At 57.3% G+C, this 461,373-nt stretch carries 383 protein-coding genes and 8 tRNA genes (2 of these 391 only partly in view); 194 read left to right on the forward strand and 197 right to left on the reverse strand.

What is annotated here, in order from left to right:
• On the forward strand, positions 1-306 hold the 3' portion of the coding sequence (locus EI77_RS02115) for a class I SAM-dependent RNA methyltransferase (protein WP_133793101.1). It extends 909 nt beyond the left edge of the window; only the last 306 of its 1,215 coding nucleotides appear in the window; the start codon falls outside the window, past its left edge; the stop codon is at positions 304-306.
• Positions 307-345: 39 nt separating this feature from the next.
• On the opposite strand, the gene EI77_RS02120 is transcribed toward EI77_RS02115, so the two are convergent.
• The 3 genes from EI77_RS02120 to wrbA form a co-directional block, all read right to left on the reverse strand.
• The gene (locus EI77_RS02120; protein ID WP_133793102.1) at positions 346-1,242 is read right to left on the reverse strand and encodes a metal ABC transporter substrate-binding protein; all 897 of its coding nucleotides are present in this window, start codon (positions 1,240-1,242) and stop codon (positions 346-348) included.
• Positions 1,243-1,318: 76 nt separating this feature from the next.
• On the reverse strand, positions 1,319-2,599 hold the full coding sequence (locus tag EI77_RS02125) for a hypothetical protein (protein ID WP_133793103.1): 1,281 nt from the start codon (positions 2,597-2,599) through the stop codon (positions 1,319-1,321).
• A gap of 132 nt (positions 2,600-2,731) precedes the next feature.
• Positions 2,732-3,331, reverse strand: a complete 600-nt coding sequence (gene wrbA / locus EI77_RS02130) for an NAD(P)H:quinone oxidoreductase (protein ID WP_133793104.1) — start codon at positions 3,329-3,331, stop codon at positions 2,732-2,734.
• A gap of 178 nt (positions 3,332-3,509) precedes the next feature.
• On the opposite strand from wrbA, the gene EI77_RS02135 reads away from it, so the two are divergent.
• Genes EI77_RS02135 through EI77_RS02145 form a run of 3 tightly spaced genes read left to right on the forward strand, consistent with a single transcriptional unit; the run spans position 3,510 to position 5,075 of the window.
• Entirely contained in the window at positions 3,510-4,187 is a 678-nt protein-coding gene (locus EI77_RS02135) for a histidine phosphatase family protein (RefSeq protein ID WP_133793105.1), read from the forward strand.
• Positions 4,188-4,206: 19 nt separating this feature from the next.
• Entirely contained in the window at positions 4,207-4,635 is a 429-nt protein-coding gene (rpiB, locus tag EI77_RS02140) for a ribose 5-phosphate isomerase B (RefSeq protein WP_133793106.1), read from the forward strand.
• Positions 4,632-5,075, forward strand: coding sequence for a thioesterase domain-containing protein (locus EI77_RS02145; RefSeq protein WP_133793107.1), 444 nt, complete (start codon positions 4,632-4,634; stop codon positions 5,073-5,075). Before rpiB ends, EI77_RS02145 begins: the two co-directional genes overlap by 4 nt.
• A 3-nt stretch (positions 5,076-5,078) precedes the next feature.
• Here the strand turns inward: EI77_RS02145 and EI77_RS02150 are convergent, their stop codons facing one another.
• Positions 5,079-6,569 (reverse strand): N-acyl-D-amino-acid deacylase family protein, encoded by a 1,491-nt coding sequence (locus EI77_RS02150; RefSeq protein ID WP_166646972.1) that lies wholly within the window; start codon positions 6,567-6,569, stop codon positions 5,079-5,081.
• A 202-nt stretch (positions 6,570-6,771) separates the two neighbouring features.
• On the opposite strand from EI77_RS02150, the gene EI77_RS02155 reads away from it, so the two are divergent.
• The 10 genes from EI77_RS02155 (at position 6,772) to EI77_RS02200 (ending at position 19,191) form a co-directional block, all read left to right on the forward strand.
• Positions 6,772-7,581, forward strand: coding sequence for a class I SAM-dependent methyltransferase (locus EI77_RS02155; RefSeq protein ID WP_133793109.1), 810 nt, complete (start codon positions 6,772-6,774; stop codon positions 7,579-7,581).
• 160 nt (positions 7,582-7,741) lie between these two features.
• Entirely contained in the window at positions 7,742-8,275 is a 534-nt protein-coding gene (locus EI77_RS02160) for a sigma-70 family RNA polymerase sigma factor (RefSeq protein WP_133793110.1), read from the forward strand.
• Positions 8,272-9,726, forward strand: a complete 1,455-nt coding sequence (locus tag EI77_RS02165; protein WP_133793111.1) for a LamG-like jellyroll fold domain-containing protein — start codon at positions 8,272-8,274, stop codon at positions 9,724-9,726. The genes EI77_RS02160 and EI77_RS02165 overlap by 4 nt, the downstream gene beginning before the upstream one ends.
• 6 nt (positions 9,727-9,732) lie before the next feature.
• A complete protein-coding gene (locus EI77_RS02170) occupies positions 9,733-12,474 on the forward strand; it encodes a PSD1 and planctomycete cytochrome C domain-containing protein (RefSeq protein WP_208300241.1) in 2,742 nt (913 codons plus the stop codon).
• Positions 12,471-13,937, forward strand: coding sequence for a DUF1501 domain-containing protein (locus EI77_RS02175; RefSeq protein WP_133793112.1), 1,467 nt, complete (start codon positions 12,471-12,473; stop codon positions 13,935-13,937). Before EI77_RS02170 ends, EI77_RS02175 begins: the two co-directional genes overlap by 4 nt.
• 82 nt (positions 13,938-14,019) lie before the next feature.
• Positions 14,020-14,991, forward strand: coding sequence for a GDSL-type esterase/lipase family protein (locus EI77_RS02180; RefSeq protein ID WP_166646973.1), 972 nt, complete (start codon positions 14,020-14,022; stop codon positions 14,989-14,991).
• 117 nt (positions 14,992-15,108) lie between these two features.
• On the forward strand, positions 15,109-16,476 hold the full coding sequence (gene argH / locus EI77_RS02185; RefSeq protein ID WP_133793114.1) for an argininosuccinate lyase: 1,368 nt from the start codon (positions 15,109-15,111) through the stop codon (positions 16,474-16,476).
• Positions 16,473-17,090, forward strand: coding sequence for an NUDIX hydrolase (locus tag EI77_RS02190; protein WP_133793115.1), 618 nt, complete (start codon positions 16,473-16,475; stop codon positions 17,088-17,090). The genes argH and EI77_RS02190 overlap by 4 nt, the downstream gene beginning before the upstream one ends.
• Positions 17,091-17,124: 34 nt before the next feature.
• Positions 17,125-18,309 carry a twin-arginine translocase subunit TatC gene (gene tatC / locus EI77_RS02195; RefSeq protein ID WP_133793116.1) on the forward strand — a complete coding sequence of 395 codons (1,185 nt, stop codon included), beginning with the start codon at positions 17,125-17,127 and terminating at the stop codon, positions 18,307-18,309.
• A gap of 324 nt (positions 18,310-18,633) precedes the next feature.
• A complete protein-coding gene (locus tag EI77_RS02200) occupies positions 18,634-19,191 on the forward strand; it encodes an RrF2 family transcriptional regulator (protein ID WP_133793117.1) in 558 nt (185 codons plus the stop codon).
• Here the strand turns inward: EI77_RS02200 and EI77_RS02205 are convergent.
• The 3 genes from EI77_RS02205 to EI77_RS02215 form a co-directional block, all read right to left on the reverse strand.
• The gene (locus tag EI77_RS02205; protein WP_133793118.1) at positions 19,113-20,393 is read right to left on the reverse strand and encodes a DUF1501 domain-containing protein; all 1,281 of its coding nucleotides are present in this window, start codon (positions 20,391-20,393) and stop codon (positions 19,113-19,115) included. The genes EI77_RS02200 and EI77_RS02205 overlap by 79 nt on opposite strands.
• A 22-nt stretch (positions 20,394-20,415) precedes the next feature.
• A complete protein-coding gene (locus EI77_RS02210) occupies positions 20,416-22,536 on the reverse strand; it encodes a DUF1549 domain-containing protein (RefSeq protein WP_133793119.1) in 2,121 nt (706 codons plus the stop codon).
• A 107-nt stretch (positions 22,537-22,643) separates the two neighbouring features.
• Positions 22,644-23,126 carry a Fur family transcriptional regulator gene (locus EI77_RS02215; protein ID WP_133793120.1) on the reverse strand — a complete coding sequence of 161 codons (483 nt, stop codon included), beginning with the start codon at positions 23,124-23,126 and terminating at the stop codon, positions 22,644-22,646.
• Between the two features lie 100 nt (positions 23,127-23,226).
• Between EI77_RS02215 and EI77_RS02220 the strand changes: the two genes are divergently transcribed.
• Both EI77_RS02220 and tkt read left to right on the forward strand, forming a co-directional pair.
• On the forward strand, positions 23,227-23,916 hold the full coding sequence (locus EI77_RS02220; protein WP_133793121.1) for a M23 family metallopeptidase: 690 nt from the start codon (positions 23,227-23,229) through the stop codon (positions 23,914-23,916).
• 163 nt (positions 23,917-24,079) lie between these two features.
• A complete protein-coding gene (tkt, locus tag EI77_RS02225) occupies positions 24,080-26,056 on the forward strand; it encodes a transketolase (protein ID WP_133793122.1) in 1,977 nt (658 codons plus the stop codon).
• Between the two features lie 105 nt (positions 26,057-26,161).
• On the opposite strand, the gene EI77_RS02230 is transcribed toward tkt, so the two are convergent.
• Both EI77_RS02230 and EI77_RS02235 read right to left on the reverse strand, forming a co-directional pair.
• Positions 26,162-28,813, reverse strand: coding sequence for a DUF4132 domain-containing protein (locus EI77_RS02230; RefSeq protein WP_133793123.1), 2,652 nt, complete (start codon positions 28,811-28,813; stop codon positions 26,162-26,164).
• 4 nt (positions 28,814-28,817) lie between these two features.
• Positions 28,818-29,204 (reverse strand): hypothetical protein, encoded by a 387-nt coding sequence (locus EI77_RS02235; RefSeq protein ID WP_243838640.1) that lies wholly within the window; start codon positions 29,202-29,204, stop codon positions 28,818-28,820.
• A 115-nt stretch (positions 29,205-29,319) separates the two neighbouring features.
• Between EI77_RS02235 and kefF the strand changes: the two genes are divergently transcribed.
• Entirely contained in the window at positions 29,320-29,856 is a 537-nt protein-coding gene (kefF, locus tag EI77_RS02240; RefSeq protein WP_133793124.1) for a glutathione-regulated potassium-efflux system oxidoreductase KefF, read from the forward strand.
• On the opposite strand, the gene EI77_RS02245 is transcribed toward kefF, so the two are convergent.
• Positions 29,853-31,082, reverse strand: coding sequence for a PQQ-binding-like beta-propeller repeat protein (locus tag EI77_RS02245; RefSeq protein WP_166646974.1), 1,230 nt, complete (start codon positions 31,080-31,082; stop codon positions 29,853-29,855). The genes kefF and EI77_RS02245 overlap by 4 nt on opposite strands.
• A 113-nt stretch (positions 31,083-31,195) precedes the next feature.
• Between EI77_RS02245 and EI77_RS02250 the strand changes: the two genes are divergently transcribed.
• From EI77_RS02250 to EI77_RS02275, 6 genes are all read left to right on the forward strand, one after another.
• Positions 31,196-31,660 carry a flavodoxin domain-containing protein gene (locus EI77_RS02250; protein WP_166646975.1) on the forward strand — a complete coding sequence of 155 codons (465 nt, stop codon included), beginning with the start codon at positions 31,196-31,198 and terminating at the stop codon, positions 31,658-31,660.
• 17 nt (positions 31,661-31,677) lie between these two features.
• A complete protein-coding gene (locus EI77_RS02255) occupies positions 31,678-32,682 on the forward strand; it encodes a ChuX/HutX family heme-like substrate-binding protein (RefSeq protein WP_133793127.1) in 1,005 nt (334 codons plus the stop codon).
• 173 nt (positions 32,683-32,855) lie between these two features.
• Complete coding sequence (fabF, locus tag EI77_RS02260; protein WP_133793128.1) at positions 32,856-34,103, forward strand: beta-ketoacyl-ACP synthase II; 1,248 nt, start codon at positions 32,856-32,858, stop codon at positions 34,101-34,103.
• Positions 34,104-34,348: 245 nt separating this feature from the next.
• The gene (locus EI77_RS02265; RefSeq protein WP_133793129.1) at positions 34,349-34,720 is read left to right on the forward strand and encodes a hypothetical protein; all 372 of its coding nucleotides are present in this window, start codon (positions 34,349-34,351) and stop codon (positions 34,718-34,720) included.
• A 101-nt stretch (positions 34,721-34,821) separates the two neighbouring features.
• Positions 34,822-35,202 carry a DUF423 domain-containing protein gene (locus tag EI77_RS02270; protein ID WP_133793130.1) on the forward strand — a complete coding sequence of 127 codons (381 nt, stop codon included), beginning with the start codon at positions 34,822-34,824 and terminating at the stop codon, positions 35,200-35,202.
• A 69-nt stretch (positions 35,203-35,271) separates the two neighbouring features.
• Positions 35,272-37,701, forward strand: coding sequence for a bifunctional serine/threonine-protein kinase/formylglycine-generating enzyme family protein (locus tag EI77_RS02275; protein ID WP_133793131.1), 2,430 nt, complete (start codon positions 35,272-35,274; stop codon positions 37,699-37,701).
• A gap of 113 nt (positions 37,702-37,814) precedes the next feature.
• Here the strand turns inward: EI77_RS02275 and EI77_RS02280 are convergent, their stop codons facing one another.
• Together EI77_RS02280 and EI77_RS02285 are read right to left on the reverse strand one after the other, a co-directional pair.
• Positions 37,815-39,260, reverse strand: a complete 1,446-nt coding sequence (locus EI77_RS02280) for a YfbK domain-containing protein (protein WP_133793132.1) — start codon at positions 39,258-39,260, stop codon at positions 37,815-37,817.
• Positions 39,261-39,269: 9 nt separating this feature from the next.
• Positions 39,270-39,809: an RNA polymerase sigma factor gene (locus tag EI77_RS02285; protein WP_133793133.1), complete on the reverse strand. Its 540-nt coding sequence runs from the start codon at positions 39,807-39,809 to the stop codon at positions 39,270-39,272.
• A gap of 135 nt (positions 39,810-39,944) precedes the next feature.
• Between EI77_RS02285 and EI77_RS02290 the strand changes: the two genes are divergently transcribed.
• From EI77_RS02290 to EI77_RS02315, 6 genes are all read left to right on the forward strand, one after another.
• Positions 39,945-42,308 carry a spermidine synthase gene (locus tag EI77_RS02290; protein ID WP_133793134.1) on the forward strand — a complete coding sequence of 788 codons (2,364 nt, stop codon included), beginning with the start codon at positions 39,945-39,947 and terminating at the stop codon, positions 42,306-42,308.
• Between the two features lie 51 nt (positions 42,309-42,359).
• Positions 42,360-42,890, forward strand: coding sequence for a sigma-70 family RNA polymerase sigma factor (locus EI77_RS02295; RefSeq protein WP_133793135.1), 531 nt, complete (start codon positions 42,360-42,362; stop codon positions 42,888-42,890).
• Positions 42,887-44,410: a LamG-like jellyroll fold domain-containing protein gene (locus EI77_RS02300; RefSeq protein ID WP_166646976.1), complete on the forward strand. Its 1,524-nt coding sequence runs from the start codon at positions 42,887-42,889 to the stop codon at positions 44,408-44,410. The genes EI77_RS02295 and EI77_RS02300 overlap by 4 nt, the downstream gene beginning before the upstream one ends.
• A 155-nt stretch (positions 44,411-44,565) precedes the next feature.
• On the forward strand, positions 44,566-47,436 hold the full coding sequence (locus tag EI77_RS02305; protein ID WP_133793137.1) for a PSD1 and planctomycete cytochrome C domain-containing protein: 2,871 nt from the start codon (positions 44,566-44,568) through the stop codon (positions 47,434-47,436).
• 16 nt (positions 47,437-47,452) lie between these two features.
• On the forward strand, positions 47,453-48,748 hold the full coding sequence (locus EI77_RS02310; RefSeq protein WP_133793138.1) for a sulfatase family protein: 1,296 nt from the start codon (positions 47,453-47,455) through the stop codon (positions 48,746-48,748).
• Positions 48,745-50,169: a DUF1501 domain-containing protein gene (locus EI77_RS02315; RefSeq protein ID WP_133793139.1), complete on the forward strand. Its 1,425-nt coding sequence runs from the start codon at positions 48,745-48,747 to the stop codon at positions 50,167-50,169. Before EI77_RS02310 ends, EI77_RS02315 begins: the two co-directional genes overlap by 4 nt.
• Here EI77_RS02315 and EI77_RS02320 read toward each other — a convergent pair.
• The 3 genes from EI77_RS02320 to EI77_RS02330 all read right to left on the reverse strand — a co-directional run bounded on the left by EI77_RS02320 (position 50,166) and on the right by EI77_RS02330 (position 53,444).
• Entirely contained in the window at positions 50,166-51,989 is a 1,824-nt protein-coding gene (locus EI77_RS02320; protein ID WP_166646977.1) for a bifunctional serine/threonine-protein kinase/formylglycine-generating enzyme family protein, read from the reverse strand. The genes EI77_RS02315 and EI77_RS02320 overlap by 4 nt on opposite strands.
• 97 nt (positions 51,990-52,086) lie before the next feature.
• The gene (locus EI77_RS02325) at positions 52,087-52,815 is read right to left on the reverse strand and encodes an RNA polymerase sigma factor (RefSeq protein WP_133793141.1); all 729 of its coding nucleotides are present in this window, start codon (positions 52,813-52,815) and stop codon (positions 52,087-52,089) included.
• Positions 52,816-53,021: 206 nt separating this feature from the next.
• Complete coding sequence (locus EI77_RS02330; protein WP_166646978.1) at positions 53,022-53,444, reverse strand: SufE family protein; 423 nt, start codon at positions 53,442-53,444, stop codon at positions 53,022-53,024.
• An 80-nt stretch (positions 53,445-53,524) separates the two neighbouring features.
• Here EI77_RS02330 and EI77_RS02335 point away from each other — a divergent pair, with 80 nt between their 5' ends.
• The gene (locus EI77_RS02335) at positions 53,525-54,226 is read left to right on the forward strand and encodes an SWIM zinc finger family protein (protein WP_133793143.1); all 702 of its coding nucleotides are present in this window, start codon (positions 53,525-53,527) and stop codon (positions 54,224-54,226) included.
• Between the two features lie 21 nt (positions 54,227-54,247).
• On the opposite strand, the gene folP is transcribed toward EI77_RS02335, so the two are convergent.
• From folP to EI77_RS02355, 4 genes are all read right to left on the reverse strand, one after another.
• A complete protein-coding gene (gene folP, locus EI77_RS02340) occupies positions 54,248-55,114 on the reverse strand; it encodes a dihydropteroate synthase (RefSeq protein WP_243838641.1) in 867 nt (288 codons plus the stop codon).
• Complete coding sequence (locus EI77_RS02345; protein WP_243838642.1) at positions 55,111-55,920, reverse strand: histidinol-phosphatase; 810 nt, start codon at positions 55,918-55,920, stop codon at positions 55,111-55,113. The genes folP and EI77_RS02345 overlap by 4 nt, the downstream gene beginning before the upstream one ends.
• Before the next feature lie 300 nt (positions 55,921-56,220).
• Positions 56,221-56,631, reverse strand: coding sequence for a GxxExxY protein (locus EI77_RS02350; RefSeq protein ID WP_133793145.1), 411 nt, complete (start codon positions 56,629-56,631; stop codon positions 56,221-56,223).
• Positions 56,632-56,901: 270 nt separating this feature from the next.
• The gene (locus EI77_RS02355; RefSeq protein ID WP_166646979.1) at positions 56,902-57,801 is read right to left on the reverse strand and encodes a helix-turn-helix domain-containing protein; all 900 of its coding nucleotides are present in this window, start codon (positions 57,799-57,801) and stop codon (positions 56,902-56,904) included.
• A 104-nt stretch (positions 57,802-57,905) separates the two neighbouring features.
• Here EI77_RS02355 and EI77_RS02360 point away from each other — a divergent pair, with 104 nt between their 5' ends.
• From EI77_RS02360 to EI77_RS02385, 6 genes are all read left to right on the forward strand, one after another.
• Positions 57,906-58,949 (forward strand): TIM barrel protein, encoded by a 1,044-nt coding sequence (locus tag EI77_RS02360; RefSeq protein WP_133793147.1) that lies wholly within the window; start codon positions 57,906-57,908, stop codon positions 58,947-58,949.
• Between the two features lie 22 nt (positions 58,950-58,971).
• Positions 58,972-59,805 (forward strand): class I fructose-bisphosphate aldolase, encoded by an 834-nt coding sequence (locus tag EI77_RS02365; protein WP_133793148.1) that lies wholly within the window; start codon positions 58,972-58,974, stop codon positions 59,803-59,805.
• Positions 59,802-60,923 carry a Gfo/Idh/MocA family protein gene (locus EI77_RS02370; RefSeq protein ID WP_133793149.1) on the forward strand — a complete coding sequence of 374 codons (1,122 nt, stop codon included), beginning with the start codon at positions 59,802-59,804 and terminating at the stop codon, positions 60,921-60,923. Before EI77_RS02365 ends, EI77_RS02370 begins: the two co-directional genes overlap by 4 nt.
• Positions 60,924-60,932: 9 nt before the next feature.
• Positions 60,933-61,940, forward strand: a complete 1,008-nt coding sequence (locus EI77_RS02375; protein ID WP_208300242.1) for a carbohydrate kinase family protein — start codon at positions 60,933-60,935, stop codon at positions 61,938-61,940.
• 109 nt (positions 61,941-62,049) lie between these two features.
• A complete protein-coding gene (locus EI77_RS02380; protein WP_133793151.1) occupies positions 62,050-62,301 on the forward strand; it encodes a hypothetical protein in 252 nt (83 codons plus the stop codon).
• 12 nt (positions 62,302-62,313) lie between these two features.
• Positions 62,314-62,721, forward strand: coding sequence for a type II toxin-antitoxin system VapC family toxin (locus tag EI77_RS02385; protein WP_133793152.1), 408 nt, complete (start codon positions 62,314-62,316; stop codon positions 62,719-62,721).
• Positions 62,722-62,805: 84 nt separating this feature from the next.
• On the opposite strand, the gene EI77_RS02390 is transcribed toward EI77_RS02385, so the two are convergent.
• Positions 62,806-62,877 (reverse strand) — tRNA-Arg (locus tag EI77_RS02390).
• Between the two features lie 129 nt (positions 62,878-63,006).
• Between EI77_RS02390 and rlmN the strand changes: the two genes are divergently transcribed.
• The 3 genes from rlmN to ftsH all read left to right on the forward strand — a co-directional run bounded on the left by rlmN (position 63,007) and on the right by ftsH (position 67,057).
• A complete protein-coding gene (gene rlmN / locus EI77_RS02395) occupies positions 63,007-64,098 on the forward strand; it encodes a dual-specificity RNA methyltransferase RlmN (RefSeq protein WP_425606508.1) in 1,092 nt (363 codons plus the stop codon).
• Between the two features lie 335 nt (positions 64,099-64,433).
• Positions 64,434-64,865, forward strand: a complete 432-nt coding sequence (locus EI77_RS02400) for a hypothetical protein (RefSeq protein WP_133793153.1) — start codon at positions 64,434-64,436, stop codon at positions 64,863-64,865.
• 104 nt (positions 64,866-64,969) lie between these two features.
• Positions 64,970-67,057 (forward strand): ATP-dependent zinc metalloprotease FtsH, encoded by a 2,088-nt coding sequence (gene ftsH, locus EI77_RS02405; protein ID WP_279586897.1) that lies wholly within the window; start codon positions 64,970-64,972, stop codon positions 67,055-67,057.
• 697 nt (positions 67,058-67,754) lie between these two features.
• Here ftsH and EI77_RS02410 read toward each other — a convergent pair.
• The 3 genes from EI77_RS02410 to EI77_RS02420 all read right to left on the reverse strand — a co-directional run bounded on the left by EI77_RS02410 (position 67,755) and on the right by EI77_RS02420 (position 70,371).
• Positions 67,755-68,069, reverse strand: coding sequence for a DUF4339 domain-containing protein (locus EI77_RS02410; RefSeq protein ID WP_133793154.1), 315 nt, complete (start codon positions 68,067-68,069; stop codon positions 67,755-67,757).
• A 59-nt stretch (positions 68,070-68,128) separates the two neighbouring features.
• Positions 68,129-69,316 carry a metallophosphoesterase family protein gene (locus EI77_RS02415; protein WP_133793155.1) on the reverse strand — a complete coding sequence of 396 codons (1,188 nt, stop codon included), beginning with the start codon at positions 69,314-69,316 and terminating at the stop codon, positions 68,129-68,131.
• A gap of 209 nt (positions 69,317-69,525) precedes the next feature.
• Entirely contained in the window at positions 69,526-70,371 is an 846-nt protein-coding gene (locus tag EI77_RS02420; protein ID WP_133793156.1) for an AraC family transcriptional regulator, read from the reverse strand.
• Positions 70,372-70,503: 132 nt separating this feature from the next.
• Here EI77_RS02420 and EI77_RS02425 point away from each other — a divergent pair, with 132 nt between their 5' ends.
• From EI77_RS02425 to EI77_RS02440, 4 genes are all read left to right on the forward strand, one after another.
• Entirely contained in the window at positions 70,504-73,551 is a 3,048-nt protein-coding gene (locus EI77_RS02425) for a DUF1553 domain-containing protein (protein WP_208300244.1), read from the forward strand.
• Between the two features lie 29 nt (positions 73,552-73,580).
• Entirely contained in the window at positions 73,581-73,982 is a 402-nt protein-coding gene (locus EI77_RS02430) for a GxxExxY protein (RefSeq protein ID WP_133793158.1), read from the forward strand.
• Positions 73,983-74,065: 83 nt separating this feature from the next.
• The gene (locus tag EI77_RS02435) at positions 74,066-75,484 is read left to right on the forward strand and encodes a DUF1501 domain-containing protein (RefSeq protein WP_133793159.1); all 1,419 of its coding nucleotides are present in this window, start codon (positions 74,066-74,068) and stop codon (positions 75,482-75,484) included.
• Positions 75,485-75,595: 111 nt separating this feature from the next.
• Positions 75,596-77,041, forward strand: a complete 1,446-nt coding sequence (locus EI77_RS02440) for a hypothetical protein (protein WP_133793160.1) — start codon at positions 75,596-75,598, stop codon at positions 77,039-77,041.
• Between the two features lie 40 nt (positions 77,042-77,081).
• Here the strand turns inward: EI77_RS02440 and EI77_RS02445 are convergent, their stop codons facing one another.
• Complete coding sequence (locus EI77_RS02445; RefSeq protein ID WP_133793161.1) at positions 77,082-78,674, reverse strand: phospholipase D-like domain-containing protein; 1,593 nt, start codon at positions 78,672-78,674, stop codon at positions 77,082-77,084.
• Positions 78,675-79,057: 383 nt separating this feature from the next.
• Between EI77_RS02445 and abc-f the strand changes: the two genes are divergently transcribed.
• The 6 genes from abc-f (at position 79,058) to EI77_RS02475 (ending at position 87,460) form a co-directional block, all read left to right on the forward strand.
• Positions 79,058-80,923, forward strand: coding sequence for a ribosomal protection-like ABC-F family protein (abc-f, locus tag EI77_RS02450; RefSeq protein WP_133793162.1), 1,866 nt, complete (start codon positions 79,058-79,060; stop codon positions 80,921-80,923).
• Positions 80,924-80,961: 38 nt separating this feature from the next.
• Complete coding sequence (locus tag EI77_RS02455; protein WP_133793163.1) at positions 80,962-82,371, forward strand: Gfo/Idh/MocA family protein; 1,410 nt, start codon at positions 80,962-80,964, stop codon at positions 82,369-82,371.
• 242 nt (positions 82,372-82,613) lie between these two features.
• Positions 82,614-83,306, forward strand: a complete 693-nt coding sequence (locus EI77_RS02460) for a zinc metallopeptidase (protein WP_133793164.1) — start codon at positions 82,614-82,616, stop codon at positions 83,304-83,306.
• A 277-nt stretch (positions 83,307-83,583) separates the two neighbouring features.
• Positions 83,584-84,636 (forward strand): Gfo/Idh/MocA family protein, encoded by a 1,053-nt coding sequence (locus EI77_RS02465; RefSeq protein WP_133793165.1) that lies wholly within the window; start codon positions 83,584-83,586, stop codon positions 84,634-84,636.
• A 160-nt stretch (positions 84,637-84,796) separates the two neighbouring features.
• Positions 84,797-86,026, forward strand: coding sequence for a PQQ-binding-like beta-propeller repeat protein (locus EI77_RS02470; RefSeq protein WP_133793166.1), 1,230 nt, complete (start codon positions 84,797-84,799; stop codon positions 86,024-86,026).
• A gap of 105 nt (positions 86,027-86,131) precedes the next feature.
• Positions 86,132-87,460, forward strand: a complete 1,329-nt coding sequence (locus EI77_RS02475; protein ID WP_133793167.1) for a Gfo/Idh/MocA family protein — start codon at positions 86,132-86,134, stop codon at positions 87,458-87,460.
• 32 nt (positions 87,461-87,492) lie between these two features.
• Here the strand turns inward: EI77_RS02475 and EI77_RS02480 are convergent, their stop codons facing one another.
• From EI77_RS02480 to EI77_RS02520, 9 genes are all read right to left on the reverse strand, one after another.
• Positions 87,493-88,104 carry a lysophospholipid acyltransferase family protein gene (locus EI77_RS02480; protein WP_133793168.1) on the reverse strand — a complete coding sequence of 204 codons (612 nt, stop codon included), beginning with the start codon at positions 88,102-88,104 and terminating at the stop codon, positions 87,493-87,495.
• Positions 88,101-88,748: a (d)CMP kinase gene (gene cmk, locus EI77_RS02485; protein WP_133793169.1), complete on the reverse strand. Its 648-nt coding sequence runs from the start codon at positions 88,746-88,748 to the stop codon at positions 88,101-88,103. Before cmk ends, EI77_RS02480 begins: the two co-directional genes overlap by 4 nt.
• On the reverse strand, positions 88,745-90,103 hold the full coding sequence (aroA, locus tag EI77_RS02490; protein WP_133793170.1) for a 3-phosphoshikimate 1-carboxyvinyltransferase: 1,359 nt from the start codon (positions 90,101-90,103) through the stop codon (positions 88,745-88,747). The genes cmk and aroA overlap by 4 nt, the downstream gene beginning before the upstream one ends.
• Positions 90,104-90,105: 2 nt before the next feature.
• A complete protein-coding gene (locus EI77_RS02495; RefSeq protein ID WP_133793171.1) occupies positions 90,106-91,224 on the reverse strand; it encodes a prephenate dehydrogenase/arogenate dehydrogenase family protein in 1,119 nt (372 codons plus the stop codon).
• 9 nt (positions 91,225-91,233) lie between these two features.
• On the reverse strand, positions 91,234-91,737 hold the full coding sequence (locus EI77_RS02500; protein ID WP_133793172.1) for a hypothetical protein: 504 nt from the start codon (positions 91,735-91,737) through the stop codon (positions 91,234-91,236).
• An 18-nt stretch (positions 91,738-91,755) separates the two neighbouring features.
• On the reverse strand, positions 91,756-92,853 hold the full coding sequence (gene dnaN, locus EI77_RS02505; protein ID WP_133793173.1) for a DNA polymerase III subunit beta: 1,098 nt from the start codon (positions 92,851-92,853) through the stop codon (positions 91,756-91,758).
• A gap of 159 nt (positions 92,854-93,012) precedes the next feature.
• Entirely contained in the window at positions 93,013-93,909 is an 897-nt protein-coding gene (locus EI77_RS02510; protein WP_133793174.1) for a terminase small subunit, read from the reverse strand.
• 365 nt (positions 93,910-94,274) lie between these two features.
• Positions 94,275-97,274 carry a choice-of-anchor D domain-containing protein gene (locus tag EI77_RS02515; RefSeq protein WP_133793175.1) on the reverse strand — a complete coding sequence of 1,000 codons (3,000 nt, stop codon included), beginning with the start codon at positions 97,272-97,274 and terminating at the stop codon, positions 94,275-94,277.
• A gap of 23 nt (positions 97,275-97,297) precedes the next feature.
• Positions 97,298-100,342, reverse strand: coding sequence for a cadherin-like beta sandwich domain-containing protein (locus EI77_RS02520; RefSeq protein WP_133793176.1), 3,045 nt, complete (start codon positions 100,340-100,342; stop codon positions 97,298-97,300).
• Positions 100,343-100,803: 461 nt separating this feature from the next.
• On the opposite strand from EI77_RS02520, the gene EI77_RS02525 reads away from it, so the two are divergent.
• The 4 genes from EI77_RS02525 to EI77_RS02540 all read left to right on the forward strand — a co-directional run bounded on the left by EI77_RS02525 (position 100,804) and on the right by EI77_RS02540 (position 104,755).
• Positions 100,804-103,176 (forward strand): copper-transporting P-type ATPase, encoded by a 2,373-nt coding sequence (locus EI77_RS02525; RefSeq protein ID WP_133793177.1) that lies wholly within the window; start codon positions 100,804-100,806, stop codon positions 103,174-103,176.
• A gap of 116 nt (positions 103,177-103,292) precedes the next feature.
• Positions 103,293-103,784 carry a GYF domain-containing protein gene (locus EI77_RS02530; RefSeq protein WP_133793178.1) on the forward strand — a complete coding sequence of 164 codons (492 nt, stop codon included), beginning with the start codon at positions 103,293-103,295 and terminating at the stop codon, positions 103,782-103,784.
• A 28-nt stretch (positions 103,785-103,812) separates the two neighbouring features.
• Entirely contained in the window at positions 103,813-104,337 is a 525-nt protein-coding gene (locus EI77_RS02535; protein ID WP_133793179.1) for a CD225/dispanin family protein, read from the forward strand.
• Positions 104,338-104,347: 10 nt separating this feature from the next.
• Entirely contained in the window at positions 104,348-104,755 is a 408-nt protein-coding gene (locus tag EI77_RS02540; RefSeq protein ID WP_133793180.1) for a DUF2752 domain-containing protein, read from the forward strand.
• 36 nt (positions 104,756-104,791) lie between these two features.
• On the opposite strand, the gene EI77_RS02545 is transcribed toward EI77_RS02540, so the two are convergent.
• Positions 104,792-105,169: a winged helix-turn-helix transcriptional regulator gene (locus tag EI77_RS02545; RefSeq protein ID WP_133793181.1), complete on the reverse strand. Its 378-nt coding sequence runs from the start codon at positions 105,167-105,169 to the stop codon at positions 104,792-104,794.
• An 80-nt stretch (positions 105,170-105,249) separates the two neighbouring features.
• On the opposite strand from EI77_RS02545, the gene EI77_RS02550 reads away from it, so the two are divergent.
• Complete coding sequence (locus tag EI77_RS02550; protein ID WP_166646980.1) at positions 105,250-105,834, forward strand: DinB family protein; 585 nt, start codon at positions 105,250-105,252, stop codon at positions 105,832-105,834.
• A 49-nt stretch (positions 105,835-105,883) separates the two neighbouring features.
• Here EI77_RS02550 and EI77_RS02555 read toward each other — a convergent pair whose 3' ends face one another.
• Together EI77_RS02555 and EI77_RS02560 are read right to left on the reverse strand one after the other, a co-directional pair.
• Complete coding sequence (locus EI77_RS02555) at positions 105,884-106,813, reverse strand: nucleotidyltransferase family protein (protein ID WP_166646981.1); 930 nt, start codon at positions 106,811-106,813, stop codon at positions 105,884-105,886.
• 120 nt (positions 106,814-106,933) lie between these two features.
• Complete coding sequence (locus tag EI77_RS02560; RefSeq protein ID WP_166646982.1) at positions 106,934-109,114, reverse strand: transglutaminase family protein; 2,181 nt, start codon at positions 109,112-109,114, stop codon at positions 106,934-106,936.
• A gap of 181 nt (positions 109,115-109,295) precedes the next feature.
• On the opposite strand from EI77_RS02560, the gene EI77_RS02565 reads away from it, so the two are divergent.
• Together EI77_RS02565 and EI77_RS02570 are read left to right on the forward strand one after the other, a co-directional pair.
• Positions 109,296-110,033, forward strand: a complete 738-nt coding sequence (locus EI77_RS02565) for an ion transporter (protein WP_133793185.1) — start codon at positions 109,296-109,298, stop codon at positions 110,031-110,033.
• Positions 110,034-110,070: 37 nt separating this feature from the next.
• Entirely contained in the window at positions 110,071-111,507 is a 1,437-nt protein-coding gene (locus EI77_RS02570) for a 3-keto-disaccharide hydrolase (RefSeq protein WP_133793186.1), read from the forward strand.
• 76 nt (positions 111,508-111,583) lie between these two features.
• Here the strand turns inward: EI77_RS02570 and EI77_RS02575 are convergent, their stop codons facing one another.
• A complete protein-coding gene (locus EI77_RS02575) occupies positions 111,584-112,228 on the reverse strand; it encodes a hypothetical protein (RefSeq protein WP_133793187.1) in 645 nt (214 codons plus the stop codon).
• 163 nt (positions 112,229-112,391) lie between these two features.
• On the opposite strand from EI77_RS02575, the gene EI77_RS02580 reads away from it, so the two are divergent.
• Together EI77_RS02580 and EI77_RS02585 are read left to right on the forward strand one after the other, a co-directional pair.
• Positions 112,392-113,843, forward strand: a complete 1,452-nt coding sequence (locus EI77_RS02580) for a Gfo/Idh/MocA family protein (RefSeq protein ID WP_133793188.1) — start codon at positions 112,392-112,394, stop codon at positions 113,841-113,843.
• 99 nt (positions 113,844-113,942) lie between these two features.
• The gene (locus EI77_RS02585) at positions 113,943-114,443 is read left to right on the forward strand and encodes a GNAT family N-acetyltransferase (RefSeq protein WP_133793189.1); all 501 of its coding nucleotides are present in this window, start codon (positions 113,943-113,945) and stop codon (positions 114,441-114,443) included.
• Positions 114,444-114,480: 37 nt separating this feature from the next.
• Here the strand turns inward: EI77_RS02585 and EI77_RS02590 are convergent, their stop codons facing one another.
• The 4 genes from EI77_RS02590 to EI77_RS02605 all read right to left on the reverse strand — a co-directional run bounded on the left by EI77_RS02590 (position 114,481) and on the right by EI77_RS02605 (position 119,572).
• A complete protein-coding gene (locus EI77_RS02590) occupies positions 114,481-116,814 on the reverse strand; it encodes a PSD1 and planctomycete cytochrome C domain-containing protein (RefSeq protein WP_133793190.1) in 2,334 nt (777 codons plus the stop codon).
• A gap of 135 nt (positions 116,815-116,949) precedes the next feature.
• On the reverse strand, positions 116,950-117,252 hold the full coding sequence (locus tag EI77_RS02595; protein ID WP_166646983.1) for an EF-hand domain-containing protein: 303 nt from the start codon (positions 117,250-117,252) through the stop codon (positions 116,950-116,952).
• Positions 117,253-117,376: 124 nt separating this feature from the next.
• Entirely contained in the window at positions 117,377-118,930 is a 1,554-nt protein-coding gene (locus EI77_RS02600) for a PhoH family protein (RefSeq protein WP_133793192.1), read from the reverse strand.
• Positions 118,931-119,224: 294 nt separating this feature from the next.
• Complete coding sequence (locus EI77_RS02605; RefSeq protein WP_133793193.1) at positions 119,225-119,572, reverse strand: P-II family nitrogen regulator; 348 nt, start codon at positions 119,570-119,572, stop codon at positions 119,225-119,227.
• 257 nt (positions 119,573-119,829) lie between these two features.
• On the opposite strand from EI77_RS02605, the gene EI77_RS02610 reads away from it, so the two are divergent.
• A complete protein-coding gene (locus tag EI77_RS02610; RefSeq protein ID WP_133793194.1) occupies positions 119,830-120,726 on the forward strand; it encodes a phosphatidate cytidylyltransferase in 897 nt (298 codons plus the stop codon).
• Between the two features lie 15 nt (positions 120,727-120,741).
• Positions 120,742-121,887, forward strand: coding sequence for a 1-deoxy-D-xylulose-5-phosphate reductoisomerase (locus EI77_RS02615; RefSeq protein ID WP_133793195.1), 1,146 nt, complete (start codon positions 120,742-120,744; stop codon positions 121,885-121,887).
• Positions 121,888-121,946: 59 nt separating this feature from the next.
• Here EI77_RS02615 and EI77_RS02620 read toward each other — a convergent pair whose 3' ends face one another.
• Both EI77_RS02620 and EI77_RS02630 read right to left on the reverse strand, forming a co-directional pair.
• Positions 121,947-122,507 carry a peptidoglycan-binding protein gene (locus tag EI77_RS02620; RefSeq protein ID WP_133793196.1) on the reverse strand — a complete coding sequence of 187 codons (561 nt, stop codon included), beginning with the start codon at positions 122,505-122,507 and terminating at the stop codon, positions 121,947-121,949.
• 652 nt (positions 122,508-123,159) lie between these two features.
• Complete coding sequence (locus tag EI77_RS02630) at positions 123,160-123,474, reverse strand: helix-hairpin-helix domain-containing protein (RefSeq protein WP_166646985.1); 315 nt, start codon at positions 123,472-123,474, stop codon at positions 123,160-123,162.
• Between the two features lie 88 nt (positions 123,475-123,562).
• On the opposite strand from EI77_RS02630, the gene EI77_RS02635 reads away from it, so the two are divergent.
• Positions 123,563-124,204: a Uma2 family endonuclease gene (locus EI77_RS02635; protein WP_208300245.1), complete on the forward strand. Its 642-nt coding sequence runs from the start codon at positions 123,563-123,565 to the stop codon at positions 124,202-124,204.
• A 118-nt stretch (positions 124,205-124,322) separates the two neighbouring features.
• The gene (locus tag EI77_RS02640) at positions 124,323-125,477 is read left to right on the forward strand and encodes a Gfo/Idh/MocA family protein (protein WP_133793198.1); all 1,155 of its coding nucleotides are present in this window, start codon (positions 124,323-124,325) and stop codon (positions 125,475-125,477) included.
• A gap of 73 nt (positions 125,478-125,550) precedes the next feature.
• Here the strand turns inward: EI77_RS02640 and EI77_RS02645 are convergent, their stop codons facing one another.
• Both EI77_RS02645 and EI77_RS02650 read right to left on the reverse strand, forming a co-directional pair.
• Positions 125,551-126,933, reverse strand: a complete 1,383-nt coding sequence (locus EI77_RS02645; RefSeq protein ID WP_133793199.1) for a Gfo/Idh/MocA family protein — start codon at positions 126,931-126,933, stop codon at positions 125,551-125,553.
• A gap of 59 nt (positions 126,934-126,992) precedes the next feature.
• Complete coding sequence (locus EI77_RS02650) at positions 126,993-127,838, reverse strand: hypothetical protein (protein WP_133793200.1); 846 nt, start codon at positions 127,836-127,838, stop codon at positions 126,993-126,995.
• 173 nt (positions 127,839-128,011) lie between these two features.
• On the opposite strand from EI77_RS02650, the gene EI77_RS02655 reads away from it, so the two are divergent.
• Positions 128,012-129,496, forward strand: coding sequence for a SulP family inorganic anion transporter (locus EI77_RS02655; protein ID WP_133793201.1), 1,485 nt, complete (start codon positions 128,012-128,014; stop codon positions 129,494-129,496).
• A 49-nt stretch (positions 129,497-129,545) separates the two neighbouring features.
• The gene (locus EI77_RS02660) at positions 129,546-130,292 is read left to right on the forward strand and encodes a DUF2490 domain-containing protein (protein ID WP_133793202.1); all 747 of its coding nucleotides are present in this window, start codon (positions 129,546-129,548) and stop codon (positions 130,290-130,292) included.
• 26 nt (positions 130,293-130,318) lie between these two features.
• On the opposite strand, the gene EI77_RS02665 is transcribed toward EI77_RS02660, so the two are convergent.
• The 3 genes from EI77_RS02665 to EI77_RS02675 form a co-directional block, all read right to left on the reverse strand.
• A complete protein-coding gene (locus EI77_RS02665) occupies positions 130,319-131,167 on the reverse strand; it encodes an efflux RND transporter permease subunit (RefSeq protein WP_133793203.1) in 849 nt (282 codons plus the stop codon).
• A gap of 108 nt (positions 131,168-131,275) precedes the next feature.
• Positions 131,276-132,340: a sensor histidine kinase gene (locus EI77_RS02670; protein WP_133793204.1), complete on the reverse strand. Its 1,065-nt coding sequence runs from the start codon at positions 132,338-132,340 to the stop codon at positions 131,276-131,278.
• A complete protein-coding gene (locus tag EI77_RS02675; protein ID WP_243838643.1) occupies positions 132,337-133,017 on the reverse strand; it encodes a response regulator transcription factor in 681 nt (226 codons plus the stop codon). The genes EI77_RS02670 and EI77_RS02675 overlap by 4 nt, the downstream gene beginning before the upstream one ends.
• Positions 133,018-133,239: 222 nt before the next feature.
• Here EI77_RS02675 and EI77_RS02680 point away from each other — a divergent pair, with 222 nt between their 5' ends.
• Complete coding sequence (locus EI77_RS02680; protein ID WP_166646986.1) at positions 133,240-134,097, forward strand: sugar phosphate isomerase/epimerase family protein; 858 nt, start codon at positions 133,240-133,242, stop codon at positions 134,095-134,097.
• Between the two features lie 104 nt (positions 134,098-134,201).
• On the opposite strand, the gene EI77_RS02685 is transcribed toward EI77_RS02680, so the two are convergent.
• Entirely contained in the window at positions 134,202-134,861 is a 660-nt protein-coding gene (locus EI77_RS02685; RefSeq protein ID WP_166646987.1) for a L,D-transpeptidase family protein, read from the reverse strand.
• Positions 134,862-134,976: 115 nt separating this feature from the next.
• On the reverse strand, positions 134,977-135,162 hold the full coding sequence (locus EI77_RS23215) for a hypothetical protein (protein WP_166646988.1): 186 nt from the start codon (positions 135,160-135,162) through the stop codon (positions 134,977-134,979).
• A gap of 58 nt (positions 135,163-135,220) precedes the next feature.
• Between EI77_RS23215 and EI77_RS02690 the strand changes: the two genes are divergently transcribed.
• Together EI77_RS02690 and dgt are read left to right on the forward strand one after the other, a co-directional pair.
• Positions 135,221-135,862 carry a hypothetical protein gene (locus EI77_RS02690; protein WP_133793207.1) on the forward strand — a complete coding sequence of 214 codons (642 nt, stop codon included), beginning with the start codon at positions 135,221-135,223 and terminating at the stop codon, positions 135,860-135,862.
• A 26-nt stretch (positions 135,863-135,888) separates the two neighbouring features.
• Positions 135,889-137,154, forward strand: a complete 1,266-nt coding sequence (gene dgt / locus EI77_RS02695) for a dGTP triphosphohydrolase (protein WP_133793208.1) — start codon at positions 135,889-135,891, stop codon at positions 137,152-137,154.
• A 33-nt stretch (positions 137,155-137,187) separates the two neighbouring features.
• Here the strand turns inward: dgt and EI77_RS02700 are convergent, their stop codons facing one another.
• The 16 genes from EI77_RS02700 to EI77_RS02770 all read right to left on the reverse strand — a co-directional run bounded on the left by EI77_RS02700 (position 137,188) and on the right by EI77_RS02770 (position 161,960).
• Positions 137,188-138,564 (reverse strand): hypothetical protein, encoded by a 1,377-nt coding sequence (locus EI77_RS02700; protein WP_133793209.1) that lies wholly within the window; start codon positions 138,562-138,564, stop codon positions 137,188-137,190.
• Between the two features lie 220 nt (positions 138,565-138,784).
• On the reverse strand, positions 138,785-140,245 hold the full coding sequence (locus tag EI77_RS02705; RefSeq protein ID WP_133793210.1) for a sigma-54-dependent transcriptional regulator: 1,461 nt from the start codon (positions 140,243-140,245) through the stop codon (positions 138,785-138,787).
• A complete protein-coding gene (locus EI77_RS02710) occupies positions 140,242-142,689 on the reverse strand; it encodes a CHASE domain-containing protein (protein ID WP_133793211.1) in 2,448 nt (815 codons plus the stop codon). The genes EI77_RS02705 and EI77_RS02710 overlap by 4 nt, the downstream gene beginning before the upstream one ends.
• Before the next feature lie 72 nt (positions 142,690-142,761).
• Complete coding sequence (locus EI77_RS02715) at positions 142,762-144,150, reverse strand: TolC family protein (RefSeq protein WP_166646989.1); 1,389 nt, start codon at positions 144,148-144,150, stop codon at positions 142,762-142,764.
• Between the two features lie 59 nt (positions 144,151-144,209).
• Positions 144,210-145,496, reverse strand: a complete 1,287-nt coding sequence (locus EI77_RS02720; protein ID WP_133793213.1) for an HlyD family secretion protein — start codon at positions 145,494-145,496, stop codon at positions 144,210-144,212.
• Between the two features lie 12 nt (positions 145,497-145,508).
• Complete coding sequence (locus EI77_RS02725; RefSeq protein WP_133793214.1) at positions 145,509-147,761, reverse strand: ATP-binding cassette domain-containing protein; 2,253 nt, start codon at positions 147,759-147,761, stop codon at positions 145,509-145,511.
• 449 nt (positions 147,762-148,210) lie between these two features.
• Positions 148,211-148,366: a hypothetical protein gene (locus tag EI77_RS23220; RefSeq protein WP_166646990.1), complete on the reverse strand. Its 156-nt coding sequence runs from the start codon at positions 148,364-148,366 to the stop codon at positions 148,211-148,213.
• A 167-nt stretch (positions 148,367-148,533) separates the two neighbouring features.
• A complete protein-coding gene (locus tag EI77_RS02730) occupies positions 148,534-149,214 on the reverse strand; it encodes a response regulator transcription factor (protein ID WP_133793215.1) in 681 nt (226 codons plus the stop codon).
• Positions 149,195-150,775: a PAS domain-containing sensor histidine kinase gene (locus tag EI77_RS02735; protein ID WP_166646991.1), complete on the reverse strand. Its 1,581-nt coding sequence runs from the start codon at positions 150,773-150,775 to the stop codon at positions 149,195-149,197. Before EI77_RS02735 ends, EI77_RS02730 begins: the two co-directional genes overlap by 20 nt.
• 59 nt (positions 150,776-150,834) lie before the next feature.
• Complete coding sequence (locus tag EI77_RS02740; protein WP_208300246.1) at positions 150,835-151,257, reverse strand: cupin domain-containing protein; 423 nt, start codon at positions 151,255-151,257, stop codon at positions 150,835-150,837.
• Between the two features lie 73 nt (positions 151,258-151,330).
• Positions 151,331-152,011: a biuret amidohydrolase gene (biuH, locus tag EI77_RS02745; RefSeq protein WP_133793217.1), complete on the reverse strand. Its 681-nt coding sequence runs from the start codon at positions 152,009-152,011 to the stop codon at positions 151,331-151,333.
• Between the two features lie 104 nt (positions 152,012-152,115).
• Positions 152,116-153,702, reverse strand: coding sequence for a regulator (locus EI77_RS02750; RefSeq protein WP_133793218.1), 1,587 nt, complete (start codon positions 153,700-153,702; stop codon positions 152,116-152,118).
• A gap of 46 nt (positions 153,703-153,748) precedes the next feature.
• Positions 153,749-154,426, reverse strand: a complete 678-nt coding sequence (locus tag EI77_RS02755; RefSeq protein ID WP_425606505.1) for a cysteine hydrolase family protein — start codon at positions 154,424-154,426, stop codon at positions 153,749-153,751.
• 45 nt (positions 154,427-154,471) lie between these two features.
• Entirely contained in the window at positions 154,472-155,416 is a 945-nt protein-coding gene (locus EI77_RS02760) for a hypothetical protein (RefSeq protein ID WP_133793220.1), read from the reverse strand.
• Positions 155,417-156,252: 836 nt separating this feature from the next.
• Positions 156,253-159,876 (reverse strand): ATP-binding cassette domain-containing protein, encoded by a 3,624-nt coding sequence (locus tag EI77_RS02765; RefSeq protein WP_166646992.1) that lies wholly within the window; start codon positions 159,874-159,876, stop codon positions 156,253-156,255.
• Between the two features lie 119 nt (positions 159,877-159,995).
• Positions 159,996-161,960, reverse strand: coding sequence for a phospho-sugar mutase (locus tag EI77_RS02770; protein ID WP_133793222.1), 1,965 nt, complete (start codon positions 161,958-161,960; stop codon positions 159,996-159,998).
• Positions 161,961-162,121: 161 nt separating this feature from the next.
• Here EI77_RS02770 and EI77_RS02775 point away from each other — a divergent pair, with 161 nt between their 5' ends.
• The 3 genes from EI77_RS02775 (at position 162,122) to EI77_RS02785 (ending at position 164,206) form a co-directional block, all read left to right on the forward strand.
• Positions 162,122-162,619, forward strand: a complete 498-nt coding sequence (locus EI77_RS02775; RefSeq protein WP_133793223.1) for a GNAT family N-acetyltransferase — start codon at positions 162,122-162,124, stop codon at positions 162,617-162,619.
• 13 nt (positions 162,620-162,632) lie between these two features.
• Positions 162,633-163,175: a GNAT family N-acetyltransferase gene (locus tag EI77_RS02780; protein WP_133793224.1), complete on the forward strand. Its 543-nt coding sequence runs from the start codon at positions 162,633-162,635 to the stop codon at positions 163,173-163,175.
• A 335-nt stretch (positions 163,176-163,510) separates the two neighbouring features.
• A complete protein-coding gene (locus EI77_RS02785) occupies positions 163,511-164,206 on the forward strand; it encodes a transposase (RefSeq protein WP_166646993.1) in 696 nt (231 codons plus the stop codon).
• Between the two features lie 167 nt (positions 164,207-164,373).
• Here EI77_RS02785 and EI77_RS02790 read toward each other — a convergent pair whose 3' ends face one another.
• The 4 genes from EI77_RS02790 to EI77_RS02805 form a co-directional block, all read right to left on the reverse strand.
• Entirely contained in the window at positions 164,374-167,355 is a 2,982-nt protein-coding gene (locus tag EI77_RS02790) for a PVC-type heme-binding CxxCH protein (RefSeq protein WP_133793226.1), read from the reverse strand.
• A gap of 95 nt (positions 167,356-167,450) precedes the next feature.
• Positions 167,451-169,778 carry an LVIVD repeat-containing protein gene (locus tag EI77_RS02795; protein WP_133793227.1) on the reverse strand — a complete coding sequence of 776 codons (2,328 nt, stop codon included), beginning with the start codon at positions 169,776-169,778 and terminating at the stop codon, positions 167,451-167,453.
• A gap of 198 nt (positions 169,779-169,976) precedes the next feature.
• The gene (locus tag EI77_RS02800; RefSeq protein ID WP_133793228.1) at positions 169,977-171,392 is read right to left on the reverse strand and encodes an anti-sigma factor; all 1,416 of its coding nucleotides are present in this window, start codon (positions 171,390-171,392) and stop codon (positions 169,977-169,979) included.
• 2 nt (positions 171,393-171,394) lie between these two features.
• Positions 171,395-171,913, reverse strand: coding sequence for a sigma-70 family RNA polymerase sigma factor (locus EI77_RS02805; RefSeq protein WP_166646994.1), 519 nt, complete (start codon positions 171,911-171,913; stop codon positions 171,395-171,397).
• 112 nt (positions 171,914-172,025) lie between these two features.
• On the opposite strand from EI77_RS02805, the gene EI77_RS02810 reads away from it, so the two are divergent.
• Positions 172,026-176,429 carry a choice-of-anchor D domain-containing protein gene (locus tag EI77_RS02810; protein ID WP_133793230.1) on the forward strand — a complete coding sequence of 1,468 codons (4,404 nt, stop codon included), beginning with the start codon at positions 172,026-172,028 and terminating at the stop codon, positions 176,427-176,429.
• A gap of 166 nt (positions 176,430-176,595) precedes the next feature.
• Here the strand turns inward: EI77_RS02810 and EI77_RS02815 are convergent, their stop codons facing one another.
• A complete protein-coding gene (locus tag EI77_RS02815) occupies positions 176,596-178,224 on the reverse strand; it encodes an arylsulfatase (RefSeq protein WP_133793231.1) in 1,629 nt (542 codons plus the stop codon).
• 298 nt (positions 178,225-178,522) lie between these two features.
• Here EI77_RS02815 and EI77_RS02820 point away from each other — a divergent pair, with 298 nt between their 5' ends.
• From EI77_RS02820 to EI77_RS02830, 3 genes are all read left to right on the forward strand, one after another.
• Positions 178,523-179,314, forward strand: coding sequence for a TatD family hydrolase (locus EI77_RS02820; protein WP_133793232.1), 792 nt, complete (start codon positions 178,523-178,525; stop codon positions 179,312-179,314).
• A gap of 75 nt (positions 179,315-179,389) precedes the next feature.
• Complete coding sequence (locus tag EI77_RS23525) at positions 179,390-180,052, forward strand: L,D-transpeptidase family protein (protein ID WP_208300247.1); 663 nt, start codon at positions 179,390-179,392, stop codon at positions 180,050-180,052.
• A gap of 91 nt (positions 180,053-180,143) precedes the next feature.
• Complete coding sequence (locus tag EI77_RS02830; RefSeq protein ID WP_133793233.1) at positions 180,144-180,575, forward strand: hypothetical protein; 432 nt, start codon at positions 180,144-180,146, stop codon at positions 180,573-180,575.
• Positions 180,576-180,583: 8 nt separating this feature from the next.
• Here EI77_RS02830 and EI77_RS02835 read toward each other — a convergent pair whose 3' ends face one another.
• Entirely contained in the window at positions 180,584-181,720 is a 1,137-nt protein-coding gene (locus EI77_RS02835) for a M20 family metallopeptidase (RefSeq protein WP_208300248.1), read from the reverse strand.
• A gap of 304 nt (positions 181,721-182,024) precedes the next feature.
• Between EI77_RS02835 and EI77_RS23225 the strand changes: the two genes are divergently transcribed.
• Positions 182,025-182,735, forward strand: a complete 711-nt coding sequence (locus EI77_RS23225; protein ID WP_166646995.1) for a transglutaminase-like domain-containing protein — start codon at positions 182,025-182,027, stop codon at positions 182,733-182,735.
• 13 nt (positions 182,736-182,748) lie between these two features.
• Positions 182,749-183,618 carry a transglutaminase family protein gene (locus tag EI77_RS02845; protein WP_166646996.1) on the forward strand — a complete coding sequence of 290 codons (870 nt, stop codon included), beginning with the start codon at positions 182,749-182,751 and terminating at the stop codon, positions 183,616-183,618.
• A 14-nt stretch (positions 183,619-183,632) separates the two neighbouring features.
• Here the strand turns inward: EI77_RS02845 and purQ are convergent, their stop codons facing one another.
• From purQ to purL, 4 genes are read right to left on the reverse strand one after another with little or no spacing between them, the layout of a single operon-like run.
• Complete coding sequence (gene purQ / locus EI77_RS02850; RefSeq protein WP_243838644.1) at positions 183,633-184,340, reverse strand: phosphoribosylformylglycinamidine synthase I; 708 nt, start codon at positions 184,338-184,340, stop codon at positions 183,633-183,635.
• Positions 184,341-184,357: 17 nt separating this feature from the next.
• A complete protein-coding gene (locus EI77_RS02855; protein WP_133793238.1) occupies positions 184,358-184,855 on the reverse strand; it encodes a PIN domain-containing protein in 498 nt (165 codons plus the stop codon).
• Positions 184,842-185,087, reverse strand: coding sequence for a UPF0175 family protein (locus tag EI77_RS02860; RefSeq protein WP_133793239.1), 246 nt, complete (start codon positions 185,085-185,087; stop codon positions 184,842-184,844). The genes EI77_RS02855 and EI77_RS02860 overlap by 14 nt, the downstream gene beginning before the upstream one ends.
• A 53-nt stretch (positions 185,088-185,140) precedes the next feature.
• Positions 185,141-187,558, reverse strand: a complete 2,418-nt coding sequence (gene purL, locus EI77_RS02865; RefSeq protein ID WP_243838645.1) for a phosphoribosylformylglycinamidine synthase subunit PurL — start codon at positions 187,556-187,558, stop codon at positions 185,141-185,143.
• A 577-nt stretch (positions 187,559-188,135) separates the two neighbouring features.
• On the opposite strand from purL, the gene EI77_RS02870 reads away from it, so the two are divergent.
• Positions 188,136-188,663 (forward strand): peroxiredoxin, encoded by a 528-nt coding sequence (locus tag EI77_RS02870; RefSeq protein WP_133793240.1) that lies wholly within the window; start codon positions 188,136-188,138, stop codon positions 188,661-188,663.
• A gap of 86 nt (positions 188,664-188,749) precedes the next feature.
• Entirely contained in the window at positions 188,750-189,277 is a 528-nt protein-coding gene (locus EI77_RS02875; protein WP_133793241.1) for a carboxymuconolactone decarboxylase family protein, read from the forward strand.
• Positions 189,278-189,713: 436 nt separating this feature from the next.
• Here EI77_RS02875 and EI77_RS23530 read toward each other — a convergent pair whose 3' ends face one another.
• The 4 genes from EI77_RS23530 to EI77_RS02890 form a co-directional block, all read right to left on the reverse strand.
• Positions 189,714-190,088: a hypothetical protein gene (locus EI77_RS23530; protein ID WP_208300249.1), complete on the reverse strand. Its 375-nt coding sequence runs from the start codon at positions 190,086-190,088 to the stop codon at positions 189,714-189,716.
• A gap of 61 nt (positions 190,089-190,149) precedes the next feature.
• Positions 190,150-190,908, reverse strand: coding sequence for a DUF2071 domain-containing protein (locus EI77_RS02880; RefSeq protein ID WP_133793242.1), 759 nt, complete (start codon positions 190,906-190,908; stop codon positions 190,150-190,152).
• Positions 190,909-191,045: 137 nt separating this feature from the next.
• Positions 191,046-191,441, reverse strand: coding sequence for an FEKKY domain-containing protein (locus EI77_RS02885; RefSeq protein WP_133793243.1), 396 nt, complete (start codon positions 191,439-191,441; stop codon positions 191,046-191,048).
• Positions 191,442-191,492: 51 nt separating this feature from the next.
• Complete coding sequence (locus tag EI77_RS02890) at positions 191,493-192,845, reverse strand: replication-associated recombination protein A (RefSeq protein ID WP_133793244.1); 1,353 nt, start codon at positions 192,843-192,845, stop codon at positions 191,493-191,495.
• An 83-nt stretch (positions 192,846-192,928) separates the two neighbouring features.
• Between EI77_RS02890 and EI77_RS02895 the strand changes: the two genes are divergently transcribed.
• The 7 genes from EI77_RS02895 to EI77_RS02920 all read left to right on the forward strand — a co-directional run bounded on the left by EI77_RS02895 (position 192,929) and on the right by EI77_RS02920 (position 199,967).
• Complete coding sequence (locus EI77_RS02895) at positions 192,929-194,005, forward strand: ABC transporter ATP-binding protein (protein WP_208300250.1); 1,077 nt, start codon at positions 192,929-192,931, stop codon at positions 194,003-194,005.
• Positions 194,006-194,234: 229 nt separating this feature from the next.
• On the forward strand, positions 194,235-194,375 hold the full coding sequence (locus EI77_RS23230; RefSeq protein ID WP_166646997.1) for a hypothetical protein: 141 nt from the start codon (positions 194,235-194,237) through the stop codon (positions 194,373-194,375).
• Positions 194,376-194,482: 107 nt separating this feature from the next.
• Positions 194,483-195,307 carry an ABC transporter permease gene (locus tag EI77_RS02900; RefSeq protein ID WP_133793246.1) on the forward strand — a complete coding sequence of 275 codons (825 nt, stop codon included), beginning with the start codon at positions 194,483-194,485 and terminating at the stop codon, positions 195,305-195,307.
• 99 nt (positions 195,308-195,406) lie between these two features.
• Positions 195,407-196,249 (forward strand): alpha/beta hydrolase, encoded by an 843-nt coding sequence (locus EI77_RS02905; RefSeq protein WP_133793247.1) that lies wholly within the window; start codon positions 195,407-195,409, stop codon positions 196,247-196,249.
• Positions 196,250-196,299: 50 nt separating this feature from the next.
• Entirely contained in the window at positions 196,300-197,709 is a 1,410-nt protein-coding gene (locus EI77_RS02910; protein WP_133793248.1) for a DUF1501 domain-containing protein, read from the forward strand.
• A gap of 5 nt (positions 197,710-197,714) precedes the next feature.
• The gene (locus EI77_RS02915; protein WP_133793858.1) at positions 197,715-199,529 is read left to right on the forward strand and encodes a DUF1549 and DUF1553 domain-containing protein; all 1,815 of its coding nucleotides are present in this window, start codon (positions 197,715-197,717) and stop codon (positions 199,527-199,529) included.
• Positions 199,530-199,532: 3 nt separating this feature from the next.
• On the forward strand, positions 199,533-199,967 hold the full coding sequence (locus EI77_RS02920; RefSeq protein WP_133793249.1) for a hypothetical protein: 435 nt from the start codon (positions 199,533-199,535) through the stop codon (positions 199,965-199,967).
• Between the two features lie 25 nt (positions 199,968-199,992).
• On the opposite strand, the gene EI77_RS02925 is transcribed toward EI77_RS02920, so the two are convergent.
• Positions 199,993-201,453, reverse strand: coding sequence for a sulfatase (locus tag EI77_RS02925; protein ID WP_133793250.1), 1,461 nt, complete (start codon positions 201,451-201,453; stop codon positions 199,993-199,995).
• Between the two features lie 102 nt (positions 201,454-201,555).
• Here EI77_RS02925 and EI77_RS02930 point away from each other — a divergent pair, with 102 nt between their 5' ends.
• The gene (locus EI77_RS02930) at positions 201,556-203,361 is read left to right on the forward strand and encodes a VanW family protein (protein WP_133793251.1); all 1,806 of its coding nucleotides are present in this window, start codon (positions 201,556-201,558) and stop codon (positions 203,359-203,361) included.
• Positions 203,362-203,390: 29 nt separating this feature from the next.
• Here EI77_RS02930 and EI77_RS02935 read toward each other — a convergent pair whose 3' ends face one another.
• The 3 genes from EI77_RS02935 to EI77_RS02945 form a co-directional block, all read right to left on the reverse strand.
• Positions 203,391-206,819, reverse strand: coding sequence for a transglutaminase family protein (locus tag EI77_RS02935; RefSeq protein ID WP_133793252.1), 3,429 nt, complete (start codon positions 206,817-206,819; stop codon positions 203,391-203,393).
• A gap of 226 nt (positions 206,820-207,045) precedes the next feature.
• Positions 207,046-207,522 carry a DUF6428 family protein gene (locus tag EI77_RS02940; RefSeq protein ID WP_133793253.1) on the reverse strand — a complete coding sequence of 159 codons (477 nt, stop codon included), beginning with the start codon at positions 207,520-207,522 and terminating at the stop codon, positions 207,046-207,048.
• A 27-nt stretch (positions 207,523-207,549) separates the two neighbouring features.
• On the reverse strand, positions 207,550-207,882 hold the full coding sequence (locus EI77_RS02945) for an ArsR/SmtB family transcription factor (RefSeq protein WP_133793254.1): 333 nt from the start codon (positions 207,880-207,882) through the stop codon (positions 207,550-207,552).
• A gap of 100 nt (positions 207,883-207,982) precedes the next feature.
• Between EI77_RS02945 and EI77_RS02950 the strand changes: the two genes are divergently transcribed.
• The 3 genes from EI77_RS02950 to EI77_RS02960 all read left to right on the forward strand — a co-directional run bounded on the left by EI77_RS02950 (position 207,983) and on the right by EI77_RS02960 (position 210,334).
• Positions 207,983-208,474: a hypothetical protein gene (locus EI77_RS02950; protein WP_133793255.1), complete on the forward strand. Its 492-nt coding sequence runs from the start codon at positions 207,983-207,985 to the stop codon at positions 208,472-208,474.
• Between the two features lie 326 nt (positions 208,475-208,800).
• The gene (gene arsB, locus EI77_RS02955) at positions 208,801-209,856 is read left to right on the forward strand and encodes an ACR3 family arsenite efflux transporter (protein ID WP_133793256.1); all 1,056 of its coding nucleotides are present in this window, start codon (positions 208,801-208,803) and stop codon (positions 209,854-209,856) included.
• Positions 209,857-209,893: 37 nt separating this feature from the next.
• Positions 209,894-210,334 (forward strand): arsenate reductase ArsC, encoded by a 441-nt coding sequence (locus EI77_RS02960; protein ID WP_133793257.1) that lies wholly within the window; start codon positions 209,894-209,896, stop codon positions 210,332-210,334.
• A gap of 83 nt (positions 210,335-210,417) precedes the next feature.
• Here the strand turns inward: EI77_RS02960 and EI77_RS02965 are convergent, their stop codons facing one another.
• Complete coding sequence (locus EI77_RS02965; RefSeq protein ID WP_133793258.1) at positions 210,418-210,708, reverse strand: PepSY domain-containing protein; 291 nt, start codon at positions 210,706-210,708, stop codon at positions 210,418-210,420.
• Between the two features lie 74 nt (positions 210,709-210,782).
• Between EI77_RS02965 and EI77_RS02970 the strand changes: the two genes are divergently transcribed.
• From EI77_RS02970 to EI77_RS02985, 4 genes are all read left to right on the forward strand, one after another.
• Positions 210,783-212,546 carry an alkaline phosphatase family protein gene (locus EI77_RS02970; protein WP_133793259.1) on the forward strand — a complete coding sequence of 588 codons (1,764 nt, stop codon included), beginning with the start codon at positions 210,783-210,785 and terminating at the stop codon, positions 212,544-212,546.
• A 184-nt stretch (positions 212,547-212,730) separates the two neighbouring features.
• Positions 212,731-213,213: a Dps family protein gene (locus EI77_RS02975; RefSeq protein ID WP_133793260.1), complete on the forward strand. Its 483-nt coding sequence runs from the start codon at positions 212,731-212,733 to the stop codon at positions 213,211-213,213.
• Positions 213,214-213,270: 57 nt separating this feature from the next.
• Positions 213,271-214,245, forward strand: a complete 975-nt coding sequence (locus tag EI77_RS02980) for a DnaJ C-terminal domain-containing protein (protein ID WP_133793261.1) — start codon at positions 213,271-213,273, stop codon at positions 214,243-214,245.
• Positions 214,246-214,265: 20 nt separating this feature from the next.
• The gene (locus tag EI77_RS02985; RefSeq protein ID WP_133793262.1) at positions 214,266-214,589 is read left to right on the forward strand and encodes a chaperone modulator CbpM; all 324 of its coding nucleotides are present in this window, start codon (positions 214,266-214,268) and stop codon (positions 214,587-214,589) included.
• Positions 214,590-214,594: 5 nt separating this feature from the next.
• Here the strand turns inward: EI77_RS02985 and eda are convergent, their stop codons facing one another.
• Complete coding sequence (eda, locus tag EI77_RS02990; protein WP_133793263.1) at positions 214,595-215,269, reverse strand: bifunctional 4-hydroxy-2-oxoglutarate aldolase/2-dehydro-3-deoxy-phosphogluconate aldolase; 675 nt, start codon at positions 215,267-215,269, stop codon at positions 214,595-214,597.
• Between the two features lie 253 nt (positions 215,270-215,522).
• Here eda and EI77_RS02995 point away from each other — a divergent pair, with 253 nt between their 5' ends.
• The 4 genes from EI77_RS02995 (at position 215,523) to ligD (EI77_RS03010) (ending at position 219,739) form a co-directional block, all read left to right on the forward strand.
• Positions 215,523-216,173, forward strand: a complete 651-nt coding sequence (locus EI77_RS02995; RefSeq protein ID WP_133793264.1) for a hypothetical protein — start codon at positions 215,523-215,525, stop codon at positions 216,171-216,173.
• A 105-nt stretch (positions 216,174-216,278) separates the two neighbouring features.
• Positions 216,279-217,196: a non-homologous end joining protein Ku gene (ku, locus tag EI77_RS03000; protein ID WP_133793265.1), complete on the forward strand. Its 918-nt coding sequence runs from the start codon at positions 216,279-216,281 to the stop codon at positions 217,194-217,196.
• A gap of 9 nt (positions 217,197-217,205) precedes the next feature.
• Positions 217,206-218,834: a non-homologous end-joining DNA ligase gene (ligD, locus tag EI77_RS03005; protein ID WP_133793266.1), complete on the forward strand. Its 1,629-nt coding sequence runs from the start codon at positions 217,206-217,208 to the stop codon at positions 218,832-218,834.
• Positions 218,831-219,739, forward strand: a complete 909-nt coding sequence (gene ligD, locus EI77_RS03010) for a non-homologous end-joining DNA ligase (protein WP_133793267.1) — start codon at positions 218,831-218,833, stop codon at positions 219,737-219,739. The genes ligD (EI77_RS03005) and ligD (EI77_RS03010) overlap by 4 nt, the downstream gene beginning before the upstream one ends.
• A gap of 234 nt (positions 219,740-219,973) precedes the next feature.
• Here ligD (EI77_RS03010) and EI77_RS03015 read toward each other — a convergent pair whose 3' ends face one another.
• The 3 genes from EI77_RS03015 to EI77_RS03025 form a co-directional block, all read right to left on the reverse strand.
• Positions 219,974-221,215, reverse strand: coding sequence for a Gfo/Idh/MocA family protein (locus tag EI77_RS03015; RefSeq protein ID WP_133793268.1), 1,242 nt, complete (start codon positions 221,213-221,215; stop codon positions 219,974-219,976).
• 120 nt (positions 221,216-221,335) lie between these two features.
• A complete protein-coding gene (locus EI77_RS03020) occupies positions 221,336-221,518 on the reverse strand; it encodes a hypothetical protein (protein WP_133793269.1) in 183 nt (60 codons plus the stop codon).
• A gap of 20 nt (positions 221,519-221,538) precedes the next feature.
• Complete coding sequence (locus tag EI77_RS03025) at positions 221,539-222,201, reverse strand: hypothetical protein (RefSeq protein WP_133793270.1); 663 nt, start codon at positions 222,199-222,201, stop codon at positions 221,539-221,541.
• Between the two features lie 177 nt (positions 222,202-222,378).
• Between EI77_RS03025 and EI77_RS03030 the strand changes: the two genes are divergently transcribed.
• Positions 222,379-223,563, forward strand: coding sequence for an SMP-30/gluconolactonase/LRE family protein (locus tag EI77_RS03030; protein ID WP_133793271.1), 1,185 nt, complete (start codon positions 222,379-222,381; stop codon positions 223,561-223,563).
• A 28-nt stretch (positions 223,564-223,591) separates the two neighbouring features.
• Here EI77_RS03030 and EI77_RS03035 read toward each other — a convergent pair.
• Positions 223,592-223,665, reverse strand: a tRNA-Gly gene (locus tag EI77_RS03035).
• Positions 223,666-223,785: 120 nt separating this feature from the next.
• Here EI77_RS03035 and thrC point away from each other — a divergent pair.
• Positions 223,786-225,144 carry a threonine synthase gene (thrC, locus tag EI77_RS03040; RefSeq protein ID WP_133793272.1) on the forward strand — a complete coding sequence of 453 codons (1,359 nt, stop codon included), beginning with the start codon at positions 223,786-223,788 and terminating at the stop codon, positions 225,142-225,144.
• 97 nt (positions 225,145-225,241) lie between these two features.
• Here the strand turns inward: thrC and EI77_RS03045 are convergent, their stop codons facing one another.
• The 8 genes from EI77_RS03045 to EI77_RS03070 form a co-directional block, all read right to left on the reverse strand.
• On the reverse strand, positions 225,242-227,350 hold the full coding sequence (locus EI77_RS03045) for a sulfatase family protein (protein ID WP_166646998.1): 2,109 nt from the start codon (positions 227,348-227,350) through the stop codon (positions 225,242-225,244).
• Positions 227,351-227,742: 392 nt separating this feature from the next.
• Positions 227,743-227,880: a hypothetical protein gene (locus EI77_RS23235; RefSeq protein ID WP_166646999.1), complete on the reverse strand. Its 138-nt coding sequence runs from the start codon at positions 227,878-227,880 to the stop codon at positions 227,743-227,745.
• Positions 227,881-228,033: 153 nt separating this feature from the next.
• A complete protein-coding gene (locus EI77_RS03050; protein WP_133793274.1) occupies positions 228,034-231,051 on the reverse strand; it encodes a tetratricopeptide repeat protein in 3,018 nt (1,005 codons plus the stop codon).
• A gap of 19 nt (positions 231,052-231,070) precedes the next feature.
• On the reverse strand, positions 231,071-232,048 hold the full coding sequence (locus tag EI77_RS03055; protein ID WP_133793275.1) for a hypothetical protein: 978 nt from the start codon (positions 232,046-232,048) through the stop codon (positions 231,071-231,073).
• Positions 232,045-232,836 (reverse strand): hypothetical protein, encoded by a 792-nt coding sequence (locus EI77_RS03060; RefSeq protein WP_133793276.1) that lies wholly within the window; start codon positions 232,834-232,836, stop codon positions 232,045-232,047. The genes EI77_RS03055 and EI77_RS03060 overlap by 4 nt, the downstream gene beginning before the upstream one ends.
• 693 nt (positions 232,837-233,529) lie before the next feature.
• Complete coding sequence (locus EI77_RS23240; protein ID WP_166647000.1) at positions 233,530-233,703, reverse strand: hypothetical protein; 174 nt, start codon at positions 233,701-233,703, stop codon at positions 233,530-233,532.
• A 462-nt stretch (positions 233,704-234,165) separates the two neighbouring features.
• Positions 234,166-235,563 carry a Gfo/Idh/MocA family protein gene (locus tag EI77_RS03065; RefSeq protein ID WP_133793277.1) on the reverse strand — a complete coding sequence of 466 codons (1,398 nt, stop codon included), beginning with the start codon at positions 235,561-235,563 and terminating at the stop codon, positions 234,166-234,168.
• A gap of 39 nt (positions 235,564-235,602) precedes the next feature.
• Entirely contained in the window at positions 235,603-236,457 is an 855-nt protein-coding gene (locus EI77_RS03070; protein WP_133793278.1) for a sugar phosphate isomerase/epimerase family protein, read from the reverse strand.
• Positions 236,458-236,628: 171 nt separating this feature from the next.
• Between EI77_RS03070 and EI77_RS23955 the strand changes: the two genes are divergently transcribed.
• The 5 genes from EI77_RS23955 to EI77_RS03095 all read left to right on the forward strand — a co-directional run bounded on the left by EI77_RS23955 (position 236,629) and on the right by EI77_RS03095 (position 241,954).
• Entirely contained in the window at positions 236,629-237,129 is a 501-nt protein-coding gene (locus EI77_RS23955) for a LysM peptidoglycan-binding domain-containing protein (RefSeq protein WP_133793279.1), read from the forward strand.
• 102 nt (positions 237,130-237,231) lie between these two features.
• Positions 237,232-237,927 carry a hypothetical protein gene (locus EI77_RS03080; protein ID WP_133793280.1) on the forward strand — a complete coding sequence of 232 codons (696 nt, stop codon included), beginning with the start codon at positions 237,232-237,234 and terminating at the stop codon, positions 237,925-237,927.
• A gap of 182 nt (positions 237,928-238,109) precedes the next feature.
• Positions 238,110-238,970 (forward strand): hypothetical protein, encoded by an 861-nt coding sequence (locus tag EI77_RS03085; protein WP_133793281.1) that lies wholly within the window; start codon positions 238,110-238,112, stop codon positions 238,968-238,970.
• 161 nt (positions 238,971-239,131) lie between these two features.
• Positions 239,132-240,802, forward strand: coding sequence for a dihydroxy-acid dehydratase (ilvD, locus tag EI77_RS03090; RefSeq protein WP_133793282.1), 1,671 nt, complete (start codon positions 239,132-239,134; stop codon positions 240,800-240,802).
• Positions 240,803-240,928: 126 nt separating this feature from the next.
• The gene (locus EI77_RS03095) at positions 240,929-241,954 is read left to right on the forward strand and encodes a PIN/TRAM domain-containing protein (RefSeq protein WP_133793283.1); all 1,026 of its coding nucleotides are present in this window, start codon (positions 240,929-240,931) and stop codon (positions 241,952-241,954) included.
• On the opposite strand, the gene EI77_RS03100 is transcribed toward EI77_RS03095, so the two are convergent.
• On the reverse strand, positions 241,944-242,918 hold the full coding sequence (locus EI77_RS03100; protein ID WP_133793284.1) for a hypothetical protein: 975 nt from the start codon (positions 242,916-242,918) through the stop codon (positions 241,944-241,946). The two genes, EI77_RS03095 and EI77_RS03100, sit on opposite strands and share 11 nt — an antisense overlap.
• Before the next feature lie 351 nt (positions 242,919-243,269).
• Here EI77_RS03100 and EI77_RS03105 point away from each other — a divergent pair, with 351 nt between their 5' ends.
• Together EI77_RS03105 and nth are read left to right on the forward strand one after the other, a co-directional pair.
• The gene (locus tag EI77_RS03105) at positions 243,270-243,683 is read left to right on the forward strand and encodes a 3D domain-containing protein (protein WP_243838647.1); all 414 of its coding nucleotides are present in this window, start codon (positions 243,270-243,272) and stop codon (positions 243,681-243,683) included.
• Positions 243,684-243,696: 13 nt separating this feature from the next.
• Positions 243,697-244,350, forward strand: coding sequence for an endonuclease III (gene nth / locus EI77_RS03110; RefSeq protein ID WP_133793286.1), 654 nt, complete (start codon positions 243,697-243,699; stop codon positions 244,348-244,350).
• A 19-nt stretch (positions 244,351-244,369) separates the two neighbouring features.
• Here the strand turns inward: nth and EI77_RS03115 are convergent, their stop codons facing one another.
• The 6 genes from EI77_RS03115 to EI77_RS03140 all read right to left on the reverse strand — a co-directional run bounded on the left by EI77_RS03115 (position 244,370) and on the right by EI77_RS03140 (position 251,034).
• Positions 244,370-246,010: an ATP-binding protein gene (locus EI77_RS03115; RefSeq protein WP_133793287.1), complete on the reverse strand. Its 1,641-nt coding sequence runs from the start codon at positions 246,008-246,010 to the stop codon at positions 244,370-244,372.
• A 21-nt stretch (positions 246,011-246,031) separates the two neighbouring features.
• On the reverse strand, positions 246,032-247,507 hold the full coding sequence (locus EI77_RS03120) for an ATPase domain-containing protein (RefSeq protein ID WP_133793288.1): 1,476 nt from the start codon (positions 247,505-247,507) through the stop codon (positions 246,032-246,034).
• A 149-nt stretch (positions 247,508-247,656) separates the two neighbouring features.
• Positions 247,657-248,478, reverse strand: a complete 822-nt coding sequence (locus tag EI77_RS03125; protein WP_133793289.1) for an outer membrane beta-barrel protein — start codon at positions 248,476-248,478, stop codon at positions 247,657-247,659.
• Positions 248,479-248,611: 133 nt separating this feature from the next.
• Entirely contained in the window at positions 248,612-249,862 is a 1,251-nt protein-coding gene (locus EI77_RS03130; protein ID WP_133793290.1) for a M48 family metallopeptidase, read from the reverse strand.
• A gap of 95 nt (positions 249,863-249,957) precedes the next feature.
• Positions 249,958-250,197: an acyl carrier protein gene (locus tag EI77_RS03135; RefSeq protein WP_133793291.1), complete on the reverse strand. Its 240-nt coding sequence runs from the start codon at positions 250,195-250,197 to the stop codon at positions 249,958-249,960.
• 105 nt (positions 250,198-250,302) lie between these two features.
• Entirely contained in the window at positions 250,303-251,034 is a 732-nt protein-coding gene (locus EI77_RS03140) for a hypothetical protein (protein ID WP_133793292.1), read from the reverse strand.
• A 163-nt stretch (positions 251,035-251,197) separates the two neighbouring features.
• Here EI77_RS03140 and EI77_RS03145 point away from each other — a divergent pair, with 163 nt between their 5' ends.
• The 5 genes from EI77_RS03145 to uvrA all read left to right on the forward strand — a co-directional run bounded on the left by EI77_RS03145 (position 251,198) and on the right by uvrA (position 261,521).
• Positions 251,198-251,884: a zinc metallopeptidase gene (locus EI77_RS03145; protein WP_279586898.1), complete on the forward strand. Its 687-nt coding sequence runs from the start codon at positions 251,198-251,200 to the stop codon at positions 251,882-251,884.
• A complete protein-coding gene (locus EI77_RS03150; protein WP_133793294.1) occupies positions 251,884-252,771 on the forward strand; it encodes a YdjY domain-containing protein in 888 nt (295 codons plus the stop codon). Before EI77_RS03145 ends, EI77_RS03150 begins: the two co-directional genes overlap by 1 nt.
• Positions 252,768-253,934, forward strand: coding sequence for a prenyltransferase/squalene oxidase repeat-containing protein (locus EI77_RS03155; RefSeq protein WP_133793295.1), 1,167 nt, complete (start codon positions 252,768-252,770; stop codon positions 253,932-253,934). Before EI77_RS03150 ends, EI77_RS03155 begins: the two co-directional genes overlap by 4 nt.
• 99 nt (positions 253,935-254,033) lie before the next feature.
• Positions 254,034-255,785, forward strand: a complete 1,752-nt coding sequence (locus EI77_RS03160) for a C39 family peptidase (RefSeq protein ID WP_133793296.1) — start codon at positions 254,034-254,036, stop codon at positions 255,783-255,785.
• 99 nt (positions 255,786-255,884) lie between these two features.
• Positions 255,885-261,521 carry an excinuclease ABC subunit UvrA gene (gene uvrA, locus EI77_RS03165; protein ID WP_133793297.1) on the forward strand — a complete coding sequence of 1,879 codons (5,637 nt, stop codon included), beginning with the start codon at positions 255,885-255,887 and terminating at the stop codon, positions 261,519-261,521.
• 93 nt (positions 261,522-261,614) lie between these two features.
• On the opposite strand, the gene rpoD is transcribed toward uvrA, so the two are convergent.
• The 6 genes from rpoD to EI77_RS03195 all read right to left on the reverse strand — a co-directional run bounded on the left by rpoD (position 261,615) and on the right by EI77_RS03195 (position 268,978).
• Positions 261,615-263,483 (reverse strand): RNA polymerase sigma factor RpoD, encoded by a 1,869-nt coding sequence (rpoD, locus tag EI77_RS24060; RefSeq protein ID WP_133793298.1) that lies wholly within the window; start codon positions 263,481-263,483, stop codon positions 261,615-261,617.
• 124 nt (positions 263,484-263,607) lie between these two features.
• Positions 263,608-264,843 carry an exo-beta-N-acetylmuramidase NamZ family protein gene (locus EI77_RS03175; RefSeq protein ID WP_133793299.1) on the reverse strand — a complete coding sequence of 412 codons (1,236 nt, stop codon included), beginning with the start codon at positions 264,841-264,843 and terminating at the stop codon, positions 263,608-263,610.
• 90 nt (positions 264,844-264,933) lie between these two features.
• Positions 264,934-265,863 carry an aspartate carbamoyltransferase catalytic subunit gene (locus EI77_RS03180; protein ID WP_133793300.1) on the reverse strand — a complete coding sequence of 310 codons (930 nt, stop codon included), beginning with the start codon at positions 265,861-265,863 and terminating at the stop codon, positions 264,934-264,936.
• Entirely contained in the window at positions 265,860-266,420 is a 561-nt protein-coding gene (pyrR, locus tag EI77_RS03185; RefSeq protein WP_166647001.1) for a bifunctional pyr operon transcriptional regulator/uracil phosphoribosyltransferase PyrR, read from the reverse strand. Before pyrR ends, EI77_RS03180 begins: the two co-directional genes overlap by 4 nt.
• Positions 266,421-266,513: 93 nt before the next feature.
• Positions 266,514-267,593, reverse strand: a complete 1,080-nt coding sequence (locus EI77_RS03190; protein ID WP_133793302.1) for a beta-ketoacyl synthase N-terminal-like domain-containing protein — start codon at positions 267,591-267,593, stop codon at positions 266,514-266,516.
• Positions 267,590-268,978: an FAD-binding oxidoreductase gene (locus tag EI77_RS03195; protein ID WP_133793303.1), complete on the reverse strand. Its 1,389-nt coding sequence runs from the start codon at positions 268,976-268,978 to the stop codon at positions 267,590-267,592. The genes EI77_RS03190 and EI77_RS03195 overlap by 4 nt, the downstream gene beginning before the upstream one ends.
• Positions 268,979-269,167: 189 nt before the next feature.
• Between EI77_RS03195 and EI77_RS03200 the strand changes: the two genes are divergently transcribed.
• Positions 269,168-269,836 carry a YoaK family protein gene (locus tag EI77_RS03200; protein ID WP_133793304.1) on the forward strand — a complete coding sequence of 223 codons (669 nt, stop codon included), beginning with the start codon at positions 269,168-269,170 and terminating at the stop codon, positions 269,834-269,836.
• A gap of 1 nt (position 269,837) precedes the next feature.
• Here EI77_RS03200 and EI77_RS03205 read toward each other — a convergent pair whose 3' ends face one another.
• Positions 269,838-271,559, reverse strand: coding sequence for an ABC transporter ATP-binding protein (locus EI77_RS03205; protein WP_133793305.1), 1,722 nt, complete (start codon positions 271,557-271,559; stop codon positions 269,838-269,840).
• A 94-nt stretch (positions 271,560-271,653) separates the two neighbouring features.
• Positions 271,654-271,896, reverse strand: a complete 243-nt coding sequence (locus EI77_RS03210; protein ID WP_133793306.1) for a glutaredoxin family protein — start codon at positions 271,894-271,896, stop codon at positions 271,654-271,656.
• A 66-nt stretch (positions 271,897-271,962) separates the two neighbouring features.
• Between EI77_RS03210 and EI77_RS03215 the strand changes: the two genes are divergently transcribed.
• The 6 genes from EI77_RS03215 to EI77_RS03240 all read left to right on the forward strand — a co-directional run bounded on the left by EI77_RS03215 (position 271,963) and on the right by EI77_RS03240 (position 278,511).
• Entirely contained in the window at positions 271,963-272,985 is a 1,023-nt protein-coding gene (locus tag EI77_RS03215; RefSeq protein WP_208300254.1) for a methyltransferase, read from the forward strand.
• 82 nt (positions 272,986-273,067) lie between these two features.
• Positions 273,068-273,565: a cation transporter gene (locus EI77_RS03220; protein ID WP_133793308.1), complete on the forward strand. Its 498-nt coding sequence runs from the start codon at positions 273,068-273,070 to the stop codon at positions 273,563-273,565.
• Between the two features lie 173 nt (positions 273,566-273,738).
• On the forward strand, positions 273,739-276,483 hold the full coding sequence (gene ileS / locus EI77_RS03225) for an isoleucine--tRNA ligase (RefSeq protein ID WP_133793309.1): 2,745 nt from the start codon (positions 273,739-273,741) through the stop codon (positions 276,481-276,483).
• Positions 276,484-276,618: 135 nt separating this feature from the next.
• Positions 276,619-276,703 (forward strand) — tRNA-Leu (locus EI77_RS03230).
• An 83-nt stretch (positions 276,704-276,786) separates the two neighbouring features.
• The gene (locus tag EI77_RS23715) at positions 276,787-278,286 is read left to right on the forward strand and encodes an SGNH/GDSL hydrolase family protein (protein WP_243838649.1); all 1,500 of its coding nucleotides are present in this window, start codon (positions 276,787-276,789) and stop codon (positions 278,284-278,286) included.
• A 45-nt stretch (positions 278,287-278,331) separates the two neighbouring features.
• Positions 278,332-278,511 carry a hypothetical protein gene (locus EI77_RS03240; RefSeq protein WP_133793310.1) on the forward strand — a complete coding sequence of 60 codons (180 nt, stop codon included), beginning with the start codon at positions 278,332-278,334 and terminating at the stop codon, positions 278,509-278,511.
• Between the two features lie 84 nt (positions 278,512-278,595).
• On the opposite strand, the gene proS is transcribed toward EI77_RS03240, so the two are convergent.
• Both proS and EI77_RS03250 read right to left on the reverse strand, forming a co-directional pair.
• Complete coding sequence (gene proS / locus EI77_RS03245; protein WP_133793311.1) at positions 278,596-280,110, reverse strand: proline--tRNA ligase; 1,515 nt, start codon at positions 280,108-280,110, stop codon at positions 278,596-278,598.
• A gap of 83 nt (positions 280,111-280,193) precedes the next feature.
• Entirely contained in the window at positions 280,194-280,751 is a 558-nt protein-coding gene (locus tag EI77_RS03250) for a hypothetical protein (protein ID WP_133793312.1), read from the reverse strand.
• Positions 280,752-280,893: 142 nt separating this feature from the next.
• Between EI77_RS03250 and EI77_RS03255 the strand changes: the two genes are divergently transcribed.
• Entirely contained in the window at positions 280,894-281,766 is an 873-nt protein-coding gene (locus tag EI77_RS03255; RefSeq protein ID WP_133793313.1) for an RpnC/YadD family protein, read from the forward strand.
• 2 nt (positions 281,767-281,768) lie between these two features.
• Here the strand turns inward: EI77_RS03255 and EI77_RS03260 are convergent, their stop codons facing one another.
• Complete coding sequence (locus EI77_RS03260; RefSeq protein ID WP_133793314.1) at positions 281,769-282,839, reverse strand: dipeptidase; 1,071 nt, start codon at positions 282,837-282,839, stop codon at positions 281,769-281,771.
• A gap of 266 nt (positions 282,840-283,105) precedes the next feature.
• Here EI77_RS03260 and panB point away from each other — a divergent pair, with 266 nt between their 5' ends.
• The gene (gene panB / locus EI77_RS03265; protein WP_133793315.1) at positions 283,106-283,876 is read left to right on the forward strand and encodes a 3-methyl-2-oxobutanoate hydroxymethyltransferase; all 771 of its coding nucleotides are present in this window, start codon (positions 283,106-283,108) and stop codon (positions 283,874-283,876) included.
• Positions 283,877-283,958: 82 nt separating this feature from the next.
• On the opposite strand, the gene EI77_RS03270 is transcribed toward panB, so the two are convergent.
• Positions 283,959-284,996, reverse strand: a complete 1,038-nt coding sequence (locus EI77_RS03270; RefSeq protein ID WP_133793316.1) for a DUF3500 domain-containing protein — start codon at positions 284,994-284,996, stop codon at positions 283,959-283,961.
• 511 nt (positions 284,997-285,507) lie between these two features.
• Here EI77_RS03270 and EI77_RS03275 point away from each other — a divergent pair.
• The 6 genes from EI77_RS03275 to EI77_RS03300 all read left to right on the forward strand — a co-directional run bounded on the left by EI77_RS03275 (position 285,508) and on the right by EI77_RS03300 (position 291,844).
• Positions 285,508-287,160: a GspE/PulE family protein gene (locus EI77_RS03275; protein ID WP_133793317.1), complete on the forward strand. Its 1,653-nt coding sequence runs from the start codon at positions 285,508-285,510 to the stop codon at positions 287,158-287,160.
• Between the two features lie 57 nt (positions 287,161-287,217).
• On the forward strand, positions 287,218-288,873 hold the full coding sequence (locus EI77_RS03280) for a GspE/PulE family protein (RefSeq protein ID WP_133793318.1): 1,656 nt from the start codon (positions 287,218-287,220) through the stop codon (positions 288,871-288,873).
• Between the two features lie 115 nt (positions 288,874-288,988).
• Positions 288,989-290,263 carry a type II secretion system F family protein gene (locus EI77_RS03285; protein ID WP_133793319.1) on the forward strand — a complete coding sequence of 425 codons (1,275 nt, stop codon included), beginning with the start codon at positions 288,989-288,991 and terminating at the stop codon, positions 290,261-290,263.
• A 25-nt stretch (positions 290,264-290,288) separates the two neighbouring features.
• Entirely contained in the window at positions 290,289-290,939 is a 651-nt protein-coding gene (locus EI77_RS03290) for a type II secretion system protein (protein WP_133793320.1), read from the forward strand.
• A gap of 107 nt (positions 290,940-291,046) precedes the next feature.
• Positions 291,047-291,131, forward strand: a tRNA-Leu gene (locus tag EI77_RS03295).
• 32 nt (positions 291,132-291,163) lie between these two features.
• Complete coding sequence (locus tag EI77_RS03300; RefSeq protein ID WP_133793321.1) at positions 291,164-291,844, forward strand: ubiquinone/menaquinone biosynthesis methyltransferase; 681 nt, start codon at positions 291,164-291,166, stop codon at positions 291,842-291,844.
• Positions 291,845-291,855: 11 nt separating this feature from the next.
• Here the strand turns inward: EI77_RS03300 and EI77_RS03305 are convergent, their stop codons facing one another.
• From EI77_RS03305 to EI77_RS03340, 8 genes are all read right to left on the reverse strand, one after another.
• The gene (locus EI77_RS03305; protein ID WP_133793322.1) at positions 291,856-292,236 is read right to left on the reverse strand and encodes a DUF4288 domain-containing protein; all 381 of its coding nucleotides are present in this window, start codon (positions 292,234-292,236) and stop codon (positions 291,856-291,858) included.
• 408 nt (positions 292,237-292,644) lie between these two features.
• A tRNA-Met gene (locus EI77_RS03310) sits at positions 292,645-292,716 on the reverse strand.
• Positions 292,717-292,729: 13 nt separating this feature from the next.
• Positions 292,730-292,804, reverse strand: a tRNA-Asn gene (locus EI77_RS03315).
• A 100-nt stretch (positions 292,805-292,904) separates the two neighbouring features.
• Entirely contained in the window at positions 292,905-293,747 is an 843-nt protein-coding gene (locus EI77_RS03320; RefSeq protein ID WP_133793323.1) for a metal ABC transporter permease, read from the reverse strand.
• Positions 293,744-294,595, reverse strand: coding sequence for a metal ABC transporter permease (locus EI77_RS03325; protein WP_133793324.1), 852 nt, complete (start codon positions 294,593-294,595; stop codon positions 293,744-293,746). The genes EI77_RS03320 and EI77_RS03325 overlap by 4 nt, the downstream gene beginning before the upstream one ends.
• Positions 294,592-295,500 carry a manganese/iron ABC transporter ATP-binding protein gene (locus tag EI77_RS03330; RefSeq protein WP_133793325.1) on the reverse strand — a complete coding sequence of 303 codons (909 nt, stop codon included), beginning with the start codon at positions 295,498-295,500 and terminating at the stop codon, positions 294,592-294,594. The genes EI77_RS03325 and EI77_RS03330 overlap by 4 nt, the downstream gene beginning before the upstream one ends.
• A gap of 7 nt (positions 295,501-295,507) precedes the next feature.
• Complete coding sequence (locus tag EI77_RS03335; RefSeq protein ID WP_133793326.1) at positions 295,508-296,407, reverse strand: metal ABC transporter substrate-binding protein; 900 nt, start codon at positions 296,405-296,407, stop codon at positions 295,508-295,510.
• Between the two features lie 8 nt (positions 296,408-296,415).
• On the reverse strand, positions 296,416-297,228 hold the full coding sequence (locus EI77_RS03340; protein ID WP_133793327.1) for a transporter: 813 nt from the start codon (positions 297,226-297,228) through the stop codon (positions 296,416-296,418).
• 122 nt (positions 297,229-297,350) lie between these two features.
• Here EI77_RS03340 and mntR point away from each other — a divergent pair, with 122 nt between their 5' ends.
• The 3 genes from mntR (at position 297,351) to EI77_RS03355 (ending at position 298,975) form a co-directional block, all read left to right on the forward strand.
• A complete protein-coding gene (mntR, locus tag EI77_RS03345; protein WP_243838651.1) occupies positions 297,351-297,809 on the forward strand; it encodes a transcriptional regulator MntR in 459 nt (152 codons plus the stop codon).
• Positions 297,810-297,871: 62 nt separating this feature from the next.
• The gene (locus tag EI77_RS03350) at positions 297,872-298,150 is read left to right on the forward strand and encodes a hypothetical protein (RefSeq protein WP_133793328.1); all 279 of its coding nucleotides are present in this window, start codon (positions 297,872-297,874) and stop codon (positions 298,148-298,150) included.
• Positions 298,151-298,189: 39 nt separating this feature from the next.
• Positions 298,190-298,975: a right-handed parallel beta-helix repeat-containing protein gene (locus EI77_RS03355; RefSeq protein ID WP_133793329.1), complete on the forward strand. Its 786-nt coding sequence runs from the start codon at positions 298,190-298,192 to the stop codon at positions 298,973-298,975.
• Between the two features lie 55 nt (positions 298,976-299,030).
• Here the strand turns inward: EI77_RS03355 and EI77_RS03360 are convergent, their stop codons facing one another.
• Entirely contained in the window at positions 299,031-303,590 is a 4,560-nt protein-coding gene (locus EI77_RS03360; protein ID WP_166647002.1) for a DUF4175 family protein, read from the reverse strand.
• Between the two features lie 188 nt (positions 303,591-303,778).
• Between EI77_RS03360 and EI77_RS03365 the strand changes: the two genes are divergently transcribed.
• The 4 genes from EI77_RS03365 to EI77_RS03380 all read left to right on the forward strand — a co-directional run bounded on the left by EI77_RS03365 (position 303,779) and on the right by EI77_RS03380 (position 309,896).
• Positions 303,779-305,641, forward strand: coding sequence for a prenyltransferase/squalene oxidase repeat-containing protein (locus EI77_RS03365; protein ID WP_166647003.1), 1,863 nt, complete (start codon positions 303,779-303,781; stop codon positions 305,639-305,641).
• A 62-nt stretch (positions 305,642-305,703) separates the two neighbouring features.
• Complete coding sequence (locus tag EI77_RS03370) at positions 305,704-307,134, forward strand: dihydrolipoyl dehydrogenase family protein (protein ID WP_166647004.1); 1,431 nt, start codon at positions 305,704-305,706, stop codon at positions 307,132-307,134.
• A gap of 96 nt (positions 307,135-307,230) precedes the next feature.
• Positions 307,231-308,568, forward strand: coding sequence for an alginate export family protein (locus tag EI77_RS03375; protein ID WP_133793332.1), 1,338 nt, complete (start codon positions 307,231-307,233; stop codon positions 308,566-308,568).
• A gap of 32 nt (positions 308,569-308,600) precedes the next feature.
• On the forward strand, positions 308,601-309,896 hold the full coding sequence (locus EI77_RS03380; RefSeq protein WP_133793333.1) for a cation:proton antiporter: 1,296 nt from the start codon (positions 308,601-308,603) through the stop codon (positions 309,894-309,896).
• Positions 309,897-310,596: 700 nt separating this feature from the next.
• Here the strand turns inward: EI77_RS03380 and EI77_RS03385 are convergent.
• The 3 genes from EI77_RS03385 to EI77_RS03395 are packed head-to-tail and all read right to left on the reverse strand — an operon-like array spanning position 310,597 to position 313,926.
• Positions 310,597-311,691 (reverse strand): tetratricopeptide repeat protein, encoded by a 1,095-nt coding sequence (locus EI77_RS03385; RefSeq protein ID WP_133793334.1) that lies wholly within the window; start codon positions 311,689-311,691, stop codon positions 310,597-310,599.
• Positions 311,692-311,721: 30 nt separating this feature from the next.
• Positions 311,722-312,705: a cysteine synthase A gene (gene cysK, locus EI77_RS03390; protein WP_133793335.1), complete on the reverse strand. Its 984-nt coding sequence runs from the start codon at positions 312,703-312,705 to the stop codon at positions 311,722-311,724.
• Between the two features lie 54 nt (positions 312,706-312,759).
• Complete coding sequence (locus EI77_RS03395) at positions 312,760-313,926, reverse strand: pyridoxal phosphate-dependent aminotransferase (protein ID WP_133793336.1); 1,167 nt, start codon at positions 313,924-313,926, stop codon at positions 312,760-312,762.
• A gap of 370 nt (positions 313,927-314,296) precedes the next feature.
• Here EI77_RS03395 and EI77_RS03400 point away from each other — a divergent pair, with 370 nt between their 5' ends.
• The 5 genes from EI77_RS03400 (at position 314,297) to EI77_RS03420 (ending at position 319,264) form a co-directional block, all read left to right on the forward strand.
• Complete coding sequence (locus tag EI77_RS03400) at positions 314,297-314,704, forward strand: DoxX family protein (RefSeq protein WP_133793337.1); 408 nt, start codon at positions 314,297-314,299, stop codon at positions 314,702-314,704.
• Positions 314,705-315,038: 334 nt separating this feature from the next.
• Positions 315,039-316,433, forward strand: coding sequence for a hypothetical protein (locus EI77_RS03405; RefSeq protein ID WP_133793338.1), 1,395 nt, complete (start codon positions 315,039-315,041; stop codon positions 316,431-316,433).
• Entirely contained in the window at positions 316,430-317,890 is a 1,461-nt protein-coding gene (locus EI77_RS03410) for a hypothetical protein (protein WP_133793339.1), read from the forward strand. The genes EI77_RS03405 and EI77_RS03410 overlap by 4 nt, the downstream gene beginning before the upstream one ends.
• Positions 317,887-318,771, forward strand: a complete 885-nt coding sequence (locus EI77_RS03415) for a DUF58 domain-containing protein (RefSeq protein ID WP_133793340.1) — start codon at positions 317,887-317,889, stop codon at positions 318,769-318,771. The genes EI77_RS03410 and EI77_RS03415 overlap by 4 nt, the downstream gene beginning before the upstream one ends.
• A 73-nt stretch (positions 318,772-318,844) precedes the next feature.
• On the forward strand, positions 318,845-319,264 hold the full coding sequence (locus EI77_RS03420; RefSeq protein WP_166647005.1) for a response regulator: 420 nt from the start codon (positions 318,845-318,847) through the stop codon (positions 319,262-319,264).
• Between the two features lies 1 nt (position 319,265).
• On the opposite strand, the gene EI77_RS03425 is transcribed toward EI77_RS03420, so the two are convergent.
• From EI77_RS03425 to EI77_RS03445, 4 genes are all read right to left on the reverse strand, one after another.
• Positions 319,266-320,366 (reverse strand): site-2 protease family protein, encoded by a 1,101-nt coding sequence (locus tag EI77_RS03425; protein WP_133793342.1) that lies wholly within the window; start codon positions 320,364-320,366, stop codon positions 319,266-319,268.
• Between the two features lie 89 nt (positions 320,367-320,455).
• Positions 320,456-321,394: a hypothetical protein gene (locus EI77_RS03430; protein ID WP_166647006.1), complete on the reverse strand. Its 939-nt coding sequence runs from the start codon at positions 321,392-321,394 to the stop codon at positions 320,456-320,458.
• A 215-nt stretch (positions 321,395-321,609) separates the two neighbouring features.
• A complete protein-coding gene (locus EI77_RS03440; protein WP_166647007.1) occupies positions 321,610-321,867 on the reverse strand; it encodes a GreA/GreB family elongation factor in 258 nt (85 codons plus the stop codon).
• Positions 321,868-321,975: 108 nt separating this feature from the next.
• Positions 321,976-322,278, reverse strand: coding sequence for a hypothetical protein (locus tag EI77_RS03445; protein WP_133793346.1), 303 nt, complete (start codon positions 322,276-322,278; stop codon positions 321,976-321,978).
• Positions 322,279-322,794: 516 nt separating this feature from the next.
• Here EI77_RS03445 and EI77_RS03450 point away from each other — a divergent pair.
• Positions 322,795-323,217 (forward strand): MarR family winged helix-turn-helix transcriptional regulator, encoded by a 423-nt coding sequence (locus EI77_RS03450; RefSeq protein ID WP_133793347.1) that lies wholly within the window; start codon positions 322,795-322,797, stop codon positions 323,215-323,217.
• Between the two features lie 27 nt (positions 323,218-323,244).
• Here the strand turns inward: EI77_RS03450 and EI77_RS03455 are convergent, their stop codons facing one another.
• Both EI77_RS03455 and EI77_RS03460 read right to left on the reverse strand, forming a co-directional pair.
• Positions 323,245-324,210 carry a M56 family metallopeptidase gene (locus EI77_RS03455; RefSeq protein ID WP_133793348.1) on the reverse strand — a complete coding sequence of 322 codons (966 nt, stop codon included), beginning with the start codon at positions 324,208-324,210 and terminating at the stop codon, positions 323,245-323,247.
• A 5-nt stretch (positions 324,211-324,215) separates the two neighbouring features.
• Positions 324,216-324,614 carry a BlaI/MecI/CopY family transcriptional regulator gene (locus EI77_RS03460; RefSeq protein ID WP_133793349.1) on the reverse strand — a complete coding sequence of 133 codons (399 nt, stop codon included), beginning with the start codon at positions 324,612-324,614 and terminating at the stop codon, positions 324,216-324,218.
• 99 nt (positions 324,615-324,713) lie between these two features.
• Here EI77_RS03460 and EI77_RS03465 point away from each other — a divergent pair, with 99 nt between their 5' ends.
• From EI77_RS03465 to EI77_RS03480, 4 genes are read left to right on the forward strand one after another with little or no spacing between them, the layout of a single operon-like run.
• Entirely contained in the window at positions 324,714-325,535 is an 822-nt protein-coding gene (locus tag EI77_RS03465) for a hypothetical protein (protein ID WP_133793350.1), read from the forward strand.
• Positions 325,536-325,568: 33 nt separating this feature from the next.
• Positions 325,569-326,327, forward strand: a complete 759-nt coding sequence (locus EI77_RS03470; protein WP_133793351.1) for an exodeoxyribonuclease III — start codon at positions 325,569-325,571, stop codon at positions 326,325-326,327.
• 14 nt (positions 326,328-326,341) lie between these two features.
• A complete protein-coding gene (locus tag EI77_RS03475) occupies positions 326,342-326,725 on the forward strand; it encodes a toxin-antitoxin system YwqK family antitoxin (protein ID WP_133793352.1) in 384 nt (127 codons plus the stop codon).
• Positions 326,726-326,775: 50 nt separating this feature from the next.
• Positions 326,776-328,035 carry a DUF5722 domain-containing protein gene (locus tag EI77_RS03480; RefSeq protein WP_133793353.1) on the forward strand — a complete coding sequence of 420 codons (1,260 nt, stop codon included), beginning with the start codon at positions 326,776-326,778 and terminating at the stop codon, positions 328,033-328,035.
• Positions 328,036-328,151: 116 nt separating this feature from the next.
• Here the strand turns inward: EI77_RS03480 and EI77_RS03485 are convergent, their stop codons facing one another.
• Positions 328,152-328,643, reverse strand: a complete 492-nt coding sequence (locus EI77_RS03485; protein WP_133793354.1) for a DUF3592 domain-containing protein — start codon at positions 328,641-328,643, stop codon at positions 328,152-328,154.
• 67 nt (positions 328,644-328,710) lie between these two features.
• On the opposite strand from EI77_RS03485, the gene recJ reads away from it, so the two are divergent.
• Positions 328,711-330,438, forward strand: coding sequence for a single-stranded-DNA-specific exonuclease RecJ (recJ, locus tag EI77_RS03490; protein WP_133793355.1), 1,728 nt, complete (start codon positions 328,711-328,713; stop codon positions 330,436-330,438).
• A 29-nt stretch (positions 330,439-330,467) separates the two neighbouring features.
• A complete protein-coding gene (locus EI77_RS03495) occupies positions 330,468-333,569 on the forward strand; it encodes an ABC transporter substrate-binding protein (protein WP_133793356.1) in 3,102 nt (1,033 codons plus the stop codon).
• Between the two features lie 15 nt (positions 333,570-333,584).
• Here EI77_RS03495 and proC read toward each other — a convergent pair whose 3' ends face one another.
• The gene (gene proC / locus EI77_RS03500) at positions 333,585-334,388 is read right to left on the reverse strand and encodes a pyrroline-5-carboxylate reductase (protein WP_133793357.1); all 804 of its coding nucleotides are present in this window, start codon (positions 334,386-334,388) and stop codon (positions 333,585-333,587) included.
• Between the two features lie 42 nt (positions 334,389-334,430).
• Entirely contained in the window at positions 334,431-334,802 is a 372-nt protein-coding gene (locus EI77_RS03505; protein ID WP_133793358.1) for a sulfite exporter TauE/SafE family protein, read from the reverse strand.
• Between the two features lie 92 nt (positions 334,803-334,894).
• On the opposite strand from EI77_RS03505, the gene EI77_RS03510 reads away from it, so the two are divergent.
• The gene (locus EI77_RS03510; protein WP_133793359.1) at positions 334,895-335,254 is read left to right on the forward strand and encodes a hypothetical protein; all 360 of its coding nucleotides are present in this window, start codon (positions 334,895-334,897) and stop codon (positions 335,252-335,254) included.
• A gap of 46 nt (positions 335,255-335,300) precedes the next feature.
• Here the strand turns inward: EI77_RS03510 and EI77_RS03515 are convergent, their stop codons facing one another.
• From EI77_RS03515 to EI77_RS03525, 3 genes are read right to left on the reverse strand one after another with little or no spacing between them, the layout of a single operon-like run.
• On the reverse strand, positions 335,301-335,630 hold the full coding sequence (locus EI77_RS03515) for a low molecular weight protein tyrosine phosphatase family protein (RefSeq protein ID WP_133793360.1): 330 nt from the start codon (positions 335,628-335,630) through the stop codon (positions 335,301-335,303).
• The gene (locus tag EI77_RS03520) at positions 335,627-338,791 is read right to left on the reverse strand and encodes an efflux RND transporter permease subunit (RefSeq protein WP_133793361.1); all 3,165 of its coding nucleotides are present in this window, start codon (positions 338,789-338,791) and stop codon (positions 335,627-335,629) included. Before EI77_RS03520 ends, EI77_RS03515 begins: the two co-directional genes overlap by 4 nt.
• A gap of 6 nt (positions 338,792-338,797) precedes the next feature.
• Positions 338,798-339,964, reverse strand: a complete 1,167-nt coding sequence (locus tag EI77_RS03525; RefSeq protein WP_133793362.1) for an efflux RND transporter periplasmic adaptor subunit — start codon at positions 339,962-339,964, stop codon at positions 338,798-338,800.
• 205 nt (positions 339,965-340,169) lie between these two features.
• On the opposite strand from EI77_RS03525, the gene EI77_RS03530 reads away from it, so the two are divergent.
• Together EI77_RS03530 and EI77_RS03535 are read left to right on the forward strand one after the other, a co-directional pair.
• Complete coding sequence (locus EI77_RS03530; protein WP_133793363.1) at positions 340,170-341,450, forward strand: dihydroorotase; 1,281 nt, start codon at positions 340,170-340,172, stop codon at positions 341,448-341,450.
• A 294-nt stretch (positions 341,451-341,744) separates the two neighbouring features.
• Positions 341,745-349,271 (forward strand): M12 family metallopeptidase, encoded by a 7,527-nt coding sequence (locus EI77_RS03535; protein ID WP_166647008.1) that lies wholly within the window; start codon positions 341,745-341,747, stop codon positions 349,269-349,271.
• A gap of 60 nt (positions 349,272-349,331) precedes the next feature.
• On the opposite strand, the gene fmt is transcribed toward EI77_RS03535, so the two are convergent.
• From fmt to EI77_RS03555, 4 genes are all read right to left on the reverse strand, one after another.
• Entirely contained in the window at positions 349,332-350,273 is a 942-nt protein-coding gene (fmt, locus tag EI77_RS03540; protein ID WP_133793365.1) for a methionyl-tRNA formyltransferase, read from the reverse strand.
• An 11-nt stretch (positions 350,274-350,284) separates the two neighbouring features.
• Positions 350,285-350,914: an adenylate kinase family protein gene (locus tag EI77_RS03545; protein WP_133793366.1), complete on the reverse strand. Its 630-nt coding sequence runs from the start codon at positions 350,912-350,914 to the stop codon at positions 350,285-350,287.
• 69 nt (positions 350,915-350,983) lie between these two features.
• The gene (locus tag EI77_RS03550; protein ID WP_133793367.1) at positions 350,984-351,910 is read right to left on the reverse strand and encodes a glycosyltransferase family 9 protein; all 927 of its coding nucleotides are present in this window, start codon (positions 351,908-351,910) and stop codon (positions 350,984-350,986) included.
• Positions 351,911-351,917: 7 nt separating this feature from the next.
• Positions 351,918-352,508 carry a hypothetical protein gene (locus EI77_RS03555; RefSeq protein ID WP_133793368.1) on the reverse strand — a complete coding sequence of 197 codons (591 nt, stop codon included), beginning with the start codon at positions 352,506-352,508 and terminating at the stop codon, positions 351,918-351,920.
• 152 nt (positions 352,509-352,660) lie between these two features.
• On the opposite strand from EI77_RS03555, the gene EI77_RS03560 reads away from it, so the two are divergent.
• From EI77_RS03560 to rsmA, 6 genes are all read left to right on the forward strand, one after another.
• Entirely contained in the window at positions 352,661-353,671 is a 1,011-nt protein-coding gene (locus tag EI77_RS03560; protein ID WP_133793369.1) for a helix-turn-helix transcriptional regulator, read from the forward strand.
• Positions 353,672-353,721: 50 nt separating this feature from the next.
• Positions 353,722-355,908 carry a TonB-dependent siderophore receptor gene (locus EI77_RS03565; protein WP_133793370.1) on the forward strand — a complete coding sequence of 729 codons (2,187 nt, stop codon included), beginning with the start codon at positions 353,722-353,724 and terminating at the stop codon, positions 355,906-355,908.
• 5 nt (positions 355,909-355,913) lie between these two features.
• Entirely contained in the window at positions 355,914-357,041 is a 1,128-nt protein-coding gene (locus tag EI77_RS03570) for a PepSY-associated TM helix domain-containing protein (RefSeq protein ID WP_133793371.1), read from the forward strand.
• A complete protein-coding gene (locus EI77_RS23245; protein ID WP_166647009.1) occupies positions 357,038-357,205 on the forward strand; it encodes a hypothetical protein in 168 nt (55 codons plus the stop codon). The genes EI77_RS03570 and EI77_RS23245 overlap by 4 nt, the downstream gene beginning before the upstream one ends.
• 109 nt (positions 357,206-357,314) lie before the next feature.
• A complete protein-coding gene (locus EI77_RS03575; protein ID WP_133793372.1) occupies positions 357,315-363,203 on the forward strand; it encodes an alpha-2-macroglobulin family protein in 5,889 nt (1,962 codons plus the stop codon).
• 204 nt (positions 363,204-363,407) lie between these two features.
• Positions 363,408-364,754, forward strand: coding sequence for a 16S rRNA (adenine(1518)-N(6)/adenine(1519)-N(6))-dimethyltransferase RsmA (rsmA, locus tag EI77_RS23720; RefSeq protein WP_133793373.1), 1,347 nt, complete (start codon positions 363,408-363,410; stop codon positions 364,752-364,754).
• A gap of 15 nt (positions 364,755-364,769) precedes the next feature.
• Here rsmA and EI77_RS03585 read toward each other — a convergent pair whose 3' ends face one another.
• The gene (locus EI77_RS03585) at positions 364,770-365,015 is read right to left on the reverse strand and encodes a MoaD/ThiS family protein (protein ID WP_133793374.1); all 246 of its coding nucleotides are present in this window, start codon (positions 365,013-365,015) and stop codon (positions 364,770-364,772) included.
• Positions 365,012-365,554: a hypoxanthine phosphoribosyltransferase gene (hpt, locus tag EI77_RS03590; protein ID WP_133793375.1), complete on the reverse strand. Its 543-nt coding sequence runs from the start codon at positions 365,552-365,554 to the stop codon at positions 365,012-365,014. The genes EI77_RS03585 and hpt overlap by 4 nt, the downstream gene beginning before the upstream one ends.
• Before the next feature lie 77 nt (positions 365,555-365,631).
• On the opposite strand from hpt, the gene pdxH reads away from it, so the two are divergent.
• Together pdxH and EI77_RS03600 are read left to right on the forward strand one after the other, a co-directional pair.
• Entirely contained in the window at positions 365,632-366,285 is a 654-nt protein-coding gene (gene pdxH, locus EI77_RS03595) for a pyridoxamine 5'-phosphate oxidase (RefSeq protein ID WP_133793376.1), read from the forward strand.
• A gap of 246 nt (positions 366,286-366,531) precedes the next feature.
• A complete protein-coding gene (locus EI77_RS03600; RefSeq protein WP_133793377.1) occupies positions 366,532-367,233 on the forward strand; it encodes a hypothetical protein in 702 nt (233 codons plus the stop codon).
• 72 nt (positions 367,234-367,305) lie between these two features.
• On the opposite strand, the gene EI77_RS03605 is transcribed toward EI77_RS03600, so the two are convergent.
• The 3 genes from EI77_RS03605 to EI77_RS03615 are packed head-to-tail and all read right to left on the reverse strand — an operon-like array spanning position 367,306 to position 368,796.
• The gene (locus tag EI77_RS03605) at positions 367,306-367,731 is read right to left on the reverse strand and encodes a nuclear transport factor 2 family protein (RefSeq protein ID WP_133793378.1); all 426 of its coding nucleotides are present in this window, start codon (positions 367,729-367,731) and stop codon (positions 367,306-367,308) included.
• On the reverse strand, positions 367,728-368,402 hold the full coding sequence (locus tag EI77_RS03610; RefSeq protein ID WP_243838652.1) for a pyridoxamine 5'-phosphate oxidase family protein: 675 nt from the start codon (positions 368,400-368,402) through the stop codon (positions 367,728-367,730). The genes EI77_RS03605 and EI77_RS03610 overlap by 4 nt, the downstream gene beginning before the upstream one ends.
• Before the next feature lie 22 nt (positions 368,403-368,424).
• Positions 368,425-368,796, reverse strand: coding sequence for a hypothetical protein (locus tag EI77_RS03615; protein WP_133793379.1), 372 nt, complete (start codon positions 368,794-368,796; stop codon positions 368,425-368,427).
• A 130-nt stretch (positions 368,797-368,926) separates the two neighbouring features.
• Between EI77_RS03615 and EI77_RS03620 the strand changes: the two genes are divergently transcribed.
• Positions 368,927-369,820: a LysR family transcriptional regulator gene (locus EI77_RS03620; RefSeq protein WP_133793380.1), complete on the forward strand. Its 894-nt coding sequence runs from the start codon at positions 368,927-368,929 to the stop codon at positions 369,818-369,820.
• A 9-nt stretch (positions 369,821-369,829) separates the two neighbouring features.
• Here EI77_RS03620 and EI77_RS03625 read toward each other — a convergent pair whose 3' ends face one another.
• From EI77_RS03625 to EI77_RS03645, 5 genes are all read right to left on the reverse strand, one after another.
• On the reverse strand, positions 369,830-370,732 hold the full coding sequence (locus EI77_RS03625) for an FkbM family methyltransferase (RefSeq protein ID WP_133793381.1): 903 nt from the start codon (positions 370,730-370,732) through the stop codon (positions 369,830-369,832).
• A gap of 145 nt (positions 370,733-370,877) precedes the next feature.
• On the reverse strand, positions 370,878-371,105 hold the full coding sequence (locus tag EI77_RS03630; RefSeq protein ID WP_133793382.1) for an ATP-binding cassette domain-containing protein: 228 nt from the start codon (positions 371,103-371,105) through the stop codon (positions 370,878-370,880).
• A gap of 52 nt (positions 371,106-371,157) precedes the next feature.
• Positions 371,158-371,457 (reverse strand): type II toxin-antitoxin system RelE/ParE family toxin, encoded by a 300-nt coding sequence (locus tag EI77_RS24170; protein ID WP_133793383.1) that lies wholly within the window; start codon positions 371,455-371,457, stop codon positions 371,158-371,160.
• Positions 371,454-371,681: a hypothetical protein gene (locus tag EI77_RS03640; protein WP_133793384.1), complete on the reverse strand. Its 228-nt coding sequence runs from the start codon at positions 371,679-371,681 to the stop codon at positions 371,454-371,456. The genes EI77_RS24170 and EI77_RS03640 overlap by 4 nt, the downstream gene beginning before the upstream one ends.
• A 269-nt stretch (positions 371,682-371,950) precedes the next feature.
• Positions 371,951-372,730 (reverse strand): ABC transporter ATP-binding protein, encoded by a 780-nt coding sequence (locus tag EI77_RS03645; protein ID WP_133793385.1) that lies wholly within the window; start codon positions 372,728-372,730, stop codon positions 371,951-371,953.
• Positions 372,731-372,878: 148 nt separating this feature from the next.
• Between EI77_RS03645 and EI77_RS03650 the strand changes: the two genes are divergently transcribed.
• The 4 genes from EI77_RS03650 to EI77_RS03665 are packed head-to-tail and all read left to right on the forward strand — an operon-like array spanning position 372,879 to position 378,235.
• Positions 372,879-376,193, forward strand: a complete 3,315-nt coding sequence (locus tag EI77_RS03650; protein WP_133793386.1) for a PSD1 and planctomycete cytochrome C domain-containing protein — start codon at positions 372,879-372,881, stop codon at positions 376,191-376,193.
• Between the two features lie 47 nt (positions 376,194-376,240).
• A complete protein-coding gene (locus EI77_RS03655; protein WP_133793387.1) occupies positions 376,241-376,471 on the forward strand; it encodes a hypothetical protein in 231 nt (76 codons plus the stop codon).
• Positions 376,468-376,782 (forward strand): type II toxin-antitoxin system RelE/ParE family toxin, encoded by a 315-nt coding sequence (locus EI77_RS03660; RefSeq protein WP_133793388.1) that lies wholly within the window; start codon positions 376,468-376,470, stop codon positions 376,780-376,782. Before EI77_RS03655 ends, EI77_RS03660 begins: the two co-directional genes overlap by 4 nt.
• Before the next feature lie 13 nt (positions 376,783-376,795).
• The gene (locus EI77_RS03665) at positions 376,796-378,235 is read left to right on the forward strand and encodes a DUF1501 domain-containing protein (protein WP_133793389.1); all 1,440 of its coding nucleotides are present in this window, start codon (positions 376,796-376,798) and stop codon (positions 378,233-378,235) included.
• Between the two features lie 28 nt (positions 378,236-378,263).
• On the opposite strand, the gene trxA is transcribed toward EI77_RS03665, so the two are convergent.
• The 6 genes from trxA to EI77_RS03695 form a co-directional block, all read right to left on the reverse strand.
• Entirely contained in the window at positions 378,264-378,656 is a 393-nt protein-coding gene (gene trxA, locus EI77_RS03670) for a thioredoxin (protein WP_208300255.1), read from the reverse strand.
• Between the two features lie 58 nt (positions 378,657-378,714).
• Entirely contained in the window at positions 378,715-380,037 is a 1,323-nt protein-coding gene (locus tag EI77_RS03675; protein ID WP_243838654.1) for an ATP-dependent 6-phosphofructokinase, read from the reverse strand.
• Between the two features lie 46 nt (positions 380,038-380,083).
• On the reverse strand, positions 380,084-381,781 hold the full coding sequence (locus EI77_RS03680; protein ID WP_133793390.1) for an acyl carrier protein: 1,698 nt from the start codon (positions 381,779-381,781) through the stop codon (positions 380,084-380,086).
• Between the two features lie 75 nt (positions 381,782-381,856).
• On the reverse strand, positions 381,857-382,879 hold the full coding sequence (rtcA, locus tag EI77_RS03685) for an RNA 3'-terminal phosphate cyclase (protein WP_133793391.1): 1,023 nt from the start codon (positions 382,877-382,879) through the stop codon (positions 381,857-381,859).
• Positions 382,880-382,977: 98 nt separating this feature from the next.
• The gene (locus EI77_RS03690; protein ID WP_133793392.1) at positions 382,978-384,465 is read right to left on the reverse strand and encodes an RtcB family protein; all 1,488 of its coding nucleotides are present in this window, start codon (positions 384,463-384,465) and stop codon (positions 382,978-382,980) included.
• A 690-nt stretch (positions 384,466-385,155) separates the two neighbouring features.
• Positions 385,156-386,724 (reverse strand): vWA domain-containing protein, encoded by a 1,569-nt coding sequence (locus EI77_RS03695; protein ID WP_133793393.1) that lies wholly within the window; start codon positions 386,722-386,724, stop codon positions 385,156-385,158.
• Positions 386,725-386,972: 248 nt separating this feature from the next.
• On the opposite strand from EI77_RS03695, the gene rtcR reads away from it, so the two are divergent.
• Positions 386,973-388,568 carry an RNA repair transcriptional activator RtcR gene (gene rtcR / locus EI77_RS03700; protein WP_133793394.1) on the forward strand — a complete coding sequence of 532 codons (1,596 nt, stop codon included), beginning with the start codon at positions 386,973-386,975 and terminating at the stop codon, positions 388,566-388,568.
• Between the two features lie 64 nt (positions 388,569-388,632).
• Here the strand turns inward: rtcR and EI77_RS03705 are convergent, their stop codons facing one another.
• From EI77_RS03705 to EI77_RS03730, 6 genes are all read right to left on the reverse strand, one after another.
• Complete coding sequence (locus tag EI77_RS03705; RefSeq protein WP_243838655.1) at positions 388,633-389,079, reverse strand: YkgJ family cysteine cluster protein; 447 nt, start codon at positions 389,077-389,079, stop codon at positions 388,633-388,635.
• 5 nt (positions 389,080-389,084) lie between these two features.
• Positions 389,085-389,648, reverse strand: coding sequence for a polysaccharide biosynthesis/export family protein (locus tag EI77_RS03710; RefSeq protein WP_133793395.1), 564 nt, complete (start codon positions 389,646-389,648; stop codon positions 389,085-389,087).
• Between the two features lie 18 nt (positions 389,649-389,666).
• Positions 389,667-391,859 carry an exopolysaccharide transport family protein gene (locus EI77_RS03715; RefSeq protein ID WP_133793396.1) on the reverse strand — a complete coding sequence of 731 codons (2,193 nt, stop codon included), beginning with the start codon at positions 391,857-391,859 and terminating at the stop codon, positions 389,667-389,669.
• A 110-nt stretch (positions 391,860-391,969) separates the two neighbouring features.
• A complete protein-coding gene (locus EI77_RS03720; protein WP_133793397.1) occupies positions 391,970-393,166 on the reverse strand; it encodes a DUF481 domain-containing protein in 1,197 nt (398 codons plus the stop codon).
• Positions 393,167-393,215: 49 nt separating this feature from the next.
• Entirely contained in the window at positions 393,216-393,665 is a 450-nt protein-coding gene (locus tag EI77_RS03725) for a hypothetical protein (RefSeq protein ID WP_133793398.1), read from the reverse strand.
• A gap of 146 nt (positions 393,666-393,811) precedes the next feature.
• Positions 393,812-393,885 (reverse strand) — tRNA-Gly (locus tag EI77_RS03730).
• 492 nt (positions 393,886-394,377) lie between these two features.
• On the opposite strand from EI77_RS03730, the gene EI77_RS03735 reads away from it, so the two are divergent.
• Entirely contained in the window at positions 394,378-395,280 is a 903-nt protein-coding gene (locus tag EI77_RS03735; RefSeq protein WP_133793399.1) for a sigma-70 family RNA polymerase sigma factor, read from the forward strand.
• A 77-nt stretch (positions 395,281-395,357) separates the two neighbouring features.
• Here the strand turns inward: EI77_RS03735 and EI77_RS03740 are convergent, their stop codons facing one another.
• Together EI77_RS03740 and EI77_RS03745 are read right to left on the reverse strand one after the other, a co-directional pair.
• Positions 395,358-395,618: a hypothetical protein gene (locus tag EI77_RS03740; protein WP_133793400.1), complete on the reverse strand. Its 261-nt coding sequence runs from the start codon at positions 395,616-395,618 to the stop codon at positions 395,358-395,360.
• A gap of 3 nt (positions 395,619-395,621) precedes the next feature.
• Complete coding sequence (locus EI77_RS03745) at positions 395,622-396,380, reverse strand: hypothetical protein (protein WP_133793401.1); 759 nt, start codon at positions 396,378-396,380, stop codon at positions 395,622-395,624.
• Positions 396,381-396,496: 116 nt separating this feature from the next.
• On the opposite strand from EI77_RS03745, the gene EI77_RS03750 reads away from it, so the two are divergent.
• The 3 genes from EI77_RS03750 to EI77_RS03760 all read left to right on the forward strand — a co-directional run bounded on the left by EI77_RS03750 (position 396,497) and on the right by EI77_RS03760 (position 399,419).
• Entirely contained in the window at positions 396,497-397,288 is a 792-nt protein-coding gene (locus EI77_RS03750) for a ComFC family protein (RefSeq protein WP_133793402.1), read from the forward strand.
• A gap of 130 nt (positions 397,289-397,418) precedes the next feature.
• Positions 397,419-398,261 carry an acetyl-CoA carboxylase, carboxyltransferase subunit beta gene (gene accD, locus EI77_RS03755; protein WP_133793403.1) on the forward strand — a complete coding sequence of 281 codons (843 nt, stop codon included), beginning with the start codon at positions 397,419-397,421 and terminating at the stop codon, positions 398,259-398,261.
• A gap of 159 nt (positions 398,262-398,420) precedes the next feature.
• Positions 398,421-399,419 (forward strand): hypothetical protein, encoded by a 999-nt coding sequence (locus tag EI77_RS03760; RefSeq protein ID WP_133793404.1) that lies wholly within the window; start codon positions 398,421-398,423, stop codon positions 399,417-399,419.
• 188 nt (positions 399,420-399,607) lie between these two features.
• Here the strand turns inward: EI77_RS03760 and EI77_RS03765 are convergent, their stop codons facing one another.
• The 3 genes from EI77_RS03765 to EI77_RS03775 all read right to left on the reverse strand — a co-directional run bounded on the left by EI77_RS03765 (position 399,608) and on the right by EI77_RS03775 (position 403,193).
• Complete coding sequence (locus EI77_RS03765) at positions 399,608-400,873, reverse strand: MFS transporter (RefSeq protein ID WP_133793405.1); 1,266 nt, start codon at positions 400,871-400,873, stop codon at positions 399,608-399,610.
• A gap of 45 nt (positions 400,874-400,918) precedes the next feature.
• The gene (locus tag EI77_RS03770; protein ID WP_133793406.1) at positions 400,919-401,965 is read right to left on the reverse strand and encodes a Gfo/Idh/MocA family protein; all 1,047 of its coding nucleotides are present in this window, start codon (positions 401,963-401,965) and stop codon (positions 400,919-400,921) included.
• A gap of 76 nt (positions 401,966-402,041) precedes the next feature.
• Positions 402,042-403,193, reverse strand: a complete 1,152-nt coding sequence (locus tag EI77_RS03775) for an LLM class flavin-dependent oxidoreductase (RefSeq protein ID WP_133793407.1) — start codon at positions 403,191-403,193, stop codon at positions 402,042-402,044.
• A gap of 158 nt (positions 403,194-403,351) precedes the next feature.
• On the opposite strand from EI77_RS03775, the gene EI77_RS03780 reads away from it, so the two are divergent.
• Genes EI77_RS03780 through EI77_RS03790 form a run of 3 tightly spaced genes read left to right on the forward strand, consistent with a single transcriptional unit; the run spans position 403,352 to position 407,153 of the window.
• Complete coding sequence (locus tag EI77_RS03780; protein WP_166647010.1) at positions 403,352-404,497, forward strand: ROK family protein; 1,146 nt, start codon at positions 403,352-403,354, stop codon at positions 404,495-404,497.
• A 31-nt stretch (positions 404,498-404,528) separates the two neighbouring features.
• Positions 404,529-405,683 (forward strand): AraC family transcriptional regulator, encoded by a 1,155-nt coding sequence (locus tag EI77_RS03785; RefSeq protein WP_133793409.1) that lies wholly within the window; start codon positions 404,529-404,531, stop codon positions 405,681-405,683.
• Positions 405,684-405,737: 54 nt separating this feature from the next.
• On the forward strand, positions 405,738-407,153 hold the full coding sequence (locus tag EI77_RS03790) for a sulfatase family protein (protein WP_133793410.1): 1,416 nt from the start codon (positions 405,738-405,740) through the stop codon (positions 407,151-407,153).
• A gap of 3 nt (positions 407,154-407,156) precedes the next feature.
• Here the strand turns inward: EI77_RS03790 and EI77_RS03795 are convergent, their stop codons facing one another.
• The 7 genes from EI77_RS03795 to EI77_RS03825 all read right to left on the reverse strand — a co-directional run bounded on the left by EI77_RS03795 (position 407,157) and on the right by EI77_RS03825 (position 412,888).
• Positions 407,157-408,431, reverse strand: coding sequence for an alpha/beta hydrolase family protein (locus EI77_RS03795; RefSeq protein ID WP_166647011.1), 1,275 nt, complete (start codon positions 408,429-408,431; stop codon positions 407,157-407,159).
• Positions 408,432-408,477: 46 nt separating this feature from the next.
• Complete coding sequence (locus EI77_RS03800) at positions 408,478-409,410, reverse strand: type II secretion system minor pseudopilin (protein ID WP_133793412.1); 933 nt, start codon at positions 409,408-409,410, stop codon at positions 408,478-408,480.
• Positions 409,410-410,174, reverse strand: coding sequence for a type II secretion system protein GspJ (locus tag EI77_RS03805; RefSeq protein WP_133793413.1), 765 nt, complete (start codon positions 410,172-410,174; stop codon positions 409,410-409,412). The genes EI77_RS03800 and EI77_RS03805 overlap by 1 nt, the downstream gene beginning before the upstream one ends.
• 11 nt (positions 410,175-410,185) lie before the next feature.
• Positions 410,186-410,620 (reverse strand): type II secretion system protein, encoded by a 435-nt coding sequence (locus EI77_RS03810; RefSeq protein WP_133793414.1) that lies wholly within the window; start codon positions 410,618-410,620, stop codon positions 410,186-410,188.
• Positions 410,621-410,624: 4 nt separating this feature from the next.
• Positions 410,625-411,086: a type II secretion system protein gene (locus tag EI77_RS03815; protein ID WP_133793415.1), complete on the reverse strand. Its 462-nt coding sequence runs from the start codon at positions 411,084-411,086 to the stop codon at positions 410,625-410,627.
• A gap of 31 nt (positions 411,087-411,117) precedes the next feature.
• Positions 411,118-411,552, reverse strand: a complete 435-nt coding sequence (locus EI77_RS03820; protein WP_133793416.1) for a type II secretion system protein GspG — start codon at positions 411,550-411,552, stop codon at positions 411,118-411,120.
• 85 nt (positions 411,553-411,637) lie between these two features.
• Positions 411,638-412,888, reverse strand: a complete 1,251-nt coding sequence (locus EI77_RS03825; RefSeq protein ID WP_133793417.1) for a type II secretion system F family protein — start codon at positions 412,886-412,888, stop codon at positions 411,638-411,640.
• A gap of 492 nt (positions 412,889-413,380) precedes the next feature.
• On the opposite strand from EI77_RS03825, the gene EI77_RS03830 reads away from it, so the two are divergent.
• A complete protein-coding gene (locus EI77_RS03830; protein ID WP_166647012.1) occupies positions 413,381-414,229 on the forward strand; it encodes an alpha/beta hydrolase in 849 nt (282 codons plus the stop codon).
• Here the strand turns inward: EI77_RS03830 and EI77_RS03835 are convergent.
• Genes EI77_RS03835 through EI77_RS03850 form a run of 4 tightly spaced genes read right to left on the reverse strand, consistent with a single transcriptional unit; the run spans position 414,204 to position 418,948 of the window.
• Positions 414,204-415,319, reverse strand: coding sequence for a glycosyltransferase family 4 protein (locus tag EI77_RS03835; protein WP_133793419.1), 1,116 nt, complete (start codon positions 415,317-415,319; stop codon positions 414,204-414,206). The two genes, EI77_RS03830 and EI77_RS03835, sit on opposite strands and share 26 nt — an antisense overlap.
• Positions 415,316-415,675 (reverse strand): hypothetical protein, encoded by a 360-nt coding sequence (locus tag EI77_RS03840; RefSeq protein ID WP_133793420.1) that lies wholly within the window; start codon positions 415,673-415,675, stop codon positions 415,316-415,318. The genes EI77_RS03835 and EI77_RS03840 overlap by 4 nt, the downstream gene beginning before the upstream one ends.
• A gap of 52 nt (positions 415,676-415,727) precedes the next feature.
• On the reverse strand, positions 415,728-416,351 hold the full coding sequence (locus EI77_RS03845; protein ID WP_133793421.1) for a GTP-binding protein: 624 nt from the start codon (positions 416,349-416,351) through the stop codon (positions 415,728-415,730).
• A 14-nt stretch (positions 416,352-416,365) separates the two neighbouring features.
• Entirely contained in the window at positions 416,366-418,948 is a 2,583-nt protein-coding gene (locus EI77_RS03850) for a hypothetical protein (protein WP_133793422.1), read from the reverse strand.
• 197 nt (positions 418,949-419,145) lie between these two features.
• Here EI77_RS03850 and EI77_RS03855 point away from each other — a divergent pair, with 197 nt between their 5' ends.
• From EI77_RS03855 to EI77_RS03870, 4 genes are all read left to right on the forward strand, one after another.
• Entirely contained in the window at positions 419,146-419,661 is a 516-nt protein-coding gene (locus tag EI77_RS03855; protein WP_243838657.1) for a GNAT family N-acetyltransferase, read from the forward strand.
• A 39-nt stretch (positions 419,662-419,700) separates the two neighbouring features.
• The gene (locus EI77_RS03860; RefSeq protein ID WP_133793423.1) at positions 419,701-420,012 is read left to right on the forward strand and encodes a hypothetical protein; all 312 of its coding nucleotides are present in this window, start codon (positions 419,701-419,703) and stop codon (positions 420,010-420,012) included.
• A gap of 46 nt (positions 420,013-420,058) precedes the next feature.
• On the forward strand, positions 420,059-420,955 hold the full coding sequence (locus EI77_RS03865) for a TIGR01777 family oxidoreductase (RefSeq protein ID WP_166647013.1): 897 nt from the start codon (positions 420,059-420,061) through the stop codon (positions 420,953-420,955).
• Positions 420,956-421,064: 109 nt separating this feature from the next.
• Positions 421,065-421,943: an HAD family hydrolase gene (locus tag EI77_RS03870; protein WP_133793425.1), complete on the forward strand. Its 879-nt coding sequence runs from the start codon at positions 421,065-421,067 to the stop codon at positions 421,941-421,943.
• 95 nt (positions 421,944-422,038) lie between these two features.
• Here EI77_RS03870 and EI77_RS03875 read toward each other — a convergent pair whose 3' ends face one another.
• From EI77_RS03875 to EI77_RS03885, 3 genes are all read right to left on the reverse strand, one after another.
• Positions 422,039-423,346: a hypothetical protein gene (locus EI77_RS03875; protein WP_133793426.1), complete on the reverse strand. Its 1,308-nt coding sequence runs from the start codon at positions 423,344-423,346 to the stop codon at positions 422,039-422,041.
• 175 nt (positions 423,347-423,521) lie between these two features.
• Positions 423,522-423,839: a hypothetical protein gene (locus EI77_RS03880; RefSeq protein ID WP_133793427.1), complete on the reverse strand. Its 318-nt coding sequence runs from the start codon at positions 423,837-423,839 to the stop codon at positions 423,522-423,524.
• 104 nt (positions 423,840-423,943) lie between these two features.
• Positions 423,944-426,085 (reverse strand): hypothetical protein, encoded by a 2,142-nt coding sequence (locus tag EI77_RS03885; RefSeq protein ID WP_133793428.1) that lies wholly within the window; start codon positions 426,083-426,085, stop codon positions 423,944-423,946.
• 275 nt (positions 426,086-426,360) lie between these two features.
• Here EI77_RS03885 and EI77_RS03890 point away from each other — a divergent pair, with 275 nt between their 5' ends.
• The gene (locus EI77_RS03890) at positions 426,361-427,674 is read left to right on the forward strand and encodes a Gfo/Idh/MocA family protein (RefSeq protein WP_133793429.1); all 1,314 of its coding nucleotides are present in this window, start codon (positions 426,361-426,363) and stop codon (positions 427,672-427,674) included.
• Between the two features lie 42 nt (positions 427,675-427,716).
• Entirely contained in the window at positions 427,717-428,295 is a 579-nt protein-coding gene (locus tag EI77_RS03895; RefSeq protein ID WP_133793430.1) for a hypothetical protein, read from the forward strand.
• Between the two features lie 27 nt (positions 428,296-428,322).
• Here EI77_RS03895 and EI77_RS03900 read toward each other — a convergent pair whose 3' ends face one another.
• Positions 428,323-429,513: a S1C family serine protease gene (locus EI77_RS03900; RefSeq protein WP_166647014.1), complete on the reverse strand. Its 1,191-nt coding sequence runs from the start codon at positions 429,511-429,513 to the stop codon at positions 428,323-428,325.
• A 178-nt stretch (positions 429,514-429,691) separates the two neighbouring features.
• On the opposite strand from EI77_RS03900, the gene EI77_RS03905 reads away from it, so the two are divergent.
• The 6 genes from EI77_RS03905 to EI77_RS03930 all read left to right on the forward strand — a co-directional run bounded on the left by EI77_RS03905 (position 429,692) and on the right by EI77_RS03930 (position 434,758).
• Positions 429,692-430,669 (forward strand): MBL fold metallo-hydrolase, encoded by a 978-nt coding sequence (locus EI77_RS03905; RefSeq protein ID WP_133793432.1) that lies wholly within the window; start codon positions 429,692-429,694, stop codon positions 430,667-430,669.
• 148 nt (positions 430,670-430,817) lie between these two features.
• Positions 430,818-431,225, forward strand: a complete 408-nt coding sequence (locus EI77_RS03910) for a GntR family transcriptional regulator (protein WP_133793433.1) — start codon at positions 430,818-430,820, stop codon at positions 431,223-431,225.
• Positions 431,222-432,139 carry an ABC transporter ATP-binding protein gene (locus EI77_RS03915; protein WP_133793434.1) on the forward strand — a complete coding sequence of 306 codons (918 nt, stop codon included), beginning with the start codon at positions 431,222-431,224 and terminating at the stop codon, positions 432,137-432,139. Before EI77_RS03910 ends, EI77_RS03915 begins: the two co-directional genes overlap by 4 nt.
• An 11-nt stretch (positions 432,140-432,150) precedes the next feature.
• Positions 432,151-433,458, forward strand: a complete 1,308-nt coding sequence (locus EI77_RS03920) for a hypothetical protein (RefSeq protein ID WP_133793435.1) — start codon at positions 432,151-432,153, stop codon at positions 433,456-433,458.
• A gap of 30 nt (positions 433,459-433,488) precedes the next feature.
• A complete protein-coding gene (locus EI77_RS03925; protein WP_133793436.1) occupies positions 433,489-434,007 on the forward strand; it encodes a dihydrofolate reductase in 519 nt (172 codons plus the stop codon).
• A gap of 49 nt (positions 434,008-434,056) precedes the next feature.
• Positions 434,057-434,758, forward strand: coding sequence for a hypothetical protein (locus tag EI77_RS03930; RefSeq protein ID WP_133793437.1), 702 nt, complete (start codon positions 434,057-434,059; stop codon positions 434,756-434,758).
• A 49-nt stretch (positions 434,759-434,807) separates the two neighbouring features.
• Here the strand turns inward: EI77_RS03930 and EI77_RS03935 are convergent, their stop codons facing one another.
• The gene (locus tag EI77_RS03935) at positions 434,808-435,113 is read right to left on the reverse strand and encodes a hypothetical protein (protein ID WP_133793438.1); all 306 of its coding nucleotides are present in this window, start codon (positions 435,111-435,113) and stop codon (positions 434,808-434,810) included.
• Between the two features lie 33 nt (positions 435,114-435,146).
• Here EI77_RS03935 and EI77_RS03940 point away from each other — a divergent pair, with 33 nt between their 5' ends.
• The 7 genes from EI77_RS03940 to vccD all read left to right on the forward strand — a co-directional run bounded on the left by EI77_RS03940 (position 435,147) and on the right by vccD (position 447,010).
• On the forward strand, positions 435,147-436,115 hold the full coding sequence (locus EI77_RS03940) for a CPBP family glutamic-type intramembrane protease (RefSeq protein WP_133793439.1): 969 nt from the start codon (positions 435,147-435,149) through the stop codon (positions 436,113-436,115).
• Between the two features lie 25 nt (positions 436,116-436,140).
• Positions 436,141-436,225: transfer RNA gene (locus EI77_RS03945), tRNA-Leu, on the forward strand.
• Between the two features lie 111 nt (positions 436,226-436,336).
• Positions 436,337-440,116, forward strand: a complete 3,780-nt coding sequence (locus EI77_RS03950) for a PAS domain-containing protein (RefSeq protein ID WP_133793440.1) — start codon at positions 436,337-436,339, stop codon at positions 440,114-440,116.
• A 179-nt stretch (positions 440,117-440,295) separates the two neighbouring features.
• A complete protein-coding gene (gene vccA / locus EI77_RS03955) occupies positions 440,296-444,705 on the forward strand; it encodes a Verru_Chthon cassette protein A (protein WP_133793441.1) in 4,410 nt (1,469 codons plus the stop codon).
• Positions 444,706-444,724: 19 nt separating this feature from the next.
• Positions 444,725-445,246 (forward strand): Verru_Chthon cassette protein B, encoded by a 522-nt coding sequence (gene vccB, locus EI77_RS03960; protein ID WP_133793442.1) that lies wholly within the window; start codon positions 444,725-444,727, stop codon positions 445,244-445,246.
• A complete protein-coding gene (gene vccC / locus EI77_RS03965) occupies positions 445,243-446,367 on the forward strand; it encodes a Verru_Chthon cassette protein C (RefSeq protein WP_133793443.1) in 1,125 nt (374 codons plus the stop codon). Before vccB ends, vccC begins: the two co-directional genes overlap by 4 nt.
• A gap of 7 nt (positions 446,368-446,374) precedes the next feature.
• Positions 446,375-447,010, forward strand: a complete 636-nt coding sequence (vccD, locus tag EI77_RS03970; RefSeq protein ID WP_166647015.1) for a Verru_Chthon cassette protein D — start codon at positions 446,375-446,377, stop codon at positions 447,008-447,010.
• A 55-nt stretch (positions 447,011-447,065) separates the two neighbouring features.
• Here vccD and EI77_RS03975 read toward each other — a convergent pair whose 3' ends face one another.
• Positions 447,066-447,860: a PEP-CTERM sorting domain-containing protein gene (locus EI77_RS03975; protein ID WP_133793445.1), complete on the reverse strand. Its 795-nt coding sequence runs from the start codon at positions 447,858-447,860 to the stop codon at positions 447,066-447,068.
• Positions 447,861-448,249: 389 nt separating this feature from the next.
• Here EI77_RS03975 and EI77_RS03980 point away from each other — a divergent pair, with 389 nt between their 5' ends.
• Positions 448,250-448,774 carry a PH domain-containing protein gene (locus tag EI77_RS03980; RefSeq protein ID WP_133793446.1) on the forward strand — a complete coding sequence of 175 codons (525 nt, stop codon included), beginning with the start codon at positions 448,250-448,252 and terminating at the stop codon, positions 448,772-448,774.
• Between the two features lie 91 nt (positions 448,775-448,865).
• Here EI77_RS03980 and EI77_RS03985 read toward each other — a convergent pair whose 3' ends face one another.
• From EI77_RS03985 to EI77_RS04000, 4 genes are all read right to left on the reverse strand, one after another.
• Positions 448,866-450,128, reverse strand: a complete 1,263-nt coding sequence (locus tag EI77_RS03985; protein WP_133793447.1) for a Gfo/Idh/MocA family protein — start codon at positions 450,126-450,128, stop codon at positions 448,866-448,868.
• A gap of 73 nt (positions 450,129-450,201) precedes the next feature.
• Positions 450,202-450,615, reverse strand: a complete 414-nt coding sequence (locus EI77_RS03990; protein ID WP_133793448.1) for an OsmC family protein — start codon at positions 450,613-450,615, stop codon at positions 450,202-450,204.
• Positions 450,616-450,665: 50 nt separating this feature from the next.
• Complete coding sequence (locus EI77_RS03995; RefSeq protein ID WP_133793449.1) at positions 450,666-451,277, reverse strand: hypothetical protein; 612 nt, start codon at positions 451,275-451,277, stop codon at positions 450,666-450,668.
• Positions 451,274-452,239, reverse strand: coding sequence for an NHL repeat-containing protein (locus tag EI77_RS04000; protein WP_133793450.1), 966 nt, complete (start codon positions 452,237-452,239; stop codon positions 451,274-451,276). The genes EI77_RS03995 and EI77_RS04000 overlap by 4 nt, the downstream gene beginning before the upstream one ends.
• 139 nt (positions 452,240-452,378) lie before the next feature.
• Between EI77_RS04000 and EI77_RS04005 the strand changes: the two genes are divergently transcribed.
• Both EI77_RS04005 and EI77_RS04010 read left to right on the forward strand, forming a co-directional pair.
• Positions 452,379-453,956 carry a TolC family protein gene (locus EI77_RS04005; RefSeq protein ID WP_208300256.1) on the forward strand — a complete coding sequence of 526 codons (1,578 nt, stop codon included), beginning with the start codon at positions 452,379-452,381 and terminating at the stop codon, positions 453,954-453,956.
• Between the two features lie 9 nt (positions 453,957-453,965).
• The gene (locus EI77_RS04010) at positions 453,966-455,915 is read left to right on the forward strand and encodes an efflux RND transporter periplasmic adaptor subunit (protein ID WP_133793452.1); all 1,950 of its coding nucleotides are present in this window, start codon (positions 453,966-453,968) and stop codon (positions 455,913-455,915) included.
• Between the two features lie 21 nt (positions 455,916-455,936).
• Here EI77_RS04010 and EI77_RS04015 read toward each other — a convergent pair whose 3' ends face one another.
• The gene (locus tag EI77_RS04015; protein ID WP_133793453.1) at positions 455,937-456,740 is read right to left on the reverse strand and encodes a polysaccharide lyase; all 804 of its coding nucleotides are present in this window, start codon (positions 456,738-456,740) and stop codon (positions 455,937-455,939) included.
• A 159-nt stretch (positions 456,741-456,899) separates the two neighbouring features.
• Between EI77_RS04015 and EI77_RS04020 the strand changes: the two genes are divergently transcribed.
• A complete protein-coding gene (locus tag EI77_RS04020) occupies positions 456,900-457,607 on the forward strand; it encodes a hypothetical protein (protein ID WP_133793454.1) in 708 nt (235 codons plus the stop codon).
• A 20-nt stretch (positions 457,608-457,627) separates the two neighbouring features.
• On the opposite strand, the gene EI77_RS04025 is transcribed toward EI77_RS04020, so the two are convergent.
• The 3 genes from EI77_RS04025 to EI77_RS04035 are packed head-to-tail and all read right to left on the reverse strand — an operon-like array spanning position 457,628 to position 460,220.
• Positions 457,628-458,413: a hypothetical protein gene (locus EI77_RS04025; RefSeq protein WP_133793455.1), complete on the reverse strand. Its 786-nt coding sequence runs from the start codon at positions 458,411-458,413 to the stop codon at positions 457,628-457,630.
• Positions 458,413-459,300, reverse strand: a complete 888-nt coding sequence (locus tag EI77_RS04030; RefSeq protein ID WP_133793456.1) for an ABC transporter permease subunit — start codon at positions 459,298-459,300, stop codon at positions 458,413-458,415. Before EI77_RS04030 ends, EI77_RS04025 begins: the two co-directional genes overlap by 1 nt.
• 29 nt (positions 459,301-459,329) lie before the next feature.
• Positions 459,330-460,220: an ABC transporter ATP-binding protein gene (locus EI77_RS04035; protein ID WP_133793457.1), complete on the reverse strand. Its 891-nt coding sequence runs from the start codon at positions 460,218-460,220 to the stop codon at positions 459,330-459,332.
• Positions 460,221-460,371: 151 nt separating this feature from the next.
• Between EI77_RS04035 and EI77_RS04040 the strand changes: the two genes are divergently transcribed.
• On the forward strand, positions 460,372-461,373 hold the beginning of the coding sequence (locus EI77_RS04040; protein ID WP_133793458.1) for an ABC transporter permease. 2,205 nt of this gene lie beyond the right edge of the window; only the first 1,002 of its 3,207 coding nucleotides appear in the window; the start codon lies at positions 460,372-460,374; its stop codon lies off the right edge, out of view.

Genomic DNA, 461,373 nt, shown 5'->3' on the forward strand with positions numbered 1-461,373 from the left:
GGATTGTCGAACTGTCGCTTCCTGGCTGCGGATGCCCGTGAAATTTTCAAAGAGGTGCCCCACCCCGGACATGAGACGGTGGTCATCATCGACCCACCGCGTGCCGGGTGCAGTGAGGAATTTCTCCAGCAGCTCTTCGCCTTTGATCCGAAGCGCGTCGTGTACATTTCCTGCAATCCTGCCACCCAGATGCGGGACTTAGTACTTTTCACCGAAGCCGAATTCAAGCTGGAGAAAGTGCAGCCTTTTGACCTCTTCCCCCAGACCAAACACCTGGAATGCGTGATGACCCTCAGCCGCGCATGAGGTGAATCGAAGTGATGCGGGCGCTTCTGCCTACCTCACTTACTGCCCGCCGAGCGCCGCCACAATCGCCCGCACATTGTGTGTGAGCATGGCTTCAAAGGTGTGCGCATGCACAGAAGTACCATCCGCCACCAATGCCTGACCGGTTTTGACGCCAGTGCTGCGCACGATCTCCGTCAGCACCTTTGGGTTTGCCTGATCTTCCGGAAAGACGGCCTTAATCTTGTTGTCACGGATCGCCTGGATGGTCTGGGCGATGTATTGCGCCGAGATGTCATCACTGCGGCCGATGCCCAGCATGGGGATGGTTTTGAAACCATATTCTTTGCAGAAGTAGCCGAAGGCAGCATGCGCCGTCACCAGTTTGCGATCACTGCGCGGGATGCGTGCGATTTCCTTCTGCGCCCAGCTTTTGAGCTGCATGAATTTGACGCCCGCCGCCTTCGCTCCCGCTTCATAAGCAGCCCCGTTGGCCGGGTCCACCGCGCTCAGTTCATCCGCGATGATGCGTGCAGCTCGCTTCATGTTTTCAGCGCTATGCCACCAATGAGGATCGATGCTGCTCTTCGCATGAGCCGGACAGCACACAAAAATTTCGTTTGATGGGTCCAGCAGAAGCGAGGGGATCGGCTTGCCTACTTCCACAATTTTAACTCCACTGCCCACACTGTCCCGCAGCTTGTCCAAGTAGGTTTCCAAATGCTTCCCACAGGCCAGAATGAGGGGTGCCCCGCGCATGGCCGCAATGTCCCGGGCCGAAGGCTCAAAATGGTGGACATCACCGCCCGCCTTCAGCACTTCCACCACTTCCACATTGGCTCCGCCCACCTGCCGGGCCACATCCGCCAGGATAGGATGCAGGCTGGCGACTTTGACGGCGGCTTGTGCGCTCATGCTCAGACCGAGAAGAAGCAGGATGGAGGCAAATGTTTTCATGGCGGAGAAAAAGTGGGTGCCTTGTCCTCAAGGCACCAGGAGTAAACGATTGTTAATGCAAAATTGTTGCCTCTAATCACCGAACTTCAGGACCACCCCAGTTAAAGCTTACCTGAGCCCAGACTGCATGGTCAGTTCCACGCTCGTTGGAGTTATCATAGTTGTATTGTAGGCGGAAACGCAAGGTGCGGGCATCATTCGCATACCAAGTAACCCCAGGGCTCACACGGAAGCGGGCGTCCTGGTCCGTTTCATAGTTTCCAGCTACATATTCGCCCCGCAGTCCAGCTTCCAAATTATTCCCCAGGCCATACAGAACACTTAAGTACGCACCAAAGTCCTGCTGTGTATTCGGGTCGCGGCCTTCAACCAGTTCATCTTCCACTTTGTAGCGATTGAACATGGCCTCCGAGCGCACGCGCAGATAGCGGCCGCCGGGATCATAACCGTTTTCGCGCCACTGGTATTCAGCATGCACCCCGTAGATGCTCGTGCGATAACCCGATTCATTGTCCGCCCAGGCACCGGAGACACCGCCGCGGAACTGGTGGAAGTCATTGTAGTTGTAAACGTTGGTCCAGTTAACCACGGTCATGAACTCACCCTCGGCAAAGTAGGACTCTTCCGCAGCATAGCGGGCCGCATGTTCATCCTCATGCTCGTGGCCATGTCCATGCTCATCATGGCCAGGTGCCACCCCCAGAGCCACATCAAACTGGGAAGTCCAAGGCAGTGGCGCCACCCAGGTGATCTCTCCCCCGATGGTGGTCATTGAGTCTTCTCCCAGCATCCGTGTATTCACCAAATACTGGTCAATCCAATCGAACCCGTGCGGGTGATAGGTATTCTGAATGCCGAAGCGATTGTAAACCCGCCCTCCACGCACCTCAAACCCACCCGGCAGATTTTTGAACTTCCAGAACACTTCTTCAAAGATGGGGTCGATACGGCTGTCAGCCACTGCCGCCGCGTAGGTCACAAAGAATTCGTTGTGGTCATCCAGTCTTCCCGAAAGGCCAAACTCCACATTCTGAAAGGTCACCGCATCTCTTGCTTCTGGGTCGTGATGCCCGGTGCGCAGTTCGCCTTGATCAATGCTGGAAGTGCCAAAGGCCATGTCCAAGTGCACATGCGGAAAAATTTTGTCCGCCAAGCTCACATCCAGTCCAGTCAGCCAATCCGCATCTCCATCCATCGGCAGCACAACGGGCGCCGACATGGCACTGAAGGTGGAATACGCATACTTCTGCTGTTGCTGCGCTTGAAACTGAGCCGAAGTTTGCGCCTGGAGTCCTCCAGAAACTAGAAGGCCAAAGGCGACGACGAAGATGGGGGGGAAGTATGCGGGAGGCTTCATAACGCCTCAACTATGGCAATCGAGTTGCATTAACGTCAAACGTTTTTACAATTTTTTTGCGTTAACGAACGATTGGAAACATAAACCCTCTCCTGCGCCAGGAGAGGGTTTTTCGCGGAAAGGTTATCTGGATCAGGCGTTTAGCTTCGCCGTGATTCCTGCCACGTGTTTGCCTTGAAACCGGGCCAGTGACAGCTCCTTTTCACTTGGCTGACGGGAGCCATCCGCACCTGCGATGGTCCCCGCGCCATATGGACTGCCACCACGCACTTCGCTGATGTCCGTCAGTTCCGGTGCTGAATATGGCAGGCCCACATAAATCATCCCGTGATGCAGCAGCGTCGGGATCGTCGTCAAAATGGTGGATTCATTTCCTCCGCCAGTACCCGTGCTGGTGAAAACACTGCCGACCTTGCCAATCAATGCCCCTTTGACCCACAGGCCGCCGGTTTGGTCCCAAAAAGCACGCATCTGCGCCGTCATGTTACCGAAGCGGGTAGGCGTGCCAATAATGATGGCATCATAATCTGCCAGCTCTGCAGCCGTAGCCACAGGTGCGGTTTGATCCAGCTTGCCACCCATCTTTTGAATGACTTCATCTGGCAGTGTTTCAGGAACGCGTTTCAACGTAACTTCCACACCTTCAACACTGCTGGCACCTTCGGCAACGGCCTTGGCCATGGTTTCAATGTGACCATAAGTGGAATAATACAGGACGAGGAGCTTGGACATGATGTTTTAGAAGTTGAGGTTGCTTTGACATTTCGATTCTCGCTCAACGATTGCATGCAAGCGAATGCAGTCTGGTCAGTCTCAGCCCAATCTTTAGACATGGAAGCTGGCAGCTTTTCATTTGCAGAAGAAACAGCCCGGCGTCTGGTCCTGCCCGTGCTAACAACAAGCCACGCTCATGCCCATCACACGCATTTACCTCATTCGCCACGGAGCCACGATTCTCACTGCCGAAGACCGTTTTGCCGGAGCCACCAATGTCCCGCTTTCCGATGAAGGTCGCCAGCAGGCCGCCTCCCTTGCGGCGCGCCTCAGCAGCCTTCACATCTCTGCCGCTTACGCCTCGCCGCTGGATCGCACGATGGAGACCGCACGCATTCTCGCCGCGCCCCACGGCCTGGATGTCCAGCCTCGCGATGGTCTGCGTGAAATCTCTCATGGCCACTGGGAGCAGATGACCCGTCACGAAGTGGAACAGCAGTTTCCCAAAGAAGCTGCTGCCTGGGATGAAGACCCCTATACCTTTGCACCGGAAGGTGGCGAAAGCGGCCTCGGCGTCACTGCCCGCGCTCTGCCCGCCCTGCTGGAAATCGTCCGCCATCACGAAGGACAGTCCATTCTCGTTGTCTCCCACAAGGCCACCATCCGTCTCCTGCTCAGTTCCCTTCTAGGGTTCGACCCTCGTCGTTATCGCGACAATTTGGATCAAGACCCTGCCGCCCTGAACATCGTAGATTTTAAAGACTCCGTCCGCGCCCGCCTGATGCTCTTCAATGATACCTCCCATTACGCTGAAAGTAGCCTCAATAAACCCGAGTCCGCCGAAGCCCGTCTGTCCAAATGGTGGACCCATTAATTTTTAAACTCTATTCCTCATGAAAATTGCCATTGGTTCTGACCACGCAGGTTATCGTTATAAACAGGCCATCATCACCCATCTCCAGGACGCCGGGCATGAGGTCATGGACTTCGGAACGCATTCTGAAGAGTCCGTGGACTATCCTCGCTTCATCCGTCCTGTGGCGGAAGGAGTGGCGATAGGGAAATATGAGCGCGGCATCGTTCTCGGCGGATCCGGCAATGGAGAAGCCATCGCCGCCAACCGCGTCAAAGGCATCCGCTGCGGACTTTGCTGGAATCTTGAATCCGCCATCCTCACCCGTCAGCATAACGATGCCAACGTCCTCTCCCTGGGTGGGCGCATGATGGATCTAGGCACTGCCCTGCAGATCGTCGATATCTTCCTCACCACCCCTTTTGAAGGCGGCCGCCACCTCGCTCGCATCCAGCAGTTAGATACATGAGCGCAGCCTTCCTGCATGAGACAGAGCTGTTTCTTCACCAGCAAATCCCACTCACCCACGCCATGGGTGTGCGTGTGGAAAGTTACGATGAAAAACAACTCGTTCTCACGGCCCCCTTGGAGCCCAATCACAACCACCTAGGCACCGCCTTTGGTGGGAGCCTCAGCGCCCTGGCCACCCTCGCCGGTTACAGTCTCCTCTGGCTTTTGTTAGGCGATCGCTCCGCACACATCGTCATTCGGGAAAGCGCCATTCGCTACCGTCACCCGGTCACCCGCACCCTGCGGGCCATCTGCCACCACCCAGATCCCGCCGCACTCTCAGCATTCAGGACAATCTTTGAGGAGACTGGCAAAGCACGCCTCACACTCCAGGTGACCATTGAAGAAGATGAGCGTACGTGCGTAGAATTCACCGGTGAATTTGTGGCCTTGAAATAAGCCTCATCGCCGCAGAGGACCACCTGGCCTGGCTTCCGTCAGCTTGCCTTCACGAATCACCGGCACCCCGTCCACCAGCACATCCGTAAACCCCTCCGAATAATGATGCGGGTCATTAAATTCGGACATGTCCTGCACCTTCTCAAGATCGAAGATCACCAGGTCTGCCCACGCCCCAGGCTTCAGCACACCCCGGTCCTTCATTCCAAAGGTCTCAGCAGGCAGACTCGTCATGCGACAGACCGCCTCTTCCAGTGTTAGCACTTTTTGTTCGCGCACATACCGGGATAGGATGCGTGCATTGTTCCCATAACTGCGCGGATGCGGCACATCCTCCCCCAGCAGACGCGGACCTCCGTCACTGGCGATCATCGTATGCGGATGTTTCAAAAAACGCCGCAGATCTTCTTCACTCATGCCGTGAAAGACCCCGCTTCCGCCGCCTCGTTTCTCGATGTCCAGCAGAAGCTCGATTTGGTCCTCCAGGCTGTCTGCACCTCGCACACGCTTTGCAGCCGCCGGGATCGTCAGTCCATTCAAAGAAGGATCGGCAGCGAATCTCGCGATCACGGCATAACTGTAATCCGTGCGTCCGCTCCTGCTTAAAATTTCCTTCATCCCGTGAATGATCTCCGCTTTCCTGGCAGGATCATTCACACGTGCCACAAAGTCCTCCCTCGTCCCTTCCAAGGCCGCGTCTGGGATCGTCTGCCGTAGCCCAGTGCTGGATGCCGTATATGCATACTGATCATGCGTGATCCTCAGCCCTTCTGCACGCGCCTTGTCCAGATAGGCCAGCACCTCGTCAGCCCGCCCCCAGGCACTCGGCCCGGAAAGCTTGATGTGCGAAAGCTCCGTCCTCACCTGGGCTTCTCGCGCGATGCTGGTGAGTTCATCCAACGCGGAAAAAATGCGGCTTGTCTCATACCGCATATGGCTGGCATACACCCCGTCATAGCGGGCCACCACCTTCGCCAGTTCAATGATCTCCTCCGTCTTCGCAAAGGAGCCCGGCACATAGATCAGCCCCGTGCTCATGCCTAGCGCACCGTCCTTCATCCCCTGCTCCACCAGCGCCTTCATCGCCTCCAGTTGCTCCGCCGTGGGAGCACGGATAAACCGCCCGCCCATTCCCTGCTCTCGCACAGCCCCGTGGCCGACCAGTGCTCCCACATGCAGACTCACCTTCGCCTTTTCTATCTCCTTGAAAAACGCAGCCACATCTGTCCGCGACATGCCACAGTTTCCTGTCACGATCGTCGTCACCCCCATGCGCAGGAAGTTCTCTGCCTCCGGTAGTTTGCAGATGTTTTCCGAGTGCGTATGCACATCGATAAATCCCGGAGCCACCACCCGCCCTTGCGCATCCAGCTCAGCCTTCGCGGACTCCTTTACTGCACCCAGCGCCGTGATTCTTCCCTCACGAATCCCCACGCTACCTTCAAAAGCAGCCGCCCCCGTTCCATCCACAATCAACGCATTCCGGATGATCATATCCAAGGGAGGCTTTGCACCTAGCAGCTCTTGTGCAAGCCCAGGATAGGACAAGCCGATAAAGGCCAGCAAAAGAAATAGAAACCTCATAAAATAATGACCTGACAGAAAGAGTGCGACGAAAAGGCTAATCAGGAAACGTGCCTTCCTGCATCGTTTCATCAGCAGTTGTCAGTCATCGCTTCCCATCTACCCATGCCTCATGCCCACTGACCATCGCGACTGGTATGACACGCCGCTCTATTATGACATCATCTTCGATGCAGATACCCCGCGCGAAGCCACCTTCCTAGAAATGGTCTGGACAATCTTTGGCGACAAAAGCCGCACCCGCCGTGTCCTGGAGCCCGCCTGTGGTAGCGGCAGGCTGGTCATCGAAATGGCGCGTCGCGGCTGGGACGTAGCCGGATTTGACGGCAATGAAAAGATGCTCGACTTCGCCAAGGAACGGCTGCGCAAAAACGACCTCAAAGCCCGCCTGTGGCCAGACTGGATGCAGAACTTCACATTGCCAAAAACCGCTCACTACGACCTCGCCCACTGCCTGGTCAGCACTTTTAAATACCTCCAGACTGAAGCCGATGCCATGGCATGCCTTCAACGTGTGGCCGCAGTCTTAAAGCCCGGCGGCATCTTTGTTCTCGGCCTTCATTTGAGCCAGTATGCCAAGGGCAAAGAAGAGCACGAACGTTGGAAGGCCACCCGGAATGACATCGAGGTCGTCTGTAATACCCACACTTGGCCGCCTAACCGCAAGACCCGCCTCGAAGACCTTCGCACCCGTTTGAAAATCACCCACGCAGGCCGCACCCGCATTCAGGAGACCCGCTGGCAGTTCCGCACCTACGATGCCCGTCAGTTAAAGGCCCTGCTTCGCAAAGTTCCGGAATTCACTCTCCAAATCTGCTACGACTTCACCTACGATCTCGACTCTCCGCGCAAGCTTGATGACAGCTACCCGGACATCATTCTCGTCCTGAAGCGAGTACAGTACTCATCACTCTCCGAGTGATGAGATTTTGAACGCCATTGCGGAACAAGACCTTCGTTTAAGTGCAGTATCTTGGGGCCTGCCACCTCCGAAAACATCACTCGGAGAGTGATGAATACTGTACCCAGACAGAAAAAGTTCGTTAAATCCCGTCGGCTTCAGGAAACTACTCTTGAAAGCCATGTCCCCTGCCGAAGCCGAACAGCACCAGCGTTTCCTGCGCACCCTCACCGCGCATGAGCCAGCCGTCCGCGCATATGTCCGGCGTCTGGTGCCTTCACGCGCCGATGCCGATGACATCATGCAGGAGGTGGCCATCGTGTTGTGGGATAAGTTTGGCGAATTTAAAGAAGGCGCAGAATTTCGCCCCTGGGCCTTCAGCATCGCCCGGTTCAAAGTGCTCTCCTGGCTGCGCGACAAAGGCCGCGACCGACTCGTCCTCAGTGAGGAGGTCGTGGATCTTATTGCTGAAGAAACGGCCCAGGACGACACCCGCCTGGAGCGTCAGCGCCGCGCCTTGGAATCCTGCACTCAAAAGCTCGAGCCGGACCAGCGTCATCTCCTCATGCAGGCTTATCAGCCCGCCGCCAGCATCCAGTCCATCGCCACCACCAGCGGACGCACCGTTGCCGGTTTTTATCAATGGCTGCACCGCATCCGTCGTCTGCTTCAGGACTGCGTGCAGCGTGAGCTCGCCAAGGAGGAACCGTCATGAACTTTGACGATCTGGCCAACCGCTACTTGGATGGACAAGCGAGTGCGGAAGAAGTCCGGCAGCTAGAGGAGTTCCTCCTCGCCCAGTCTAGTTCACGCCGCCTCTTTGCCGATCTCGCCAATCTCGATTCCGCCCTGGCCGAGCAAGCCGCTGGGTGGGAACCCCAATCGCTGACTCTCCCTGTCAAGCCCATGCGCACCACCACGGCCCGCACCTGGCTGGCTGCGGCAGCTGCCCTCACCGTCCTGCTCACCGGCACCTGGTGGTGGCAGTCTGCAACGCAAGTCCATGCGACTGTCGCACGTGGCATTGGCATCAATGCCTTTCCTCAGGGCATGGAAATTCATGGAAAACATTATTCCATCCAGGCAGGAACCGTCGAGTTCATCACCGCACTTGGAGCGCATGTGGTTATCGAGGCTCCAGCTTCCTTCCAGTTTGAATCCGCCCAGCGCCTGCACATGAAACATGGTCGTGTGGCCGCTGATGTACCGCCTTCGGCCAAAGGTTTTACCGTCATTACCCCAACCGGAAAAGCCGTGGATCTGGGCACCAAATTTGGCGTGGACGTCCCCCAGCAGGGCCAAGCCGAAATCCACGTCTTCCAGGGTGAGGTCATCGCCCAGTCCGCCAAAGGTGGCAAACGCCAGAGCCTCCGCGATGGCCAGGCTTACTCCCTCCAGTCCGGGGCTGGTGCCTCACGTGAGATCCGCTCTGCCGCCTTCATCCAGCCGGATGAAACCCAGTCCCTCCAGGCCGCGCTTTCCTCCGGCCAGCGCAGCCAGTCGGATGCCGCCATTGCCGCCCTGCGCAAGGATGAGGCCCTCATTGCCCTGCTTGATTTTGAAGATGAAAACCTTCCTCCAGGCACTTTTCGGATGACCCAAGGACGCTGGCCGGGCACCCGCGCGCCGGAGTTTGTCAACGTGGGTGACCACATGAAGCTCAATGCTGGTGCGGAGCATGCGTGGCCCCAGCTCACCCTTGCCGCCTGGGTCCGACTTGACCGCCTCGAGTCTCCTTACCAATCCCTTTACCACACCGATGGTTGGGATGAGGACAAGCGCGGCCAGGTGCACTGGATCATCAAGGACGATGCCACCATGCGCCTCGCCCTAAAGCGCAACACCCTCCCGCCAGACTCCGGTGAAAAGGATGGCTTCCCGGATTCACTCACACCCGTGCTTCCTAAAAACGGCCGCTGGGTCCATGTCGCCGTCACCTATGATGCGGACGCACGACGCATCCGCTTTTACCTCAATGGCCTCTTTGACAAAGAGTCCCTTCAGGCCACCGCCCACCCGGCCCTCCTCGGCCCCGCCCAGATCGGCAACTGGAACTCTAAAGACCGCAAGCTCAGCGGACGTGTTGACGAACTTATCCTGTTAGGCCGCACTATGACGGACGCTGAAATCCGTGCCTTATTTGACGCAGGAAATCCTTACCATTGAGACTGCATGATGAAATCCGCCTCCCTCGTCTGGGTCACTCTGACCGCCAGCCTCAGCGCCACTCCCGTGGACTTTGTTCGCGAAGTACGCCCCGTGCTTGAGCATCATTGCTATTCCTGTCACGGCCCGGAAAAACAAAAGTCAGGCCTCCGTTTGGATATCAAATCCGAAGCCCTCAAAGGCGGCGACTCCCACGCGCCCAACATTCTTCCCGGCCAAGCCCAGGACAGCCCACTCATCCAGTTCATCACCACCGATGACGAAGACATGCAGATGCCTCCCAAAGGCGCACGGCTCTCCACCGCAGAGGTAGCCATCCTCACCCGCTGGATCAATGAAGGCGCAGTTTGGCCGGACGGCGTGGACCTAGCGAAGAGCGTGGACAAGCGCGACCATTGGTCCTTCAAACCTCTTCCCCCGCAGCAAGGCAGCCTGGATTCCTTTATCACTGCCAAGCTCCAGGAAAAAGGCCTTAGCCTCTCGCCCCAGGCGGATCGACGCACCCTCATCCGCCGCCTTTACATCGTCCTACACGGCCTGCCGCCTTCGCCTGAAGAGGTCGAATCCTTCGCTGCCGACAGCGATCCTCGGTCCTATGAAAAACTCGTGGATCGCCTGCTGGCCTCCCCTCGTTATGGCGAGCGCTGGGCACGCCATTGGTTAGACGTCATCGCTTTTGGTGAGACCCATGGCTTTGAAGTCAATACCCCACGCCCTAACGCCTGGCCGTATCGCGACTACGTCATCAATGCCTTTAACAACGACACACCTTATCCCCAGTTCATCATGGAACAGCTCGCCGGAGATGCCGTCGGCACCGATGCCGCCACCGGGTTCATCGTCGCCAATGCAGCTCTGCTCCCAGGCCAGACCGGCAAAGATGAGGAGTCCAAAGCCAAGGCCCGCCAAGATGAGCTTAACGACATGGTCAGCATTACTGGCGGCGCTTTCCTCGGCCTCACCCTTCATTGCGCCCGCTGCCACGATCACAAATTCGACCCCGTTTCCCAGGCCGATTACTACAGCCTCCAGGCCATCTTCAGCGGCGTGCGTCATGGCGAGCGACCGCTTAAAAGCAAGGAGGCCAGACAGAATGAGGAGGATACCGCCACCCTCCTCCCCCGCCTGACAAAGGCCACCCACCAGCTTCTTCAATATGAGCCGCTGGCTGCTTCGGGAGCCTTACGTCCTCCGGTTCACTCACACCGTAATGTGGACCGCTTTCCTCCCATTCAAACTCAGAAGCTCCGCTTTACCATCCTTGCCACATCTCAAAACAACCTCAACGAACCCTGCCTGGATGAACTGGAAATCTACAACACGGCAGGCCGCAATGTCGCCCTCGCAGCCCCCAGTGTAAAAGTGTCTGCCTCTGGCAGCCGGGGCGGCATTAAGCACCGGCTTGAGCATCTCAACGACGGGCAGTATGGCAATGACCGCAGCTGGATCAGCACCACCAAAGGCAGCGGTTGGGTGCAGGTGGAATTCGCCCAAAATGAATCCATTGAAGCTGTCGTCTGGGGCCGTGACCGGCTGGATGCTTTCAGTGACCGGCTGCCGGTAGAATACCTTATCGAAGTCGCTCTAGCCGATGGGACGTGGTATAAAGTCAGTGAGAATAGCGACCGCAAAGCCTATTCCGGCCCCAAAGAAAGACAGCTCCTCTCAGAGCCCCAAGACCCTGCCCTCGTGGCCGCCTTTCATGCGGCCAAGGGTGAACTCAGCACCTTGGAGGGCCAGCTTCGCACCGCCAAATCGGGTCCCATGGTCTATGCCGGAAAATTCGAGCAACCTGGCCCCGCCTTCCTGCTCAATCGGGGTGATGTCACCCAGCCGAAACAGGAGGTTCCTCCAGGGGCTGTTACCGCCATCGGCACCACTTTAAACCTCGCCAGCGACACACCCGAACAACAGCGCCGCATCGCCCTAGCCAAGTGGCTGGCCGATCCTGCCCATCCCCTGCCTGCCCGTGTCCTTGTGAACCGCCTCTGGCAGCATCATTTTGGCGAAGGCATCGTCAATACCCCCAACGACTTCGGCCGCAACGGTGCCCTTCCCACCCATCCCGAACTCCTCTCCTGGCTCGCCTCGGAGTTTATCCGCAGCGGCTGGAGCATCAAGCACATGCAGAAGCTCATCGTCATGAGCCAGACCTGGCGGCAAAGCAGTGCACCACGCGAAGACGGCCTTTCTGCCGATGCCCAGACTCAGCTCCTCTGGCGCTATCCTCCTCGCCGCATGGAGGCTGAGGCCCTTCACGATGCCATGCTTGCCGTCGCAGGCACGCTCGACCTCAAAATGGGTGGCCCTGGTTACAGCGCATTCGCACCTAACAGCAACTACGTTCGTGTCTATGACCCTAAGCCCTCATTCAGCCCGGAGGACTGGCGGCGCATGATTTACATGACCAAGGTCCGCGTCGCCCAGGACTCCACCTTCGGCAGCTTCGACTGTCCTGATGCCGGTCAGGCCCAGCCCAAACGTTCGCGCTCCACCACCGCCATCCAGGCACTCAGCCTTTTCAACAGCAGCTTCGTCAATCAGCAGGCGGAGATCTTCGCCACACGCATCCTACGCGATGCAGGCCCGGTGCCTGAACAGCAGATCCGGCGCGCCTTCGCCCTCACTACCCAGCGTCAGCCTGGGGAGGATGAAGTCGCCGCCTGTCAAACCCTCGTTAAAGACCACGGTCTCCCTGCTCTCTGCCGCGTGCTGCTAAATGCCAACGAATTCCTTTTTGTCCCATGAATTCCCCACTCTCCAACAACGGCCTTGGCCTGCTGAACCGGCGCAATTTTCTCTCCAGTGCCGCCGGAATTGGGCTTGCCTCCCTGCTCTCTGAAAACACCGCCCGCGCCACCACCCAGGCCATCCGTCCGCTGATACGTCCAGATAATCCGCTTGGCTCCCGCCCCACTCACTTCGCCCCCAAGGCCAAGCGTGTGCTTGTCATTTTCTGCTCCGGTGCCGTCAGCCACCTGGACTCCTGGGATTGGAAACCGCAGCTTCTCAAGATGGACGGCAAGCCCATGCCAGGGGCCAAGGAAAACTTCCTCACCTTCCAAGGCGAGAACGGAAACCTAGTTAGGCCACTCTATGACTTCAAACCGCGCGGCCAGACCGGCAAGATGGTGTCCGACCTCTTCCCCCATCTCGCCGCCATGGCCGATGACCTCACATTTATTCATTCGATGACGGCTAAATCGAATACCCACGGCCCGGCGGAAAACCAGATGAGCACCGGCTTTATCTTCGATGGTTTTCCCAGCCTCGGCTCCTGGGTCAGTTACGCCCTCGGCTCCGAAGCCGAAAACCTCCCCGCCTATGTCGCCATCCCGGACCCTCGCGGCGTCCCCCAAGCAGGTGTCAACAACTGGGGCAATGGTTTTCTCCCCGCCGTCTTCCAGGGCACCGCCTTCAATTCCAGCCGCCCCATTTATAACCTCGCCCGCCCCGAAAAAGTCTCCGTCGCCAGCGACCTCGCCTCCCGCGATGTCTTGAAATTCCTCAACGAAAAACATCTGGAAAAATTCACGGGGGATACTGAACTCGCCGCCCGCATCTCCAGTTATGAGCTTGCCGCCAAAATGCAGCTCTCCGTCCCGGAGGTGAGCGACCTCTCCAAAGAATCCGCCACAACCCTGAAGGCCTATGGCGTGGATGATCCGCACCCTGTGAAAAGCGGCTTCGCCAAAAACTGCCTCCTCGCCCGCCGTCTTCTGGAGCGTGGCGTCCGCTGCGTAAAGCTTTATAACGGTGCGTATGCCATGGGTGAAGGCATCGGCAACTGGGACGGACACAAAAAGCTCAAGGAGCAGTATGACAAACACGCCCCCATTTTCGACCAACCCTCCGCCGCCCTCATTCGCGATCTCCGCCAGCGTGGTCTTTTGGAAGACACCCTCGTCGTCTGGTGCACCGAATTCGGCCGCATGCCCACCTTCCAGAAAGGTGCCAGCGGCCGTGACCACAACCCCCAGGGCTTCACCGTTTGGATGACCGGCGCAGGCGTGAAACCCGGCATCAGCTACGGCTCCACCGACGAGCTCGGCCACAAAGCCGTGGACAAAATCACCACCATTTACGATCTCCACGCCACCATCCTCCACCTCATGGGCCTGGACCACGAGCGCCTCAGCTACTACCACAACGGCATCGACCGCCGCCTCACCGATGTGCATGGGCATGTCATCCAGGATATCCTCACGTAGCTCAGGAAATAGGATTTTCCTCCCCCTCTGTAAATTTTCCCTTCTGGACATCCCCCGCCGGATCATCTCCAATACCCTTCGCATGATCCGGAATCCTTTATTCGCTGCCGCATTGGCCTGTCTCCTCGGCAGCCTGTCTGCACCTGCCCAAAACGTGGTGGCACCTGTGACCTCTGAGGAAAAGACGTCTTTTGAATTCAAAGATGGAGACCGCGTGGTCCTCATCGGCAATACGGTCATTGAGCGTGAGCAGCGGTATGCCACCTTTGAACCCCGCCTCGCCCTGGCTCTCGGCGAAACCAAGGTCACCGTGCGCAATCTCGCCTGGAGTGGCGATACCGTTTACGGCCATGCGCGGTCCTACTTTGGCCCGCCTGAGGAGGGTCTGGAGCGCATGACCCAGCATCTGCAACTACTGAAACCCAATGTCGTGCTTCTGTGTTACGGCTCTGAAATGGCCTTTGAAGGTCTCAAGGACCTGCCCCGCTTCCTCACTGGATACCGCAATCTCCTCTCCCTCATCCGTAAGCAATCTCCAGGCGTGCGCATTATCGTCGCCACGCCTCCCCCACTCGAAACGCTGCCCCCGCCGCTGCCGGATCAAACGGATGCCAACAAGCGTCTCTCCAGCTTTCGGGATGCTCTGCGCAAATTTGCCGCCGCTCAAAACACCTATTTTGTGGACTGGTTTGAACTCATGGGGGGCATCCCCAAACCTGGCCAGACCTCCAAGCCCCTCACCGAAAACGGTGTCCACTATACCCGTGAAGGGTATGAAAAACTCAGCACCGTCCTCATTGAAGGACTCGGCTATACCTTTCCTCAGGTCACAAAAACGGAACTCGATCCCCTCCAGCGCGAAGTCTTGAAAAAAGACGAACTCTTCTTCAACCGCTGGCGTCCGCAAAACGAGACCTACCTCTTCGGCTTCCGCAAACATGAGCAAGGGCAAAATGCCAAGGAAATCCCCATGTTCGACCCCCTCATTGACCAAGCCGACGCAAAAATCCAAGAACTCAAAGCGGCCATTCTCGCCAGCAAAAAGGCTCTGTGAATAATCGCGCTTAATTCTCTCCCAGGCGGGAGCTGCATTTCACTCAGAGGCCAACCCCCAAAAAGCACCCCCAGGCTTGCGTCAGCCGACAATGCCGCTACTTTCTACACCCCGTCTATGTGGAAAGGTCGTTTTGCCCAAGAAACCAGCCAGCTCGTGCAGAGTTATGGAGAGTCCGTGTCCTTTGACTGGAGGCTCTATGCGCATGACATCCGTGGCTCCATTGCGCATTCCAAAGGCCTAGTCAAAGCAGGCATCCTGACGGCTGACGAGCAGTCCTCCATTGAAAAAGGCCTCCTCGAAATCAGGTCTGAGATCGAAGCAGGCAAGTTTGAGTTCAAGACGTCCCTGGAAGACGTACACATGAACATCGAATCCGAGCTGACCCGCCGCATCGGTCCAGCCGGAGCCAAATTGCACACCGCCCGCAGTCGCAACGACCAGGTGGCCACCGATGTGCGTCTTTATACCCGCGATGCCGTCACGGAAATCGTGGACCTCGTCGCCAGCCTGCAGCGTGCCTTAATCGAAGCTGCCGAACGCGCCGGCACCGCCGTGGTCCCAGGATATACCCACCTTCAGCGCGGCCAGCCCGTGCTCTTCGCTCACCATCTCCTGGCCTATGTGGAAATGCTGGAGCGGGATGCGCAGCGTCTCCTGGATGCCAATGACCGGCTCAATGTCATGCCCCTGGGCTCAGGTGCCCTGGCTGGCTCCACCATCATTCTGGACCGTGAATACGTGGCCGAGTTGCTCGACTTCGACTCCGTTTCCCAAAACAGCATGGATGCCGTCAGTGACCGCGACTTTGCTGCCGAAGTCCTGTTTTCCATCGCCCTCTGCGGCGTGCATTTGTCACGCCTGAGCGAGGACATCATCCTCTGGTGCAGTGCCGAATTTGGATTCGTCACCCTCAGCGATGCCCACACCACGGGCTCAAGCCTGATGCCGCAGAAGAAAAATCCAGACGTTGCCGAGCTCACGCGTGGCAAGTCTGGACGCCTTATTGGCAATCTCATGGCCCTGCTCACTCTGCTCAAGGGACTGCCCATGACCTATAACCGGGACATGCAGGAGGACAAAGAACCCCTCTTTGATTCTCTCGACACCATTCAGGCCGCCCTCGCCGTCTTTGCTGAAATGATCTCCGGCATGGAGGTGAATGAAACCCGCACCCGCGCCGCCACCAGTGACCCGATGCTGCTGGCTACGGATCTGGCCGACTATCTGGTCAATCACGGGGTCCCATTCCGTCAGGCCCACGAAGTCATAGGTAAACTGGTCGCCCATTCCATCGCCGAAAAAGTCGCCTTTGAAGATATTCCTCTGGCGCAGTATCAGGAATTCTCCCCGGCTTTTGAGGCTGATCTTTTTGACTGTCTCAATCTGGACACCGCATTAGCCGCCCGCAAAGGCATCGGTGCCCCTTCACCCAAAAACGTGGCGGCTCAGATCGCCTTCTGGAAAGAAGCCCTCAGCGAATGAGCCAGGACACGACCGACTTCCCACTTTTCAAGGTCGAAGACAGCGACGGATGGCAGCGTGTGTCCTGTGAGCGCCTTTTCGACAATCCACACATCAGTGTGGACAAGGTGGAATGTCTGACCCCGCACCGTCAGGAAAAAGCGGTGCCCTGGCTGGTCGTGGAAAGAAAGGCTGCCGTCGCCATCGCTCCGATGACTGAGGACGGCCAATTTGTCCTCATTTCCCAAGAACGCATACCTGTACAGCAGACACTGTGGGAATTTCCCGCCGGCCAGATTGACGTCCCCCTGGCCGAAATCACCCCAGAAACCGTTATAGACACCGCCCTGCGGGAGTTGCTGGAAGAAACCGGCTATGCTCTCGCCCCCGGCGGAGTGCTGGAACCGCTCGGTTGGTTCCTTCCTTCGCAAGGTTTCACCGATGAGCACGTTTATCTATTTCAAGCGAAGCCCGTGTGCGTCGTCAGCCGTCCTACCCCGGATGGAAGCGAGCACATCAGCGACGTGCGCTTGGTCAGTTCAGAAGAGTTGCGGAGGATGATCGCTGACAATGAGATCACCACCGCCCTGACACTGGCCTTGTATGCGCGGATGGCGGCCAAGGGAACGAATTGAGGCGTTGAACTAAACCTCCTAAACTTCACCTGATATGTGGCAAGGCATCCTGAACAAAGTCTTCAAAGTCCGCGAAAAAGTCGCGATGAACCTCAGCAAAGATGATGAGGAAAAACCCTTCCTGGAGCATCTGGACGACCTGCGTACCATGCTCGTACGCATGGGCATGACGCTTATCGCGTCCACCATCATCTCATTCGTTTTTTACCAGGAGTTGTTCAAGGCGCTCTTGTATCCGATGGTCCTGGCTGGATTTGCCCCGGACATCGAATCCGCCAAAAAACTGCTCATTAACATTGATGTCGCCGGTCCTTTCATGATGGCGGTGAATGTCTCGTTGATCGCAGCCGTCATTGCTTCCTTTCCCCTGCTGCTGGTCTTTCTTCTCCAGTTCATCCTGCCAGGGCTGAAGGCCACAGAGAAAAAACTGCTCTTCCCAGCCATCGGCGTCGGCACAGGTCTCTTCCTCAGCGGTGCCTCCTTCGCCTATTGGGTGGTGCTACCAAGGGCGCTGATCTTTTTCTCTGAGTTTGCTGAGTCCGTGGGTGCAAATCAGATGTGGGCGCTGAACGAATACGTCACTTTTACAACGCGTTTCATTCTGGTGTTCGGCATCGCGTTTGAGTTGCCAGTCATCGTTATGGCCTTGGTGAAGCTGGATTTCTTGAATTACCGAATCATGAAGTCCACCTGGCGTCATGCGCTCGTCGCCATCACGCTGTTTGCGGCCATCATCACACCTACTCCGGACGTGCTCACCCTCATGCTTATGTCGGGGCCGCTTTACGTCCTGTATGCCATCTGCGTCACGCTGGCCTATTTCATGGAGAAGAAGGACAAGGAAGCCTATCCCGAATACTACGCTGAGCTTGAAAAAGACCAGAAGGAGCTGGAAAAAGAGGGCACAGACGAATGGGACAATGAGAACTACAACCCTTGGTTCTCCGAAGACGAAAAAGACGAGGACGACGAATACCAAAAACCCCGCGTCACCCCTTCCGCCCCGCCTCCTGAGATCGAGAAAGCTTCAAAAACCGTCTCCATGACGGATACCCTTGATGAACCTGTGGACGAGGGTGAAGACCAAAGCTCCGTCATGCCTGACGAAGACGAAACGGAACCTCCATCACCATCTGCTGAAGACAAACCGATCTCGGAAAAATCCACAGAAGAACTCGCCCGTGAGGATGAGTCCCGAAGCGGCAATCCCCCAGTCTAAAGTCACCTCATAGCTGAGGCTATCATCAGGTTGGCCGTCTATCTTTAGACGGCCAACTTCAGTGACTGCGGCTCAGGCTTACCGTGGTTTCCTCCACAGTCTTGGCAGCAGCTTCAACTTAATATATGGCTCCATTTAACGGAAAAGCACTTTCGTGTCTTCATGCAGATGCTAAAGTATGATACTAAAACCAACTTTAGAGAAAGTATGGTAACTGTTGTTTTGGCTGTAAAACTAACTATTCAAAGGTTGGTATTTCCCTCTTACAAATTACTTACTTAACCGTCTGCGCCACCTGAATAGGAAAGAGAGTATCAGAAGATAATGCGACTGAGCTTATTTTCTGATTACTCACTGAGGGTGCTACTTTTTGGAGCGGTAAAAGGTGGCCCCTTTCCTCTCCATGAAGTCGCCGCCGCGTACAACATATCGCGCCATCATCTGGTGAAAGTGGTCAATAATCTCACAAAACAAGGTTACCTCGCAACCCGCCGTGGTCGTGGCGGCGGCATTGTATTAGCCATGAAGCCGGAGGAAATCCAAATTGGCAGACTGGTGCGTGGGACAGAAACATCCTCCCCCCTGGTGGAGTGCTTTGATCTGAAGACCAACACCTGCCCCATTCATTCCTGCTGCGGCCTCAAATCAGCCATGGCACAGGCTATAGGGGCCTTTTATGGCACCTTGGATCGCTACACTCTTCAGGACATGCTGGGGGCGCAGAGGATAGACACTCTGAAAGAGATTCTTCTTGCCCCCACCAAGCGCGTCACCCTTCTACATGCTGACGAAGATGTGGCTGACTATGATAAAACATCGCCAATCACTGACCCCTTGTCACCGATGGTGAATGGACGGTTGCTAGGGGACATGACGATCTGATTCACATCCATGCCCATGGCGTGGCCTACAGTGCTGTGGAAATCCTGGATGGTCACCTGTTTGTCGATGGGGGCATTGCCTTCTTTGTCACTTGCCCCGTAGATAGTGCCACCTTTCGCTGGGCCACCTGCTAGCAAAGTACTGAAGACCTTGGGATGATGGTCCCTGCCATTGCGGCTATTGATCTTCGGTGTGCGTCCAAATTCGGAACAAAGCACCACCATCGTCGTCTCCAGCAGGCCACGTGATTGAAGGTCACTGAGCAAGGCAGAGAGCCCAGTATCCAGCAGGCTGCCATTGTCCTCCATGGCATCGGCAATGTCATTGTGCATGTCCCAGCCACCATGCGCTACTTCGACAAAACGCACCCCGCGCTCCACCAACCGACGGGCCAGCATGCAACCCTGGCCAAACTTGTTCATACCATATTTTTCACGAGCTTCCGCATTTTCTTCGGTCAGACGAAAAGCATTCAGATCATCGGTGCTCAAGAGCTTCAGCGTATCATCATAAAAGTCGGTATAGGCTTTCAGATTGGTATCCTGAAACTTGCTTCGGAATCCAGCATCCACCTTGTTCAAAAGGGCCAGCCGCTTATCGATCACCTCTTTCGGTGCACCGAATTCAGCATATTGAAGCCCCGCAGACGGATCGTGAATCGGCAGCGGGCTATAGGCAGCAGAGAAAAAGCCATTTCCAGCTTCGGGAGCACGGCCCACACAGACAGTCGAAGGCAAAGACTGGCTGCTTTTACCGAGCAACTCCTGAGCCCACGCCCCCAGGACTGGATGTTTAATGGTGCCACGCTGCTCATACCCTGTGCGCATCAGATACTGGCCGGAGGCATGCACCCCTGTTTTTGAAGTCATGCTGCGAATGATGGCCAGCTTTTCAGAGTGGTCCTTGGCCAGCGTGGGCAGGAAGCCACCGAGCTGATAGCCTGCCTTCGTCGCGATGGGATCACCAGGTCCTTTGGAATCTCCCGTCTTGGGATCCAAAGTGTCAATGTGTGACATCCCGCCGATCATCTGAAGCCAGATGACGTTCTTGGCCTTTCCGAATCCAGGCAGCGATTTTGGATCAGCCGCCGCCTGGCCTTTCAGCACATGCGGTAGCAGTGTTACACCCAGTGTGGCCTTCGCAACATGCTCGGCAAATTGGCGGCGGGAAAGGCAATCGAGAGAACGAAGAGAAGTGTTCATGGTAATATGAGGCTGGGGCTGATTACTGAACAAAAACGAATTCACGGGCATTGAAGAGGACCCAGCAAAGATCGGCTGAACTAAGGCCAGCATCGAAGGCTTGGCTGGCCTCGGTCATTTCTTCCGGTGTGGGCTTGCGGGAGAAAAAGCTATAGTAAAGTGACTCCACTTTTTTCGCCGTTTCCGCTTCTCCCATGGCTGTCGCCAGCACCAGGGATTGAGGATTTTGGAGTACACTCTGCGCTTCTCCATTCATCAGCATGAGGACTTGGGGAATGCTGCTTTCATAAGTGTTGCTATCCGCGATCTGCCGGTCGCTTTGGCCGAACATGCGGAGGAAGTGACCATCCCGCTCAGGCTGGCGGAGTTCGGAAGCACGGGCCAGGGCCAGACCTTCCATCATTTTCGGGCGGGTAAAGCCCTCTTCATCAGCATCGGTTTCAGTCTGCATCATCTGTGCCCGCCGATTTTTCTTTTTCGCATTCGGTCTTTTTTCATTGCCTCCCCCCAGAGGGCCATCAGCCATTCGGCGCATCCCCTGCATTTCTCCCAGTTTTTCAACAATCTGCGCAGGAGTGACTTCGGACACATTAAAGGCCATGACCGCCTTGTAAGGCTCCGCACGCTTCAGCTTAAAGTTATCTACTTTGTCACCGATCGCCAACGTCACGCAAGAATCCCAGGCCTGCTCCGCAGTCATGCGGCGCAGGATCGGACCAGGGAAATAATAGGGCTCACCCAGAGCCAGTTCGCGAGTCACCGCTTCCCGCTGGTAAGTCTGAGTATTGCAGAGCAGGCGCATGAATGCGCGAATGTCGAACTTAAGGCGCACCATTTCACGGCCGAGATGCTGGAGAAGCAACGGATTGCTGGAGGCGCTAGGATCATCCAGATCCGTGATAGGCTCTTTAAGACCGACACCGAAGACCTGCTTCCACAAACGGTTGGCGATGGTCATGGCGAAGCGAGGATTATCCGGACTGGTCATCCAGGTGGCAAAAACATCCCTGAGTTGGCTGTCATCCTCAGCTTTCTTCATGGCCAGTTCCGCATCTTGATAGCAGCGCAGTCGGCGGTCATCCTTGCTCCAGGTGACAAGACTGGGCTTTACCGCATCCCCAGGCTTGCCGTCCTTGTATTTGTAGTCATCAGGCAGGGTCACATCCCCCTCGGCACCATCTTTGATGGCCAGTGAATTCACATCAAAAAGCCGACGTGCCTGCTGATATTGCTGCTGTGTCAGTTCATCACGAAGATCACGCATCATCCCGCGCGGCAGCTCACGGTTGTAGGTGTCCGATGCTCCAAAAAAAGCCGCCATCTCATAAAACTGGCGCTGGGTCCAGTCCGCAAACGGGTGGTCATGGCACTGGGCACAGGAAACGTTTGCCCCGAGGAAGGTTGAAAGGGTGAGGCTAAGATTATCCAGCCTCATGCCACGGTCACGCAGCAGGTAACCGGCAGCGCCATTGTCCAGCAGCTTACCGTCCGCAACCAGCATCTCGCGAACGATTTCATTCCAAGGGCGATTGGCAGTGATCTGCTCCTTCAGCCATTCCTGGTAGGTGAAAAACTTGGCCTTCTGGGCATCATCCGCCACCCGCAGCATGTCGGAGAAATAGTTGAACATGTGCGAGGAGAACCCGTCGCCATTAACCAAAGTGTCAATGACATTGGCACGTTTGGACGCGCTGGTATCCGCCAGGAAAGCCAGCGTCTCCTCCCGTGTAGGGATGCGGCCAGCGAGGTCCAGGTAAACACGGCGAACAAACTGTTCGTCACTGGCGAGTGCATTCGGCTGCTGACCGGCTTTTTGCAATCCCATCAGGACTCCTTTGTCGATGATGGCGGCAGATTGGGCCAAACCGGTATTCTTTTGAATGCCCAGCCCCTCAGGCTTCAGTGTCGCCGCCGCCTGCTGGTCCGCCGGAGTCAGGTTGGCCAATGGAAAATCAAACATGCGCCCATCCCGGGTCTGCAAATACACTTTGCCATCTTCCAGGCCGCGAAAAGTGGCCTCCACCTTGCGCCCTTGATCATCCTGCCAGACTCGGAAATTGGAGTTTCCGTCAGGGGCAGCGGTCTGCGCCGTAACCAAGAGTGCGGGAAAAAAGACGCAAAGGGCGATGGATCGGGCTTTCATAAACAACTCGGGATAGATTCCCGCATGAAACGATACGTTTCATGAGATGTTGCGTTAGAATTTTCAGCTCCGCTGCCAGGCAGCAACTCCCATCCGCCCAGGGATACTTACCGAGCCAGCGCCATGTCATGCTCCGTCTTGAACTTGCATTGCCCGGTTTTAGCAAACTCATCGCAGTGGGCTTGGATGCGCATGGCTTTCATCTGAGGCTGGAAGCCCAGACGGCGGGTGATGCAGTCGTGAAGCACCGCACTATGCTCATCCTCAAACTCGACGACGCGATCACAGTCCAGGCAGATGAGGTGATTGTGCTGCGGCTTATCCAGGAAATTGGGATCGTAATAGGTCTGGTCGCGGCCCAGATCCACCTCGCGCAGCAGGTCACAATCCACCAGGAGCTGAAGGGTACGGTAAACGGTAGCCCTGGAAACGGTCCGGTCCAGTTTGCGGGCCTTTTCCAGCAATTCTTCAGCATTGAAATGATCATCCGTGGCAAAGGCCGCTTCCACGATGGTCTCACGCTGCTTGGTACGGCGCAGTCCAGTATTGGTCAGATGCGCTTCCAGACGATCTTTTACTCGGGGATCCATATTGAGAAACGTCTAGCCCAATTGAGACTGAACGCAAGTTAGGATCATCTTTTGCTCATTTTGTTCGCATGGCCAGGGAGAGTATGCACTTTGCTTTCACATGCGCCTCTTTACCTGGATCACGCTCATCCTTCTTTCCCTGGGAGGATGGGTTGCCTGGGAAGAAATCGGCGTCAGAGAATGGATGCAGCAATGGCAGCCCAAGACGGCGAAGCCTCTGGACCCGGCATTTTTACGATTGAATGCCTGGGAGATCGCCTCGCTTCCCCTGGCGCTTCGGTTCGATCATCCCATGGGATCCGAGCACGCCGCATTGACCTACAATGCGCAGCCCTTCCGCATCACTCGCCATCTGGGAGATGACCTTAATGGCATCGGCGGGGGAAATTCAGACCTGGGGGATACGGTTTACGCGGCTGGAGCTGGACACGTGGTTTATGCAGGAATCCCGGGTCCCGGGTGGGGAAAAATGATCATCCTAGCCCACCGGGTGCCGGATCTGGAGGATCTGGCAAAAGAACGCATCTACCAGACTGTCTATGCCCACCTGGACGAAATCACCGTCAAGCCAGATACACAGGTCCAGCGCGGCATGAAAATCGGCACGGTTGGAACAGGCGGCGGTTTGTACCTAGCTCATCTGCACTTTGAAGTCCGCGAGGGTCCTTATATCAATCCCGGCCAGGGATATGCAGATAGCCCGCTCAACCGGGTATCCCCGGAAAAATTTATCAGCCAGCGACGCGGTGCGCCTGCAGAGCAGATGAATCCCGCACCGGCCCTGCCGTGAAAGCAAAAAAGTGCCACCTCGCGCGGGGAACTGGCTATTCTTGCGGGGGCAGTCCGGTTTTCCTTCTTGAATCCGCCTTCTGCGCCAGTAAATAGCGGCCCTCCCGCGCGCCTGGCCGCCTCTCGGCGCTTTTTTCAATCATTGACCCCTGACATACATTCTCATGAATAAAGCCATCCTCGCTCAAGCCGCCAACGAAGCCCGTGGTCTCGCCATGGACGCCGTGCACAAGTGCTCCTCCGGCCACCTCGGCCTGCCCCTCGGCTCGGCTGAGATCGGCGCGGTCCTTTTTGGTGACTCCCTCCAGTGCAATCCTGATGAGCCGAAGTGGCTCAACCGCGACCGTTTCATCCTTTCCGCCGGCCACGGCTCCATGTTCATCTATTCCTGGCTGCACCTCAGCGGCTATGCAGTGACCATCGAAGACGTGTCCAATTTCCGCGTCCTGCATTCCATCACCCCAGGCCATCCGGAGTTTCATGAAACTCCTGGCGTGGAATCCACCACCGGGCCTCTGGGCCAGGGCATCGGCAATGCCGTGGGTTATGCCCTCTCCGGCAAAATGGCCGCCGCCAAATACAACACGGCTGATCACAAGATCATTGATAATCACATCATCGCCCTGGCCGGTGATGGCTGCCTTCAGGAAGGTGTGGCCCGCGAAGCCGTCGCCTTTGCCGCCCACAACCACCTGGACAACCTCATCGTCATCTTTGACTCCAACGATGTCACGCTGGATGCCATGGCCAAGGTCACCCAGAGCGAAGACACCCAGGCACTCTACTTGGCGCTGGGCTGGAATGCAGTGACCATTGATGGCCACGATATCGACGCCGTAAAAGCCGCGATCGAAGAAGCTAAGAAGAGCGATAATGGCAAGCCTACAATCATCATCGCCAAGACCATCATTGGCAAAGGCATCCCAGAAGTCGCAGGCACCGCCAAGGGCCACGGCGAAGGTGGCGCGAAGTTTGTGGACGCCGCCAAAAAAGGCCTGGGCATCCCAGAAGGCACCCACTTCTACGTCAGCGATGAAGTGAAAAATTACTTCTCGGAGCTGAAGGCCCAGCGTGCCTCTGCCCATGCCGAGTGGAACCAGACCTTCTCCGCCTGGAGCGCCGCCAACCCCGGCCTAGCTGCCGAACTGGATGCCGCCCGCCATGGTACTTTGAGCGCCGAAGACCTTCTGAAGGTCATCCCTGAATATCCTGCCGAAGGCAAAGCTGCCACCCGCAACAGCGGCGGCGAGATCCTGAATCACTTGGCTAAGGCCGTCCCTCACCTCATCACCGGAAGCGCCGATCTTTTCGGCTCCACCAAGAACTACATCACCGGTGCCGGTGACTTCAGCGCCACCAACCCGACTGGGCGCAACATCTGGTTCGGCATCCGTGAGCACGCCATGGGCGCCATCTGCAACGGCATCGCCTATGACGGCCTCTTCCTGGGAAGCTGCGCAACCTTCCTCGTCTTCGCCGACTATTGCCGCCCCAGCATCCGCCTGGCCGCACTGGCCAAGCTCCCCGTCACTTACATCTTCACGCATGACTCCGTCGGCGTGGGTGAAGACGGCCCGACCCACCAGCCGGTGGAAACCGTCAGCGGCCTGCGTGTGATCCCGAATCTGGACGTCATCCGCCCAGGCGATGCCGAAGAAGCCGCCGCAGCCTTTGCCGCAGCCTTCAGCCGTCAGGACGGCCCGACCCTCCTGGCACTCAGCCGTCAGGACCTTCCTCACCAGGGCATCGCCAGCGTGCTCACACGCCGCGAAGGCACCATCAAAGGCGGTTACGTCCTTGTGAAGGAAAGCGCCCCCCTGGAAGCTATCGTCATCGCCACCGGCTCTGAAGTGCAGCACGCCGTTGAAGGTGCCAAAGGCAAAAACGGCGTCCGCGTCGTCAGCATGCCTTGCTTTGAACGCTTCGACCGCCAGGACGCCGCTTACCGTGAATCCGTCCTGCCAGCCGCCTGCACCAAGCGCATCGCCATCGAAGCCGGCGTCTCCGGCCTCTGGTGGAAATACGTCGGCACCCAGGGCCAGATCATCGGTATCGACCGCTTCGGCATCAGCGCCCCCGGCAACACCGTCTTCAAGGAACTCGGCATCACCGGCGAAGCCGTCGCCAAGGCTCTCGCCTGAAGCTGACGCGGCCAAGACCGCCATCAGATCACTCATCAAGGGAGGCTGGAAACAGCCTCCCTTTTTTTTGGCTCTCATTCACCTCTGATCCCTGAGGCCCGCCATTCACTTCAACTGCCGCAAAATCGTGGCATCTGTGATTTTATCATCGGCGGCCAGTAGGAATGCCTTGCTTAGGATCACGCTCAACACACGATCTCCTTCGAAAGGTAGAAAGACCTTGTCCCCGGCTTTGTCCACCTGCCCCTGGGCTGGCACAATGCAGAGATATTTGTCCTGCGGCATGATGAGGATGTTACCACTGCCGAGATGGATTTTGTATCCGTGTTTCTTGCCTTGAACCAGAAGAAACCGGTCCAAGAAAGAACACTGTGAGGCGATCTTTAACCTAGGCACCAGACGTTCCAAAATGGCCTTGCGTGTCTGGGCGGAGGCATTCAGTCCGCCAAATCCATACTCATGCCAGTAACCGCGCTGCTGCTCATCACGGCCACCGTCTAGCCAGGCCGGATCATTGCCCACACTCGCCACACCAACAAACAGGTCCACATCGCGCATGATCTCGGAGAACACCAGCGGATCGACCTCCGCGAGAGGCAGAGGCTCGGCCGCCTGTCCCCAGTTAGGTGTGTAGCCGCCCCCGCCCGCATGGGCACTCACACCTGCGGCATCATGCGGGTAAAAGCGCACCTGGTCAGTAGCCACGTAACGGTAGGCCCCACTTTCCAAAGTATCGGTCCCGTAGTTTGTACCAGCTCCCTCAATCCAGTATTCCGCGCGCAGCCCCCATTGCGTCAGCCAGCGAGTGGCAGGCGCATAACAGTCATCCACCATCAGCCGCAGCTTGTTCTTCCAGCCACGGGCCGCACACAGAGCATTGAACTGATGCTGACGCAGCAGATGAGCCGCGAAGCGGTTGGAATACACGTGCGTCTGCTCCTCCGCCGGAGTCAGCAGATACACCTCCCGATGCGCCTGCTTGAATGGCTGCACGATCTCCCATTCCTCTAAAAATCCCCGCCAGCCCAACACCACATCCGCCGACTGGTTCAATGGATGCCATAGCGTTACAGTACTGCCATCATCCGCCAGTTCGATAGGGTGTCCCTGTCGGTTCACCAACGCATCTTTCAACCAGACGCCAGGAGTGGTGACTCCGTTGGTGGTGAAGTTCCAGATCAACCGCCGGACGAGCACACTCATCAGCGGATGGTCGCAGTAGCGTTCACGCCAGACAGCCAGCGGCCAAGTTTTGCGCTGGAGATAAAGGTTATCCAGCCTTTCCGACTGGGCAGGCAGCATCTTTTCGATGTCCTTTTTCGCCGCCAAAAACTCCTTCACATCCTCGGCAAATTCTGTCTTCAGAGCGGCAGGCAAAGACTTCTGGGCCTTGCCGTCCGCACGCTTCCACATCACCTCGGTGCTGCGTGAGCTGATGGCCCTCAGCTCCGCCGTAAATTCACCGATCTGCTGCACCAATTCCCCGCTGCCCGTCATTCCATAGGCTGGCACGCTCATTTCCTCCAGTTCCTCCCTGGGCACGCCGAGCTGCTCCGCCAGCTTGGCCAGAGCCTTGTCAATGGCTGCCTGGGCACCCCCAAATTTAAGCTTCACCTTCAGCAGGGCCAGCTGTCCCAGCGCATCCGCTGTCCCCATCAGGCCCAGAGCGCCGATGCAGGCATTGCCTACACGAACAGAACGCGATCCCACTTGAGGCATTTTTTTGTAGGCGCTCAGCCCCAGCCCGGAAAGTAGCCTGGCGGTTTCACGCCCCGGCACCAGTCCGCAAATCCACGCCAGCCCGCGTAGGATGTCCTGATGCGCATCCGTGATCACCTGCGTGCCCGCACGCACATGCTGGGACTCTTTAGTCCCTGCCGTGCGCGGCTCATTCACCAGCGGCAGCCATGCTGACATACGCTGAACAAACTCTGTGCGCCCCTCTTCCCCCTCCATCAAGCCTTCCACCTGTTTCATCCATTTCTGAGAAGGACTAGCGGTGGTAGCTGAAACACAATGACCTAACAAAGAACACCAAAAATCGCGCACATCTTTTCCCGCCAGAGACATGTCATGGATTGCTGCATCCGTCCATGCCTCACCCGCCTCCAGGGGTAGATCAGGTGTCCGGCCAATCGCTCGGTCAATGCGCCGGCTAAGCCGTCGCTCATCGGCACCTGCATAACGCGTAAAGGCCTTTTGAAACTTCAAAAAACCAGCCACCAGCGCTTCCGTCATCCGCTCTTCCTCCGCTAGCTCTTCAGCAATGCGGACGATCCCGGAAATAGGATAAAGATAAGAGGAAGCGCTTGATCCTCGGCAGACCCATCTCAGCATAGTGAGGATCTGTTCTTCATTCAGAGGCAGCTTGCGGCCCAGCAGTGAATTCAACAGCGCCAGCGCCACCCTTCTCTTTCGGCTGTTGCGGTCAGTGCCAAAAAAATTGGCCACCCCATTGTCCATATTTTGTATGACCTCGACAAGAGCCGCCGCTAGTGCCGCCTGCTCCCCGCAATCTACATTCAACATTTCAGCCCCCGTTTTCGAAGCCTTCGGACTGAATCTGTCCCACTCATTGCGAAGGAGTGGCTCAGCCTCATCCAGATACGACTGGATCTGCTTGTGGTGAAGTTTGGAAACTGTTTCCCCCGCAACTCGCGTTTCCAGCACAGCCTCAGACATCTTCTCCTCAGCCTTTGCCGGCGGCTCGCCGGATGTTCCTTTGATTTTATGAAGAATGTCCTTCAGCCAGTTCATACTTTTAGCCTCCCACCAGCGGCACCAATTTCACAAAGCTAACCTCCGTATCCGCTTCGATGAGAAATTCCTCATCCAGGCTGGATGCCTGCCGGTCTCCGATGAGCATGAAAAAACCGTTGGTTTCGAAGGCTTTCAGCGCCGCCTTGTATTGGCGCTCCCAGTTGACGGGCTTGAAGATAGCCCCGAGCTTTCCATTCAACCGGGTCTCTTCCTCCGTCGGCTGGATCAGTCCCCAGAAGGTCGTGATCCTGGCCTGAGAATTGTAATCCTGCACCTCCTGCCAAATGCGCGCCCTGATGATCTCCCGCACTGGCAGGCGTTCATTAATGGATTCGATGGTGAAGGCACGCACCCGCTCACCGCTGAGAGTTTCATCTATGACAATCATCAGGAGTCCAATGCAGGCCGGATGAGACCCTTTTGCAAGCCTGGATTTGGCATCCCACGCCCTTGTTTCTCTTTGTTCAGCTTGGCGGAGACACAAAAATCTGCCATGGAACCCCATGGCCCGCGTCCTTATTCTGTTTGCCCATCCGGCGCTGCATCGCTCCCGCATCAATGTGGCACTGTTGGAGGCTGTGCAAGGCATGGAGGGTGTGACCTTCCGCGATCTCTATGAGGAGTATCCGAACCTGCACATTGATTTTGAAACTGAGCAGGAGTTGCTGCTCGAGCATGATGTCATCGTCTGGCAGCATCCCTTTTACTGGTACTCCGCCCCGGCCATCCTGAAGGAATGGCTGGACGTCGTGCTGGAGTATGGATTCGCCTATGGCGAAGGAGGCACACGGCTGGCCGGGAAAAAGGTGATGAGCGCGCTGACCACTGGCGGACCCGCTGATGCTTATCAGCGCGGTGGTTACAACCATTACACCGTAAAAGAACTTCTAGCGCCCTTCGACCAGACAGCGCGTCTGTGCGGCATGGAATATCTGGATCCCTTCGTCATCCAGGGTGTGAGGCAACTTACGGATGAGCAGGTGCGGGAGTGCGCAGCGGCCTATCGGACCCGGATCGAGGAACTTCGCAGGCTGGTTTAATCTTCACCCCACAGCCGCCAGGCGACCAGCGCGGTATCGGACCTCGCATAGATTTTATTTCCCACAAAGGCAGGATGCGCCCATGTTTTGCCGATCATCTGGTGACGGGCCAGTTCCTCAAAACCTTCAGGCTGGAGCCGCACATACACAAGTTCACCACTGGCATTGAGTAGCGCGGCCAGGCCTTGGGATTCACGCAGCCAGACCAGGCTCATCTGGGGATTGCGATCCTTGGGTGTCAGCCTGTTGTCATCGCTCCATCGGATCTTGCCCGTGGCCAGTTCAAAGGCCTGCAATCCTTTGTTTTTGTCCAGGAGGTAAACCATGCCTTCCTTGTATAAAGGCGAGGACATCAGACCGCACATGTCCTTTTCATTTTCCCAGAGCAAAGTTGGTTGGGCCGTCAGACGAAGAGCCTTGGTCCCATGCCAGTAACCAGATACGAGAAGGATTCCATCCTGGTATAAAGGCTGGGCGATGCTGACGCCATAAGTGATCTTGTAAGGGTAGGTCCAAAGAGTCTCCCCCGTTTCAGGATTCAGGCTCTGGATGTTCTCCGGCCCCCAGGCGATGATCTGGCGGATGCCCTCATGGTTGATGATCTCCGGCGTGCAATATCCCGCCGGGTCCGCCCCTCCGCGCCAGAGCAGCCTGCCGGTGGTCTTGTCCAAGGCCAGCACGCTGCCATCGGGCTGCGCCCCCACATGCAGGAGCACTCGTCCGCCATCCAAAACCGGTGATGCGGCAAAGCCCCAGGTGGGGATTTTAGCCGCATGCTCTTTCACGGTATCCACCTGCCACACCACCTTTCCAGACATTGAATCCAGACACAGAGCCATGCCCGCCGCCCCCAGCACATACGCCCGTCCTTCATCCAGATTGACCGAAGAGCGCGGCCCGGAGGCATACTGCATACGCCCATAAACAGCCGGCCAGGTGTAAGACCAAAGCAGCTTTCCAGATGCCTCAGCATAACAAAGAATGCGTTCAATATCCGCAGGCTCCTTCGGCCGGTCCAGTACATACACACGCCCACCGCTCACGGTCACCCCACCGTAGCCACTGCCGATCTCAACCTGCCAGAGTTCCTTCGGCTGCTGACTGGCAAAATCTGCCGGGATGCCTTCAGGATTCCAGGCACCATCACCCATCACTCCCCGCCAACGCGGCCAGTCCGCAGCTTGCGCAGAGAGAGTAAAACAGAGGACGAAAAGCCAGATTTTCATGAGGACAGGAAAGTAGTACGAAGAAGGGCCACGGGTCATTTCCACTACAATTCATGACAAACCAGCAGCAGCAGGTGATGGCAGCCGGAGGAATCATGGGGGGTCATCAAACCATGTCCAAGCCCCTCCTCATCCTCTTCGGCACCTTCTCAGGAAACTCAGAATCCTGTGCGGAAAAAGCGGCCCACATGGCCCGGCAGCGCGGTTATGACCCCGTGCTGGAAAACATGATGGACACCTCCTCCGATGTGCTGCGTCAGTTCGATACCGCCCTGCTCATTACCAGCACCTATGGCGATGGTGATCCGCCAGATGGCACGGAGAATTTTTATGAGCAAGTGGTCAACCGTCCCCGCTTCCGCCTGGATCATCTGCGTTATTCAGTGCTGGCACTGGGAGACTCTTGTTATGACCGCTTCTGCCAGTGCGGAAAAGATTACGATGAGGCCCTGGAGGCCCAGGGAGCCACACGCTTCCACGCTCGGGTGGATTGCGACATTGACTATGACGAACCCTGCGAGGCCTGGATCGAAGGCGTCTTTGCCGTGCTGGCAGAAGAGCGTCTGCAGGCGGCCTAACCATCATCTCCTTTTTCATGGATTCCACTTCCCGCCATTCTCCGCGCATCGCCTATAGCTTTCCGGCCCAGACCTTCGACCTCCGCAGGGTTCGCCCGGAATGGTGCTTCGAAGCGGACGGTGGAGCCGCCATGGCCATTCACCTTGATGGAAACTGGCCGCGTTTCTTCAAGCATCTGCGCGAGCTCGGACTAGTCATGGCCACCGCAGCACGCGGCCCGGTCAGCATGGCCACTGCTTGGGAGAAACCGTTATTCCAGGCTTACCCCGGCGGAGATGAATGGCTATGCCTGGACTCCGGGGCCGAAATCCGCCCCTCCGCCTTTGGCGGTGCCATGGCCGTGGTGGAGGATGCAGGCGGTCAGCAGGTGGCCAGCTTCCAATTTTTTGATCGCAGTGGCGAAGGATGCTTGAAGATCCTCGTCACCAACTGGTCCGACTATGAGGTCTATGAGGACCTCGTCTCCCGCCATGCCAGCGGGCGTCGGACCATCCAATTTGGCCAGAAAGCCGAAACCAGCCCAGAGATGCCCGCGCCCGACACAGCGACGGTGCGGCAACTCTGGAATGGCCTCTCGCGCAGCCTGCCTGACACGGTTTTTCCCGGTTTGGAGGGCGTTTCACGCCTCTCTGCACTGGCAGCCGTGGGGCAGGATCTGGCCTGGCGTCTGCCGCGCAGGGTGGTGCGGCAGGCGCTACAATCTATGACGCTCGCCCAGGTACCCCTGGGCGGTGCGGTGCGCAATGAGGCCGTCTTTATGCCCACCGGATTTTTCCCCACCCACTGGGGGGACTGTGGTTGCGGCACCACGTTTTTTGGCGAGGCATCCCAGCTTACCCTGCGTGGCAGCAGGCACCGCGGTCAGGCCTGGGCCACCCGTTTTCTCCTGGGCGGCGAGGAAATCATCTGCATCGAGATGTTCAATATCCGGGGTGAATTCGCGGGTGGTGTGGGCCTCAGGCCCGAATCTTCCCGCAGACACCGTGACCAGTGGAATGAGCTGCTGAAAAGCGCCTCCTGATCCCATTCAGAGAACACAGCGCATCCTGGTCATCAGGTGTGGCGTTCTCAATTTCATACGCTTTTCCGTTTTCCCTGCCCACATCTACAGCCTAGTGGGATAACGGAAATCTCTTGCCCCATCGGGTAAAGCGTGTTCTCTGAACTTTCCAACTCACCCCTCAAACTTCTCACATGACCGAACGTCGCGTCGTTATCACCGGAATCGGAACCGTTTCTCCCTTGGGAAACAACAAAGACGATTTCTGGAAGAATCTCCAGGCTGGAAAGAGCGGCATCCGTCGCATCCAGAGCATGGACACCACCAACTATGACTGCAAGATCGCAGGGGAAGTGGTGGACTTCGATCCCACACCTTTCTTCAATAACCACAAGGAGGCCCGCCGTGCGGACCGGTTTTTCCAGCTCGCCATGGCCGCCTCCAAAATGGCCGTCAAGGATAGCGGTCTGAACCCCGACGGGCTGGACCCGCATCGCATCGGCGTCATGGTCGGCAGCGGCATCGGCGGTCTTAGCACCATCGAAACGCAGTATGAGATCCTTTTGAACAAGGGTCCCGGCCGCGTCTCCCCCTTCCTCATCCCGATGATGATCACCAACATCGCCACGGGCATGATCGCCACCGAATTTGGCTTCATGGGGCCAAACATGTGCATCACCACCGCGTGTGCCACCTCCAACAACAACATTGGTGAAGCTTGGCGCATCATCAAATTTGGCGATGCCGATGCCATCGTCTGCGGCGGCTCTGAAGCCTCCATCCGCCCTTGCGGCCTCTCAGGCTTTGCCAACATGAAAGCCCTCTCCATGCGCAACGATGACCCTGAGCATGCCTCCCGCCCCTGGGATATCGGCCGCGACGGTTTTGTCATGGGTGAAGGTGCCGGCGTTGTCGTTATCGAAGAGCTGGAGCACGCCAAAAAACGCGGTGCCACCATTTATGCCGAGCTAGCCGGCTACGGCGTCACCGCCGATGCCTACCACCTCACGGCTCCACATCCAGAAGGCCTCGGTGCCTCCAAGTGCATGGAGATGGCTTTCCGCCACGCCAAGCTCAATCCGACCGATGTCCAGTATGTAAACGCCCACGCCACCTCCACCCCTGTAGGTGACATGTGCGAACTGCGCGCCATCAAACGCACCTTTGGTGAATACGCTCAGAAAGGCCTGCTTGTCTCCGGCACCAAGTCCATGACAGGTCACTTGTTAGGCGCTGCTGGCGGCATCGAACTCGCTGCCTGTATCCTGGCCATTCGTGACCAGGTCGTCCCGCCGACCATCAACGTCGAAAACCTGGACCCTGAAGTGGATGTGGACATCGTCGCCAACACAGCCCGCCCGGCCAAGGTTAATGCCGCCCTCAGCAACAGCTTCGGCTTTGGCGGCCACAACTCCGCCCTCCTGGTGAAGAAATTCGACTGATCGCATAACACCGTTCAATCCTTCAGCCCGCACAGCGACCCTGTGCGGGCTTTTTCTTTTTTACAACCTAACAAACTATCCAACAATTCACATCTCTATTCCCCTCCTGTTAATCCCGTCATCTAGTTAATCCTGTAAAAATAGGGCACCCCCAAGCTCTCCCACTCGATCTCCCACACCCATTCCACCCTGCTCAAAAAAAAATTTGCATCCATGCTGAATAGACCGCGCGGAGCTCCGTCGAAATGAGCGAACCCAAGTTCATCCTCATGAAAAAGATCATCGCCATCCTCGCTGTTGTAACCGGCATCGGTTTCCTCACCCCTTCGGAATCGAGCGCCCGCGATTACTGCCACAATGACCGCCGCGTCGTCAGCTACCACCCTTGCGGCGCACCGATTTATGCCGTTTACCATGTCCATGGGCATGACCGTTACGGACACCCGATTGGCCATTGGGTGACTCAGCACACCAGCCACAGCTCCTGCCGCTCCTGCTATTCCCGCTCCAGCCACCACCATGACCATCATCATGACAGCCACCACCGCGGGCCCAGTTTCCCCGTGCCTCCTCATCACCGGGCAGCCGCCAGCTTCTTCTTCGGCTTTGGCCGTTGATCTGGTTTGAAAAACTTCTCGCCGCCGCAGAGCCTCCCAGGTTCTGCGGCGGTTTTGTTTTCTTGATTTGCATTTGCCCTCCCGCTGCCTCCCCTTCAGTCATGCTGCCAGACACGCTTCGCCTTCGTCTTTCCGCCTTGCTCGGAGTGACCGCCATCATCCTCGGCTCCCTCGGTGCCCATGGCTCAGTGCATGATGCCCTTGTAACGGCTGGCACTTTCGAAAACTGGAAGACCGCCGTTAGCTATCATCTCCCCCACGCCATCTTCCTCTCCATCCTGGCACTGTTTGGCACCATGGGCGGGAAAACCGCCTCCTGGGCCTGGCGTAGCCTTTTCACCGGTGTACTTCTGTTCAGCGGCTCCCTTTATCTTCATTCCTATACCCAGGTGAAGTGGCTGGTTTATATCACCCCCGTGGGCGGCCTCGCCATGATGCTGGGCTGGACCCTGCTGATTTTTGCCCGTTGGCAGCGCCCGTGATTTTATTCACTTCCGCAAGGCTGTGATTGAGTCCTGAAGGGATGGCACGTATTGTTTTTATATATCTGAATGTCCCGCATTACTGCTGATCCATTTCCCCCACCGGGTTCTTCCGGTGCTGGACGGCTGCCCCCAGCGGACTCTCAGGCAGGCATCCAGCTCCCCGCGCCACCCCGCGGCCCTCGGGGTCCCAGGGATAAAGATGGCCCCCCATCACATCGGGATGACATCCTCATTCCTGACTACACCCTCATCAAGCGCATCGGCTCCGGCGCCTATGGGGAAGTATGGCTGGCCCAAAGCGTCACCGGTGCCTACCGTGCCGTAAAAATTGTCTGGCGGGAGGACTTCGAACTCACCCGCACCTTCCATCGCGAATTTCTCGGCATCCAACAGTTCGAGCCCATCTCCCGTGGCCATCCCTGCATGGTCCACATCCTCCATGTCGGCTGGAATGAAGACCGCGGTTTTTATTACTGCGTCATGGAGCTGGCCGATGATGCGGAGGAAGGCCCTAACTTCGAAAGCGTCCACACCTACGTGCCCCGTACTCTGGGCACGGACATGAAGCGCCACGGCAGGCTGGACCTCATCTTCTGCCGGGATGCCGGGGTGTATCTGGCCGATGCACTCTATTACATGCACAATCGCGGCCTCACCCACCGCGACATCAAACCTTCCAACATCATTTTTTGCGGTGGCGTCTGCAAGCTGGCGGATATCGGCCTCGTCGCCGGATTTGGTGAGCGTACCTTCGTCGGCACCGAGGGCTTCGTTCCTCCGGAAGGCCCTGGCACCGCCCAGGCGGATATTTATAGCTTGGGAAAAGTGCTCTATGAAATGAGCAGCGGCAAAGACCGCATGGAATTCCCCGAAGTCCCCCTCAACCTCGGCGATGATGAATGGCCCTTCTGGCTGGATTTAAACCGCGTCATCTGCAAGGCCTGTGCGCCGGATTTGAAAGAACGTTTTCAAACCGCAGGTGAATTCGCCGAGGCGCTCCAGCGTGTCGGTGAAAAGCGTGCCGAGAGCCTGCTCCGACGCTTCAGCCGTGCCGCCGTCTTCACCCTCATCGGCTCCGCCCTCGCTGGAGCCGGCCTGTCCGCCGCCAAGTATCAAGACGAATGGGCCTATGAGCTGCCCTTGCCTGTCAAAGCAGCCCCTCCCCTGCCCCAGCCGCCGCAAAAAGGCCGCCCCTGGCAGAATATTTATGGCCAGTGGTTCACCTTCACCAAGGACCGCCACATCGCCGACCTGCCCGTGGAGGCCACCCTCTTCCGCTCCTTTCTTTACGCCACCGGTCGCGCGGCAGAATTCGGCGTGGTGGAATTCGTCACCCCGGATAAAAAAGTCCTCCACTGCGTCATGATTCCGGAAGCGGATGCAGATGCGTTTACAGTCTGGATGACCAGCCGTGATCGCCAAAGCGGTCGTCTGGACATTGATCACGAATACACCTGGCGCGCGGCGAACATCCCCAAATCCAAAGCCACCAATCCACGCCCGGGCTGGCATGCCATCCGCACCGAAATCGTCCGCGTCCCTTACGGTCGCCTCAGCCTCGACAGTACACCGCGCGGAGCCGAAGTTTACGATGGCGAATCCCGCGTGGGTCGCACTCCGCTGCAACTCACCAAGGTCAGAGCAGCCAAGTTTGATTACGAAGTTCGCCTTCCCGGCTACAAGAGCGAATTTGCCCGGGGCAATTTGAAGGAGGACCAGGCCATGAGCTTCAACCTCCGCCTGCGCGCCACCGGCTCCGTCGTTTTTGGAAAACCGTGGGAAAACAGCCTCGATATCAAAATGGTCCCCATGGGACGCGCCATGCTCGCCGCCATCGAAACCCGGCGGAAAGACTTCGCCGAATTCGCCCGCAGCACCAATTTCCCCCCAGTTGAAGGACTCATCCTGGACGCCGACCCCAACCTCCCCGTCACTAACATCACCCGCGCTGAAGCCGAGCTATTCTGCCGCTGGTTGACCGACCGCGAGCGGGGCAAAGGCCTACTGGAGCCGGACCAGGAATATCGCCTGCCCACCGATGATGAATGGAGCATGGCCGCGTACCTGCCGCTGGAGCTGGGTGCCACCCCGGCAGACCGCAGTAATCGCATTGAAGGTATTTATCCCTGGGGATTCACCCCCGCTCCCACCAGTAAAGTCGCCAACTTGCTCGATAAATCAGTACCTGGTGCCGGGAAAAAATCCGTCCCTGGCTATGATGACAACTTCGTCGGCCTTGCCCCCGTCGGCAGCCTGCGTCCCGACAGCCGGGATCTTTATGATCTCTCCGGCAACGTCTGGGAATGGGTATCCGATGATTGGGACTCCACTGGCAGCGCAGATGGCGTCGCCCGCGGTGCCGCTTATACCACTTACGAGCGCCAGCAGCTACTCGCGTCCTACCGCCGCAAAATCCCCCAGTCTGCCCGGGAACCAGACATCGGCTTCCGCATCCTCCTCATCAGCGCTGACCTCAGCGCCCGCGATGATGAGTAGTAAAGCCAATGGCAAAATGAAGGGGGTTACAAGGGATAAGCGTAAACTCGCCATTGAGCTTCGATTGCACCTCACCCCGCATTTCAGGGCATTCCTTCAGTCCACAGTCAAAACTAAAGACCTGCCGCACCGGCAGCTTCACGGACAAGTTTGATAAATCGTCCGCGCTCTCCAGTCACATCTGCCCCCTTGGATTGTTCTGCCAGCCTGAGAACTAAACCATGATCCAGTTGCGGAGTGCTGGGAACGCCCCTCATCAGCAAGCCAAACCCAACAACGGCGCTATCGAAGACAAAGTCTTCCCGCGCCTGAGTCCAGGCACCGCCAGCATCCTGAATACTCAGCTTCGTGCTGTCAAAAGGCCCCACCGTTTGGGTCGTGAAGTGGCCTTTATCCAGAGTGACTGTGGCGACAGTTTTGACGCCATCGCCACTGCCATTGGGGAGAAACTCATACCAGACGACATGGGTTCCAGCCTTTCGCAGCTCGGCCGCAGGCTGATGCCGCTCACAGAGCTGGCGGTATTCGCGGACATTATTGGGATCAAAGGTGACTCGCAGCGGATAGCTGGCTTTGGTCATCGCCGCAGGCTGGTCTGCAGGAAGCTGTATAGTCACGCGCAGCAGACGATGATCCTCATTCCAGGGGCAGGAGGCCACATCCGCCTTCCATGAATGAATGTATAAGTCAGGGGTGCGCGGCTTGCCATTATCTTTAGACTCGGGAGCCTGACGAATAGGCGCAGGTGCGGCGAGCAGAGAATTTTTATTCACCTTCGCAGGTCGTGGACGGATCTGAGCAGGAGTCAGATCAAATTGGTCCACCGGATGGCGGCTGGCACTGAGGAAGGCCACATGCCTACCCGGGGTGGTCAGAGGCAGCGGGCGGGAGGAGATGCTGGCTACTGGAGCCGCCATAGGTTTTGTTAGCACGGCATCTGGCTTTGCTGAAGGTGCAGCAACGACCATCGGGACGGGAGCAGGTGACGAAATAGCGGCGATTTCAGCCTTCTCGGATACTGGAGCAGGCGTCAAAATGGCCTCCACCTCTTCAATCACAGGGGCATCGGCCTCAGGTGCCAAGGCCACCATGGCTTCCGGTTCCTTAGCGACGACAGGTGTTTCCTGCGGCACAATAACAGGGGCGGGAGCAGCAGTCTCTACAATGATCTCTTCAGGTGCAGTGCCCAGGCCAGTGTGACGGCCAATGATGTAGGCAGCCCCGGTGAGCACAACAATGGCAGCCGCTTTTATCACACCATTGATGATGGGTCTAAAGATGGAAGGCTTGCGCGGAATAGGGCGGGGCATCAAGGGCCCCATCCGGCGGGGGAGATTGGTTGGATAAAGCACCGCATGGCGCTGCTCAGGGAGCAGGCGATCCTGAGGAATGGGCGCTCCCTGCCGCAAGGCGTCGGTCACGGCTTCCACCTGTTCCAGTTCATGGGTGGCGACTGGGCAGGCCGCCAGCAGGGCGTGGATCTCGGTCGCCTGACGGGCATGCAGCTCACCCAGGGCATATGCGGTGAGGTCAGGATTTTCGTGGGGGGACGATTTCATAAAGGTGGTTCAGTTAGAGCGGGTGGCCAGCTCGCGGTTCAGGTGCTCACGCAGTTTTTTGATGGCCACATGCATGATGAATCCAACGTTGCCAACCGTGAGGCCGGTGACATCGGCGATCTGCTGGTAAGAGCAGTCGTGCATGAATTTGAGACGAATGACTTCTCTTTGGTTCGGGCGGAGTTTTTCCACGAGTTCCCAGATGCGTGCGTGAAGTTCATGGGAATCGGCATTTTCCGCAGGGTCCGGATCAAAAGAGACCGCTCCTGCCAAAGCATCTTCATTGCCAAGATCCAGCCGGTGATCCTTCCGCAGGATGTCGAGGGCTCGATTTCGGCAGACCGTGAAGAGCCAGGCTTTGAGGTTATCCCGTACTTTCTCTGGATCGGTGAGGTATAGCTTAAGCAGGGAGTCCTGGACGACATCACGCGCGCGCTCGAAGTCTCCATTGAGCACGCCGGCCGTGTAAGCGATGAGGTTACTCTCGTACTGGTCCAGCGCCCGCCTGACGAGGAGGGAGGCTTCATCTTGATGAGGCTGGCCGGACATGTTTTCACTTTGCGACTTTTGTAACGTCTGGGGAAGAGATTTGTTAGAGTGGACTGTGCAGAACGTTCGGAGAATCCGGCCATTTGGAGGTTCGCTCTCCCTGTCCCCACTTTTTACGCGTAAGCTCACCCCTGAATGTCCCACACTCCCGCCTCCCGCCTACCTCTCGCTTTTTTACTTGGGACTTTGAGCCTGCTCAGCGCTTTTTTGCTCTTCCAGGTACAACCGGTCATCAGCAAATTTATTCTTCCCTGGTTCGGTGGCAGTCCGGGGGTGTGGACGACCTGCATGGTCTTTTTCCAAATCGTGCTTTTTGCCGGGTATGCATATGCGCATCTGCTGACGCGATTGAGACCGCGCATGCAGGCTCTGATTCACAGCATCCTTATCCTGGCCGCACTGCTCGTCTTACCCATCGCCCCTGGTGATGGCTGGAAACCTTCTGGAGACGAGGATCCCGCCGGGCGTATTTTGCTGTTACTGCTCGGCACCGTGGGGCTGCCCTATTTTGTCCTTTCGAGCACCAGCCCCCTGGCACAGGTCTGGTTTACCCGGGCAGTGCCGGGGGGCACTCCTTGGCGATTGTATGCCTTGTCGAATATCGGCTCCCTGGCGGCATTACTGAGCTACCCCTTCTTTTTTGAACCCAGACTGGAGGTCACTGCGCAGACGTGGTTGTGGTCAGGGGCCTTTGTGCTTTTCGCTCTGCTTTCCACCACCATGGCCTGGAAGGTCAGCGGGAAAAAAGGGCGTATGGAAGCCAGGGAAGAGACTCCTGAAAGGCTGGATGAAAAACCGAAGTGGTGGCATCGCCTCCTATGGGTAGCCCTGCCGGCACTGGCCAGTGTCATGCTCCTGGCCACGACAAACCACGTGTGTCAGGATGTGGCCGTCGTCCCCTTCATGTGGGTGGTGCCTCTGAGCTTATACCTGCTGACGTTCATCATCTGCTTTGAGCATGAACGCTGGTATGTCCGCTGGCTGTGGGCGCTGCTGGCGGTGGTCGTCATTTTTTTGACGGCGGGGGAGGCGCACTTCGGCAGTGAGGTGGATCTGATGGAAGATTACATGGCGGAAATTTCCTGGTGCTTTGGGGCGATGTTTCTGGCGTGCATGGTGTGCCACGGCGAGCTGGCCCGGCTGAAGCCCGCGCCTTCCCGGCTGACGGAGTTTTATCTCTTGATGTCCGCTGGCGGAGCCATCGGCGGCATGCTGGTGAGCCTGGTCGCACCGCGTTTCTTCGTGACGTTTATGGAATGGCCTGTGGGGCTGATCCTGAGCTTAGTGGTAGCGGGTTTTGCCATGGTTCGTGCCTTTTGGCGACTGTCATTTCCCTGGCTACTCATCCTGACCGGCAGCCTGGGTCTAGTCACCCTGGGCACGGATAGAATATACAGTCATTTTTCAGGGGAGAAGAGCTGGGTCATGCACTTCTCGGATCTCCTTTACAATCATCTGCAAACAACCGTCAAATCCATCGCCTGGCTCCAGTGGCCGGAATCCTGGACTGCCACCACCGGCATCCTGTGGGTCGCGGGGTGGCTGGCAGCCGCACTTTTGCTGGGTTATGCAGTTTTTGTGGTCATTCGTCTGATCAAAAGCCGGGGAACAGCCAGCATGCATCTGCTGACGGAAGCCATGGTCGTCACAGTGTTGCTCCCAGCCCTTCTATTTCTCCTGATGAAGACCACTCATGTGGAAGAGAGATTGGAGCGTGTGCGCAATTTTTACGGTACGGTTTACATTGATGAAGACTATGACACAGGGCTGGAAAACCTATACCGCACACTGACACATGGTGGCATCGTTCATGGGATGCAAAACCTGGGATTCCTCTACCGGCAGGAGCCAGTCACCTATTACGGCAGGAACACCGGCATTGGCAAAGCACTGGCCAGTCTGGAGAAGGTACCAAACGCCCGTGTGGGAATCGTCGGTCTCGGGGCAGGAACGGTCGGCTGCTATGCACAGGCAGGGCAAGCCTTCCGTTTTTATGAGATCAACCCCGATGTGGTACGGCTGGCACGGAAGCACTTCACCTATCTTACGGATGCCGAAGACCGAGGAGCAACTGTGGAAACGATCATCGGCGATGCACGGCTGATGCTGGAAAGGGAGCCTGACCAAAAATTCGATGTGCTGCTGCTGGATGCCTTCAGTGGCGATGCCATTCCCATGCATCTGCTGACGCGCGAGGCTTTTGAAATCTACCATCGTCACATGAAACCAGACGGGATTATTGCTGTGCATGTGACGAACAGTTATCTTATCCTGACACCGGTCGTAGAAAAGCAGGCAGCAGCCATGGGGTGGCGGACCACACGGATCATCACCGAGGAATACGGGGATGACGATGCAACCGACTATGTCTTGGTGACTCAAAATGAAGCCTTTTTAAAGGCGACTCCTGCCGATGAACCGGAAGATGAGCCCAAGCTAAACGTGCCCTTATGGACGGACCGTTATCACAACCTGTTCCAGATTTTGATGACGGAATAAGGCCAGATTTTTTGGCACTCGGGCATGGGTTAGCGGGAAAGAAATGAGTTCATGGACACACCCCCAATCCAGACGGAAGCATTGATCCTGCTGCTGACCCAGCATCAGGACCGGCTGTTTCGTTACATCTACGCATTGCTACCGAATGAAGCAGATGCGCGGGATGCGCTACAGGAGACGAGCGTGGCATTGTTTCGGAAATTCGACCAGTATGATCCCTCGCGCCCTTTTTTGCCATGGGCGTACCGGTTCGCCTACCTGCAAGTTCAGAAGCAGCGGGAAAAAAATGCCCGCTCTCCCCTGCTGTTCAGTGAGGATGTGATGGATCTGCTGGCGAATGAGCGTATGCACATTGAGCCTCAGCTTGATGAACGTATTCGCTTGCTTGATGGCTGTCTGGATAAACTCACTCCACAGGACAGGGAACTCATCACCAGCCGCTATGGATTGCACCAAAGTGCGGAGGAAATGATGCAGCGTTTCTCACTGAGCCGCCGCACCCTGTTCCGTAATCTGGAAATGCTGCGTCAGCGCCTGCATGAATGCGTCACACGCCAGCTTCAATTGGAGGGCCTCGCATGAACTTGAAATCCCTCATTCACGCCAGGCTTGATGGCGAAATCACCCCGGAGCAGCTGGCTCAGTTGGAAGAGCTTTTGCGGGAGGACTGGCAAGCACGTCGCCTTTATCTGGAACTGGCGGATCTCCACGCCCGCCTTCTCCAACAACCCCAAATTGCCGCAGGCCGACTTCCCAAAAAGGTGGTTTCGGTATCCTCACAAACCTGGAAATCTTTTCTTCCTGCCTTAGCTGCCGCCGCAGTCATCGCCCTTGCCTTCACCCTATGGCCGCATGATTCCCCGCTGCCTGAAGCCACTTCAAACGGTGTCGCGATGCTCAGCCAGACGATGGATGCGGAGTTTGAGCAAAACTCAATGCGTAGCGGGGATACCCTGATGCCTGGCCGGATCAAGCTTACCAAGGGTCTGGCGCAGATTGAGTTCTTTAGCGGTGCCACGGCATTGGTCGAAGGCGCGGCCGAGATCGAAGTCATCTCCGCCTGGGAGGCCCGTTGCGTAAGCGGTCGCGTGCGTGTGCATGTCCCACCCGCAGCGAAGGGCTTCCTCATGCATGCGCCTGGAATGAAACTCGAGGATCTAGGCACCGAGTTTGCCCTCAATGTGAAGAATGATAGCAGTGCCGTGCACGTTTTTGAGGGAGAAGTCATTGCCCACACCAACCTGGCACCTACCAGCCTCACGCAGGGCATGACATTGGGAAATACCACGGATGATTTTCTCCGCATCAACGAGCTGCAAGGTCTTGTGAAGGAACGTCAAGCACATCGTTTTGCAGACTGGCAGGCATGGTCTGCACGGACCGAAAAAGACCCGCGTCTCATCGCTTACTACACCTTCAAACACCGGCCCGAGGACCAATGGGACCGCATGGTGAACAACCTGGCGCAGCCTCCACAAGAACAACGTCATGGTGGGGCTGTGGGTGCACGCTGGACCCAGGGCCGATGGCCGGAGAAGGAAGCGCTGGAATTCAAACGCCCGGGCGACCGCGTGCGCATGAATCTGGACGGCACCTATGCCGCAATCACCCTGGCCTGCTGGGTAAAGGTGGACAGTGTGGACAAAAAGTACAATTCCCTGCTCCTCACCGATGGCTACGACAATGGCGAGCCTCATTGGCAGATTTATGAGGACGGAAGCCTGATGTTTTCCATCATGTACCGCCCCGCCAGCGCACCAAAAGGCGGAAAACCTAACCAGATATACCACTCCAATCCCGTCTTCACCGCAGACAGCCTGGGCCGCTGGCACCATCTGGCCGTGACGTATAACAATCAATCAGGCCAGGTCATCCAATACTTCGATGGTCAGGAAGTCAGTCGTGAAGTGTCAGCCCTGCACCAGCCCGGAAGAGACATCTCCTTGGGCCCCTGCGAGATCGGTAACTGGGGGCTTCCCACCGCTGGTCACCAGTTCCCCATCCGCAATCTCAACGGAGCCATTGATGAATTCGCCATTTATAGCGCGGTGCTGTCGGCAGAGGAGGTGAAGGCAATGTTTGAGACGGGAAAGGTGGAATGAAGCCCCAAATGACCCATGAGTTATAGCGCCCCATTGAGCCCGCAGGCTCATCCACCCTTCATGGTAAATTAACTGGAGCGAATGAAATATTCATTTGGCACTCCACAACCGATGGACGGGAATAAGTAGGTAGCCTTTTACGCATCGTCCCAGCCATGACATCTCGCCTGATCCTCATTGCCCTGTCCGTCATTTCTTCGCTCCATGCAGAAGATACGGAGGCGCTTTTTGTTCGCCGCGTGTGGCCTATGTTTCAGGAGAAATGCCTGGCCTGTCATGGCAATGATGAAACGAAAATCAAAGGTGGACTGGATATGCGTACCCTGGCCCTCACCCTCAAAGGTGGAGACAGCGAAGTCGCTGCCCTGGTGGCAGGGAAAGCAGATGAAAGCCCCTTGTATCTGGCATCCACACGCACTCATGATGACTGGGAGCCTATGCCTCCAAAGGAGAATGATAGGTTAACCGATGAACAACTTGGGTGGCTAAAAGAGTGGATCAACGGAGGGGCACCCTGGCCCGATGAAGCCCGACGCGTGGAGGTGGCTAAAGCTTCCTCTGACAAATGGAGCGCTGAGGATGGCATCACCGTAAAGACAGTAGGAGCACTCTCCCCCGACTGGGCCAACAGGCGTTACAAGCCAGAATCCCTATGGGCTTATCAACCGGTAAAAAAACCGGCGCTGGAGGTGTCACCCTCCAGGCATCCCATTGATGCCTTGATTGAAAAAAAAATCCCTCAAGGTGTACTGCCCGCTCAGCCAGCGGATGCCTGTGCATTCATCCGGCGAGCGACTTTTGATCTGACCGGCCTGCCCCCTACCCCCGAGGAGGTGAATGCTTTTGTCAGTCAGATGGAAACGGGCGGAGGCTCCAACGCACCCTATGTAAATCTGATCAACCGATTGTTAAACTCTCCTCATTATGGTGAAAGAATGGCGCGGCACTGGCTGGATGTGGCGAGGTATGCGGACAGCAGCGGCTTTGCCAATGACTATGAGCGGGGCAATGCCTGGCGCTACCGTGACTACGTGGTGCGGAGCTTCAATGAGGACAAACCGTATCACCAATTCATCAAGGAACAGGTCGCTGGAGATGAGATGGCTGGAGAGGACGCGCTGATTGCGACGGGTTTTCTACGCATGGGCCCTTGGGAACTGACTGGCATGGAGGTGGCAAAAATCGCCAGGCAGCGTTTCCTGGACGATGTGACGAACAGCGTCGGAGAAACTTTCCTGGCGCATTCCCTGCAATGCGCGCGCTGCCATGATCACAAATTTGATCCGGTGCCGACCCATGATTATTATGCAATGCAGGCCTGCTTCAGCACGACGCAACTGGCGGAAAGACCCGCGCCTTTTACCGTGAAGGAAAACACGGCGGGCTTTGAGGAAAGGAAGTATCTGGAACAGCGGTACGAAGGGCATCTGGCAGCACTCCGTGATCTGGATAACAAAATGCTTATCAATGCAGAAAAGTGGTTTGCTGAGAAAAAACTGGACCGTAGCGACTGGGACTCAGCAGTGGCCAGTGCCCGTGCTTTTATTCAAGGCGGTGGCAAACCGCAGGGCAAAGTGAAAAGCAAGGGCAAGACAAAGAACTTCGCCGGGGTGTTTGAGATAGCTCGTGGCACCTTACAAAAACGGGGTGTGCCTGAAGACCAGTATCCGCCAAAGCTGGTGGGCTTTGAACCAGTGGACTTTGGCAATGAGCGTGTGGCACGCAAAGGGCTGGAGAGGCTGAAGTGGGAGCTGGAGAGGTATGAGCCGTTTGCCTTCAGCGTTTACAATGGGCGGACTCCGCAGATGACCTCTGTGAACCAGCCGATGCGTATACCCGAAGGGCGCATGAGCCAGGGTGAGCTGGAACAAACAACCATTCTAGGCGGGGGCGATCCCTTTTCACCCACGAAGCACGTGCAACCAGGAATCCTGACCGCATTGTTTGAAACCGCAGATCTCCCCGCTTCCATTCCCACAGAGATCGAAGGCCGACGCACAGCCCTGGCGGACTGGATCGCCAATGAAAAGAATCCCCTAACCACCCGTACTATCGTCAACCGCATCTGGCTGTGGCATTTCGGGCAAGCTCTGGCGGGCAACCCCAACAACTTTGGTAGCACTGGGAAAAAACCAACCAACCCCGAGCTCCTAGACTGGCTGGCGGCGACATTTGTGGAGAAGGGCTGGTCATTCAAGGAGATGCACCGGATCATGATGACCAGTGATGCTTATAAACGAAGCGCTGAGTTAACCACAGCCAGCGCATCATCAGCCATGAGCCGTGAAGAACTGGAGGCAAGCTACGCCGTTTTCAAACCACGCAGGCTCACTGCCGAAGAACTGCGGGACACCATGCTGAAGGTAACTGGTGAATTGAATCCGACACTCGGGGGCATACCCAACCGGCCTGAGATCAATCTGGAAGTTGCCCTGCAACCCCGTCAAGTAATGGGCACCTTTGCCTCCGCCTGGGTGCCAAATCCCCTGCCCGCGCAGCGGCATCGCCGCAGCCTTTATGCACTGAAAATTCGTGGCGTCCGAGATCCTTTCATGGAGGTGTTCAATGAGCCCGGTCCTGACTTCTCATGTGAAGCACGGGAGATATCCACAGTGACCCCACAAGTCTTCAGCCTGTTTAACGGACAGGCCAGCTATGACCGTGCACTGGCCCTGGCAAACAGGGTTGTGAAAGAGGCCCCGGTGGATGTCATCGGACGGGTGATTGAACTGGCGTATGGCCGACCCGGGACGGCAGATGAAAAGGCTGCATGTGATATTCACTGGAAGCAGATGCAGACGAAACACGACACATTAGTCTTTACCCCCAAACAACCACCGTTGGAGATCATCCGCGATGCCGTGGAAGAAAATACAGGAGAGAAATTTAGCTTTCGTGAAAAGCTCCATGCCTATGCAGATTTTGTTCCTGACCTCCAACCCGGTGATGTAGATGCCCGCACTCGTGCGCTCGCAGACGTGTGCTTGGTATTGCTGAATTCCAATGAGTTTGCCTATGTCTATTGAAGCCGGTGCCACTGTCATGAAACACCTTTTATCCTGCCTTTGTTTACTCACGTTCGGCCACTTGCATAGCGAGGAAAAGCCTAACGTCATTTACATCAATTGCGATGATCTGGGTTATGGTGATCTCGCGTGTTATGGTGCCAAGGACATCCGTACGCCGCACCTAGACAAGATGGCCCATGAAGGCACTCGGTTTACCGATTTCTCCGTCACCTCAGCACTCTGCACACCATCGCGAGCATCTCTAATGACCGGGCGGTATCCTGGACGGAGTGGACTGGCCGTCGGAGTGCTCAGACCGGATGCGGACAAAGGCTTGCCTAGCAATGAAGTGACACTCGCCGAAGTTGCCCGACAGGCCGGTTATGCGACGGGTTGCATTGGCAAATGGCACCTCGGTTTCAAGCCAAGCCTGAGGCCGATGGATCAGGGATTCGACAGTTATTTTGGGGTGATGCATAACCTGGACCATTTTGAAACGGTGGTTTTCGAAAAGGAAGGGGGCATGCCTGTGCTGAGAGGCAATGAGGTGGAAAAGCGCCCGGCTGTGCCCGCCGAAATGACAGGGATGTACACCACAGAGGCGCTGAAGTTCATCGAAGCCCATCGCGAAAAGCCCTTCTTTTTATACCTGGGTCACGCCATGCCGCATCTGCCCTTTGATGCCTCTGAGAAATTCAAAGGAAAATCTGCCCGGGGTCTTTATGGCGATGTGATCGAAGAACTGGATGACAGCACGGGACAAATTTTGGATAAACTCAAGGAGCTGGGCCTCGCTGAAAAAACACTGGTCATCTTCACCAGCGACAACGGACCGGAACGCAAAACACCAGGCTCGGCAGCACCCTTGAGCGGAGGCAAGCACACAGTTTTCGAAGGCGGACTGCGCGTACCCTGCATCGCCTGGTGGCCCGGCAATATCCCGGCAAATCGAGTCTGCGATGAATTTATCTCCACGCTGGATGTCTTGCCTACCCTGGCCGCAATAACGGGTGCCAGCCTCCCTCAAAATCTAAAACTGGACGGAGCCGACATCAGTGAAGTGCTGCTGAATGCATCTGGGAAGTCCCCTCGCAAAACCCTTTACTCTCTCTACGGCCTGAAAAAGAACCGCAAGGAATCCATGCGTGAAGGCCCCTGGAAACTGCACCTCACCCAGCCGCCCACGCTTTTCAAGCTAACCAACGATGTGACCGAGTCATCCGATGTGGCAGTGCAAAATCCTGAGATGGTCAAACACCTCACGGATTTGGCGGTCCAATACCGTGAAGACACCCGCTCCATGCAACCCATCACCCCTGCAACACCATGAACCGCCCCTTCTTTCCCTGCCCCGGAGCACGGGCGCTGCATGCACCGACGCGGCGTGAATTTGTCTATGGGCTAGGCACCTCCCTGGGCAGTGTGGCGCTCACATCACTGATGGCATCCGAGAAATCAGGCCCCCTGGCACCCAAGTCCCAGCAAATACCAGCCAAAGCAAAGAACTGCATCTTCTTGATGATGGAGGGCGGGCCGAGCCACATCGATTGCTTTGACCCAAAACCTGCTCTGGAGAAACTGCACCTGAAGGAATTTGTGCGGGAGGGAGCGATGAAATCCGCCATGGAAAGCGGGAAGCGTTATTATGTCCGCAGCCCCTTTAAATTTGCGCAGCATGGCCAAAGCGGAGCTTGGATGAGCGAGCCTTGGCAACACCTCAGCAAAGTAGCGGATGAGCTGTGTTTTTTCCGTGGCTGCCAGGTGGACAGCGTGAACCATCCTACAGCGATGTACCAGATGAACTGCGGCAACCGCTTTGGCGGAGATCCCGCCATCGGAGCGTGGGTATCCTACGGGCTAGGTTCGATGAACCAGGACCTGCCAGGCTTTGTGGTCCTGCCAGAGATCAGCTACCCGCAGGGTGGCAGCGCGAATTGGAGCAATGGTTACCTGCCTGCCCACTTTCAAGGCACTCCGCTCCGGCCCAAGGGCAGCCCAATTCTAGACCTGAAGCCCCCCCAGGGAATCACCGAAGAACATCAGCGCGCCAACTTGGACCTCTTGGGCAAGCTTAACCAAAAGCATGCCAACGACCATCCCTGGCATGATGAACTGAAGGCCCGCATGAACAATTATGAGCTGGCCTTCCGCATGCAAATGCAGGTGCCGGAGGTCATCGACATCGAGCAAGAGGATGCCAAGACCAAGGAACTCTACGGCATCGGCAATGATGCCACGGATGCCTTTGGCAGAAAGTGCCTGCTGGCACGCAAGCTGGTGGAAAAAGGAGTGCGCTTTGTACAACTCTATGCTGGCACCTGGGATAGTCACGATTACATCGAAAGAGCCCATGGAAATCTCATCCGCCAAGTGGATCAACCCATCGCTGCCCTGATTGCTGACCTCAAACAACGCGGCATGCTGGAGGATACGCTCATTGTCTGGTGCGGTGAATTTGGCCGCACTCCGGACAATGGTGTGCGCGGTGGCACCCAGTATGGCCGCGATCACAATCCAAAAGCAATGACCGTCTGGTTCGCCGGGGGGGGCGTAAAGGCCGGGCACACCATCGGGGCCACCGATGACCGAGGCATGGAGGCCATCGAGGATGTTCATCACGTCCGCGATGTCCATGTCACTCTTCTGCGCCTTCTCGGCCTGGATGACAACCGGCTGACGTTTTATCACGCAGGCCGCTTTAAGCAGCTCAGCCAGTTCGGTGGTCAGGTCATTGACAAGCTGATCGCCTAATTTTCGTTATTCAAAGGATCCAGCGGACGTGGCGGCAGCGCCTTGGCCTCCAGGTCCAGCACGACGCGAAATCCAAAGGTCGGTTGGGCAGTGGTCCTCCGCGCATGCATGCGGGCTTCAGGCCTCATTTTCAAAAGCCTTCCCGTGGCCCAGGAGCCACCACGTAAAAAGTATAGATCGGGAGGAAACCCACGCCTATCCTCCACACGGCTGGCCGTCCATTCCGCCACATTTCCATGCATATCATAGAGCCCATGCGGATTGGGCGGAAACGCACCCACAGGTGCAGTGCAGACATGCATGTCCTCAGGCGCATCCGTCGTCCAGTAAACGGGCCACAGAGGATACTGCCGCACCTCAGGCCCCGCGAAATTGCCAGTCGGCAAAATGTTGGGCAGCAGCGGCAGAGCATCCCTGGAGTAAGGGCCGGGATCATCTTCAATGCACGCGGCTAGACTCCACTCCGCATCCGTGGGCAGCCGGTAAACTTGGCCAGGTTTCAACCACCCGGTCTCCACCTCATGGTTGGTTAGCCATGCACAGAAGAATCGGGCATCCAGCTGGCTCATGCCGCAGACCGGGTGATCCGGCCCTTGGGCGAAACCGGGATTAGCCCAGCTAGTGGGCGTTTGGATACTGTCTGCTGCGGATTTGTCATTTTCGGCCAGGGCCACAGCACGCCAGTTCGGGAGGAACTCACTTTCCACTTTGCCAAAAACAACATAGTCCTTCACCCGGGTCTCTTGGGTACAAAAAAGCAGCGAGGTCCCGGCGAGCGGCACGAATTTCATACCCAGGCTATTCTCCCAGGGCTTTTCAGGCACCGCCGCCCGGGCATTGTCCAGGCCCAACAAGGGCTGATAAGAAGGCAGCTTCCCACTGGATATCCACGCGCCTGCAGCCACCCCCAGCCCCATCATGGTCAGCACTGCTGCGACAGCAAGCACACGCCTGCTCCAGGCCTTTTTCTCATGTCTCCGCCGGTAATCATTGGCGATCTTTTCCACCGTGTTCGCCAGCTCAGAGACAGAGGCCAAACGACGTTGAGGATCATCCGCCAGCGCCTGGCAGACAATGCTGTCGATTTTTTTATTTAGGCCAGTCTTTGCGGATAAAGGAGTGAATTGCCCCATCGGCACCGTGCCTGTCAGTAGCTCATAAAGCAAAACGCCGAGGGCATAAACATCCGCCCTTTCATCCGCAATGCCCGCACTGCGGGTCACTTCGGGTGCCACATAATACGGAGTGCCAAAGGTATCCCGGGTCTGCGTAAAACTGTAGCCAGTGGAGTTTTCCACCAGCGTTTTAGCCAGCCCGAAATCCGCCACTTTAACCGTCCCATCCGCGCCGATGAGGATATTCGCAGGCTTGATGTCCCGATGCACCAGCCCCCGCTGATGCGCATGACTGACACCGGCGCAGACCTTCAGAAAGATATCCAGCCCCCTTTCCATGTCCATGCGTTGGGCACGCAGCAGGCGTCGCAGATCACACCCATCCACATATTCCATGACCAAAAAGTGGCGTCCATTCACCGTCTCCCCATGATCCAGCACCCGCACCACATTATGATGGCTGAGCTGGGATAATGCGGCCACCTCAGCCTCAAAACGGGCGGTCACTTCAGGGTCCCGTGTCAACCTGCCGGAGACAACTTTCATGGCCACCACCCGTCCTCGCGCAGTGAGGATGGCCCGATACACCTCCCCCATTCCACCCCCGCCAATCAGCTCCTGAATTTCATACCCCTGCACATTCAGGGACAGCGGTTCTTTCTCTTCGATCTCGGCCTCGATCTGCGCGAAAAAATCCTTCTTCATGGTCCTCGCCACACAGGAAGAACAAAGCCCCCCCACCATCAGCTTGGGGGACTGCTGTTTCCCGCAACGAGGGCAGGCAACCAGACTGGAAGTGGAGTCACTCAAAACTCAGGACACTCATGAGGTAACGCAACTCTTCGTCCGTATCCGAATCAGGCGAAAGCGTGATCGCCACTTCCGTCCGCAGCTCTTCAGCGAAACGGCGGCGGGCACGATGCACTTCCAGTTTCACCTGGTTTTCCGTCATCCGCAGCGCCTCACCGATCTCAGCATAGGGCTTGAGCATTTCCGGGCAGATCAGACCTTCTTTCAGCGCTGCAAAAACAGCGGTGCGGTTGCGACGGTGATACCTCTCCTCCAGTCGGTCCATCGCATGCCTAACCACTGCCCAGGCCCAGCGACGGTCAAACCATTCGTCCGCCGCATCCGGCTGACTGGGTACATCGAAGACCTCCACATCATCCATGGAGACAAATTTTTTTCCTCCGCCTCTCTTCTGGCGGGCCGCATCACGCCGCACCGTCGTCAGGTGATTGCGCAGGGATTGCCTCAGGTAACTGCGCAGCCGCCCACGCTCGGGGGACACATTGTGCAGCCCCCCACCCTGGATGAAATGCGTCATGAATTCCTGCGTCTCATCCAGCGCTTCCTCACGATCACAACCTAACGCCCGAAGGTAGGTATAAATGGCCGGCCAGTAGCCTTTGCAAAGCTCTTCCAACGCAGCTTTGGAGGCAAGCTCATCGCCCTCCCGTGCCGCCACCACCTGAGTCCAGGCAGTGACAGGAAACGAGGCACGAACAGTGGATGCTGGACGAAGAGACATTCAGATAAAAAGTGCACGACCCATCCTGAAAGCTTCAAATTTACTCCTTCGAGAATGGATCTTCACTTTTATTGGCCCTTCTCAACCACTTTGGCAAGCGTCAGGGGACCAATTGTCACACAGTTCGTTTTTAAAATAAGCATGCCAATTACATCATCAAAATGGGCCAACCAACTTTAATGATGCAGATTGAGACCAATCCAGGACTACGCCCCGGTGCTGCCAATGCTTGCCTCAGCGAATTCACGAAGGCGGGTACGTACCGCTGCAAGGCCGTTCATACGCGTGGGTGACAAAACCTTATGAAACATGCACCCGGCCCAGATCTCAGGTTCCACTGCGATGACTTCCGCAGGCTCCGAGTCTGTGTAAAGGTGACACAATAAAGCCACCAATCCGGCGACCATGGGTGAATCCGCCGCACAGCGAAAATGGCAGCGTCCTTCACGAAATTCCCCCAGCACCCAGACACGGGACACGCAACCCGGGACCAAGAGGGCATCGCTGCGTTCTGCTTCCGGTAAAGCCACCCGTGGAATATAGGAATTCAGCACGGCCAGACGCTCCTGCACGTTTTCGATCAGGTTCAGATCTTCGATGAGTTCGGCTTGTTTTTCCTGCAGGGTCATGAGTTCCCCAAAGTGAACCGGCTTTGACCGCATGCCACTCGTTTCACTGGCAACCCGCTCTGAAGCAGGTAAAAACCCGCATGTCATGGAACCGGGATGAAGCCGAGGAAAATCAGGAACGCGTGCAACGCGAGATCACCAAAAGGCGAGCTCGGGGCGAGCTTTTGACTGCACTCGAAGTCCCTCAAAAAAGCCGCAAGCTGTGCCAGAGCTTCTGGGGCCAGGCCTGGTGCCGAAACCTGGAATCTTATCAGCATTATGAAGCGCGCCTGCCAGCGGGACGCAGTTACCTCCGCCATGGCAAGGTGCTAGACCTCACCCTTGAACCGGGCACCGTCAGCGCCGTGGTGGCTGGCAGCGAGCTTTATGACACACTCATCCATATCCGTCCCCTCGCCCCAGATCAATGGCAGGAAACCGTGCACGCCAGCCAGGGGCAGGTGAACTCTTTGTTAGACCTGCTCAGCGGCCAGCTCGGGGACGGGCTCATGAAAATCCTCACCGACCCAGATCAAGGCCTGTTTCCTAAACCTCAGGAGATCCGCTTCGACTGCTCATGCCCAGATCATGCGGACCTGTGCAAACATGCATCCGCCGTTCTCTATGGCGTGGGTGTGCTGCTGGATACCCGGCCGGAGCTGCTTTTCACCTTGCGCGGAGTGGACCAGACAGATCTGCTTTCTTCAGCCAGTTCTTCCTCCGCTGCCACACTGGGAACTAATGATGGTGAGCTAAAAGGCACAGACCTCTCGGCCCTTTTTGGCATTGATTTGGCAGAGTGAATACCCCTCACTCTCACCTGCTTATCTCAGCCCCCACAATACCTTCACCGCCTGCGCGGCAGCCGGGACATTGTGCACGCGGAAGATTTGAGCCCCCCTGCTCATCCCCGCCGCAATGCAGGCCAGGGTTCCAGCATCACGCTCCGTCGCATTTGGAAGGCCGAGCACCTGACCAATCACCGTTTTACGTGACACCGGCAGCAGCACCGGACGCCCCCAACGCTGAAGCTGGTCCGCATAACGATAGAGAGTCAGGTTGTCCTCACGCTGCTTGGCGAAATCAATCCCTGGATCCAGAATGATCTGTTCTGGCGAAAGTCCCGCAATTTCAGCAAGAGCCATCTTCTCATCGAAGAACCGGCTCATCGTCTCCAAAACATCCGCATATCCCACATGCGTATGAGGCACTTTGGGTTGGCCGATGCTGTGCATGATGAGCAGGCTGGCACCGTATTCCGCACAAAGCCGCGCATTCATCGCGTCCGGTAGCGCGCTGATGTCATTGATGAGATCACCGCCGTGAGGCAGGATAGCTTCGATCACATCCGAACGCCACGTATTAATGGAAAGCATAGGTGGCCACAGTTGCTGGTTGTCCCAGGGCGCTTCGTTCAGCCGCGCCAGCAAGTCCGGCCACGCAGCCATGAAAGGCAGCAGTCGCTGGATTTCCTCCTCCACGCTGATAGGGCCGCGATTGGTGCGGGCGCTTTCCGCGCCGATGTCAATGATGTCCGCCCCTTCCCTTAGCATAGCTTCCGCCTGAGCCAGCGCCTTCACAGGATCCAGCGTGCCATCGCCACAGAACGAGTCGTCATTGATGTTCACGATGCCCATCACCAGCGGGCGGCGGGGAAACTCGATGACATGATAACGGGCTTTCCAGATCATAGCGGCCAGGTCTCCGGCAGCGGCACCACCGTGCGCTGACGTTGGTTAAACCGAATCGTTTCCCGGTATCCCACACTGCGCACAAATTCGAGTGCATGCGCAAAATCCGCACCCACATCAGTCGGCTTGTGCGCATCAGAATTGATGACGATGGGCACTTTCGCACTAAAAGCCATCTCCAGCATCGCACGCGCCGGATAGCATTCACTCAGCCCTTTCCGCAGGCTCGCCGTGCTCACTTCCAGGATACCTTTCGTATCCACCAGCGCCTGGATCACCGGCTCATAATACGGCCGCAAATCTCCCGCAGGCAACGCTCCAAAACGTTTCGCCAGGTCCGGATGCGCATGGAAATCATACTGCTTTGTACGGATCATTTTCTCATACAGACGCCAGTACAGTTTCCACATCTGCTCGATCTCGGCAGGCGTCTTGAAGTGGTTCATATACTTCGGATCATCCACCGCCAGATCCTCCTGAATGTAATGCACACTGCCGATGAGGTAATCCCAATTTCCCAACTTCGCCGTCTCATCCGTCCAGGCCTCGCGCCCTTCCAGATAATCACACTCCAGCGCCAGCCTCACCGGAATACCCACCCCCTGCCGCGCCTCTTCCACCAGATCAAAATATCGTGGAAGCTGCTCAATGGACATCCTCCATTCATCCAGATGCTCCCTCATCGGGTTATGGTCCGAAAGACCAATCTCCGCCAGCCCGATGCTCTCCGCATGCCGCGCATATTCGATAGGATTCCCCTCAGCATGATGACAAAGGGGCGTATGGTTGTGATAGTCAGTCAGCACCCCTCTTCTTGGCGGCAAAGAGGCCCCGGTGCAAGTGTCTCTGCACCCTCCACAACCTTTGCGACTAATCAGCCGAATCGATAGAAGCATAGCACGCTTCAATCCCATCCAACCCCAATTCTCTGCCACCTCCGCCTCTCCGCCCCTCTGCGGTTAATCCCATCTTCCCAACATCTGTCCTAAGGCAGTTCGTTTTCACCGCAGTGGTGCAGAGTAGCAGAGGGGCAAAGAAGCCTGAGTTCCTCATTCTATTCAACCTAATTCTCCGCATCTCCGCCCTTCTACAGTGAATCCATTGAATCACACATCATATGTCGCACTGCCATTCACCACACGATGAACACCATCCTTGAGACGTTCCACATTGAAATTGATCAACAGGCCAAGTCTTCTGTTAGCCAGTTTCAAATAACTTCGAAGCTGGGCTTTGTGAAGAGGCAGGACCGCATCCACCACTTTATTTTCAATGATGATCACGTCATTCACAAACACATCCAGTCTAAACGGATCATCAAAGATGATGTCATTATAAACAATAGGCTGACGTTTCTGCCTCAAGACCTTCATTCCGGCCTTGGCAAGCTCATGGCAGAGGCACGTTTCGTAAACACTTTCGATCAACCCCGGCCCGAAATGCCGATGCACAATCATCGCACAGCCGATGATCTGAGTAGCAAGATCGTTCTCCTGTAAAGTCGGTTCGATAAGCATCTGATTGTTGTGTGATTCGTTGATAACCCAATGACGCAAGAAAACCTAAGTTTCAATCTCATCCAACCCCAATTCTCTGCCCCCTCCGCCTCTCCGCCCCTCTGCGATTAATCCGAGCTTCCAAACATCCATCCTATGGTAGTTCGCTTTCACCGCAGTGGTGCAGAGGAGCAATGAAGCAAAGAAAGCCCGTCTCAAGCCCATCCAACCTCAATTCTCCGCCCCCTCCGCCTCTCCGCCCCTCTGCGTTAATCCGATCTTCCCTCCCAATCACTTCCCCGCCCGATACCTGCTCGGGCTGCATTTCATCACACGTCTAAAGAGCCGGTTAAAAAACGAGACCTGCGTGAACCCGCACCTCAGGGCAATCTCCAACACACTGCGATCACTCTCTACCAGTTCCCGGCAAGCAGCCTGAATCCGCAGATGGTTGAGAAATTCGCTCATCGTACGCCCGGAATGTTTCTTGAACTGCCGCGCAAAGGTAGGTCGGCTCAGATGCGTCAGCTTCAGCACCTCCTCCAGCCGCACCTCCTCACGATAATGCGCCACCAGATGCCTCACCGCCTTAGCAATGGCCTGCTGATAATGCGACTCCGCCGCCAGCGCAAAGGAGCGTCCTGAGAGCGGCCGATGTTCCCCTGCCGCCGCCTGCTGGATGCAGGAAAGAATGCGCAACAGCAGCGCCAGTTGTTGCAGCCCATCCGCCTGAGTCATCTCCTGCAGCCACCCTGAAACCGCCTCTGCCGTCTGCCCCCGCAGGTGCAGCCCATGCCCAGCACGCCGGAAAACATCCGCCAGCGCCGCCGTCTCAGGGAATGACCAGAACGCATGGCCTAACGGAAAGTACCACTGCACCGAAATGCCACTGGAAGCCTGCCGTGTATGCCAATAATGCGGCAGCCTCTCCCCCAGCAAAACCAGATCACCAGGCGCAAACGCACCGATGTGGTCCCCCACAAACCGCGTCCCCTCTCCAGCGATAAAGAGCGTCAGCTCCATCTCCACATGGAAATGCCAGTGCGTCCCTTCCCCCGTTACTCGCTCCGCTTGATCCGGTCCCAGCACACACTCCACCTCCCTCAGTGAGCGCGACCAACGCAGCACCCGAAAGGAGTGCCCGCTGGGAATCTGGATCTGCTCGCGCTCCACCTGCATGACCACTTTCATAGCACCTTTACGCCTCATTTTCAAAGATGAATGAGATGATAGTGCCAGTTTTAGAGACGGCACACGTAGAACCCGACCTGCATTTCAGTTAAAACAACAGCCGCATGAGCACCCCTACCAACTACCGTTTTTCCTTTGGCCCCTGGAACATCAGCGAAGGAGCCGACCCCTTTGGCACTGAAGTCCGCCCCGTTTTCCCTCATGAGGAAAAGTTCGCCCTCTACCGCCCGCTGGGTTTTGAAGGCGTCCAGTTCCACGATGACGATGTCGTCCCCGGCATGGACGGATTTAACCCTGCTCAGCTCACTGAAAAAGCCACCGAGGTAAAGACCATGCTGGCTAACAACGGCCTCACGCCCGAGTTCGTCGCCCCCCGCCTCTGGTTTGCTGAGCAGACCACCGATGGCGCTTACACCTCCAACAGCGCCTCCGACCGCCAGTATGCCTGGGACCGCACCAAAAAGTGCATCGACATCGCCCGTGCCCTGGATTGCAAAGCCATTGTCCTCTGGCTTTCCCGCGAAGGCACCTACATCCGCGAAGCCAAAGATGCCCGCCTGGCCTACCAGCGCATTTTGGAAACCGTCAACGCCATGCTGGATTATGACAAAGAGATCGAAATCTGGATCGAGCCAAAACCGAATGAGCCGACCGACCAGGCCTACGTTCCAACCATCGGCCACGCCATCGCCCTTTCCTTCGCCTCTAGCGATCACACCCGCGTCAAAGGCCTCATCGAAAGCGCCCACGCCCTCCTCGCTGGTCTCGATCCGAGCGATGAAATGGCCTTTGCCCTCGCCCATGACAAACTGGGTAGCGTCCACCTCAATGACCAGAACGGCCTCAAATACGACCAGGACAAAAACTTTGGCGGAGCCAATCTGCGCGTAGCTTTCAACCAGGTCCGCGTCCTCGAAGAAGCCGGCTACGGCCAGCGTGGCGAATTCATCGGCCTCGACATCAAGGCCATGCGCACCCAGCGCGGCTGCCCCGTCACCGCACATCTCAGCAACAGCCGCGAGTTGTTCCTCAACATTCTGGAAAAAGTCCGCACTGTGGATAACAACCTCGTCCAGCAGTTCCGCGATGCCCGCGACTACGAAGCGTTAGAATTGTACATCATGAAGCACTTGATGGGAGTTAAATAATCGCGGAACGACCTCTTCTTCCATGAAACAATACCGTCTCAACCGTCTCTTCAATGCCAAGTCCGGCCGCTGCTTCGATGTAGCCGTGGACCATGGTTTCTTCAACCAGCCAGGTTTTCTCCAGGGCATTGAGGACATGCGCGTGGTCATCAAGACCCTCGTGGATGCCGCCCCGGATGCCATCCAGCTCACCGTCGGCCAAGCCCGTCATTTGCAAGAAGTCCCCGGCCGCTTCAAGCCCTCCCTAGTACTTCGCACGGACGTCGCCAACATCTATGGCAAAGAGCTGCCGGAAAGCCGCTTCAGCCTCATGCTGGAAGAGACCATGCTCCAGGCCGTCCGTCTGGACGCAGCCTGCGTGTGCGTGAATCTTTTCCAGATCCCCGGTGCCCCAGAAGTGCATGAGCAGTGCGTGGAAAACATCCTCCGCCTCAAGCCTCAGGCCGACTATTACGGCATGCCGATGATGATCGAGCCCCTCGTCTTCCAGGCCAACAGCATCGCTGGCGGCTACATGGTAAACGGCGATGAAACCGCCATCACCTACCTCGTCCGTCAGGCCGTGGAACTGGGTGCCGATATCGTCAAGGCCGACCCCACCGATGACGTCAGCGTTTATCACAAGGTCATCGCCGCCGCTTCCGGCATCCCCATCCTCGTCCGTGGCGGTGGCCGCGTGAGCGATAAGGAGATCCTGGAGCGTACCCAGGGCCTGCTCGCCCAGGGTGCCGCAGGCATTGTCTATGGCCGCAACGTCATCCAGCATCCCAATCCGAAAGGCATCACCCAGGCTCTCATGGCCATGGTGCATGACAACGCCAGCGTGGATGAAGCCCTCAACCTGGTCACCGCATGAAAGACATCCGCATCGGCATCATCGGCGGCGGTCTCATGGGCCGCGAAATGGCCAGCGCCTTCGCCCGCTGGTGTGCGCTCACAGATGTGAGCGTGCGCCCCGTGCTCACCTCCGTCGCAGACCTGAACCCGGCCACCCTGGCCTGGTTTGACTGCATTCCCTCCTGCACCCAGAAGACCACGGACTATAAAGAACTCCTCGCCAATCCCGAGGTGGACGTGGTCTATGTGGCCGTTCCACATAACCTTCATGAGAAGCTTTATCTCGACGTCCTTGCCGCTGGTAAAGACCTCTTTGCAGAGAAACCCTTTGGCATTGACCTCCCCTCCGCCCGCCGCATTCTCGATGCCGTGAAGTCGAGCGGAAGATTCGTCCGTTGCAGTTCCGAAATGCCCTTCTTCCCAGGGGCCCAGCGTGCCTTTGAAATCGCCAAAAAAGGCGAAATCGGCCGCATCCTGGAAGTCGTCTCCGGTTTCCATCACAGCAGCGACCTGGACCCAACCAAAGCCGCTAACTGGAAGCGTCTCAACGCCACTTGTGGCGAAGGCGGTGCTCTCAATGACCTCGGCATGCACTCCTGCCACCTGCCCCTGCGCCTTGGCTGGAAGCCCACCCGCCTTTTCGCCCAGCTTCAAAAAGGCTATGCGCAGCGTCCAGATGGCAAAGGCGGTATAACTAATTGTGATACCTGGGACAATGCCATGCTACACACCTGGGCACACATCGGCGGTCAGGAGACTCCTCTCCGCCTGGAAATGAAACGCCTCGCTCCGGGAGCCACCAACACCTGGTTCATCGAAATCCTCGGCACCGATGGCGGCGTGCGTTTCAGCACCGCAGAACCCAAGACCCTGTGGATCTTCGAACGCGGCAAGGAACAGTGGTGGAAACGCACCGAGCTCGGCTTTGGCACCCCCTTCAAAGCCGTCACCGGCGGCATCTTTGAGCCTGGTTTCCCAGACGTCATTCAGCAGATGTGGGCCGCCTACCTCATGGAACGCGAAGGGCTGCTAGAAGGCCGCTTCGGCTGCGCCACACCTGAAGAGGCCGTCGCCACCCATGAGATCTTCGCCGCCGCACTCGAGTCGCAGCGCGCAGGCACCGTCGTCAGCCTCTGATCCCTCATCATGACCACCCCTCGCTCAGGCATCCTGGCCGCTGGCAACTTCATCGTGGACTACGTGAAGATTGTCGATCATTACCCCCAGCAGGACATGCTTGCCAGCATCCTGAGCGAGTCCCAGGCCAATGGTGGCGGCCCCTATAACGTCCTCAAAGACCTCGCCGCCATGCAGGCCGACTTCCCCCTCGCCGCTTGCGGCTTGGTCGGCGATGACGCCAATGGCCGCTGGATCCGCCGGGATTGCGAGGAGCACGGCATCGATACCTCCCAACTTCACAGCACCGCACTAGGCTCCACCTCCTATACCGATGCCATGACCGTCAAGAGCACCGGCAGGCGCACCTTTTTCCATCAACGCGGAGCCAATGCGCTCTTCGATGTCGCCCATTGCGATTGCACACAGACTAACGCCAAGATCCTGCATCTCGGTTACCTTATGCTGCTGGATCACATGGATAGCTTCGCTTCCGATGGCCAGACCCACGCCTCCCGCCTCCTGGCCCTTGCCCAGCAGGCCGGCCTGGAAACCAGCGTGGACATGGTCAGCACAGAGAATCCCCAGTTCCGCGAGATCGCCCTCAGCGCCCTGCCCTTCACAGACCATCTCATCATCAATGAGATCGAAGCCTCCCGCGTCCTTTCACGCACCGTGAAAGCCGATGACTTCGATGCCCTCCTTTCCGCCGCCCAAGAGATCCTTCACCTCGGCGTCACCCAGAGCGTCACCATTCATGTGGAGCACGGCGCCGCCGCCTGCACCCGCGCAGGCACCACCCACATCCAGCCCTCACTGGATCTCCCCCCAGGCTACAGCCAGGGCGCAACAGGTGCCGGAGATGCCTTCGCTGCCGGACTCCTCTACGGCCTGCATGAGCACATGCCCCTCCCAGACCGACTCCGCCTCGCCGTCTGCACCGCCGCCGCCTCCCTCTCCCACCCCACCCCCTCCGGCGGCATGAAACCCGTCGCCGATTGCCTCGCCCTCGCCGAGCAATTCCCGTTCCGTTTTTAAAAAGCCTCCAAAGCTCCCCAAGATCACCCTGTGGAGCAAGGTTCGAGGCGGAGGAAATGCGATTGGAATCTTGTCAAACTGACGTATGTTCAAGCAGACAATTCCTGCCATGACCATCACCAAAGAGATTCCATCTGAGCAGATGCGAAATCTTGATTTACATCAAGGGGACAGCCTCCGCGTCGTGGCTGAAACGGACTCCACCCTCTTGATTCAGATTGTGAAAGCTGCAATCCAACCCCCGAAACCTACAAAGGGACGGGCAGGTGATTGGGCTCGCAAGTATGCAGGGGCGGCACAAGGCACCGAGACCACGGAGGATGTGCGCATGGCCCACTTCCAAGAGAAGTACGGCGTTTAAACCCAGGGCTGAATGCGCATCTTTTTGGATACCAACATCCTGCTGGACATCATTGAGCAGCGGATGCCTCACTACACCGCGAGCCAGACCGTGCTCGACGAATGCGACCAACGAGGCTTTGAAATTTTCGTGGCCTGGCATGGGCTGGCCACAGTCTTCTACATCACCGCAAAAAAGCGCGGTGAACCTTATGCTTTGCAGATGATTCGCGATCTTCTCACCTGGGCCACCGTCGCCACCGTAGGCCAGGACGAAGCTCAAGAGGCCCTTGGTTATGGCATCCCAGACTACGAAGATGCCTTGATCGCTGCCGCAGCATCCGCCGCCAATGCCGATTGGCTGATCACTCGTGACGAAGCCGGATTCTCCAAAGGCCCGATAGCTGCCATCAATCCTACAGACTTCCTTCGCAAACTATAGTGCCCCAAATCGGCAAAGCCAAAGGTGCTCAAACCCATGCGACATACCCGTGAGGAGAATTCATCCCGCCGCTGCAAGAAAGAGTGCGCTCGCCAGGAATCGAACCTGGATATGCGGCTTCGGAGACCACCATTCTATCCGTTGAACTACGAGCGCGTTCAGGGTTGGACGGTATGTGTCGCATGGTCCTTGATGGGCAGCAAGTGAGTTTTCATTCGGCGATGGAGATGCTGGCAGTCCGGGCTTCCACTTTCGGCGGTGGCGGGGCAGGAAATGTGAGGGCATATTGGCCACGTGCCCGTTTTTCTCCATGACCTGACCTTCGATGAACTCCGCGACCTCCTCGTGGCAGACGGGCTGCGGCCCGTGCATGTGAAGGCCGTATGGAATGCACTGCACTTCCGCGCAGAGACAGACCTCACAGCTCGCTTTGATTGGGTCCCCCCGCTCCGCCGTTGGGTGGCGGAAAAAGTGACCCCAGAAGGCGGATACAGGCTGGACCATCTGGCGGTGGCATCCCACATCCCCAGTGGCGACGGCTTGACCCAAAAATTTCTGCTCCGCCTCCAGGATGGCCAGGAGATCGAGACCGTGATCATGGGCTACACCGGCCGTCACACCGTCTGCGTCAGCACCCAGGCCGGCTGTGCCATGGGTTGCGTCTTTTGTGCCACCGGCCAGATGGGATTTGTGCGTCACCTGCGGCCAGGGGAAATCGTTGGCCAGGTCTTGCATGCACAGCGCATCCTCCGGGCACGCGGAGAGCGCCTCCGCAACATCGTCCTCATGGGCATGGGCGAGCCGCTTCACAACTATGCCCATGTCATGAAGGCGCTGGACCTCATCAGCGATACACGGGGCTGCAACATTGGCCCCAGCAAGATCAGCGTCAGCACCGTCGGCGTCGTTCCTGGCATCCTCAGGCTGGCAGAGGAAAACCGGCCCTACAATCTCGCCATCAGCCTCCATGGCAGTACCGAAGAGGAACGCGCCGCACTCATCCCCGCCAACCAGCGCTGGCCTCTCAGCGAACTCATCGCCGCCTGCCGGACCTATGGCGAAAAGACCGGCCGTCGCATCTTCTTTGCCTGGACGCTCATCGCCGGGGTCAATGACACCCCCGACCATGCCCAGCGCGTCGTCGCCCTTTTACAGGGCCTGGATGCCCACCTGAACCTCATCCCGCTCAATGAAACAGCCGGCTACAGCGGACGCGAGAGCGCAGAAAAAGCAGGCGATGTTTTCCAGCAAATCATCTTGGCCGCAGGAATCCCCTGCACCGTCAGGCAGCGGCGCGGCATCGATGTAGCCGCCGGCTGCGGCCAGCTCAAAGCAGAAAAAAACCGCCCGCGTCGCGAGCAGCCCGTCCTCACTTAAAAAGCCACGCCAAATCCCCACCCTCCCAAAGGCACACCGGAAGCCCCCCAAAGTCGCGCCTCAAACATCGCCCCCATCCCATCCCCCGCTCCCAGAGGGAGCACGGAAAATAGCCAGGGGTGAAAGAAGCGCAGCTACTGACAACCACCGGACACCCCAACCCCACCGATGCTCCGCATCGCGCCCCGGAGGGACGCCGGAAACACCCCCGCCCAACATCGCCTCCCCTTCTCTTCCGCACCGCTGCCCACCATCTCTCCTCCCTCCCCCCATTTGTTTCACAAACATAACATTATCCATTTGCTGATTTTTCATCAGCTTTTATTATTTCTATAATGAAAGCCACTTTTCAGGCAGCCGAGCCTCAGCCTTTGATCAGCCCCCGCGTCAGAAAAGCACGCCATCACCCGCGTGCAGGCCGGATCCTCTCCGTAGCTTTGCTATTAGGCCTGTCTTGGGTCGGCCTCATGCTTTTCCTGGGCGGTGCCATGGCCCTCTGGCAGGCAGGCGGTAGCCTCCCAGGCTGGATTGCATTGGCCGGTTTGCTCTTTTTCACACTCGGGCGCGCAGCCGCCTTTGTCCTCAGTCGGCACCTGAACTGCACCCTCTGCCACGGCCCGGTGCTCCAGGAAAAAAGCTGTCACAAGCATTCTGAGGCCGTCCGCATCCCTCCTCTTTCATACCGCAGTTCCACGGTGCTTAGCCTGCTCACCAGCGCCGCATTCCGCTGCATGTACTGCGGCACACCTTACAGGTTAAAGAAATAGTGGCTCGACAGATGGCAAAAAACGCCTGAGGAATCGGTTTTTGCAAAAGATGGCGTGGCGTGTATGCTCGACATTCGTAATTAGTTCCGTCCCCAATTTTAAACATGTCAGACGACTCCACCCCCAAACCCGAAGGCCCGAACCGCCGCAATCAAGAGCCGCAGTTCAATTGGAGAGGCTTTCTATTGCTCGCCATGGCCATCCTGCTCATGGGTTCGGCCTATCTGGCCAGCAGCCAGGCCACCCGGTCCCAGGACATCTCGTACAAAGAGTTCAAGGAACTGGTGGAAAAAGACCAGATCGACAAGACCAAGAATCTGGAACTTATCCAACAGGATACCACCACCGCAGAATACATCGAAGGTTATGCAGTGAGTTCCGCAGTGACCACTGAGACCGCTCCAAAACCTGTCCTGGCTCCACCATCCGGCACGGATGAAAAGACCACCCCAGGCTCGGTGAAGTTCCGCGTCCCCGTCAGCATCCAGTATCAAAAGGAAGAGCTTCAGGCACTCATGACCGCCAAAGGTCTGACGCTGATCCCCAAGTATGAGAACAACCAGTGGGGCACCCTGCTAGTCTCCATGCTGCCCATTTTGCTGCTTCTGTTCCTCCTCTATTTCCTCGTGCGCCAGCAGATCAAAAGCGCCGGTCGCGGTGCCTTGAGCTTTGGCAAAAGCAAGGCCAAGATGCTGTCCCAGGACCGCAACAAGGTCACCTTCAAAGACGTCGCCGGCGTCGAGGAAGCCAAGGAAGAAGTGCAGGAGCTCGTGGAGTTCCTCAAAGATCCGAAGCGCTTCCAGCGCCTGGGTGGTAAGATCCCCAAAGGCGTCCTCATGGTCGGCTCCCCTGGTACGGGCAAGACCCTCCTGGCCAAGGCCATCGCGGGTGAGGCTGATGTTCCTTTCTTCAGCATCAGCGGTTCTGACTTCGTCGAAATGTTCGTCGGCGTCGGGGCCAGCCGTGTGCGCGACATGTTTGAGCAGGGTAAAAAGAATGCCCCTTGCCTCATCTTCATTGATGAAATCGACGCCGTTGGCCGTCATCGTGGCCACGGCATGGGCGGTGGTCATGACGAGCGCGAGCAGACCCTGAACGCCCTCCTTGTGGAGATGGACGGCTTCGACACCCAGGAAGGCATCATCATCATCGCCGCCACTAACCGTCCGGACGTGCTGGACCCTGCACTCCTTCGTCCAGGCCGCTTTGACCGCCAGGTCACCGTCAGCCTGCCCGATGTGAAAGGCCGCGAGGAAATCCTCAACGTCCACGCCAAGAAAGTGAAGCTCAGCGAAAACGCCGACCTCACCAAAGTGGCCCGTGGCACCCCCGGATTCTCCGGTGCTGAGCTGGCCAACGTCATCAACGAAGCCGCTCTCCTCGCTGCACGTAAGAACCTTAAATCCATCGGCACCCCCGAGCTGGAAGAAGCCCGCGATAAAGTCCGCTGGGGCCGTGAACGCCGCAGCCTGGCCCTGAGCGAGAAGGAAAAAGAAAACACCGCCTACCATGAGGCCGGCCACGCCATTCTTATCGAGGTTCTGGAGCATACCGATCCCCTTCATAAGGTGACCATCATCCCCCGTGGCCCTTCCCTCGGCTCCACCATGTGGCTGCCGGAAGAAGATAAATTCACACACCGCAAGAGTGAGCTCCTGGATGACCTCGTCGTCGCCATGGGCGGCCGTGTGGCTGAAGAAATCCAATTTGGTGACGTCACCAACGGAGCCATGGGCGACATCCGTCAGGCGACTGCCATCGCTCGCAACATGGTTTGCGCCTGGGGCATGAGCGACAAAATGGGCATGGTAGAATACGGTGAAGGTGAGCAGGCCATCTTCCTGGCCCGCGACCTCGCTCGCAACCGCAACTACAGCGGCGCGACAGCCCAGAAGATCGACGAAGAAGTGAAAAACTTCATTGATCAGGCATACGCCAAGGCCAAAGAAATCCTCATCCATCACAAAGACAAGCTGGATGCCATCTCCGCCGCCCTGCTTGAATACGAAACCCTCGACGGTTCCCAGATCAAAGAGATCATGCAGCATGGCTACATGATCAATCCGCCGAAGGATAAGCCCAAGCCACCCGCACCCCCGCCGATCCCAAAGGCCGTTGAAACCCGTCCTGTAGCCCAGGATGAGGAAGACCTCGGTGGCCTCCCCGGCGGCCTTGCAGGAGTGCCAGCCTGATCTTAATCATTCCAAAGCGGTGTCTGGCGCAAGCCGGGCACCGCTTTTTTTGGCTTCAGCCTAGCTGATCACTGCCTCCAGATGGCACCACGGTATCATCCAACCTAAAACGGGAATTGAAAAGTTGTCGGAGCACACGAGATCGGTTGGATGCGCAGAGGGTGGCCAAAACGCTGCTTTAACAAGATCGTTTCCCCCGCTCCCGGAGGGAGCATGGAACATAGCCGGTGGTGGAGGTCGCGCAGCGGCTGGGAACCGCCGGAGAGACGACCCCCGATGTGCAAATCCGCAGGGCGTCCCGGAGGGACGCTGGAGCTATGCCCTGACCCCAGATGTGCCTCCTTCACACCACCCTTCCGGCGGCCCTCCGGAACGCGATGCCCCGTGGGGGCGACGTTTCCCGCATTCGGTGGTTCTCAACGGCTTCGCCGTTTCCACCTTGCGCATAGGGGAAGGTTCCTTCTCATTCCTGTTTTTAGGTCCAATCTTTTCGAACGAATGATCCCCCATGCCAGCTTCCCAGCCGCAGAGCGGAGTCCATATTTTAGCAGCGCCTTTCAAGGCGCGGTTCTCCCCCCAGTGCCGCATTCTCTCATTGCGTCGCAGCGCGACGCCCGAACTGCCGACCATCCTCCAGTCCATAACCCAAACGTATATCGGTGAATGCGCCCGATCATCCCCCAGAGCCAAAAGCCATCTACTTCTTACCAACCAGACCAAAAAGCCGCTTCAGGAAACCACCCCCAGGCCCAGATTTGTCACCTCCGCCCGGCGCTAGCGGGGTGAGACCCCTTGGCCCCCCTTCGCTTTTGGCTGGCTTCGCTTTTGCGGGCACGGCAACCGCAGGTTTCCACCAGGCAGGGGAAACCACCTCCACTTCATCCCAAGTAGCCGCTCCAGGATGCCACACAAGCGTCCGCGCATGAATGCGCTTCTGGGCCAGAAGCGCTCTCATGGCATCATCCTCGTGTGGGCCATCGGCAGTCCCCTCGTTATTGAAGTACCAGGTCATGTTTCGTTTAGACGCGGAAGCGTGGCTCAAGGTTAAGCAGAAGCCAGGGTTTGCAAAGGTTATGCAGTCCCATTCAACGCTCCAAACAGCACACGCAGCCCCTGGCGGGCGGTTTCGGATACTTCAGCATCTGGAGACAGCGTTTCCTGCAATAACCGCTCCGCCACCCGCGCCGTGAGAGGTGCATCCGTGCGACTGACCAGCGCGCTCATTTCGGCCTCCGTCGGTGCCGTCGTCACGCTCGAATGCAAGCGCAGCCGCAACAGGCGGGAGCGCCAGGTCTCCAGGCACAAATCCAGGCGAGCCCACGCGGCGATGCCCAAACTGCCGCTCAATGTCAGACGCAGCAGGTCTTGCCCTGTGCGCCCCTGAAACATCCCGTTTAGAGCCTCATCCAGTCGGCTGACAGCCTCATCTTCAGTGAAGTGAAATTCCAGTTCATGCCAGCCCAGCCGCGCAGTCTTCACAGGCTCGATCAATGCAGGCTGATTACGGCCCAGCGAAACAACCAGCACATGGCCAGGCGTATTCCCCACCCCGCGCGGGAAACGGTCTGGCTCAGGTGTACCGGAATACCAAGCAGGCAATTTTCCCCCGGTCGTCACAGAAACATCCTTCATCCCGTGCCAGTCACCCAGCGCGATGTAGTCAAACTCGCCCCCAGGCAAACGCGATAGATCAAGGTGATTGCTTGAGGCAAAGTCCTCCTCATCATCAGCCACAGGGCCAAAATCCTGGACACTGCCATGGGCAATGACAATGCGTGGTTTATCCCCGAAACCATGGGTATCCACACTCCTCAGCCACGCTGTCGTGTCACTGGAATCATGGCGGCGTAAAAGGGGACAGGGCAGCAAAACCGCATGTTCCAGTTCCACCGGCTCCGGTTTTAATAGGACCCGCAGATTCGGCGCTAGAGCCGCGCATTCTTGCAGGAAAAAAGTCTGCTCCCAAAGACTGCCTGGCCCCCCATGATCATGATTCCCAGGAATGACAAAGACAGGCACTTTCAACGCCCCCATCGCCGCACAGGCGGCTGAAACCGTGGCCTTGTCCGGCGTGGTGGAATCAAAGAGATCCCCGGCCACAATGATGAACTGCGCATGCCTCTCATGCGCCACAGCACCCAGCCGCTGAATCGCCTGCAGCCGCTCCTGACGGGCCAGCACACGCTTCTGCTCATCCAGGATCCGTGCATACGGCTTGCCTATCTGCCAGTCAGCAGTGTGGAGAAAAGTTAGAGACATGGAGACAGCGGACAGGATTGATTTCGGCACTTTGCGGCGGGCAAAACTCCCCGCTGGCTCAGCCCGGATGGCATCATCACCCTTTCCATTCTCTATTCAACCGTCAGCCCTCCAATTTCCTTTTGGAAAGCAAAGCCTCCTTCATCCATTTCCTCCGCAGCCACGCCAGCAGTGCGATGGCCAGGATGCACACATCCAGCTATCTCCCTCTATCTTCCCCGACGGCGATGTTGCCGTGCACGGAATTCAGCAGGGCCACATCCGAACTGGCGGGTATAAAGACGGGTGAAGTAGTGCCGGTTGGGGAAACCATGTTCAATGGCGATCTGGTCTATCGTTTTGTCTGTTAAGGCCAGAGCTTCTCCTGCCAGGCGCAGACGGGTGGCCGTCACGTAGGCTGCGGGGGTCTGGCCGGTGTGCTGACGAAAAGCCCGGATAAAACGTTCCAGGCTCATCCCGGAGCGGTCGGCCAGAAAGGGATTCGAAAGGTCGGCATGGGGGGCCTTTTGAATCAGCGCCAGCACTTCTAACAAATGATCCGGCATGGCAGGGACCGCTGGAAGATCCATTTGCGCAAACGCCGCATGAAGGAGGGCCGCACTGTGATGATGCAGACGCTGATCGCGCGCTTCACCCACCGGCTCACCATGCGTGCGCAGGAGTGCCTGGACCAGAACACGCAATGTTTCATCCATCGCAATGACTACCGGTTCCTGCGGCGCGGGACCGACCAGACGCGTCACAGTAAAATGCAGCCAGCAATGGCAGGCGGGCACCGGTCCGCAGCAGTCAAAAATCGTGTTGGCCGGAATAAGAACACAGTTGCCCGGTTCCAGGGGAATACGCTCCCCCTGGTGCAGGAGATGGCAGCCCGGTTCAGGATTGTGGTAAAAGCGCCAGAAAGGGCTGTCCACTCCTGGATGATTCCAATTTTCCAAAGCTGCCTGATACCCGCATTCATGAATAAGAAAAGCCGGCCATCCCGCACGGGCCACAGGTGAAAGGCTGATGCCCAAGGCCGTGGTGTAATTGAGGTACTTTCGGTTGGCTTGCATGCAAGAGTTTTAGAATCCGACACGCCCTGATAGACATCAAGAGACGATCCATGGAGGATTCTACCCCCGCCATCTCACAATCCGACACACATTTATCATGGTATGGCACAGCCCCGGCCCGTAAGATACCTCATGACCTGGAAGGCCTCCACCACGCTGCTGATTTTGCTGCCCGCACTCCCCTGCGTTGCCGCCAAGATGGAGTTTAACCGTGATATCCGCCCCATCCTTTCGGACAAGTGCTTCCATTGCCATGGCTTCGACCCGAAAACCCGCGAGGCAAACCTCCGTCTGGATGAACGCGAGGCCGCAGTCGCAGATGGGCACATTGTCCCTGGAGATGCGGGCAAAAGCCTCATCATCCAGCGGGTGCTTTCTCATGATTCCGATGAGGCCATGCCACCGCCCGAATCAAAACTTGGCCGCCTAACCGAAAGTGAAATCGAAAAACTGAAACAGTGGGTCAATGAAGGAGCCGAATACCAGCAGCACTGGAGCTTCATCGCCCCCGATGCCTCCCGCCTGCAAGAATGGAAACACCAAGCCCAGTCGTCCGGCGCACACACAGCGATTGATCCACTGGTGAAAAAAGGCTTGGCCGCCCGAGGCCTCGCCCTGCAACCCCGGGCCGATGCCCACACCCTCATCCGCCGCCTCAGTTTTGATCTCACCGGCCTGCCTCCCACCCCGGAGGAAGTACAGGCTTTTACAGCAAACGCCCTTTTCGAGAAAGCCTACGAGGCAGCCATCGACAGGCTCCTTTCTTCCCCAGCTTATGGTGAAAGGATGGCCGTCGATTGGCTGGATGTGGCCAGGTATGCAGATAGCTACGGCTTCCAAGTGGACCGCCCGCGCGATGTCTGGATGTGGCGTGATTGGGTCGTCCAGGCATTCAACCGCAACCTGCCCTTTGACCAGTTCATCACCTGGCAGGTCGCCGGGGACCTTCTCCCCAATGCCACCGATGAACAGATCCTCGCCACCGCATTCAACCGCCTCCATCAGCAGGAGAGCGAAGGTGGCTCCGTGGAGGAGGAATACCGCATCGAATACGTGGCAGACCGTGTACAGACCTTCGCCACTGCCTTTCTGGGACTCACCTTCGAATGCTCCCGCTGCCACGACCATAAGTATGATCCCATCAAACAAACGGAATACTATGGCCTCTCCGCCTTCTTCCAAAACATTGATGAAGCCGGGCTGTATTCCTTTTTCACCCCCTCCGCACCCACCCCTGCTCTGGCACTCCTAGATCCAGCGCAAAAGGAACAAAAAGCAGCTCTGGAAAAACGAATCATCTCACTGGAGCAGGAACTCAATGCATCATCTGCCGCCGCCACGAAAACGATCCAATTACAAGATGGAGCCCCCACCTCGCAGGAAGGCCTGATTGCCCACTACACCTTTGACGAAGTGGAAAAAAACAAACTCGCTGACTCCGCTCCCCCCGCCCAAAATCCTGCCCCGTCTGCAAAAGACAAGCCCGCCCCCGCCCAGACCACCACCGTAAAAGGGGAAAACAAATTTGTGAACGGCCGGTTAGGCCGCGCCATTGAGTTCACCGGTGATGACCCTGTGGATACCCCCGTGGGAAACTTCCCCAGACATCAGCCCTTCAGCATCTCCCTCTGGATTCAGACACCCGATGTCAAAGATCGCGCCGTAGTCTTGCACCGCTCCCGCGCTTGGACGGATGCCGCCAGCCGCGGCTATGAACTCCTCATTGAAGAAGGCAGGCTGAAGTGGTCCCTCATCCATTTCTGGCCTGGGGATGCCATCTCCATCCGCGCCAGGGATCCCCTGCCCCTCCATACCTGGGTGCATGTCGTCGTTACCAATGATGGCAGCAGCCGCGCCGCTGGCCTCCGCCTTTATCTCAATGGCCAGCTCGCCACAGTCGATGTTATTCGCGACAATCTCACACGCGACATCACCGGTGGCGGCGGTGATCACATCAGCCTCGGCGAACGCTTCCGCGACCGTGGTTTCAAGGGCGGCATCATAGATGACTTGCGGGTCTATGATCGCGATCTTTCCCGTCCCTACGATGCAGCCACCATCCCCCTTCTTGATGAGCTAAAAGCCGCCCGTGCAGAACTCACCACCTTCTCCTCCGCCCAAAAGGAAATCATGGTCATGAAGGAGTTGCCCCAGCCCAAAAAAGCCTACGTGCTTCAGCGGGGCGAATACGATAAACGTGGCGAAGAAGCCCCCCCAGTCACCCCTGCCTTCCTTTCCCCCTTCCCCAAAGAGGCCCCCATGAATCGCCTCGGCCTCGCCCGCTGGCTGACCGACCACACCCACCCCCTGACAGCCCGCGTCACCGTCAACCGCGTATGGCAAAGTTTGTTCGGCAGAGGTCTTGTGAAGACCAGCGAGGACTTCGGCAGCCAAGGGGAAAAACCCCTTTACCCGGACCTGCTGGACTACCTCTCCCTCCGTTTGATCGAAAGCCACTGGGATATCAAGGCCCTCATCAAGGAAATCGTCAGCAGCCAGGTGTATCAGCAGCGCAGCATTGCCGATGCCGCCACCATGGCAGATGACCCAGATAACGAATGGCTCGCCCGTGGCCCCCGCTTCCGCCTGCCTGCAGAGATGATCCGGGACAACGCCCTGGCCAGCGCCGGATTGCTAAAAACACAGCTCGGCGGCCCACCCGTGAACCCTTATGAAATGACGGAGGCCTTCAAGCCGGTGGAAATCGTCAACGACGGCAGCGTCCACCGCCGCAGTCTCTACACCACCTGGCGCCGCACCAGCCCCCCTCCCGCCATGGTCGCCTTTGATGCCCCCCGCCGTGCCGTTTGCTCCGCCAAACGCGAGCGTACAGACAGCCCCCTCCAGGCCTTGATCCTCCTCAACGGCACCCAATATGTCGAAGCCGCCCGCATCCTCGGGGAGAAACTCCACACCGAATCCGCTGGCGATATTAACCACATGATCACTCAGGCATTCATCCGTTGCCTCAGCCGCCCGCCGGATGCGCAGGAAGAAGCCATCTGCACCCACCTTTATGCAGACCAGCTAGCCCACTACCGCACCCATTCAGCCGAAGCCGCCGCCCTTTTGAAAACCGGCCACAGCCCCCCGCCTACTGCCGACCTCCCCGAGCTCGCCGCCGCCACCATCCTCGCCCAAGCCCTCCTAAACCACGACGCCGCCATCGTGAAACGCTAACCCATCCGCTTCCCTCAACCGTCCCCTCAATGAAACGCACCGTTATCACCCAAACCCTCGACGGCCCCCTTCAGGAAGAAGGCTACAAATTCATGTCCGCAGTGTTTGAAGTGCACAATGAAATCGGCGGCGGCCTCAGTGAAGAAATCTACCAGGAAAGCCTGCAGCATGAGTTAGAAAGTCGCTTGATCCCGTATCAGGCCAAACAAGAACTGCCCATCCACTACAAAGGGCTTCAACTCAATACCCGCTACACACCAGATCTCTATGTTTATGGAGCCATCATCGTAGAACTCAAAGCCGTTTACCAACTGCTCCCCGAGCATGAAACAGAGATCTTCAATTACATGCGCCTCACCCAAAAACGCGTCGGCTACCTCATCAACATGGCAGCCATCAAAAAAGTCGAATGGCGGAGGTACGTACTGTGAAAACCCCGGATGCATCTCCAGAAGGACCTCGGATAAATCCCGCCACCGGCACGAATAACAAACATTCCGGTACGCCCATGACCATGAATGAAACAGCCCTTTCCCGCCGCAGTTTGTTAAACCGTTTTGGCATGGGTCTTGGTGGCGTTGCCTTGGCTGAAATGCTTGCCAAGGAACAAGCCCGCGCCGCAGATTCCGGCATTCTCGGTGCCCCGCATGCTGCCCCCAAGGCCAAGCGCATCATCTATTTATTCATGTCCGGTGGCCCCTCCCACCTGGACCTCTTTGATTACAAACCCCTCCTCAATCAAAGGCATGGCGAGCAACTCCCAGACAGCGTCCGTGGCGCCCAGCGGCTCACGGGCATGTCGGGAAACCAAAGCTCCATCCCCATGGTGGGCTCCCCCTTCAAATTCACCCGCCACGGCCAGGCAGGCGGCTGGTACAGCGAGCTACTTCCTCACACCGCCAGCATCGCGGACGACATCTGCGTCGTCCGTTCCATGTTTACAGAAAGCATCAACCACGGCCCTGGCGTCACCTTTTTTCAGACCGGTTCACAGATCGCTGGCCGGCCCAGCATGGGTTCCTGGTTAAGTTACGGCCTAGGCGCACAAAATGAAAACCTGCCCGCCTTCACCGTACTCATCACCAAAGACAAAAGCGGACAACCCCTCGGCGCACATCTCTGGGGCAGCGGCTTCCTTCCCACCAAGCACCAGGGCGTCCTCTTCCGCGCGGCCAAAGATCCCGTTCTCTATTTGGGCAATCCCGAAGGCGTCAGCCCCAGCAGCCGCCGCCTCATGCTGGACCGCCTCAAGGAACTGCATGAGCACCAGTTCGCCGGCACTCCCGATGTCGAAATCTCCAGCCGTATCGACCATTACGAAATGGCCTACCGCATGCAAAGCAGCATCCCCGAGGCCACCAACATCAGCGATGAACCCCAGCACGTACTCGAAATGTACGGCCCCGATGTCAAAACACCCGGCACCTTCGCCGCCAATTGTCTCCAGGCCCGCCGCCTGGCCGAACGTGGCGTACGCTTCATCCAGCTATATCATCAGGACTGGGATCATCACGGCGGCCTACCTGGAAACATCCGCAAGCTGACCAAAGAGACAGACCAAGCCTCCGCCGCCCTTGTCAAAGATCTCAAACAACGCGGCCTACTGGACGACACCCTCGTCGTCTGGGGCGGCGAATTCGGCCGAACCAATTATTGTCAGGGAAAAATCAGCGAAAACTTTGGTCGTGACCATCACCCCCGCTGCTTCACCGCCTGGATGGCCGGGGGCGGCGTCAAGCCCGGCAGCCTCCATGGGCAGACAGATGATTTTGGCTACAACATCACCCAGGACGGCGTCCACATTCATGACTTCCACGCCACCCTGCTCCATCTCCTCGGCATTGACCATGAGCGCCTGACATACAAATTTCAAGGCCGCCGTTACCGCCTCACAGATGTGCATGGGCATGTCGTGAAAGGGTTGTTGGCATAGGAAGACGCCGGCTCTCGGCCAGGAGTTTCATCCAGAGGCAGCCTGTTGTGGATCTCAGGGAAGTGTTTGCAATGCGCAGATACTGCCATAATTTCCATAACGAAATAGCCTATGTCATTCCTCCTCCCCCGCGTCATGTACCTGGGCTTCCTTTGCTTCACCGCAATCCAGGCCACAGCCCAGACCAGCATCCCTTCTCACCAGCGGCAGGAGACCGGGCGCGAAGCCACAGATTTCGAAGACCGTGCCGAACATGATGATCTGCAAGCCGCCGCCCGCTACTGGTATGAAAGCCGGAATCCAAAGCAGCTGCCCGATATGGAAGAGGCGCTCGCCGGGGTCCTTCCCAAGGCGCTCACACAGTCTCCCTGGGTGACCAGCCTGCCCACATGGGAAGAGGCTCACCATCATCAGGCCTATCATGATGCCGGGGCCATCCTTCTGGCCAAATGTTATGCCCTCCTCTATTACGGCCGCGTGCAGGAAGCACGGTCCGCGCTGGATTTGGTGGATACCAAGTTTCCTCATTCTCTAATGTTGTATAAGGACCGTACAGTCATCCAGGTTCGCAAATCGCTTCGTTATCACGAACAAGCCTGCGCTCTTTATGCAGGCATTGTCTCGAAGAAAATGGACGTTTTTGTCTTCCCTCCAGAGCGGGATGAATTCGATGCCCACGCACAACGCAAGGCCTGCGAAGACATGGCCATGCTGCGGTTAAAAGAAGGCGACTACGATTCGCTGGAACACTACGCCATGCAGGCACGGGTCCGTCAGTTAAAGACCGCCTCCGGCCAGTGGGTCTCGGAGATGATTTACCGGGGTATGCACCCGCTTCAGGATGAACAATGGTCATACACTGCCTGGGAGGAAATGGGTGACCGCATCAAGGAGTGGCGAAAGCGCAAGCCCTCCTCCATAGACGCGCGCATAGGTGAACTGGTCTATGAGATCTCCCGCATGATAAAGTTTCCATCGGACTCACAGTCCATGAGCGCTTTACTGGCTCGCCTCAGGGCCTCGCTGGATGAACTCGGCCCAATGAGCCCGATCATCCCCGAATTGCAGATGCTTATCAGCTTCTCCCTCAATGAGGATTTCAGCATCGCAGCAAGACACTTCCATGAAGGTTATGAAAAGTTTCCGGATTACCCAAACAATCTGGTCACCATGTTTTTGCGCCTCATTAGAGATCCCAAAGGCAAGGTCCTGGGCACGGATTTTTTGGATAACTTGGCCACCTCAGATCATCCTGAAACCATGGCACTGGTTTTGGGCGCTTTGCCTCCTGAACTCGTCATTTTGTTCAGCGACGGAATGGACGTTCCCAAACTGGAAGCCGCCATCCGCCGCACACTTGAACTGTATCCTCACAGTTTTGAAGTGCGCAACGACCTCGGCCGTCTGGCCGTGCTCATGAAAATGCCCGAACTCGCCCGCGAGGTCATGCGGCCGGTTGGCCAGCGGTGGGACCGCATCAAATGGAAGGGCCTGGAAGAACAGGCCGCCGGCGTCACCGAAGATCGCTCCAAACAAGTCAGAAGAGCCAGGACCTGAGTTGACACGTGGCCCCCTGGCAGCCTGACACGTCAGTCGGTCACAGCAGATTCTCCCACGGCATGTGCAGCAGCATCCAGTAAGAAATGCGTTTTCGCAAAGGCACATCCGGGTCCCGGTAATGCCTCACCGGCGGCTTCCCTGGCATCTCGCAGGTCCAGCAAAAGCGCCCATCTTCTTCACAGGTCACCTGCCAGCAGTTCTCAGGTTGCATATCCTCCAGCAGATATCCCTTCAGCCGTTTTGCAAAGCCACCACTGTTGATGATCACCCCCGTCTCCGTATTGATGTACTTGGAGCGCGGATCCATGTTGTAAGAGCCGATGAAAGAGATGCGGTTATCCACCACCAGCCCTTTCGTATGCATGCCCAGCAGCGTGTCCTCGGATACCCGCACATACTCTTTCTTCACCGGTGCATCGCTTTTCAGTTCATAATACTCCGCACCCGTTTCCAGAATGTCTTTTCGCCGGTTGGCGATGCCCGTCATCGCCAGCAGCCCGTCGATGGAGGAGAGGGAATTCGTCAGCATCCGCACCTTCACCCCCCTGTCACTCGTCTCTTTGAAAAGCCCCAGCACCTCTTCCTGCGGGATCAGGTACGCCGCATGCATCAGCACCTCCTTCTTCGCCCCTCGGATCGCCCCCTCCTTCGTCCGCCACACAGGCGATGCCTCCTTGGTTCGGCTCAGCATGCGCTCAGGGGGATCCGCCACAAATTCATAATCATCCCAGACCATTTTTCCTGAAAGCTCATTCAGCCGTTGCAGCGCCTCTACTCGCGCCATCTTCAGGGGAAAAGGAAAGTCACCTTTCCGGGCCAGTCGTAGTTTTTTGTCTCGCAGCTCTCTCCGCAGGCTAACCAATTTTTCTTCATTTTCGTCACCCGTTTCACTCGGCCCCACCTTCCGTGTCAGTGGGGACTCCCAGTAAAGATTAAAGGATTTCGTCGCCGCATTCACCACCGGCCCGCTCGCGATGTAGTCCAGGTCCCGCATGTTATGCTTCCGGTCCACACCAAAGTAGGTGTCCCCCAGATTCCGCCCTCCACCGATCAGGATGGCATTGTCTGCGATGAGCATTTTGTTATGCATCCGGCTCTGCATCCGGTCGATCTCGCCAATGATCGGCAGCGGATTCCCCGCAAAAAAACCTTGGAAGGCGGTCATCGGATTAAACAATGCCACCTCAATGTTCGGGTGGCTCGCCAGCACGCCCTTCTTCACTTCCTTTTGTGCCCCTTTAGTGATGTCCAGCAGCAGCCGCACCTTCACCCCCCGGTCCGCCGCCGCCAGCAGCCGCTCAGCAAAGATCGTCCCCGTCGCATCATCCGCCCAGATGAAATACTGAAAGTCCAGCGTCTGCTGCGCCGCCTCCACCGCCGCTAGGCGCGCCAGATACGCCTCCTCCCCTCCCGCCAGCATTTCAAAACCCGCCGTACCCTTCCGGTGCACCGTCCGCTCCCGTGTCGCTTGTTGGATCGTTTTCTGGCACGCCAGCACAGATGTCGGCACCGGAGATTCCGGAGTTGGCGCAGTGCCACTGCAAGCCATCAGCTTCAGTAAAAAACAGCCCGTCAGCAGCAGTCGTAGCGCAAAGTGCATCGTGCATTTTTCGGAAAAAAATTCAAACACGCAAGTAAAAGCACTCTTTCCCCATCCACCCCTCCTCCAAAAAATCCTGTCAATCCTGCCATCTTGTGAATCCTGTTAAAAAAAGCCCTCTTCCACCCCCAAGCCCCGTCCCCCCAAATACCCTCCACTACCCACCAAAAGTAGCCCGCTCAGTCCCCTGAGCGGAAAGCCACCTCGAAGCCACCTCGAAGCCCCCTCCCGCCCTCCTCCAATCTCCGCCTCCTCTGCCCTCTCCGCCCCTCTGCGGCCAACCAATCACAGTATAAAGCCCCGCTCTTGCCGCAAAAGAGTCCACCCCACCCCTCCACCCCACCCCTCCACCCCCTTCCCTCACTCCCCGCCCTTGACGTGCCCCCCCGTCCGCGCCACTGAGTGCGCCCCCCATGCTATCCGTTTCGAATGTCAGCAAGACCTATGCAGGCCGCACTTTGTTCAGCGGCGTGTCTTTTCACATCAACCGGGGTGAAAAGATCGGCCTCATTGGCCCCAACGGCGCAGGAAAATCCACCCTCTTCTCCCTCCTCCTTCGCGAGACCACCCCGGATGACGGCCTCGTCACCATGGAGAAGAACCTCGAATTCGGCTTCCTCCCTCAGGAAAGCGCCCCGGTCGATGACATGACCGTGCTGGAGCTGGCCACCAGCCACTGCCATGAGCACAGCCGCTGGGAGGCCGAGCCAAAGGCCAAACGCATCCTCAAAGGCCTCGCCTTCCGCGAGACCGATTTCGACCGCAATGCCCGCACCCTCAGCGGCGGCTGGGTCATGCGCGCCCACCTCGCCCGCCTGCTCGTTCAGGAGCCAGATCTCCTCCTGCTGGATGAGCCGACCAACCATCTCGATCTCGAGTCCCTCATCTGGTTCCAGGATTACCTCCAGGGTTATCCCGGTGCCATCCTCATGATCTCCCATGACCGTGAATTCCTGAATGCCCTCACCGATGCCATTCTCGAAATCGCTCACAGCAAGGTCAACCGCTACCGGGGCAACTACGATGCCTACCTTCTGGAAAAAGTGGCGCGTGAGGAGCAGATGAAAGGCGCCTTTGAAAATCAGCAAAAGGAAATCGCCAAGCTCCAGCAATGGGCGGACCGCTTCAAGGCCAAGGCCAACTTCGCCTCCCGCGCCCAGGATAAGCTGAAGATGATCGACCGCATGGAAAAGCTGGAAGGCCCAGCCACCGCAGCCAAGACCGTCAAATTCCGCTTCCCCCAGCCCCAGCGCAGCGGCCAGCGCGTCCTCACCCTCAAAGGGCTGGACTTCTCCTATGGCGAGACCCCCGTTTACAACGGCCTGGATTTCGAGATCGAGCGCGGCCAGCGCATCGTCCTCGTCGGCCCCAACGGTGCCGGTAAATCCACCCTGCTGAAGCTTCTCGCCGGAGCACTCACACCTCAGGCTGGCAAGCGCGACCTCGGCCATAACGTCAAGCAGGGTTACTTCGCCCAATATCGTGGGGATGTGCTCAACATGAAGCACACCGTCCTCCAGTCCGCCATGGACCTCCCCAGCCGTCCGGGGGAAAACATGTGCCGCACCTTGTTAGGCTCCTTCCTCTTTCACGGGGACGATGTCTTCAAGCCCGTCGGCGTCCTCAGCGGTGGGGAAAAGTCACGTCTCGCCCTCGTCCGCCTCCTCCTGGACCCACCAAATCTCCTCCTCATGGATGAGCCCACCACCCACTTGGACATGGGCAGCATCGATGCACTCATCGGCGCATTGGAGGACTATGAAGGCACCCTCGTCTTCATCAGCCATGATGTTCACTTCATCCGCGCCATGGCCAAAGGCGTCATCCACATCGCTGGCGGCGTCCTCACTCCCTACAGCGGTGACTACCAGTACTTCCTGGATAAAACCAAGGCCACCTCCGCTCGCGAGGCCCTCACCGCCACCCTGACCAATAGCCAGCCCGGTGCCTGGGATACCCCGAAAAAAGCCTTCTCCCCGCCTAAATCCAAAGAGCAAAAACGCCTCGAAGCCGAAGCCCGCAACAACCGCGCCAAAGGCAAAAAGGACCTCGAAAAAAACGTCACCCGCATTGAGGAGGAACTCGCCGCCCTTGATAAGCGCAAGATGGAACTCGTCGAGCTTCTTCAAGACGGAGCCACCTATTCCGACGCCGCCCGCTTCAAAGCCCTCAGCAAAGAACTCGAGGAGATCGAGCCACGCGTCGCCACCAAAACCGCCGCTTGGGAAAAAGCCGCAGGCGAACTTGAAGCACTAATCGCCAAAGAAGCCGCTTCCTGACGCCGCAAGAGACTCCGGCACAGGCACGTTTCCCTCGTATGCCCGTCCCCGTCTCTTCCCGCCGCCAGTTTTTGACGCAGAGCTCCCTCCTGGCCGGTGCTGCACTAGGCTTTCCTGCCATTGTCAGCTCACGCTCACCCAATGCCAGGATCAACCTCGCCTTCATCGGCGTCGGTGGTCGGGGCGCAGCCAATATCCAGGCCCTCGTTGGCACCTCCCTTTACAAAAAGAAATTGGCCAAAGGTCCGGACACGGACCAGCCAGCCGTCGAGCCTACCGAGAACGTCGTCGCCATCTGCGATGTCAATGGCATGAACCTCGATGTCGCCGCTGCCGCCTTCCCCAAGGCCAAGGCCTATCGCGACTTCCGCAAGCTTTACGAAGGCTCCAAAGACATCGATGCCGTCGTCGTCAGCACCACCGAGCACACCCACGCTTATGCCACCCTGCCCGCCCTTCTCATGGGCAAGCCCGTGTACTGTGAAAAACCCCTAACAAGAGATATCGCGGAAGCCCGCCTCATCACCCAGGCCGCAGCCAAAGCCGGAGTCGCCACCCAGATGGGGACCCAGATCCACGGCATGCCTAACTATCGACGCGTGGTCGAACTCATCCAGAGCGGAGCTATCGGTAACGTCACCGCCGCCCACGTCTGCGTCTCCCGCGCCTGGGGTCACCAGACCAAGGAAGAGGCTGAAGCAAACAAAGACATCGTCTTTGTCACCGAGCGTCCCACCGAGGAACAGACCCCGCCCCCCTATCTCGATTGGGACCTCTGGCTCGGCCCCGCCCCCTACCGCCCGTATAACGAAATCTACTTCCCCGGTCCCAAATGGTACCGCTGGTGGGACTTCGGCAACGGCACCATGTCAGACCTCGGCAGTCACTGGAACGACCTCCCCTTCTGGGCACTCAAACTCGATGCACCCCTCAGCGTCGAAGCCTTCGGCCCCGAGCCTCATCCCGAAATAGCCCCCGCCTCCATGTCCGCCGTTTATGAATACGGCCCCCGCAGTGGCATGCCCGCCTGCAAGATCCACTGGCATCAAGGTGCCAACAAACCCGACATCTGGAAAAACGATCCCCTCATCAGCCAGTGGAATAACGGCGTCCTCTTCATCGGCGACAAAGGCATGCTCCTCTCCGATTACACCAAATACCGCCTCCTGCCTGAAGCCACCTTCAAAGACTTCCAGCCCCCTGCCCCCTTCATCCCCGACTCCCCCGGCCAGCACATCGAATGGCTCCAAGCCATCAAAAACGGCACCCCCACCGCCAGCCCCTTCAGCTACGCCGGCCCCCTCACCGAAGCCAACCACCTCGGCAACGTCGCCTTCCGCGTCGGCAGCAAGATCCACTGGAACGCCCAGTCCATGAAAATCACCAACAACGAATCCGCCAACCCCTACCTCCACCGCCAACCCCGCCCAGGCTGGAAACTCACCTAACAAGAAGCACCCCCAAAATCACCGTCGGCACCCCCCTATCCCACAACGGCGGCGATGCCCCCCGTCCGCCCCACTAAAACGATTCCCCACCAACCACCAACCACCAACCACCAACCACCAGCCACCAGCCACCAGCCACCAGCCACCAAACTGAGCACTGAGCACTGAGCACTGAGCACTGAGCACTCCTCCGCCCCCATCTCCCCACTTGCCCCCACCCCCATCTCCCCCCACCTTCCCTCATGCTCGCCCTCTTCATCCTGGTCCTCCTCTTTTGCTTCGGCGTATGCCAGTGGGCGGCCGGTCGTTACGCTCAGGTCCAGGGTCCCGGCATGAAAGAACGCGCCCCCACCGCCCACACCGGCGCTGAAATCGCCCGCCTCTTTCTCGCTTACGAAGACGCCACCGATGTCGAAATCATCGAGCACGACAGCATGGCCTCCGATTACTTCGATCCCCGCCGCCGACGCCTCTTCCTCCAGCCTAAAGTTGCCCGTGGCACCTCCATGGGCGCTTGGGCCATCGCCCTCCACGAAGCCGCCCACGCCACCCAGACCGAAGCCGCCCTCGGCGACCTCAAATGGCGGCAGAACGTCATCCGCCTCAACCGTTACGGTCCCATCTTCGGCCTCGTCGGCGTCGCCGCCATGATGTTTCTGCGCTTCCCACCCCGCTTTGCCATCGCCGCCCTCGTCGCCGTCTGCGTCATGCTCCTCCTCCTCAACATCGGCACCCTCGCCGTTGAATACAACGCCAACGCCCGCCTCCGCCGTTTCCTGGAAAACCACCTCGAACGCCACCCCGATGCCCACGAGCGCCTCACCGGTTACCTCTCCCGCGTCGCCGTTCGCGAAGTCGGCGACCTCCTCCGCTCCCCCCGTTACTTCCTCTTCAGCGCCCTCCCCGGCAGCGGCAAAATCCGCCCCGTGAAGTAAGCCAGCACCTCTGCAAACCGTAGGGCGGGATTGTTCTGCGCCCCACAGTACCCGCAGCCACAATCACCCACCCGCAGAATATCCCGCCTCTCCCCGAAGGCCCCCTGCCCTGCCTTCACCTCCCCATCAACACGCCCAAAGGATAGGAAACCTCCACCCCACATTTCCTCTCCCAAAATCCTGTCCATCCTGCCATCTTGTTAATCCTGTAAAAAAGGGCCCCCACTACCCTTCACCGCCTCCCTCCCTCAACGCCCTCCCTATTTTCCCCGTGTCCATGAACCGCCGCCACTTCCTCACCACCGCCGCCGCCCTGGCTGCCGCCTCCAGCCACGCCGCGCCCCCTTCCCGCCTCCGCATCGGCCAGATCGGCACCGCCCACGCCCACGCAGCAGGAAAGATGGCCGCCATGCGCAGCCTCACCGACCTCTGGGAAGTCACAGGCATCGTCGAACCCAACCCTGCCACCCAGTCCACCGTCACCAGCACAGACCCTTACCAAGGCCTCCCTCTCCTCACCGAGGAAAAACTCCTCGCCACCCCCGACCTCAAAGCCGTCGTTGTAGAGACCCGTGTCGAGGCCTCCTGCGCCACCGCCCTCCGCTGCATCCAGGCGGGCAAGCACGTCCATTTGGACAAACCCGGTTCGTTAGACCATACCGAGTTCAAGACCATGCGCCTCGAAGCCGAAAAACGCGGCCTCACTGTCCAGATAGGCTACATGCTCCGCTACAACCCCGCCTTCACCCTCCTCTTCAAAGCCGTGCGCGAAGGCTGGCTTGGCGAGATCACCGAGATCGACGCCGTCATGGGCAAGCTCGCGGATCCCCTCACCCGCAAGGACATCGGTGCCCTGCCCGGTGGCGGCATGTTTGAGCTCGGCTGCCACGTCATGGATGCCGTACTCACCCTCCTCGGCAAGCCGGATTCCGTCCATCCCTTCTCCACGCCTAACGGCAAGGATGGGGTCAAAGACAACCAGCTTGCCATCCTCCAGTATCCCAAGGCCACCGCCGTCATCCGCGTCAATCACACCGACCCCTTCGGCGGCCCCCGCCGCCGTTTCAACGTCACCGGCACCCAGGGCACCTTTGAAATCCTCCCCCTCGAATCCGGCCGGGTAAACCTCTCTCTCACCCTGGCCCAGGGCGGTTATAAAAAAGGCGCCCAGTCCTTCCAGCTCGAAGTGCCCAAAGGCCGTTACGACCTCGAATTCGTGGACCTCGCCCAAATCCTCCAGGGAGAGAAAAAACTCGCCTGGGATGCTGCCCACGACATCGCCCTCCATGAAACCGTCCTCCGCGCCTCCGCCACCTGGCCCGGCGCATGATGTCGCCTTGTTGCATCCGGGCATCCCGCCAGAAGCCACTTTCCAAGACCCACATCCTGCACGATAGTGTTAAAAGCGTCGGGGCGATTTTACTCGCAATCACAGGTCATATCCCGTTCAATGCCAACATTCTGGCTTTCCGTTTCGTTGACTCTATTCCATGAAGACTTTCCTTTTTCCCGCCTGCCTCCTCATCAGTCTCACCGCCCAGGCTGCCGACTGGCCCACCTTTCGAGGTGCTGACCGCAAAGACATTTCCAGCGAAACCGGCCTCCTCAAAAAATGGCCCGCCAATGGCCCCAAGCTTGCCTGGCTGAATGAAGACGCCGGTCTCGGATACGCCGGTTATTCCATCGTCGGCGGCACCCTCTATACCCTTGGTGCCCGCGATGCCGTGGAATACGTCATCGCCATTGATACCGCCACCGGCAAAGAAAAATGGTCCGCCGAAGCCGGAGCCCTCCTCACCAATGGCTGGGGCGACGGCCCCCGCAGCACCCCCACCGTGGATGGCGATAAAATCTACGCCCTCTGTGGCAAAGGCACCCTCGTCTGCCTCAATGCTGCCGATGGCAAAGAAATCTGGCGCGTCACCATGGACAGCCTCGGTGGCAAAGTCCCCGGCTGGGGCTACTGCGAAAGCCCCTTGGTGGACGGAAACCTCGTCATCGTCACACCCGGCGGTTCCCAGGGTACCCTCGCCGCCTTTGACAAAACCACCGGCACCAAAGTCTGGCAGTCCTCCGAATGGACCGACCCCGCCCAGTATGCATCCATCATCGCCGCCGACCACAACGGCCAGCGCCAGTTCATCCAAATCACCCAGCAGAGCGTCGCCGGAGTGAATGCCGCCGACGGCAAACTCCTCTGGAAGACCGACTTCCCCGGCCGCACCGCCGTCATCCCCACCCCCATCTTTAAAGATGGCCAGGTATTCGTCGCCGCCGGATACGGCATCGGCTGCAAGTCCTTCAAGATCGGTCCCGATAACGTCATCGAACCCCTTTATGAAAGCACCGACATGGTCAACCACCATGGCGGTGTCGTCCTCGTCGGTGATCATCTTTATGGTTATTCCGACAAAGCCGGCTGGAGCTGCCTCGACTTCAAAACCGGCGTCGTCCAGTGGACCGAAAAGAAGGCCCTCGGCAAAGGAGCCATCCACAGCGCCGACGGCATGCTCTACCTTCTCGAAGAAAAGACCGGCACCGTCGTCCTAATTGAAGCCAGCCCCACCGCCTGGGAAGAGCACGGCCGCTTCACCCTCCAGCCCCAGACCACCCAACGCAACGCCAAAGGCATGATCTGGACCCACCCCGTCATCAGCAACGGCAAACTCTACCTCCGCGACCAAGAACTCCTCTTCTCCTTCAACGTCAGCGGCATGTAACGGGCGAAACGTTTCAATGGCGCAAACCGGCACATCACAAACCTTCCAGATCCGATCACCAATTGGCGAAAGGACGGGGGCTGCCTGGACGATTACTTCACTTCTATGACCTCTGTTTTGACCCGTCGCCAATTCGCCCAGACTACCGGCTCCGCCGCCATTCTCACTGCTGCAGGCACTCTGCGGGCGCAGCAGAAAGCTGATTCGCAAGAGACTCTGCGCATCGGCCTTGTGGGCTGTGGCGGTCGTGGCACCGGGGCGGCATCCCAGGCCTTGGGGGCGGACTACAATGCCAAGATCGTGGCGATGGCGGACATTGATGACAAGCAGATCGAAACCAGCATCAACAGCCTGTCCCAGAAATATCCGGACCGGGTGGATGTGAAGCCGGACAAGAGGTTCATCGGTCTGGATGCTTATCAGAAGCTCATTGATTGCGGCGTGGATGTGGTCCTGCTCGCCAGCCCTCCAGGATTCCGTCCAGTGCACCTCATGGCAGCGGTGGATGCTGGGAAGCACATCTTTGCCGAGAAGCCGATGGCTGTGGATACCATCGGTTACCACCTGGCCATGGCCGCTGTGAAGAAGGCGGCGGAGAAGAAGCTGAACCTGGTCGCCGGCTTCTGCTGGCGCTACAGCACCTCCCGCAAGGAAGCTTTCTCCCGCATCCAGGACGGCCAGATCGGTGATGTCACCAGCATCCTCGCGACCTATCACACCGGCCCTGTGAAACCGATGCCGCCCGCCAGCGCTCGTACTCCGGAGATGAGCGATGTGGAGTGGCAGATCCGCAACTGGTATAACTTCTCCTGGCTCAGTGCCGACAGCATCGCCGAACAGGCAGTACATAGTATAGATAAGATCTGCTGGGCGATGGGAGACAAACCGCCAGTCAGTTGCATTGCAACGGGCGGCCGTCAGATTCCATCCGAAGGGGGCAACATCTATGACCACTTCCACGCCGCCTTTGAGTGGGGCAACGGCCTTATGTGCCACCTCGCGAACCGCCAGATCAAGGGCTGTGCCGGGCATAACCAGGACATCATCCGTGGGGATAAAGGAGTCCTCATCATTGGCAAAGGCAATGCCCCCTTCATCGACGGACCGAAGCGCTGGCGCTTCCGGGACGAGGAAAAGAACATGTATGACCTGGAGCATGAGGCCCTGTTCAATGCCATCCGCAAGGGCGAGGTCATCAATGACGGAGACCGTATGATGCTTTCCACCCTTGTAGGAATCATGGGACGGGAGGCGGCTTATACAGGGCAGCTTCTCACCTGGCAGCAGATGCTGGATTGCACCCAGGATCTGGCCCCGGATGACCTCAAGTGGGAAGACAGCTTCACTCCGACCCCGATGCCGATGCCTGGGGTGACGCAGTTTCAGCTCCCGGCTCCCAAGAAACCTGAAGATCAGGACCAAGGGAAGAAGTGAGCTTGATGCGGCGGCCATAACGGCGCTTCAGTTTATAGGGTCAGTTCGCTGATCCGCTCCATGACTTCGTCGGCCAGGGCCTGGTATAGGTCCCGGCCGGCGGCGGAGTGGGCTTTGAGGTCAGGATGGTATGGCTTGCCGACGACGAGGCGGATCTGGGCGGGGCGGAGGAACTTGGCCCCACGAGGGTAGGCCTCATAGCTGCCGAAGATACGGACTGGCAGGACTGGGGCGCTGCTCTTGGCAATGAAGAGGCCAACCCCGGCTTCTGCCTTCTGTGGCAGGCCATCAAAGCTGCGGGTGCCTTCGGGAAACATGAGCACTTTCTTGCCGCTCCTGAGAAGGCGGATGGTGGACTTCAAGCTGGAGGCATCGGGCTTGTCTCGGTCCACCGGGATGGTCTGCCAACTGCGCAGGAGCTTGCCTGCCATGGGGTGGTCAAAGAGGCTTTTGCGGGCGAAGAAATAGAGAGGTTCATCAAAGGCCTGGCCGATGAATGGAGGATCCAGAAAGCTGACATGATTGGCCACGATGAGGGCGGGGCCAGTCTGATTCAGGTTCTCTTCGCCAATGACGCGAAAGTCATAGAAGCTTCTCGCGACGGCGCGGAAGATCGTGTGACCGATGCGGTAGGAAAGGTTCATGGGTGAACAGGAATGGCTGGTAGGCGATCGAGGACGGCCTGGACGGCACCTTCGAGGGTAAGGTGGCTATTATCAATGACGACCGCACCTTCTGGAATCACTAGAGGAGAAGCCTTGCGGGTGGAGTCCAGGCGGTCACGCTCAGCCACCTGATCGGTATGGCCTTGGGCCTGACGGCGGGCAGCGCGGACTTCCTCGCTGGCATCGATATAAAACTTCAGGGGGCTGTCTGGGAAGACGACGCTGCCGATGTCCCGCCCTTCCATAACCAGAGGGCCGAGGCTGGAGAGGGCACGCTGATCGGCGACGAGGCGGGCGCGGACTTCCGGCACACGGGCGACGAGGGATACGCCACGGTTTACCGGATCGCTGTTGAGGTCTTCGGCGGTCAAGCGGCGACCGTTGACGGATACCTGGGTCTGGCCATCGGCGACGGGTGAATCAATGAGTATACCCTCGGCGGTACTGCGGACCGTATCCATGTCATTGGGGTCTATACCCGTCTGGAGTACGGCCCAGGTCATGGCGCGGTACATGTTGCCGGTATTCACATAGATATACCCCAGGCGTTGGGCGAGTATGCGGGCGACACTGCTTTTGCCGGAGGCAGCAGGGCCATCAATGGTGATGACGGTATTCATCATTTCAGTTTGCGGGGTGCCCGGGAGATGACGGGGATGGGGTATTCGCCATTTTCGTTCTTTTGAAAAAGGGCGAGGTCATGCTCGAAGCCAGGATAGCTGGTGCCGATGCATTCGGAGCCTTCAATGACAGTTTCACCTTCAGCAAATAGACCGGCGATGGCGAAGGCCATGGCGATGCGGTGGTCGTGATAGGTGGTGATGGTGGCACCTTGCAGCTTGGCACCGCCCTGGATTTCCATCCCGTCTTCGAATTCCGTGACGGTGACGCCCATGCGGCGGAGGTTTTCAGCGACGGCGGCGATACGGTCCGTTTCTTTAACACGAAGCTCATGAGCATCCTGGATACGTGTGGTGCCACGGGCGAGCGCGGCGGCGACGGCGAGGATAGGCAGTTCGTCAATAACGTTGGGGATTTCGGCCCCGCCGATGACGGTGGCATTGAGGTCGCCGCCCTTGACGGTGACGTTACCACGAGGTTCGCCATCGGTGGTTTCCTCGGAATTGTGGATGTGGGCACCCATGCGTAGGAGGACGTTGATGACGCCTGTGCGGGTGGGGTTGAGGCCGACATTCTTGAGGGTGATCTGCTGGCCGGGGCTGGCAGCGGCGGCGACCATCCAGAAAGCGGCGCTGGAGATGTCCCCGGGGACGACAATGTCGGTAGCGCGGGCGGACTGGCCGCCATAGACGGAGATGGCATTGCCTTCTCGGAGCCACTTGATGCCGAAGTGGGACATGATGCGCTCCGTGTGGTTGCGAGTGGCGACAGGCTCAATGACCGTGGTTTTGCCAGGGGCAAAGAGGCCTGCCAAAAGGATGGCGGACTTTACCTGGGCGCTGGCCATGGGCAGAGTGTACGTAATGGCCTGGAGGGAGCCGCCGGTGACCTTGAGCGGGGCGCAGATCTTTTCTCCCTGACCTTCGACTTTCGCACCCATGAGGCGGAGGGGATCGGCCACGCGTTTCATGGGGCGCTTGGAAAGGGAGGCATCCCCGAACATTTCAGTGGTGAATTCCTGGCCGGCAAGGATGCCGGAGAGAAGGCGGATGGTGGTGCCGGAGTTTCCGCAGTCCACAGGGCCAGAGGGGGCTTTGAGCTGGGGGCCATTGCCCGTAATGGCGAGCTTGGTCAGGCCGATGCCGCCGGTTTCTTCGAGAGGATCGACGGTGGCACCCATGGCTTCCATGGCCTTGACTGAGCAGAGGCAATCCTCACTGGGCAGGAAGCCATCAATGATGGTCGTGCCGGAGGCCATGCCGGCAAACATGGCGGCGCGGTGGCTGATGCTTTTATCCCCTGGAACGGAGATTTCAGTGGGGAAGGATTTGAGCTTTCGGACTTTCAGTGTGGCCATGATCAGGAGACGGCCGCCGGGACGGTCCTTCGGAGGGTTTGGGCCTCGGCGAGGAAGCGGCGGAGTTCTTCTTCGTCCGGCTTGCCGAGGATTTCAAGAAGCTCTGTCAGGGTGGCCGAGGCTGCCTGGAGCTGAGAGAGGAGGGCGGTGCGATTTTCCAGGGCGATGCCTGTCCAGAGACCAGGGTCGCCACCTGCGACGCGGGTGGTATCACGGAAGCCGTTGGCGACGCAGGAGACAGCAGTGGGGTCGGTGCGGAGGGCGGCCAGGGTGGTGACTGCGGCCATCATGTGGGGCAGGTGGGAAATGCGGGCGACTTTTTCGTCGTGCTCGTCCGGGGACATTTCGAGGACGTTGCAGCCGAGGGTTTGCCAGAAGGTACGGAGGCGGGTGAGGGGGGAAGCGGACGGGGTCGTCCGCGCTCCGGTTGCTTCTGGTGAGGATGCGGACGGGGGCGTCCGAGCTCCGGTTACTTCTGGTGAGGATGCGGACGGGGGCGTCCGCGCTCCGGTTACTTCTGGTGGGGAAGCGGACGGGGGCGTCCGCGCTCCGGTTACTTCTGGTGGGGAAGCGGACGGGGGCGTCCGCGCTCCGGTTACTTCCGGTGAGGAAGCGGACGGGGGCGTCCGCGCTCCGGTTACTTCCGGTGAGGAAGCGGACGGGGGCGTCCGCGCTCCGGGGGTGATGAGGCAGGTGGCGTTTTGGAAGAGGGAGGCGCGGGCGGTTTCGATGCCGGCTTTTTCAGATCCGGCCATGGGATGGCTGCCGATGAAGCGGGGGCCGAGGATGGGGTCGAGAGCGCGGACGACGCTGCCTTTGACGCTGCCAACATCGGTGATCAAGGTATCTGGGGAGAGGTCGGCCATGGCGATCTGCGCGGCCAGGGCAGGCATGGTCTCTACTGGAGTGCAGAGAATGATGAGGGAGGCCCCGGTGGCTGCGGCGGTGGCATCCGTATAAAACTCAGCCTGGATGCCGCGTGCGAGAATGGCCTCTTGGGCGGATTCCCGCCGGGCCCAGAGCCGGAGAGAGGAACCCGGTAAACGCTCCTGGATGGCGAGCGCAAGGGAACCCCCGAGAAGGCCGGGGCCGTAGATGGCGATGGTTGTCTCTGAACTCACGTGCCTGGCTTAATAGGGCACGCGGAAGATATCACCCGTTTCCGGGTCGCGGGCTTTTTGACCGGCGCGGAGGCCTTCGACGCTGATGATCTTCTTGGAGTCCTTGGGGCTGTAAACGAAACCGGGTTTGCCAGGGACGGCACGGGCAAAGGGCACATCACTGCTTGGAGGCGGGGTGACGGGCGTGGTAGGTGTCGTGGTGGTCGGCGGAGGAACGACCACAACGGGCGGGGTTTCCGTGCCGCCAGGAATGGTGGGCGGCTGGGGGCTCAATGTCAGGCCAGGGTCCACAATGGGGGCACCGGAGGAATCGAGGACGGGGGGATTGATGGGGCCGATGGGCGCATCCAGGGGACCGGGGGCGATGGGCTCCACGTAACGATTGGAATCACCATAACGAGGGGGCTGATCGAGGGACCGGCCCTGGCCTGCAAATGGGCGGGGTTCCGGGCCATAACAGCCAGCGAGGGTGACGGCCAGAGCCGTGAGGAGGAGATGCGTGAAGCGTGGCATCGGAGGGGGATTTTGGGGTTAGCTGTTCACACGCATGGGCATGAGAACGTAAAGGAAATTGGTGCCGGTGCGAAGGACGCCAGGGCTGATCTCATCAATGAGGTGAAGGTGGACTTCATCGGCACTGAGATTGCGCAGGGGAGCCATGGTGAACTCCGGGTTGAAAGCGATGGTGATGGACGCGCCTTTGTAATTGATGGCGATGGTTTCGCGGGCTTCACCGATGTCCGGGCTGCTGGCGATGATTTCGACCTGGCCGGGTGTGAACTGGAACTTCACGGAGTTCGATTTTTCACTGGCGAGAAGAGAGACGCGGCTGATGGCTTTCAGGAAGACTTCACGCTCCAGGGCGATGCGCTCTTTGGCCTCGCCGGGGATGACCTGGCGATAGTTGGGGTAATTGCCGTCGATGAGCTTGCTGATGAGGAGGCCGTCGCCGAGGTCGAAACCGACCTGACTGTTGGTGACGCGGATGATGACTTCCCCCAGATCCCCGAGGAGACGGGCGAGTTCGTTGACGGCCTTGGTGGGGACGATGATGTCCACTTCCTGGCTCTGCGGGAATTCGAGTTCCTGCTCCACCATGGCAAGACGACGGCCATCCGTGGCCACCATGGTCAAGGTGTTGTTCTTGAAGGAAAAGAGGATGCCATTGAGCACGTAACGAGTTTCGTCCGTGGAGATGGCATAGGATGTTTTTTTCAGACAATCACGAAGGATCTGCTGATCAATGCGGAACTCGCGTGCGTCGTCAAAGCGGGGCAGTGCTGGGAATTCCTCGCTGGTGAGGCCGAGGACCTTGAAGTAGGAAGGGCCGCTGCGAATGGAGGCGACGTTTTTTTCGTCCACGCTGATCTCGATGTTTTCAGCCGGAAGCTCGCGAACGATGGTGGCAAGACGGCGGGCAGGAAGCGTGGTGGCCCCTTCTTCTTCGACGTCAGCGGCGACGCTGCAAGTGACACCGACATCCAGATCCGTGGTGGTGAGTTCCAGGACGCCATTTTTGGCGCGGAGCAGGACGTTGGAAAGAATGGCCAGGGTGGTGCGGGCACTGACGACGTGCTGCACCTGCTGGATGGCCTGCTGGAGAGATTCCTTGCTGATCGTGAACTTCATATAAAAAGGCGTGCCTGCTGCTTGTACGAACGGCCTTTTTTATCAGAGGCGAGACGAACGGCAAGGAGTATTGGCGGGGAAATGTGTGGTGGGGTCGCTGGCACCTATGTCCCAAAAAGCTCACCAGTCGCGCAACAATGAACTTTTTAGCGTGGTTTTTCAAGCGGCAGAGCTGCTTAAACGCTGTCTGAGCCCCTGCTTGCGGGTGGTACTGAGAAGTGACAGCGAGGGAGCGGTGAGGGGTGGGGGAGCTGAGAATGGGGAGCCGGGGACGATGGATGAATTTTTCCCCATTTGGGGATTTGGGGGTGTTTTAAGTTGAGGCTCAACGGGTTGGGATGGGGATGGAGTTTCCCCATGGGGGGATGCGGCTTCCTCATCTGGGGAGGTGGCGGATTCTTGAGGGAGAGTTTCCGGGGTGGATTCAGGCGCAGTCGGGGCTGGCGGTGCCACTGAGTTTTTCGGCTTGGCCAAGGGCGAGGGGTGCAGCAGGGGGCGCTCTTTAGGGAAGTGGACACAGGCGAGCAGGGCGGTATCCGCCATGTGGGCGTGGTAGGTGATGAGGCTGCTGGGATCGCTGGGGCGGGCGGAGAGGTCCTGGGTGAGGGTGTGCTGGTTGAAGGTGGCGAGGATGTGACGCTCCTCTTCCATGAGAGGGATGGGCGGGGCCTGCTGCTCTGCGGGGATGGGCTTGAGGAGGTGCCAGCCTTTGAGGCGACAGAAGAGGGTGGCGGCGCGGAGCTGGAGGGGGAGGACTTTGCGGGTGCCGTTCATGACCTGCCAGAGCCAGGCGAGCATCTGGTCCTGGGTCTCGGGCATGAGGAGGAGGGAGGGAGCGAAGCGATCCCGCAGACGAGTGGTGTTAGGGAGGGTGGATTTGAGGTGGTTGACGCGGTCCTGGATGTCGGGGTCCTGGGCGAGTTCTTCGGCGCGGGCTTTGGCGTTGTTGGGACTGAAGCCGGCGAAGTGGTAGGCGTTTTTAGGCTCGAGACCTGAGGCGAGGTGGAAGGCGAAGGATTCGTGGCGGGGCTCTTTGAGGGTGAGGGGTGGGATCATGGCGATGAATGGTGTTTAATGATGTTCGGGGGTGTGAAGATGGGGACGGGGTGGGGGGAGAATGGGGTAACATCGGGGAGGGGCGATGGGGGATGCAAGGGGGTGAGGGGGCGACTTGGGCTAAGTGGGGAAAAAAGATGGGAGTGGTGGAGTTTTGGTGGGGGATTTGGGCAGAGGGTAGAAAGATTTTGGGTAGAAAGATTTCTTTGGGGGTTGGGTGAGGGGTTTTCTACAGGATTAACAAGATGGCAGGATGAACAGGATGGTGAGAGGTATGAACCTTAATTGATTATAACAACGCAGCGCCAGCCTCGCGTATTGGAGACTGGCGCTGCTGGTTTTTTCAGCTTTCGGCTGAGGAAGGGTTATTCGATGATTACTCCACCGGAGAGGGTGGGGAGTACGGTGGGGGCGGGATAGATGTCTGTGGGGAGTTGCTGGAGCAGGAAGTATCCCTGGCCGATCTGGCCGCTGGAGGTGGGAATGATCAATCCCTGGAATGTGCTTGTACGTTTGATGGGGGCGGCACCGAATAGGAAGGGATGGCTATCCAAGAGCGTGAAGCCGCCACTAAAGATGCCGGTGGCGCTGGCGACCTTCAGTGAGGTGAGGGTGGGGCCTGTGGCTGGAAGGGTGAGAGAGGCACTGGAAGTGAGCGTCAGATAACGATCCGCCGGTGATGGGGGGCCTGTGATGCGGGCATCAAAGAAGGCGAGCCTGGCGTTGTTAGGCCCGGCGATTTTGTTCATCACGATGGCTGGTGCGACGGGAGCAATGTAACGCCCGCCTTCAACCGTGAGGGGTATAGGATCAAACCCGTCTTTGTAGAGATTCACCTTGGTCGGGATGGAAGCGGGGCGCGACCAAGTGAGCGTGGATCCTGTCAGTGCGTTGTCTGTGTAGGCGGGACCGGTACCAAGACTGACCTGGAGGGTACCAACAAGGGTGCCTTTGGAAGGGAGGGTGGAGAATACTGCGAGGTCGCCATCGGGGCCGATGAAGGCACTGCTGGTGTAGGAATCGCCATCGGCAAGCTTGCCGGCTAAGGGGAATGCCGCACCATTGACTGGAACTGTGAGTGAGCCGAAACCAAGCCCCTGAGGGATGTAATTGATGCTCTCAAACTCGACAGGCACATCAATGGCGAAGGTGTAGTAGCCGCGATAGTTGGCCGCCTGGGCGGTGGCGGTCCAGACGTTGCGCCAGCCTGTGAAGGGACTGCTGTCTGCGCCGATGGTGACGGTGCAATCCGAGAGGGTGAAGCGACGGGTCAGCGTATCAATGACAAAGCTGACGGTGACGGGATCCAGCTTTGGACGCGGGACCAGGATGGTGCCAGTGACGAGGTCACTATCGAGACTGGAGGTGATGCTTCCTGCCGGGAAGGTGATGGCTTTATCGGCACCGAGGGTGATCTTGCCCGTATAACTGCCAGTCGGAGTAATCGTGAGATCAATACGCCCCCCGAGGCCTTGAGTCACGGGTCCACGCGGGATGATGCCGATGTAGCTGCCTGCGGCATCGGGCGTGAGAGGACTAACCAAAAGGGTGGCAGGGGCAATCGAGGAGCCGATGGCGTTTTTTGCCGTGATGGTGAATGCATACGGGGCGGCTTGGCTGATGGTGGGTTTACCGGAGATTTCACCCGTGGTGGTATTGAGGGCTAATCCGGCAGGGAGCTTCGTGCTGGTGAAGCTGGTGGCGGTGCCCTGAGCGGGATCCAGCGGGATGAAGAAACTGTAGCTGCCCGCGATGATGGCGGGGGGCAGGACGAGCGGGTTGGGGGTGATGACGGGGGCCGCAGAGAAGACTGTCAACACGTTGGCGCCACCGCTGAGGGTGCCACCGGGACCGGTGACCTGGCAGGTGTAGGTGCCTGCATCTGCAGCTTTGAGACTGCTGATGATGAGTGCATTTGTGGCACTGATTTCATAAATCAATTCGTCAGGTAATGGCTCTCCATCTTTCCTCCATTCATAAGTCAATTCACTGCTGCCTGCGGCGACAATGGTGAAGGTGGCGGTGGCCCCTGCAGCGAGGTTTACGAGGCTGGCTTTGCGATCCACGACGGTGAGCGCTGCCGATGCACTTTCAGCAAACTGGCCGCCGGTGGTTTGGGTGGCGAGGATTTGGTAGAGGGACTTGGCATCAATGAGCTTCACGGCGGGGATGCTGAAAGTGGGGACGGTGGCTCCTTTGATCACGGCGATGGCGCTGCCGGTGATCTTTCTCCACTGCTGGGTCATGGCGACTGGTGAGCTAACGGTAGCGCTAAAGGTGACGGGCTGCCCCAAAGCGATGATCTGGCTCTGAGGATCTGGCGTGATGGTGGGAGGTGCGGCTTCGATGCCTTGACCCGTGATGCCAATCACGAAATTTGTTTCATCGTTGTCATTGCTGGTGATGGTGATGCCACCCGAGTGAACAGCGACGGCATCAGGTGTATAGGTGACGGTGAACGTTGTGGTGCCTTTGACCGCGAGAGTATCGGGAAGGACGGAGACGGCGAAGCGGGGAGAGTCACTGCTGAGGGCCAGCCCGGAGAGCGGCGCATTTCCCAGATTTTTCAAGGTGAAGGTGCGCACGGCAGTGGAGCCTGTGGTCACTGCACCGAAGTCGATGCTGCTGGTCTGGCTCACGAGCAGGACTTTGACCGGTTGCTCAATGCTGATCTCTGAACCGATGGCGGTGCCGAGGAGCTTGATGTCAAAGGGGGACTCATTGGCATCGTTGCTGATTATGTGCAGAGCAGCAGTGCGCGGGCCAAAGGATGTGGGTGTAAAGGTCACCGAATATTCGGCGGATTGACCAGGTGCCAAGCTAGAGGGCAGGACACCGGATTGAAATTCTGAGGCATGAAGGCCATCGACCACGAGATTGCTAAAGGTCAGGTCCGTCGTGCCTGAGTTGGTCAGGGTGAAACTACGAATCACGGATTCTCCGACAGCTACGGTGGTGCCAAAGTTGACGGTGCTTTTGCCATCGGCCATGGCGAGTGTGCTTTGGGTGATATCAAGCTCTGGCGCGGTACCTGTGCCGCTGACATTGATGCGGAAGAAGGGCTGTCTGGTGGCGTCATTGCTGGCGATGCGCAGAACAGCGGAGCGCGGTCCCAGGGCACTGGGACGCAGTGTGACGGTGAAAGTTGTGGTATCCGCCGCACCGAGGATGCCGACAGATGGAGCGCTGATGATGAAGTCCTTGGCATGAGTGCCGAAGGCGGTCAATGCGAGGCCGGTGAGGTTTTGTGTGCCGCTGTTGCGGAGAGTGAAGGTGATCGTCTTGTTTGCGCCTTGCACGACATTTCCGAAGTCCACCCCACTGTCATTGTCCGTTAAAGGAATCGTCGGTCCCTCACGCTGCACGGTGATGATGGCGGGAGATGACTCTACACCTGTGCCTGTGAGCAGAGTAAGATGCGTGGCGAGATCTGGATGTTACCGACAGTGAACTCTGCCGCATTGGCCCCGACAAGAGAGGCCGTGAGACCTGTGAGCGGGGCGATGCCGGTGTTGCGTATGATCAGGGTCCGGGTCTTCGTCGCACCGATGGCTGCGTCACCGAAGGCGAATGTGGTGTTGTTTTCGATCGCTGTGCCGGAGCTTTCGCTGACCTGGATTCTGGGCAGGGCGGCCAGGGTGGTGAAGGTCATCACCGGGCTGTAGCCGCCATTGGTGGAATAAGAGCGGTAGCTGTAGCTGGTGGAGGAAAGAAGGCTGGTGACTGGCAGGGTGAACGCACCAGTGGTGCCGACTGCACTCACACGGAAGACGCCGGGACCGCCGACCAGCGGAGCCGCATTGGTGGATGTGCGGGCATAGACGAAACCACGCTCCGTGATGACGAGATCTGTATCGCTGGAAACATCGGCTGACAATGTGACGCTGGAGGCAGTGATGTCCGTGCTGGTCGGCAGGCTAAGCTGACGATGGATAAGGAGGGTGTAGGTATTGCTCACCACGCCATCCTGTGCAGTGACAAGGACCGTCACTTTATTGAGGCCAAGACTGAGGGGAAGCGGCGTGTCCGCGCTGCCGAAGCTACCGGAGTTTATTTTGACCTGCACGGTCGCGCTCACTTGTGCCACCGCCGGTGTGACGGTGAGGGCAGTGACACTGCTGTCCACAGTGGCGGAGTAGGCCTTAGTCTCTGGGGTAAAGGCTGGTGATAGCTCCCCGCTGCTGAGGGCCAAGCTGCTGAGATTGGCATTGGTGTTGGGCAGCACATTGATGGTGAAGGTCTTCGGCTCACTGGTGTCCACACCGCCATTGGCTGTGCCGCCGTCGTCTTGGGCAATCACGGAGACGATGGCGCTGCCAAAGGAAGTGCTGGGGGTGAAGGACAGTGTGCCATCATTGGCAATGGAAGGCTGCACGCTGAAGAGATCTTCATTGTCATTCGACACGATGAATGAGGTCAGCGCTTGTGCGGACTCATCCACGGGGCCGGGGGAAAAGTTGCTGGTGATGCCGCCTGCGGTGTAAGGACCCGAGTTGGAATTGGCATTGATGGAGAAGGGGCCGGGAGGGGCGATCGAGGTATAGATTTTGCTACCTGAAATGGCCATGCGCTTGCCATCGGCTGAGCTGATGACGTAGCCTTGATAGATGCTATCAACATCCGGTGGCGCTGAAGGTTCGTTCCAGGTTTCTCCAGAGTCGTTGGAGAAAACTATGCTGCCACCCAGTGAGGAACCTGCCATTGTTTTACCATCACTGGAAATCGTGACACTGGTCCAGCTTCCTTGCGGATCTCTCTCTGTCCAGGTCAAGCCGGAGTCAGTAGAAGTGAAAATAGAACCCGACTCGGCCCCCGCGACGAGCTTGGTGCCATCGGCTGAGACGGCGACGGATTTCCAGCCAATATCCGGACCTCTGGCAGTCCAGGTCAGACCAGAGTTCGTTGAAACGTAGAGATGCCCGTCGTAAGGCTGATCGTTTGTGGTTTCGCTATCTGTGTCGCCAGCCACCAGGATGGTGCCATCCGCAGAGGAGGCGATGCATTGCCAGAAGCGTTTCGGTCCACGAGCCGTCCATGTGAGGCCTGAGTTGCTGGAAGTGTAAATTTGAGCCGGTTTTGAATTTCCCAACGAATCTTGAGTAATGGCGACTGCCGCAGCCAGCTTGGTGCCGTCCGCCGAGGAGGCGATGCCACTCCAATAAAGGGGGCTAGCCCGCTTGGTCCAGGTGGTCCCTGCATCGGCGGAGATGTAGATGCTCTCCCCAGATGATGTCGCGGCGAGTTTGACGCCATCGGCGGAGGACGCCAGCCTGGATAATGAGGGGCGGGGACTCCCGGAGATCTCCTTGGTGGACCACGACGCGCCAAAGTCGGTCGAAGTGTAAAGCAAGGAGCCGCCATTGACGTCATCTGGGCCCAAAGCCAGTAACTTGTCAGCATTGGGGGAGGAAGTGAACCCGGTGAAGTAATTGTAAGACTGCCCCGGGGCCGTCCATACATCCCCCGCAGAAGTGATCGGAGGACCACCAATCAACGAGAAATCTGGAGGTGAATTCACGGGATTGACCGTGAGCGTGAAACTGGTGCTGGCTGTGGCCGAGCCATCGTTCACCTGTACGGTGATGACTGCGGTGCCGTTTTGATTAGCCGCTGGGGTGACGAGCAGGAATTGACCGCCGCCACTGCCATCGCCGCCCAAGCTATAGGCATCAGCAGGTACCAGGGTGGGATTGTCCGAAGTGATGGTGTAGGAAAACGCATTGGGGTTTTCACCATTGAGCGTCAGGGGGATCTGGTCGGTGGTGGCGTTTTCATAGATGCTCTGGTCCGAGATGGCACCGATGGTTGGCTGGATCTTGGTGCGCAAGGCGAGGGCGACCAGAGCCCAGTCCTTACCGGTCTCCTCATCTAATAAGCTGATGAAACGTGTCGCCGTAGTTGCCGTGAAGGCATAATCAACGCGGATACCGTTGTTCTCGCCAAAAGCGTTCTCATTGACTGTCTGGCTCACACCGAGGACAGAAAAAGTCACATCGCGAACCCCTTCAGCATCGATGCCCATGCCATAAAAAGAGGCCACATAATCTTGGCCTTCTGTCAGACCTCTAAGAGTGATTATGTTGGACGTTCCAGAAGGCAGAACATAACCGCCTGCCATGACCGCACTGCCGCTGCCGCCCGCCGCAGTGAGATTGTTGGTGTCTGTCGAGAATACGGGTGACGCACTGAGCGAAAACTGTGTCGTTGACGGAATCGCACCCGAGGTCGCGATGCCGGGGACGCTGACTCCATTGACCGCGGCCGTCTCTGCTGTGCCAAAGTGATAAGCCCACACCGTGTTGCCTGAGATGATGTTGCTGGTGGCGTCTCCCGTCCAAGCGGCTGAGGACCAGGTGGCGGCGAACAGGCTAGGCCCGAGCAGTTGAACGGCTAGAAGAATAACGGCGAGCGTCAGCGGGCGGTGGGAGTTCATGAGTAAAGAAAATCGAGGAGGCAAAGACTAGATAAAGTCACCTGAAATGGCCTAACGGCATAGGCCGATGGCAGTTCTGTCAGCATTTGACAGTTGTAAGGAAGCAACAAAACTCCGGCACCTTATGGGGAGCTTTTACAGCCGTGCGATGAATGTATAACTTTGTTATGTGGGGATGCGCTCAGGACATAAAGCTGAGCCATCATCATTCACCGAAATGGCAGATGCGTGTCTTCGCCAAAAGACTGGCGCTTATAGTCTTATAAGACTAGTGCGTCAATCATCATGTGGCAAAAACGAACTCATTTATAAGGAAGTACGCATCACTCCTTGAATAATCTTTAGCACTCTATCGCTAAATCCGCACAGACAGTGGAGCTGGTGGCATGTAATGAGATTTCAAACTTGGGTGACCGAATGAGGGGAATAGGACTCCTTTTAAATCATCACACATTTCCTCCATGAGCACTCATTCCCATGCACCGAAGACAGAGGCCTCCTGCTGCCATGCACCACCGAAGCCGGTGAAGGCGAGTTGCTGCGGACATGAACATCACGGGCATGGGGAAGCAGTGATGCCCATGGCGACATCCAAGTATTTTTGCCCCATGTGCCCTGGGGTGGAATCTGACAAGCCGGGAAGCTGTCCCAAATGCGGCATGGCACTGGAACGCAATCCTGTCTGGAAAGCGGAGAAGAAGACCGTTTATACCTGCCCGATGCATCCTGAGGTACAGGAGGATCATGCTGGCAACTGCCCAAAGTGTGGCATGGCGCTGGAACTGTTACAGACGGCTGATGGCGATGATGAGGATGAAAATGCGGAGCTGAAGGACATGACCTGGCGTTTGCAATGGAGCGGGCTGCTGACGCTGCCGGTGTTTGTGACGGCGATGGCGCACTTGGTTCCGGCCTGGAGTCATGCGGCCTGGGCGAATGGTGAAACGACGCGGTGGATGCAGCTTATCTTTTCCACCCCTGTTGTTTTTGCCGCTGGAGAGCCCTTTTTTATACGAGCATGGCAATCGCTGCGGCATCGCAGTTTAAACATGTTTACCCTCATCGCCCTGGGGGTGGGTGCGGCTCAAGGATTCAGCATGGCGGTGATGCTGGTGCCGGGGTGGTTCCCGGATTCCATGAGGGATGCCCACGGGCAATTGCCGTTGTACTTTGAGGCTGCGGCAGTCATTATCGTCCTGGTGCTGTTGGGGCAGGTCCTAGAATTGAGGGCCCGTGCTCGTACGGGCAGTGCCATCCAAGAACTGCTGGGACTGCAACCGAAGACTGCCCGGCTGGTGACTCCTGACGGAGACGAGGATGTGGCTATCGACACCCTGAAGCCGGGACAAAAGGTGCGTGTACGCCCAGGTGAGAAAGTGCCGGTGGACGGGGTCGTGGTGGAGGGTGCAAGCCACGTGGATGAATCCATGATCACGGGCGAGCCGGAGCCTGCTATGAAGAAAAGCGGTGACCAGGTGACGGGCGGGACGCTAAACCAGCATGGCAGCCTAGTGGTGAAGGCGGAGCGTGTGGGAGCGGATACGATGCTGGCGCAGATCGTGAATCTGGTGGGGCAGGCACAGCGCAGCCGGGCACCGGTCCAGGCGCTGGCGGACAAAATGGCGGCATGGTTTGTCCCAGCGGTACTGGCAGCCTCCGCGTTGACTTTTATTCTATGGTTTTTGTTAGGCCCGGAACCGGCACTGGCCTATGCCATCGCCAATGCGGTGGCGGTTTTGATCATTGCGTGCCCTTGTGCGCTGGGGCTGGCAACGCCGATGAGCGTGATGGTAGGCATCGGACGCGGAGCGAAGATGGGGGTGCTGATCCGACAGGCGGCGGCGATTGAAGAGCTGGCGGCGCTCACCACGCTGGCGGTGGACAAGACGGGAACGCTGACCGTGGGAAGACCCGAGGTAACGGAGGTGCTGCTGGTCGCCGGAAGTGCATTCAACGCGGATGATGTATTGGGCTTAGCCGCAGGGCTGGAAAGACAAAGCGAGCATCCGCTGGCCTATGCCATCGTGCAGGCGGCGGAAGCCAGGAAGCTGGCGCTGCCTGAAGTAAACGGCTTTCAAGCGACGCCTGCTGGAGGGGTGGTGGGAAACGTTTCAGGCAAGTCTGTCGTCATTGGAAAAGTGGACTTCCTACGAGAACAAGGGGTGGCACATATCGAGGCTCTGGAGAGTCTGGGAACACCGCATCAGGCGGAGGGCAAACCGGTCATCTTTGTGGCCGTGAATGGCCAGGCTTGTGCGGCCATCGTGGTGAGTGACCCGATCAAGTCCACGACACCGGAGGCACTGGCACAATTGAAAGCGATGGGCATCTCCGTGGTCATGCTGACGGGTGACAATGAGCGCACGGCAAAACGGATCGCGCAGACGCTGGGCATTGAGCATGTGCATGCAGGAGTGACGCCGCAGGACAAGCATCGTTTGATTAGCGATATGAAACGTCCCGGCAGTGTGGTGGGCATGGCGGGGGATGGCATCAATGATGCGCCTGCGCTGGCTGAGGCGGATGTGGGCATGGCCATGGGGACAGGAACGGACATCGCCATGGAAACGGCCCCTGTGACGCTGGTGAAAGGGGATCTAAGGGGGATCGTACATGCTATTCAGTTAGGCCGGGCAATGATGAGAAACATCCGGCAGAACTTGGTCTTTGCCTTTCTTTACAATGCGCTGGGCATCCCCCTGGCGGCGGGTGTGCTGTATCCGTGGACGGGCTGGCTGCTGAGTCCAATGATCGCAGGGGCAGCGATGAGCCTGAGTTCTGTCTCCGTGATCGGCAATGCACTAAGGCTGCGAAATCTGGATTTGTCCAAATGAGTCCGCAGTGATGGAGGGCTCCAGGTGGGGTTAAGAACTTCTCTGGCGTTGCGTCATAATTGGCTTGCCGCGCTTGGTGGGAATGCTAAGCATCGGGCAGGTTTTTTCCTGTACATATGCATTATTCCATTGCCCGAGAGGGCCAGCACCTGGGGTCATTCCCTGAACAGGCACTTCGTGAGGGTATGACCGACGGGAGGTTTCGTTATCAGGATCTGGCCTGGACAGAGGGTCTGGCTGAATGGAAACCGCTAGGGCTGTTGCTGGGATTCGCCCCTCCTCTACCAGACACCGTTTTCATGCCGCAGCATGCCCAGCCCAAGGCAATGAAGGATGATGCGGGAATGCGACTGCTGCTGCCGGTAGGCAGATCCGCGTGGGCCATCGCGGCCGGGTATTTGGGGCTGTTTTCGCTGTTGATCATCCCGGCTCCGGTGGCGGTCATTATCTCCCTCATTGCCATCCAAGACATCCGGAAGAGCAAACTCTCCTCCAAAGGCCCCAAGTATGGCATGGGACGGGCCATCTTTGGCCTGATCATGGGATTGGCAGGCACGGTTGGCATTATGTTTCTGGTGTATGCATTGCTGAACCAGCCGCGTTACTAATTCCCTTCTCACTCACATCACTACTCCTATGAACTGGTATTACAGCAAAGATGGCGCCCAACTGGGGCCGGTGTCTCAAGATGAACTGGCAGGCATGATCGCCGAGGGCAGCATCCAGCCGAATGACCTGGTGTGGAAGGAAGGGATGTCCGGCTGGACACCGGCCGCCGCCATTCCTGAATTGCGCGGTGCGACTACGATGAGTGCACCAGGAGGAGCCCCGGCTCTGCCATCTCCGCCGCTGTTTTCGAATCCCTACCAAGCCCCCGTATCCCCAGTGGGCAGCACTTATGGTGAGCCGATTCCGAATTACCTCTGGCAGTCCATCACGGTGACGGTGCTGTGCTGTCTGCCTTTTGGCATTCCGGCGATCGTCTATGCGTCCAAGGTGGATGGACTGGCTTCTTCAGGGAACTACGCAGGAGCAAAACAGGCGTCTGAGAAAGCCAAAATGTGGTGCTGGGTGTCCTTCGGACTTAGTATGGCGGTCTTTGTTTTTTATGTGATCATGATGATCATCGGCGGGGCGGCCCAGGCGACAGGAGGATTCTAAAATCCGCCTCATGCACTGGCATCGCCTGGCGTTGGTTGCGGGTCTCGTGACGATCCTCGTCTGGGGTGCCTGGCAGCTTCGCGAGCATGGGCCAGGCGGGGTGCCCTTCCTGCCTGGCTGTCACTTCCGCCGCTGGACCGGCCTGGACTGTCCAGGCTGTGGGATGACGCGGGCGACTGCAGCCAGTTTAAACGGTCGCTTTCTGGAGGCGTTTGCCCTGAATCCGCTGGGCATGATCCTGCTTCCACTGGCGCTGGTGGGCCTGCTGCCGGAAACTTATAACTGGGTATCCAAGAAACCCATCCGTTGGCAACTGCGACCGGGAATTAAAACGACGCGGCTGATCGTGATCAGCATTTTTGTCTTCTGGTTCGTGCGAAATCTGCCGTGGTGGCCGCTACGCGCTGGGATGGAATGATGGGGGGGATTTCCCCCCATAGTCGGCGAGAGTCTCTCAGGATGAAGGGACCATCCTGGCTTCGGTACCCGGCTCCCATTTCAAGCCCCAGTCGCGGATGGCTCGCAGCACGGGAATCAATGACTGGCCCTTTTCCGTGAGTTCATAGGCGAGCCTGCGGCTACCTACAGAGGAAGGCACCTGGATGATGAAGCCCTGGGTGAGGAGGCGCTCCAGACGGTCACTGAGGATGTTGGTGGGGATCTTCTCCGGTGACGAGGCGAAGTCCTTGAACCGGTTACGGCCCAGGACCAGATCCCGCACAATGAGGAGCGTCCAACGGTCCCCAAAAATATCCAGGGAGCAGGCCACCGGACAGTGTGACCTGCGAGATGGGGGATTTGAGCCTGGAGGGGACAAGGAGGCTTTGGCCATAGGGTATGATTACCGGTCAACACTTGCATTCCACAAGTATTTTCACTTGTCTTTTGCAAGTGTTTGTGAGATTACCGGGCATGGATTTCAACGCCGAACCTCAATTGGCTCCTCCGGGAGCGGGTCTCCCTTTCCCGGAACTGATGGTGGCCAAGTTAATCTTTAAATGCCGACTGCAGCTTGGCAGCCGGGCTTCTTTCAGCGCGAGTTTCCAAAGCGAGCGACGGAAGATCCAAGAGCTGGTGAAGACCTGCGAGGAGAGCAAGGGTGCAGAGCCGATCCTCATCCCGAGGTTAACGGGCATGGAGGACAGCAGCCGCCACTGGTCCGTTTGGATGACGCTGGAGCATCTGCGCATGGTCCATGATTCCATCACAAAGGTTATCACAGCACTCACCTCTGGCGTGGCGATGGAAGGAGCGGCGAGCACCGCGTCCGTCAAGCCCCGGAAGGAAGTGACGGCGCGGGTGTTGAGGCATTATGAAACTTCCTGCGACGGGCTTCAAAAGGCAGTGGATGATGCACCGGATCTGAATACAAAATTGAAGTTTACGCATCCCTGGTTTGGCCCGTTGAATGCGGCAGGGTGGCATGCAATGGCCGGTCAGCATCTGGGTATTCACCGCAGGCAGATCGAGCAGATTTTGAAAAGGCTGGAAGCGTGAGCTGGGGTCTGCACCCCGAGTTTTATGCCATAACACAGACCGATTCCGGTTATAGATCGACGCCAGTATGCTGCCCTTCAGCGCGGATGCCTTTGCGGATGATGCACTGCTTTAAATGGGCACCGGTAGTGATGGTGGATTCCGGCCAAAGGATGCAGTCTTCAAGAACAGCGCCAGCTTCCACCACGGCTCCGGCACCGATGACATTGAGGCCGAGGAGGACGGCCTGAGGGGATACCTGGGCGGTGGGGTGGATGGCAGGCGCGGGGGCGGTGCCAAGCTGATGAAGGGCCTGATGAGCCTCCAGATATGCGGCGCGGCTGCCGAGGTCCCACCAATGGCCTTCATCAATGACGACGGCACCGAGGCGAGCGCCTTCCTGGATCATGCGCAGGAAGATGGGGATGACGGATTCCACCTTACCGGGGGTGAGCCATTCGTGAATCTCCGGCTGGCAGGCATAGATACCCGTGAAGAGGTATTCCCCTTCCCTGCCGGTGCCTAGCTTGTTGCGGATATCGGTGACGAGACCTGTCGTTTCATCATAGGAGATGTGGAGAGCGGGGCCGCTGCTGCGCAGGACGAGGGTGACAAGATTGCCTTTTTCCTGGTGCTCTTTTAATAAGGGCTGCAAAGGCAGGTCGGTGAGAATGTCGCCATTATAGACGATGAAAGGCTGGTCAGCGAGGAGGTCGCGCACGTTGGCGATGCCGCCGGCGGTTTCCAGACGGACGGGGCTTTCATTGCGAAAGGCGATAGGCGCGGCACGATGACGACCCTCTGGGAAGGCCTGGGCGTAGGCCTCCGGGATGTGATGGGTATTCACCACAAAATCCGTCACTCCGGCTGCCAGCAGGTGATCGAAGGCATACGTAATGAGAGGCTGATGGAAGACGGGAATGAGCGGCTTGGGCAGTTGCGCCGTGAGAGGACGCAGACGCTCACCCAGGCCAGCACCGAGAACGAAAGCTTTTTGCACGCGCGGCCTGTAAGCAGGAGGAAGGCGGGTGCAAACGGGAAAGCGATGGATCACCGTTTCTTCCTGACCGTAGGCATGAAATCAGGGAGAAAAAGTGACCTCAGAGGCAAGGCGGGCGGATTATTCCAAAGTATCCAACCAGTCCTGGAGCTGGCTTTTGATCTCTCCAGGGCCGTCCTCTGGAAAGTTTTCCGTGAGCCAGCGAACGTCCTCAGCGGCCTCCTGTTTCAGCCCCAGGCGCTCCTTCATGCGGGCGCGGTTGATGCGCTGAATGGCGGCATCGGGATCCAGGGCGATGGAGAGATCCAAATAAGGCATCGTCTCTTTGATGGCCGTGGCATCATCCAGGGTGCTGCTGAGGAGGTTGTTCAGCATGCGTAGGACGATGGCACGCTTGGTGGAGGGCTCCAGGGACTCTTCGGCAAATTCACCACGCTCGGTCAGCTCCAGGGCGGCTTCTTCCACAGAGAGGGTCTTGCCACGCTCAAAAACATCCACCAGCTTGAGTTCCCCCTCGGGGCCTTCGCGATAACCGACCATAAACTTGCCCGGCAGCGGAATGCCATGGACACCTTTCACCCCGAGACGGGAGGCAAGCTCAATGTAGAGAACCGAGAGGGTGATGGGCAGGCCTTCGCGGTCATCCAGCAGCTCGTTCATGTAGCTGTTCGATTTATTGGAGTAATCGTGGCGGCTGCCGTGAAAGCCGCCTTCTTCAAAGAGATAACGGTTGAGCCGCTTCACGGCTGGCAGGGTGCCTTTGGCGATCTCGGGGTCCTTCTTCAGATCATCCACCATGCGGGCGAAGTTTTGCAGATACTGGGTGATTTCCACCTCTGGGTTGTCATGCCGGGCGAGAAGAAGGGTGGCGCGAATGAGATCAATCTGATCTTCAGGCTTGGCTAGTTCAGCAGCGAGTTCAAGAGTGATGGCGTGGCGATGCAGGTCTTTTTCCAGATCGCGGAGGGCAGTCGCCTGCTGCTCTAGCTGGCGACGTTTTTCGACGAGCAAGCGGCGGCTGGCGGAAGGTTTATCGAGAAGTTGCTTCAGGGTCTCCTTTTTCGCCGCAGGACTTTTGGTGAAGGTTTCCAAGGCGATATCAATGGTGGCCGCGAGTGCCGCGGGGACGGGTTTTTCAGCCAGATCCGAGCCTACGCGAAAGCCCCGAAACTCCGCCACCGTGTTGCGGAATTTGCAGAGCCCGACGCTGCCGCCACGGAGGCCATCATCGGTCTGCACCAGGACACGCTGGCCATTGACCCAGCAGGTGATCTGCTCCGGCTCCACACGCACGCGAAGGTGGTTCCAGTCTCCGGGGCGATAAGCCTCGGTGGCGACATCGGCCAGAATGGTCCAGGAGTACACATCCGGACCTTCGAAACGGGTGAGCCGGAGTTTTCCTGCGGAAGGGTAAAAGCCGTAGTGGGCATCCTCACCATCGGAGCAAAAGACCAACCCCGCAGCCCCGGACTCGTCCTCCAGGCGGACATTGACGGCGACCTCAAAGATACCCTCGGGTTTATCCGCAGGCCGCAGGCAAAGGGAGCGCCCCCCAAAGCCAGTGCCGGCGGTGGCTGCCTTGATGATGCCCGCGTGCTGGGTCCAGCGGCCACCGAGGAGGGGTGTCCAGACTTTCGGATTTAGCACACCAATGGTTAGCCAGCGCTGCATCGGGACGGGATTTGGTTTTTCAATGAGGTGCTTCAATTCATTGACGGGCATGGCAAAGCCGAGGTTATCGGTGACGGCCGATTTCATGGTGAGAATGCCCAGCACATGTCCCTGACGATCCAGCAGGGGGCCACCGCTGTTGCCTTTTTCAATCGGGATGGCCAGGCGGATCATGGGGATGTCATTGATGACATCCGGGAACTCCGATACCACGCCATCCACGACGCTAAAAGCCAGGCCTCCGGGATTGCCCATGGCGACGATGGGCTGGCCCTGCCGGATGGAGTCGCTATCGGCGAGGGTGAGCGGCTTCAGGCCTTTTTTAGCAACGCGGAGGATGGCGAGATCCCAATGGGCATCCGTGGCAGTGACCTCCACCACTTCGTGCTTATCCCCATTGGCCATCTCCACCTCCAGCCGCCGGGCCTCGCCGATGACATGCATGTTGGTAGCGATCAGCCCGTCTGCGCTGACGACAAAGCCGGCCCCGAGGCCGTCCACCCCGTCACGACCAACCTGCATGACCTTGACCACGGAGGGCTTGACCTCGGCAGCGATGGCTTCGACCGATTTCGAAGGCGCAGCGGCCAAGGGGATGGCCAGCAGGAAAAGGCAGATGAAGGTGCGCATGATAAAACGGTTGTGCAATTTACGCGCCGGGAAAGATAAAGAGTGCGGACAGGGCGACGAAGATGGAAAAATGAATGCTCTCTCCTGATAACGGAGGGAAAAGCCCGGTCTTTGTTTCAAGAGAGCTGCTTTTAAGTCCGCTTTGGCTGATTCAGGTTCTACTTCACACCCCACACTCCGCATGAACAAGTCCCGCCTGCGCTTTCTGGATGCCCTAGTGCTGCTGCTTTCCATCTATGTCATTGTGGCATTGATGATCCAGCTAACGGTGCCGCTGGAGGAGAATGTGCGCGAGCTGATGAACTACCTGGATGTGTTCGTCTGCACCGTCTTCTTCAGTGATTTTGTCATCCGCTTCTGCAAGGCTGAATCTAAAATCGCTTTCATGCGCTGGGGTTGGATTGACCTGTTGTCCTGCATTCCTGCGAATGTTTTCACACTGGGCCGTGCGGTGCGCATTTTCCAGATTGTGCGCATCCTGCGGGCGTTCCGGTCTATGCGGGCCATCATGAGCTACCTGCACCAGCACCGGGCACGCAGCATGGCTGCAACGACGGTGCTGATGGCGGTGGTGCTGCTGCTATTCTCCATGATCTCCATTTTGATCTTCGAAAACGAAGAGGGTTCCAACATCCGATCTCCCCTGGATGCGCTTTGGTGGGGCATCACGACAATGACGACGGTCGGCTATGGAGACCATTATCCAGTGACGGTGGGAGGACGATTTGTAGCCATGCTGCTAATGATCACGGGAGTGGGGCTGTTCGGGGTGCTGACGGGATTGTTCGCCCGCTTCTTTGTAGAGCCTGAGCTAAAGAGGGACGACGGGGATATGAGAGAGCTGGTGAATGAAGTGCGGATGCTGAGGGAGCGTCTCGAAAGTATCGAAAAGCGCTTCACGGACACGCAGACACCCTGAAAGATCGCACGCTTAGCACCCGACTCACTTCTTCACCATGAAAGTACCCTTTTATACCTCTTTGCTGGCCCTGGCTGCTGCGGCCGGTCTGCACGCTGAAAACAATGTCCCGCCAGAAGGCTTCACCGCGCTGTTTAATGGCAAAGATCTCTCCGGTTGGTATGGCTGGGGCACCCGGGACCCGAGTGAACTGTGGGCCATGACGCCGGAAGAGCAGGCGGATTATAAAAAGAAGTCGGTGGAAGGCGGCACGGTGGATAAAAAAGGGAAGCCCGTGGATGACCACATCAATGCTCACTGGTCCGTGGACAACGGTGAGCTGGTGAATGATGGCAAGGGCCTCTACCTGACCACGGACAAGGACTATGGAGACTTCGAGCTGTGGGTGGAATACAAGGCCTTACCCTTGGGGGACAGCGGGGTGTATCTGCGCGGCATCCCGCAGGTGCAGATCTGGGATCCGAATGAAGAAGATCCCAAGGGACTGGGCCGCGCGAAGGGATCAGGCGGTCTCTGGAACAACAGCGCCGGTGCTCCAGGCAAGGACCCGAGTAAGAAAATGGACAAACCTTTGGGCGAATGGAACAGCTTCAAAATCACCATGATCGGCGAGCGTGTGACCATTATTTTCAATGGTGAAAAGGTGGTGGACAATGCCGTCCTGGAAAACTTCTTTGCCAACAAGAAGGCCGGTTACCTGGCCTATGTGAAACCGAAAGAAGGGGAAGTGGCTCCGCCAAAACCAGCAGGATTCATGAAGGATCCGGCCTTTGCCAAAGGCCCCATCGAACTCCAGACCCACGGCAGCGAAATCCGCTGGCGCAATATTTTCATCCGTGAAATCAGCCCGGCCGAGGCGGACAAAACCCTGGCCGCGGGTGACGAAGGATTTACCGAAATGGTCAACGGCAAGGACCTGAGCAACTGGCAGGGAGCGGTGGAAAACTATGAGATGAAGGACGGTGCGATTTACTGCCAAGAAGGCAAAGGCGGCAACCTGCTAAGCAAGGAAGAATTTGGCGACTGCATCATCCGCACGGAATTCATCCTGCCACCTGCGGGCAATAACGGCATCGCGCTGCGGGCAGACCTGGAAGGCAATGCCGCCTGGGGAGGGCTGGAGCTCCAAGTCATCGACAGTGATGGCTACAACGCCAAGACCGCTGCGGCGGGCAAACCAGGCCTCAAGGAATACCAATATCATGGTTCCGTGTATGGTGTCATCGGTGCCAAGCACGGCTATCTGCGCCCGGTCGGTGAATGGAATTATCAAGAGGTAACTGTGAAGGGCAACCAGATCACCGTCACGCTGAATGGCACCAAGATCCTGGATGCAAATCTGGATGAAGTGGACCGTAGCAAGCTGGACCCCAAACAGACGCCGAAGGGGTTGGATAAGAAGAGTGGTTTCATCGGCTTCGCCGGTCACAATGATCCCGTGGGTTTCCGCAGCTTCCGGGTGAAGAAGCTGTAGAAATTGGCCTTCCAACAAAAAGCCCGCCCTGGATTCCATGGCGGGCTTTTTTGTGAGACTTAGAGAGTCCGCATGATCAGGGAAGGATCAAATAGGATCCTTCAGTAACCTGCTGTTGCCGGGCCTCTCCGTTATAAGTGTATTCGACTGTGAGGATATTCTTCGGTGCCATCTGAACAGACGCAACGCCGTAACCTGAAGTGGTGATGACAGCGACATTGCCCTGGTTAGCGGCGGCGGTGCTCAGCGCATCCGTCACCAGAATTTTTACAGGCTGAGTAAGGGTGCCCATGGGAATAAGCTTGGCCAGGCGGTTCTTCACATTGCGAGCCTGATTTCCCTGAAGGGTGTACTTGGCACTCAACAGGACAATTTCTCCCGGTTTAAACTCAGCGGCTGGCGGTGGAGTCGGTGGGAGTGCCGCCGGATTTTCAGGCATGGATGCCGGTATCTGAGGCTTGGGCGTAAGCTCAACATCACTTTTATTCACCACCACTTGCCTGCCTGCGACAGCCAGGACGACATAACCCATCTTCTGTTCAATCACGTCATAGACCCGGTCTTTCTTCAAAGGCATTGTCCCATCAGACAGGCCGCGCTCATTGAGGGTTCTACCCGAGGTTGAACGAAGGAGGTTGCCCTGCATCGGAACTGACGCGCTTTGGGCATTGAGATGCGAAGCACTGAAGAGAGTGAGCGCCAGGAGTAAAAAAGTTTTCATAAAACGAGGACACTCACCATCCTTCACTGAAAATCCGTAGCCCTGCAACACCCGTTTATTTCTTATGCTATTCTAAACCCGACGGATCAGCCTAAGATAAGCAGCAGTGTTTCTGCCTGTTTTCCGCTTGCCCATCTCTTTGTGATTTTATAAACCTAGGAACATGAGCCTTCAACCAGCCCCCACGACCCGTCGTTCCTTCATTCGTCACACGGCCCTAGCAGCCACAGCCTTGTCAGCCTCGCGCGTACTCGGGGCGAATGAAACAGTGCGGGTAGCGGCCATCGGCGTTGGTGGTCAGGGAACAGGAAATGCCAAACGTTTCTCCAAGGTTCCTGGGGTAGAGATCGCCTATGTTTGTGATCCGGATACCGTCGCCCTGGATCGCGCCAAGAAGACCTTTCCGAATGCGAAGACGACCCAGGATCTCCGTCATGTGATGGATGATCAAAGCATTGATGCCGTCATTGTTTCCACAGGCAATCACTGGCACGTGCTCGCCGCCATCTGGGCGTGCCAGGCGGGCAAGGATGTGTATGTGGAGAAACCCGTGTCTCATAACATCTGGGAGGGGCGCCAGCTTGTGGCTGCAGCCCGCAAGTATAACCGCATCGTCCAGGGCGGCACTCAGCAGCGCAGTGATCCCTTTCATGATGAGTTGAAGGCGTACCTGGACTCCGGCACGCTGGGCGCGATGAAGTATGTGCGCTGCAACCACTACGGCATGCGCGCGACCATCGGCAAACGTGACACGCCCCTGGCACCGCCAACGACGGTGGATTACAATCTGTGGTTAGGCCCTGCCCAGGATGTGCCGATCCTGCGGGAAAAATTCCACTATGACTGGCACTGGAACTGGAACACCGGCAACGGCGAACTGGGCAACTGGGGTCCGCACATTCTGGATGACCTGCGCAATGTGGTGTTTCGCGACAAGGTCAGCCTGCCGAAGCGAGTGCTGGCTGGCGGTGGCCGTTACGGCTGGGATGACGCAGGTGAAACGCCAAACACCCATTTCCTTTATTATGACACCGGCGTGGTCCCAGTGATCATGGACGTACATAACCTGCCTCGTCAAAAGGGGATGAAGGCACCCGATGTGTATCGCCGCCGCCGTTCCAGCGCCTTCATGATCATCGAGTGTGAAGGTGGATACTATGCCGGCGGGCGTGGCGGTGGCTCAGCCCATGATCCAGAGGGCAAGGTCATCCAGAAATTCAAGGGTGATGGTGGCGGCACTCACGCGGCCAATTTCATCGCCGCTGTGCGCTCACGCAAAAGCAGCGACCTGAAAGCGGAGATCGAGCAGATTCATTTTTCCAGCGCCTGGTGCCACCTGGGCAACATCTCCTGGCAGCTCGGCCAGAACGCTGATCTGGACACGGCTAAAGCACGTCTCAAGGATTTCCAGCCGTGGCAGGAAGTCATTGAAGATCTGCCTGCTCACCTGACGGCCAATGAGGTGACCTTGAAGCCGGGCGATGTGAAGGTGGGGCCGATCCTTGAGATCGATGCCGAGAAGGAAACTTTCATCGGCGAATCTGCCACACCTGAAGCCCTGGCACTGCTGAAGCGGGAATACCGTGAAGGCTTTGCGGTACCTGAGGCGGTGTAAGTTTTTCCTCAATGGCAGTCAGGCACATCGTTGCCTGACTGCCGGTCTGTCACTCAGGAAAAGCAAAACCTGCCTCCAACCAACTACCTATTATAGCGGGTGCAGCAGCCAAAAACACTCCCCCAGGACATTCAAATTGTCCCTTATCAGCCCGTGCATGCCGATGCATTCAGACGCCTGAATGAAGAATGGATCACGGCTTATTTCGAGGTGGTGGAGGCTGACAGGCTCGTGCTGCATGAGCCGGACAAAAACATTCTGGCCATCGGTGGTCACATCCTGGTAGCGGTGCAGGGTGGAGAAGTCGTGGGCGTGTGTGCCCTGATCCCGCATGATGCGCAGACCTATGAACTGGCGAAGATGGCGGTTTCACCTTCCGCTCAGGGCAAAGGGGTCGGCTGGTTGCTGGGCCAAGCCGCTATTGAAAAAACGAGGGCCTGTGGAATGACCCGGCTGTTTCTTGAAAGCAATACCTCACTGGCATCTGCCATCCGTCTTTACCGGAAACTCGGGTTCCAGGAAACACTGGATGAAAAGCCGCATTACCAGCGATGCAATATCAGCATGGAAATGCCCGTCCTCCTTTCCGCACCCGAATAATGGCGCGTTGGCTTGAGAGTTTCGGTAACACTTCCAGTTATTCGCGCGTGATTGTCTCGTCCAGATTCAACAAGACGCGGGCGATTTCCTGGGGCTGAAGCTGGTTGAGCGTAGCACGTTCATCCTCGCTCGGAAGACGCGAAGTGCAGCGGCGAAAGGCAGCATCCAGCCCGTCCTTTTTTACGATTTCTTCCAAAGCCTGAGCGAACTCGACGAATGAACTGTCATTGAGAAGTGTGAGGGCTTGAAGGGGCGTGTTACTGCGGAGGCGGCGGGTGCAGGTGCTGAAGCCATCGGGAGCATCAAAGACGCTGAGGCCCGGAGGCGGCGTGGCGCGGAAGACGAAGGTGTAAAGACCCCGGCGGTAACGGTCGGCTCCTTTGCTCAAAGGCCAAGTGCGCTTGACCTGCCCGAGGCTAAGCACGCCCTCTGGGATGGGTGGATACACGGGCGGACCGCCGAGTGCCGGTGCCAGGAGACCGCTGGCACTGAGACAGACATCGCGGACGATTTCCGCGTCCAGGCGGAGGCGGTTTTGACGCCAAAGGAGCTGGTTGTTCACGTCCACAGCCAGGGCTTTGGTTGAGCGGTCAGCAGGCAGGGAACTGCTCTGCTGATAAGTCTGACTGCTGACAATGAGGCGGTGCATGTGCTTGAGGCTCCAGCCGTTTTCCATGAACTCGACAGCGAGCCAGTCGAGCAGTTCGGGATGGGTGGGCAGGCTGCCCATCGTGCCGAAGTCGTTTTCAGTATCCACGAGACCGTGGCCAAAATACTGCTGCCAGATACGGTTGACGATGACGCGGGCAGTCAGCGGATTGTCCCGGCTAACCAACCATTTGGCGAGATCCAGGCGATTCGGATCGGTGACGTTTAAATCATGCAGGACGGCAGGTACGGCTGGTTTTTGCTCAGCAGCCGGGCGGGTGAAATCACCCTTGATAAAAAGGGTGGTCTTCCGGGGCTGACCAAGCTCCTTCATCACCAGGGTGGTGGTGCCTTTGGTGAGCAGGCCAGTGATTTCCATGTAACGCTCATTGAATGAACGGAACACTTGATCCGCCGCACCAGGGCCACTGGCGAAAAGCAGACGCTGCTGGGTGAGGCTGCGTTCCTTTACCGGGCGCTTCAGGGTGGCACGGCGGTCTTTGGGCAGCTGGGCCAGGGCAGCGGGGGAAAGCTCCGCCTCCCAGACGGTGAACTCTTCCTGATGCTCAGCGATGTGAGCCGTGATTTTATCTTGCAGCACTTTTTGTTCGGCCTCCAGTTCCACCACATTGAGGGAGGGATCCTCCACCCTCAGAACCGGTTCATCTTGGTTGTTCAGAAAGGCGAAGAACTGGAAGTATTCCTCATGGCTGATGGCATCGAACTTATGGTCGTGACACTGCGCACAGCCGATGGTGAGGCCTAGCCAGACGGTGCCGGTGGTGGCCACACGGTCAAAGATGGATTCAATGCGGAACTGTTCTTTATCAATGCCACCCTCATTATTGATCTGGGTATTGCGGTGAAAACCTGTGGCGATGCGCTGGTCTTCAGTCGGCTTTGGCAGCATGTCACCGGCAAGTTGCTCAATGCTAAACTGGTCAAAAGGCATGTCCACGTTCAGGGCATTAATCACCCAGTCGCGATAGGGCCAGATGCTGCGCGGGGCATCAATGCTATAACCATTGCTGTCCGCATAGCGTGCCTGATCCAACCACCAGCGGCCCCAGCGTTCGCCATAATGGGGACTGCTGAGAAGTTGCGTGATTTTTGAGGCAGCAGCGGCTTTAGCATTCTTTTGCGCGGCCTGGACAAATGTGGCGACTTCCGCCGATGTGGGCGGGAGGCCTGTCAGATCCAAGTGCAGACGCCGGATGAGCGTTTCCGGCGTGGCCGGCGGGGAAAGTTTCAATCCTTCCTTTTTTAGTCTGGCCTGGATCAAAAGATCAATGGGATTGCTGCCTGGACCGTGACCGATGACTTCAGGTTTCTGTGGGGCGATGTAAGCCCAGTGACGGTCATCACTGGGTTTTTCAGCCGTAGGAGCCTGGGCACCTTCCACGATCCATTGCTTTAAAAGCGCCATTTGGGCGGAATCCAGCGGCCCGCGCTTGTAAGGCATCTGCGAGATTTCACTGTGGGTCCCGGCCACCACCTGATAAAGCAGGCTGTCATCCGCATTGCCGGGAATGACGGATACACCTCGTCCACCGCCTTGGATCGCCGCAGCGGCCGTATCCAGGCGCAATTTCGCCTTCTGCGTGGTGGCTCCATGGCACTTCACACAATGGGTCTGCAGCAGCGGCTTGATCTCCGCAGAGTAATCCACAGCCCCCCAGGCGGAGGCGGAAAGGGCAGTCAGCAGAAGGAAGGGCAAACGCATGGTCGAGAAGACTATTTCGTCGGCATGGGGGCCTGGCTTTCACAAAGCCGGATTAAAGAAAAAAGCCGTACCCTGGTTGGTGGGTACGGCTTCGGTCTGAAAGGGACGGGTTGGGGCGCCACCTTCAATCAAGGATTAGGCGTCCTTCTTCTTTTTCTTTGGAGCAGCGGTGAACTCTTCTTTGGAGAGCTTGCCGTCCTTGTCCTTGTCCTTGCCGGCAAACATTTTTTCAGCCTTGGCAGCGTCCTTCTTGGCCTGTGGGGAGGCCAGGAATTCTTCTTTGGTGACGGAGCCGTCGCTGTTGGCGTCCAGCTTGGCGAAAGCCTTGGCTGGATCAGCTTTTTTCTTGGCACCTTCTTTTTTCGCGCCGTCTTCGGCTGCATTAACGGTGAGGCTGGCGAGGGCCAGTACGGAGAGGATCGTGGTGATCGCTTTCATGATTGTTCGTGTATTCGGTTTGGTTTGGAAAACGGGGGTTGAGATCAACTGACCCATCCGCGCCATTAAACGTGGGGCCTTGCACACAGTTTCAGTTATTTTTCGCAGACAGCTGCTTTTTTTATTAAAGAAGCCGGGCACCAGCCTCCGCAAGGGGGCTACGCTCGCCTTTGGCCAGCGGTACGTGGGCTGCAAATGGCTGGCCGCGCATGCGCTGGCGGGTGTAAACGAGACCGTTAGAGCGGCTGTCCACATAGGGATTGTCAATCTGGGCCGGATCTCCCACCAGGACGAGTTTGGAGCCTCGGGACATGCGGGTGACCACCGTTTTGGCCTCCAGCGGAGTTAGTTGCTGAGCCTCGTCCAGGATAAAGAACCGATCGGGAATACTGCGGCCACGGATATAGCAGAGGGCCTCGATCTCGATGACTCCCTGTTGGATGAGGCTGTCATACGGAGCGGCTCCCTCTGGGTGTGCGGGGGCTTTGTCCGGTAAAAACCGGTTCTTTTTCCGCTGCGGTCCCTGCTGACTGTCCACGGGGCGCATGAGAAGATCCAGCGCGTCATAGACCGGCTGTAACCAGGGACGCATCTTTTCCTGGAGAGAACCCGGCAGGAAACCCACGGTCTGCCCCATAGCTACGATAGGCCGACTGACGGTGAGTCCATTGTAGGTGCGGCCAAAGACCTGGGAAAGGCCAGCCGCCACGGCGAGCAGTGTTTTCCCTGTCCCGGCTTGACCGTAGCAGGTGACTAGACTGATCTCAGGATCCAACAGGGCATCCAGCAGGCAGGCCTGGCCAAGGTTCATCGGCTTGATGCTTCTCCCCTGCCCTACTTTGATGGATTCCGGTGTGTGTAGCAGGCGGACCAGTTCCCCGTGGGAATTCAATTTGGCTGGCATGGAAGTTTTTTCTCCGCCCATCAGCAGGACATAATCATTAGCCACGACATCTCCGAGACGGGAGGCTGAGAGAGTGATTTTACCACTGCTGGCGAAGCGCTGCATCTCATGCGAACTGACATCCAGACGGGCGATGTCGAAATTGGAGACCTCGCGGGGTTCCACTTTATCATGCAGGTAATCTTCACACTCAATGCCCACCGCACGGGCCTTGAGCTGCATGTTTAGATCCTTGCTGACCAGAATGACTGGCGGGCTGATCTGCTCACGCAACCACAGGGCGCAAGCGAGGATGCGGTGGTCCACCTTGTCGATATTGGGAAAAATACGCTCAAATTCCTGCACGCTCGCCACACGCTTGGCGGCTTCAGGGTCATAAATGATGACGCGGATATTGCCACCCCCATCGGTTTTCACCCCGTCCGTCACGGATGCATCCGGTGCAGAAAAGGTTTTCATCAGGGCGCGATGAACCTCACGGGCGTTGGCACCGCGCTCAGTCATCTCATTTTTAAAACGGTCCAGCTCACTTAAAACATCCACCGGGATGCAGACATGATGCTCGGCGAAGCGGTTGATGCAGGCCGGATCATGGAGAAGGACATTGGTATCCAGAATAAAGGTCTTGGTGCCGACACGGCTGGATGAATTTCGATGGCTGGAAGATTTACGCTTTCTAGAGGTGGGAGATCGGAGGACGTGCTGACTGGAGCCAATATCAAGTGTTTCGATGAGGGTTGGAGCTAGGGTGGCAGGATGGTCGTCGCGGTCCATGGAGGTTGGGGTATGGGGTGAAGGCGTGGACTTGCCCGAGGGGGATGGTTCTCTTCACTTGGCGCATTTGAAATGCCAAGTCTGTCAGTCCACAGTGTGATTTTTGCGATTGAATCACGGGCTTTTGAGAGGCTGTCAGAATGTAGAGCAGCCAACAAGCCATTTGTTCACACTCATTTCTTTTTTGTGAAGAACTTGTGGGTGACGAAGGTGTGACCTGAAGTCAGCACCCGGGCATAAAAAAACCGCACTGGGTTACCAGTGCGGTTCGTTGAAGGATTCGTTCGAAATAAATTAAGACCCAGAGATGGCATCAGAGCCGCGCTCACCCGTGCGGATGCGAACGGCTTCGATAACATCGCTGACGAAGACTTTGCCGTCACCGATCTTGCCGGTGTTGGCTGCCTTTACGATGGCATCCACGACAGTCTCACTGCGGGCGTCTTCGACAACGACCTCAATTTTCACCTTCGGGAGGAAGTCCACCGTGTATTCAGAACCGCGGTAGATTTCAGTATGGCCCTTTTGGCGGCCGAATCCTTTGACCTCAACGACGGTCATTCCTTCCACTCCCACTTCAGAGAGAGCTTCTTTGACGTCCTCGAGTTTGAAGGGCTTGATGATCGCTTCGACTTTTTTCATGGCTGTCGCTATTAGATGTGTGGTTTGGCGGATTGCAACGACGAGAGAGAATCATTTGTGATTTTCTCACGACGTAGATCGTAAAACTTGATCAAGCCAAATTCGTGCCAAGTTTTAATAATCGTTCTCCGATACCCAAACACACGACTCTTCTTCCTCCAAAACCGTAAGACTGCTGCGATCAAGCTCGAATGATGATTGCAGTTTCTCTCGCAACTGCTCCTAATTGAATCTTTCCCTGCCCCGACCCCGACTGCATGAGCCCCGACACCGCCGCCCCCCCTCCGAGCAAGCGCCGTGTTTTCGCGTCCCGGCTTTTCAGCACCCTGCTCTTATGGGGAGCACTTTCCGTCGCCTTTAAGTGGCAGAGCGACTGGCTGCTGATCGCCATCACAGGTTTTTTCGGTGTGGCTGGTGCGGTGGAGTATTATCGCCTGCTCCGGTCAGAGACACACGCCCGGTCTTTCAACATGCTGGGCCTGGGGATTTGCCTGGCCTACTGGGCCACGATGACATGGTGGGTCATCACTGTTAAAAAAGCACCGCCCATGTGGCTGGAGCTGGCAGCGCTCACCGCTAGTGTACATGGCGCATTCCTCCTGTGCTACCGGCATCAACTGGAAGGTACCGCGACCCTGCAGCGCATCTTTTCCACCGTTTTTGGCGTGGTCTATACAGTCATCTTCTTCGGCTTCATCGCCCGCCTGATGTATTTTAAAGGAGATGGTGAATCCGCCACGGGCATGTTTTTGGTGATCTATCTGGTCATGGTCACGAAGTTCAGTGACATGGGTGCCTATGCTTTTGGGGTGGTCTTTGGGAAGCATAAGATGATCCCGCACATCAGCCCGGCGAAATCCTGGGAAGGCCTGGCAGGTGCTTTCATCACTTCATTCCTGGCGGCCGTCATCATGCTGTGGTGGAAGCCGGTCGAACTCCTGCCACTGACCTGGGTGCATGGACTCATCCTGGCCCCCATCCTCTGCGCAGCGGGGATCACCGGAGATCTGGCGGAATCGGTCATCAAACGCTGCACTTCCATCAAAGATTCCGGTCATGCCTTTCCCGGCATCGGCGGTATTCTGGACCTGACAGACAGCCTGCTTTTCACCGCACCGGTTTTTTATTTTTACCTGGAAGCCATCTCGGCTTGAAGCATCGAAAGCAGCATGGCAACCCGTCGCAAAGTACTCCTCCTCGGTTCCACCGGCTCCATCGGCACCAGCGCACTTAAAGTGGCACAAGACATCCCTGACCGGATGGAGATCGTGGGCCTAGCAGCGGCCCGTAGTGTCGAGGCCCTCGTCGCCCAGGTTCATGAAACTGGGGTCAAACACGTCGCGCTGACGGATGACGCGGCTGCAGCTAAAGCGCGCACGCTTTTGCCTGATGACGTGACCCTGCATGTAGGCAGCCAGGGCCTGGTGGATCTGGTGCGTGCCAGTGATGCGGACATGGTGCTGGTGGCCATCGTCGGTGTGGCCGGGCTGGCTCCAGCACTGGCAGCCATCGAAGAAGGCAAACATCTGGCCGTGGCCAGCAAAGAAATCTTGGTCATGGCAGGCGAGGCCGTCATGGCTGCGGCCAAGCGCAAAGGGGTCCATGTGCTGCCTGTGGACAGTGAGCATAACGCCATTTTCCAATGCCTGGAAGGCCACCGCTCCAGTGACGTACGCCGCCTTTTAGTCACAGCCAGTGGCGGTCCCTTCCGCCAGCTACCAGCAGACCAGCTTTCGCAGGTGACAGTGGCGCAGGCATTGAAACACCCGACCTGGAGCATGGGGCGGAAGATCACTATTGATTCCGCCACCTTGTTTAACAAAGGCCTGGAGATGATCGAGGCCCGCTGGCTCTTCGATGTTCCCATGAGCCAGATCGAGGTCGTGGTGCACCCCCAGAGCATCGTCCACAGCATGGTGGAATTTGTGGATAACAGCGTCATCGCCCAGCTCAGCCATAGCGATATGTGCTTCCCCATCCAGTATGCGGTGACCTGGCCTGACCGTGTGCCGAATAATCTGCGCCCCCTCGACTTTGCCCAACTGGCCTCCCTTCATTTTGAGGCCCCGCGCACCCAGGATTTTCCTGCGTTGGATCTGGCCCGTCATGCCGGGGAAACGGGAGGCACCCTGCCAGCCGTCCTCAATGCAGCCAATGAAATCGCCGTTGAAGCTTTCTTGAATGAGCGCACCTCTTTCCCTGCCATCTGGCAGACAGTCGCCCGCGTGATGGAGAAACACAGCGTCATTCAGCATCCTGATTTGGCTACCTTGATTGAGGCAGATGCTTGGGCTCGCCGTGAGGCCGCCCTGTAAAAAGAATAGGCCACCGGTTTTCACCGGTGACCAAATTCAAAGTTGACGATTCAGGCTGATTACAACCCCAAAGAACGCAACAGATAGGAATCAATCGAACCTGTCACAGGCAGGCGGCGGTCACGCTGGTAACGGGCGATCGAAGCCCTGGAACCAGGCCCGATAGAGCCATCAATGGGGCCGTTGTAATATCCGCGTTTGGCTAGCTCACGCTGCACGGACATTTCCGTGGAGCTGTAAGAGGAGCCCCAGTATTGACGCGGCACACGCTCACGGCTGCTGTAATAAACCACACCCGAACCCTGGTAATAATAGTTGGCGTTCGGTGGGCCGTAATAGTAACCGCGACCTGCATACCCGTTACCCAGGGTCACCACAAACTTACTGCGAGGATGGGCGAAAAAACGGCGACGGTCATCGTCGTCACGGCCACGATCATGATCATGATCATGATCATGGCGGTCGTCATGACGGTCAGGGCCGCCTTTTTTGAAGAAGCTGGAGCCCTTGGAGCCTTTGTCCGGGCCGCGCTTGTCATCCTTATCTTTAGCCTGGGAATCAGGAGTGAAGGCAAGGAGAGCGATGGCAGCCAGAGCAGCAGTAGCAATATTTCGTTTCATTGAATGAAGGGGGGTTTTCATAAGCGCTGAGTTGGAGCGAAGAGTCTCCATCTTTATTCGAATGATCTTCATCTTTTGGTGGTGACCATCGCTTTTACTTTAGCCGCACCCCGTTTTGATCTAGACTCCCATTACAGAAAAAAGGCCACCGGCAAAGAATGCCGATGGCCCTATTTTTTAGTTACCCATCTGGTTATACTGATGGAATTTGTATTTACCGGTTACCAATATCTGGAGGGGACTGAACTGCGACGGCTGTAGAATACCACCCCTGGGTTTCGGGAATAGTAGGGCCGGTTAGCAGGGCCATAATAATAACCCCGGCCGGCATAGCCGTTGCCGAATGTGATCACGAATCCAGAACGTGAAGGCGCATAATAGCGGCGCGAATATCGGTCGTGATGATGGTGATGGTGGTGGTGCCCCCGGATCACCCGGCTGTGATGATGTTTGTGATGCTTTTTGGGCGATCTATGCCTGTCAGCATACGAGTTAGTGGTGAAAGCAAAGAGACACAGTGCCGCAAGAGCTGCGGTGCCCCAAGCTCGCATTTTCGAGTAGTATGAGGTTTTCATAGCACTGGGTTAGACCCACCCTTTTTGCGTGCTATTCAACATTTATGCATTTCATGCACATGTCCCGGCCATTCGCATTATGCATTTGAGGAAGCCAGGATTTCCTTGCCTTCTGCACTGAACTTCCACCACGGAATAGCCTCGAAGTGCAGCAGATAATGCTTCACCGCCAGCAAGGTATAAAACACACACGGATCATGACGGTGACCCATAATCGGTGCCAATTCCGCAAAGATAATCCTGGGATCTTTTGACACCAGATCACGCGGGTGATGGATGCCTGCCGTCCGCAAGTCCACCGCTAATTTTTTACCAATGTTAGGCAGGTCTTCAAGTCGGTCCGGTATGAAAGGCTGCGCCGGGGAAACAGCTTTGCGTTTTAATGCTGGCATGCCTTGGAGGATACGAGACACGGGATGATGAGCAATGGACTTTGGCTTGAGAATGACAAAACAGAGGACATCAGTTATACTTCCGCGTATGTCAGCCCTAGTCGCACCTCCAATTCGATCTCTGGAAGAGCTGCGCCATTCACCAGCACTGCCTGAGGCCATTCGTTTTTTGCAAAGCCTCTGGGAGGAGGAACAACAGGCACGAAAGCAGTTCTATGATGACATCACTGATGAGGTGAAGGCTGAGTTTATTGAAGGAGAAATCATTGTTCACAGTCCTGCAAGGCTACAGCATCTGGAGACCCGTGACCATATTCACTTCCTGCTACGTTCCCTGGTGATGCACCACCAGCTTGGGGGAAAAGTATTGGGTGAAAAGGCCTGCTGTCATTTCCCCCGGAACTCATATGAGCCGGATGTGGTCTATTTTGGACCGGAGAAGACCACCCTTTTGAAACCAGAAACCGTCATCTTTCCTATTCCAGACCTCGCCATCGAGATCCTTTCTGACTCCACCGAAAAGCGTGACCGGGGAGTCAAATTCGAAGACTATGAAACCCACGGCGTGACTGAATACTGGATTATTGATGCTGAAAAATGCGTATTGGAGCAATACGTCCGGGGAGAGGACAACCGCTATGAGCTACAGGTAAAAAGCGGCACTGGGGATTTGGTCAGCCCTGTCCTTGGAGGTCTGACGATTTCAATCAGGGACCTGCTGCAAAAGTAAATCACCGCCTCTCCCCAGGTTAAGGAAAGCCGTGCTACGCGCTTGACCCACCCGGTGCGCCTGCGCCAGACTCGCGCTCCTTTTACAACCCAAATCCAAGAACCCAGAACATTTGTTTATGAGCCGGAAAATTCGTTATGGCATGGTCGGCGGCGGACGCGGTGCCTTCATTGGCGGCGTGCACCGCATTGCGGCAGCGATCGATCAGCAGATCGAGCTCGTTTGCGGAGCCTTCTCCTCAGACCCTCAGAAGTCCAAGGACAGTGGCGCAGACTTCTTCCTCCCCGCCAACCGCTGCTACGGTAGCTATGAGGAAATGATCAAATCCGAGGCCGCCCTGCCTGAAGGTGATCGCATGGACTTCATCGCCATCGTCACGCCTAACCATGTGCATTTCCCGCCGGCCAAGATGGCTCTGGAGCATGGCTTCCATGTCCTGAGTGACAAACCCGCCACCTTTGATCTGAGCGAAGCCAAAGAACTGGGCGCTCTAGTGGAAAAGACTGGTCTGCTCTACGGCCTCACGCACAACTACACTGGCTACCCTCTGGTAAAACAGGCCCGCGAAATGGTGCTCAGCGGGGCTTTGGGCAAGATCCGCAAAGTCGTGGTGGAATACCCGCAGGGCTGGCTGGCCACACGCATTGAGGAGAGCGGCCAAAAGCAGGCCTCCTGGCGCACAGACCCGACCAAATCCGGTGCTGCAGGCTGCGTTGGCGATATCGGCACCCATGCAGAGAACCTGGCTGAATACATCACCGGCCTGAAGATCAGCGAACTCGCGGCCGACCTCTCCACATTCGTTGAAGGCAGGCAGTTGGACGATGATGCCAACATCCTTCTCCGCTTCGACAACGGTGCTAAAGGCGTGCTGCATTGCTCTCAGATCAGCGTCGGTGAAGAAAACAACCTCAACATCCGCGTCTATGGTGAGAAGGGTGGCATTGAGTGGCATCAGAAGGAGCCAAATACCATGCTTGTGAAGTCCCTGGACCAGCCCATGCAGGTTTACCGCACTGCCAACGGCTATCTGGGTGCAGCGGCAGCCGCTGCAGCCCGCACTCCCCCATCGCATCCAGAAGGATACCTGGAAGGTTTTGCGAACATTTACAAAAACTTCGCCAATACCATCCGCGCCCGCCTGGAAGACCGGGAACCGACCGCCATCGAAAACGACTATCCAAAGATCGAAGACGGCATCCGTGGCATGGCCTTCATTGAAGCCGTCGTCGCCTCCAGCAAAGGCAATGCGGCCTGGACCAAGGTGGGCTGAACCTTAGCGGTATAACAAAAGGCACCGGAGATTTCTCCGGTGCCTTTTTTAATTATCAAAGCCGTCAGCCGGATTAACCGACCACGTATTCATACATGCCGTTGCGGCCCGCATACGGGATCGGGTATTTGCCATTCGCATCTGCCAGCAGAGGAGCTGGGCCATCCAGCGTGAGTTTGTCCACATTCGGGGCAAATTCATGGTCGTGGTTCACCACCTGGTCATACGTCACCAACTGACCCGTGTGGGCGGCCATACGGCCCATGACCGTGACCAGGCTGGCCTTCGCCCCGCGCTCCACTTCGCTATAGGGCTTGTTGTTCACGATGGCCTCGATCAGGTCCTGCCATTCCATGTCATACGGATTCGGCTCCTGTTTAGGCCCACGCCAGATGATTTCCTGAGGGTTCTTGTTCTGGCCCTTGAAGGTCATGGCCCTGGATGGGAAATGCCCGGCTGTGGAGATCACCGCCATACCTTTGCTGCCATGCACATAGGAGGCAAACTCATTGTGCGTCTTCATGGCATTGCGCCCTTCCAGCCAGAATTTGGAACCGTCAGCGAAGGTGTATTCCACGCTGTAATGGTCGAAGTTTTGATCGATGTAATCTCCGCGATCGGAGCGTCCGCCCGTGGCCTTCGCCTCAATCGGGAAATCATTCTTCATCCAGCAGATTTCATCAATGTTATGGATGTTGAAATCGCTGAAGGCACCACCGCTGGCCCAGAGGAAGGAGTGGAAATTTTTGATCTGCCAGACCAGTTCGCTTTCATCGGTGGCCTTATCACGCGGCAGGGTAAAGCAGGTGCCCACAGGTCCCTGGAGGCGGTAAGCACGACCCAGGATGATATCACCAATTTCCCCCTGCTGGATGCGGTCATACAGTTCTCCACGCACGCGGCAGTGGCGGCACATCAGCCCCACCCCCACCTTCAGTCCCTTGGCATCCGCTTCCTTGCCCAGTTCCAGCATGCGGCGGCCGCTAGGGCCGTCCACGCAGATGGGTTTTTCCATGAAAACATTGACGCCTTTTTCGATGGCGTATTTGAACTGCACCCAACGGAAAGCTGGCGGCGTGGCCAGCACGACCACATCCCCAGGCTTCAACATATCGATCGCATTTTTGTAAGCATCAAACCCGATGAACTTGGCATCGGCCGAAACGGAAAAACGGTCAGGATGCTTGTTGCTCAGCCCGTTAAAGCTCGCTTCCAGCCGGTTTTCCTGCACATCCGCCATGGCGATGAGCCGCGTGCTCTGCTTCACCCCCATCGAGTTGCTGGCCGCTCCAGTACCACGGCCACCGCACCCCACAAGAGCGATGTTGATCGTGTCATCCCCCGCAGCATGGACATGCGGAAGGGTGATTCCAGAAAGGGTGGAAAGACCGGCCACGGTCTTGGTGGTTGCCTTGAGAAAATCGCGGCGCGAGGAGACGGAGGGATTGTTTTCCATAAGAAGGAAGAGTGTGCCTGAAAATAACGAAGCAGATCAAGCTTTACTTGCCCCTGAAATCACGGCTGCACCGTCGGCCCCTGCGGAGCGGATTCCGGCTCAAAGTCCAGCACATCCTGGTGTGTACGGAGGGCCTGACGGGCATTGTTAAAGAAGGAGGACAGGTCCTCCGCATTGGCCGCTGTCTTGTCCTCGATCAGGTCATTCAGCTTCTTGAGCTGGGCATCCGCATCCAGGTTCACACCACGCATGGAGCGCTGCGCGGAGGCATAGACGGTCTCAAATTTACCCTGGGCTTCAGCAAAGGCGCGGCGGGCACCCTCTTCACGCAGATGTTCTTTCTCCGCCTCGCGAAAGTCCTTGCTGAACATGCGCTTGAAGAAACCAAAGCTGGACTTGGGTTTCTCGCTCGGACGCTGGGCAGCCTCTTCAAAGTAGTCCTGCAGGGCTGTGAATTCCTGCATGGGCTTCTGATACTGCTTTTGCAGAAAGCCAATGCCGCTGGTGATCATCGTCAGCCTTTCCACCTCATTCTTGGATAGCTCCTGCCCAGCCTTCACCTTGCCCTCCAGCAGATTGATGTATTCGATAGTCTGCTTGTTGCCGGAGAAAATGTTTTCAAATTCCTTATAAGCCGTGGCCATCTGCTGGCGCTGGCTCTGCCGCATATCCACCAGCTTTTTGTCGTATTCGGCATTCAGCTCCTGAATCGCAGATTGATGCTGCTCATTTTGTGCGGCCAATGTGCGCTGCAATTCTTCGTCCTTGGCCTGCAATGCCAGCTCCTGTGCCGCCTTGAGTTGATCCATCTCCTGGCGCAAACGGCCAGCATCTGAATGATAATGCCAGATGCCGTAGCCCAGTGAGGCGACGACGAGAATAAGAGCGATATTGCGAGGATTCATAACGGGAGATTGAACATTTCAGGCCTGAAAGAAGATGTGCAAGGCAGATTGCACGCTGACTTTTGTGATACGCCACTCATCCTTAGAGCGATTGAGCGCGGCGGCGCAAAGACTTCGCTCATTGACTGTCAATCTTAAACCGCCTAACGGCATATAGTCCTTTCATCCTATTCATGCGAAATCTCAGACGTGACCTGCCCGCTTCCCTTGTCGTTTTTCTCGTTGCAGTACCCCTCTCTCTTGGGATCGCATTTGCCTCAGGAGCGCCCATCATGGCAGGTCTCATCGGCGCTGTTGTCGGTGGCATTGTCACGGGTCTGATGGCCGGTTCACCCCTCCAAGTCTCAGGTCCTGCCGCTGGTCTGACCGTCGTCGTAGCCGGTCTGGTGCAGCAATTTGGATGGGAAACCATGTGCGTCATTACCGCTTGTGCAGGTGTGGTGCAGTTGCTCCTGGGCATGTTCAAGGTAGCCCGCGGCACGCTCATCATAGCTCCAGCCGTCGTTCACGGCATGCTGGCCGGCATCGGTATTTCCATCGCGCTCGCCCAGATCCACGTCGTGCTAGGAGGTGATCCCCAAAGCTCCCCTGTGACCAATTTGCTGACCATTCCAAAGCAGCTAGGCCTCATCAATCCGTCCGCCGCCATTCTCGGCTTCCTCACCATCGCCATCCTCATCATCTGGAAAAAATTGCCATTCAAGGCGCTGAAAATGATCCCTGGGCCGCTCGTCGCCGTCGCCGTCGGCACCTTGGTTTCCATCCTGGCGGGCCTAAATGTCACCCGGGTAGACCTGCCTGAGAAGTTTGAGCTGACCAATCTGGTGCTTCCCACGGACTGGAATGCGTTTGCCGTGGCCGTACTCACAGTGGCCATCATCGCCAGTATCGAGTCACTGCTCTGCGCCGTGGCCACGGACAAGCTGCACTCCGGTGCACGGTCGGACCTGGACAAGGAACTACGCGCCCAGGGTGCGGGCAATCTCGTTTCCGGCCTCCTTGGCGGCCTGCCCATCACCGGCGTCATTGTTCGTTCCTCCGCCAATATCATTGCTGGCGGCGTTAGCCGTTGGTCCGCCGTCTTCCATGGCATCTGGATCCTCATCTTTGCGCTCTTTTTGGGAACCGTCATTGAGCAAATCCCGTTAGCCGTCCTTGCCGGCCTGCTGGTGCATGTAGGGGTGAACTTGGTGAACCTCCATCACATCCGCGAACTTCGCACCCATAACGAGGCCCCCATTTATTTCGCCACTGTTCTCGGCGTCACCTGCATCAACCTGCTCGCCGGGGTGGGTCTGGGTCTCGCTCTATCCGTCTTTTTCGCCCTCCGCCGCCTCTCCCTCACGGACATCAAAGTGGATGAGCGCCATGGCAAATATCATGTTCTCATCGAAGGCACCCTCACCTTTGCCTGCGTGCCAAAGCTCAACGCCGCCCTTTCCACCATCCCTCCCGGACACAATGTGGACGTGGATCTCGCGGTGGATTTCGTGGACCACGCCGCTTTTGAGTCCCTGCACGGCTGGCGTGAAAACCATGAAAAAACCGGTGCCCACGTGGACATTGATGAAACCCACGAGGAGTGGTACAAGCCGGCAACTCAAGGTCACCCACGTCGGGGCAAGACACTGAAAAGAACCGTCAAAGCCCTCATTTGAGCCGTCTGTTTCCCCCCTTTTTATAGAATCACCCGCCTCCATAGACCCCATGATGAAGCTCGTCCTCATGGCGATCCTCGCCCTTCACTGCTTGGTCAGCCAGGTTCATGCCTCGGATACAGTTTCCGATTCAAACGGCCACCTCTGGTTCACTTACGTCGGGGACCACCCATTCGGCAGCAGCCCCTGGGGCATTCATCTCGAAGGTCAGGCCCGTCGTTCTGAGATGGGTGATGAATGGCAGCAGTGGCTCGTCCGGCCCGGCATTAACTATACCCTCAGCCCCACCCTTCAGTTCAGCGCAGGCTGGGCCTATGCCCTCACCTACCGCTATGGAGATTACCCTGTCGCCTTCGAATTCCCCGAACACCGCGCCTGGGAACAAGTCGTCTGGAAAATGAAAGCCCTGGGCCTGGAATGGCAGCACCGCCTCCGCCTGGAGCAGCGCTGGATCGGTGAGATGGAAGGCTCCGGCAACGACTGGAACGTCGAAAACTGGCGTTACGAAAACCGCCTCCGCTACATGCTCCGCACCACGATTCCCCTCACCCAGGACAAAAAAACCTACCTGGCTCTGTGGGATGAAATCATGGTCAACTTCGGCACCAACGTCAGCGGCAACCACTTCGACCAAAACCGCGCCTTCATCGGCATCGGCCACAAGCTGAGCGACCATACCCGCATGGAATTCGGATTCATGGAGCAGACCCTCCAGCGCCGTGGCGGAGCCATCTGGGAAAACAACCACACCTTCGGCGTCTGGTTCATGACCCAATGGCCCTTCAAGGCTCGATGAATGACGAAAAAAACTTCCTCAGTAGTTTAGGCAGTCTCACAAATGATCTGCTTCCAATACGGCACATGTGAATGCCTCGCGTAGAGCACCGGCAGAAAAAACAAAGTCGCCACTGTTGCAGCAATCAACCCGCCAAGTACGGCCACAGCAATGGAATGCGGCCCGGAGCCACCATTCAAAACAAATGGCTGCACCGCGATAAGTCCGAATAGAAGCATCGTCACGGAGCAAGTTAAACGCTCTTCTGCCCCTCTTAAAGCAAGCCGCGTTCCCGCCCCCCACGGTATTTCTTTTTCCAGCAGACGGTAGTGCCTGACCTGCTGCACACCCTGAAGGGTCGCAAGCACCAGCACCATCAAAAATCCCGTCAGCACCTCCCAGGAAAGACCGCCGCCGTTCCCCAGCCAGTTGGCCATCACACACCCCACCAGCGAAAAAAGCGTCGTGCAGCTTAGAATAACCGCCACCCGCCAGGACTCCGCAGCCGCAACGGCCCCGAACACAAGCAGCACAGCCGCTGCCAGCACCACCCCTGCGGCCCGCTTGGACATAACAAACTTTGCCATCCCGGATCCCTCGCCGCCACTCCGCCGCCTTATCGCCGCCCCCAGACCTGTAACCGTCAGTGCATGCAGCCCTGCTGACCTGGATGCAAAACCTCCCCCGTTCCTGATCTGCGTATGCCAAACTGCGGATGTCCCGCCAAAGGCCATCACCAGGAGGCTGATCACCAGCCATGATTTCCGCATCAACCTGCTCAGTACGGCCCGGTAAACCGTCTTCAGGCAGCACGGATCGGAAACATGGGACGGACCATTATCCTGAGAGCGAAACAGCAAGCACAACGAATGCGCATCAGATGGCAGATCTTTCATAATAGAGGGCGGGACAATTCTCGCAGCCCATTATAAATGCCTTCACCCAACCAATTGTATCGTGAAAAACCTGTCATATTCAGGCACACTCTTGCTTTCACATCCGCATCACCGCCTCGGCAGGGACAGGGTCACGCAGGTGCGCCCGTCATCCGTTGCTTCCATCACCAGCGTCCCACCATGGTTTAGACAGATGGAATGCGCAATGCTCAGGCCCAGTCCGCTGCCCTCCACGCTGGCACTGTGCGAGGAGTCCCCCCGGAAGAAACGCTCGAACACTCTCCCTCGCAATTCCGGCGGCAGCACCGGCCCCGTGTTGATGATCTGGAACTCAGCCTTTTCACCCACAGCTTTCAGCGACAGCGTCACCTCCCCACCCTTATGGTTATGCTTCACCGCATTGTCCGCGAGATTCAGTAAAAGCTGGCGCAACCGCATCCTGTCTCCCGTCACCTGCACCGCATCGCATTCAGCCAGCGTTACTTTAATTCCCAGCCCATGACCTAGCATTAAAGCGTCCTCAGTGACGTCCTTCACCAATTGCTCCAGCTCCACCGGCAACTGCCTGTCGGCCAGCAGCCCTCCATCCGCCTTTGCCAGGAAGGTCAGCTGGCCGACAATCGTTGATAGCCGCTGCACTTCTTCCAGTAATGAAGCAATACGTTCACGATGGATAGCCGAACTGCCCGCATCACTCAGCATCTGCTCCAGGGTCCCGTGCATAATGGTCAGCGGTGTTTTCAACTCATGCGAGGCATGCAGGGTAAATTCCCTTACCTGAGTGAAGGAAACTGCCAGCCTTTCTTTCATTCCGTTGAAGACCGCCGCCAGCCTGTCCAGTTCATCCCCATTCCCGCTTCTGGGCGCGCGGTCGTCCAGATTGGATGCATTGGTCTTTTCCAGGATCTCCGTCAGATCACGGACCGGGCGCAGTGCCCTTTGCAGCAGCAGCGCTCCCATCAATACGCCCAATATGGCAGCAGGCAGACCGCCAAAGACGACGATCTCAAAACTCTCCTCCACAGGCCCCTCATCCTCGACCGCACTCAGGCCACCGTTCTTGAATGTTTCACGAATCTCCTGGAACTCAAACCAGCTCCAAAAGCCGATCACCAGAAGTGAAAGCCCCAGGGTGACGAAATAGCTGACAAAGATGCTGCGGCGTAGAGTCATGACTGCATTCTCAAGGCATATCCCAAGCCGCGCACGGTTTGAATCAAAGCAGGCGGATGATCACGGTCGATTTTTTCCCGCAGCCTCCGGACATAAACCTCCACCAGATTTGTCCCTGGATCAAAATCATATTCCCAGACGCTGCTGATGATGTCCCTGCGGCTCACCACCCGCCCTTCTGCCCGCATCAGACATTCCAGCAAAAGACTTTCCCGTGACGAAAGTTCAATCCGCTTGCCCCCGCGTCGCACGTCACGGCAAGCCATGTCAAAAGTCAGGTCAGCCACCGTCAGTGTGGTAGGTTTGGACTGGGTATTCCTGCGCAAAAGAGAGCGCAGACGCGCCAGCAATTCAGAAATGGCATACGGCTTCGGCAAGTAATCATCCGCCCCCGCATCCAGTCCCTCAATCCTCTGCTCCACCTCCCCGCGCGCAGACAGCATGATGGCTGGAGTTTTATACCCTTCAGATCGCAGCGTCTTCACCAAATTCAGCCCGTCCAGCTTAGGCAGCATCACATCAAGCACCCACACATCATATCCCCCCTCCTGAGCCGCCTTCAACCCTGCGAGGCCGTCTTTCTCACACTGCACCTCGAAGCCCTCCATCTTCAGACTGCTGCTGAGCAGTGACGCAGTCTTGGGGTCATCTTCGACAATCAGAATCCGCATATTCATGCACTATCCGCAGAGACTCCCAGTCGCAACAAATGAAAGGACTGTCATTTATCCCCACTGCTACTTTTTATTTCAACGCTTAGTGCTGACACAGAATCGGGCGCGTGAATGAAAAAACCTGTTCGCTTAAACCAGTCTTGTCGGCACAATGCGCAAACGCTTCCACCAGGGGTTTTCACGTCCCCGGCAAGAAGCGTCCACCATCCCCGTTCCAATCCATCCATGAAGAAATTCCTTCTCCCCCTCTTACTCCTTGCCGTCGCAGGCTTCGCCGCGACGATTCCAGACACCGCCAAGGTTGGCCAGTTTTACGCTGGCTGCCAGGCTTACAGCTTCCGCATGTTCACCGTGATGGAAGCCATCGAAAAAACCGCTGCCGCCGGTGGCAAAACAATCGAGTTTTATCCCAAGCAGAAGCTCTCCCCTGAACAGAAGGACGTCGTATTCAATCACGAATCCCCGCCTGAAGTCATCGCTGCAGTCAAAGCCAAGCTGGCTGAGCAGGGCATCACCGCCGTCGGTTATGGCGTCATCAAAATCGGCACCGATGCTGCCGCAGACCGCAAGGTATTCGAATTTTGCAAAACCATGGGCATCGGCATCGTCATCACGGAGCCTGACGTCTCCGGCCTCGACGGCATCGAATCCCTCGTGAAGGAATTTGATATCAAGATGGCCATCCATAACCATCCCAAGCGCCCCCTGGACCGCTCTTACCTTTTCTGGGATCCTAACTATGTGCTGGAACTGGTGAAAGACCGCGATCCTCGCATGGGTGCCTGCGCCGACGTCGGCCACTGGGTGCGCAGCGGACTGAATCCTGTGGATTGCATCCGCATCCTCAAGGGCCGCATCTTCGACAGCCACATGAAGGACCTCACCGAATTTGGCAATCCAAAGGCCCATGACCTTCCCTTCGGCACTGGCAAGTCCGACATCCCAGCCATCCTGGCTGAATACCACGCCCAGGGTTATCCCGGCCCTCTCCATGTGGAATACGAGCACAACTGGGAAACCAGCCTGCCAGAGATCAAACAGAGCCTCGAGTTCATCAAGAACTGGAAGCCTGAGGCCAAGTAAGAAAGCCTGAAAGTCACACAAAAAAGCGGAAAGCGGGCTGCCCCTGCTTTCCGCTTTTTAGTTCCCAAGGAGTGAGGCCGTCACCCCTTGCCTTGTCCGCTTCCTTACGGCAGCCCCCACGGCCCGCGCAGGTACTGGTAGTCCGCCTTTGGCAGCAGCACATAATGCGGAGACGCCTGCGGATCCAGCCAGCGGATCATCCTTTCCAGATTCTCCACTGCCATCGTGCTACAGCCAGCACTGGGTTTCGTCGGTCCGCGCCGCACATGGAAGAAGATCGCGCTGCCATACCCTGGAGCCACTGGCCGTTGATTATGCCGGATCTCCAGCATCCATTTATAGGCATCATCCCCCAGCCTCATGCGTTGCTTTTCAAACCAGGGCGGTATCCGCTTCGGGTCCACCCGCACATGCTGGTTATAATAAGGGTTGTTCGGGTCATCCACATACGCATCCCAGGGCCCTACCTGCACATACGGCCAGCGTGCACCGGAAGGCGGCCTGGCGGCATACCCAAATAAAGAACCCAGTTGAAACACTCCGGCTGGCGCACGCCAGTCCTTCTCCACCTTCATCGGGATACCATTGCGCGGCGGGGTAAAGACTCCCCTTCCCCAGGCCAGGCCTGACCGGCCCAACAGGATAGGGATAGGCTGGGAGAATACCGGCTGCCAGGGGCTGGTGGCAGAAGCCCGCTGATATGCCTGCATCGTCGCCGTATTCGAATTCCACCCTGCCGCCTGCGCCACAATGACTTGGCGCACGCTTTTACCGATCTGCGCCGCCGCTTTCCCTGGAAATAATCCTAATGTCAGCACCAGCAGCAAACTGATGAAAAATAAATTCCATCGGTTTACGACATACCTTGCCTGGGCAGTGTCATGACATTGTATCCACGAAGAAGGAGTTTTTGCCAGAGTGGTCATTTTTTTGGATTGCCTGGAGAAGTTCAACCTGAATATACTCATAAATCAGCCCTGCCGGATAAATAATTGGTTTCAGGTTTTGGGGGTTTTTTTCCTGAGCACCAAGTCCGGCAGGGCTGTTTGTTTTTCGAAGGTGCATGAAGATGCGGATGCGGGATTGAAAGAATGGTTTCCGCAGCTATTCATCACCCATAAACATGAAGAGCCTGCTTACATACCTCCCTCTGCTGGGTGCCCTTGCCCTGGCCTCCTGCAGCACTACGTCCCAGGTGAGTCTGGATTATACCTCTGGCCCTGGCCACGTAAAACCCGGTACGCCCGAATTTTCCACCCGCCTCTTCAATGACCAGCGCGGCTTAGGCCCCATGGATCTCGGCACCGTCCGGACACAAATTGGCACGCCCGTGGAGTATGTGCAGACGCGGGTCCCCGTCAGTGAAGTCGTCACCAACGCTTTTGGTTATGGCTTGCAGGCCCGCGGCATGCTCAACCGCCCCCGCACGGCTCGGTATATCATTACAGGAGACATCATGGATCTATACTGCCAGATGCTCGTACGCCCCTATGGGTATGCTCGCATCCGCGTGACCGTATTGGATGCGGCCAGCGGCCAGATCATCCATAGCAAGGTCTATACTGGGGAACGCGGCAGCAGCGTTTATGTCCCCGGCAGTGGCTCCCCAGTACCCCTCCTGCGGGACCTCGTCTCCGGAGCCCTCCAGGATGCCGTGGACCGTTCCTTGGATGATCCTGCCCTGCGCAACAAACTGGGCGCACCCGTCATGCGGGATCGCTTCCGGGAAGAGCCTACTGATTACGGCCCGACCATCACCATCTGAGTGGAGCCCCCTCCCACTCTCGCCCCATGCCCGCCAACCGCTTTTACAACGCCTTTGATTCACAGAGGCTGAAACCTCGCGCTCTGCCTGATGGCGAATACCGGAGCGCCTTTCAGATTGACCGAGACCGCATCATCCACAGCAGCGCCTTCCGCCGCTTGCAGAACAAAACGCAGGTCTTCCTTTCCGGCGAATACGACTTCTACCGCACCCGCCTCACTCACAGCATTGAGGTCGCACAAATCGGCCGTTCCATCTGTGCCTATCTGTCCCAGCAAAACAGTCTGCTGGCCGAAGACTTTTTTATCGATGCCGACCTTGTCGAATGCGCCTGCCTTTCCCATGACCTCGGGCATCCGCCTTTCGGTCATACCGGAGAGCGCACCCTGCATCGCTTGATGCTACCGTATGGCGGATTCGAGGGCAATGCCCAGACCCTGCGCATCCTCACACAGACTTTGTTCAACGAAGGCCGCGAAGGCATGGATCCCACCCGTGCCCTGCTGGACGGTGTGCTCAAGTATAAGACCCTCCACGCTGAGACCCCGACGGCAGCCAACCATTTCCTCTACAACGACCAGGAAAGCTGGCTGGACTTCACCCTCGGCGGCCAGGCCTTCCCAACGGAACTCACCCCTGGGAGAGTCCGTAACCAGTTCCGCAGCATCGAATGCCAGATCATGGACTGGGCGGATGACACCGCCTATTCGCTCAATGACATCGCCGATGGCATCCATGCAGGGTTCATCAGCGTGACCAGCCTGGAACGCTGGGCAGCAACTCAATCCCTGGATGACACCGGTAAAACCCACATTGTGAAGCTCTGTGAGGCCATCCATGGCAACCGGGTGGAGCGCAAGCTCAACAGCAGCATCGGCCGCTACATCCGCGCAGTCACCCTGGTGCCAGACAGGAACTTTCTCAGCGAGATGACCCGTCGGCATCAGTTCCGCCTGGAGATCGCTCCAGAGGTCCTCGCCCAGGCAAAGCTGAACAAAAAAATTGCCTTCGAACTCGTTTTCAAAAGCCCTCAACTCCAGCAGTTGGATTACAAAGCAGACTTCATCCTGACCCGCCTCTTTGAGGTGCTTCAGCGCCGCTACATCGAAAAGAAAGAAGGACTGCATCTTCTGCCCGCCTCACTGGAAACAGAAATTGAAAATGCCCCCGATGAAGTAGTCAGGGCCAGACTCGTTTGCGACTGGGTCGCCAGCATGACGGACAGCTTCGCCTTCCGCACCTACCGTCGTCTGTTTGATGCCGGCTTCGGCTCCATCACTGACTTCGTCTAACGTAAAGTGCATCAAATCGCTTCACTCTCGTCATCACTCAAGCCAGCCTTCAGTCGGCTTGAACAGGCCGCTTCCTTGATCAAAGACCGAGATTCCCAGATGCCCGTCCGCTTTCGCCTGGGCTAGCGCACGTTTCAGTGTCGCACAGCGGGAGGCATAGCTCTCACCACCGATCTTGCACAGGGCATCCAGCTTTTTCTGCACCGTGCTCCCCGCAGCCAGTGCCGCTTTCACCTGAGTTTTTGTCCCCCTGCCCTGGTGATGGATGTCCGCAATGGCAGTGCAAATAAGGTCCGAGACACCATCCAGTCCATACCAATGGGCATACCGGTCCCGCAACTTGCCCATCGTAATATCAGCCGCCACCTTGACCTGGAGCGCATTGGCCTCTTCATCCATATTCGCCAGATGCACCATGCGAGCAGTCACAGAAAGCTCCAAATCATCCACCTTGGCCAGATCCGGATTCAGATAGCTCATAAAATCTTTCAGGTTCAGCTCATTGGGATGTCCAGGCCTTGGGTATGCTTTTTCCAGGCTGACACTGTGCGTGCCCACCAGCCGATGCAGCACCCCATCGATCACCTTCAGGTCTGGAAACAATCCCTGGAAGGCAGTATTCTCCGCAGCCAGCCTGCGGAAAAGCAGGATCAAATTATCCTTCGGCGTATGCGCTGCGAGTTGCAAAAAACCAAAGGTAAACGCCGCCCGATCATAACTGTTCAAGCGGTTAAAATACCCGCCGCTTTCCCCTGCTGCAATGACCCCCAATAGACCAGCCACCGTTTCATACCTGCCTGTGAAATCTGAAATTTTATATCGCGGGCCTTCGAGTTTGCTGGACGGCTGGTATAGCCCCTCATTGGACAAATAGGAAGTGCTGCGTGCCACATAGAATTCATTCACTCCAGGCAGAGTCGCATAGTAATCCTTCTTTCCACCTGAAACAGGCACAGGCCTGATCACCGGCTGCATACCCTGGTTCCCATTCACGCTTACTGAAGCTGGAACTGACACCGCATTTGCTAAATCAGGTATTGTGGCCCCTGAAGGGAACGTCCCGAAAAACAGCCCCTGCTTGCCCCCGTAGCTTCCCTGAAACCGCGCCAGAAAATCCTTGGCCCTTTGGGAGATCACCAAGTCCGCCGTGTTGGAATAATGATACACCAATCCTTCGCTAAAAATGCCCACATGCTTCTTCGGCACATTGCGCATCGTGTGTTTATCCAAATCCACATTCATCTTGTCGGTCACAAAGACGATGCACATTTCATTGGCGTTGTCCTTCCAGTTTCCAACCTGCGGACAAATGGAGAACAGTTCCTGCACCCGCAGGCAAGCCCCTGGATGACTACCGTTGTTGTGCATCTTGCAGGTATAGCCTGCATCCACTTCCAAAACGTGACACACAAAGTGCGCACAGTGATTATCACCCGAGTTTGTAAATCTGTTGCCACAGAAATCACCGATGGTTTTTCCTAATGCTTCACTCAGTTTCATAAACTTCCCCCAAGGTTAAATGCTAGCCCCTCATCCCCACACCACGAAATTTACCACATCGCTAAATAATGACAAACATCATTTTTAGACTCAATATTTCCCCGCAAAAAAAAACCATCTCAGCTAGCCACTACTTCGCAGCAGGCATCCGTCGGTAAATGCGGCTACGGTTCACGTTGAGCAGACGGGCAGCTTCCGTGACATTGCCTCCCGTTTGCTCCAAAGCCCGTTGAATCAAAGTATGTTCGGCAGCTTCGAGATCCATGGGCACACTGTCCATATTTCCCTTCACCCCCGTTTTGGCTGGTTGCACAGGAGTCGCAGCAGTCACTTCAAAAAGCTGGAGATGCTCACGCTTCACTGTCTTGCCTCCGCTCAGGATCAGCGCGCGTTCCATCGCATTTTTGAGCTCGCGGACATTGCCAGGAAAGGAATGTTTCAGCAGCATGGCCTGGGCAGCTTCGTCCAGGGTGGGTGGAGTCATCCCCATTTCCGAGGCGAAGACCTTCAGGAAATGCCCCGCCAGCAGCAGCATATCCTCACGCCGTTCCCGCAGCGGAGCCGTCTCCACCGTATAACGGGCCAGGCGGTAGTAGAGATCTTGGCGGAAGTCCCCGCTGCCAATTTTGGCAGCCAGATCAGCATTCGTCGCACTCAGCACCCTCACATCCACACGGTGTGATTTCGTGGACCCTACCGGGGTCACCTCTCCATCTTCCAGCACACGCAGCAGCTTCGCCTGCAGAGCCGCAGGCATGTCGCCGATCTCATCCAGAAACAGGGTGCCGCCATCCGCCAGTTCGAAGTAGCCTTTGCGGTCCGCCGTGGCCCCAGTGAAGGCCCCTTTGACATGACCGAAGAACAGCGACTCCAGCAGGTCTGCGGGCACCGCCACACAGTTCACCGGGATGAAGGCCGCCTCCGCACGCGGGCTATGGTAATGCAGCGCCCGGGCCACCAGTTCCTTGCCCGTACCACTCTCGCCAGTGATCAGCACGCTGGTTTTGGAAAACTGACGCAGCCTTTCAATATCGGCCAGGATGCGCTTCATGTGAGGACTCCCACCCACGAAACCGTCCAGCCCCCAGCGCTGAGCCTCCCGGGAAGCCAGCGAGGTAAGCCGCTGCGTCGCCTTATCTCTGGAGTGCTCAGCCTCCACCCGCCGCGCCACCTCGGCCTCCAGCTCAGCATTGCGCTGTTGGAGTTCGCGGGTCAGTCCACTGATCTTCAGATGCGTAGCCACACGGGTCACCACTTCTTCCGCTTGAAAAGGCTTCACAATGTAATCCACCGCCCCCACACGGAACCCATTCAGGATGCTCGCCGTATCATTCCGGCTGGTGATGAAGATGACCGGTACCTCCCGTGTACTTTGTTCCGCCTTCAAAGTTTTGCAGACGTGAAAACCATCATGCCCAGGCATCATCACATCCAGCAGGATGAGATCCGGCTGCGCACGGGCAGCCAGCTTCAATGCATCCTTGCCGCTGGATACGGCCAATATTTCATACCCCTGTGGCTCCAGCACATGGCTCAGGAGGGTGAGGCTGGCCGCTGTATCGTCGGCAATAAGAATGCGGGGACGGTTCATGAGATGGAGATCTGGGCGATGATGCGCTGGATGGTTTTCATGTCATAGCTGGCCAGAAAGCCGCGCAGATGCTGTGCCAGCCGCTGCCCCGCACTGCCTAGCTGCTCCAGTTCACCCAGACAACTTTTCAGGACAGTCGCACTATGCAGTTCCGCCGCCATCGTCAGGCGGGAGGCCAGATCCTCCGGCAGGGAGATCTGGCTCAGGTCAAAGGGATCTCCCGCATCGGCATCGGCGGTTTCATCTTTGTATTCAAACTCCGCGCCTAACAAATGACGCAGACATCCATAGATACGCTCCGCACGGAAAGGCTTCGCCACAAAGTCATCACACCCGGCCTTGAGACACAGCTCCCGCTCATGCGCCAGAGCAGAGGCTGAGGTGGCCACAATTTTGACTTCATCATGATCAAATTCCTCCAGGATGCGCCGGGTCGCCTCCAGCCCGTCAAACTCAGGCATCCGGATGTCCATGAAGACGATCTGTGGTCGCGAGACCTGTACCACCTCCACCGCCTGCCGCCCATGCTCAGCCAGCACCACCTCACAGCCGATGAAAGTCAGCATGGAGGCCAGCACCTCTCGGTTCTCCCGGATGTCATCCACCACCAGCGCCCGCACCATGCAGCCCGGTGCCAGTCCCACCAGCTCACGCACAGAATTATGTACCACCCCTTGTCCAGCAGCCATGGGCAGGGAGAGCTCCACATGAAAACAGGACCCCTTCCCTGGCTCTGAATGCACACCGATCCGTCCTCCTAAAATTTCAAGCTGCCGACGCGCAATCGCCAGCCCCAGACCAGTGCCACCACGGGTGCCCGGCTCCTGCTGGAAGGGGTCAAAGATGCGCTGCACGGCATCCGCCCCGATACCGATGCCCGTATCCTCCACCTCGAAACGCCAGCACTCATCCTCCAGGGAAAGAACCCGCAGGGTGACTCGGCCCTGCGTGGTAAACTTCACCGCATTGCCCAGCAGGTTGATCAGCACTTGGCGCAGTTTTCCCTCATCGCCATAGACCGTCACCGGTTTGTCCAAAGCCGCTGCCTCAATGCGAAAACCAATCTGCCTTTCCTCACAGGGATGCTGGAACATGGCCCCCAGTTCCCGCACCAGGGCAGCGAGGTCAAAGTTCGTCTTTTCCACCTCCATGTATCCGGCATCAATTTTGGATAAATCCAAAATTTCCTGGATCAGATGCAGGAGGTGGTCGCCACTGTTGAGGATCGTCGCCACCGCATCCCGGTGGAATCGGGGCAGCGCACCGTCACGGGCCAGGATCTGCGCATAACCCAGGATGGCATTCATCGGCGTGCGGATCTCGTGGCTCATGTTGGCCAGGAATTCAGACTTCGCACGGCTGGCCGCCTCGGCACTCGCCTCCGCCTTTTTACGCACGACCACCTCCGCCAGCAGATCCTTCTGGGCCCGCCTTACCTCCGCCGTCTGAAGGGCACTTTTCCAAAGGTAACCTGACAGCAGCATGGTGATCACCAGCCCGCCTGCCAGCGTAATCCATGGCGTGAAATCTGACCTCCGGGCGAGAAGGGCTGTCGTCGGCTCAAAGAGCAGCGTCCAGTGCCGCCCGGCCACATCCACGCTCGTCGTCCATGTTGGAAAACCAGAAACCCTTTCACCTGCTTGATAATAGAGCAGGCTGTCATCGGCATGATCCCTCAGCGACAGAGCGACACCGCTATTGTGGGCCTCCACCAGTGAAAGGTCGATAAGATCGCCAATGCGAAAGACCGCCGTAGCAAAGCCTGTGAGAGAACTCCGCCTCTCATCCACAGTCGAAGCCGCCCCTTTGTAAAGGGGTTCAAACACCACAAAACCTTTTTGCGACCCCTGCTCCTGAGCCAGCCGGATAGGGGCCGTCGCACGCGCTTCCCCAGTATCCCGTGCTTTCTCCAGGGCCTCCCGCCGTCTCGGTTCAGCCTTCACATTGAAACCCAGCGCAGGTGCATTCTTTTGCAGGCTCTCCAGGTAAAAGACCGGAAAGTATTCATCACTGGGCCTGGCTCTCACGATTTCACCCTCAGCCTTTTCCTCTGTAAAACGGAAATCTTTAAAACCCTCTTGCCGCGCCCTCGCCTCCCACGCGTCACGCTCCGGTCCAGCCACACGAGGATCCCAGGCCAGAGCCTGTAGCTCCGGCTGCCGGGTCAGGAAGCTGCCCACAAAGATACCAAAATCCTCCCGCGACACCTCATCATGAGCCTGAAAAAAAGCCACGATGCCATGCAGGACTTCCATAGAACGCAGGATCTGCCCTCGGATCACTTCGGTCCGGTCCTTCGCCAGCCGCTGCACTTCATCCTGCCAGGCGTCCTGGCGGTTCTTCATCTGCAAAAACGTCAGCATCCCCGTTGCCACCAGCCCAAGCACCAGCGCAAAAAGAGCTGGTGCTCTCACGGGTGCGTCAGAGCTGGCTTGGTCAGGCATGGTGGCGGGGAGATATCCGCCATTACCTCAAGCACTCATCATGCCAGCGCACCGCAGTGACCACCATTCAGCCTACCGCGCCAGGCTGGACGGAGCATCCGCAGCCATGGCGGCACGGTAGTTCGCCTGCGCACGGAAGTATTCCGCCTGAGCCTCCACCTCCAGCACCTTCGCATCAAACGTCGCCTGCTCACGGATTTGCAGGGCCAGCAAGTCCGTCGCCCCCTGTTTCAGTCGCTCGTTCTCTGCGGTTTCGAGCTGCTGGGACAGATCCACATTCTTGCGGGTCTGCTGCAAAGCATCGTAGGCCGCAATAATCGCACTGTGGCTGTCACGCACATCTGCAGAGATACGGTCACGGGCAAACTGCTTGTCATTCTTCAGCCGCTGGATCAGCGCCTCAGCCACCTCGATCCGCCCTTTCGCCTCACGGCGTTGTAAAGGCAGCTTAAACTCCACTTTGGCCTCGATCTCCGTGCGTTCCAGGTTACTTGGCAGTCTTCCCCCGGTTGCCTGCGCCGCTTCAATGCCGACATCGAGCTGGGGCATCATGTTGTTTTTGGCCAGCTTGCGGTCGATCTCATTTTTTTCGATGTTCAGCTCAATGCGGCGTATTTCAGGACGGAAAATGGCTGCCCTGGCGATGGCTGCCGTCACCTGGCTTTCATCCGGCCGTGGATGCGGAGGAAAAGCGCTCGGCACCCGCTCCCGTGGGCTGATGACTGGCTCCGCTAGCTCGCGGGACCGATGGAACAGGGACAGCTCAATGGCCGCCGCCTGAAAACGCCGCAGTGCCTGCACCACGGCGATCTCCCGGCTGACGACAAGGCGCTGGTTATCAATCTGCACAATCGGTGCCGACGCACCGCGCTTCACCTGCTCAGCGATGGCTGAATCACGGTCTTTCGCAATACGCAGCAGTTCCTCCGTCAAAGTCAGCCGCTGACCGGCAGCCACCCAGGTAAAATAGGAAATCGTGGCAGCACGGACGAAGTCCAGGTACTGCCTGAGAATCATCGGATCTGCCAGTTCCTGGTCGATTTGAGACTGCCACAATGCCGCACGACGACGGTCGATCGTACCATCACGCAGCAGCGGCAGCCGGAAGCCTACCACAGCCTCACCATCAGTGCTGGTGCGGTCCTTGTTGTAATTCGGCAAGAATCCACTGCTCAGCCGATAGCCACCGTACACATTGCCCCCCCAGAATGGCAGAGGCTGGTCCATCACGGCATAACCTGTCTGCCCATCATAATAACCGGCTGGCTGGAATGCCCCGCCCACATTCAGATTCAGGTCAAAGGCACCCAGCGCCTGCCGGGCGCGCCCATTGGCGATATCCTGCTCGATCAATGCCGCCAGATACGGCGGATACTGCGTCTGCACACTCGCCAGCACTTCCTCCAGCATCAGCGGCTTCACCGCTGTGGAGGCATGAGAAAAGCCCAGGCATGAAAACACGACACAGGCCGCAACAGCGCACCGGCGGCTAAATGAGAACGAGGGTAAAGGGGCCGTCATCATTTTTTAGTAGGGTCGAGTTTTCCGTCCGCGTTCGATATCAGCGGGGGAAATCCGTTGATCTGCCGCCAAAGCTCAAACCACAACGGGACTTGGTTTAGCATGACCCATGCATTCGCACGTACCCCCTGGCGCAGCCACCTATCTTTGTCTGGCCACCCCACACTCACCGTCCCTTTGCCATCCCCCCGGTCCACCTGATCATCCGAGGGTCCCACGACGACACGGAAGCGCCCCAGACCATCATCCGTGGCATCCACAAAAACCACCTCCCCGCCAAAGGTGCCTACCGCCAGTTGTGGCCAGCCGATCATCTGCACCGCCGGCCAGCCTTCAAAAGCCAGACGCACAGGGCTGCCTGGCGTGACCTTCCCGTCCTCCTCCTTGCGTGCATGAATGAGCGGCATGTCATTGCCATTGACCCAGATTTCGACATAGCGACTGTCCGTCTCAGGAATGATGACGCAGATCAAAGAGCCAGGGCGCAAGTAGGTGCCATCCGTCGCCGCCACTTGGAGAACAATCCCGTCACGGGGTGCATCCACGATTTGTCTCAGGGTTTGGTTAATCTGCACATCGATGACGGATAGATCTCTCTCCGCCATGGCCACATCTCCATGGGCGGAGCCTTTCTGGGCATGGATGGAAGCGATGGTCGCATCAAAATCATTGCTGGTACGGTTCAGTGTCGCCTGCGAGGATTTCAGGTCCGCCGTCGTGGAGTCACGTTGCAGGGTGGCCAGCTCATGCTCCCGCTGCGATGCCAGCCCTTTTTCAAACAGGGCATGAGTGCGTGAATAATTCAGCGCGGCTGTCTCAGCAGCTATCTTCGATGCCGCTACCCGCTGCGCGGCTCCGTCGATGGCCTGTGCCTTTGCCAGCTCCTGCTGCGTCACTTGGGCGATGAGGGACTCCACCCGCCCCAGCGCAAAACTGCGTCGGCTTTCAATCGCCTCCCGCTGTGCCCTCAAGTTCGCAATCAGGTTCGGATCATTGTCCTGGATTTCGATGATCAGGTCTCCCTTTTTCACACGCTGGCCTTCCACCACATGCAGGTGCTTCACCCGGCCAGAGACCTGGGCCTCCACATTGATGCGCCGGTCCAGCGGATTAAAGGCGATCACTCGGCCCGTGCCAGATACGAACTGCCGCCAAGGCAGAAAAAAACATCCCAGGACGAAGAACACAAAACCAAGCACCAGCAGCCTGCTAAAGAGGCGTGTGTAACGCGTGGAGCCAGCCATGGAAAGCGCCGGCAATTGAGGAGAGAGGGCAAAGTCAGTCATGTCAGAATGGGGTCAGCCTTTGATCTGAGTGGAAGCAGAACCATCGGTTAGATTGCAGGGGCTTAGCTGAATCACCTGGTCGCAAAGCTGTGTGACGTCGTGGTCGCGCGTGGTCAGCACGACCGTCCAGGGCAGAGACTTGTCCAGGATGGCGGCGGACAGGCTGGCGAAAGATTCCGGATCCAGACTGTCAAACAGTTCATCAATCAGCAGCAGGCGTGGCCGCTGCACCAGTGAACGCGCCAGCAGCAGGCGGGTGCGCTGGTTACCGGAAAGCGGTGCACCGCCGATCTTCAGGCGCAGATTCAACCCCTCGGGCCGGGCTAGCAAAGTATCCAGCAGACCCACGCGTTCCAGTGCCTCGCGGATTTCATCCATCCCGATGTCCGCACGTCCCAAGCGCAAGTTTTCGACCACGGTCGCATCCACAATCTCGTCGCGCCGGAGGAGCTGCACATGGTCACGCAAAGCCTCCAGATACCAGCTTCGCAGGTCCAGCCCGTCGATGCATACATGCCCGCCCGTGGGGGTGCGCAGGCCAAACAGGATATCCAGCAGAGAGCTGGCGCCCGCCCCGTGAGGCCCGACGATGGCCACTCGTGACCCAGGCCGGATGGTAAAGGTACGGCTCAGAAACAGCGGGGAGTTCTCTGTATAACCAAAAGTAAGACCGTCCGCCACCACCGATGCCCCGCTTTCTCTTTTCACGGGTTGCTCACCAGATTCACGCTCGATCTCCAAATCGAAAATGTGTCCCAGTTTATCCATCGCAGCCATGACGTCATACCAGGCCTCCAGTTTCTTACCGAGCTTGGCCAGCGAGGCCACAATGGCACTCATGATCAGTTCACTGGCCACCAGCTGGCCGAGCGTAATCTGTTGACTGACCACCAGCCAGCCGCCCATCACCAGCAGTGCCGCGCCCGCTAAAACGGAGAGTACAAGCAGCCCGATAATCTGCCTCATGACCACCCGGAAGTGCGCAGCCCGGCGGGTGACGTATTCAGAGGCGAGCTGGTTGGAGCGCTCATAGGCCAGGTGGTATCCACCAGGACCCTTGAAAAGAAACGGGTAGGCCGCAATCTCCTCAAACCAGTTCACTAAATCATACTTGGTGCGTGATTCCGCAATGCTAGTCTCCACCGCACCACGCCCGCACAGCCATAGAACCAGGACAATGAGGACCAGCAGCACTGCGACGAATAACAGCAGCAAGGGATGGTAGAGGGCCAGCAGCATCATCCCGATAAGGCTGCCAAAAAACAGATTGATACCATCCAGCAGCAGCAGGGAGGTACTCTTCTGTGCGGTCACCACATCCAGAAAGCGGTTCACCAGTTCAGGAGCGTGGACTCCTTCCAAGGATTCAGCCCGCACACGAGGCAACCGATACGCCAAGTCCGCCGCCGCGCGCACAAAGATTCGCCGCTGAATAATATCCGAAACGAAATACTGCAATCCAGTGATCACCGCCTGGAGAGACAGCGCCGCCAGAAGCGCAAACCCCACAATAACCAGCGCCTGGAAATAAGGCTGGGACTGCCCGCCAAAGGCCAGATTGCTCACCACCGCATCCACCGCCAGCGGTGCTGCCAGATAGAGAATACCAGAGAATACAGAAAAGATCAGCAGCGTCAGAATGTCCTGCCGCTCCGCCTTTAACAGACGGAAAAACCGGGTCACCGGGCTGACATGCAAATGACCGTTACCATGCCCATTGCCATGGCCATTTCTGTGATGACCATGACCGTTGCTGCCATACATCTGTGCATGACGTGCATGTGCCGCATGAACGCTCATATCATGAGCCGCCCGCTCCGGCTGCACCACGCCTGCTTCAACCACATCCTCTGCACTGACGAGCCCCAATCTTTTCACCAGTTCTTTCCGGGTAATGGTACGGCGGTGATGCGGATCCTCGCCGTCCGCAATGCGGAGGCGGAGCCAGCCAGCAAACGTGATGATAATCCAGTTCTGCTCCTTCACTGACCAGATAACCACGGGCGTGTCATTGTGCGCCTGCCAGACAAGATCCGCCAACGGCATACGGACCGGGGAAACATTCATGTAAACCTCCGATGCCGCACTGACCAGCAGGCTCAGCGGCTCAGCATCAGCACGCGTGGCATTTCGAATAGCAATCTTTGCCCTTTCGTGATCATACTCCGTGCCTGTAATGGCGCTGAGCTGTGCAAGTAAGCTGGCCGAAAGAGGGAGCGAGGGCTGTTCAGTGGGCAACTTGCCGGGAGGAGTGTTGGATGGCATTCAGTGAATTTTTTTTGCGGCAGAATTACGGTTTGTCTATGCACCTGGGATGTCAATTTTCAGCGCTATTTTGTCAAGACATGGCGGTTGAGTTTTGTGGAAACAAAATGAAACCAGCTCTTTTGCAGCCCATCCGCACAACCAATCAATCTTTGAGGCCACTCCCCAATAGCAGACAGGCCAACGCTTCAAAACGTAACGTTGAGACCAACGCAACCAGCCGCTCGGCCTGAGGCTCGACGGCATTGTGTGTAGGTTTATTTTAAAGTTAAATGGGATCATCCAAGGATGCGCGCTGGATCAGCGCCCCAGTTCCAGGGCCAAAGTGTTCAGGGTTGAAAATCATTCTCCCAAACCACTTGGCCCTACCAGACATCCAGTCTGGATTTTCAAACTTTCAGTCATCTACAATCCTCACCCAAACAGGCTGCGGAGTGTAGATTTCATCATTAACCACCGAAGTTCTGATTTTGCACACCTGTCCTTTTCGCGATGCGATCCTTATAGTTAAACCAAATTTTTGCCACAACGGCAGCGGAAACGATCAGGTAGGCCGCGAGTGTGTCATAATCAGCGTCCTTGGAGAGTTCAAGCATTGTGTTCATACTGATGGAAGGGTTAAGTTAGACTAACATCCGCACAGGCGGTGGACGCAGCAACCAGCTACGACAATCCATCTTTGCCATAAGACCCCGGGCAAGCCAATGGGCAGCCCTGCGCTCCGTATCTCAGCATTTTGCTGGGTCGCCCTCAGTTACAGGACGACTTTCTCTCACGCTTGTTCCCCAGCCCAGCGGGTGGCGTGGTGAACCAGTTCAGTATTGTTTTTCAAACCCAGCTTCCGCTTGATCTGGCTGCGGTGGGTATCTACCGTTTTCACGCTGAGATGCAGCAGGCGCGCCACTTCCTGCGGTTCCTTACCCTGGCCGACAAGGCGATAAACTTCAAACTCGCGGTCTGTCAGTTTGGTGACAGAAGCCCCCTCCTGCTTGGGGCCTTGCGAGCCGGCCAGCGCATCAAGGATAAGGGTGGAAATGCGATCGCTCACAGAAATCCCGCCCGCTAATACTTTTCTGATAGCCTGGATGACCTTTTCAGGCCCCTCTTGTTTCATGATGTAACCCCGTCCGCCTGCACGAATGACACGCTCCGCATACAGCGTCTCATCATGCATCGAGATCATCAGCACAGGGATCTGCGGGTGGACTGCCCGAACATCTTTCAGCGCCTCCAGACCACTCTTGTCAGGCAGGCTCATATCCATCATCACCAGGTCCGGTTTGAAGCGAGCGATGGCTTCCATGGCCTGCGCTGCATCATGCGCCTCGCCGCATACGGCCAGGTCAGGTTCCATTCCCACAAGCCCCGTTAACCCCGCGCGGAAGACCGGATGGTCATCCACGATCAGCACGCGTTTGGAAGAGGCTTTCTGGTCAGAGCTTTTCGGGGCCATTGGCAGTGGAGTTGGTTTTAGAGGCGGTTGAGAGAGGGAAGGAGCAAGTAACACACGTGCCACGTTTTGCAGCTTTCTCAATTTCAAGCGTGCCAGAGATCATCTCTGAGCGGTAACGCATGATCCGCAATCCCATGCCTTCATGGATAGCCGCAGGCTCCTTGATGCCCAGACCATCATCGATCACAGAAAGATAGGCTTTACCCCCTCGCGTCGATAAACGCACCTTCACTTTCTGGGCACGTCCATGACGTACTGCATTATTGATCGCTTCCTGGGCGATACGGTAAAGGTGAATGGCTCCTCGTTGATCCTCAAGCATCACTTCAGCCCTTGATTCAAACTGACAGGAGATGCCAAACAAATCCGCTGAGCGCTCCGCCAGGTTCTTTAACGCCGCACCTAGCCCCCCCTGCTCAGGTGCCACCGGATGAAGGCCACGTGCAAGTGCGCGTGTATGGTTCAGTGATTTGCCAAGCAACGTGCACAGTTTGCTGGCAGGCTCCTGTTCCTTTGCACCACTTGCCGCAAGTTTACGCGCCAGCACATCCGCCATCATCCATGCACCGGCGAGCTGCTGCCCCAGGTCATCATGCAAATCCTGGCCAATGCGCCGTTGCTCGCGCTCACTGATGCGCAGAATTTCCTCCTCCAACTGCCTGCGTGCCGCTATCTGGCCCCGCAGCTCCGCAGTGCGCTCTTCCACTCGGCGTTCCAGCTCCGCATTCAGTCGCAGGATGGTCTGCTCCGCCTGCTTGCGCTCTGTGATGTCACGTGAAATTTTAGAGAAACCCGCCAGGCGGCCATTGGCATCAAGGATGGGGGAAATGGTCAGTGAGACATCCAGGATGTCACCATTCTTATGCCGCCGCTGAGTTTCATAATGATCAATGCGCAGACCACGCTCAATCAACCGCTTGAATACAGCCTCGTCATCCTCGGCCTGCGGCGGCCGTAGGAAGGCCATCGTCCGGCCCACGGTCTCCTCTTGGGTATAACCAAAGATGCGTTCTGCTCCAGCGTTCCAGGTATCGATTTCCCCGTCAAGATTCATCGTGATGATGGAGTCATCCGTCGTCTCCACCACGGCCGCCAGCCGCCGGTTCATCGCCTCAGCGACCTCCCGTTCCGTGATGTCCCTGGCGATGCCACCGATCTGGTGCGGTCGTCCGTTTTTGCGCGAAAGAATGATTCCACGGTCTGCCAGCCACCGCACCTTACCGTCCCTTCCTTGGACCCGGTAATGAACCTCGTAATCATCCGTCTTGCCACTGAACCAACGGCGCAGAGCCGCACGCACAGCTTTCTGGTCATCTGGATAAATGGACTCCTCCCACATCTGCGGGTGCTCGCGTAACTCAGCCAGGCTCACCCCCCAAATGCGCTCAAACGCCGGACTCACATACGAAAAGCGCGGCGGGTCCACCTCCCGAAACCAGAGCACATCGCCGATGTTTTCCACAAGCATCCGGAAATGCTCCTCATAAGAATCGGTCACCACATCGGGCAGCTTTCCTTCCTTGGGTTGGCGCGGGGATTTAGAGGCAATACGTTTCGGCATGGTGGCCGAAATTCTAAACATTTACAGGCCAGCATTCCAGCCCTGGTTGTTTATACAGGTTAATTTCCGGCCATGGGACTATCTGGATTCAGAGGCCGCTCCATGAAACGCACGGGCTTTTCATAAATGGCCAGCACGATGCAACCAGCCTCGCTGACGACGCTATGGTAAGTGCCAGGAGGATGGATACGCAGAGTGCCGGCATTGATGATGCCATTTTGATCACGCTGGCTGCCTGCCAGCACGAGAATGTGCTCCCAGCCCTCATGCAAATGCATGGGCACGCGTGCCTCTTTACGAAAACGGATCAGTGCGGCGGTGGGGCCGTTGATGCCGTCTCCATAGAAGCGGTAGATGTCCACTCCATCGCGGAAATAGCTCCAGGGAATGTCCTCCTCCTTCTGCAGGATGTTAAAGACGTCTTTCAGTTCAAAGTGAGGAAAACTGAAGCTTGGCGGTGGAGTGGGGTCGTCAGGGTTCACAACAAGGCGGCATCATAAAGAAGCCGGACGGGGTGGCGAGTGAAAATGAGGGTGAATTTATCCAAGATGAACGTTAGGCCGTAATGGCCTCAATGAAGGCCGTGGAGTCACTGACGGCTCCGAAGACACCGCCCTGCATCTTGATCATCTTCAAGGCGGCAAGGTAGTTTCCATAGTCGGTGGCACCGGTACAATCGGAAAGGAGCAGACATTCAAAACCGCGATCATTGGCCTCACGCATGGTGGTATGCACACAGACATCCGTGGTGATACCGGCCAGCACGATGTTTTGAATGCCTTTCTGCCGCAGCAGCATGTCCAGGTCTGTGCCGTAAAAGGAGCCCTTGCCAGGCTTGTCGATGATGGCCTCTCCTGGGAGGGGATACAGTTCTGGAATAATGTCCCAGCCGGGTTCACCGCGAGTCAGAATACGACCGCACGGACCGGCATCGCCGATACCCGCACCGATGCGCTGACTGCGCCACAATTTGTTAGCCGGGAGATCAGCCAAGTCTGGACGATGGCCCTCCCGCGTGTGCATGATGTGGTAACCTTTAGCGCGAGCCGCTTCGAAAACCTTCTTGATAGGCTCAATGGGGGCGCGGGTCAGGCTCAAATCATAGCCCATTTTATCCACGTAACCGCCTGGTCCGCAGAAGTCGGTTTGCATGTCAATGACCAGGAACGCGGTGTTCTCTGGCCGGAGGTCGCCATTGTATGGCCAAGGATAGGGATCAGCTTCGACGTAAGGCATGAGGAGGAATAATTAAAGGAGGTAAGCAAAGAGTGAACCAAGTTCGGGTGGCACTGCGGTTAACCAGACCGCAATGCCACCCGAGATCATCAACACCAAAACAATCAGTCGGCAGCCATCGGAAGATGACCGTGAATTTCCTCTTCTTCCGCAGGCTTTGGAGCGACCACAGCGAACTTGGCACAACCTGCCAGAACCAGGGCCACCAGCACATAACTGCAGGCGATCACCGGTGATTCACCAATGCCGATCTTCTCACCATGCATGAGACCGAAGAAGGTCAGCAGAGCACCTGCGAAGGCAAAGTAAGCCCCTGTGGCGAATTTCCGGTCAATCACAAACACGGCAATTGCTGGCAGGATCACACCACTGAGAATGGCCCCACCGCCGAGGACTTCAAGGCCGTGATAAAGAACGCCGACCTGGCCCAGGGCATCCATGCCGACCGCAGCTGCGTTGGTGCCCGCGGCACCCAAGGAATTGTCAATGAGCAGCTTGCCCCAAGCAGCCAGGTGTGGAGTCAAAGCCAGAATGATGGCTGGTGCATGGCTCTTCGGAGTTTCCTGGAAAGCCTGGGCTCCAATCAACATGCCGATGTAAAGAAGGATGGGGGAGATGGCGACGATGGGGATAAGGGACGACATCAGGGAGATGATGCCGAAGGTGCAGAAGAGGATGACGACCACACCGGTGGCGGCTGAGTATCCGATGCGCCCACCCATAGACTTCCAACCCGGATGGCCGATGTAAACCGCATTGATAAACGGATTGCCCAGGCAGCAGCCGACGAGGCTGATCACGCCATCTGCAGTCAGCACGCGTGTTGTTGGGAAATCATCTCCAGCGACAGCGGCACTTTCCACATTGTCCAATGCTTCCACAAGATCGTAGATGCCAAAGGGAATGGCAGTCACCAGGATGACCCCAAGGAACTCAAAGCCCGAGAAGATGTGACCGAATGCAGGCAGCGGAATGGAGAAGCCAAAGTTGGCGAATGAATCCTCCAGCTTGGCCAGGGTCATGCCGCCGTAATTCAGCCCGAAGAGATTGGAACCCCAGGCGATGATGCTGCCCACGGCGATGGCAATCAGACCCGCCGGGATGCCTTTATAATAACGCACGCCACCAAACCAGCTCAGCAAGATAATGGCGAAGCAAACCACACCGATGACGGGAGTGGTGAACATTTCCAAAGCCGGACGCATGGAGATGAAACTGATAGAAACACCAGCCAGAGTACCAAGCAGGGCAGCGCGAGGTGTGATCTTACGAATGACCGGGGCGATAAAACCACCGATCATGAGCACAAAGCTCTGAATGAACACCCAAGTCAGACCCGCTTCCCAGCCCTTGATGGGATCTCCCGTTTGCAGGGAAATGGGCAGCATGATGACGAAGACAACGACAAACATGTGCGGCACGCTCGTGCCTGAAGGCAGGGCACAGACGTCATTGCGGCCGGTTTTCTTAGCCAGCTTATACGCCAGCCAGGCATAGTACATGGTGCTCATGCAGAGCATCAAACCGGTGGCCGGCAGGATGCGCCCGAAGACAATGTCATCTGGCATCTTCAGCACATAACGCAGCAGCGCCGTGAGCGTGAGAAGGTTGACAAGAATGTTGGTCCCGAAGCCGAAAAAGGCGTTCCAGTCCCCGGGTGTCCAGATTTTGGGTTTGTTATCAGAAGTCATAGCGGCAGTGGCATTGAGTTTTTGGAGCAGTTGATTTCATAAGTATTCAGGCCAGAGCGGGGATGATTTTGGAAGAGCCGGTGACCCAGCCAAAAATGCCCCCCTGGGCTTTGATCATTTTCAGCCCCATCTCCTGGAAGATGGGGAAATAGGAGGCCACGCAGTCCTCAGGAACGAGGCATTCATAGCCCCGGTCATTGGCCTCCCGGACGGTGGTGTTCACGCACACCTCAGTAGTCACGCCGGTCACCACCAATTGGGTGATGCCGAGGTTTTGCAGGATGGCGTGGAGATCGGTGGCGAAAAAGGCCCCCTTGCCCGGCTTATCGATGACGGGTTCACCAGGAAGGGGGTAGAGTTCAGGAATGATATCGTGACCGGCCTCACCTCGGATGAGGATGCGGCCCATGGGACCGGTATCACCAATGGTGGTGGCCCCGTGACCGCGCACTTTCTTCGCGGGGGGAAGGTCTGCGAGATCCGGGCGGTGCCCTTCACGGGTGTGCAGCACCTGGAGCCCGGCAGCACGCCAGGCTTCCAAGAGCTTTTTGTTAGGCTCGATGGCCTGACGGAGCTGGGACACATCATTGCCCAGCATTTCGCCAAAGCCGCCGGGTTCCAAAAAGTCACGCTGCATGTCAATGATCAGCAGGGCGCAACGGGCCGGAACCAGTTCAAAAGTGTAAGGTTCCGCTTCGATGCTCAGTGTGGCATTCATGTTCATGATGTTTTGCAGTTGGGCGGCTTCAGCGCGGATAGCGTGCCGGGTTTAAAAGAAGATGGAGACGCCGCCGTGAAACTGGAGGATGTCGCGCTTGCGAGCACCGTCAGCACCCAGGACCATGTTGCCATCCAGCACGCCCGGATTGTCCAGGTGGTAATATTTGACGCCTGCATAGAGGGACCAGAAGCCCATGCTCTTCGGCACAAAACTCAGAGGAATGCTGGCCTGCACCCCGGTGCGGAACACCGCTGCGCCCGAGCCGCCACCAGTGCCGTCAAACTGCTGGTAGAAGTCGTTGTCCACAATGTTCACGAAAGTCGGGAATTCAAACTTCACTGTTTTCAGGTCGATGGTGGGATTGATCCCGACCGTGAAGTAATAGCTCTCGCTGGAGGTGGACTCGTTGAAGGTAACGGTGGACTTGTTCTTCAGTTCTTTCCAGAAGGCCACATAGGGATTCAGGGAGAAGGTCTTGCTGCCGGTGTATGCGGCATCGTTGAAGGACAGCTTCAGTTCCAGATGGTGGGAGGTCGGATAAGCCGAGACCATGCTCTCAAAGGCCGTGTAGTTGACATCGAACTGCCAGTATTTGGCAAATTTGAAAGCAAGCCCGGCGATGGGATCCACTTCGTTCCAGTTACCGTCTTCCGGGCCGGAAGTGCGGGTGTGAATGGAGCTCCATACACCGGTAGTGAGGGTGACATCATTGATGAAACCATCTGGATTGGAGTAGAGGTTCCAGAAGATGAGGAACAGAGGCTGAACGATCAGGCCCTGGTTTTCCACATTGAGACCACGAGGAGTGACGTAGTGGTCGGAAACATCCACTTTGAGAAGAGCATGAATCCAGGGGGATGGTGGCGGCTCGACCACCGGAGAGATGGTATTTTTTTCACCTGCCTGCGAAGTCGCAGGAGTCATGGCAAGACCGGCACTGAGCGCCAGCAGTGCCAGCGTGCCTTTGAGGCGAGAGGGGAGGAGTGTTTTCATGGGAGTGTGAATGCTTTCGGTGAAGCAATTTCTTCTATTGGCAGGACCGGTGCCAACCCCTTGAGTTTGGATTAACATGTTGTTAATCAATGGATTACAAAATAATCAAGGCTGCTAAGGCGAGAACGTCAGAGTGTTTCCGTGTTGCGCGGCGCAACAATCACAACAGGAAGTCAAAATCACGGGAGCCCGGATGTCCCCGGTGGGGATTTGGGGATGATTTTCATTTTATCCCCATGTGGGGATTTTTTGAAGCAGGGCCTTGAAGCTCAATGGTTTGCGATGGGGAGAAGCTTCCCCATGCAATCCCCACGGAGGGATGGATGGGGAATGACCGGACGCGGAAACCCGCGCCCCAAGTAAGCATCCCGTCATTTTCATGCCCCTGATGTTTTCGGATATTCCTGAACAACATCCTCCACAGCAGGAAAGGTAGATCGCAGACTTCATCATTTTATAATATCCGCCACCCTGCACCCCACGGGCAAACGGTTAAAACGCGACTTGGCCTAACTGCCCGAAAAAGTCTGCTAGACGGTAGCGGCCATGCCTTTATTTGATTCAACGACCGGTCAAAGACCCATTCGTTAATCTTTGATGATGCGGGAAGATATTACCATGGAGTGACATCATTCTGGGCGCACTGCTTCTAAATGGGGGCATCAGAGGGAAGGAGTGCCCTGGATCTCATCACTCGGAGTACAGTATTCATCACTCTCCGAGTGATGGGCTTGGATGTCTGCGAAAAAAGAAGAGCGGCGGAGAAAGCGGATGAGAGGTTGAAATGAGAGATGTTTTCCTGGATCTCATCACTCGGAGAGTGATGAGTACAGTACTCAGACGCGAGTAAGCTGGCGGCGGAGGGAGATTTCCACACCGGTGATGAGGACGGCGAGGGTCAGGAAGATGACCATGGTATTGATCCACAGGGTATCGAAATCCGTGCCGAAGTACCTCTTCACGGTTCCGAAGAAGACATTGGGGCTGGTTTTGCGGCGGTAGTCTTCACGCTCCATTTCCGCCTTAGTGACCAGGTCCAGGACCTTGCGGTTGACATAGACCTCCTCAGCACTGACGCCGTCACTCTCTTCCAGTGCGCTCTGGAGGAGCTTCGGCGTGACGCGGCCACGCATGGTGGCATCTCGAATCTCCCGCAGCTTGGCGGCGGCTTCCCGCTCGGTGCGAGCATAAAGGCCGGACACGACGGCGAGACCTTGCTTGGCGGCATCCAGGTCCCGCTGCTGGTCGGAGGTCATCTTGATATCCGGCGGCAGATTGACGAGTTCCTGGATCCGAGCTTCGAGCTGATCCTGGGCGGAAGTGAGGGGGTTCAGCTTGGCCTGGGAAATGAGCATGGCCTCATAACTCCAGCGCAAGGGCATGAACTGGCAGATGAAGGGGACCTTGAGCTTGCTGGGCTCGCTTTCTTCCGTGACGCCAGCTTTATCCAACCAGCGCTGCATGGAGTACACGAAGTCCAGGTTTTTGTTCATCTCCTCATACTTGATGAGGGCTCCGCCGAGAATGATCTGCGGAATGAGGATGAGGGGGATGGCATTGATGGCGGTGCGGTTATCCGTCACAATGCTGGAGATGAGCAGGCCTAAACAGATGCCGGTGAGGGCGGTGACGAACATCCACCAAAGATGGACAAAGAACATGTCCCGGATCTCCAGCACGTTATTCCCGATGAGCAGGTAAATGAAGCACTGGATGAGCGCAAAGGTGCTGAGGGAGATGATCTTGCCACTGAGATAATAGAAGGTGCGCAGGTTATGATTGCGCTCCCGGCTGAGGGTGTGGCGGTCACGAATGATTTCATCCGCACTGTTCGTGAGCCCCAGAAACATGGCGACCACGAGGCTCATGAAGAGATATGTGGGGATGTGGAAGGCCGTGGCGTAGGTGTAGTTTTCCTCCTCGCTGTATTTCAGCACGCTGGAAATGAGGAAACCAAGCAGAGGGGCCTCCAACAAGGTCGTGAGCAGGTTCGTGCGATTGCGCAGCTTGCTCAAAAACGCGCGTTTCAGCAGCGTGTAAAAGAGGATGCTTTCCTCCCGCAATGTGTGCTTGGGCGGCTTGGGCATGGCCCGTGAGCGGGGACTGGATCCCGTGTCATCCCGCGGCCGGGCGATGAGATTCGTGCTGCCTGGAAAGGCCTGGGCCTTGGCCATGCTCTCAAGCATGAGGTGGCTCTGATAGCGGTCACGCCAAAAGTTAGGCGGGAAACGGCGGGCGGCGACGAGGTGTCCATCCGCACTGCGTTCCTGGATGATGTCGCCACTGATATCACGCAGGGGAGTCTCGAGAACATCGAATACGAAATCGGGCGTGAGGTTTCCCGGCATGTCGGCCTCGCGCTGACCGGTCTCGTCATTGTAGGCCTTCCAGAAGTATTCGATCATGCCCTGCGGCGTGCCGAAATAAGCCATCTTGCCGCCTTTATCCAGGAGGAGGGCTTTATCAAACATCTGCAACAGCCGCATGCTGGGCTGGTGGATAGAAGTGAGAACGATCTTGTTGCGGGCGAGGCTGCGGATGATTTCCAGCACGTGCTCGCTATCCTTGGAGGACAGACCGGAAGTAGGTTCATCAAAAAGATAAACATCGGAGATGCCGATCATGTCCATTCCGGCATTGAGGCGCTTGCGCTCGCCACCGGAGAGGAATTTTTGCTGAGGTGTGCCGGCGAGACGCTTGCGCATATCGGCCAGGCCGAGTTCCGCCAACTTGGCCTCGACGCGCTTGCGGCGCTCCTCCGTCTTTAAATGGGGGCAACGAACGGCGACGGAAAAATCCAGGTTTTCCTGCACCTTCAGCAGCGGGTCAAAGGCATCCTCCTGCGGGATGTAGGCGATGTAAGGGGTGAGATTCGGCAGGTTGTTGTACAGCGAAAGGCTGTTCATCAGGACCTCTCCACCGCGTGTTTTAAGCTGGCCACCCAGGACGCGCAGGAGGGTACTTTTACCACAACCGCTGGGACCCATGACGCAGATCATCTCACCGCGGCGGGCGATGAAACTGATGCCGTCCAAGGCTGTATCACGGCCGTCAAAACGATGGGAAAGCTCGCGGATTTCCATCTGCCGGATGGTGTTGCGCTCCTCCTCAATGATACGGTCGCTGAAATGGCAGCGCAGGAACTGGCCCTCGCCCAGGGTGATGGTATCGCCATCGCTGAGCATGATGCGATCCCGCACGGGGATCTGGCCGACATAGATGGGCCGGGAACTGCGCAGGACTTCCAGCTCACCATTTTTCTGCGCGTAGTTGCACTCGATGCGCAGGAGGATTTCCCCCTCGGTGTCTTCGGAAAGGAGGATGTCCCCCTCTTCCAGCAGCTCGGGTTTATTGGAAACGAGGTAGGTATTGCGGCTGCCTTCCAGGCGGAACTGACCCCCAAATTCCTGGGCGCGCACGCGAAGATCACGCAGGGAGATTTCGATATCCCCCTGGGCGATGATGCTGTCTTCAATGGAGGCTTCGACAACGGTGCCTTCCTTGAGAGCGATGCCGTTGAGAGTCGCATCCGTGTTGCGCAGGGCCTCCACAGAGACGCCGAGGCCGAAGCTGACACGAAGGTTTGTACCGCGAGCACGCTGCTGGGCGATTTCGGCATCGCCGGACTCAGTCAGGGTAAGGTAAAGCTGGGAGCCTGTGACCGTCTTCTTGGAATTAAAGTAGGTGATGAGGTCATTGTAATCCAGCGTGACATCCTCGAGCACGACGCGTTCCCCTGGATAGAGGCGGGAGAAATCCCCCGGTGGCTGGCGGCGGCTGCGAACCAGGATGGGAATGCCACCGGTGTTTTTGAGCAGGATGAGATTCTGAAAGCGAAAGGCGACGACGGAGCAGTCTGGCGACAGGGAGCGCAGGAGCACATCGCAGATTTCCCCAGAGCCGATGCGCAGGGTTTCCAAAGGCTGACCGCTCTTGCTGGTGAAGTCTTCCTCGGTAGGCTTGTCCCCGGCATTGAGCTGGTAAACGATGTCAATGGCCTGGGCGGCGATGCCCAGATTGGTCATGAAAAGATAAAACTCCACCATCTGCCGCTGGTTGGTCAGCGAGCTGGAGATGAGCAGGTATAACTGGACGCAGAGCAGGATTTTCTGCTCCATGGTCAGCTCGTTACTCAGTTCCTTGGCCCGCTGGGCCAGGTCCTGCGGCTGCTGGAGAGCCTCAAAATAGAGGCGGCGCATGTCTGCATAAATGGCACCGCTGTAGTCATAACGCAGGTAGCCCAGGGAGGATTCGATTTCCTCCTCCTCCACCTCGCCGTCCAGCTTGGAGAAGCCGGCGAAGACCTCGATAAGCACGGGCAGCATGGAATTCCGCGTGGCCGTGGTGAGGATGGAGCTGTCCTCCCCCTTCCACAGCCGCCACCAATGCCCAGGCTTCATCCAGCTCAACGGTGCCTGGGGTGGATGCTCAGGCCGCCGGTGCAGGGATGGTCGGGACATTTGGGCTGTGCTCATGAAGAGAAAAGCCCCGGGCGGTAAACCGAGGGCGCGCGACTATCGGCGGTCTGAGTGCCGTGGCAACCCAGACTGCTGAAGAAAGCGTTTTTCCAATAAGCGCATTAACCCAGGCGGACATCAATGTCCTTGTCCAGCCAAGTCCACATGCTGTCCAGGGAGGCGGAGACCTTCGCCTTGGCGGCGGCAAGTTCTTCGGCCGTCATTTTCTGCCCCGCTACGGGCACCTGGCGGCCAAACATGTAGTATTTGATCTTCGGCTCCGTGCCAGACGGGCGGACAGCAAAGCTGCGGCCATCGGCCAAGTCCACAAAGAGCATTTTTTCCTTGGAGATCAGCTCACCTTCTTCGTCGTAGATCTCGTCCTTGCGGAAATCGCGCACTTTCACCACCGCGCTGCCATCCACTTCTTTGGGCGGATTGGAGGCGTAGCTATCGGCCAGTTGGGCAATCTGCGCGGCACCGGAGGCTCCTTCAAAGACCTTGCTCTGGTTCACTTCCAGGAAGTAACCGACATCGCTATATACCTCGTCTAGCAACTCTACCACGGTGAGACCGCGTGAGGCAGCATAGGCGGCCAGCTCGGCAAACATGACGACGGCACCGTTGCCATCCTTGTCGCGGCTGAAGTCATCCCCCATATAGCCGTAGCTTTCCTCGCCCCCGAAGACAAGGAACTTGCTGTGCTCCAGGCGTGCGGCACGGGATTCCGCAGCCGGCAGGTCACGATATTTGGCCAGGATTTCCGCAGGCAGGGCCGCTTCGTATTTGGCCAGCTTGGCGCTGATCCACTTGAAGCCGGTGAGGGTATTGACACACTGCACGCCGAATTTAGCGGAAATGGTGTCCTGCATAGGACTGGTGACAAAGGTCTTGAGGAAGACGGCATTGCCTTTGTTGGCATCGTTGAGGATCCCGAGGTCAAACATGGTCTTGAGGCGGTACCAGCCCATGAGGGAGCCAGTCTGGTTTCCAGTCAGGAGGACCATTTCACCCTGGGCATTGCGGACGCCCACGCCCATGCGGTCGCAGTCAGGATCTGTGCCAATGACGATGTCCGCACCTTCTTTGTTAGCCAAGTCCACGGCCATTTTCAGAGCGGGGGCGTTTTCTGGATTCGGTGATTTGACGGTGGGGAAGCGGCCGTCCTGGGTGTCCTGCTCCGGCACGGTGAAGAAATTGAAACCCAGTCTTTTCAACAGGACGGGCACCAGCACACCGCCTGCGCCGTGAAGGGCGGTATAAACGATTTTCAGCTTCTGGGCATTCTCGTCTTTCAGAAGCTCCGGCTGGAGCATCATGGTCTCCACACGCTTGAGGTAAATTTCATCCAGCTCTCCGCCGAGCATGGTCAGGGTGCCCTGGTCATCCTCAGGCAGCGGCGTATAGGCTTCATCGACAATGACATTGACCTCCTTGATGATGCCAGTGGCGTGAGGTTCCACGATGCCTGCGCCATCGCTGTAATTGACCTTGTAGCCATTGTCATGGGCCGGATTGTGAGAAGCGGTAAGCATCACGCCGGCATCGGCACGCAGATGGCGCACGGCAAAGGACATCTCGGGAGTGGCGCGGCAGCCATCGAAGAGGTAAACATCGGCCCCGTTTTCGATGGCGATCTGGGCGCAACGCTTGGCGAACTCGGGCGAGAAATGGCGGGTGTCGTGGCTGAAAACGATGCTCGGTTTTCCAGACAGGCCGGCCGTGGCGCGGTACGTTTTCGCATAGGCGACAAGTCCACGGGTGGCGCGTGCAGCATTGTAAAAATTCATCGCGTTCGTACCTACGCAGGGATGGTCCGGACGCTCATCACCCACGGCACTGCCACGCTCCGCTGAGGTGATGACTTTGCCGATTGTGCGCCCACGCAGACCGCCGGTTCCAAATTTAAGCGCCTGGAAAAACCGGTCATTCAGCTCTGCCCATTGTCCGTCATTGGCCAGTTCCTCAATGCTGGCGCGATACACCGGATTTTCACTGGCGGCGAGGAGTGCCTGGATGTTTTCGAGGCTGGAAGGCAGCAGGTGACCTGCATCGGCGGCGGACTGGAGAGAGGCTTCAAGGGACATGGTAAAATGAGAATAGCGGGATCATCCGGTTTGGCAATGCAGCCGTGAGATTTTACACAGCACGGCCGGATTCCTAGGCTCTGACATCGTTTCATATAACCATTTTGCGCTCAACCATTTGTGTTTATGGGTGCTCATTACCGGCCAGAAATCCACCCTGCATGCCCCCTCTTCTCACCATCCGCCCTGCCACGGAAACCGATGTTCCGGCCATTCTAGCCCTGATCCTGGAGCTGGCGGACTATGAACAACTGACGCACGAGGTAGTGGCGACCGTGGACAGCCTGCGGGCGACCCTGTTCGGCCCAAGCCCGTGTGCGGAGGCGCTGATGGGCTGCGTGAACGGAGAGGTGGCGGGGTTTGCGCTCTTTTTCCAAAACTATTCCACCTTTCTGGCACGGCCCGGACTGCATCTGGAAGATTTGTATGTGCAGCCTGCTCATCGCGGCTGCGGGCTGGGCAGGGCGCTCATCACGGCCGTGGCGCGCATCGCCCATGAGCGCGGCTGCGGGCGCTATGAATGGACGGTGCTGGACTGGAACACGCCTGCCATCCGTTTTTATGAAAGCCTGGGAGCTGAAATGAAAAGCGACTGGCGCATCATGCGCGTCACAGGCCCGACATTGGAATCCATGGCCAGAGTGGCTCCCGACGCCTAACTTACTTTACACCATGAACTGGATCGAATGTGGGCACGAGCATCTGGAATCCATCCGTGCCATTTTTAACGAGGCGATTGCGAACTCGACGGCGCTTTATGAAGATGACCCGCGCACAGCCGCTTTTATGGAGGATTGGTGGGCGGGGAAAATTAAGGCCGGGTATCCGGTGCTGGGCGCTGTGAATGACGAAGGTGTGCTGATGGGCTTCGCCAGCTATGGTGCCTTTCGTCCGCATCCGGGGTATAAACATACGGTCGAGCATTCCATCTATGTGGATGCGCGCTTTCGCGGCCAGGGATTGGGACACCAGTTTTTGGAGCGGATCATCGCTGCCGCCATGGCGCAAGGATACCACCTGATGATCGGTGTGATTGATGCGGACAATGCAGCGAGCATCCGGCTGCATGAGCGGCATGGCTTTACCCCTTGCGGCCACATCCGCGAGGCCGGGTATAAATTTGGGCGATGGCTGGATGTGGTGCTGTACAGTCTGCTTCTCTCTCCGAGTGATGGGTCTTGGGGCCGCGAAAAGTTGGGATGTGGAGAAAGCTGATGAAGGTTGGAATGAGAGGCTGGATCGCATCACTCGGCAGTACAGTATTCTTCACTCTCCGAGTGATGGGTTTGGGGACCGCGAAAAGGAAGAGGTGGAGAAAGCTGATGAAAGTTGAAATGAGAAACGTTTCTCTGGATCGCATCACTCGGCGTACAGTATTCATCACTCTCCGAGTGATGGGTTTGGGGACCGCGAAAAGGAAGAGGTGGAGAAAGCGGATGCGAGTTGAAATGAGAGATGTTTTCCTGGATCGCATCACTCGGAGAGTGATGAATACTGTACTACCGACTGCTCTTGCGAAGTTAGCGGATCGGGGAAACCTATTGTCTGTTATGCGCTTTTTTGATCCTGAAGATCAACTGCAGATCACCCAGAGAAAACTGCCTCATTGGTCTCAGGATGGGGTGGTGTGTTTCATCACCTGGCGGACGCATGATTCCATGCCGAAAGCAGTGGTGGGAAAATGGCTGACTGAGAGAGCCGTCTGGCTGGAGCAGCGTGGGATTGATGTCCATGAAAGGGACTGGAAACGGCAGCTTTACCAACTAGACCCCGCAGTCATCGCGGAGTTTCATGATCACTTCACCTCGCGTTGGCACGAGGAACTGGACCAATGCCACGGTACCTGTGTCCTGCGTGATGCTCAGATGAACGGGCGGGTGGCTGAGAGCCTAATGCATTTCGACGGCGACCGCTATGAGATGCTGGACTTCGTTATCATGCCTAACCACGTCCATTTTCTGGCGATGTTCCCGGACAAAGACGTCTTATTAAAACAGTGTGAATCATGGAAAAGATTCACCGCCCGCTGGATTCAAGACAGGCTAGGATTTGAAGGCCGGTTCTGGCAGCAGGATGCCTTTGACCACCTTGTCCGCCATGAAGCCCAGTTCAAAAGGCTGCAACATTACATCGCCGAAAACCCCGTCAAAGCCCACCTCAAGCCCGGCGAGTTTCATCTTCGGAAGTACAGTAATCATCACTCTCCGAGTGATGGGTTTGGGAGAGGCCGAAGTGCCAGGGAATGAGAGTTGAAATGAGAAGCGATCCTTGGATCGCATCACTCGGAGTACAGTATTCATCACTCTCCGAGTGATGAGCTTGGATGTCCGCGAAAAGGAAGAGAGGCTGAGAAAGCTGATGAAGGTTGAAATGAGAAACGTTTCTCTGGATCGCATCACTCGGAGAGTGATGATTACTGTACTGGCCCGAGGCTCTGCAAGTAAGCCATGAGATGAATAACCTGCTCTTCGCCCAGGGCGGTCAGAAGACCTTCGGGCATGAGGCTCATGGGGAGTTGCTGCTGCTCGGCGATCTCGCTCCGCTCCAGGGTAAGCCGCTCGGCTGGGGTCTGCACGGTAAGGGTCTTGGGGTTCTGCTCGGGAATGACACCGGTGATGGTGCGTCCATCCTTCAGCTTGAAGACGGTCATGCGATAATCTGCAGGAACGATGGCGCTGGGATCAAGGATGTTTTCCAGCAGGTAGGTCAGCTTGTGACGGTCCCCGCCTGTGAGGTCAGGACCGATCATGCCGCCTTCTCCATAAAGCTTGTGGCAGGCGGCACAGGCGGCCATGAAGACCATTTTGCCTTTTGACGCCTCACCTTTGGCCAGGGCTTCAGGTGTCAAGGCGGCAGTCCATTTGGCCATCTCCTCTTTCTTGGCCTCCGGCGTGTCGCGCAGCTCACCCCATACTTCATGCAGTTTTTTGGTTAGGCCAGGATTATCCAGACTCAGGATGGCGCGGGCCTGATAAGGGCTGATGACGGAGGTCGGCACACGGCCTGCCTTGACGAAGTTGAGCAAGGCATGAGCATAGCTGACGCGGGTGATCAACGTATCCACCGTGGCGATCTGCTGTTCCTGGCTGCGGACTGGCCAGGGTTGAATGAGGGCTTTAGCCACCTTTTCGTCATCATACGCTGCCAGCGCGCTGCGGGCCTGAACGGCCAGCACTTTGTCATTCACCAGCTTCAGCAGGATAGGCAGGAGTTCAGGCTTAGCGTTACGGGTGAGGCTGGCGAAGGCATTGCGCCGAGCGGACGCATCGGCCTCAATATCTTGAACGATAGGGATGAGTTCCTCCACGGGACGACCGCCACCAAAGACGGTGGAGAGCTGCTGGATTTCTTGTTTTGTAGTTCCGCCTTCAGGCGGCTTAGATCCGGCTGAAGCCGGGACTACAGAACGGAGAAACTCGTCCCAGCCTTTAGGCTTCGGCGCTTTATTCCAGCCGTTGAGTCCGGCAGCCATTCCATGCAGCACGTCGTCTCGGACGGCTTCGTCTTTGGTCATGAGTGCCACCAAGGCATCCACAGCAGCAGGCTGCTTTTCAATCTCTTCCGTGATACGACGAGCCACTAGACGCCGCACGGTGGGAATCTTCGAGTTGGCGATGAGTTCCACACCACGCATCGGATCCGCAGCCACGGCAGGCTCGATGCCATACCAGATCATGAGGGGCTGCTGGCGGTCATTAGAGTCTTCTTCACGCTGGGCCAGGGCGGTGGCAATGGGCCAGCGTGAGGCTAGCGGAAGGCGTTGAAGATGAGAAGCAACATGCAGACGAAGAAGTCCAGACTCTGCTTTCCCAGCAAGTTTCACCAAAATCTCTGTCCACTTCTCCAATGCTCCGTGTGCGCCCCCCTCCGAAGAGCTTTGAATCGGAGTAGCATTAACTGAGGTGTTGAAAAAATCGACATACTCCTCATCTGAGGCTGGTTTAGCGTGCGCTAGTACTTCCCAGAATTTGATCCAATCATTAATGTCAGGCGGGGTACTGGATGCATCAGGAGCTTTAGGCGTAAACTGTTCCGCAATGTGATTGCGGCTCATACGGACCCACCAGTTGTTATTACCCCCAAGAGAATCTAACATTTCTGCCATATCTTTTTTTGGCTTCAACAACTGGACATATTTTTCAGGCTCCACCTTCTTCTGCTCCCCATACACAATCTTATAAATCCGTCCGCTGGTGCGGTGCACGCCATCATTGTCATGGCATTCGCCGGAGTCGCTCCAGTCGGAGACGAAGACGTTGCCGTCGGGGCCAGTGAGAAGGTCGAGGCCGCGGAACCAGGGGTCTTTGGCCTGCATGAAATCGGGGGCGTGTTTGCCGACGTAGCCGCAGCCTTCACGCTCCAGGCTATCCACGTTAATGCGGCGACCATGGAGGTTGCAGGTGAGCATCTTGCCATGGTATTCCTTGGGCCAGGTGCCGCCCTGATAGATGAGCATGCCGACGTGGGCGTGACCGCCACCCAGCTCCAGAGTTTTGTTGCTCACGCCGGTGCGGATGTCGCTCCATTTTTCACCGCCCGTATCCCAATGAAAATGGTCGGCGGTCTGCTCAATGATTTCATAAACATGCGGGTTCAGATGGGTACCAAACATGCGCCGGTAATAGGCACCGGGGATCACATGCCAGAGGTGACCGATGACGGTGTTGATCATGAAAAGCTCGCCGTCGGCATTCCAGTCATGACCCCAGGAATTGGTGCCGCCGTGGGCGACGGCTTCAAAGATTTTCCGTGTAGGATGATAACGCCAGATGGAGCAATTGATCTTGGTGCGCTTTTCGTTAGGCGTACCTGGAGAACCCACGGCGGAGGTATCCGTGATGCCGTGACGCCCATAAAGCCAGCCGTCCGGCCCCCAGCGCAGACCGTTGACGATGTTATGGCCGATGGTCTTGACATTAAAACCGTCGAGCAGGATCTCCGGGGCGGCATCAGGCACGTCATCACCATTTTTATCCGGGATGAAACTCAGGGTGCCGTTGTTTAAAATCCACGCGCCGCCATAGCCCCATTCCACGCTGGTCAGATAAGCACCTTCATCCCAGAAGACCTTGCGACCATCGTGTTTGCCATCGCCGTCCTTGTCTTCGAGGATGATGATGCGGTCATGCAGGTTGGTATCCCAGCGGGCGGGGTTTTCCGCATAGGTGTAGTTTTCCGCCACCCAAAGCCGACCTTTGGCATCCCAGGCCATGGCGATGGGCTGTTGCACATCCGGCTCCGAGGCGAAGACCACACACTTGAATCCTGGAGGTAGCTCCATCGTGGCGGCGGCTTCCTCGGCAGACATGGGATCGCCCTTTTCGGAGTTGAAAGGCTTGGGGAAATCAGCAGCGAACGCCGAGGTGGCGAGCAGGGACAAAAGCAGACGGTTCATAGGCTGGAAAAATCGAAACGGACGAAAGGATAAAAACTCACCTCATCACAACAATCTTCACGGGGTCTCTCACAAAAAGAAAGCTCTTCGCTCATTTACTGTCCCAGAGCCTGTTTTTGCAGAAACTCGACCCCGTATTCGCCAGCGGGAATCCAGAGATCCAGCGCCGGGGTCACCGCCGCCCGGTCCACCTGTAGCCAAAGAGTCTCCGGCGTGTCGTAGGCCGCGATGGCGCTCAGCTTCCCTGTATCCGCCGCAATGCCTGCCAGTTCCAGATTCCCTGGACTGCTGGCCAGCAGATGTCCGCCGGTGACATGCAGACGTGTAGGGAGCGCATTTGTGTTCCAAGACGATACCTGTCCCAGCCGCGCAGTCACTGGGTCATAACCAATGGCCACCACTCCCGTCGGGCCCATTTCCTTGGTTAAGAACAGGCGCGTGCCCGCCCCAACTGCGGCAGAATTGAATGTCGTGGCCGTGACATACTCCGTGAGCTGATAAACGTTTACGCCATCGTAGGCACTGGCCTGCACCACCCGAGTCGGTGCCAGATCCCGGCGCAAAGACAGATCACTTTGAGTCAAAAGCACCGCTCCTTGTGCATCCGCCTGCGCCACACTCAGCAACTGTCCCGGCAGGGAAACAGCATCCCGCAGCAGCGGTTCGCCGGTGCGAAAATCCACCACTTGCAACCAGGAACGAAGCTGCTTGGGAGATGTGCGCATCGGCACTTTCACCTGCGCCGTGCTTTCCAAACCCGGCAACGTCACCGCCTCATCCTTGACGTCATGACTGAAGAAGACAAACCCCGTTTCAGCAAAAGCGGCAGAGGCATGCGCCACCCTTCCCTGCACCCTTAGCACGCGCGGCTCTTTAGCCACCAGCACTCCCTTTGTATAATGAAGAGGCGAAATCGCCATCACGACGGAAGATGTAGAAAGCAATCCTGGAGACAACTCCGCTGAAGCCGCCGCTACGGGCCAGTTCCACAAGGGCGGGGAAGCGTGCCGCGCGGGGATGTACCAGAGAAGAGTCTCGGCATTCACCCATAAGGGTTGCACCCGGGCCAGATCCACAGCCCTGGCGTCAAGCCCATGCATGACCTGCTCCTTCGTGTCCAATACCGTGATGGCGGCGGGATCCGCCAGACTCAGCGCCCAAGTCCGCATTCGTGACCCTTGGCCACTCATTTCGGTCACCCATTGAGCGACCAGCAAATCATCCCCCTTCAGGCTCACTCCCACCACTTTTCCAGGCCCCAGGACCAGTTCCTCCACCAGCAGATCAGGATCATTAATGGGGGTAATGCGCAGCCGCGATATCGGTTCATCAGCGGTCAGTCCAGGCAGCAACATTGCCAGTCCATGGCTCATGCCGTCACCGTCCTCCACTTGTACGAGAAAATCCCCCACTGGCAGCACCCGGTCCGTACGCCAAGCGAGCGACATTTCCATGATCGGCTCCAGGGGATCAGTCGCGCTTTTCACATGCAATTTTTCCCCTTGGATACTGCCTTCATACCCCAAGAGTTGGAAGCTCTTAGCAGGCTTGGAGCGCACACTTTTGATATCCGTTCCTGGTTCCACCGCCACCTCATGAAGCCGCTTTTGCGCACCTTCCCGCACCGCCACCATCAGTCGGTTGCCCTGCACCTGAAACCCCGGCTTGCTGCCGGCAAAGTGAAGTTTGCCCAGCAACTTCGGCATTGCAGGCTCCGCCAGGTCCACCCGTGTCAGCAATGTCTTGCGGGTTTTAGTGGCATCCACCACCGTCGTTAGGATGTGCAAATGCCTGCCGATCAGCACTCCATCCGCCATCCGGCCTTCCAGGCGCACCTCCCTGATCAGCACCGGCGCACCCGCCTCAATCCGCAGCAGAAAAAGTTGGGCCGCACCCGCACGTCCCTGGCCATTGGCCCGCCCCAGAAGCGCCACCTGTGAGCCCGTTTCATCCAGCAGAAACATCTGTGCGCTGGCCAGTGGCAACCGCAAGACACCCGTGCGCAGCGGATTCACCGGATCACTGAGATCCAGCACCTGCAAACCACGCGATGCACTGAAATACAATAATTGGTTATCCGCCACCTGCCAGACACCAGGCTCTTTCCCTTGCCCTTTGACCAGTGGATCCGGGGCTTCTGGAGCGCTTGTCTTTAGCCTGTCCAGCCGCCTGGGAGCAGCCACCCTCGGCAGCTCAGTCCTGGCGAAAAGCTTCTTCCCATAAGTAAAGCGCGAGGGGAATTTCGGTGACCGATACCCCTGCACCCGAACCTCTCCCTCTTTAACTCCCGCAGGCAGCGTAAAGCTGATGTCCCGCATCTGCTCCCGCCCCAGGCTCCTCGGATATTTCACCGCAAGCGGCTTCCAGCCCGCCACAGACTTCCTCTCCAGCACCAGCTGCTGATAGCTCAACGCGAGAGGCACCGACAGAACCCCATCAGCAAACTTCGTCCGCAAAGTCACCCCCGTCCCCGCTGGCGTGACGCCATAACCACCCCTCACGAAAAGTATCGTGGTTAATAAAATACAGATCGCGAAGCAACGGGGGTTCACACGATTTTTAGGAGAATCTGTCTTGTAACAAAAAACCCTCCTCCATTACAAGCCTGTTCCGCCTCCTGCTCAAGGTGAGGCAGGGACCGGCACAACAATAATCTGAGTCGATCCCCCTCCAATAACATTGGAAACAGAGCCTGTGATCACGCCATTGTTCTGTGAATGCAGCGTGATCAGCCCCCCCTGCCCCGGCCCCACCACCAGTGAAGGACTCATGTTTCCCACCACATTCGAGGGCTGGGAAGGAATGGCCGATGTCCCAGCATAGAGGTTGCCGCTCCCACTGCTGAAACGCAAAACGTCCCCCTCCTGCTGAATCTCCACGATCATGTCATCCTCGGCCTTTTGGCCCCCTAATGGAATGCGGAACTGGCCGGGCGGGATCTCCATGGCAGCAGGCACATTTTGCGCACGGATTTGCTCCACTTCTTCTTCTGTCAGCAACCGGTCCGTCTGCTCACTGCCTTCCTCGACCATATAAATGAGGAATCCGGGAGTCAATGGAGTTAGACGCTGCTCCCGCGCTTCGGTGAGCATTTGCAAAGCCTCCCACTGCCCGCGCGTCACCGGCAGTTCCTCATCTCCCGAAATGTCGCCGATGATTCCCAACGACCCCGCATCCGCCACTAGGCCAGCCATCCGCCCGGGATCTTCCCAGGCAGCCTTGCCACCGGTCGTCGTGAGTCCCGCCAGCAGACTGCGCAACTGCCGTCTCTCCGGCTGCTGCGGATAAATTTCCCGGTGCAAAATGAGGGCCAGACCCGCCTCATCCACGGAAAGATCACATCCCCCCAGCGCCGCCACGGCACGCATGGCCTTCCAAAAAGAGATGGGCCCAGATTCAAAAGTAATCTTCCTCTGTGCTGCATCCACTGGCAGGGTCACACGCAGCTTTTCCAGGGACTCAGACTTCAGATGATTAAGCTCCAGCATCTGCCCCTGCAGCAGTCCCAGTGCCTCGCGCAGGGTGACCTGACGCAAGGACACCTGCGGTAAAATAAAAGCATCCAGCCGCTCCGGCAGCGACCTTTCGGGCAGGGCTGCTTGCGCCACCACAGGTGCCTGGACAGCCACACCGGGCAATTTCACCCGTTGCTTCTTCACTTGAGGCAGCACTTCCTTTTTGGCCATTTGTGGAGAACCTTTTGTGTCTGGCCAGAACGACCAGCACACCATCCCCAGCATCAGCAAGGCGGCCATCGCCATCACTCGCCGGGACCACGATCTGCTCCATGCTTTTGGTTTGGCACGTTGTGCATTGAATGCCTTGAGTCTCAAAGACTCCGCCCTCTCACCGGCCCTCGCCTTGACGTTTGCTTCTATCAGCGATTCGAACCGAGCCTGCGCAGCCAGTTCACGGGCACAGTCCGGGGAATCCCCCACCTCTTTCCAAAGCTGCGCCGCCTCTTCAGGTGACGCTGTACCATCCAGCCAGCGTAGCAGCCGATGGTTAAAGTCAGGTTCTTGAGGATTCGTGGACATATTCAATAAGGCAGACCCAGACGACGCTGCACACACTCCCGGAGCTGCTTGCGCAGGCGGCTTAAAACTTGATACAGAGCCTCCGTGGAAATGCGGGCATTCAGCGCAATCACCTCCACCGGCTGCTCCTGATAATAACGTGCCTCCAGAATGCTGGCGCTACGCTCAGGCAGGATCTCCAGGCAAAAATTCAGGGCCTTCTCCCGGTCCTGCACGCTGGCCTCAGCCTCCTCCTGTGCAAATCCGCGGGACAGCGCTTCCAAGGTTTCCGGCGTGCACGTTTCCGGCAGCCGCGCCCGCAGCCGCCGGTCCTCCAGGATCTTCTTGGCTGCAACACCCCGTGCCCAGGCGCCGAAAGAACGCGAGGGATCATAGGATTCAAATTTCTTCCACAAGATCATAGCCACCTCCTGAAACACATCCTCCCTCGTCACCGGATCCCTCACCGCCGCTCCGATAAAAGCTCGCAGGTCAGGCTGCGCTGCAAGAAACAAAGGAAGAAAGGGGTCACGGTTGGACATCGGAAAGTTGTCACCTTCTCCTTGACAGAAAGCCCCATTTTCTGACAGAAAAACTTTTTCCGTCAGAAAAACACCAAGTTTAACAAAGAGTTCGTGAACCAACCACCCAGCCATGTTTCACGCACTCAAGGTAACGCTTTTTTCAATACCCGTCCTCGCGGCCTCCTTTTCTGCCTTAGGGGCTGAGCAGCCTTCTATCGCCGCCCCTTCTTCCATTCGGCTAGATTCAGGCTGGATTGAGCCACCTTATTACCCCACCCATCGTCTCAGCGAAGGTCATTTGATGAAATTCGGCACGGTCGTCCTTGGCGAAGAATCTCCTTCCCAGGAAAAATCAGTCTTTAACTCTGGGACCGAGCCCCTTTCCAACATCCAGGCAACCTTCAGCGGCCCCGAGGCCGGAGCTTTCAGTATTGAGCTGCCACCCTCCACTCCACCCGGCACATCGGCCACTCTCAGGTTTAAATTTCGCCCCTTCAAAGTCGGGCCTCATGGGGCCAAAGTCACCCTGACCTGGGACGGCCTGACCGGCCCGGCTCACGAATACTTCCTCGGCGGCACAGGCGCTTATGGAAAGGCCGCCAACCTCCGCTTCCCTCATCGCCAAAATTGGACTGGCACCGCCCTGGCGGAGCTGCCCAATGGCAATGTGCTCATGGCCGGTTATCAGCCGCTTCACGTCCCCGGAAACATCGTTTCCACCCTCCGTGAGCTGACGCCTGAAGGCACGGAAACCGGCCGCTTTGGCAGCCATTCGAGCTGGGGAAAAATCACCACCCTCGCCGTCCAGAGCGACGGCAAACTCATCATCGGCGGGGACATGAACGGCATGCAAACCTGCTTCGCCAGCCCCCTGCCCGGAAATTTCGGCACGGCACTCCGGCCCGGATACCTCTTCCGCTTCCATCCTGACGGCAGCTTTGATGACACCTTTAAATCCCCCCCCAGCACGGAATACAATCCCCAAACCTTCATCACCCATGCCATTGTTGTCTTGCCAGATGGCCGCATCCTCGTTGGTGGTGAGGGGGATTATGCCGGTCATCAAAACTTGGTTAGACTCAATGCGGATGGCAGCGTGGATGAAACCTTTCTCCTGCCTGCTCCAGACGGCCCCGTCTATGCCCTGGCTTTGCAGGAAGATGGCGGTGTGATTGTCGGCGGTGCCTTCACATCTCTGGATCCAGAGGCCCCGGCAAGCATGTATAAGGGACTCGGCCGCCTGAATGCCGATGGCAGCCCGGACCCCGCTTTTCATAACCCAGGCTTTGCCCTCGTCTCCGCCCTCGCCACCGCCTCAGGCCAGCTTGCCATCGCAGGCATCCGCCCGCCGGAATCCATCTACGGACAGGAGCCCGCGTTGGAATGGGTGACTCCCTGGGTGACCTTGATCAGTCCCTCGGGTTCCCCCCTTTTGTCTCGCTTTCTACCCGCCCAGGTGGCTTTCCCTAGTAGCAGCCCTACCGCCCTCCGTGAAAAAGCGCCCCGTGCGCTTTCCATACTCAGCAGCGGGGATGTCTTCGTCATTCATCAGCCTGCCATGGCCCCCTTTCAGCAATCTCTGCCTCAGGTTATTCATCTTCAGAACCCCTATTATGGAGGCTCCTACAGCTTGACCCAGCGCCAGCTTTTTGACCAGGATGTGCTGGCCATCCACGCCCAGCGCGATGGCAAAGTACTCATCGCCGGAAAAATGCGGCACACTCTCGCAGGCAACCCTTACGACTTCATCTTGAATGGCCAGCTTCCGGGCATCATCGGCCTGACAAACATCGGTTCAGCCACCTTTCACCAGCCTGTATTATACCCACTTCCCTGGATTGCCCCCGCTTCCTCCAGGCCCGTGAATGGCTTCGCCCAACTGGATATTGACGGCCTCTATCCTCGTCAGCCTATCCCGGATGCCCTTGGCGTTCAAAATTGCAGCGACGGCCTAACCACTCTTCAGATCCATCAAAACCTCGGCCACGTCCTCTTCGCCGTACATCCGCTGAGTGCGGTCCCCCAAAGTCACCTGCCAGAGGTCCAGTTCACCGGCCCAGATGCAGACAAGTTCACCTGCACTGAAACGATGGTCGCATGGACCATGCAATGGGATCCGAATGACACCACTCCGCGCCCGCCTACAGTCTGGCTCGTCCAGGCCCGTCACGCCCAGCCCGGCACTTTGCGTGCAATCGCGCATATCTCTTATCCAGGGGATCAGTCATCACCGTCGAAGGTGTTTGACGTCGCTCTGGAGTCCAGAGCTGAGCCAGGAAACCTCGCCCGTCTCCAGGTCACTGACCAGATGGCAGACACTCCGTTACCCCCAGGCTCCACGTCCTACTTCGGCCTTTCCATCGATTCGCAAAATCAGCTCCCCACTCCCCAAATCCTGGCCTTAAAAACACCCACGCCTGCCCCTCCTGCGGGGATCAATGAGCGCACTTTATTGCTGACAAATACCGGCACAGAACCCCTTTCGGTTGAGTTCACGCTCGACGGAGATCACGCATCCAGCTTCTCCGTCTCAGAGCCACTCTCCCGTGTCATCCAACCCGGCGGAACCACGACCGTGGGCATTCACTTCCAGGCGAACCGCCTGGGGCTTCATCAAGCACGGCTTGGGATCAAAGATCCCTCCATCCGCACTTGGACCTATGACATTCATCTCGAAGGATTTCATGAAGCCACTTCAGAACGGCTCATCTCACCTCTCGCCCATATTGCCCAGAGTGGAGAAACAGTCACTTTGGAGGCGATGACTTCAAGTGAGGCGGGTTTCTCTTATCAATGGTTTTATCAGAATCGCCGACTCCCTTCGGAAACCAGCCGCACATTGACGCTGGCCGCCATTCGCACCGCCCAGGCTGGCAGCTATTATGTGAAGATCACTTCCGCATCCGGCACACGGATTAGTGGCACAGCCCGTGTGGCTGTGATCGGCCATGAATCATCCTCGCTCACCTACGTACCAGGAAAGTTCCTTCGGCTAAACCAACCCGTCGCGGGGCCAACGGTAACCTATGAATGGCTTCGCGATGGCCATCCTCTTCCCTCATCCAGCAAGGGGAAAAAGAGCCAGGCGCTTACCCTTTATCCCAAAGCTGCCGATGCAGGCACCTACACCTGCCGCGTGACGCTGGGCAATGCGCAGCGCACAGGTGTGTCCTATGGGCTGACCCCAAAACTGCCTCCTGTACCTGCTGCCGCCCCCACCCTCTATTCATGGAAAGTCGGCCAGCAGGTATCGGAGCAGCTGGTCTTCACTGGCGAAGTCACCCAATACCTCGCCTCAGGCCTCCCTCCCGGGATCCGGCTCAATCCTCTCACCGGCCAACTCACCGGCACACCTTTTCGTGACGGCACTTATTCCATCACCGCCCATGCTAAAAATGCCGCTGGGACTTCCAGTATCCAGCAGATTCCAGCCAGTGTCCTCCCGCTGGGCATTTATGAAAGGGGGCGTTTCGTCGGCCTCATTGACCGGGATACGCCAGGCACCTTCGGCCGGGGAGGACCATTGCTGCTCATCGTCAGTTCCTCAGGCAGCTACACTGGCACCTTGAGCCTCTATACCAGCCCGGTCAAACGGCTGAATCATCGCTTCACGGGCACACTCCAATGGAGCGATGAGGACAAAGCCGTCATAGCAACCACCTTGACCGGCCCGGACGGCCCCTGCGCTGTCAAAATCACCCTAACTGATTATCTCGGAAAAATCACCCTGGATGACAAGCCTGCTGGCGTCTGCCGTCTCATCATTACCGGTCACCACCACCCAACCTTTTTTCACAGCCATTTCCTTCCAGTGGAGACAGATCCCTCCATGATGGCCACCGGTTACGCCCGCAGCAGTATTTCCACCTCGGGAAATGTAGCCATCGCTGGCCGTCTGGCTACCCGGGAGGGTGTCATCCCCTTCGTCTCCAGTTTCCCTCTCTGTGATGACGTCAGCATACCCTTTGCCCCAGTTCATGCCTGGCTACCGAAATATGAAACCTTCTCCGGCTGGATGACCATTCCGCTGGGTTCAGTCATTCAGACTCAGGGGGAACTGGGCTGGAATGCCGACTCGCATCAGGCAGGCGAGATTCGTTTCAGCCACCGCTCTGCCATTCACCGCACACCTGCCACGGGCGAAAGTTTGTTAGGCATTGACGGACAGGACAACCTCCTGGAAATGACCTTTTCCACGGGCGAAAGCCAGCAGTTTATGCTCAACTCTCGCAACCAGATCCTGCCTGGTGAAACCGGCACCAGAAACTGGCCTTCACCTTCTCTGGGCGGACTACTCCAAACCGCCAGCCTCCATCCGATAACAGGACAGTTGACCGCCTGGACATGGAACACCAAAACCTTCAATGCCGTAACTCCATACGCTAACTCTCCTCTTCCCTATGGCCGCATAGATGGCCTCACGCTCACCCCGGATGAGCCCCTGCGCGGCATCTTCACCAGCCAAGACAAATCACGCCCCCTGACCGTCCCAATCGAAATCAATGTCCTTGGCACCGAAGCAAGCGCTGAGTAAACGGCCTCCCCGCAGCCCAAGGAGTGGGGGCGTCCCGCCCCCACAGCGCCCTCAGGCGCTGTGCAGTAAACGAATCACGCACATCGGAGCCAGAGTCAGCTTGTCATCACCAGTTCCAGCTTCAGTGCTCTAATTCGTCGTTCGCTTAACCTCCAAAAAAGCCACATCATTTCTTCTTCTTTTTGCCCTTACCTTTCGCAGGCAGCTTCGGTTGCTGGTCCAGAGTCTTATTGACCAGGGTGGAAAAGTCATCCGTCTGCTGCTGCCAAGCGGACTCCAGTTCCTTCACCTTCTCAGGCATTTGAGCCGCTAGATTATGCGCTTCTGCGCGATCTGACTTCAGATCATACAGCTCCCATGGATCGCCTTTCGCAGCCACCAGTTTCCAGTCCCCCACGCGCACCGCACGGTTGCCCTCATGCAGCCACCAGATGGATTCCCGGCTCACGGTTTCATCTTTCGTAAAGGCCGCCATCAGGCTTTTCCCGGGCGCTTCAGGGATGGTCTCTCCTTGCCATTCCTTCGGCTTTTCCACTCCCGTGATGGCCAGGATCGTTGGCACAATGTCCACCATGTGCGCCGGCGTCTGCCGCAGTTCCCCATGCGCCGTGATCCCCTTCGGCCAATGGGCGATCAAAGGGGTGCTGATTCCCCCCTCATGCACCCAGGTCTTGTGCCTGCGGAAAGGCGTGTTGCAGGCGCTGGAAAAACCCGGCCCCAGGCAAAGATACGTCGCCGCGCTTCCAGGCTCAGCCTTCGGATCATGTCCCCCATTCCGCACCATGATCTCCGCGCTCGCCCCATTGTCGGAGGCAAAGAAGACCAGTGTATTTTCATACGCGCCCATGTCCTTGAGCTGCTGAAGAATGCGCCCGATCTCCTGATCCATCCGGTCCACCATGGCCGCATGGATGGCCATCTTCGTCGCCTGAAAACGCCGCTGTTCATCCGTCAGGGATTCCCATGGCAGCGGGCGGTTGATTTCTCCTGGTCCCAGGATTTCCAAGTCCTCCGGGAAATCATATGGTGGTCCCACCTTTTTCTCCAGGGCAGACAGCTCCGTATTCACGATCCCCATTTGCTTTTGCCGTTGATAGCGCGCCTCCCGCATCACCTCCCAGCCTTGCAGATACTTGTCACGATACTTCGCGATATCCTCCGGCAGCGCATGCAGCGGAAAGTGCGGGGCAATGAAAGGGATGTAGTGAAAGAAGGGACGGTCAGCATACTTCGCCGCATGCTCCTTCAGGCAGTCGATGGCATGATCCGCCGTGACGATGGTGGTGTAATAGCCCGTTTCATTTTCAGGCACCTTTACCAGCACATCATCAATCGCATTCCCCTTGGCACTGAAAAAGTTCCCTTGGTTCCGGGTATCCAGCGAGCGGTCAAAGCCCGCCTCCAGCACTGGCCCATCAATGTGCCACTTCCCACTGTGATAGTTCCGATAACCCGCCGACTTTAAAAAGTCCGGCAGCAGCCTCGCCCACGGCTGGCGCACCCCCCGCCCGCCACCACCCAGCCCAGGCAACTCATCCCGATGAATTTGCTGCGCATAATATCCGCTCATCAGTGCCCCTCGCGTAGGCCAGCAGCGGGCTGTGTTATAAAACTGGGTAAACCGCAGCCCATTCTTAGCCAGACCATCCAGATTCGGTGTCGCGATCTCGCCGCCATAACACCCCAGGTCCGAATACCCCAGATCATCCGCCAGAATAAAAACAACGTTAGGCCTGTCCGCCGCCGTCGCCGTGACTAGCCCCAAAAAAACGAAAAAAGAAAGAAATCCACGCATTCCCCATCACAACGTCCTCACCACCCCACTCTTGCGCCCCTTTCAGCATCCTCCTCCGCCACGCCACTCGTCACCTGTCCCTTCAGTCCCAAATCTTGTTAATCCTGTAAAAAAACCTCCCATACCCAACCACTGCCCTTCCAAAAGGCCTTCCAACTCTGCCCTCTCCGCCCCTCTGCCCCTCTGCGACCAACCGATGACAATATAAAGTCCAGCTCTTGCCGCAAAAGAATCCACACCTCCATCACTCCCCCGCCCGCCCTCTTGCACCCCCGGTCATCTTCCGCTACCAAACCCCATGTTTTTCGATACCCACACCCACCTGGGCAGCCATAAATTTGACGACGACCTCCCTGCCATCCTGGACCGTGCCCGCGCAGCCGGAGTTACCCGTATGATGGCACCCGCCACGGACTTGCCCAATGCACGCAAGCTCCTGGCGATTGCTGAAAAGGAGCCGGATGTCAGGGTAGCCGTGGGTATCCATCCCTGTGATGTGGACACCGTCTCTGGCGAGGACTGGATCGTCGAACTCCGCCATCTGGCCCAGCATCCGAAAGTGGCCGCCATTGGCGAGATCGGCCTGGATTACTTCCATGCTCCTCCAGAGGGATTTGACCTCGCAGGCTGGAAACTGCATCAGGCCCGCTGCCTTCACCTGCAACTGGACTTGGCCGCAGAGCTTGGCCTCAACGTCGTCCTACACAACCGTGAAAGTTGGGATGACCTCACCGCCATCGTCCTTCCCTACAGTGGACGTCTGCGCGGTGTCTTCCATTGCTACACGGGCAGCCTGGAGCAGGCACAGCCACTACTTGATGCAGGGCATCTCATTTCCTTTACCGGAATCGTCACCTTTAAAAACCCCGGCCCTGCGGGTGAAGCCGTGCGCCAAGTGCCAGCAGGGCAGTACATGCTGGAGACAGATGCCCCTTACCTGTCCCCCGTACCCCATCGGGGCCAACGTTGCGAACCCGCCTATGTAGCGGATACCGCACGGGCTGTGGCCGCCCTCCGTGGACAGCCCGTGGAAAAAATTGCCCGCGATACTTCCACCACCGCCGAAGAGTTCTTCAAAGGGTTTGTCTGAAATATTGGAGTCTTATGATGGCATCAGGCCTCAAATGTGCTCCATAGACAGCAACCATCCCGACAGACCTCCTGCATGATTTCTTTACAGCGCCTGCTTCTTATCGCCTTCACCCCGGCGGTTATCCTTTATGGCGCGAGCTGTAGCTCCCAGAAAAAAACGTATGTTACCCGTGAAATCCGCCGTCCTGCCCCAGGCGGGGGATACACCACGGAGCAAATCCGTATTGAGGTGCAACAAACAGCTGGCGACAAAAAAAAGAAAGGTGAAGAGCCTGTTGATGACGGCTCCTTCTGGAATGGCGATGGCGTACCCGGGGAACCCAGCATGTGCATCAGCCTGCAAGAGCAGAAGGTCTTCTTTATGAAGGATGGCCAGATCGTCGGCATGTCCCCCATCTCGTCTGGCCGCGAAAGCCACTCCACACGTCCAGGGAAATTCCGCATCACGGAGAAAGACATCGACCACAAATCCAATCTCTACGGAGATTATGTGGACGCCGATGGAGCCATCCTGAAAAAAGAAGTGGCTGTGCGCAAGGATCGCAAACCTCCCGGTGCCATTTTTGATGGAGCCAACATGCGTTATTTCATGCGCATCAACGGTCCCATAGGCATGCATGAAGGTTATCTCCCTGGTTATCCCGCCTCCCATGGTTGCATCCGCCTCCCCACCAAAATGGCCGAAATCTTTTTCAATGAATGCTCCGCCGGCACCCCGGTGGAGATCGTCCCCTGACGCACTGGAGATTGACGATAGGCCACAGCCATCCGCAGCGTCTCAACCAGATGCGCTTGATGCAGCCCGCTAACAGACCCTCATTACTTGCATGCACCTTTCCCGCCGCATTCTCCTTTCCCTTCTGTTATTGCCTCTGGGCACCTGCATCCTCCAGGCTGCTTCGCCCTATACTCCCAAGCCCGGTGATCCAGAACGTAAGGCCATTGTGGATGCCCTGCGCATTCCCGTTCAGGCCGAGCTGAAAAGGGAGGCCATTTTCAAAATAGACCGCCTCAAGGTTCTTCAAGGCTGGGCCTTCCTCGGAGGCGTTCCTCTCAAGCCAGATGGCAGTGAAATGGACTATCGCGGCACCATCCACGAAGAAGCCATCCGTGAAGGTGCCTTCGACGGCGGCATCTTTGCACTCCTTCAAAAGCAAAACGGCAAGTGGATCACCGTCCGTTACATCATCGGTGCCACCGACGTCCCCTATGTGGATTGGCCTCAGGAATTCGGAGCACCGGCGGTGCTCTTCGAATAGTATCTCCTTCAGCCAAGCTGAAGCTTCTCCAGGATAAACTGCTCACAAATGCGGTAGTATAGTTCCATGGAAGCCAGATCCATCCATTCATCAGCCCGATGAAGGTTCCCCACGATCGGACTGGAGAGAACCACCGGAATCCCATACTGGGAGATGTATAAGGCATCACTGCCACCCGAGGCGCGCACCAGCTTCGCAGGCTGCCCTGTGAGGCGCTCTGTGATCTCGAGATAAAGCGGGTCCGGGGCCAGACGTGTGGCAGGCGCGGTGGCCACCGGCTCCACAATTGCTCCAGGCCCTGCTATCTCCGTGACGATAGCCAGCAGGCTCTCAACCGTGTATGGCGGTGGGAAACGCAGGTCGATAGTCGCCTCAGCCTCCCCCGGTATGCAGTTGATGGTGCGATTGGGGGAGCTGCATAAAGTAGGCACACAAGTCGGATACCAATGGTCTAGCGAGTCATCCTGGAGAGCATCAAAATGCTCGCCCAGTCGGACCAGACATTTGGCCAGCGCAGCTAGAGAATTTGGACCCAGCCACGGAGCCGCCGCGTGCCCTTCCTTTCCAATGAAACGAATGCGGACCTGCAGGATTCCCTTTTCCTCCACCGTCACCCGATGAATAGCCCCGCCATCCGGTACCATGGCCAGACCGCAGCGAAGCCCCACGTCTTCAAACAGATACCTCACACCATCTTCCCCCCCACGTTCTTCATCCGAAGTGAAGGCAATACCGAGCGACAAACCCGGAAAGCGACGTTGCAAATTGCAGAAAAGTTCCAGCATTATTGCACACTGTCCCTTCATATCGCCCGATCCGGGTCCCCATAAACGCCCATCGCGGATGGACGATTGATAAACTTCTATCTCTGGATGCTCGATAACATCCAGATGCCCGACTAACAAAATATCTGGAATTTCCACGCCTGCTGCGGTTGCGACCATGGAGCCAAAACCCTGGCTTTCGTATTCGCGGATCACCACCCCGTCCAAAGGCTCCAGACGGCCTCGGCAAAGGGCAAAGCAGCGTTCACGCTCCGCTGGATAACTCTCCGTACTGGGAATGTGCATGAGATCGCAAGTGAGGGAGACAAGCCTTTCAAGAAGAGGGGATGACATCGCAGTGGAGAGGGTGATGGGTTGCATGTTGCCTGAATGGCGAGTAGAATGTCGCGGTATTCGCTGCCGCTGCTGGCACGACTTTCGCGTTAGAGAAGATAGCGTGTGTCCTCAGGAGATAGTCTTCGGGGTTCAGCTATACATCATGTACTCAGATTATCTTGATCTCACTGTCCGCGTGGGGTGCAACCTCGTTTACGAAACTTCTCTCTTTACTCCCATCTCCTTTCTGCTCCGGCCTCGTCGGGATATGAATTGCCTGGTACTCCAGGAAAGATGCCAGTTTGGTCCCTATCTCTCGCCCCATGAATTTCTAGATTCACACGGCAACATGACCTGCCGCACCATGCTGGTGCCTGGCCGCAATGTGATCGATATGGATGCCTTCGTGGCTGTATCCTCGCTGCCCGAACTGCGCGATGCATACGTCAATGCCCTTCCGGTCAATGAACTGCCTCAGGAACTGCTGCGATATACCCTGCCCAGCCGTTATTGCGATTCCGATAAGCTCTCGAACTTTGCCTGGCAGCAGTTTGGCCACCTCAATCCCGGAATGGAACGCGTGCACGCTGTCAGTGACTGGGTGCATTATAACATTGAGTATCGTTTTGGCTCTGGCAGCCCCGATCTTACCGCCTGGGATGTCGTACAGCGTGGGTATGGCGTCTGCCGTGACTTTGCTCACGTGGTCGTCGCCCTCTGCCGTGCCTTAAACATGCCCGCACGTTATGTGACCGGACATCTGCCGGACATCGCTTACCTGGACAGCGGTAGCCCTATGGATTTCCACGCCTATGGCGAGGTCTATCTGGGTCAGTGGTATACCATCGATGCCCGTTTTAATGTACCGCGCATCGGCCGTATCAAACTGGGCCATGGCATGGATGCTGTGGACGGCGCCTTCTCCACCATCTATGGTCCGGCTACCCTAGTTCACTTCATGGTCTGGGCCTATCAAGTCAATCCACAAGGAATGATGCTAGGAGACCCCATTGACCTTTCAAAGCGCCTCGACGGCACCACGCAATTGCGTTTCCCTTAGGATTCCCTCATTCTTGAAAATACACATTCAGCACCGGACGGCATATCTCTACTCCACACAGGTCTCTTTTGGTTCCCACCAACTGATGATGCGCCCCCGGGAGAGCCACAGCCTCCGCCTGGAAAAGTGCGCTTTCACCATTTCCATCCCCCACCGTCTGCGATGGATACGAGAACTGCACGAAAACAACATCGGGCACATTGATTTCACTGAGCACGCATCTGAACTCGTCATTGAGGCAGAATTCATCCTCGATGTTATCGAATCCAATCCCTTCAACTTTGTCATCGATCCCGAAGCTGCTGAATACCCTTTCTCGTATGAGGCTGAGCTTTATACGGAACTGCATGCACTAAGCCGAAACATCTATGAGAGGGATGTGGACCTTATACGCGATTGGCTCCACCCCGTCTGGCACCCAGGCAAACGGTTGGGAACGCTCGAACTCCTTCAGCAGCTCAATACCCACATCTACAGTACCCTTAAGTATCAACGACGGCTAGAAAAGGGAGTCCAGTCCCCGGCGGAAACGCTGGAAAAGAAGAGTGGCTCCTGCCGGGACTTCGCCACCCTCTTCATGGAGGCCTGCCGTTATCTGGGTATCGCCTCGCGCTTTGTCAGTGGATACATGTATTCCCCGGACATCAACGGCCGCATGTCCATGCACGGCTGGGCGGAGGTATATCTTCCTGGGGCAGGCTGGATCGGCTTTGATCCGAGCTGGGGCATACTGGCTTCCTCGCATTACTTCCCGGTGGCCGTTTCCAGATACTCTGAAAACGTCCCCCCCATTTCAGGAACCTATACAGGCACTCGCCGGGATTTCCTGAGAACCGATGTGGACCTCTATGTCACCAGGCTGAGTGCCTATCTCCTCACGTAAAGGGAACCCTTCCTTCAGGCCGCCATGGCTTCAGCCACACCCTTGAAGAGGTAATAGCCCCAGCCCTGCTCTGCACCGTTCCAATCGGGATCGTAGTGGGTGTTTTTGGCAATGAAACGCTCAGGATGTGGCATGAGGCCGAAGACACGCCCGGTATCATCTTGAAGACCGGCGATCTGGGCGCTGGAACCGTTGACATCCTTGCCATAAAGCAGGGCGGCATGGCCATCCTTGACATACTTTTCAGCGTCGCCTGCTTCACCAACGAAACGGCCTTCCGCATGGGCGACGGGCAGTTCAAAGTTGTCAGGCAAAGCTTTGAGGAAGGGGCTGGTGTTGCCATTCTTCTTCAGAGGAGCCCAACGGCAGATGAAACGACCTGTGTCGTTGTGAATCAGGCTGCCACGTGGCAGGAGGTCCAACTGAGTAAGAATCTGGAAGCCATTGCAGATGCCGAGTACATAACCGCCATCGGCCACGAACTTTTTCAGGCGCTCACCCAGCTTGTGCTTGGTAATGAGCTGGGCGATGCGGCCGCTCATGACATAATCGCCATAGCTAAAGCCGCCGGAGAACACGATCAGTTGAGCCCGGTCCAGAGACTCCGGCTCCAGGTGGGCGATGGGCAGGACTTCAGCGGTGAAACCAGCGGCTTCGAGAGCACGGGAGGTTTCCAGATCGCAGTTGGTGCCAGGGAATTTGATGAGAAGGGCGTGGGGCATGAACGGTATGGGTTACTTTATGACATCTCGCCGACGGAGTGCAACAAAGCTTCCTCCAGTTTAGGGGCGATGAAAAAGTGCGCCTCGGCACGCAGCCGGGTGATTTCGGATTTTAATGAAGGGATCAGGCCTTCCAGCTTGGCGCGTCGGAGAATGCCCAAAACGCCTGTGATTGGGATTCCCAGCCTCTGAGCAACTGCCCGTCCGTCATGCTCATCCATCAATAGAAGATCACCAGTCTTCTCATATGCCAGAACAATGGCTTCAGACTCGCCAAGGTGAAGGCCTTCACCCAGCAGCCGAATGAGGGACTGATCCAGTACTGGGATGACATAGATAAGCCCGGAAGCCCGGGCATCTTCCAGACACTCGCGCGCATTTTCATGATCCAATTCTTGCAGCTCAGCCCATACGGCATAAGGGATGGTGATCTGCGTGTAAAATCGCCAGAGCAAAGGGAGCTGGCCAATGATGGCCAGATTGCACAGCGGCGATGTGTTGCTAAACACCTGCATGGGCCAAATCGAGAGCTAGGTCTTTTTCAGTGTAGTGACGGGCGATGCCTCGTCGTGCCAGCTCCGCCCCGAACGCAAGCCGGGGCTTGCCAGCGAGCTGTGCGGCCTTGCCACCAGAAAGCAGGCCGGAGGCATAAAGGCTGCACGCCAGTTCCAAGGTCACGCGTTCCTGCTGCTCCGCCTCAGGAAGGCGCAACGCAGAAACAATATCGTCTGGAATTTGAACCGTCATTTCGGGTTCAAAGCTACACTCTGAAAGGCGCCTGGGCAAGCACTGCAAACCCATCAATAATACTGCACGAGGCCGTTCTGCCAGATGGGCTTGAGTTCGGCGATGGCGGCGTCAATGAGGGTGGTGCCGCGGTGGGTGACGTGCATCCAGCGTTCGCCGGTGCTTTCGCCGATGATGACGGCTCCAGCGGAGCGGACGGCTTCTACATGCTCGGCGGCGACTTCGATGAGGAAACGGCCGGGCGTTTCACCAAAGAGGATCTCGGCCATGGTGCAGTCTTTGGAGGCGGGGAAGTTTTCCAGCTCGACCTTGATGCCGGCTTTGCCGCTGAAAGCGAACTCAGCCAGGGCGATGGCGAGACCGCCTTCGGAGAGGTCGTGAGTGGCAAGGATGGCACCTTTTTTGACAAGCTCGTGATACTTGTTGTAGTTAGACCACGTCTCAGTTTCGCTCCAGGTGGGGGCACCATTGAGGCCGGCTCCCTGGGTATATTTGGCGAAGACGCTGCCGCGCAGGCCGGGGGTGGTTTTGCCCAGGATTGCGAGCTTACTGCCGGGACGGCGCAGGGAGGAGCCAACGACATGGGAGGCATCCTCGATCACTCCGAAACCGCTAACCAAAAGTGTGACCGGGATGGACACAGGGCCTTCATCGGTGATGAAGTAGTTGTAAAAACTGTCCTTTCCGGAGACGAATGGGGCGCCGTAAGCGAGGGCGGATTCGGCCATGCCTTTGGTGCATTCGACGAGGGCTCCCAGCTCTTTTTCGCTATCGGGATTGCCCATGCAGAAATTGTCCAGGATGGCGATGCGCTCTGGATTGGCTCCCATAGCGACGAGCTGGCGGACGCATTCGTCCACGCAAGCGCGGCCCATAGCGTGAGGGTCAGTCTTGCCCCATTCAGGGAGCAGGGCACAGGCAAGGGCCACGAGCTGGTTGCTGCCGTCCACCTTGATGACGGAGCCATCCTGGGGAGCATCACCACTGGCACCGGCGAGAGGTTTGAGGACGGTATTGCCCTGCACTTCGTGATCGTATTCGCGGATGATCGGCTCGCGGGAGACGATGGAAAAATCACCGAGCACCGTCTTGAGCACCTGGGTCCAGGACTCTGGACGGACGACGATCTTCGGCGAAGCGGCGACCGGTTGACGCCAGTGGGCTTTCATCTCACGGCGGGGTGCGCCGTGGAGTTTTTCCACATGCAGGTCGCAGACGGACTGGCCATGGTGCCAGACTTTCAGGCGCTTGCTGCCATCAGCTTTTGCTAAAACGAAAATTTCGCTCTGCCAGGTATCGGCGATCTTTTGGAGAGCAGGCAAGTTGTGCTCCTCGATGGCCATGACCATGCGCTCCTGGGATTCGGAAATGAAGACCTGCCAGCTTTCGAGGCCAGGCTCTTTGAGAGGGCAGTTTTCCAGCCACACTTCACCGCCCACTTCGCTGAGCATTTCCCCAGCAGCGCTGGAGAAACCACCAGCACCGCAGTCGGTGATGAATTCGATGAGTCCTGCATCCCGTGCAGCGAGGACAAAATCGGCCACTTTTTTCTCCTCGATGGGATTGCCGATCTGAACGGCGGTCTGGTCTTCTTCGTGGGAATCGGTAGTCAGCTCCGCAGAGGAGAAGGTGGCACCTTTGAGGCCGTCCTTACCGGTGCGACCACCTGCGGCGATGAGGAGGTGGCCGGGCTTCACTTCCTTAGCGATGTCCTTGATCGGGATGACGCCAGCGGTGCCACAGAAAACGAGCGGGTTATAAATGAAGGTGTCGTCAAACTGGATGGCACCGTTGACCGTTGGGATGCCCATGCGGTTACCGTAATCGCGCACGCCACGGACGACGCCACGCATGACGCCAAGGGGATGGATGACGTCCTTGGCCTTCAAGTCTTCCTGCTTGGTATCTGGAGGGCCGAAGCAGAAAACATCAATGGAGGCGACGGGCTTGGAGCCTTTGCCTGCGCCGAGGATGTCACGGATAACTCCACCGAGACCGGTATTGGCACCGGCGTAGGGTTCGATGGCGCTCGGGTGGTTGTGAGTTTCCACCTTGAGGCATACAGCCTGGTTATCATCCAGCTTCACAAAACCGGCGTTGTCCACAAAGGCGCTGAGCACGAAGTCTGGCTTCTGCTCCATGATCTTCTCGGTGACGCTGCGGATGTAGGTCTTGAAAAGGCTGTCCACCACCTCGTCCTTACCGTCCAGGGTGTGGGAGATTTTGGCGTTGAAAATGCGGTGTTTGCAATGCTCTGACCACGTCTGGGCGATGACCTCAAGTTCCACATCGGTGGGGTCGCGGCCTTCATCGTTGAAGATCTGCTGCACGACCTGCATGTCCGCCTTGGACAGGGAGAGCTTCATCTTCTTGGACAGGTCCAGAAGCTGGTCGGCGGAGAGATCGCGAACGGAGATCGTGCGGAAAACAGCGCGTTCGGTGCGAGGTGCGGAGGAGGGGTTGGCTTGCAAGGTCAGAGGACGGTTTGGTTACCCTTTGGATTTGGCGAGGAAACGCGGCGGGTCAATGGGAGAGGCGACGGCGGGAATTTATGATCCATGGCTAACGACCTGCGATTCTCTAAAGACTGAGCTGATCCGATGGGGAATGGGGATGAGTTTCAAATTTTCCCCATTTGGGTATTTTTGGACTTAAACACCTGACTTTCAAGGAGTTGGAATGGGGATGAAGAATCCCCATCGCTTCCCCTTTTTCCCCATGCTCCCCATTGGGGGAGAAAACGGAGACTTGGGAAAGGTCACGGATCATGATCATGTCAGGCGGTTAGGATTGGCCAAATATTCTGATTACAATCCTGGTCCATCGGACCTCCTGCAAGCGGGTTGGATACGGACTTAGGCCAAGTGGCGAAAACTCTTTTCCATGCCCAAAAAAGGGTGCTGTAAAGCCGTTGAACTTGGCCAGAAAGCAGCTAGGGAAAGCGCCCGGCTGGCTTTTTAATGACCTCTCATTCAGGGTAATCTGAGTGACTCGACATCAGGAAACCAGCCCTTTTTACCACCCCCCATTCAGACATTAACCCTCCCCATGCTTACCATCGGTCATCCGTTCCCAGAGTTTCGTTCCAAAGCCTGCAATGGCGTCACCAATGACGACATCATCGAAATCACCCACGAGTCCTATCCTGGAAAGTGGAAGTTTTTCCTGTTCTACCCAAAGGATTTCACATTCGTCTGCCCGACGGAGCTGGTGGAATTCGGCAAGCGGGTGCGGGATTTTGCAGATCGTGACACGCAGCTCATCGGTGGCTCTACGGACAATGAATTTTCCCATCTGGCCTGGAAGCAGTCCCGTGAGGATCTGACGGCGCTGAAGTATCCCCTCATCGCCGCGCAGAAGCTGGCGGGTGACCTGGGTATCCTGGACCCTGTGGAGCATGTGTGCCTGCGCGCCAGCTTCCTGGTGGACCCGAACGGCATCATCCAGTGGGTGAACGTGAACAACCTTTCCGTGGGCCGCAGCGTGGAAGAAGCCCTGCGCGTGCTGGATGCCGTGCAGTCCGACGAGCTGTGCCCCTGCAACTGGAAGAAGGGCGAGAAGACCCTCAAGGTCTAATCTGACTCCCCTTCCCTTCATCCCAGAAAACTTCATCTGCGGGGCTGGTTCATCCGGCCCCGCACCTTCCCCCCTTTCTATTTTCAATGTCCCAAATTGATGCGCTTCGTGATCTGCTGCCTGAAGCAGCCAAGGACCTGCGGCTGAATCTGCAGGCGGTGCTGCGGCCGGAAAATCTGACGTCTGACCAGGTCTGGGGCATCGCCCTGACCTCGGCCTATTTCATGAACCATGTGGCCCTGCGCGATGCGGTGCTGGCCGATGCCCAAGCCGCCGGAGTCGGTGAGGCAGTCATTGATGATGCCAAGGCCGCGGCCTCCATCATGGGCATGAATACTGTGTATTATCGCTTCCGCCACTTGGTGGAAAAGGAGTCCTATGCGACGATGCCCGCCCGTCTGCGCATGCTGCGGATGGGCCAGCCGAAGACGGACAAGGCGACCTTTGAACTCATGTCCATGGCCTGCGCGGCCCTGGCCGGATGCGGCATGTGCATCCAGGCGCATGAGGCGACCCTGGTGCAGCACGGGGTGAGCGAGGCGGCGATTCATGATTCCGTGAGGATCGCAGCGGTGATGCAGGGGACAGCGGTGGGGTTGGGGATTGGGGTGTAGGTTTGGAGGGCGTTTTTCGAAAAGCGGGCGTGAAGGAAATTGGTAGTGCAGTGTCCCGCCCTTACAGGGCTCTGGGAAAGAGAGATGGCGGCGTGACATTACCCAGGGCGATGCCCTGGGCTTTGTTGTTGCGCCCCTTTGGGGCTGGGGGCAAGGGGCGTGTGTGAACGCAGTTGAAGGCCGTTTTGGCGATTGATTGCGGGCAGGAGTGCCTGCTTCATTTGATGTGGCGGCTGAGCTCTTCCCGAAGTCATGAATCGAATTGAGCGCTATGCGGGGCGGTAAGCGGCGGGGGTTATTGCGCCGTGGCTTGGATCGCTCCGAGGATGGGTTTTAAGATCTAGGAGGGAGGGGGATGGCCGCTGGCATGCTTCCGGCATGTGACTGAGAGGGACTTGAGGCAAGGGGTGGGTCGTTGAAGCTCCCTCACCCCTGGCTACTGACGGCGATCACTCTGGGATTGGGGGGAAGGATTGTCTAGCGAAAGGCAGTATAGCCTGTTCAGGTCGAGCAGATGGTGGCCGTGAATCAATGAATGGAGACGATCCACGATGATGACGAGGAAAACGTTGGGGGTTCGCGTGCAAACGTGAATCAAATCGAAACGATCCTCGCGTGGGCGATAAATGCACTCCACGTAATCATCCCATATCTGATGGCCGAGCAATTGGACCTTCGGAACAGCCAATACGTACGGCCAGATATCAAGCAAAGGGACCGTTTTCTCTGTCACATTATCCATCGGATCAGTGAGCAAAGCCTGGTAGGCTGCTTCGTCCAGTTGGTAAGTGGGTAGCGGGATAGAACTCATATCAAGAGGGCACGGAGAATTCTTTTTCACATTGGGAGATGGATCCGTTGCCAACGGCCTCTCACGAAGATTGAATCGTCAGAGACGCACCTGAAGGGGAAAGGTAAAGGTCCGGGCGGCTGCGCCATTCATGCTGGATGCCCCTCATCAACAATGCACAATCAAGCTCAACAGAACCTGCAGGAAAGCGGTGGCGGTCATCAAAGAAAACAGACTGCGCTGATTCGATTGAGAGAGGACAGACTGTCCAGTCCACAGCATGCAAATCCATGCCGTGGTAATGGCCGGCGTCCTTGGTGGCAGAGTAGCCAGTGGCACCGAGTGAGAAAAATCCCACGGCAGCTTCAAGGGAGGGGAAGATACTGCCAGGCGTCAGATCGGTGGCAGTGCACCCCTTGAAGGATATCTCCGTCTCACCGTCAGCACGTACGATTCGAAGAGACAAGGAAGAATCCGACTCCTGAACGTCAAAACGACTCCGCTGAAAGATGCCGGGGAAAACTCGGCCGCCCATCAGCTTGTTGAATCCTGAGTTCGTATCCCGCCGGGGAATGAAGACTCCCTCACGAGGCTCGCCATCCTGGTCCCATTCCACAGCAATGCGATGGGCTGCGTTTTCAGATCCCAAGCCTGACCATGAAGGCAGGAGCCGGGGCCGCAGGTGTTTGAAACGAATCATGCAGACTCCTCCCACCCCATATCCGTCATACAACTTTGGTTTGAACGGTAGTGGAAGCACGCGCTGAAGCACTGCGGGATCAACGCGGTAGTTGAGAAGCACCCGCCTGTCTATAATGCCGTGGATGGTATCGAGGAACATGAGCGTGACCTGAGTTCCATGACCGGAACGGCCCAAATTAGATCAGCACGAAGCTTTAACAAGTGGGAGTCGCGCCGGCAGATGCTCATCGTTTGGAGCCTCCCCACAGAGATCCCGAGTTCCGGTTCGCAGCAAGGTTATTTGCTCTTAGCCCGCAGTTCCGCCTCGATCTTCATCACGGGATCAAAACCATATTTGGCCTTAAGATGCTGAATAACCGTCTGACGATAGGCGCGGTCGTAGGCCACATTGGGGCCGATGATGCAGCCGGAAAAAGCGACGGTGATGTTGTATCGTTTAGCTGCCAGGCTTCGCAGTTCAGTGTCCGTTTCAGAGGGGATGCCACCGATGTCGTAACGGACCTTGCCTTGCCCAATGTCCTTGTTCGCTGCCGCCGCGCCGGCTCTGGCCTCTCGCCGGTCTGACCATTTTTTAAAGGGGCTTTCTCCATGAGCCATTCCAGTGGCGGACAGGCCCCCGAGAAGGCACAGGGCCATGGCCATCAGGTTCATTGTCATTGTGCGGGTTTTCATGATGGTCAGAGGTTGTGTCCTGTTTATGTTACGCCATTAACACAAAGTTGGTTACGCCCCACCCGCCTGCTTTTCCCACTCGCGGCGATAGTGGTCGAGCCGTTCTTTGATGCGGGCTTCGAGGCCGTTGGTGGTGGGGTCGTAGTATTGCTTGCCGCCTTCGAGGCAGCGCTGGGGGACGAAGCCGCCTTCGTAGTCGTGGGGATAAAGGTAACCTTCACCGTGGCCGAATTGCTTGGCACCTTTGTAGTGGGCATCACGGAGGTGCTTGGGGACGGGGAGGGTGCGGCCGTTTTTGACATCGTCCATGGCGGCATTGATGGCCATGTAAGCACGGTTGCTCTTGGGGGCGGTGGCGATGTAGATGACGGCGTGGCCGAGGATGATGCGGGCCTCCGGCATGCCGATGGCCTCGACGGCCTGCTGGGCGGCGACCGCGACGCGGAGGGCGTTGCTGTCTGCCATGCCGACGTCTTCACTAGCGGCGATGACGATGCGGCGGGCGACGAAACGAATGTCCTCACCTGCATAGAGCATCTTGGCCAGCCAGTAGATGGCGGCATCGGGATCCGAGGCGCGCATGGATTTGATGAAGGCGCTGGCGGTATCGTAATGGGCATCGCCATCGCCATCATAGACGACGGTTTTTTGCTGCATGGATTCCTCGGCCTCGTGCAGGTCGATGATGACGTGTCCGTCTGCATCCGGAGTGGAAGAGAGGACAGCGAGTTCAAGGGCATTGAGGCATTTGCGGGCATCGCCATCGGCCACGGTGGCGAGGTGGAGGCTGGCCTCGGGGGTGAGGGTGGCGTTCCATTTTCCCAAACCGCGCTCCGTATCGGTCAGGGCGCGCTGCATGAGGTGCTGGAGGTCCTCGATGCCGAGAGGCTCCAGCGTGAAGACCTGTGAGCGGCTGACGAGGGGGCTATTGACGTAGAAGAAGGGATTGTGCGTGGTGGCACCGATGAAGCGCAGGGTGCCGCGCTCCAGGTGGGGGAGGAGGACGTCCTGCTGGGCTTTGTTGAATCGGTGGATCTCATCCACAAAGAGGACGGTGCCCTGGCCGGTGAGTTTTTTCAGCTTGAGGGCGGCATCAGCTTCCTTGCGGATATCAGCAACGCTGCTTTCCACACCGCTGAGGGTGACGAAGCGTGCCTTGGTCTCCTGGCTGATGATGTGAGCGAGGGTGGTCTTGCCGACGCCGGGCGGGCCATAGAGGATGAGGGAGGAAAAGCGGTCTGCCTGCACGGCACGACGGAGGAGTTTGCCCTCCCCCAAAATGTGGCCCTGGCCCGTGTATTCCGCCAGGATGCGGGGGCGCATGCGCGAGGCGAGGGGGGCATCTGGCTGCGCATCCACCACCGTACCGGGGGATTCGGCGGGTTGGAAAAGGTCTTCGCTCATGAGGGCAGTTGGCGGCAGATTGCGATTGTTTGCAGTGGTGCGGAGTGGTTCTTTAATTCATCGTCTGCCATCCCTCCACTCCGTTGAACGATTTTCTCTCCATCGAAAAGGTATCCAAACACTTCGGCCCGCTGAAGGCGGTGGACGAGGTGACATTGCAGATCAGCCAGGGGGAGATTTTTTCTCTACTGGGGCCGAGTGGTTGCGGCAAGACGACGCTGCTGAAGATGCTGGCGGGTTTCGAGAAGCCGGATGAGGGGCGGCTCATACTGAACGGTGAGGAAATGACGGCGCTGCCGCCGGAGCGGAGGCCGGTGAATACGGTGTTTCAAAACTATGCTCTGTTTCCGCATTTGAGCGTGTGGGAGAACATCGCCTTTGGCCTGCGCATCGCAGGGAAGGCGAAGGGGGAAATCAAGGAAGCGGTGGAACGGATGCTGGGGCTGATTCAACTGGGTGATCATGCGCGTAAACGCCCTGCACAACTGAGCGGCGGACAGCGGCAGCGGGTGGCGATCGCCCGGGCGCTGGTGAATGAGCCGAAGGTGCTGCTGCTGGATGAGCCTCTGGCGGCACTGGATCTGAAGCTGCGGCAGCATATGCTGGCGGAGCTGCAGTCCATCCATGCGCAGGTGGGGACTACCTTTATCTATGTGACTCATGACCAGGGGGAGGCGCTGAGCCTGAGCCATCGCATCGCGGTGATGGAGGCGGGACGAGTCTCGCAAGTGGACAGTCCGCGCGGACTTTATGAGGCACCGACGACGAGCTTTGTGGCCGGGTTCATCGGCGATGCAAACTTTTTGGAAGCGACGGTGGAGGAGCCTCAATCCGGCGGGTTTGTACGGGTGAAGATGGAGGGGATGGACAGTCCGCTGGTGGTGGGTCAGGCGGGCCTCCGCGTGGGCGACCGCGTGCGGGTGATGATACGGCCGGAAAAGCTGCACCTGACTCTGGAGCGGCCTTTGAGCCATCAACGCGTGAACATTGCGAAGACGCGGATCGAGGAGGTCACTTACTTTGGCCCGCATATGAAGCTGCAGACGCGCAGCGGCGGGCAGAGACTGCACATCCAGCAATCCACCCGCGAGGCTCTGCTGACGGTGGGAACGGAGGCGTGGATGAGCTTTGCGCCGGAGGCGGGGAGGGTGGTGGATTGAGGGGGAGCGAGGGGTTCGTGTGTCGCGCTGCGACACCGTTTGAATTTCGAGGTGCTGCGGGATCTTTCCGGCCTTGAAAGGCCGGGCTAATGGACGGCTGCCGCGCTGCGGAAAAGAGGTTTGTCGTCCAGTCTTCAGCAGATGATGATTCGATTTTTTGCTCACCAGGAAGTTCCAGTATGCATTGTCTAGTGCTTGCATGCTTGGGCTTGAGAATTAAGGTGCCTCAATGAATCCACCTCCAGAAGCTGAGTCTCCTGAAGATATTCTCGCCGAAGTTATCCGGCGCGATGAGGAGATGGAGAATGCGCTCGTGAAGCCGCTCACCTTGGATGAATTTTGGGCAACAGTGGCGAAGGGCGGAGATTGAAATTGGCACGCAAAGCTACTAAGACGCAAAGAAAAGAATGACTCCTGCTGGTTTGCGTCTTGCGGATTTGCGTGATGTTTTCCGATCTATAAACTAAACCCCTTTCAATGAAATCCCGCCGTGAACTTTTGCTGACGCTGCCTTCACTGGGCTGGCTGGGGGTGTTTTTTGCGCTGCCTTGTGTGCTCATCGTAGCACTGGCGTTTCGGGAGAGTGATCTGCGTGGCGGGGTGGGTGAGGGATGGACTTTGGCAACGGTGCGGCTGCTGGTGGAGGGGGACTATCTGGCGGTGGTGTGGAGCACGCTGTGGATGAGCATGGTGACGACGGTGCTCTGCATGGCGCTGGCGCTGCCGGTGTGCTGGGCACTGGCAAGGATGAGCGCGGGGTGGCGGCAGGGGGTGCTGCTGCTGGTGGTGGTGCCTTTCCTAACCAACTTTATCATTCGCATCTTTGCCTGGAGGTCGCTGTTGCACCCGGAAGGGGTCATCAAACAGGGGCTCGTATGGCTGGGGCTGGCCACGGATGATACGATGCTGCTGAACAATGCGGGGGCGGTGCTGCTGGTGATGGTGTATACCCAGCTGCCCTTTGCCATCCTGCCGCTCTACGCGGCGGCGGAGAAATTCGACTTCAGCCTGGTGGATGCGGCGAGGGATCTGGGAGCAACGAAGTGGCAGGCTTTTCGGAAGGTTTTTATACCGGGGATCTGGCGGGGCTTGATCTCGGCGGTCGTGATCGTTTTTGTCTGCTCGCTGGGGCAGTATGTGATTCCGAAATTCGTCGGTGGCACGGGCAATGAGATGATCGGCAACAAGATCGAGCAACGGGCTTTCAGCGACCGTAATCTGCCGCTGGCGAGTGCGCTGTCTGGAGCGCTGCTGCTGGTGGTGCTGGTGCCGACTTTGCTGCTGGGGCGCAGGCGTGAGTGAGGAAGTGGGAGCGGACTTTTAGACAGGATTGACAAGATTTTCAGGATTTACAGGATGGGGATTGGCTGGGAGTGTGGAGGGCATCCAACCCACCTGCCCATGCGCCTGCGTATTTCCTTTTTTCTATCCCTTCTTTTGACCACCTGCAGCCTAGCGGCTGAGATACCGGAGGCGCTGCCGCTTTGGGAAAAAGGCGCGCCGGGATCCGAGGCGCGAAAGGATGAGGCGGAGCAAACGGAGGGCAAGAATGTGGTGAATGTGCACAATCCTTCGATCACGCCTTTCATCCCGACGAAGGATGCGACGGGGGTAGCGGTGATCATTGCACCGGGCGGGGGACATTCGAAGCTGTGCCTGGGGCATGAGGGGTATGCGCTGGCGGAGTGGTTTCAGCAGCGCGGTATCGCAGCCTTCGTTTTGAAATACCGGTTAGCCCGTGAGAAGGACAGCACCTATACGATCCAGGATCATGCCATGGCGGATATGCGCCGGGCTATCCGAACCGTTCGGGCAGGGGCAAAGGAATGGGGCATCAACCCGGAGCGCATTGGCGTGATGGGATTTTCCGCTGGTGGGGAGCTGGCAGCGTTTGCGGCGATGAAGAATGATGCGGGACAGGCGGATGCGGCAGATGTGATCGAGAGGGCGAGCAGCCGGCCGGACTTTCAGGCGCTGATTTATCCGGGTACCTCCGGCCTTTTTTCGGCAGAAAAGGGCATGCCGCCGCTGTTCATTGCCTGCGGCTATGGCGACCGGCCGGACATCGCGGAAGGTATGGCCACGCTTTATTTGAAGTATAAGGCCGCCGGGGTGAAGGCGGAACTGCACATCTATAGCAATGCAGGCCATGGCTTTGGGTATAAGCCGGACACGAACACGGCTGCGGGGCGCTGGCCGGAGAGGTTCACCGAGTGGCTGACGAATAGCGGGCTGATGAAGTAGCTTGACCGATTATTGGCAAATTGGTTAGAACGCTCCTGCTGCGGTCGTCTATGTCCGCAGCAAAGATGAACACTGATTTCCAAATTCCTTTATCGAGACGCCGATTCATTGGCGGGACGGGTGTGGGGTTGTCAAGTGTGGCGTTTTCGCAGCTGCTGGGATCGGAAAGCCTGGAGGTACAGCGCTCGCACTTTCCGGCGAAGGCCAAGCGGGTCATCTGGCTCTTCATGCATGGGGGGCCGAGCCATGTGGATCTGCTGGACCCGAAACCGGAGCTGATCCGCCATGCAGGCAAGCCGTTACCGGAAAGCTTTGGCCCGGTGGAGACTCGGAGAAAGGTGGCGCAGAATCCTCTACTGGGGCCAGTGAAGCCATTTCGTGCGCACGGGCAGAGCGGCATCGAGATCAGCGATTTCCTTCCTCATATGGCGGAGCTGGCGGATGAGATGTGCGTGATCCGAAGCTGCCATGGAGACAGCGTGAACCATCCGCAATCTGTCTACCAGATGAACACAGGATCCATCCTGATGGGCAAGCCGAGCCTGGGGAGCTGGGTGGCGTATGGGCTAGGATCGGACAATCAAAACATGCCCTCTTTTGTGGTGTTGCCGGATCCCGGCGGCGGACTGAAGGGCGGCCCCCCGGCGTGGGGCAATGGATTCCTGCCGGCCACGTATCAGGGCACGACCATGAGGCCGGGTGAAAACCCGATCCTGCACCTGAATCCGGCCCATGACCGCAGTCCGGAGCGGCAGCGGGCGACGCTGGATCTGGTGAACCGGTTCAATGCGCTGCATCAGGCGGAGCGCGGGGCTGATACGCATCTGGATGCCCGTATCCGCGCTTATGAGCTGGCTTTTAGAATGCAGACAGCCGCACCGGATGCGGTGGATCTGTCAGAGGAATCGGAAGCGACGAAAAACCTCTACGGACTGGACGATCCGGTCACGAAGGAGTTCGGCACGCGCTGCCTGCTGGCGCGGCGCATGATCGAACGCGGGGTGCGTTTTGTACAGCTTTACTCCGGTGATACGAATGGCTGGGATGCACATGAGGATGTGCTGAAAAACCACACCGAATACTGTGCCCGAACAGACAAACCGGTGGCGGGTCTGATCCGCGATCTTAAACAACGCGGGCTGCTGGAAGATACATTGGTCATCTGGGGCGGTGAGTTTGGACGCATGCCGATGAGCGAGAAAGGCGTGGGTCGCGATCACAATCCCTGGGGTTACTCCACGGTCTTTTTTGGTGCCGGAGTAAAGACCGGGCATGTGCATGGGGCCACGGACGACATCGGCCTGCGAGCGGTGGAGGACAAGGTGCATGTGCATGATCTGCATGCGACTATTCTGCATCTTCTGGGGATGGATCATGAGAGCCTGACCTTTCGCCACAACGGTCGCGACGAGCGGTTAACGGATGTAGCCGGCCATGTGGTGAAAGGAATTCTCGCCTGACCGTGATGAAGACTCTGTGGTTACTACTGCTGCTGGTTCTGGCGATGTCGCCAGCCCATGGGCGTGCCATTCGCGCTTCCGCTGATCCGGTGAAAGATGAACCCCCCATCACGGCCAAGGAAAGAGAACACTGGGCCTTCCAGCCGCTGCCTGCCGAGTGCGGTGAATCGTCCTCTGGCAAACTGGATGCGCTGATCCAGCTGCGGCTGGCCGCGGTAGGGATGAAACAATCCCCACAAGCGGATGCGGCCACTTTGATTCGGCGGATTACCTTTGATCTGATCGGCCTGCCACCTTCACCGGAGGAAAGCGTCGCGTTTGAAAAGGCATTCAAAGAAAGGCCAAGCGCAGCGGTGGAATCTATGGTGGACAGGCTGCTGGCAAGCCCGCTGTATGGTGAGCACTGGGCGCAGTGGTGGCTGGACATCGCCCGCTTCGCCGAGACGGACGGTTTTGAGCATGACCGGGAACGCAACCGCGCCTGGCAATACCGGGATTGGGTGATCACAGCCCTGAACAAGGACCAGCCGTTCGATGACTTCGTACAGCAGCAGATCGCCGGAGACCTGTTGCCAGAGGGAGAGGAGGTGGCCACAGGCTTTCTGTTTTCCGGCCCGGATATGCCGGACCTAAACAACCAGGATGAACGGCGTCATGTGGTGCTGAACGAGATCACCAGCACGGTGGGATCCGCCCTCCTTGGCCTAACCATTGGTTGTGCACAGTGTCATGACCATGCTTACGATCCGATAAGCCAGGCGGACTTTTACCGGCTGCGTGCCTTTTTCAATAAAGCGGTCGTGCCTAAGAGTGACCGCCAACTCGGCCCGTCGGTACGTGAATATACGGAAGGGGTTCCGGCCAGCATGGTGTACGTGAGGGGAGACTTCAGGCGGCCAGGATCTGAAATTCAGCCGGGGTTTCCACGGATCGGAGGCGGTCTGAATGAAAACACAGAAGACCGCACAGGTCTGGCACGATGGATCACGCGCGAGGACAATGTTCTTTTCCTGCGGACGACGGTGAACCGGATCTGGCAGCAGCATTTTGGCCGTCCGCTGGCGCCCACTCCAGGGGACCTGGGGCTGCAAAGCGAAGACCCCGCGAATCCGGAGCTGCTAAGCTGGCTGGCAGGCCAGCTGCCACGCCAGGGGTGGAGCTTAAAAAGGCTGCACAAACTTATCCTGATGTCCGAGACGTATCAGCAGGCCACCCAACCGCCCGCCATGGATGAGGCGGCGGTGAATCTGTATGCGGCGATGCCGCGACGTCGGCTCAGTGGTGAGATGCTGCGCGATGCAATGCTGAGTGTCACCGGACAGATCAACCTGAAAGCGGGCGGGCCCGGGGTGCATCTACCGCTGCCCAAAGAAGTGAGCGGCACGCTGCTGAAAAAGCAGTCTTCCAAGACGGACGATCCCGCCGAGCAACGCCGGCGCAGCATTTATGTCTTTGCGCGCCGCAATGCCCGCCAGCCTATCTTTGAGCTGTTTGACCGCCCGGACGCGCTGGCGAGCTGCTCGCTCCGGCAGCAGTCCACCACAGCCCCTCAGGCGCTGCTGCTGATGAATTCGGAATTCAGCCAGGAGATGGCCGACGCCCTGGCACGTCAGGCTCTTGAAAAACATTCATCGGATACTGGAGCGGTCATCTCCTGGGTAATTGAGAGGTGTTTTTCGCGGCGGCCTTCTTCCCAAGAGGTGCAGTTGGGTCAGGTATTCATCCAAGAACAGACGGTACTGACGGGGAGTTTTGCAGAGGCAGTGGCGGATTATTGTCTGGCGGTGTTGAATGCGAATGAGTTCGTCTATATAGACTGATCCATGACACAACCCGTATCGCAACGTGGAGCCTTGCTGGCTAAAATCGGAGCCCTCTTGCAGGTGGCGCAGCTCATCGGGCTTGCGGCCACTTTGGCGACAATGAATGCGGCGGCGGGGAATTTTAATATTCAGCCGACTGCCACCGATGCCACGGTGGCCGAAGTGGCCAAGGCCAGCACGGTGATGAGCAATGCCACGCATTATCTTTTCTTCGGCACCGGCATCGCGGTCATCGGCATGATCATGGTGATCGTGGCAGCGACAGTTTACCGGTACCGGGCGAACTGGTTCTTCTGGTTCCTCTGCGTCTATGGAGGTGCCATGACGATCTCCTACATGTTTCCCTTCGGCCTGTTCTTTCTGATTTATGCGCTGACGAAAAGGAAAGAATTCGATCTGGATCCAGGCCCGCAACCTGGGACGCTGGTGAGGTGAGGTGCCACGAGGCGGAACCAGGGCATTACTTCTTCTTTTTCTTCTTTTTTGGTGAGCCCTTGCCTCCAGCCCCTTTGATCTGCGGCTTGGCCTCGGGATGGGTGGCGAGGATGGCGGCGAGTTCTTTCACCACTTCGGGACGTTCTGAGGCGAGGTTTTTGGTTTCGAGAGGGTCTTCCTGGTAGTCGTAGAGTTCGGTGGCATCGGGTGCCTCAGAACTGCCTGCTTTTTTCCATTCGACGAATCGGTAGCGGTCGGTGCGGATAGCACGGCCTAACAAATCATTGCGCGGATAGACGTGGATGACGCTATCGCGGGCTTTTTGAGTGGGGTCTTTGACGACGGAGGCGAAGCTTTTTCCTTCCAGTGCCTGCGGGGCTGAAAGGCCCGCCAGATCACTCAGGGTGGGGTAGATATCAACGGTCTCGATGAGGGCGGAGGTCTTTACCGCTGTGGGTGCGCCGGGGGCGCATACGATGACAGGGATGCGGGCGGCCTGCTCATAATTTGTATGTTTGCACCACATGCCGTGGTCGCCCAAGTGCCAGCCGTGGTCCCCCCAAAAGACGATGATGGTATTTTCGGTTAGACCATTGGCATCCAGGGCATCCAGGACCAGGCCTAACTGTGCATCCATGTAGCTGGTGGCGGCATAATAACCGTGGATGAGGCGGCGGGTCATCGTGCCATCAATAGGCCCCTGGGTAGGCATATCGCTGTATTGGCGAAGCTCTCCGCCCTGTTGACCGGCGTATGCTGGTGCTCCCGCCGGTGCTTCCGTGACCTGAGGCATGGGCAGCTTGGCCGGGTCATAGAGGTCCCAGTATTTTTTGGGAGAGACAAAAGGGAGGTGCGGGCGAATGAAACCAACGGCGAGAAAGAAGGGTTGCTCGGGTTTTTGAGCGGCAGCCTGGAGACGCTTCACGGCCTCAAGGGCGACCTGTCCGTCACCGTAGGTGTCATCAGATGTCTCAGCGGATTCAGTGGCCCAGCCACGATCACTGCCCGTGCGGGAGGGACGGGTGACTTCGGTGCTTTCGTTGTTCACATAGGTCTTGGCCTTGGGTTTCCAAGGGGGCACGGACCAGGAGGCGGCATCCTCCGTATTGCCGTGACCGACATGCAGGATCTTGCCCAGACCTTCGGTTTTATAACCCTGGGCCATGAAATGTTGGGTCATCGTGATGGCATCTGGGGCAGCTTTGCGGAAGTTGGTGGACAGTTCATAAATGCCCAGGGTCTGTGGACGCAGGCTGGTCATCAATGCATTGCGTGAGGGCGAACAGACGGCCTGATTGCAGAAGGCTTTTTCAAAAAGCACTCCTCGTTTGGCCAAGCGGTCAATGTTAGGCGTCTTTGCCACAGGATCGCCAAAACAGCCGATGGTGGGTTTGAGATCATCCACACAGATCATGAGGACATTGGGCTTGGCGGCATGGGCAGTGGCAGCCGCCAGGATGAGTAGAAAGGTCAGTCGAAGATGCATGTGGCCGATGGGAACGACCGCATTGCTTTCTGTCTTGCAGCCGCATCCCTTTTGCCGCTATGCTGAGTCCCAGCAGCCGCAAGGCTGATTCCTCCCTGCATTATGAACGCACACCCTGCGGATGCCGCCCCGCTGCCGCCCGAGCCCACGCGCTGGTCTGGATGGGTGTTTCGATTCAAGGCGAGCTGTTTTCAAATGCGTCGCCTCATTCAGGATACGACTCATCCGGTCACCAAACACCCTCAGGGTAACCAATTGTGGGAAACCCCAGTCACCGCCGACTGGTCTTCCGACCTCTGGCGCGGCGGGGAGTCTCCACGCGAACGGAAGCTACAACTCGGCAAGGTTCAAAATCTGCGCATCGCCGCCCAGGCGCTCAATGGAGTGGAAATCCCGGCAGGAGCCACGTGGAGCTTTTGGAAACATCTGGGCCGCACGACGAAGGCCAAAGGCTATAGCACCGGACGTGAACTGAGAGAAGGATGCCTGATCCCGCAAATCGGCGGCGGGCTATGCCAGCTTTCAGGTGCCATCTACAATGCGGCACTGGAAGCGGGTCTGGAAATCGTGGAGCGCCATGCGCATTCCAACTCCTCCGTGGGATCGCTGGCCCGCATTGGACGGGATGCGACGATTTTTTGGAACTATGTGGACCTGCGCCTGCGGCATGAAGCGGCCTGGAGACTGGAGGTGCATGTGAGCCAGGATAAGCTCCACGTATGCATTCGCTCCAATCATCATATCGAAAGGCCCGTCCAGGTGATGGAGACACCAGGAGACTCCAGGCCACCCAATGCCTGTGCCACTTGTGGCCTGGCCTCATGCCATCGCAGTTCGCCCCTTGAAAATGCCCAGCAGGAGGTGGACCGGACCGCCGTGCTGGTGGATGCGTGGTGGCCGGAGTGGGATGCATTTCTAAAAAGCGAAAAGGGCTCGAATCGCGATTTGTTTTTACCGCTGGATGGCAAACGCTGGAAAAAGGCCAGTTACCAATGGGACACTGCATTGCATGCCAAAGCCTTCAGCTTCCCCTCGCTGACGCTTATGCGATCCTGGGCCACACGGCGTCTGCGCAATGAAGGAGCAAGACGCCAGCGGGCCTTGCTACACTGGGATGAACGGCTGGCCGCAGCCTATGGACAGGCTTTGAAGGCGCATCATTCTCACCTCATCGTCTCACAGACTCTGCTTCCCTATCTTTGGAAGAAGGGTTGGTTAGGCGGACGAACTTTTGACGTGATGATGTGTCGCCTTCCCATGCTAACACTTCATGAGCGGCTGGATGAGGCTGCTAGATTGCATCCCGAATCTGGAACCTGTGCGGATTTTCGTGCTGAACAGGAGTTGGTTCAAAATGAGACGGCAGCTCTGGCAGCGGCCACGCGCTGGATCACGCCTCACACTGAGATTGCCAAACTGGCGGGTTGCAAAGCTCATTTGATTCCGTGGTCACTGCCTGAGAGTTCAAAGGCTCACACAGCATCGGGCCTGAACAAAAACGTGGTCTTTCCTGCATCCACACTCTGCCGAAAAGGTGCCTATGAACTTCGTAAAGCCCTGCACGGACTGCCGGTGAAACTGGAACTTCGCGGAGGGGTCTTGGAAGGAGCAGACTTTTGGGACGGCATCCATCTGACCACATCGGGAGATGGATGGCTGGAGCAGGCAGACATCATTGTGCTGCCTGCGTTTGTGGAGAACTGCCCACGCGTTTTATTGAAGGCCGTCGCCGCAGGCAAACCGGTGATCGCCACGGAAGCATGCGGGATCGAAGGCTTACCTGGAGTGACCATCATCCAGGCAGGAGATGCGCAGGGCCTGAGACTGGCCCTGATCAAACAGTTGAGCGCCAGTGGGAATTCTGCAAGATGGAAGGAATCCGGTCAGCCATCACTTCGTGACGGATAACCGGATCACCTGCTTCATGAGAGGCGAGATCAGCCCAGCCGCAAATCCAAGGTGAAGGGGAACTCCGGCACGGTGGGAATGGTGATGGGTTCAATCTTCCCAGGCGTATGGCCGGTGGCGAAGAAACGGGAGCGACGGCGGCTCTCGGCTTCGTACCCGTTCACAGGGAAGGTATCAAAACTGCGGCCACCGGGATGAGTGACGTGATAATTGCCACCGCCCAGGCTGCGATTGTTCCAGGTATCCACGATGTCGAAAATCAACGGAGCGTGGATGCCAATCGTCGGCTGTAGGGCATTTGGCGGCTGCCAGGCACGGTAACGTACTCCGGCGACGAATTCACCATTCACACCGGATGGGTGCAGCGGTACATTGCGACCATTGCAGGTGATGGCGTAGCGGTTGTTCACCAGACCGGAGGTCTTGAGCTGAACGCGCTCCAAGCTGCTATCCACATACCGGGCAGTGCCGCCTGCGGTGGCTTCTTCGCCGAGCACATGCCATGGCTCCAGAGCAGTCCGGATCTCCAGATTCACACCCCGTTGGGTGATCTCACCAATGCGTGGGAATTTGAACTCGAAGTGCGGTTCAAACCAATCAGGCGTGAGGCCGTAACCGGCGGACTTAAAGTCATCCATCACGTCCTTGAAATCATCCCACACGAAATGAGGAAGAAGGAAACGATCATGCAGCTCCGTGCCCCAGCGGACGAGTTTTTGCTCATACGGCTCTTTCCAGAAACGGGCAATGGCGGCACGCATGAGTAGCTGCTGAGCCAAGCTCATCTCAGGATGAGGAGGCATTTCAAAAGAACGCAACTCCACCAGACCGAGACGGCCTGTGCTGCTGCCGGGATCAAACATTTTATCAATGCAGAACTCGGTACGGTGGGTGTTTCCAGTGACGTCTGCGAGCAGGTTGCGGAAAATGCGATCCACCAGCCAGGGGGTGGTGTGACCATGCATGGCCGTATTGCGGTCAAGCTCCTTGAAGGCCAGCTCCATTTCATAGAGGGCATCATTGCGGGCCTCATCCACACGGGGGTGCTGGCTGGTCGGCCCGATGAAGAGGCCGCTGAACAGGTAACTGAGAGACGGATGATTATGCCAGTAGCCTAACAATGATTTCAACAAATCAGGGCGGCGTAGGAAGGGGGAATCCTTCGGCGTCTCGCCACCGAGCACAATGTGGTTTCCACCACCGGTGCCTGTATGGCGGCCGTCCACCATGAATTTTTCTGTACCTAGGCGGGTTTGGCGGGCTTCGTCGTAAATGATCTGTGTGTTATCCACCAGTTCATTCCAAGTCTTCACGGGATGAGTGTTCACCTCAATGACGCCCGGGTCAGGGGTGACCTTGAGCACTTGCAAACGTGGATCGTAAGGCGGTGGAGTGCCCTCAATAATGAGCGGCATTTTTAACGTGGTGGCCACGTCTTCCACAGCTGCGACGAGGTCCAGGTAATCTTCCACCTCCTCCACGGGCGGCATGAACACGTGAAGACGGCCTTCGCGTGCCTCCACACAAAGGGCGGTGCGAATGATCCAGGGAGCGGATTCATTCGGCTGTGGATAGCGTTCCGCAGGATTGTCTTCGATCTGCTCCTGCGTGAGTGGCTCCAGCTTGCGGCGCTCCGGTTTCCCCTGGCCAGCATAGGCAGCTTCGCCATAACTGGCGGGGACGCTTGTGAGGCCAGCCAGCGCATCACCAAGACCAGCGAGAAATTGCTGACGGCTCTCTGGACGCGGCGGCAGTTCCGGCCAGTCCTTGGACGGATCCGCAGGATAAATCCATGGAAAATCTCCAGCACTGACCCAAGGGATGGAATCCAGCGGCAGACGCAGGCCCATGGGGGAATCCCCCGGGATGAGGAACATGGTGTCATCACGCACATACCACGGCCCGCTCTGCCACTTGAGCTGGTCCCCGGAAATGCTGCGCTGAAGGGGCAGGGCGTATCCGACCACCTTGTCCATGCCTTCCTCAAAGATACGAGCCAGGCGCTTGCGCTCTAATTCATCCTTAAGGTTAGACTTCAGCGGATCTACGTTCACGGGCATGCGCTTCTCTTTCCAGAGATAATAAAACGCGTCCTCGTAGCCGGGCTTCAGCCACTTTGGATTCACCCCAAGAGCCTTGGCCAGGGCGACTCCAAAAAGCTGCGCCACTTTTTCATCATGCCCGTAGCTCTTTGATTCATCGGCAATGAGCGTATCATCTGCCCAGACGGGCACTCCGTCCTTACGCCAGTAACAGCCTAACGACCAGCGTGGCAAAGGCTCCCCAGGATACCATTTGCCCATGCCGTAATGCAACAGGCCACCCGGGCCGAAGCGGTTACGCAGACGCTTGACGAGCTGGCCGGACAGAAGCCGTTTCGTTGGCCCCACGGCGGCGGTATTCCATTCATCGCCTTCCATGTCATCAATGCTGACAAAGGTGGGCTCGCCACCCATCGTCAGACGGACATCACCTTCCACCAGTTCATCATCAATCTGATAACCGAGTGCCTCGATGTCCTTCCACTGTTCAGGCGTGTAAGGTTTGGTGACGCGCGCTGATTCAAAGATGCGCGTCACGGACATTTCGTGATCGAATTCGACCTCGCACTTGTCAATGGCTCCGGTCACGGGAGCCGCACTGGTGGGGTCAGGCGTGGCAGCGAGAGGGATGTGGCCTTCACCGGCGAACAGACCGGAGGTGGGGTCCAGACCAACCCAGCCTGCGCCGGGGAGGTAAACTTCACACCAAGCATGGAGATCGGTAAAATCCACCTCGGTACCGCTAGGGCCATCGAGTGATTTCACATCGGCCTTGAGCTGGATGAGGTAACCGCTGACAAACCGCGCGGCCATGCCCAGATGGCGGAAGATTTGCACCATCAACCAGGCGCTGTCGCGGCAGGAGCCGCAGCCCAGTTCCAGGGTCTCTTCAGGTGTCTGAACACCCGGCTCCAGACGAATGTTGTAGCTGATGTCCTTCCAGAGCATCTGGTTCAGCATGACCAGGAAGTCATTGGTGCGCATCTGCTCCTTGCCGGAGGTCATCTGCTGCCGAACTCCGCGTAAATATCCGCCGATGAGAGGCGTGAGAGGCAGCTTGCGGTGATAAGGCTCCAGTTCATGAGCCAGGACCGGATCATACCGGAAAGGCACTTTTTCAGCCTCGGGCTCCAAAAAGAAATCGAAGGGGTTATAAACCGCCATGTCCGCCACAAGGTCCACCTCCACACACAGCTCTGTGGCCTTTTCAGGGAAAACGAGACGGGCCAGGTAGTTGCTCTGCGGATCCTGCTGCCAGTTAATGAAGTGCGTATCAGGCTTGATCTTTAACGAATACGCCAGGATGGGCGTGCGGCAGTGAGGGGCAGGTCGCAAACGCACGATGTGCGGCGAGAGGTTCACCGGGCGATCAAACTTATACCGCGTGACGTGACGGAGGGCGACGTGAATGGACATGTTGGGTTGGCTGTCTCTAGCTGCTAAAGCATAGCGCGTGCCAGCGACGAAGTTGAAACCTTTAATCCAAGTGGCTGTCTTTTTAAATCTAAAAAAATCACTGTTAAAATTGCGGCGTCCCGGACCTCCACAAGCGGGTGAGAGAGGTCAGACGCGGTCTCTTTCACCCAATCAATGCGTCGCTCCAACATCTAAGATGAAGCCTGATAAAATCTGTGAAAACGGATCAGCAGCAGCCTGATCCTGGAGCGCAACCGAGGAGATTCACTTTTGGTGCCGGGCCGCAGACACCTGGCAGACAGAGTTCCTTGGCCAGGCAATCCGTATGCTTGAGACCGAGCTGAAATACCAGCACGTCGCCTTTTACCTGAGCTTCCGTTACCGGAAACTGACTGACGGAAAAGTCTTCGAATTCGATTTCGACAGGCAGATCGTGATGAGGCAGCACGTCCCCGGCTTTGCCGAAAATCATGCTGAGTTTTCCTGCGACGAGGCGGTGGTCTGTATCGTCTGCGGTCCAGGTTTGCAGCAGGCAGCTTTCGGTGCTGCGGCGGGTGCCGCCGCAATCGATGAAGTTCTTTTTCACATGGCCCACCTCCGTGATGTGAAAATGCGCCGGGATGAAACCGCCATCTGGCAGCACCAAAAGCAGTGTTTTTTCAGAGTGGGACTCGAGATGAGAAAGGAATTCGGTGATGTTCATAAAGAGGGCGTTGGGATTCTAAAAAGTTCAGTCGCAGCAATCGGTCTCGCAGGTAGTGGCATCAGGGGCCAGCTCATCCAGGCATCGGAGAAAGGTGCCCAGGCAGGAGCAGGCGAGCCGGTAATAGATGTTCAGGCCGCGCTTTTCACAGGTCAGCACTCCGGCCTTGCGCATCAGCGTGAGGTGCTTGGAAACAGTGGACATATCCGCCCCCACAAGAGCCTGGAGATCGCAGACACATTTCTCGCCACTCATGAGCGTTTCGGCGATGAGCATGCGTGAAGGATGCGCCAGGGCTTTGATCACTTCCACACGGCGCGCGGTGGCCTCGGGTGAGACGGGTGGTTGTTTCGCGGTCATCTATTTGGTTATTTTGCCAAATAGATGAGAATATGCAAGTGCCGTTTTTGCTGCGTCCCCGGACTTGCCAGCACCGCTCCCCCCGCTTTCATGTCCGCGCATGAGAACTGTACCTACCTTCCTCGTCGTCGCCTCAGTTGCAGCCATCACCGGCCTGACTAGTTGTGGCACCTCCACTGAAACACCGACAGAGACCGCTGACACATCGGCCTCAGCCAGCGCCGCTCCTGCCGATACGGCGGAGGGTGACATCACTGATCCAGCCCAGGCCCGTAAGAGCACCCACCTGACCAAAGCGGCCGCTAAAATCCAGAACGGAGTGACTACCCGCCGCGACATCATCGGTAAGCTGGGAATGTTCTACACCAAGGGTACCAATGCAGCCGGACAGGCCACAGGTACCTGGACCTATAAACCCAGCGAGTCCACGGGCAAAGCCTGGATCCCCGGCTCTGCTTTCATTCCTGGAGCCGTCATCACTTATTACCAGTCTGTGACGGCTGTGTTTGGTCCCAACGACGTCGTCATCTCCCACAGCTTCCTTGAAAGCACGAAGGAGAAGACCGGGCTGGGCTTCAGCTACGGCTCATAAACGACCCGCGATTAGAGCGCGTGCCAGGCCTACGCCTGCACGCGCTTTTTGTTGCCTCCCTATCCTTCACTAGCCAAAGGGCAGGCAACAAAAAGTTGCTGGAACACTCTCAGCGGAGGCCTGGAAAGATCTCGCTGAGTCATGCCTTGCCTGTTTAAAAACTCAGTCCGCTTTTAGGCCAGTGCCCCCTTGTGGGAAACTGGCCATACACGACAAAACGGACGTGCCAGAGCAGCCATTTGGCCAATTTGCCAAATAGCCCTTTACTTGGCATTTTAGCCAATTAGTGTTGATTGCTCCTTAGCAACCAACACGTTCCCCCTTCAATGTCCGACGCTGTCGCTAAAAACATGTCTTTTCTCGACCGCTATCTGACGGTCTGGATTTTCGCGGCCATGCTGATTGGCGTCTTGCTGGGGCAGTTCGTGATGACCGATCCGGAGGCTTTCTTTGCACCGCTGACCATCGGCACCACGAATCTCCCCATCGCTATCGGGCTGATTCTCATGATGTATCCGCCGTTGGCTAAGGTGAAGTATTCACAGCTTCCCAAAGTCTTTGCCAATATGCGCATCCTCAGCTTGTCCCTGGTTCAAAACTGGATTGTGGGGCCGGTCCTGATGTTCCTCCTGGCGGTGTTCTTTCTGCCAGATCATCCCGATTACATGGTGGGGCTAATCCTGGTTGGCATCGCCCGCTGCATCGCCATGGTGCTGGTGTGGAATGAGCTGGCCCAAGGCAGCCGGGAGTATGCGGCAGGCTTGGTCGCACTGAACAGCATCGCACAAATCCTCTTTTACAGCGTCTTCGCCTGGCTGTTCATCACGGTGCTGCCGCCCTACTTTGGACTTGAGGGACGGGTGGTGGAGATCGCCATGCAGGACATCTTTTGGAGTGTGATGATCTACCTGGGGATACCTTTTGCCGCAGGTGTACTCAGCCGGGTGATCCTGGTGCCCATGAAGGGAGAAGCGTGGTATGAGCAGAAGTTCATCCCGCTTATTTCTCCGGTCACGCTCTCGGCACTGCTATTCACGATTGTGGTGATGTTTACCTTCAAGGGCGAGGCCATCGTGGATCTCCCCATGGATGTACTCCGCATCGCCATTCCCCTGACACTTTATTTTGTGATCATGTTTTTTGTTAGCTTCTACATGGCCAAAAAACTCGGGGCAGACTATCCCCGCACCACATCGCTGGCATTCACCTCCTCAGGAAACAATTTCGAACTGGCGATCGCTGTAGCCATTGCGGTCTTTGGTATCCATTCACCCGTGGCCTTTGCCACGGTCGTCGGGCCACTCATCGAGGTACCTGTGCTCATCGGTCTGGTGCATGTGGCTTTGCGGCTCCGCCCGACCTTTGCCCCCGCGAAAGTGTGATACCGATGGCCAGCATTTGAACTGCATCTAAAAGCTCATGAGCAAACCCACCATTCTCATCCTTTGCACTGGCAATTCCTGCCGATCCCATCTCGCAGAAGGCATTCTTCGTTCCGCAATCGCGGATGAATGCATCATAGCCAGCGCCGGATCAAAACCCGCAGGCTATGTTCATCCCCTGGCCATCAAAGTGATGGCCGAGATCGGCATTGATATCAGCGCCCATCGCTCCAAGCACATGGATGACTTTCTGGATCAGTCCGTGGAGACGGTGATCACGGTCTGCGGAAATGCAGACCAGGCATGCCCGATTTTTCCGGGACAATTAAACCGCCATCACTGGGGATTTGATGATCCCGCTCATGCCACAGGTACAGAAGAGGAGCAGCTTGTGGTCTTTCGCCGCGTGCGTGATGAAATCAGCAAAGTCTTCACCGCCTACGCCTGCGGTCGGCTGGACCAAGCTAAAGCGAACTGATCAGGCTCCGCGACCGCTGCGGATTGATCCCCCAGCTAGACTCCGGAGGCCAGGATAGTCCCAGCCCCCGAAATTAAGCGGACTCAATCATCCACTTTGAGAATGCGGCCATCGGCTAGAATCTCGACTTCAAGCGTCTTGCCCTGAGTCTTGATTTCCACCTCATACTTCACCTTGCCATCATCAGTCTCCGCTTCGGCTTTAACAAAAAGTGCGTCAGGAAACCGGTCCAGGATCGCCAGGGGAATAGCAGGCGGCAAGTTCTCCATTTTTACGTCATCCCCCGCATGAGCTGGGGATAGGCACAGGACACAGGCAGCGATAGCCAGCGCAAGCAGGCCGGCTCTGATTTCACGGATAAATGCAGTATTCATGATCTGAAGAAGTTGAATTTTTTGATGCCGGATCAACAAAAACGGCACTGATAATTTCGTCTCCTTCCCCACCAATGGCTGTAAAATTGTACATTCTGGGATACGGGGCAGATTTCAGTGTGGCAGATGACAAAAAGATGCAATCGCCCCGGTCTAAAGACGTTTACTCCCCCTCCAAATCACTGATGAAGATCAAGACATACTTTCTGTTCGCCCTCGTCGCCACCGGACTTGCCCACTTGCAGGCGGCACCGCCCAAGGCACCCAAACTTGTCGTGGCGATTGTCGTGGACCAGCTTCGTTATGATTACCTGGACCGCTTTCATCATCAGTTCGGCGAAGGTGGGCTAAAATTGCTGACCGATGAAGGAGCCTTCATGACCTTTGCACAGTATGATTACTCTCCGACGATCACCGCCCCGGGGCATGCCAGCTTCTTCAGTGGCAGTTCACCGATGATGCACGGGATCATCGGCAATGAGTGGTTCGATAAACGCACGGGACAACCCATGTACTGCGTGAGCGATGACGCCGTAAACGGTGTAGGCACCGACCCTCAGGGCAAGGCCGGCAAAATGTCCCCACGCAATTTCATCGGCAGCACGGTGGCAGACCAAATGCGCCTGCACTGGGACTCCAAAGTGGTGGCCATCTCCATCAAGGACCGCGGAGCCATCCTGCCAGGGGGCAAGAAGCCCGCAGGTGCCTTCTGGTTTGAATCCGCCACCGGCAATTTCATCACCAGCAGTTATTACATGCAGGAGCTGCCCGCATGGGTCAAAGCCTTCAATGACAGCAAGCGGCCAGATGCCTTCATCGGCCAGACCTGGGAGCGTCTGCTGGATGAAAAAGAATACCTCAATCCCGATGATGCGGCAGGCGAATCCAGCCTGGCTGGAGAAACCACCCGCACCTTTCCTCATCAAGTGATCAAAGAAGAAAAGGACGGTTATGAACCCATCCTCTCCACCCCCTTTGGCAATCAGTTGCTCGCCGAATTTGCCAAGGCAGCCATTGAGGGGGAAAACCTGGGCCAGGGCAGCAAGCCAGATCTTCTTTGTGTCTCCTTTTCATCCAATGATTATTGCGGCCACAGGTTCGGCCCCTATTCACAGGAGGTCCAGGACATCACCCTGCGCATGGACCGGCAGTTTCAGGAATTCTTTGCCTACCTGGACAAAAAGATTGGCCTAACCAATGTGACCATCGTCCTCACGGCGGACCACGGCGTCTGCCCCACCCCAGAAAATGCTCAGGAGCAGGGTCTGGACGCTGGCCGCCCGCCCCTTTCAGACATGATGAATGAATTGCAGGAAAAACTGGCCGAGCGCTTCGGGCCTGGACGCTATTTCCTGGGTGCCAAAATCGGATTCAAGCCACGCCTCAGCGATGGGAACCTGTATTTCAACTATCCCGTGCTCATCGAAAAGCAGCTTTCACCGGAAACCGTCACCTCCTTCGCACGCGAATGGGCTTTATCCACCGGCGTGTTTCATGCCGTTTACGGGCGTGAACAATTGCTGGACGGACGTGCACCAGGAGTCATCGGCCAGCGTGTGATGAAAGGCTTCAACGGCGAGCGCAGCGGGGACATTGTTTTCATTCCGAAACCCTTCCTCATCTCAGGTAGCGGCAAGCCAGGCGCGGGCACCACTCACGGCTCCCCTTTTTCTTATGATACCCATATCCCGGTGCTGTTTTATGGAGCCAGCTTCAAGGCAGGCCGTTATGCCGATGAATTTTACATTACGGACATCGCGCCCACCCTTTCCGCCGCACTCGGCATCCAGGAGCCACCCGCCTGCATGGGCAAGCCGATGGTTAAAATCTTGAAGTAATCACCGGAACTCGGGCTAAACCCGGCGCAGGTATTCGCAACCAAGGCCAGCCGAAAGTGCATCCGAGGTCCCCCCTTAGAGGTATAGTGAGATGAAGATTTCAATCAAGATCATCAATCCTGCACACCCAGGGCTTTCCCTGGTATGGTAAATGCACCTGCCAAGCGGGATCCCCAATTCCCATATGAAAACCAAAACACTCATCGATATCGGCATTAGTGAAGCTGACCGCACCGAGATCGCCGCCGGACTTTCACGACTGCTTGCCGATAGCTACACTCTCTATTTGCAGACTCATAACTTCCACTGGAACGTCACCGGACCGATGTTCCAGACGCTGCATGTGATGTTTGAAACGCATTACACCGAGCTGGCCCTGGCCGTGGATACCATTGCCGAGCGCATCCGCTCCCTGGGCATGCATGCACCTGGAACGTATGCGGAATTTGTGCGCCTGAGTTCGATTGAAGAAGTCCCCGGAGTGCCCAAGGCCAAGGAGATGATCGCGCTTCTGGTCACCGGCCATGAGGCTGTCGTCCGCACTGCACGCTCCATTTTTCCAGTCGTCGAAAAAGCTGCCGATGAAGCCAGCGCGGACCTCCTTACCCAGCGCATCCAGCTCCACGAAAAAACCGCCTGGATGCTCCGCAGCCTTCTCGAAGACTAATCCCGCGCACGAAATCTCCCTGAGATCTTCCGCAGCTAATCCGATACACTCTCTGGCATGTCCGTCGAATTTAAAGACTACTACACCATCCTTGGCGTAAACCGCGAGGCCGGTGAAGACGACATCAAAAAAGCCTTCCGCAAGCTCGCCCGGAAATACCATCCCGATGTGGCCACGGACAAGGCAACCGCAGAGGCTAAGTTCAAGGAGATCAACGAAGCCTATGAAGTCTTGGGAGATCCAGACAAGCGTAAAAAATACGATACGATGGGCGCTCGCTGGGCCGATGACGAAGGCGGATTCCAGCCGCCGCCTCAGAGTGGGACAGGTACTCCCGAGCAAGAATTCCATTTTGGCGGCACGGGCTTCAGTGATTTCTTCGAGCAATATTTCAGCGGAGGCACTCGCTACGGCTTCCCAAATGAGAGTCCCGGCTTCGGCCAAACGCATGCCCAGTCCGGCAATGCACGGCCACGCCGAGGCAGCGATATCGAAGGGGATATCCTCGTCACCCTGATGGAGGCCATGCAGGGAACGGTACGTCCCGTTTCCATGCAGACAGTCAACCGTTCCACGGGCCAGGTGGAGACGCGTGAATTTCAAGTGCGCATCCCCCCAGGTGCCACGGATGGTCGCCGCATCCGCGTGCCGGGGCATGGTGAGCCAGGCCAGGGCGGAGCCGCTGCCGGCGACCTGTTTCTGCGCGTCCGCCATGCTACCCACCCGGACTTTAGCAGCCGTGAAGCAGACATTTATCACGACCTCGACATCGCACCTTGGGAAGCCGTCCTTGGAGCAGAAGTCGTGGTACCAACTTTGGACGGCTCCATTAAATTACGCATACCCGCAGGAGCCGAAAACGGCCAAAAACTCCGCGCACGAAATCGCGGGCTGCCGAAAGGAAAGAACGGCGAAAGAGGCGATTTTTATGTCGTCCTCAATATCCAGCTTCCTGTCACCCTCAGTCCAGAAGAACGCACCCTCTGGGAAAAGCTGCGTGACACCTCCACCTTCCGTGCGCGCCCGGTTTAAACCCACATTGTCACCGAGCCATGACTTCAGATCATTCTTCCACCGAGGCCGGGCCTCTTTATGAGGCAGAAACGGATACTGCCTACTCCATCGAAGTCATTACGGAACTGACTGGCATGGATGCCCAGACCATTATCCGCTACCAGGAGCAAGGGTTTATCCGACCCGCATCAGGGCAAGCCGCAGACAGCGCTTTGTTTGATGCCGAATCACTGCGTCAGCTTCGTCGTATCGAGCACCTCCGCTCCACCTGTGCTGTCAATGACACGGGTCTGAAACTCATCCTGGATCTACTTCATGAGATCGAGTGCCTCCGCCAGGAAAGGCGACAGAGCGTACGATAAATCCATCAGTGAGCCTCTTGTCTGCGTAAGCGCCGCACCATTTTCATCACCTCCAGCGCATTGCGGGTAATGGTCTGCCAGTCCTCCTTTTGAATAACCTCACGGGGTGCCAGCCAGGAACCACCCAGTGCATGCACCGAGGGCTCCATCAAATAAGCCTCCGCATTGCCTGCCGCCACACCGCCTAACGGGATGTATTTCACACCCAAATGGGCAAAGGGTGCCGCGATGGCGCGTAGATACGCCAGGCCTCCGCAGGGTTCAGAGGGAAAGAACTTCAGCAAACGGCAGCCTTGCTCCACAGCCAGCTCAATGTCTGTGGGCGTACAGACCCCGGGAGCGAACGGCAAGCCGATGCGCTGAGCCGCTGCCACCACGCGCGGATTCATTCCTGGTGCCACGCCAAAAGCTGCACCAGCCTCCTTCACCTCGCGCACTTGCTGGGGATTGAGAATGGTTCCCATGCCCACCATCATCCCAGGGACTTCTTCACGAATGCAGCGCAGTGCCTGCATAGCCACCGGAGTGCGCAGTGTCAGCTCGATGCAGTCTACACCGCCTTCCATGAGGGCTTTTGCGACTGGCACCGCAGACTCCGCATGATCCAGCATCAGTACGGCGATGACCCCGGTCTGGTAGAGGTGAAGTTCCAGGGGTTCAGGAAAACAAGAAGAAGACATTCGGAGAGCAAGCGGGATGAATCCCGGTATCTCCATCATGGGGATAATCCCGCATGATGCAGGGAGAAAATAAAAAAGTTAATCTGGGCACATCCACCTCGCTCCACGCCCACGAACCAACACCGGACAGCTCCTTTGTCACTCCCAGTGTCACATCTGTTCAAAGACACTACAAAATTTATCTCACACCCATTTCTACCCTTTGCGTCTGATCTCTTCAGGCACAAAACCCAACCCAAAACGACACAACACCATGAATACAAAATCACTCGCCACACTTAGCTGCATGCTGCTCTCCTCGGCAGCCTTTGCAGGCACCACCCCCATTGCTCCTCAGGTCCAGCCTGAAATATACGAGCCTGTCCTGATCTCGTATTCCAACGTCTCCGTCGGCTATCAATACACCTCGGCTGATTTCCTGGGTGCAGATATCGATGGTCATGGTGCTGGCATCGGCCTTGAAATTTCACCAGTCGATCACTTGTACTTTGCGATCAATGGCTCCTGGTCAGACGTGGACGCCTTTGATGTGGACTTTGATTACTGGACAGGCAAAGCCGGTATCGGTGGTTACATTCCACTGACCGAAAACATTCACTTCGTCACCGAAGTGGGAGCTAGTTATGCCAATCTTTCCCTCGCTGATTTTGATGTCGGCACGGATGACTGGGGCATCTATGTGACGCCTCACTTCCGCATGAAGTTCGGCCAGTTCGAAACGCATATCGGTGTCACCTATGACAGCAATGACCTTGCAGTGACCGAATACTCCGCTTTTGCACGCCTTCTTTATGCCGTCTCTCCAGAGATGGACATCTATGTCGGTGCCAATCGTGGCTTGGATGACAACGATGCTTTTGAAGACGTCTTCGGTCTCCAGGCCGGCCTTCGCTTCAAATTCTAACCGGTCAGAGTTTCATCTCTCAAGCAACGTGCACCTTCATCTGAGGGTGCACGTTTTTTTTGCACACGCAGGGTATCCGCTTCTTGCGATCTTCACAGTACCCTTATGAGAGCTATCTGGAAAGGCACCATCAGTTTTGGACTCGTTTCCATTCCTGTATCGTTGTATCCCGCCATCCGCCGAGAAGATCTTCATTTCCGGCTTTTGCGTGGTGCTGACCACAGCGTGGTTAACTATAAGCGTGTGGCTGAGAACGACGGCAAAGAAGTCCCCTGGGACAAGATCGTCAAAGGTTACGAATACGAAAAGGGCAAGTTCGTCATCATTAAGGATGAGGACTTCCGACGTGTGGATGTGGAAGCCACGCAAACGGTGGACATCATTAATTTTGTGGCTCTGGAAGAAGTAAATCCCCTGCTCTTCTACAAACCCTATCATCTTGAAGTCGCCAAAGGCGGCGGTAAAGCATACATTTTGTTACGCGATGCGTTGGAGAAAAGCGGGAAGATCGCCATTGCCCGCGTCGTGATCAAGACACGCCAGCATCTCGCTGCCATCAAGCCGCAGGGTAAAAATTTGGTTCTCGAGCTGATGCATTTTCCCGATGAACTGCGGGACATGTCCGAGCTCAAAGCCCCGGAAGGAAGTGCTCCGGCCAAGGCCGAAATTAACATGGCTCAAAAGCTCATCGAAAGCATGACCACGCCCTGGAATCCAGAGGAATACAAAGATGAATATCGTGAAGCACTGGAAGAGATGATTGAGGACAAGGTGGCCAATGGTGACTCCAAGCCTGTCAAAGCCGCCAAGACCAAGCGTCCCACCAACGTCATCGATCTGGTTGCCGTGCTCCAGGAAAGCCTGAAAAAATCGGGTTCACGTCCAGCCTCGACATCGAGCACCAAGACGGAAAAGAAGCCCGCCGCGAAATCCACACGTACAACCAAGTCTTCATCCACAGCCAAAGCCGCTAAAAAATCTGCGCCAGCCAAGAAAAGCAAAAGCCGACGAAAGGCGGCATAAGGCCCTCTCATGTCCCTTACAGAATACAAAAAGAAACGGGACTTCAAAAAGACTGCCGAGCCGAAGGGCAAGAAGGAAACCGCTAAGGCCAGAGGCATCCGCCGTTTTGTGGTGCAGAAGCATGCGGCCTCCCGATTGCACTATGACTTCCGGCTGGAGCTGGATGGTACACTCAAGTCCTGGGCCGTCCCCAAAGGAATCCCATTCGCTAAAGGGGAAAAGCGCCTTGCTGTGGAGGTAGAGGATCACCCCATCTCATACATTGATTTTGAAGGCCCCATCCCCAAAGGAGAATACGGAGGCGGCACAGTCATGGTCTGGGATACCGGGACTTATGAACCGCTATCCAAAGCTCCTTTGAAGGAACTCGCAGGTGGAAAACTTCACTTCACACTCAGCGGCAGCAAGTTAAACGGCGAATGGTATTTAGTCAGGTTGCGGGATGAAAAACAGTGGCTTCTCATCCGCGCAGAGGATGACATGAAACCCGTCACCAAGCGCATGGATGATACCTCCGCCATCTCTGGCCGGAACATGAAACAGCTCGCGGATGCAGATCCATGGATCAGTAACCGTCAGACAGACAAATCCACCGGCAAGGTCAAAATCAAGCGCGTAACTAAAAGTGCGGCTAAAGCTACGGCAGCCCTGGAAAAACCCGTCAAAATGCCAGCGTTCGTGGAGCCCATGAAGGCCCGCCTAGTCGCCACGCCCCCCACTGATGACGGCTGGATCTATGAGGTCAAATTTGACGGCTTCCGTGCCCTCGCCTTCAAGCAAGGTAAAGAGGTGAGCCTCATTTCGCGCACGGAACATGACATGACGCACAAGTTTCCTGAAGTCACCGAAGCGCTCCAGGCACTGGATCTACCCAACTGCATTCTTGATGGTGAAGTTGTGGCCCTGGATGACAAAGGCCGCTCCTCCTTTCAAATGCTTCAGGCCTATGAGTTAGGGCAGGAGCAGCCGCCGCTTTGTTATTACGCCTTCGACCTTTTAAGCCTCAAAGGCCGTGATCAAAAGAGCCGTTCCCTCCTGGATCGCAAAGATCGCCTGCGGGAAATCCTGCCTGATTCCGATGTCGTTCGTTATTCAGCGTCTCTGGAAGGCGATGCCTCGGCTCTTCTCAAACAGGCGAGCAAGTTGGGTCTTGAAGGGCTCATTGGCAAGAAGTCCGATTCAACCTATGAAGCTGGCAAGCGCAGCGGCCACTGGATCAAACTGAAGCTCAATGCCGAGCAGGAAGTGGTGATTGGTGGTTACACACCACCCGCTGGCAGCCGCACTCAATTTGGAGCCCTCATTGTGGGCGTGCATGTGGATGGCAAACTCCAGTGCGTGGGCAAAGTGGGCACTGGCTTCAATGCAAAACTACTCCGCGAACTGCATGCGCAATTCCAGCCCTTGATCCAGGAAAAATGCCCTTTTAGCAATCTGCCAGTAGAAAGCAGCGGTCGCTGGGGACAGGGCATTACCAAAAGGGAAATGAAAAAATGCACCTGGCTCAAATCCAAACTCGTGTGTCAGGTCAAATTTGCTGAATGGACGCGCGACTCGCGACTGCGCCAGCCTGTTTTTGTGGGGATGCGTGAAGACAAACGAGCTAGCGAAGTCATCCGCGAAAAACCCGCCTCATGAGCAAAAAATCCCAGCTTGAAGTCGAAGGTGTACAGGTGCCGGTGAGCAATCTGGAAAAGGTCATGTATCCCAAAACTGGCTTCACCAAGGGAGATGTTATCAACTATTATATCCGTGTCGCGGAATACATGCTTCCACATCTCGCCTCACGGGCCATCACACTGAAGCGATACCCGGATGGAGTGGATGGCTTTTTCTTCTATGAGAAACAATGCCCTGACCATGCACCCGAATGGATCAAGACTACCAAGGTGGCTAAAACAGATGGCAGCATTGATTACTGCGTGATTGGTGATCTCCCCTCACTCGTATGGGTGGCGAATCTGGCCAACTTGGAATTCCATACTTTTTTACACCGCAAAACTGCGGTCAAACGTCCTGCCGTGCTTGCCTTCGACCTCGATCCTGGACCACCTGCGGATATTTTGACCTGCTGTAAAGTAGGCCTCCTGCTGAAAGACCTGTTTGACTCCCTCGGGCTACAAAGCTTCCCCAAAACATCCGGCTCGAAAGGTCTCCAGGTTTACGTGCCGCTGAACACCCCTGTGACCTATGATCGAACCAAAGCCTTTGCCCAGGCCATTGCACAGGCGCTGGAACAGCAATGCCCTGACCTTGTCGTTTCCAAGATGCTGAAAAAGCTCCGCGATGGAAAAGTCCTGCTGGACTGGAGTCAAAACGATGACCACAAAACCACCGTGAATGTCTATTCACTGAGGGCCAAAGAACGTCCCACGATCTCCACCCCTGTAACCTGGGAGGAAGTGGAAAATGCATTGAAACGCAAGAAGCCCCTCGTCTTTGAAACGAAGGACATCTTTAAACGCCTGAAGAAACATGGCGACCTTTTTGCCCCCGTGCTGACTCTGAAGCAAAAGCTTCCAGCCATTCGCTCATTGGAGTAACAGATCGCGGAGGGTTCGACTTAGGGAGCCGCGTTTACTGGAGCGGGGCTGCTCATATCAGCATCACCCGGCGCAGCTCTGCCCCAGAGGAAAAACCACATGGCCAGGCCGATCAACGCCAAGATGGCGAAAAAGAGCACCGTACAACCCAACCCGCCACGACCCGATCTAATTTCAGGTTCAGTAAATTTATCATTCATAAGATTATATAGTTTTAGTTAGACCTGAATTCGGTCATGCATGTTTGATCGCCACAGGAGCACCCGATTCGATGGATTTGTACAAGGCTTCCAGGATGCGCATATCAGCCAGCCCCATCTCCCCCGGTGTGTGGCACTTTTCATCGTTCAGGATCGACTTTGAAAAATGATCCATCTCCTTGCTGAAATGGTTCTCTGCTTGCAGCAGCACTTCCTTTGCTTCTGCATCACCGCTCTTGGCATCGCCTTCTTTGACATGCAGCCGCAACCCCCGATAACTGAAGGCAGGGTCCATGTTCAGATAACCTTCTGTGCCATGCACCCGATAAAATCGGCTTTCCGCCATACCGAAAGAACAATCACAATGAGCCAACGCTCCAGAAGGATACTTCAGAGTGTAGGCAACACTTTCCGGCACTTCGCGAAAACGAGGATCATCCTCAGGTTTCCTCGCATAAGCAAAAACCTCCACAGGCTCCTCACCGAGGGTATACCTCGCCGCATTGATGCTGTAAACGCCCACGTCCCCTAGCGGTCCACCACCCAATTTGCCACTCAATCGTATGTTAGGCGCTTTGACATCCTGAGCGTTTGTGGAAACAAAGGTCTTGATCTTGCCTAGCGCTCCGCTTTTGCAGATCTCCATCGCCTTCATGTTAAAAGGCTCGTAGTGCAGCCGGTAGGCGATCATCAATTTCTTCTTCGCCTCCTGGGATGCCGCGATCATTTCTTCAGCCTCCTGCACTGTGTTGGACATGGGTTTTTCGCACAGGACATGCTTGCCCGCCTTCAATCCACGGATCGTAAATTCCGCATGCATGCTGTTAGGCAGGACGATGTAAATGACATCCACCCTTTTGTCATCCGCTAGGCGATCATACGTTTCATAGTCGTATATAGCATCTTCGTTGATGCCATAAAACTTGGCCACTTTACGCGCTTTATCCGGATGGCCGCTGACCAGTGCGACTGGCTTCGAGTATTCACATTCCGCAAACGCTGGCATGATCTCTTCCAAAGCGAGCTGACCGAGACCGACAATTGCCCACCCGACCTGCTTTTCGTTCTTAACTGGCAGCTTCAAGTTAGCTGGTTGTTTGTCAGGAGGGGCCAATGGAATGGCTGCGCTTTTAGATCCGATACTCTCTCCTGGAGCCTGATTGCCTGAAGCTCCGACCGAAGGTGCAGCCAGCAGACTTGGGCTGATGCCGACCATTCCAGACAGACCAGCGGAAGAGAACAGGAAACGGCGGCGGCTGGTGTTTAAAGTATTCATGTCTGACTAAGATCGGCCCGAGATTCCCCTCTGGATGTTTCATGTGCACGTCTGCTTAACAAAACAAACGGCCTGGCATAAGCCAGGCCGTTTTAGATTTAAACTGTGTTCAGAGGGACCTTAATAGGTTTGCACCGTCTGTGTCTGCACCGTTCCATAAGGAGTAGTGCGCGTGGTTGTTTCCTCCATGGTTGTCACGGTAGTGGGAGGCACCTGGACCGGTACGACTTCCACTTCAGTTTCGCAACTGGTGACAAAACCAAGACCAAGGACAGCCAACGATAGGATAAGAAATGATTTCATAGTGTGCGGGATTGCATTGTTTATTCGGTTACGGTCGTCCGAATGGTTGTTCTTTTTTCTTCAATCACAGGAACTGGAGCGACGACGGCTGTTTTGACGATGACCTTGGAAGCGACCAGATTTTCTCCAACCTGCGTATACTGAATGGTGACAGGCTGGCCTGCGCGCACTGTCTCAATGGCCACAGGGTTACCCGCTTCATCCACGTAAGTGGTGGTCTGCGCAGAACTATACCGGACAGGTGTTGGAGACGAATCACTGCGGATGATCAGCCTTTCTGGGCCGAACTCGCTGATGACGCCTGAAGATGTCGTCACGGTTTCTGTCATTGCAGGGCTTTGGGCACGTGTCCTTACCACCACTTTGTCAGCCACGAGTGCATCTCCCACCCGGGTATAATGAACAGTGGCGGGCAGACCGGAACGAATCACCGTTGCAGATACTGGCGTGCCTGTTTCATCGACATAAGTGGTTCGTTCACTGAAGGTATACCGCATCGGTTGGGCTCCCGATTGGGTTCGGATGATGACAGCCTGAGGGCCGAATTCACTGATGGTGCCATCGGCAGTCGTGGCTGTGGTCACGGTTTCCACCGTCTGAGTTTGTGCGAGCGTAATACCGGTCACACACAATGCCCCGGTGGTAAGGGCAGTTTTGAGGATTCGAGCAAAGATGGTTTTCATATCAGGAGGGTTAATGGATCGACGAAGTGCTTTTGCTGCACTCTTCACATCTCCATCGCGCGCGGCACCGAAACCGTGTGCATCATAGTTTGTTAACCGAAAATTTAAACAGTCTTATCCGCTTCAATAATTGTCCTCAGAGCACGCAAAGTCAGCACACCATTCGAAACACAATGCATGAAAACGATTTCCTTCCTGTGCTTCCTGGCAGCCCTTTCCACACTCCGCTCCATCGCAGCTCCGCCTGAAACGTCTCCCACTTTAAATCTCAATCTGGAAGAAGCGGCGGTTTTCCAAAACCAGCAAATCACAGGAGTCACCGTTTCCAAAACTGGTCGCCTGTTTGTCAATTTCCCCTTTTGGTCCGATGATCATACCGATTCCGTTTTGGAAATCCTTCCAGACGGATCTACCCGGCCTTATCCAGACTCCAAATGGAACAATAAAAAGGGTGCTGCTAAATCTCGATTCATCTGTGTCCAAAGCGTTTATGTGGATGATGAAGACACCTTGTGGATTCTTGATCCCGCGTCCCCAAAAATGGAAGCTGTTGTGCCTGATGGCCCCAAGCTTCTTCAAGTCAATTTGAAGACTGACAAAGTCACCCAAGTCTTTCGCTTTGATCCATCCGTGACACCTGAGAAGTCTTATCTCAATGACATCCGTGTGGACATTGTTAGCGGTCATGCATTCATCACAGACAGTGGCACGGGTGCACTCATCGTGCTCGATATCAAAACCGGGAAAGCCCGTAGACTGCTGCATGAGCATCCTTCAACCAAAGCCGAAGAAGGAGTCGAGCTCCTGGTGGACGGCATCAAGGTCATTGATCCTAAAACAGGCAAGGCACCGCAGATTCATTCGGATGGCATCGCCTTAGACAAAGAAGGCGGCTGGCTCTACTACCACGCCCTGACCGGACGCACCCTCTACCGCATCGCCACCGCGGATCTCATCAATCCCAAGCTCACGACGGAGGAACTCGGCAAAAAAGTGGTCAATGTGGCCACCACATCCGCGCCCGATGGCATGCTGGAAGCCGACAACGGATCCCTTTACCTCACCGCTATTGAAAGCGGAGCAATCGTTCACTTTGATCCACGCTCCAAAGAAACGGCGACCCTTATTGAAGATAGCCGTATCCAATGGCCGGATACCCTCAGCCTCGCCCCGGATGGCACGATGTATATTACGGCTTCCCAGATCCATCGTATGCCCCAGTATAATGGCGGCAAGAGCCAGCAAAAGGGTCCTTATACGCTTTACCGTTTTAAGATGAATCCGCCTTCTCCGAAGTCGCCCGAGGAACAAGCGGCACAAAATCCCGATTCGCCATTGCCGAACAGCAGCACCGGACGCTGATCCCTTTTCATCATTTAGACGGGAAATGTGGAGCGGATGGTGGGAATCGAACCCACGTATCAAGCTTGGGAAGCTCGTATTCTACCATTGAACTACACCCGCAGTGGTGTGGAGGACAAGATATGGGCGATGGGGTGGCTGATGTCAAATAACATGGTGAGGTGTTTCGCATGCTCTGGGCTTGAGTTACCCGCCAGACCGGGCATTCTCAGGGGGACAACCATGTTTTACATCTCCACCCGCGGGCAAACGCGCCCCCACTCCTTCACGGAAGCTGTCGAAGTCGGCCTGGCCACTGATGGCGGCTTGTTCCTGCCTGAGAAGCTCCCTGACATTTCTGGGAAACTGGCCAGTTGGGCGGGGCTGACTTACCCCGAGTTGGCGGCGGAGTTTTTCACCCTTTTCGGACCGGACATCCCCGCTGAAGAATGGCGATCCCTCACGGCAGAGGCTTATTCCCGGTTTGATTCCCCGGATGTCGCTCCGCTGAAAAAGATCTCCGAACAGACCTATGTGCTGGAGCTGTGGCACGGCCCCACCCTGGCCTTCAAGGACTTCGCCCTGCAACTCCTCGGCCTTTTGTATAAACGCCAGGTCAAGCTGAAGGGCAAGAAACTGGCTGTGCTGGGTGCCACCTCTGGGGATACCGGGAGTGCGGCCATTCATGGATGCATGGGGCAGGAGGGCATCGAAATCTTCATCCTTTATCCCAATGGCCGTGTGGCTCCGCTGCAAGAGCGCCAGATGGCCTGCACAGGTGCAGCCAACGTCTATGCCATCCCGGTCCCTGGCACCTTTGATGACGCGCAGCGTGTGGTGAAGGAATGCTTTGGAGATCCCTCCTTTGTCTCTGCCGTCAATCTCTCGGCTGTGAACAGCATCAACATCGCCCGTGTGCTGGCCCAATGCGTGTATTACATCTGGGCCTGGATGAAGCTTCCTGAAGAAGCACGGGCCACCGTGGAATTCGTCGTTCCAACGGGCAACTTTGGCAATGTCATGGCCGGATGGATGGCCCAGCAGATGGGCCTTCCTTGTGGAGGATTCCGTGTGGCTACCAATCAGAATGACATCCTCTACCGCTTCTTTGAAACTGGGGAGTATAAACAGGGCGATGTTTCCCCAAGCTATGCACCCAGCATGGACATCCAGGCTGCGTCTAACTTTGAGCGTTATCTCTATTTCATGCTCGGCAAGGACCAGAACCGCGTCCGCGAAATCATGCTGCGTATGAAAAGGGGCGACCGAGTCACCCTGCCGAAAACGGCTTCCAGCTTCCGTGCCAGCCGCATGGATGATGCCACCATCGCCGAAGTCATCGCCCAAGTGTGGAAGGACCACGGATACGTGGTGGACCCTCACACCGCCTGCGCCTTTACCGACATGGCCAAGGACCGCGTCAGTGTCGTGCTGAGCACGGCCAGCCCGGCCAAGTTCCCGGAGGTGGTCCAGGAGGCCACCGGTGCAGAGCCTCTGCACCCCAGCCTCGAAGTGTTGAAAGCCCTGCCGCTGAAGACGGATCCACTGCCAGCCACGGCTGAGGCTGTTAAAGCGTTCATCCGCGAAAAAGTCGGCGCTTAGCGGCGCCTCGCTTCTTCTAGATCCATCGTCATATGTGCGGCCTTCGGCGTCTCCGCCGAAGGACGTTCCTGGATGTTCTTCTCTCAATTCGTTCCATTCATTTCACCAGCCGGACGTTCTTAAATCCTGCCTTGTCACCAAAGACCAGGAAGTTCAGGACCTTCTTCTCCATGCCAAGCAATTCGTGTGTTCCGCTGAGGATCGTCTCATTCACCTGAACCGTTGTCTGGTTGCCTTTGAAGGTGATCCGCACCGGATACCAGACGCCTGTCTCCAGTTCCACGGCCTTGCGTGCCAGCGGCAGGATCTGATCACGGGGTTCTCCCGGAGCAGGATTCTTTGTTAGGCCCACCTGTGTGGCGCTGATTTCGACACGGAAAGATTGTTTGCCTTCACCGGCCTCAATCCTCAATGAATGACGCCCGCCCTGAAACTGGATTTGGTACTCGAGCACCCCATCTGTCACGCCGACTGGCACGCGCAGGTTTGCTCCGGTACCCTTGGCCCCCTTTTGCACGCCCCAGACGGCCCCGTCTTCCGCCTTCCATGCCCCCTTGCTAGCGGTCCAGGGTTTCTCAGGCAGGCTAACCAATGATTCTTCAAGGATTACACTGCCTTCCGCCTTGGTCAGTTCAGCCACCTTGGGCATCATTTTTTCAATGAAGGGCGGCATCTCACGGCTGTAGCCGCCGTTGCGATAACGAACGAGCAGGGTGCTGAGTTCCTTCACCACTTCAGGATTCTCCGCGCTGACATCCTTTGTCTCCGCTGGATCATCTTTGAGGTTAATTAACCTCGGCGCAAACTCGTCCGATTTCTTCCTCTTAATCCCCTCAGCAGGCACGCCCTCGATCCATTTCCACGATCCTTTGCGGACAGCGTAAACACCGTCTGAGCTGTGGATGATCATGTCGCTACGGGCAGCCGGAGCCTCTTTACCCAGCAATGCGGGCAAGATGTTGTAGCTGTCTTCGGCCGCTTCACCTGCCGCAGGCAATTTCTCACCCACGATGGCCGCTGTGGTCGCCAGAATATCCGCCAGGCTCACCATCTCATCACATACCGTTCCGGCCGGGATCTTCCCAGGCCAGCGGGCGATGAAGGGCACCTTGAATCCACCTTCCCACACGGTGTGTTTGCCACCGCGCAGATCGCCATTCACCTTCAGTCCGGCCTTGTAGGCCACCGTCTGCGGCATCTCACGCTCTGGATGGAAAACACCGCCATTGTCGGCGGTAAAAATGATCAGGGTATTGTCTGCTATGCCCTTTTCATCCAAGGCCGCCAGGATACCTCCGACACTGCGGTCCAGCTCATGAATCCAGTCTCCGTATGGCCCTGCTTTGCTCGTTCCAGCGATGTCTTTATCTGGTGTCACTGGGTTGTGAACGGCCACCGGCGTATAGTATAAAAAGAATGGTGTGTCCTTTTTCTGAGCCTTGATCCACTCCGCCGATTTCTCTGTCAAATACGGCATCACACGCTCATTCACCCGGTGGGGTGCATCCAGATCCAGAGGCTCATTCTTGTGGCTCTCCGTATCCTCGATGGTGTAGGTGGCTTTGAAATTTGGGTTGTCACGATCAGGGCCGCTGATCTTCATGTGCGCCGGGATTTTGCCATTGCGCAGACCATAGACAAAACGGTTCTCCACATACACGCCGGTCAGGTCTCCATGGTTGGCGGGCACGCCGAAATGGTAGTCAAATCCGATGTCCAGCGGCCCCGGGGAAAGCTCTGCCGCATAGTCCGTCCTCCAGGCCGGGGACTCATCCGCCTTGCCATAGCCCAAGTGCCATTTGCCGATCGCCGCCGTGCTATAACCCTGCTTTTTGAGCAGTGATGCCATGTTCAGCCGTGTCGTTTCAATGTGCAGGGGCGAGAACATGCCCAGCACCCCGTGCTTCTCCGATGTCCGCCAGCAATACCGTCCCGTGATCACCGAATACCGCGTGGGCGAGCAAACCGAGGAGGTGGTATTCGCATCCGTAAACCTCCGCCCTTCCTTAGCCAACCGGTCCAAGTTCGGCGTCTGGATCAGCTTCCCATCCGCTCCGTAACAGCCCACACTGCCATAACCATAATCATCTGAGAGAATGACAATGATGTTAGGCCGGTCCGCTGCAAACGCAGTGAGACCAGCAAGACATAGAATGGCGAGCAAGGTTTTCATGAGCCCCTGGAAACGCCAAGTGTCGGATTTCATAGCGCGAAATTTTCGTCCGTCGTGACTGTCATCCCGCCGCCGGGTCATGGGGAGAAATCAAAAAACATCCCCATGTGGGATCTGGAGAGGCAAGACCTTCATTTTCAATGGTTTAGAATGGGGATGAAAATCCCCATGTCCTCCCCATCGATCCCCATCCCGTCCCCCTGGGCACATCGAGAGAGTATACCAGGGGATACGAATGGAGTTGGAGGCGATGGACATTGGAAGACCACCGCGCGGCCCCAGGAGGGCGAATCGGCAGGAAATCAGGTGAGCCATGACGTGGCATTCTTTAAGGAACCAGGAGCTCGCGGACCGTGCCTGAAGGCCCCCTGGGGAGAAATGAAAAACATCCCCATTTGGGGATTTGAATCGCAAGGCTTTCATTTTCAATTGGTTAGGATGGGGATGTAAATCCCCACGATTTCCCCATCATCCCCATCATCCTCATGGGGATGCGCGGGGGAAGGTGGCAAACGTGGCAGGGAGAAGAAGGAATGGCTGGCGGCGAGGTTTAGAAATAACATCACTGTACATTATTTACGGATGACGTGCAAGCGGACTCCGTCCCGGACCCGATGAGATACCTCCTCTCACGTCATGCCGCCATCGCCCAAACCCATCTCTTCGCACCAGAGGAAAACAAACTTCATGGCAACTTTGTAATCCTTATACTGTCGTTACCATGCTTCCAGCAGATCATTTGCCTCTCTTGCAAGGGTAACATAGCCTTTGGAAATCGCCTCCCGTTTTACTAGGTTAACGATCTCTTTCGCCTTCTCTGCCTCCCCCTTCGCCGCGAGCACCTTGGCCGAAATCATTTTCGCTTCCCACTCTCCCTCTGAATCCGCAAGGTCTGCATACATTTTTAGACAGTCATTAGTCTGTTCCTGGCATTCCGTCATATTGCCTTTGGCAAGATGCCATTTGGCCAAACCTTGAAGAGCGTTGGCTTCACCAAGAACTTCCTTGATTTCACGATAAATCGATAGCGCGGCGTCGAAGGTGGATCTCGCCTCATCTAACTTCTTTGTTTGCAACAGCAGGTCCCCCAGCGACTTTAGCGTATTGGCTTCGCCAAGAACTTCCTTGATGTCGCGATAGATCACCATCGCCTTATCGTAGGAAGCGCGTGCCTCCTTGAACTTACCTGTGCGCAGTAGCAACTCTCCCAGCGACTTGAGAGTGTTGGCTTCGCCCAGCCGGTCCTTGATCTCTCGAAATATGCCTAGCGCGTCATCGTAGCTATAACGGGCCTCTTCCAGCTTCCCGGTGATTACTTGCAGGTCACCCAGCGATATTAGCGTGTTCGCTTCTCCAAGGCGTTCCTTGACTTCACGGAAAATCGCCAATGACTCTTCGTAACAATTCAGTGCTTCTTCCAGTTTCTCGGTACGAACAAGCAGTTCACCTAGTGACTGGAGTGAGTAAGCTTCTCCAACTCGTGCCTTGACTTCACGATATATCCCCATCGCCCTATCGTATCTGGACTGTGCCTCTTCCAGCTTACCCGTCCGCACCAGCAGGTCACCCAGCGACTTGAGAGTGTTGGCTTCTCCAAGGCGTTCCTTGACCTCACGAAAAATCGCAAGCGCCTCGTTGTAGCTAGACTGTGCTTGCTCCAGTTTGCCGGTCCGCACAAGAAGGTCTCCCAGTGACCGGAGCGTGCTGGCTTCGCCGTGGCGTTGCTTGACCGCACGAAAAATCGCCAATGCTTCATCGTAGCTAGACCGTGCTTCCTCCAGTCTCCCGGTGCGAACCAGAAGTTCACCCAGTGACCGGAGCGTATTACCTTCTCCATTGCGTGACTTGACCTTACGGTAGATCTCAAGCGCCTCATCATAGTTAGTGCGCGCCTCCTCCAACTTATCGGCGAGAACCAGCAACTCACCATGGAAAAATAGGGTGTTTGCAAGACTGGTGGTGGGAGATCCCTCTCGAGCCGACGCCTCAGCACATCTCAATATCTCCTCTCCTTCCAGGGGCCTACCTAACAATTTCAAAATTTGGGCTTTCTTTACCCAGGCATCCACCAAGCCTAATTTGTCATGAGATTGCTCAAAGTTTAGCCAGCTATCAACCACAATAAGCGCCTCTTGATACGCATCGGCCATGGTAAGAATCTGGGTCGTGGCGTTGTAATATTCTGGACGATCTGAAAACCTTTTTACTCCAGCCATCAATAGATCGACAGAGTCTTGACGTAATCCTTGAAGTCTCAACTCCTCTGCCAGATTCGTCCAATATGAGGCCCAACCCGTGACTGATGCCGTAATGTTAACCAGCGCCTTCCAATCCAATCCGCGTTGGTGCCTGTTAGGTGCGAGAGCCTGAATCCATAACGCGCGCGCCGCTCCCAATACTCCGGCAAGTCCAGGCCAATCGGATTTTTGAACTGAGAAAAGATGTTGTCGTTCCTTCCGAAAAGTTTCCAGCAGCGCGCTTCGCTCGGATTTCGTCATTCTTGGTAAGCTCAATAGTACACCCCTGAGAATGGTTCCTTCCGAGTTGAAAGCCGGTGTATTCGCCAAATAATTCAGAGCGTGACGCAACCATCCAGGGTAGGGTTTGTCTGGCTCAGTTTGAGAAGTGAGCGAGGACAAAATGGCTTTAGCAACCTTCGGCTCCAGCCCTGCATCCCAGGATAGAGCTTTGGTAAGTGGATGCTCCAACGGAAGCCCGTCCTCCTTCTGTTTACCTGCCTCATCCTGACCGGATAGCTTGAAGCGGAGCGGCTCGATTTTGCCCCCCAAACGGTCTGCAAGATGGCGGTATTTTTTTGCAGGCTCCGAGTCCTCATGCCTGAGGAGTATGGGATCCTCAAGGAGCGCAAGCTGTGCATTATACGGAATCTGTATCGGCGTTGGAACCAGGCCAATCTCGCCGAACATTTCTCGCTCCTCAACATCCACATGCCTGCCCAAGGTATCGGCAATGGCCCGTGAACGCTTCTCCGTCAATTCAAGTTCTCCCAGAGGCACAGGGCTGACAACAATGGTGATACGCCTCAACCAATCCGCAGTTTCCACTGAACGCTGAATCTCCAGCAGAGTGGATTCCAATCCCCAGAGATTTTGTTGATTGAGTCCTGTAACCAGGACAATGCGGTCAGAGGACTGGGTGAGAAGCAAATCTGCAATCCCGGTAATCCCAGTGCGGGCGTCAATAAAAATGGCATCTGGCCGTTCTGCTTCAGGCAAGGTGACAAACTGGGAACGAATCTGCTCGATCACCGGGTTTTTTCCCCCGTCCTTATGGGTGCGGCGAATCACCTCTGTAAGAGGAGCATCCATCGCATGTACGCGATCAGAATAATGGGTTGTCCCCGAGCAGTCGTCCTTGAGCAGAGCCGCAGGAACGAGCTTCAAAAAACCTGCCCCCTCCTTAAGCTTGGAGGCAATCACAGGAGAATAAGCGCACGCGGCCAAATTGATGGGTGGCGGAGGCGGCTCTCCCCGACGAACGGCTTCGTCCAGCAAGACGAGCCATTCGAAGAAATCCAGAACCCCAGGACGAGCAGGGTTAGTCTCATCCTCTTCTGCCTTCATGCATTCCATGAGGCTGAGGCCTGGGGCGTGAAGATCAAAGTCAATGAGCAGCACATTTTTTCCCCGCTGGGCAAACTCACAGGCGGTATTGAGAAGCGCCTGGGTACGGCCCACCCCGCCCTTGAAGCTGAAAAATGTGATGATCTCCATGGGGCAGAATTTATTCCTACTACGCTGCTGCCTTTAGGCAGTCGAGCAAGTCGGTCGTAACGGATCCGGTTGGGGATTTGTACTTTAAAGGGATCTCTTCATGGGCTTTTTTTGCGGTTTGTGGGAGCCTCTCAGGAGATTTACAACCAAGAATTGCTTTTCGCTTGGCTTCATTCCTGAACAAGGCGCTCATGCATTCGACAAAATGGTCCCAGGGCAGGCCGCGCTCTTCATGTCGGCGGTCCTGGAGATACCCTCCAAAATCGTCATGCAGCTTGGTCAACTGTTCCTGACCTGTTGCGCTGACCTCCAGAGATGCTCCAACCACATAGAACCAGCGCTTGATCTCCTGAACAGAAGCATTGCGATTCACAGCAACCCGCCAAAAGTCCGTAAGCCGGTCTACGGTGACAAAGGAGGGATGACGAATTGCTGCGTCCTCCAAAAAGAGACGTGCCCCCTGATCTAGGGGCCATGCTTTGTCGCGCAGGGCGTTGAGCCACATGGTTTCCAACCAAGCCGGCTGAAGAGCATGCCACCCGAGGTAGAGGCGGAAGGATTCAGTCCAAAAGTCATCTGGCTTAACTTTGGAACCAGCCACAAGGACCAAAAACTCCTGCCTCTCTGCCACAAGTCCGGAAAGCTTGCGCACGCAACGACCCTTGAAAGACTCTTCCGGCATGCCCTCTGGCAACATTCGGAGAAGACGCACCATGGCAAAGGCGAATGGCCAGTCGCAAACCGTCGCTTCGTTCTGGATCCTGGCCTGCTCCAAGTCGTCAATAAGCTTCTCCGCACAGTTCTCAAACGCCTCTCGGCCTCGGGGGGCTACTTCCTTCCATGCCAGAGCAGCGGTCGCCACTGGATCATGCTCATCAGGGTCAAGGGTTGCAGGATTCCGGTCAACCATCACGGCCCGGATTTTCGTCGCGAAACCGGGATCGTTTTTTTTTGCGAGGACGTTCAATTCGTCCAATAGGATGGTTCGGAGACTCATGGGGGCGAGAGACTATTCCATGCGGTTTCACATTCTGCATCAAATAACCCAAGAAGATGGACGGTGCGAACACCGCCTTCGAGAGCCGGAACTGCAATGTGGGGATGGACAAATTCCCGTAAACCGTCCTTTGCCGAATGCCGGCGCAGGATCTTTAAAAGCGGCCAAGTCAGGCCATGAGGGTCAGGGGCCTTTCCCGGCAGAAAACAATAGCCCTTGAAGTTCAAAGCATCCATGGCGGTCGGTTTCCACGCCCCTCCTTGAATGACCCCGTCCACGAGCAGCGCAGCGTCAAACTCGATTGCAACCAAGCCCATGGCCTCCCTGCGGCGACCGCGTGTTTCGTAACCCGGCAGGGCCAACTCGCGCAACACTGTCCATGCGGCGTCTTGCGTTCCCTGTTTCATTCCTTTCGCAGCCAGCAGATCCAAGGGAGATTGATCCGAGAGCCAGAATGATGAACCGTTGGCGCACAGGCTGACCAAACCGCCGTCAGGCTGCACTGGCAAACTGGCTGGCGCGGCGGCGGTGAACCAATCATAGACTGCCTTTTTCCAAACCCCACCGGCCCCCAAAAAATTGAAGCGAAGAGCATTCAGTGGAGCAACGTTCCACACGCGCCCGGTGAGGCTCTCAAACGCCGAAGCTTTGCGAAAAAAGAAGTCGCAGCCTGCACCTGCGATCATGGGATTGAGTGCTTTACCGGCCTCCATGAGCAAATCAGCGAACGAAAGTCCTGCCGCTCGCGATGACGGACGCGCATCTAAACGTCTTGTGGCTTCTGCCAAGGCGGGAAGAGGGAGATTTTCTCCGCGTCCGGGAGGTGCACCGTTTGGATAAGTCCACGATGCTGAACGGAGAGTTGGCGCATCAAGCTCCAAATTTTCCACCAAACGCTTTCTCCGACGGGTGGCCAAAATGGGCATTTTGTGCCCTGAGTAGGGCCCAGGAGCATTGGCAAGTTGGTCAAGGAACTGTTGCATTAAGGAAAAGAAGGAGAATCTCAAGCGAAGATCCCTCAGATAGTCAAGAAGAAACGGTCTAAACACGTATAGGTCAAACAGTGAAGCGGTGGCAACATTACTATTGACTGCTGCGACTCTATGAGAGAATGCGGTCCTGGGGGGGACCGCGCTTGAATGGCGCGGCTAGAGGCGGAACCCCGTTGGAGTTCGACGGGAAGGGTATCTTGGGAGCATACGCCCAGGGTCCTGCCCGTTTCCAGGGGTGAGCTCGTGAGACTCGCCCTAACCCTTCGCTATGGTCTGGAAGCCCGTTGTGCTTTGAGCATGGGTGAGGGCTTTGTATGAAGAGGCTGGAGGGGAAGACCTGGGTCCATGAAGTGATGGGGGAAATGGTATCTGTTATTTAGGCATGATGTTTTCCAGAATGCCGCATGAATGCGGGACTAGACAACGGTTGCGGCCAGGAGTGTCCGCGCTCATCTCGAAGGGGCTCTATTGTAACCTCTGGTCATTTCTTCAGTTCCAGCTTTCATCCCGCCTCGCATCACTCGGAGAGTGATGAATACTTTCCAGGCAGGCTGCTGCATCACTCGGATCGTCGTAGTCGCGGGACAGGAGGGGTGAATACGGTCTGCCGCAGAGGTGCGGTGGGGGACGGCATTTTACCGCTGGCATGAGGGCGAGACGCATAAAATGGCCTGCAGGACGCGGACGCTCTAAGGAGGGCAGATGCCGCAGCATGTGAGGCCATCCTGGCCTCAGTTATGCGGGCGGGACGCCCGCACTCCTTGGGGGGCTGGAAGGTCTGCGGGATTTAGGGTGATGGGGGATGTCTGGGGACGGTTTTCCGCGAGACGCTGGACCGCCTGCGGGATGCGGGTGCTCCATGGGGGGGACGGATGCCGCAGCATGTGAGGCCATCCTGGCCTCAGTTATGCGGGCGGGACGCCCGCACTCCTTGAGGGGAAGGTCGGGAATGGGTGGGCTTCGAGCTTGCTTTCCGCTCAGGGACTGAGCGGGCTACGGGGCACAAAAAAACCCCGGGCTGCTGTTGGGCAGACCGGGGTTGATGGGGTTCTGGGCAGAAGTTTAAACCGGGGGGAGGCGGAGACGGCACTCGAGGGGGGCGTGCGCTGCGCCTTTCGGCTTCGCTTAGATGATCTCGACGCCTTCGACTTTGATGCCGGGGATGGCGACGGGGTAGCCGCCGTCGGCGGTGGGTTTGGCGGGGGGCTCGGTCTCGGCGGTGACGATGGCGGGCATGTGCTGGACTTTGGAGCCGATGCATTCATCCCAGGTGATTTCCTTGCCGGAATAGGTGGCCATGCGGCCCATGACGGCGGTCATCGTGGATTCGGCACCGTAGTAGGCGTTGTTGATCGGCGTATTGTCGCGAACGGCGGCCTGGAGGATGTCGTGCTCGGTCTGGTAAGGATCGGGATCGCTGGCACGGCGGGATTTCTTCGGCTTAGCTGCTTCGGCGACGGGGTCTTCACCGCCGATGGGGCGGTATTTCCAGATGACGTTGCCCTTGTGGTCAACGGCGTAGCAGTTGGGCTTATTGTCCAGATAGAGCTTGCCCTTGGTGCCGGTGAATTCTTCGCGGACGGCATTGTAAACGCCGGACTGGTGGCGGCACTGGCTGTTGATGCGGACGCCGTTTTCATAGGTGAACTCGACGTAATGATGGTCAAAGATCTGGCCGAACTTTTTGTCCACGCGCTGCTCGCGGCCGCCCATGCCCTGGGCGCTGACGGGATGCCCGCCGATGAACCAGTTGGCCACGTCGATGTTGTGGATGTGCTGTTCATTGATGTGGTCACCGCAGAGCCAGGTGAAGAAGTACCAGTTGTTGATCTGGTACATGAGCTCGGACTGGTTAGGCTGCTTGTCACGGAACCAGATGCCGCCGCCATTCCAGTACACCTGGCCGGAGACGATATCGCCAATGATGTTCTGCTCCTTCACCTGCTTGAGGGCTTCTTTGTAGCAGTTTTGGTAACGGCGCTGGAGGCCGACGACGACTTTCAGATTTTTCTCATCGGCGATCTTGGCCATCTCCAGCACTTTGCGCACGCCGGGGGCATCGACGGCGACGGGTTTTTCCATGAAGATGTGCTTGCCTGCATTCACGGCGGCTTCGAAGTGATAAGGACGGAAGCCTGGAGGTGTGGTGAGGATCACGAGGTCGCAGGTATCGATGACCTGCTTGTAGGCATCCAGGCCGGTGAAGATGCGAGAATCATCCACTTCCACTTTTTCTGCATGCTTGGTGCGCAGGTTGGAAAGGGCGCTGTCAGCCTTTTCTTTGAAGGCATCCGCCACGGCGTGGAGGATGACGCCTTCCTGCTTGGTGCTGAGCGCCTGGTTGGCGGCGCCTGAGCCACGGCCACCGGTGCCGATGAGGCCGACTTTAATGCGGTCGCTGCCGGCCACATTGGCGGACTGGGCGATGGTGAGGCCGGTGCTGGCCACGGTGGCGACCGTGGCCGTGGCGGCGGTTTTGCCGATAAAGTCGCGGCGTGTGGTGGGGATTGTCTCGGTATTCATGATATCTGGGTTGGTTTGAACAATTAACAAAAAGTGTGATTACGCATTCCAGGCTTTTTTGATCACCTCGATGCCTTCCAGGTACACCTGCTCTGGCGATGGGAAGAAATCACGCCAGACGCGGGTGGCGGCGGCGAGGTCCGGCAGGGAGCCGCCGAAGGCTTCGATGGTCATCCAGCCATCGTAGCCAAGGGACTTCAGCTTTTGGATCTGCTCGGTGATGTTGATGTGGCCACGGCCAGGGGTGCCGCGGTCGTTTTCAGAAATGTGCACATGGTTCAGCTTGCCGGAATTAAACACGGTCTCGATGGCAGTGAACGGACATTTTTCTTCGATGTTGGCGTGGAACGTGTCGTACATGGTGCCGAAATTGGCGTGGTCCACCCGCTTGGCGTAGCTGGCCGCCTGCTCCATGGTATTTAGGAGGTGGGATTCAAAGCGGTTCAGGGCCTCAATGGCGCACTTCACCCCGGCGGCTTCGGCCACGGGGGAAATCGCGCGATGTACTTCTGCGGCGTGGTTCAGCTCTTCCTCGGTAGGATACTTGCCGGTGAACTGGCCCAGCACCTGGTAATAAGGGCCGCAAAGGGTCTGCACGCCTGCATTGTGGGCGCATTCGAAGACGCGCTTCAGGTGATCGATGGCTCCCTGGCGGTTCGCCGCCACTGGGCTGATGGCATTGTGAGCTTCGTCTGGCAGCACCGTCACGGCGGTGGCTTCTAGGCCGTTATCCTTTAACACGCGGCCGATGGTGGAAAAGTGGCCGGGATTGCTGACATCGAAGATGGGGATCTCCACGCCGTCGTAGCCGGCGGCCTTGAGTTTCTCAATGACGGGGAAGTTTTCATCGGTCACGTGACCGGTCCAGAGGAGGAGATTGAAGCCAATTTTCATGTAGGGGAGGGCAGACTAGAAAAGCGCCAGGAAAACCGCAAGACTTGCTTTCCGGCGATTTTGCAGCGAGCCCATGAAAACGCAGCCAGCACGGCCAAGGTTTCATGTTGAACATGCCAAACTGAAAACCATACTCAGAACTGTCCTCTCTATAACTTCCTTTCCCCAACGATGATCTCCGCTGCCCGCCTCCTCCTCACCGCCCTGACCTGTACCCTGCTGGCTTCCTGTGAAAATGGTCAAAATCCATTTGGCCAGACGGGCGGCAGCGATCCCTATGTCTCCAATTACGGCAATGACGGCGGCTACAACCCCTACCCTGGCCAGACTGGTTATGCCCAAGGCGGAAGCAGCAGCTACTCCAGTGCGCCGACCTATACCCCGCCGCCAGCACCGGTGGAGGCGGATCCATACGCTTTCAATGCCCCTAGCAGCACGCCGAAGACCAGCTCCAGCTCGTATAGCGCTCCGAAAAAAACGGTTTCATCCTCCAAACCTAAAACGTCCAGCAAAAGCACCGCGAAGAAATCTGGCGGAAGTTATAAGGTGGTCAAAGGCGACACCCTGTATGGCATTGCCCGCAAACGCAGCACCACCGTCGCCAAGATCAAATCTGCCAATGGCCTCAGCACGGACATCATTCGCCCAGGGCAGACCCTGCGAATCCCGTAAATGGATCTGGCAAGGGCCGGTTCCATAATAAGAGCCAACGTGGAATGGCGGCAGGGGTCGAATGAATCTCTTCTATCTACCGTCCATTCAGCTCACACGATTATGGAAACACCTCCCCACATCCCCGCTAGCCCGCCTTCCCTTCCTCCTGCCCAAGCTCCTCTTCGTCAGGGGCCGTCAGGAAAGAAGATCATCCTCACCATCTTGGGCGTTTTTGTCCTCGGGTGTGGCATCGCCGCCGCCACCACTGCGTGGTGGGTGAAGCGTAACATTTACGCCAGCCCCATCCAGCCCGTCAGCCTCAGCCAGAGTGAGCATCAGGCACTGGAGGCCAAAATCCACGTGCTGGAAACCAGCGCTGCGCCTTCCGGCCTGCCGGATGTCTCCCCAGGGGAGCAAGAGCGAACCCTGGTCATCACGGCGAAGGAGATCAATGCCTATCTGGCCAGCCAGGAGCTGGGGGAAACCATCCAGGTGGACCTCGGGCATGACAGCATCTCCGCCACGGTGCTCGCTCCTGTCCCGGCAGACGCGGGTCTTCCTCTTATTTCTGGAACGACCCTCCGGCTCAGCCTTTCCCTCACCGCACGGATGGATGAAGCCAAAAAAGTCGCTTTGATTGTCCGTGATGTACGAATGGGCGGTCTTCCTATGCCTAACGCGTGGCTGGGAGACATCAAAGGCGTGAACTTGGCCGATGAAAATCTCTCCAACGACCCGGCCCTCCAGCGTTTCTTCGCAGGGATTGAGAGTCTGCAGATCACACCCGACGGGCTGCGCGTGGTCCTCGCTGAGTAGATAAATGCACGGTTTGTGCACCCGTTTGACAGAGGTTGATTTGATATTGCTCAATAATTTTCAGAAAAGATGCTTGGCAATACCCTGAGGGGTGCTTTAATACCAGTGCACGGTGGTAGGTCTCCCGGACCCACCTCCATCTCATCAACAAACCAAAATCGACCATCATGAAATTGAAGAGCATGACCTCCGTCATCACTAAGTCGGCACTCGTTCTGGCAGCTACGGCTTCCCTGAGCGCTTTCGCTGGCACCTCCGCTCCTGCAAAGGGCGTCGTTCCTCCAGTGGAACCAGAATCCGGCGCACTGTTTGACACACTCGGTGCTACCATCGAAGTGGGTTACGACACCCGCACATACTACCGTGGCCTCTGGTTCGCGGACAACGCTACCTGGACCGGCCTCAGCCTGAGCATCCCTCTGACTGAACAGCTTTCCCTTGGCCTTGGCGCTCTTTACCTGAGCACCGTTGACACCCTGGTTAACGACGAAATCGGCGAAACCGAACTCGACTATTCCGAGCTCGACCTCACCGCTTCCCTTAACTTCGACGCTGGCTTCGCCAAGTTCGGCCTTGTTTACACTCACTATGAGTTCTTCGACGGTTTCGGCGGTCGCACAGCTGCTGGTCCTTTCGGTGCCGGTGAAGGCAACGTTTCCAGCGCTGACGAAGTCGGCATCACAGTGGCTGCTGCTGCAGGTCCAGTGAACCTCTATGCAGGTTTCTACTATGACTTCCGCATCGGTGGTTCCTACGCTGAAATCGGCGCTGACCTGCCTATCGAAATCACTTCCTGGTTGAGCATCGTGCCAGCCGTGAAGACTGGCTACGGTAACGACTACTACACCAGTGGTGTGGTCGCCGGCAGCCGCAGCGGTGGTTTCACACACGTGATCCCTTCCCTGTCTGCTCCAATCAAGCTGACTTCGATCGCTACTCTGACCCCTTACATCGCTTACAACATCTCCCTCGACGCTCGTCGCGCCCTGAACACTCAGGACAACGAAATCTTCGGTGGTGTGAAGCTGAGCGTGAGCTTCTAATTCTGTCGGAGTCTTAAAGATTCCTTCATCCAACTCCCAACCAGTGCTCCTGGTTGGGAGTTTTTGTTTTATACCTGTGCTTCGTTCTTGTTTTTGATGCCCTTCCGTAAAGAAATCAGGCAGAACTAGGCTTCTGGCCTTTCAATCTTTCCTCACACCCCATGCCCGCACATCGCCTCAACTGGAATTCTTCTTCACTTACTCATGGATGGCAGCGGGGTGTTAAATCATTCTACTGGGGCCTGGGTTTCCAGGAGGCTGATTTTGAAAAGCCTCAAATCGGCATCGCCACCCCGCTTCTGGACGGCAATCTGTGCAATATGAAGGCCTATGAGGTGGCCAAACTCATCCAGGCTGGCTGTGCGGAAGCTGGACTTATTGCCTTTCCTTTTGGTGTTTCAGGCGTCAGTGACAATATCACCCAGGGTCACGAAGGGGGGGCGTCGTCACTCGTTTCCCGCAATCTCATGGCCAACGGAGCGGAAATGGTCACCAGTGCCCATTGCTATGATGGCATGATCGGTGTGCATCATTGTGATAAAAATGGCCCAGCCTTCGCCATGGCTCTCGCTCGATTGAATTATCCCGGCCTCATCGTGAATGGCGGCAGCATCCTGCCCGGTTGCCACGCCGGAAAACCTGTCACTATCCTTGATTCGTATGATTCCCAAGCTCAGGCCAACAATGGCACCATGAGCTACCAGGAATCCGAGGACATTATCCGCGCCGCCTGTCCTGGTGCGGGCGGGTGTGGCATCGCGGCCTCCTTCAATACCTGGGGCATTGCCCTGGAAGCTATGGGCCTCAGCCTTCCGGATACCTCCTCCATTCCCGCTGTTGATCCCGCCAAAAAAGACGATTGCCTCCGTGTGGGTCAGGCCATGCGTCTCCTTTTGGAGATGGACCTCCGACCTCGCACCATCATCACCAAAGCGTCCATCACGAATGCCATGACGGCCATTGCGGCCATGGGCGGCTCTACCAATGGTGTCCTTCATATCCTCGCCGTCGCCCGGGAAGCGGGCGTGGATTTTACCCTCCGGGATATCCAGGCCATCTGCCGCCGCACACCCGTGTATTGTAACTTTGCCCCTCGTGGCCGTGGCACCATGGCGGACCTCCATCGCATCGGTGGCACCGCCATGCTGCTCCGACATTTCCTCAATGCGGGCCTCCTTGACGGCAGTTGCATCACCGTCACGGGTAAAACTTTAGCCGAAAATGTCTCCCATTGTCCTGATGTACCCGTGGATCAGGACCTTATCGCGCCCCTCGGACAGCCTTTCAAAGACTATGCCGACCTCCAGGTTTGCTTTGGCAACCTCGCCCCCCACGGCATGGTTTTCAAAGTTTCCTCCCGCCAGAGTCCGCGCTTTAAGGGCCGCGCCATCTGTTTTGACAGCGTGAAAGCAGTGTCCGATGCGGCTGCGGAAAAACGTATTCGTCCAGGCCACTTCGTCGTCCTCCGAGGCGTCGGCCCTATTGCTGCGGGCATGCCGGAGTTGCTCGTTGCCAGCGCAGCGCTGGCAGTTCCTGAACTTGATGGCCAAGTTGCATTCCTTTCGGATGGTCGCGTCTCCGGTGTCTCGCATGGCGTCATGGGCATCCATTGCTCTCCTGAAGCAGTCGTGGGTGGGCCTATCGCCGCCATTGAAGATGGGGATGAAATCGAGTTCGATTTGCTTGAGGGGACCATTCATCTCCATGCCGATCTTTCCACCCGCAAGGCTGAATGGGCCAAGCCCGTGCCTGGTCGCGGATACCTGGCAGATTTCGCCGCCACTGCCCAGCAGGCCCACGAAGGCTGTGTCTCGTCCTGGGTTCTCAGGTAAATCTGCGCCAGCCTGTTATTTTCGAGCTAAAAAGAGGCCTCTAAAATGAAGGTCCGCGTACTTGCTTCGGCCCCTTTCTGCTCGTCACACCGACTTAGTGCCCTTATGGTTTAACGAATTACTTGTATGAAATCCACATGGTCCATCCGGCTCGTCCGGGCCTTGTTCTTTGCCCTGTTTGTCTTCACTGGCATCACCATTGCCCTGGGGTTTCAGCAGCCGGCCTGGATCGGAGCTACGACGGGGGCCTGCATCATGGGATTGCTCCTTGTGCTGGATCTCCTGTTTGCCCGCTTCAGCCTGCGAGACTTTTCCCACGCCACGTTTGGCCTGGCCATCGGTCTTTTCTGCGCGTGGCTCATCACCCGTATCGGTGTTTTTCAGCTTATCTACTTCCAGTCCATGTTGGATGGAGATGCTGTTCGCAACGTTGTCGAAATCCTCATTTATACCTCCCTGGCTTTCTTTGGTGTCACCTTCGCCCTGCGCAGTGACCGCGACCAGTTCGCCCTCCTCATTCCGTATGTCCGTTTCCGCCGCGATGGCCTGGAGGGGGAGCCCCTTCTGCTGGATACCAATGTCATCATTGATGGCCGCATTTCAGCCGTCATTCAGACGGGCTTTCTCACCGGTGCCCTGGTCATCCCGCGCTTTGTCTTGGATGAATTACAACGGCTCACCGAATCCGGTGATCCTCAAAAAGTGATCCGTGGCAGACGCGGGCTGGAGATCATGGAAAAAATGCGCATGGCGGATGATCTCCGCCTGACCATTCATGAGGATCCTCCTGGAAATTTCCGAGATATCCCGGTGGATACAAAACTCGTGTCCCTCGCGCGGGAGCTCAATGCCCGGCTGCTGACCAATGATGAAAACCTCGCCAAAGTGGCCCGCCTGCGCGGCATTGTGGTGCTGAGTTTTAATGATCTCGCCATTTCCCTGCAACCGCAGCTCAATCCTGGCGATGAATTGTCCCTTTCCCTGACCAAAGCCGGAAAGGATAAGCATCAAGCCATCGGCTATTTGCCGGATGGAACCATGATCGTGGTCAACAATGCTGCGGCGCACATCGGCCAGACCGTTGAAGTCGCCATTTCGGGTGCACTTCCTACTTCAGCGGGTCGTCTCATTTTTGCCGAGCTCAAAAGGTAAGATCCTTTTTTATCAGGTGGCGGCAGCGTCTAAGCCCGAATAAACCACCCACGATGAGCAGGCAAATCCCGCCTGGCTCAGGAACGCCTACGATGCTCTGAATTTCCAGAGCACTCGTCGAAATTCGCGCTGAATAAAAGCTGGCCGCAGTTCCATTTGGCAGTGGCCCTACCCATCCGGATCCGTCGCTGCCCTGATAAAAGCCACCTCGGTCAAACAAAGCCGCATCAAACTCCGTGCCATCCCCTGTGATATTGTTCGTGTCAAAAAAACCATCCACTCCAAAATTGATCCCGGCCAGTTTCCATACCCCGCCGTCATTGACGAAGACAGCGCCGCCTGAATCCCCCACCGAAAGAGTGGCTTCATTCTGCCCGGCCACCGCATCGAATGAAGCCCGCAGGTACTCGTTTCCCTCCAACGTCGTGATGCCGTCCACCACATTCTCCCCCCACCGCACCACCCCGTCAGCCCCGGTGTGATACCAGCCCTTCAGGTCGCCACCCAGTTCCACTTCCGCACCGCGTGGCCCGCCTCTGCCAAAGACGACCAGATCCATTCCTTCCTCAGCCGTTCCTGTATAGAGCGTTGCATAAGAGGAAAAGGTCTCGTTGATCTTATAAATACGCAGATCGGTACCGCCGACCGTCCAGAACCCCTGCCCTCCGTTAGCCGAAGCATCAATCGTATAAGTCACGTCTGAAAGGCTCGTAAAAGTAGGATCAGCGGATACTCCGATATGCCCTGCCGTGATGAAATACTGCGGTGCAATCATCGTGCCCAGGAAATCTCCATACTCCCCCTGGTATGCCCAGCCGCTGTCCGTATAGATTCCCGTCGGGGCTGTCGTATTCTCGCCTGAATCATACAGGATCACCGCATTCCCATCCCGGGGCAGCAGGCTCCCGAACACTCCCACAAAAAGAAGTGCCTGACGGATAAAATGCCTCCAGGGTAGCGACATAGTATAAATTAAAACGAATTTAACATAATTTCCATATCAATCTCATCAGCAATGGCTGGGGTATAAACTTTTCATATGCTGCCTGCTGCGGAATGGGATAAATCTATTACCAGGGGCTGAAAGCGTGGACACCCCTATCGACTGAAAGGCACCTTCTGCATCGCAGGGAACCATGCAGGTGGTCCTACGGCAAAAATCCGTGATTGATTTTGACGCGCGCATGCCTCACCATAATGATCAATTCAGCGGTAGCTTGAATATTAAGATTCTTTAATGATGAGAAATGTCACCACCTGCCTGCTCTGTTTTGTCGCAGCGCTTCTTTGTTCCTGCTCTTCATCCGGAAGCAAGGTGAAGTCTCAAAAGGGCACACGCATCACAGCCGTGCGCACGACTGCTTATACGCATAGTGAGTCCGACCATATTCAGTATGGTGCGCGTACGGCGGTGGGCTCCCAGTTGAAATACGGCAGTGTCCTCCGCAGCGCAGCAGCAGACTGGTCTGTGTATCCGGTCGGCACTATCTTCCAGATTGAAGGCACGCCTTACATTTACCAGGTGGATGATTATGGCTCCGCGCTGGTGGGCACCAATACCATCGATATTTATCAGCCTACGAAAGCCCACATGAATGCCTGGGGCGTGCGCAATGTAAACATCCGGGTTCTCCGCTGGGGCTCCAAGTCCAAAAGCCTAGCCATCATGAAGGACCGCACCAAATACGATCACGTACGGAAAATGGTGCAGCGGCTCCAGCGCAGTTAATGGCTCCTTCTCTGTGACCAAGACAGAACGCGCCAGCTATGTGCTCCATCGCCTGGGGCAGCTTTATCCAGATCCCCCCATCCCGCTGGATCACACCGATGCTTATACCCTGCTGGTCGCGGTCCTGCTCTCCGCCCAGTGCACAGATGTGCGGGTAAACCTCATCACCCCCAAGCTGTGGTCTCTGGCCAATACTCCAGAAGCGATGGCCAAGATCCCGGTCGAAGAGATCGAAAAAATCGTCAAGCCCTGTGGTCTGGGGCCTCAAAAGGCCAAAGCCATCCAGAAACTTTCTCAAATCCTGGTGGATCAGTATGGGGGCCAGGTACCTCAGGATATTGATGCCCTTGAGCAACTGCCTGGCGTCGGACATAAAACGGCGCAGGTAGTGATGGCTCAGTCGTTTGGCGTTCCTTCCTTTCCGGTGGATACCCACATCCACCGCCTCGCCCAGCGCTGGAAATTGACCGAGGGAAAAAATGTTCTCCAGACCGAGAGGGATCTCAAGCGCCTCTTTCCCATTTCATCCTGGAACAAACTGCACCTGCAGATCATCTTTTACGGGCGCGAACATTGCAGCGCCCGGGGCTGTGACGGCACTGTCTGCGAAATCTGCACGACGCTTTTTCCTGAGCGAAAAAAGGCACTCAAAACGAAGAAGGCCTGATCCGTGAAGGGGCTTCACGCTACTTTACCTCAGCATCCCCAACTCTTTCCCTCTGTTCACTCAGCAGTGATTTAAGCTTGGTCACATCCACCGGTTTGACGAGATGATGATCAAACCCTGCCTCCATCGCGCGCTGTCTATCCTCTTCTTGGCCATAGCCGGTGACGGCGATGAGCAAAGGCTGGCTTTCCGCAAACTCCTGTCGCAACAGCCGCGCCACCTCATAACCATCCATGCTGGGCAGCCCGATATCCAGCACGACAGCCTGGGGGACCTGTCCACGGGCCTTTTCCAATGCCTCAGGGCCGTCATAAGCCACACTGACTTCATGGCCCACCCTCTTCAGGAGTTTAGACAGACCCACTGCGGAGTCCACGTTATCATCCACCACCAGCACCCGGAGAGATTTCCCCTTATCGGCGGGACCAGCCCCTATGTTCTGATCGCTGGATACCTGCGCCACTGCTGCGGGAAGATAAACCGTGAAGCTGCTGCCCAGCCCTGGCCCCTCGCTGTGAGCTTCCACTTTACCCCCATGCATTTCTGTGAGCTTTTGTACAATCGTCAGGCCGATGCCAAGTCCGCCTTCACTCCTGGCGATGGAGCGCTCCCCCTGGGTGAAGAGCTGGAACATTTCCGGCAACCGCTTCGGCTCGATGCCCATCCCATTGTCTTTGATGGTCACCACAATATCTTGTCCCTGACGGCTAGCCAGCAACTGGATCCTTCCGCCTTTAGGCGTGTATTTCGCCGCATTGGTGAGCAAATTCAAAACCACCTGTTCGATTCGTGTCGGGTCGGCTTTGAGATAAAGTTTCCCTCGTTCAAAGTCGCAGGTGAAATGGTGACCGCGCTCTGTCATCAATGGCCGCGCGGAATCACAAGCCCGGTCCAGGATCATGGCCATGTCTGTAATCGCATGACGAAGACGGATCTTGCCGGTCGTGATCCTGGATACATCAAGCAAGTCGTCAATCAGGTGAGCTAACTGGTTGGTCTGACGCTCAATCACCCCTGCTGCCCAGGCCTGAGTTTCGAGATCGCTCGTCGTCTTCAGCAGCGTGGCCGCGTTTGAGACCGAGGCCAGGGGATTTCGCAGTTCATGGGCGAGCATGGCCAGGAACTCATCCTTCCTGCGATCCGCCTGCAAAGCATCAGCGGTCATTTTTTCCCTCTCCTCCAGCAGGGAGCGTACCTGGTACTGCCGCCGACGCGATCTCATGGCAGATTCCAAAGTACTGACCAAGGTGCCTGGGCGTACAGGGCGCTCAATGATGGAAGCATTTCCAGTAGGCTCCAGAGCAGCAAGCTGCCTCCTGCGGATGGCGGATTCTCCGGTGCCAGTAATGATCACAATGGGCAGGTCTGACCAGGAGGGCTGCTTTTGCAGTAAAAGAATGAGGTGACGGATGGTATGGTCAGTCAGCACCTCTTCAGCAAGGAGCAGAGCTCCGCAGCCAGCCTCCACCCTCTGGCATAGATCGCCAAAACCTTCACAGATGGCAGCATCCAAGCCGGCCTTTTTTAGAAATTCGAAGGTCAACCGTGCATCATTTCGGGTGGGGGCCAGGATGAGGATATCCGACTCGCTTCTGCCTGCCGCTTCTCCTTCTGAGACTTGGCTCTCGAAGCGGGCAGATGCTGCGGATGATTCTTCCATGAATAAGCGCGGTTTTCGGTGTCACTTTTCGATCACAAAATTTGGCACCCCTGTGAGCACTCCCTGGAGTTCACGTAAAGGTTCCCCCACCTTGATCCCGGCGGCTGTCACCGTCATTCCACGGATCGTTCGTTCATGATCGCCACTGCGTTTCTTGATGACAGAAACTGCCTGTTTCACCTCCCCCCGAGACTCATAAAAGCGAAGCAAGACCACGGTGTCCGCCAGATAAGTCAGATCCACTGACGACTGCATCTGGCCGATCAGGCCCTGCTGCGCCAGCACCATGATCGTGATGACCCCTTGCTGATTCAAATAAGCCAGGAGCTCGTGTAGTTGCAGGATGAGATAGCGCTCAGCAGGCATGGCATTCAGGTAACCATTGATGCTGTCAATGATGATCATATTGAATCCATCCTTGCTCACAGCCACGCGGGCACGATGAGCCAGCTCTCCTGGGGAAATTTCTGCCGGATCCACGCATTGGATATCAATCAGCCCATTCTCCACCATTGGCCTTAAATCCATTCCTAACTTGGCGGAGCGATCCATCAAGGTGCCCACCGTCTCATCAAAGACAAACACCAACACTTTTTTCCCTTGCTCGGCAGCCGTTAGAGCAAATTGAAGAGTCAGGGTCGATTTGCCAGTCCCGGGCGGACCCATTAAAATCGTACTCGTGCCTCTGCCTAGACCGCCCCCCAAGAGCGAATCGAGCTCAGGGATGTTACTGGAAAAGTTTTCACGGGGAAATTCATAATTTAGTCTCTCTGTTACAAGGCGCGGGTAGATCACCATGCCGCCTTTCTTCAGGTTCAAGTCATGGGTCCCTTCCAGAAAGTCCGATCCCCGGATCTTCACCACGCGCAACTGCCGCTGTGAGACCCCATAACCTGAGCTTAAGCTCGACAGGTTTAGCACCCCATGAGCAATGCTTTCCACCTGCAAGTCATTGCTGTTAGAGGACCGGTCATCCAGGAGCAGAACAGTGCATTCCCTACCGGCGAAAAATTGCTTTAGCTGTAAAATCTGGCGTCTATAGCGCAGGGGTGTATCCGCCAACATTCTCAGTTCAGAAAGCGAATCGAACACGACACGCGCTGGACCAATGCGGATCACCTCATCGATCAACGCGCTGATGGTGCGGTTCAGCTCAATCTCGGATGGGTGAAAAAACGTATTTTCGCTGTCATTGCGGATCTTCTCTTCAATGGAAGAAAGTTCATAAAGCTGGATGCCAGAGAGATCCCACCCGTGAGAATCGGCAACGACCAGGATCTCATCCCGTGTCTCAGAAAGGGTGATGTACAAGCCTTTTTCGCCGACTTTTTTTCCTTCCAGCAGAAACTGCATGGCCAAGGTTGTTTTGCCTACTCCGGGGTCTCCTTTTAGCAAATAAAGCCGATTCCTCGGCAATCCCCCCTTAAGAATGACGTCGAGCCCTTCGACGCCCGTTGCACAGCGGTCGCTGTGTAATACAGTGGGCTGGGTATCCATAACTCAATTGTTCAGGTTTTTTCGGATAGGGCTTGGTGAACCGTATCCTTTTACATGTATAATTCGTTTCGACGGCTCGGGATGGACTTCAAAAAAAACGCCCTGAAAAAATCAGGGCGCTTAAGATTTGAAGGAAGATGGCTGGAGTATTACCAGCGCATACGGGCCCCTGCCCGCACGGTCCGGCTCTCGTCACCCATATCCAGTCCCAGGTTCAGATCCACCTGGTGAAAGACACGGAAATAAGCTCCGAAATCGACGATCTTGCTATCATAATCGTTAGCACTGCTGACCGTCACCCCAGCCTGGAGTTCCAGCCTTTGGCCCAATTGATAGCGCAGGCTCGGCCGTATATAAATGCCTCCATCCGTATAGCTGATGCTGGTTCCTGAAGAGCTGAGGTTTGCATACACCAGACCGATTTCCCCGACAAAGTGCAGGTTGTTCGTGATGGCCAAATACGCACCCCCACCGATGGTGATGACAGAGAGATCATAGTCGGCTTCGGAAGCGCCACGCACACTTTTCTTGCCCGTACCGCTGCTCCAGTTAAAGCCGCCTTTGATGAAAAAGATGGTCGGAAGATCCATCGAAAGAGTCACGCCCAGTCCATGACTGCCGTTCAGTTCGCCGCCTTTGGGATCCACATACCGATAGCCTGCTTCCAGGTACCGATAGTTCAGCATGTTACTCCCGTTCATGCTTTGCTGTACCCCGCCCCAGCTATTGGTCGTCGCCGGCTGCTGATATCCATATCCCGGTGCCGCAGGCTCCATCATGGTCGGCCCGGAATAGGGAGAACTCATGGTCGGCGGCGGCAAGGTCGGCGACATGGCCGTGTAACCCGTATTTCCATAAAGACCTGAACCTGCGGAGGGGTATCCAGGATAAGCAGGAGCGCCAGGCGTCTGCGCGTCAGCCACAGCAGGAATGAATGCAGCGACCAGCAGGGAGATGAGAGCAGATTTCATGGGTTTGCGGGGTAAACCTTGATTATTCGTATATCTTAAATAATTCAAAATAAACCCAACTGCACTCATTTTTTTCAATATTCTCACTTTTTGAGTCAGTGCGGCTGTTGTTTTGGCTACTGCCGCCTTATCCTCAGGATGAGGCAGGAAGAGATTCTAGCGCCCGCAGGCGCTCTACCAGAGGCGGGTGGCTGTAGTGCATCCACACCGTCAGCGGGTGGGGCTGCGGATGCGCCAAGTGATCCCGCGAGAGCCTTTTTAATCCTTCTGTGAGTGGCCGGTGACTTCCCACTGCCCTGGCGGCAAAGGCATCCGCCTCAAATTCATGCTTGCGGCTCATGGCCAGGCCGAGCAGGCCCGTAAGGACACCCAGCGGTTTATAGATCATCCCAAACAGGACCAATCCCATGCCTACCGGCGTGCCATGCACCCCGAACGCGGCAAAGAACTGTGGCGATTTCAGCGCCCAGCCCATGAGTCCCAGCATCAGGCCCATTTCAGCCAGGCTCAGGGCCAGCATCACGGGTACATGGCGGCATTTATTGTGGCCGATCTCATGCGCCAGAATGGCCACGATCTCATCCGTGGTATGGCTTTTCAAAAGGGTATCATAGAGAGCGATGCGGCGCGTTTTGCCAAAACCAGCGAAGAAGGCATTGCCCTTCGTGGACCGGCGTGACCCGTCCACCACGCTGACTTCATTCACTGGAAAGTCGAGTTTCCTGGCCAGCCCAAAGATGGCTTCCCGCAGTTCCCCCGCTTCCATTGGCTGAAATTTGAGGAAAAGCGGCATGATCACACGCGGTGCCAACCAAGTCATCAAGAGAGTAAAGATGGCGATGAAAAGCCAGGCATACAGGGCCGGCCAAGCCTGAGTCTGGAAGAACCACACGATTACCCCCGCCACAGGCAGACCGATGACGGCCATCAGCGCTAGACTTTTGAAATGATCGCTGATGAAGGTGGCGGGCGTGGTCTTGTTAAAACCGTAGCGGGCCTCCACCCCAAAGGTGTCCCATGCATCAAACGGCAGGCTGATCCACGTCTGCGCCAGGACCACCAGGGCTATAACAAATACGCCAGTGACCACGGGGCCCCGTCCCTGGCCTTCAGCCCACGCTTGCAGCCAGCCAAAGCCGCCGCTCCACCAAAACACGACGAGCACTCCCAGCAGAGTCACATCCCGAGTGAAGCTGACCCGTTTGGAATCGCGAATGTAATCCACCAGTTTCTCACGTGTTTCTTCAGAGAAGACACCCACTAAAGAATCCGGAATCGCCCGCCCGAGGCGAGACAGGTTTAAAAGGGTGGCGAAAAATTCGAGGTGGAAAACGCCGATCACACCCACAAGGGCGGCGATGAACCATGGGTTGGACAAAGACATGCAGAAACTCCTTCACGCTCTTTTGGCTGATTTCCAACCACAAAAAAAAGCAGACGGTTTCCCGTCTGCTTTTTGAAATGGATGGATACCGGGGATTACTCGGCGTTTTCTTCGACGTAACGAACGACATCACCCACGGACTGAAGCTTCTCAGCTTCTTCATCAGGAACGTCGATGCCGAACTCTTCTTCGAAGGCCATCACCAGTTCAACGGTGTCCAGGGAATCTGCACCCAGATCTTCGATGAACTTGGCTTCTTGGGTCACCTGCTCAGGGTTCACGCCGAGCTGTTCGACGATGATGTCACGGACTTTTTCTTGGATGTTGTCTGCCATAAATTAAGGGGGATGGTGCGGCGGAGAGGTAGCGGCTGGTTATTATTTGGCAAGAACGAATTCGCTCTTTTTTTAAACTAACGGATTCCTTTCAATTGGAAGTGCTTACTCAGTCTCCTTTTTATCGTCCTCATTAACTGCCGCTGGTTCAGGTATCTTCTCGATCAGTTCTCCTTGGAAGTTGGCGGTTAAGCGTTCCAACACACGCACAGCGCCATCAAATTTCAGGTCGTCAATGATGGCCTTTTTTTCGCGTGTACCGTCTTTTTCGCGATGCCAGGCATAAGCCAGACCTTTATTGTCCCATTTACGCTTATCCACTTTAAAGACCTGGGTAAAGAGCACCGTTTCTCCCTCAGGTGTGGTCCAGCGGTCCGCCTCTGCGCACAGGACTTTCTTACAATTCAGAAACATATTCAATGCCACCCCTGCCGCCACCAGCAGGGTGCAGGTACCCCACCAAAACTGGTCCCGAATCTGCCTATCAGTCCACCGGTGCGGTTTTTCCGGCCAGTTATGTTCAGCCGCATAGGATACCCAGCGAGGGGGCTCGCCATTTTTGCCTGCGGGCAGTCCCTGGGCCTCGGTCTCCTTCACCCACTGCTCCAGCCTCCCGCCAGACTTAGCTTCGTCATACCCCTTCAGCACCACCTTTTCGAACCAGTCCTTTTGATCCGCGATTTTGTTCGCCGCATGGTATCCGTATTTCCAGTCGTAAAGGAACCAAAGCCCCATCAGCGCCAGCATGCCGGACATCAGGCCCAGACGGCGAAAATACCACGGTGTGACGCGGCACACGATGGTCTCGGTGGATGAGGGTGGCGGTGACGGATCCATGGTTTCACTCAGAGCCCCGCCGCACCGTGCTTGCAACCTGCGTTTTTTCTCACCCATCCATCACTTCCAAATTTGGCCTTACTTTGCAACGGCATGAAATTCAGGGCCGGTTATGCATAATGCGTCGTAATTTAAGCAACCCCCCAATCAATCAAGTATGACAATGATACTACTGTTCCTCGGAACCATGGCTCTCTCGCTCTTCGCCTCATGGAAGGTGCGCAGTGCCTATAACCGTTATTCCCAGGTGCGTGCTTCCAGCGGCTATACAGGCGCGGAGATCGCCCAACGTATCCTGGACCTCAACAACATCCGGGATGTCACCATCCACTCCACGCCGGGCCACTTGACGGACCATTATGATCCCTCCAACCGCCGCCTTGTGCTGTCGGAGGAAAACTACCATGGCACTTCTGTGGCAGCCCTGGGCGTGTCCGCCCATGAGTGTGGCCATGCCATCCAGCATAAGCAGCTCTATGGCCCCCTCCAGTGGCGCATGGCGGCGGTCGGCATCACCAGCATCGCCAGCCAGATCGTCATGTGGGTACCCATCATCGGGATGGTGTTTGGTTTCTTCCCTTATAACTTGGTCATCACCGTCATGGCGATCGGCTTCGGTATCCTCATGCTGTTCCAGTTGGTGACTTTGCCGGTGGAGTTCGATGCCACGGCGCGCGCTAAAAAAGTGTTGGCTGGCACGGGAGCCGTCGCTCAGGGAGAAGAGTTCAGAGCCATGAGCAAGGTCCTGGATGCGGCGGCGCTGACTTACGTTGCCGCCTTCGTCAGCACTCTCGGCTACTTCCTTTATTACCTGCTCCAGATGACCGGTGCCCGCAGCAGTGATGAATAATGGCGATTTTTGCCAAGCATGTGCAAATCACGACCGGATGGGCGAATTTCGTCCATCCGGTTTTGTTATTGGATAAAGCGCGTTCGGATGACGATTGCTTCATCCACAACCTGTGGCCAAGTCTGTTCATGGACTGCCAGCCACGTATTCTCCCCATGATGCCGCGTTTTCTCACTACCCTCATGCTTTTATCCAGCCTGGCGGTACTCCCTGCCCAGGAGGAAAAAGTGGATGGTGCCAAGCAGCTAGCCGAGGCACAGCAACGCCTCAAAAAGATGTCAGAAACGGATTATGAACTGGACGGCATCCACATCAATGCCGCCACGAAGGAGATCCGCATCCCGACTCGAGTGGAGCTAAAGCAGGCCCCCATTGAATACATGCTGGTCCATGAGACGGGGAAGACGCATGAAAGCGTACTCACCACCTCCGTCAGCCCCACGGCCATCCAGGTGGCGCTGCTTTTGGCCAATTATCAGGCTGCTACGGAGGGCATGCTGACCAAGGTGCCGGAAGCCGAGCGGCCCAAAATATGGAAAGAGGAACCACCCGCTAAGCCCCAGGGCAACCGGGTGAAAATCACCGTGGAATGGAAAGTCGGGGATGAAACCAAATCCTCCCCCCTCTCACAGTGGGTGCAAAATACTGATACCCGCCAGCCGCCACCAGATCTCGAGACTTGGGTCTTCAACGGCTCCTATGTGGATGAGCGTGGCTTCATCGGCCAGCATGAAGGCTCGATCATCGCCGTGTGGCTGGACCGAGGTGCTCTCATTAATTCCCCCGCCGAAGGTGCCTGGCGGGATGATCTGTGGATTTCCCTGCCTGCCAACATCCCCGATGAAGGCACCCCGGTCACGCTCGTCATCAACCCCGTCCAACCATGAAACTCGCTGTCGCCCTCTCCCTAGCCCTGCCCTCCATGCTCCTCGCGCAGAGTGGCACCCAACCGGCTCGTCATGAATCCTTAAAGCAGGAAATCCGCCTCGCTTATGATCGCGGACTGGCCTTTCTGAAAGGGAAGCAAAATACCGAAACCGGCCAATGGGGAGATGCTGAACCTGTCGCCTTCACCGCACTGGCCATTATCAGCCAGCTCCTCACTCCGGGCCGCCAGCCTACAGATGCCCCTTCACCTGAAGTCGAAAAAGGCTATGCCTTCCTGCTGAAAAACGTCCAGCCGGATGGCGGCATCTACGTCAAAGCGCGCGCCAATTACAATACCTCACTGGCGCTCACTGCCCTCATGCTGAGTCCCAAGCCCCAGGATGAAAAGATCCTCCTGGCCGCGCGTCGTTTCATCATCGGTCAGCAAAATGATTTCGATGAAAAGGGCAAGGCCGACAACGCCTTCGACGGCGGCATCGGCTACGGCACGCCCAAGCCCGACAAACCTGCTCACGCCGACCTTTCGAACACCCATTTTGCCCTGGAGGCGCTCTATTATTCCCAGGCCCTGCTGGCAGATAAAGGGGATGCTGGCAAAGACGAGCCCCAGCTTAATTTTGCTGCCGCTATCCAGTTCATCCAGAACTGCCAAAACCGTCCTGAAACGAACAAGGCCTCCTGGGTCAGCACCGACAAGGCAGATGCGGGTGGATTCGTTTACAGCCCCGGTGAAACCCGTGGCAAAGAAGAAAAGACCCCAGACGGCCGCACCGCACTTCGCAGCTACGGCAGCATCAGTTATGCGGGCATGCTTAGTTTCATCTATGCTGGCCTAGACAAGGACGATCCTCGAGTCAAAGCCGTGATGCAGTGGCTGAGCGAAAACTACACGCTGGAGGAAAATCCCGGAGTCGGTCCTGAAGGCCTCTATTATTATTATCACACCATGGCCAAGGCCCTCGCCATCGCCGATGTGGATTTCCTGAAAACCAAAGATGGCCAGACTGTGGATTGGCGTGCCGACTTGGCCAAAAAGCTCCTCAACCTCCAGCAGGGAGACGGCTCCTGGGCGAATAGTGCCGGCCGCTGGATGGAAAGTGACACCACGCTTGCCACCAGTTACATGCTCATGGCCCTGGCCAGGGTGCATGAAAGCATGTGAGCGGCCCATGCCTCAGGCCATGTTTCAAACTGGCCTTTCTCGGATGCATTTTAAGATTGTAGGGTTGACCATATCAGGTTTTTCCTACTAAAAGCGAGAATGCGCATCTGCGGAAAAATCATTCTATTGCCCCTCCTGTGTCTGGCGCTGCTCCGCTCCGCAGCAGCCCAGGCACCAGCGCAGATTAACCTGGATGCCATTCTCGATTTGGCAGACCCTTTTGCCACATCCCTGGATCAGTTTAAGGCACTGCTCGATCCGGTAAAGCCCCATCATGTTGCCCCTGGCGGTGCCATGAATGAGCCTGACCTGGAGCTTTATGGGTGGAACTTGGGCGCTTCTAGCACGGTATCAGTTTTTGATAGGCAGTTCACTCTGCATGAACTGAATGTTTACACCTCAAATGTCGTCCCCGGTCGCTACTCGTTCACGCTGAATCTGCCATCTGGTCCCAACGCTCATTTCCAAATGTTAGCGGACTATCTAACTTTGAAATTAACGGTCGAGGCGAAGGACTCGGAGATCACTATTCGTGGAACGCCGGAAAGGAAAGAACCCATGAAAAGGTGGGACTGCGGGACGCACAGTATCGCCATCTTCAAATCCGCCCCGGATCTGTTGATGGTCACCGTGTCTGCGGGCGGCTCCACTCCGGCCAGCAGCCCTACGTCCCCCTTCTCAGCCCAGATAAACCATGTGGACGTGGATCTCGACTTACTCCTGAACCTGCCTGGATTCTGGAGCACTACCCCAGAAAAATTTGATCAAATCTACCGCGCCAAAACGGAAAAACCCCAAGAACAACTTCCCCAGTTTGAATGGCTCAACGCGGGCAAAACGCGCGCACGCTTTTCGCGCAAAATGTATACCAACCTGGAAGCCAACATCTCCATGTTTGGCAGATTCCTCAAGGTGGAGGAAGCCATTGTCGAATTCGTCAACAACCGCGCAGCCCGGGTCACGATCTCCCTCTACAACCGAGGAGATACGGGTGACATTGATCCCACCCAGTTCAGCCAGCTCTTCAAAAAGACCGGCCAGCACCTGGGTCAAATTCTCAAAGTAGCTCCGCGCAACCAATCCGCCTCCATTTCTTCCGCCGTTAAAACGGTCAGTTGGCAGTGGCAAACGGCGGCGGGCATCGCGCTGCTGGAACACAACGACTACAGCAATAGCGGCGGGCGTCCTGAATTTCTGCGCGTGAAACTGGCCTCACCCGACCAAGCGGACTGGAGCATGGGCAAGCTCACTGTGGGTGTCCAAAGAATGGCCTTGCTCAACAACATCACCAAAACGGCCGAGGGGGATGTCTATATCGCGGGTGTCCCTATGGTGGACCAGGGAGCCAAGGGCTATTGCGTGGCCGCGAGCTGCCAACGCCTCTTTGAATACATGCAGATCCCCTGCGACCAGCACGAGATCGCCCAGCTTGTCAGCGTGGATGCGGAAAACGGGGCCAATATTCTAACCATGCAGAAGAGCCTGGCGAAGATCGATGGCCAATACAAAGTTGCCTTCAAGCCCTTCATCAATCCCGAGATCTATTACTCCGGTGGCAAACGCCGGGTATCCCTCCGCCAGTTTTCCATCATTGTTAAAGAGCATGTGGACAAAGGTATCCCCCTGCTTTGGGCATTGGAACTGGGGCATTTCCCTGAGGATCCGCCGTTGCCCAATGGTGGCCAGGTGAGCGGAGGCCACATGCGCATGATCATTGGATACAACAGTGCAAAGAATCAGGTCCTTTTCACCGATTCCTGGGGCGCGGGCCATGAGCTGAAGCGTATGTCTGAAAACGCCGGTTATGAGGTCACTATGGGCCTCTATTCGATGTCGCCGCGCGGCTTATAGTCAGCAGGCCGACTTCGGATGCACAAAAAGGCGGCTTTGCAGAAATAATACAGTTCACTTGAACTGCATTAAGCGTAACTCTATTCTTCCTCACCCCCAATGCTGAAGAAATCTGCCGCCAAGTCCCCTGCTCCCAAAGCTGTCACCGACGTCATCCAGGTCCGTGGTGCCTGGCAGAACAATTTGCAGGGTATCGACCTGGATTTGCCCCTGGGAAAGCTCTGCGTGGTGACCGGTCCCAGCGGCTCAGGGAAGTCATCACTCGCCTTTGATACCATCTATGCGGAAGGCCAGCGCCGGTATGTGGAGACCTTCTCCCCCTATACGCGCCAGTTTTTTGAGCGCATGGATAAACCAAAGGTGGATGCCATCCATGGGATACCACCGGCCATTGCCATTGAGCAGGTGAATAACATCCGCTCTACGCGCAGCACCGTCGGCACCATCACAGAGATCAATGATTACCTGAAGATGCTCTTCCCGCGCTTGGCGGAGGGCCAGTGCCCGGAATGCCACCGCCCGGTGAAACCGGAAACCCCGGAAAGCATCCAGCATGAACTGCTAACCACTCATGCAGGCCAGCAGGCGATGATTTGCTTTGGCGTACCCGTTCCTGCGGGGACCGCAGTCGAGGATTTCTTCACCTTCCTCCAGGGCCAGGGTTATCTGCGCATCTGGCTATATGGAGAAGCCATTCGCACCGATGAGCCGGGAGCCATGAAAGGACGCAAGCTGCCCGCCATCGCCCTTGTCATCCAGGATCGCCTGGCCCTCGAGCCTAACCAAAAGTCACGTTTGAGCGAAGCCATCGAGGCCGCCCTTCGTTTGGGAAAAGGCCAGATGACGGCAGTCTTCTCAGAATCGGCCAGTGGAGCCGTCTCGTCCTTCTCCACCGACTGGCGCTGCGCTGATTGTGACATCCAGCTCCCGCCGCCGACCCCCGGCCTCTTTTCCTTCAACAGTCCCATCGGTGCCTGCCCCACCTGCAAGGGGTTTGGCCGCACTCTCGGCCTGGACCTCCGCAAGGCGATGCCGGATGAATCGCTCAGCATCCGGGACGGCCTGGTCAAAGCCTTCAGCGGCAGCACGTATCGCGAAAGCCAGGATGATCTGGAGCGTGCGGCGAAACGCAAAGGCGTAGATCTGGATACCCCTTTCGCAGACCTGCCTGACGATGAGCAAAAATGGGTGGTCGAAGGTGTGGGCAAAGATCCTGAAGCCGCCTGGCAGGATGGCGAGTGGTATGGCGTTAGAGGCTTCTTCAAATGGCTGGAAGGACGTGCCTACAAGATGCATGTCCGCATCTTTCTCAGCCGCTTCCGCGCTTATACCACCTGTGCGGATTGCGATGGTGGCCGCCTGAAAAAGGACGCTTACAACTTCCGCGTCGGTGGCCAAACCATTGCCGATCTCTGGAACCTCCCTGTCACCGACCTCCTGCCCCTTGTGCAAAGCTGGGCTGTGACACCCGGTGATAATGCCACCCAGATGCTGCGTGATGAAATCGGCGGTCGCCTCAGTTATCTGGACCGGGCCGGCCTCGGTTACATTCACCTGGACCGCCTCACCCGCACACTCAGCGGCGGGGAACTGCAACGCGTCAACCTAACCACATGTTTAGGAGCATCATTGGTCAATACGCTCTTCGTTTTGGATGAGCCCAGCATCGGCCTCCATCCCCGGGATATTGGCCGCCTCATCGGCGTCATGGAAGGCCTCCGCGACAAAGGCAATACTCTCCTCGTCGTCGAGCATGAAGAGTCCGTGATGCGTGCCGCAGATCACGTCATCGAGATCGGCCCCGGACGCGGGGACAAAGGCGGTCGCCTCGTTTATGACGGCCCCTTGAGCGGCCTGGAAAAAATGGAAGGTTCCCTGACTGCCGATTACCTCACCGGCCGCAAAACCATCCAGGTACCGGACAGCCGACGCTCCATCAAAAAAGCACCCCGGTTGCAGATCAAAGGTGCCCGTCAAAACAACCTTAAAAACCTGGATGTCGAAATTCCCCTCGGCGTCTTCTGTTGCATCACCGGCGTCTCCGGCTCAGGCAAAAGTACCCTTGTGCATGAGGTTCTGTATCGCAATCTCCAGCGCCTACGCGGGGAAGTGGGCGAGGATGAACCAGGGCGCGTGCGCTCCATCAGCGGTCATGAAAAGCTCAGCCAAGTCATCATGGTGGACCAGTCTCCCCTGGCCCGTACTCCCCGCAGTACACCTGCGGTTTATGTCGGTGCCTTTGATACCATCCGCACCCTCTTTGCGGAGAGTGAGGATGCTAAGGCACAGGGCATCACCCCTGGATTCTTCTCCTTCAATTCAGGCGAGGGCCGCTGCGAACGCTGCATGGGCAATGGGTTCGAGAAGATCGAAATGCAGTTCCTTAGCGACCTGTATGTCACCTGCCCGGAGTGTGAGGGAAAGCGTTACCAGCCTCATGCCTTGAAGATTCGCCTGCATGACAAAAGCATTCACGATGTCCTCGGCCTAACAATTGAAGAATCGGCCGAATGGTTTCTCCACATGCAGGCACCGGCAGGCAATGGCAATGCGCGCGCAGATGCCTCATTCATCCGCAAGGCCCGCCAAGTCGCAGATCAGCTTGCCATTCTCGTCGAGGCCGGTCTCGGTTATCTAAAGCTCGGCCAGCCCTTAAATACGCTTTCCGGCGGCGAAGCCCAGCGCCTGAAACTCGTCGGTCATCTGATTGAGAGCGCCTCTGAAAAAGACGCTGATATGAAGTCCGCCCTGCTGCTCCTGGATGAGCCTACCACGGGGCTTCATTTTGATGACATCGCCCTGCTGGTGAAGCTCCTTCAGCGCCTCGTTAATGAAGGTAACAGCCTCCTTGTCATCGAGCACAATGTGGACGTGATCCAATGCGCCGACTGGGTCATTGATCTGGGTCCTGATGGTGGTGCCATGGGCGGGCAGCTCGTCGTGGCAGGCACCCCGGAGCAAGTCGCCGCCTGTGAGCAATCCTGGACCGGAAAATACCTCGCGGAAAAGTTTGGCGCAGGCCGTGCAGAGACACGAGTTGCTGAAAGAGCGGCTGAATACCAAGTCCGCAAAAATGCCGCCCCCATCGTCGCCACGCCGAATACCATCAGCATCCGCGGTGCCCGTGAGCATAACCTCAAGAACATCTCCATTGAGATTCCTCGCGACCAGTTTGTGGTCGTGACCGGGCTCAGCGGCAGCGGTAAATCCTCCCTCGCCTTTGACCTCGTTTTTGCCGAAGGCCAGCGCCGTTTCCTCGATAGCATGTCCGTCTTCGCCCGCACCTTTGTGGAGCAGATGGAAAAGCCGGAGGTGGATGTCATCAGCGGCGTTCCTCCCACTGTCGCCATTGAGCAGCGAATCTCTCGTGGAGGGGGTAAATCCACCGTCGCCACCGTCACAGAGGTTTATCATTTCCTCCGTCTTCTCTTCGCCAAGCTCGGCACCCAATACTGTCCGAAATGCGACGTGCCCGTGCAAAAGCAAAGCCTCAGCGCCATCACCCAGACCGTGGTGGAGCGTGCTAAAAAAGGCCCGTTGCAGATCCTCGCGCCTTTGATCAAGGCCCGCAAAGGTTTCCATACGGAGGTGGCCGAAGCTGCCGCTAAACAAGGCATCACCCTCCTCCTGGTCGATGGACAGTTCCGCGAGACCGCCAACTTTCAGCGACTGGAGCGGTTCAAAGAGCACAGCATCGATGCCGTCGTCGGTGATGTTAAAAAAGGCACTTCTGCCCTGGAGCTGCGACCTCTTTTGGAAAAGGCCCTGAAGATGGGCAAAGGGACCCTCAAGCTCTGGCTTCCAGGCAACACATCGCAAGTGCTCAGCACTGAGATGAGCTGCCCTAAATGTGACCTCTCTTTTGAGGAGCTGGACCCGCGTCTGTTCTCCTTCAACAGCCCACACGGCTGGTGCCCGACCTGCCGAGGATTCGGTTTTAAAGTGTCTTCCAATGGGGCCACTCCACGCCGCGATGACATCTCCAAGCTGGAGGCCGAAATGGAGGAGGAGCGCCGCCTATCCCGCAGTGAAGATGACGATGAAGAAGACAACGTCCGCACCCTCTGCCTGGAGTGTCACGGCTCACGCCTCAATGAAACGGCACGCTATGTCCGCCTGCAGGATTTCACTGTCCCGGACATCAATGCCAAGTCCGCTCTGGATGCCGCCGAATCCGTCAAAAAGCTCAGATTCAACGGCACCGAAGCCGTCATCGCCCGTGACATTATGGCGGAGATCGAGCAGCGCCTGCATTTCATGAAGGAAGTCGGCCTGGGTTATCTCCAACTCAACCGCAGTGCCGATACCCTCAGCGGGGGCGAGGCCCAGCGCATCCGCCTCGCCGCCCAGCTCGGCAGCAATCTGCGCGGCGTTCTTTATGTCCTGGATGAGCCCACCATCGGCCTGCATCCACGGGATAATGAGCGCCTGCTCGATACCCTCGTCGCCCTGCGAGACAAGGGAAATTCCCTCCTCGTTGTTGAGCATGATGACGACACCATGCGCCGTGCCGATACCATCATCGACCTCGGGCCGGGAGCCGGGCGCTTCGGTGGCGAGGTCATCTCTCAGGGCAATCTCGCCCACATCCTCAAGGATAAAAAAAGCGTTACTGGCCAGGGCCTGCGCAATCCCTTCAAACATCCCCTCCAGGGTCAGTGGCGTGACCTCCCTGCCGCTAGAAGCAAGGACGGCTGGCTGAAAATCCTGGGGGCCCACGCCAATAACCTCAAGAACATTGACGTCCAGATTCCTGTAGGCCGCCTTACCGTCATCACCGGCGTGAGCGGCAGTGGAAAAAGCACTTTTCTCCATCAGGTGCTCTTCCCCGGCATGAAGAATCTCCTCAGCAAGGAGAAGAAACGCAAGTCCGTCAACCAACCCTGGAAAACCATCACCGGCGCAGAAAACTTCGGCTTCGTCTATGAGGTGGACCAGTCCCCCATTGGCAAGACCTCGCGCTCCTGCCCCGCCACTTACGTGGGGGTCTTGGATGACATCCGCAAGCTCTTCGCCCAGGTCCCTGTGGCCCGTGCTCGTGGCTACGATGCCGGGCGATTCTCCTTCAATACTGAAGGGGGCCGCTGCGAAGCCTGCCAGGGCAATGGCAATGTGAAGGTGGAAATGAACTTCCTTCCCACCACCCGCGTGCATTGTGAGATCTGCAACGGATTGCGTTTTAACTCCGCCACCATGGAGATCGAATACAACGGAAAAAACATCGGGCAGGTGCTGAAGATGAGCATCACCGAGGCCGCAGAATTCTTCGCCCATCAGCAGCGCATCGCACGCCCCTTGCAGCTCCTGGCTGATACCGGCGTTGGATACTTGCAGTTAGGCCAGCCCAGCCCCACCCTCAGCGGTGGCGAGGCCCAGCGAATCAAGCTCGTCACCGAGCTCAGCGGCGGTGTCTCACGCTCCGCCACCGAAAAAATTCGCGGCCTGAAGAACCAGAAGAAGAACCTCTACCTCATTGAAGAGCCCACCATCGGCCTCCACATGTCCGATGTCGGCCGTCTCATCGACATCCTCCATCGCCTCGTCGATGATGGCCATACCGTCGTCGTCATTGAGCATCACCCCGATATCTTCGCCGAGGCTGATTACATCATTGATATCGGTCCTGAAGCGGGCGTGGACGGCGGACAGGTCGTCGCGTCAGGCACTCCGCTGGAGGTCTCTCGCCACAAAGTGAGCCGCACCGCTCCCTTCCTGAAAAAGATCCTCACTCCGTAACTCATCCTAAGCCATGCCCTCCAGGGCGTGGCGTTTGGGAGCCTCAATGAAAAGCGTGCCGATCTGGCCACGCTTCCCTCAAGAGCAAGGACCTCAGCTTCCTCCAAAGAATCCGCCCAGTTTGCGAATGCGGGTTGGATGACGGAGTTTCCTCAAGGCCTTGGCCTCAATCTGGCGGATGCGTTCGCGTGTGACCTGGAACTGCTTGCCCACTTCCTCAAGTGTACGGCCCGCACCATCCACAAGGCCGAAGCGCTGTTCCAGCACCTCGCGCTCACGCGGATTCAGCGTATCCAGCACGTCGCGGAGTTTGTCACGCAGCAGGTTCATCGCGGTCAGTTCCATGGGGTCATGGGCTTCCTTGTCCTCAATGAAATCGCCAAATTCAGTATCGCCATCACTGTCACCCACCTTCGCCTGCATGGAAACGGGTTGCTGCGCCATGCGCAGGACCGCGTTCACACGTTCCACCGGCAGATGGATCTCCTCAGCAATCTCTTCCGGAGTCGGGTCACGGCCCAGTTCCTGGACGAGCTGCTTGTTCACCCGCATCAGTTTGTTGATCGTCTCGATCATGTGCACCGGGATGCGGATGGTCCGCGCCTGATCCGCAATGCTACGGGTAATGGCCTGACGGATCCACCACGTGGCATACGTGGAAAATTTATAGCCGCGACGGTATTCAAATTTCTCCACCGCACGCATCAGGCCCATATTGCCCTCCTGGATAAGATCCAGAAAGGAGAGGCCGCGGTTGGTATATTTTTTGGCAATGGAAATCACCAGCCGCAGGTTGGCCTCGATCATCTCCGTCTTCGCACGGGTGGACTCCGCCACGCAACGGCGTGCATCGGCAGCGATCTGGCGGTATCCTTCCGTATTCTGCCAGGCCTGAAGTTGGAACTGATGCAGGGCTTCATTGGCCAGATCATTCTTCGGATGCTGGCGGAGCTCATGTTCCAGTTGCTCCATCTCGCGCAGCTTTTGCTGGATAAGAGCCACGAAGTCCTCATTAATCTTCTGCTTAAAGAAGAACTTCGCACACAGTTTAAAAAAGGCGCTGCGGGCGTTGTTGAAGGCCTCCCTGGTGGAGTCTTTCTTTTTTTCAGGGGCCTTCGTATGGGCCACGTAAAGGTCCGAGGTCTTCTGATAGCTGTCCCGAGCCTGCTCAAGGAGAGGCGTCAGTTTCTTGAAATAATTGTCTCGTTCTTCTGCCTTGCGGTCAATCACGAGCCGGTCAAAGCGCTCCAGCCCATTGGCCAGACTTTCGGCAAACTGAAGAAAGTGGCGCGCCACAAAGCCGACATTTTGCAGGCAACTCAACAGGCTGATTTCTGCCTTTTCAATGCGTTTGGAGATCTGGATTTCCTGGTCCCGCGTCAACAAGGGCACCTGGCCCATTTGGCGCAGATACATGCGCACAGGATCATCCAGGCTGTCCAGTTTTGTATCCGCCCGCTCGCTGGTGGCCGATTCCTCCACGGCACGGGCCAGCAATTTCATGGCTGTCTGGCCAGTGAGATCGCCTTCCTCCACCACCCGAATTTCCATGGCCCTCAGGCGGCTGATCACCTCGTCCATCAGGTCAGGGGTGACGATGCCGAGAGGCAGCGCCTCATTCACATCATCCCACGTCAGATGGTCCTGGTCCTTGGCCAGGAGGATCAGAGTGCGCAAGCGTGCCTGCACCTCAGGTGCGTTGATGTCATCATACACCACCGTCGGTGTCGGCGGGGTAAAGCTGGACTTCGGCGGACGTCCGCGCTTGCGCTTCATCGGCTGTCCGTCAGGACCTACCTCAGAGGCTTCGCCTGAGCGGTCGCTCACAGGATGAATGCGTGGACGTCCTCGACCACGCTTTTCTTCCTGAGCTGCAGCACGGGATGGGGCGGCAGCGGGGGATGAAGAGGCGGTCTTGCCGTTGGTTGACTTTCCGGGAGCTGGTTTTTTGGGGACGGCCATAGAGACGCCGCGGATTCCTAGGGGGTAAATGACAGCCCGGTTAATGGGCTAAGAAGGGTGAATATCTTGGCGGCATCCATATGGTCAAGACAATCTTTGAATTAGCAGGTTTCTGAGGGTGCGCTTATGGATACAGCAGATATCGTTGCCGTGCACTGCGGAAAGAGCTTACCCAGCCATTCCACCCGGAAATAATACGGCTAGCAGGCACTCCCCGACGCAGGTCCCGATAAAGGGATTCACTACCATAAACTTTGTGGAAAAGATTCAGTTTTGATCCGCTCATGCGGCTGAGCACCTTGCCGCCGGTCAGCCGGTTCAGTTCCCCCAGCAGCATCACGTCCAGCGCCGTCAGGTCCGCCTGGGCACGGGGATGGATGTTTAAACGCACCCCGCCGAAACCGTTGCGGGAATAAGGGCTGAAGCTCACCCCAGGCACATTCCACCGCTGGCAGGCCGCCATCATCGCCTGCGGATCCACCCCACTACCGCCCGCATACCCGAATGGGTTTTCCGTGCCGATCCCAATATCCACCGCAGAACCGCCGCCCAGGATACCTGTGGCCACATAGTACTGCGGCGATGTGGCATACGGGATGTTGGGAGAAGTCCGATACCACCTCAGCCCTGTATCCTGCCAGACCATGCTACGAGTCCAGCCCTGCATTTTCACCACGTTTAAACGCGGGGCGCGGGTGATCCAGCCCTTGCTCCCCGTCATCATCGCCAGTTCCCCTGCCGTCATCCCGTGCACATAGGGAACCGGGATCTGTCCCACAAAAGACTTCCATTGGGATTCCAGCGGCGGTCCTTCCACCCTCCAGCCCCCCATGGGATTCGGCCGGTCCAGCACCACAAACTGCTTGCCGTTTTCCGCACACGCCTCCATCGCCACCGCCATGGTGCTGATGTAGGTATAACTTCGGCAGCCGATGTCCTGGAGATCGAATACCAGCACATCAATCGGAGCCAACATCTGCGGCGTCGGCTTCCGGGTAGGGCCATAAAGCGAGTAAACCGTCAGCCCGGTCACACTGTCCCGCCGGGTGCTGACATGGATACCAGCCCCAATGGTCCCGTCGATGCCATGCTCCGGGGCATAGAGCGCAGTAAAGGATGACCCTAGCGCCCGCTGCATCACCGTACGGGTCATTTCACCACGCCCGTTTACGCTGGTGTGATTGGTGATCAGCCCCACCCGCTTGCCTCTCAGCAGATCAAAATTTCGCGAAGCCAGGAAATCAATCCCCAGCATGAAGGGTCCCCCCTGCTGAGGGGGCATCGCCTGCGGCATCTGGCTCACCTGGCATCCGGTCAAAAACGCAGCGCCAGAAAGGAGAAAGGAACGTCGGGAACCCATGGCCACGACAGAGGCGTTGCCAGCCTCATGGGTCAAATGGAGAATCGTTTTCTGGGTAGATGCAAAGACATCCAATCCATCTTTATCTTCTCACACCGCGCCCGGTTTCAGCCAATAAAGTACGCTCATGCGCACTGCGATGCCGTTTTCCACCTGCTGGTTGATCAGGCTCTTCTCGTAATTCATGCCCTGATCCGTGATCTCCACGCCGCGATTGACGGGCCCAGGATGCATTAGCCATAGGCCGCGCTCCCTCAGGATCTGCACTCGGGCATCTGTGAGACCGTAATTTTTATGGTATTCGGCGGCGCTGGGGAAAAAGGGTTCATCCATGCGCTCGCTCTGGACGCGGAGGAGATAAACCACATCCGGCTTCCACTCCAGGGCATCCGCCCAGTTTCCAAAAAGCTTCACCTCTTCGGGTGTCTCGCGCGGCATCATGGAGCCGGGAGCCAGGTAAGAAACGTTCATGCCCAGCCGACGGAAAATCAGGCTGGTGCTGCGGGCCACGCGGCTATGCTGAATATCCCCGACAATGAGCACCCGTGCTCCCCGCATATCCTTGAACTTTTCACGCAGGGTAAAGGCATCCAGCAGCGCCTGTGTCGGGTGAGCATGCCAACCATCACCTGCATTGATCACGCTGGCGCGAGTATTTTTGGCGATCAAACTCGGGGTTCCTGACTGCTTGTGTCGCACCACGATGTAATCTACCCGCATGGATTCCAAGGTCTCGACTGTATCCAGCACCGACTCGCCTTTGACCACGCTGGACGACTCAATGTCAAAATGGGTCACGTCCGCAGAAAGGCGGTTGGCCGCCACTTCAAAGGAAGATCGTGTGCGTGTGCTCGGCTCATAAAAAAGTGTCAGCACCGTCTGCCCTTTCAGCGTCGGCACCTTCTTCACACTGCGTTTGAAGAGGTCCTTAAAAGGCACGGCATTGGCCAGGACAAACTCGATTTCCTCATTCGTCAGGGAGGCGATGTCCAGGAGGTCTTTGCGTGGGGTGATGCTCATGTAGTTTTCTGTGGCCAGGGTCTGACAAAGACTTCGTCGCGTCCGTCGCCATCGGCGAATCGCACGCTCACTCGTTCGTTCGGCGTCAGGTCCACGCGGATCCCGGCATAGTCAGGTTGTAATGGCAGCTCACGGCCTGCACGGTCCACCAGCACCGCAAACTGGACACAGCGCGGCCGCCCAAAATCCAGCAGCTCATCCAAAGCCGCGCGGGAAGTGCGGGCGGTATAAATCACCTCGTCACAAAGAATGACGACAGCGTCATCAAGGTCAAAGCCCAGTTCAGATCCCTCCAGCTTGGGCAGCACCGTCATCGTCTGCAGGTCATCCCGATATTGGGTGATGTCGATTTTACCAAAATCCACCTCCCGCCCCCGTGCACGCAGGCGCTCAGCCAGAGCCCGGGCGAAGGGGACCCCACGGCGGTAAACGCCAACGAGGGCAATCTTTTCCTCGCCTTTCCAGCGGGCATCCATGGCTGCCGCGATTTCATCCAGGCAACGCGCCACCCCAGCGGCGTCCAGAAGTTGGCGGAGTTTGTCAGGCGGTTCAGTCACACCCTGAGATGAATGCAGGGACGCGTAAGCGTCAACGGGATTTCATCCACAAGCCACGAAGCCGGGCGGGTAAACCTTTCGTTCGCCTCAGGTTCATTCCCCGCCCAGCATCACCGCTGCATTGTGCCCGCCCATGCCGGAGGCGATCTTTAGCACCCGCTGAGGAGACGCCGGAACGTTTAAAGAAAGGCCCTCAGGACAAGTAAGCCCCGCCAGATTCCCCGGCAGCCCGCCCCGGCGCAGTGCCTCCGCCATCAGCGCCACATCCAGCAGACCGCTGGCCCCCAGGGTATGGCCCGTGAAAGGCTTCAGCAGCAGCAACGGCGGCACTGATTCATAGGCCCGATGCAGGGCATTCATCTCCGCCACAGCGTGATTCGGCGTCCCGGTGGCATGCGGGCAGACCAGATTCGGTTTATCAAAACCCGCCAGCAATTCAGCCAAGCCCGCTCCATCCTCCGGGATCACCAGGGAATCATAGGCATCACTGTTGGCTCCATATTGCAGCATGGCAGGCCCTGCACCCCCAGCCTCCAGAGTGATCGCCACGCCTGCTTCCCCTGGGTGAAAACCACTCGTCGCAGGGGATAGCGGATCATTCATCCCATTCTTGGAAAGCAGACGCGTATCCTCGAAGTCGCGCAGCAGTTCCGGGTATAAAGGCAGGTCCACCGCCACCACCAGTACGCGTTGCGTCATTCCTGCCTTCATCGCCATCCAGCCCAGGCCCAGCGCATCCAGCCCCGCCGAGCATCCATTCGAAATCATCTGCCAAGGCCCGTGGATACCCAGTTCGATGCTGACTGCCGCAGCGATCTCGCTATGCAGGGTGTTGCTCGCGCTGAATCGCCGTGAGGGCCGCCGCCATGCGTGGCTACCCAGCAGTTCACCTGCATTGCCACGACTGCTGGCAGCAAAGAGCCAGCACTTGCGTAGTTCCTCCTCGCTCCATCCCGCCTTGGCCACCGCCTTTCTGGCCACTTGCACTGCCAGATTGCTTGCCGCCCCATAGCGGCGACCTTTCAGCAAACTGCGGTCCGCGATCCTTCCTGCCAGCAGACCATCACAGTGTGTCAGTCCGCTCCTTCCCGCCGTCCACGTGGCCAGACTGGAATCCAAAGTATCTCCCAGGGCACAGGCGGCCTCGGCAGCAGTGATGGCGATGCGGCTCACAGATCAAAAATCTTTCCTGGATTCAGCAGACACTGCGGATCCAGCGCTCGTTTGATGCTCCTCATCAGTTCATAGCTCCCATCTCCCAATTGCCGCCGCACAAAGGCTTTCTTGGCCAGCCCCACCCCGTGCTCGCCCGTGACCGTCCCGCCTAGGCGCAGGGTTTCATTCACGATCTCCTCCAAGGCTGCCTCCACCCGGTGCATTTCTTCATGGTCTCTTTCATCGGTCAGGAAAGTCGGGTGCAAATTACCATCTCCCAAATGGCCAAACGTGCCCACCTTCAGGTTATGGCGTATGGCGCATTCGCGGATGTAGGTCACCATGTGGGCCAGTTCCGTGCGTGGCACCGTTACATCTTCCAGGATGGTCGTCGGCCTCACCCGCGCCAGGGCGGAAAAGGCATTGCGCCGGGCGGAGGCCAGCTTCGCGCCCTCTGCTTCATCCGCCGCCGCACGCACTTCACGGGCACCGTTCAGGCGCGCCAGTTGCATCATTTGCTCCGCCTCTTCCTGGACCACGATGGGATGCCCGTCCGTCTCCATCAGCACCAGAGCCTCCACATCCGTCGGCAGGCCGATCTTGGCATAATCTTCCACGCATTGCACCGTCGTCCGGTCCAGAAACTCCAGCGTACAGGGAATGATCTTCGCCGCGATGATCGCACTGATCGTCTCCGCGGCAGATTCCAGCCGGTCATAGAGAGCCAGCATCGTCTTCCTGGCCACAGGCCGGGGCAACAGCTTGATGAGAACCTCGGTGATGATCCCCAGTGTACCCTCGCTGCCGATGAAAAGATCCTTCATCGAATACCCGGCTACATCCTTCACACACTTGTTGCCCAACCACGTCAGTGTCCCGTCCGGCAGCACCACCTGCAGGCCCATCACATAGTCCCGCGTCACCCCGTATTTGAGGCCGCGAAGACCGCCACTATTCTCGGCCACATTGCCTCCGATGGTGCTGATCTTCATGCTCCCGGGGTCCGGCGGATAAAACAGCCCCACCTTCGCCGCAGTGTCATCGATCTCCTTGGTGATCACCCCGCACTGCGCACGCATGGTCAGGTTTTTTTCATCCACCTCCAGGATCTTGTCCATCTGCACCAAACAGATCACCAGGCAGCCTTGCATAGGCACGCTCCCGCCGCTCAATCCCGTTCCAGATCCTCTCGTCACCACAGGGATGTTCGCTTCCCGTGCCAGCTTCACACAAGCCGCCACTTCTTCAGAGGTCTGTGGGAAAACCACTGCGCCAGGTTTTACCTTCAGCGCAGCCGTCCCGTCAAAGCTGTACGGCAGGATGTCCTCGGCCTCAGTCAATACACGGTCCGGGGAAAGCAGGGCGCGAAGAGTCTCCGCATGGTTGGCAGTGATGGAATTCACGCCCGCACTTTTGGCGAGTCCGCCGGACAAGGCAACTGGCCAGCGAATGCTTTATTGCCTGCTTTAACCTCTGTCCAACCCATGGATCACATTGAAATGCATCGCGGCCTCAACTTATTCCATCCTGCAGCCCGCTTGAATTCTGCCATACAGGCCTTTTAGTGAAAAAGCCCTTTATCCAGTTCCCTTATGATCTCCAAACTCCCCTCCTGGATCTGGGCAGGAGCATGGGCTTTGGCCTTCGTCGCAGGCATGGTGAATGTCGTTGGGTTATTAGGTTTTGAGCATCAGGCAGTCACTCACCTGACCGGCACCACCTCCATGCTCGCCGCAGCGGTGGCCGAGCTGGATGGGGCTTCGGCACTCCACCTTGCCGCAGTACTTTTCTCCTTCATGGCAGGCACTGTCTTAAGCGGCTACATCATCCAGGACAGTACCCTCCAGCTAGGCCGCCGTTATGGCATCGCGTTGTTGCTGGAATCCTTCCTTCTGTGCCTCTCGGTCCCGCTGTTGAACTGGGGCAGCCCGTCCGGAATGTATGCCGCCTCCTGCGCCTGTGGTCTTCAGAATGCCATGGTCAGTGCTTACAGCGGTGCAGCTATCCGCACCACCCACCTGTCCGGCATGTTTACAGATCTCGGCATCTTCCTCGGCCACTTCCTCAGGGGTTTGCCTGTGGATTCACGCCGTCTCTGGCTGTGCGTGCTCATTATTTCCGGCTTCTTCTGCGGCGGCATCGTCGGTGCCTTGGCCTTTCGCTGGATCAGCTATTCCGCCCTGCTTATTCCAGGAGTACTCACGGCCTTAACAGCAGCCGGATACATCCTGCATCAATGGCGCACCCGGCCTGCTGGCTGAATCAAGCCTCAATCAAGGATGTCCGGCAAAGCCGCGCGTACAGTCCGCCCTGGCTCACCAGCTCATCGTGGGTTCCTTGTTCAATGATCTGGCCACGCTCCAGCACATAAATCCGGTCCGCATGCCTGACTGTGCTTAGGCGGTGGGCGATCACAAAGCTCGTGCGGTTTTCCATCAGCCGATCCAGGGCAGTCTGGATTTGCCGTTCTGTCTCTGTGTCCACGCTGGCTGTTGCCTCGTCCAGCAGCAGGATCGGCGGATTTCGCAAAAGCGCCCGCGCGATGCTGATGCGCTGCTTTTCCCCCACACTCAGCTTCACTCCGCGCTCTCCCACCCGTGTATCCAGGCCTTTGTCCAGCCGCCTCACAAAGGCATCCGCATTGGCACTCTCCAATACCTGCCACAGCTCTTCGTCAGTGGCATTGCGTCGGCCAATCACCAGATTCTCCCGCACCGTCCCATTGAAGAGAAAACTCTCCTGTGTCACATACCCGATGCTGCTTCTCAGCCAGGCCTTGTTCAATTCATGAACCGGCGCTCCGTCGATGGTGATCACACCTTCATCGTATTCATAAAAACGGGTTAGCAGGTTGATCAGCGTGGACTTACCAGCCCCGGTCGGCCCCACCAGGGCGATGGTCTGCCCCGGCTGCGCTTCCAGGCGGATGCCGTGCACCGTCGGGATTTTGCCACCATAGCTGAAGCCCACGTCTTCATACTTCACGTGCCCTTTGATCTCCGTCAGCTTGCGGCCTTCGGTCGTATCCGTTTCAGGTTCGGTATCCAGAATATCGAAAACACGCTCACCAGCAGCCCGCCCTCCCTGAATGATCTGGTTGAGCTGATGCAGTTGCTCGATGGGGTCGTAGAAAAACTTCAGCAGCAGGAGGAAAGCCGCCAGATCCCCTTTTTCGATGCGCCCTTCCATCAGTCCTTTCGCGCCCACCCACAGAACCAGCACCATGCCGAAGCTGGTCAAAAAGTGCATCCCGGGCCGGTACATGGCCCAGATGCGCATCACATGCAGAGAGGCCTGTTTCAGCGTTTCACTCGCTCCATTAAAACGGGACAGCTCCTCTTTCTCCATCGCGTAGGCTTTGATCTGGCGCATCCCGGCCACGTTGTCATGTAGTAGGCTGTTCATGCCGCTGCTGGCGCGCCTCACCGCACGATGCCGGTCCTTGGATGTGCGCGTATAGGCCATTGCTCCCGCAGCTAAAAAAGGGATCGGCACCAGCGCCCACATCGCCAGCGTTACATCCGCTTGAAACATGAAGGCACCCACCACCGCGATCTGGATCACCGCCACCAGCCCCTGCTCAATGCCATCAATCAGCACCCGCTCCACGCTCGGGATATCCTCCCCCACCGTGGTCATGATGTCTCCCGTCGGGCGGTTGTCGAACCACCTCAGCGGCAGTGTTTGCAGCCTCTGGTAGAGATCACTGCGCAGGTCATAGATCACCTTCTGCTCAAAGGTATTGTTTAGCATGATGCGCAGGCTGTTAAACAAATGCTGGGCAAAATACGCCCCCAGCGCCATGAGGATCAGCGGGGTCAGTCGCTCCCATTGCGCCTTCGGCACCACCACATCCAGCACCTCCCTCGTCACTGCGGGGAAAACCACCACCATCAGCGTACCCGTGATAGCACAAAAAAGCTGCGCAGCAGCCATCACCGGATAACGGCGCAGGTAGGAAAAGACGCGAAGGATGGTTTTCAAGGCAAAGGTAGGGAAGAGAGGAATACGTTTCGTAACCCTGATTGGTCCGCATGACAATCAGGGAACAAAACTTGCCGCCTTCTGCTCACTCGCCTCAACCTGCCTGGTGGGCCTTCAAAAATGGAATCAGTTCATCGACCCCAAAATCTGCCAGCACCTCGCCATCCCAGTCCATGGTCGGTGCCTTGCTCTGCCCAGATAGCGCGATCATCTCCTTCATCGCCTCCGGATTTCCTGAGACGACCACCCGTTCAAACGGCACCTCATTCGCCTCCATGTAAGAGATCACATCATCACACCACGGGCAGCCAGTTTTCACATACAGGATCGGAGTCATAAGATTACAAAGAGAGGTTGGTTTCTCTTCTAGCATACGCATCCCACTTCTTCCATGGTTCCCTTCATGACTGACCTCACTGCGTCTCCCGTCACCGATCCCCTCAGCATTTATCGTTATCGCGATGGCCTTTATGCCGTGGATCTGGTCACTGCCGCCCTCAGCCTGGATTTCTTCACCTGGCTCGCCGCCCATCCCTCCACGCTCGCGGAAATCTGTGTCCATCACGGCTTTAAAGAGCGCCCCGCTGATGTGATGATGACTCTCTTCGTCACCAATAGCTGGGTGCGCTGCAATGGCTCCACCTTCCACCTCACGCCCACCGGCCAGGAACACCTCTGCTCCGGCTCAGAATGGTTCCTCGGGCCTTATTATGCTTCCCTGCATGACCGGCCCATCGCTCGCGATTTCATCCAGGTCCTCCGCACGGGCAAACCCGCCGGCTGGTCCGGGGACAAAGCTGCCTTCGACTGGCATAAAGCCATGGAGCAGGAAGACTTCGCCCGCAGTTTCACTGCCGCCATGGATTGCCGTGGCCGTTACCTGGCCCAGGCATTGGCTAAAAAACTCGACCTCACCGGGCGCAACCGCCTGCTCGATATCGGCGCAGGCTCCGGCATCTATGCCTGCTCCATCGCCGCGCAGCATCCTCATCTGAGCGCCGTTGTCTTCGACCAAGCCCCCGTGGACCGCATCGCCGGAAAACTCATCACTGAGCGTGGCTGCGCAGATCGCGTCACCGTCACCACGGGCAACATGTTCGATGGCCTCCCCACAGATTGTGATGTCCACCTCTTCTCCAATGTCCTTCACGACTGGGATGTGAATGAGGTGCGCCAGTTGCTGGCCATCTCCCACGCCTCTCTTCCTCCTGGTGGCCTCCTCATCATTCACGATGCCTTCATCAATGCGGATAAAACCGGCCCTCTCCACGTCGCCGAATACTCCTGCCTGCTCATGCACTCCACCCAGGGAAAATGCTATAGCACAGGCGAATACGCAGCCCTCCTAACGGAGGCCGGTTTCACCCCTGGCGAATACCAGGATACCGTCGTCGGGCGTGGTTTCATGCTCGCCACCCGTGGTTAAATCACCGCAGCTCGGTCCCAGCAGCGCTTTTTCTGCGATAAAAAGCAAAGTCGCGCGCCCCTGGCACGTCTCTGATACGCACATGAAATACACCCTCATCGCTTCGCTCCTCTTTTTAGCCTCCTTCGCCCAGGCGGAAACCACCGTCACGCTCGAAGGCGTGCACAACTGCTGCAAAGGCTGCACCAACGGCATCGTCAAATCCGCGGCTGGCATCAAAGACACCACCGTCACCGCCGAGGGCAAGACTGTCACTATCACCGCTAAGTCCCAGGCCAACGCCAAAAAAGCCGTCGCTGCCATCATGGAGGCTGGATATTACGGCAAGCCTTCCGATGAATCTGCCGCTCCTAGCGCATCCTCATCTGCTAAAAAACTCACGGATGTCACCGTCACCGGGGCTCACCTTTGCTGCCAGAAATGTGTCAATGCCATGACCGCCGCCGTCAAAGACGTCCCCGGTGTCACCGGATACACCATCGAAAACAAAGCCAAGACCTTCACCGTCCAGGGCGAATTTACCGAGTCTGACCTCCTCGCCTCCATGAACAAGGCTGGTTTCCACGGCACAGTGAAGTAAGGCAGCTCCGGCATTCACTCGCGGTAATCCGCAATTCGATCTCCGGTCACCTCCCCAGGTGCTCGGAGATTTTGTTTTCCCACGGGACCTCAGCCACTCTCCGCCCAATGCATCCCCCTCTTGCCCTACGCGCCCCCTTGGTCTAGTCTCTCTGCCCTTTTCCCGAATTTCCCATGAGCGCCGAGCCAGCCCCCGCCAAAAATTACAAAGACACCGTCCTCCTGCCGAAGACCGATTTCCCCATGAAGGCGGACCTCGTCGCCCGGGAGCCTCAGCGTCTGGCCAAGTGGCAGGAAGGCAAGCTTTACCAGCGCATCCAGGCCCAGTCCAAAGGCAAGCCCACCTTCATCCTTCATGACGGCCCACCCTTCGCCAATGGCGACGTGCACATGGGCACCGCCCTGAACAAGATCCTCAAGGACCTCATCGTGAAGTCCAAGACCATGGCCGGCTTCCACGCGCCCTTCATCCCCGGCTGGGACTGCCACGGCCTGCCCATCGAGTTCAAAGTTGTCAAACAAGCCGCCGGTCTCACCCCTGTGGAAGTCCGCCAGCGCTCCGAGGCAGAAGCCCGCAAATACATCGACATCCAGCGCAACAGCTTCAAGCGCCTCGGCGTCTTCGGCGACTGGGAGAACCCCTATCTTACCCTCAATCCCGGTTATGAAGCCGGGATCCTTCGCACCTTCGGCAAGGCCGTGGAGCAAAACCTCGTCTATCGTATGAAGCGCCCCGTCCTCTGGAGCTACGGTGCCCAGACTGCCCTCGCTGAGGCTGAGGTCGAATACAAAGAGAAGACTAGCCCCGCTGTCTTCGTCAAATTTGCGCTGCCAAATGACTCCGCCCTCGTCATCTGGACCACCACCCCCTGGACCCTCCCGGCCAACCTCGCCATCGCCCTCCATCCGGAGTTCGAATACACCGCCGGCACCTTCATCCACGAAAACGGCCGCACGGAAAAACTCACCATCGCCACCTCCCGTGTCGAGGCTTTCTCCGCCAGCACCGGATTCAAGCTCGATGCCGAGCAGCCCGTCACGAAGCTGAAAGGCAAGGACCTCGCAGGCCAGGAAGCGCAGCATCCCTTCCTCCCCCGCACGTCCAAAGTCATCAACACCCTCTTTGTCACCGATGACACCGGCACCGGTGCCGTCCACATCGCCCCAGGCCATGGCGCGGACGACTATCAAGCCGGGCGGGAGCACGGTCTCGACATCCTCTCCCCGGTGGATGCCGATGGCAAATACACCGCCGAGGTCGGCCTGCCCGAGTTCGTCGGCAAACACGTCTTCCAGAGCAATGAAGGCATCATCGCCCTCCTCGAAGAAAAAGGTGCTCTCTTGGGTAACGAAAAGTATGTCCACCAGTACCCTCACTGCTGGCGCTCCAAGACGCCCATCATCTTCCGTGCCGTCGAGCAGTTCTTCATCAAGATCGACGACATCCGCGCCCGTGCCCTGACCGAGATCGACAAAGTCACCTGGCTGCCCGCTTGGGGACGTAACCGCATCTACGGGACGGTGGAAAGCCGCCCGGACTGGTGCATCAGTCGCCAGCGCACCTGGGGCGTCCCGCTTCCCGTCTTTTACACAGCGGAAGGCACCATCATCATGGACACCGCCATCATCGGTAAGGTGGCTGACATTGTCGAAAAACAGGGCACCAATCTCTGGTTCGAAAAAGACGACGCCTGGTGGGCGGACGCCGTCGGCCTGCCTGCGGACACCAAGCGTGGAAACGACACCCTCGACGTCTGGATCGACTCCGGCTGCAGCCACGTATCCGTGCTCGATCAGCACCCCGAGCTCCATGCCCCGGCTGACATGTACATTGAGGCCACCGACCAGCATCGCGGCTGGTTCCAGAGCAGCCTCATGATGAGTATCGTCGCCCGCAATGCCGCTCCATATAAGAGCGTCATCACCCACGGCTTCGTCGTGGACACCAGCGGCAAAAAGATCAGCAAGAGCGACCAGGGTGCAGCAGGCAAAAGCGCCAAACCCATGACCGCCGACCACTACTACAACACCTACGGTGCCGATATGGTCCGCCTCTGGGTTGCAAGCGTGGACTACCAAAACGAGGTGCCCTTCTCTGAAGATCTCTTCAAACAGAACAGCGAAAACTACCGCCGCATCCGCAACACGTTACGCGTCTTGTTAGGCAATCTTCATGACGAGCCCAAAAATCAGGAATCAAAAAATCCAGGTTCGACTCTAATCGACCGCTGGATACTCGAGCGTCTCCATACCCTCACCAAGGACTGTGTGGAAGCCTACGCCACTTACGATTTCCGCAAAGTCTTCACCCTAGTGAACCAGTTCATCACAGGCGACCTCAGCTCCCTGTACATCGACATCACCAAGGACCGGATGTACTGCGATGCGGCCGACAGCCCGCGCCGTCGCGCCACCCAGGCAGCCATCCGCGAAATCACCGAGACCCTCTGCCGCCTCCTCGCTCCCATCCTTGCCTTCACTGCCGATGAGGCCTGGGAGCATCTGGGTCATGCGGACAGCCTCCACATGGAGCTCTTCCCACAGCCAAATCCCGACTTCGCCCCCAGCGAGGACGCCGCCACAGCCGTGGATCAGCTCCTGCAGGCCCGCGCCGTCATCCAGCAGGCCATCGAAAAAGCCCGTCAGGAAAAGAAAATCGGCTCTAACCTCGAAGCCACCGTCTCCCTCACCCTTCCAGAGAAAGGCTTCGACCACACCGTCTTTGGCGATCTCGGAACCCTGCAGGAATTCTTCATCCTGAGCGACCTCAACATCACCAAGTCCGGCACCGACCTCGCCGCCTCCGTCACCGTCTGCACCAACCCCAAGTGCGCCCGCTGCTGGAAGCTCCTCCCCGATGTCGGCACCGTCGAAGCGCACCCAACCCTCTGCGTCCGCTGCGCCGAAGCCGTGAGTTAATCACTGTTTGTGGCGCCCAGACTTCAAATAAGTCTGGTTGTCACACCCCTCTGATTTCAAAGAACTCATTTTATCTGGAATGAAATTCTTGGCCCTTTGCCAAATCCAGCTACAATGAGTGCTCACATTCCCCATGCCGCTGTGGTGAAATGGTAAACACAGCAGACTTAAAATCTGCTGGGAGGTAACTCCCTTGCCGGTTCGAGTCCGGCCAGCGGCACCCTTGTCTTAAAAGGGTAGGCAGACTTCCACCCTTGCCCTGCCATGGAAGATGTCTTTTGATGCGCACGTAGTCCCTCATTCATGCGTCTTCTGCTCCGCTCCCTATCTGTCCTCCTTTTCTCTACCCTGGTCATACGTTCTGTAGAACCGACCAACGCCAAAGAACTGGCCGAGAAAAAAGTCGCCGCTCAAAAGGACCTGTCTGAAAAATTCGCCCTCTGGAAAGCCACTCTTCCACCTGAACAGCAGGCCTGGGAAACCGTTTTGGAGGAAAACCTGGGCATGGGTTTTTATCTCCCTATTTATCAGCGGGAGAAACTGGAAGGCAAAGTCACCGCCTGGGATTACGTGGAGGATGATCCCAAGCTCCCCCGCGTCCTGCTGATCGGGGATTCCATCTCACGGGGATATACCCTGGCCACCCGCAAAGCCCTGGCGGGCACGGCCAATCTTCACCGTGCCCCGGAAAATTGCGGCCCCACTACCAACGGCCTCAAAAAACTGTCCATTTGGTTAGGCCAGGGCAAATGGGACATCATTCATTTCAACTTCGGCATCCATGACCGCAAGACTCCCCTGGCCGATTACGAGCAACGGTTGGACGCCATTGCCACCCAACTCAAAGCCACCGGTGCCACAGTCATCTGGGCCAGCACCACACCCGTGGCTGAAGGCGGTATGAAAGACGCTACCAATGCCGATATCATCGCCCGCAACGAAGTCGCCGCGCGCGTCATGCAAAAGCACGGCATCAGCATCAACGATCTTTATACCTGGATCCAGCCTGACCTGACCACGCTGCAAAACCCCAAAGACGTACACTTCAGCAATGCTGGTTATACCCGCATGGCCGAAAAGGTCGCAGGCTCCATCACCAAGATCATTCCCACACTCACCACGGTCAACACCGCCATCATCCCCGTCGGCAAACTGGAAAAGGACGGCTACGAATGGGAGCAGCGTCATGCCGAGGTCATGGAGATCAAGGACAGCATCAACCCCGAAATCATCCTCATTGGTGATTCCATCACCCATTTCTGGGGCGGTCAGCCAAGTGGCGACAAAAAAGGCACCCGCGGCACTGAATCCTGGCATACTCTTTTCAGCGACCGCCGCGTGCTAAATCTCGGATTCGGATGGGACCGCACTCAAAACGTCCTGAAACGCATTCAGTTAGGTGAACTCGATGGTCTTACCCCCAAGACTATCATCATCCACATCGGCACGAACAACACTTCCAAGACCGTCAATGCCCGAAACAATACCCCGGCAGAGATCGCTGAAGGCATCACTCTCATCATTGAAAAAGCCCAGACCAAATGCCCCGGTGCAAAGATCATCCTTATGGCCATCTTCCCCCGTGGAAAATCCGCCACCGAACCCAGACGTGCACTCTTGAAAGACATCAATCAACGCTTGGCACCACTGGGCAGCAAACCAGGCGTCACCTTTCTCGACATCACGGAAAAGTGGCTGGAACCCGATGGCACATTGTCCAAAGACATCATGCCCGATGGCGTCCACCCCAGCCAGAAGGGATATGCCATCTGGGCGGAAGCCTTGAAAGCACACCTGCCATAGCCAGACGTTGTGGACGACCGTGCATGACTATTGCAGACTCGCCCCATGCCCTCCTTGCCCAAGCGACCCGGCCCGTACATCCTCACGCTCCTTCTTATCATTCTCGGCATCCTCACCCTCTGGATGCTGAAGGTCATCGATGACCCCGCCGTCAGAAGAGCTATCGAGGCCAACAAAGCCTCTCGGGAAAAACTCAAAAGCGAACCCACCCTAACACCTCCGTAAGCGCCATCATCGCAGCACCGATGACCGTATTCAAGGCAGCCCCGCGCGAAACGGGGCCACCCCTGAACCAACGAGACCGCAGGATCAATAGCTCCTCGCAAAAATCACCCTCTTGCTGCTGGGTTTGCCCGTCAGGAAACACTTCCCTTCCTCAGCAAACTCATCGCTGATCGGCACGCAGCGGATCGTCACCTTCATATCCTTGGCGATTTTGTCTTCCTCCTCATTGCTCCCGGCCCAGTGCATCAGAGCGAAGCCGCCTGGGCTGCCTTCAGCAAAGAATGCCTGGAATTCCTCCATCGTCTCCATCTTCTTCATGTTTGCATCCCGCATTTCCGTCGCACGGGCCAGCAATGCATCTTGGATCTCCTGAAGCTTCTCCGTCACATCGCGGAGGAAGTCTTCCTTGCCCACGATCTCCTTGGCCTTCGGTCCCTGGTCACGGCGGCACACCGCCACGCTGCGGCTGGTGATGTCACGCGGCCCCATTTCCACACGCAGAGGCACCCCTTTCTTGATCCATTCCCAGTTCTTCGCCCCGCCCTGCAGGTCGCGCTTGTCCACATGCACCCGCAGCAGTTCACCATGGAAAGTCTGCGTCCGCAGCGTCTTCGCCAGCGCTTCACAGGCATCGATCACCTCCTGCCGGGTATCCGGCTTCGGCGTAACCGGAAGGATGACAATCTGGTACGGAGCCATGCGTGGTGGCATGATCACACCGTCATCATCCCCATGCGCCATGATCAGCGTACCGATCAGTCGCGTGCTCATGCCCCAGCTCGTCGTGTGTGCAAACTGGCGCGTGTTGTCACGGCCCAGGAACTGGATGTTCGCCGCTTTGGCAAAGTTCTGCCCCAGATAATGGGACGTCCCCGCCTGGATCGCTTTCCGGTCCTGCACCATCGCTTCCACCGTAAAAGTATTCACCGCACCAGGGAAGCGCTCGTTCTCCGTCTTCTCCCCAGGGATCACCGGGATAGCCAGATGGTTGCGCAGGAAGTCGGCATACACCTTGTGCATCAGCTTGGTTTCTTCCATCGCCTCCTCCTCCGTCTCATGCGCTGTATGCCCTTCCTGCCACAGGAATTCCGCCGTGCGCAAGAACAGGCGAGGCCGCATCTCCCAGCGCATCACATTGGCCCACTGGTTGATCAGCAATGGCAGGTCGCGATAGCTCTGCACCCAGCGCGCAAAGGCCGCGCCAATGATCGTCTCGGATGTCGGCCGGATCACAAAAGGCTCCTCAAGTTTTCCGGTTGGGATCATCTTGGTCGTTCCGTCCGGCTGCTTCTGCGCCTCCAACCGGTGATGCGTCACCACCGCACACTCCGTGGCAAAACCTTCCGCATGCTGCGCTTCCTTCTCCAGATAGCTCAGCGGGATCAGCAGCGGGAAATAGGCATTCACATGTCCCGTTTCCTTAAACTTCACATCCAGTTGCTTCTGGATGTTCTCCCACAGTCCATAGCCCCACGGCTTGATCACCATGCACCCACGCACCTCCGAGTTCTCCGCCATGTCGGCGGCTCGGACGACTTGTTGATACCACTCAGGAAAATCTTTCTCGCGGGTCGGGGAAATAGCAGGGGCTTGGCTCATGATCGGACTCGCATAGTAAGACCATTCGGCCAACGGTCAATCATCGGCCTGTTCGTTCGATGAACAACTGCACGCCAGCCAGATCACTCAAACCGCACCGATTTCACGATCGTTTCCCCGATGAAAACAGAACGCGAACCCGTGTTTTCAAAAATACACATGACCATCCAGTAGCGGGAGCCCTTGATCACATAGACACCCTCCACCCGCAACTCTTTGCCAAAGCGATTCGCCTTGAAGGAAAGCCGGACCGCCGAATCCGCCCCTGGAATGACCACGTCCTGGATGTTTCGGGTAGGGTTCTGGATGCCCTCCAGTTTACTGATGCCATCAGCTGATCCGCCAGCAGCTCCTTGAAGACTGAGAATACTGATGTCCTTAAACTCTTGGGATTCTATACTGACTTCCACGCCCTCCGCCACCGCCCCCAAAGACTCCCGGCTCACAAGCAAGTCGTCGAGGCCAGGAATGGGCTTTGACACCTTTTTCTCTAAAGTGACAGGGCAGTTTAACTTCAGTCCGCTCACATCCCGCAGACTGCTCGCAGCAGGAGGGGCCGTTTGGCCTTGCACCTGGCTGCCTACCCCAGTCAAACAAAATAAAAATGCGGATGCCAGTAAATAGGAACGGACGTTGTTCATACGAGCGTTAAAAATAACACCGGCAAACTGCCCATTCCACATCAACGGATCAATCATATTTATCGAAAATTACAGTCCGCCTCCTAAATCAGAGCCACATCCTCCACTTGGCAAACACACCATTCCGGCAAGTTTAATTCTCATGCATTATGACATCGCCATCAAACGGCTCATGGAAATGGGCGGCACCGGAATATTGCGCACCATCGCTGGCCTGGAATTGAGAGAACTCCGCACCCTGGATGAGTTGCCGCAGGAACAGACAGCTCTTCTCCGCTGCGATTATGCCGCCCAGTTTACGGATATGCAGGGTGGCGAGGGCATTGTGCTGGTGGAGTTTCAAACACGATGGCAGGAGGACAAGATTCTCGATCTCGTCGCCTATACCGTCCAAAGAATGAGGCGGCATAAACTCCCCGTCATTCCCATCATGCTCCTTTTTAACCCGCATTCAGCTGCGCGGGACTTTTTTGAGCGGGGTCCACTCCGCCGGTTTGAATTTCGCCTCGTTAAGATCTGGGAAATCGAGGCGGCAGACCTGCTCGCCACTGACCAGCCCTGGCTTTGGGCACTGAGCCCCCTGACACACGATGGCGTTGCAGCCGCAGGGAAAGTGGATAACTTATTGCACACGGCACCCGTATCTAAAACCGAGAGAAGTGATCTTCTGACCATTTTTGTCATTTTTATGGGCATGCGAGACACTCTAGTCACCCAGCAAATCATCGAACGAAGGAGAGAGCTTATGATCGAATCCCCATTCTACGAAATGATCAAGCAGGAAGGCCGGGAAGAAGGCCGGGAAGAAGGCCGTGAGGCGGGTCGAGAAGAAGGCCTGGTGAAGGGCCTGCGTGGTTCGTTGCTGGATGTCCTCAGCGTGCACCTTGGAGAAATTCCACTTCCCTTGCAAAGCCGCATCGCAGCCGTCAATGACGCAGTCCTGCTCAGGCAGTGGTTCCAGATCGCGCTCAGGTGCAAATCCCTCGCGGAATTTGAAAAGCGCCTGGACGGCTGACCTCACGCCCACGCCTTCCGGAGCACGCGCAAAAAGTTCCCGCTCATCACGTTCTCGATGTCTGTTGACGCATAGCCCCGTTTCGCCAGCAGGTCGGGGATACGCACCAGATCCGCGATGGTATCCAGGTCCTCAGGCGTTTGCTCGGTCCCATAGCCGCCATCCAGATCCGTGCCGATTCCTGAATGCAACGCATTCCCCGCCAATTGGCAGATGTGGTCGATATGATCGCAGATCACTTCCAGTTTCAGTCCCGCCTCCTGCGGCGTCGTCTTCCCGCGGGTCCACCCCGGGATCATCATCCAGGCATCCAGCGCCGCGCCTAAAACCGCCCCTCGCTCAATCAATGCCTTGATTTGTTCATCGCTAAACTGGCGCACATCCGGCACCAGCGCACGGCAGTTGCTGTGGCTCGCCCAGATCGTCCCTTGAAAAAGATCCAGCGCCTCCCAAAAGCAGCCATCTGAAAGATGCGTCACATCCAGGATCATCCCCAGCCGGTCCATCTCCCGGATCAGTTCCTTCCCCTGCGCAGGCAGCCCGCCTACCTGGTCATGCCCCAGCGCATAACGGCATACCCCATAATGCGCAGGCCCCATCGCCCGCAGCCCCTGCTCCCAATGCCGCTCCAGGTCTCCCACCCGGCGGATGCTGTCCGCACCCTCCAGGCTCAAAATGTACCCGATCGGCTTGCCCTCACTCGGCGTCCCGTCCGTCCAAAGCTGGACCAGCGCCTCCAGCCCACGCAGATCCAGGATCTGCCGCATCTGCCCGTCCTCCTCCATCGCCCTGTACCAGGCCAGTTGCCCCTGCGTCTGCGCATAGGCCTGCTCGGGGGACATCCAGTTCGCCATGGGTCGCGCCCCCACCATGCATCCCGCCAGTTGCGTCGCCACACACAGCCCCACCTCCGCTTTCCTCATCTCTGGAAACGCCGTCGTCCCTGCCGCCCGTCCTTTGAGATCCATCATCCCCTCTTCCCGGCGGCGTATCTCATGCACTGGCAGGCGCAGGTCGCGGTTATATTCCAGGGCATTCAGACTGAGGTCCAGATGAGCGTCAAAAGTGAGCATGGGTGAGACTGGAACGTGCCCAATCCCCACTTTATGCGCACAGAAAGCACCAGCTTCCATATTGATATACCTGCTGGAAGTAGCCCGCTCAGTCCCCTGAGCGGACAGCCACCTCGAAGCCCAAACCTTTCCACTCTTTTCCAACTCCCGCCGAAACCCCTCTTGCCCCTCCCTCTCTCATTCCGGATACCCTCATCTCTACAGGATAAGAACCCCGCTCCCTCATTGACCTCCGCCCTCTCCTGCGAATGGTTCCATCCCCCGCCATGTTGACCTCCCTCGCCGACCTCCCCTTAAAAAAACAAGCCGGTGAACGTGTCACCGTCCTCACCGCCTACGACTACCCCACAGCACGATTACTGGATGAAGCCGGCATTGACCTCCTCCTCGTTGGCGACTCCCTCGGCATGGTCGTCCTGGGACTGCCGGATACCACCGGCGTCACCCTGGACATGATGCTCCACCACACCGCCGCCGTCCGCCGCGGCGTGAAAAGAGTCCCCGTCATCTCAGACCTTCCCTTTCATACTTACGACACCCCAGACCAGGCCCTTGCCAATGCCCGCCGCCTCATTCAGGCCGGAGCTGATGCCGTAAAGCTGGAAGGCGGCGTTCCCTTCATCCCGCAAGTCCGCTCCATCATCCAGGCAGGCATCCCCTTCGTCGGACACATCGGCATGCTCCCTCAGAGTGTCGTTGAGGAGGGCGGTTATAAAAAGAAGGGCAAAACCCCCGCCCAGGCAGAGCAACTCATCGCCGATGCCCTCGCCCTCGATGCCGCCGGAGCCTGCGCCATCGTCCTCGAAAGCATGGTTCCCGATGTCGCCACGGAAATCACCCGCCAGGTAAAAGCCACCACCATCGGCATCGGTGCCGGTTCAGGTACCGATGCGCAAGTCCTCGTCACCCCAGACCTCATCGGCAGCTTCCCCTGGTTCCGCCCCCCCTTCGCCAAAGCCCGCGCCGATGTCGCCAGCGAAATCCAGCGCGCCGTCAAAGAATGGATGACCGAAGTGACGGCAAAAACCGCCTCCTGATCAGCCTACTCCCCCGGCTCCCTGCCGCAGCGCGACGCACGAACCCCTCGACCTCAGCATTGCGGTCACCTGCCCACCAACCTCACTTCGCGTGAGCATCCTTGTAGTGCTCCGCCAGCAGATCCCGGCCAAAGTCACCGTCAAAGCTGCGCAGCACACTGTGCGGGTGGTTCGCCTGGCCCTGCACGTTGTCGTATTCGATCAGGAAAGTCTTCCCCTGCACCCGATAGTAGTGCGGCTCACCACGTTCCTTGCCACCTGCCCAGGCAAAGAAAACCGGACCGCTCTTCTCGATTTCTGCCCAAGTTTCCGCCGCGATTTCCGGGCGCAGACGGCCCAGGTATTCGTCGATGATCTCACGCAGCTTCGCCTTCTGCACCGCATTCAGCTCCGTATCCGCCAGCCCCTCAGGCTTCAGAGGGTCCACTTTCTTCGCAGCCTCAGTCAGCATCTCCTTGGGTGCCACCACATCCACCAGCGCCACCTTGAACTGCGCCTCATCCAGGGACTTCACCAGTTCCCGGCCCAGATCCTCCTCCTTGCCCAGCACCCGCAGTCCCGTCAGCGGCCCCTGGCGCAGCTCACCCGGATTCGTCCCCATGAAGGAAGGCGTCGCACGCAGCAGATTGCCATCCTTGATCGTAAAATTCAGGGACATGTGATGCCCTTCAATGCGCCAGCCCCAAGTCCCCTTCGGGTCCGGCGTGCCGAAAATGCTCACAAAGTACTTCTCTGGATCCCGCTTCTCACGCGCGGCCGCCCGCTTGGATTCCTCCGCACCTTCCATTTGGAAAAGCACTTCCTCCAGGGACATGATCGTCACCGCCTTCGCCGCTCCGCGGAACCCCATTCCCGTATTCATCAGCGCATGCGCCAGCAGCCTCTGCTGCGGCGTCATCTCCTTCATCGGCAGGCCCAGGCGCTCACGCGGGATGAAATGCCAGTTGATGCGCTCCTCATCTTCAAACTTGAACGTCGCCTTCGCCTTCTGCTCCTCATTCAGGGACAGCAGAAACACATTCGCCACCTCGGCCATCTGCACCCCAGCCTCATGAGCCCTCCCCGCAGAAAGGGAAAAAACAACAGCACAAGCCAGCGAAACAAGGGGTAAACGAAACATAGGAAGGTAAGGAATGCCAGTAACGAACGCTCGTCACAAGCCCAGTTTGTCATCCAACACACCTCACCGGCAGTTTTCCTCCCAGCCTCCCACCTTGCACCGGCCGCGTTCTTCAGCTATCATAAGATAGTATTAAAGCATATCCAACACCCCGTTTTTGTGAGCAAAAAACGTGCATCCCCAAATCCCCATCCTTCCCCATTCCCCACCGCATGGGGAATCCAATCCCCATGCACAATCCGTTGGCTTACAACAATATAGGCCAGAAAATCCCCAAATGGGGAAAAATAGAAATTCTTCCCCATCCCCATCCTGAACCCCCAAAATCCATGGGAGTGCCCATCCCCGAAGGCCCGTGCCATCCGGCCCCTGGGATGCCAGACTCTTCATATCCACCTAGCGTCGGTCTCTCAAAAGAAATCATCAGCAAGCGCCCGCCGTGATTGACACTCAACGCCAAAATCCTCTACTTTGATTATTCTCCAAAAAATTTCCGCGAACCCCCCGCCGCATGTATTCAAACGAAGAGTATCTCCTGGAACTGCTGACTGAGTCAGGGCTCATTTCCGACCGTGACATCCAACAGACCAAGACGACCAAGAAGCCTACCGAGACGCTGCTTGAGTGCCTGATTAAAACCGGCGTCGTCAGTGACGAGCAGGTCGCCCAGACCGTCGCCGTCAATTCCGGGATGGAGTACGTGGACCTTCATGGTTTCGCCGCCGGACCTGCGCTCAAAGCCCTGGTGCCGATGGAAGTCGCCCAGCGCTACAAAGTCGCCCCTCTAGGCATGAACGGCTCCGCCATGCAGGTGGTGGTGGCAGACCCTTACGACTTCGAGACCCTGGATTCCCTGCCCCACGTCCTCCAGCCGGACCTGGAAATCTTTTGCTCCACCCCGGCACTCATCAAGACCCTCCAGGCCAATATTTATGGCAATGACATCTTTGGCCTCGGCAATGTCAAAGGTGCTGGCGCTGCGGGCGAAGGCGATGCCCCCGTCATCAAACTGGTGACGAACATACTCATGGAGGCCTTTAAAAATCGCGCCTCTGATATTCACATCGAGCCGCTGGAAAAAGACGTCCGCGTGCGCCTCCGCATTGACGGCGTGCTTCATGATGTGGAGCACCACCCAAAACGCCTCCATTCCTCCATCATTGCCCGCATCAAGATCATGTGCGGTTCCATGAGCATTGATGAAAAGCGCGTCCCGCAGGACGGTCGTCTCCAGATGGCCTTCAACGACAAGGAGTTGGACATGCGCGTCTCCATCATCCCTACCAACAACGGGGAAAGCGTCGTCATGCGTGTGCTGGACAAGAGCAGCCTCCGCCTCGGTCTGGCCGATCTCGGCTTCCTTTCGGATGACCAGGACACTTTCGAAAAACTCATCACCCTGCCAGACGGCATCGTTCTCGTCACCGGCCCTACCGGTTCAGGCAAAACGACGACGCTCTACGCCTGTCTCAACTTCATCAACCGGCCTGACCGCAAAATCATCACCGTGGAAGACCCGGTGGAATACGAGCTGGCAGGCATCAACCAAGTCATGGTCCGTGAGGATGTCGGCATGAGCTTCGGTGCGGCCCTCAAAGCCATCCTTCGTCAGGCGCCGAACATCATCATGATCGGGGAAATTCGAGATCTCGAAACCGCCTCCATCGCCATCAATGCCTCCCTCACCGGCCACTTGGTCTTTAGTACTCTCCATACCAATGATGCCCCTAGCTCCGTCGCCCGTCTTTCGGACATCGGCGTGAAGCCCTTCCTCATCGCATCCGCCGTCCGCGGCATCCTCGCCCAGCGCCTCGTCCGTAAACTTTGTAGCGAATGCAAGCAGCCATCCGGACTCAGTGACCGCGAGCTGCGCAGCCTGGGATTGGAAGCCAGCCAGCTCTTCAATGCCAACATCATGGGGCCTAAAGGTTGCAACAAATGCCGCCAGTCTGGCTTCAAAGGCCGAATGGTGATTGATGAAATTTTCAAGGTGGATGACGAAGTCCGCAACATGATCAACCAGCAGCTCACCACGCCCCAGATCCGCAAACGCGCCCGCGAGCTCGGCATGCGTACCCTCCGTGAAGACGGCGTCCGCAAAGTGCTCGCCGGCATGACCACGGCTGAGGAAGTCATCGAAGCCACCATGGCAGACGCCGATTGATGCCCGGGACCTGACCGCGAATTCATAAACCTCGAACGAACGACCTCCCCCCCTTTTATGACAGTCCAGAATGTGGTAGATATGCTTCAAGCCCGCGGCTTGATCGACAGCGGCCAGGCTGATGACATCACCCATGATGCCGTCCAAAATGGCAAAGAAATCCTCCAGGTCGTGCTCGATTACGGCATCTTCACTGGCGAAGACGAATTTTGGGCCTTGGTCGCCGAAGAGCTTGGCGCGGATCATTTTGACCTGAAGGAATTCGAGCCCCCTCCCTCCGTCATCGGCCTCATCCCCGCTGGCATGGCCCGTCTTTACGGTGCCTTTCCCATCACCCTGGATGGCAGGGGGCTCCACGTCGCCTTTACTGACCCGCTCAATCCTCAGCTTGTCGAGGATCTCCGCTTCGGTCTCGACAAAACCGTCGTTCCTGTCGTTGCACGCCGCACCCAGGTGCAGACCTTGATTGATAAGCATTACGGGACCGCCGCTCCTAGCATTGACGAAATCTTCGGAAGTCTGAAGGACTCCAAAAATTCGCCTGAAATGGAGGCCAACTCGGCACCCATTGTCAAATTTGTGGACCTGGTCATGACCCAGGCCATCAAGGAACGTGCCTCGGACATCCACTTTGAGCCGTTTGAGCATGAGTTCAAAATCCGCTATCGTGTGGACGGCTCACTTTATGAGATGGCACCTCCGCCAGTCCACTTGGCCACCAGCGTGATTTCACGCATCAAGGTCATGTCCAGCATGAACATTGCTGAGCGCCGCATCCCCCAGGACGGACGCATCATGACCTCCGTCAATGGCAAGCCCGTGGACATGCGCGTCAGCTCCCTGCCCACACAGCATGGTGAATCAGTCGTGCTTCGTGTTCTTGACCGCAGTTCGGTCAACCTGGACCTGGAGCAGCTCGGCATGCCCCCGTATCTCTTTGATTACATCACTGAGACCATCAACAAACCGAACGGCATCTTCATCGTGACCGGCCCTACCGGGGCAGGTAAGACCACCACGCTTTACGCCTGTCTTCGCCGCATCAACACCATCGACACCAAGCTGCTGACGGCCGAAGACCCCGTCGAATATGAGTTGGATGGTGTCATGCAGGTGCCCGTGAACGACGCCGTCGGCCTCACCTTTGCCCGTGCCCTGCGTGCCTTCCTTCGTCAGGATCCGGACCGCATCATGGTGGGGGAAATGCGCGACAAAGAAACCGCCCAGATCGCCATCCAGGCCTCCCTCACAGGACACTTGGTGCTCAGCACCCTCCATACCAACGACGCTGCCGGTGCCGTCACCCGTCTGGTGGACATGGGCGTGGAGCCCTTCCTGGTCTCCGCCACTCTGGAAGGTGTGCTTGCCCAACGTCTTTTGCGCACCGTCTGCAAAAACTGCCGCGTGGCTTATGAACCCAGCCTTTCCATTCTGAACCAGCTCAATCTGAGCCAGTCAGACATCGGTGGAAAACAGTTCTACACCGGCAACGGCTGTGAAAAATGCGGCGGCAGCGGTTACAAAGGCCGTAAGGGCATCTATGAACTCCTTCACGTTACCGATCCCATCCGCGAGCTCATCACCCAGAGAGCGCCCACGCTCGTCTTGAAACAAAAGGCCATTGAGCTCGGCATGTTGACTCTGCGTGAGGATGGTCTGCGTAACATTTACGATGGTGAAACTTCCATCGAAGAAGTCCTCAAATACACCTGACCCTCTGGTCCCAAATGGCGCTTTGTCGCTTGGGACAGCATTTATTTGTTGGACATTGCACCTCCCGACCCGGTAATCTCAAAAACGTTTCAGAACCCCCTCAGCGCCCTTTTCTATGCCGAAGTACCACTACATCGCCCTTGATCAAAACGGGCAAGAAGTCGCCGGTGAACTTGATGCCTCTACCGAAGCCGAGGCCATCAATCTCCTCCGCCAAAGCCAGCTTTACCCGACCCAGGTAGCTCAGGAGGGCAAGGGCGACGCGGCAGTGAAAAAACGCGCAAAAGCCTCCGCCGGTGCCCAGAACCGCAAAAGCGTCAAAGCAGGCGCAGGAGCCAAAGTGAAGGCCAAGGTCCTCATGATCTTCACCCGCCAGCTCGCCACCCTTATTGATTCCGGCCTGCCCCTTCTGCGCGGACTCACCGTTCTCGCCCGCCAGGAGCCAAACCCGGTGATGAAGAGCACTGTCTCCACCATCGCAGAAAACGTCCAGACCGGCAGTACCTTCTCCGAGACCCTCTCCCAATATCCCAAGATCTTTAACAAGCTTTACATCAACATGGTGAAAGCTGGTGAGCTTGGCGGTGTTCTTGAAGTCGTCCTTAACCGCCTTGCCGAATACCAGGAAAAGGCCCAGAAGCTGAAGAACAAGGTCGTCGCCGCGATGGTTTACCCCATCATCGTGATGATCATCGCCGTGCTCATCATGGTCTTCCTCATGCTCGTCATCGTTCCGCGCTTCGAGAAGATCTTCGAAGACATGCTGGGCTCCGCCGACAAGCTCCCAGGCCTGACCAAAGTCGTCATCGGCTTCAGCCGGTGGATGCAGGGTAACTTTATTTACCTCGTCCTCGGTGCTGCCGTGATCGTCATCTTCTGGAAACTTTATTCCGCCACTGTCGGCGGTCGCCGCGTCATTGACCGGCTTAAACTCAAGATGCCGCTCTTTGGTGATGTCCAGCGCAAGACTGCCATCTCCCGTTTCAGCCGCACCCTGGGCACACTTGTGACCTCTGGTGTCCCGATTCTCCAGGCCTTGAACATCACCCGCGAAACCGCTGGCAACGTCGTTATTTCCGATGCCATCACCAAAGTGCATGATGCCGTCAAAGAAGGTGAATCCATGGTAGCTCCTCTTGAGGCCAGCAACGTCTTCCCACCGATGGTGATCTCCATGGTGGACGTCGGCGAGGAAACAGGCCAGCTCCCAGAAATGCTTCTCAAGATCGCCGATGTGTATGAGGATGAAGTGGACAACGCCGTCGCCGCTTTGACCTCCATGCTCGAGCCGCTCATGATCGTTCTCCTGGCCGTCGTCGTCGGAGTCATCGTTATGGCCCTTTTCCTTCCGCTTATCGAGGTGATCAAAGGCCTCAGCAGCGGTTCATAGAACCAACCCGCAAGCCCCCCAACCTATGAAAAGTCATTTGCGGAAACCTGTTCCGGCAGGTTTCACCATCATTGAATTGCTCGTCGTCATCACGATCATCGCGCTGCTATTCGCTCTCACCATCGGTGGCTTCACCTATGCTCAGCGATCCGCCGCACGCAGCCGCACCACTGTCACCCTGAACGCCATTAAAAGTGCCCTCGAAAGGTACAACAATGAGTTCGGTGAATACCCGGCCCCGCAAAACGCGGGTGATGCCATCGCCATCGGTGACAAGAGTTATTCAGTAGGCGGTGCAGCCATGCTCTATCAGGCATTGAGCGGTGATGGATTTGATAACATCTTGATCGCACAGGCCCCCTCAAACGCAGGCCCGCCGCAGTCCAACGGCTCCACCGAAGAGGAGGAATCCAAGAACATCATGCTGACAGACATGCCAAAGGAAATGTGGATCAAGCGGGATGACCGCTATTTCATGGCTGACGGTTTTGGCCGTCCTTTCCAGTATGAAAAAGCCGTTCCTGTCGCCCTCGGGGAAGACCAAGTCACCATCAATTCAACCTATGACATCTGGTCCTACGGTGAAGATGAAGAGAACACCACCGCAAGATCCATCGACACCCAGGCTGGCGGCCCAGTCAAAGACGCCAGCCAGAAGTGGATCAAGAACTGGTGATTTCTTCGCCTGGAACAGCGGGTTCAAAACTTTGTTCATTTAACTCGTTTTTTCAGTTGAGAAACTTTGGGGACAGCGGATTATACCCACCCCGACCCAAGGCGTTTGCGCGCGTGGCGGAATTGGTAGACGCGCTAGATTCAGGTTCTAGTGAGTAACATCGTGGAGGTTCGAGTCCTCTCGCGCGCACCACCTCAACAATTTGTTGGGGTGCCGTTAAAAACATGCAGGACGCCGGTTATGTCAAAAAAGCCTTCGCAGGCATCGCCCGGCGTTACATGCTCGCCAATCATGTCCTCAGCATGGGCATTGACGTCCTCTGGCGGCGTAAAACGTCTAGCCTCGTCGCCGCACACCAGCCTCGCTTGATCCTGGATCTCGCTACCGGCAGCGGAGACCTCGCCCGCGAGCTTCAACGTCGGTGCCCAAATGCCAAAGTACTGGGAGCCGACTTCTCGCTGCCCATGATGCGCGAGGCCCAGGCCCATCACTTCAGCCAGCTCGTAGCCGCCGACGGCATGAACCTGCCCTTCCAAAGTGGAGCCTACGATGCCCTCACCGTTGCCTTCGGCCTGCGAAACATGGCCTCCTGGCCTGAAGCTTTGCAAGAGATGAGCCGGGTATTGAAAACCGGAGGCCGCCTATACGTCCTCGATTTCTCCCTGCCCACCCTCCCCCTCATCCGACCCGCCTATCTCTTCTACCTCAAGAAGATCATGCCTCGCATCGCCGGCTGGATCACCGGAGAACGCGCCGCCTACGAATACCTGTGCAGTTCCGTCGAGCGCTTCCCCTCCGGGTCCGCCATGGAGCAACTTATCCAGAATGCCGGCTTCACAGGCGTCAAATCCCACCGCCTTTCCCTCGGCATCGCCTCCCTATACATCGGCATCAAAACCTCTTGATGGTGGTAAGCCTATTCAGTCATCTTCAATTCAACTTCATTTCCCGTAAGGTAGGCATTGAAATCAGAAGGTGATTTCATGGTGAACTCGAAATACGTCACCTCGGTGCCATGGCCTACCCTTGTTGCCGTATCAACATTGGTATGGTCTAAAATATTCACACAGGTGACCAGTCTTCTTATTCCAGCGAAAACCCATCGAGCCTTTTTCCCATTCCAGGTGAAGGAATCGTCGCACGTTTCCTCACTGCCAGTGCCAAATTCACGGGCGATTTTCTCGGCTTCTTCTGGATTTTCAGCCTCCACTAAAACGATGTTCTCCCAAACAGGGAAATCCTCTTGGACACCGTCGGTATAGACGACCTGCATCACCACATGAGCTGAGTATAGCATGACAATGATTTGAATTGGATTCCCGAGCGTGCGCTCCAGCAGTTCACTCTGACTTCACTTTTCCGACTCATCTCTAGCCTTGCTTTTGCGACCATCGGAAACCGAATCGTGGTGCATGTAAGAGGGTAAGAAGTAACGTGAATAAGCCAAAAATACACCTGCCTAGTTGATCATTCTGGAGTTGCACTCGAGCATTTCGGTGAGTTTTAGAGTGCCTAAAACAATCAAGGCGAACTGAAGCGCCTTTACGGTGAATAAGAAAATCAGACGGAAAGCGTGGGGCATGATCAGTCGATACCCGTTTTTTCTATTCGTCTAAGGAACACCAACGCGAAGATTCAATGGAAGCTGTTTAGCCACTTTTTATGGGGCGTCTTTGATGAAAGTATCCCTCGAGTCCCAAAGGAGTGGCAGGGGGCGGATTTGAACCGCCGACCAAAGGCTTATGAGTCCTCTGCTCTACCGCTGAGCTACACTGCCATGTGTGTTTTGATGGCTCCTGAGGTAGGGTTCGAACCTACGACCTAGTGGTTAACAGCCACCCGCTCTACCGCTGAGCTACTCAGGAGTGTAATCCCCGTTCTTGTGAAACGGGCCGACATACTGGCCTACCTTGGAGCATCTGGCAAGTGATTGTTTCACTGTTTGACCAGTTTTGAGCTGACGATTCAGGCAGCCGCCCCTCGGCTTCTTTTCCCGGCGATCAGGCCGTGTTTGGGGGCAAAGATGAAGGCGAGGGTGAAAAAGAGTGCCTGGGCGAGGACGATGCAGGCTCCAGTGGAGCCGTTGATGAAAAAACTGGCATAGACGCCGAGGCAACTGGCTAGCACGGATGAGCTGGAGGCGATGAGCAGCATGTGGTCAAACCGGTCGGTCAGGAGGCGGGCCGTGCAGCCTGGGGTGACGAGCATGGCCACAACGAGAATGATGCCGACGGCCTGCATGGAGGCGACGATGGTGGCGGCCAGGAGGGCCAAAAAGACATAATACGTGAGGGCGGTGTTCTGGCCGATGGCCCGTGCATGGGCGGGATCAAAGCAGAACAGGAGCAAATCCTTCCTCATCAGCAGAGTTACCATCAGGGTGACGATGGCGGTCACGGCGGTCTGCAGCATGACGACGCGTTCGATGCCGAGGATATTGCCGAACAAAATGTGTGTCAGATGCAGGTCTGACTCCACTTTCGAAAACATGACCAGGCCGAGGGCAAAGAGGCCGGTGAAGACGATGCCCATGACGGTATCCTCTTTGATGCGGCTGTTGGATTTGATCCAGCCAGTGGCCGTGGCGCAAAGCAAGCCGGAAGCAAAAGCCCCGAGCGCGAGGGGAAGGCCAATGATGTAGGCGAGCACCACACCCGGCAGGACGGCATGGGAGATGGCGTCTCCCATCAGGGACCAGCCTTTCAAAACGAGATAACAGGACAGCACGGCGCAGACGGCTCCAACAAGGGCACCGATGAGCAGCGCCTCATTCATGAAGCTGTATTGAAAAGGGTCCAGCCAGTTCATAGGGCAGCAGCTTTGAAACGTTGCGCACGAGAGGCCAGCAGTCCGTGCTTGGGTGCGAGGATCAGTGCGGCTAAAAAGACCAGAGTCTGGAGGACGACGATGCAGCCACCGGTGGATCCGTTGAAGAAGTAACTGATGTAGGCACCGACCACACCGCACACAATGCCTGTGCCGGTGGCGATGCCGAGCATGCTGCCAAAACGATCCGTGAGCAGGTAAGCTGTAGCGCCAGGTGTGACCAGCATGGCGACAACGAGGCAGGCACCGACTGTCTGCAAGGCTGCGACGGCGGTGGCTGAGAGCAGGGCCAGCAGCAGGAAATTTAGAAAACGGGTATTCAGGCCGATGCTGCGCGCATGGGTTTCGTCAAAGCAGTATAACAACAAGTCTCGCCATTTAAGCCCAAGCACAAGGATGGAGATGGCGGATATAATGACCACCTGGAGGATGTCGGGATCCGAGATGGCCAGGATGTTTCCAAAGATGATGGTGCGCAGGCTGATGTTGCTTTGATACAAAGTCAGCAAGAGGAGGCCGGCGGCAAAGAAGGTGGTGAAAACGACCCCGATGACGGCATCCTCACGCAGTCTTGAGTTCGCCTTTACCCAGCCCATGCCCACCGCCGCGAGGATACCTGCAATGAAAGCTCCGACAGAAAAGGGCAGGCCTAACATCCAGGCGACAGAGACCCCGGGCACCACGGCATGAGACAGGGCATCGCCCATCAGTGACCAGCCTTTGAGCGTGATGAAGCAGGAAAGGAATGCACAGACGCCGCCGATGAGGCCGCTGATGACAATGGCCTTCACCATGTATTCATACTGAAAGGGGATCAGCAGATCAGTCATTCCCCCACCTCCTTGGCGCGTTCTTTGACCAGGGCTTCCCTGCCCTGGCGATCTGTGTATTCCAGGTGGCCGTCTTTGCCGAAGACCAGTGGCCGTTCATCATCGGTCAGAAGCTTCACGGTGCGGCCATCGTGTTCCTGTATGGTGGAGTGCTCAAAGTGGAACTGACGCAGTACGCCGCCAAAGGCATGGGTCAGATTGGCCTCCGTGAAGACTGTTTCGGTTGGCCCATAGGCAAGCACCGTGCGGTTAATGAGCACCACCTGATCACAAAACTCCGGCACACTGCCGAGGTTATGGGTGGAGACGAGGATGATGTGACCTTCTTCACGCAGTGAGCGCAGCAGCTCAATGATGGCCGTCTCTGTCTGTACATCCACGCCAGTAAAGGGTTCATCCAGCAGCATGATGCGGCCTTTTTGAGCCAGGGCCCGGGCCAGGAAAACACGCTTTTTTTGGCCACCCGAGAGCTCGCCAATCTGGCGATCTCGGAATGCAGTCATGCCCACGCGTTCCAGGCATTCCTGGACGATGCGCTTATCTTCAGCGCGGGGAATGCGCAGGAAGTTCATGTGCCCATAGCGCCCCATCATTACCACATCCCAAACGCTGACAGGGAAGCTCCAGTCCACCTCTTCACTCTGCGGCACATAGGCCACCAGCTTGCTGCGACGGGCGGCAGCCGCAGTGCCACCGACGATGAGCACCTTTCCTTTAGCCGGTGCAAGGAACCCCATGATGGCCTTGAACAGGGTGCTCTTGCCGCTGCCATTCGCACCCACCAGGGCGCAGATGGTCCCTCCATTCAGGGTGAAGGAGGCATCCCGCAGGGCGATGTGACCGTTCGTATAGGCCACGGTGACATTGGCGACTTCTACAGAGAGCGGCTGGGCGGCTGGGATCATGGCGGGTTCAGGGAGACGTGAACGCTTTCACGATGGTGTCTGCATTGTATTGCAGCAGTTTCAGATACGTGGGTGCTGGGCCATTGGCAGCGGTCAATGAATCCACATAAAGCACGCCGCCATACCGCGCACCGGTTTCTTTGGCCACTTGGCGCATGGCTTTGTCACTAATGGTGCTTTCAGAGAAGACGACCGGGATACGGCTGCTGCGCACCGTATCCACGACTTTCTGCACCTGCTGTGGGGTGCCTTCTTCATCCGCATTGATGGGCCAGAGATAGAGTTCCTTCATGCCATAGTTCCGTGTCAGGTAAGAGAAGGCTCCTTCGCAGCTTACGAGCCAACGTTGCTCCTCAGGAATGGTTTCCAATGCTTTCCTCACCGGTTCATCCACGGCACGCAGCTCAGCCGTATAGGCAGCAGCGTTGGCGTTGTAAATGGCCTCATTGGGAGGATCCAACTTGACGAGAGCCTGACGGATATTTTCCACGTAGATGACGGCATTGGCCGGGGACATCCATGAGTGCGGATTTGGCTTGCCGCTGTAGGGGCCTTCGCCAATGCCGATGGGCTCGACCCCCTCGGTTAGCACCACACTGGGCACATCCCGCACCTGCTGGAGGAATTTTTCAAACCAGCGTTCCAGGCCCATTCCATTCCACAGGACGAGGTCCGCCTTCTGCGCCTTCACCAGATCTTGCGGGGTCGGCTCGTAGTCGTGGATCTCGGCACCGGGCTTGGTGATGGACTCGACGACGGCTGCATCACCCGCCACATTTTGGGCGATGTCCTGAATGATGGTGAAGGTGGTCAGAATGCGTTTTTTACCATCATTGACAGCCGGTGTGGATGGGCCGCAAGACACCAGAAGACTGGCGAGAAGGAGGAGGATCGAATGTCGTTTCATATTGAATTTTAAAAGCGAAAGCTCACGCCCGAAAAGACGCCAAAGTCCGGTGCGGGGCGATTCAGTCCAATGCGTACACCAGCATCGAAAACGAGGTTGTCGGTGACTGCAAAAGTGAGGCCGGTATTAAAAATACCCATGTAAGCGGCATCCTGGCCTGCGATGCCCACCAGCTCCGTATAGAGGCCGAGAGCGTCTGTCAGGCCGAAGCCGAGCGTGGCGGAATGCACCCATTCGAGATCCTGACCACCCGTTTCGAAATCATGCACGATATCCATCTGTGCCATCAGGCCCAGGGTCACGCGCTCCGTCAGTGCACAGGAAAACGGCACGATCAAACCGCCCTCCCAGACATCTGCACTGAGCTCCGTCCCGGTGGGAATGCTGACATACGGCATCACCCCCAGCGCGGTCTGCCCGCCCTCATTGCCCCAGATATTTTTCTTCAGCCGGACGGTGACATCGCCAAACCCGGAGAGACGCTGGGTAGGGCCACCGGAGGAAATCTTTACCTCCTGGTAACTGTCGAAGATCACCTGCAAGTCCATGTCCTGGGCCAGTCCGGCCTTGAGGTTTACCTGACCCCAAATCCAGGTTTCCGCCTTTTCTCCGGCAAAGTGTTCCCTGTTGTAGTCGAAGAAACTGGCCTCCACCTGGAACATGCCCGCAGGCACGGTAAAGGGGGATTCCGTGGTATCCGGGCGGTCCGTGCTCATGGGCCGAACCTCTGCCTGGGCGATGGGGGATGTGACCGGGGGACCGGCGTGGCACAGGCTGGCAGCCATCATCAACAGGGCGGGCAAAAAGAGATTGTCTGACATGATAAATTTAGGTCAGACTAATTTCATCAGTCTAGTCTATTGCGCAACCCAAAAGTTAGCCTGGGCTAATTTTGATACTTTAGGCCTTTAAAATCTGTTTTTCCTCCGCGCTGCACGCTGCTATGGATCTGACGATGGCCGCCAAGCGCAAAGAACCCACAGCCCATGTCCACTCCCCGGCCATTGAGGATTACCTGGAGCAGATTCACAATCTGATCGAGGGAAAGGGGTATGCACGGGTGGTGGACATCGCTCAAAATTTAAGCATCTCCCAGGCCAGCGTGACGAACATGATCCAGAAACTGGATGCTGAGGGGTATTTGGTCTATGAGCGCTACCGGGGTGTGGTGCTGACGGATGAAGGTCGCAAAATCGGCCAGGAAATCGCCCGTCGGCATGAGGTGCTGACGCGGCTGCTGGCGACCTTTGGCCTGGATGCGGAGACAGTGCATCATGATGTGGAAGGCATGGAGCACCACATCAGCCGCCAAACCCTGGATGTGCTGACCCTGCTGATGGAGGAGCTGGAGGGAAATCCAGAGCTGCTGAAGAAGTTGAAACGAAAGATGTCCCGGCCCTGAGGCGGATGAATGCCTGAAAATTAGCTCTTGGAACATGGCCGGGTACGCTGCATCATGCGCCCATGAAATTACCTGTTCTCATCCTCATCGTTGTCGCCGCCATCCTGGCCTTTACCAATCCAAGTGAAGCGGACTACCGCGAGCACGTGCGTCAAGAAGCAGGCATCGCAGGAACTGTCGGTCTGGCAGTGGCGGATATCGTCTCAGGAGGCAGCAAGGGCGGCGTCCAGAGGCAAAACTTCCTCCTGGCCAGCAAGTTTTACGTCGGCGGAGACGGCGTGCTGCCACGTGAAGATGTGGCCTGGGGCATTGCAGGCCAGTTTATTGACATCAAGAAGTAAAGGCCGCAAGAAGCCACCCATCAGGGGCGAAAAGGTCTCATGCGATTTGTTCTCCCCTTTCTCCTGGCGGCTCTCGCCAGTGGCTTTCTTCATGCTGAGGCTCCACCGATCCAGGAATGGATCGATGAAGCCATCAAGGCAGGTGGCGGCGTGGTCACCATCCCGGAGGGTGAGCATATGCTGCCCCAGGGGCTGGTCATCAAAGATGCCCGCAAGCTAGCGCTGCGGGGGGTGAACAAAGAACGCTGCATCCTGAAGCTGCAAACCCGGCAGGAAGGACAGAAGGCGAGTGATTTAATCCTGATCACCGGGGCCTGCGAGACGCTGGAAATCGCGAATTTGACCTTGGATGCAGGGCCTGAATCAAAGTCCGTGGTGTTTGTGGATGGGAACAGTGCGCCAAAGGAGACGCGGATCCAAGATATCTATGTGCGGGACTGCCTGTTTCAGAACGTCCGGGATTATGCGGTGCTCTTTAGCAATGCGGATGCCTGTGTGGTGGAGCGGTGCAGCTTTCAAGATGGCTCTGATGCCATCGGCTTCATCCAGGGATGCCTAAAGGGCATTGCCCGCGGCAATCAGATCATCCGCATGAGCAGTGCCTTCCATCTGGAGAATTCCAGCGACTGTCTTCTGGACGGAAACGAAGTACGAAACGGCGATCAAGGCGTGCGGATCAGCAGCCATGAGGCGGACGTGAAACCAGTGCGCCATGTCATCCGCAACAACGGTTTTTTTAACGTCCGGTTAGGCTTGCAGATCACTGGGCAGGCTCCTGAACCTGTGTTGGAGAACAATGAAAATCTGGTGAATGCCAGTCAGTGATCCGGGTCGTCAGCCCCAGATTGATCGCCAATGACTGGAGTGACTTGTCGCCCTCTTACCGCTTCGCCTTGGTAGCGATGGCTTTGTAATAGCTTTCGATGGCGGAGCGGTATTCCGGGGCGGCTTCGGTGCGGGTGGCTTCGCTGAGGTCAGCGGCCATTTTGCTGGGGAGGTGGCCCCAGTCACCTTGGATGAGGATGGCATCAGGACCGAGAACACCCTCGACGATTTGCAGTGACTGGTTGCCCATGTCGCTATTGGAAGGCTGGGTGGGGTCGTTGGGATTTGGCTTATTTTGATTTTGTGCCTGCTGCTGGCCGGGCTTTTGAGAGCCGGGGGTCTGGCCTTGATTGCGCTGATTAGCCATGGACTGCTGCTGGCTCTGCTGGGCCTGGGAGAGGCTTTGCTGGGCTTTTTGCTGCTGGTCACCTCCCGGCTGCTGTTGCTGACCGGACTGGGATTGCTGCTGGTCCCCGGACTGGCCCTGCTTGGGATTCAGGGTCTGATCAAGCTGATCCAGCGCCTGGGCCAGGAGGGCACCCTGGATGTCCTGGAAAGGATTGACGGAAACGGAGGGTGGCGTGGCACTTGCGCTGGCCTCCGCCGCTTTGGCCGCCTGGGCAGCGGTGGTCTGGGCTTCGGAACCGATGGGCTTTTGCGTCTGGCCGGGCTGGCCTTTCGCAGCCTGGGCCTGCTGCTGAAGCTGGTTGCTGGCCTGGGCTGCCTGCTGCGCGGCCGCCTCCTGACCGAGGCGCTGCTGGTGACGGGCGACACGGGCCAGGTCATGCGCGGCCTGCTCTGTGGCCAGGCCGATGTTGCTAGGTTGGCTGGCCTCCTGAGCCACGGCCTGCTCACTGCTTTGAGCCGCCTGCTTGGAAAGCTCCGCCAGGGATTTTTTCATGGCGGGATTTTTGGGCAGTTCCTTTTCCAATTCAGCCAAAACAGCAGCCGGGTCCTGGCTGGCATCCTTGGCCATTTCAGCCAGTTCCTGAGCCCGTTTGTAAGCCTCCTCTAGGGATTCCTGCACGCCCAACTCTTCCTCCATGTTTTGCATGGCGGCGAGTTCTTCCGGCGTCAGCGCCTGACCGTCTTCAGCCTTGGCCATGTTTTGCGCGAGCTGGTCCAGGGCCTCCGCTGTCTGCTTCTGCGCCTGCGCCGCCTGCTGCAAATTTTGAGCCTGGGGCTGGCTCTGCTGGGCCTGCGCGGCCTGCTTCAGATTTTGGGCAATCTGCGGTGACTTCTGCTGCATTTGTGCCAGAGCCACATCCGCCATGCGGGCGGTCTGGCGCTGGGCGGCTTCCTGAAGATCGGCCGCATTGGCTTCCTGGCGCAACGCGGCCTGGAGGGATTCCATCTGCTGGGCATTTTCGGTAGCTTCGGCTTGCAAATCCTGGGCTTTTTCTGCCACCTCCGCGACAGGCTGGCTGGCTTCGGCCTGGGCAGCGGCAGCTTGAGTGGCCTGCTGGGTCTGCTTCAAATCCTGAGCTACAGCTTTCATCATGTCACTCACATCCGGCGTGAGACCGGCCAGGGTTTCACGGGCACTGGTGGTCTGTGCAGCGATCTGCTGGGCCACTTGCGATGCTTTTTGTTCGGCATCGGCAGCGACTTCCTGGGCGCGTTGGGTATTCAGCGGCTGGTCCGGCTGCTGGGCGGACTGCCGGGCCAGAGCCTGGAGTTCCTCCGATGCCTGCCGACTGGTATCGGCGGCCTGCTGGGCAGAGGTGGCCAGTTGCGGATCTGGGGTTTTGAGGCGCTTCAGCATCTCAGGTAACTGGCGTAAAGCTTCACTGGCGGCCCGTGCCTGCTCGGTAGCCTGGGTGGGGTTGGCACTCTGTGCAGGATCTGGATTGGCGGCGGCTTCCGCTATGGCTTCGACCGCAGTTTGAGTAAGGGCATCCGCCTCCAGCATGCGGGTGAGCTGGGTGAGCTGCTCGGCCTTTTGCTGGACTGCGGCGATAGCGGTCGCTTCCTCGGGCAGGGCAGCTACCTCCCGGGCGAGCTGTCCGGCAGCGCGGCTGGCGCGGTTGGCGTCCAAAGCGGCTTGGTTGTTGGTGCGGCCGTTTTGCTCACGCAGGACGGCCTGGTCTTCGAGCTGCTTCGTAGCCTGGGCCAGCTCCTTTTCCGCACGCTGGGGAGCGGTTTCATTGTCCTTGCCCACCTTGGGTTTTCTTTTGGTGTTTTTGGCCTCAGCGGCGGCCTGGGCCAGGGCATCGCGGGCTTCATTGAGGGCAACAATGGCGGGGTTTTCCTGACGGGCGAGCTGCTCGCGCAACTGGCTGGCCTTAGCCCCTGCATTTTCAGAAATGGCACGCATGGCATCTGCGGAGCGGCCTAGACGCTGGCGGTGATTGTCGGCAGCGCCATAGAGATGCTCCGGGCTTTTGGTCTGGCCGGGCTTGTCCAAACTGGCCTCCAGGTCGCTGGCGGTTTCGGCCAGATTTTTGCGCATTTCCTCCACCTGCTTTTGCTGACCGGCATCCAGCACAGGTTTCAGCGTTTCCATTTCCTGGCGCAGGGCCTCACTGGCGGCGATGGCGGCGCGCTGCTGCTCCTGCCATTTCGGGCGCTGGGCGCTGTCGCGGTTGGCATTGAGCGATTGGGTGGTCAAAAGCGCCTCCTGGCGGCTGAGCTGCTGGGCTGCCTGAGAGACGATCTTTGCATTGTCCTCCGTGGCAAAAGCACGCGCGGCCTGGGCGATGGCATCGGCATCCGCTCCGGCCTCACTGGCGGCACGGCGCAGGCTATCGGGATTCTCGATGTCCTGCGTGGCCAGTTTCTTCATCTGCGCCAGCGGCTCATTGCGCATGTGGGCCAGCTTTTCCCCCAAAAGCTGCACCTCCATGCTATCGAGATGGCTAGGGGCGGATTGGGCTGCCTGCTTGAGCTGCGTCCACAGGTCCTCGGCACGCTCGCTGACCTGTTGCAGCTCGGTCTGGGCGCGGGCGAGGGTGGATTCAGGGGGTTCATTGGCGGCTTTCTTTGGGGCCTTTTTCACCTTTTCCATGACCTTGCGCATCTCGCGCGTCTGCTCGGAAAGATGGGTGGCCTGCTGGGCCAGCCGACGCATGTCCTGAGCCCACTGGCGATGCTGGGGATCCACGGTCTGCTCCAAAATGATGATGCGCACGGTTGGAGATTCCGCTGTTTGGCCTTTGAGGTCCGTGGCCACCAGCTTGATGAGCACGGCATCCCCTGGCTTTACCTGGAGCGGGGCCAGTGGCAGAGCGGCCTGCACTTGACTTTCCTTGCCGGGCTGAAGTGGCAGCGCGATTTGCTGCCAATCGGTGCCATTGATGGCATGGGCCAGGTGCACGCTCTTCAGCCCGACGTCATCGCTAGCCAGGCCTTTCACGCGCACCACTTCATCCGCCATCTGGGAGAGCTGCTCCTGCGGCTCCAGGATCTGAGCCAGGGGCGGCAGGTCCGGGATGACACTGATCTGCCAGGGGGAGCTTTCTTCATTGGTGAAACCGGTCTCGGCTGCGGTGAGGGCGCTGCGCCAGGATTCGTGTCCGGCCTGGATGGGAAGCTCGCCCGTGAGGGTGCCATCTTCCTCCAGCTTGAGGGGAATGATTTCGGGATGATCCGCATGATCAGGATTGATGAGAAGACCTGCATTGGACACCTTTTGGTTAGGCGTGAGTTTCATTTTCACCACGCTGCCTTCCAGGGCCACGATGTCCCCTTCCTCATCGGTGACGGTGGTTTCTGGCAGGCCGGTGTAAGGCGGGGGAACGAGGGTTTTGACAAAGCTTGTGATGCGTGGCCGAGCGCGTGCGGAAAGGCTGAACCAGGGCGAGATGGCATCCCCAGCGAGCACGCGATAACGCACATCCCCCTGGCCGATGGCGATGAGGCCGGAGTGGCGTGTGTCATGGCTGCGCACCAGCTCTGTGCGGCGCGGGAGGCTGCCTGCGGACTCGGTTTCCAAAATGACCTCCCCTGGCTGCGGGCCGGTGATTCCGGCGACGATCTCCAGCTCCGACGCAAAGGGCACCAGGGCATCCGCAGGGCGGGGCTCAAGGATGCTGATCTTCACGCTGGAAGGGCGGGAAAGATTGGCAAAGGGGATGGCGGCACGGGCGATGAAACCCGGCAGATGCAGGAAGGAAAAGCAGCTCAGAGCGAGCAACACCAGCAGGGCCGCGCCCAGGCCTGCAAACCAGGGTTTCAACGAACGCAGCGGCAGGATGGCGGCCAGGTCTAGACTCTCCACCTCAGCGGCCACCTCATCCTGCAAGCGAGTGCGGAATTCCTGGGAGTCACTTCCCCGCCCTTCGGACAGCTCCACGGCGGAAAGCAGGCGCTCATGCAGCCCTGGGGAGACACTTTCCATCAGCCGGGCGGTGCCTGCGGCATCCTGGCCTAACAATAGATGCCGCAAAGCCACCTGCCAGGCCACCAGCAAAGCGCCCCCGTATGCCAGCAGGGAGAGCCATGGGCGCAGCCACTCCGGCATGAGCCAGGCACGGTCCAGCAGGGCGATGGCTGTCCAGGCGCTGAGGGTGACCAGCAAGATTACCAGAAAGGCCCGAAAAAGCAGCAGCCGCTGGCGGCGGGCACGAAAAGCCTGGAGCGCCTGAGCAGTGGCGGGACGGAGAGAAGCGTTCATTTCGTAAATGGGACAGTTTGTAAACGGGGGCTGGAGCCTAGTTTTTCGGTTCCTTCCCATAGCACGGAAGGAATTCCCCGGCTGAGGAAATCCCAAAAGGCGTACGGACGGGGCGGCACAGGGGTGAATCCGCTTGATTCAAGAGTAAAGACTCCCTTATGCTGGATTCGAACGTAATTTATCCCGCCATGGACCCCAAAAAGCCCCATTCTGACCCATCAGCACCCGGTGGCCCGCCCCCGCCATCGGGCCTGAGTGCCACCCAGCCGCTGGGGCCTCCCCCCGGTGCAACAGGCAATCTGGGCTATCCCGTGCAGGGAAATTTGGGTTATCCGGTGCAGCCAAATCTGGGCTATCCCATGCAGCCTGGCATGGTGCCTCCATCGGCAGCTTCCGGCCCTGTTCCTGTCGCCGCCGTGGAGGAAGAGGAAGAATTCATGGCCGTGGAAGCTGTGGGGGGAGAGGTTTTCCATCCACCAGCGCTCAATCATTTTGAACCGGCAAGACCCTCCAATCCTCTGATCCAGGCTTGGCGCAAGGTCGGCGGCGGTTCCCTGGCGCTGAGCATCGCCATCCATGTCGGCATCCTGGTTGTCGGCGGGGCCATCGTGGTCAGCACGCAGATGATCCAGAAGCAGGTGGACTTTTTACCCGGTGGCGGCACCCAGCAGGGCGCGGAAGCCTCCGCTGAGATGCAGCACAAGGTGCAGCAGAAGAAGCGCACCACGCTGAACAAATCCATGCCAATGAAGAAGATCGTCAGCACCAGCCAGAACTCGGCGGTGACGCTGCCAGATGCACCGCCGGATTTCCTGGATGTGCCTGATGTGGGCGCGATGCTGGGCGGTGGCAGCCTCAGTGGTGCCGGGTTTGGCAAAGCCGGGGCCGGGAGTGGTTTCGGCACCGGGATGGGAATGGGCAGCATGCAGGGATTCGTGAGCCTGCCGCCTTCCATGCGCAGCCGCTGCTCTCCACAGGAGCGTTTGAAGAAGCTGGCAGAAACGGGTGGCAGTGCCGAATGTGAGCGTGCGGTATCCGCCTCCCTGGAGTGGCTGAAGGGCCAGCAGAATGAAGATGGCTCCTGGGGCCGAAGCGGAGGCAAGCGTGATAAAGCAGCCATGACTGGCCTGGCTCTGCTCTGCTACCTGGGCCGCTGCGAGACGCCGGACTCTCCTTTCTACGGGGATAACGTCATGAAAGGCATCCTTTACCTGGTGGAGCTGTCCAAGAAGAATCCCCACGGCATGATCGCGGAGGACATCTTTAACAACGGTTCCACGTATGAGCACGGCATCGCCACCTATGCGCTGGGGGAAATGTATACGCTGGCCCGTCTCGGCAGCAAAGAACTGCCCGGCATGCGCGCCGCCTTTGAAAAGGGGGTGAAGCTCATCATCGATAACCAGAATACCCGTGGCTCCTGGACCTATGGGGGCAAGGAAGCGGGTATGACCACAGCCTATACGAAAGATAGCAAGGGCGAAGACCTTTCCGTGGCTGGCTGGCAGTTTCAGGCTCTGAAAGCCGCCAAGAATTCGGGTCTCAAAATTCAAGGGTTGGATGCCGCCATCAAAAAATGCACCGAGTATGTGCTCAGCAAACAGACGAAGGACGGCGGCTTCGGCAAGACCAACCGCGATGACCATTATAACCAGTGGAGCCTCACCGGAGCTGGCTCCCTGGCCCTGCAAACGATGTCCAAAGGCAATACCGCTGCGCTGAAGAAGGCTATGGGTTTCCTGCGCGGCTTCCTGGAAGCCGAGCCGCTGGACTGGAACAAAAACTGCAACCTTTACTGCTGGTACTATTACACCCAGACCTTCTTCCAGGCTGGAGGAGATGACTGGAAGTTTTACAACCAGCAGTTCTTGCCCCAGATCCTGGCCGCACAGCAGCCGGATGGCAGCTTCAAAAAAGGCCGCCCTAACTGGCCCGCCGGTGACGCCGCCGATCCGCTTTACCGTCAGACTCTGTGCACCCTCCAGCTCGAAGTGTATTACCGCTACCTGAAGGTGGCTGACCGCGACGAACAGAGCTTCTTTGACCGCTAGAGGCCACCCCTTGAATACAGATTTTGGATGCAGAGTCGGTAGCTCGCTGCCAGCATGGAAGCATGAATACTGACCTGGATCCAGCCTCCCATTTTGATTTCATCGTCATCGGTGGAGGCAGTGGCGGCTATGCGGCAGCACGCACGGCTCATTCCCTGGGCATGAGCGTGGCGATCATTGATGGCGCGGCGGAACTGGGCGGCCTGTGCATCCTGCGTGGCTGCATGCCCAGCAAGACGCTCATCGAATCTGCTGACCGTAATCTGAGCATCCGCCGGGCTGCCGAATTCGGCCTGAAAGCCCAGCCGCTGGGGGCAGACATCCGCGCGATCCGGGATCGTAAAAGAACATTGATTGCGGACTTCGCCAGTTATCGTCAGGGCCAGCTTGAAGACGGCCGGTTTGTGATCTATCGCGGCCACGCTTCATTCGTGGATGCGCATACGCTGGAGGTGCTGCCACGTGATGGGTCCGCTTCTTTTCAGGTGCGCGGAAAGACCTTCTGCATTGCCACTGGCTCCGTGGCCAGTGTGCCGCCGATTCCTGGACTGGCAGAAGCCGGTTTCTGGACCAGTGACGAGGTGCTGGATACGGATACTCTGCCGGAGACTTTTGCCGTCCTGGGTGGCGGGGCCATCGCTCTGGAAATGGCGCATTACCTGGAAGGCGTGGGCCGGAAGGTGACGCTGATTCAGCGCAGCGAGCAATTTCTCACCGGGCTGGATCCAGAATGCAGCGCGGTCATTGAAAAAGCCTATGCACACCGGGGCATGACCTGTCACCTGGGCACCAGCATCCACCGCATCTCCACGGTCAATGGCCGCAAGCACATCGAATACCGTCACGGCGACAAGGAAACCAGCGTCACGGTGGATCATATCCTGGTGGCCATGGGGCGCTCCCCGGCCACGGACGGGCTCAACCTGGAAGCGGCGAAGGTCAGCCTAACCAAAAAGAAGATCGCCATCCAACCGACGATGCAGAGCACCCAGCCGCACATTTTTGCCGCCGGGGATGTGTGCAGCCCGCTGGATGTCGTGCATGTGGCCATCCAGCAGGGCGAAATCGCCGCACGCAATGCACACCGGCTGATCCATGGCAAAGCGGTGGAGGAGAAGGCAGACTACCGCCTGCTGCTCTTTGGCGTCTTTTCCCATCCCCAAGTCGCCGCCGTGGGCGCGGGCGAGGAGGAGTTGCGCAAAGCGGGCACGCCTTACGTCACCGGCAGCTATCCCTTCAACGACCATGGCAAATCCATGTGCATGGGGGAGACAGAAGGTTTTGTGAAAATGCTGGCCCACCGAGAAAGCGGGGAGATCATGGGTGCCATCTGCGTGGGGCCTCAGGCTACAGAACTGGTGCATGAGGTGGTCATCGCCATGCATTACCGGGGCACCGTCCAGGACTTCATGAACATCCCTCATTATCACCCGACCCTGAGTGAAATCTGGACCTATCCGGCTGAGGAATGCGCGGACCAGATCAACGGATAAGGGCCACTGGCCCTTATGCTGAACGGGCATCACCACCATCACGAAAGTCTATTTTCGTTACTGTGAACATTGGACGAAAAGAGGGCACACGCTCTCATGTCCTCCCCTGCCAAAGCTCTTGCCGCCTTTCTGCTGATCCTCGCCAGCAACTGTACTCCCCTGATGGCGGGGGAACTACCTGCACCGGCACTAGACCTGCCGGAAAAGAATCCGGTGCAGTTTAACTTCCATGCCCGTGTGCGCGGAGAATGGCGGGAAAATGTTTTCGACTTCAACAGCCGCGTGGATTCCCCCACGGATGACACCTGGCTGCTGCATCGCGTGCGCATCGGCCTGGAGTGGCAGGCGCTGCCGTGGCTGAAAGTGACCGTGCAGGGACAGGACACACGCGAATCCTTTTCTGACCGCGCCGATGTGCCTAACCAAATGGGTGCGGAAGGGGATGATGCCTTTGATCTGCGCCTCGCCTCGCTCGAATTTGGGTACCCGGAGGAGCTTTCATTCAAAGTCGGCCGTCAGGTGCTGGCGTATGGGGATGAGCGTCTGGTGGGTCCCCTGGAGTGGCTCAATTTCAGTCGCACCTTTGATGCAGCGAAACTGCACTACCAGCAGAAAACCTGGTGGGTGGATGCCTTCACCTCCAGCGTGGTGCGCATCCATGAATCGCACTTCAATACCTCCGACTGGCTGGATGGTGAAAACACCCGGGACCAGATTTTCAGCGGCCTTTATTTTAGCACCACTGCCATCCCCTTGCAGACCACCGATGTGTATGCCTTTCATCTGCATGAGGAAGGGCTGGCTGGCGGCACGGATTTTATGACCTTGGGCACCCGGTTTAAAGGCGATCCACTGAAGCTCGCCGGCTGGGATTATACCTTCGAGCTTGTCGGTCAGGCAGGCCAGGTGCGCGGGCAGGATCTGCGCGCTTTTGCCACCCATCTTGAGGCCGGTTACAACTGGTTGAAGACACCTTGGAAGCCACGCCTAGCCTTTGAATACAGCTATGGCAGCGGGGATGGCGATGCCGGGGACGGTCAGGTCAATACTTTCCAAAACCTGTTTCCCACCAACCACCCGCCTTATGGGTTCATGGATACCATGGCCTGGCAAAACATGCACAATCTGGTCCTGAGACTCGCGGCAACTCCGCATCCAAAAGTCAAGACCACCCTGGACCTGCACGGCTTCTGGCTGGCGGATACGGCGGATGCCTGGTACCGCACCAACGGAACCACCCAGGTGAGGCCCATCACCCCCGGGGCCAGCAACCACGCCGGAGCGGAGCTGGACTTCACGGTCAATACCAAACTGACCAAGCATCTGGATATGCTGGTGGGCTACAGTCACTTTTTTGCTGGCAGTTACCTGGATGATACCGGCGCCGGAGACGATGCTGACTTCGCCTACCTGATGCTGACTTTGAACTACTAAAACTGACCTCAACCCGACTCCCCTGCCCATCTATGAACAACGTCCATCTAGCCGTCCAATTCTTCCTTCAGATCGCCGTCATCCTTTTGGCCTGCCGCATTGTGGGGGCCATTGCCGCCCGCTTCGGCCAGCCGCAGGTGGTGGCGGAAATGATCACCGGGGTGGCACTTGGCCCTTCGCTTTTTGGCGTGGTGTCACCTGAATGGCAGCAGTGGCTTTTCCCCTGGGACCCGAAGCAGATGACGCGAGACACCTCTTGTTATCTCTTTCCCGCTTCACAGCTCGGGCTGGCGCTATACATGTTCATCGTCGGCATGGAGTTCCGCGTGGACATCGTCCGCAAGCGCTTAAAAAGCTCCGTCGCCGTTTCCCTGGCAGGCATGGCCACACCCTTTTTGTTAGGCGCAGGACTGGCCTGGGTCTTCTTCCACTACACAGACCTGTTTCCTGAAAAGACCTCGCTGATGGAGGCCATGCTTTTCCTGGGGGCCTCCATGTGCATCACAGCCTTCCCCATGCTGGCACGCATCATTCATTTCAAAGGACTGGCAGGCACCACCATGGGCACCGTGGCCATTGGCGCAGGAGCCATTGATGACGCCATGGCTTGGATCCTCCTGGCCGTCGTGCTGGCCAGCTTTGACGGTAATGCGGCCAATGCTCTCTACAACATCGGCGGTGCCGTGGGCTATGTCACCGTAACGCTGGTTTTGATCCGGCCGCTGCTGGCCTGGGGTGCAAGCCTGATGATCAAGGACGGCAAGCTCACCGACGCAGGTCTGGTCATCGGCATCGCCATGATGTCCCTGGGTGCCTGGTTTACGGATAAGATCGGCCTGCATGCCGTCTTCGGTGCCTTCATCATGGGGGCAGCCATGCCTCGCGGCGTGATGGTGCGCGACCTCATGGCCCGCATCCAGCCGCTGGCCGTGGCACTGCTGCTGCCGCTTTTCTTCACCTACTCCGGCCTGAATACAAAGATCGGCCTCATCAATAGCTGGTTCCTCTGGGGCATGTGCGCCGCTGTGCTGGCGGCTGCCGTCCTGGGCAAATGGGGAGCCTGTACCCTGGCCGCCCGCGCCACTGGCATCTCTAATCGCGAAGCCATGGGCATTGGCATCCTCATGAACGCACGCGGCCTCATGGAACTGATCATCATCAACATCGGCCTCCAGCGCGGCATCATTTCCGAAGGCCTCTTCGCCACCCTCGTCATCATGGCCGTTGTCACCACCCTGATGGCTTCCCCTATCTTCGAATACTTCGTGGGTAGCGGCACCCAGAAGATAGAGCCTGAAGACGAAGCCACCCTCCCCGCCGCAATGTGAGCCCCAAGTACCGCAGACACTCCTGCCCGCAACGTCCGTCCCAAGCACTAGCAGTCATACATGGCTGTGCCCGCCAGGGCGTGGGGTTTGGGAGACGTCGAACGCGGTGCAAGTTCTCGAAAACGCAAGACCATCCGCCCACTCGCTGGCGCGAGCAGCCACAAGTAGCTGCGCCCCAGGTACCGTGGGCACTCTTGCCCGCGTCGTCCGCCCCAAGAAAACCCCGTCCGCCCCAAGCATGCATTGGACCCATGAGAACCCCCGCCCACTCGCTGGTGCGAGCAGCCACACGTGGCTGCGCCCGCCAGGGCGTGGGGTTTGGGAGGGTATCGAAGCCAAGAGAAAGCTCGCCCTCAGGTGGCTGTCGAAACGACAAGCGGGGGTTTTGGCGAGCTAAAGCTCTGGAGTACTTTGGCTCCGCCCGCAGGGGCGCAAGACCATCCGCCAACTCGCTGGCACTAGCGCCACACGTAGCTGCGCCCGCCAGGGCATGGGGGTTTTGGGAGGATATCGAAGCCAGGAGAAAGCTCGCCCTCAGGCGGCTGTCGAAACGACAAGCGGGGGTTTTGGCGAGCTAAAGCTCTGGAGTACTTTGGCACCGCCCGCAGGATTGTGAGAGCATCCGCCACTCGCTGGGGGCGTGCGCACAAAAAAACGCTGACCGGTTTCCCAGTCAGCGTTTGGATGGAGATTGGAAGGCTTAGGATGCTTTGACAGGGGTCGTCCCAGCAGGGGCAGGCGGTGCGGGGTCTGCAGGAGCAGGCACGGGTGCCGGTGTAGGCGCTGGCACCGGGGCGGCTGGCGCGGCTGGAGCTGGGTTCACCTCGATCTTCGGGGCGACTGGCTCCACCGGAGCGGGTGCTGGCGCGGGGGCAGCAGGCTCAGCGGCTGGCATCGCCGGTGCGGCTGGTGCTGGAGCAGGTGTCACCTCGACCCTGGGAGCAGCAGGAGCAGCAGGAGCAGCGGGGGCCGGGGTCACTTCAATCATGGGTGCGCCTGGGGCGGGTGCAGCCTGGGGTTGGGTCTCAGCACCTGCTGGGGCCAGGGTAGGATTCAGCGTGGTGGAATCCAGCTTGAGCTGAGGGGCGCCTGGAACCGCGGCAGGTGTTTCCACCTTGGGCTTCGGCGGGCCGTCCACTTCCTTGGTCGGCAGCTTGGCGGAGATCCACCTCATGCGGCCTTCGCTCTGTTCGAGGAAGGTGGAGTTGGCATTGGAGAACTTGGCAGGCACGGCTTCATAGGCGGCCTTGGCTTCTTCTTCCTTGCCAGCGGCCCAGAGGAGATCCCCCAGACGAAGCTGCGCGAGGGCGGCGACATCACTGCTGGAGAATTCATTGATCACGCGCTCAAACACGGGCTGGGCCTGGGAGGCTTCGCCCATGGATTCAAGTTTGGTCGCCAGACCCAGGAGGTTTTCAGCCAGCAGCGGATGGTCCGCATGCTGGGTGGTGAACAGGCGCAGGGCCTCCACGGAGGAGTCCTTTTTATTCTGGCTCCAAAGCAGATCCGACTTCAGCAGCAGGGCATTGCCAGCAGCGAGACTGCCGGGGTATTCACTGATGACGAGGTCGCAATCCTCCACCGTTTTAGCAGCCGCGAAGGCCTCACCAGCAGCGACGGCCGCAGCGCGGTTGGTATAGCTGACCACTCCATACAGGACCGCGCCGATGGCGATCACTGCGAAGAGCAGGACCAGTTTTTTGAAGTGGGCTTCGAGGAATTCCTCCATGGGTGTGGAGGTCTCAATCGGAGCAGGAGGGACGGGGGATGGGGCGGGTGGAGTCGCTTTGGACATGGGCCGTTTTTTTCTAAAGGAGGTCAGGGATTAAGCACCCACCTGGGCACGGGCTTCATCAGCCAGGGCGGTGGAGAGGTAACGCTCACCCGTGGAGCAGGCCACGGTGACGATGAGCTTCCCTGCGTTTTCAGGACGCTGGGCGACCTGGATGGCGGCGACGACGTTGGCACCGGTGCTGATGCCGACGAGCATGCCTTCTTCCTTGGCCAGGCGGCGTGCCATGGCGAAGGCATCGTCATTGCTGACCTTGATGCATTCGACGATCTGGGCATTGCCAGCACTGTCCTTGAGGTGGAGATTTTTCGGGACGAAACCAGCGCCAGTCCCCTGGATTTTGTGCGGGCCTGGCTGCACCGGCTCACCTGCCAGAGTCTGGTTGATGACCGGAGATGCCTCAGGCTCCACGGCGATGGCCTGGAAGCTGGGCTTGCGGGGTTTGATCACCTCGCAAGTGCCGGTGATGGTACCGCCAGTGCCGACGGCTGCGACAAAGATGTCCACCTGACCATCCGTATCCGCCCAGATTTCCTCGGCGGTGGTTTTCATGTGGATGGCCGGGTTGGCCGGATTTTCAAACTGCTGGGGGATCCAGGCGTTCGGTGTCTCTTTGAGAAGCTCTTCCGCTTTGGCGATAGCCCCTTTCATCCCCTGTGGGCCAGGAGTCAGCACGAGTTGGGCACCCAGGAGGGCCAGGAGCGTGCGGCGCTCCATGCTCATGGTTTCCGGCATGGTGAGGATGAGTTTATAACCCTTGGCTGCAGCGACAAAAGCCAGCGCGATGCCGGTGTTGCCACTGGTCGGCTCAATGATGGTGGTTTCCTTCGTCAGGATGCCACGCGCCTCTGCATCTTCGATCATGGCCATGCCGATACGATCCTTCACGCTGCCCAGTGGGTTGAAGAACTCGCACTTCAGAGCGATGGTGGCGTTGAGGCCAGCCGTCACTTTGTTCAGTTTGACCAGCGGTGTTTTGCCGACGGTTTCGACGATGTTATTGTAGATATGGCCCATGATGATTTGGGAATGAAGGTTTGAGGGGACTGACGCGAACTGACAGGTAAGGTCTTAATGCTGGCCGCAGAATTCTTCAAAGCGGTCCATGCCGGCATTGATGACGTCCAGGCCAGTGGCGTAGCTGAAGCGCACGGTGTATTCCGCACCGAAGGCCACGCCGGGGACGGCGGCGACCTTGCCTTTGCTGAGCAGCTTTTCACAGAAGTTCACGGACTTGATGCCGATAGGCTCGATGCCGACCAGGAAGTAAAACGCGCCCTGGGGTTCCACGACGGTGATGTTCTTGATGGCCTGAAGGCGGCTGAGCATATACTGGCGGCGCACGTCGAACTCATCGCGCATGTCGGCCACGATCTGCTGGTCACCCTGGAGAGCGGCGATGGCACCATACTGGGCAAAGGTGGTCGGGTTGCTGGTGGTGTGGCTCTGGATGGTATCGATCGCATCGGCGATCTTTTTCGGAGCGGCGGTATAACCCAGGCGCCAGCCTGTCATGGCATAGGCCTTGGAGAAGCCATTGATCGTGATGGTGTGATCAAAGATGTCCTTGCTGATGCTGGCGATGCTGACGTGCTGGTTGTCACCATAGACCAGCTTTTCATAAATTTCGTCCGAGAGGATGAGGATGTCTTCAGCGCAGGCAATTTCACCCAGGGCCTTCAGTTCTTCTTTGGTATAGACGGAGCCAGTCGGGTTGCCCGGGCTGTTGATGATGATCATCTTGGTCATCGGAGACATGGCGTCTTCGAACTCTTCAGGAGTGATCTTCCAGTCGTTTTCCACCTTGGTTTCAACGACGACCGGGATACCGCCAACGAGCTTCACCATTTCAGGGTAGCTGGTCCAGTAAGGAGCCGGGATGATGACTTCGTCCCCTGGATTCACACAGGCGGCGATGGCGTTGTAGCAGCTATGCTTGGCACCGCAGTTCACGCTGATCTGGGATGGATCATACTGGATGCCATTTTCGATGAGGAGCTTGGCAGCGAGGCCTTCGCGCAGTTCCAGCAGGCCGGCGCTTTCGGTATAGCGGGTCTTGCCCGTGTTCAGCGCCTCGATGGCTGCCGCAGTGATGTGCGCTGGAGTGTCAAAGTCAGGCTCGCCCGCACCAAAGCTCAGTACATCCACACCCTGCTTCTTCAGCGCCTTGGCCTGGCTGGTGATGGCTAAGGTCATGGAGGGCGAAAGTTCGGCGATGTTTTTGGCGATAAAGTCCATAGTGGGAAAAGGTGCGGATCTGGTGGTTGTGCGGTTCCCTTTGGGGGAGGGGGTGGCTAAAAAGGAGCGGGGAGCGGGTTTGTCAACGCTGGGGGTGGCGGGCAAAGAGGGAGATGTAGCCAGTTTCCTGGCCGATGACGAGCCAAAAACGCATTCTATTGTGGCGGGAAGCACTCCGTTTTGAGTCGTTGCACGTTGGTTTCGGCCACTCGGAAGTTCTGGATGAGGCTTTTGGAATGACCCCAACTGCCCTCGGCAGGCCTGAGCAAAAAGAAGCGTCAGTGCTCTTTAGGCAGCGGCGAGTTCCCTTTATATTGTGCCAATCTTTCAACTTGCCTGAGTGCGTGAACATGCCGCATTCTGCAAGCCTATGCTAAAACTCCTGCGTCTCTCTTTCCTGCCCCAGTCGGCAGATCTCGGCCTGCTGGTTCTCCGTATGGCCTTGGGCCTGCCGATGCTGGTGCTTCATGGCCTGGATAAAGTCCAAAAATTCGACACCCTCGCACCCAAGTTCCTCCCGCTTTTCGGCCTGCCGTCCAATGTGAGTCTGGGCATGGCCATCTTTGCGGAGCTGGTGTGCGCGGGCCTTGTAGTCGTCGGCCTCTTCACCCGCTTCGCTGCCCTGAGCCTCAGCATCACGATGGGTGTGGCCTTCTTCATTGCCCACAACGCCCAGTTCACGGGTGAAAAACCAGGCGAGCTGGCCTTCGTTTACCTGGCGGGCTTTGTCACCCTCTTGCTGGCCGGTGGTGGCAAGTTTTCGGTGGACGGCAAGTAATCTCATCACCCGGATGCTGAGCCAGGGAGGATTTTCTCCTGCGCTCAGTTCCGGGCGCTTGCGCAGGCGCACCGCCTAGAGAATATTAGGGTGTGCCTGCGTTAAATTCCGCCATCCAAGAGCACCAGGCAGCGCCTTCCCCAGGACGCGATACGTTCCCCACCCCTGTACTGCCAGATGGGGAAAGAACGGGGACCTCATGGGGATCTAAGTCCCCATCCATCAAGACTGATCCTCAACGCATTCAGGTCAGAATTCCCCCAATGGGGAAAATTTCGCACTTCATCCCCATGATGGCTATTCAACGCTTCAGCCTGAAAGGATGCTGCCTCTCATGACGCTCGTTCAACCGATCACAGATTTTCCAGACCGCCTTTCACCGATGGTGGTGAAGGAGCTACGTCAGGGCCTGCGCACGCGGCTTTTTGGCGGAGTCATGATGGTACTGCATGCCATCCTGGTTCTCGTCACACTGATGCGGGGTGCTAACAGCGACGGGTCGGAAGTACGCGGCATCATGGACGGGCTGATTACCTTTGTCCTGTTCTGCATTTTCCCCCTCTGCGGGTTCTCTGCCCTGGCAGGCGAGATCAAGGCGAATACGATGGACATGCTGGTCCTGACCCGCTTGTCCGCAGGGCGAATTGTGCTGGGCAAATGGGCGGCCATTGTCCTGCAATCCCTTTTGGTGACGGTCAGCCTGATGCCTTACATCGTGGCGCGTTATGTCTATGGCGGCTCAGAGCTTTTTGCGGACCTTTGGTCACTGGTCTTTAAGTGGGTGATCAGTGCGGCGCTCACTGCCGGGGTCGTGGCCCTTTCCACCCAGAAACAGTTTTGGCTGCGTGCGCTGATCATTGCAGTGCCCCTCTTTTTCTCGGGACTTTCGTCCATGGTCTGGGCGGGGCTAGGATTCATGAGCGGGCGTAGTGGTGGCTCCTCCATGGGCGGCAGCAGCCTCTGGGAGCCGGTCATCCAGGTCCTGGGCTGTGGCTGGCTCATCTTTGCCCTGCTCAGCTTTGCCGCCACGCGCATTGCCCCGCCGGCCTCTCTGCTCTCGGTGGCCAAGCGGCTGGTAAATCTGGCCGCGCTTATTGTTTTGCCCTGTCTGTACTGGCTAACAGGCCAGACAGGTGGTGCGCTTTTCTTTGTCACTGTGGTGCTCATCGTGGCATCCGTGGATGCAATGACGGAAGAGGTGCATGCCCTGCCTTCGGTTTACCTGCCGTTTTATCAGCGCTCCTGGTGGGGGAAGATTGCGAGCTGGTTTTTAGTCCCAGGTTGGGTGCACGGCTTTTTGTATTCCCTTCTATTGGTTCTCTCCTGCGTGGTGGTCACCGGATTGACGGATGATTGGGGATCTGCTGCACGCATCTGGCTGGTGGGTTGCAGCCTTTGGTTTATCGCGCTGACCAGTCAGTTCCTCTCCTTCCGGCGTACGGGAGATTACCTGGGGGCCTTTTGCGCAGGTGCTTTTATCCTGTATGTGCTGACGATGCTGAGCTCCCTCATCCTGTCCTTTTCCACCCGCAAGGCTGAGCTGCAATGGATGGCCGGCCTGCTCCCGACCACCACCTTTTCCCTGATGGACGGCTCTGTGGGGGGCAGTCTGCAGGGCGGCATGGCCGTCAGTCTGGTCTGGCCGCTCTTTCTGTGGTGTTTTGCCTCCTTCGCTTATCGCCGGAGCCGTGGGGCCCGTGAGGAGGCGCGCAGAGCTCTTTCCGCATGAATACGGCCCCTCTTCCCCTCCTCCGCGATTTCAGCGACCGCCTCAGCCCGATGCTGGTGAAGGAGTTGCGTCATGGACTGCGCACGCGAGCGTTTACTTCCCTGCTTACCAGCTTTCAGGTTTGCATGATCCTCATCACCGGCTCCGGGGTGCTCGGGATCCCACAGGAGGTCATCAGCAATATTTTTTGGACCGTCGCCCTGGTGGCTTTGCTGCTGGCGCTGCCACTGCGGGGTTTCGGCACGCTCTCGGGTGAGGTGCAAGGAGGCACGATGGACATGCTGACGCTGACCTCCATCTCATCCTTCCGGATCGTTTATGGAAAGTGGTCTGCGTTGTTCAGCCAGACCTTGCTGCTATCCATCTCGCTGCTGCCATACATGGTGGCGCGATATCACTTTGGCGGTGTGGAAATCGTGCGGGAGGCGCTGGCGCTAGCCGCCGCAGTACTGGCCTCCGCCATTGTTTCCGCAGCCTATGTGGCCTTTTCTTCACAGCGCTCACTGGTGCTGCGTCTGTTTCTGACGGCGGGCATCCTGCTGGCTCTGGTGCCGGTGACCGTCTTCATTTTTGTCATGATCAATGACACAGGCGGGGACAGGGTGCTGGTGGAATTCCTCACCTTATCCAAACTGGAGCAGGCAGGGTTGCTCCTGGGCATTCCCTTTTTATCCGCCTATGCCGTCTTTACCTTTTTGGCGCTGGGAGCCTCCCGCATCGCCCCGGTTTCAGAAAATCACAGCACGTGGAAACGGCTGATCCATTTGGTCATGCTGATGCTGCTGATGCTCGCAGGATTTGCGCTGAGTTTTCATCCCGATAACTCAGCCACGATCTGGGCCTACTTCCCCTCCGCAGTTTTGACCCTCCTGGTGGGCGTGGATGTCCTGACGGAGCCTATGCCGCGTTTCCCCAGCGTCATCCAGAGGCTTCAAAGCGGCGGCCTCCCCCCTGCGATGGGCAGGTTTCTTTATCCCGGTTGGGCCAGCGCAGTCAATTACTACATCCTGTTAGGCGTGATGAATCTCTGCATCCTCCTTGTGCTTTGGGAAAAGCATTCGATGCATGATTTTGGGGAATTTATCGTGATGATGTCCATTGTGTTGGCCTCCGCCCTTGTTCCTGTCGCCATCCGTTTGAACAAGACCAACCTGTTTGCCAACTGGTGTGTGGTCCACATTGTTTTGGGGGTCATCGGCATCTTGCTCACCATGTTCAGAGGTCTTAGCCGCGCTGGGGAGGTGGGTTTCCTGGGCGTCTTTACCCCCGTGACGGGCGTCTTTGGCTCGATGAACAATTACCAGCATGAGGACGAAATTCTCCTGGCCACTTTTGCCTTCAGCCTCTGCTGGCTGGCCACGGCAGTGGTCCTGGCCAGGAAAGAAAGCGCGGTTTATCAATCGCTGGAAACAGAAGCACGTCTGCTTTCCGCTCCCAACCCTGCTGCTGAATCGTGACTGCCCTGCCTGATGCCACCACACTGCGCAAGCTCCATGGGCAGGCGCGGGAGTGGGCGCGTGTGATGAAGCTGCCCTTCCGCCAACAAAAGTGGCGCGGCCATAGCGGCGAATTTCAGGGCACAGGTGTGGGCAGCAGCCTGGATTTCCAAGATCACCGCGTTTACATTCCCGGTGATGATCCGCGCCAGATCAACTGGCAGGCTTATGCCCGAACTGGCACTTATACGATGAAGCTCTACCGGGAGGAGGTGCGCCCCTTGGTGGACCTGATCCTGGACGTCTCAGACTCCATGTTCGCATACCCGGTCAAGCAGCAGCGGGTCTTGGAATTGCTGGCCTATACCGTGGAGGCAAGCCTGCAAACGGGAGCCACCCTGCGTTGTTTCGCTATACGGGGGGGTGAGCACCGCCTGTTGGAACCCGGCATTATTTTAGCTGGAGGCTGGCCTGCTGAAATCCAGACCCTGCCAGCCAGTGCCGAGCCACCCGCACTAGCCCGCCTGCCCTTGCGAGCGGGTGCTTTGCGGATCTTCATTAGCGATCTGCTTTTCCCGGCTGAGCCAGAGCCGCTGCTGGCTCCGCTCAGCCACCGCAATGGCCGGGGTATCCTCTTTGCGCCTTATTCTGCCGAGGAGGCCCAGCCGGACTGGGATGGTAATTACGAATTCGAAGACGCTGAAACCATCCAGCTGCACGAGCACCGGATCGAGCCGGATCTGCTGCGGCGATATCAGCAGTCCTATACCCGCCACTTCCAGTTATGGAAGAATGCAGCCGCCAAGCATGGCGTGGCTCTGGCCCGAGTATCCGCCGAACAGGACTTTATCAGCTCGCTGCGCGCAGAGGGTTTACCTACGGGCGCAACCGAGGCCGCTTGAATTATTATAAAAATTAAACCTGAGCGATAAAACAATGCTTGTCATTGATGGCTTTGGTTTATATTTAATGACCATGGCGAATATTATTGTCATCGATGACCACCCTCCTGTTTTGAAACTGATGGCTTCTGTATGCCGTGCACAAGGCCATGATGTGATGGCTTACGACAACGCCATCGCGGGACTGGAAGCCATCCGTGAACTGGCCCCCGCTGTGGCGCTAGTGGACCGCCGCTTGGGGGAAGTTGATGGGTTGGACCTCGTCCGCCAGGCACGCGAGCTGTCCCCAGGAACCCGCTGTGTAATGGTCACTGGTTGCACTGAGACCCAGGATATCGTCCTGGCCATGCGCAAAGGTGCCTATAACTACGTCACCAAGCCCTTCGAGGCGGAGCACATTATCACTGCGGTCAATGAAGCACTCATTGAACCGCAGGACAGCCCTCCCACTAAGCAGAAGCTGGTGATTGTTTATCCGAAATATGCGGCTTAATTCAGGCGTGCTGTCCGCGCAAAGCCGCACGGACCATCAGCACTTCGCCCACATTTTCAGCCGTCAGCAGGCCGACCAACCGGCCCGTGACCGGGTCCACCACGGGGATCGCTGGGCAGTTGCTGGCGCGGAGGCGCTCCAGGCCTTCCCCTAGGCTGACGACGGCGGTGAGGGAGTCCGCACAAGGCTGGACGACATCGGCCACCGGATGCATGGAGCCATGGGTATTCAGGGCTGAAACGAGTCCGTTGCGGGTCAGCAGGCCGATCACGTGCCCTGCGCTGTCCAGCATGGGAAAGTCCTGCTGGCTGCCCGCCAGGAGCAGCCCCACAGCATCTTGCAGGGAGGCATCCTGCCGCAGGGTGCGGAAATCCGTCAGCATGGCATCGCGTACGCGCAGGCCCTTTGTCGCCTCTTCCTGGGTGACTGCGGCAGCCTCCTGCCCTGCTGCCATGAAGATGAAGAAGGCGATGAGCAAGAGGACGGGATGAAACTCACGTGAGAACAGCATCCAAAGTGCCACGGTGAGGGCGATGCCCTGGCCGATGGTGGCGGCCCAGCGGGTGGCCTTGCCATAATCCGCAAACATGGCCAGGAAAGCCCGCAGTATCCGCCCGCCGTCCATTGGGAAGGCGGGGATCATGTTGAAAGCCACCATGAGGAGATTCCAGGCCATGAGCTTTTCCCAAAAATGGCCGGGCTGCTCGAAGCGGTATTCAGGGTTAATCACCAGGTTGATCCCGAGCACCAGCCAGATCATCCCTGCGATGGCGACATTCACCAGCGGGCCGCAGATGGCGACGACGAGCTCGTGAGATGGCTTGCGCGGCATCCTTTCCAGCCGGGCGACACCACCAATAGGCAGCAGGGTGATATCAGGAGTGCGGATGCCATAACTGCGGGCGGCGAAGACGTGCCCAAACTCATGCAGGAGAACGCATAGGAATGCCGCGCTGACAAACAGCAGTGCATCCACTGCTCCGGCAGCGCCCTGGCCTCCGCTCATTCCCTGCATCCCCACCAGGAGCAACAAGATGAAGAAGGTCACATGAATGCGGACCTCCGTGCCAGCGACTATCGCGATTTTAAAAGACCATTTCATACCTTTCCTACAGTGCATGCGCCCTCTGCGAATGCAAAGGGCGCATGGTGTCTTTCTCCATGCGCCCCCGAATGCATTGCGGAGTGGGACTAGAAGCGGATGCTCAGGTCAAAGGTGAGGCGATCCTCCGTCAGACCGGCGGGTTCAATGATGGCCTTTTCATAGGCAAAGCCGAAGTCCACGTTCGAAAGGATACGAGAGCGGAAACCCACGGCCAGAGTACCCTGGGTTACTCCTTGGGAGCCGCTGGCACCGAAATTGATGACGTCGTATCCTTCGGTATTCAGGGCGATGTTATTGCCCGCATCAATGACGCTATAGGCATTGAAAGCCACGAAGGGAATAAACCAGCGGCAGCTATAGTAATCCGCCATCAGGCTATAGTGGACGAGGGTGCTGTTCTCCTCCGTATTCATCGGCAGGCGGAGGCCCAGATTGCTGGAGAGATGAAAGTCGCCAAAGCCTTTCTGGGCAGCCACGAAGAGATCCCACTCGCCGCCGCCACGGCCCTGGAAAACTTCGCGGTCCCCGGTAGGGATTTTGAAGGTGAAGCCAGGGGTGAGAATGAACTGGCTGGCTTCATCATCAATGACCGCATACTTAAGGCCCAGGGCCAGATCCATCCAGCCTTCAGGATTGGCGATGGCATCGTTATTGATGCTGAAATATCCATCTTGCGTGGCGATCACGGCGAGCCTGTCGGTCAAGGCATAGCGGATCTGGAGGGCATAGAGTTGGGCATCTCCGCCGCCCAGGAATGAATCATCAATGTTGTGCTGAACAAAGACCGGCCGGAGCTCTGAGCGGATGATCGCATCTTCATGAAAGAAGGGATTGGCCACCGGGGAGATGGTGTGGTCCTTCCAGCTCACGGCTTCCACCGGGACGGTGGGGGCTTTGGCGGAAAGGGCGGGTGTGCCGGCCTGGGCGGCAGTGATGAAGGTGACGGCGGCGCAGGCACCCAGGCTAAGGGAGCGCAACCACAGTGGGCGGGAGGAGTGTTGAAGGTCCATGGCAGTAATAAGCATGGGCCGCCGCTGCCTGATCCGCGGGGATTGGCATTGAATGAGCGTAGATTTCCCTGGGGTATAGAGGCAGCTTTTCCAGTCCGCCGAGTTCCCTGACGGTATGGGCATCCAGCAGAGAAGTTTTTCACAGAACGGTAAGATCACTTTCAGAAGCAGGGCTTTATGAAGCCTGGCCCGCCATTTTATGCGATGGTGGCCAGGCTTTTTGTTAGACATCAGGCGCTGGATTCGTGTTTTTCAATGGTGACAATGCGCATGGGAATGGTCTGCCCCTGGGCACGGACGTTGACAGTTTCCCCGATGTGACGATGAAGCACAGCCCTGGCCACTGGTGCATCCACGGAGATGCGGCCAGTGGCAGCATCGGCTTCATAAGCAGGGACGATCTGGATGTGGAGCTCTGCGTCCTCAGAGTCTTCAGATTCATTGAGGGAGCGGAGTTGAATGCGGTCGTAATAATTGATTTGGATCATGGTCTTGAACGGTTGGAAGGGTGAATGAAGTGATGCCCGGTCATGGGCATGGACTCTCCATGCCGGCCAAGAAATGACCGTCATGGAAGAGGCCGGCGGAAGTTAGGCTTAGGCTTCCTGTGCTGGCTGAGCCGTCAGAGAGGAGAAGGCATAACCCGGATAGAATTTCCTGATTTCAGCGGAGGCCAGACGGATCGCCTCAGGTTCGCTCGGGGCCCTGACCTGATAGGCCGACTGGGCGGAAAGGATACCGAAGGCGGTGTGCTGGACCAGGCTGCCTTTGACATCCCAGAGCGCACCCCGGCCAGAGGCGGGGGAAGCGCGGTTTAGGAAATCGGGCAGTTCATCAGAACTGAAGAGGAATTGTTTTAACCGGGTCAGGAACGGGATCGGGGGACAGGTGCGCGACATGGGGGCGTCCCCACGGGACGCCATTGGATGGACGTGATTCATGGTGAGAATAACAAAATGCACGGCAACGCCTGAGGCGTGCGGCAGGGTTGTATGGGGGAACCGCAGAAGTGCGTGATCCGCCGGGTGGCATGACAGCCTTTTTTATTCAGCGGGCAGTTCTGGAAGCAAACCAGGACTGTCCGCTTAAGCCCGGCTGGCGCACATGCGGTGGCAGCGGGACGTGCCCATACGCTTCGCTGCCAGGATGGCGCGACGGCTTGTATGGAGGGTCACTTTTCTCACAATGCGATTATATAATGCAGATTGGGAAAATGGCAAGGTTATACATGCTAATAACAGGTGATTTGTTAGGCCGTGCGCAGTGACGATCCTCATGTCGGGGAGCTGATTTCGACCCCCATCTCATGGGATTCAAAACGAATATCGGAAGCCGATTGTATCGGCATACGATGTAAATGCAAACAACCGCTGAGGCTGGCATAGTTCATGATTCAGCAGGCCCTTCTCCATCCCATGGCCCGCACGCGCACTATTTCCCAGGCCCAGTATGAAAACCTGGCCTCCTTCCGCTTTGCCCTGCGGCAGTTTTTACGATTCAGCGAGCAGGCAGCCCAGGCGGCGGGGGTGACACCGCAACAGCATCAGGCGCTTTTGGCCATCAAAGGTTTCCCAGGACGCTCGCGGCTGACGGTGGGAGAGCTGGCGGAGCGGCTGCAAGTGGCCCACCACAGCACCGTGGGCCTGGTGGACCGGCTGGTTCTGGAGAAGCTGGTGAAAAGGGATGCCTCCAAGGAAGACCGGCGGCAAGTCTTTGTGAGCCTAACCAAACGGGGTGAGAAGCTGCTGGAATCTCTCTCCTCCGTACATCATGAAGAACTGCGCCGGGTGGGACCGGAGATCCAGGCACTGCTTGAACGCATTGGTGGTGTAAAATGAAGCCCCTCCGTGAGTTCTTTGATTACACTAGAGGTCGGCAGGAAATGCTTCTGCGGATAAACGGATCATCGCCTCATCCCGCTTGTGGGTAGTGTCGCGAGTTCCCATCCAAGCACACATGAGGGCGAACGCAAAGATCAGCAGTGGTCCTGTCAGTTTCAGTATAAGTGGCATTGCGACGTTGCCTCTGCGCCGGACTGATAACAGCGACTGTATACGACGATGCAAACCACCTCTTGAAGAGCCTAGAAAGCAGGTAGCTCCTGTAAGGGCAAATGGCTGTAGCTTAGCTATCCCGAGAAGATCCTGTGCATAATCAGCGGGATCGTTGGTGCCGATGGCAGCCATGTCCGCTTGAATTTCGCAGGCGTCGGTCCAGGTCTTAACAGAAAGCCAGGCTAGGGGATGAAACCAAAGCACGGCCTGGAACATGGACATCCAGACATTCCAGACAGCATCATGGTGCCGGAAATGGTGCCACTCATGCCGTAGCGCACCCATCCGCAGACGCATGGGCCATGAATCCCAATCACCCGGCAATATGACCACACTGGTCATCCCTGGGAGAACTAACGGTGTTTTGATGAATCTGGATATTTTAAAGTGTCGGCGGATGCTGTCCTCCGACTGTCCCAGGCAGGAGGCGATCATGGAAACCGAATCGTTCGGGAGGGGCGATGATGTAGCGATGAGCCGCTTAACGCGATCCCAGCGACGGATCAAAAGAATGGTCTGAACCATGATTCCCGCCACCCAGGCCACTGTCAGCGGAAAGGATAAAATATAAGCGTGCCATGAGTCATGCAACCCGGCCAGAGTCCCGCCGATTCGAAGCTGAACAGGGACCACCAACTCGAGCCCCAGACTCAACACAGGAAGAACGACAACCAGCAAGGTCATCGTCTCAATGACCCTGCGCCTGGGCAAGCCTGCATAACCAAGCCCTAGCGCCAGCAGAAGAAGCAGTGTGACGGATGAGTGAAACCACAACATAACGGTCAATTTTTCTGGTTAGCGCGGTGCGCATCAATCATCTGCTGCAATTTTTCCAGTTCCTCTACTGAGATTTTATTCTGTGCTGGGTCGAGCAGATTCATCGCCAGCTCTGCCGGTGAGTCGTCAAAAAAGGTGGCGAGCAGCTTCCTTAGCGCTCCTTTACGTGCCTTATGGACAGGCTCCTTTGGTGAATAAAGGTAATGACGTGCACCGTCGGCTTTCACCACACTGGCCAGCCCTTTGTCCACCAAGACACCTAACAAGGCACGCACGGCGGAGTAATTCGTTTCTTCTGAAAGCTCGGCCTGCACCTGGGCCACAGTGGCCTGCCCAAGGCGATAGAGGACCTCCATCGCCTGACGCTCCTTTTTGGAATAAGTCTCCGTGGATGTCTGAGGCATAAAAAAAGATGATGCTAAAAACGGGACCAAACAAGCACAAATGCAGAAAAAACTACACTTGGTGTTGACGTGGAATCAGAAGTGTAGAAAAATCTGCACATGGAACCGCTCTCCAATCATTACGCCCTGCTACGAATTTTGAAAATCGCCGCCCTCTTGTTGTCGGCCAGCCTGCTCTCCCACTGCACCAGTCATCCGTATAGAGGGGATGCGGCCAGATATTCCACCCCCGCCACATCTCCAGCAGTAGAAGAAAATTCAATCGCTAAGAGCCGACCAGGTTTGGGTACTGAGTTAGGCCATGAATTGACCGATACATCCTCCACTGCCACGTTTTACCGTAAATCCACAGGGCAACCGGATGCCATGGCCACCTTTCATTACAATGACGATGAAGGAGCACGGCTGATGGCCAGCCTGCAAGGACGTCCGGCCCGGCGTGACGGCGGCTTTGAACTCATCCCCGGAAAGTTGCGGGTCACGGTCATGGATGGATCACGGTATTCGAGTAGCGCACTGGATCACTATGAGTCTGGACAAGGGATTTTTGTGATTGGAACACCTGGGGAAAACTACTCACTCAAGCTCGCAAATCGAACAAGCCGACGCATGGAAGTGGTGGTGTCTGTGGATGGGCTTAGTCTCCTTGACGGCCAGCCCGCCTCCGCGAGAAAGCCTGGCTACATTATCCCTGCCAAATCGGCGGTGATTCTTCGCGGTATGCGTGTCGGTGGAAAACTTTATTCGTTGGAGTTTGGTTCCGTCAAAGAATCAAGGGCCTCGACAGCCTTTGGTCAAAAGGGGGCGCGGAATGTCGGTGTCATCGGAATGGCCTGTTATGAGGAGGATGAAATCGTCAGGCGGCGAGCTCAGGTGGAAGAGAGCTATGTCCGTGAAGGAGCCCGTGCCTTTGGAAGTTGAACAAAGGCCCATTTGGACCTAGCCAATGGGCTCATGAAACTCTCCACCTGGAACGTCAACGGCATCCGCGCTTCTCTGAACAAGGGGCTGCGTGAGTATCTACTGAATCACGATGCGGATGTGGTGTGCCTCCAGGAAACGAAGGCGATGGAGGAGCAGGTGGACATCGCCTTTATGGCGGGCTACCGGGCGGTCTGGAACAGTGCGGAAAAGAAGGGTTACTCCGGCACCTGCATCCTGAGCCGGGTGCCCTGGACAAACTATGCGCTGGGCATGGGCATCCATGATCATGACCGCGAAGGGCGGGTCATCACGACGGAGTTTCCGGATTTTTTCCTGGTGACGGTTTATACCCCGAACAGCAAGGCTGGGCTGGCTCGTCTGCCTTACCGGCTGGAATGGGATGCGGCGTTCCGGGCGTATTTGAAGAAGCTGGAATTGCAAAAGCCGGTGCTGGCGTGTGGGGATCTGAACTGTGCGCACCAGGAGATCGACCTGGCGAATCCGAAGTCCAACCGGATGAATCCCGGCTTCAGCGATGAGGAAAGGGCCAGTTTCACGCAGCATCTGGAGGCGGGTTTTCTGGATGTGTTTCGGGAGTTCGACAAATCCCCTGGACGCTACACCTGGTGGACGCAAAGGACGCCGGATGCACGGGCGAAGAACATCGGGTGGCGGCTGGATTACTGGCTGGCATCTGCAGGCTTGCGCCCGGCCATCACTTCCTGCACGATCCGTGATGACATCCACGGCAGCGACCACTGCCCGGTGGAATTGGTCATTCAACCCTGATCCTGCTGCCTGCCATGAAGCCGCTTCTTTTCGCTGCCCTTTTTACCGCCTCCATTCTCCACGCTGCGGATGCCCCGAAGTCTGCTGAGGTGACCTACAAGGAGCTGAAGTGGCAGGACGATGTGTATTTTCTCAATGGCCAGCCTTACAGCGGCCTGGCACGAGATACGCATAAGGACGGCAAACCGAAGGGGGAGTATCCCTTCAAGGAAGGCCGACTGCACGGGTTGGTGCGGGAGTGGTGGGACAACGGCCAGCTTTCGACGGAAACGAATTTTGAAAACGGCCAGCGCCATGGGCTTAACCGCTACTGGTCCAAGACCGGCCAGCTCATGAAGGAGCAGGTCTATGATCACGACAAATCGGTGAGCGAGAAGTATTACGACGAGAAGAAGTGAAGTGACTGATACTTGCCAGATTCATTCGTGGTGCGCGTAACTGGCTACCCATGCTGCGCTTTTCCCTTGTCTGCCTCCTCGCCAGTGCTGTGTCTGTGGCGCCGAATGAGGACCCTTTCCCTGCTCTGCCTAACATCAAGGGATTGCAGGTCCAAATGGTGCCGGATGCCCTGGAGCTGGGCATTCACCATGCCGGGATCAATGTGAACCTGACGGCCTTGCTGGACCTGGAAAAGAAGTCGGAGAATCCTTCACATGCGGCGGACGGGGAGACTTTCAGTTTTAATGCCGGTTATCTAGCCAGCCTGGATGCCCAGATCAAACCGCTGTCTGACCATGGCGTGGCGGTTTACCTGATCCTTCTGGTTTATCCGTCCAAGGATGGGGAACGTGATGCGATCACGATCCATCCGGATGCGCGGGAGGATCATCAGTATACGGTCGGTGCCTTCAACAATGTGACGCCGCAGGGGAGGGCATACCTCCAAGCAGTGGTGGAGTTTCTGGCGGCGCGGTGGTCAGGGGCGCAGCCTGAGCATGGGCGTGTGTGGGGGTGGATCGTGGGCAATGAGGTGAATTCCCACTGGATGTGGTACAACCTGGGCCGAAAGCCCCTGGTGCAGGCAGTGGGTGAATATGAAAGTGCCTTTCGCATCATCCACGGGGCGGTCCGCAAGGCCTCCCGGCACGCGCGGCTTTACATCTCCTTTGATCATCACTGGGGCATCTCCATGCATGGAATCAGTGCCGAGGAGGCGACACCTGGAAGGGAGTATCTGGATACCTTTGCGCGGCTGGTGAAGGAGCGGGGGGATATGGACTGGCATGTGGCTTGGCATCCCTACCCGGAGGATCTGGGCAATCCGCGTGCCTGGGCGGACAAGAGCGTGACGCGGGATGACTCAACACCCAAGGTCACCTTTAAAAATCTGGAGGTGCTGCCGCGGCATCTGGAGAAGCCGGAACTGCTGTTTCAGGGGAAGGCACGGCGGGTCATTCTGTCTGAACAGGGGTTCCATACACTGCTGACTCCGGAGGGAGATCGGCTCCAAGCGGCGGCATATGCCTATGCATGGGAAAAGTGCCGTTCTTTACCCACGGTGGATGCTTTTATTTATCACCGGCATGTGGACCACGCGAAGGAGGGTGGGCTGCGGCTCGGTCTTTGGAGAAATGCTCCGGGGAGCATCGCGGATCCGCACAGCAAGAAGCCGCTATGGGAGCTTTTTCGGAAGGCGGGGACGGCGGAGTGGGAAGGGGCTGCGGGGGAACTGCTGCCGGTGACGGGATTGAAGAGTTGGGGTGAATGATGTGCAGAGGCGTGAGAACGCTCGTCCACCCAATGGTACGGGCAGCTACGATCTGGGAGCTGCAATTGTGAAATAACGCTCGTCCACCCGCTGGTGCGGGCGGCTACACAGTAGCGCTATTTCCGGCGGAAGGCGTTCCAGGTCATGCCGAGGCCGCCGAAGACGAAAAGGAGGGGAAACCAGATGGAGTAGAGGGCGGCGCGGCTGTCGTGCTTGAGCACGGTCTGGTCGGGCTGCTGGGGATTGACGTAACAGGTGGTCTCCTGGCCGATGGGGAATTCCTCCAACTTTTTGCGGGCGTTTTCTTCGTGCTGGCTGGCGGAGTCCACACGCTTGATGCGGGTGCCGGTGAGGGACTGGCCGCTGAAGGTGTATGAGTAACGGACGGCGGCTTTATGGGCGGGATTGGAGTGCGGGGTGGGGCGCTCACTGATGACCTGGGCGGAAATAATCCGGCAGGGGGTGGGCACCCAGCGGCGGGTCTCTTCCGCACGCTGCCAGGACGTCCAAAGCACCCAGGTAAAGAGCAATCCTGCGAGGGCTAAAAACAGACCCATGGAGGCCAGCCAGAGGCGGCCCGAGAGAGAAGAAACAGACGCAGATGACATGAATGGGGGAGGGATGCTTTGACTAGCCTACGCGCGTGCTGCATACAAGGAGGTTGCACACAATCTAATGGCTCTCGCGTCTGAAATCCCTCTCCCAAACACCCTGCCCCCGCGCTGGCTGCTGAAGCCGGTGCCTGAGGGCGCGGCGGATTTGGCTGCGGATACAGGGCTGCCTTTGCTCCTGACCACCCTGCTGACGCAAAGGGGGATGACGAGCGCGGAACTGGTGCAGGATTTCCTGGTACCGAAGCTGGCCTCCCTGGGAGATCCGACGGTGCTGCCCGAGATGAAAATCGCCGTGGAGCGCATCCTCAAGGCGGTGGATGAAAAACAGCGGGTAGCCCTCTATGGAGATTACGATGTGGACGGGGTGACCTCCATGGCGCTGATGCACCTGACGCTGAAAGCCTATGGGCTGCCGACGCATCTCTTCCTGCCCTCGCGCATGGAGGAGGGGTATGGACTGAGCATGGACGGTTTTGCGCGGTTGTTTGAGGAATTTGGCAAGCCGGACCTGCTGCTGGCGCTGGACTGTGGAACGACCTCCATCAAGGAGCTGACCTGGCTGCAGGAGCAGGGGGTGGATTGTGTGATCGTGGACCACCATGAGCTGTCCCCTTTTGGCCGACCTCCCTGCGTGGCACTGGTGAATCCGAAGCTGGGGACGGAATATCATTATTTTTGTACGGCAGGGCTGGTCTTTAAGGTGGCGCATGCGCTCATGAAGACGCGGCGGGTGGACTTCGACCTCAAAGAGGCGCTGGATCTGGTGGCGCTGGGAACGGTGGCGGATCTGGTGCCGCTGGTGGATGAAAATCGCCTGCTGGTGCGGCGCGGACTGGAGGCGCTGGCGCAAACGGAGCGCATCGGCCTGCGTGCGCTGAAGGAAATCGCAGGGGTGGATGGTTTTATCCAAACGCATCATGTGGGATTCCGACTGGGACCGCGGCTGAATGCGGCTGGACGGCTAGATACGGCCTCGACGGCGCTGCAATTGCTGCTGGCGGAGGATCCGCTGGTGGCGGCAGACTACGCCACGCTGCTGGAGAATCATAACCGGGACCGCCAGGCAGTGGAGCTGGAAGTTTTTAATGAGGCGGAGCAGCAACTGCTGGCCATGGGAGATCTGGAGCACATCCCTGCGGTGGTCTTGGGATCGCGCAAATGGCATCCGGGGGTGGTGGGCATCGTCGCCTCCCGGCTTTCACGGTTGGTGAACCGTCCGACGATCTTGTTTTCCTTTGATGAAAATGGCATGGGCAAGGGCAGTGGCCGCAGCATCCCGGGTTTTTCCCTGGTGGAGGCAATTGAATTTTGTCGTGAGCACATCACCCGGGGTGGTGGCCATGCGATGGCGGCGGGGGTATCTGTCCATGAGGATAAGCTGGAGATCTTTCGTGAGCGCTTTTCCGAAGCGGCACGCCTGGCCCTGAGTGAGGAGGCGCTGACGCCGGTACTGGGGCTGGATGTGGAAGTGCGTCTGCGGGATCTTTCCCTTGAATTTCTGCGGAATTTCCGGCTGATGGAACCCTTCGGCCAGCGCAATCATGAGCCTATTTTTCTCTGCCGCCGGGTGAATCCACGCCTGCCGGGGAGGCTGATGAAGGAGAAGCATCTGCGTGTGATGCTGAGCCAGGATGGAGCCTCCATGGAGGCGCGCTGGTTCAATGCGCCGCTGAAAAATCTGCCGAAACCGCCATGGGATGTGGCCATGCGGGTGCAGCGAAATTTCTGGCGCGGTGAAGAACAATGGCAATTGACTCTGGACGCGGTGCGTACTGCTGAGACAGAATGACCCCCAGCCCGATAAAATGAGATAGATTCATGGATGCACTGCCCACCTTGTCCCGCAACCGGGGCGATCCATCGTCAGCCTCCCGCTGGTCATTGTCAGCCCGCACGGCTCGAAGGCTGGTGAGTGTGGCGTGTGGCGTGATCGTATTGTGGACCAGCTACGGTGTAGGGGCCGAGGGCGGGGCAAATCTGAAAAAGGTGAGCATCCAGCTCAAGTGGCATCATCAGTTTCAATTTGCGGGTTATTACGCGGCGGAGGCCCAGGGATACTACCGCGCAGCCGGGCTGGAGGTGGAACTGCGGGAGGGAAACCCAGCAAGAAGGTCCCTGGAGGTGGTGCAATCCGGGGCGGCGGACTTTGGCGTGACGGACTGCGATGTGCTGCTGGCGCGGATGAAGGGCAAACCAGTGGTGGTGTGTGCTGCTATTTTCCAGCATTCTCCATACATCATGATGAGCCTGGCGGACAAAGGCATCACGAAGCCTTCTGACCTGGTGGGGAAAAGGCTCATGGTCTCCAACGACCAGGGAGAGGCGGAGGTGCGGGCGATGATCATGCGAGAAGGATTGCCCGCCGGGCGCATGGAATTCCTGCCTCATTCATGGAATAACCGGGACCTACTGGCTGGCAAAGTGGATGCCATTTCTGCGTATAGCACGGTGGAGCCGACGCAATTGCGACAGCTCGGGGTGGAGCCTGCCACCATCCGCTTTAGCGATTACGGGGTGGATTTTTATGGGGATACTCTTTTCACCACGGAAGCACTGGTGAAGAAAGACCGGGAGCTGGTGAATGCCTTCGTCGAAGCCTCCATGAAAGGCTGGAATTATGCGATGGAGCATCCGGAAGAGATGATCGAGCGCATCCTGCTGATGCCAGGGGTGAAGGAGCGCGGCATCCGCCGGGAGAACCTGGAGGTGGAGGCACGGGAAATGGTGCCGCTGATCCAGGCGGACCTGGTGGATGTGGGGCACATGAATGCGGGGAGATGGGAGCGGATCGCCCGGACGTTTGTGGAAACCGGAATCGTGGACGAGGTGTCACATTTACAGGGATTTATCTTTGAGCCGGACAAGTCTCCGGATTTTAAAATACTCTTTGGGGCGCTCTCAGTCATCGGGCTCCTGGGGGGGCTGGGGCTGCTCTGGACGATGCAACTGCGCCGCCAGGTGGACCTGCGCACCCGAGAAGTGAAGGAAGGCCAGCAAAAGCTGTCTGCCATCCTGGAAAACACCTTTCAACTGCAAGGCCTGCTGGATCCTGAAGGCCGGATGATGGAGGCCAACAGTACGGCGCGTTCTTTTGCAGGGGTGGAACTGGCTGATGTGGTGGGGAAGTGGTTTTGGGAAACGGTGTGGTGGAGCCATTCCGTGGAGCAGCAGAACAAGCTGCGTGAGGCCATCCAGCAGATCCGCCAGGGACAGGACGGGGTCCGGTTTGAAACTCTACATCCAGACAAGACGGGGACTCTGCATGTGATCGACTTTTCCGTGCGGCCAGTCAGGGATGAGGGTGGAAATTTGCGCTACCTGATGGTGGAGGGATATGACATCACGGAAAGGAAACTGGCGGAAAATGCCCGAAGGGTGTCTGAGGCGAATCTGCTGGCTCTGCTGGAAAATAGCTCCGGTGCCATCTGGTCTCTGGACCGGGACCTGCATTACCTAACCTTCAATTCCCGCTATCAGGATCACATTCTGTCATTGGGCGGTGGGTTGAAGGCCCAGATCGGCGAACGCGCGGTGGAGGTGGAATCCCCGGCGCATCTGGCTCTCTGGCGTCCGCACTATCAGCGGGCACTGAAGGGGGAGCGCTTCAAGATCACCTTTGACCAGGAAGTGCGGGGAAAAATGCGCACCTTTTCAGCTTCCTTCAATCCCATCCGTCACGCAGGGGAAGTGACCGGAGTCTCTGTCTTCAGCGATGATGTGACGGAGCAAAAGCACCTGGAAGACCAGCTTCGCCAGTCGCAAAAAATGGATGCCATCGGTCATCTGGCCGGCGGGGTAGCACATGATTTTAATAACCTGCTGACGGTGATCCAGGCCAATGCCTCACTGGCCAAGATCATGAAACTGACGCCGGAGATGACGACGCGGGCTTTCAGTGAGATCCTGGATGCGGCTAACCGGGCAGGGGCGTTAACGCGGCAATTGCTGACTTTTAGCCGCCAGCAGCCGATCAACAAGACGACATTGAACCTCAACCAGGTGGTCTCTGAGATGAACCGGATGCTGCAAAGGCTGATCGGGGAAACGATCCAGGTGCACTTGCGCCTGAGCCCGGAGCCGGCGCTGGTGCATGCGGATGCAAGCATGATGGAGCAGATCATCCTGAACCTGACGGTGAATGCCCGGGATGCCATGCCCCAGGGAGGGACGCTAACGCTGACCACACGCCTGCTGCCGCTGAAGCAACTGCCTCCCCAAGCCTCCGCAGAGGCCAAGCCGGGGCATTTTGTGTGCCTGGAAGTTCGCGATACTGGCACGGGCATTTCTGAAGAGCATCTGAAGCGTATCTTTGAACCCTTCTTCACCACGAAGGCGGTGGGACAGGGCACGGGCATCGGTCTGGCGACGGTGTTCGGCATCGCCCAACAGCATGGTGGCTGGGTGACCGTAGACAGTCATCCGGGAGCAGGGGCATCTTTTTGCGTCTTTTTGCCTTTGCTCAGCAGCCCCGTTCCGACCCCTGTGGAGGAGGAGATTACCCCCCCTGCCCTGGGTGCACGCGGTACAGCAACGATCTTGATTGTCGAGGATGAAAAGACAGTGAGGACGATCGTCAAACACGTGCTGACCGCACACGGCTATCATGTGCATGAAGCGACCAGCGGCAAAGAGGCGCTGGAGATGTGGGACGGAATCGCGAATGAGGTGGATCTGATGCTGACGGATATGGTCATGCCCGGAGGGGTGTCGGGCCATGAATTGGGAGCTCAATTGCAGGCCAAGAAGCCGAGCCTCAAAATCATTTACTCCAGCGGTTATTCGGCAGAGACTTTCCGTCGGGATTCTGTCCTGCCGGATGATGCGGTGCTTTTGCGCAAGCCTTATACAGCCGCACAGCTCCTCAAGGAGGTTCAAAAGATGCTGCCGCAGGATGACGTGGCAAAACCAGCTGAAGCGTAGTGCAAAGGGGCGCGTTTAAGCACCCAGTTCCTTGCTGCGTTCAGTCGCTTTGCGTACAGCCTGGATCAGGGCATGACGGAGGCCGTGAGCCTCCAATTGCTCCAGTCCGGCAATGGTGGTGCCACCGGGGCTAGTGACTTCATCGCGGAGAGTGGCCGGATGTTTACCAGTCTCCAGCACCATCTTGGCCGCACCGGCCACGGTTTGGGCCGCCAGACGTAGTGAGGCAGCCCGTGGCAGGCCCATGAGTACGCCCCCATCTGCAAGGGCTTCGATGACGGTATAGACGTAAGCCGGGCCGCTGCCGCTGAGGCCAGTGACCGCATCCAGAAGTTTTTCAGACACTTCATCCGCCGTGCCGACACTGCCGAGGATTTTCACCGCCATGGCGGAATCCTCCGCAGTCGCCTTTGACCCACGAGCGAAAGCGGCTGCCCCGGTGGCGACGAGTGCAGGGGTATTGGGCATGCAGCGGATAACCCTTTGGCGACTGCCCAGCCAGGACTCCAACTGGGCGATGGAAATCCCAGCGGCAATGCTGATGAACAGGCGGCTGCCTTCCAGCTTGGCTAAGTCTTCACACAGGCTTTTCATATCCCCAGGTTTTACGGCCAGGAGGATAACGTCCGAACTGGAACCCACCTGCTCTGGCGTGCCGGGGTTGGTCGGACAGGTAAGGGATTTTTCCAGGGCCTCGACAGCAGCCGGCACGACGTCACTGAGAGCGACCTGGAGCTCAGCGCTGCCCAATGCCTGCTCCACGCCGCGCAAGAGTGCACCGCCCATTTTACCACATCCGATGAGGCCAAGTTTCAACATGGCGCGATGGTGGCGGCAGGGCGTGGTCTTCGCAAGGGAAGATCATGCCTTCCCTTGCAGCAGCATACGCAGGCCAAATACGACGAGGATGGTGCCGAAGATGCGGGTCAGGGTCTCATTGCTCATGGACTTCAGCCATCCAGCCCCGAAATAGGCGAAAATGGAGGCGGAGATGGCCGTGACGGCGGCGACTTTCCAATTTACCAAGTCATTGCGGGAGTTTTGAGTGGTCGCCATCAGGGCCGTCGGGATGATGATGGCCAGGCTGGTGGCCACGGCCTGTTTTTGAGGCATGGCCAGCATAAACACAAAAGCGGGCACCATCACCACACCACCGCCGACGCCGCACAAAGCTGCGACGACTCCGCTAATGATGCCGATGCCCAGACAGGTGAGGATTTCAGATACAGGCATGGCGGGAGAGGAAAGCTGCGATTTTAATTGATGAGAAACGTTTGAATCCGTTATCCGTTGTTACGTCAAAAAGACAGACAAAAAACTGCCCTATGAAACACCTTCTTTTCCTCTTCGCCACAGCTGCACTGGCTACTCTGGCCCCGGCCGCAGAGCCGCTGAATACGGTCTGCCCCATTTCTGGCAAGCCTGCCAGCGCTGCCATCACCAGCAATTATAGCAAAACAGTCGCTGTCTGCTGTGACCGCTGTGTGTCCCAGTTCAATGCCACGCCCAAGGCTTACCTGAGCAACATCCTCAACGCGAACGGGGTGCAGTGCCCACTGAGCAAGAAGAAGGCAGATCCTTCCAAAAAGGTGACTTATAGCCGCCAGGTCGCCTTTGCCGATGTTGGCAGCAAGGCTACTTTTGACGCCGCTCCTGATAAACACATCAAGGAAGTGCGCCAGTAAGCACTGACGTTTCATGAAAGCGGCAGGCTCCGGTCTGCCGCTTTTTTTATGCGTCTGGAGCAAGCAGCGGTTCCACGCGCTCACGGACCAACTCGATCAAGGCGGGTTCCATGAATGTGTAATCATCAGGGATATCCAGGACTTCGATCTGCAGCTCTCTGAATAGGTCAGGGAAGTCATCACGCAGGCGTTTTTTGTGAGCATGTTCCATCACACAAATAAGGTCAGCCCAGCGAAGCAGTTTTTCACCGACCCGGGTGCGCGCGGCGGAACAGGTTCCTGCCGAACGCACCTGTACACGCGGATCGTTTTGATAGATGGCTTCAGCCGTGGGGCTGCGCCATTGATTGCGAGAGCAGAGAAACAGCAGCTTCACAGTTCTGCAACGTGGGGATGGTCATCTTCGACCACCTTCTTTTTCACACTGCGGCTCAGCAACACGAAGAATACCGGGGTGAAGAGGAGGCCGAAGAAGGTAACCCCGATCATGCCATAGAACACGGCGGTGCCGAGGGCTTGGCGAATTTCAGCCCCAGGGCCTTTGGCGATGACGAGAGGCAGCACGCCCAGGATGAAGGCGAAGCTGGTCATGAGGATGGGGCGAAGGCGCAGCTTGGTGGCCTCCACAGCGGCGGCGAAGCGGTCCATGCCTGCTTCTTGACGCTGACGAGCGAACTCGACAATGAGGATGGCGTTTTTGGCCGCGAGGCCGACCAGCACCACCAGCCCGATCTGGGTGAAGATGTTGTTATCCATCTGCCGGATCCACACCCCGACGAGGGCGCTGAGAAGACACATCGGGACGATGAGAATCACCGCCAGCGGCAGGCTCCAGCTTTCATACTGAGCGGCCAGCACGAGGAAGACGAAGAGCACGCAAAGCGGGAAAACGAAGACGATGGTATTGCCCGCGAGAAGCTGCTGATAGGTAAGATCGGTCCATTCAATGGCGAAACCATCGGGCAGTTTTTCTTTGGCGAGCCGCTCGACGCTGCTGACCATTTCGCCAGAGCTGACGGTGGGCAGGGTATTGCCGTTGACGTCAGCAGTGGTGTACATGTTGTAGCGGGCGACACGGTCAGGTCCACCGATGCGGTTCATTTTCACAAGCGCACCCAGAGGCACCATTTCACCCTTTTGGTTACGCGTTTTCAGGCGCAGTACGTCCTCAGGGCGCACGCGATATTGGGGCTCCGCCATGGCCGTGACCTGATAGGTGCGGCCAAAGAGGTTGAAGTCATTCACATAGGCCGATCCCATGTAAACCTGTAGAGTCTCATTGATGTCGGCCAGGGAGATACCCATGTTCTTGGCGGCCTGGCGGTCAATATCCAGGTAGTATTGCGGCACATTGGAGCGAAAACCGGAGATCATGGAGGTGAAGCCCGGCTCAGTGCGCAAGGCTTCCATCAATGAATTGGTGGCGTTTTGAAGGCCGGCCAGACCGGAGTTGTTCAAGTCCTGGATTTGAAACTTGAAACCACCGGCATTTCCGAGACCCCGTAGAGCTGGAGGTGGCAGCACGATCACACGCCCGGCCTGGATACCGGAGAAGCGTTTTTTCATTTCATTGATCAATGCGTCCGATGTCTGCTCTGGCGTACGTCTGTCATGCGGCTCCAGGATGAGGAAGGCGGCACCGACGTTACTTTGGTTGGCCTGGAGCACCGAGGAATAACCAGAGATGGCGAAGGTGTGGGCGATGCCCGGGGTCTCACGGGCGATGACATCCATCTCACGTACCACGGCATCTGTGCGCTCAAAAGATGCACCATCAGGAAGCTGTACCACGACGAGCATGTATCCCATGTCCATGGTGGGAATGAAACCTGTGGGCGTAATTTTAAACAGGTGTCCCGAAAGGGCGATCAGGCCGCCATAGGCAAGCAGCATGACGATGCCGATGCGCACCAGCTTGGAAACGAGGCTGCCAAAGAGATTCGAGAGGCCGTTGAAGAATTTGTTAAACAGCCGGAAAAACCAGCCGAATAAAAAGTCGATCGTCCGTTGCAGCATGTCGGGCTTGGCACCATGCGGAGGCAGGAGCAGGGCGGTCAGGGCAGGGCTAAGCGTGAGTGAATTGAAGGCTGAAATGATCGTGGAAGCCGCGATGGTCAGGGCAAACTGGCGATAGAACTCCCCGGTGATGCCGCCGAGGAAGGCGGTGGGGACGAACACAGCTGTGAGCACGAGTGCCACGGCGACCACGGGTCCGGTCACTTCCTTCATGGCCAGCAAGGTGGCCTGGCGTGGAGAGTGCCCTTTGGCAATGAAACGCTCGACGTTTTCGACCACCACAATGGCGTCATCCACCACAATCCCGATGGCGAGCACGAGACCGAAGAGGGAGAGGTTGTTGAGCGTGAATCCAAACACCTGCATCACGGCCATGGTGCCGACGAGGGATACGGGTACGGCCAGCAGCGGAATCAAAGAGGCGCGCCAGTTTTGGAGGAACACCACCACCACGAGCACCACCAGGATGATGGCCTCCACCAGGGTATGCAAAACGGACTCCATGGAGGCGCGCACGAAGCGGGTAGGGTCGTAGTTGATGCGGTAGTCCACCCCAGGCGGGAAGCGGCTTTTGAGCTCCTCCATTTTTGCATACACGCCGTCGGCGGTATCCAGGGCATTGGTGCCGGGGAGCTGGAAGATGCGCATGGAGACGGCGTTTTTGCCATCCATGTAGCTTTTCACCGCATAGTCACGGGCGCCAAGCTCGATGCGGGCGACATCGCCAACACGGATCACCTGGCCGTCAGCATTGGTCTTGACCACGATGTCGCTGAATTCCTGAGCGGTGACCAGACGTCCCTTCGCCGTGAGGGTGTAGTTAAAGCTGGTACCATCAGGTGCCGGCATGGCGCCGAGTTGACCGGCGGCCACCTGCACGTTTTGTTCACGGATGGCCTTGAGCACATCGCCAGCCGTCAGGTTTCGTCCTGCTATCTTGTCCGGGTCCAGCCAGATGCGCATGGAGTAATCCAGGCCGCCCAGGGAGGAGGCTTCCGCCACGCCTGGCAGACGGGCTAGCTGGTTCTGGATCTGCAGCAGCACATAATTCGAAAGGTAAATGACGTCGCGCGAGTCATCAGGAGAAAAGAACTGCACGGCCAGAGTAAGGTCCGGCGAGCGCTTTTGCGCTTGAACACCCAGTCGGCGCACGTCTTCCGGCAGGCGCGGCAAAGCCGAGTTGACTCGATTTTGCACCAGCACCTGGGCCTGGTCGAGATCGGTACCCAGTTTAAAGGTCACCGTCAGGTTCATGCGCCCATCGTTCGTGCAGGACGACGACAGGTACAGCATGTTTTCCACCCCGTTGACCTCTTGCTCCAGAGGAGTGGCCACGGTGTCCGCGATGACCTGAGCGTTGGCCCCAGGATACGTGGCGGTGACCACCACCGTCGGCGGCACCACATCTGGATACTGGTTCACCGACAGGCCAAAATAGGAAAGGCCGCCGAGAAGGGTGATGACAATGCTCAGAACCGTGGCGAAGATCGGACGGTCCACGAAAAAGCGGGAGATGTTCATGACGCTTTATTTTGTGGCTGCAGATTGCATCGCGGTTTTCATCTCGCGCTCTTCTTTGACCAGCACGGTGGCACCATTGCGGACCAGGGCCATGCCTTCGACAATCACCCGGTCATCCTTGCCAATACCGGCCTTCACTACCCGCAGTCCTTCGTGCAGCGGACCGATGTCCACCGGCACCTGCTTCACCACACCATCGGGAGCCACGACAAACACAAACGGTTTTCCCTGATCGCTTCCAATGGCGTTGTCATGCACCAGAAGGCCTTTGTATTTGCCACTGCCGGGGATGCGCACGCGGGCGAAAAAACCCGGTGCCATAAGGCCGCCCGGATTTGGGAAAAGGGCGCGGGAGCGCACGACGCCGGTGCCCGGATCCAGGCGGTTGTCGACGAAGTCAATCACACCCTTGTGCGGGTAACCCTGCTCATTGGCCAGGGCCATTTCAGCGGGGATTTGTTCATCCAGGGCACTGGCACGTTGGCCAAGGCGACGCAATTCGCGATATTTGAGGGCGGACTGCTCATCCACATCCAGGTAGCAGTGGATGGGATCCACAGACACAATGGTAGTCAGCACTGTGGCATTGGAATTGTTGGTGCCGCCATTGATCAGGTTCCCCTGGGTGATGAGGACATCGCCTGTGCGGCCGGTAATGGGCGAACGCAGCTGGGTGAATTCGAGATCGAGTTTCGCCTGCGCCAAGGTGGCGGCCGCAGAGCGAAGGCTGGCCTCTGCCTCAGCGAGGGCTTGGTTGCGCTGGTCAATTTCTTCCACGGCGATGGCCTTCGATGCGATCAGCGCCTTGGCTCGTCTGGCTTCCATTTTGGAAAGTTCCAGACGCACCTGTGCGCGCTCCAGATCAGCCTGGGTGCGGTCCACGATGACCTGGTAAGGGCGTGGATCAATCGTGAAAAGGAGGTCGCCGGCCTTCACGTCGCTGCCTTCACGGAAATGGATCTTTTCCAGGTAGCCGGAGACACGGGCGCGGATTTCCACAGATTCCGGCGCATCCAATCGGCCGATGAATTCATCCCATTCTGTCAGCTCGGTCGCCAGGGGTTTGGCCACGGTCACCGGAGATGGAGGTGCGGCGGCATTGGTTTTCTGCTGGGGGCGCTCACAGGAGGAAAGCGCGGCCAGCACCAGGCTGAAGGCAAGGAGACGATGCATTGATTGGGGGGAGAATACGGCGTGGGGAGTGGTTTTTCGCCGTCCGTCCAGTGCTTTACGTCTGAGAAAGGGAAAATCCACACCCGTCTTGTGAGTCTTCCATTCACAAAGATATTCCGTAGCGGAGGAAAAAAAGTTTCAACGGCGAATCCCCCGCCTGCCGCTTGCCTCCCGCGTTCTGCGCGTCATATCATGCGCATCCTCAATGAAACGCCTCTATCGCCACGCCCAGATCGCCTCTGAAGACTCGCCCAAGCTGACTCTGGGAGACGTCCTGGTGGAGGGGGACCGCATCCTCGGCGTCGCCTCTGAGATTACCGGAGTGACCGATGCGGAGGTGATTGACTGCACGGGCCGCATCCTCCTGCCCTCCCTATTTGATATCCATGTCCATGCCCGGGAACCCGGTCAGGAAGACAAGGAAAACATCGCCACTTGCGCCGAGGCGGCGATCAATGGGGGCATCACCGGTTTCGTCATGATGCCGAATACAGCTCCGGCGATTGACAATGCAGGCGTGGTCCGCGCGGTGCTGGAAAGTGCCCGCCGCACCCGCATCGGGGCTTCCATCTATACCTCCGGTGCTATCACCAAGGGGCGTAAGGGGGAAGAGCTGGCAGGCATCGCGGGTATGAAAGCCGCTGGCTGCGTGATGATCACGGATGATGGTTATTCCGTGGATAATCCCCAGGTCCTGCGTCGCGCCATGGAGTATGCCCGCGATTTCGACCTGCCCCTGGCCAGCCACTGTGAGGTGAAGGAACTGAGCGGTAAAGGCTGCATGCATGAGGGAAAAATCAGCTATTCCCTGGGCCTGCCCGGCATCCCCAGCATCAGTGAGGAAATCTGCATTTCCCGCGATATCCGCCTAGCCGAATACACCGGCGTACACCTGAACATCCAGCACGTGACCACGGCCGAAGGCATGAGCACCATCAAGCGCGCCAAGGACCGTGGGATCCGCGTCACTTGCGAGATCGCGCCACACCATCTGATGTTCAGCCATGAAGACATTGGGGATTACGACACTCATTATAAAATGAATCCCCCCCTGCGGACCAAGGAAGACAACGCGCTCCTCCTTCAAGGCCTTATTGATGGCTGGTTCGATGTTATCGCCACGGACCACGCCCCGCATACACCTTTTGAAAAGAACCAGGACTTCGCCAGTGCCCCGTTTGGCATTACGGGTCTGGAAACCGCTCTACCTAGCCTTTACGATTACTTCATCTCCAAAGGGGTCTTCGGCTGGGATGTCATCGTCAAACGTTTTTCAGCAGAGCCGCGCCGTCTGATGAAGCTGGACCCCGTGCCCGTCAAAGAAGGGGGCATCGCCGATTTCATCCTCTTCAATCCTGACCGCCAGACCACGTTCACGCGCGAGTTCATGAAGTCGAAGAGCATCAATACTCCTTTTCTAGACAAGACCCTCCAGGGCATGGTCGAACGGGTGGTGTATCGTGGCGATGAACTTCTTGTGCGGTAGATAGTATGGGGCCAGACTTTGGATTGCGATCTGCAAACATGACTAACTGGAGGAATGGATTTTATCCATGAAAAGCGGGTTTTGGTTCGCAGTAGATTGCATGCTGCATTCTTTAGTTAAAACCATGCTTTTTCTTTAGCTAAGCACGGGCAATTTCTTGTTTTTTTAAAGTTGCAGAAGTAATACTGCTAAATGCCCTCATACAAGGCTCTCTGGGCCTTCACACTTGCGTCATCTCTGCTCATCTCATCTGCAACAGCAGGAGCTTTCAAATACAGGACAAATCCTGGAGACATGAAATGGGAGGATGGTCGTGTGCCATTCATCTTCAAGCCTGAAGTCACTAACGATGAACGCCTCATCTTTCGGCGGTGTATCCGTGCGTGGCAGCGCTTTGGGAATCTTCGGTTTGTCGATCTTGCCAATCAAGGGCCCAGCGGGGACTATCTGGAAGTGCAGCGCAACGACCTGCGGTTTTTTGATTTGGTCAAGGATGTCAACTATGCATGGATCGGGCGCTCAGGGGGCATGCAGCCTATGTCCATTCATAATTGGGATGACAGCACGGTCGTGCATGAAATGGGGCACACCCTGGGATTCATCCATGAGCAAATGCGCTCAGACAGAGATGATTATGTGACTTTGAACTTTGGTCTGATCAATGGCTTTACGACCATCAATTTCGCCATTGAACCCAATGCGGTGAAGCACACTGCTTATGATCTGGATTCGATCATGCATTATCATAGCAAAGCCTTCATCGACAGTTGGAAGACGGGTGACACGATTACGGCCAACGCACCGAACCAGGAGAAGACCCATACGATGGGCCTGAATCTCTGGTATCCACCCCATCCTGAAGATAAACTCAAAGGCAGCATCGGTGTCATCACCGCGATGCTGAGTGATGGCGACCGTGCGGCCATTGCCACAGAATACGGCCAGCCCACGCAGGTCAAAGGCATCGTCAGTCTTCCCAACGGCTCCAAACTCAAAGGAGTTCGTGCCAGCCTGCAGTCCGTCGGCAATGACAACGACGAACATGCTTTCATCAATCTCATCACAGCGACCGGAGAAAGTGTTCGTCATACCGATGAGAATGGGGAGTTTCTTTTCGAAGGCATCCCGACGGGCCAGTTCAAAATCACCCTCACTAAAGCTGGTTATACTTTTGGAAGTGCCTATTACTTCACGGGAGGTGCTTCCCCCTATGACCAGACTCGGGAATATGTTGCGGGCGGCTCTCTGACCATGCCTCCAGTCGTCTCCCTCAGCTATCCTGCGGAAGGCAAGTCTTACAAGATTTTCAATGCTCTCACAGGATATGCCAAGGCCTCCAACAGTTCAGGTCTTCAGGACATCCAGTTCCGTCTGAAAAGCGACAATAAATGGTGGAATTGGGTCACTCCTGGTTTTGGTGCTGAGGGGGCTGCCTTCAATGAGGCACTCAACGCCCGGCCCGAAACCATAACAAATGACAATTGGGCCATCAATTCCAGTTTCATGAGTGGCTTGGCGGACGGCGTCTATAGGCTGGAAGTCCGTGGGCGTGATTTGGCTGGCAATGTGTCTGAATGGGTAGGTTCCACCTACACCCTGGACCGTCAGGCACCCGTGATCGCCAATAATCCAGTGAACGGAGGCGGCACTTTCTTTGATTTTGAAACCCTGCCCGTGGGAGGCACGATTTCAGACACACTGGATCCTGAGCCTGTGGTGGATTTTACGATTTGTGAGAACAACAGCGGCACTGACCGGTACTGGACAGGCAGCTCTTGGACAAACAATGACCTGGATCCCAGCATCAAGCTCCCTGCCCTGGTGCAGGGAGGACGTTGGCACCCGCTTTCAGCAAGCTCATTGCCCCCGCGTGCACTGTTGCAGCCAGGTGCTTTCTATGTCGTAGCCCGAGCAACGGATCGTGCAGGCAACTCGACAACGACAGCCTATCTGGACATGCAGCGCAGCCCAGTGGACACGACCGTTCCGGATGCTGTCACCTTCACTTCATTCACGAACGGGCAAAGCTTTGGTGACCATTTCATGCCAGTGCTGACCGGCACTGCCACGGATGCTGAAAGTTACATCAAAGGCGTGCGGGTTTATCTCATGCGACTGGTTCCAGGCCAGGAAGGAGAGTCCGATACTTTCAAATATTGGTCGGGAGAGGAGTGGTTTGATGCAGGAGCCGATCCCGACCGGCAGGCCCATCTGGAGGCTTCCTATGATCCTGCCACCCATGTCTGGGCTGCACCGGCTTTAGACTACCGTCTGCCAGCCGGTCCGGATGAGCTGCCTGCGGGCACTTACAAAGTGCAGGCTACAGCGTTTAACCGCGAAAGCCCACAAGGCACGCGACTGGTGGAACAGACCTTTTACATCGCCACTAATGGCCCCCAAATCAGCATTACGGCCCCTTCCCACAATGGCTTCGTCAATAATAACTGGACGCTTTCAGGCACGGTCACGGATCGTACCAATACGGGCTTTGAGAACAATCGTGTCAACCTGACGATCTATCGTCAAAGCGACGGCAAATTTTGGAGCGGAACCCATTGGGTCACGGGAGATCCCGAACTGCATGCCGCGATCCAAAATGGCAACACCTGGACCTACCCGGGGGACCAATCTGGTGAGAGCCTGCCCACGGGTGAAGACACATATGCCGTCAGCGCCTACGTCCGGGACGGCAATGGCATCTCCTCCATCTCGACTCCAGGAGGCCTGGCTGGGAATAACCAAATCCTCTTCAAGATCGACACCACTCCGCCTGCGTGCGTCATTGCTTCCCCTGCTAACAATCAAGCCATCACGACTTCCTCCCTGGCGAGCTCCTTCTTCAATGGCACGGCCACAGATTCATCCGGCCAGCCACAGATGAAGTTGTTTATCAAACGGCTGCTGGACGGATCCTATTGGGGGAAAACCGATTGGGGTTCTCTCGTCTGGCCCGCCACAGCATTGCCTGCCGTTTATCCTGGTGGCACCCAGTCCACCGCGTGGACATTGAATACCGCCTTTCCGTGCATTAACCAATTTTACTGGGGGATGGCCAATGGTAACTATGAACTCATCGCCGAGGCTCGAGACATCGCAGGGAATGTATCCAGAACGAGTGTCAATTTGGTGGTTGATTACAATCCCGTCTGGCTGCGTCCGCAGGATGAACTGGTCTACAAACTGCCGGACCAAACACCGCCTATCGCCGCCAGTGGTATCGCAAGCACCCAGCCCCATGTCGTCGAACCATGGCAGGATGGAATGCCTGGGTATATGAAGACTCTGATTCCGATGTCCTTCAAGGCAGACAACCAAGGTCGCTATTTCGTCGGTAACGAAGTCAAGGACACTTATTATAATTACGGCACCACGTTCGACATTTACCATGGCATCATCCAACGGCTCGGAACGGGCGGATGGAGACGCCAGCGCACGACTTACTCCACGACGACAGGCACCTTTCCAAACCAGGTCACGACTTATTATGAAAGCTGGGGGCCTGGACAGGATATTGCCATCAGTGAACTGGAATATCGGGCGGTCAATGCCAACCCAACCGTGATCAAAACGGATGATCAGGGCAATACGTACGCAGCTTTCACACTGAATTTTTTCACGGAGTACGGCTCAACGTACGGCCCGGAACTCTACCGGAGCGGCAGTGCTTTGCTCGTTAAATTTGACGCTGACGGTGACCTCGTCTGGCGTGTTTATGTGCCACCTGCAAATACGGAAGGCTGGCTGGCTGAAATTGCCATTACCCATCTCGATATTCTGCCAGACGGTTCATTGAGCGTCATTGTTGTCAATAATACTGCACTCACCCAGCACTCCCCTTATTACCGTATTCGAACTGCTGTGGTGCGTCTGAATGCTGATGGGACGACGGAATCCGTCATTCAATTTGGGCAGTCGGAAGATGGGGACAACAACATTCCTTACATCCAGAGCCGCGTGGTGGATGCCACGGTGGATTCGGCGGGAAATACTTTCCTCATCACCAATGAAACGGTTCAAAACCTAGGCTATTCTAGACAAGTGCTGCGAAAAATCGATTCTTCCGGCGACGTGTTGAATCAAGTCGTCACCAGTCTGTGTGATGCACCGGAAGTCTGGTCAGCTTTGTCCACGGATGCGGTTGGAAATGTTTATGTCGTAAGCACTTTCCAGATCTCCACAGGGGATGGACGCCCGGCGGTCACCAAGTTTGATTCCTCGCTGAACTTTCAGTGGCGCGCCTTTGGCCTGCCTAACAGCGTGAATGTCGAGTATGGCATTACGGGGTCATATGATCTGCATGTGGGGCCTCTGGGCATCACAGTTCTTCATGACATCGTGGGTGATGATGAAACGGAATTTGCTCACAGACATCCTCAGTTTCTGCGTTTCTCTTTGAGCGGTGATCTTTTGTGGGCTCGCGCAGTGCAACGTCCATCTAACTCATCCGTCCAAGGTGATGACTCTGTGCAATTTATGGAAGTGACCACTGCCGGAGACACTCTTTTCCTCGGCTACTTTGGGCCTGATGCTGTTTACGGCAAAATCAGCAATGCCGGAGACATCCAATTTTACCGCACCATTTCTGAGGCAGAAGAGGAAGCCACCGCTCAGCGCACAACCCTTTTACCCAATGGCAAACTGGCCGCATTGTTTCACGACCAAGTCGGCAACAACCCCGGCCAGCAGACTATCCGGGAATTCGCGAATCCAGCCAGTGTTAACCTCCCTGTCACTCTGGATCCTTTGCTCCCCGCAGACCAGGATCTACTAACAGGAAATACGGTGACTTTGAAAGTCATCAATCGCGGCAGTATCGCCACCTCCTACCAGTGGCGTAAAAAAAACCAGGCTGGCACTCACCATAATATCGACGGAGCGACGGCTGATACGCTGGTCTTGGAAGACATCGCGCTGACAGCGGCTGGAGAATACAGTTGTGTGGTCACCAACGGATCCGGCCCAGTGACTTCTCGCATAGCCACGTTAACAGTGGTGCAAGCGGTGCCCTTCGATGTGGCGTTGGACAGTCCTGACCGCACATGGACAACCGGGGCAAATTCAACGCCTGCCTGGTTTGGTTTTGGCGGAACGCCGAGCTATGACGGGGTCGATGCTGCCTCTTCAGGGGTGGTCGGCCGCTCCGAAAGCACCACTATCGAAACCATCGTCGATGGACCTGCCACCATCAGTTTTTGGTCGAAAGCAGATATGGAAGACTTCCAGGATAATTTCTTTTTCTACATTGATGGAGAAATGGTCTCAGGATCTTATTGGGCTTACGATTGGCGGAAGGAAACTCATGAAATTGAAGGTGACGGCCCCCATACTTTAAGCTGGGTCTTTTCTCGCAGCAGCACGAGTAATGAAGGGGTCACGCACAAGGCTTGGCTGGATGCCTTCGCGATTGCTGGTCAGATGTCCCTTGGCGAAGGTTTGGACAATGCAACCCTGACTTTCACCACCGGCGGGACAGACTACGAAGGAGACCCCCTGCCTGCGGGCACGGGGTGGAAAGCAGTCAGTTCCCCAGAGCCCGCTCATGACGGTGTGGATTCAGCCTCCAGTGGTGAGATCTTTAATGACGAGGAATCGTGGATGGAGACCACAGTGACGGGTCCGGGCACTCTCGACTTCTGGTGGAAGGTCTCTTCCGATCCTTCTGACCGTCTGAAACTGGGCATTGATGAAGTGTATTCCTACGGATCTATTTCCGGTCAGCAGGACTGGGTGCACATGATCGTGCCCATTCCAACGTCGGGGACACATACCATACGTTGGTCTTATGTGAAGAATGAGTTCACGAATGGAGGGCTGGATACAGCCTGGGTGGACCAGGTCGTGTTCACTCCAGGAACTCCGGTGATTGCTACGGCACCATCCTTCACGTCACAGCCAGCGTCACGGCTAGGCATTGTAGGCGGCTCAGTCGCCTTTTCACCCGTGGTCAGCGGGTCACCAACGATCACTTATCAATGGAAAAAAGCGGGCAAGGATATCCTAACTGCCAAGAGTCTGGGTCTCGTCCTGCAAAATTTGAAAAGCACCGACGTCAGTAGCTATCTGCTGAGGGCAACGAATCCCCAGGGCAGCACGGATTCCCAGATGGCCTATCTTGGACTCGCGACACGTGGTCCTGCGGCTGTCACGGTCAAAGAGGGGGCGGCTCTCTCGCTCAGCGCTACAGCCACCGTGCCAGTGGGCGCTGTGATCAATGAATACATTTGGTTGCTGGATGGTGACCCTCTCGGAGATGGTGTCCTCCATGGTGCCACGATCAGTGGAAGTGGAAGCAAGAGCCTAAAAATCACAAACATGAATGCCCTGCTTGCGGGTGCGTTTACTTGTCAAATGCGCATGGGTCCCAAGACACCTGCGACATCCAATTGGGCACCCGTTTACGGCAACAATGGTGATACCAATGTATCGGTCATCGAAAAACCGGTGATTTCTACACCTGTTTTGCCTTCACACATTGTGAGTGAGACGGTGGACATTCCCATCCTGGTTTCAAATAGTCCGACGAAAGTATCCGTGTCAGGATTGCCTGCGGGTGTTGTTTACAATACCATCACTCGTAAGCTGACCGGCAAGGCCACAGCGCCTAACAAAATGGTCAAAGGCATCGCCCAGCCTTATCAGATAAAGATCAGTGCCACCAATACCGCGGGGACCGTCGTCGCCGGCCCGTTTCCTTGGAATATCACGTCGTTGGATACGCGGGCAGAGGGCAGCTACAATGCCCTTATTGATCGTAACCTTGCGCTCAATGGCACTACCGGTAACACCCACGGTTTTGGAGGCACCTTTAAAACGACGATCACGAATACCGGAGCCCTGTCTGGCACTCTTAAGCTGGGTAGCGTTTCATATTCATTCAAAGGCGCGTTGAATGCTTATCAGCCAACCGTTGACGATGAAGACGTTAATCCAACGGCCTCCATCACCATCACGCGGAAGTCTCCGCTGCCATCCATCGGCATCACTCTGGATTTTGATCTGACTGCGGGCAGTGTGACTGGCACAGTCACTGCCGGTGCTGCGTTAGCACCGCTTAACGGATGTAAGGCTATCATTTCTACAGCCTATGAAGGACTGCACAATGCCGCGCTTTTCATTGATCCAACTCTAACCACCAATACTGACTATCCGCAGGGCAGCGGTTACGCCACCCTCAAGGTCAGTAAAACGGCGGTCGTCACCTGGGGCGGTAAACTGTCTGACAGCACTGCCATCGTGGGCAGCTTCCCAGTGGGTGTTGGAGGCCTCGTTCCATTGAATGCGATGATGTATAGCAACACAGGCAGCGTGCAGGGCTGGGTGACGATTACATCTTCCAATCACCATGTGGATGGCTCAGTGAATTGGTATAAGGCGCAGCAGAACACTACCTTCAGCTACAAAGCTGGTATTCCACCTCACAATCTGACAGTCACCGGTGGTCTATACGAGCCAAAGAACGTCAGTCTATACAGCATGCTGGGCCTTAGTGCGGGTGAGGCAAATACCCAGACAGCCTTTTCGAAGGGAGGCCTGGGCTCGCCCCTGACAAAAACCTTCAAGATCACGGCGGATAACAAACTCACTGTCCCTGTCCATGACATTGCGCTGAGCCTCAAAATAACTCCCGCCACAGGTCTCATCACCGGCAGCTTTACCCAACCTGGGCTAACTTTGAGCAAGCCGCGCAAGGCTACGGTTTATGGGGCCATCATTCCCCGGCTCAACAAAGGTCATGGCTTCTTCGTTTTACCTGAACTGCCCACACCTCCGGCCACCACCGCACCTATTTTAAGTGGGAAGGTGGAGATCGGCGCACCTTAATATTTACCGAAAGCTCAGCATCCCAGTTTCCTCAGATGGGGAACTGGGATGCTGCTGGATTCACCCCAGCAGAAGGCCCGTCTCCAGACCTTTGCCTCTCAGAAAATCTCCCGCTGCCATCTTTTTGCCACCTTCGGCCTGCACTTCTTCGAGGGCTAGCAGGCCTTGGCCGCAGGCGACGATGAGTCCTGTTTTCGGATCACTGCTGACCACCGTTCCCGGAGCGGGACAGGATTCAGCCTCGGGTATGACACGGGCGCGATGCACCTTCAGCGGGGCAGGTTTATCCCCTGGAAGAAGGGTGAAGGTTCCCGGCCAGGGATTGTAGGCACGGATTAGAAATTCCAGTTCCACTGCGGGGCGGGTCCAGTCCAGACGGCCATCCTCACGCTTCAGTTTTCCACAGTGAGTGGCCAGGGCATTATCCTGCGCTTTTCTGGGTGCAGGGCCGGAGGCAATGAGGTCCAAGGCTTCCTCCAGGCTGGAGGGGGCAGCCAGGGCTAATTTATCATGCAGCGTGCCGCCTGTATCGGTTGGTTCGATAGTCACACGATCCATCAGCAGGATGTCTCCCGTATCCAGCCCCTCATCCATGTGCATGATGGTCACTCCGGTTTCAGCATCGCCAGCGCGGATGGCGGCCTGGATGGGTGAAGCTCCGCGATACTTGGGCAAAAGCGAAGCGTGAATGTTCAGGCAGGCCAGCTTGGGCACATTCAGCACATCGCGGGAGAGGATCTGACCATAGGCAACGACGACAGCCACATCCGCATTGAATGCCTTTAGCTCCTCCACTGCATGGCGGATTTTCAGGGGTTGGAGGACTGGGATGCCTGCGGCCTGCGCGCGCACCTTCGTCTGCGGCGGCGTGAGCACTAGCTTTCTCCCCGCCGGTTTATCCGGCTGAGTGACCACGCCCACCACTTGATGTTTGGGGGTATAGATCAGCCATTCCAGCGAGGGCAGTCCGATGTCCCCGGTTCCAATGAAAAGGATACGCATATCCCCTTCCCTTATACCTTCATTTGCTCAATGTCACGCCAGGCCTGGAGTGTCATCACACCGGCGAGGATGTCATAGAGAACCTTGGCGGGAGGCTGGCTGGCATCGATCTCCACAATGCGGTCGCCCTTATAGTATTCCAGGATCGGCTTGGTCTCCGCCTCATAGGTGGCGAATCGCTGCTGAATCACGGATTCATTGGCGTCATCGAAGCGGTTGTCTTTCAGTGCACGTTTGCGCAGCCGCCGGGCGAGTTCGGTGCGGTCTGGACAGGAGAGGTGAAAGACCTTCAGCACCTCGATGTCTTCTTCCATAAACTTCGCTTGATCCACATTACGAGGGATGCCATCCAGCACCAGGAAATCAATCTCCGGCTTGAACTGATGGCCATCCACCCGCTGCCTGATGTTTCCCCGCCAGAGCTGCACTGTGATGTCATCTGGCACCAGTTCACCCCGGCTGGAATATTCGACAAACTTCTGTCCCAATGTCGTGCGAGTATCCAGAGAGCGGAAGACATCCCCGCAGGCCAGATGATGAAAACGCGGAATGGAGCCGAGCACTTTCCCCTGCGTTCCCTTGCCGCTGCCGGGAGCGCCAAGGATAAGAAGAGTGCGAAAACGAGGGGTGGATTCAGCCATGATCAGAAAATATTTAGCACGTCACGGGAGCGTCACAAGCTAGGCTTAAGGCTACTTTCACACTTATTGTTATCGGATTTCATCCAATCTTGCCATCAGCGCAGCGGTCACCTGCTCCGGTTTTAGATGCTGCCACTCGCCTTTTTCTGCTTGGATCACGGTCACTCCCGCTTGCGGTGGAGCCCACAGCGCCGGGTCCGTCGGGCCAAAAAGCAGCAGGCACGGTACCCCGCACGCCGCCGCCAAATGGGAAATGCCGCTATCATGGCCCAGGAAAAAACCGCAGGTCCCCAGCCTGTCCGCCAGCTCTGGCAGTGGCAGGGCATGCCAGTGATCCTCAGCGCGAAATGCCGCTACATTTACCCCGCGCTCCAGCTCCGCCTCCCCCGTAATGAGCACCAGTTCCACCGCGCCGATCTCTTGCTGAAGTGCCGCCATCACCTGAGCCCAGTTTTCCACCGGCCAGTTTTTTTTGGTTGAGCCGCTGCCCAGATGCAGAGCGATGCGTTTCGGTTCTACCGCTGGCTCGGCTGGCGCAAGCACGGGCTTTCGCCATTCGGGCTCCTCCAGATACATCGCTAGTTTCTCCAGAGGTTTGGCCAGTTGCTGCGCGGCGTGACCTTGTCCAGGGCGGATTGAGTGGGGGCATTCCAGCAGCGTTTTCACTCCCATGCCCTCAAGCTGGCCACGCAAGATGCCATCGGGGTCAAAGAGGTAGCTTACCACGACATTGAAGCTCAGCAGATATTCCACCAGAGCCGGGTCAATGGTGGCCCCTTTGGCAAAGAGCAGCGCCATGGACCGGTGCTCCAGGCTGCGCATCGAATCTGCAAGCCCCGCTTTCAACGCCAGATCCATGATGCCCGGATACCCCAGCACCTCCAGATGGCATCCGGAGAAAGTTTCACGGATCAGCCGGATAGCGGGCAGCGTCAGAATAAAATCTCCGATAGCCCCTCCGCGGATGACCAGGATGCGCGGCTTCTTGCGCTCCATAGCGGGATCAATACGTCGTGATGGCCAGCAGCAGCAGCAGCGCACCGTAGCCGATGCCGCCCCAGACGGCCACGCTCCACCGCACTGGCTTGGCCAGCAACCAGGTGATCCAGTCCCGCATCAGGAAAGGCATGCCCACAAAGAACATGCCGACGATGATCCAGGCATAAGCCAGGATGGGCAGGAGCAGACGCGTCACCTGCGGCTGCAAAAATGCCGCTGCCAACACCGGACCAGCCGCCAGCAGCATCAGGGAACCCAGTGCACGCACGGCCAAAAACTCCTTCACATACATTAGCACCAGCACAAAACCGATGGGCACCAGCATGAGAAACCACTTCCTCAGAAAAAAGAATTCCCCCATGTCCATATTAAACAGGCACATCATCCCCCAGGCGAAGCCGATGCTCAGCAGCACTACGCCCCAGAAATAATTGCGCGGGAAACCCTTCAGGAAAGCCTTGGCCGTATCTGCATTCTTCCAGGCCCAGAGATGGGTCGCCAGCAGTGCCAGCCCCAAAACGATGCCCGTGGGCTTCAGGGGGATACCACCGGAGGGTTCCAGATGGTAAAGGTAGTTGTGCAGATCAGTCAGCATGTGGGCCGTCACCCTGTCTCGTCTCGGCTCCGAATCAATCAAATCACAAAATGCTTTTGAGATGATTTCTCCGGTTGCTTGGAAATTTGTTGAGATTATTCCTCAATAAGACACTCTTCTGAGTCCTCTCCCATCGTCGGTCACGCTTTCTCATGGCTAGCTTCCCCAGCACCTACCAACTCAAGGCGTCAGAGCTGGACGAAGTTTATGTGGCAGAATCCAACATTGAGGAACATGGACTCGTTGTGGAGTCCCACTATGTACCCCTGGTTCCCTGGGTGCAGGGCAGCACCACGACCCGCACGGTCCGCCCCGGCTTTTACATGCATTGGGCGGATGAATTCTTCGACCGGGAGTTGCGTCTCCGCTGCAATGAAGAGCTGGACTTTTACGTCATCACCTTTGCACTGGAGGGCCACTGGCAGGAGATTTCCGGCGCACGCCGCCGCACCTATGACCGCCACGCCGGCACCATGGCACTCATCCGTTTCAGCCAGTCCAAGGAGCATCGTGCCATGCCCACCGCCCAGGCCAAGCAGGCGCGGCACCTCACCGTCGCCATCGAGGGTAGCCAGCTCCGCCATTGGCTCACGGATCGGGAGCTGACGGAGCACCCGCAATGGCGCCGGTTCCTCAATGGTGAGGGGGATCCATGCATCGTCGCCCCCCTCACCCCCCGTGCCCGGCTGGTGGTGGAGCAGATCCAAAACTGCCCTTTCCAGGGTGCCTGCCGGGCGTTGTCCATGGAGGCCCGCTGTCTGGACCTCATCGTGGAAATGATCGTTGCCCTCAGCCCCGCCCCATTACTTTCCAGCCGCCGCCTCACCTCTCAGGACCAGGAGCGCATTTACGCAGCTGCTGAACTCCTGCGCAAATCGCTGGAGGCACCTCCCACGCTCATGGAGCTGGCCACCCGAGTTTCCTTGAGCGAGTCCAAGCTGAAGTCCGGCTTTCATCAGGTTTTTGGAACTACCACTTTTGGTTATCTCCGCCAGCAGCGGCTGGAAAAAGCGCGGCTGCTGCTGGAGCGGGGGGATTGTACCATTCTGGATGCCTCCCATATGGTCGGCATTAGCAATCCCAGCCACTTTGCCACCCTGTTCAAGCAGCAGTTCGGCATGAATCCGAAGCAGTTTCAACTGAACGCCACGCGGCAGAAATAAAACGCCATGTGGTAGAAATCAGATGATAACGGGTCTCAGTAGCTGCCTGCATGAAGCCCCTCCCGCTGTCCCTCATTTTCACCTGCCTTTCCCTGACCCCTCTCTGGGCGCAACAAGCCCCAGACGCGGCCGCTACGGAAGTGGAAACCCTGCCAGAAGTCATCGTCTCCGCTGAAGCGGAACCAAAGAACCGCTATACGGAACCGGTCTCCAACTCTGCATCCCGTTTGCCGGAAAATGTGATGGAGGTCCCCCGCTCCGTGCAGACGGTCACCCAGCAGGTCATCCAGGACCGGGCCATTGTGGATCCCCAGGAAGCCGTCCAGAACGTCAGCGGTGTGCAGCGTGGCGGTTCCTTCACCGGCACCGGGGAGACCTACCGCCTGCGCGGATTTGCCCAGCAGACTTACATCAAGGACGGCTTCCGCGCCGGGTCCGTCCCCGGCGGCATCTCCTTCACTGCCGTCTCCCCTACGGACGTGGCCAACCTTCAGCAGATCGAAGTTCTCAAAGGCCCTGCCTCCATCCTCTTCGGGCGCGGGGAGCCTGGCGGCGCGGTAAATTACATCACCCGCACGGCCGGTTTTGAGGATTCCTACAGCATTCAGCAGATGGTCGGCAGCTTTGACTTCTACCGCACCCAGGTCAATGCCAACTGGGCCGCCGTGCCGGACAAGTTCGCCCTCCGTTTCGATGGTGCTTTTGAGACCGGAGATTCCTACATTGATCTGGTGGAGTCGGAGCGCACCTTCATTGCCCCGGCTTTTGCCTGGAAGATCAGCGAGGACACCCTGCTGAATTTCCGCGCGGAATACAGCCACGATGAACGCTCCACCATCCCCGGCATGCCTTATCAGAATGGCAGCGTCATCGGCGGCATCCCTTACGACCGCTATTTTGGGGAACCCGGTTATACCCGCAATGTAACGGACACCTACCGTGCGCTCCTGACCCTGGAGCACCGGTGGAATGAGCATCATAAAACGACTCTCTCCCTCCACGGGCTGACCTCCACCAGTGAAGGAGGCTACTTCATTCTCTTCAACTTCGCTGGCCCGCTCCAGGACCCGGTCACCGGAAACATTGCCCGCTCCGCATCCACCACGGACTTTGCCGAGCATTACCTGACCGCGCGGCTGGATCACCTCATCACCTGGGACCTAGCCCCGGATGTGAAGAACGAGCTGCTCATCTCCGCCGAGTTTGACTACCAGAACAATGACAACATCCGGTACCTCAGCGGGCATACAAGCCTCAATCCCTCAAATCCGGTTTACACGGGTTATCAGCCCAGCCCCCTGGTCCCCGTCCCAGGTTTCCCCACCACTTTTTCAGAGGCCACCGACACGGATGCCAAAGCCTATTCCCTGCTGCTCATGGACAAGGTTTCCTTCGGCGAATCCGTGTTCCTGAATTTTGGCGCGCGGCTGGAGTGGTTTGATGCCAGCAATTCCTCCGTTTATGTGGACCCAGGAGTGCCGTTCGGGAGCTCCTATGCCGAGCTAGACCAGGGCAGCGTGAATCCCTTTGTCGGTCTGGTCTTCAAGCCTATTCAACAGCTCGCCCTATACGGCAGCTACTCGGAAAGCACCTTTTCGTTTAAAAACATCGCGCTGAGAACCTCCGGCGGTGAAAGCCTGGACCCGGAGCGCGCCCGCCAGTTTGAGCTGGGGGCCAAGACCGAGCTGCTGGACGGCAGATTCATCGCCAGCGCTGCCTTCTTCCAGATCAATAAGACTGACATCGCCGCCGCAGATCCTGGCAACCCGCTGTTCTCCATCAATGCAGGCGAGGAGCGCAGCCGTGGTTTTGAGCTGGACCTCGCGGGTGAGCTGGCCCCTGGCTGGAGGCTGCTGATGAACTACGCCTACCTGGAAAGCCGCATCATTGATGCTCCCGGCGGAGCCAATGTGGGCAACCGCCGCCCCGGTGTACCGGAAAACAGCGGCAGTATTTTCACCACTTATGAGATCCAGACGGGCAAGCTAAAAGGGTTCGGTTTTGGCGGCGGCGTTTACATGAGTGACCGCGTGGCCGTGGATACCATCAACAGCGGCAATCTGGCCGGTTATGCGCAGACGGATGCCCTGGTCTTTTACCGGCGTAATAACTGGCAAGTGCAGCTCAATGTGAAGAACCTTTTCGATAACGAAATCTTCTACTCCACGGATAACTCCACCATGGTCCAGGCAGGCCATGCCCGCACCTTCATCGCGTCCGTGAAATTCGAGTTTTAATCTCAATGGCCACCCCCGCCTCACTCCGCCGCTGGACCACCGTACACCGCTGGAGCAGCCTCTTTTGCACTGCCAATCTGCTGTTCCTCTGCGTCACCGGTCTCCTGCTCATCTTCCACCCGGAGATTGACGCCATGCTCGGCTCCATGCCAGAGATCCGGCAAGAAGGACGGACGATGCTGCCGCCTGGCCAGTTGGTGGAGGCGGCACGGGAGGCCCGGCCAGGCTGGTCCCCGGCCGTTTATTCTGAGGATGAAGACCACCCAGGCCGGGCCTATGTATCCATGCTGCCGCCGGGCGTTCAGGATCTGGGAGAAAGCAAGACCGTCATTCTGGATGGCTTCACGGGGCAAGCGGCAGAGGTGAAGCTGGACCAGACGTTCAGCATGATTGTGCTGAATCTGCATGCCAATCTCTTCGCCGGGTTCATCGGGGAATTGTTTCTGGCCTTGGTGGGCATCGCTTTCTTCGTCGCATTGATTTCAGGCGTGGTCCTATACGCACCCTTTATGCGCAGCTGCCTCTATGGCTTGATTCGTCGTGACCGTAGCAGGCGCATCTTCCAGTTGGACCTGCATAACCTCGTCGGCATCTCGACGTTGGCTTGGTGCTGCGTCGTCTGTTTCACTGGCATCATTCTGGAGCTGGGAAAACCCCTCCTGATGATTTACCAGCATCAGGACCTCGCCGCCATGACCGCCCCGTTTAAAGATCGTCCTGCACCGGAGCGCATCGTGCCACTGGATCAGGCCATCGCGACTGCCCAGCAGGCATGGCCTGCGCATCGAATGCAGTTCGCCGTTTTTCCAGGCACTCAGTTAACCGGACAGCATCATTTCACGCTCTTTATGGCGGCTGAGTCCGGCTTGGCTAAGCGCGTGCCCAAACTGACACTGGTGGATGCTGCCACCGGAGAGCTCACCGTTGCTAGTGATGCCCCCTGGTACATCCAGGCGCTTTTTGTTAGCGGCCCGCTGCATTTTGGTGACTACGCCGGGACGCCACTGCGGATCATCTGGGCCTTGTTTACCATCCTTACCATCATCCTCTGCGTCAGCGGACTTTACCTTTTCATTGCCAAACTACGCGGACGCCGCCGTGATCTTCCGCTGCTTCAGGAGGCCACTTCATGAACTCTCTCCGCCGCTCTACCTGGGCCATCCCCGCCATCCTGGCATTCACTTCCCTGACCGCCCTGATTCTTGCCCTTGTGGCAGAAGGCGTATGGGACTGGCTTTCCTGGACCCTACTGGCCCTGCCACCGGCTTTGATTATCGGCTTTTGGCTGAAAAAATAGCGTCTGGTTGTCGGTTCCAAAATCCGTCTTCAAGTCAGAAAAGACTAAATTCTTTTCCGTGCGCTTTCGTCTGTGTGCTATTCTCACACAGCGAATTTCCCCGCACGTCATGAAACTTACCACGCGTTTTGGGCTGGCTTCAGCCCTATGTTTTGCGGCTCTGCTGCCGCTAACTGTCTCCCTGGCGGCTCCTTTCAAAAAGAGCCGTACTGAAGTCAAAGCTGAGCCGGTTTTAGAGGCCGAGCTCACCGTGAATCCGGCGGAGTTGTCTCCGGAGTCCACCATTGAAGTGGTCTTTCCCACGCCGATGATTTCCAAGGACAAGATCGGCCAGGTGGATACCGAGTCGCCGTTGTTGGTGCAACCCGCATTGGCTGGGGAGTTCCAATGGGTGAGCACAAGAAGCGGACAGTACAAGCTCAAGCAGGCTCCGAAGTTCAATGCCAGCTATGATTTCGCCCTGCGCCCAGGCTTGCGTGATCTGGCGGGCAAGTCCCTTTCAAGCGAGGCGATTGCCTCCGTCAACAGCGCTCAGTTCCGCATCATTGACCAGTCCCCCAAATGGTTCAGCGACGATGAGGCCAAGCGTGTGCCGCGTTTCCTGTTTGAGTTCAACGACAACGTCACCGCAGCGGACACGGCACCGCACATGGCTTATGTCTCGGAAGAACCAGCACTCAGCATTCCGGTGGTCGCCCGCCACGCCTCTGCGCAGGATTTCGCAAATTACAGCGAACCTCAGCCCACTTGGGCTGAAGAGATTGCCAAGGTGAAACCGCAGTTACCTGCCGGAACTACACGCCTGAGCGCCATTGTGGTGGAACCAGTGGAGCCTCTGCCAGTGGCTAAGAAGTGGAAGCTTATCGTCAGAACGAGTCTGATGAATGCTTCTGGTTATGTCAATCTGGCCGCAGGTAGCGAGATCGCCCTTGGAGATGTGAAACCATTCGAGGTCAAGGGAATGGTCGGCCATACGCCCTTTGACCAGCCGCCTTACCTGGAGATCGATTTCAACAAAAGCCTGCTACCCTCTCATGAAGGCCCCTGGACGGCTGAGGAGTTGAAGCCCCTGACGGATCGCATCGCGGCATCTGTCCACATCGAGCCTTTTGTCGAAGGCCTGACGGCTGAAATTCGTGGTTACAGTTTCCGCCTCACCGGAGCCTTCGCTTTGAAGTCCCCCTACCGTGTGACAGTGGCCCCAGAAATCATGTCGGGTGACGGTCTGCCTCTCTCCGCTCGTGTGGATCAGGAAGCCTCCTTCATCCCGAACCCACCTTACATCGCAGCCCCTGCTTTTGTGCGCACCCAACTCTCCAGCGGCAGCGGGGACTTTGAAGTCTCCGTCGCCAACGTGCGAGAGGTGCGTGTGCGCGCCCGCCGTCTCACCGGCCCTGAACTCCTCCAGACTACGCAGAAGTACGAGAAGTACCGCAGTGCCTTTTACCTCAACGAGAAAAAGAAAAACGAATTCCGTCCCGAGACTCTGGATACTTATCCTGGCACCGTGGTTTTTGACCGGACCTTCCCGGTGAACAAGCCGCTGGATCACAGCGAGATGATCAAGCTCAACTGGCTGGAAATCCTGGGCAGCGATGCAGGTGCCCCCCTGTTCCTGGAATTTGAAGGCCGGGCTTCCGAAGGCTTGGATCACAAAGGGGTCATCACTCAGACTCTCGTCCAGTTCACGGACCTGGGCCTCATGCAGAAGAGCAACGGGCGTGAAACACTCGTCTTTGCCACGTCTCTCAAAACAGGAAAGCCGGTGGCTGGCGTGCGCCTGACCGCAGTGGATGCTGAGCAGAAGCTGATTGGTTATGCCGATACTGATGCCAGCGGCATCGCTACATTGAAAGGGGCAGATCCTTCCCTCATCCTGGCGGAAAAAGGAGGCGACTGCACCGCCCTTGATTGCGATAGCTCCCACATTGGTGGTGCCGTCCCTTATGACATTCCGACCGCGTGGGAAGATGTGTGGAAGCCCGTCCGCCGTACCTTTGTTTTTTCTGACCGCCCCTTGTATCGCCCAGGGGATACCGCACATGTGAAAGCGCTCACCCGCATCCGTGTGGCTGATGATCTGACCCTGGATCCTGCCGCCACCAAAGCCCGCGTCGTGATCCGCGATCCACGCTACCGTGTGGTGATGGAAAAGGAGATTTCTTTCACTCCAGGCGGCTCTTGGAATGAAGACTTTAAACTGCCTGAGGGTCCGCTCGGCTGGTATGAAATGCTGGTCCACTTTGACACTCCCGGAAGTGAGAATGAAGGGGCCAGTGGCTTCTACAATTTCCGCATTGATGACTACAAGCCCAACAGTTTCGAAGTCAAAATGGACGGTCAGAAGTTGGAGATCCTTGCGGACCGCCTGAGGCTGCCGCTGAGCGCCAATTATTACATGGGCAAATCACTCAGCCGTGCCAAAGCAAGCTGGACGGCGTCCTCTTCCCGCTCCTTCACTGCGCCTGCGGGGTATGATGACTATCACTTCGGTGCAGCTCCCCGCTGGGCGTACTATGGCAAAGATCGCGATGCTGATGGCAACTACGATGACAGCGACTCCGAAGAGGAAAGTGAGTGGTGGGTCAATGGCGATGTCTTCCTGGCCGAAGACGGTACCGCCACTCTAGAAATGCCCATGCCACCGCCAGATCGTGCAGCGCTGCCCCAGCAGGTACGCGTCACGGCAGAGGTCACGGACATCAACCAACAGACCATCAGTTCAGCCACGGAATTCGAAGTTCCAGGTGCCGCCTATATTCTCGGTTTGAAGGGACCTCAGATGTTTGGCACCGCAGGTCAGGATGTGCGTGTGGATGTGGTGGCCATTGACTCCAAAGGCCAGCCAGCCACCGGAGATGTGCGTGTGGATGTGATCGTCGAACGCCAGGAATACCACACCCTGAAAATCGCCACGGCTGGCGGAGGCTCCACCACGAAGGACCAGGTGATCTTGCGTGAGGAACTCAAACAATCGTATGACCTTAAAGCTGCGGCCGCAGGCACACCGCCCACGACGTTGATCAACTTCAAGCCCGTTCGTGGCGGCGTCTATTTTGTCACTGCGCAGGCCATGGATGCCCAGGGTAAAAAACTCCTTTCTCGTCTGCCTATTTACGTCCTCGGTGGCGGTGAATTTCCATGGGCTATGGAGGACGGGGCACGCATCAATCTCCAGCCGGAGAAGAAAAAGCTGAAGCCGGGTGAAGAGGCCGTCATCGTGGTGAAGACTCCCATCGCAGGCACTGCTCTCGTCAGTGTCGAGCGTAACAAAGTGCACCGCCACTTCGTCACCCAGATCTCACCCGAGCAGCCCGTCATCCGCGTGCCGGTGCAGGATGAAGAAGCGCCAAATGTCTTTGTCTCCGTCGTACTGGTGCGCGGCAGTGAAGGCAGTCCGAAACAGCACAAGATGCCCGAGTATAAAGTGGGCTATTGCCAGCTTGAAGTGGATTCCAAAGTGAAGGAACTAACCGTCGCCATCACCCCCGAAAAACCTGAAATTTTGCCGGGTGAATCGTTCGCTATCAGCGGCACCATCACAGATTACCAAGGCAGGCCCGTCAGTGGTAGCGAAGTCACCCTTTATGCCGTGGATGAAGGGGTGCTCAGCCTGATGAAGCACGAGACTCCAGATCCGTCCGCTTACTTTCATGAAGACCAGCCCCTGGCGATCGACAACTACACCTCCTTTGATGACCTGCTCCCAGAAGAATTTGCTGCGCGTGATCGTGGCAATAAAGGGTTCCTCATCGGCGGCGGCGGAGACATGGATGACAGCTCCAAACAGGTGCGGAAAAACTTCGTTGCCACGCCTCTCTGGCTGGCCACCACGCTGACCAATGCAGAGGGTAAAATCACCACCTCGGTCATGGCTCCAGACAACCTCACGCGTTACCGCCTGATGGCTGTCGCCAGCAGCGGTGCGGATCGTTTTGGCAGTGGGGAGTCTGCTTTTAAAATCAACAAACCTCTGATGGTCGAGCCAGTCGTTCCACGCTTTGCCCGACTGGAGGACGAGACACTGCTGAAGGCCGTCATACACAACACCACCCCACATTCAGGTGAGGTGCGCGTGCGTCTGGAATTGGATGATACCGCCGACTTCATCCGTGAAGAGCGCCTGTTCATTCCTGCCAGCTTGAAGCCTGAAGATTCTGCCGATCCAAAAGTATGGCAACAGACCATCAGCATCAAAGCGGGTGAAACCACCTCCGTGGCCTACCCGGTCAAGTTCACCAAACTGGGCACCGCTAACTGGAAATGGGCGGCAGAAACAGTCACCTGGACCGCAGGCGCACCAGCCCTAAAGGATGCCACCCTTTCCACCTTTGAGGTCACCTATCCGGTGCCTGAATTGAAGGAGGTGCGTTATGCCCGCCTCACGTCCGGCACCCCGGCTGAAAACTTGGCGAAGCAGATCAATCCTGCACTGCTCGAAGGTGAAGGCAGCGTACAAGTGAGCATCAGCACTTCACGTCTCTCAGAGGCCAAAGACGCGCTGGAATACATCCTGACTTATCCTTACGGCTGTGCCGAACAGACCACCTCCGCCACCATGCCATGGCTGGCCCTGGGTGGATATCAGCCCTTGTTTCCTGACCTCATCAGCCCGGAAAAATCCAAGGACGCCATTCAGAAAGGTGTGAACAAACTGCTGCAAATGACCACCGAAGAAGGAGGTCTGGCCTACTGGCCCGGCGGCAATGAACCCTCCAGGTGGGCCAGCGCTTACGGGGGGCTGATGCTCCTGCGGGCCAAAGATGCCGGGGCGGATGTGCCACCAGAGGCACTGGACAAACTGCTCGCATTCCTGTCCGGGAAACTGCGCGGACTGGAAGAGGAAAAGGACTTTAATAACATCACGGATTGCGCCCTCTCCCTCTATACCCTGGCTAAGGGCAAGAAAGCGGAACCGGCCTACCAAAATTTGCTTCATTCGAAACGGACCACCCTTCCAGAAGCCGCACGTCTTTATACGGCCCTGGCCATGTGCTTGTCAGACGCCCCAAGTGACCAGATCAAGGAGATGGTCGGCTGGATGCCCCCGGCTGCGCCAGAAAAGACCACGACGAAAAAGAAGATCCTGGCCCCCACCCGTCCCGCTGTTTCCGGCTGGTCCCACTGGGCAGGCAACGATGTCAACAAAGCCCTTCGACTCATTGTTTATACACATCTGGGGCTGAAACAGGATGCTGAAGCGCTGGCTCTTTCCATGCTTCAAAGCCGCAATGGCCGGGGTGAATGGGGGAATACCTTCACTAATGCTTGGACCCTCACTTCCCTGGCCGCTTATGAACGCAGCTTGAAAAACAGTGCCTTGCCGCTCATGGCCACGGTCCTTTGGGATGCCCAGGAACAACCACTCAACATCCCCGCCCATCCAGGTACGGCCCAGGTCTCCTTTGCCCTCAATGAAAAGCTGTCCTCCGCCCCGCTGAAAGTGGAGCTTCCTGAAGGGCGCGAAGCCTTCTCCCGAATCCAGGCCAGTGCCTATCCGCCCGCCCGCGATTTCGCCGGTGAAAACAAAGGTTATGCCATTGAGCGCACCTACCAAAAACTGGTGGATGATGGCTCCATGCAGCCTGCGGACAACCTCCGCGTGGGAGACATGGTGGTCGTGACTCTTCAAATCGAAATTGGCGGTGATGACCGTTACCTCGCCATCAACGATCCGCTCCCAAGCGTCCTGGAAGCCATCAATCCTGAGTTCGATACCCAGAGCGAGCGCGAAGGCGACCAGTTGCCCGAAGGTGTCGGTGCCTGGTTCTGCGACCATCGCGAAGTCCGCGCAGATCGCGCCCTGTTTTTCACCGACTACGCTCCAGAAAAAGGCAAGTTCCAGCTCCGCTACCTGGCCCGTGTAATCGGCGAGGGAGATACCATTGCCCCTCCTGCGAAGATCGAGGCCATGTATGAGCCGGACAAATACGGCCTCAGCCCCAGCCAGCGCCTCCGCACCCTGCCCTCCGCCACAGGTCAGGTGGCCGGACCGTAAGCTGGGTGTTAAGACCGAGGGTCTTTGATTTAACCGCAAAGGGGCAGAGGAGCAAAGAAGGAAAAGTGTGTGAAGCTCTGATCCAATTCATTCTTTGCCTCCTCTGCCTCTTTGCTCCTCTGCGGTATAGCCGAGCGTTTTTTCCCGTCACTTCCCACCGCCTTTCCATTCGCACCTCACCACGAGTCATGCGATGGAATCGCCATGCAATTCAACCGCCGTCCCAAGTTCCGTCCCACCCGCACCATTGGCGGCCAGGAAGTCACCCCCCGCAAGAGCATGGGGCAAAACTTCCTAGTGGATGAGGAAGTGGCCCGCTGGATCGCCGATCAGATCGAACCCGATGGTGCGGCCTTCGTGGTTGAGCCAGGACCCGGACTCGGGGCCATGACGCAGTATCTGGTGGACCGCCCGCAGAAGCTGCTGCTCATCGAAAAGGACAATGCACTGGCCCCACAGTTGGAGACAAAGTACGGCCATCGGGGTGTGGAAGTGCAGCACGGCGATGCCACTCAGGCGGACATGAGGGACTGGTACCAGCATGGTGATGTGCGCGTGATCGGCAACCTCCCATACTCAGTCGGGGGCGAGATCATGAAGCATATGCTCACCCCGCCCACCCCGGTAAAGAGCGCCGTTTTCATGCTCCAAAAGGAAGTCTGCCAGCGCCTCGCCGCACGTCATGGGGAGGATGGTTACGGGGCACTCTCCGTGCTGGTGCAGCGTGACTGGGATGTCGAGCTCCTGCGCATCATCCCGCCTGAAGCTTTCTCTCCCAAGCCCAAGGTGGATAGCGCCATCGTACGTTTTACTCCGCGTCCTCCTTCGACCCTGCCTGTCTATGACCGCCGCCTGTTTGAAAAACTAGTCCGCATGGGATTCAGCCAGCGCCGTAAACAGATGAAGAACCTTCTGCCGCCAGCCCCCGAAAGTTGGGAAGCCCTGGCTGGCAGCCTTGAGATGCCCGTAACAATGCGGGCGGAAGAACTCTCCGTCCTGCAATGGGTCAATCTCTCCCGCTGGTATGAGGAACGCAAAACCGCCGATGCCGGTCAGAAGGCCAGCGAGATCTTCGATGTCGTCAATGAACGTAACGAGGTCATTGGCCAGAAGACGCGGGGCGAGGTCCATGCCCAGGGCCTGCTGCACCGCGCCGTCCATGTCTTTGTCATCAATGCGCGTGGAGATGTCTTCCTGCAAATGCGCTCGCACCTCAAGGACGTCTCCCCTTTGAAGTGGGATAGCAGCGCTGCCGGTCACCTGGATGTGGGTGAAAGTTACACTGCTTGTGCCATCCGCGAGGTCCGGGAGGAAGTCGGCCTGGAGATCACCACCACGGAGCTGGCGGCTCAACTGCCCGCAGGCACGCATACTGACCATGAGTTCGTCGAGCTTCACATCGCCCGGCACAACGGTCCCATGCGTTGCCTGCCTGAGGAGGTGCCGTATGGGGAGTGGTTCACCCCCGCCCAGATCACTGCCTGGGTGGAAGCCCGTCCGCAGGATTTTGCGAAGGGGTTCGTCTCCTGCTGGAAAGCCTGGAAACCCTAGGCCGCCCACTGCATTTTAGCCACCTTGAACAGGTGGCATGAGGGCGACCTCGCAGTTTTCATGCAACGGTTCACTGCGTTTCACATACGTCTGGTCCACAGCGGTCAGCAGGCTGCTGTCCCATTCACTCAGGGCAGGCCATTGGGCATACAGATCCACTAGCAAGTCCGCCACCGTGGCCCCTGAAGGCAGGCTGCGGGTCGTTTCATCGATCCCCGTGAGATCCTTCAAAACGGAGAAAAACAGCAAGCGTACAGTCATAGCTTCAGAATGCCGATGCAGGGGAGATTGCGGAAACGGCCTTGGTAATCCATGCCGTAGCCGACCACGAATTCGTCCCCGATCTCAAAGCCGCAGTAATCCAGTGGCACATCATGCTCACGGGGACGCTTTTTATCCAAAAGGACACCCGTCTTCAACGAGGCCGGTTGCTCGAAGAGCAAGCGATCCCGGAGGGCACTGAGCGTCAGGCCGGTATCAAGGATGTCATCCAAGAGCAGCACATCCAGCCCGGTAAATTCCACCCCGGACGGCCAGTTAAGCTTCACCTCGCCCGTGGATTCAGTACCGCCATGATAGCTGCTGGCCCCCAGAGTGACGATGCGCATGGGCAGATTGATCTGACGCAGGAGGTCAGCCACAAAGAACAGGGCACCATCCATGAGTACCACGACGGTGATGACCTTGCCCTCGTAATCGGTTTCCAACTGCCGTGCCAGTTCGCTAACGCGGTTGCGGATGGAATCCGCATCCAGCAGGACGCGGTCGAGATCAGTTAAAACTCCAGTGGGGGCAGGCATGACAAGAATACTGCATCAAGGCGCAAACATGGGATTGCCGCAATGGCCTGGCACACGTTTCTTTCCACATACCCACCATGCCCGACCACCCCGCCACCAGCCTGCGCGATTTGCGCGTGAGTTATGACCTGGACAGCCTGACCGAAGATACCGCCCCGGCGGATCCTCATGAGCTGTTTAACCTCTGGCTGGCGGATGCCCTGGCGCACCACTTGCCAGAACCCAATGCGATGACCCTTTCCACCATCGGTGCCGATGGCGGGCCGAATAGCCGCACTGTCCTGCTGAAGGGCCTGGACCTGCGCGGCTTCCATTTTTTCACCAACTACGATAGCCGGAAGGGACGGGACCTCGCCACCCATCCCCAGGCCGCACTGACCTTTCTGTGGACCCAGCGCCACCATCAGGTAAGTGTGCGCGGAACAGTGACCCAGTTGCCGAGGGAAGATGCGGAGAGTTACTTTGCCGCCCGCCCACGGGGGCATCAGATCGGGGCCTGGGCCTCGCAACAAAGCACCGTCATTCCAGGCCGCGAATGGCTACAGGAGAAAGAAGAAGAAATCACCGCCCGTTTCGGCAGCGGCCCCATCCCCTGTCCGCCCAATTGGGGAGGCTATACCCTCCTGGCTACCGAGATTGAATTTTGGCAAGGCCGCGTCAGCCGCCTGCATGACCGCCTGCGCTATATCCGACAGGGAGAGGGATGGAAGATGGAGCGTCTAAGCCCGTAGCAGGCAGGCCTAACAAATTCCGATGCCGCAGGAGAATTTACCTTGCTGCCCCAAAGGCCTCACCTAGCATCATGGATCTTTCGCCGCCAAATTCTTATGATGCCTCAGCCCGACCAAGCAGCACCGCTAGCACATCCAGCCTGCACATCAGGCCGCCTGTTGCGGGTATCCATCAGGCCGCTACTTGCAGTGATCCTCGCTAGTTTTGCTGCATCCATCCCTCTCTCAGCTGCCGAGGCTCCACCCGTGCCCAAAGACGTCACCACCCTGCTGGCGGATTATCAGAAAGATTATTCCAAAGCCAAAGAGCCCAGCGATAAAGTATTGCGAACTGAAGCCAGCAAGATCGCCGCCCAGCTTGTGCAAGAAGGCCGCGCTGATGACGCCAAACAAGTGGCGGAACAGATGGAGATCAAACTCGCAGGCAAACCACTATCCCAGGTTCATCCTACGCTCGCTGACTTGCTGGCTTTATACGATGCTGCCGTCGCTAATGCCGCGCAGCCCATCCGTGAAAGATATACCCGCCGCGCAGACGCCTTGGTCCAGAAGTACGCCGGAAAAGACATGACTGCCGTCCTCGCCTTGGCGGATGTTAAAAATCAAATCGAAGGTAAATCTCCTGCTCCCGCCCCTGCTACACCGCCATCCCCTTCCTCGACTTCCTCCGCCTCCACTCTGGCACCTGCGGGCCAAGTCTGGAAAGGCACTTATGGGCAATACAGTTTCAACCCCGATGGCACTGGCATCAAAGCCACCCCGGACGCCAAATTCAAATTCCTCTGGAAAGTCGTTGGGCCTAACGAACTGGAATATGTCGAAATCGGTGAAAAAGGAGGCCGCATGAACCGCCGCATCTGGACCTTCGACGCCCCTCGCGAAATCGTCACCGTCACAGACCCCACGAAAACTTATGGTCCGACCATTTATCGACGCGTGAAGTCATAGTGGCAGGCGGTCAGCAGACGTGCATGTCCGCAGGCAGACCTTGGATGCAGCCCCCACTGCGGCTTTCGAAATCTATTCACGTTCCCAGCGAAACTTGCGCTCAGCTTCGGTGATGGGCTGGTCGTTGATGCTAGCATAGCGGCGGGCCATGTACCCGTTTTCATCGAACTCCCAATTCTCATTGCCATGGCTGCGCCACCATTGGCCGTCGGCATCATGCCATTCGTATTCGAAGCGCACGGCGATGCGGTTTCCGGTGAAGGCCCAAAGGGTTTTCTTCAGCCGATAGTCCTGTTCCCGTTGCCACTTTTTAGTGAGGAATTCCACCACGGCTGGGCGACCATTGAGGAAGTCACTTCGGTTACGCCATTCGGTATCCTCCGTGTAGGCCAGCGAGACGCGCTCTGGGTCGCGGCTATTCCAGGCATCTTCGGCGGCCTGGACTTTTTTGATGGCAGATTCTTCAGTGAAGGGAGGGAGCGGTGGTCGTGGATTCATGGGTGTTTTTGGAGTTGGGATTCGAGTTCAGCGATGCGTGCTTTGAGCGGGGCCACGAGTTCCGTCACTTCGGCGGCGGTGTATCGTGGCGTGATGTATTTAGGGCAATTCCAGTCGTAGGAAACAATGCGGATTTTAAAGATGCGTTCAGTCAGCCTAACCATTTCTGGCGCGGCGATTTTTTCCACCAGATCAGGATGGGCGCGAGCGTCCAATACCTCAGCATGACCGAGGATCTTCAGCCGCACCCGCTGGGGATAGTCCATCAGGAAGAGACATACCCGGTCATTCACCGCCAGGTTACCCGTGCTCAGCATCTGGCGGTTCCCTTTGTAATCGGCAAAGGCAATCTCATTTGGCGAGATGACTTTCGCAAAGCCCTGCGGCCCGCCCCGATGCTGGATGTAAGGCCAGCCGGTCTCGCTCACGCTGCTCAGATAAAAACTGTCGCGAGATTGGATGAACCCGATTTCATCCTGTCCCAGGGGGTCGTCCCGTGTTGCCGGAGGCAGCACCTGGGAACGGCCATAATAATGTTCCTGCGCGGCCAGCACTTCGGGAGTGAAGGCAAGATCGAGAAATTTATGAGCCATGATGAATGATTGGTTAGACTGTGAATGAACGAGGGACGGATGCAGGGTATTAACAGGACGGCGGACAGGAGTGTCCACGCTCCTTCTGGTTGCCAGAGCATTAGAAAATCAGCACCTGCCAGCCTTCGACGAAGTAGTGGCGCAGGCTGAGGACGCCAGATGTTCCCGCCACCGCGTTGTCGCTCTTCACGGCAATGCCGCTAGCCTCCAGACCTTCGCTCGCGCCAAAAACAGTCGCACAGGCACAGGATGCCCCGACGACGACATCCCGCACTTCATTGTACAGCGCATTGGCCGGGTTGGTGATCTTCGATAGCTCCGCAGGCCAGCGTGTGCCAGTGCCGATGAAGCTGAGCTCCACTTCGTCGCCTGCCCGTTTGCCTTCTGCGGCCACGGCCAGGGCATTGAAGGCACGTGCAAAAGCCTCTTCTCCGGCTTTGGGATCGCTAATGATGATGATGGCTGTTTTCATAAGGTTATTGTTTGTCGGTTTGCTTGTGGGAATGACTCCCGGTTGACGGGTCCATCCTGCACTCATCCTGGGATGACGAATAATGCCGGTTCGCTGTTGCCGTTATGCCGGATGAACATACCCTTCAGCCATGATCGACCGCATCCGCGCTCTGCTCACCGTCATTGAAGAAGGCAGCGTCAACCGTGCCGCCGTGCGGCTGCGCATCACCCAGCCCGCCCTGAGCCGACAGATGAAACTGCTGGAATCCGAGGTCGGCGGCAAGCTGCTGGACCGCGAAACCAGCGGCGTGAAGCCCACCAGCCTTGGCCATGCATTGGTCAAGGCCATGAGCCCCATCATCACCGCTTATGAAACCGCGCTGGCCGATGTGCGGCGTCAGGCCCGTGGCACCCGGTCCGAGCTGCGCGTCGGTTTCCTCATCTCTGCTGCGCAGTCCATTCTGTCCCCGACTCTGGAACGACTGCGCAAGACCCATCCCGATCTGAAGCTCAAGCTTCACGACATGTCCCCCAGGGAGCAAATCGACGCCTTAAAATCGGGCGAACTCGACCTCGCCCTCATCGGTCAGGAAGGCGCCGTAGCCGCTCAAGATTTTTACAGCATCAAGCTCTGCTCCCTCGGTGTCTGCGCCGCCATCTCCGCCGCCGATCCCCTCGCATCCAAGGCACAAATCGCCATCCAGGATCTCCGCCGTCACGACTTCATCGGCGTGGATGAAGACCAGATGCCCGGACGCAACCGCTGGATCACCGCCCTCTGCCGCACCGCCGGATTCAAGCCCCGCTTCCTCGCCATCCCCGATGGCATTACCCACGTCCTTTCCATGGTCGCCTCCGAATCCGCCGCCACCCTCCTGCCCGACTACTTCAAAACCACCACCCACCCCGGCATCACCTTCGTCCCCATCTCCGACCCCAAAGCCCACTGGGACTTCATGGTGCTCTGGCAGCGCGGCAAAACCCCTGCTTCCATCACGACCCTGGTAAACGCGCTGAAAGAAACGGCGCTGCAACTCATGTAAAATTCCCGATTACTTTTGGGCTGACAGCACCGAAGTATGGGCGGGACGGCAGAACACCCAGAAAACGTGAATCTGATCATTAACCCAGGAAAAACTGAGCTTCTGACCTTGTAAGTTCCAAGGCTCGTAATCTAACTCGTGAAGGTAGTTGGCGATGTCGCTAACTCGGTAACCAAGTTCACTAATTAATTCGGGGTGAATTTCTAAGAAAAATTCCGCACTGCTTTTCCGCAATGTTTTCTCCATGCCTTGCAGAGCGGCCAGCTCATGGCCTTCGACATCGATTTTGATCAAGTCAGGCTCGAAATTGTATTCTTCGCAGATGCTATCTACCGTGCGCACAGGCACGATTTTTATCTGGTCAGACTCCACTGCATTTTGATCCCGGATGACTTCCAAATGATGCCAGTTCAATTTCATCCTCAAATTCCCAGAACCCCCCCCTGCGGCCACTTGCAATGGAGTGATATGACACTGCGGGTTCAGACGAAGATTGTTTTGAAGGATTGGAAAAGCCAGTGGAGAAGGGTCCATGGCTAACGCCTTAGCCGCAGGACGACCAAAAGTGAATGCCAAGGAAAATACCCCATGGTTAGCACCGAGGTCCAGAAAGCGCATCCGGCTGGCACGTATGCGGAGAAAAAAATCAAACTCTGTGACCATCTCGGGAGATTGATAACAGAACCAAGTAAACGGGTTTTTAGACTGAGGGTCAACATTCCAAACTATCCCTGGACGCATCGCAATTCGTCCACTCGGCAAAGAGTGGTTGAGTTCCATAAAGTTTTCTTTAGCTGCTGCAATTCGTGGATCGGGCTTCCACCAGTGTCTACGTAACGATTGAACACGGTCCAATACCGATATCGGCAACATCAGCTTAAGTGATTTCTTAATTTTGTTGGTCGATATCATAAATCAAAAGCTTGAAAGCCAACTACTGAGGTGAGTCGACGGCAGGTGTAGCGTCAATCGGTCAGTAACACTGAAATTGAAATAGAGTTGGAGAAACTATGAATTGCTATCGAAAATTGAACCTCATCTAAATAAGAGTCGAAGTTCACCCCACCACCAGCCCATACCTCCCGCCCCGTTCCTCCAGTTCAACCGCCGCGCCATAAATCTCACTCAGCGCGTCGCTGGTGAGCACATCCTTCTTTTCACCCTGGCTGTGGACTTGGCCATTTTTTAGCAAAAGAACGTGAGTGAGGCAGGGGAGGATTTCCTCCACATGGTGGGTGACCATGATGAGGGAGGGGGACTCGGGCCAGGTGGTGATTTCGGCCATCCAGGTGAGGAATTGCTCGCGGGCGATGCCTCATCTTTTTGCGTCAATAGGCTCAACGCCTGCCCAAACCATAAGCCGGGTTCCGTTTCTCATGTTTCACGACCGTGATCCGGACCCGGTCAGGCAAGATACGGTACAAGATGAGGTAAGGAAACCGATGCAGCCGGACACGCCGTTTGATTGGGTTGCCCAAATAAAAGGGGTATCTCCGGGGGTTTTTCAAAATGTCTTGGAAGCGGGCTGTCAGATCATGGTAAAAGCGGTCTGCGAGGGGTTCTCCTCCCTGCTCATGATAATAGGCAAGGATCGCGTTGACATCTGACTGCACACCAGGGTGGAAGCTCAGCTTCATGCGACGCGGCCAGGACGTTGAATGCCGGCGAGAAACTCTTCATGAGAGAGTTCTTTCACCAAACCGGATTCGATCTCGGCATCCCTGCGCAGGGCCTCGGTGAGAATGTCATCGGGCTCCATGGCATCATCAGGCAGACTGTCCAGCATGACCAGGGCCAGGGCGGCACGCCCGGAACGGTCAAGTCCAAGGGCTGCCTGAACAATTTCAGTGACAGTGCTCATGAATCTCATTTTAACCGGCCCAGCCTGGAAATCCACCTCTTTCCAGGATGAGGCAAGGCGAGGGCAAAATCCAATCCATGCATGCGGCGGGTCGTTTCGGGCGTCGCGCTGTAACGCCGGGAGTGTAGGCAGCACCGTAGGAGAAAACGCAGCTTGAAGGGGCGGCTAATAGACGAACGCCGCTCTGCGGCTGGGAAACTCTAGCTTCATCAAGGAGGAGCTGGAGGGCAACTCTGACCGCATCAATGCGGTACTCCGAACACCACACCTCACCCCACCACCAGCCCATACCTCCCGCCCCGTTCCTCCAGTTCAACCGCCGCGCCATAAATCTCACTCAGCGCGTCGCTGGTGAGCACATCCTTCTTTTCACCCTGGCTGTGGACTTGGCCATTTTTTAGCAAGAGGACGTGGGTGAGGCAGGGGAGGATTTCCTCCACATGGTGGGTGACCATGATGAGGGAGGGAGACTCGGGCCAGGTGGCGATCTCGGCCATCCAGGTGAGGAATTGCTCGCGGGCGACAGGGTCGAGGCCGGCGCAGGGCTCGTCCAGGATGAGGACGGTGAACTGGGCCATGAGGGCGCGGCAGATGAGGACTTTTTGCCGCTCGCCCTGGGAGAGGGTGCCCCAGAGGCTTTTGCGCAGGTGCTGGCTGCCGGTAGCCTTCAGCAGGGTGGCGGCCTGGCGCTGCCAGGCGGCGGGCGGATCTTGCCAGAGGTTCAGCTTGGCCTCCCGACCGCTGGCGATGACGTTGATGACGGGTTCCCCAGGCTCGATGAAGGTGGTGAGGGTGTTGGTGACAAGGCCGACGCGCTTGCGCACCTCGCGCCAGTCACTGTTGCCAAACTGGTCCTCGCCGATCTGGATATCGCCGCTGGTGGCGGGCTCGTACCCGGTGATGAGGTTGATGAGGGAGGTCTTGCCGCAGCCATTCGGCCCCAGGATGCACCAGTGCTGGCCCGCCTGGACCTCCCAGTCGATACCTTTGAGAATGCGGCGGCCACCACGGACGAAGGTGGCTTTTTGAACACGGAGGACGGAGGACATGCGTACAGGATGTAGCGCGACAATGGCGGGGCTGCAAAGCGCAACACAAGATTGAAGATGAAGCTCCCCAGGTGTAAGGTGGCACGCTGATTACGCGTATCCGTACTATTGTGCGGCCTACGCCCGTTCTTCATCGAATCCCCCTCAGATGACTTTTCAGAATCCTTTTTTCCTCCGGCTGATCGGCGGCAGTATTGCCGTCGCCGGATCTTTTGCGTCAGCTGCTGATACTTTTCCACCGGAGCAGATCGAGTTTTTCGAGAAGAACGTGCGGCCTGTGCTAGCGGAAAATTGCTACAGTTGCCACGGCGGGCACAAGCACGAAAACGGGCTGCGGCTGGACATGCGCAGCGCCGTCATACGCGGCAGTGATTACGGCAAAGTCGTGGAGCCCGGAAATCCGGGGGCGTCCAAATTGATCAAGGCCATCAACCATGTGGCGGGTGTAGAAGCAATGCCCAAGAAGGCCGACAAGCTGAAGGCTGAGGACATCGCCGCCCTGGAGAAATGGGTGCAAATGGGCCTGCCCTGGCCTGAGGAAAAGGTGCTGGCCGAAGGCCATGAAAAGGCTGACCCGATGAAGCATTGGGCCTTCCAACCAGTGAAAAAACCGGCAGGCACGGTGGACTCCATGGTGGGTGCAAAGCTGAAGGCAGCAGGGCTGGACTTTGCTCCCGCGGCGGATGCGGCCTCCCTCTGCCGTCGTATCCATGTGACGCTGACGGGTCTGCAACCTAGCTTTGAAGAGGTACAGGCTTTTGAGCAGGCAACGGCCAAGGATGCCAAGGCCGCGACGGATGCACTGGTGGATAAACTGCTGGCCTCCCCCGCCTATGGCGAGCGCTGGGGCCGTGTATGGCTGGATGTGGCACGCTATGCGGATACGGATGGCTATCAGGTGGCAGGAAAAAACACCCGCTACCCTTATGCCTATACTTACCGCGACTGGGTGGTGAAGGCGCTGAATGCGGACATGCCGTATGACCAGTTTTTGAAGTATCAGCTCGCTGCGGATAAGATGGTGCCTGCGGGCAGCAATGATCCGCATCTGGCCGCACTGGGGTACTTGAGCGTGGGGGACCGTTTCATCAGCAACAAGGACCTGCAAACGGATGACCGCATTGACGTGGTTTCACGCGGGATGCTGGGCCTGACGGTGGGTTGCGCCCGCTGCCATGATCACAAATTTGACCCCATCCCAGCGCGGGACTATTACGCCCTGTATTCCGTTTTCAACAGCAGCGAGATGCCGGAAGCGGATGCCTTCCCGGTCATCGGTAAGGCCGCCAAGGAGGAGGATGCGAAGGACTATGACGCCAAGGTGGCCGAGATCGCGAAGAAGGAATTCGACTTCAAAAAGAAGGTCTATGACGAGGTGCGCACTCCAGAGCGAGTGGCCGAATACCTAGCCTTTGCCCAGGAAGCAGCGACCATCAAGGATCGCAACACTTTGAAAGGCCGGGCTGGGGCGCTGAAGCTGCGCGATAAGGTGGCGGACCAATGGGGAGACTTCCTCAAACGCCATGCGCTAAAATCCAAACCCCATCCAGTAATGCTGGCCTGGAAGGAATTCGCATTCCTGCCTGCTGACCAGTTTGAAGCCAAGGCACCTGAAGTGGTGAAGGCGATGATCAAGCCCGGCAGCACCCTGAATGCGGTGGCGCGCAATGAGCTAGCGAAACGCCCTGCACCGAAAAAATTCGAAGAAGTGGCCGCCCTCTATGCGGACATTTTCAACACCTGCCTCGCAGGCAAAGAACCGGACAACGACGACTGGAAACAGGTGCGCGAAATTTTACAGGCCGCCCCCTGCCCGATGTCCGTGCCGGTGGAGCAGGCGAATCTTTTCTTCACCCGCAAAGACCTCACTCAAACCGTCAAAACGGCCAATGAAAGGGTGAAACTGGAAACAGAGCATCCGGGTGCACCGCCACGCGCCATGGTGATGCTGGACCGGGAAAAGCCGGCCGATGTGAGCATCTTCATCCGTGGCAATCCGAGCAGGCGCGGAGCAGTGGCCCCGCGCGGCTGGCTGACGATGTTTGGCGGCGAGAGTTTCAAAGAAGGCAGTGGCCGTCTGGAGCTCGCTGAAAAAATCGCTAGCAAGGACAATCCGCTGACGGCACGCGTGATCGTGAACCGTGTGTGGACTCAGCATTTTGGCAGACCTTTGGTTGGGCAGACGAGCGACTTCGGCGTGCAGACGGAGAAGCCACTGCAGCAGGATGTGCTGGACTATCTGGCCGCCACATTCATGGAGGATGGCTGGAGCCTGAAGAAGCTGCACCAGCGCATCCTCAACAGCCGGGCCTACCAGCAGACGGCGCTGAGCACTCCAGAAAAGAATCTGAAGGATGCGGACAATGACCTCATCAGCCGGCAAAACCGCCAGCGCCTGGACTATGAATCCATGCGGGATGCGATGCTGCAAGTGGCCGGGGATCTGGACCGCGCCCAGATGGGTGGCCGCGCTGTCCTCCTCAATGACAAGCTGGCCGACAGCCGCCGCAGTCTCTACCTGCTGGTGGACCGGTATGAGCAGGCGACAGTCCCTGCGATGTTTGACTTTGCCAATCCTGACAATCACAGCCCCATGCGTTACGTGACCACGGTGCCACAACAGGCGCTCTTCCTGATGAACAGCCCCTTCATGCAGCAGCGCTCCACCAAGCTGGCCGCAGAGACACCCGTGAAAGGCAGCACCATTGATTCCGAATCCATCCAGGCACTTTACCAGCGTGTACTGCTGCGGAAAGCTGGACCGGAGGAAGTGGAAATGGCACAGCGCTTTTGCAATGATGCGAAGGAACTGAGCACCCGCTCCGCCGCCTTTGTCTGGACATATGGCTCGGGCAAAGTGGAAAAAGACGCAGCCACCGGCAAGGTTTCCTTGGGAGGATTTGTGCCCTTTCCACACTTTGGCAAAGTGGGCCAGAGCACCTATCGCTGGACGCCAGACAAGGTGCATCCAAGCAAAGAATTTGGCCACCTGTACATCGGTGCTGGCAATGGCCATCCCGGCAAGGAAGTAGCCGTGGTCATGCAATGGAGCTCCCCTTTCGAGAAGGAAAAAATCTTCATCAGCGGTCTGCTCAAACGCTCCAGCCCCAAGGGTAACGGCGTGCGCGCCTGGATCATCTCCAACCGCGCGGGCAAGATCCGTGAAGAACTGATCAAACCTGCAAGCAACCTGGAACTCAATGCAGAAATCGAGGTCACTCAGGATGAAGTGCTGAGTTTCGTCGTGGAATCTGAAAACGGCAGCACAGACAGCGACAGCTTCTCCTGGGCGCCCAAGATCGAACGCAAAGATGCATCCGGTGTCTTGGCCCTGGTCACCAATGCAGAAACTGACTTTTGCGGCCCAGACCTCTGGCCTGTCAAACGCCCTAAACCCCAATCTGCGCTGGCGCAGCTCGCACAGGTGCTGATGATGTCCAACGAGTTCCAATTTGTGGACTAGCTCCGCATCCCCTTGAATCCCTGAACAACGAAACCTGGAGGCCCCCAATGTCCATCGCCCAAATTCGTGAACAGATTGACGCACTCAGTTATGAGGAGCGTGTGGAGCTGGCGGAATGGCTACACATCACGACGCCACTGGGGGATGATGAGGACGAGGAAGTCGCTCTTGCCGAAAAACGCTCTGAGGAGCTGAGGACAGGAAAAGCCAGACTGCTTACCGAGGAGGAATTTTGGGCCGGTGTGCAACTGGCCAAAAAGCAACGCAGGGCTTCATGAAAGTCGCCTATCACGCAGAGGCGCAGAACGACTTCAATGAGATCATGGCCACCTTGGAAGACATTTCAGAGCAGCATGCAGATCAATTTGAAAAAGAATTTCAACAGGAACTCAGCAAGGCGCAAAAAAACCCATTCCATTTCCACCGTTTAACCAACAGTTCAAATAAACGACGCGCTAACATCAAGCGATATCACCACCATTTCATTTATGAAGTGGATGAGATCGCGAACGAAATTCGTATCCTCATTATCAAACACGACCGTCGCCACCCCTCCTACGGCCTGAACCGCCGTTGGCCCGAAGTTTAAAACCGCCCCCGCCATGTCCCACCACGCCCCCAATCTCGAACATCACTTTCTTACGCGTAGGCAGCTTCTCAGCCGTCTCGGCATGGGCCTGGGCACGATGGCCCTGGGAGACCTCATGGGTGCCGGGAAAGCGGAAGCAGCGCTGAATGCCACCAATCCCTTTGGCGTACGGCAGTCGCACTTCAAACCCACGGCCAAGCGGGTGATCCATTTCTTCATGAACGGCGGGCCGTCCCAGGTGGACACCTTCGACCCGAAGCCGATGCTGGACAAATACGATGGTAAGGCGCTGCCAAACATCCTCAAGACGGAGCGGCCTACGGGCGCGGGGATGAAATCCCCATTCAAGTTTGAAAAATACGGACAGTGCGGACTGGAAGTCAGCGAGATCTTTTCCCGCACCGCCCAGTTTGCCGATGACCTCTGCGTGATCCGGTCTATGCAGGCGGATGTGCCTAACCATGAGCCTTCGCTAGGCCTCATGAACACGGGTGACGGCCGTCTCCAGCGCCCCAGCTTCGGCTCGTGGGTGACATACGGCCTGGGTTCGGAAAATGAAAACCTGCCCGGCTACATCTCCATGTGCCCGAAAGGCATGCCGACCCGCCGCACGAAGAACTGGCAGTCCGCCTTTCTGCCCAGCATCTACCAAGGCACGTACATCAACACCGAAAATACCGAAGTGGACAAGCTGGTGGAGTTCATCAAGAACACCTCCCTGGACATGAAGCAGCAGCGCCGCCAGCTAGACCTGCTCTATGAGATGAATCACAACCACCTCATCCAGCGCGACAAAGACCAGCAGCTTGATGCCCGTATCCAGAGCTATGAACTGGCCTACCGCATGCAGATGGAGGCGACCGATGCCTTCGACATCAGCAAGGAACCGGAGCACATCCGCAAAGCCTACGGTGAGAACAACTTTGGCCGACAGACCCTCATCGCCCGCCGTCTGCTGGAACGCGGAGTGCGTTTCATCCAACTCTGGACCGGAGCCGGACAGCCCTGGGACAGCCACGATGAAATCCTGGATCATGCACGCCTGGCCAAGGACGTGGATGGAGCCATCGCCGCTTTCATGGCAGACATGAAACAGCGCGGTCTTTTTGATGATACCCTCATGATCTGGGGTGGTGAATTCGGCCGCACACCTGCGGTGGAACTACCCACTCCAGGTGCTAACGCCGGCAAACAGCGCGGGCGTGACCACAATCACTACGGCTTCACCAACTGGCTGGCCGGTGGTGGTGTAAAAGGTGGTTATACCCACGGAGCCACGGATGAATTCGGCTTCGCCGCCGTGGAGAAGCCCGTGCATGTCCATGAACTGCATGCCACGCTGCTGCGTGCGCTGGGCTTTGATCATTCGAAATTCACCTTCAAATATGCCGGACTCGACTTCCGCCTCACTGGCGTTGAGGACTGCAAGATCGTGCCCGAACTGCTGGCCTAGTGGTCATAAGGGCCTTTATCGGCAAGTTTTATAAGCCCAGCATTTCCAGCATCTTCTGTTTGGGGATGGCTCCAGACTGCCGACCTACTTCGCGCCCATTCTTGAAGGCGATGAAGGTGGGGATGCTGCGAACGCCATGCTCAGCAGCCAGTGTCTTTTCTTCATCCACATCCAGGCGGATAACCTTGGCGCGACCAGCCACTTCTAGAGTCAGCGCCTCCACAACTGGAGCTACCGAGCGGCAAGGCCCGCACCAGTCTGCATAAAATTCCACCAGCACAGGTTCAGCGGAGGTATTGATGGCAAGTATAGCAGACGACCCTCCAGATGAGGTCATAGGAGACCCCATATCCATCATGATCCACGCAAACCAAGCCACCGCTGCGCAGGTGATCCAGATGCCGATGTTGGATGCTTTCATGGGTAAACCTCAGGTCAGCCGATGACAATGCCAACTGGTTTTCGCAGGTGGCCTCTACTCAGGTCATCATAGCGGGCTGACCTGTGCTCTCCAGAACGGCATGCCAGAGCTCGCTATGCGGATCCACCTTGCGGCGACCATGCGTAACCATATCCAGCGGCAGATGGACGAAAGCATTGTGCCAGCGGCCTACCAGCATGGAGGTTTTACCCGCCATCGCTGCATGCACGGCGGACTGGGCCAAGCGCGAGCAGTACACGTTGTCCTGCGGATTCGCAGGGACACTGCGGACGATGTAGCTGGGATCGATGTATTTGAGGTTCACCTCCATACGCCGGGCTTTGAAGAAGGCATTGATCTCGTCCTTGAGGTGCAAGCCGATGTCTCCATAGCGCTTATTTCCGCTGGCATCCGTCGCTCCGTTCTCGGAGAACAGTTCTTGACCGGCCCCTTCCGCCACGACGATCACAGCACTCCCACGTTTCGCGAGCCTATAGCGCAGGGCTTCCAATAATCCCGTCGTCCCCTCCATCGCGAAGCTGACTTCGGGAATAAGAACAAAGTCCACATTGCTGCCAGCCAGTGCTGCGTAACAGGCGATGAAACCGCTATCGCGCCCCATCAGTTTCAGCAAGCCGATGCCATTGACAGCACCGCAGGCCTCCGTGTAGGCGCACTTGACAGCATTGACAGCCTCAGCAAAAGCGGTTTCAAAACCGAAGCTCTTGTCCAGGTACATGATGTCATTGTCAATCGTCTTGGGGATGCCCACGACTGCTTTGCGAAGCCCGCGATTGGCGATCTCTTTGGCGATTTCCGATGCACCCCGCAGAGTGCCGTCACCACCGATGACAAAGAGAATGTCCACCGACATATCTTCGAGAGTATCCACCATGTCCCCAATCGGCTGCTGGCCTCTGGAACTCCCTAAAATGGTACCTCCGAAATTGTGAATCTGCGAGACGGATTCCGGTCTGAGCATGATAGGCGTATGGCCATAGCGCTGGACCAGACCTTCGTATCCATAGCGAAATCCATACACCCGGGTGATGCCATACTGCCGGTGGCACTGGTTCACAATGCCACGGATGATGTCATTGAGACCCGGACAGAGACCTCCACAGGTGACAATGCCGACCGTCGTACGCGCCGGATCGAAAAAGACCTTTTGGCGGGGGCCAGCTTCTTCAAAGCTCAGCGCACTGTTTTCCTCCGTCAGCCCCTGGACGGTATTGGTATACAAGATGCGGTCAGCCTCTGTCTTGAAAGGCACTTGAACACTGCCGATCTGATGCAGCGGTGAGGCAAACTGGCACGGACCTAAGGAGGAGATGTCAACATTCAGCATGGGACGGTCCATAAAGAGCATATCGGGTGCCATGCATGACGCGTGATGGCGATTTTATGCATCGGATGGGGCACACAGGTCAGGCTACCCCCAGATCACTCATGAGCTGGCCCACAAAAATGGCGCGCTCCTCCTCCGTCATCGTTCCTTCACGCCAGCAAAGGGTAAGGACCAGACGGCCATTCTTCTCATTGGTAAACACGCCTGTTCCAGGAGGGTCCGAAAAGCTCGGCACGTGATAGGCATTCATCACCTCTGCACCCGCGAAGTGGGTCAGTTCAGGTGCGAAGATGCCCGTATTGGAATGATAAAAGGAGCTGAACTTGCCCTTCATATGCCAGTTGATGAAATGCATGTGCAGGCTTGGCGGCATGGGGCGCATCATCCACATGAGGTCCCGGAAAGCATCGCCGATCTTCTCTTTGATGAAACGGGTATGCTGCTTGTGCAGAGAGCTGGCTGCGGCATCCAGCGTAGTCAGTTCATCCGCCAGCAGGTTGCAGAAGAACATGGTCAGATGATTCTGGAAAAGCGGGCCGCGTGTCCCCTTGCGTCGCACCTGGATGGGGATGCAGCACATCAGGGATTCAGGCTTCTGCCCCCGGTGGGTAAACACAGCCTGGTGTGCACGCATAGCACACGCGAGATGGAAGGGCATGTTGATTAGCGGGCCGGAGATCTCCGCACTTCGACGGGCGGCCTCGGCGCTTTGAGCCTCAGTAAGGGTGATGACCTGGAAGTGGGCGCGTCCAGAAGACAGCTTGGCGGAGCCTAGCGCTTCAAAAGGCTTATTCATCACCGAATCAAAAAAGGAGGGCATGACCTTCGCTGTCTTCCAGCGCTCACCCCAGCCACGCTGGTCCTTTAGATCTGTCAGATCAAAGCCCGGAACAGGCTCGCTTTTACCCCCCAGGAGACGGTTGATCTCCAGGAGAAAGAACTCCGCCCCGATGCCATCCATGATGAGATGGCTCCAGGAAAACACAAAGACACAAGAACCGTCCTCTTTCTCCACCAGATCGAATCGGACATTCATCCAGCCGTCATCATACTGGGGCAGGGATGTGTTAATGATGTCATCCAGCTTCGTTTGCAGATCACTGAATTTCTCCGCCCCGTGGGGCAGGAGCAGGCCCGTGGATTTTTCATCAGACCACAGTTTTAATTCCAGGGGCCGTGGATGGGTCGCAGGCACCCAGAGAGGCAGTGAAAAGAAGCCTGGTTTTTTTAACTGGGCCGTCAGAATGGGGAAAGCAAAGCGGTCCTGAAGACCGTCCAGCAGCGCCTTCAGTGCGGGCACGTCGGGAGAACGGTCCAACTCAATGAACGAACGGGCGATGTGCCCGCCCTGCCCGGCCTGCCGCAGCATTTCATCGAAAGCATGGGTGAAAAAGTCACAGTCCCTCAGGGGCAGGCGGTCGAATTTTTCCTCAGGTGCCACCACCACAGGGGCAGCTGGAAGACTCACTTCCGCCATGGCTGGAGGCGAATTTGGCTCCTCTGGGCCTCCTTCTGTGATGGCATACCCCTGCTGTACCAGCAGCGCGGCAATAGTCTGAGCACTCTTGAAATTCGCACGTGAAACGCTGCCCACCGGAATGGCCACAGAATAATGCTCCTCCAGCAGAAGCAGCAATTGCATGATGGCCATCGAATCCAGGCCGGCCTCAAAAAGATCAGAACTCACACCAAACCCCGGAGGTGTTTGAAGGACTTCGTCGCGGACGAGATCGAGCACACGCAGCTCGAGTTGGGACAGAGTAGGGGCGTCAGGCATTCTGGGAGGAAAACTTTACCGTACAAGCAGCAGGCACGGGGTCAAGAACTGCCGCAGTACTTCCCATCAATCTCTTTAGGATGCAGGGTGCACGGTCACACACTTCACACCTGCATCCGCTTCTTCCACCTCAAAACGTACAGGCAGAAATTTTTCGATCAGGGCCATGTTGGTACGCGAGTGATTGCTGATAGACAGAGTCGCAAACTTCCCCCCCCCAGCAAGGGCCATTGGCAGTAATAACTGATCCGCCAAATGCACCCCCACCGGAGCGGATGATGCCAAGTAACTGCGCAGCCCCTTGGCTGCCCCCGTAGCCACCGACTCAGAGGATTTCCCCACTTGAGCAATGCCCGTGCTGATTTCGCAAACGTTGGCGAAGCGAACTCCCAATAGCAGCGCATTGCCAGGACCCGTACTGTCATTGGCATATCGAAGCTCCATCCGGTCCTGTGGCCATTCAAGCAGCGCAGAAGCCGTAGCGATTTCACGCTCGGCAATCTCGCGGTGAAGATGGGCATGGATCACCCGACCAAAATTTTCCAAGAGTTCTCCACGCTCCAGCAGCTTCAGCTTCTGCAATTTCTTAATGGGCGAAACCACCGCCGTCAACACACCACCCCCCGCCTGCATGAAGCCATGTTTTTCCAAAGCCACACTGACCTTCACCCCCAGCCCGTGAAGCTGCGGCAGAAAACATTGCGCGATGAATTCAAATGGCGGCGCCATGGGATTATGCGTACCACCTTCGATACGCAGCGTGCTGGGACCATCGGTCATCAGAAGCGCTGGCAGCAATGTCTGGAATACCAGAGTCGTACTTCCCCCGCTACCGATGCTGAATGCATAGTCCCCTGCCCTGACCCGGGCTGGAGCAAAGACCAGTTCAACAGAACCTAACTCGGCCCCGTCCACCGCCGCATCACAGACCTCCGCCGCCGCCTTCACACAGGTCAGGTGCTGGCGCATCAGCCCTGGCTTCGGCCTCTTGCCGCGGATGTTCGTCATGCGAAACGGCTGCCCCGTCACCATCGACAGCGACAGCGCCGAACGCAGCAACTGACCACCGCCGGATTCACCGGAAATTTGGATCATCATTTGATACTCAAAGTAATAAATTTACCCGCCATGTAACATGGATAAGCTCGTTGGAAAAATGCGGGCGAGGATACTTCTCCTCGCCCTAACCCCTGGAATCAATCATCCGCCTCCGCCGCATCCTTGATCACAAAGCGCGCCTTCAGCTTGCACACCTGCTGGGCAAGACCGGCGGCCTCCACGCTACGGAGGACTTCTTTAAAGTCCTTGTAAGCGTTCGGTGCTTCATCAATCGGATACTGGCGTGAGTTGAAAAGGATGTCGTTAGACTCGAAATCCGCGTCCACCGTTTTCTGATCAAGCACTCGGGTCGCATGTTTGCGCCCCATGCAGCGACCAGCACCGTGATTCACGCTGTAGCAGCTTTTCACGGCCTCGGGTTTCGCCACCATCACCACCGATCCGTCGCGTGGATTTCCAGGCAGCAAAATCGGGTGACCAGTGGCGGCGAAGGGCGTGTCCTTGAGGGCATGATGTCCCCCAGGGAAGGCACGCGTCGCCCCCTTTCGATGCACCCAGGAGAGCTGGTTATCCACCACCTCCTGACGCGCAATGTTATGGCTGATGAAGTACACCAGTTGCCCAGTCGTCCCTGGCAGCACTTCCTGGAAAGCCTCCAGCACCAGCGCATTGATGAGCATGTGGTTCACTGTGGCGAAGTTCGCCCCCAGCGCCATATCATCCAGATACGCATCGGCCTCTGGCGTTCCCAGCGGTGCATAAACAAGCTGCTTGTCACCGGCCGGGAAATCCATCCCCCAGGTGCGGAAGAAACCTTCCAGCGCCTTAAACTGACGCTGCGCCAGGATGTTCCCAAACCCGCGCGATCCACAGTGGCTCAGGAAGGCCACGCGATCATCCTGCAGGCCAAAGACTTCCGCCGTGGCACGCATCGTTGGGTCCTGGTCAAGCTGCACCACCTCGCACTCACCGAAGTGGTTTCCACCCCCGTAAGAACCGAGCTGCATCATCTTGTTTTCGAAGTTCGGGAAGGCATTGAAGGCGCGCATCTTGTCCAGGCGCTCATGCAGGGTAGAAACGTTTCCGTCATGCCCATAGTGCTGGCTGTCTTCGCAACGCAGAGCCCATTCAGGCGGGATCCCCAGCGCCTCACACACCGCCTTGCTAGCCCCTTCCGTGCAAGCTTGCACCCCCAGGTCCGCTGACACACGACGGGACTTTTTAGCCTCGCGCTGCCCACGACCAGGCCCGGTTGGAGTACGCGCCACGATGGCCTCAATGAGACGGCGGCGCACCGTGCGGTCCACGATCTCATCCGCCGGGATGTTCATCTGTAACAGCGACATGGAGCACTTGATGTCCACCCCCACAGGTCCTGGATAAATATGCGTTGGCGATGCCATCACACACCCCACCGGAGCGCCGTAACCCGCATGGGCATCCGGATTCAGCACCAGATCAGTCACCCCTGGTGCCGAACGCGAATTCAACGCCTGGTCAATGCAGGTCTGGTCAAAGCCATTTCGAATAGCTTCGGTACCGATCACCGTGATCGGCTTGCCTTTGTTATCACGGGCAGGGAGAAAGGCTTCAGCCTCGTTGATGATGTGGAATGGGGAGGTCATGAGAGTTTGAGAAAAAAGGTGGGGCGACAAGGGTTTGATGAAACGTTGGCTCTGCTCTACCGGACTGAGCTACGGTCCCGTCGAAGGTGGGACCGGTGGGATTCGAACCCACGACAGGAGGATTTTTGAATCATGTAGTTCCATCGGGCATTCGCCCCGTTTGATTGAGATTGGATGAAAGTGAAATGGCGACAAGGGTTTTGAGAAACAGATGTGTCTACTGCTCTGCCACTGAGCCACCGACACTGTGAGTATCGGGCAGGAATCGAACCTGCGACCAATAGCTGACTGTAGTTCCTCAGGGCATTCGCCAGATTAAGAGGGTTATTGGGAAAGAAGTGGCGACAAGGGTGGAGAGACTTTCCGCATTGCTGCGGGCGGGTTTTAAATGCCGCTATTCCAGTGTAGTCCGCTCCGGCATTCGCCAGGATTTAATTGATGGGGTTGGGGGAAGGATTGGCGACAAGGGAGTCGAGAAACAAGTCTAATGCTCTACCGGGCTGAGCTACTGGCCCCCGTGAAAAAGCCAGGCAGGATTTGAACCTGCGTCCTATAGGTTAATGTAGTTCCTCAGGGCATTCGCCAAAATTTGTTAGAAAGGATTTGAAGTGGAGGCGGGTGACAAGAGTTGAGCGACGTTTTTTCGCAAAAAATGTAGTCATCTCAGGCATTCACCAGCCTCCAAGGTTTTCAAAGGGCTGTGTTTTCGATCTCACCGACCCAGTGGTCCGGGCCAAGCTGGCCGCTGGCAAAGGAGGCGATGACTTCAAACACCTGATCAGAGAAACCTCCGATATTCAGGATGTCTTCGCGTTCCTGCGCCTGCGTCGTTGCATAGGGCTGGATGTCCAGGCACACCAGACGGGCATTGGGATTGCGTTGCTTGAACACATTCCACTCGCTCATCGTGCGTGTAGGCGATCCACCAAACCGGCCATGGATTGAGGTATCCATCCAGGACTCGTTATCGGAGACATAGATGACCAGATCGGCCTTGGCCTTGCGGGCATTGAGGTCAATGAGCACGGCGCTGCAATTGGTCCCGCCAGCGGGCAGCGAGGCCAGCTTTTGGGCATTCGTCATCACCGAATCACGAGGATTCAAAGACACCGGCACCACGTTGTTTTCAAAGGGAAGCACCTCGGCATCACGGTTCTGGCGAAGGAAGGCGGCAGCCACCAGGGCGGCCACATCAATGCAGCGGATTTTGCTCGTGGCACCTTTGCGCACGCCGGTCACCGCAGAGTGCATGGAACCGGAAACGTCAGGTGCCACAACCACTTTTCCGCTCACGACAGGCACATTGGAAACTGCGATTTCCATGGCGTCCTGCAGCGCTTCCTTCACTTCATGCGGCACTTCGGCACCGACATTGAAATAGGCAGCCATGAGCTGGTAAGGGAAGACACGGGCACGACGCACCTGGTCCTCGCTGCGCAGACGGCTGGCGATGAGACGGGTCACGTCCGAATGAGTGAACACACCATGACGGGCAAAGGTATTCAGGTTCATCCGGGTGGTCTGCCATGTGGCACGGCGGGCGATGGCCAGCCATTGCTCCGTGGTCAGCGGCAGCGCAGTGAGCATCTGAAAGGGCACATCCGGAGGCTCCCCCTGGGGGTCCAGCTTCCAGGCTTCAAACTCGCGCACCAGTGGTGGCAGAGCCTCCGCCTGGTGAGCACGGCCGATAAGGTAACCATACAGCGCCTCACGGGAAGGCGATCCAGGATGCGGGTGCACCATCTTGATGATGTCCGCCATGGAGGGAGACTGCCCCACATCCGCACGGAACACGGCTTCATCAGAACGGTTCTCAAACCACTTGCGCACCAGACGCTTCGGCAGCGATCCCAGGGACTTCCGCCCGGTCACACCGGAGCGCAGGATCTGGACAAAGTTGCGCAGCATCTTCGCATCGTTGATCACGCGGCTAAAGATAAGCTCCAGGCGCTCCGCATCTCGGGCGGCCAGCACGGCGCATAGCAGCGCTGGCACATCCTTCATGAAGCCCTTTTCACGGCAGTGAATGGCGGTCCGGGCGATGAAGTCCGTCGGCACCTTTTCGCACAGGGCCAGGATCTTCTGAAGCTGGTCCTCAGCGGTGGCATAGTAAGTGTGGTTCAGGCATCCCGTGGCCGCATACTGGGCCAGAGCATGACGCGGGGTCATCTGGTAAGCCAGACCGCCGGCTTCGTTGCGGGTATCCGCCTTGGGGGCGAGGGCTCCGGCGATGGATTGGAAGAGTGTTTTGCTGGCCATGATGTTTTTTCAGGTTGTTGCGTTGTGCCAATCAGTAATGCCAGCTTCGTGCCAACTCTTGGCACACCAGGGACGAATGGCGCTGGAAGCCTTATAGAATAAGGGAAAGAAAATTTACAGCAGCCTCGCCATCCAATTCCCAACCCATTGTTTTATCCATTTTTTATTATCCCAATTAATACGCATTTATCTTTTTGGATATTATTGTATAAAGAGATGAGCGACCGCAGGCGTCCGCGCTTCTCTTTATGAAATCCACCGTCGTTTTTGGCTTCCTGGGCACCTCTCTGGACCGCGCACAAGGCGCTGACCGCTGGTCGCGCTGGCGGCCCACGGTCTCCATGTGTCAGCAGGAGGATCTGCTCATCTCCCGGCTGGAGCTGCTGGTGGAGCCTAAGTTCGCGGCTCTGGCTCAGCAGGTAGCGGCGGACATCCGGCAGGTATCGCCGGAAACCACGGTCGTGATGAATGAACTCTGCTTTGCAGACCCATGGGATTTCCAGCTCGTGTATGAAGGGCTTTACGACTTCATAACCAATTATGCGTTCAAGACGGAAAAGGAGGATTATCTCATCCACCTGACCACGGGTACGCATGTGGCGCAGATCTGCTGGTTCCTGTTAAACGAGGCCAATTTCATCCCCGCACGCCTGCTCCAAACCTCCCCTTCCCGCGTCAACGGACGTGATACCAACTCGTCTGGCCGTTATGAGATCATTGACTTGGACCTTTCCAAATATGACCGCCTGGCCACACGCTTCGCCCAGGAGCAGGAGAAGACTCTCGATTTCCTCAAAAGCGGCATCGCCACGAAGAGCAAGGCCTTTAACATGCTCATCGGCCAGATCGAACTGGTGGCGGTGAATTCCAAAGCACCCATGCTCATCATGGGCCCCACTGGCGCAGGCAAGTCCCTACTGACCTCGCGCATCTATGACCTGCGCTGCAGCCGCGCTGGCCTAACAGGAAGGTTTGTCGAAGTGAACTGCGCCACCCTGCGCGGCGACCAGGCCATGAGCGCCCTTTTTGGCCATCGGCGCGGTGCTTTCACCGGCGCGCAAGCTGACCGCCCAGGCTTGCTCAAAGAGGCGGACAAAGGCCTCATCTTCCTGGATGAAATCGGCGAACTCGGCCTGGATGAACAAGCCATGCTGCTACGCGCTCTCGAGGACAAAACCTTCCTGCCTCTAGGCTCGGACAAAGCAGTCTCCAGTGACTTCCAACTCATCGCCGGCACCAACCGCGACCTCCGTGCGGAAGTGGCCGCAGGCAAATTTCGTGATGATCTGTTGGCGCGTATCAATCTGTGGACCTTCACCTTACCCAGCCTGGCAGAGCGGCGCGAAGATCTGAGCGCGAACCTGGACTTCGAACTGGAACGTTATGCCAAATCTCACCGCCGCCAAGTGCGCTTCAACAAAGAAGCCCGTGAAGCCTTCCTGAAATTCGCCCGCAGTCCCGAAGCCACCTGGAGCGCGAATTTTCGCGATCTCAATGCCGCCGTGACCCGCATGGCCACACTAGCCCCCAAAGGCCGCATCACCGTTGAATGCGTGGATCAAGAAAAAGCCCGCCTGATGCAGGGCTGGGGCGACGGCACAGGAAAGAGAAAGCAGTTGGAAACCTCTTTCTGCGGCCTGGACATCTCCAAGCTTGATCCCTTTGACCAGGTGCAACTGGAGTATGTGCTGGGCGTCTGTCGTGAAAGCAAAACCATGTCCGACGCCGGACGGAAACTCTTCTCCATCTCCCGCCTCAGCAAGACCAAATCCAACGATGCCGACCGCCTGAAAAAGTACCTGGCCCGGTTCGAACTCACCTGGGATAAAATATCTGGGGCGTGAGACCTGAGTATCGAGCATGGGGCACAGGCGTCCCGCCTGTGGATATTTTCCGATGTGTCTCCATTTAGCGCGCCTCCAAGGCATCCGCCACGGCAGGCTCGAGCTCCCTGGAGCCATCACCCCCCAGTTTTTCATCCAGGGCTTCGAGGCGGTGGATCAAATCAGCAATGTGCTTGCGCGGATACATGCCCCCCGCAGGCTGGCAAAAGTGCGTGCGGCAGCCAAAGGGACGGTGCATATAAATGGTGCACCTCCCGTCTTTGCCCAGCAGCGGGCAGGCTCCCTCAGGATGAGACTTGATGACCTTGCGGCCACTCGCACGCACCCCCTGGGCAGCATAAACAGCCTCACCCAAGGTGAGAAATGGCGTCTTTCCTGTGAGCCTGAAATGGCAGCATTGCGTGCGCATCTGGCAGTCCCGATCAAGCGGACGCTTTTCCAGCTCCGCATACACGGCTTTCACCTCATCCAAGGTGGCGCGGAGCGCGGGATCAGGCTGCTTTCTGGCCACAGCAGTTACTCCGGCACAATGATCTGGTCATCCGGCTGCACAGCCACATCCACCGCAGGATTGCCGATTCCGGTCGAGAGATTATGAATCGTCGGCGGACGGCCACCACGCAGCAGCTTCACTTTTCTCATGCTGCCGAAGGGTGTCGGGCCACCTGCGGACATGATGGCGCGGGAAAGCGTCATCCCTTGCTGATAAGGAACCCCACCAGGCTTGTTCACGCCCGTGACTGTCACCTGCCGCATCGTCGCATCCCCCACGCTGTCGATGGAGACCAACACGTTCGGACGCGTATAAATTTCCCGGCTGATGTAAGTCTGCTCAATGCTGCGCTGAAGAGCCGAAGGTTTCAGGCCATTGGCACGCACCTCACCAATGTGCAGGAGGTTGATGGTCCCATTATCACTCACCGTATAGACACCGCGGATCTGCGACACTTCATTGTCAGGAATAGCCCCCACGGAAATAGTGATGCGGTCTCCTGCACGCAACGGCAGTTCACCGCTTTGAGCATAGGCCTCAGGCATCAAAAGAGCTGCCACAGCCAGGATCAGTAAGAACGTTTTCATGACGACAATAAACACGAGTTAGAACAAATCTCCACGGGAACCGTTCGATGGGGCTGAGACGGCCTTGGCAACTTGGCCGGGCGCGACCTGCTTTTTACGTTTCTCCGGCTTGTGCCCAGCCGGAGCGGCCGTGTTGTTAGGCGAGTAGTAGGTGTAGTAACTGGTGTAATACTGGTACTGGGAATCGCTCCGCAGATCCACATTGTTCAGTACCACGCCGAGGACGGTCCCGCCCACGTTTTCCACAGTCTGCTTCACCCGCAGGAGCATGTGACGCGGTAGCTTGCGATGCTGCACCACGATGAGAGTCAGATCCGCTTCATTGGCCAGCACCGAGGCATCGCTCACGCCAAGAATGGGTGGAGAATCAATAAGAACCAGATCGAAACGGCTCTTCGCATCGGCGATCAGCTCTGACATGCGCTGGGAGTTCAGCACGCCGGCACTGTCCGCTGGTAGCATGCCGCTAGGCAGAAAGTATAAATTCTCCACGGGTGTCCGCACCACCACTTCCTCCAGTTGCACATTCGTGGTCAGATAATTGGTCAGACCCACTGCATTGCTCACATCGAAAAGCGTGTGCATGCGCGGACGGCGCAGGTCAGCATCGATTAACAGCACACTGTATCCCCCTTGAGCACAGACAAAGGCCAGATTGCAAAGCGTGGTGGACTTCCCTTCCCCGGCACCACCGCTAGTTACAGTGATGCAATTGGCATCAGGATTACGGCGGTTAAACTCAATGTTAGTCCGCAGGATGCGGTAAGCTTCCGCATCGGGATTGAATCCACTGGCACGATGCAAAACGGCGACATCTTTCGGGATGACCGCCAGCACCGGCACGCCCAGGAATTTTTCCACATCATCCAGACTCTTCACGGAAGTGTCCATGTATTCCAAAAAGAAGGCCAGCCCGATTCCCAGCATGAGCCCCAGCACGCCGCCCAGGACAAGATTAAGCGCGACATTGGGCTTGGCAGGCTTCCCTTCAGGAGTCGCGATGGCATAGATCGTGGCCGGGGATTTCACCAGTTCCAGCCCTGCCTTCGTTTCGAAGTAGCTGGACTTCAATTGCAGCAGCAGATTCTCAATGTAAGCCACATCATCCACCGCCGTTTTATAATCGGTCTGGGCAGACTGCTGGTCGAACATCTCCTTCTCCGCATCCTCGTTGGAGCTTTGAAGGGCCGTATGCCGCTTGATGGCAAATTCTAGCCGGGTCTGTAGAGCCGCTACGTGAGACTTCACGGCATCAAGAATAAGCTGCTTGGACAGGATGATCTGGCTATCCACGCCGATCACCTCCGGATGCTTCCTGCCACGTCCCGCATTCACCAAACCTTCTCTCGTGACCTGTAGCTTATTCAAGTCCGCCATCATGCCAGTGACGTTGGTATTCTCCAGCTTCAAGCCAGAGGCACGTGAAACCAGTTCATCCCCTTCCAGCTTGCTCAGTTCATCGATTTCTGCCCGCAGCGACTGCACCTCCAGGTCCGCTTGCAGCAGGGCCTGCTCACGGCTCATGACCATGGATTCTTCTTTCGTCCTCAAGGTGGAACCAGGAGCCGTGGAATTGGAACCGTTGGAAAACCATTCACCTACAATCCCCCCCTTTTTCCGCGCTTCCTGCATCTTCAACCGCGCTTGATCGCGGAGCTGTTCTTGCTCAGAAATCTGCTGGCCCAGCATGGTCAGCGCATCCTGCTTTTGCTTGGATTCCACTTCCACACGGCGGGTCATATAACTCTGAGCCACCGCATTCGCGATCTCCGCCGCTGCCCCAGGTTCCTGATCGTAAAATTCAATCGTGACAAAGTCCGAACGCACACTGGACTGTGTATCCAGGTTTCCCCTCAGTTTGGCCAGGGCAGCTTGGCGGTTCGGCATCGACCAGCGTTTTTGCAGGTCCAGTTTGTCCACCACCGGATAGAGAGTTTCCGGTTTCGTGATGCTCTCAAATTCATTTTTGATGACCACGTCACTGGGTGCCATGAAGTCATCCGTACTGCGCTGAAAGACCTGCACTTTGTTTTGCATGCGCTCGATCTTCATCTCCACCAAGCCCCGATACTTCCTGGGCATGATGTAAGTGATGATGGCCGCGGTCGCAAAGACCAGGAGAAAAGAGAGGATGATCAGCCCAAAGCGATTGCGAATGACCTGCCAGGAATCAATGGCTTGCTGCTGGAGCTCGTTGCCGGTGTCACGCATAGCAATATTGATTATCTGGAAAAGTTAGGCAATCGTCAGCTTATCAACTCGCCAGTGGCGGATTAAAACCGGTCACTGGCGTGGGAGTGGGCTGTGAGGGTAAGGGGCTTTTAGAAAGATGCAGTCATGCCCAGAGAGATGTTGTTGCGGTCAAATTCACGCAACGAATCATCCGACTTGAGAATCGAATAAGAATACCGGGCATCGAGAGCAAGGTTTTCGAGCAACTGGTAGGAAAGACCGGTGGAAAGCAGCAACGAATGCTCCGCCACATCGGTTCCACCGCCACTGTCAAAGGTGCTGTATGCATACGAGACACCAGCATTGACTCCCACCCGCTTGGTGACTTGGTGATTCACATTCAGACCCGTGCGGACTGCATACCGGGTATCGAATCCGCCGAGTTCAGAGGAATCATACCCCACAGAGCCAAACCAGCGTGCAGTCGTCTGCCGTGCCACCAGGTAGCTGAGGGCCATTTCACCATACGGAGAGGTGTTTTCAGCCCGGTCAGATTTGAAAAACTCAGCACCCACACGGAAGGAACCGGAAACGCGCTCACTCCAGGCATGGTCCACGCCTGCCAGGACAAAGTGTGAAGTGGCATCCACATCATCACGTTCCCGATAATCGGTGATCCGGTAACGGTATTCTGCGGCAAGGCTCGTACGCTTGGTCAGCGCATAGCTGAACTGCTGGGCGATCAGCACCGAAAGGCGGTCTTCCAGGCCGGACACCGCATCGTCCTCATAAGAAATGCCATCCACCGTCACCGATGTCGTCGTGGAAAAACGCTGGGACCAGGCATAGCTGACATTGAAGTTATTGAACCCGTAAAGGTATTGCCCGTTATACAGTGTCGTCGAGGCCCCTGTCGCCACGTTGGGCTCTGCCTCATAAGTGAGGTAAAAATTATTGCTGATTTTCAGCCTCTGGGAAAGCTGGTGGGCCACGTTAAAGGCCACCCGCGCATTATAAAAGGTATCGTCATAACGAGGAATACCGTCCAGATAATGAATGGCACCCACATCCACCGCCATGCTCCAGGGGGTGGTCGGGTCTGCGTCTGCATACGTCACCCCAAGGCCACCCTGGAGATAATAAGACTCGAAATCCTGGAGAAACGGTGATGGCACCGAGTAGCTGAGGGAATCATAACCGGTGCGACCAGTGATGCTCCACGTCAGGGGCTGACTCTCATCAAAATCACCCGAAAAATCCCGAACAGCTGTCAGCCCTTGGGAAAAGACCGACATCGCCGAAAGGGCCAAAAAGGCCGTCACAGACAAGGTGTGAGTAAGTCGCATAGTCGGGGAATGCTACAGTTAGAGGAAATCTAAGTCCAGATAGCCGGGTTCAGGGCGTGCAGTTGCACGGCGAAGTTGGCACGTTATGGCACTTGCGATGCTTGGGATCACAAGGAACGAAGCCTGTTGGAGGCGGCTGGATCAGATACACACCGCGGATGCTTGGAGACATGATGAACTCCTCTTCAGGCGGGGCAACTGGCAGCGGATTCTTGTCAGGATTTTTTCCAGAGTCCGTCAGCTCATCGGAAGGCACTATCGCCACATTCGTAACGGCTGCTCCTGGAGAAATGGCAGACGCGCAATCCATGATCACGCCAGACATTTTTGGTGCGACCGAGATACCCGTCTGTACAATCTGGTTCACGAGTGCACTGTCCGCCTGGGTGGCGAGGATAGCCGCCTTGATGATTTCGCAGGCGCAGGATTCATTGATAACCAGCGCATCCTCTACAATCATCAGAGCCTTTGACGGATCTTTTTGGATGGCAGCAGACACGTCCGCTGAGATCTCATTACAACTGCCTGACTGCCCGTGAACGAGCGTAGAATTGGCGGAAAAAGCCAGCCCTAAAAGGCAGATTGCGAGGCGAGGAGCGCTCATAACTCTCATAACAGGAAGGGAAATTGTCTGGTTACTACAACTGGAGCGGGTAGTGGGAATCGAACCCACATGGCCAGCTTGGAAGGCTGGAACTTTACCACTAAGCTATACCCGCGATTGAAGTTATAATAACCTGCAATATCTAAGACCTGCAAGATATTTTTTAGAATTAGCACAAATTCTTTTAAAATTTAGAAATACTGATAAAACAGAGATTCCGAATTTCAAAAGAGCCTGCATTTCACTCTTTGGCGAGTAATAGCAGGGCAATAGCATCTGGCAAGGCCCATTTTCAAGTTGTAACCCTGAATCAAAAATCTGGTATCAAACAGAAAGGCAAACACGCAAAAGACTCAAATTGTTAACAAATCTTAAAATTATCTGTAAATTTTGTTGACGAGCGTTTCAAACTTTAGTTCAACCAGCATGTTAAAAAGCATGATCGAAGACCGTGAATTCGGCATGTTTTTCGTCCCGGACAAATTTGGCAGAAAAGTTGCTTTGAAAAAATGAGGAGAAAGTCAGTCATCCTTATGCTAAGCTGCCGACCCCCTGTTCTTCAACAGGGTGTCAAGAAAAGCAAAACTGCACCGTATTTAAATCTGTAATGTCAAACATGGAACTCGACGGAGGTATCAAGATCTACCTGCGGGAGATCGGCAAGACCGACTTGCTGACTCCTGATCAGGAGGTAGAACTCGCCGAGCGCATCAAGCGCGGCGACCCAGAAGCGCGATCACACATGATCCGCGCCAACCTCCGGCTGGTCGTTAAGATCGCCCAGGATTACGCCAACTATGGCCTGCCACTTCTGGACCTCATCTCTGAAGGAAACATCGGCCTCATGAAAGCCGTAGAGCGCTTCGACCCTAATAAGGGTGGCAAGCTCTCCACATACGCCGCCTGGTGGATCAAACAATCCATCAAGCGCGCTCTGGCCAACCAGTCCAAGACCATCCGCCTGCCTGTCCACATGGTGGACAAGATCAGCAAGATGCGCCGTGTCGCCATGGCCATGTCTGAAGAACTGGGCCGTGAACCCACCGACGACGAACTCTCTGAAGAAATCGGCATCGATCGGGCCAAGCTCAGCCAGCTCAAGGTCGCCTCCATGCGCCCAGCTTCCCTGGATGCACCCATCAGCGACGACGACAGCACCGAATTCGGTGAAATCGTCGGCGATGAAAATGCGCAGACCCCTTTCGATCTCCTCAGCCACAAAAACATGCATGGCCAGTTGGACGGCCTGCTGACCGTGCTGGACGAGCGCGAGCGCAAGATCATCGATGCCCGTTTCGGCCTCGCCGGACAAAAGCCGCGCACTTTGGAAGAAGTGGGCCAGGAATTCGGCGTCACCCGTGAGCGTATCCGTCAGCTTCAGAACATCGCCCTGCGTAAGCTGCGCCGTGCTCTGCAGAAGAAGGAAGATCCCATCCCAAAAGCCCTGCGCAACGCCGGTGCAAAAAAGAAGAAAAAAGCCGCCGCAGCCGAAGACAAGCTGCTGGGCTGATTTCCGCACCCTTCATTCACGAAAAAGGCAGGCCGTCATGGCCTGCCTTTTTCATGCTTATCGTTAGGCTTCCGGTTTCACTCCTTGGGCAGTAACGTGATCTTTTGCTTATCCCATCCACGGGGTTTGGCGATGCCCAGGCTGGTCCATTCCATGCCGCTGTCCACCCAGCTCTCGCGCCATTGCCCGTAGCTGATTTCATCATCGTCATCGCTCACGCCGAACTGGAATCCACAGGCCGGGCAGATCTCATAACTGGGTCCCCCAGAGGCACTGCGCGGCGCTTCTTTTAGTTTGGCAAATCCGCAGACGGGACAGGAGTAGGCAGGAGTTTTCATGAATTAAAAGGGCAGTTTGGAGGCTTGGATCGGGCGGCCCGGCTGCCGGTCCCAATAAGATGGATTGCCAGGGCGGAAAAAAGTCTTGGTCGTCCCATCTCGGTTATAGGCGGCAAAGGCCCGCGTCTTCGGGTCGAAGACCCGCAGTGTGCCATCGCTCTCATCCCATTTCATCCACACTTCCCCCGCCCGGCCACGCTGCAAATGCTGCCACGCCTGGGCCGCGTACTCATCGGGATTGCGGCTTTTGAAATCCGGACCATGCCTCTCAAAATGATCTCTCAGCGTTTCCATTCGCCCCCAGGTCACCTGTGTCGGGGGTGCACGCGGCTGGGCCATGGTCGCAGGCGCTTGCGGGGCAGGCTTCGGTCCAGGGGTAAAAACTTCCCGCATCTGCTCCAGCACAGATTTGCGCGCCGGGGCCTCTGCTTTTGGCGGCACCGCCACATCACCGCCCCCAGTGACCAGAAAACTGCCCGCATGCAGCCTCTGCCGCGCACTGCCCAGGCTATAGTGATAAGTGCTCCCCTGTTTTAAATCCTGGAGCACCACCTCATGCGCCGCTGTCACCGGCCCTTCCGCCTTTTGGGTCAGTTGATCCGCCGTCGGCCCGTAGCTCACCCGTGTGCCACAGGCCACATCCGTCTTCCATTGTAAAGTTGCCGTCGTCCCCGTGACCGTCACCTTCGGCTCGCCTAACAACTCCACCCCATGGGCCAAAGAGCACATCCAAAGCAAAAGGAACAAGTAAAGCGGGCGCATGATCCCCAATAAGACAGGCAACCCCGGTCAAGGCAAGAGCCGCCCTTGCCTCCCCTCCACTTCAGCGTTGTTTTCTGCCAAAGCCGGACCAGTGATTCTCCTCCACTCGTTTTCACATGCCCGCTGTCCAGCCCGTTCTCCGCGCCACCCGGCAACTATGGCAGGCTGCCTTGGACCTCCTGTATCCCCGCGTCTGCCAGGGCTGCGAAGCCCCCCTGCCCCCAGATGCCCCACGCCAGGGCATCCCTGCCTGGTTTTGCGGATCCTGCCGCGAGGAACTCGTCGAAGTCCAGGCCCCTTACTGCGCCGTCTGCGGGGAGCCCTACGATGGGGCCATAACCCAGGCCTTTGTTTGCAAAAACTGTGTCGGTCGCCGGATCGCCTTCGATTTCGCCGTCTCCGGTTACAAAGCCGAAGGCCCCCTTCGTGAGATGATCCTTCATTACAAATACCGTCGCGATCTCTCCCTCCGCGCCGGCTTGGCCGATATCCTCAGCACCGCGCTTAATGACCCACGCCTCGCTTCCGAAGATCTCAGTCAATGGCTCCTAGTGCCCGTCCCTCTGCACTTCACACGCCAGTTCTGGCGTGGCTTTAATCAAAGCTGGGAGCTCTGCCGCAGCCTCTCCCGCCAGACCGGCATCCCCACCGCCCAGGTCCTGCAGCGGCAAATGAGGACCCGCCCCCAAGCCCGCCTGCATCGCAAAAAGCGTCTGCAAAATCTCAAACAAGCCTTTGCCCTCCTCCCTGACCGCCCCTGGCGGCGCTCCCCGGACCTCCGCGGGAGGCGTATCCTCCTTGTGGATGACGTCCTTACCACCGGTGCGACTGCTCACGAATGCGCAAAAATCTTGAAGCTGAACGCCGGAGTAGAAAAAGTGGTGGTGATTACCGCAGCGCGTGGTTAGTATCTCCGTCACGTCCGGTCACCACCGGGCACCTGTTCAGGTTGCGGAGCGTTTCCGCAACTGCTCCCGCGGTAGCCATCTGGGGGGGAATAAGTGTCCTGTTACCACCGGCTGACCGACACATCACATCATGGGATTTTTCAAAAAGCGCACCGTCAATGAATTGGGAGAAAAGAAACAGGACATGCCTGAAGGCCTGTGGACCAAGTGTCCATCCTGTAGCGAAAGCCTCTTTGAGCAGACCCTCGCCCGCAACCTCCGCGTCTGCATCAACTGTGGTTACCACTTCACCATCAGCAGCGATGAGCGCATCGCCAGCCTTGTGGATGAAGGCAGCTTCCAGGAAATGGACCAGAACCTCGATTCCGTGGATGCCCTCGGTTTCAAAGGTTATGTGGACAAAGTAAAAGCCTACCAGACCAAGACGGGCCTCAAGGAAGCCGTCGTCACGGGCCGCGCCACCATTGAGGGCGTCCCCGTCCTCATTGCTGTCATGGATTTCCGCTTCCTCGGTGCCAGCATGGGCAGCGTCGTCGGTGAAAAAATCACCCGCGCCATTGAGGCCGCCACGGCTGAAGGAAAAGCCGTCATCGTTTTCTCCGCCTCCGGGGGTGCACGCATGCACGAAGGCATCCTCAGCCTCATGCAGATGGCCAAGACCAGCGGTGCCCTCGCCCGCCATGCCGAAGCACGTCTGCCTTACTTCTCCGTCCTCACCCACCCCACCACCGGCGGCGTCACCGCCAGCTTCGCCACCTTGGGGGATATCATCATTGCCGAGCCTAAATGCATGATCGGTTTCGCCGGCCCCCGTGTGGTCAAAGAAACCACCCACGCAGATCTGCCTCCAGGTTTCCAGACCGCTGAGTTCATGAAGCTGCACGGCCTCGTGGACATGATCGTGGAGCGCAAAGACATGCGCTCGACGATTTCCAATCTGCTCAAATACGTCAGCACTGCCAAGGCAGCCTGAGGCACAGACGCACCTCATTCTTTGCCCGGTGATGCGCCATATCCTGGCGGGTTTCATGCTGTACATCGGCCACGCTCGCAGGCCCCGGAAAGCGTCTTGAATAAAACCTAACCGGAAACAGTTTAAACACGGTCTCCGTATTCCCTTCTCATGTTCCAGATGAAACGTCCCCTGCTCCTCGTCGCCCTGCTCGGTATCCTGGCACCCGCACATGCTGAGGTCGAAGTGGACATCGATGCCTTTGGCCAGAGCCTCGGTGGCTGGCTCGCCCGCAAAGGCAAGGCCGCTGAATACGAACTCTCGGAGGCCGGTTACCGCACCTATCAGCCCGAGGTCTCCCCCTCCCCGGATGGCGGCATCTTCGTCTCCGTCCGCATTGACCACCGCCGCGGCTTCTTCGCCTCGGATGACCACGCCAGCCTGGAACTTAGCTTCGCACCCGATGGCGATCTCGTCTCCGCCCAGAGCAGCCTCGCACTACAGGGCCGCACCATCAGCAGCGAGCTCATTAAAGGCGGCGCCTCCGCTTCCACCTCCGTCGCCGCCCCGCAGATCGAGCGCGCCGTCAAAGTCGGTACCGACCTCGTCGCCGACCTCTCCTCCAAACTGCTCCGCGAAAAAATCGTCGAGCCCGGCCGCGTCTCCTTCCCCGCCGCCATCCGGCATAACTACAATCTTCTCTACAAGGCCGTGAAGATGAAAAAGGCCGAGACACCCGCCACGCCTGGCACTGCCTCCACCCCGCAAGCCCCTGCCGATACCGCCCCACCGGCCACTCCCCCCGCTTCCACTCCTGCTGAAAAGCCTCCTGGCCCCTCAGCCGCCACACCACCTCCCACGGCCCCCGCTCCATCGGCTCCCGGCGCACCCGCTCAGCCAGCCGCCCCCACCCCATCGGCTCCCGCCCCAGCGCCCACCACACCAGCCCCGCCTTCCACCTCAGCCCCCGCAGGCAACACCCAGGCCTCCCTCACCACCGCTGGTAAAAAATCCATCCCCCTCCCCGAGATCCGGGCCTACAATCCCAGCGGCGTTCCCAGCACCCCACTGCCAGCGCAAAAAAGCAGCGAAAAGCCCAAAGAAAAATCTCTCCTCATGGAGCACGGGGACGAAGTCCTCAAACTCGCCCGCGACGTCGTAAAGACCTCCGTGCAGTAATCCCAAAAGGAGACATCGGATAAAATTGAGCGCTAGCGAGCCAGCCTCATCCAAAATACTCCAGAGCTTTAGCTCGCCAAAATGCCGCCTCGAATCTGGCTCGCTTTCCGCCAGCTTCGCATGCCAGGCTGGCGCATTCCCCCCTCCTAAATTGCCCGCTGGGCACGCCACTCACGCGTCCCCAGGAATCACTCCGGCAGTTCCTGCCCCTTCGTCTCCGGCAGGAAGACCAGCACCAGCAGCCCCGCCAAAAAGAGACCTCCCATCATCGCCACCGCATTCGGCAGGGACGTCAGCGTCTTCACATAGCCAGAAAGGATCAGCATCGGTGCTGCTATCAGACGCCCTGCATTGAAACAAAAGCTGGAACCCGTGGAACGCAGATGATTCGGAAACAGCTCAGGGAAATAAATCGCATACCCCGCGTGGATGCTCAACGTCACAAAGCCGAGCAAAGGCAGCATCACCAGCATCTGCCCATAGCTCTGCGGCACATAGCACACCGCCAGCACCATCAGGAAACTGAGCACATGCATCAGCGCAAAGGTCCGCTTTCGTCCCAGTCGCGCACACATCGGGCCAAAGCTGAGCTGCCCCAACCCAGCCCCCAGCACCTGGATGATGCCATAGGCAAACTTGGCCTCCTTCTCCGCATCAGTACTCGCATAATTCAAGCTCAGCAGCAGCTCCCGCGTCAGGTCCTGCGACGCCACGCAGACTCCCCAAAAAGTGCCCAGCCCCACCGCCGCCAGCAGCATCCCCAGCAGCGCCCGCACACGCCACCGCGCATCCCCAAAAAGATCCGCATAGCTACCCATGCGTTTGCCGCTGGACCTCGCCTCCTGCCATTTTTCGGGTTCCTTCACTGAGCTCCTCACCCACAGCGTCAGCAGCGCAGGCAGGATGCCGATGAGGTAGGCCAGACGCCATTCATTCTCCACCCCGATGGAGGTCAGCGTCGCTAGCCACGTACCGAGCACCCCCGTCGCATGAAAGATGCCTCCCGCATGCGTGCGCGCATGTTTGGGGAAAATTTCAGCCACCAGCGCCGCCGCCACCGCCCACTCCCCCCCCACACCCATCGCCACCAAAAACCGCAAGACGCCCACATGCCAGAGTTCCGTCGCAAAGTAAGTTAGGCCTGAGAAGATGGAGTAAAACAGGATCGTCATCACCATCACCGGTTTCCTCCCGATCTTATCCCCCAGCGACCCGAACAGCAGCCCTCCAAACGTCCCTCCCGCCAGGAAGATCCCCAAAAAAATATCCCCCCATTGCTTCGCCTCTGCATCCCCCGGCCCCACCCCCAGCAGTTCTGAAAGCATCGCCCCCCGTGTCAGGTTAAAAAGCTGCCCCTCAAACGCATCAAACACCCACCCCAGCGAGGCCACCACAAGGACAAGCCACTGATACCGGGTGACACCCGTGTACCATTTGGAGGGAGAAGAAGTCATGGGGAAATGTTTTGACGAGAGTTTAACAGATAAATTCTTTCTACCTCAAAACTTCAGCATCTCCCCCACCGGCAGCGGCTTCCCCTGCCGGATGGATTCCTCCGCCACCAGACACAGACCGGCGGACCATAGCCCATCCATCCCGCTGGCAACCGGTGGCTTGCCCGTGCGGACCATCTCCACGCATTGGGCGATTTCCTCGCGCAGTTCAAAAACTTCACCACTGTGCTTTTCCAGCTTCACTTCCTCCAGGTTTTCACCATCAAAGACCTTCAGAAAGTAACTCGGCTCCAGTGTCCGGTCCAGCGCACCGCTCCAGCCTGCCCAGAGCGCCCCTTTCGTACCGCTCACCTTCACTGTCTGGTGATGTTCAAAAGCCGCCAGTGTCTGCGATACCACCGCATAGCTGCCATTGGCATATTTAAACATCGCGCTGAAGTTGTCGAACAACCCTGGCCGCTCAGCATCCCGCGAGTTTCCATACGCATAAAGTTCCACCGGATCGCCACTGCCTTCCAGATACCAGCGCGCGAGGTCGAAGAAATGGATCGGCTCCTCCAGCACCCAGCTCCCTACCCGGTGCGGGTCATACCGCCAGCCGCTGGCCCCCAGGCGGTAGGGCTTGCGCAGCAATTCCACCAGCACGTATTGCGGCTCCCCTATCCTCCCGCTATCGATGATCTTTTTGATCTCTCCCCATTGCGAGGACAGGCGAAGCTCATGCCCCACCGCCAGTTGCACCCCATGCTCCTTGGCCGCCGCAACGATCGCTTTACAATCCTCCAGCGTGATGGCCATCGGCTTCTCCAGCAACACATGCTTGCCCCTCGTCATCGCTGCCACAGCCATCTCCCGATGCGTATGGCTCGGCGTCACGATGTCCAGAATATCAAACTCCGCCTGCGCGATCATCTCCGCCGCATCCGCAAAGATCTGCACGCCTGGATACAAAGCCTCGGCTTCAGCTCGTGAGGCATCTGATGGAGCCGCGATGGCCACCAGGTGCGCATCCACATTTCCGGCGATGGACTGGGCATGCAATTTCCCCCAGGCACCAAAACCTGCGAGGGCAAAACGGACGGGAACAGACATACAAAAGAGAGGAACAGGCTTCAGCCAGGGTGGGAAAAGTGAAGTTCAATACGTGCACGGGAGCATCCTGCCATCATCACCATACACCCGTGGTCAAAGGCGTCACCGGGTCAGCAACAAGCCTCCCCTGCACTTCGTTCAAACGGCAGGTCGGCAGGCGCGGCAGCACATATTTGGCGAAGAGGTCGCATTCATCCAGATGCGGATAGCCACTCAAGATGAATGAGCGCATCCCCATGTCCATGTACCGGTTCAGCTTGGCCAGCACTTGGTCAGGATCCCCTACGATGGCGCTGCCGCAGCCGCTGCGTGCCAGGCCGATCCCTGACCACACGTGGTCTTCGATAAACAGGTCCTTGCTCTGCGCCCGCAGTTCATCCTGGCGCAGCACACCGGCGCTGTGACTGTCCATGGACCGGTTCCGCATCTCCTGCCCTTTTTCCAGATCCAACCGGGAGATAAGTTTGTTAGCCGCAGCTTTGGCATCCGCCTCCGTCTCTCTCACGATCACATGGATGCGCAGGCCGAAATCAATTTTGCGGCCATAGCCCGCCGCTTTTTCAGACATTCCACGCATCGTTTCCATCAGGCGCTCTTCCGTTTCCGGCCACATTAAAAACACATCGCAATGCTTCGCACACAGGTCCTGTGCCAGGGGGGATATGCCACCAAAGTAGAGCAAAGGCCCGCCATTTTGTTGATATGGTTTCGCGGGATCACAGGTAGGCAGGCTGAAATTGTAATGCTCCCCCTTCCACTCCAGAGGGCCATCCGTCGTCCACAATTGACGCAGGATCTGGATGATCTCACTACTGCGGCCATACCGCACTGCATTGCTCTCTTTCAGGCCGGGCATGTCAGAAGAGATGATATTGATGCACAGCCGCCCTTTGGAAAGATGGTCCACCGTCGCAATCGCCCGCGCCAGCATCGGTGGCCACACCTCCCCCATTCGTAGCGCCACCAGTTGGTTGATGCGTTGGGTTTGAGGAGCCACCGCTGCCGCAAAGCTCAGCGCATCCTGCCCGGCGATCCAGCCTGAAGGCAGCAATATGTTTTGAAACCCCAGATCATCCGCTTTTTGGATAATGCTTCGGCAATGCTCATAGCTGCTGCGCCGACTTCCATCCTGAATCCCCAGATACTCACAGTCATCCCCACACAGAGCTGAAAACCAGGCGATTTCCGCACGGCGTTCAGGAGTGCGCAATGAGATGGGCGGGAACATTGAGATCAGTAAAGATGAGGATATAGGGAGATTCGTCCAAAATAGGGTGAATCCTAGCGATGGCCAATTTATGCAGTATCGAATTATGTAAAATCCAATTTAATCCATGCAAAATTATTTTCGCACTCCTGAGAAACGCCCCCCATATTCCCTTCGAAATGCGCACCAAGCCTGCTGATCAGACCGTACTCCTTGCCTCCATCCTTCTGCAACTCAGAGGACAGCAGGCGACATCCCGCAGCAGCCTCGCTAAGGTCACCAATCTCTCGCCTTCCACGGTCGGCATCTACGTGGATCACCTCCTTTCACTCGGATATGTCAATGAATCAGGCCTTGAGCAAGGAGCCATGGGCCGCCCCCAGCGAAAGCTCACCCTGAATCCTGACATCGGCTGGTTCGTCGGCGTGGAGTTCAATGCTGAGCGTGTGCAGGCTGTCAGAGTGGACTTCGCCGGTAATCTTATTTCATCCATTGTTAGGCCACTCCCACCGGGCGTCACCACCTCCGTCGTGCTGGAGGAGATACGTCAGTCCATCCATGCACTGGCCCGCGTGGCTCCAGGCAACCTGATGTCCATAGGCGTCGGCGTTCCCGGTCTCGTCAATGCCGCTTCAGGCATGGCCATGCACTATTCATTCATCCCGGACTGGCGTGATGTGCCCATGGTTCAGACCCTCAAAAAAGAATTCCCCGTCACGGTGACCATGGAAAACAATCTTCGCGCCATTGCCTTGGCGGAACGCTGGTTCGGCGGCGGCCGTCATCTCGATGATTATGTCATCCTGGGTCCGCGCCGGGGATTCGGCGTCGCCATCATGAAAAATGGCCAGCTTGTCCGGGGCGGTCATCAGGCTGCCGGTGAAATTGGACGTTGGCCCTGGCCCCTTGATGGCACTGGGGGGGAAGTCCATGATGAACTTACAGCCTCTGCCGTCTGGCAAAAACTCGCCGGTGCCCCTCAGGATGCCACCTTGCCAGCCGACCTCCGTTCCGCCCTTCATGCCTATGCCGACGAAGCTGGCGTTGTCTGGCAGCAGATCATTACCGATTACGCACGCGTCATCGGCATCCTTCATCTCCTGCTGGATGCCAAAACCTATTTCCTCCACGGCCCACTCACCGCTTTAGGAAATCGTTTCTGCCAAGAGATTACAGAACGCAGCATCCAGCTAATGCCGGCGTTACGCTCCATGCCTCCAGAGATTGTCCCTTCGGACTTAGGGGATGAAGCCGGTGCACTCGGTGCCGCCAGCCTCGCCATGGAGGCATGGGTCCCGGATCTCAACGGCACAAAAGTCGGTTGAGCCTTTGCACCAAGCACTCCTCAGTGCCCCAATGCCTCCTCACATCCCGCAGATCGCCATGCTGGTGGATACCTCCCGCACTTACGGGCAGGACATCGTGGCCGGGGTGCGCCGTTATGTGGCCGAGCATGAGCCGTGGTCCCTTTACCTGGAGCCGCGTGATCTTCTTTCCAGTTATCCCGCCTGGCTGGAGCAATGGCCCGGCGATGGCATCCTCGCCCGCACGGGCGATGCCGCCATGCTGCAAAGGCTGAAGGCCACCGGCCTGCCCGTCATCGAGCTTCGCGATTCCTCTCCCGACCAACCCTTCCCCTTTGTCGGCATGGACAACAGTGAGATCGGCGTACGCGTGGCCGTTCATCTGCGCAGCCGTGGTTTCCAAAGATTCGCCGCCTATCTGGACCCATCCCTGGATTTCTTTCGCGAGCGCATTCAGCGTTTTGTCGAAACAGTCAAAAGTGAAGGTTACGAGTGCCCCACCTTTGAGGCCTTCTCACCCAGCCAGCGCCCGCGTTGGGACGAGCATCAAAAAGCCCTCGCGGACTGGCTCATCTCCCTGGAAAAACCTGTCGGTGTCTTCGCCAGCAACGACCAGCTCGGCTTTTGGCTTTTGGATGCCGCCCGTCGCGCCGGAATCTCCGTGCCAGAACAAGTGGCCGTCGTCGGTGCAGAAAATGACCGCCTCCTTTGCGAAACCGCCTGGCCACCTCTTTCCAGTGTACAGCTTCGTGGTCAGGCCGTCGGTTATGCCGCTTCTCAAATGCTGGATGGTTGGATGCGCACAGGCATACGTCCTCCTGAGCGCACCCTCCTCCCCGCAGGTGACTTTGTCATTCGCCAGTCGTCGGACATTGTCGCTGTGGAGGATCCCCGCCTCGCCCGTGCCCTCACCTTTATCCGTCAGCACGCCACCGAAAACATCAGTGTCAATGATGTCGCCCGCGCTGGCTCTATTTCCCGCAGCGCCCTGGAGCGGCAGATGAAAAAGCAAATCGGCCGTTCTCCAGGGGAGGAAATCAACCGCATCCGTTTCGGTCTTGTAGAGCGCCTCCTCACCCAGACCGGCCTCACCCTGGATGCCATCGCCGAGCGCGCCGGATTCACCCATCCTCAATACATGGCCGAAGCCTTTCGAAAACGTCAGGGTGAAACCCCAGGCCAGTATCGCCAGCGCCGCAAAATCTGAAAACCGCTCGCGCAAAGCCTGAACAAGTTGCGCTGTGATGGGAGTTTAAAGAGCATGCGTTATCTTTTGCTCAGCCTCCTCTGCCTCGCCGTCCCCGCCTTCTCCGAAAGTGCCCGGCCTAACATCGTTTACATCATCGCCGATGATCATGCCTTTCGCGACTTCGGGTTCATGGGCAGCAAGGAGGCCATGACTCCGAATCTGGACAAGCTCGCCTCCCAGTCCGCACGCTTCGTCAATGGCTACGTCACCACCAGCCTGTGCAGCCCCTCACTCGGCGTCATGCTCACCGGCCGTTATCCTCACCAGAGTAGCCTGACCTATAACCACCCGCCTCCAGGGAATAGCGCCTTCAACAAAATGGCCACGCGTGCCGAGTATGAAAAAGCCCGCAGCCCTGCCTTTGAAATCATTCGCCGCCAGCCCACCCTGCCCCGCGCCCTAGGCCAGCTCGGATATCACTCCCTCCAGACCGGGAAATTTTGGGAAGGCCATTTCTCCAACGCCGGCTTCACCGAAGGCATGACCCTCTTCGAACCCCGCCCCGGCCAGGACTACGGAGGCAACCGCGTGATGGAAAACGGCCAACTCGCCGCTCATGGCAATGGCGACCACGGTTTAAAAATAGGTCGTGAAACGATGCAACCCATTGCCGACTTCCTCGACCGCACTGCGGGCAAACAACCCTTCTTCATCTGGTATGCCCCGTTCCTGCCACATCAGCCCCACGATTCCCCCCAGCGTTTTTTCGACCTCCATCAAGGGCGTGGCATCGCCGCACACAAGATCCCCTACCTCGCGTCCATCAGCCAATTCGATGATTCCGTCGGCGAGCTCATCGCCATGCTCGAATCCCGCAGCCTAACAAAAAACACCCTCATCGTCTTCATCTCCGACAATGGCTGGACGCCAAGCTTGAAGCGCGAGAAAAAGAAACCCGACGAATTTGCCCATACCCTGGAGAGCAAATACTCCCCTTTCGAAGACGGCCTCCGCACCCCCATCCTCTTCCGCTGGGATGGTCACGTTCAGCCCGCTACCCATGAGCAGCTAGTCAGCAGCGTGGACCTCCTCCCTACCGTCCTCGAAGCCCTCGGCACTCCCGACATCATGCCCGGTCTCCCCGGCCGCAGTCTCTGGCAAGCCGCCCAGGGCAAAGCCCAACTGGAGCAGCAACCCGTCTTTGGAGAGATCTACCCCGGCGATGCCACCGCCCTCGGCCAACCCTCCAAAGACATCGCCTACCGCTGGGTCCGCGACGGGTCATTGAAGCTGCTAATGCCCCATAACCATCACGAAAAAACCGCCTGGCGCGGCTACGTCAAAGAACTCTCGCTCTTCGATGTCGTCAAAGACCCAGGCGAGAAACACAACCTCGCCAGCACCCATCCTCAGGATGTCCAAAGACTCCTCCACCTCCTCAATCAATGGTGGAACCCAGGCGATGACTCCGCCGCTCCTAAACCCTGATCATCAAGGAGCGAACTGCACCGGAGTGCTCACCATGGCTCCCCGCTCATCGGTCAGGGAGAGGTACCAGGTATTCGCTTCCGCAGGTGGCTTGGGCGCGGTTATACTCTCAGCACTGACCACCGCATCCACGCTCTGCCAGTTACGTTTGGAGCGTATACCTCCTTCCGTTGTATAGTGCAGCTTCGCTTCTTTGATGGGCACGGTGCTCGTATAGTCAGCCTTGATCACATCGCCCTCGATCTTTGGGATACCCGGCACGGCGAGCGGCTGGCCGCCCCGGCATTTGGAATCAATGAACAGGCCGATCTCCTCTGGTGCCCAGCCTGGTTGATGCCCATGAGGCATCTTCACTTCAATGCGGATATGCTTCTCCCCTGGCACCACATTGAAAGTCTTCATGTAGCTGTCCAAAACGTAATGGATATCATTGGTGCCATTGACAAAGAACATCGGCACCCGGCAGCGGGGCAGGAGGCTGGAGGGATCGTATTCGCGAATCCAGTCCGCCCGCCGGTCCCCCAACTTATCAATAGCAGGCTTTTGCACCGACTCCCCCTCGTATAAAAACCCGCACCCATAGACAGGCACCGCCGCTTTGAAGCGGTCATCCAACGAAGCCACCAGGCAGGTCGTATACCCACCCCAGCTTATACCCGTCACCGCTGTATTCTCGGCCTGTACTTCTGGAAAGGAGCGGAGCAATGAATGCGCTCGAATGACACTGGCAGCCGCATGAAACGGCCAGTCATCCGAAGTCGTTCCACCAATCGTGTCGAACTTCTGCGGGCTGCCATGCATAGGGCCACCGTTGGGTAAACGGGTGCGCGGTTCTCCATTGCGGGGATAGTCCTTCAGTTCACCCGTGACAGGATCGAATATCGGGTCCGGTGGCCGCGAGCCCGAAAGGTCCATCGCGATGGCTGCATACCCGCGTTTCGCCCATAGGTGTGCCCACTCGACAAATGCCGTTCCGCCACCGCCATGGATCAAAACAACCCCAGGGAACTTCTCCCCCGCCTTGGCTTTGCCCATGGTGATCGGAGATGCATAAAAGGCGAATACCTCAGTCGGCTTGTCCTGATAGACCTCACCGGTATAAATCAGAGAACGCACTGGTGAAGTCTGGTCCACCCATTGCATCCCAGGCACCTTTTTGAGTTCATCGAGATTCCATGGACCCACCTGCTCCGCAGAGACGAGGGTGACTAAAGAAAGAAAAAATGCGGTCAGTAACTTCATGGCAGGAAGCCAGGTATAACGCAGATGCAGAGGCATCTTTCCAGACCGATCATCATTATTCCAGCCCGCCTGATTCATCCTGTTACCGCTCCCCCATCCAAAGGATGGTTGTTGTTCCCTGACCGAGAGCTCCGCGAACCACAGCTGCCGTCTGGCGTTCCAGATCGCCTACCCGCACTTTGACCAGGATACGACGGGTGCTGCTTTGCACGGAAAGAATGTTGGCCAGCCCCATCGGGTCGCCTGCGGGAATCCCCAGGATGGCCAGGGCGCTAGTCATGTCCAGGATGGTATCATCCAGGGTATTCAGGATACCATCACGACCCAGGCGCTGGCTGCGGAGGTTTTGCGCATAACGGATATCGGTTCCGGTGACGGCAGCAATAATCTCAGGCTGAGCCTCATTGAGATCCAGCACACCGCTGCCATAAACGCTGAACCATTCACGCCATTGCGGATACCCCTCTTCAACCAGTTCCATACCACTGACCAAGGCCATCTCCTCCACGGAACGGAAGGGCCGATTAAAGGGCATGCCATTGCTGTTGTATAGTTTTCGCTCACCGCCCTGCACTCGGCTCATGTCATCCGCATCCACCCAGTCTAACAAACGATCAATTAACGTATTGGCCTGCTGCACATTCATTCCCCAATAAAGAAAAATACGACGTAGGGTGTCCTTATCCTCTCGCTGAAGCAGGACATTGGGATTGATCAATCCATCCTCCCCAGTCATCTCCACGATGAATTCCTCATCCTCCGCCACCTTGCGGCGCAGCAGCGGATCGTCAGGCTTTATGTCTGGATTCATGGCGATGGCCAATGCCGCTTCGGAAAGCATCCGCGCACGGAAAACCTGCCTCTTCGTGGCTGCCAGTTCAATGTCCTGCATCAGCAGCAATGACGTGGCCGCGACCAGTCCAATCAGCAAAGCGATAACCCACAACACCGCCAGCAAAGCTGCTCCACGACGGTGGCGCTGAGTTAAAAAAGCGGATGTCAGCCGGAGATGCATCACGGTTTGGGCAACTGCTGGCCAGCGTCCGGCAGAGGAGCGGTGCCATCCGGATTCGGTGTTTCCGTTCCATTTTCACCGCCCAGTCCAGCCCCAGGAGGCAGAATACCGGCTCCAGAAATAGCATTGGGAACCACAGGCGGAATCCAAAAGACCGCCCGGGTTTCAAACCCGTCATCCAGCCGCAGATTCAGTTCTGCCATCAAGGGACGCCGCGCCTGTTTCCAGTTATTCTCCCATCGGTTGCTGGCCGCATCATAATATCGCCATTCGAAGCGGCTGACATTATCCATCAAGGGAACCGAACCCTGTTCCTTGGTGTATCGCACTGGCTGTCCAGCACGCAGGGCCTGGGTCTGGCGCTCATCCAGCAGCCGTAGAGCAACCCGCAGATAGCCCCCGGGCCGCTCTTCTGCATAGAGGTCAACACTGGTATTCGGCGGCAAAGGCGTTCCAGGCGTAAAGGACGTCCCCGCATTCACAAAGTTCAGGCTCGGCACATAAGAACTGCCCCTCGCCTGCACCGTCAGCTTCAACTCCGCCTCTCCCGGCAAAGTCCGAAAAGAACGCCGGATAAATGAGATAAAATTCTGTCGGATCATTGCACGGTCCTGCATATCCGCCAAGTCATTGCCCAGTTCCATGGTACTGTTCGCAATGCCAAAAATGCCACCCATCAGGATGACAAAAGCAGACAGCGCCACCACCATCTCCAGCAAAGTGAAGGCAGCAGCAGAGGCGCGATTTAGTAGGCGGATTTTCATCGTTTATAGACTCAGTTCAGGGGCAAAAAAGCCCCTGCATAACGATAGGTTTCAGCCTGCATCTCAATGGCTCCGCTGCCTTCATCCCAACGGGCGACAGCCAGGACGCGAAAGGTATTTTGCAAAAAGCGTCCATCCTGATTTTGCAGATCCTTCACCTGTTCAATGATCACCCGGTAGGCCACTCCATCCTCGCCAGCTTTGATCTGCTCATCCAGTTCACGGATGAGAGGCATCTTCCCGTATTCATCAATGAGTGACTCGAGGCTCTGCTCAATCTCCAGGATGCGCTGCGAGTCAGTGCCCGCTGCGGCGATCTGGTTCAGAGTGCCAACAAGAGCCAGGGCCGCGATGCTGAAAACAGCAAGGGCCATCACCACCTCCAGCAAAGTCATGCCCCGGTGATGCCAGGTATGACGGCTTGTTTGGATAAGGGCTGTCTTCATAAAGTTATTCCACGGGTGTCCCCGTCAGCGGATGGAAAGCCAAATCACGGATTCCCTCCGCCGATTGAAAACGGATCTTGATGGGTTCACAAATTCCCTGCTCGCCAAAACGCCAGGAATGGCCTTCAGCCTTTTCCCAGTTCCTTCCGCCGAGACGGTAGATCAGCATTCTCATGCCTTTGGGCACTGTAAAATAAGAACCATCCGGCACCTCCACCCCAGGCACTCCAAAGCCTTCCTTATCAAAGACGATGTTCATGCTGCGGCGCTGGATCACCGAAGCATGAATGGCGAATCTGGACATACGCGTCAGACTCTGGGCAGGCTCAGCGAATGGATCTTCATCATCCAGGAAAGAGAAACTGGCGAATCCAATGCCGATAATGAGCACCATGATGCTCATCACGACCACTATCTCCAGCATGGTGAAACCTGCGCGTTTGGCAGAAATGTACGCAGGTTTCATGATTGGTTCCTAGCTGTCGCTCTGATGGATATCAGTCAGAGAAGACATCATCTCCGCCTTCTTTCTTGTCGGGTCCCCAGGAGTAGATCTCATAAGCTGATTTTTTTCCTGGGCTGCGGTACTGATACTTGGTTCCCCAAGGATCAATGATGGCGTTTTCCTCAGCCAGCTTGCGCTTCACACGTGCATTCCCAGGAGGGGTCACCAGATCTTCCAGCTTGGCGGGAAGACCACGGTTAAGCGTTTTATACTGGGAGACGGCTACCTTCAAAGTATTCATCTGAGCTTCAGCAGCCGTGAATTTGGCGTTCTCATCCACCTCACCCAGGGTGACTGCACCGATGGCGATCAGCAGGGCAATGATCGCCAGCACGAGCATCATTTCCATCAGGGTAAAGGCTGCACGGAGGGGGGATTGAGACCGGGCAGACTGGCTGCGGGTCAAGATGGATGGGCTGATTTTCATGGATGCTGTTTAAGATATGGCAAAATGCTTGGAGTAGGAAGGACGGCAAAACGTTCGGCTTTAATCTGAGAGAGAGTTTTAATTTTCAACTGCGCGACTTCAAGGCGGACACCGTCTGGAAGATGACCGAGATCATCATGTAAGCCATGACACCCACCAGTGCTGCCATGACGAGGATGATCACCGGCTGGAGCATGGCCATCACCTTTTCCAGGCTCTTGCTCAGTTCACGTCCGCAACGGTCAGCGGTGCGCCTGAGAGTACCGCTCAGATCTCCCGTGTGCTCACCGATCCGTACCATCTCCAGGAGCTTCATAGGAAAGAGCCCGGTCTTTTCCAGGCCGCGTGAGAGTGAGGCCCCATCACGCACACTGGCAATCACAAGCTCCAACTGCTTTTGGATGTATTGATTACCCGAAACACGAGAGGCAAGCTCCAAGCCTTTTAACAATGGCAACCCACCGCCAGAAAGACTGGCCAGCGTTTCCAAAAACTGGGTGTGAAAGCTCGTCATCAACACATTGCCGATCATGGGCATTCTAAGCCTGGCGTGGTCCCATACCGGGCGGCCATTTTTGGACCGTGACCATACCCAGAAGCCCAGCCCCATCAAAGCCAGCACCGCCAAAATGAGCCACCAATAAGTGCGGGTGAAATCTGACACCGCCATGACGATCTGAATGCCCTTTGGTACCCCGCCTTTCATGCGGGACATCATGATGCTCAAGCGCGGGATCAGGAAGGTAGTAAACAGCACCGTGACGCCAATGGCGGAGACGAAGAGGAACGAAGGATAGATCAGAGCGACGGCCACCTGGCTGCGCATCTCTTGCACGCTGGCCTGATACTGAGCCTGCCTGCGCATGGCATCCGCAAGGGAGCCACCGGCTTCGCCCGCAGCGGCGACGGAGCAAAAGAGCTCGCCAAAGGAGGAGGAAGACTGGCGCAGGGCGCTGCTGAAGGGGTGCCCTTCGCGGATGAGATTTCCCAGACGGCGGGCGATGCGGCTGTGCGTGCCGGTGGTGCCTTTGCCTTCCATCAGTTTCAATGCGGCCTCCAGGCGCATGCCGGCTTCGAGGAGTTCTGAAAGCTCTTCCGTGAAGAGCTGGAGCTGACCGTTGCTCAGCTTGATGGGCGCATTTTCATCTTCTGGTTCACCCGCTTTGGCTTTCGCCACGGCCTTGGCACCAGCCTTGCCTGCGGCTTCATTGATCTTAAAAGGCTGGAGTCCTCTGCCAGTGAGCTGCCTCAGGGCTGAGGCGCGGTCCTGGGCCTCGATGGTTCCGGACACATCGCGGCCTGTCGCGTCGGCAGCTTGGTAGGCAAAGTTAGGCATGGAAGGCGTGAGACAAGCACAGGCTGGGTTTGTTGCAAAGAACCATGTCTGGCTCTGACAGATTCCCTGGCTTATCTCTGAAACAGGTTAATCCATTCAAGGCAATGGGGACAAATGTGAATTTTTCCCCATGTGGGGATTTTGGGAATTAACTCTTTGATGATCAATAAGTTGCGATGGGGATCCATTTCCCCATCCGGGGATTTTCGTGGGGAATGCTGGGGATCGTGGGGAAGCTTAAAGCACTTGGCCAAAACTTCAGAGTTGGAGAAAACCCGGCCTTGGATGCTGGCCATCCATTGAACGCCGACAAACTTCCGCGAGGGTTGCATGGAAGCACTCACAAGCATCCTTCACTATAAACTGTGGCGGGGTAATCCGCCAATGAAATACCTGGCTCTTGCCTCAGGGCGGTCAAGCCTTGGATGTGTGCGAGATCTGGAGATCCGCATTTGCCGGAAGTCATCTGGCCGCCATAATGCGCATCCAGCCATGAATCTTTTTCGACTTTTTAGCATCCTAACAGCCCTTCTTTGCACCCAGGTGGCATCTGCTGAAAAAAGCAGCCCACAGATCATTGCGGACATCGTCTATCAAAAGGGTCAAGCCAGTGCTTATGCAGCAGAACGCTGCAAGCTGGACCTTTACCTGCCTGCGGTACAAAAAGACTTTCCGACGCTGGTCTGGCTGCATGGAGGCGGCTTGACCAGCGGCAGCAAGGACAGTGAAAAGCAAGTGGCCCTGGCGCGTCACTTTGCAGAAGAAGGAGTGGCCGTGGCGATGGTGAACTACCGGCTGAGCCCGAAGGCCACCTATCCGGCCTATATTGAGGATTCATCCGCAGCCTTTGCCTGGGTTAAAAAGAATATCCAGGAGCATGGGGGTGATGCCGGCCGGGTCTTCCTGGGCGGACACTCAGCCGGGGCATATCTGGCCCTGATGGTAAGTCTGGATGCCCATTACCTGGAGGCTCAAGGGCTGACGCCTGACGCGATCTGCGGACTGATTCCCATATCCGGGCAAACGTTGACGCACTACACCGTCCGCATAGAGCGCGGCCAGCCGAAGGAAAGGCTGATGGCTGATGAAGCGTCTCCTCTTTTTCATGTGTGCAAAGAGGCCCCGCCGATGCTCATCCTCTATGCAGACAAGGACATGGAAATGAGAGTGGAAGAAAATGCGCTCCTGGCCTCAGCCCTCCGCGCTGCCGGACATGAAAAGACGACCACAAGCATGATCAAGGGCCGCACTCATAGCTCTGTGGCCCATGATATGGCAAACGCTGGCGATGTCGGCTTTGCGGAGGTGATGGGGTTTATCCAAGCGGTGAAGGCTGAATAGAAGCCCGCTTTTCCGCAGCCACTTGTTCCAGCACACGCAGGGTTTCGCGGACATTGGTTTCCAGATCCAGGGGATGCTCGCAGAGGACAGGGCGGGCCTGGGGACGGGCCATCCAAAAACGCAGGGCTTTTTCCAGGGCATCCGTGTCTTCAGGTACGGGCAGGATGTGACCATTGACGCCTTCCGTAAGCCATTCGGCTGCTCCATTGAAGCCACTGGTGATCACTGGCAGACCGGCGGCGAGGGCCTCGGGAACCACATTGGAGCTGGGTTCATAAATAGGCAGGAAGGTCAGAAGATCCGCGGCGGCAAAGGCATTCTCCACCTGCGGCATGGGGCCGGTGAGGATGACATTGGCTGGAGCGGGGCCGCGCAAACGACCCTTACCCACCACAAGGAGCTTCACCTGCGGGTCTGTTTTTTCCAGCCGCTGCATCAGGCGTAACAAAAAGTGCAATCCTTTGCGCTCCCAGCCGGAGCCAACAAAGAGCAGGGTGAAATCATCTTCCGCGAGACCGAAGCGCTGGCGTGTCAATGTCCGATCACCGCTTTTAAAACGTCCTACATCCACACCATTGCGAACGAGGTGGATGCGCTCGGCAGGGTAGGCAAACTCCCTCAAGATCTCCTGCCGGACCATGTCGGAATTGACGATGATATGACGGGTGACGGCGGGATCAAAGGTCCGCTTTTCGAGAGCCATCATGTTGCTATGAAAGGCACCCATGCCGACAAAAGGCCTGCGCCACCAGGTGGCGTAACGGCGGCGCTGGTCCAGCCAGACTTTGTGGACGCCATCCCCGGCCCTGTAAACATCTTGGGAAACGGTACGCTCCAGGCTGAAAATAACATCGTAATTCACCGGGGCCATGCGCTGGGCGACTGCTTCTGCGAAGCGTGCGGGCCTCAAGGCGCGGGGGGCCTTGATGTTTACCCGATGCAGGGTGACGGCGGCGGGAGCACCTTCCCAGTTTTCCGCATAAAGATGAACGTCATGACCTGCAGCCACCAGTGAGGCGACCAGGCGCTGGAGATAAAGCTCGGCACCGCCTGTGGCGGCAAATTGACGACGGATCAGCGCGATCTTCATGGCGCGGTGGCATGGAGGGCGTCTGACAGACTGAAAGATGAGAAGGATTCCGCAGGTGGTGGCGGTGTCGCGAGTTGAGAGAGCAAATCTTCAGACATAGCCTGCAAAACATCGGGGGAGATGTTTTTCCCATGCTCCAGGAGGAGCACACCCTGGGACACCTGGAGGAGGGTGAGGCTGTTTTCCATCCCGTGCAGGGTGATGCTTTTTACCGGAGCGGTGCCGACACGGATGGCGAGTTCGTTTCCTGCCGCATGGACGGCATGGCCGAGGGCGGCGATGCTGGCGGGATCTGAGACCAACTCCCCGCGGAGAGGGGTGAGGCGGCCATCTGGTTGGATGAGTGCAGCAGTCAAAACAGTATTAAAAGATCAGGGGTTAAGGCAAAGGAACGACGTTCCTAGCCGGTCACGCAGCAGCCATCTCGGTTTCCCTTCTTCCCTGCTGCTCCTGAAACCTCATGAGCACGGCCTGGGAAATGGCATTGAGCGTGGCCAGGACATTCCGCCCGCCACGGGCATCCGCTTCAAAACTAAGCCAGGGAACGGGACGGTTATTGAGCAAAAATTCGAGGTATTCCACGGGAGCGGAATTCGGCAGGTCCCGCTTGTTGTATTGCAGAACCAGGGGCAGACGCTCCAGGGAGCTACCATTGAGGCGGAGATTCGCCTCCAGCGCCTGGAATGCCTGCACGTTTTCACGCTGGCGATCCATCTGGCTATCGGCGACAAAGACCACTCCATCCGCCTGGCGCAGGACGAGCTGAAGGGTGGCATTGTAAGTGACCTGCCCGGGCACGGTGTAGAGGTGAAAAGCGGTGCGGAAGCCAGGGATGGCCGCGCTTTCCAGGCTGAGAAAATCGAAGAACAAGGTGCGGTCCTGAGCGGTGGAGAGACTAACGAGGTCGCTCCGCCCTTCCGGATCCAGCTTGGCGTGGATCTGCTGCAGGTTGGCGGTCTTCCCGCTCAGGGGGGTACCACAATAGACGATCTTAAAACTGACCGTCTTTTGCTCGGAATTGATGACAGGCATGGCGGAATGCGGATTCAACCCAGCATCCGGGAAAGCTCGCGCGCAATCAAGGTGATCTTATCACGAAGCCCCAGAGAAGGGTCTGCATCATGGAGTACGCCCAGGATGGCCCCTTCAGGAAAACAAAAAGTCATCAGGCGGTCCCCGGAGGTGAGGGTAAAGGTTTCCGCATCCGCGATGCCGATGAGCGGAGCGAGGGTGCGCAGGTGATGGGCGAGATCTGTGGCCTGTTTTTGAAATTCGCGTGCCTGCGGCTTGTGCGCACCCACGTGGGAGAAGGCGCGATCCCCCTGAAGGCAGACACAAGCGGCGATGCCGGGCAGTGAGCAGACCATTTCCACGATGCGTTGTGGACTGAGATCATCATCCGTACCTAGCAGGGCGCGCAGAAGGATTTGATCCGGATTGGAATCATGAGACTGGATACCCAGTGCGGGAGTAGCAGCCTTGCCGGTAGGTGCAGGACGTGACGGAGCTGGTGCCGACGCGGGGGCGGGGCGGCTGCGCACGGTCTCTTCAGATGAGGGCGGGATAAAGGGAGAGGCCGTCCTGGCTACAGGTGGCGGTGGGGCACGCTCAGGAACGGGCTCTGGCAGTGGGGGTGGGGCAGCTTCCTCGGCGACATCCACAATATGAGTGGCCGTCTTGCCAGTGAAGGGATTCGTCACCGGAATGGCGGGGGCAGGAGGCACAGCGCCGTATCCATCCGAAGGCTGAGCTCCCAAAAGCTGGGCGCTGCTGAAGCCATCCGCAGGCGGCTGCGGAAAGGAGGCCTGACGTGGCGCAGGGGCCGGGGACTGTGAGACAAAGGGCTGCCCAGGGGAAGACACCTCCGGCATGGAAACCGGTGGCGAGTAAGCGGGCGGCTGCGGCGCTGCGGGCACTGCAAAGGGATTCATCAAGGGCGGACTGGAGGCCGGGAATGCCGCCATGGGAGAAGCTATCGTGGCCTGTGCCGGAGCCAGCGCACTGGCGAAAAGGGGGACGGAAGGAGTCATGCCCGCAGGGGTCCCACCGTTAGAAAAAGAGGGAGCTGGCTGAGGCGCAGCAGGTGGGGCCTCCGGCTGCGCAGGCGGCGTGAAGGCGAAGGGTGATGGATTCCCCTGGGCCGGCGGCGTCATGGACGTGGTCATCATGACAGGCGCAGAAAGTTCAGGCTGGCCCAGGCTAGCAAGATTGGGCAAGGTGGGCGGGGACTCGCCATTGAGTGCTGCGTGGATTTCCTCCTGAGGAATGCGCAGTTGGAAATCCCGCTTGGCATGGTTTAGCACATTGCGAAAACCGACATCGGTGATGCCATCGATCAACTTGCCCAGTTCCGCCAGGGGAGCAGGAGACTGTGCCCACTCACGCACCGTGGAGGCTGGCTGGCTGGTCATGATCCAGCTAGGGACCATGATGGGATCAAAGCCCAGCTCAGCCACACTGTAACCCCGAAGCAAAGCAGCAAGGCCGATGCGCAGAGTGGAACCTCCAGCCGCCGCAGAGGGAGCCATGGAGATGCCAGCCATGGCTGGCGGAGAAGGTTGCATTCCAAAAGGACGGGCAGGGACATCCGGCGCAGGCTGACCTGTGGGCACTGCCTTCGGGCCAAACAAGGAGGCAAAGGGAGATTCCACTGGGGCGGGTTGGGCAGGAGCGGGAGCGGGTGCTGCCACCGTGAAAGGCGCAAAAGGAGACGCGGGCGTCTCCGCTGAGGGGGCACCGCCTAGCACACTGAATGGGGAAGCGGGAGCAGGCATAGCGGCTGGCACCGGCTGGGCCGCAGAAAAAGGACTGGCCATCTGAGCCGGAGGCTGTGGCTCCGCAGACTTGACGCCAAAAGGAGAAGATGTAGCAGCCGTCTCAGGTGCTCTACCGGCAGGGGCCACCGCCGCAAAAGGGCTGCTGACAGGAAAAACCGGATGTCCCGCACCCGGCAGGGACAGGGCGGGAGTCTCCCGCGGAATGTCAGCCAGCGGGGGTGGCGGTCCATTCCTGCGGGGGGGCAGCGCCGTACCGCCCTGACCCGGAGAGGCGGCGGCGAAAGGGCTGGCAGCCTGTTGAGGCTGGACCGAACCAAAAGGCGACGCCGCCGGGGCCGCCTGGCCTCCTGCCTGCTGGGCACTGGCGATCAACCTCGGCAATTTAGACGCCGGTAGCGGCACCATGCGTGGATCTTGGGGCGAGACCGGAGCCTGGAACAGGGCGGGGCAGACGCGATAGATTTCAAAAATGGGCAGAGCTGCCTGCCCGCTACGCAAGGCGGCATCCAGCACCTGGGGGGAGACCGCCACAGGCTGCTCCGGGGAGAGGGCATTCAGCCGCACCATGTCCGGCGGCAGCTGCGGGAGCACATCCCCCACGGTCAAAGCGGGACTGGCAGGGGCCGCACCCTGGGCGGTAAAGGGGGATGCCTGCACAGCCGCAGCCTGGAATGATTCACCCGCGACTGTCCGGAACAAGGCCCCGCCATTGCCAAAAGGAACCGCAGAATTGAGCGATGGGGCCTGAAAATTTCCCGAAGATCCGTTCATCGCGTGCGGAGAGGATCCGTTCATACCTGTGGGCATGTCGGCCATTTCCTGACCTTGGGGGTCAGTAGCAGGCTGAAACATGCTGCGAAACGAAAATCCCATCAGAAACGAATAATGAATGAATGCCAGGGCTCACCAAGTGGAGTTCAATGGTGGACCTTTGTCGGGGGTGAAGCGATGCAAAGATCACGCCATTCGTATAACATAATAATCAAGAGTTCTTAAGTCCAGGCATTTCCTCAGCCAGATTTTTTCTTTCCTCCCGCGAAACTGGCTGCATGCATATGCTGATTGCGGTTGGCATGGCGCTGGCTAAACTGGATTCAATGTCCAGCCTCAACTCTGAGCCGCGCATCGAACCGGCGACCATCGAAGACATGCCGCAGCTCGTCGAGCTGCTGGTCGCTCTTTTTAGCGAAGAGGCGGACTTCCGGCCTGATAAAAACAAACAGGAACATGGCCTGAGGCTCATCCTGGAACAGCCTAACCGGGGCCGCATTTTCGTCCTGCGGACGGACCACATGCTCATCGGCATGGTGAATCTGCTTTTCACCATCAGCACGGCTGAAGGCGGGCTGGTCATCCTCATGGAGGACGTCATCGTCCACCCACAGCATCGGCGCATGGGGTATGGCGGCAGGCTGCTGAACCACGCCATCGACTTTGCGCGGGAAAAACATTTTCGCCGCATCACCCTTTTGACGGACAAAATCAGCGCTGAATCTCAGGCCTTCTTTGCCAAACACGGTTTTAGTTTTTCCAGCATGATCCCCATGCGCCTAGTCTTCGAATGACGGCCCAGGGCGTATGGAGGTGAGACTATCCCTTAACCCATGAACGCTCTCCTCGCCTTTCCCATTTATTTTCGTCGGCCTGCGGCGGGTGCCTACGCAGCGAATACGGCGGCCATGGACTGGTTTGTCATCGCCACCCTGTGCTTTTTCTTTTTCCTGCTTGGCTGCATCGCCACCGCTGCCTGGGTGATCTGGAAACGCAGTACCCGGCCTGCCCCGCATGTGAAGCTGCTGATGGAACTGGAGGAGAGCGACGAGGACCACCTCATCCGCAATGCTGATGAAAAGCCCGCCAAGGAACCGCCGCAGCGGGATCCCTGGGAGAAAGAACCGGAGTGGTGGAAACAATAACCAAGGATCAAAGGCGCAAAATGCCCGCCCTATCCGTATAAGATCCATGCGCATTGGAATTACAGGAGCCACGGGCCTCATCGGCAGAGCTTTCTCCAAGCTCGCCACGGCCAGTGGTCATGAGGTGGTGGCCTATAGCCGGCGCAATACCCCCACCAAGAATACGACGCAAACCCTGCGAATGCCAGCGGACGCCCCGCATAAACTGCCGGAAACCCGGCTGGATGCCTTGGTGCACCTGGCCGGGGAGCCACTGACGGGTCTGTGGACCGCCAGCAAGCGGGAGCGCATCTGGAAAAGCCGGGTGGACCTGACAGAGGCCCTGATGGATCATGTCAAAAGTTGGTCCCCAACCAACCGCCCGCCCGTGGTCCTGGGCGGCTCCGGCATCGGATTTTATGGCAGCCGTGGAGATAGCGTACTGGATGAAACGAGCCCTCGCGGCAGCGGTTTCCTGGCGGATCTCTGTGGGCAATGGGAGGCTGCAGCCCACCGGGCCAGTGCCTGGGACGCGCGCATCATCCACCTGCGCACCAGCATGGTCCTGGCGCGAGAAGGTGGTGCTTATCCCCTGATGCGCCAGGCCTTTCGCTGCGGCATGGGCGGCAGGCTGGGCAGCGGACGGCAGTGGATGTCCTGGATCCATGTGGATGACGAAGCCGCCATGATCCTATGGGCCCTGGAAAACAGCAGCCTGCAAGGCCCGCTCAACCTCTGCTCCCCCGCCCCGGAGCTCAATAGCAACTTCACCCGAAAGCTGGCCCACAGCCTGCACCGCCCAGCTTTTATGCATGCGCCCGCCTTTGCCCTGCGCCTGCTCCTGCGCGGCATGGCGGATGAAATGCTTCTTTGCAGCCAAAAAGCGGTTCCAGGCACCGCCGGACAAGAAGGCTATCACTTCGCCTTTCCCACCCTGGAAGGTGCCCTGGCGGACTTGCGCTAGAGAAAGATTTGCGGGTGCCGCATCTGTGGCGGAAGGTTGACAGACGCACTGGCAAACAAAGCCCGCGTACCCAGCGCAGACGCCTGCTCTCCCTTGCGAATACCCCCTTATGGCCGCCCTTCAGACCACCATCGGCATCATTTACGATTACGATCAGACGCTCAGCCCCACCTACATGCAGGATGAGACGCTGTTCCCCCACTTCGGCATCAATCCGACCCAGTTTTGGAAAAAGAGCCGCGAGCTGGTGGACCAGGAAGGTTATGATGGCGAGCTGGCCTACCTCAAATGCATGCTCGATTACCTGGAGATGGACCGCCCCACCAATGACGAGCTGCGCGTCCTTGGAGCCAAACTCCGCTATTTCAAAGGCGTGCCCGAGGTCTTCAATGAAATGAACAACGTCATCTCAGATCAGCATCGTTTGTTAGGCATCAAGGTGGAGCATTACATCATCTCTTCCGGCCTCAAGATCCTGCTGGAGGGCAGCTCCCTGGCCCCTTTTGTGAAGCGCATCTTTGGCTGCGAATTCGGCCAGGACAAAGACGGCCGCATCAGCTTCCCCAAGCGCGTCATCAGCCACACCACCAAGACGCAGTACATCTTCCGCATCAACAAAGGCATGCTGGAACCGCATGAGGACGTTAACGACCACATGGACCCCGAGCTGCGGCCCATCCCCTTCCAGAACATGATCTACATCGGCGACGGCCCCACGGACGTCCCCTGCTTCACCCTCATGAAGCGCTACGGCGGCCACGCCATCGCCGTCTATAACGCCGAGGACAAGGACCGCGCCAGCTTCCGCAAATGCTACCAGCTCAACGCCCTGGCCGACCGCGTCAAACACATCGCCCCCGCCGACTACCGCGCCGGCAGCCACCTGCGTCTGCTCCTGGAAGAAATGGTCCTCGACATCGCCGACGGCATCGTCCGCCGGAAGAAGCTCCAGTTCGAAGAAGGCACGGTCTCAGCACCGCATTTTTAATTGCTCTCCCAGAAGCGCCACATCCGCGGCTTCCTTAGAGCCGTCCCGGAAGACATGTGCCATTTGATGCCTTTGAGAGCATTTGCATTTGCCTGTTAAGGATCAGAACCAGAGGCAGGTGCAGTTGGTGTCACTTGGGGTGCCTCGACGGCGGGTGGGGTGACGACTTGATTGGTGATGCTGACGCCGTTGCCGGTCAACATGCTGAGCACAAGACCAGCGGAGGTGGAGATTGAATTGCCAGGGCCGGTGACAGAGGACACAAGCTGCAATATTGCTCCCGTCGAGAACCCTGCGGACATTTGAGGCAGTGACGTGGTTGCGGGCTCTGGTTCTTGATCCACCTCGGCCACGGTTTCGGTGGCGGGGATGTCGAAGAGGGTGAGGACGATGGCCTCTCCCCGGCGGAAGAGCATGAGGATCTGGTAGGCTACAGTGGGGTCCATCCCTTCAGGCAGTCGGCTGTAGGGCCGGTAGCCCAGCAGGTGCAGATTGACGAGCAGATTGTATACAGCCATGGGGTCGGAATTCAGGTCGGGTGGCAGAAAGCCAGCGGGCAGGATGTAAAGGGCAAAGGTGGGCAGGGCATTGCTGGCCTGGCTGCTTTGGTAATCCTGCATCTGGCGCAGGGCGGCCCACTGGTTCTCTGTCAGACTGGCGTTTCCCTGGAAATCAAATTGAATGCCGAGCTGGCTGGCGAGTGTGCTTAAATGTGAGAGTGCCTCACTGCTTTCGCTCAGCGGGCGGCCTTCATCATCCCTGAGGCCGGAGAGCAGGTCCTTCATGGCACCCTTTCTGGCGGTCTGCGGGTAGGGGCCGGGCTGTAATTTCAGGGTGATGCGGTTCTCCGTGACCTCCACGGTGCAGCCTGCCTGGGTGGCTACGTTTTGCACCGCTGTCAGGTAGGGGATGCTCTGGCTGAAAAGGGTGACACGTCTGCCCATGGCGGCGGTGGGCATGGTAACGGCCAGTCTGTGCAGCGCAAGTGCGCGCTCGGAGTCGGTCTCTTGGAGTTTCGTTCTGAGGATGGACATGGCCATGCCGAGCTGCACGTTTTCCAGCAACACATCGGTGAGGTAGTAATCCTCCAGCCTGCGGGTGAGGCTGATCTCTTCGAACATCGGCTCGGTGATCTCGGGCTTCGAATCGCCAGCAAGCGTGGTTTCCAGCCGTAGCAGCTCGGTTAGAGCGTTGGCGGTTCGGGGCAGAGACGCCAGCGTCTCCATAGGCTCCACCTTGCGCGCCGCCGCCGCAGTGCCTGCTTCTGCTTTCGCCGGAGCCTCGGCGGGTGCGGCCAGCCAGAACATGAAAGCTGTCAGCCCCAGGAAAACGAGGCCGCCCGCGAGGATGTATCCACGCAGCGGCCTGGGAAGCGATGAAAAAGAGTGACTGACAGGCGGCATACGGCTAAGAAAAATCCTTGTATTCAGTCTCGCACAATTCCCGCTGATAGGAACCTTTTTTGCGCTCCCCATGTTCGCCATGATTTGGAGACTGGGCGAATGCTTGAAGTAAAAGTAAAAGATGCCAGGCAAAAATGGCCCGATAACATGCCAGACAAAAGTGAAATTATCGCTCTCACAATGTATCAATGCCTGTCTGGATAACATATGCCAAACAACGGGCCATGTAGATAAAGAACATCACGGCTAATTCCACCGAAACAACAGCCACTCGACGCCAAGTGGCATAAAAAGACTGAGTCGCGCTCCACGCCAACCAAGCCGAGACAGCGCCAAGAAAAATGTGAATCCCGAACCACAGCGGCTCAGGGATGCCGCCTGAGGTGACATTGCCGTCGCGCATCCTGAGGTAATGGTCAACCCCAGCCTCAATGCCGAAACCACCAAAAAACCGGAGCCACGCCGCAAGGGTGTATTGGAATGCGCGTTTCAAGGTAAAGAGTGAGGAGTCGTTGTCTTGGAAGACACCAGGATAACAGGTTAAATTCTCGGAGGAAGCGATGGCCAGTACGGAGATCGCCAGCTTTCAGCACCGGGTCAAAGTTTGCGCACCTGGATGTTGCGAATTTTGAGTTTCGTCCCGCTGGGAAGACGGCTGACCCCGAAACCGATCCGACCCTCGGGCCGGTAGATGCCAAGCTCTTCCAATGAAACGCCGTCGGCCACCTTCACGTCATTAAACTCAAAATGAAGCGCCCCTGTCGTGATGCGTGCGAGCACTTGGTTCACGTCGCCAAGGGTGACAGCCACGGGTGAAGTCCCCTTCTCTGGCTTCGTCCGGTATGCCTGCCCCACCACTCCTTGCGGTCCTGAGGAAACCATGCATCTCACGCCGTCCTCTGGATCCCCAACCATTTTGGGCGACCATCGCAATAAAGCCGCACTGCCCCATCCGAGCGGAGAAACCTCCACCTGCTTAGGATCCTCCAAAGTCATCTCGTAGCGCATCTCCACATCATGTGTGAAAGGCAGGTCCAGGGCTAGGACCGCCCAGCGGCTATCATCGCCAGCGGCCACCAGGGTGCCGTCCGCTTCCGCAGACCAGCGTCCGCCTGTTTGCATAAAGCTGGTCAGGTGCTTACGCGGTGTCACACTCACCCATTCACCAGTGGCCAGTTTGGGCAGGAACTCCGCGTAGTCTCTCCGCTCCTGCACATAGGCCTGTGCATCTGCCGACAGTTCCTTTCCTGCGAGTGCTTTCAGGGCATTCTCATGCTCACCACCCGCCGGGCTGCGCGGCAGCATGGCCAGTGCCTGGACCTCGGGGCCATACTGCCCAGACCGGGCCGCCACCTCGCCACGCAATTGCGGCTCAGACAGCAACATCTGGTTCATGAAATTAAGTGTGCAAAAATGCAGCTCACCCGCCTCCGCGAGCAGACGACTGGCTAAGGTAGCATCTCCTCCCAGCCAGGCCGCCAGAGCGGCATTGGACCGTCTCAATTGCTGCAGGCCAGCGGGCAGCCCTTGCACTTCAGCATACCCTTTTGCCATGGCCAAAACCGGGTCCCTGACCCCTTCACGCTGATACACTTCAAAAGCGTCATTCTCCTCGCTCGCCACATCCATGGCAGCATAAAACATCTGCGACGGCACTCCGGTGTCGAAGCGGCCCGTTTCAATGCATGCACGCCCAAAGGCCAGCATCAACTCATGACTGCCACACCACCGTGGACGGTAGGCCCACAGCAGGTTGTTATAGGCTGCTTGGTAGTCAAACTGGGCCTTTACCGACCGGTCAAACCACAGGCGCAGTTCATCATCGCCTCCTGAATCGCCCATGGTGACCGTCACCATGAGCCCAGCAGCTTCGGGCCTGTCCGCACGCGCCTCCCAGGCTTTGACCAAATGCTCACGCGCAATCTTGAGGTGAGCAGCAAACCCCTCCCACTGCTCATCCTTCACCGTCGCGGCCCAGTCACTGGAGCGCTCCAGCCAGGCCAGCTCGATCTCACCATAACCCTGCAGGGTCCATTTCACCCAGTCTGGCCACTCGCTGCCCGCCACCGTCTCCTGCCAGCGTGCCAGATAAGAAGGCATCGTGACGCCCACAAGATCCAGCACCGCAATCTGGTGGCGCACCATCACAGCATCAGCCTCGGCATCATAGGTGCCGTCGCTGATCGCCCGGATCATCACATCCACCAATCGGCCCCGGACATAACGGTATTCTGCCCCCTCCTGCATCAATTGCGGAATCTGCGTGCGCAATGCCATCACCTCCACCGCAGTGGGCAGGCCGGAAAGGTTCAGCACCCGCTCCAGCAGTTCCTTACCGACACGCCAGTCCTGATTCTCGGCATAAAAGGCCTGTGCTGCCAGAGTCAGGATCAGCGGATCATCAGCCCCCTCCTGAATGAGTGCACGAAAATCTGCCGCCAGCGGCGCAAGGGGATGAGGCAGCACACTGCCTGCCGCTTTCAGTTCAAGTGATCGTTCCACGAGCGTGGTAGCCTTCGGTCCCCAGGGCTGCTCTTTCCAGCGTTCCTGGGCAGGAGCCAGCAATCGCCGTTGGCCCCAGGCCTTCTCCTGCGCCAGATAGTCCCGCTCAGTCGGCACTCCAGGCTCCATAGGAATAGCCGGCACCACCATCAGCCGCTGCTCCGAAGGTCTCAGAGGCAAGGCTTCCGCAGAGAGGATGCTCATCAGATAGACTAAGGGCCAGAAGAGTCGGTGCATGTCACGAGATGTACCACGGAAAGGTCATTCCCGTAAAGTAATCCCTCAAATCCAAGTTAATTGCCCCTTAAATCCATCCCCGCCTCAATCTCCACACCCTCCAGCAGATGCGCCACCAGTTATCGGGCCACCCAGGGTGCACGCAGTACTCCTTTAGAGTGAAAGGATGAGTCCTAGCTGCTAATGCTACAGACACTAGGCGTGCCGTTTTTTGTATGCATCTTCAGCCTCGCTGATTGACGGATGGGGCGGCTTCCGTTCATGCTTCTTCTGACATGACTTCCAGGCGTTCTTTTCTGACATCGGCCACGGCGGCCTCTCTTGCTCTTTCCACACTGCCTCTTTTGGGTCAGGAAGGTAAAAAATATCGGACGGCCCTCATCGGCAGTGGCTGGTGGGGGATGAATCTTTTGCGCGAGGCGATGGCCTCGGGCCGCTGTCAGGTGGTGGCGCTGTGTGATGTGGATGCGAATGTGCTGCTGAACGGCATCGAAGACGTGAAGACCGAGAACGGTGATGAACCGAAGGGGTATAAGGACTATCGTCAACTGCTGGCGGAAGCGAAGCCGGAGATCGTCATCATTGCCACCCCGGATCATTGGCATGCCTTGCAGACCATCGCCTGCTGTCAGGCGGGTGCGCATGTTCTGGTGGAAAAGCCCACGGGGCATACCATCCAAGAAAGCCGGGCGATGGTGAAGGCGGCGAAGGAATCTGGAGTTGTGGTCCAGGTCGGCCTACATCGCCGCATCGGCCCGCATCATGTGGAGGCGATGAACTTCCTGAAATCCGGTCAAGTGGGCAAGGTCGGCATGGTGCGCGTTTTTGCCGATAGCAAAGGCGGACCTGAAATCCCCAAGCCTAACAGCAAGGTCCCTGAAGGGCTTGACTGGGACATGTGGTGTGGGCCTGCGCCGATGCGTCCTTTCAACACCAAACTCCATCCCGGTGGATGGCGCAGCTTTCTGGACTATGCCAACGGCACCATGGGTGACTGGGGTGTACACTGGCTGGACCAGGTGCTATGGTGGAGCGGAGAAAAGGGGCCGAAAAAAGTCTTTTGCACGGGCGGGCGACCTATCTTTGGCCCCGCCATCCTGAATGATCAGGAGCAGACCACCGATGTGCCCGACCACCAGGTGGCCATCTTTGAATTCGAAAACTTTACCACCGTATGGGAGCACCGGAAGTTTGCCGAAAACAACAATGAGAAGCACAAGATTGGCGCTTATTTTTATGGTGAAAAAGGCGTGCTGCACATCGGCTGGCGTGATGGCTGGACCTTCTATCCGGTGAACCCCAAAGAGGCCCCGACTCATGGTGACCACCAGCTCCAGGAGCCGGACGGACACAACATCGCCCTGCTGTGGGAGGATCTGATTACCGCCATCGAAACTGGGAGCAAGCCTGTGGCGGATATCGAAAGCGCTCACCGCTCCAGTAGCCTGCCAATGCTCGGCATGCTGAGCTGGAAGCTCGGGCGCAGCATCCAGTGGGATGCGGAAAAAGAAGAGATCATAGGCGACCCTGAAGCCAGCAAGCTGTTGAGCCGCCCTTACCGCGCACCATGGATCTATCCGACTGTGTAAGCATTGACCGAGCGGTCATCGCCACGTATGACGACCTGCATCATGCCGACCTCCCGAGAAGAATGGACAGCCGCCCTCGTCAGTTTTGCCGCCAAAAAACATGCGGACGAACCCATTGCCCTGCGCAGTGAATTTACCGATGAAGAAGAGCAGCAATGCCGCATCCTGGGCGGGCATCTGCTGTCCTGGCTGGAGGACTGGGGACCAAGCATGATGGCGGAACGCAATGCCCAGGCGGCCATCCAGGGCTGGGATGAAAATCCGCACGTGGTCTATCTCACCGCAGGCCCCGGGCTGGCAGCCGCAGAGGATATCCTAGCTGGTGCGGAAGACGATGTGACCTGGCTCACCGTGCCGCAGTTTCAGGAGTTTCTGGCCCTGCATCCGGATGAAAAACAGGCTCATCATTGCATCTTGGAATCGTGGCTGCGAAAGCCCACAGCCGAAGAAGCCGCCGAAGGCCAGTCCGCCGATTCGGCCCATGCTGAAGGCAGCCTGTGGGTGCATCACGATCACACCCTTATGGGTCCCAGCTTCACGCGCGGTGGCTTGAGCCTGTGGTCTTACCGAGATGAGAAAATGGCGCTGGTCAAAGAAGCCTTTCAGAGCTGGTTCTCCTGAACCTGGACCATTGCCGTCTCGAATCCCTCACTGAGCATCCGGCCGCTCTCCAATCACCGCGCTCACCTCAGCGAGCTGGCCATTGCGTACGATCGTTAGCTTGATCGGCGTTGATGGAGCCAGGGAGAGAATGATCTGGAGAAGCTCTGAAGGGGTTTTGAAGTTGCGTCCGTTGATGGCGGTGACGACATCACCCTCCGTCAAACCTGCCATGGCGGCGGGGGACTGGGGATCCACATCGGTGATGTAGGCCCCGATGATGGGCGTGCCCAGACCGCCCATGCTGCCATCAATCACTACGGACTCGGAGTTCAGCTCCAGTCCCAGGTATCCTTTGCGCGCGATGGTGGCCTGCCCGCCCTTGGACTGCTTACGGATGGCTTCGACGACAGTTTTTACATCATTAGCTGGCACCGCGAGGCCCACGCCCTGCCACGCGCGTACATTTTCATCCCCGCGATAAATGGCGACATTGATGCCGATGATCTGGCCCAGAATATTGACCAACGGACCGCCTGAATTGCCTGGATTGATCACCGTATCCGTCTGCAAATAATCAAGTTGGCTGTCACTGAGATGACGGTCACGGGCGCTGATGATGCCCTGAGTAACAGTGCCACTGAGGCCGAAGGGATTCCCCACGGCAAACACGATCTGCCCCACCCTGGCATCGTCAGAATTGGCAAATGAAAGAGCTGGAAAGTCTTTCCCAGCGCCTTCGATCTTCAGCAGGGCGATGTCCCGCTCGCGATGAGCGCCGAGCACCCGTGCGGGATACTGCTTGTTGTCGTTGGTGGTGACAATGACCTCGCTGACATCGGCAATGACGTGGTAATTGGTCACCACGTGGCCTTCTTTGGAAATGATGGCTCCAGACCCCAGGCCGGGGATGATTTGGGCACGGCCGCTGACGACGCCAAAGAAGGGATGCCAGGCGGTCTGGCCCCGGCGCACCGTTTTGGTAGTCACACTGACGACACTGGGCAGGACCGCCGCAGAGAGCCGGGAGAACTCATCATTCATGGCACTGAGGATTTTCACATCCTTCAAATCCAGCTTGGGTGCATGCGGTGCGGTGAATTTTTCTCCCTGCGGTGCTTCACCACGCAAAAAATTCAGCAGCCCATAACCTTCCTGGTCACGTCTCCAGATGGAAAAAACCAGGGAGGCGACGAGGAAAACAGTGATGGCAAAAACGATGCGGCGGAGAGTTTCCATGAAGATTCCCTTACGATGCGTGGCTCTGTGCCGATGGCAAGATGCCGACCGCATCTTCTTTTGCATCCGGCCTACCCGCCGGTTCCGATCTCATTATTGATAGTGAACACCCAACGCTTTCAAGTTATGGTTGTCATAGCTCCCTGCGTCTTTTAGCTTACCCCACGCTCCTGCTCTCATGATTCACGATCCTGCCCCGGACAACGGCGGGCCACCCTTTTCGGGCAGCCCGGGCAAGCGCGTCCTCCCTGGGGTGAAGCCCACGAGGGAGACCAACAGGATCGGCCTGATGCCCACGGAAGGCTGGCGCAGGCGCAATCTTCAGTTTTTGGGTGAAATTCTCATCCCGTCGTTGTTATCGGCACGCAAGCCCGGCCGTGTGATTGATGGGGTGCCCTTGGTCGGCAGTGGGGAAATGGGTGTCACTTGGCTGGGGCATGCCGGTTTTTTTGCCCAGATCGCCGGGGTGAATCTGCTCATCGATCCCAACTGGGCTCTTTGGCACGGCCCTATTAAGCGCCTCCGTCATCCCAGCGTCTGGGCCAGTGACCTGCCGCCGATCGACCTCGTCCTGGTCACTCATGCTCATTACGACCACCTGCACATGCCCAGTCTGCGGCGCGTCGCCAGGGGGCAGCCTATCATTGTCCCCAAAGGTGTGGGCAGCATTGTCAAACGGGCCGGTTTCGGCCAGATCGTGGAGCTGGAAACCTGGCAGCGGGCGAATTTCCGCGACCTGCATATCATGCTCACCCCTGCCCGCCATTGGGGTGCGCGCATGATCCATGATACCCATCGCGGATTTGGCGGTTATTTGATCACATCCCCAGGGCGTACGCTTTTCCACTGTGGAGACAGCAGCATGTTTGACGGGTTTCAGGAGATCGGCAAACGTGCCGATATCGATCTGGCCCTGATGCCCATCGGCGCTTATCTGGCCCCAAGTGGTCGCCCTGTGCACATGAATCCAGAAGAGGCCTTGGATGCCTTCGATATGCTGGGTGCGCGCCACATGGTGCCGATGCATCACGATACCTTCCCGCTGGGTGGCGAGCCGATTCATGAGCCTGCCGAAAGGCTAGCCGCTGCCGCTATTCAGCGGCAGCTCCAAGATCGCGTCCGCATCCTCCACGAGGGTGAGTCCGTGGCTTACTGATACTGGAGAATGGGAGTGCGAGCTCCACTCCCCAGTAAGTCGGCTCCATTAAGCCGCAGGGAGGTGAGTGAATAAATCTGCGAAATATTCAAATGCATATTGACACGCATCTACTGTGCATATTAAATATGCACAGTAGAACATTCACATGCCGCCTGTTTCCTCCATCAAACTGATCCTGCCACCGATCTCGCCAGCAGCCCCAGGCTCCTTGTATGAGCAGATCGTCACGGGACTGAAACGTGTGATCAGTGAGGGTAAATTGGAGCCTGATTCCGCTCTTCCCTCTTTCCGGCAACTGGCTGCAGATCTGCTGGTCAGCGTGATCACCGTGAAGCGTGCCTACGAGGAGCTGGAGCGTGAAGGCATCATCTACCGCCGCCAGGGGCTGGGCACTTTCGTGGCCGCACAAGGGCAGGACCGATCCCGCGAGGTGAAGCTGGCCCACGCCCGGGAACTCCTCCTCACGGCTGCACGCGAGGCAGCCGAAAGCGGCCTCAGTCCCGCCGAAATCACCCAGTTTTTCATGGAAACGCTCAACGACTACGCCTCATGAACCCGACCACCCTGAACATCCAACACGGACAGGAGTGTCCACGCTCCTCTCATCCGCCCGCCCTTGATATCACCGCTTTGGAGAAACGTTTCCCGCGTTTCACCCTGGGGCCCATTAACCTGAGCGTTCCCTCTGGCCTCATCTATGGGCTTATAGGCCCTAACGGCGCAGGAAAAACGACCTTGCTGGACCAGATCTTTGGCATGGGTCTGCCCGATGCCGGCCGCATCCAGGTGAATGGCCTGGACCACCTGCGCCATGAGGTGGAGGTGAAAAGGCGCACCGCCTATGTGGGCCCAGACCTCAGTTATGCAGCGTGGGGAAAGGTAGGCCGGGCCATCCGGTTTGTGCGCAGTTTTCATCCCGACTGGGACGACGCGCTGGCCTCACGGCTCATGCAGACTTTTGGCATCATGCCGACGGATCGCATCGCCACGCTGTCATTCGGAGGCAGAATGAAACTGGCGCTGCTGCTGGCCATGGCTTGGCGGCCGCATTTTCTGGTGCTGGACGAGCCCACTACCGGTCTGGATGCCCATGCTAAAAAGGCGGTGTTTGCGGAGTTGTTGGCCATCGTTAAAGATGAGGCCCGGACAGTTCTTCTCTCCACGCACCAGATCAGTGACCTGGAGCGTTTTGCGGATCATGTCGGCATTCTTCATCAGGGCCGACTGCTGACTGAAGGCACACCGGCAGACCTCATGCAGCGTCATGTTCAGGTGGAGTTCCTGTGCGAGGACCCTGCCATCCGGCACCTGCCCGGACTTTTTGTTCAAGAGAACGCGGCAGCCCGCTATCGCGCTGTGATGGACACCCAGACAACCTCCATCCGTGCGCTGACGGACAAAGGTGCGGGCGAAATACGCTCACAGCCACTCTCCCTTGAAGAACTTTTCATCGCGCTCACCCCCTAAACCCCTTTGCCATGATTTCTCTTATCCTCGATTTTGTATCCCGCTGGCGTTGGGTATTGGGCCTATACATGGTCTTCGTCGGCTTTTTCGCCTTTACCTCGCGGACACTCATCAGCATTGCCCCCATGACCTTTTTTCTTTTGTTCATGGATGCTCAGCGGGGCGTTTTTTATACCCTCCGCCCGCAGCCTGTTTCCAGGCGGGATCAAGATCGCGCGTGGTGGTTTACCGGTGTGTGGCTGCTCACTATGCTCAGCGCACCCGTCATGGCAGCAGGGCTCTGGTGGCGGCAGCATGAGTATCCTGCGTCCCTACACCCTGGGGAGTCTCCGTGGTTTGCTCTGACGACTGTCTTGTACCTGGGGCTGGGATCGTCTGCGCTGCTCGCATTGCTCATTCTAATGCTGCCCCGCCAAGCTCCAGAAACCAAGGGCCAATGGCTCATCGTTCTGCCAGTCTCTGCTGTGGGCGGAATGCTCATGATGGGTACCCTGGCACTGCCACAGATGCTGCCAAAGACCCTCCCTGAAATGGGCACCTGGCACTGGATCGCCGCTGGGCTGCTGCCTTTATTACTCTGGCTCTCTTATGTAGCTGCGCCCAAGATTACCCGACTGAGCATGAAGCCAGCCCGGCCCGCGCCCTTATCGCAGATACCTGTCTTGCCACCTGATATAAACAGGCGTGGATACTCAGGATGGAGCTTCCTCCTCCTGTCCATGCACAAGCACATGCTGGCCATCATAGTATTCATGAGCCTGGCCATGTGGCTGTCTTCCTGGTGGATACGTGGCCCTCTTTCTGACGAGGAGTCACGCCGGATCTGCATCAATCTCGTCGTTTATATGATCTTATTCTCATCCTTCATACCCGACTGGTTCAGCCTGCGAATGCTGCGTACGGCCCCTCTCTCCAGCCGGACACTGGCCCTGATGCTGCTGAGCGTTCCCTGTGTGCAGGGCCTGCTGGCCGCGTTACAAATGGGCCTAGCCATGGGATGGCGGACCTCATTCTTCGAAGTCCTGGTCGATAGCCTGTCCATCGGTCTTTTTACGGCCGGTTCCGGAGCCCTGATGCTGACCATTTCCTGCCATGCCAATACGTTCTGGCGGTTTGCCTCCATGATTTTTCCACTCTCCCTGATGATATTCGAGGTCTTCCAAAACGGCAGCCTGCTGCCTTGGCTGCCCGGCATCGGCTTCATTCTATTGCTCCTTTCCTGGCTCCTTTTAAAGCGTGGTATCTGGCGTTCCTCCGCGTTTTACCGGCCGCGATTCGGCCTCGGCACAAATGCCGGGCAACCTGTAGGCGCAAGTTGAGCTTGGCGTGCGAATAGGTCATATTAACACATGACACCCTGCTTGTCTCTCATCGCGGTTATCTCGGCGGATGGTTTTATTTCAGCAGGTGAAGGCGTCCCCTGGAGCCTGCCGAAAGACCGCGACCACTTCCGTGCCTACACCCAGGGAAAATGGCTTTTGTTAGGCCGGAAGACGTATGAAGAAATGCTCGGCTGGTTCTCGGATCATCATCCCCTGGTGCTCAGCCGCGATGCCAAGTTCCTGCCTTTCCTGGGTGAGCGTGTCACCGGCATCCAGGAGGCTCTGCAACGTGCGGGTGAGGCTCATCAGCCTGAGCTGGTCGTCTGTGGCGGGGCAGGTGGATACGAAGCCGCCATGCCTCTGGCTGAGCGCCTCATCATTACCCATGTGGATCACCTGCTCGGCGGCGGAGTTCCCTTTCCCCATTTCAGCCAGCAGGATTGGGAGCCCATCTCCAGGGTGGCTCATGTGCGGGATGATTTTCATGAGCATGGCTTTGCCATCGTGACCTATCAGCGTGTGCACAAATATCAGGACGCTGCCTGACAAGCTGCCTGTTGCGCCGATGCCGGGCCGGACGATCTTACCCCCACGCATGATCCGCCTCTGCACGGCATTTCTCTTCTGGACCTGCCTTGGCTTCTGGGCCACGGCCAGTGCTCAAGATATGCCTGCAGCCCCGGCCAACGGGCTGCGTGATGACACGCGCGCATTGAATGAAAAAATCCAGGCTGAACTGGCCCAGGACATCGCCACCTGCCGGGAGGCGATCCATGCGGATGTGTGGTTCAACGCCAGCACGTATGTGACTGCGGGGCAGAGCCTGGGCCTTCGAGCGCGGAGCCTCCGCCAGCACTGGAGCCCTGGAAAGGATGCCGTCCTGATGACCTATGACCGCGCCAGTGATTCCCATGCACTGTCTTTCTCGCCAGGTTTATGGCAGCGCTATCCTTCGGCCGAGATCATCTCCATCATTCAGCGCAGCTTAGTCACCATGGCGGATAAAACGCAGCCGCTGGAAACCCGACTCACCCTGAGCCTGCGACAAGTGCTACGAAAGCTTCAAGCTCTGGAAAAGCAGAGGCACCAGTCTGCCATCACACTCTCCCGTCATCACCTCCGGCTGGCACAGTCCTTTGCCATCGGCCTGGGTGCAGGGGCACTTTTGCTATTGCTCGTGGGCGTGGTCATCCGTCGGCGGGATACGCAGGCAGCCTGGCAGTCATTCTTTCCGAAAGTCCAGGTCGGCATCCGTTACGGTGCACCCCACGGGGGTGGGGTGATCGTGGAAAAATGACGTTCAGGAGGGATCAGCACCGGGCTACGAACCACCCCGGCAAGGGAGATCAATACTCGTCCTCTTCAGGTGTCTCCGGCCCGCCTTGCACAGGGATCGGGATCCCCTGCTTTTCCATCACGGCTTCTACCGTTTTGATATGCTTCAGCGGCAGCTTTTTGCGCTGATATTTGCGGAACAGCAGATCGTGGAGTTTCAGCCACGTTTCAGCGGTCGGTTGCATCGGCGTCCATTCCTCGCCATCGGGATGCGCCAGGCGGAAAAGCCATTCGCGCGAGTTCCAGTGGGCACGGATGTATTGCTTCTGCCCGTCTTCCAGGCGTTCATGCCATTCGTGGATTTGGTTTTTGGTCATTGAGAGTGCTCAGGATGCGCTAGTATCGCCACCATGCAAGCTGCCAACACCAGCCCCTCCCCCGCCCTGCCTAAACTAATGCTGTATCTCGCTGCCGTCATGCTCGGCGGGGCAATGCTAGCCACGCCCCTTTTTCACCTGGGAAAATGGGGACATGAATGGCTGGGGACGACTTCTCTAGGCGGCACAGGTATTGGCACCTGGCTAATGAAGGAAATCGAGCGAGCCCACTTCACCCGCTATTTCAACCGCGCCGTCCTGCTCTGCGCCATCGTCTTTATCTGGCCGTTTCTGCGCTGGGTGCAGCTTGACCGCCGACTCCTGCCTGCGTGGCGGCCTATCCTCACGGGCCTGAAACACTGGGCGCTGGGCTTTGTCCTGGCCGCCGGGCTGCTGCTGCTCATGGGTTTTGCCTTTCTCAAAATGGGGGCCTACCAACTGAGACCGGAGCCCAACTGGACCAAGCTGGGCGAGCCCATCACCGCCGCCCTCGGCGCCGGGATCATTGAGGAATTTTTCTTTCGCGGCCTGCTCCTGGGCCTGCTCCTGCGCACCATGTATGTGGCGGGCGCACTTTTTTCCGGCACCTTCGTCTTTGCCCTCGTCCATTTTCTGAAACCGCCCGCCGGCTTCACGATCCCCGATGCAGAAGTAGTCTGGAGCAGCGGATTCCACATTCTGGGGCAGATCGCTGCCGGCTTTGGTGATGTGGAGTTTCTCCTGGCCGAATTCGCTACCCTGTTCGTGGTCGGCTGGGTGTTGGCCCTGGTGCGGATGAAAACTGGGGCGCTCTGGGCGGGCATCGGCCTCCATGGCGGCTGGATCTTCGGCCTGAAATACTTCAGCTCCCTGACTAGCTACCACGACGGCTGGCTACCCTGGATCGGCAACAATTTGAAAATCGGCCTCGTACCCTTCATCGTAGTCCTCTTCACCGGTTGGGTAACATTGCGCCTTCTGCCCACAAATCGTTTGCAGCCGCCGCCACCAGACGGAAGATAGACACTCACAGCAAAAGCTCTCCCTTGCCGGAGTGGCGGAATTGGTAGACGCGCCAGACTTAGGATCTGGTTGGGTAACTAGTGCAGGTTCGAGTCCTGTCTCCGGCACCACGCAAAGACGTGGTTTGACATGTAGCAATTCTCCTAGTGAGCCCCTTCTTTCGGCTGGCGCTGCATCCAGGATCGGGGCAAGATTCGATTCGTTTTCACGATACCGACACCATGTCCATCGCTCCGTCTCAGCCCTCTCCGTGTGCACCTGCCAGGCATGATGATGCTGAAACGCTGGCGTTCCTGAACCGGCTGACCCAGGCGGTGCTGGGGCTGTCCTCGCCGGAGCAGATCATTGTGACGGTGGAACGGATGCTGGGGGAGCATCTGGAGGTGTCCCGGGTGCTGGTGGCAGAGGCCTCGGCGGATGGGGAGACGGTGCTGGTGCCGCAGACCTGGGAGGCGGAAGGGATGCTGCCGCTGAAGGCGACGACGCATCGGCTGGCGGACTATGGGGACCGCCTGTTGCCGGACTATCGGGCGGGCCGTCCGCACGTGCGCCGCGATGCCTGCCGGGAGTATTCAGCGGGGCCGGAACTGGAGGCGCTGAAGGCGATCGGCGCGGTAGCGGCAATCGATGTGCCAGTGCTGATTGATGGGATCTTTTACATGCTTTTTGTCGTCCACCAAGCCACGCCGCGTGACTGGACGGAGGGGGAAATTTCGCTGGTTCGCCAGGTAGCGGATCGCACGGCAGCGGAGGTGCAGCGGGCACGGGCACTGCGGGAGGTCCAGGCCAGCGAGCTGCGATTCCGACAAATGGCGGATTCGATGCCCCAGATCGTCTGGACGGCAAAGCCGGATGGGATAATCGATTACTCCAATCGCAAGTGGCATGAGTATACTGGCCTGCCAGAACATGATCTGGCCAGCCTGAGCCATGAGGCTGTGGTGCATGAAGAGGATCGCGCCCGCATGCGCGCGGCCTGGGAACAGGCGGTGAGTGCGGGGAGCAGCTATGAGCAGGAGGTGCGCCTAAGATACGGTGGGGACGGCAGCTACCGCTGGTTCATCAATCGTGGTCTGCCGGTGCGTGACACAGGCGGCAGGGTGACGGGATGGTACGGCACCCTCACGGATATTCATGATCAAAGAATGGCGGCGGAGGCGGGCTGGCGCAATGAGCAGCGGCTGGTGGCCGCGCTGGACGTGGCGGACATGGGCACCTTTGACTGGGATGTACGAACGGACGCCGTGACAATGGACGCTCGCAGCCGGGAACTGTTTGGATTCGATGATGATCAGTCCATCACAGCCCAGGCACTTTTTGGGCGTATCGTCCCCTCCATGGTTAGCGAGGTACAGAGTGCGGCCGAAATCTCGCTGCGGGAGCTATCGCGCATGGAGATCGAGTATGACATCCGGCACCCTGCTGGGGAGGTGCGCACGGTGGTGAGCATCAGCAACGTGGCGGTGGGCACGGACGGGCAGCCGGAGCGTTTGTATGGCGTCCTGGGCGATGGGACTAACCGAAAGCGGGCGGAGATGGAGCGGGAACGATTTTTGCGCACCATTGAGGTGGAGAAGGCCAACCTGGCAGCGGTGGTGGAAAAGGCACCCGCTTTCATTTGTGTGCTACGCGGCCCGGAGCATGTCTTTGAGCTGGCCAATGAGGACTACTACCGCCTGGCCGGTCGGCGGGATATCATCGGCCGAACGGTGCGAGCAGTCTTCCCGGAGGTGGAAGGCCAGGGTTTCTTTGAAATGCTGGACCAGGTGTACCAGACAGGCGAGTCTGTCAGCGGAACAGAGGTGCCTCTTTTACTGGGGCCTGAAGAACGCGGACCTGCGAGGCTGCGGTTTGTGAGTTTTGTCTATCAAGCTCTCCGAGATCCTGACGGGAATGTCAGCGGCATCTTTGTCCATGGTGTGGACATGACGGATGCAGTGCAGGTGCGTCAAGCCCTGGTGACCAGTGAGCGGCGGCGGAAAGCTGCGCTGGATGCCGCAGGGGTGGGCGCTTTTAACATCGATATCACCAGGCAGGATCTGGAGGCGGACGAGCGCTTCCGCGCCATCTTTGGGGTGAAGGCGGACAACTTGAGCTACGCGGATGCCTTTGCCATCATTCATGCGGATGACCGGGAAATGGTGCGGGACAAGGTGGCTGCTGCCACGGATGCCAAAGACCCCCAGCCCTATGCGGTGGAATATCGGGTGGTGCATCCAGACGGATCCATCCACTGGGTGGCGGCTCGTGGAAAGTCCGCATTCGAAGGCGTGGGCGATGACCAGCAAATGGCCAGCTTCAACGGCACAGTGACCGATATTACTGCCCAAAAGCATGCCGAGGATGAGCTGGAGTTTCAACGGCACCAACTGGAGCTCATTTTCCGCGAATCCCCCGCTGCTATGGCGCTGTGGCGTGGAGATGAGCTTATTTTTGAGCGGGTAAATCCAGAATACCAGTCCTTGTTTGGCAATGACCGGCAACTGGTGGGCAAGGCCCTTCTAGAAGCCGTGCCAGAGCTGGAAGGACAGGGGTTTGACGAGGCGATCCGCAAGGTGCTGCACACTGGCGTGCCCTTCACCGGCACGGAGGTGTTGGCGCGGTTTGCCAGCGAGGACGGTGGCCCGCCCATTGACCGCTATTTTGACTTCACCTACCTCCAGGTGCGTGACCCAGATGGATGTCCTTATGGTGTATATGATCATGCGGTGGACGTGACAGGCCGGGTGCTGGCACGGCGGGATTTGGAAAAAAGCCAGGCGCTGCTACAGCAGGCTTTGTCCGAGCGGCAGTCCCTGCTGGATGCAGAACGCGCCGCACGCATGGAGGCGGAGCAGGCCAGCCGCATGAAGGATGAGTTCCTGGCCACCCTGTCCCACGAGCTGCGCACGCCGCTAAATGCCATCGTGGGGTGGACGGAGTTGCTACACATGACTTCGAATCCCTCGGAGGATCTGTTGGAAGGCCTGGAGGTGATCTCACGCAATGCTAAGGCACAGACCCAGATCATCGAAGACATCCTGGACATGAGCCGGATTGTGAATGGCAAGCTGCGCCTCAGCATCCAGCCTATCCATCTTTCCATGATCGTCACTGCCGCCGTAGAAACTCTGCAGCCCGCAGCCAATGGCAAAGGCGTGCAACTCCAGGTAGAGGCGGGCCAGCTCGGGGGCCGCTTTCATGGCGATCCGAATCGGCTACAACAGGTCCTTTGGAATCTGATCTCCAATGCCCTGAAGTTCACTCCTAAAGGAGGCCGGGTCCAGGTGTCGCTGCGGCAAGACTCAGGCCAAATGGAGATCAGCGTCACCGATTCGGGAGAAGGCATCGCGCCGGAATTTTTGCCGCATATTTTTGACCGCTTCCGGCAGGCTGATTCCAGCACGACACGCATCCATGGCGGCCTGGGGCTGGGCCTTTCCATTGTAAAACAGATCGTGGAGATGCATGGTGGCACAGTCAGCGCGGACAGTCCTGGCAAAGGCCAGGGTGCGACCTTCACCGTATGTCTGCCTCTGGGATCCTTACCTGCTGATGCTGAGTCAAGCGCTCCTACCGCCTCCCCGAATTCACACATTGCAGCTCCCGCGGCCGCCTTCGCCACCGGGGACCATCCGCTGGGAGGTCTCTCCGTGGTGGCGGTGGATGACGAGCCTGATGCCGTGGCCTTCCTCCAGCGGCTGCTGACCGCCAATGGTGCCCGCGTGCGAATCGCCCATTCCGCCGCCGAAGCCCTGGCCTTGATCCTGGAAGAGCCGCCTGACCTGCTGCTGAGCGATATCGGCATGCCCGTTGAAGATGGCTATTCCCTCATCCGCAAAGTGCGCGCCCTCCCGCCCGCTGAGGGTGGGGGACTCCCCGCCATCGCCCTGACCGCCTATGCCCGCACAGTGGACCGCGTGAAGGCCCTGGAAGCCGGCTTTCAAATGCATCTTTCCAAACCCGTAGAGCCTGCAGAACTCATTGCCTCCATTGTCGCACTTGCCCGGTTACGCCAATAGAGGAAGGCTCTGTTCTGGGGCATTATTTTTGAGAAAATGGAGGGGTTGTTATGAACACCTGAGACCCGCTATCACGGGTGCCTGAGCATACAAAATGCAGCCAGTTGCAGGCCAGTCTTAAATTCCCACTAGACAAGGGTGAATTAGAGGCTACTTAATTCATACATATCCAGTGTGATATGATTGACGCCGATCCGACCACGGAAGGCGGAGATTCCAACGAACTCCCCCGCAAGCCCGTCATGAACCTGTCCATCATTTCTTTTCCTGGCCCACCACGTCGCGGTATCGCGCTGGTGACAGTTATTTCCATTGTCGCCCTGATGACAGTGCTGCTTGTGGCCATGCTTTCGGTTTCACAGACGGAGCTGAAATCTGCCAATGTCAGTTCTGATGGGCAGCAGGCCCGTCGCCTGTCGGATGTGGCGGTCAACATTGTTATTTCCCAGCTCCGCAAGGCGACGACGCAAAACACTGCTTCTAGCGGCTGGGAGGCCTGGGCCTCACAACCGGGTCTAGTCCGCCGTTTCGCCACCAATGGCCAAACGCAGGCTGCCTACAAGCTCTACTCCAGCCCGCTTCTCGTCCTGCGTGAAGCAGGCCAAATCGAAAGCCAGCTTTTAACGGATTCGGCACCAGCAGACTGGCAGCAGAACCCATTCCGGTTCGTGGATCTCAACAAACCTGCGGTTCGCACCACACCTCAGGGCCAACCTTTACTGCTGTTTCCCATCCTGGATCCACGGGCTCAATCTGAAACTGGTTCCAGCACTGGGGGATTTTCCTACCAGGATCAAACCGCGGCTGGTGTACATACAACGGGAGGGGATGCACAACGTGTGCCGATGCCGGTGGAATGGATGTACATTCTGAAAGACGGCGCGCTCGGCACGCTGAACGCCGCTAACGAATTCGTCGGCAGTGCCCCGGCTACCTCTGCTAATCCCATCGTTGGTCGCATCGCGTTTTGGACAGATGATGAATCCTCCAAGGTCAATATTAACACCGCATCTGAGCCCACCCCCTGGGCCATGCCCACTTTTTTTTATGAGCAGGACGCTGCCTATGCACGTTACCAGCCAGTGGGCGGAGAATTTCAGCGTTATCCTGGCCACCCGGCCACCACCGCGCTCAGTCCCATCCTCTTTCCCGGACAGTCACTTTCCACGGCGCAAAAGGAAGCCATCTACGGTCTCGTGCCCAAGGTCGGCCCAGGTGGCAGTCGCGCAGGCACCAAGGCATACAACGATCCAGAGATTGCCGCCGTGGATCTAGCCAGCTTCCGCAGTGAACGTCTTTACGCCAGCCTGGACGAGTTGCTGCTGAATGAGAACCGCCAGCCTAACCAATTAAATGGAACAGCACTTGAGCCGGAGGCCATCCAGCGCGCAGGCTTTTTCCTCACTGCCCAAAGCCGCGCGCCGGAAGCCAATCCCTTCGGCCTGCCCAAGATCGCCATCTGGCCTGTCAGCTATCGTGGCTCCGCATACCGCACCTCCTTTGACCAGCTCATTGCCCATTGCTCCACCCTCCGCAATGCGGGTGGCTCACGCAGCTATGTCTTCCAACGCGGCTGGGCGGACTCCACCAGCCAGGACATCGACCTCACCCAGAATAAAGACCTGCTAACCTACCTGCAAGAGCTCCTGGACAAGCCTGTACCAGGTTTTTCCTCATCCGCAGGACAGACGTTTAACAGCAAGTATGACAAAGACCTTCCTCAGATCCTGGTCGAAATTTTTGATTACATCCGCAGTGTGAACCTACACGATGGCAGCCTCATCACCGAGGAGGACCGCATCGATGGCACTGGCAGCACAGACAACCAGCTTTTGGGATACGCCGCAGGCAGCGTACGTCCAGCCGTCTTCAAGACCTTCACGGATCCACGTTTTTTTGCTGCCGCAACGGAAGAAAGCGACCCTGATGCCGTGGACGGACAGGTGGAAAAGATGGGCCTGCCAGGACATGGCCAGGTCACGCCTTCTCGCTGGACAGTGAATGGTGATGTGGTCCAGGGATTTGGCCGCTTTCCTACCATTAGTGAAGCAGGCCTGCATTTCATCTGCGCTGCCGACAACACGGATGACCCTGACAATCCTTTTCTGGAAGCAGACCCGGCGATCGGCAAACCAGGCGGTGGCAGCGCCGCCAAAGGCCAACTGGATAACACCCAGCCCGTCGGGCAAAATCGCTGGTATTCTAACTTCCCACCGCGGCCCAAACCCAACCCCGCAAAGGATGAAAAAGCCAAACCCGCCCTTTACCCTTTGACCGGCGGCTTCCCGTATGGACCCGACAAAACTCATCCCGGATATCAGCGTGAAAACTGGAACCACCAACTCCAGGCCAATACCCCGCTAAGACCTGGTTTCCGCCGGATCCAGGCGCGCCTTCTGTTGGAGTTTTTTATTCCAACGGCTGGTTATACCATCCTCGAGCCGGACATCACCGTGAAGGTCAAGGGACTGCACAAGTTCGCTGTCAATGGTCAGCGCTTATTTCCCAATGACGAGGAATTGTTATACACAGGTCGTCGTGCTACCCACCCCGGAGCACAGATGCATGGAGGCTATGGCACGGGGCTGAAGGGATTGCTGCGTGCCCGTGAAGTGCCAGCGCGTGATCCTATGCCTGCGGATGTGAACTGGGGAGATGCGGAATGGGAGGTAAAGCCATCGGCCAGTTCAGACAGTGCCCGCAGTGTCATAAACTACGACCTCATCAGCGATTATGTGGACATCAACGTGGGGCGTGATGGCAGCTTGCCCATGCAACTCAGTGAAACAGGTGGAGGCCAGAGCATCCCGCTGACTATGGAAATTTACTCGGGCCATCTGGGCCGCATCGCTACCAAGGATGAATCTCCTCCAGAGCTGGTCCAGACCCTGCATCCCGAGTTCCCTGCCGCCGCAATGAAGGCCCCAACACTGGTCCGCACCGCAGCCAGACCCGTGGTCAATGCCAAAGGGAAAACCGTGGACGCTGGACGTGAGCCACCAGCTTGGTGGACTTTCCATACTCGCGGTGCGCTTGGTTTCGCCGGACGTGATTCGCTAGTAGGCAGGGATCAGTTGGGCCCTCAAGCTGATGTGACTCTCCGTGGCCGACTCTTCCGGCACAACCTTGCCCCACAGGTGGAAAATCAACACACCATGGGTGCGTTCTTTTTCGGCTTCGACCCTGCTGTGACTGGTGCTCCACGCCCCTTCCGTACCAAGTCCAAAGCTAGCACGCAGGCACTGATCGACATCGCAGAAGAACGCGAGGGCAGTGACGTAGTGCAGACCGTGACCATCCGTCATGGCGATTACCGTGTTACCGCCGCAAAAAACGTGGTCCCTGCTGAGGACTGGCAAAAGCACCGCTACTACGGCACACGCAGGCTGGCTCACAGCTTCACCAACTTTGTCTCCAATCAGCTTCCCGGTTACGACTACGGCGGCAATGCCGATTTTGGTGACCGTCTGGTACCCAATGAAAGCGGTGCCGGTTATGCCAACAACCGTATCCCTGACCTGCCTTACCTTCCCGATGCCAAAGCCACGGCCCAGCGTTATGGCGATTTTGACAACGGTCCCGGCCCCCACCGCGACGGCCCTTACATCAACAAACCCGACGAAGGCAATCTGAACATCGTCGCTGGGGATAAGGGCGTGGCTTATTTCAGCGAAAGCGCGCAGCACCGCAGCACGGAGCAGGACTTCTATTCACCTAACCGGATGATCCCATCCCCCGTCACCTTTGGTTCCCTTCCAACTGGGGTCAAAGCAGGCAATCCGTGGCAGACACTCTTGTTTCGTCCGCAGCAGGGTCATCCAGGTGGCCCCAGCCGTCTGGGCGGGAACAGTCCGGCAGATCATCTCCTCCTCGAGTTCTTCTGGATGCCGGTGGTGGAGCCTTATGCCATCAGCGAACCCTTTTCCACGGCGGGCAAAATCAATCTGAACTATCAAATCTTTCCCTTCACCCACATCCGCCGCGCCACGGGCCTGCATGCATTGCTGGCCGGAGAGGTCATCCATGCCGTGCCCAATGAGGACGCGCCTAACTACAAGGTATTTCCCAGCGCCTCCAATCAAAATGTCTTTTGGGGAAAGGCCCAGGAAAAGAAGTGGCACTACCAAATCGATGCGGAAAAAACACTGGCCCAGTTTGAGGAACGCTTTGCCCAGGGTCGAGCCTTCATCAGCGCCAGTGAAATTTGCGACATCCACCTCGTGCCCCGCGGGGCATCCGGTATCACCACCCATGCGGACATGGAGAAGTTCTGGAGTGACCATCGCCTGACGGGGGACAACACACGCGAGCGTCCCTATGCTGGCCTTTATCCACGTGTCACAACACGCTCCAATACCTTTCGGGTCCATTACATCGCCCAGACACTCAAAAAAGCACGGTCCACTCAGCCTGATGAGATGACAGATAAGGACAAGGTAACCGGTGAATTTCGCGGCTCCTCCCTCATTGAACGCCACCTGGACCCGACTCAGCCCGGTCTGCCGGACTTCGCTACCAATGCCGCCGGCCAGACGCTGGATCACTATCACGAATTCCGTGTCCTACAGACACAACGCTTTGGCTTTTAACCCCCACGCCTAACAAATCATGAAAATTTCCCCCACCTCCCTCCGCTCTCGTCGCTCCGGCTTCTCCCTGGCTGAAGTCACCATCGCCACCGGCATTACTGCACTGGCCATGACGACCCTTCTCGGCCTCATCCCGGAAGGCTTGAATAACATCCGTCAGGCTGGTGACTTGGCCGCGGAGACACAAATCACCAACCACCTCTTCGGTGCTGTGACCCAGGCCAAGTGGCATAACGCCGTCGGGGAGGACCTGCTGGCACCCGCCTTTGACCAGCAGCGTTATTTCTTTGACGACCAGGGCGTCGCTATCGAAGCAGAAAATCCCGGCATGGACCTCGCCTACATTGCGGAAGTCAGCGTCCCACCGGCAGATGTACCGCTGACTGCAGACAGCACAGCCACGAACGAAGACTACGATCCCTATCTCAGGCGTGTGACCGTGAGGGTGACCAATGCGGCGAATCCAAATTTCGATTTTGATCGTGCGCTTCCTGTTACTTACCGCACGCACACCACCCTCATCGCCCGTACCGGAAAATGAATGCTCACCTTCATTCACCGGGCAGAAGGTCCAACGGATTCACCCTGGTGGAGTTGCTCGTCTCCACCGCCGTACTGTCCATTCTCCTCCTCGTGACCATGAGTGCCCTGGAGACTATGCAGCGCTCCTGGCGGGAAACCAAAGGCAAGGTGAACCAGTTTCGAAATGCACGCATCGCCTTTGAGACCATCACGCGAAATCTTTCCCAGGCCACGCTGAATACCTACTGGGATTATCATTACAGCAGCACCGGCTCCAATATCCCACCGGCTGAAAGCACTGAGCCGCCCACTGGCTACGTACGCCAGTCAGAGCTGGATTTTCGGATCACGCCCGCTGTAACGTTGGGGGATGAAGAAGCCACTCCTGACTTGTATCCGGGTTACGCTTTGTTTTTTCAGGCACCTTTGGGACTAAGCCAAAACTATCGCGGACTCAGCAGCCTGCTCAATGCACGCGGTTATTACATCCGCTACCGCAGCAATGAAGACCAGCGCCCCTCATTTTTACCCGGTGGCGTGGTACCCGTGAAGCATCGTTACCAACTGATGGAGTACCGTCCCCCCGCAGAGCAGGTCGCAACACCTGAGACTGGCTCAAAAAAAGGTATTCAGGGCAACACCGTCTATGCCAATGAAAACTGGTATAAACAGGATCTGGATGCTGTTTCCCGTCCCATCGCTGACAATATCCTCTTCATGGCCATCTCACCTCAAGTGCCAGAGGAAACCCTGACAGGGACCACCCGCAAAAAGTGGTGGATCGCCCCCGGCTACCAATACAGCTCCCGAGATACCAATAATGCTACTCCCGCGCTGGACGCCCCCATACTCAGACAAGATGGCACTCTTGACGAAGGCACACGCCACCTGCTGCCGCCCCTCGTCCGTGTCACCCTCATCGCGGCGGAAGAGGACAGCCTTAGCCGCTGGGCTGCGGCACGTGGCAACAGTCCAGTGGACATTGCCGCTGAAGCCGATGCCCCCTTTGACGAGGCTGAACATTATGAGCGCGATCTCGACCGCATGAAGGAATACCTCAACCGTCAGAAACTAAACTACCGGGTCTTCACCGCCTCCATCCCCCTGCGCAATGCAGCGTGGGACAGCAAAACTTATTGAGAGCTTTATGAAAACGTTTTCTCCCGCCACACCGCGCCGTGGCTTCACACTCATTGAAAGCCTTTCCGTCGTCATTATCCTCAGTGTGCTCATCGCCCTGGCCACCCCTTCCATGCTGGGTGCCATCAAAGCCAGCCGCCTCACCTCCGCAGGGGAACAGATCACAGGTAAAATAATCGAAGCGCATGGGCTGGCACTCACCTTCTCATCCGATATTGAACTGAGGCTGTACAAAGCACCACTGGCCAATCCTGTTGATGGCAGCAAAGGTCACTATTTGCAGCTTTTTCAATGGGAGGAAAACGACCCGGATCTGGCTGCTGAATCCGGTAGTGAAGTGGCCAGTCTCAAACAACTCGGCCCACCTGAAATACTTCCTGAAAGTATCGCCATCAGTGCCAATCCCTCTTTTTCCAGTCTTTGGAATCTGGCTCCACAGACCGAAACCTCCCCTGAAGGAGATCGTGACTATGTGGCCATTCGCTTCCGGCCTGACGGCTCTACCGACTTGCTGGAAGCCGTGCGCTGGCATCTCACCCTGGTTGACAGTCAGAGCAGCCAGCTGACAGAACTGCCGCCCAATTTTTATACCATTCAGATTGATCCCGTCACCTCTAGATTAGAGATCTACCGCCCTGAGTGAATGTACCCCGGCCCTTCCTGAGAAAGGGCCGGAGCTACCGCTAACAAAGGATTCATCAAAGCCTGCGGCGGCGCAGGATGAAAATAAAACCGAGGGCTGAAAGAATCATGCTTCCCGCTTCAGGCACAGGTGCCACGGAGAAGTTGGTAAACTCCAGCACGGTTTGGTTGTCTGTGATCCCGCCGAGCAGATTGACGTCCGCAACTGTGGCAGCTTCGAATTCAAAGCCAATATCAGTTAGGCCTCCCGGCGCATAAAACTGCACCTCGATATTGCTGGCATCTGGCCCCACCGTGATAAAATCCAGCAGATTCAGCGTCTGCGCCATATTCACACCCTGGATGGGTGTCTCTCCATTCAGGAGAGTGAAATTGGCATAACTCAGTGCATTGAGGCCTATGCCATCGCCCATGGTGACCTCAAAATTGACGGAGTAAAGCACCCCCTGGCTCAGATTCAAATTAGCCACCGTGGCGGTTGTGAACCAGGTATTGATCACACTTGCACCGACTACATCATTAGTTAGGTCAGTCAGATCTTCATCGGATATCACACCCAACAAACTTGTTTGCAATTCGCGGCCAAAGATCAATGAATCTGCCTGCGTTCGTGTGTAAGCGGCAAGCTGTTGGTCCACGATGCCCTCAATCCCCGCTTGCACCAACCCTCCCGCCGAATGGCTCCAGGCGACATTACCTGCGGTTTGCGATGCAGGGTCCGGCGTGTACAATGCCGTATCAACAGTCAGACCGGTAAAATTCGCCACCCCAGGGCGGCGAACCTCAAAGTCTGGATCAAAGAACTCCGCAGACGAGATCAGATTCTGTGCCTGGGCTATCGACGCAGTCATTATTGAAACTAGCGCAAGCCGGGCCAGAAACCGCCTGACGGGAGTATGGATATAAGTGTACGCATTCATAGGAGCAGATTTGGTTTTTCATAAATTTACTACCGACCAACAAGCGTTCGCGTCCGTGCTCACGAGTGAATCCCTTTTGGATGTAAAATTTTTGTCAGATTAAATTTATATCTGATCCCTGATGCCACCTAAGACAGATGTGAGTCATCTGATCCGATTCACCACATAGCAAAGACCCCCCTCAATCCTATCCCAACCGACCATGCTCGCCGAGCGATGTGGCCATTCAATATGTTGGCAAGTGGTTTAATTTACCAGCATTGAGGCTTGGCGTGAATATCGCTTCTGTTTATGGTGACTTTCACCGACTCTAAAAGCCTATGTCCACAACTATTGCCCCCGCCGGATCACCCTCCGAAACTTCTCTCTGGAAGGGTCACACCTCCCAGTGGGTCCATTTTTGGTATTATTTCTTCTGCCTTCTGCTGGCCGCTGGCTGCGGTGTGGCCGCTGTGGCCACAGGCGGACTCGCCGCTATCGGTCTGGTGGTACCCCTCTTAATGTGGATCATCCGCTGGTGGGTCACGAAATGCACGGCCTATGAGCTGACCACTCAGCGTCTTAAAATCAGCAGTGGCATCCTCAACAGGAAATTGGAAGAACTGGAGCTTTTCCGAGTGAAAGATTATGCCATGGACCAGCCTCTGTTCCTTCGCATGATGGGACTGGGTAATCTAACTCTGATCACCTCCGACATGAGCACACCGACTGTGGAAATCAATGCCATCCCAGGTGTGGAAGGCGTGCGTGAGATGCTGCGCACGGCCGTGCAGGCGGAGCGTGACCGCAAGCGTGTACGCGAACTCGATGTGGGTGGTGACGGCGGCGATGCCCTCGTTGCATAAACATTTGCCATCCGGCGCATGATGCGATCGGCTTGTGCTGATGGAGAATGAGGGAATGTTCCCTCATTCTCAGGGATTAGCAGTCCTCACCTTAGAGTCCCCAGCCTGGCCGATACTCCCGGCTCCAGAGCTTTTCGCCTTCAGGATTGTTGATCAGCCTGCCTGTCTTTGGATCGCAGCGGACGACTGAATCTGTACGATAGGCAATGTTACCGAGATGGCAGAGCATGGTGCTCTTCTGGCCCTCTTCAATGGGGCTATTGAGCTGGGCGGTGCCACGGATGGCATCCAGGAAATTTCCCATGTGGGCGGGGTCCCCACCTCCGGCACCTTTCTCAGTGCTAATCTCTTTTCCCTTGGGATCATAAATTGTCCAGGAATCCCGACCGATACCCATGGTGCCGTTGTCGCCATAGAATACGACCTCAGCCAGAGGCTTTTCAGCAGCGCGCGGATGACAACTGCTGCATTCCCAACTGATGCCTGCATGGCCGAAATCATACACGGCGGTGCCGGTATCAGGGGTCTCCTGGACATCGTCGTAAAAGTAACGACCGCCATTGTAAGTGACTTTGACGGGATAGTCGCCCTTGATGCCCCAGCGCAGGATATCCAGGGTATGGATGCCGTTGTTACCCAGCTCGCCATTGCCCCAATGCCACAGCCAGTGCCAGTCGTAGTGGGCGTATTTGATGTCATGCTGGGCATCGTCAGCGACGGGACCTTGCCAGAGGTTCCAGTCCATTTCGGCAGGTGCCGGGGCCACGGGCGCACCGACGGCTTTGCGTGAGTTGTAGTAAAAACCGCGTCCATAGCGCACAGTTCCGATGGCACCACCATGGAGTGAGGCGATGGCTTCCTTCATCCAGGTGCGGCGCTGGTTGCCCATCTGCACCACACGGTCATACTTCTTCATCGCGGCCACCAAGGCCTCAGCCTCGCCAGGGTTTTGGCTGCCGGGTTTTTCCACATAGACATGTTTACCGGCCTGCATGGCCAGAATGGCCATGGGTGTGTGCCAGAAATTCGGCGTGGCGATGAAGACCGCATCCACCGATTTGTCTTCCAGGATTTTGCGAAAATCGCTCACCCCCTGGCAGGAGACTGCCTGCTTGTCAGCGACCACCTTCAAGCCCCTTTCGAGCCGGCCAGGATCCGTTTCCGCCAAATAGGCGATCTCGACATCAGGCAGCTTCAGCAGTGCCTGCACATGCGCCATGCCACGCCCCAGCGCCACGACGGCCACTTTCAGCTTTTTACCTGCCTTATCGGCAGCCCTCAGTCGGGTGAGGGATGAAAGTGCGGCGGTGATCCCAAGGGCGGACGTTTGTTGAAGAATGGTACGGCGATTCATGGTTAGGGATGAATCGCCTGCTTGGCCTAGTGTCTTGCGCTGCGAAGACACGGGCTCCGATACTTTTCGAACCTTAGCCGTTCCAGACGAAGCTCACGGGCTTGTCAATATCCGGGTGCACACTGTGATGAACAGGACAGGCCAAAGCAGTCGCTTCCAGGATCTTTCGGTCCGCATGAGTCTCCGGCAAAGGAATCTCAATGATGATGGGCAACCGGACGATGCGGCGAGGGGAATCCTCGCTCATGTGTTTTTCCACACTCACTTTCATGCCCACCAAGTCATAGCCTTTCTGTTGGGCCTTGATGTTCATGACCGTGGCCATGCAGGTGGCCAGAGCAGTCGCGACGAGATCCGTGGGTGAAAAGGATTCACCTTTGCCATGGTTGTCCACCGGAGCATCGGTGACAAATTGGTTTTGCGATGGACCATGGGTAGCGCGGCAGCGCAGCCCGCCTTCGTAATCTACAGTGATGGATACAGCCATAGACTGAATTACCTGAGATGCAGGAAAAAGGAAAGGGCGGATATGCCAGACTATCGGTAGCCACGCGCCCCAAATGCCCTCCAGGCTGTCAGCAAAAGTCCGGCAACACAAAGGATCACCACCAGCATGCCGCCCGTCATCAGCCGGGGCTTCTGGAGGGTGATCACAGGCGTGCTTTCACCTTCGATCAACATCATCCATTTAGCCTGCTTGCCGGGTAGAGTCTCATCACGGGTCCAGAGCAAGACATCGTGCAGGTTCCCATCAGGGACGGTTAGACTTAATTCTGCCGCATCGGCCTGCCACTGCCACACGGCGGCCAGGAGCTGATGTGGCTGTCCGTCCAGCGTGGGTGCAAAAGCAGTGGGCGCGTCAGGATCCCATTCGGAGCGATGCCCTATGTTCAATGGGGCCAGTTCTTCCAGGGAGCGTGTTTGGGTCCCTGTGCGCACCTGTAGAATAGACTTCAAAGCATCACGCGCAGCAGCTTCATCGGAGATCAAAGGATTACCACCATAGTCCGCGGTGATCTCCATTTGCAGACGGTCCCCCTTGACCTCCATCCGCGCCACAAGGAACTCACAGGCATGACCAAAAGCAAACAGGGGGGCCATCATGGCTCCCCCTGCAAGAAGGGGCAGAAGATTTTTCCAGCGGATCATTTCCTATTCCAGCGCAGCACGCGACCGAAAAGATTCCACTCGGTCTCCAGGATGTTGCCATCGTTGTCAAAAGTGATGCCGTGAGGGGAAGTCACCGTACCCTGTTTCCAGTCCGGTGGCGTAACTTTCGGCGTGTTGGTCTGGCCCTGAGTATCATTGACACCCAACTCGGCCACCTGCTTGCCCTCTTTATCCCAGACACTCACACGTCCGGCGATTTCGGCCACGCACATGAGGTCGCCATGAAAGGAGGCACTGCTAGGGCGGCGGAGACCTTCACTGGCGATGATGCTGATCAAGTTACCTTCCAGATCCAGGTGCAAAAGGCGGTTATTGCCACGGTCACAGGCCAGGATACGGGCAGGCTCGAACCGGCGGTCAATGAAGATCTTGTGCGTATTGGCCAGCTTCAATGGCTCGACCGGTCCACCAAAGACGGATTTGAATTTGCCAGCACGGTCAAACACGAAAATCCAGCTCTGCCCATAGCCGTCCACCACGTAGATGTCCCCATTGGGTGCCACATCGCAATTGGTGAGTTTCAGACCTTTCGGCCCCGCTTTGCCCTCTGGAAAGGCACTGGTGGGGATCTCCATCACGACCGTTCCATCCAGCTTGGCTTTGATTACCTTCTGCTCCAGCAGCACGGCTGCGAAGATAAATTCCCCGCCCTCATCCTTCCGGATTACAAAACCATGGAGGGAGTTAGGCAGCTTGAGTGCCTTGATGAATTTGCCATCCGGCCCATACACCTGCACCCCGGTATCCACGTTATCCGGCCCCTGCACACTCACATAAAAATTGCCCGCACTGTCACAGGCGATCTCGCCATGCCCATTGCCAATGGTTTCCCGACCAGGAGGCGGTGTGATGAAATCGGGAGTGAATTCATAAGCCACTTCCGCAGCGGCAGTGCCACCCAGAACCAGGGCAGTGAAAAGAGAAAGGATGGGATGACGCATAAAGAAGCGTCATTCCAAACGAAGCGCCCACGCAAGGTCAATCATCAAGGCATGATGAATCCGGTTTAATCTGTGTGTCATCCTGCGGGGCAACCTCACCCCCTGCTTGCAATACCGCCTTAGCTCCCCACTTTGCCCGGTGCTTCGTCTGCTGTCCATCCTTGCTCTGACTACCTGCCTGCTTCCAGGCCTGCGGGCACAGACTTTTGAGGAGACGATGGGCCTACAGCCGAGCTACCTGACGATGGATGAGGCCCTGCACAAGGTGCTGGAAAAGAGCCTGGATGTGCGGATCGAGTGGCTCAACTGGGCGGTGGCAGATTCACAGACGGATGCGGCCTGGGGCAAATTTGAGCCCGCTTATTTCCTGAGCTCCACCTGGCGCGAATCCAATTTGCCTCAAAATGCGCTGGAGTATGTGCAGACTGGCGGCGTCTTCCTGCCACTGGATGAGCCTAACATGTTCAAACAGCAGAGCTTCATCAGCCAGACGGGTATCGAAGGCTTGCTGCCCCTGGGCACCCAATACAAGATCTTTGCCAGCTTGGGGGAGTTTCGCAATGACCTGAACCGGCAGCGTCCGCCCTCTATTTTTTATCCTGAATATGCCGCTGCGGTGGGGGTGACGCTGACCCAACCTCTCCTTCGTGATTTCGGCCCCGATGTGAATCTGGCTGAGGTGCGGGTGAGCCGGAAAAATGAAGCCATCGCCGATCACCAATGGGAGGCCAGACTTCAGCGCTCCATCGCCCTGGTGATGCTCGATTACTACGACCTGATCTTTGCCGTGGAAAATCTGGGGGTGAAGCGGGATGTCGTCATCTTTGCCCAAAAGCTGGTGGCTGAAAACCAGAAGCGGCTGGAGGCGGGCCAACTCTCCCCGGCAGATGTGCAAGAAGCGGAGGTGGCCGTGGCTTTGGCGCGGGAAGAGGTGATCACCGCGCTGAGTTTCGCTGTGGAAAAACAGCGCAGCATTAAAGGACAGATCTTGGGTTCTTTGGAAGAAGGCAGCGGGCTGATTTTTTTACCCCGGGACTCCCTGCCGATCATCTCACCACACACGGATCGTGAGCGCCTTTTACGGACGGCACTTGCTCGCCGTCCAGATCACCGAGCCGCCATTGAGGAGGCGGAAAAGCAAGCCATCGTCGTCAAGTATTCACGCAACCAGCTGCTGCCCCGGCTGGATTTACAGGCGACTCTGACGGCTAACGGCCTTAGCGGGGATCGCAGCGGGGCCTACCAACAGGCCTTTGATCGGCAGGGATACGATACCCAGGTGGGCTTCCAGTTTTCCATCCCGCTAGGAAACCGCACGGCGAAAGCCAACAGCGCCGTCGCGGAAAATCGCCAGCAGCAGGCCATCCTGAACATTGCCCGGTCCGAGCTGAATGTCTCTGTGGAACTGGACACCATCATCGCCCAGGTCAAAGCGGCCAAAGCTAGGCTGGAATCCACCCGCGAATCCGTAGGCCTGAGCGAGCGCCTACTGGAAACAGAGCAAAAACGGTTAGGCGAAGGTGTGGCACGCACCTTTGATGTACTCAAAGCACGCAGCGGCCAGGCCGATGCACGTACTCGTCAGATCGCCGCGCTGGCGGATTACAACAAAGCGGCTACGCAACTAGCCCTCATCAGCGGCACCCTTCTGGAGCGCCAGGGCATCCGCATTGACCGCAGCAGCCGACAGCCCCAAGCGGTGAAGGACAAACATTGATCTCCCCAAATGGCCGCCCCCACTCCAGAACGCCAGCAGGCACTGAAAGCCCTTTCCACGGAGCTCTCACGTCTGGCTGCCATGAATGCCAGTGAGGCGGAAATTTTTCAAGCCGTCCTGCAAAGACTGGTCAGTGCGACGGAGGCCCTTGGCGGTGCAGTTTGGATGGTGGCCCAGCGCACCGGCAAAGAAATATCCCTTCGGTTAGGCGCAAGTATGGAGATGGAGGCTGCTGCCGGAGCCGCCGACAGTGAGCAACGTCAGCAGACCCTGCGTGCAGCCACTGAGACCATCCTTTCTGCTCAACCTCTCGTTTTGATGCCTTCGCCTGCCAGTCAGGGACCTGTGACTCCCGGCGTGTTGGTCAACTTGGGGCCTCATGCCATCATCGGTGCCCCTTTGCGTAGCGGGGATGATTTTCTTGGGGCCGTGCAACTGTGGTTTTCAGCACAGAGTGATCCTAAAAAACTGGCAGAACTGGTGCTCATGATCCAGGCCCTGATGACCGAACTGGGTCCACGCCTGCGTTCACGTCAGTTGCGTGATCTGGGTGCCCAGAGCCAGCGCCAGCAGAGACTGCTACAGCTTGCCTCCGATCTCACCGGGGTGTTGGATGCTGAAACAGGGGCCAAGCTGGCCACCGCCCATGTGCGCGAGCTTTTAAATATTAACCGCGCTAGCATTCTGGTGCGCGAGGGAGACCGCTGGCGCGTGGTGGCCATTTCTGGCCAGGAGTCTGTCGATAAACGCAGCCGTCTCGTCACCGGTATGCTGAGCTTTGTTTCCCGCCAGGCCCGTGATCAGCCGTGGGTGGTGGTGGCTAACAATGAAGAACCTTACTTCACTGACAGCCAGATGCAGTCCGCCGCCCTGGTACCTCTGCGTGACGGACCGGAGGGCCGAGTGCTGGGCTCCCTGCTTTGTGAAAGTACGGATGCGGCGACCTTTGGTAGCTCTGGTGCACCTGGAGATCCTCGTCCTCCATCTCTGGCCCTGGCCCAGTGGCTGGCGGATCTTGCGGGCAAATCACTGAACTCCGCACTTGTGCACCAGGCCATGCCCTTTGGCAAAACACTGGCCAAAGTGGGCCGATGGCAGCATGAAGCCTCCGCCTCGCGCAAGCGGCGCTGGGTTTTCCGGAGCGCCTTTATTGCTACGCTTTTTGTTATCGCCGCACTGTGGCCGATGAAAGTGAAGGTGGAGGGAGACTGTAGCCTGCTGCCGCTCAAGCGTGCGCTCGTCACGGCTGAAGCCGCAGGCCGAGTGGAAGAAGTGCTCGTCCGCGAAGGTGACCCAATAACCAGAAATCAAATTATCGCCCGGCTGGATACCCGCCGCCTGCAAAGTGACCTCAACGCCAGCTCCCAGGCCCGCAAACGCCTGGAGGCCGAAGCCGAAAGACAGCGCGGCCAGGGAAAAGAAGCCCTGGCCAGAATCGCCAGTCTGGAAGCTGCTGCCCAGGCAGAAACGGAAAACCGGCTGCGCATGGAAATCACTCTCGCCGAACTCAAATCCCCTCTGGACGGCTTGGTGATGACCAAGGACATCCACCTGAAAAACGGTACCTTCCTGCAAGCTGGCGAGGTGCTGGCTGAGGTCGCCAGCGTGGGTGCCTGGGATTTGCGCATTGAGATTGCCGAGGCGGATATCAGCCTTTTAGAAGAAGCCTTGGATGAAGACGGTGCGCGCCCGGTGGATTACCTGCTCTATACTCAAAGCTCCCGTGAATTGCATGCTCAACTCACCAGTAAGCAGCAGATCAGCCCCGCCCTCCAGCCTGGCCCGGATGGCGGCGTCTTCAGCATCACGCTTCCCCAAATAGACATCCCCGGTGAGCTTCAGCCCCGGATGCGTCCCGGCCTAACTGGACGTGCCAAAATCGAGCTTGGCCGCCGGCCGGCAGGTGCTGTGCTTTTGCGCAAATTTACCCGCTGGCTGCGGATGCGCTGGTGGATTTGAAGGGATATGCCCTTTCCAGCTTTACTTCCCCTTCGTGCCTCTCACGGACAGGTTTCCGAACTCCGCCCAACAGTCTTTTTTCGGTGCCCAGGATTTGTCACCTCCGCCATGGAAGGTCTCAAAGTATAGGCCGTCCACCCCGTAACTGTCGGAACTGCGCCATTCCATATCCGTCTGCTCCACCATCATTTTTTCCGCCTGGTCTGGCAAGGCGATCCATACCCTCAGGGTTCCGTCGCGTTTACCCGGCGTATTCATCGTCACCGCCAGCCTCACCTGCACGGGCTCATTTATAGGAAAGCGGAAGTCTTCAGGAAAAGGAAAGCTGTGCCCGTATTTATCCGGCTGATTTTTGTGATAAATGTACGCCTCGCCCCTGCCCTCCCTCCGCCACATCAGGCGCGCTGAAAATCCGTTCTTTCCGTCTGAGGGACGCCCCCCGCTGACGTTCTCCGGCCCACCGCAAAGACCCGGCAGCTTGCCACCTTTGACAAATTCAAAGTTAGGCCCAAACCGCAGCGTGTAGCTTAGCTCCGCCCCCTCATGCCGCCCCACCGGCCAGCGCCACCCTGCCCCACCCTTCTCAGGGCCGATCTGTCCCGGCGCAAAATTTACCCTCAACGCAGAATCCTTTCCTGCATTGACCAAAGTCACCCGCCCCGGCTCGATGCCTCCTTCGAAGCCACAGCCCGGCCAGTCTTTTTTCCACTGCGCTTTGCTATACACTCCCGGCTCGCCGGACAATGAAACCGTCAGCGGCAACTCCGCCCCGAATGCGGCGGCAACAGTCAATAAATGGAGTGCAAACAACGAGCGCAAAAGCATGCACCACTCAGCCACGGCGAAGCCTCTGGGAAAAGCACGAAGAACTGCTTTTTTATTCTTTCATTTTTTACGTTTAATCTTAGATGCCACCTAAAGAAAAGCAGGATTGACACCGTTGATTAACTTCCTCACTTTCTCAAAGCTCCACGAAGAAATCTTATGCTCCCATCATCAACCGCCCTCTGCTCCGCCTGTGCGCTTCTGATTTTCAGCCTTATCCCAGGCCTTCATGCTGAGCCACGCACCTTCACCAGTCCAGATGGGCGCACCCTCCTGGCTGAGATTCAGTCCGCAACCCCAGACATGGTGACTTTGAAACTGGTCAATGGACCCATCCTGGCAGTGCCCATCAACAAATTCAGCGAGAGCGACCAGGCTTTCGTTGCCGAGTGGCGCAAAGCCAATCCCGTCACCATCAAGTATGACTTCGCCAGCAGCTACACCAAGGACAAAGCGAATAGCACCAAACAGACAGTGAACAATGTGGAGATCACCACTGAAACCTGGCTGTGCAATCTCAAGCTGGCCAACCGCTCTAACCAGACGCTGGAAGGACTGAAGGTGAACTATGAAATCTACTACAGCCAGGCCAACGGCCCCACGATGGTGACACGCAAAGCCACTGGCAACGCCACCATCCCCAGCCTCAAACATCTGGAGGAAACCGCCATCAAAACCACCACAGTGCAGTTGAAAACCTCCAAGCTCGAAGGTGGTTTTTACTACGCAGATGGATCCCGCTCACGCAACAAGGACACGATTGAAGGCATGGTCGTCAAAATCTCACACCAGGGTAAGCAGGTCTATGAATGGGCCTCTTCTGGCCTGCCCAAAGACCGGGGTGCAGTGGCGAATGAGCGCAAATAAGAACCCTTTGAAATAGATCTCTACGGTCCGCTCCGCCCTGCTTGGTTAGGCAGAGCAATGTATCCTTCGGGAATACGTTTTTCAGCCGGCAGGTTGAGCTGCTTCTCCATCTGCTTCAGCGTATTGATCAGGCTCGGCGGGCGCTGGTTTTTATCATAGGAGTCCTTCAGCAAATCATACGCCTTTTGCCACAGGCTGCGGTCATACGTCTTCGCATACTCATAGCCTGCCAGACGGCCAAATCGCGGATTGCCAGTCAAGCGCATCACTTCCAGGTAACAATCCCCCGCCTTCTGCGGATCCCTAACCCTGCGCTCATACACCTCAGCCAGCGTATTCCACAGGCGCGGGCTGTCCGGCAGCACTTTCAGCCCTTCTTTCAGAATGTCCACACCCCGCTGGATATGGTCGTGATACAGCTTCCCGCGCACCGCTGGATTGATCTCCTGATTTTCCAGATAACTCGTCGCCGCATTATACGCCATGTGCCACGCCGCCTCGTCCCAGTATTTGTCATAACGTGGCTGCAGGGCTGTCGTAATCTTAAAATAGCTGTCCACCCGCCCCCAGTCCACATTGGACCACGCATCATAGGTCTGCAGATACATCAGGCTGGCCACCAGGGACCGCAGCCCACCCAGCGATGCCGCAAATCCCATCTGCCCGATGCTGTCCCGCAGGCTCATTTCCAGCGGCGGACTCAAAAGGCGTGCCTCCCGCAGATGACGCGTCGCCGCCTCATCCACCGGCAGCTTCAGCACGCCGAGGATCAGAAACACCATCAATGCTTGCAGTTTCCTTTTCATCACAGCTCCTTCTCCACAAACAGCAGGTGGGAGACCACACAATATCCCACCACATACATCGCCGCCGTGCCCAGCATCACCTGCGTGGCACCCCACGTCACCACCTCTCCCTGGATCACGTTTTCCACCACATCAAAGACCCCCAGGTCAGGTGTCAAAATAGCCAGCAGGGCAGACAGTCCCTGTTCCATCACCGCAGTCATTTTCCCATTCAGGAAAAAATCACGCATCATCGCCTGACCATGCCCAATGACGACCGCAGAGAACGTGATCATCACCGTGAAAAGCGTACTGCTCGCAAAGCAGGAGATCATCAGCGCCAGGGAAGACACCACAGCCGCTTTCAGGAAAATGGCCATCACTCCCAGGTGCAGATTCCACGTCAGTCCCTGCTTCGCCACATAACCTTCGATCTGGGCCAGATCCTCCGTGCTCGAAGCATTCAGCGATTGAATGATCTGTGCCAGCAGCATTCTCTCCCGCAGATACAGCACCCCGCTAAAGGCCACGTCCATTACCACCAGACCCGCGCCGATCAGCAGCAGCACCCCCAGCAGCTTGCCCAACAGGTATTCATAACGCGGCACCGGTTTGGACAAAATCGTATACAGCGTCCGGTCCTCCAGATCACGGGGCAGCAGCAGCGCCGTCGCCACAATGGCAATCACAATGCTGAAGACCTGCAGCGCCGCAAACGCACCCGCCTTCAGCTGCTTGAGCTGCTGCTCTGGATTCAAGACCGAAAAGGCAAATCCCCATGCCACCAGGGCAATGCAGAGGACCACCAAAAACGCCAGGATCTTCATGCGGATGAGCTGTGTCACCGTGGCCGCAGCCAGCGTCCAGATTCGCGCCGGGGAAAAGTTAGTATGGGACTTGGAAGCCATGGGGGGATCAATATTCGAAATTCTATACGTTATCGCTTCGGCGCGGCATCCTCGGGCACACTGCTTTCGGTCGCTTCCAGGAAAAGCCGCTCCAGCGTCGTGCGGGGATGCCCGCTGTGGATCAGCTTCGCGCGCCCGCTTTTTTCCACCAGCCGTGTGATCTCCGCCAGCAGTTCCGGGGAGGCATCCGCCAGCACCAGCTCCGTGTGATTTTCCACCGCGATGAGTTCATCCACCCGGCCTTCACGCATCATTTTTCCATGCGCCATGATGCCCACCCGGTCACACACCTCCTGCATCTGCTCCAGCAGATGGCTCGTCACCAGCACCGTCAGGCCCTCCTTTTTAAACCCCAGCACCAGATCCCGGATCTTCCGCGACCCCGCCGGGTCCACCCCTGCCGTCGGTTCATCCAGCACGATCAGCCTCGGCCGGTGTAGCAGTGCCTGCGCCAGCCCCAGTCTTTGCAGCATTCCTTTGGAGTAGCCCGCCACCCGCCGGTCCGCCGCATCCTCCAGCCCCGTCAGCGCCAGCATCTCCCGCGCCCGGTCCTTCAGTTCCTTGCCCCCCATGCTGCACAGGCGGCCATAAAAAAGCAGCGTTTCCATCCCGTTCAGGTGCTTGTAAAAATATGGGTTCTCAGGCAAAAAACCCACCTCCCTCCGGCTTGCCACCTCTGTGCTCGACTGGCCAAAAATCGTCGTCTTTCCACGTGTCGGTGCCAGCAGACCTAGAATCGCCTTCATCGTCGTGGACTTGCCAGACCCATTCGGCCCGATGAGTCCATACACCTCCCCCGCCTTCACTTCCAGGGACAAGTCCCTCACTGCCACAAACCCCTTCTTCCCCAGCCCTCCTTTAAAAACCTTCGTCAGGTTCTCCACAGTCACAGCAGGGGGATGGGCAGCAGGATCAGACATGGGCGGTTTTCGTCAATGAAAGGGAAACCCTGGCCCGGTGTCAATCAGCTTCCGTCTTTATAAAGTGTCCTCTGCATCCTCCTTCGGCCCCCTCAAATCATAAATCCCCCTCCCTTGCACATACCGCCCCCATCAGCCACGTATACTCACCATGTCCCTGTTCTCCTTCGTCCTCTCCTCGGCCCGGCACTATTGGCGCGGACACCTCGGCCTTCTTCTCGGCGCATTCCTCGCCTCCGCCATCCTCAGCGGCTCCCTCCTGGTGGGCGATTCCGTGCGCGCCAGCCTCCGCCGCGTAGCGGATCTGCGCCTGGGCCAGATCCAGTCTGGCGTCCTCGGTGGTGACCGCTGGTTTACCCAAGACCTCGCTGCCAAATCCCAATCCACACCCGCCATCATCGCCATCGGTTCCGCCGCCTCCTCCAATGGCCAGGTCCGTGTCAATGGAGCCCAGGTTCTCGGTATCGATCCCGGCTTCTGGAAAGTCAGCACCAGCGGCAAATCGATTGACCTTAAGCAAGGCCAGCTCGCCCTCAATGAACCCCTCGCCCGCAAGCTCTCTGCCAAACTGGGTGATACCGTCCTCATCCGCCTGGAGCGCCCCAGCGCCATCTCTCGGGATGCCCCCCTTTCCGGCAGCACCAATGAAGACGTCTCCCTCCGTCGCACCGTCGGTGCCATCGTCAGCGCGGAGGACTTCGGGGCCTTCCAGCTCGTCGCCTCCCAGGTCATTCCAGATTCCGTCTTCGTTCCCCTCGCCGATCTCCAGACCCAGATCGAAATGGATGGCAAAGTCAATGTCATCCTCGCCTCTTCCCCCACCTTCGCCAGCGACACCGCCGCTTTGGAAAAAGCCAAAACGCTGGGTGATTTCGCCCTCAAAATGAAACGCGTGGACGCCCCCCGCGAAGAATGGGAGCTCAGCACCGACCGCGTCTTCATGGACCGCTCCCTCGCCACCAAGCTGCTCACTCGCGATTCCAGCTACGGCGTCCTCACCTACCTCGTCAATGGTTTCAAATCCGCCAAAGGTGCCACCCCTTACTCCATGGTCACTGCCACGGACAAACTTGATGTTAGGCCCAACGAGATCATCATCACCCAGTGGCTCGCCGAGGACCACGGCCTCATCATCGGCGACAAGCTGGACATC

This window comes from Prosthecobacter fusiformis, assembly GCF_004364345.1.
Classification (GTDB): Bacteria; Verrucomicrobiota; Verrucomicrobiia; order Verrucomicrobiales; family Verrucomicrobiaceae; genus Prosthecobacter; species Prosthecobacter fusiformis.

What these genes read in the sequence shown, in the direction of transcription:
- EI77_RS02120 (WP_133793102.1), bottom strand. Translation starts at nt 1,242, where the DNA reads ATGAAAACATTTGCCTCCATCCTGCTTCTTCTCGGTCTGAGCATGAGC.
- EI77_RS02125 (WP_133793103.1), bottom strand. Translation starts at nt 2,599, where the DNA reads ATGAAGCCTCCCGCATACTTCCCCCCCATCTTCGTCGTCGCCTTTGGC.
- wrbA (WP_133793104.1), bottom strand. Translation starts at nt 3,331, where the DNA reads ATGTCCAAGCTCCTCGTCCTGTATTATTCCACTTATGGTCACATTGAA.
- EI77_RS02135 (WP_133793105.1), top strand. Translation starts at nt 3,510, where the DNA reads ATGCCCATCACACGCATTTACCTCATTCGCCACGGAGCCACGATTCTC.
- rpiB (WP_133793106.1), top strand. Translation starts at nt 4,207, where the DNA reads ATGAAAATTGCCATTGGTTCTGACCACGCAGGTTATCGTTATAAACAG.
- EI77_RS02145 (WP_133793107.1), top strand. Translation starts at nt 4,632, where the DNA reads ATGAGCGCAGCCTTCCTGCATGAGACAGAGCTGTTTCTTCACCAGCAA.
- EI77_RS02150 (WP_166646972.1), bottom strand. Translation starts at nt 6,569, where the DNA reads ATGATCATCCGGAATGCGTTGATTGTGGATGGAACGGGGGCGGCTGCT.
- EI77_RS02155 (WP_133793109.1), top strand. Translation starts at nt 6,772, where the DNA reads ATGCCCACTGACCATCGCGACTGGTATGACACGCCGCTCTATTATGAC.
- EI77_RS02160 (WP_133793110.1), top strand. Translation starts at nt 7,742, where the DNA reads ATGTCCCCTGCCGAAGCCGAACAGCACCAGCGTTTCCTGCGCACCCTC.
- EI77_RS02165 (WP_133793111.1), top strand. Translation starts at nt 8,272, where the DNA reads ATGAACTTTGACGATCTGGCCAACCGCTACTTGGATGGACAAGCGAGT.
- EI77_RS02170 (WP_208300241.1), top strand. Translation starts at nt 9,733, where the DNA reads ATGATGAAATCCGCCTCCCTCGTCTGGGTCACTCTGACCGCCAGCCTC.
- EI77_RS02175 (WP_133793112.1), top strand. Translation starts at nt 12,471, where the DNA reads ATGAATTCCCCACTCTCCAACAACGGCCTTGGCCTGCTGAACCGGCGC.
- EI77_RS02180 (WP_166646973.1), top strand. Translation starts at nt 14,020, where the DNA reads ATGATCCGGAATCCTTTATTCGCTGCCGCATTGGCCTGTCTCCTCGGC.
- argH (WP_133793114.1), top strand. Translation starts at nt 15,109, where the DNA reads ATGTGGAAAGGTCGTTTTGCCCAAGAAACCAGCCAGCTCGTGCAGAGT.
- EI77_RS02190 (WP_133793115.1), top strand. Translation starts at nt 16,473, where the DNA reads ATGAGCCAGGACACGACCGACTTCCCACTTTTCAAGGTCGAAGACAGC.
- tatC (WP_133793116.1), top strand. Translation starts at nt 17,125, where the DNA reads ATGTGGCAAGGCATCCTGAACAAAGTCTTCAAAGTCCGCGAAAAAGTC.
- EI77_RS02200 (WP_133793117.1), top strand. Translation starts at nt 18,634, where the DNA reads ATGCGACTGAGCTTATTTTCTGATTACTCACTGAGGGTGCTACTTTTT.
- EI77_RS02205 (WP_133793118.1), bottom strand. Translation starts at nt 20,393, where the DNA reads ATGAACACTTCTCTTCGTTCTCTCGATTGCCTTTCCCGCCGCCAATTT.
- EI77_RS02210 (WP_133793119.1), bottom strand. Translation starts at nt 22,536, where the DNA reads ATGAAAGCCCGATCCATCGCCCTTTGCGTCTTTTTTCCCGCACTCTTG.
- EI77_RS02215 (WP_133793120.1), bottom strand. Translation starts at nt 23,126, where the DNA reads ATGGATCCCCGAGTAAAAGATCGTCTGGAAGCGCATCTGACCAATACT.
- EI77_RS02220 (WP_133793121.1), top strand. Translation starts at nt 23,227, where the DNA reads ATGCGCCTCTTTACCTGGATCACGCTCATCCTTCTTTCCCTGGGAGGA.
- tkt (WP_133793122.1), top strand. Translation starts at nt 24,080, where the DNA reads ATGAATAAAGCCATCCTCGCTCAAGCCGCCAACGAAGCCCGTGGTCTC.
- EI77_RS02230 (WP_133793123.1), bottom strand. Translation starts at nt 28,813, where the DNA reads ATGAACTGGCTGAAGGACATTCTTCATAAAATCAAAGGAACATCCGGC.
- EI77_RS02235 (WP_243838640.1), bottom strand. Translation starts at nt 29,204, where the DNA reads ATGATTGTCATAGATGAAACTCTCAGCGGTGAGCGGGTGCGTGCCTTC.
- kefF (WP_133793124.1), top strand. Translation starts at nt 29,320, where the DNA reads ATGGCCCGCGTCCTTATTCTGTTTGCCCATCCGGCGCTGCATCGCTCC.
- EI77_RS02245 (WP_166646974.1), bottom strand. Translation starts at nt 31,082, where the DNA reads ATGAAAATCTGGCTTTTCGTCCTCTGTTTTACTCTCTCTGCGCAAGCT.
- EI77_RS02250 (WP_166646975.1), top strand. Translation starts at nt 31,196, where the DNA reads ATGTCCAAGCCCCTCCTCATCCTCTTCGGCACCTTCTCAGGAAACTCA.
- EI77_RS02255 (WP_133793127.1), top strand. Translation starts at nt 31,678, where the DNA reads ATGGATTCCACTTCCCGCCATTCTCCGCGCATCGCCTATAGCTTTCCG.
- fabF (WP_133793128.1), top strand. Translation starts at nt 32,856, where the DNA reads ATGACCGAACGTCGCGTCGTTATCACCGGAATCGGAACCGTTTCTCCC.
- EI77_RS02265 (WP_133793129.1), top strand. Translation starts at nt 34,349, where the DNA reads ATGAGCGAACCCAAGTTCATCCTCATGAAAAAGATCATCGCCATCCTC.
- EI77_RS02270 (WP_133793130.1), top strand. Translation starts at nt 34,822, where the DNA reads ATGCTGCCAGACACGCTTCGCCTTCGTCTTTCCGCCTTGCTCGGAGTG.
- EI77_RS02275 (WP_133793131.1), top strand. Translation starts at nt 35,272, where the DNA reads ATGTCCCGCATTACTGCTGATCCATTTCCCCCACCGGGTTCTTCCGGT.
- EI77_RS02280 (WP_133793132.1), bottom strand. Translation starts at nt 39,260, where the DNA reads ATGAAATCGTCCCCCCACGAAAATCCTGACCTCACCGCATATGCCCTG.
- EI77_RS02285 (WP_133793133.1), bottom strand. Translation starts at nt 39,809, where the DNA reads ATGTCCGGCCAGCCTCATCAAGATGAAGCCTCCCTCCTCGTCAGGCGG.
- EI77_RS02290 (WP_133793134.1), top strand. Translation starts at nt 39,945, where the DNA reads ATGTCCCACACTCCCGCCTCCCGCCTACCTCTCGCTTTTTTACTTGGG.
- EI77_RS02295 (WP_133793135.1), top strand. Translation starts at nt 42,360, where the DNA reads ATGGACACACCCCCAATCCAGACGGAAGCATTGATCCTGCTGCTGACC.
- EI77_RS02300 (WP_166646976.1), top strand. Translation starts at nt 42,887, where the DNA reads ATGAACTTGAAATCCCTCATTCACGCCAGGCTTGATGGCGAAATCACC.
- EI77_RS02305 (WP_133793137.1), top strand. Translation starts at nt 44,566, where the DNA reads ATGACATCTCGCCTGATCCTCATTGCCCTGTCCGTCATTTCTTCGCTC.
- EI77_RS02310 (WP_133793138.1), top strand. Translation starts at nt 47,453, where the DNA reads ATGAAACACCTTTTATCCTGCCTTTGTTTACTCACGTTCGGCCACTTG.
- EI77_RS02315 (WP_133793139.1), top strand. Translation starts at nt 48,745, where the DNA reads ATGAACCGCCCCTTCTTTCCCTGCCCCGGAGCACGGGCGCTGCATGCA.
- EI77_RS02320 (WP_166646977.1), bottom strand. Translation starts at nt 51,989, where the DNA reads ATGAAGAAGGATTTTTTCGCGCAGATCGAGGCCGAGATCGAAGAGAAA.
- EI77_RS02325 (WP_133793141.1), bottom strand. Translation starts at nt 52,815, where the DNA reads ATGTCTCTTCGTCCAGCATCCACTGTTCGTGCCTCGTTTCCTGTCACT.
- EI77_RS02330 (WP_166646978.1), bottom strand. Translation starts at nt 53,444, where the DNA reads ATGACCCTGCAGGAAAAACAAGCCGAACTCATCGAAGATCTGAACCTG.
- EI77_RS02335 (WP_133793143.1), top strand. Translation starts at nt 53,525, where the DNA reads ATGTCATGGAACCGGGATGAAGCCGAGGAAAATCAGGAACGCGTGCAA.
- folP (WP_243838641.1), bottom strand. Translation starts at nt 55,114, where the DNA reads ATGATCTGGAAAGCCCGTTATCATGTCATCGAGTTTCCCCGCCGCCCG.
- EI77_RS02350 (WP_133793145.1), bottom strand. Translation starts at nt 56,631, where the DNA reads ATGCTTATCGAACCGACTTTACAGGAGAACGATCTTGCTACTCAGATC.
- EI77_RS02355 (WP_166646979.1), bottom strand. Translation starts at nt 57,801, where the DNA reads ATGAAAGTGGTCATGCAGGTGGAGCGCGAGCAGATCCAGATTCCCAGC.
- EI77_RS02360 (WP_133793147.1), top strand. Translation starts at nt 57,906, where the DNA reads ATGAGCACCCCTACCAACTACCGTTTTTCCTTTGGCCCCTGGAACATC.
- EI77_RS02365 (WP_133793148.1), top strand. Translation starts at nt 58,972, where the DNA reads ATGAAACAATACCGTCTCAACCGTCTCTTCAATGCCAAGTCCGGCCGC.
- EI77_RS02370 (WP_133793149.1), top strand. Translation starts at nt 59,802, where the DNA reads ATGAAAGACATCCGCATCGGCATCATCGGCGGCGGTCTCATGGGCCGC.
- EI77_RS02375 (WP_208300242.1), top strand. Translation starts at nt 60,933, where the DNA reads ATGACCACCCCTCGCTCAGGCATCCTGGCCGCTGGCAACTTCATCGTG.
- EI77_RS02380 (WP_133793151.1), top strand. Translation starts at nt 62,050, where the DNA reads ATGACCATCACCAAAGAGATTCCATCTGAGCAGATGCGAAATCTTGAT.
- EI77_RS02385 (WP_133793152.1), top strand. Translation starts at nt 62,314, where the DNA reads ATGCGCATCTTTTTGGATACCAACATCCTGCTGGACATCATTGAGCAG.
- EI77_RS02400 (WP_133793153.1), top strand. Translation starts at nt 64,434, where the DNA reads ATGAAAGCCACTTTTCAGGCAGCCGAGCCTCAGCCTTTGATCAGCCCC.
- ftsH (WP_279586897.1), top strand. Translation starts at nt 64,970, where the DNA reads ATGTCAGACGACTCCACCCCCAAACCCGAAGGCCCGAACCGCCGCAAT.
- EI77_RS02410 (WP_133793154.1), bottom strand. Translation starts at nt 68,069, where the DNA reads ATGACCTGGTACTTCAATAACGAGGGGACTGCCGATGGCCCACACGAG.
- EI77_RS02415 (WP_133793155.1), bottom strand. Translation starts at nt 69,316, where the DNA reads ATGTCTCTAACTTTTCTCCACACTGCTGACTGGCAGATAGGCAAGCCG.
- EI77_RS02420 (WP_133793156.1), bottom strand. Translation starts at nt 70,371, where the DNA reads ATGCAAGCCAACCGAAAGTACCTCAATTACACCACGGCCTTGGGCATC.
- EI77_RS02425 (WP_208300244.1), top strand. Translation starts at nt 70,504, where the DNA reads ATGACCTGGAAGGCCTCCACCACGCTGCTGATTTTGCTGCCCGCACTC.
- EI77_RS02430 (WP_133793158.1), top strand. Translation starts at nt 73,581, where the DNA reads ATGAAACGCACCGTTATCACCCAAACCCTCGACGGCCCCCTTCAGGAA.
- EI77_RS02435 (WP_133793159.1), top strand. Translation starts at nt 74,066, where the DNA reads ATGAATGAAACAGCCCTTTCCCGCCGCAGTTTGTTAAACCGTTTTGGC.
- EI77_RS02440 (WP_133793160.1), top strand. Translation starts at nt 75,596, where the DNA reads ATGTCATTCCTCCTCCCCCGCGTCATGTACCTGGGCTTCCTTTGCTTC.
- abc-f (WP_133793162.1), top strand. Translation starts at nt 79,058, where the DNA reads ATGCTATCCGTTTCGAATGTCAGCAAGACCTATGCAGGCCGCACTTTG.
- EI77_RS02455 (WP_133793163.1), top strand. Translation starts at nt 80,962, where the DNA reads ATGCCCGTCCCCGTCTCTTCCCGCCGCCAGTTTTTGACGCAGAGCTCC.
- EI77_RS02460 (WP_133793164.1), top strand. Translation starts at nt 82,614, where the DNA reads ATGCTCGCCCTCTTCATCCTGGTCCTCCTCTTTTGCTTCGGCGTATGC.
- EI77_RS02465 (WP_133793165.1), top strand. Translation starts at nt 83,584, where the DNA reads ATGAACCGCCGCCACTTCCTCACCACCGCCGCCGCCCTGGCTGCCGCC.
- EI77_RS02470 (WP_133793166.1), top strand. Translation starts at nt 84,797, where the DNA reads ATGAAGACTTTCCTTTTTCCCGCCTGCCTCCTCATCAGTCTCACCGCC.
- EI77_RS02475 (WP_133793167.1), top strand. Translation starts at nt 86,132, where the DNA reads ATGACCTCTGTTTTGACCCGTCGCCAATTCGCCCAGACTACCGGCTCC.
- EI77_RS02480 (WP_133793168.1), bottom strand. Translation starts at nt 88,104, where the DNA reads ATGAACCTTTCCTACCGCATCGGTCACACGATCTTCCGCGCCGTCGCG.
- cmk (WP_133793169.1), bottom strand. Translation starts at nt 88,748, where the DNA reads ATGATGAATACCGTCATCACCATTGATGGCCCTGCTGCCTCCGGCAAA.
- aroA (WP_133793170.1), bottom strand. Translation starts at nt 90,103, where the DNA reads ATGGCCACACTGAAAGTCCGAAAGCTCAAATCCTTCCCCACTGAAATC.
- EI77_RS02500 (WP_133793172.1), bottom strand. Translation starts at nt 91,737, where the DNA reads ATGCCACGCTTCACGCATCTCCTCCTCACGGCTCTGGCCGTCACCCTC.
- dnaN (WP_133793173.1), bottom strand. Translation starts at nt 92,853, where the DNA reads ATGAAGTTCACGATCAGCAAGGAATCTCTCCAGCAGGCCATCCAGCAG.
- EI77_RS02510 (WP_133793174.1), bottom strand. Translation starts at nt 93,909, where the DNA reads ATGATCCCACCCCTCACCCTCAAAGAGCCCCGCCACGAATCCTTCGCC.
- EI77_RS02520 (WP_133793176.1), bottom strand. Translation starts at nt 100,342, where the DNA reads ATGAACTCCCACCGCCCGCTGACGCTCGCCGTTATTCTTCTAGCCGTT.
- EI77_RS02525 (WP_133793177.1), top strand. Translation starts at nt 100,804, where the DNA reads ATGAGCACTCATTCCCATGCACCGAAGACAGAGGCCTCCTGCTGCCAT.
- EI77_RS02530 (WP_133793178.1), top strand. Translation starts at nt 103,293, where the DNA reads ATGCATTATTCCATTGCCCGAGAGGGCCAGCACCTGGGGTCATTCCCT.
- EI77_RS02535 (WP_133793179.1), top strand. Translation starts at nt 103,813, where the DNA reads ATGAACTGGTATTACAGCAAAGATGGCGCCCAACTGGGGCCGGTGTCT.
- EI77_RS02540 (WP_133793180.1), top strand. Translation starts at nt 104,348, where the DNA reads ATGCACTGGCATCGCCTGGCGTTGGTTGCGGGTCTCGTGACGATCCTC.
- EI77_RS02545 (WP_133793181.1), bottom strand. Translation starts at nt 105,169, where the DNA reads ATGGCCAAAGCCTCCTTGTCCCCTCCAGGCTCAAATCCCCCATCTCGC.
- EI77_RS02550 (WP_166646980.1), top strand. Translation starts at nt 105,250, where the DNA reads ATGGATTTCAACGCCGAACCTCAATTGGCTCCTCCGGGAGCGGGTCTC.
- EI77_RS02560 (WP_166646982.1), bottom strand. Translation starts at nt 109,114, where the DNA reads ATGCGCACCTTCATCTGCCTTTTCCTGCTGGCCATCCCCTTGGCCGCT.
- EI77_RS02565 (WP_133793185.1), top strand. Translation starts at nt 109,296, where the DNA reads ATGAACAAGTCCCGCCTGCGCTTTCTGGATGCCCTAGTGCTGCTGCTT.
- EI77_RS02570 (WP_133793186.1), top strand. Translation starts at nt 110,071, where the DNA reads ATGAAAGTACCCTTTTATACCTCTTTGCTGGCCCTGGCTGCTGCGGCC.
- EI77_RS02575 (WP_133793187.1), bottom strand. Translation starts at nt 112,228, where the DNA reads ATGAAAACTTTTTTACTCCTGGCGCTCACTCTCTTCAGTGCTTCGCAT.
- EI77_RS02580 (WP_133793188.1), top strand. Translation starts at nt 112,392, where the DNA reads ATGAGCCTTCAACCAGCCCCCACGACCCGTCGTTCCTTCATTCGTCAC.
- EI77_RS02590 (WP_133793190.1), bottom strand. Translation starts at nt 116,814, where the DNA reads ATGCGTTTGCCCTTCCTTCTGCTGACTGCCCTTTCCGCCTCCGCCTGG.
- EI77_RS02595 (WP_166646983.1), bottom strand. Translation starts at nt 117,252, where the DNA reads ATGAAAGCGATCACCACGATCCTCTCCGTACTGGCCCTCGCCAGCCTC.
- EI77_RS02600 (WP_133793192.1), bottom strand. Translation starts at nt 118,930, where the DNA reads ATGGACCGCGACGACCATCCTGCCACCCTAGCTCCAACCCTCATCGAA.
- EI77_RS02605 (WP_133793193.1), bottom strand. Translation starts at nt 119,572, where the DNA reads ATGAAAAAAGTCGAAGCGATCATCAAGCCCTTCAAACTCGAGGACGTC.
- EI77_RS02610 (WP_133793194.1), top strand. Translation starts at nt 119,830, where the DNA reads ATGAGCCCCGACACCGCCGCCCCCCCTCCGAGCAAGCGCCGTGTTTTC.
- EI77_RS02615 (WP_133793195.1), top strand. Translation starts at nt 120,742, where the DNA reads ATGGCAACCCGTCGCAAAGTACTCCTCCTCGGTTCCACCGGCTCCATC.
- EI77_RS02620 (WP_133793196.1), bottom strand. Translation starts at nt 122,507, where the DNA reads ATGAAACGAAATATTGCTACTGCTGCTCTGGCTGCCATCGCTCTCCTT.
- EI77_RS02630 (WP_166646985.1), bottom strand. Translation starts at nt 123,474, where the DNA reads ATGCCAGCATTAAAACGCAAAGCTGTTTCCCCGGCGCAGCCTTTCATA.
- EI77_RS02635 (WP_208300245.1), top strand. Translation starts at nt 123,563, where the DNA reads ATGTCAGCCCTAGTCGCACCTCCAATTCGATCTCTGGAAGAGCTGCGC.
- EI77_RS02640 (WP_133793198.1), top strand. Translation starts at nt 124,323, where the DNA reads ATGAGCCGGAAAATTCGTTATGGCATGGTCGGCGGCGGACGCGGTGCC.
- EI77_RS02645 (WP_133793199.1), bottom strand. Translation starts at nt 126,933, where the DNA reads ATGGAAAACAATCCCTCCGTCTCCTCGCGCCGCGATTTTCTCAAGGCA.
- EI77_RS02650 (WP_133793200.1), bottom strand. Translation starts at nt 127,838, where the DNA reads ATGAATCCTCGCAATATCGCTCTTATTCTCGTCGTCGCCTCACTGGGC.
- EI77_RS02655 (WP_133793201.1), top strand. Translation starts at nt 128,012, where the DNA reads ATGCGAAATCTCAGACGTGACCTGCCCGCTTCCCTTGTCGTTTTTCTC.
- EI77_RS02660 (WP_133793202.1), top strand. Translation starts at nt 129,546, where the DNA reads ATGATGAAGCTCGTCCTCATGGCGATCCTCGCCCTTCACTGCTTGGTC.
- EI77_RS02665 (WP_133793203.1), bottom strand. Translation starts at nt 131,167, where the DNA reads ATGAAAGATCTGCCATCTGATGCGCATTCGTTGTGCTTGCTGTTTCGC.
- EI77_RS02670 (WP_133793204.1), bottom strand. Translation starts at nt 132,340, where the DNA reads ATGACTCTACGCCGCAGCATCTTTGTCAGCTATTTCGTCACCCTGGGG.
- EI77_RS02675 (WP_243838643.1), bottom strand. Translation starts at nt 133,017, where the DNA reads ATGAATATGCGGATTCTGATTGTCGAAGATGACCCCAAGACTGCGTCA.
- EI77_RS02680 (WP_166646986.1), top strand. Translation starts at nt 133,240, where the DNA reads ATGAAGAAATTCCTTCTCCCCCTCTTACTCCTTGCCGTCGCAGGCTTC.
- EI77_RS23215 (WP_166646988.1), bottom strand. Translation starts at nt 135,162, where the DNA reads ATGCACCTTCGAAAAACAAACAGCCCTGCCGGACTTGGTGCTCAGGAA.
- EI77_RS02690 (WP_133793207.1), top strand. Translation starts at nt 135,221, where the DNA reads ATGAAGAGCCTGCTTACATACCTCCCTCTGCTGGGTGCCCTTGCCCTG.
- dgt (WP_133793208.1), top strand. Translation starts at nt 135,889, where the DNA reads ATGCCCGCCAACCGCTTTTACAACGCCTTTGATTCACAGAGGCTGAAA.
- EI77_RS02705 (WP_133793210.1), bottom strand. Translation starts at nt 140,245, where the DNA reads ATGAACCGTCCCCGCATTCTTATTGCCGACGATACAGCGGCCAGCCTC.
- EI77_RS02710 (WP_133793211.1), bottom strand. Translation starts at nt 142,689, where the DNA reads ATGCCTGACCAAGCCAGCTCTGACGCACCCGTGAGAGCACCAGCTCTT.
- EI77_RS02720 (WP_133793213.1), bottom strand. Translation starts at nt 145,496, where the DNA reads ATGACTGACTTTGCCCTCTCTCCTCAATTGCCGGCGCTTTCCATGGCT.
- EI77_RS02725 (WP_133793214.1), bottom strand. Translation starts at nt 147,761, where the DNA reads ATGCCATCCAACACTCCTCCCGGCAAGTTGCCCACTGAACAGCCCTCG.
- EI77_RS23220 (WP_166646990.1), bottom strand. Translation starts at nt 148,366, where the DNA reads ATGAACACAATGCTTGAACTCTCCAAGGACGCTGATTATGACACACTC.
- EI77_RS02730 (WP_133793215.1), bottom strand. Translation starts at nt 149,214, where the DNA reads ATGGCCCCGAAAAGCTCTGACCAGAAAGCCTCTTCCAAACGCGTGCTG.
- EI77_RS02735 (WP_166646991.1), bottom strand. Translation starts at nt 150,775, where the DNA reads ATGCCGAAACGTATTGCCTCTAAATCCCCGCGCCAACCCAAGGAAGGA.
- biuH (WP_133793217.1), bottom strand. Translation starts at nt 152,011, where the DNA reads ATGCCTTACGTCGAAGCTGATCCCTATCCTTGGCCATACAATGGCGAC.
- EI77_RS02750 (WP_133793218.1), bottom strand. Translation starts at nt 153,702, where the DNA reads ATGACTTCTGATAACAAACCCAAAATCTGGACACCCGGGGACTGGAAC.
- EI77_RS02755 (WP_425606505.1), bottom strand. Translation starts at nt 154,426, where the DNA reads ATGAACATGAATGCCACACTGAGCATCGAAGCGGAACCTTACACTTTT.
- EI77_RS02760 (WP_133793220.1), bottom strand. Translation starts at nt 155,416, where the DNA reads ATGAAAACACTCCTCCCCTCTCGCCTCAAAGGCACGCTGGCACTGCTG.
- EI77_RS02765 (WP_166646992.1), bottom strand. Translation starts at nt 159,876, where the DNA reads ATGTCCCGACCATCCCTGCACCGGCGGCCTGAGCATCCACCCCAGGCA.
- EI77_RS02770 (WP_133793222.1), bottom strand. Translation starts at nt 161,960, where the DNA reads ATGTCCCTTGAAGCCTCTCTCCAGTCCGCCGCCGATGCAGGTCACCTG.
- EI77_RS02775 (WP_133793223.1), top strand. Translation starts at nt 162,122, where the DNA reads ATGCCCCCTCTTCTCACCATCCGCCCTGCCACGGAAACCGATGTTCCG.
- EI77_RS02780 (WP_133793224.1), top strand. Translation starts at nt 162,633, where the DNA reads ATGAACTGGATCGAATGTGGGCACGAGCATCTGGAATCCATCCGTGCC.
- EI77_RS02785 (WP_166646993.1), top strand. Translation starts at nt 163,511, where the DNA reads ATGCGCTTTTTTGATCCTGAAGATCAACTGCAGATCACCCAGAGAAAA.
- EI77_RS02790 (WP_133793226.1), bottom strand. Translation starts at nt 167,355, where the DNA reads ATGAACCGTCTGCTTTTGTCCCTGCTCGCCACCTCGGCGTTCGCTGCT.
- EI77_RS02800 (WP_133793228.1), bottom strand. Translation starts at nt 171,392, where the DNA reads ATGTCCACGAATCCTCAAGAACCTGACTTTAACCATCGGCTGCTACGC.
- EI77_RS02805 (WP_166646994.1), bottom strand. Translation starts at nt 171,913, where the DNA reads ATGTCCAACCGTGACCCCTTTCTTCCTTTGTTTCTTGCAGCGCAGCCT.
- EI77_RS02810 (WP_133793230.1), top strand. Translation starts at nt 172,026, where the DNA reads ATGTTTCACGCACTCAAGGTAACGCTTTTTTCAATACCCGTCCTCGCG.
- EI77_RS02815 (WP_133793231.1), bottom strand. Translation starts at nt 178,224, where the DNA reads ATGCGTGGATTTCTTTCTTTTTTCGTTTTTTTGGGGCTAGTCACGGCG.
- EI77_RS02820 (WP_133793232.1), top strand. Translation starts at nt 178,523, where the DNA reads ATGTTTTTCGATACCCACACCCACCTGGGCAGCCATAAATTTGACGAC.
- EI77_RS23525 (WP_208300247.1), top strand. Translation starts at nt 179,390, where the DNA reads ATGATTTCTTTACAGCGCCTGCTTCTTATCGCCTTCACCCCGGCGGTT.
- EI77_RS02830 (WP_133793233.1), top strand. Translation starts at nt 180,144, where the DNA reads ATGCACCTTTCCCGCCGCATTCTCCTTTCCCTTCTGTTATTGCCTCTG.
- EI77_RS02835 (WP_208300248.1), bottom strand. Translation starts at nt 181,720, where the DNA reads ATGCAACCCATCACCCTCTCCACTGCGATGTCATCCCCTCTTCTTGAA.
- EI77_RS23225 (WP_166646995.1), top strand. Translation starts at nt 182,025, where the DNA reads ATGACCTGCCGCACCATGCTGGTGCCTGGCCGCAATGTGATCGATATG.
- purQ (WP_243838644.1), bottom strand. Translation starts at nt 184,340, where the DNA reads ATGCCCCACGCCCTTCTCATCAAATTCCCTGGCACCAACTGCGATCTG.
- EI77_RS02855 (WP_133793238.1), bottom strand. Translation starts at nt 184,855, where the DNA reads ATGCAGGTGTTTAGCAACACATCGCCGCTGTGCAATCTGGCCATCATT.
- EI77_RS02860 (WP_133793239.1), bottom strand. Translation starts at nt 185,087, where the DNA reads ATGACGGTTCAAATTCCAGACGATATTGTTTCTGCGTTGCGCCTTCCT.
- EI77_RS02870 (WP_133793240.1), top strand. Translation starts at nt 188,136, where the DNA reads ATGCTTACCATCGGTCATCCGTTCCCAGAGTTTCGTTCCAAAGCCTGC.
- EI77_RS02875 (WP_133793241.1), top strand. Translation starts at nt 188,750, where the DNA reads ATGTCCCAAATTGATGCGCTTCGTGATCTGCTGCCTGAAGCAGCCAAG.
- EI77_RS23530 (WP_208300249.1), bottom strand. Translation starts at nt 190,088, where the DNA reads ATGAGTTCTATCCCGCTACCCACTTACCAACTGGACGAAGCAGCCTAC.
- EI77_RS02880 (WP_133793242.1), bottom strand. Translation starts at nt 190,908, where the DNA reads ATGTTCCTCGATACCATCCACGGCATTATAGACAGGCGGGTGCTTCTC.
- EI77_RS02885 (WP_133793243.1), bottom strand. Translation starts at nt 191,441, where the DNA reads ATGAAAACCCGCACAATGACAATGAACCTGATGGCCATGGCCCTGTGC.
- EI77_RS02890 (WP_133793244.1), bottom strand. Translation starts at nt 192,845, where the DNA reads ATGAGCGAAGACCTTTTCCAACCCGCCGAATCCCCCGGTACGGTGGTG.
- EI77_RS23230 (WP_166646997.1), top strand. Translation starts at nt 194,235, where the DNA reads ATGAATCCACCTCCAGAAGCTGAGTCTCCTGAAGATATTCTCGCCGAA.
- EI77_RS02900 (WP_133793246.1), top strand. Translation starts at nt 194,483, where the DNA reads ATGAAATCCCGCCGTGAACTTTTGCTGACGCTGCCTTCACTGGGCTGG.
- EI77_RS02905 (WP_133793247.1), top strand. Translation starts at nt 195,407, where the DNA reads ATGCGCCTGCGTATTTCCTTTTTTCTATCCCTTCTTTTGACCACCTGC.
- EI77_RS02910 (WP_133793248.1), top strand. Translation starts at nt 196,300, where the DNA reads ATGTCCGCAGCAAAGATGAACACTGATTTCCAAATTCCTTTATCGAGA.
- EI77_RS02915 (WP_133793858.1), top strand. Translation starts at nt 197,715, where the DNA reads ATGAAGACTCTGTGGTTACTACTGCTGCTGGTTCTGGCGATGTCGCCA.
- EI77_RS02920 (WP_133793249.1), top strand. Translation starts at nt 199,533, where the DNA reads ATGACACAACCCGTATCGCAACGTGGAGCCTTGCTGGCTAAAATCGGA.
- EI77_RS02925 (WP_133793250.1), bottom strand. Translation starts at nt 201,453, where the DNA reads ATGCATCTTCGACTGACCTTTCTACTCATCCTGGCGGCTGCCACTGCC.
- EI77_RS02930 (WP_133793251.1), top strand. Translation starts at nt 201,556, where the DNA reads ATGAACGCACACCCTGCGGATGCCGCCCCGCTGCCGCCCGAGCCCACG.
- EI77_RS02935 (WP_133793252.1), bottom strand. Translation starts at nt 206,819, where the DNA reads ATGTCCATTCACGTCGCCCTCCGTCACGTCACGCGGTATAAGTTTGAT.
- EI77_RS02940 (WP_133793253.1), bottom strand. Translation starts at nt 207,522, where the DNA reads ATGAACATCACCGAATTCCTTTCTCATCTCGAGTCCCACTCTGAAAAA.
- EI77_RS02945 (WP_133793254.1), bottom strand. Translation starts at nt 207,882, where the DNA reads ATGACCGCGAAACAACCACCCGTCTCACCCGAGGCCACCGCGCGCCGT.
- EI77_RS02950 (WP_133793255.1), top strand. Translation starts at nt 207,983, where the DNA reads ATGAGAACTGTACCTACCTTCCTCGTCGTCGCCTCAGTTGCAGCCATC.
- arsB (WP_133793256.1), top strand. Translation starts at nt 208,801, where the DNA reads ATGTCCGACGCTGTCGCTAAAAACATGTCTTTTCTCGACCGCTATCTG.
- EI77_RS02960 (WP_133793257.1), top strand. Translation starts at nt 209,894, where the DNA reads ATGAGCAAACCCACCATTCTCATCCTTTGCACTGGCAATTCCTGCCGA.
- EI77_RS02965 (WP_133793258.1), bottom strand. Translation starts at nt 210,708, where the DNA reads ATGAATACTGCATTTATCCGTGAAATCAGAGCCGGCCTGCTTGCGCTG.
- EI77_RS02970 (WP_133793259.1), top strand. Translation starts at nt 210,783, where the DNA reads ATGGCTGTAAAATTGTACATTCTGGGATACGGGGCAGATTTCAGTGTG.
- EI77_RS02975 (WP_133793260.1), top strand. Translation starts at nt 212,731, where the DNA reads ATGAAAACCAAAACACTCATCGATATCGGCATTAGTGAAGCTGACCGC.
- EI77_RS02980 (WP_133793261.1), top strand. Translation starts at nt 213,271, where the DNA reads ATGTCCGTCGAATTTAAAGACTACTACACCATCCTTGGCGTAAACCGC.
- EI77_RS02985 (WP_133793262.1), top strand. Translation starts at nt 214,266, where the DNA reads ATGACTTCAGATCATTCTTCCACCGAGGCCGGGCCTCTTTATGAGGCA.
- eda (WP_133793263.1), bottom strand. Translation starts at nt 215,269, where the DNA reads ATGTCTTCTTCTTGTTTTCCTGAACCCCTGGAACTTCACCTCTACCAG.
- EI77_RS02995 (WP_133793264.1), top strand. Translation starts at nt 215,523, where the DNA reads ATGAATACAAAATCACTCGCCACACTTAGCTGCATGCTGCTCTCCTCG.
- ku (WP_133793265.1), top strand. Translation starts at nt 216,279, where the DNA reads ATGAGAGCTATCTGGAAAGGCACCATCAGTTTTGGACTCGTTTCCATT.
- ligD (WP_133793266.1), top strand. Translation starts at nt 217,206, where the DNA reads ATGTCCCTTACAGAATACAAAAAGAAACGGGACTTCAAAAAGACTGCC.
- ligD (WP_133793267.1), top strand. Translation starts at nt 218,831, where the DNA reads ATGAGCAAAAAATCCCAGCTTGAAGTCGAAGGTGTACAGGTGCCGGTG.
- EI77_RS03015 (WP_133793268.1), bottom strand. Translation starts at nt 221,215, where the DNA reads ATGAATACTTTAAACACCAGCCGCCGCCGTTTCCTGTTCTCTTCCGCT.
- EI77_RS03020 (WP_133793269.1), bottom strand. Translation starts at nt 221,518, where the DNA reads ATGAAATCATTTCTTATCCTATCGTTGGCTGTCCTTGGTCTTGGTTTT.
- EI77_RS03025 (WP_133793270.1), bottom strand. Translation starts at nt 222,201, where the DNA reads ATGAAAACCATCTTTGCTCGAATCCTCAAAACTGCCCTTACCACCGGG.
- EI77_RS03030 (WP_133793271.1), top strand. Translation starts at nt 222,379, where the DNA reads ATGAAAACGATTTCCTTCCTGTGCTTCCTGGCAGCCCTTTCCACACTC.
- thrC (WP_133793272.1), top strand. Translation starts at nt 223,786, where the DNA reads ATGTTTTACATCTCCACCCGCGGGCAAACGCGCCCCCACTCCTTCACG.
- EI77_RS03045 (WP_166646998.1), bottom strand. Translation starts at nt 227,350, where the DNA reads ATGAAATCCGACACTTGGCGTTTCCAGGGGCTCATGAAAACCTTGCTC.
- EI77_RS23235 (WP_166646999.1), bottom strand. Translation starts at nt 227,880, where the DNA reads ATGTTATTTCTAAACCTCGCCGCCAGCCATTCCTTCTTCTCCCTGCCA.
- EI77_RS03050 (WP_133793274.1), bottom strand. Translation starts at nt 231,051, where the DNA reads ATGGAGATCATCACATTTTTCAGCTTCAAGGGCGGGGTGGGCCGTACC.
- EI77_RS03055 (WP_133793275.1), bottom strand. Translation starts at nt 232,048, where the DNA reads ATGAGTCTCCGAACCATCCTATTGGACGAATTGAACGTCCTCGCAAAA.
- EI77_RS23240 (WP_166647000.1), bottom strand. Translation starts at nt 233,703, where the DNA reads ATGCGTCTCGCCCTCATGCCAGCGGTAAAATGCCGTCCCCCACCGCAC.
- EI77_RS03065 (WP_133793277.1), bottom strand. Translation starts at nt 235,563, where the DNA reads ATGAATACCGAGACAATCCCCACCACACGCCGCGACTTTATCGGCAAA.
- EI77_RS03070 (WP_133793278.1), bottom strand. Translation starts at nt 236,457, where the DNA reads ATGAAAATTGGCTTCAATCTCCTCCTCTGGACCGGTCACGTGACCGAT.
- EI77_RS23955 (WP_133793279.1), top strand. Translation starts at nt 236,629, where the DNA reads ATGATCTCCGCTGCCCGCCTCCTCCTCACCGCCCTGACCTGTACCCTG.
- EI77_RS03080 (WP_133793280.1), top strand. Translation starts at nt 237,232, where the DNA reads ATGGAAACACCTCCCCACATCCCCGCTAGCCCGCCTTCCCTTCCTCCT.
- EI77_RS03085 (WP_133793281.1), top strand. Translation starts at nt 238,110, where the DNA reads ATGACCTCCGTCATCACTAAGTCGGCACTCGTTCTGGCAGCTACGGCT.
- ilvD (WP_133793282.1), top strand. Translation starts at nt 239,132, where the DNA reads ATGCCCGCACATCGCCTCAACTGGAATTCTTCTTCACTTACTCATGGA.
- EI77_RS03095 (WP_133793283.1), top strand. Translation starts at nt 240,929, where the DNA reads ATGAAATCCACATGGTCCATCCGGCTCGTCCGGGCCTTGTTCTTTGCC.
- EI77_RS03100 (WP_133793284.1), bottom strand. Translation starts at nt 242,918, where the DNA reads ATGTCGCTACCCTGGAGGCATTTTATCCGTCAGGCACTTCTTTTTGTG.
- EI77_RS03115 (WP_133793287.1), bottom strand. Translation starts at nt 246,010, where the DNA reads ATGGAAGAATCATCCGCAGCATCTGCCCGCTTCGAGAGCCAAGTCTCA.
- EI77_RS03120 (WP_133793288.1), bottom strand. Translation starts at nt 247,507, where the DNA reads ATGGATACCCAGCCCACTGTATTACACAGCGACCGCTGTGCAACGGGC.
- EI77_RS03125 (WP_133793289.1), bottom strand. Translation starts at nt 248,478, where the DNA reads ATGAAATCTGCTCTCATCTCCCTGCTGGTCGCTGCATTCATTCCTGCT.
- EI77_RS03130 (WP_133793290.1), bottom strand. Translation starts at nt 249,862, where the DNA reads ATGTCTTTGTCCAACCCATGGTTCATCGCCGCCCTTGTGGGTGTGATC.
- EI77_RS03135 (WP_133793291.1), bottom strand. Translation starts at nt 250,197, where the DNA reads ATGGCAGACAACATCCAAGAAAAAGTCCGTGACATCATCGTCGAACAG.
- EI77_RS03140 (WP_133793292.1), bottom strand. Translation starts at nt 251,034, where the DNA reads ATGGATCCGTCACCGCCACCCTCATCCACCGAGACCATCGTGTGCCGC.
- EI77_RS03145 (WP_279586898.1), top strand. Translation starts at nt 251,198, where the DNA reads ATGATACTACTGTTCCTCGGAACCATGGCTCTCTCGCTCTTCGCCTCA.
- EI77_RS03150 (WP_133793294.1), top strand. Translation starts at nt 251,884, where the DNA reads ATGGCGATTTTTGCCAAGCATGTGCAAATCACGACCGGATGGGCGAAT.
- EI77_RS03155 (WP_133793295.1), top strand. Translation starts at nt 252,768, where the DNA reads ATGAAACTCGCTGTCGCCCTCTCCCTAGCCCTGCCCTCCATGCTCCTC.
- EI77_RS03160 (WP_133793296.1), top strand. Translation starts at nt 254,034, where the DNA reads ATGCGCATCTGCGGAAAAATCATTCTATTGCCCCTCCTGTGTCTGGCG.
- uvrA (WP_133793297.1), top strand. Translation starts at nt 255,885, where the DNA reads ATGCTGAAGAAATCTGCCGCCAAGTCCCCTGCTCCCAAAGCTGTCACC.
- rpoD (WP_133793298.1), bottom strand. Translation starts at nt 263,483, where the DNA reads ATGGCCGTCCCCAAAAAACCAGCTCCCGGAAAGTCAACCAACGGCAAG.
- EI77_RS03175 (WP_133793299.1), bottom strand. Translation starts at nt 264,843, where the DNA reads ATGGGTTCCCGACGTTCCTTTCTCCTTTCTGGCGCTGCGTTTTTGACC.
- EI77_RS03180 (WP_133793300.1), bottom strand. Translation starts at nt 265,863, where the DNA reads ATGAGCATCACCCCACGCAAAGACCTCCTGGACATCGCCTCCCTGACG.
- EI77_RS03200 (WP_133793304.1), top strand. Translation starts at nt 269,168, where the DNA reads ATGATCTCCAAACTCCCCTCCTGGATCTGGGCAGGAGCATGGGCTTTG.
- EI77_RS03210 (WP_133793306.1), bottom strand. Translation starts at nt 271,896, where the DNA reads ATGACTCCGATCCTGTATGTGAAAACTGGCTGCCCGTGGTGTGATGAT.
- EI77_RS03215 (WP_208300254.1), top strand. Translation starts at nt 271,963, where the DNA reads ATGACTGACCTCACTGCGTCTCCCGTCACCGATCCCCTCAGCATTTAT.
- EI77_RS03220 (WP_133793308.1), top strand. Translation starts at nt 273,068, where the DNA reads ATGAAATACACCCTCATCGCTTCGCTCCTCTTTTTAGCCTCCTTCGCC.
- ileS (WP_133793309.1), top strand. Translation starts at nt 273,739, where the DNA reads ATGAGCGCCGAGCCAGCCCCCGCCAAAAATTACAAAGACACCGTCCTC.
- EI77_RS23715 (WP_243838649.1), top strand. Translation starts at nt 276,787, where the DNA reads ATGCGTCTTCTGCTCCGCTCCCTATCTGTCCTCCTTTTCTCTACCCTG.
- EI77_RS03240 (WP_133793310.1), top strand. Translation starts at nt 278,332, where the DNA reads ATGCCCTCCTTGCCCAAGCGACCCGGCCCGTACATCCTCACGCTCCTT.
- proS (WP_133793311.1), bottom strand. Translation starts at nt 280,110, where the DNA reads ATGAGCCAAGCCCCTGCTATTTCCCCGACCCGCGAGAAAGATTTTCCT.
- EI77_RS03250 (WP_133793312.1), bottom strand. Translation starts at nt 280,751, where the DNA reads ATGAACAACGTCCGTTCCTATTTACTGGCATCCGCATTTTTATTTTGT.
- EI77_RS03255 (WP_133793313.1), top strand. Translation starts at nt 280,894, where the DNA reads ATGCATTATGACATCGCCATCAAACGGCTCATGGAAATGGGCGGCACC.
- EI77_RS03260 (WP_133793314.1), bottom strand. Translation starts at nt 282,839, where the DNA reads ATGCTCACTTTTGACGCTCATCTGGACCTCAGTCTGAATGCCCTGGAA.
- panB (WP_133793315.1), top strand. Translation starts at nt 283,106, where the DNA reads ATGTTGACCTCCCTCGCCGACCTCCCCTTAAAAAAACAAGCCGGTGAA.
- EI77_RS03270 (WP_133793316.1), bottom strand. Translation starts at nt 284,996, where the DNA reads ATGTTTCGTTTACCCCTTGTTTCGCTGGCTTGTGCTGTTGTTTTTTCC.
- EI77_RS03275 (WP_133793317.1), top strand. Translation starts at nt 285,508, where the DNA reads ATGTATTCAAACGAAGAGTATCTCCTGGAACTGCTGACTGAGTCAGGG.
- EI77_RS03280 (WP_133793318.1), top strand. Translation starts at nt 287,218, where the DNA reads ATGACAGTCCAGAATGTGGTAGATATGCTTCAAGCCCGCGGCTTGATC.
- EI77_RS03285 (WP_133793319.1), top strand. Translation starts at nt 288,989, where the DNA reads ATGCCGAAGTACCACTACATCGCCCTTGATCAAAACGGGCAAGAAGTC.
- EI77_RS03290 (WP_133793320.1), top strand. Translation starts at nt 290,289, where the DNA reads ATGAAAAGTCATTTGCGGAAACCTGTTCCGGCAGGTTTCACCATCATT.
- EI77_RS03300 (WP_133793321.1), top strand. Translation starts at nt 291,164, where the DNA reads ATGCAGGACGCCGGTTATGTCAAAAAAGCCTTCGCAGGCATCGCCCGG.
- EI77_RS03305 (WP_133793322.1), bottom strand. Translation starts at nt 292,236, where the DNA reads ATGCTATACTCAGCTCATGTGGTGATGCAGGTCGTCTATACCGACGGT.
- EI77_RS03320 (WP_133793323.1), bottom strand. Translation starts at nt 293,747, where the DNA reads ATGAACTGGCTGGACCCTTTTCAATACAGCTTCATGAATGAGGCGCTG.
- EI77_RS03325 (WP_133793324.1), bottom strand. Translation starts at nt 294,595, where the DNA reads ATGACTGATCTGCTGATCCCCTTTCAGTATGAATACATGGTGAAGGCC.
- EI77_RS03330 (WP_133793325.1), bottom strand. Translation starts at nt 295,500, where the DNA reads ATGATCCCAGCCGCCCAGCCGCTCTCTGTAGAAGTCGCCAATGTCACC.
- EI77_RS03335 (WP_133793326.1), bottom strand. Translation starts at nt 296,407, where the DNA reads ATGAAACGACATTCGATCCTCCTCCTTCTCGCCAGTCTTCTGGTGTCT.
- EI77_RS03340 (WP_133793327.1), bottom strand. Translation starts at nt 297,228, where the DNA reads ATGTCAGACAATCTCTTTTTGCCCGCCCTGTTGATGATGGCTGCCAGC.
- mntR (WP_243838651.1), top strand. Translation starts at nt 297,351, where the DNA reads ATGGATCTGACGATGGCCGCCAAGCGCAAAGAACCCACAGCCCATGTC.
- EI77_RS03350 (WP_133793328.1), top strand. Translation starts at nt 297,872, where the DNA reads ATGAAATTACCTGTTCTCATCCTCATCGTTGTCGCCGCCATCCTGGCC.
- EI77_RS03355 (WP_133793329.1), top strand. Translation starts at nt 298,190, where the DNA reads ATGCGATTTGTTCTCCCCTTTCTCCTGGCGGCTCTCGCCAGTGGCTTT.
- EI77_RS03360 (WP_166647002.1), bottom strand. Translation starts at nt 303,590, where the DNA reads ATGAACGCTTCTCTCCGTCCCGCCACTGCTCAGGCGCTCCAGGCTTTT.
- EI77_RS03365 (WP_166647003.1), top strand. Translation starts at nt 303,779, where the DNA reads ATGGACCCCAAAAAGCCCCATTCTGACCCATCAGCACCCGGTGGCCCG.
- EI77_RS03370 (WP_166647004.1), top strand. Translation starts at nt 305,704, where the DNA reads ATGAATACTGACCTGGATCCAGCCTCCCATTTTGATTTCATCGTCATC.
- EI77_RS03375 (WP_133793332.1), top strand. Translation starts at nt 307,231, where the DNA reads ATGTCCTCCCCTGCCAAAGCTCTTGCCGCCTTTCTGCTGATCCTCGCC.
- EI77_RS03380 (WP_133793333.1), top strand. Translation starts at nt 308,601, where the DNA reads ATGAACAACGTCCATCTAGCCGTCCAATTCTTCCTTCAGATCGCCGTC.
- EI77_RS03385 (WP_133793334.1), bottom strand. Translation starts at nt 311,691, where the DNA reads ATGTCCAAAGCGACTCCACCCGCCCCATCCCCCGTCCCTCCTGCTCCG.
- cysK (WP_133793335.1), bottom strand. Translation starts at nt 312,705, where the DNA reads ATGGGCCATATCTACAATAACATCGTCGAAACCGTCGGCAAAACACCG.
- EI77_RS03395 (WP_133793336.1), bottom strand. Translation starts at nt 313,926, where the DNA reads ATGGACTTTATCGCCAAAAACATCGCCGAACTTTCGCCCTCCATGACC.
- EI77_RS03400 (WP_133793337.1), top strand. Translation starts at nt 314,297, where the DNA reads ATGCTAAAACTCCTGCGTCTCTCTTTCCTGCCCCAGTCGGCAGATCTC.
- EI77_RS03405 (WP_133793338.1), top strand. Translation starts at nt 315,039, where the DNA reads ATGACGCTCGTTCAACCGATCACAGATTTTCCAGACCGCCTTTCACCG.
- EI77_RS03410 (WP_133793339.1), top strand. Translation starts at nt 316,430, where the DNA reads ATGAATACGGCCCCTCTTCCCCTCCTCCGCGATTTCAGCGACCGCCTC.
- EI77_RS03420 (WP_166647005.1), top strand. Translation starts at nt 318,845, where the DNA reads ATGGCGAATATTATTGTCATCGATGACCACCCTCCTGTTTTGAAACTG.
- EI77_RS03425 (WP_133793342.1), bottom strand. Translation starts at nt 320,366, where the DNA reads ATGAAATGGTCTTTTAAAATCGCGATAGTCGCTGGCACGGAGGTCCGC.
- EI77_RS03430 (WP_166647006.1), bottom strand. Translation starts at nt 321,394, where the DNA reads ATGCTTATTACTGCCATGGACCTTCAACACTCCTCCCGCCCACTGTGG.
- EI77_RS03440 (WP_166647007.1), bottom strand. Translation starts at nt 321,867, where the DNA reads ATGATCCAAATCAATTATTACGACCGCATTCAACTCCGCTCCCTCAAT.
- EI77_RS03445 (WP_133793346.1), bottom strand. Translation starts at nt 322,278, where the DNA reads ATGTCGCGCACCTGTCCCCCGATCCCGTTCCTGACCCGGTTAAAACAA.
- EI77_RS03450 (WP_133793347.1), top strand. Translation starts at nt 322,795, where the DNA reads ATGGCCCGCACGCGCACTATTTCCCAGGCCCAGTATGAAAACCTGGCC.
- EI77_RS03455 (WP_133793348.1), bottom strand. Translation starts at nt 324,210, where the DNA reads ATGTTGTGGTTTCACTCATCCGTCACACTGCTTCTTCTGCTGGCGCTA.
- EI77_RS03460 (WP_133793349.1), bottom strand. Translation starts at nt 324,614, where the DNA reads ATGCCTCAGACATCCACGGAGACTTATTCCAAAAAGGAGCGTCAGGCG.
- EI77_RS03465 (WP_133793350.1), top strand. Translation starts at nt 324,714, where the DNA reads ATGGAACCGCTCTCCAATCATTACGCCCTGCTACGAATTTTGAAAATC.
- EI77_RS03470 (WP_133793351.1), top strand. Translation starts at nt 325,569, where the DNA reads ATGAAACTCTCCACCTGGAACGTCAACGGCATCCGCGCTTCTCTGAAC.
- EI77_RS03475 (WP_133793352.1), top strand. Translation starts at nt 326,342, where the DNA reads ATGAAGCCGCTTCTTTTCGCTGCCCTTTTTACCGCCTCCATTCTCCAC.
- EI77_RS03480 (WP_133793353.1), top strand. Translation starts at nt 326,776, where the DNA reads ATGCTGCGCTTTTCCCTTGTCTGCCTCCTCGCCAGTGCTGTGTCTGTG.
- EI77_RS03485 (WP_133793354.1), bottom strand. Translation starts at nt 328,643, where the DNA reads ATGTCATCTGCGTCTGTTTCTTCTCTCTCGGGCCGCCTCTGGCTGGCC.
- recJ (WP_133793355.1), top strand. Translation starts at nt 328,711, where the DNA reads ATGGCTCTCGCGTCTGAAATCCCTCTCCCAAACACCCTGCCCCCGCGC.
- EI77_RS03495 (WP_133793356.1), top strand. Translation starts at nt 330,468, where the DNA reads ATGGATGCACTGCCCACCTTGTCCCGCAACCGGGGCGATCCATCGTCA.
- proC (WP_133793357.1), bottom strand. Translation starts at nt 334,388, where the DNA reads ATGTTGAAACTTGGCCTCATCGGATGTGGTAAAATGGGCGGTGCACTC.
- EI77_RS03505 (WP_133793358.1), bottom strand. Translation starts at nt 334,802, where the DNA reads ATGCCTGTATCTGAAATCCTCACCTGTCTGGGCATCGGCATCATTAGC.
- EI77_RS03510 (WP_133793359.1), top strand. Translation starts at nt 334,895, where the DNA reads ATGAAACACCTTCTTTTCCTCTTCGCCACAGCTGCACTGGCTACTCTG.
- EI77_RS03520 (WP_133793361.1), bottom strand. Translation starts at nt 338,791, where the DNA reads ATGAACATCTCCCGCTTTTTCGTGGACCGTCCGATCTTCGCCACGGTT.
- EI77_RS03525 (WP_133793362.1), bottom strand. Translation starts at nt 339,964, where the DNA reads ATGCATCGTCTCCTTGCCTTCAGCCTGGTGCTGGCCGCGCTTTCCTCC.
- EI77_RS03530 (WP_133793363.1), top strand. Translation starts at nt 340,170, where the DNA reads ATGAAACGCCTCTATCGCCACGCCCAGATCGCCTCTGAAGACTCGCCC.
- EI77_RS03535 (WP_166647008.1), top strand. Translation starts at nt 341,745, where the DNA reads ATGAAATGGGAGGATGGTCGTGTGCCATTCATCTTCAAGCCTGAAGTC.
- fmt (WP_133793365.1), bottom strand. Translation starts at nt 350,273, where the DNA reads ATGCGTATCCTTTTCATTGGAACCGGGGACATCGGACTGCCCTCGCTG.
- EI77_RS03545 (WP_133793366.1), bottom strand. Translation starts at nt 350,914, where the DNA reads ATGGCTGAATCCACCCCTCGTTTTCGCACTCTTCTTATCCTTGGCGCT.
- EI77_RS03550 (WP_133793367.1), bottom strand. Translation starts at nt 351,910, where the DNA reads ATGGAGCGCAAGAAGCCGCGCATCCTGGTCATCCGCGGAGGGGCTATC.
- EI77_RS03555 (WP_133793368.1), bottom strand. Translation starts at nt 352,508, where the DNA reads ATGCTGACTGATCTGCACAACTACCTTTACCATCTGGAACCCTCCGGT.
- EI77_RS03560 (WP_133793369.1), top strand. Translation starts at nt 352,661, where the DNA reads ATGGCTAGCTTCCCCAGCACCTACCAACTCAAGGCGTCAGAGCTGGAC.
- EI77_RS03565 (WP_133793370.1), top strand. Translation starts at nt 353,722, where the DNA reads ATGAAGCCCCTCCCGCTGTCCCTCATTTTCACCTGCCTTTCCCTGACC.
- EI77_RS03570 (WP_133793371.1), top strand. Translation starts at nt 355,914, where the DNA reads ATGGCCACCCCCGCCTCACTCCGCCGCTGGACCACCGTACACCGCTGG.
- EI77_RS23245 (WP_166647009.1), top strand. Translation starts at nt 357,038, where the DNA reads ATGAACTCTCTCCGCCGCTCTACCTGGGCCATCCCCGCCATCCTGGCA.
- EI77_RS03575 (WP_133793372.1), top strand. Translation starts at nt 357,315, where the DNA reads ATGAAACTTACCACGCGTTTTGGGCTGGCTTCAGCCCTATGTTTTGCG.
- rsmA (WP_133793373.1), top strand. Translation starts at nt 363,408, where the DNA reads ATGCAATTCAACCGCCGTCCCAAGTTCCGTCCCACCCGCACCATTGGC.
- EI77_RS03585 (WP_133793374.1), bottom strand. Translation starts at nt 365,015, where the DNA reads ATGACTGTACGCTTGCTGTTTTTCTCCGTTTTGAAGGATCTCACGGGG.
- hpt (WP_133793375.1), bottom strand. Translation starts at nt 365,554, where the DNA reads ATGCCTGCCCCCACTGGAGTTTTAACTGATCTCGACCGCGTCCTGCTG.
- pdxH (WP_133793376.1), top strand. Translation starts at nt 365,632, where the DNA reads ATGCCCGACCACCCCGCCACCAGCCTGCGCGATTTGCGCGTGAGTTAT.
- EI77_RS03605 (WP_133793378.1), bottom strand. Translation starts at nt 367,731, where the DNA reads ATGAATCCACGACCACCGCTCCCTCCCTTCACTGAAGAATCTGCCATC.
- EI77_RS03615 (WP_133793379.1), bottom strand. Translation starts at nt 368,796, where the DNA reads ATGAAAACAGCCATCATCATCATTAGCGATCCCAAAGCCGGAGAAGAG.
- EI77_RS03620 (WP_133793380.1), top strand. Translation starts at nt 368,927, where the DNA reads ATGATCGACCGCATCCGCGCTCTGCTCACCGTCATTGAAGAAGGCAGC.
- EI77_RS03625 (WP_133793381.1), bottom strand. Translation starts at nt 370,732, where the DNA reads ATGATATCGACCAACAAAATTAAGAAATCACTTAAGCTGATGTTGCCG.
- EI77_RS03630 (WP_133793382.1), bottom strand. Translation starts at nt 371,105, where the DNA reads ATGGCCGAAATCACCACCTGGCCCGAGTCCCCCTCCCTCATCATGGTC.
- EI77_RS24170 (WP_133793383.1), bottom strand. Translation starts at nt 371,457, where the DNA reads ATGAAGCTGAGCTTCCACCCTGGTGTGCAGTCAGATGTCAACGCGATC.
- EI77_RS03640 (WP_133793384.1), bottom strand. Translation starts at nt 371,681, where the DNA reads ATGAGCACTGTCACTGAAATTGTTCAGGCAGCCCTTGGACTTGACCGT.
- EI77_RS03645 (WP_133793385.1), bottom strand. Translation starts at nt 372,730, where the DNA reads ATGTCCTCCGTCCTCCGTGTTCAAAAAGCCACCTTCGTCCGTGGTGGC.
- EI77_RS03650 (WP_133793386.1), top strand. Translation starts at nt 372,879, where the DNA reads ATGACTTTTCAGAATCCTTTTTTCCTCCGGCTGATCGGCGGCAGTATT.
- EI77_RS03655 (WP_133793387.1), top strand. Translation starts at nt 376,241, where the DNA reads ATGTCCATCGCCCAAATTCGTGAACAGATTGACGCACTCAGTTATGAG.
- EI77_RS03660 (WP_133793388.1), top strand. Translation starts at nt 376,468, where the DNA reads ATGAAAGTCGCCTATCACGCAGAGGCGCAGAACGACTTCAATGAGATC.
- EI77_RS03665 (WP_133793389.1), top strand. Translation starts at nt 376,796, where the DNA reads ATGTCCCACCACGCCCCCAATCTCGAACATCACTTTCTTACGCGTAGG.
- trxA (WP_208300255.1), bottom strand. Translation starts at nt 378,656, where the DNA reads ATGAAAGCATCCAACATCGGCATCTGGATCACCTGCGCAGCGGTGGCT.
- EI77_RS03675 (WP_243838654.1), bottom strand. Translation starts at nt 380,037, where the DNA reads ATGGCACCCGATATGCTCTTTATGGACCGTCCCATGCTGAATGTTGAC.
- EI77_RS03680 (WP_133793390.1), bottom strand. Translation starts at nt 381,781, where the DNA reads ATGCCTGACGCCCCTACTCTGTCCCAACTCGAGCTGCGTGTGCTCGAT.
- rtcA (WP_133793391.1), bottom strand. Translation starts at nt 382,879, where the DNA reads ATGATGATCCAAATTTCCGGTGAATCCGGCGGTGGTCAGTTGCTGCGT.
- EI77_RS03690 (WP_133793392.1), bottom strand. Translation starts at nt 384,465, where the DNA reads ATGACCTCCCCATTCCACATCATCAACGAGGCTGAAGCCTTTCTCCCT.
- EI77_RS03695 (WP_133793393.1), bottom strand. Translation starts at nt 386,724, where the DNA reads ATGGCCAGCAAAACACTCTTCCAATCCATCGCCGGAGCCCTCGCCCCC.
- rtcR (WP_133793394.1), top strand. Translation starts at nt 386,973, where the DNA reads ATGAAATCCACCGTCGTTTTTGGCTTCCTGGGCACCTCTCTGGACCGC.
- EI77_RS03710 (WP_133793395.1), bottom strand. Translation starts at nt 389,648, where the DNA reads ATGAAAACGTTCTTACTGATCCTGGCTGTGGCAGCTCTTTTGATGCCT.
- EI77_RS03715 (WP_133793396.1), bottom strand. Translation starts at nt 391,859, where the DNA reads ATGCGTGACACCGGCAACGAGCTCCAGCAGCAAGCCATTGATTCCTGG.
- EI77_RS03720 (WP_133793397.1), bottom strand. Translation starts at nt 393,166, where the DNA reads ATGCGACTTACTCACACCTTGTCTGTGACGGCCTTTTTGGCCCTTTCG.
- EI77_RS03735 (WP_133793399.1), top strand. Translation starts at nt 394,378, where the DNA reads ATGTCAAACATGGAACTCGACGGAGGTATCAAGATCTACCTGCGGGAG.
- EI77_RS03740 (WP_133793400.1), bottom strand. Translation starts at nt 395,618, where the DNA reads ATGAAAACTCCTGCCTACTCCTGTCCCGTCTGCGGATTTGCCAAACTA.
- EI77_RS03745 (WP_133793401.1), bottom strand. Translation starts at nt 396,380, where the DNA reads ATGCGCCCGCTTTACTTGTTCCTTTTGCTTTGGATGTGCTCTTTGGCC.
- EI77_RS03750 (WP_133793402.1), top strand. Translation starts at nt 396,497, where the DNA reads ATGCCCGCTGTCCAGCCCGTTCTCCGCGCCACCCGGCAACTATGGCAG.
- accD (WP_133793403.1), top strand. Translation starts at nt 397,419, where the DNA reads ATGGGATTTTTCAAAAAGCGCACCGTCAATGAATTGGGAGAAAAGAAA.
- EI77_RS03760 (WP_133793404.1), top strand. Translation starts at nt 398,421, where the DNA reads ATGAAACGTCCCCTGCTCCTCGTCGCCCTGCTCGGTATCCTGGCACCC.
- EI77_RS03765 (WP_133793405.1), bottom strand. Translation starts at nt 400,873, where the DNA reads ATGACTTCTTCTCCCTCCAAATGGTACACGGGTGTCACCCGGTATCAG.
- EI77_RS03770 (WP_133793406.1), bottom strand. Translation starts at nt 401,965, where the DNA reads ATGTCTGTTCCCGTCCGTTTTGCCCTCGCAGGTTTTGGTGCCTGGGGG.
- EI77_RS03775 (WP_133793407.1), bottom strand. Translation starts at nt 403,193, where the DNA reads ATGTTCCCGCCCATCTCATTGCGCACTCCTGAACGCCGTGCGGAAATC.
- EI77_RS03780 (WP_166647010.1), top strand. Translation starts at nt 403,352, where the DNA reads ATGCGCACCAAGCCTGCTGATCAGACCGTACTCCTTGCCTCCATCCTT.
- EI77_RS03785 (WP_133793409.1), top strand. Translation starts at nt 404,529, where the DNA reads ATGCCTCCTCACATCCCGCAGATCGCCATGCTGGTGGATACCTCCCGC.
- EI77_RS03790 (WP_133793410.1), top strand. Translation starts at nt 405,738, where the DNA reads ATGCGTTATCTTTTGCTCAGCCTCCTCTGCCTCGCCGTCCCCGCCTTC.
- EI77_RS03795 (WP_166647011.1), bottom strand. Translation starts at nt 408,431, where the DNA reads ATGCCTCTGCATCTGCGTTATACCTGGCTTCCTGCCATGAAGTTACTG.
- EI77_RS03800 (WP_133793412.1), bottom strand. Translation starts at nt 409,410, where the DNA reads ATGCATCTCCGGCTGACATCCGCTTTTTTAACTCAGCGCCACCGTCGT.
- EI77_RS03805 (WP_133793413.1), bottom strand. Translation starts at nt 410,174, where the DNA reads ATGAAAATCCGCCTACTAAATCGCGCCTCTGCTGCTGCCTTCACTTTG.
- EI77_RS03810 (WP_133793414.1), bottom strand. Translation starts at nt 410,620, where the DNA reads ATGAAGACAGCCCTTATCCAAACAAGCCGTCATACCTGGCATCACCGG.
- EI77_RS03815 (WP_133793415.1), bottom strand. Translation starts at nt 411,086, where the DNA reads ATGAAACCTGCGTACATTTCTGCCAAACGCGCAGGTTTCACCATGCTG.
- EI77_RS03820 (WP_133793416.1), bottom strand. Translation starts at nt 411,552, where the DNA reads ATGAAAATCAGCCCATCCATCTTGACCCGCAGCCAGTCTGCCCGGTCT.
- EI77_RS03825 (WP_133793417.1), bottom strand. Translation starts at nt 412,888, where the DNA reads ATGCCTAACTTTGCCTACCAAGCTGCCGACGCGACAGGCCGCGATGTG.
- EI77_RS03830 (WP_166647012.1), top strand. Translation starts at nt 413,381, where the DNA reads ATGAATCTTTTTCGACTTTTTAGCATCCTAACAGCCCTTCTTTGCACC.
- EI77_RS03835 (WP_133793419.1), bottom strand. Translation starts at nt 415,319, where the DNA reads ATGAAGATCGCGCTGATCCGTCGTCAATTTGCCGCCACAGGCGGTGCC.
- EI77_RS03845 (WP_133793421.1), bottom strand. Translation starts at nt 416,351, where the DNA reads ATGCCTGTCATCAATTCCGAGCAAAAGACGGTCAGTTTTAAGATCGTC.
- EI77_RS03850 (WP_133793422.1), bottom strand. Translation starts at nt 418,948, where the DNA reads ATGTTTCAGCCTGCTACTGACCCCCAAGGTCAGGAAATGGCCGACATG.
- EI77_RS03855 (WP_243838657.1), top strand. Translation starts at nt 419,146, where the DNA reads ATGCATATGCTGATTGCGGTTGGCATGGCGCTGGCTAAACTGGATTCA.
- EI77_RS03860 (WP_133793423.1), top strand. Translation starts at nt 419,701, where the DNA reads ATGAACGCTCTCCTCGCCTTTCCCATTTATTTTCGTCGGCCTGCGGCG.
- EI77_RS03865 (WP_166647013.1), top strand. Translation starts at nt 420,059, where the DNA reads ATGCGCATTGGAATTACAGGAGCCACGGGCCTCATCGGCAGAGCTTTC.
- EI77_RS03870 (WP_133793425.1), top strand. Translation starts at nt 421,065, where the DNA reads ATGGCCGCCCTTCAGACCACCATCGGCATCATTTACGATTACGATCAG.
- EI77_RS03875 (WP_133793426.1), bottom strand. Translation starts at nt 423,346, where the DNA reads ATGCCGCCTGTCAGTCACTCTTTTTCATCGCTTCCCAGGCCGCTGCGT.
- EI77_RS03885 (WP_133793428.1), bottom strand. Translation starts at nt 426,085, where the DNA reads ATGCACCGACTCTTCTGGCCCTTAGTCTATCTGATGAGCATCCTCTCT.
- EI77_RS03890 (WP_133793429.1), top strand. Translation starts at nt 426,361, where the DNA reads ATGACTTCCAGGCGTTCTTTTCTGACATCGGCCACGGCGGCCTCTCTT.
- EI77_RS03895 (WP_133793430.1), top strand. Translation starts at nt 427,717, where the DNA reads ATGCCGACCTCCCGAGAAGAATGGACAGCCGCCCTCGTCAGTTTTGCC.
- EI77_RS03900 (WP_166647014.1), bottom strand. Translation starts at nt 429,513, where the DNA reads ATGGAAACTCTCCGCCGCATCGTTTTTGCCATCACTGTTTTCCTCGTC.
- EI77_RS03905 (WP_133793432.1), top strand. Translation starts at nt 429,692, where the DNA reads ATGATTCACGATCCTGCCCCGGACAACGGCGGGCCACCCTTTTCGGGC.
- EI77_RS03910 (WP_133793433.1), top strand. Translation starts at nt 430,818, where the DNA reads ATGCCGCCTGTTTCCTCCATCAAACTGATCCTGCCACCGATCTCGCCA.
- EI77_RS03915 (WP_133793434.1), top strand. Translation starts at nt 431,222, where the DNA reads ATGAACCCGACCACCCTGAACATCCAACACGGACAGGAGTGTCCACGC.
- EI77_RS03920 (WP_133793435.1), top strand. Translation starts at nt 432,151, where the DNA reads ATGATTTCTCTTATCCTCGATTTTGTATCCCGCTGGCGTTGGGTATTG.
- EI77_RS03925 (WP_133793436.1), top strand. Translation starts at nt 433,489, where the DNA reads ATGACACCCTGCTTGTCTCTCATCGCGGTTATCTCGGCGGATGGTTTT.
- EI77_RS03930 (WP_133793437.1), top strand. Translation starts at nt 434,057, where the DNA reads ATGATCCGCCTCTGCACGGCATTTCTCTTCTGGACCTGCCTTGGCTTC.
- EI77_RS03935 (WP_133793438.1), bottom strand. Translation starts at nt 435,113, where the DNA reads ATGACCAAAAACCAAATCCACGAATGGCATGAACGCCTGGAAGACGGG.
- EI77_RS03940 (WP_133793439.1), top strand. Translation starts at nt 435,147, where the DNA reads ATGCAAGCTGCCAACACCAGCCCCTCCCCCGCCCTGCCTAAACTAATG.
- EI77_RS03950 (WP_133793440.1), top strand. Translation starts at nt 436,337, where the DNA reads ATGTCCATCGCTCCGTCTCAGCCCTCTCCGTGTGCACCTGCCAGGCAT.
- vccA (WP_133793441.1), top strand. Translation starts at nt 440,296, where the DNA reads ATGATTGACGCCGATCCGACCACGGAAGGCGGAGATTCCAACGAACTC.
- vccB (WP_133793442.1), top strand. Translation starts at nt 444,725, where the DNA reads ATGAAAATTTCCCCCACCTCCCTCCGCTCTCGTCGCTCCGGCTTCTCC.
- vccC (WP_133793443.1), top strand. Translation starts at nt 445,243, where the DNA reads ATGAATGCTCACCTTCATTCACCGGGCAGAAGGTCCAACGGATTCACC.
- vccD (WP_166647015.1), top strand. Translation starts at nt 446,375, where the DNA reads ATGAAAACGTTTTCTCCCGCCACACCGCGCCGTGGCTTCACACTCATT.
- EI77_RS03975 (WP_133793445.1), bottom strand. Translation starts at nt 447,860, where the DNA reads ATGACTGCGTCGATAGCCCAGGCACAGAATCTGATCTCGTCTGCGGAG.
- EI77_RS03980 (WP_133793446.1), top strand. Translation starts at nt 448,250, where the DNA reads ATGTCCACAACTATTGCCCCCGCCGGATCACCCTCCGAAACTTCTCTC.
- EI77_RS03985 (WP_133793447.1), bottom strand. Translation starts at nt 450,128, where the DNA reads ATGAATCGCCGTACCATTCTTCAACAAACGTCCGCCCTTGGGATCACC.
- EI77_RS03990 (WP_133793448.1), bottom strand. Translation starts at nt 450,615, where the DNA reads ATGGCTGTATCCATCACTGTAGATTACGAAGGCGGGCTGCGCTGCCGC.
- EI77_RS03995 (WP_133793449.1), bottom strand. Translation starts at nt 451,277, where the DNA reads ATGATCCGCTGGAAAAATCTTCTGCCCCTTCTTGCAGGGGGAGCCATG.
- EI77_RS04000 (WP_133793450.1), bottom strand. Translation starts at nt 452,239, where the DNA reads ATGCGTCATCCCATCCTTTCTCTTTTCACTGCCCTGGTTCTGGGTGGC.
- EI77_RS04010 (WP_133793452.1), top strand. Translation starts at nt 453,966, where the DNA reads ATGGCCGCCCCCACTCCAGAACGCCAGCAGGCACTGAAAGCCCTTTCC.
- EI77_RS04015 (WP_133793453.1), bottom strand. Translation starts at nt 456,740, where the DNA reads ATGCTTTTGCGCTCGTTGTTTGCACTCCATTTATTGACTGTTGCCGCC.
- EI77_RS04020 (WP_133793454.1), top strand. Translation starts at nt 456,900, where the DNA reads ATGCTCCCATCATCAACCGCCCTCTGCTCCGCCTGTGCGCTTCTGATT.
- EI77_RS04025 (WP_133793455.1), bottom strand. Translation starts at nt 458,413, where the DNA reads ATGAAAAGGAAACTGCAAGCATTGATGGTGTTTCTGATCCTCGGCGTG.
- EI77_RS04030 (WP_133793456.1), bottom strand. Translation starts at nt 459,300, where the DNA reads ATGGCTTCCAAGTCCCATACTAACTTTTCCCCGGCGCGAATCTGGACG.
- EI77_RS04035 (WP_133793457.1), bottom strand. Translation starts at nt 460,220, where the DNA reads ATGTCTGATCCTGCTGCCCATCCCCCTGCTGTGACTGTGGAGAACCTG.